This is a genomic window from Solwaraspora sp. WMMB335 (genome assembly GCF_049179075.1).
Classification (GTDB): domain Bacteria; phylum Actinomycetota; class Actinomycetes; order Mycobacteriales; family Micromonosporaceae; genus Micromonospora_E.
Genome location: NZ_JBMHMF010000001.1, coordinates 3,677,389 through 4,138,761 on the forward strand (window position 1 = coordinate 3,677,389; position 461,373 = coordinate 4,138,761).

Sequence of the window (461,373 nt, forward strand, 5' to 3'; positions counted from 1 at the left end):
GCGACAACCTCGCCCACGACCTTGCGGTGCTGGTCGACCGGTACGACGGAAGCCTGGCCGCGGGGCGGACGGACGCCGCGTTGGAGGCCGCGATCTCGCAGGCGGTCGGCGCTGCGCGCGGCTGGGTCCACGACGGGCTCGGCCGCGGCAGCCGAGAGCAGTGGACACAGCAGATCCTCGGCCGGTACGTGTACGGCTCGCTGAAGACGAAGCAGGACGAGTACTACCGCGCCAAGACCGAAATCACCGAGATCTTCGGCCAGATCGACGTCTCTCTCGGCGAGTCGGTGCAGCGTCTCTGGGATGAGATCGCCGAGGTGCTGCGGGAGCGGCTCACCGAGACTCTCGTGCCGCCCGGCCCGGCCGCGCTGCAGGAACTGCTTCGCACGGCGGACAACCGGCAGGCGGCCATCCTCCGGGATGCGCTGCGGCAGCTCTGTCAGCTGAAGGTCGACTATGGCAGCGTCGTGCTGCGGGTGACCCGGCCCGTGATCCGCGGCATCCACTGGGACCGGCGCCGGGCCGCCGCCGTGACCGCATCGGTCGCGGCCGCCTCGGCACCATCCGCGCCGGCAACCGCCGGGACGTCGGCGAACGCGGCACCGGCCACCGCTGCTACCGCGTACCGGCCAGCTGCCACCGGCTGGATCCGCAACGCGGCCGGAGCCCTGGTACGGGCGCCACAGGCCCTACCGGGCCAGGCGGTCACGCCGGCACCGGCGACGCCGGCGGCCCGCACCACAGTCCCGGCGGGCGCTACCCAGTCCGTCGGTGACGACCAGGGCGAGCAGGAGACGGCGAAGCGCGGTGCCAGCGAACTGTACGACGAGGTGGCGGCGGCCGTCGACAGGTGCATCACGGAACTCGACGCCACGCTGCGGCAAGAGGCCCGAACGATGTCGCGGACGCTGGCGGCAGCGGCCGACCGCTTCTTCGACAGCGCGATCCGGACCGTCCGCAGCGAGCGGGACTACGAGCGCCTGTGCCGGCTCGACCAGCGAGCGATCTGGCCGGACCGCTTCGACGGCGGTGCCGCTCGCCTCGCCGCGGAGCTCTCCCGGGTCACGCAGCAGGCCAACCTGGTGCTCGCCGCGGCGGACGGAATCGACCACGCCGCAGGCCGGACCAACCACGCTGCCAGCCGGACCAACCACGCTGCCAGCCGGACCAACCACGCTGTAGGCAAGACCAACCACCTTGACGGGCCTCAGCCATGAGTACCGGCAGCCGGACCGAGCCGATCGACGTGGCGGCATTGGGTGCCATCGGCACCCGGCTCGGCTCCGGCGGTCAGGCCGTCGTCTACGAGTTGCCGGGGTTCTCCCTGCCCGGTACCCCGGACCGGCTGGTGTACAAGCAGTACAGGCCGGGGGCCGCGCCGCGTCGGCAGGCGGTCGACGAGCTGGTCGACCGCCGGGCCCAGCTCGGCGAATCCGACCGCAGACGGCTGGACAGCATCGCCGCCTGGCCCCTGCGGCTGGTGACCGACGCCAGCGAGGTTCGGGGCGTCGTGCTGCCCCGGATCCCGGAGACGTTCTTTCAGACCATCGTGCTGCCGAGCAAGCGGACAAAGGAGATTCCGCGGGAGGTCCAACATCTCTTCGTCGATCCCGAGCGCTGCCGCCGCATCGGCGTCACAGTGCCGAGCCCCGAACAGCGCCTGGAGATCTGCCGGGACTTCGCCGCTGCGCTGTCCTTCCTGCACGGCCCATCGGTCGGCGTGGTCTTCGGTGACATCAACGCCAAGAATGAGCTGTTCCGGCTGGGTGCCGCGCCGACGGTGATGTTCGTCGACTGTGACGCGGCCCGGATGCACGGCAGTGTAGCCAACCCGCTACAGCTCAACGCCCCGGACTGGACGCCTCCGGACCGCTCCCCGGCGCTCAGCCGGCACACCGATTTATACAAGCTCGGACTTTTCGTGCTGCGCTGTCTCACGTTCGGTGAGCAAGCCTCGACCCGGACCGACCCGCTCGCCGCTGCCGACGTACTCGACGACCACGGCATCGATCTGTTGCGGGCAGCGGTGACCGGCCCGGCGGCCGGCCGGCCGAGCGCACCTGACTGGCATCACTACCTGAGCTGGGTACTCGGCCAGCCGCTCGGTCCGCCGACCCTGACCGGTGTCGAGGTGGATCGCACCCTGGTGGCCGCTGGCGAACCGGTCACGGTCCGCTGGCTGGCTCAGCAGGCCGATGCCGTCGAGATCGCCGTACCCGGTGGCGCGGCCCGCGTCGCCGGCAACCGTACGGCCGCCGGCTCCATCGAGGCGTACCCGGTCCGTAGTGGGCGGATAGCGGTGACCGCCCGGAACAAGGCTGGTTCCGCCCGGTCCGAAACGGTGCCGGTCGCCGTCCTGGACGCCACCGGTTGGAGTGACCTGCCGGTGGCCGTCCCCCGGCTGCCGCTGCCGTCCGGCGGACAGCCACGACTGCCGGACCTGTCCACGGTCCTGCCACCCATGGTCGCTGTCGACCCGGTGCCGTCCGCGCCGCTGCCGCTACTCCCCTCGACCACGGACCGGGTGGCGTGGGCAGCACCGGCGCTGCCCCGGCGCGATACCCCTGGCACGGCGTTGCCGACCGGCGGTGCCGTGGCGGCACCGTGCCCGCCGGACATCCTCGCGGTGACCGGTCTGTCCCTCCTGGATACCGATGCGTCCGGACCGATCGACGTGACCTCGATGGTGACGTCCGGACCGGACATCGACCTGATCCCCGACACCGGGTCTCCCTTCGGCGGAGAGGACAGCCGATGAAGCTTCGCTACGCACTGGCCTGGCTCGGTGGAGGGCAGCCGGAGCTTGTCTCGCTCGCCCCCCGGGATGCCGCCCGGTACAACTCGATGGGCGCCGTGCTGCTCGGCACCGCCGGCATGGCAGCACTGTCGGCGACGTTCGCGCTGCACACCGCCGTGCAACTGCCGACCGCGACAGCGGCTGTGGTCGGCCTGCTCTGGGGCCTGCTGATCCTGTCCCTCGACCGGATGCTCGTGATCACCATGTCCGGTCAGTCAGGGTTCTGGCGCGCGGCCGTGGCCGCGCTTCCGCGTCTTGGCCTGGCACTGCTGATCGGAACGGTCATCTCCATGCCGTTGGTGCTGCGCATCTTTCAACCTGAGATCGACAGCGAGCTGGAGGTCATGCACGCCGAAAGCCTGACGGCCGCCCAGCAGACGCTCGACGAGCAGTATCAGGACATCCCGTCGCTGCAGCAGCGGATCGCCGAGTTGGTGCCGGTGGCCAACGGCGAGCGCCGAGCCAGCGTGGCAGACGACCCGGACGTGCAGGCCGCGCGGGCGCAGGTGGCGGCCGCACGCGACGACTACGAGACGGCGGCCGAGAAGGCACGCTGCGAATTCACCGGCGAGTGCGGCACCGGTGATCCCGGTGACGGTCCGGCGTACCAGCAGGCGAAGGCGGCCGCGGACAACGCGCTGGCCCGCCTCGACGCGGCCGAGGCCGAACTGCGCGAGGTCCAGGCGCGGGCCGAACAGGTGATCTCCGGCGCTAACGGATCGGCCCAGCAGCAAGCCCAGCAGCAGCTTGATTCGCTGCAGCCGCGGTTGGCCGGGCGAATCGCCGAGCGCGACGCGACGCAGGGCCGGCTCACCGCCGCCGAGCAGGACAACAGCGGGCTGCTGGCTCGGCTCGAAGCCCTGGAGCGACTGTCCCACGGACGGCCGCTCATGTGGCTGGCACACGGGGCGCTGGCGGCCCTCTTCGCCTGCATCGAGCTGCTGCCCGTGCTCGCGAAGCTGCTGTCGGGCGCGAAGCGGCCAAGCCTGTACGACAAGCTGGTCGACCGGCGGGAGAGGCAGACGCTGGACACCGACGAGGTTCGGACGGACCGGCGGCAGCAGACCATCAGGCAACGGGAGAGCGCCCGGTCGCAGCTCGACAAGCATCGCGTCGACCTCCAACTCGAAGCCGGCAAGACCGCGAACGAGCAGCTCGTCGGCAAGCAGAAGGAGATCGCGCAACGGGCGATCGACATCTGGGGCGAGGTCGCCAGCAAGCGGTCCGACGAGGAATTGGCCCGCTGGTACGCCCGGTACGCCGCAGACCCGCCCACCCCGATCCCACCCGCTGCGAGCCCGGCGCCGGTCCCGGCGCCGACCAGAGGCGACCCGACGAGCCAAAAAGGCCTCAACGGATCATGAAAGGACAAGGTTCCATGGACCAGTCAGGTGCCAAACTGTTGCCGTTCTACCTGGTCATCGACGTCTCGGTGTCGATGTCGTCCAGCGGCAAGCTGGACGCGGCGAACGCGATCATGCCCGCGATCGTGGACGCACTCGCGCAGAACCCCATTCTTTCCGACAAGGTCAGGTTCGGGCTCATCGACTTCTCCGACCACGCCGAGGTCCGACTCCCGCTGTGTGACCTGCTCGATCCCAAACTCGCGCTGCCGGCGCTGGCCGTACGCGGTGGTACCAGCTACGGGGCTGCCTTCACCACCCTCCGCCACGAAATCGAGGCCAACGTCGCACAGCTCAAGGCCGACCAGTACGTCGTACACCGGCCTGCGGTCTGGTTCATCAGCGACGGCGAGCCGACCGACGACCAGTCGTCGTGGCGAGCCGCCTTCGCCGACCTCACCTCGTCGAAGGTGTACCCGAACTTCATCCCGTGCGGCGTGGACATGGCGAACACGACGGTACTGGGTTCGCTGATCCACCCGTCCAACGGGCCGAAGCAGATGGCGCTGTACATGATGGAACAGGGCTTCGACCCGGCAGCGGCGATCACCGGAATCGCCGAGATCCTCATCTCCAGCATGATCCAGTCGGGGTACAGCCTCGCCGGTGGCAACACCGGCACGATCCTGCCGAGCAAATCGAATCTGCCGCCGGGCATCCAGCAGTTCGATCCGGCCGACTTCGTCTGACTCGCTGGCTTCGTCCCAGTCAGCTGGACGTTCCCTGACATCCGACGACAGCAACCGGCAGCCGACCACAAGCGCCCAGCCAGGAAGGAACCAGGCCCGTGGCGACGACAGTTGTCCCCATCTTCATCGCGTTCGACCTCGCCTGCGCCATCGGTACGACAGCCGCCGACCGGGCCGCCGAGCAGGCGTGGCCGGTGGTCGACACGCTCCGGCATGACCCGGAGCTCGCCGGACAGGTACGTATCGGCGTGTTCGGGCTGGCCGGCCCGGGTTCGTACCAGGAACCACCGTGGGCGTCGCCCGACATCGACGTCTCGCTCGACGACGTGCCGCCGGCGGGGCGGACCGGCCGGCCGTACGCGGCTGCGTTGGACGGCCTGCGGGCGCTGGCCGCGCTGGATGCCGCAGCCGGACCCGCCGGCCCGCCGCTGATGCTGTTGATCACCGATCGACAGCCGGCCGACGACTGGCGGACCGCGCTGGACGATCTGACGCGCGATCGCCCGGACGCCCGCCTGGTGCCGATCTGGTACGCACCGGCCAGTCGGACGCCACCGCCGCTGCCCGCCTATCCGGGGGATGTGTCGCCCCGGCATCTGTACGGCCCGGAGCAGCTCCAGCCCGCGGCCATCGCGCTGGCGATGGAGCATCTCGACGCGGTCCGCGACGGCGGACACCGCGCCACCGGTTCCCGCGCCCCGGCCCGACGACAGCTGCCGTCGGCGCAGTGGTCCGGCGCGTCCATCCCGTACTCGGTCGGCGACCCGGGCAACGCGGCCAGCCGGGTCCGCCCGCTGCCCGACCCGACCGACTGGGACCGTCCGGACACCGTCCTCGACGGAGTCTGTCTGGTCGACGACGCCGGCGTGCCGACGTTGGAGTTACGTGCCGCCAGCGTGCGCGGACTGTCGCACCGCTACTACGGGACGGTCCGCCAGGACGACTACGCCTTCCGCTGCACCACGGACAACCGGTATCTCGTCGCGGTCGTCTCGGACGGTGTCTCCAACAGCCGGCTGTCACACCGGGCCGCGACCCTGATCGCCCGGGACGGGGCCGCGACGGTCGCGGCGATCCTCGACCGCGGTGCCGAGCCGGCAACCCTCGACTGGGCCGGCATCGCGCGGGAGCTCACCGACCGGGTGATCCGGCTCGGCGAGCAGGTGATCCATCGGACGCCGGACGCCGGCCCGCTCGGCTGCCGGGAAGCCGCAGCGCATCTCGCGGCGACCGCCCTGTTCGCGGTGGTCGGCACGCAGGCTCGGGGGGACGACGTCGAGGCGCACGTGTTCTCCATCGGCGACTCGACCGCATGGGTGCTGCGCGACGGCGGACGGTGGCAGGCGCAGCAGCGGTTGACGAAGGTCGGCGAAGCCGTGGCCTCCGCCAGCGTGGCGGCGATCCCGCTGCAACGGCCCGACGTCGAACCGCCGGTCCAAATCCGGCTGTCCGCGGCGGACGTGCTGGTGCTGATGACCGATGGGGTCGGCGACCCGCTCGGCGACGGCACCGGAGCGGTGGGCCGGTTCCTGGCCGAGACGTGGCGCCGGCCACCCGTTGCCCTGGCGTTCGCGGCACAGGTCGACTTCGCCCGCAAGTCGCACGACGACGACCGCACCGTGCTGGCGGTCTGGCGGGCCGAGCGCCATGTCGACTGAGGCCGGTTCCGCCACCACGGTCGGCCTGGTCGAGTTGGGCCGGCTGGGTCCGCAGCTGGCCGAGGGCGGCCAGGCCCGGATCCACCTGGCACCCGGGCTGACCCTGTCTGGGGTGTCCGAACCGCTGGTGGCCAAGCTGTACAAGGACTTTTGGCCCTCGCCGTACGGGCTGCGCCGGCTCGTCTCGGTCCGTAACGGCCTCACACCGGATCGGCGGAACCGGCTGGACCAGCTGGCGGCCTGGCCGCTACGGGTCATCGAGCACGACGGCCAGGTCCGAGGAGTCGTGCTGCCGCTCATCCCGCCGACGTTTTTCCAGGATCGGGTCCTGCCCGGCACCGGCCGCCCGGACCGGACCCCGCGCGAGGTGCAGCATCTGTTGATCCCGCCGGCGCGGGCGCGACGGGTCGGCATGCCCACCCCGAGCCGCGAGCAACGCCTGCGGATCTGCCGTGACTTCGCCCTGATGCTGCACTTCGTGCACCGCCACGACCTCATCATCGGCGATCTCAGCGCCCGCAACGCGCTGTTTCGCATCGGTGCGTATCCCTCGGTGATGCTGGTCGACTGCGACGCGATCCGGATCCGGGGCAACGCGCCGGTGGTCGCCCAGTTGAACACCCCGGACTGGGATCCGCCTGAACGCCCGCTGACGCAGTACTCCGACCGGTACAAGTTCGGCTTGTTCGTACTGCGCTGTCTCAGCAATGGCGATCAGATGTCGACGACGCGCGACCCGGCCCGCGCCGACGCCGTTCTGGATCCGCCGGGCCGGCAACTGCTACGCGCGGCGCTGGCCGGCGCTCCCACCGACCGGCCGTCGGCCCGCGACTGGGGCGACTACTTCGAGTTCCGGTTGACCGGCCGGCGACTGCCGCCCGTGGTGGTCGACAGTGGTCGCACCGTGACCCCGCGGCGCAGCGAGACCCTGTCGACCACGGGCTGGATCCGGGATCCGGCGACCGGCCGGTGGAAGCAGCGGTGAACGGCGGCGCCCGCCGGCCAGCCGCCCAGGCCACCGGAATCAGCTGCGGCTTCTGCGGACGCTGGGGCGACGGGCGGTGCGCACCCGGGCACCGTGACACCGGACGGCGCGCCGCGGGGTACCAGCCACCCGGCTGGCGGCTGTTCGCGGACGGCTGGTGGTGCTGCCCGCACTGCCAGGTGGGCGCGGTCCGGACCCAGCAGGACGCCCGCCGGCTGTTGCCGTCGGTACGCGCCGAGATGGCCGCGCTCGGCGTACGGCTGCCAGCGCCGGTCCGGATACGGATCGTCAGCGCCGGGCAGGGCGCGACCAGCGCCAGTCCCAGGGTCGCGGGCCTACTGCTCGGGTTGACCCGGCAGGAGGTCACCGACCCGGGCCGGCAGACGAGGGTCACGGCAATCGAAATCGTCTCCGGTCTGCCACCGACACACTTCGGCCGCACGGTCGCCCATGAGATGGGCCATGCCTGGCTCGCTCTCAACGGTCGGGTACCACCCGAGCCGACGATATCGGAAGGTGTCTGCGAATTGTTCGCCTACGCTTGGCTGAAACGCCGGACCGATCCGGTGTCGGCGGCGGCGCGGGCCGCGCTGGTGGCCAACCCGGATCCGATTTACGGTGACGGCTTCCGGCTCGTGCGCTCCGCGGTCCGGTGGCACGGGATCCGGCAGGTCCTGGCGAAAATCCTGCTAACCGGCAGGTTGCCGTGATACTGAGGTACTCGGAGGCGGCAGTGGCTGTTGTCGATCCATCCGGCGATGCGGCGGATCCTGGACCGCTGCCAGCGGGGATCCGCGAACGGTTGACCGAACTGTTGGCCGCCGAACTCGCCGACGCGTGGCGTGGCGCGCTCGCCGCCGGCACCGACCCGATCGAGCTCGCGAGGCATGTCGACGAGCGTCGTCGGGCGATCGAGGCGACACCGGTCACCGATGACCAGGACGACTGCGGATAGCCGCGCCGGACGCGACCGCACGATCGTATCCCCGGATCGCCGCAACCCACTCATCCACACCGGCATCACCCGATGGCCGTTGAGCCACAGCCGTATGTCGAGTACGCCGCCGCACGGCCGCGAGGGCTGACAGTCCTCTGTACGCACGCGACGATGGCATTATGGTCATTGGGCAGTCCTCTCCCCGGTTCGCTACGCCCGGAAGATCATTTGTCGGACGCAAGTCCGAACGTGCCCTACTCGGCGATTTGCTGCGCACCGCCACTCGTGGCAGTGCGACCACGGTGATGGTCGGCGGCGAGGCAGGGGTTGGCAAGAGTCGCCTGCTACATGAGTTCGGTGCCGACGCCCGCTCATCAGGAGCGAACGTCCTATGGGGTGCCTGTATCAATCTCGGCACGGGCGCCGTTCCCTACACGCCGCTGATCGACGCGCTACGCCGCCTGGTGCGCGAACACGGCGAAGCACGGGTAAGCCAGCTCGGCGGCCCGCCGTACGTCGAACTGAGCAACCTGGTCTCGGACTTCACCGGGGTCGCGCCCGGTGAACCGACGTCGCAGTTGCGGGTGTTCGGCGCCGTGCTGAGGATGCTCGACATGTTCGGGGCGAACGCCCCGACAGTACTGATCTTCGAGGATCTGCATTGGGCCGATCCTTCGACCCTCGATCTTGTCTCCTACCTGACCAGAGCCCAGACGGACGAACGGATGCTACTCGTCTACAGCTACCGTTCAAATGATCTTCCTCGCCGCCATCCGTTGCGGTCGCTGCTGGCCGAGCCGGACTTCACCCGGCGGATCCAGCGGATCGAACTGGACCGCTTCACCCGCGACGAATTGGCGCTGTTCCTCGGATCATCATCCGGCGCCGGTATCGGTCCTGACCTGGTGACTCGGTACTACGAGCTGTCCGACGGCAACGCCTTCTACGCCGAAGAGCTGATGGTCTCGGGGATGCTTACCGGCTCCAGGACGGCCCGGCTACCCAGCTCGCTCAGTGAGGTGATGCTGTCCCGGTTCGAGCTACTCACCGACGAGGCCGCCGACGTCGTCCGCGTCGCCGCCACTGCTGGCCGGCGGGTCGGCCACCGCTTGCTCGCGGCTGTCTGCGATCTGCCCGAGGCACACCTGATCAAGGCATTGCGTGAGTGTGTCGCGCAGCATGTGCTGACGATCGACCCGGTCGACGACACCTACGTGTTCCGGCACGCGCTGCTGCGCGAGGCGGTGTACCAGGACCTGATCCCGGGCGATCGGGTCCGCCTGCACGCCGCCCTGGCCGCCGAACTCGCCGCCGCGCCGGGAATCGGCATCGCGGAGGACCTGACCGCCGCGACGGAGCTCGCGTACCACTGGTTCGAAGCCGGCGTACTGCCGCAGGCACTCACCGCCGCGCTCCGGGCGGGTGCGATGGCGGTACGGGTCCGGGCGTTCCGCGAGGCCGAGCAGCACTACCAGCGGGCGTTGAGCCTGTGGCCACGGGTCGAGGACCCGCAGACGCTCACCGGCCAGTCCCGCGAGCGTGTCCTCGCGGCAGCCGCCGACGCCGCCCGCTGGGCGGGGCGGGTCAGCCAGGCGGTGGAACTGGTCCGCGCCGCGATCGCCGAAGTCGATCCGGGACAGGATCCGGGCCGCTCCGGTGAGCTGCTCGAACGCCTGGGCAGCTATCTGTGGGAGGCCGGCGAGACCGGTGACTCGCACCAGACGTACCGGCAGGCGTTCCAGTTGTTGGCCGGCCAACCGCCGGCCGCGGTGACCGCGCGGGTGCTGGCCGGGCTGGCGACCGCCGCGGTACGCGAGGGTCGATACTCCGAAGGACAGCGGGAAGGCGGACGAGCGGTGGCGATGGCCCGGTCCGTCGGGGCGCTGGCCGAGCAGGGCCGCGCGCTGAACACCCTCGGCCTCGCGCTGACCATGCTCGACCTCGCCGCCGAAGGCGAGGAACACCTGCGCGCGGCGCTGCGCATCGCCGAGGAGGTCGACCACCTCGAGGACCTGCTCCGCGCGTACGGCAACCTCGCGGTGGCACTGGAACACACCGGGCAGCTGGCCGAGTCGGTACGGGTGGCACTGGCCGGGCTCGACCTCGCCCGGGGCCGTGGTCTGGAGCAGACCCGGGCGGCCGGGGTGCTGGCGAACAACGCCGCCGCCACCCTTGTGTTGCTGGGCCGGTGGGACGAGGCGGCCACGGTGGTCGAGGAGGTGCTGAGCGTCCGGCCGGTACGCGAAAGCGCGTACCCGCGGTTGACCCTCGCCGAGATCCGCGTCGCCCAAGGTTCGTTCGACTCGGCCGAAGAACTGTTGGACAGCGTACGGGCCATCGGCCGGGAGAACACCGACCCGAGGTTCCTCGGTCCGCTGCACGCCTGCGTCGCCGCGTTGGCGATCTGGCGGCAGGACCTGGCAGCGGCCCGGGCAGCGGTCACCACCGGCCTGGCCGCGCTCGACGGGGCGGAAGACGTGCTGGACCTGGCCCGGCTCGGCGCGGTCGGGTTACGGGCCGCGGCCGACGAATGTGTGCTGCTGCGTGCCGTGCCCAGCACACCCGCCGTCGACCTGGCAACGGCTGTCGACCGCGCCACCGACCTCGCCGCGCGGATCGGACGGGCCGTCGCCGGCCGGGCGAAGGGGCCCGAGGCGGACGCGCTGCGACAGCTCTGCGCCGCGGAACTCGACCGGGCCCGGGCAGCCGACACCGCGCAGCAGTGGGCAGCACTGGCAACCGCCTGGTCAAGCATTGACCGACCCTATCCACGAGCGTACGCACAATGGCGACAGGCGGAGGTCGCGCTGGCCGCCGGTGACGCGGCTGCGGCCACCCCGGCGGCCAGCCAGGCCTGGCACGGGGCGCAGGCGCTGTCGGCCGGTCCGCTACGCGCCGAGATCGAGGCACTGGCCCGCGCCGGACGGATCGAACTCGCCGAGCAGCAGCGACCACCGGCACCGACGGCGCCGCGGACACCCGATCCCTTCGGGCTGACTTCCCGGGAACGCGAGGTGCTGTGCATGCTGTGCGCCGGGAAGACCAATCGGGAGATCGGGCAGTCGCTGTTCATCACCGAACGGACCGCAGGCGTACACGTTTCCAACATCCTCGGCAAGATGGGTGTCGGCAACCGGGGTGCTGCGGCTGCGACGGCCCATCGGTTGCGGTTGTGCTCCGATCGGGACAACACGTAGTCCGGTCGTCCACACCGTACATCGGATCGTCGTCCGGGCAGTGTGGCCGATCGTCGGGACACGAACTCTCGTCGGATCGAATACGCCGACAGCAGCCGCGCCGAATCTGGCCGTACGCAAAACATCGTAAGCATTGAACGGTGACGCGGTCCACGCGTGAACCGTAACCTCCACAGCGGAGTCCGTTACGGTCTATGTCAGGAGCGGCAGTGACACGGAGATCCTTACTCATCGGCGCCGAGACCGGTGGCCTGACCGGAGTCCACAACGACGTCGAGTCGATGGCGACGGTCCTCGACGGTCACGGGTTCACCATCGAACGGCGCGAAAAGATGGCGGCGTGCCGCGCCGGTATCCTCGACGCGTACGAAAAGCTGATCTGCGACACCGGTCCGGACGATGCCGTGGTCGTGTATTACAGCGGCCATGGCGGATACATCGCCCCGCCAGCACCGGAACCGTCCACGGATTCGACCGGTGGTGCCACCGGCCGGCCGGACCCGATGCCGATGCAGTTCATCGTGCCGACCGACTACGACGACACCACCGAGGACGACTTCCGCGGCATCACCGCCGTCGAGTTGTCCGTCCTGCAGGCCCGATTGACCCAGGTGACGCAGAACGTCGTCGTCGTGCTCGACTGCTGCCACAGCGCGCACATGTCGCGCGATGACCCGGATCTGCGGGTGAAGGCGCTGCCCCGGCCGGCTCTCGGGGCGTACGAGCAGGTGCGCCGGCACATCGGTGACCAGCGCGCGGGCGGTCTGCGGACCGATCTGCGCCACCTGGTCGGCAATCCGTACGCGGTGCGCCTCGTCGCGTGCGCACCGCGACAGTCGGCGTACGAGTACACCAACGGCACCGGCGTACGAACCGGCATGTTCACCGAGGCGCTGACCACTGCGCTGGAAGCGGCGAAAAGCGTTCCGATCACCTGGTTCACGCTGGTTCAGTCGGTCCGTCGCCGGGTCCTTGGCCGGGCACCCAACCAGCGGCCGGAAGCCGAGGGGCCGTCCCGTCGTCTGCTGTTCGACCTGCGCGAGGCCGAACCGATCGCCGCGTTACCGATGGTGCCGGCGTCCGCAGGCCGGATCACCCTGCCCGGCGCACCGCTACTGGGGGTGCAGGTCGGTGACGAGTTCGCCATCATGGCTGCGGACGTCCCGCTCGACGTCGAAGCGAGCATCGGCACCGCCCGGGTACAGCGGGTCGCCGGCCTGGCGGCACAGGCCGAACTGCGGTTGCGCAGGCCCGGAACCACGCTGCCGGAGGGCGCCCGCGCGCACCGCACCCGGGCCGCCGCTCCCGCCCTAGCGGTCCGGGTGGCGCATCCGGATCCGCGTACCACCGATCTGGTCGCCGCGATCACCGGCAACCCCTTGGTCAGACTGGCCGGGCCGGACGAGTCCGCCCCGTTCGAGGTCCGGATCGACGAGTCCGCGGGCTATGTCGTGTGCGACCGACTCGGCGCGTTGCACGTTCCGCGCCCGACTGGGCCGGCAGCCGTCCGGCGGGTAGTCGCCGACCTGGAACGCCTCGCGCGGGCGTCCGCGCTGCGAGCTCTCGGCGAGGACCCGAGATACCTGCTCGACGAGTCCCTCACCGTGGAATGGGGACGGGTCGTCGACGGCGTGGCCGAGCCGATGGGGCTGGCCGACGCCGTCGTGCACCAGGGCGATCTGCTCTATGTACGGGTGCGCAACGACGGCGACGACACGGTGTACGTCTCCCTCGTCGACATCGGCGTGTCGGCCCGCATCACCCATCTGACCGATTTCGCCCCGTCCGGGATCCGGCTGCCCGCCGACAGCGAGTACCTACTCGGCTACGACGACCTCGACGAGCAGCTCCGCGGGGTGCCCGTGACCTGGCCCGCCGGGCTGGTCCCGGCATCGGTCCGACCGGAGACCATCCTGCTGATCGCCACCTCCGCGCCGCAGGACATCGGGCTGCTGCAGCAGGGCGGCGTCCGCGGCGGCACGGTGCGCGGCGACCAGTCTCCGCTGGAGCAGGCGCTCGCCCAGCTGACCAGCGGAGGCATGCGCGACGTGGGCCGGGCGTCCGGACCGGGTGCACGATACGCCCTGCGGACAGTCGACTTCGGTCTGAGCCCGCTGCCCCGGCCGCAACCGGAAGAAGCCGGCTTCCTGATCGATCGACGCCCCAACCCGTCGGTGCTTTTGCTCTCGCCGCGCGGTACCGCGCCGGAGCAGGTGGCCGTACGGCTGGACGAGCTGGTGGTGCACCGCAACCGGGCGCTGCTCGGCGCGGACATCCGGGTCGACGCGGTGGTACTGACCGGCGACGGTGACCCGACGACGCCGACGTACCGCACCCGGACGGAGCGGTTCAGCAACGTCCGCGACGGCGACCGACTGCCGCTGGACCGGATGCTCGTCTACCACGGTCCGGCGGTCGACTATCTCGACCTGGCGGTGTGGGTGTCCCGCGACACCGCCGACAGTCTCGCGCTCAGCGACCTGCTGCGCGACCAGCTGGGCAGCCAGGAGGTCCAGGCGGCCGGTCTGCAGTTGACCTCGTTGGCGTTGGCGGCCCCGCAGGCGGCCGCCGCAGTCGCGGCGGTCGGCGCCAGCGCCGTCATCATCAATGTCGCCTACCGGCTGTTGCTCGCAGCTGTCGGCAACAGCATCGGGCTTTACCGCACGTCGCTGCTGGCGCACGAGGAATTCGGAGTCGGCCGTCACCCGACCCAGGGACGTCTGCGCGCCCAGGACTTCTCATTCGCGTTCACCATCGAATCGGTCGGCCGGCGAGAGGCAACCGGCTGAACAGATTTCCCGTCACCCGGAGGTACGCAATTCGTCTACTTACGAGCTGCCGCCGAGGGTGCTGGAATATTCACATGGAATCGCACTGAAAGGTAGGAGAAATGAGTCGCAAGCGTGTAATCATCGGCCAGTCCGAGTGGGCGATCGCCGAGGCGGACGTCGACAGCGTGGTCAGCCTCGTCAAGTCCGCCCTGGCGGAGGGTACGGTCGCCGAGCTGCCGCTGCAGGACGGTGCCGGCCGGGCGGTGACCGTCTTCGTCAACGGCAAGGCGTCGACGACGGTGGTCCTGGACCTCGACCGCGACCCCCGGCCCAGCGAGATCTCCAAGCCTCCGATCGGCGGCTGACGGCCATGCCGGCCTGCCCGGTGCCCTGATCGGGGCACCGGGCAGGCCGACAGCGGGCAGGCCGGCAGCGGGCAGCGGGCACGCAGGTCAGTTCTCGTTGCCCTCCGGCGTGTCCCGCACCCTGATGGATGGCAGCAGCCCCAGGCACTGGGCCCGTAGCACGGTGGTGAGCCGGTCGGCGGTGCCGAACTTGCGGTACATCCGCTCCTGGTGCTTGGCCACCGTGCGGTGCGACAGTCTCAGCCGGCGGCCGATGGCCTGAGCGGTCAGACCGTCCGCCAGCAGGGCGAGAATCTGCCGCTCACGAACGGTCAGTTGAAACGTGGTGGCCGGGTCGCCAGGCCCGGCCGCGGCACCCGTCACCTGGTTGACCACGGTGTACGGCCGGCTCCAGGGCTCCGTCAGCATCCGCATGGCAGTCAGCTGATCGCCGGTGATGCGCGGGGCACGGACCTCGACGAGGTTCGCCAACCGCCCGGTACGCGAACCCGAGGTGTTCCACCTCCAGTAGCCGTCGACCCGGGCAAGGTCGCCGAGCCCGAGACCGGCCCGGACGAGCGCCCGCAACAGCACCGGGTCGCCGTTCGCGGCCGTGGTCAGCAGCCGACGGGTCGCCGGTTCGACCGGACCGTCGAGTACGGCGGCGAGCAGTCGGTCGGCAGCCCGGTCAGCCGGATCAGGTTGTGCGCAGACGAGAGTCGAGGGCGTAGCCATCGCGAGCTCCTTGCGTTGTCGATCGGTCCATGGCCGAAAGCCCCGGCGGCGCCGGTTGTCCTCCAGCACGACCAGCATCGCGACGGGAACACGGCGATCCATGGCGAGAACTACGTAGAACGCTTACGGCGGATCCATAGATCGGCCGGCGCCCACTTCAGAGCACCGCCACGGTCGGCTCAGCGACCGGCTGGCCGCCACCCGAGTCCGTACCCACGCCCCTGCCGGAGGTCGGTGAACACCTGATGCACCGATGCAGCGTCGTCCACACCCAGCGGATGGTCTCCTGGCGTCTCGTCGTCGAGCATCCGCGGTGGCACCCCGTCGATCCGCCAGACGGCCTTCGGTGGTCGGTGGGCGTCGAAGGCCACCGTGACCTGGAAGAGGTCACAGGCGACGAGGGGGAGCATGACGTAGTGCGGCCGCACCGGCCAGCCGGTCGGAAAGCGGTAGACCATCTGCACTTCATGTGCCTCGCCCCGGCCCAACGGCCGGGTGAGGGCCAGTTCCCAGCGGAAGTGCTGGACGTCGCGCCACCGCTGCGCCCCGACGATACGGGCGCCGGACACCGCCTCGGCGATGATGTCCGCGTCTCGCGGCGTTTCGGCGTGGACCGGGGCGCTCAGCCGTACCGCCACCCGCTCCAGACCACCCCGCTGCGCCACGATCAGCCGGGTCTCGCTCAGTTCGACACCGCCGGCGTCGAATCGCAGTCCCGATCGCATCGCACGGACGCACCAACCGGTTTCCGGGTCGGCTCCAGCACCGGTGGTGTTGCCGGTAGTCGCCGTACCGTCGGGGTCGGTGGACCTCGCCGGCCGGCCCAGGGCGCTCTGCACGATCAACCCGATGGCGTCGTCCACCCGGCGTCGCGCGGTACGCCCGCTGCAGGCTTGTTCCTCGGCCAGACGCTCGATCCGCCACGTCAGTTGGCGGTACTGGTACGCGCGGTCCATGCCGAAAGCGACCACGACCGCCCGGGCAAGGTCGGGTGGCAGGTCCGTAACCATGGCGCGCAGCCAGGCCTGCAGCTTCGCCGCGACGACACGGTCGTTGTCCACCGCGCCGATACCGCCGAGTCGGGTGAGCCAGGGTCCGACCCGCTCACGCAGATGAGGGCCGGCCAGGCCCCAGCCGTGGCGCAGCCGAATCAGCTCTCTCACCAGATCTCGTTCGGCCGGCACGGGGTCTCCCTGAGGCTGGGCTGCCAGTCATGATTGGGCCAGAGTAGCCTCCGGACGAAGCTTGAGTGACGTTCGGACGACGCGGTGTACGTACTACTGCGCAGTTGTTTGCCGGCCGTCTGCGGAATAGGCAGGACAAAGGCCTTTCCCAGCCCGTCCGATTGGACGTCGACAAGCCGGTGGCGTCAGGCCGACAAAGGTTGTCCAGTCATTGTCCAATCGCGTATCAGCGGCGGGGCAAGAATTTCGGTGGTCGGTACTACCGGCGGCGCCCGCCGGTAGCCGACCGGTCGAATCCGCCGACCGACCGGATTCGACAAACCTGGACCGAAGGCCATTACCCGATGACGGGTAGTGACCGTAGTCTGGGGCTCCTCCGCAGAAGCAGTCCAAATAAGACCTGTCGGTCGTGGTGTGGAAGGGATGGGCACCATGTCTAGCGGCAGCGCGATACTTGAGCACGGGTCGATGGGTTCGGACGGCACCGCAGATGGTCCTCGCGCGTCATCGACCAGTCCAGCAGGTGAGCGGGTCCGCGCGCTTGCCCGCAACGGGCTTTTGGCGCGTCGGATGGCATCGGGGTCCCATGCCGACAGACGATTGATCAACAGTGGCGCCTACGAGCTGGTCTGGCCGGTGGTCTACAACCGGTTGACGCGCCGGGTCGAGATCCAGCGTGGCCACCACCGATGCGCGTCCGGAATGCACCGGCTTCAGCCGGACTGCTTCGACCGCTTTCAAGACGACGTCGAGGCGGTCATAGCTGATCTATTGAAAAACGCCAAGGTCCCGATCGCCAATCTCGAAGGCTGGGTGACCAGTCGGCTCGGCCCGGCGACGGTCGACGCCCACCGCCGTCGTCGCGGCGAGCGGGGGGCACTACAGCGGCCCCGGATGCCCGCCTGGCTCGTCGACGGCCTCGACCACGACCAGTGGTTGACCGTTCTCGCCCTGGAGGTGCTGGTCTGGGTCGGCGTGCCGACGACCGCAGGGCTGAACCTGTGGCCGCTGGCCGCCTGGACGGAACGCAAGGCAACCGTCACCGGCCGACACGGCACCGGCGAGGCCGAAGTGGCCCGGGACGTCGACCGGGTGCTGCTCGCGATGCGGGCGCGGCCACAGTGGTACGCGAAATACGTGGAGCGGCCACTCGGCCACAAACAGGCACCTGTGCTGTCCGGGCCGGGCAGCGACGCGGACCCGGCACGCGAGGAGGTCCACTTGCCACTTGTCGAGCCGTACGAGGCAGACGACACCCGACTGGCCGAACTGGCTGCGGTGGCCGTCGAGGCGATCGAGGCACGACTGCGCCGGGGCGACGACCGGCGCTGCGCGGTGAGCACCGTGCTACAGGCCGTCTTCGGCGCCGGCACCGGCGCCGACGAGCTGGACCGTGTCCCCGGTGGCGGGACGGACGAGGGCACCCGGGTGACCGCGCTGCTGTCGGATCCGCACCAGCTCGACCGGATCGCCGAGGCGGTCCTCGAGATGCTGCCCGGTCCGTCAGTCGTCAGCAGCAGGACCGGCAAGCAGGCGGCGGCGACGAGGCGGCCCAGGCCGGCCCGGGACGAGGAGACGAGATGACCCGGGAGCCCGACACCGGCGGCTTCACCACGGCAGAGATCCTGTACCGCTGCGGTCGGACGGTCGGCGGGCTGCTGCGCGGCGACGTCGCGCCCGCACACGTCGACGCGGCGGTCGCCGACCTTCGCCGGCTACCCGAAGATTTGCCCGAGCGCGGCCAGATGGGAATGGCCCTGGTCACGGCCATCCTGCGGACCAGCCAACGGCATGGGGAGCAGTATCTGCGCCATCTGCCAGGCCTGGTCGACCTCGTCGACCGCCGCCCGCCGACGGGCACCGAATGGGCCCGGCTACGGCCGATGGCCCTCGCGCTGAGCCACCTGCACGATCCCACCGACCTGGGTTCCGTGGACGCACCGGCCATGCTCGCCCAACTCGACGAGCTCGGCGGGACGCTCGGTGACGACCCCCGGCTGCGGTCGATGCAGCAGGTCCTGCGGCTCGGCGCACGTTACATCGGGGCGTTGAAACAGGGCGACGAGGCCACGCTGCGCGAGGTGACCAAGGAGATGGCGACGCTGCACGAGATCGGCGGCGACTCCCCGTTCGGCCGCCATCAGCAGGTGTTCGTCCAGGCGATGAAGATGATGAACGCCCACCGCCAGGGTGACAACGCCGACACGGTGCGGGCCTGGGACCAGTTCCGGAGCTCCGTCCAGGACTCCGAGCTGATGCCCTTCATGGCTCAGGCGATGAGCGATACCGAGACGGCGTTCGACGTCCTACGCCAGTTCGTCGATCCAGCGGACGGCCAGGCAGCGCCGGCCGCAGGGCCGACCGACGAGCAGCTCGCGTCGCTGCGGGCACTCGCCGAGCGGCCCGGCACGCCTGACGCGCAACGTACGTTCGTCCAGACCCTGCTCGGCGCGAGCGACCTGCGCGGCGGCCGGGAGACCGACATCGGCAAAGTCGAGGCGGGGATCACGAAGTTCCGCCAGGTGCTCGCCGAGGCGCCGGCCGACGATCCGAGGAAGGCATTCCACCTCCTGTCGTTGGGGCTCGCCCTGCTGCGACGCTCCGAGGTCACCGGGCGGGTCGACGGCCTGCCCGAAGCCGCACGGCTGATCACCCAGGCACGCGAGATGATCGGCGGTCCACACGACCCGTTGTGGTCGCTCGCCAGTGAGACTCTCTCGGCCGTCAACCGTCGTCTCGGTGAGACGGGCGACGCGCGTGCCTCCGCCTTGGCGGGACTGCGGCGCTACGCCTGGAACGTCCTGCTGCAGTCGGATCCGGCCGCCGCCGGCGTCGCGGCCCGTGACGCCGCGGACGCCGCGCTGGACATCGCCCGGCAGTGCCTGATGGACAACGAGCCGGCCGATGCCATCCAGGCGTTGGACGCCGGGCGTGGCCTGGTGCTGTTCGCGGCGACCGAACTGCGCGACGTCGGCACCCGGTTGACCGCCGCCGGCCACGGTGAACTGGCTCAACGCTGGCAGGCGGCGACAGCGGACGACGGCCCGGCGCAGGCCGACACCGAGCTACGGCGAGAGGTGCTGTCCGCACTGTCGCAGGAGACCCGGCCGGCGACCGGCACGCCGGCCGATCCCCTGGACCCGCCGAGCGTGCCCGAGATCCAGCAGGCGCTACGGGCCACCGGCGCCGACGCGCTGGTCTACCTCGTGCCGGGTGCCAGCCCGCAGCCCGGGTGGGCCCTGTTCGCCCCGGCGGACGGCCCACCCGGATACCTGGCGCTGCCCTACCTGCTGACCGACGGCGACGACGATGTGGCACGCCACCTCGCCGCGCTGTCCACCCGCGACGTCGTCCTCGCCGCCTCGCGAGGCAGTTGGGCGCCCGGCGGGGACGAGCAACGCGAAATGGACGTCAAAACCAGCCAGTCACGGGCTGCCGACAGCCTCGACGCCCTGTGCGACTGGGCCTGGCGAGCGGCCATCGGTCCGTTGCTGGAGCACTGGCTGTCCCGCCGGCCGGCGGCAGGCACCGATCACCCGCCACGGATCGTGCTGGTGCCGATGGGGCACCTGGCCCGCGTTCCATGGGCAGCGGCCCGCCGTGCCGACGGCAGGTACGCCGTACAGTTGGCCCGGTTCTCTCAGGCCGCGTCCGCCCGGATGCTCTGCGACTCGGCTGCGCTGCCGCCGGTGCCGTTGGCCCCGGTCGGGCTGGTGGTCGGCGACCCGGACACCGCCGACGAAGCGGCCGAGCTGACCGCCGCCCGCGCCGAGGCCTACGCCATCCGGCAGGCCTTCTACCCCGGAGCCCGCTACGTCGGCCGGCGGCCGGACGGTTCGACCAGCCCTACCGGACCGGGCACCAGCGACGAGGTACGCGACTGGCTGACCAGTACCCGCCCCGGCGCCGGAGCCATGCTGCACCTGTCGTGTCACGGGGTGGTCCAGGCCGACCCGGAGGAGACGTCGTCGTACCTGTTGCTGGCTGGCGGCGACCGGCTGACCGCCGAAGAGCTGACCGGGCTACTGGCCGGCGCGCCGCAGCGGCAGATCGGGCTGGTCGTGCTCGCTGCCTGCCGTACCGGTGTGTCCGGCCGCGGCTACGACGAGGCGTACAGCCTCGCAACGACCTTCCTTGCCGGCGGCGTCCGCTCGGCGATCTCCACCCAGTGGAGCATCGGGGACCGGACGACCTCGCTGATGATGTTCATGTTCCACCATTTCCTCAGAACAGAGCGGTGCCCGGTGCGGGAGGCGCTCCGTCGAGCGCAGCTGTGGATGCTCGATCCCGACCGCGAGCCACCTGCGGCGATGCCGGCACCGCTACGCCGCCACGTCACCGAGCCCGATCTGGCTCACGTCATCGCCTGGGCCGGTTTCGTCCACTGGGGTCAGTGAACCGCTCGGGTCGGTCGGCTTGCCCAGGCACCACCGCAGAAGGGAGACAGGGTCGTGTCCTCGATCCAGGAGACGATTGCCGCCATCCGCAAGGAGCTTGCCGAGTTGTCCGGGCCGATCCGCTGCCGTCCACTCGACGAGTTGGCGAACGCCCTGCTCCGGCTCCACTGGGAGACTGGTTTCGGCAATGACGCCGGTCGGCCCCATCTCGACGCCGCGATCGAGGCGCTGACCGAGCTGTACGGTTATCTGGAGCCGACCGACCGGGTACGGGCGGGAGCGGCGTGCAAGCTCGGCTACACGCGCGGCCTCCGGCATCTGCTGCACGGCAGCGACGATGCGGACCGGGACGTGGCCATCTCACTTCTCGAGGAATCCGTCGACCACGACTGGCTGCCGCCGACCGTCGTCGTCATGGCCAAGGTCGTCCTCGGTTGGCTCTATCTCACCCGGACGCAGGGACACTTCTCCACGATGGGCATGTCGATGTCCTATCAGAACGTGGAGCCGGGCGCGCTGGCGGACGTCGACCGGGCGATCGCCCGTTTCCGCCAGGTCATGGCCGGACCCGTGTTGTCCGAGGACCTGAGAGGCATGGTTGACGCGATGCTGGCCATGGCCGAGTCAATGCGCGACCTGCTCGGGATGACAACCGAGGGGCTCGCCGGGCTGGATTTCGGCCGGATGCAACGGATGCTCGCCGTGCTACAGACCCTCAGCGCCAAGTTCGACGGCGGATTCGGCGGCGGTCCGGGCGGTCCGGCTGCCGCCCCCGGGCTGGCCGGACTGGCCGGATCGGCCGGGCTGGCCGGGCCACACCGGCCGGTGTTCCTGGACCCGCGGCTGATGCTGTCATTGCCACCGATCGACCGTCCCACCACCGTCATGCACGGTTTCCCACCCGCGTCGCCACCGCCGGCACCTGCCACAGTGCCCGGTACGGCGCAGCCGTCGGCCTCGGTCGGCGTCGCGCCCCGGTCGGGTGTCGCGCCGGTCGGCGTCGCGCCGGTCGGCGTCGCCCAGCTGCGCGAGGCACTCGCCGCCACGCTGGTCCACCTTGCGGTAGCCGCAGGGCAACCGTCGGTCGGCGACGAACCGGCGGAGGACCAGGCGTATCTGGCAGCCGCCTACCTGCTCCGCCCGGACCTACCCGCCCTCTCGGTCGAAGGGATCGACGAGGCCGTCGCGCTGGCCACCGCCACCGTCGCCGAAACGACTGCGGCGGCCACCGATACGGTCCAGGCCGACCCGGCGAGCGCGGGCGTCGACCGGTTCCTCCTCGCCGTCGCACTGTTCCTACGCGGCTGGTACGACGGCGGCGGTTGGGGCGAGGACGTTGGCCCCGCCGGCCCGGCCGGCAAGGGTCACTTCGATGCCGACAGCCCCGACGAGGGCAGTGATCTGGCAGCGGCCGCCGGCCAGCTACTGACCGCGATCGAGATTCTCCCGGCCGAGCATCCGGCCGCACTGGCAGCCGTCGCCGGGCTGGCCGCGTTCGTCGACGAAGGGCACCCGCTGACCGGCCCGCTGACCGCGACGGCCAAGCGGACCGCAGAGTTCGCCGACGCGGTACTCGCTGCGGCCGCGGCTGCCGAGGACGCCCACCGGCCGGGCACCGAACAGACCTTCGGGGTGGCACGTGCGGTGGCGGCGCTGTGTCGGGTGACGGCCACGTCCCAGGCCCACTCGTACATCGACGCGGGCGAGCTCCTCGCCGTAGCGCAGGCAGTGCCGGCCGACTCGCCGTGGCGTTCGCGGCTACACAGCGCCGTCGGTATCGCCGCGGTGGCCGCGGGCCTCGCGGCGGAGGACCCGGCCGCGATCCGTACGGCGACCGGAATGATCTGCGCGACGGCCGATGCCGCACCGCACGCACGCACGAGCGTACCGGCGACGTTGCGAACGCTCGCCGTGATCGCGACCGCGCTCATCGACGCGGACCAGGCCGCGCTGCGGCGGGCCGTCGGGCAGCTGGCCGACCTGCCCTGCGGTCCGGCCGACACACGCCACGTCGAAGCCGTGCTCGGAGCCCTGCAACTGGCCCTCGCCGAGCCGGACACCGACACGGGATCGGCGTCAGTCCACCTGACCCGGGCGGTGGCCTCGCTGCTGACTCCCCCGGACGCGGCGCTCCGCGCGGCCTCGCAATGGCGTCTGGTCGAGGCGTACCGGCGTGCTGGTTCTCCGCAGGATCTCCAGCGGGCCCGCTTCACCGCCACCGTGGCGCTGCGTGCCGGCGGGAACCGTGCCGACGGTCCGGCACGCTACGCAAGCTGGATGCTCGAAAGCGGCGGAGCGTTCGAGGCCTTCGAAGCGCTGGAAGTCGCCGCAGCGGCCAGCGCGGCGACGCCGACCGACCGGCCGACGACCGTCGGTGGCCTCGACCCACTGGTCCGGGACGTGGCAGGTGTCCTGCTGGCAGCGGCGCGCGTGGACGTACCGACCGAGCCTGCCACGTCCGGCCCGGCCACACCGCCGACTCCCGGCGAGGTAGCCGCAGCCCTGCGCGAGGTCGGGGCGAACGCCCTGCTCTACCTGCACCCGGTCGACGAGTCCAGGCGCCGTGCCGGCGTCCTGCTGCTGGACGAGGGCGGGCGGTTGACCCTGCTCGGCGTGACCGACGTGCCAGACACCACGGCTGAGGCTCCGCCGGTGGATTGGCCCGACGGCAGCTGGAACCGACTCGTCGAGCCGCTGCTGAGCCTGCTTCCCACCGGCGTGACGCCGCGTCGGCTACTCGTCGCCGGCACCGGTCCACTCGGCCGGCTGGCCCTGGCCACGATACCGGACCGGGCCGGTCGCCCGGCCGGTGAGCTCCTGGCCGTCTCCCGGGTGGCCTCGGGTCGTCAGGTCGTCGAACTCGCCGCCCGGCAGCCGTTGCCGATCGGCGGGCAGACCGTGTTCGTGGCGAACCCGCGGGGCGACCGTGACACGGCGAGCTACGAAACGATGGTGCTCCGGCGGGTGTTCCATCCCAGATCGATCGGTCTCGGTCGGACGGTGGAACAGGTGAACGGACCCGGCACTCCCACCGAGGTACTCGCCTACCTTCCCGGTCCGACCGGGCCGGGAATCGGCCTGCTGCAACTCGACTGCGGCGTCCGGGCCGGCTGGCCGCCAGCTCTGGCGCTGGCCGAAGATCCCGCGAGCGGGGACTCCTGGCTGGATGTCGAGCGGATCCTGGCCCAGGCGGCGGCCGGTGACGACCACGCCACCGGCGGGCTGGTGATCCTGCCGCCCGACGTGGACCGCAGTGTGCGGATCGCGGTGACCGACGTGCTGCTCAGAGCCGGAGTGGCCGGCGTGATCGGTTGGGAATGGCCGGTGCCTCGTTCCGTTGCCGCGCTGATGACGTTCGTCCTGCACGCGAAGCTCACGGATGAGGCCGTGCCACCAGCCGAAGCAGTGTGGAGGCTACAGCGCTGGATGTCCGATCCCGTGCGGGTGGCACCACGTGACCTGCCGGCCAACCTCGTGCCGGTGCTGCGGGACGGGCGGCTCGGCGAGCCCGCGTGCTGGGCTGCGGTGGGTTACGCCGGCCGTTGAGGCCGATTCCCAGCCGCCCGGGGGAGCCGCCTCAGCGGCCCGAGTGGGTGAACCCGGCCCACGCGGCCAGCGCCGGCGGCTGGTCGTCGAGTCGCCACCGCAGGGTCGGCGGCATGGCCTTCGGCGGCTGCCGCCCGCCGTCGAGCATCCAGAGCTGGGCGGCGCGGAGCGCGTCGAGCGGACGCATCCGCGCGATCCGCAGATAGTGATGGAACATGAACATCAGCACCGAGGTCGGATCGTCCGGCACGCTCCACTGGGCGCTCACCACTGACCGGACACCGGCCGCCAGCAAGGCCGTCCCCAGGCTGAACGCCTCGTCGTAGCCGCTGACGGACGCGCCGCTGCGGCAAGCGGCGAGCACCGCCAGGCCGGCCGCCGGCACCGGCCCGCCGCCCCTGCTACGCAGCAACTCGTCCGCAGCGAGCCGCTGCCCGCCGGCCAGCAGCAGGTACGACGTACCATCCACGCTGGCGCCCTTGCGGACAACGCCGTGGCAGGCAAGATGCATCATCGACCCACAGCGCCCGGCAAGCCATTCCAGCACGTCGCCTGGCGAGCCGGTACCGGCGTTTACCGACAGGCCGTCGGGGGTCCGTCCGACGTACCTCGCCGCTGGGTAGTACGCCGCCCGGATCGCCGCTGCTTCCTCCCGAGCGGCCAGCAGCTCAGCGCCCGCACCGATCGTGTCGGGATCGCCGACGATCAGTCCGGCACCGGTCAACGCCACGTCTGAGGCCGCGGCCGTCTCACACAGCAGCCGGGCCGATACCGTATAGGAGAAGACAGCGTCTTCAATGGCGTACCGACGCCGGCCGTCGACCAGGCGGTAGGCCGCGTGCCACGGGATCGATGCCAGTTCCCGCATCGGTACGAGTACCAGCCGCAACGGGCGGCCAGCCGCTCTACCCGGACCGAGTGCGAGCAAAGGGCCGATGGCTGCCCGCCATGCCCACTCACATACCGCGTCCAGCGGGTGGGCGGCGCCGGTGGCGAGCATCTCCCGGACCGCCGGTGCCGGCCCTCGCCTGGAACGGACATCCTCGGCGTGGCCGGCCATTCCAGCGGCCAGTCGCTCGAACTCGCCACCAGCGATGCTCAACTCCGGCAGTTTGCACCAAGTCGGCGCTTCCCCCGCGGAAACGATCACCGCCGCACCGGCCCGGTCCTCGCCTGGGACCAGGTACACCAGCGCGTCGGCGTCGAGGGCGGCCAGTGCGGCGCGCACCTCGTCCGGCCCGGGCGGGTCGAGCAGCCGGGTGGTGGCATCCGCCGGCCTGCCCAGCGGCACGCCCGCGTCGTCCAACCCGACACCGGCCACGGCCGCGATCACCTGCCGGCGCAGATCGGCCGGTGCCTGCAGCGGACCGCCCCGGTCCATCGCCTGGCGCCACTGCTCGGCCAGGCGCGTCTCACCGCGGCCGGTAAGCCGGCTGGTCAGTTCACGGGTCTCGGCTGCCGAATACAGCATCAGCCCGCGACCCGCGTCCAGTGCTGTCGCGGCGGCAGCCGCGTCACCGTCGCTGAGACACCAGCGGGCCGTTTCGACCGCGTCTTGCGCGGCGAAGCGAGCCGCGCTGGCGATCTCCACCGGGTCGGGTTGCAGCAGGGCGTTCCACGCGTGGCCGCGCAGGCCGCTCAGAGCGGTCCGTTTCGCCGTCTCGTATTGACCCCGCAGCCGGTAGGCGTGAGCGAGCGGGACGGCGGCCATCGTCCAGTAGGCGTGCGCCGCCACCGATTGCGCCTGTTCCAGCAGGTCGATGCCGCGGTGCAGGTCCTCCCGCCGGCCGGTCGCCGCCAGCCGCGACAGGTGCGCCACACCGGCCGATAGGAGGTAGAAGGGCCGACGCGGATCGTGGGCGGCGCACAGACCGATCACCTGCTCCCAGCGACCGATCGCCCGGGACAGCATGGCCGGATCGTCCACACCGAGCCCCTGCTCCGCCACGGCGAGCGTGGCCAGGCGGCTCGCGCGTTCCGCGTCGGACAGTCCAGGCTGCTCGGTCAGCAGGGCCAAACCGCCCAGTTCACTTGACATCGCGGCGTCGATCGGCCCGGCACCGCGGCCGTACCCGTCCGGATCGGCCACCGCGCCGCGACCCGACATCCGCAGCACCGGTCTCAACGCCGGCATCACCCCGTCGAGCTGCAGCCGCAGCGGATGGTTCGCCGGCAGATGCTCGTACCGACGGTACAGCTGGTCGAAATTGGCCAACGCACCCGCCGCGTCACCCCGTTGCGCCATCGCCGCGATCCTCGCCATCGTGTCAAGCAGCTCAGCCTGATCACGATGCGCCTGCGCACGCAGCTGGTCGACCGTCGATCCCGACCTGTCGACCAGCTGGCGCATCTGCGCGGTCACCCGGGTCATCGAGCCGCTATCACTGTCGGCCATCCCGATCATCAGCTCCACGCCGAGCCGGGACGACTCGATCATTGTGGCGTACGGCTCTTCACCGCCGACCATCGCCGCGAACCGCCGTACCTCGGCCAGTCCGTTGTGCGGATCGAATCCTGGCCGTCCGTCACGGGCGGCCATCAGCAGGTCGAGCGATCGGATCGCCGCTGCCGCCGGCCGCCACTGCGGTGGCTGCGCCGGATCGGTGTCGGCGATCCCGGCCAACTCCACCGCCTGGCCCACCCGGTCCGGCTCACGCAGCATCCCAGCCTTCACCATGGCAACCGCGAGGACCGCAGCCAACTTCGGCCGCTGCGATGATTCCGGACGTAACGCAGCGAACGATGCCAAGGCGACATCGAGGGTCTGCTGGTTCGGCACGTTCTGGTACCCGACGATGTCGGCGAGGCAGCGGGCGACGTACGGATCAGACCCGTCCGGACCGGCCGGCGGTCCCGAGATCACCTGAGTCATCCAGTTCCTCCTCCGTACGGCTCAAGAGGTCGCCGTCGAGACCCGTCGTCCTGGACAGCGGTCAGATCCGTCTGCCCCGATACCCAATCGATCGAGCGACATGGATGAAAAACGTCGACAGCGGCGGCGGGCACGATGACGAGCGCGACCGTCGCCTGCGCCGCGAGCACCCACCGTGTCGTCCGCACGTCAACGTCTGACGGACAGACCTCCGAGGACGCCGGAACCGGGCCGCCACGTTCGGCAACGCCTGGCAGGCCGGTGGATCTACGACGTCATGAGCCGCCCGACAGCCGAACGCCCGGCCGGTCCTCGCGGACCAGTCGGGCGTTTCGCCTGCTCAGTGGCGGTGGCGGCGGGATTTGAACCCGCGGAGGGCGTGAACCCTCACACGCTTTCGAGGCGTGCTCCTTAGGCCACTCGGACACACCACCGCCGAATAGGGTACCTGACCAACCGGACCGACGTCGCGCCGGCATCCGCCGCTGTCGACCTGGCAGGATCATCGCCATGAGCACGCACATCGGAGCCAAGCCCGGCGACGTCGCCGAACGGGTCCTCATGCCGGGCGACCCGCTACGCGCCAAGTGGATCGCCGAGAACTTCCTGGATGACGCCACCTGCTACTCGACCGTACGCGGCATGCTCGGGTTCACCGGGTGGTACGGCGGCACGACGGTGTCCGTGCAGGGGTCGGGCATGGGCATGCCGTCGGCTTCGATCTACGCCCACGAGCTGATCAACGAGTACGGGGTGAAAACACTGATCCGGGTCGGCTCCTGCGGTGCGCTCAGCGAGGACCTCGGCTTGCGGGACGTCATCGCCGCCAACGGCTCGTCGACCGATTCGAACATGAACCGGGTCCGCTTCGCCGGCCTGGTCGACTACGCTCCGGTGGCCGACTTCGGGTTGTTGCGCACCGCTGTCGACACGGCGCAGCGCCACGGCATCGACATGCGGGTAGGGCCGGTGCTGGCCGCGGACGCCTTCTACACCGACCGGCCCGATCTGTTCGACACGCTCGCCGACTACGGAGTGCTGGCGGTCGAGATGGAGTCGGCGGCGCTCTACACGATCGCCGCCCGGTTCCGGGCCCGGGCCCTGACGATCCTGACGGTCAGTGACCACATCCGTACCGGCGAGAAGATGAGCGCCGACGACCGTGAGCAGACCTTCAGCGAGATGATCCGCATCGCGCTGGACACCGTCACCGCCTGAGCCGCGCAGAGGGCACCCGACCTGCGTCGGTAACGTCAGGTGAGCTATCCGGGCTCGGCTCAGCGAAAGAACGTGCGGAGCAGATCCGCGCTCTCCTGAGCGAGTACGCCGCCGTACACCGCCGGGCGGTGGTTGATCCGCCGGTCACGCACCACATCCCACAGTGAGCCCACCGCGCCGGTCTTCGGCTCCCATGCGCCGAACACCAGCGTGGAGATCCGGGCCAGCACCAGCGCGCCAGCGCACATCGTGCACGGCTCCAAGGTCACCACCAGGGTACAGCCGTCGAGCCGCCACCGGCCGAGCGCAGCCGCCGCCGAGCGTAGGGCAAGGATCTCGGCATGTGCCGTCGGATCGCCGGTGAGCTCCCGCTCGTTGCGGGCCGCCGACAGTTCCTCGCCGTCCGGCCCGTACACCACCGCGCCCACCGGCACGTCGACGGACTCCGCCCGGGCGACCGCCAGCGCCCGCCGCATCCAGGTCTCGTGCTGCGGGTGGCGGTGCCGCCGCCGGGCCGCCGGCACCCCACCGGGCGTCCCGTCTGCCTGCCCGGTCACGCCTCGCGCAGTTCCTCGACCTCGTCTCCGCAGCCGATGGTTTGACACACCTCGGCCGTCACGTCAGCCGGCAGCATGCCGTCGCGGGCGCAGAGCGACAGTAGCCGGCGGGCCGGGACGCCGAGGTCGGCGAGCAGATCCGCGTCGCCGATCGGCTCGGCGTCCGGATCCGCGACGGGTTCCTCGTCGTCCTCGGCCGCCTCCTCGTCGGCCAAAACGTCGATGTCGTCCAGGTCGTCCAGCGGGTCGCCGGCGTACCCGCCGCCACTCGCGGCCGACGCCGGAGCGGTCGCGCTGCCCGTCCGGGTCGCCGATCCGCCGCCGGCGGCGGCACCGATCACCACCGGCTCCAGTTCGACCTCGACGGCAGGTGTCTGGATGTCGCCGATCAGCAACGCTCCGAGTCGCGACTCTTCGCCGAATGCGGCGTCCGAGCTGAACACCCGCGGATCCTCGCCGTCGTCGAGCCGGAGGATGACCAGGTAGCTGTCGTCCGCCTCGACGAACAGCAGTGACACTTCGGCGTCCGGATCGACCTCGCGCAGCCGGTCGGTCACTTCGTCGATGTCAGCGACGCCACCGAGATCGAGTTCAGCGCCGGACCAACCGGCCGGGCCGCGTACGGCCGCAGCAGCGAAATATGGCACGGTCCCCCCAATGGTCCTGCGGTGCCCCGGCGGCCTCCGCCACCGGTAACCGCCGATTTCGTCGTCAGGGTGACGGTATCGGGTCAGGTAGGTCGTTGACCCCGCAACGCCCCGAACGGGATAGGGTCGATGGTGCCGGTGGCTCGGCATGCCGCCGTCACCTGCGGCTGTCGGGCGTAGCCGCGAGGTCGCTCAGCTCAGCTGACGAGTCGCCGGGTTGCGATCAATTCGCGCAGCCGCTGACCGCGGACCTTTCGGGGACGCTCCCGCTCCCGGGCGATCCTGGCGCCGGCGAGCTCGGCGAGGATCTGCAATCGGCGCCGATTCCGCTCAGGATCGAGCCGATGCACACTGTTGGCCATGCCGCCGAGAGTGCCGACCGCCGCCCGGTTTCGTCAAGCCCTGGACGACAACCGCTGGGAGCGGTACCACGGCCCCAGGCTGGCAGCACCCGGACGGCATCCTGGTCGACCCGGGTCACCACAGCGGCCAGGAACCGGTGACCGCCCAGTGAGTGGCGATCGCCACAGCCGCGATACTCCATCCGGCCGACATCGCCAGTGCCACCCCGGTGGCGACGCCACGATCCCCGAGCCAGGTCAGGACGATCGCCAACGCCCAGGCGACCACGCCCGCGGCCAGGGTCGCGAACGCGTAGCCGCGTAGGTCCTGCCCGAGCAGCCCGGTCAGCAGCAGCCACAGTGCGGTGGCCAGCGAACCGACGGCGATCGCCCCCGGGCGCACCGGGTGCGGTTCCCGATAGGTGGGGCGGGGTGGGATCGCCGGCGCCGGCACAGGCGCGCCGGGAAACAGCCCGGATGCGTACTGCGGTGGAGTCCGCGGCGGCGTCCAGCCCGCTGATGCCGCTGGCCACGGTTGCTGGCCGGTGGGAGCTGGCGGCGGCCAGTTGATCGGGTGATCCGGCATCCGGTGCTCCTTCCCCGTGCCCTGGCCCCCGTACACCTGGCTCTCGCCTGTCAGGGTACCGGCGTCAAGGCTGCCCGATCGCCCCGTACCCCCGGTGTGGCAGAGTCACCGCGTGGACGTGGCGGTAATCGGGCTCGGGCTGATCGGTGGTTCCGCGCTGCGCGCGTTCGCGGCGGCGGGTCACCGGGTGTTCGGCTACGATGCCGATCCGGCGACCCGGGCGACCGCGCGCACCGCTGCCGCGCAGGCGCCGGGCACCGCGCGCTGGCAGGTGGTTTCGACCGTACGCGACGCGATCGACAGCGCGGATCTGGTGGTCGTGGCGGTGCCACTGCCCGCACTGGGCCGGGTGCTGGCGCAGTTGGCCGCAGCGGGCTACAGCGGGCTGGTCACCGATGTGACATCGGTCAAGGGGCCGGTACGCGACCTGGTCGAGCGACACCTGCACCGTCAGCACGACCGGCTGGCCGGCTTCGTCGGTGGTCATCCGATGTCCGGCCGCGAGCGGTCCGGATTCACCGCCGCCGACCCGGGACTGTTCGCCGACTGCGCCTGGGTGCTCTGCCTGGAACCGCAGGTCACTCCGGTCGGCGATTGGCTGACCGTGGCCGCCGTCGTGACCGGGCTGGGTGCCCGGGTGGTGCCGACGACCGCCGTCGAGCACGATCGGGCGGTGGCGACGATCAGCCATGTACCGCATCTGCTGGCGACCGCGCTGGCCGCCACCGCCGCCACCGACCGGCTGGCCTGGTCACTGGCGGCGGGCTCGTTCCGTGACGGCACCCGGGTGGCGGCGAGTCCGCCCGGACTGGTGGCCGCGATGTGCGGTGGCAACGCCGACGCGGTCCGTACGGCGTTGGACGAGGTGCTGGCTGCGCTGGCCGACGCCAGGGACGCGCTCGACACCGACGAGCCGATCGCCGCGCTGGTGCCGTGGCTGGCCCGGGGTAGCACGGCCCGCGCGGTCTGGCCGCCACTGGCCGGCACGGCGCTGGAGCTGCCGGCGCGGCCCGATGCGCTGCTGCGGTTGGGCCGGGTCGGCGGCTGGGTCACGGCGGTCGCCGACGACCGACGTACGGTGACCGCGGTTCGGCCGGTGACCGTCGACCCGCCGAGCTGACCACATCCGGCTCCGCCTGTCAGAGCCGTTCGCCGCGATCGAGACGGACCACCCGACGGTCGGTGACGATAGCGGTGACCAGGTCGGCGGGGGTCACGTCGAAGGCCGGATTGATTGCGGCGGCGTCGGCAGGGGTGGTCAAGGTGCCGGCGAACGCGACGATCTCGGCCGACCCGCGATCCTCGATGTCGACGTCCGCTCCGGTGGCGGTCTTGCCGTCCACGGTCGTTTCCGGCGCGACGACGATGAACGGCAGTCCGGCCCGCCGCGCGCCGAGGGCGTGGGCGTACGTACCGATCTTGTTTATCGTGTCGCCGTTGGCGCAGATCCGGTCGGCACCGACGATCACCGCGTCGACCATGCCACGGGCCATCAGGAACGGGCCCGCACCGTCGACCGCCACCTGGAACTCCACGCCCAGTCGAGCAAGCTCCCACGCGGTCAGTCGGGCTCCTTGCAGCAGCGGCCGGGTCTCGCTGGCGATCACGGCGCCCAGGCCACCACGGCGGTGCAACTCGGCGACGGCCGCCAGAGCGGTGCCGCCGACGACCGTGGCCAGTGCGCCGGTGTTGCAGTGGGTCAGCAGTCGGGGACGTGGCGGGCAGAGCTGGCTGAGCAGATCGGCCCCGTGCCGGGCCATCGCCGCTGATGCCGCGATTTCCTCCGTCATCAGCGCGGTGGCCTCGGCGAGCACGGCCGGCGGGCCGGCGGGGATCCGGGCGGCCGCCCGGTCCACGCCGCGGGCGAGGTTCACCGCGGTCGGGCGGGCGGTCCGCAGTCGTTCGACGGCTGCCGCAAGACCGTCCGGATCGTTCGCGTACTGGCGGACCGCAACTGCCACGCCGAGAGCACCGGCGACGCCGATCGCGGGTGCGCCGCGCACGGCCAGTGACTGGATCGCGGCGACCACCTCATCTACTGTAGACAGTCGCGACATCTTTGTATGGGTGGGCAGTGCGGTCTGGTCGATGATCTCGACCGCATCGCCGACCCAGTCGATGGTCCGCATGCGACGACAATATCGGCTGCGCTGCCACCCCCGACAGCCCTCGGCCGCGGCGGCGGGGCCTTATCGTGACGGTGTGTCAGACATCCGAGATCCGATCGCCGATCTACGGCGCATCGCGTTCCTGCTGGAACGCGCCAACGAGGCGACCTACCGGGTACGGGCGTTTCGCTCGGCGGCGGCGGCGCTGGGTGGCCTGACCGACGAGGAACTGACCGACCGGGCGACCGCGGGCACCCTCACCGAGTTGGCCGGCGTCGGTGCGGTGACCGCGCGCTGCGTGGCCGAGTCCCTGGCCGGTGCGGAGCCGGTGTACCTGCGCCGGTTGCTGGCCACCGAGGGGGCGGACCTGGACGACGCCGCGGCCGCGCTGCGGGCCGCGCTACGCGGCGACTGCCACACCCACTCCGACTGGTCCGACGGCGGCTCACCGATCGAGGAGATGGCGCTGGCGGCGGTGGAACTCGGCCACGAGTACCTGGCGCTGACCGATCACTCGCCCCGGCTCACGGTGGCACGCGGGCTGACCGCCGCCCGGCTGCGCCGCCAGCTCGACCACGTCGCCGCGCTGAACGCCGCGCTGCCGGAAGGGTTCCGTATCCTCACCGGCATCGAGGTGGACATCCTGCCCGACGGCTCGCTGGACCAGTCCGACGAGTTGCTCGACCGGTTGGACGTGGTGGTCGGCTCGGTGCACGCCAACCTGCGCGACGACCGGGCACGGATGACCAGACGGATGCTGGCCGCCGTGACCAACCCACGGCTGGACATCCTCGGTCACTGCACCGGTCGGATGGTCACCTCCCGCCCGCCGGGCGTGACCGGTCCTGGCGACCGCGGCCACCGGGCCCGCTCGCGCCCGCCGAGCGATTTCGACGCACAGGCGGTGTTCGCCGCCTGTGCGCAGCACGGCAAGGCGGTGGAGATCAACTCGCGACCGGAGCGACAGGACCCGCCGAAGCGGCTGATCAGGCTAGCGGTCGAGGCGGGATGCCGGTTCGCCGTCAACACCGACGCACACGCTCCCGGTCAGCTGGACTGGCAGCGCTTCGGCTGTGCCCGAGCCGTGCTCTGCGGCGTCACCGCACAACACGTGGTCAACGCCTGGCCGGCGGCACGGCTGCTCGACTGGACCGCCGCGCACCGGTCCGGCCGGGCCGGATAGTCCGGGTCGGCGCGGCCGCCGTCCGCCGGTCTGCGCGATCGCCACCCCGGCCAGCACGATCAACGCGCCGACCGGCTGGTACCAGTCCAGACGCTCGCCGAGCACCAGCACGCCGACCGCGACCGCGACGACCGGAACGACATAGGTGACGGCCGCCGCGGTGCTGGCACCGGCCACCCTGATGTTGCGCATGTGGATCACGAAGGCCAGCCCGGTGCCGATCGCGCCGAGGACCAGCACGCCCGCGATCACCCGCGGAGACAGGCTCGACGGCGCGGGCGGCGGGCCCGCGATCAGCGGGGCGACGACCACGAGCTGGCCGGTGGCCAGGATCAGTTGCATCGCGGCGAGCACCAGGCCGCTCTCGGACCGGCCGGTGACGAACCGCTTCTGGTACGGGATGGCGGCGCCGTAGCAGACCGCCGCCACCAGGCAGAACAACTGACCGGTCAGCGCGGCACCGCCGATCCCCTGCCACGCGCCGAGCACGACCAGCACACCGGCGAAGCCCAGTGCGGTCCCGCCGAACCGACGTACGGTCATCCGCTCGGTACGGAACACCAGCACCGCCAGCGGCAGCGCGATCAACGGCGTGGTCGCGTTCCAGATGCCGGCCAGCAGCGACGGGATACGCTGTTCGCCGTAGCCGAGCAGGGTGAACGGCAGCGCCACCCCGACCGCGCCGACAACCGTCATGTGCAGCCAGAGCCGAGGATCCGCCGGCAGCCGGTCGCCCATTAGTGGCAGCGCGATCAGCAGGGTGAGCGCGCCGGCGCCGACGCGGCCGAGGGTCACGTAGATCGGGTGCAGCTCGGAGATGCTGATCTTGATGAGCAGGAAACTGGCGCCCCAGATCACCGCGAGCAGCAGGAAACCCGGCAGCCAGCTGGCGAGGCCGGCCTCGCCGGTGGACCTGGTCGGGCCGGCCTCGCCGGTGGAGCTGGTTGGGCCGGCTGGGTCGGATCGGCCGGTGCCGTTCGGGGTACGCACTCTGACACCCTGCCTTCCGGGTCCGACAGGCCTGGTCGGCCTTCGGGTACGACAACCTGATCGAACCGACGCGTAGGGTCGTCAGCATGGGACGTGTTGACGACATCAGCAACCGCTTTGTCGAGCAGTGGGCGGTGCTCAATCCGGTCGGCGCAACGTATGCCGGCATCGTCGGACACGACGACCAGCTCGATGATCTGTCGCCGGAGGGTCATGCCGGACGTGCGGAACTGACCCGGCGGACACTGCGGGAGCTGGATGTCACGGAACCGCAGTCGGAGCCGGAGCGGGTGGCCCGCGACGCCATGGCGGAGCGGCTGGGCCTGGAGTTGGCCCGCTATGACGCGGGCGTGGAGACCAGCGAACTGAGCGTCATCACCAGCGGCCTGCACTACCTGCGCCAGGTGTTCGACCTAATGCCGACCGAGGGCATCAAGGCGGTGACGAACATCGCCGCCCGGATGGACGGCTACCCGAAGGCGTTGGAGCAGGTCCGGACGACCTTGCTGACCTCGGCCAGGGCCGGACACGTCGCGCCCCGGGCACAGATGCTCAAGGTCGCCGACCAGTGCGACGTCTGGACCGACCCCGCCGGGGACAACTTCTTCCACGCGCTGGCGGACCGGCTGACCGCGCCCGATTCGCTGGTCGCCGACCTGCGTCGGGCCGCCGCCGCGGCCACTGCCGCGACCGTCGCCTTCGGCACGTTCCTGCGCACCGAGCTGGCACCGCTCGGTCGGGACACCGAGGCCGCCGGCCACGACCGCTACGAACTCGCGTCCCAGTACTTTCTCGGCGCCCGGGTCGACCTGACGGAGACGTACGCCTGGGGGTTCTTCGAGCTGGACCGCATCGAGCAGGAGATGCGCCGGGTGGCGGCACAGATCGTCGGGCACGGGGCCCGGATCGACGATGCGGTGCAGGCGCTGGACGCGGACCCGGCCCGGACCATCGTCGGCAAGCAGGCATTCCGCAGCTGGATGCAGACGCTCGCCGACAAGGCGATCAGCGAGCTGCACGGCACCCACTTCGACATTCCGGAACAGATCCGGCGCATCGAGTGCTGCCTGGCACCGACCAGTGACGGTGGCATCTACTACACCGGCCCGAGCGAGGACTTCTCCCGGCCAGGCCGGATGTGGTGGGCGGTCCCGGCGGGGCTGACCGAGTTCTCGACCTGGAAGGAGGTCACCACCGTCTACCACGAGGGGGTCCCCGGTCACCACCTGCAGACCGGCCAGACCCAGGTCCGCAGTGATCTGCTGAACCGCTGGCAGCGCCTGCTCTGCTGGTGTTCCGGGCACGGTGAAGGCTGGGCGCTGTACGCGGAACGGCTGATGGATGAGTTGGGGTTCCTGGCCGATCCGGGGGACCGGCTCGGGATGCTCGACGGGCAGGCGCTACGCGCCGCCCGGGTGATCGTCGACATCGGAATGCATCTGGAGCTGGTCATTCCGCCGAACTCGTTCAACTTCCACCCGGGCGAGCGGTGGACTCCCGCACTCGGCTGGGAGTTCCTGCGGGCACACTGCCGGGTGCCGGACGAGATCCTGCGGTTCGAACTGGACCGCTATCTCGGTTGGCCGGGACAGGCTCCGTCGTACAAGATCGGCGAACGCATCTGGCTACAGGCCCGGGCGGACACCCAGGCCCGCAAGGGTGCCGCGTTCGACCTCAAGGAGTTCCACCGTGCCGCGCTCGATCTCGGCGTACTCGGCCTCGATCCGCTGCGGGCCGCGTTGGGGCGGTTGTAGGGCTGCCCGGCACAGGGCCGCGGCCTGCCCGACGCCTAGACGAGTAGTTCCGATGTCAGGGGTCGATGTCCGGGCGTGAAGAGAGGGTGTCCAAGATCGTGTTGTGACGCAAGACCTGGACACCCTCCTGACCGCACTGTACGTCAAGATCGACGACACCATCCGCACGCCCCGGTGGCGCGGCAGACCACCGCTGCTGACCGACTCGGAGCTGGTGTGCCTGGCCGTGGCGCAGGTCCTGCTCGGCGCCCGCTCGGAAGCCCACTGGATCCGCTACGCCCGCATCCACCTACGCCCCTGGTTTCCCTACCTGCCACAACGACCCGGCTACAACAAACGGCTCCGCGCCGCGCTACCACTGATCAAGAAGACGATCCGGGCCCTGGCCCGCGACAGTGACTTCTGGTTCGACAACCACTGGATCGTCGACTCTACCCCGGTGCCGTGCGGCATGTCCCGCCCCACCGTGCAACGCTCGGACCTGGCCGGCTGGGCCGGATACGGCTACTGCGCCTCCCACTCCCGGTTCTTCTGGGGACTGCGCCTGTACCTGGTCTGCACCCCGACCGGGATGCCGATCCTGTGGGCTTTGGCCAACCCGAAGCTCGGCGAGCGGGAGGTCCTCACCGCGATGCTGGAGGTCGAGGCCGGTGTCGTCGCCGAACACGACGGCATCCTGCTGATCAGCGACAAGGGCTTCGCGTCCGGACCCTTCGAGCGGAACCTCGCCGACCAGGGCATCACCCTGCTACGCCCGTCCCGCAAGAAGGAGAAGACCCGCCACGGCGAACCGCTGCTCAAGAAGGTCCGCCAGCTGATCGAGTCGGTCAACGACACCCTCAAAGGCCAACTCGACCTTGAACAACACGGCGGCCGGACCTTCACCGGTGTCGCCGTACGCGTCGCTCAACGCCTCCTCGCGATGGCCGCCGCGATCTGGCACAACAACAAGACCGGCGCACCCGTCACCCGGTCACTGATCGCCTACGACCACTGACCGAACTTCGGAACTACTCGTCTAGTCGGGCAGCCGCAGCGCCGCCCACACCGCCTTGCCCTCGGCCAGGCCGGCGTATCCCCAGTCGCTGGCCAGTGCCTCGATGATGGCCAGTCCGCGGCCCCGCCGGGCAGCGGCGGCCGGCATGCTACGACTGACCGGCGTGGGTAGTCGCGGACTGCGGTCCCGCACGCTGATGCGGATCGCCCCGGCCTGGCGGGTGGCCGTGACATCCAGCTCGGTGCCGGCGTGCTCGACGGCGTTGCTGACCAGTTCGGAACCGATCACCTTGGCCTCGTCGGCCAACGCCGCCAGTTGCCACGACCGGCAGGCAGTGCCGATCAGGCGGCGGGCCTGGGCGGGCGACTGGGCGCGCGGCGGGAGATACTCGTGCCATCGGTACGGCGACCTCGGGCTTGCCTCCACCAGCTTGGTCGCGTCGAGGACGCTGTCCTGCACGCTCACCAGGTCCCTGATGCCGTCCCGGGCCAGCCGGCCGGCCGGGGTGTCGGGCCGGGCACACAGGTGTAGCGCGGGCCGGTGGCCGGTCCCGGCACCCGAGATGATGGCGAAGACCCGCAGCCCGATCGGACTGACCACAGTGACCTCGTCCAACTCGACCAGTAGTGCCAGGGGCTCCTCGACCAGGCAGCGCCGCAGTACCGGGGCGAGCCTGACCAGTTCGGTGTCGGTCAACGCACCGGCCAGGCGCATCTGAGTGATGCCGCTGGTGAAATCGCGGTGCACCAGCCAGGTGAACGTGGTCACTCCTCGGTCCCACGACTGCCGGAACCACCACCGTAGACGGTGCCCGTCCGGTCATCCGCCGAAATCCCCAGTAGCGACGCGATCCCGGTCACCCGCAGCACCCGGGCGACGATCGGCTGGGGGTTGCGTACGATCAGGATCTGGTTGCGGGCAGCCGCCGCGTGTTGGGCGTCGACCAGTTCCTTGATGGCGCTGGAGTCGATCAGCGACACCTCGGCCAGGTCGACGACGATCCAGTGGGTGTCGGGTGCCGTGATGTCGCTGACCGCCGCGCACAGTTCGCCGGTGGCGGTCATGTCCAGCTCCCCGGAAGCCTCGACCACACAGTGCCCGGCTTCGGGCGGTAACACCCGGATCTGGTGCATGCTGGTCTCCGTCTGGCGAGTCGCGTCTGCGTCCGGCGGGCGCTCGGGGCGCCACCGAGCTAGGGCTGCTCGAAAGGGCCAGCCTACGCGACGCGACGCGAGATACGACGGTGGGCCGGCGGCGACCCTTCGAATCAAGATCGCAACTCGGTTTTTACCTCACCACGAGCAACGAAACATTGACCATCTAACATATTTATCGATACGCTCCAGTCGCCGTGGGACCAGTATTCCAACTGATTGACGAGGAGTCGTCATGTCCCCTGCCCGACTGCCCGAGATCGTGACCACGCTGTTCCGGGTGGTACTCGGTCTGCTGTTCGCCCTGCATGGCGCTGCCGGGTTGTTCGGCCTCTTCGGCGGTCACCGCGGAACCGGCGAGGCTATCGTGATCGGCATCTGGCCTGGTTGGTGGGCCGCGCTGATCCAGTTCGCCGGTGGCGTGTTGGTGCTCGCCGGCCTCGGTACCCGCATCGCGGCGGTGCTCTGCTCCGGCTCGATGGCGTACGCGTACTTCGTCGTGCACCAGCCCGACGGGCTGTTGCCGATGAACAACGGTGGCGAACTGGCCGCCTTGTTCTGCTGGTCGTTCCTGTTGGTAGCCGCTGTCGGACCGGGACGCTACTCGGTGGACGCCATGCTCGGGCGGCGGCGCGATGCCGTCGAACTGACCCCCGAGCCGGCAGCCGCCAGGTAGCGCTCGCTCAGCAGGCAACGCGAACCCAACGAACCGGACACGCGGTCAGCAGACACGCACGCAGTCAGCAGACACGCACGCAGTCAGCAACCAAACCGCGGCCCGGCGGACCATGTCGTTGGTCCGCCGGGCCGCGGTTCCCGCCGGCGCCGGTTCAGCCCGACAGGTTGCGGGCTGAACCGACTGTCCGGCTTAGAGCCTGGCGCACTGCCCGGAAACCGGGCCCTGCACCGTGTTGGGTCGATCCTCGTCGGTCGGCATCGGGCTGTTGCCCTGGCAGTGCAGCGGACCACGGATCGTGTTCCCGGCCACCACCACCGGCGACTCGTCGTGCTTGTTGTTGACCAGGTTCACCGGGCCGGAGATGTCAGCACCGTCGAGGCGCAGACCACCGTCACCGCCGGTGACCTCCAGCGGACCCCGCAGCGTCACCCCGAGCAGGGTCACCGCCCCGGTGGCCCGCAGCAACGTCAGCGGACCCGAGACGCTCGTCCCGGTGAAGCTGACCGACTCCGGGCGGTTCGCGGTGACCGGGCCGTTGATCGCACCGTCGGTGGCCAACAGCACCGAGCCCGGGCGGACCGTCACCGGACCGTTGACCGTCGCGTCCTCCAGACAGTAGGTCATCCCGGCCTTGACGATCAGCGCGCCGTCGTGCTGACCAGTGACGGTCACGTCACAGGTCGGCTCCGGGTAGCCCACCGCCGACCGCGATTCGGGGTCGGCGGTCACCGGCGAGTTCGCCGCGAAGTAGTCGACCAGCATGGTCAGATCGTTGTCACCGGTGGTCATCGTGTCGGTGCCCTCGGTCAGGGCAGCGAAGTTGTCGCCACCGGCGGCCAGGAACGAGTTGACCGTCAGCCGGTAGGTCCCGGTCGGCGAGATCGGCTCGCCGTCCAGGCTCATCGAGGTGATCCGCTCGCCCTGTGGTGCCTCCGGGTCGTACGTGTAGAAGAAGCCCTCCGACACGCCGAGCCACAGCAGCGGACGGGACGCCCCGGCGGGCTGCCACTGCTGCTCCAACACCCGTTTGATCTGCGCACCGGTGTAGGTCCGGGTCACCACGTCGTTGGCGAACGGCTGCACCGCGAACGCCTCGGCGTAGGTGATCACCCCGTCCTCGCCGTACAACAGGTCGGACCGCAACCCGCCCGGGTTCATGAAGGCGATCTGCGCGCCGCCCCGGCCCGGTTCCCGGGTGCCCGCCAGCTGTACATCGGCGATGAAGTTGCCCAGCACCGATTCCTTGCCCCGGTCCTCGTTGCCGTTGGTGAACGCCCGGGTGATGTCCTCGGTGACCGAGCCCAACGGCTGCTGGCCGAGCACCTCGGCGTTGGCCTTGGCCGTCGCCACGATGTCGGCGACCTCCTGGTTGACCGGCGTGCCGATCACGTCGATCAACTCGACGGTCTCGGTGCTGATCTCACCGGACTCGGTGTCCACCTGCAGCACCACCCGGCCGACCTTCTCGCCGTAGTCCTCGGCCTGCAGCACCGGACGGGTCTTGTCGGTGCCGGGCACCGGCACCTCGAAGGCGTACGGCTGGTGGGTGTGCCCGCTGAAGATGACGTCGATCTCCGGGACCGTCCGGGTGAACGGGCCGAACACCGGGTCGCTCATCAGCGCCTCGGGCGAGTCGATGTTCTCCGTGGCCGCACCCTCGTGGGTGAGCAGCACCACCACGTCCGCCTCGCCGTTGCTCTCGTCGCCGTCCTTGAGCGCGGTGGCCACGAGGCTGGCCTCGGCCGCCGCCGGACGGAAGGTGAGCCCGGCGATGCCGTCCGGGCTGACGATCACGGCAGTCTCCTCGGTGACCACGCCGATGTAGCCGACCCGGATTCCGCCGATCTCCTGCACGTGGTAGGCCGGCAGCGCCCGGTCGTCGTCGCGGTACACGTTGGCGCCCAGGTGCGGGAAGTCCGACCGTGGGATGACCCGGTCGGTCAGATCCGCCATGCCCTTGTCGAACTCGTGGTTGCCGACCGCGGTCACCTCCAGTCCGGCCGCGTTGAGCGCGTCGAGGGTCGGGTTGTCGTCGTCGATCGCCGAAATGAACGTCGACGCCCCGATGTTGTCCCCGGCCGAGACGAACACGGTGTTCGGGTTGGTCGCCCGGTACTGGTCGACCAGCCCGGCGACCTGGGCCGCGCCGCCGAGCGGCTGGCCGTCGACGGTGCCCACCGGTTCGAGCCGGCCGTGGAAGTCGTTGATTCCCAGCAGCTGCAGCTCGACCGGGCCGTCGGCGCCGGTGTCCAACCCGATCACCATCGGATTGTGATCACTGGCCCGGTACGGACCGGGGTCGAAGAAGGTCGGGAAGCCGTCGTACTGGAAGGCGTACGACTCGACCGCGTTGATCTGCCAGACGTCGGCTCCGGTGACCCGGGTCGCCAGCGACGGTGACGCCAGCGCGTGGTCCAGCGAACCCGACTCGCCGGCGAACACGTACGTCGTCCGACCGGTGTCGTTGAGGTCGGCGTAGTCGGCGTCGTAGAGGATCCGCATCGGATCCTCCTGGCTGTACGAGTTGAAGTCCCCCAGCAGCAGCACGTCGTCGCTGCCACTGTCGTCGACCAGCTGGTCGACGAAGTCGATCAACGCGGCGGCCTGCCGGGTCCGGTCACCGTTGTACGCGCCCTGGCCGTCGCCGGCGTCGACGTTGTCGCCGGTCGGCGGCACCGAGGTGCTCTTGGACTTGAAGTGGTTGGCCACCACGGTGAAGGTCAGCTCACCGGCGGTGAAGGTCTGGGCGATCGGCTCCCGGGCGTTGAACCAGACGGTCTCGTCATCGACCGACCGGGGCGGCCCGACCGGAGTCACCGCGCCCGGCTTGAAAATGATCGCGTTGCTGATGAAGTCCTGCTCCGCCGGGGTGGGCAGGTCCGCCGGGGAGCGGACGTAGTCCCAGGTCCCGGCTCCGTCAGCGGCGTTCAGGGCGGCGACCAGCCGGGTGAGCGCCTTCTCCGGTTCCATCGGCGCGAAGCGCACCGAGTTCTCGATCTCCTGTAGGCCGACGACGTGCGCGTCCAGGGCGGTGATCGCCGAGACGATCTTGGCTTCCTGCTTCGCCAACGCAGCCTCGTCGGCCGCTCCCCGGGCGTCGCCACCGAAGTGGACGAAGTAGTTCAGCACGTTGAAGCTGGCCACCCGGATGTCACCGCCGACCGCGACCGGCGTGGCGGTACGTGGGTTGGTCACCTTGAACGTGGTCCGCTCAGCGGCCGGGGTGTCCGCGCTGACCGGCAGGGTCGGCTGCAGCCGCCACTCGTCGAACCCGTAGGACAGCACGCTCGGGCCGAACGCGTCGACCGAGTCGCCCACCCGCAGCGGCTGGTCCGGCGCGAGGTACGGCGGGGCGATGCCGGCACTGGACAGGTTGGTGGTCCGGCCGTCGTCGACCAGAATCCGGTGCACCAGGTTGTCGGCGGCGATCTGCTGGGCCTGTGAACTGCCCGGCTCGGCCACGTCGGTCGGGATGACCGCCGGCGAGTCACCGGCGGTGAGCACGACCTCGCCGTACCGGTTGGTGTTGTAGACCTCGGCGACGGCGTACGTGCCGACCGGGGCCACCAGCATGGACTCGACCGATTCCCGATCGGTGGCGGCCAGCGGCAAGGTCAGCGGTACCGGTGCCGGTAGCGGATTGTCCCGGTCGCAGATCTGTACGTCGGCGCGGGCACCGATGCTGACCTGACTGAGACCGAAGTACTCACCGGCGGTGCCGGTGACCCGCACCCGGTCGCCGATGGCAACCGGTGGGTGGTTGGCCGCGTTGCTGGTCAGGTAGACGAAGATCCCGTCGCTGGCGGTGCCGGCGCCGACCGCGCGGTCGCCCCCGGTGCCCGGGGTCTGCAGGTAGATCCCGTTGTAGCCGCCGACCCGGTGGTCCGCGGTGACGATGCCTTCCACCGTCACCTGGTCGCCGGCGAGCGGCGTGGTCGCCCCGGTGCCCTGCACCGCCGCGATGCTGTGCGTGACGTCGACGTCGCAGCCCAGCTCGGGGTCGGGATCGGGGTCGCCGCCACCGCCGTTGCGGGTGCCGAAGGTGTTGGCCGCCGGACCTTGCCAACTGCCGTCGATCTGCTGCAGCGAGTGACCGACCGGGGTACTGGAGGTCTCGGCGACCCCGATGTCGACGCTGGTCCGGCCGTCGGCCGGGCCGCCCACCGCGGTCAGGGTGCCTTCGTAGCTGAGGAATTCCTGGACCGCGCCTGACGGGTCGACCAGCGCGATGCCGTCCGGCGATCCGTTCTGCACCCCATCGGTCGGGTATTCGGCGACCATGACTCCCGCGGCGGGAACGGTTCCGCCGAGGGTACGGGTACCGTAGACGGCTCCGTTCGCTCCGTTGTAGAGGACGATCTGCCAGTCGGTCAGATCGAAATCGATGGGTGCTTCGATCTCGATCGCTTCGCCGGTGTCGGTTCCGGCATTGTCGTAGTGGATTTCGCTGATAAATGGGGCATCGGTCGCCGGTGCGGCCATGGCCGCCGCGCCGCCGGTGACGCTCAGTGCACCAGCACTGAGGACCGCGGTGGCGACTTTCCATCCGGCTATGCGTCTGTTTTGGCGCATGTAGGCGTTCCTCCGGTGAGAGGGCGAGTCAAATCAATCTAGGAGACGCCGGTGTCGAAGCCCAGACGGGCAGGGGGTGACTCGTTAAACACTGAGGTCTCGTTACCTATTCGTGACAGTGCAGACACCGACGGCACTTTGTATCAGACGTCGAGCGTTCATCTGTACGTCGCCGAAAGGTCGCTCGCATGTTCGCGGGCGGTCCCGGTCGGCTGCCTACGGTCCCGGGTGCCAGCGATGCCGTCCAGCCCGGACCGTCCTGGCAGATCCGGTCCGGCGTCGCGCGCGGATAGGTCGCGCGTGGATGCGGTACGGACCGGGCGGCCCGCTTCCGACCGAGCGAGGATCGACATGTCTATCGACCATGACAATCACGTCCATACCGACCCGGACGACATCAGCTCGAACACATCCGGCAACCGGCCGTTCCGTGAAGTGCTCGCCGCCCGCGCCGGGCGCCGGGACATCGTCCGCGGCGGCACGGTCATCGCCGCCGCGGCGTTCCTCGGTGCCGCCGCAGGCACCCTCGGTGCCGACGCGCCGGCCAGCGCCGGCGGCAACGGTCATGGGCAGGGGCACGGGCACGGCAAGCCCGATCGGCCGAGCCGGCGTGGACTGCTCGGCTTCGACCCCGTACTGCCCAACACCGACGACGCGATCACCGTCCCCGCGGGCTACACCGCCGACGTGCTCATCCCGTGGGGCACCCCGCTGCGCAGCCGGGGTCCGGCCTGGCGCGCCGACGCCACCAACACCGCCGCCGAGCAGGCTGAGCAGGTGGGCAGCCACCACGACGGCATGCACTTCTTCCCGCTGGGTCGCGGCCCGCTGGGCAGCCGGCGTGGCCTGCTGGTGCTCAACCACGAGTACATCGACCGGACCCTGCTGTACCCCGACGGCGACGCGGAGATGACCCGGGAGAAGGTCGACAAGGCGCTGGCCGGCCACGGGGTCAGCGTCGTCGAGGTGGAACTGTCGCGGGGCAGGTGGCGCAACGTCGACTCGCGGTTCAACCGCCGGGTCACCGGCACCACCCCGGTCGCCTTCTCCGGCCCGGTGTCCGGCCGGCACCCGGCACTGCGCTCGAACAACTCCCCGATGGGTACGTTGAACAACTGCTCGCACGGAGCCACCCCGTGGGGCACCTACGTGGCCTGTGAGGAGAACTGGAACGGGTACTTCGGCACCGAGGACCCGCAGTGGTCGCCGACGCCGGAGCAGGCCCGGTACGGCGTGAACGCCGCCGGATTCGGCTACCGCTGGCACCTGGCCGACCCGCGCTTCGACGTGGCGCGCAACCCCAACGAACTGAACCGCTTCGGGTGGCTGGTGGAGATCGACCCGATGAACCCGCGGTCCACCCCGGTGAAGCGGACCGCGCTCGGTCGGTTCAAGCACGAAGGCGCCACCTTCTGGGAGTCGCGTGGCCGGGTCGTCGTCTACAGCGGCGACGACCAGGACGGCGACTACCTGTACAAGTTCGTCGGTGACGGTTCGTGGCGGATGCAGCGGGCGCTGGGCCGCAGCCCGCTGGACCACGGCACGCTCTACGTCGCCCGGTTCGACGACGACGGCAAGGGTGTCTGGCTGCCGCTGAAGCACGGCAAGGGTCCGCTGACCAGGGCGAACGGCTGGCAGGACCAGGCCGACGTGCTGCTGCGTACCCGGGAGGCGGCCGACGCGGTCGGCGCCACCCCGCTGGACCGTCCGGAGTGGGTGGCGGTCAACCCGAAGAACAACGACGTCTACCTGACCCTGACCAACGGCACCGGTTGGCCGGGTGAGGTGAACCCGCGCACTCCGAATCCGTACGGCCACATCATCCGCTGGCGCGAGCGCGGCTGCGACAACACCGCGACCACCTTCGAGTGGGACGTGTTCGTGCTGGCCGGTGACCCGGCGTACGACCCGCAGGTGCAACTCGACGAGACGAACATCTTCGGCTCGCCGGACGGGATCTGGTTCGACGGTGACGGGCGGCTGTGGATTCAGACCGACGTGTCGAACTCGACGCAGAACCGGGCGGACCGTGGCCACGACAACATCGGTAACAACGCGATGCTGGCCGCCGACCCACGTACCGGGGAGATCCGGCGGTTCCTGGTCGGCCCGCGTGGCGCGGAGATCACCGGGGTGGTCACCACCCCTGACCAGCGGACCATGTTCATCAACGTGCAGCACCCCGGCGAGTCCACGACGTACTGGGGCACCCCGACGCCGGAGAACCCGCGTGCGGTGAGCAACTGGCCCGACTTCGACCCGGCCGGCCGGCCCCGGTCGTCGACCGTGGTGATCCGCAAGGCCGACGGCGGTGTCATCGGCACCTGATCCCCCACCCCATCCATTCTCTGCGCACTATCCGAGCCCGGCGCACGGGCTCCGGGAGCCGCGGCCGATCTCGCCGACCGGCCGCGGCTCCCGTCGTTCGCGCTACGGCCCCATCCCTCGAACGCATCGGAGTATCGACATGCGCACCAGACAACACCCAGCGGTGGTGGCCACCGCCGCTGTCCTGTGCGCCGCCGTCGCGCTGACCGTGGCGGTGCTCGGCGGCGCGGCGGCCGGCCATCGAGACGGCAAGCCCGGCGGGTCCGGATCCGCCGCCTTCGACCGCACCGCCACGTACCCGGTCTTTCACAACAGACCGGTCGGCGAGGATCCGACGACCGAGACCGTGGCCGAGATCTCCACGGTCAGCCCGGACGGCCGGACGATGATCTACACCGACGCCGCCGGTCGGCGGATCGGGTTCCTCGACATATCCGATCCGCACGCGCCTCGTGGCCTCGGCACTTTGTCGCTGGCCACGCTCGGCAACGCCGAGGACGAGCCCACCTCGGTCGCGGTCCTCGGCCAGTACGTGCTGATCGTCGTCAACACCAGCGCCAGCTTCACCGTGCCGTCCGGCCGGCTGGACGTGGTCGACCTGGCCACCCGTAGCCGGGTGCGCAGCATCCCGCTGGGCGGTCAGCCGGACGCCATCGAGGTCAGCGACAACGGCCGCTACGCGGCGATCGCCATCGAGAACGAACGGGACGAGGATGCCACCCCACCCGGCGGCGACGAGGGTGATCTGCCACAGCCGCCGCCTGGTTTCCTGCAGATCGTCGACCTGACCGGACGGCACCCGAGGGGATGGTCGACCCGCGCGGTGTCGCTGACCACCGCCGATGGCAGCGCCCTGCCCGGCCTGGTCGCCGCCGGTCTGGACACCCCGGCCGACCCGGAGCCGGAGTACGTGTCGATCAACAGCCGCGACCAGGCCGCGGTGACCCTGCAGGAGAACAACGGAGTCGTGCTGGTCGACCTGCGCAGCGGCCGGATCACCAAGGTGTTCAGCGCCGGAACCGCCACGGTGACCGGCATCGACACCGACGACGACGGCGTGATCGACCTGACCGGCGCGATCACCGACCTGCCCCGGGAACCGGACGCGGTGGCCTGGATCGACGACCGCTACCTGGCCACCGCCAACGAAGGTGACTGGAAGGGCGGCACCCGGGGCTGGTCGATCTTCGACAGCCGGACCGGCCAGGTGGTCTGGGACGCCGGCAACTCGGTCGAGCGGCTGGCGGTGCGCTACGGCCTGCACAACGACAACCGGGCCGACAACAAGGGCACCGAGCCGGAGGGCATCGCGGTAGCGACGTTCGGCCGTACCCGATACGCCTTCGTCGGCTCCGAACGGAGCAACTTCGTCGCCGTCTACGACCTGACCAGGCCGACCAGGCCGGTGCTACGCCAGGTGCTGGCGGCGACCAACGGTCCGGAGGGGCTGCTGGCGATCCCGTCCCGTGGGCTGCTCGCGGTCTCCAGCGAGGTCGACGACGCCGATGCCGGGGTACGCGCCGCGGTCAACCTGTTCCGGCTGGGTGCGGGGACCCCGTCGTTCCCGACGCTGGTGTCGCAGACCGACGGCTGGGGCACCGACCGGTCGCCGATCGGCTGGGGCGGGCTCGGTGCGCTCAGCGCCGTACCGGGCAAGCGACACCTGCTGTACGCGGCGAGCGACGCGCTCTACTCGCCGGCCCGCATCTACACCATCGACACCCGGCACAGCCCGGCGCGGATCATCGACGATCTGGTGGTCCGGGACGCGACCGGTGATCCGGCCGGCTACGACGCCGAGGGTCTGTTCGCCCGGCCACAGGGCGGATTCTGGCTGGTGTCGGAAGGGGCGACCGGCGACGCCAACCGGTTGATCCGGCTGGACTCGTCGGGTCTCACCCGGCAGGTCGTGGCCCTGCCGGACGAGGTGGCGGCCGGGCTCGGCAGCCAAGGACTGGAAGGGGTGACCGCGATCACCGACCGACGTGGCCGGGAACAGGTCTGGGTGGCGTTGCAGCGTGGCGTGGCCGGCGATCCGACCGGGGTGGTCCGGCTCGGCCGCTACGACGTGTCCGGCGGCGACTGGTCCTGGTTCGGGTATCAGTTGGAGAGCACCGAGGTCCCGGGTGACTGGATCGGCCTTTCGGAGATCACCGTGCTCGCCGACGGCCGGCTGGCCGTGATCGAACGGGACAAGCTGGCCGGACCGGCCGCCCGGATCAAGCGGATCTACACCGTCGACGTCCCGCGTACCGACCCGGCACCAGGCACACTGCCGGTCCTGCGCAAGCGGTTGGCCCACGACGTCCTGCCGGTCCTGGCGGCCGGCAACGGCTGGACCCAGGAGAAGCTGGAAGGGCTCACGGTCGGTGGGGACGGCCAGGTGTACGTGGTCACCGACAACGACGGGGCACAGGACGCCACCGGCGAAACCGTGTTCCTACGGCTGGGCTCGGTGTACCGGGTCTTCGGTCGGCACGGCCGGTAGCCGGGCGCAGGCCGAGCCGTCGGCTAGTCGAACTCGCGCAGGATCTAGTCGAACTCGCGCAGGATCTGGTGCAGCAGATCGGTGGTCCGCGACGGCGGCTCGGCCTCTACGCAGAGCCGTTCCATCGCGGCGGCGTAGTGGTCCACGTCCTCCCGCTTGTCGAGGTAGAGCGCGCTGGTCAGTTGCTCGATGTAGATGATGTCGGGCAGGTCCTGGTCGGCGAAGCGCAGGATGGTGAACGCACCGCCGGCGGCGGCGTGGCCCCCGGCATCGAACGGGACGATCTGCAGACGCACGTTCGGTAGCTTGGTCGATTCGATCAGTGCCATGATCTGCTCGCGCATCACCGCGCTGCCGCCGATCGGGCGGCGCAACACGGCCTCGTCGATGACCGCCCACAGGTTGGGCGGTTGCGGCCGGCGGAGCAGTTCCTGACGTTCCATGCGCAACTCCACCCGGCGTTCCACCTCGTCCGCCGGAGCCCGCCCGTGCCCGAGCAGGACAACCGCGCGTGCGTAACCGGGGGTCTGCAACAGCCCGGGAACGAACTGCACCTCGTAGCTGCGGATCATCTTCGCAGCGGCTTCCAGGCCGAGGTAGGACTGGAACCAACTGGGCAGGATGTCGCCGTACCGGTGCCACCAGCCGGGTGTGTTGGCCTGCCGGGCTAGGCCGAGCAGGGCAGAGCGCTCCCGCGAGTCGGTCACTCCGTAGAGGGTGAGCAGGTCGGTCACGTCCCGCTCCTTGAACCCGACTCGCCCGAGTTCCATCCTGCTGATCTTGGATTCGGAGGCCCGGATGTGCCATCCGGCGGCCTCGCGACTCACCCCTTGACTTTCCCGCAGCCGCCGAAGCTGTGCGCCGAGCAGCATGCGTAGCACGGTCGGGCCGGTCGCCGAGCCGCCATCTGGTTGGGCTGTCATCGTCACCCACCGACCTCCGGACACCCTGTTCTCCACGGCTGCTGCTCTTGGCGAGTAAGCATGCCATGACCTGAGGGTGATCTCTAAGATCGTCGGGCCGGCCGACATGGTGGACCCGCGATTCGCCGGCCGAGGACCGCCTCGGGATCAGGCCTCGGCGCGATCGATGCTAGCGAATCAGGTTGTCGAAGTCACCGTCACGGGCACCGAGGATGAAGGCCTCGATCTCCGCCAAGGTGTAGATCAGTGCTGGTCCGTCCGGATGGCGGGAGTTACGCATGGCCACGCCGGTACCGCCGGGCAGGGGGGCCAGTTCCACACAGTTGCCGCTCGGGTTGCTCCGACCGCTCTTCTGCCAGGCGAGGGCTGGCAACTCGGTACCGGGCACACCGTTCTCCAACTCATACATTCACGAGGTCCAAACCGGACATATGATGCGATTTCCTTCTGGCGCGCAGGGGACGTCGGACCTTGCGGCGAACGAGCCAAATGCACGTGCACTTGCTCTTGCGCCTGCAAGGTATAGCGAGCATGATAGCGCACGTGAAGTTGTATCCAGCGGTTCACCGATCGTGATGGAAAATCGGGCATTCGTTGACTTACAGCTCGATAATGCGAGCGGAGATGTGGAGTTTTGCACACAGAGAGTGATCACATCACCAGCCACCTCGCCGCGCCGGACCCCGTCCGTCGACACCGCGCGCAACAAGACAGGAGGGCGATGAGCATGCCGGCTCCCATCCTCAACCCAAGCCAACGTGACCCTCGCGACGTCGACCCGACCGACCACTACCATCCGGCGGATCCGGTCTGGGTCTACCGGGGTGGCACCTGGTGTGCCGGAGTGGTCGAGACGGCCTCGGCCGGTGCGGCGACCGTCACCTACCGTCCCAGCGGGTCACGCGGGACCGGCGTGGACACCATCACCGCCCCGTACGTCTTCCCCCGGATGGAGACGGATCCGATGCTGGACAAGGCCAAGCGCTGATCACCGGGCACCTACCAGGATCGTCGTCGGCGCACTCGCGCTGACCGGTCGTACGCTTCCGCGCCATCGCCGACCGTCGGCGACGGTGCCACCCCGACGTCGCCCCATCCGCGCGTCGGCTCGTCATACGGGCCATCCGCGAGCGGTCCCGACGTCGGGGCGAACGGGCGTTGACGTGCCTAAAGTCGTCACCAGTAGGCAGGTATCCAAACAGGGATTGACAGCGATCACCGTTGCCGCAAGAATTTGCGGCATTGTGGATCACCGGCGGACGGCGAAATTGCCGGTCCGTCGGCACGGAATCGCACCAGAATATCTGCCCGGAAAGCCACAGAAGGGCCGCCCTGTGTCTGATGGCGAGTTGTGCCTGCCCTATCCTGACCTGCTGCCGACGAGTCGACAGCAGGTCCGCCGGGACTTCACCGGCCGCCGACTGAGCCGAGCGACGGAAAGCCTTGCGCAGCAGGGTGATTCGGCACTCTCTGCTCTCGCCTATGGAGAGTCCGACGAGTCACCTGACACCCGTCCGGCAACCGGCCAGCGAGAACATCCGGCCGAGCTCGACTACCAGGAACACGACCGCTACTTCCACGTGCGACGCACCCGGAATATGCCAGGTGTCGCCTTTATTACCGCATTGGCAATGATGCACCGTGCGGTTCTCGACAATGCACGAGACTGTGGATTGTCGCAGCTCAGCAGCGAATCTCTGCCGCAACTGTCCGCAGGATGGGAGACCCTGCTGCGCTACGGGGCCCCGGCGGAGAACGGGCCAGCCGAGCCAGCCGTGACCGAGCCAGCCGTGACCGAGCCAGCCAGGGCCGAGACCGCGCAGACCGGCGCGACGGAAGCGGCGGCCCGCCGGTGGCTACTCGGCCACCAGTACTTCTTCGCGCTGATGCAGGGCACGATCGTCGGGCTCAACTGCTTCATGCAGGCAAGCGCGAGTGGCGACGAGGCCGACGCCGACGCCGCGCTGGGGGTGGCCGCCGCTTTCATGCGCAGCTCTGCCGCGGCCTTCCGGTTCACGTGCGACTTCGCCCCGGTCGACTATGACCGGCTGATCCGCCCGGCGATGGCACCACCGGCGGTACGGCCCGGCTTCAGCGGCCTGCAGACCCGGGATCACGCGCACCTGATGGGCCTGTTCGGCGAGGTACGCCTGATGCGAGCCAAGATCGGCGGAGACCGGGTCGGTCCGGCGTTCGAGCGGTTCGCCGACGCGACCGTCGAGGCGTACGAAGCGCACGAACTGATCTGCGCCCGCTTCGGCGGCAACGTGTTGCCCAGCCTGCGCATGGCGGCCCGCTCCGGTGGCCGCAGCGTTCAACCGGGAGTACAGGTGGTTCGCCAGATGATGCGGGCACGGCTGCTCGCCCTCGGCTGTCCCGCCGGAGGCGGTGCCGTCGATGAGTGACCGGACCCAGGTCGGGATCATCGGTGCCGGACCGGCCGGGATGCTGCTCGCCGTACTGCTGCACCGGGCCGGCGTCAGCTGTGTGGTGTTCGAGCGCCGGGACCGCGAGTACGTCACCAGCCGCGCGCGAGGTGCCACCACCGAGCACCGGGTCGTCGAGTTACTCCGCCGGCACGGGCTGGCCGAGAACCTGCTCGCCACCGGCGCGGTGGAGGACGCGGTCGAGTTCCGGTTGGGCGGCCGGCGCTATCCGGTCCACTACGAGCCGCTCGCGGCCGGCCGCAGCCACTACATCTATCCGCAGCAGTTCCTGGTGCGCGATCTCATCGATCTTTATCTCGCCGAGGGTGGCGACCTGCGGTTCGAGACGCCGGTCGCGGCGATAGACGACGTCACCGGTGCACCCCGGATAGTGTTGGCCGACGGGCGCGGGGAGTTGTACTGCGAGGTGGTCGCCGGCTGTGACGGCGAGTACGGCGTGGCCCGCGCCGCCGTCCCGGCCGGTGCCCTGACCTGCGTCGACTACCAGTACGACTACGCCTGGCTGTCGGTGCTGGCGCAAGCACCGCCGTCGAGCGACTGCGTGATCAACGCGATGCACGAGTCCGGTGCCTGCGTGCACGTCCGGCGTACCCCGACGGTGAGCCGGTTCTACCTGCAGTGCGGACGCGACGAGACCCGGGAGCACTGGCCGGACGAGCGGATCTGGAAGGAGGTACGGCTGCGGCTCACGCTCGACGAGCCCTGGACGCTGCACACCGGGCCGATCACCGCGACCGGCACCGTACGGATGCGCAGCCTGGTCTGCAGCCCGATGCGATACGGCTCGCTGTTCCTGGTCGGCGACGCCGCGCACATCGTGCCGCCGGTCGGCGGCAAGGGCTTCAACCTCGCCCTTGCCGACGCCGAGGAGTTGGCGCTCGGGCTGATCGAGCAGTTGCGCGACGGCGACCGTCGGCGCGCCGACTCCTATTCGCAACAGCGGCTGGCCCGGATCTGGCGGGCACAGGAGTTCGTACACTGGATGATGGACCTGGTCAACACGCCGGGACACGGCACCTCAGCCGCGCCGTTCCTGCACCGGGTGCAGGCCGCCCGGCTGGCCCGGCTGATGGACTCACCGGCCTACCTGGCGGCCTTCCTGGAGGACTACGTGGGCTGGTGGTGACGCAGAATGTTCGTCGTACGCCACCGGCCGGCTGTTTCGAACACCACCTCCTGTCCCTCGGCGACCAGCTGTGGCACCGCGAGCGGGCTGTACGACTCACTCGTCCACAGCGGTACGTCTGCGTAACGCAACTGCTGGGTCCAGATCACTCCGGTGAGCCGGCCCGCCGCGGTGGCGGTCAACCGCACCTGCCCAGGGAACCCGTCGAAGCCCGGTGCCTGGTAGTCGACGGTGGTCCAGTCGGTGGTGCCGGTGAGCAGGCGGACGTCACCGCGTGGGAAGCGCAGTGCGCCGGATCGGGTCGGCGACCGCCAGGCGTGGGCGACGCCCTTGGCCGGGCGGGCCGAACGCATCGCGACGCCGTCGGCGACGGCGTCGATCAGCGGCGCGAAGTCCCACCCGTACGCACCGTGCAACGCCTCGCCGGCCTGTGCCAGGTCGGTAAGCTCGGTCGGCAGGTCCCAGTCGAGGCGCTCGCACCCGGTGGCCCGGTAGCACACCTCACCGGGCATCACCCGGCAGTCGGGCGTGCCGAACCGGCGACGCAGGTCGATCACCAACCCGGACCGGTCCTCGTCGAGCAGCGGATTGTTGGTGTGGATCATCGCGATCAGCACGTCGAAGCGCCCGCCGAGGTCGGCCGGGTCGAGGTCGGCAAGATCTGCCTCGACGAAGGTGATCCGGTCGGCGAAGCCGTTGTGGGCGGCGATCCGTTCGGCCGTCTTGACATGGTGGCGGTCCACGGCGACCACCTCGGTAGCGCCGGCATCGGCGGCGAGCAGGGCGAGCAGTCCGCTGCCGGTGCCGGCGTCGAGCACCCGCGCGCCAGGCTTGACTGCGGCCCGGACCGCCCGCGCAACGTTGTGACCTCGATCGATGCTGAGCAGCAGCCGCAGGTGTAGATCCGGGGTGAACGGGATGTCCGTCGGATTGGCCACCGGCCAACCTCCAATCTAGCCAAAGTGGTATTAATGTGGATAAATTATCCACTGTCCACAGGGGTGTCAACCGGAGGTAGCCGTGCGTATACTGTTCACCAGTCCACCGGGCGCAGGGCATTTCTTCCCTACCGTGCCGCTGGCCTGGGCGTTGCGGTCCGCCGGCCATGATGTGCTGGTCGGCACCACCGCCGAAGGCGTTGCGGCAGCGGCCACGGCCGGGCTGCCGGTCGTCGACGTCGCGCCGGGCGCGCCGATCAACGCGGTGTTCGGTGCCGGCGTCGGCACCCGGGCCGACCGGGCCCGCCGGATGCGCGAACGCGGCCGGCGTATCGCCGCCGCCGGCGACCGGATCGACCCGCTGCTGCTGGAAACCTTCGGCCGGGTGTCCGACCTGATGGCCGATGGCACCGTAGCGCTCGCCCGGTGGTGGCGGCCGGACCTGGTGGTGCACTCCCGGCTGCACCCCGCCGGCCTGCTGGCCGCCCGTGCGGTGCGGGTGCCGGCGATCGAGCACGGCTTCAACCTGTTGCGGGAGGCGGAGCTGGCCACCCGCTTTCTGCCGTACCTGGCCACGGCATACCGACGACACGACGTACCGCTGGAACTGCCCGACCGGATCGTGTTGCACCTTGCACCGGACGAGCTGATGTCCGGTGGCGGACCCGGCTGGCCCATGCAGTACGTGCCGTACAACGCCGGTGGCGCCCTGCCCCCGTGGCTGCACACCCCGCCCGGGCGCCCCCGGGTACTGATCACCCTGGGCACCGTGGTGCCCGCCCTCGCCGGATTCGACGGCCTGCGCTCCACTGTCGAAGCGGCGGCGCACGTCGATGCAGAGTTCGTCCTGGCCGCCGGCGATCAGCCCGACCTGGCCGTGCTCGGGAAACTGCCACGCAACGTCCGGGTCGCCGCGGGCTGGCTGCCCCTGCAGCCGGTGCTCGCCGGTTGCGCCGCGGTGGTGCACCACGGTGGCTCCGGCACGATGATGACCGCGTTGAGCAGTGGCGTCGCCCAACTCGTCCTGCCCCATGGCGCCGACCAGTTCGCCAACGCCGACCAGATCACCCGTCATCGGCTCGGCCTGTGCTGCGCGCCCGCAGAAGTGACCCCACGGGTGCTTGACCAGGTACTGGCCCGTGACGTCCCGACCAGCGGGGTGGCCGCGGCCGCCGAACGAATGGCCGAACTGCCGCCACCGGCCGAGATCGCACTGCGGCTGGCGGCGGCCGACCGACTGGCCGGCGGCCGGCACCCCGCCGGAGTGCTTTGATTGGTGCCGTGACCAACCCGGCGATCCTCACCGTCGACGACGATCCCTCCGTGTCCCGCGCGGTCGCCCGCGACATCCGGCGCCGGTACGGCGACCGGTTCCGCGTGGTCCGCGCCGGTTCGGGCGAGGAGGCGTTGACCGCGCTCAAGGAGATCAAGCTACGCGACGAGCGGGTGGCGTTGCTGCTCGCCGACTACCGGATGCCGGAGATGAACGGCATCGAGTTCCTGGAAGCAGCGATGGACCTGTTCCCCCAGGCCCGGCGGGTGCTGCTCACGGCGTACGCGGACACCGACGCGGCGATCAACGCCATCAACGTCGTCGACCTGGACCACTACCTGCTCAAGCCGTGGCACCCGCCGGAGGAGAAGCTCTATCCGGTCTGCGACGCGCTGCTGGAGGACTGGCAGGCCACCCCGGCCGCGGTCGAGGACGAGCTACGGGTCGTCGGGCACCGCTGGTCGGCACCATCGTTCGAGATCCGGGACTTCCTCGCCCGCAACCTCGTACCGTACCGCTGGCTACTCGCCGACGACCCGGAGGCGCAGCGCCTGCTCACCGCCGCCGGTGCCGGCCCGGCCGACATCCCGGTGGTGGTGTGCCCGGACGGTGCCGTGCTGCGCAGCCCGAGCCAGGGCGAGCTCGCCGGGCACGTCGGCCTGCGCACCACCGCCGCCCACGAGTTCTACGACCTGGTGGTGGTCGGTGCCGGACCGGCCGGCCTCGGCGCGGCCGTGTACGGCGCCTCGGAAGGGCTGCGCACCGTGCTCGTCGAACGCCGGGCCACCGGCGGGCAGGCCGGACAGTCCAGCCGGATCGAGAACTATCTCGGCTTTCCCGACGGCGTTTCCGGGGCACAGCTCACCGATCGGGCCCGCCGTCAGGCGCTGAAGTTCGGCACCGAACTGCTCACCACCCGCGACGCGGTCGGGCTCAGCACCGCCGGCAACACCCGGCTGCTGCATTTCACCGACGGCAGCACCATCGCCGGGCACGCCGTGGTGCTCGCCACCGGGGTGTCGTACCGGCAGCTGGACGCCCCGGGACTGGCCGACCTGACCGGGCGCGGGGTGTTCTACGGCTCGGCGGCGACCGAGGCACCGAACTGCCAGGGTCAGGACGTCTACATCGTCGGCGGTGCGAACTCGGCCGGGCAGGCCGCGGTCCACTTCTCCCGGCACGCCCAGCGGGTGCACCTGCTGATCCGCGGCGGCGACCTGGCCCGGTCGATGTCCCGTTACCTGATCGACCAGATCGAGCGAATCCCCTCGATCGAGGTTCATCCGCACACCGCGGTCATCGGCGGCACCGGCAACGGGCACCTGGAATCGCTGGCCCTGCAGGACACCCGTACCGGCGCCACCCGTACCGCCGAAACCGCCTGGCTGTTCGTGTTCATCGGGGCCGAGCCACGTACCGACTGGTTGGACGGTGCCGTGTTCCGCGACGACCGCGGTTACATCGTCACCGGCCCGGACCTCACCCCTGGCGGGCGGCGACCGCCGGGCTGGCCGCTGCCCCGCGACCCCTACCTGCTGGAGTCCAGCGTTCCGGGAGTGTTCGCGGCCGGCGACGTGCGTGCCGAATCGGTCAAACGGGTCGCCTCCGCCGTCGGTGAGGGCGCTCTGGTCGTCACCCTCGCCCACCGCTACCTGGCTGCGCAATGACGGCGGAATTCCCCGCCCCGCCGGTGGTTTCCCCTGGTATGGATGCGCAGACCACCGGGGCGGACGGCGACCGGCTCGACGCCGCGGCGCTGCGCGGCCTGTTCCTGTTCGAGTCGCTGACCGACCAGCAGCTGGCTCGGATCGCCGAGCTGGGTCGGGTCCGCCGATGGACGACAGGGCAGACCGTCTACGCCGAGGGTGAGCCAGCCGAGTGTTTCTTCGTCCTGCTCGACGGCGCGATCACGCTCAGCCGCCGGGTCCACGGCACCGAGGTCGAGGTCACCCGCAGCGAACACCGTGGCGCGTACGCCGGAGCCACCCAGGCGTACGCCGGCGACCGGATGCAGCAGGTCTACCCGAACACCATGCGGGCGGTGCGCGACGTGGCGCTGCTGGCGTTGCCGGCGCGGGAGTTCGCCGCCGCGATCCGGCAGTGGTTCCCGATGGCGATGCACCTGCTCGACGGGTTGTTCGTGGCGATGCGCACCACGCAGACCGTGGTCGGCGAGCGGGAACGGCTGACCGCCCTCGGCGCGCTGACCGCCGGGCTGACCCACGAGCTGAACAACCCGGCCGCCGCCGCGGTGCGCGCCACCGCGGTGCTGCGGGAGCGGATCGCCGGGATGCGGCACAAGCTGGCCATGGTCGCCGACGGACGGCTGAACGGCCCGCAACTGCGTCGGCTGGTCGGCCTGCAGGAGACCGCGGCGCAGCGGGCGACGAAGGCGCCGACGCTGTCGCCGCTGCAGATCAGCGACGCCGAGGACGAGCTGGCCGACTGGCTCGACGCGCACGACGTACCGGACGGTTGGGAACTGGCCGCCACCCTGGTGGCCGGTGGATTCGACGCCGCCGGGCTGGACGAGGTCGCGGGCGCGGTCGCGGCGGCCGACCTGTCGGCGGCGGTACGCTGGATGGCCTACACCGTGGAGACCGAGCTGCTGCTCGGCGAGATCGACGACGCGGTCGGCCGGATCTCCGGTCTGGTCGGCGCGGCCAAGCAGTACTCCCAACTGGACCGGGCCCCGCACCAGACGGTCGACGTGCACGAACTGCTGGACGCGACGCTGGCCATGTTCAACGGCAAGCTGGCACCGGGGGTTGCGGTGCGACGCGAGTACGACCGGGAGTTGCCGCCCGTTCCCGCGTATCCGGCCGAGCTGAACCAGGTCTGGACGAACCTGATCGACAACGCCCTCGCGGCGATGGGCGACAGGGGGGTGCTGACCGTGCGCACCGCGCGGTCGGACGACTGTCTGGCAGTCGAGATCGTCGACACCGGTCCCGGGATCGCGCCGGAGGTCCGGCCACGGATCTTCGAGCCGTTTTTCACCACCAAGCCGATCGGCGAAGGCACCGGGCTCGGACTGGACATCTCATACCGGATCATCGTCAAGAAGCACGGTGGGGACATCCGGGTGGAATCGGTTCCCGGGTCGACCAGCTTCCAGGTGCGGCTCCCGCTGGCCGGCGGCTAGCCGCACACTGGACAGGTGGCTGACGTCGCGGGAGTGTTACTAGTCGATCAGGCAGGTGCCATCCTGCTGCAACTGCGGGACGGGCAGGCACCCAGCCACCCGCACACCTGGTGCGTGCCGGGCGGGCACTGCGAGCCCGGCGAGACCCCGGAGCAGACCGCGTTCCGGGAGCTTGCCGAGGAGACCGGGCTGCGGCCCGAGCGGGGTCTGCGGCTGTTCTGCCGGCAGGAGCTGGCCCCGGGCCGGGTCGGACACTACTTCTACGGCACCACCCGGGCCCGACAGCAGGACGTGGTGCTGGGCGAGGGTGCCGCGATGCTGTTCCTGCGGCCGGAGCAGATCACCGACGGCCGGCCGCTGGCCCCGGGATCGGCCGGCCTGATCGCCGAGTTTCTCGCCTCGTCGCACTACGCCTGGGGTGCAGCCGCCGCGTATCATCTGCGCCCATGATCCAGCCTGGCGTCAGGTCGAGGCGCCCGGACCGGGCGGAGAGCAGATCGTTTCTCAAGTGGGCGGGCGGCAAGACGCGGTACGCCGGTACCATCGTGGCCGCCGCGCCCGGTTTCACCGGCACCTACCGGGAGCCGTTCCTCGGCAGCGGCGCGGTCTTCTTCGAGCTGTCGCCCGAGCGGGCGGTGCTCAGCGACGCCAACCCGGAACTGATCGTCTGCTTCCAGCAGGTGGCCGCCGATCCCGAGGCGGTGATGCGGCGGCTCGACGAGCAGCCGAACACGCCGGAACACTTCGCCGCGATGCGTCGTCGGTCACCGGCCGGTTACTCGGACCTGGAGCGGGCGGTCCGGGTGATCTACCTGAACAAAACGGCGTTTCGTGGGCTGTGGCGGGTCAACCGGCGGGGTGAGTTCAACGCGCCGTACGGCGCGTACGACCGGCCGTACTACAACCGGCGGGTGCTGCTGGACGCCGCCGCCGCACTGGCCGGCGTCGAGTTGCGGGTCGGCGACTTCGCCGCGCAACTCGACGAGGCCGTACCCGGCGACTGGGTCTATCTGGATCCGCCGTACGTGCCCTCGGGAGGCTGGGCGGACTTCAAGCGCTACACCCCGAACCAGTTCGGCGAGGCCGACCACCTGCGGTTACGTGATGCGATGGGGCGCGCCGCCGGCCGAGGTGTCTGGCTCACCCTGACCAACAGCGACACCCCGTTCGTTCGCGACACGTTCGGCCGGGACTTCGTGCTGACCCGGATGGCGACCCGGCGGGACATCAACCTGCAGCCGGCCAAGCGCGGCAGCTGGGACCTGCTGATCACCAATTACGAACCACCCGCCACGATGGTGCGGCCGGCAGGTTGACCCGGCGCGGCCACGGCCGGCCGCCAGCAGTCTCCGGGGCTCAGCCGACGATCGCGGTCCGGACCGCGTCGGCCAGGGACGTGGTGGGGCGGCCGATCAGCCGGCTCAGATCACCGCTGTCGGTGGTGAGGTCGCCACGGGCGATGCCGACGTCGGAGGCGGCGAGGGCGGCGGCCATCGGTTCCGGCACGCCGGCGTCGGTGAGCGCTTTGGCGTACACGTCGGCCGGCAGATCCTGGTAGGTGATCTCGCGCCCGACCTGCCGGGAGATCTCGGCGGCCAGCTCGGCGAGGGTGAACGGCTGGTCGCCGCCGAGTTCGTACACCGTGCCGGCCGGGCTGACCGGTCCTGCCGCGGTCAGCACGGCCACCGCTGCCGCGGCGAAGTCGGCCCGGGTGGCGGCGGCGACCCGCCCGGTGCCGGCGGACCCGATGACGCTGCCGGTGGCGAGCGCCTGCGGCAGTCCGGCCTCGGTGTAGTTCTCCAGGTACCAGCCGTTGCGCAGGAACACGAACGGCAGGCCGGACTCGCGGATCATGTGCTCGGTGGCAAGGTGTTCCTCGGCGAGCGGGACGCTGCTGGTGTCCGCCTTGAGGATGCTCGTGTAGGCGATCATGCCCACGCCGGCTGCCTGAGCGGCCTCGATCACGTTGCGGTGCTGCGCCCGCCGCTGGCCGACCTCGCTGCCGGAGATGAACAGCAGCTTGGTCGCGCCGGCGAGGGCCACGCCGAGCGTGTCCGGCCGGGCGTAGTCGGCCTGGCGGACCTGGACACCACGGGCGGTGAAGGCGGCCACCTTCTCGGGGGTACGGGCCACAGCGGCGATCTGCTCGGCCGGCAATCCGCGGTCGAGCAGATCGGTGAGGACGAGGCGGCCAAGGTGACCGGAGGCAGCGGTGACGGTGATCATGTCGGACTCCCTGGTACATGGGTATCTGCTGCCCACAAGACTGCACTAACTTTTCGGAAGCGCAAGCATCTGGTGAGTGTGATCACTCCCCAGGCACTCACCGGCCGACTACCCTGGTGGTCATGGCCAGCCGGTCCCCCACTGCGATCAGCGCCGACGCGGACGGACCCGCCGCCGGACCGAAGTCGGTGCCCGGACCCGACCCGGATCCGGTGGACACACTGGTCGCCGACGTGTTCGCACGAAGCTGTCCGTCCCGCAGCACACTAGAGCATATAGCCGGCAAATGGGGCATTCTTGCGCTTGCCGCACTCCTCGACGGCAGCTACCGGTTCAACGCGTTACGCCGACGGGTCGACGGGATCAGCGAGAAGATGCTCGCCCAGACCCTGCAGGTACTGGAGCGGGACGGTCTGGTGGTCCGTGACGTCCAGGCCACCATCCCGCCCCGCGTCGAGTACAGCCTTACCCCGTCGGGCCGACGCATCGCCGGCAAGCTCATCGAGCTCATCGAGTTGGTCGAGGCCGAGATGCCGGAGGTGCTCGCCGCGCGGGCGCGGGCCGGCGACGTCCGCTGACCGACACATGACCGACCGGCAACGTCCGACCACCGACAACGCCCGACCACGACAACGCCCGACCACGACAACGCCCGACCACGACAACGCCCGACCACGACAACGCCGCCGACCGGCGATGCCGCCCCGGGCTATTGCAGCAGGCTGGCGGCTGGCGAGAGCAGCGCCCAGCCGATGAAGGCGGTGTGCCGGTCCAGCCGTACCCGCTCCCGATCCATGAACTCGGCGTCGTCCCGGCACGGCCACATCCTGGTCGCGTCCCGCCAGGCGACGTCGCGGGTGAACTCGACCAGGTGATTCTGGTACCAGTCGTCGAGGTTGCCGTTGAGCCTGTCGACACAGATCTGCCACGCGTTGAGGTAGCTGCGCCGCAGTTCGGGAATCCGGTCGAAAAAGATCTCGTTGATGTGCTGGTAGTCGCGGTGCTGCTCCTCGTTGTCCGGCCCGGACCCGAGCTTCGCCCAGGTGTTCAGCAACGCGAACGGCAGGTCGTAGTTGATGTGCGCGTTGACTCCGGCTGCGGCCGACGGCAACGAGCGTACGCTTTCGTCGCGCAGTCTGCGGAACAGCACCTGCCAGGCCATCGGGGTCTCGGACCGCCTGCCCCAGCACCGCATCGCCTCGAAGTAGCGCTCGGCGAACTCGATGTCGAGCAAGGTGAGGAAATCCGGATCGGAGAACGCACCGGCGTCGAGACGTTCCTGGATAGTCTTCGTGATCACCCAGTAGAGGTGGTTGAAGTCGGCCACCGGGTTGGCGTCGTCATCCGGGGTGGCCGCATTCAGCAGATCCTGCAACGCGTCGAGATCCTCGACTACGCCGGCCACGTCCGTCGGCCGGTGACTGAGGATCGCCATGATGTCGTCGTGTACGTGGCCCCAGCGGAGTTCAGGCATCGGACACCTCCGTCTGCAGTGGTCAATGGGTCCTGGGACCCTCGGGGTGTGCGCCGCGCCGGTAAGGGGTGAAGCCGCCGGCAGGCCCGTTCCAGATTGTCAGGCGACACCCAGCGTGAGGTATCCGCGCAACGACGCCTATCGACTCACCGAACCCGGCACGCCCAGCTGTGCTGTTCTCGGGCAAGCGTCGTCGACCGGACGGCGGCGGCCGTCCGGTCGACGACGGCAACCGACCGTACTGGTAGGTAACCAGTCGGATCTCCGCCACCGGCCGGGGTACCACCGTGGTCAGCTTCGGGGCTGGTTACGCATGAACACCCGGGTCGCCTCGACCCGGGTCTTGACCTGCAACTTGTTCAGAATGTTCGACACGTGTACGCCGACCGTCCGCTCGCTGATGAACAACACTTCGGCGGTGGCGCGGTTGGTCCGTCCCTCAGCCACCAACTCCAGCACCTGACGTTCCCGTTCGGTGAGTACGGCCAGTTCGTCGCGGCCCCCGCCGACGAACGCCCGGCTGGTCCGCCCGGTGACCGTGGACCGGTCGACCCGGTCGTTGCCGAGTGCCCGGACCACCCGCTCACTGACCGTCGGAGGGCTGGTCAGCCCGGTGCGCAGGGTCACCGGCTCCTTACTGTCCACCTCGGGCATGGGCTCCGGCTCGCCAGCGGTCAACACGATCCGCGCCCGCGCGGCGAGCGCCTGGATCTCCTCGGTGAACGGACGGGCCCCCAACCGGCGGGCGGTCCGGTACGCCGACTGCAGCGCCCGGGTGGCCTCGGCGTTGCGGGTCCGGACGGCGTACAATGCCTCGGCCTGACGCAGCCGCGCGTACGCCGCCGGGTACGGATGACTGCGCCGCTCCCACACCTGGGCGGCCCGGTCCCACAGCACCGGATCGGACGCGCCGTCGATCCGGCTGATCTCCGCCGCGCACAGTTCCCGGTAGCCGATCACCGCATCGCGTACCGGCGCCGCGGTGTCCGTGGTCGCGCTGCGTTCCATCCGCTCGACCACCCCGACGAGACGCTGCACCGCCTGCGGATCCGTCGGCACCCCGGCGGACCGGGCCTCTGCCTCGGCCCGCAGCCCGTGCCAGACCAGCGGCGCCTGCAACCAGACGTCGTCCGAGCGGCTCTCCGCCAGGTCGATGCCCTGTTGGACGGCCTCCCGCGCCTCCGGATGCCGGCCGCGCCACATGGCCAGTCCGGCACGCAGGGTCAGCAACGGCAGCATGTGGCGGACCCCGCCGCCAGCGGCCAGCAGAGTCTCGATCGCCTCCAGGTCGGCTTCGGCACCGTCGAGATGCCCGAACCCGACGTGGATGCGGCAGCGGGCCAGCAGCAGTTCGACCGCGTCCGCGCCGGACGGGCGCTGCCGCAACGCTGCGGTGATCACCTCTTCCGCCTCGGCCCACCGGCCGAGGCGGAACAATCCGTTGGCGGCGGCCGCGAGCAGCCGCGTGCCGTACGTACGGGCCAGCCCGACCCGTTCGGCCCGCTCGGCGCCCTGGCGGGCCACCGCGACGCCTTCCTCCAACTCGTTGAGCGGCCCGCTGAGCAACTCCGCCAACTGCAGGTCGGCCATGGCCATATCCTGCGGGCCACCGGCCGATTCTGCGGTCCGGCGGGCCTGGCGCACCGCCTCCTTGCCCGCCTCCGGATCGTTGAGGTACGCCTGGCTGTAGCCGAGCGTCACCCCGGCCAGCACCATCGCCGACGCGCAGTCCGCAGTCCCGTCCGCCAACTGCAGCGCCTCCCGGGCCCGCCGACCCGCGTCGGCATAGCGGCCGAGCTGCAACAGCAGATCGGCCGAGTGCGCAGCGGCGGCCACCCGGTCCCCCGGCGGCACGTCCATGGCGGCGAGCGTGCGCTCGTACTCCCGCTCCGCTTCCACCAGCTGGCCCACCGCGGTCAGATAGCGGGCCCGCAGCGTGTACAACCACGACGGCGGGGGCCCGAACAGGTTGGTGGCCAGTTGCTCCAGCAACGCCAGGGCCCGTTCGTGCTCGCCACTGCGGTGCGCCGCCTCCGCCGCCCGCCGGCCCAGCGCGGTCGCGTCGAACTCGACCAGCCACGACGGCGGCACCTGGTTGGCCAGGTCGACCGCGCTGGCCCAGTGCTCGAACGCCTCGCTGAAACCGTACAGCCGCTCGGCCTCCTCGGCCGCCGCGACCATCGCCGGCAGGGCGAGCGTCGGCTCGCCCGCCTCCCGCCAGTGGTAGGCCAGCCGGGCGTGCTGCAGGTCGCCGGTCGGCCCGGCGGCCAGGGTCTCGGCGTACCGGCGGTGCAGCCGCACCCGCTCGCCGGGCAGCAGCCGTGGCTGCAGCACCTCGCGGAGCAGTGGGTAGCGGAACCGGTAACCGTCCGTCTCGGACAACAGCACGCGCTGCCCGACCGCGTTGCGGACCGCCTGCAACAGCCGCTCCTCCGCCAGCTGCACCACCCGGGCCAGTACGTCGTGCGCGACCGGCTCCACCCCGGCGGCGACCGCGTGCGACACCAGCTGCGCGTCCGCCGGCAGCGCGTCCACATGCGCCAGGGTGATCTCCCGCAGCGTTTCGGACAGCCCGACCCGCCCGTCGCGGGCGTCCCGGGCCAGCTCCTCAGCGACGAACGCCACCCCTCCGCTGCGCCGCCACACCGAGTCGGCCAGGTCCGGATCGGGGTGACCGGCGGCGACCTGGCCGACCAGCTGAGCGGTCTCCGACCGGTCGAGCGGGCCGAGCTCGAGCACGTGCACACCGCCCGAACGCGACCGTGACCGGCGCAGTTCCAGCAGCATCCGCCGGATCGGGTCGTCGCCCCGCAACGTCTCGGTACGCGCCGCGCCGAGCAGCAGCAGCCGTACGTCGCTCAGCCCGGCGAGCAGGTAGAGCAGCAGGTGTCGAGTAGTCAGGTCGGCCCACTGCAGATCGTCGACGACCAGCACCAGCGTGCGGCCGTCGGCCACGGTGACCAGGCCGCGGGAGATCCGCTCCAGCAGCGCACCCGCCCCGTCCGGATCCCGGCCCTCGCCGTCGAGCACTCCGAGCAGCTCCCGTACCGCCGCGCTGGGCAGCGCACCAGCCCGTCCTGATTCAGGTTGATATCGCCGCAATGCTTGACGTAGTGGGTGTAAAGGGGACGCATCACCAATGTCCAGACATGCCCCAGACAACACCAGAGCACCCGCCGTACGCAGCCGATCGCTGGCTGCGCTGAGCAGACGCGTCTTGCCGATGCCGCTCTCGCCCATCACGAAGACCGCGGCCGTGTCCCCCCGCTCGACCCTGAGCAGCGACTCATGCAGGACACGTAGGTGTTCCTGTCGCCCGACGAAGGGAACCTCGTCCGGACCCCAGGTCCATGAGCCGCCAACCTGTGACTGTGTCAATCCGATCACCGACATAAAGGGTGGGAGTATCTGACATACGTCGTTCTACAGATCCTAGGGCGACGCTGCGCTGGAACCGTTTCAGCCATCCGTTCCTTACGTAGGTCCGCACGGACCGGACCGGTTCCACCCCGGAGCGGATTCGGGCACCGCCACAGCGCAGGAGGCGATCATGAAGACGCTCCGCCGCAGCTCACGCCGTCATGCCGGCCCCGCCGCCCCACGCGCGATAGCCGGCGCCTACCACTGCCACCTCGGCACTCGACCGATCTGCCCGGATTGCAGCAGTCCCGGCAGCCCCGCCAACCGGTACTGTGCCAGTTGCGGCCACCGTCTGACACCGCCGTCCGGGCGACCGGAACCAACTGTGCGGACCGAACTACGTACCGTCACCGTCCTCTTCGTCGACATGGCCGGCTTCACCGCACTGTCCAGCCGGCTCGCTCCGACAGACGTACGTCAGGTCCAGTTGCGGTACTTCACCGCCGTCCGCTCGGTGATCCATCGCTGGCACGGCATCGTCGAAAAGTACGTCGGGGACGCGGTGATGGCCGTGTTCGGCGCCGCCCGGTCCGGCGACGACGACCGCGGGTACGACGCGTACCGGGCGCTGCGGGCCGCGATTGAGCTGGCCGACGCGGTACGCCGAACACGGTTTCCGCACGGCGCACAGGTCAAGGTCCGGGTGGGTGTCGCCACCGGGCAAGCGGCCGTCGCGGTGACTGGAGCCGTGGACGGGGGCGTCGGCTTCCTGACCGGAGACACGATCAACGTGGCGGCCCGGCTGCAGGCGCACACCCCGACCGGGACGGTGGCCGTCGACGCCAGCACCTACCAGGCGGTCGGATCCAGGTTGCGCTTCCGGCAGCAGCCGCCGATGCGAATGGTGGGTCGGGCCGAGCCGCTGCAGGTGTGGCGGTTGGTGCGCGGGGCACCCGGGGGCGCCCCGCGCACCACTGCCGAAGGGCCGGCCGGAGCCGGCCCGCGGCTACGGTCCGCCGCTCGATCAGACGCCGGTGACCGATGTGATCCAGCTCCGGCTGGCCGCCACCGAGGCATAGTTCTGGTAGGTCGATCCGTTGCCGGTCGAGCAGACGCCGACCTGCTGTCCGTTGTAGAACTGCGGGCCGCCGGAGTCACCACGCCAGGCGACCCCGTCCACGCCGGTGCTGCGGATGGCCGGGCCGCCGTACGCGTCGGTGGCGCCGGTGGTCGTCACCCGCACCGAGGCGGTCTTGAGCTGGCTCGCGGCGGAACAGTTGGTGCAGGTACGGCCCCAGCCGTAGATCGAGTTCGTAGCGTTGACCGGCGGGTTGCTGCCGGCCAGCGTGACGTAGGTAGTGGTGATCGAGCTGCCCAGGTACAGCAGGCCGAGGTCGTAGCGGCTGTACGTGCTGCTCACCGAGCTGGTCGCGCCGCCGGAGGAGCGGTAGACGCTGCCGACCCGGACCGACATCGAGCCGCCGATGCAGTGCCGGGCGGTCAACACCCAGCGCGAGGCGATGATCGACCCGGAACAGGCGAATGAGCCATTCTGGAACACGGCAGCCGCCCAGGGCGCGGACGAAACGGTGCCGCCACCGATGATTTCTTCCGGTGCGGCGACCGCAGCCGGTGGGGCGACGAATGCACCGACGAGGGCGGTCGCGGCGATCGCCATGGTGAGACGGATACGCAAGACAGGCTCCTTACCGAGGGGGGCAACCCGGGGTTCCGGGCCGGCTGGGCCAGTTGGGCCGGCTTCCTGTGGCAGGTCCCGCCGCAGGACAGGCTGTGTCTCGCAGTAGCCGGAGAGGTACTGCGCCGGTAGCGCCGGTCACGCTTTCGGTGAGGCCAGAGATTAAGCGGCAGCGGTTTTCGAGACAAGACGCAACTGCCGTGTTTTCTGATGGCGTGCGTTGTATACTGATCGAACATCAATGATATGACCATCACCGTATGAAATTTATGTTGGCGAATCAGCAACCGGCCAGTAGCAGTGTCGTACGGCAGCGCCTGGCAGCGCGCCCCAGCCGGCGACCAGCGGCAGCGACCCACCTCGCGTTGGGCAGCGTGTGACGCGAGGCACCCTTAGCCGTAACGGGAATGACGAAGACAACCTCTAGCTTGTGCGGTGAGCTGCACCGAAGTGCCGCAGCAACGTGTCTCGCGGGTCCACCGACCCGCGTCGCGGCGTGCGCCCCGCACGCCCTCGGGGAAGAGGATCTATGACCGCGCTCGCGCAACGGCCCGAGGTGCCGACAACAGTCAGCGTCGACGAGCCGACTCCCGGCGAGCTGTTCAGCACGTGGCAACGGATCCGGCTGATCCTGGTGCTCGGCACGCTCATCGCCGTCGGTCCGCTGACCATCGACATGTACCTGCCTGCGCTACCGGCCATCAGCGACGACCTGCAGACAACCGCCGCCGGCGTTCAGTTGACGCTGACCGGCACCCTCGCCGGGCTCGCTATCGGCCAACTGATCATCGGACCGCTGTCGGACGTATGGGGCAGGCGCCGTCCGCTACTCGTCGGCACCGGACTACACATCATCGCTTCGTTACTCTGCGTGATAGCACCGAACATCGCCGTACTGGGGGTGCTCCGGATCGTTCAGGGCCTCGGTGCCGCAGCGGCGGCCGTGATCGCGATGGCCGTGGTGCGTGACCTGTTCAGCGGGCTGGCCTTCGCCCGTATCCTGTCCCGCCTGCTGCTGGTAATGGGCGTCGCGCCGGTTCTCGCGCCGACCCTCGGTAGCGCGATGCTCAACTGGACGCACTGGCGCGGCGTCTTCGCCGCCCTGGCCGGGTTGGGCCTGGCACTGATCGCGGTGACCGTCTTCGGGCTGCCCGAGACCCTGCCGCCGCACCGCCGCCGGCCGGCCACGGTGACGGACACCGTCCGGGTCTACGGCATGCTGCTACGCGATCGAACCTACATCGGGTTGGTGCTGGTGTCCGGGTTCGCGATGGCTTCGCTGTTCGCGTACGTGTCGGGATCGTCGTTCGTGATGCAGGATCAGTACGGGCTCGACGAGCAGGAGTTCGGCATCGCCTTCGGGGCCGGCGCCGCCGGCATGATCACCGCGACCCAGCTCAACGTACGGTTACTCCGCCGCTTTGCTCCGCAGCAGATCCTCCTCGCCGCGCTGATCTCCGGGTCGGTGGCCGGATTGGTTCTGCTCGGCTTCGCCGTCACCGAGGTCGGTGGCCTGACCGGCATCCTCATCCCGCTGTGGGTGGTACTCGCGACTGCCGGCTTCGCGCTGCCGAACGCGCCGGCCGTGGCACTCGCCGGGCACGGCGAAGCCGCCGGTACGGCCTCCGCGCTACTCGGCGCGATGCAGTTCGGCATCGGCGCGCTCGCCGCCCCGGTCGTCGGCGTCCTCGGCACCGGCAGCAGCGCCATGGCGACCGTGATCCTGGCCGGCATGCTCCTGGCAGTCCTGTCGCTGCTGACGATCGCGCGGGCACATCGGCTGCCGGCGCCAGGTGCGCAACAGGCAGTCCTGGTGGCGCCACCACACTGACAGCCGCGCGGCACCCGCAGGCGTCGGACGGCTGCGGGAACCGCCGTCCGGCCTGACGCCAGGGCCGGGCGCTTTGCCCCGACCGCGCCGGGCCCTGTATCCTCGGGCGTCGGTGGTCTGCAGCGACCGCCGAGGAGACTTCGCCTAGTCTGGTCTATGGCGCCGCACTGCTAATGCGGTTGGGGTTTTGAAGCCCCTCCCGGGTTCGAATCCCGGAGTCTCCGCGCTCGGCAAGGTGTGTATGCTTGCCAGGCAGCCGGCGCCCGTAGCTCAACGGATAGAGCATCTGACTACGGATCAGAAGGTTAGGGGTTCGAGTCCCTTCGGGCGCGCGAGATCAACAGGGGTCTGACCTGCCAACCCGGCAGTCAGGCCCTTTCTGCCGTCCGGATGGTGTGGACGGTGGGTGTCACGTGGGTGCGACGTGGGTGCCACGCCCGTCGGCGGCTTTCCCGAGCCTCTCGGCCTGGTGACCTGCGGTTTCGCCGCCGTGGCCGGGGTGGTGGGGGTCGGAGCACCTGGTTTCGGTCGGCGGGTGGGCCGGTTGTTCCGGGCCTTGTTCCTGATCTTCCTGCGGATGCGGCGGGCCGCGTTCAGGACGAGGTTGGCGGTGGCGTCGGCGCAGCGCCGCTGTGCCTCGGGTAGGACGCTGGTGTAGGTGTCGGCGGTGACCACGACGCTGGAATGCCCGAGCAGATCCTGCAGGGTCTTCAGGTCGGCGCCGGCCTGGTGCGCCAGGGACGCCGCGCCGTGGCGTAGGTCGTGCAGCCGTACCGGCGGCAGCCCGACCCGGTGGACGAGTTTGCGGAACCGGGTGGTGGCGTAGTTCGGGTTGATCGGCAGCCCGTCGGGGCGGGTGAACACGTACCCGGTGGCGGTCCAGGGCGTGCCGCCGGTGGTGGCCCCGATCCGCTGGTCGAGTTGACGGCGTCGGTGCGCGCGCAGGACCTGGACGGTGCGTTTGTCCAGGGCGACCGCCCGCCGCCCCGCCGCGGTCTTCGGGTCGCCCTCGACGACGTGGTAGCCGGCGGTGGTCCGGTTACGTTCGACCGTCAGGACGCCCTGGTCGAGGTCGATGTCTACCCACCGCAGGCCACACATCTCCCCGCGCCGTAGGCCCCGCAGCGCGGTCAGCCACCAGAACGCGAACAGCGAGTCGTCGGTCACCTCGCCCAGGAAGGTGGCGAGTTGGTCGGCGGTCCAGACCGCCACCGCCGGCCGGTCACCGGTCGTCTGCCACTGCTCGACGCGGGCCTCGGTCCACACCTTCGCGTGGGGCTGCTGGTAGCCGCTGATCTCGATGTGCCGGGCCGGGTTGCAGTCAATGACGCCTTCGCGGACGGCGAGGTTCAGCGCGGCCCGCAACGTGGTGCGCAGGTGCCGCATCGCCGCAGCCGACTGGGGCAGCCCTTTGGTGTTGGTGGTCTGGCCGATCTGGTCGAACACGGCACGCAGCAGCCGGGCGTCGAGGTCAGCGAGGCGGTAGCGGCCCAGATAGGGGATAAGGATGATCTCGACGTCGCGGGTGTAGTGGAACCGGGTCGTCGGCCGAATCCTGGTACGGGAGTCCAGCCAGTGCCGCAGCCACCGTTCCACGGTCCAGCCCTGCGCGGTGCGATCGGCCACTGTCCCGGCCAGCCACTCGTCGCGCGCCCGCCGGGCAGCGGCCTGCGACGGGTAGCCACCCCGACGGACCCGTTCCCGACCGCCGAGCAGGTCGCGGGCCGAGCAGTGGAAGTACCAGCTGCCATGCCCCCGTTCGGCCAGCCGCGGACACGACTGCTCCAACCGCCGCCGACTGTCGTCCCGGCACCCACACCGCTTGAAGATCACACCTGACGTCGCCATGACCGTGCCCTTTCTCATGGAGTCACCTATTCCACCGAAGCCGGCTCACCTGCCGGTACGGTCACGTCAAGCGGCGCTCGCCATGTGCGCCTTTCGGCGCTCCACACACTGGTGAGACGGCGGCCAACCCGGAGGCTGGGTGGTGACTCTCGTCGAAGGCCGGAGTCCGCTCGGCTGGACAGGTCCAGCGTCGAGGTCAGAGTCGGCGGGCCGCTGCTCCGTTTACCGGTAGCGCGTGCGGTGGGGCGGCGGCGCTGCCAGAGAGGCTCGGGAGTGTGGCGATTTCCGTGTTTGACCGTTGGGTGTGATCGAGATGGTTAGATGGTAATCCGGTCGCCGTAGGCGAGGATCAGGGCGTTGAGTGCCTTGCCCCAACCGTAGACCCGGCCGGTGATGCTCCCACTCTTGCGTCTCTGCTGGACGACGAGGTAGAGGACCTTCATCGCTGCCTGCTCGGTCGGGAAGTGCCCGCGTCGGCGGGCGGCCTGCCGGAACCGGGCGTTCAGCGACTCGATCGTTATCTTGAGTCCCGAAGATGATCATTGGCTTGACCTGCGCGGCTGCGTTGAGGACGTTGTCCCGGGCGCAGCCGCGCAGTGTTTGCGGAGCCCGGTCAGCACGGGCCGATCGTTATCGAACGGCGATGGTTTGGGGGTGGTTTCGTTGCCGGTTCGACCGGTGCTGGTGGGCCGGCGGTGCGGAGTTGTCCGAGAGCTTGCGCGAGCTGGCGGCGGAGTTGCTGGTTGTCCTCGGCGAGTTGGCGGTTGCGCTGTTGGGCGACGTGCAGGCGCTGCCGGAGCGAGGCGTCGGAACCGCGTTGCTGGGCGGGAAGCCTCGTCGTGGGGGTTCGGTGGGCGAGTGTTCGTAGGCGGTGGATCTCGGCGGTGATGTCGGGCTGGGTGTAAAGCCAGGAACGTGAGACCCCTGCGTGTCGCGCGACGATCGGGAAGGTCACCGGGCTTCCTGCCTGATCGAGTTCGCGTAGCGCCCGGATGGTCTTGGCTCGGGCGAGTTCGTGGCGTCGCTGGGCTGCCGTGGCCAGGTGCGCGGTGTTGTCAGCTCGCATCGGCGGCCTGTTCTGTGCTGGCGTCCGGGTCGGCGTGCAGGCTGGCGATGACGCGGTCGAGGCTGAGCAGGACTTGTTGGTTCATCTCGGCCAGCCGTTGATGGTTTCGGGCCTCGGCGGAGCCGATGATCTGCAGGACCTGTCGGCGGTGCTCGTGGTGCTGGGGCAGGAACTCGGGCGTGGTGAGGAACATCGGGCAGGTCAAGCAGGCGTTGGCGTGCGGGCAGCTCTTCTGCACCGGCAACCCGCAGTAGCCGTTGGGCAGGGCTTGGGTGGCCCGGCCGAGTCGTTGTTTGGCCCAGGCGGCCTCGGCCAGCGGCCCGTTCGGGTCGAGAGTGACCGTCTCACCCTTGATGTTGACCTTGCGGGCGGCTTCCCAGTGGCGGCGCACCGTGGTGTCGTGCAACCGGGCGTAGTGCGAAGTCATCTGCGGCGAGTCGTGATCGAGGATGCGTCGGACGACTTCTTGAGGGACGTCGCGGTTGATCAGGCGGGTGCCGAGGGTGTGCCGCCATTGGTGCGGGGTGAGCCGGACCGGGTGGTCGTGTTCGTCGCGGATGTCGCAGGACTGCAGCCAGCGATAGAGCGCCAGCCGGTAGGTCGAGCTGGCAAGGGGTGCGGTGCCGTCGATGTTCTTGGTGGGCCGGGGGAACAGGACCGGCGTGCCGTCCGGCCAGCGTCCGGCGGTGTGGTGCCGCTGCCGGCCGAGCAGGTCGCGTAGTTCCTCGTCGATGGGCACCAGGGCGTCGCGTTTCATCTTGTGGTTGAAGTAGCGCAGGTAGGGGGCGCCGTCGGCGTCGGTGACGACGCAGTCGGTGGGCAGTCGCAGCGCGTCGGAGACACGCAGGCCGCAGCGCATCAGGATGACGGTGACCAACTGGTAGGCCGGGTTGTCCCAGCGATCGAGGTTGTCGGGGTTCTCCAGTTGGGCCATGACGTGCTCGGCCAGGGCGCGGGGCAGCCGTTCTGCTCGTTTGGGGTGGTCCTCGGCGAAGAACATCGCGCTGGCGGGCAGGCCGGTGTCCCAGCGGTGCTGGCGGATCGCGGCGAAGAAGGCGTTGAGCAGGCCGATGTGGCTGCCCTGCCGCTGCTGGTTGCCGGCCATCTCGGTATGCAGGTCGGCCAGATAGCGTTCCAGCACCGCCCGATCGAGCTGGGCGATCTCCTCAACACCGGTGCGGGCGAGGAAACCGGAGAAACGGCCGATGACCCGCAGCGGGCGGGCTGCGGCTTCCAGCCCGAGCCCGCTGGAGATCCGCCACCGGATCCACCGCTTGGCCGGTTCCCGCAGCCAGGGCTGCTCGATCGGGCCGAACCGCAGGGTCCGGTCACCCTCGAAGCCCAGGCGACGCATCTGCCAGACGTCGCGGGGATACTCGGCTTCCCAGCCGCCGGCCTCGGCGAGGTCGGCCACCACGCGGTAGGCGTAGCTGAGGAACCCGAGCGACCGGGAATCGCGCAGGACCGAACGGCCGTACTCGCGCCAGGTGTGCTCGTCGTGCTCGGTCATCGAGGTCACCGGCGTGGTGGCGAGCAGCCGCACCACCCGCATGACGACCCCGGGGGTGAGCGTGCCCCGGCGCTGGTCATGGCGGGTTTGCAGAACGTACTGCATCTCCAGCTTCACCTGGGTGCCGAGCTGATCGAGACGGATCGTCTCGTCCGCGGTCGGCGCCGCGTCGGTGAAGCGCCGGACGAACTCATCGACGTCCGGCCGTCCGTTGACCTTCCACGTGTTGGCATGGCTGTGACAGAACGCCAGCGCTGCCTGCGGCCAGAGAGTGCAGTGCCCGATCCGGCAGGCCGCCCCAGGTGCGGGCTGTTTCACCGCTGGCGGGCAGAGCAGCCACCGGTCCCGATCGGGGCGGCCGGCGCGTTCCCACCGCTGGGCATGCGGCTGACACAACCCACCACGAGCCGACCCGTAACCACAGCCGGCCACCTCGCAGCGCTGGTTCGGCTGCTCCCGACGCCAGCGCGGGTCGGTCGAGGCGGCGAACTCGGCGATCTCCGGCCGGCCCTGGTCGGCCCAGCGCAGCAGATGCCCAGGACACAACCCGCGGCCCCGGGCCGGACGCGAGCAGCTCGCGACGAGGCAGGCACCACCGCCGAACACCGGGTCATCGGCGGCAGGAACCCAGACATCGACGCGGAACTGCGGGCGGACCGCCGCCATCAACGCACGCAGCAGCCTGCCGCGGCGGCCGGGCGACGGCACCACCGCCAGGGCGGCAGGGGTCACCACCGCACCTCCCTGCCGGTGAACCAGCCCGCCTGTTCCAGCACCCGCCGGGCATCCTCGACGGTCAGATGCCCATAGACGGCCGCGGTCGTGGTGACATGGACATGGCCCAGCAATCGGGAGACGACCTCGATCGGAACGCCGTCGCGCAGCATCCGGGTCGCCGCGGTGTGCCGCCACCAGTGCGGGTCGAAGTCGATGCCGGTGCGGCGCCGTAACCGGCGCACCAGGTCATAGACGGCTGGATAGGCCAGCGGGTGCCCATGCGGCCGGCCCCACAGGTTGACGAACACGTAGTCGCTGTCCAGATCGCCGTACTCGTGGTGCAGGTAGTCGGCATACAGCCGCAGCAACTCGCCGCTGACCGGGACCGTCCGCGCGGACACGGACTTGCTGCGGGCGCCGTTGTCGTTGTCGCGCCGGCAGACCGTCAGTTCGCGTTCGGCGACGGCGAGGTCCCCGTGGCGCAGCCCGAGCGCTTCACCGATCCGGCAGCCGCTGTCATACAACACCGCGAACAACAACCGATCCCGCAGATGCTCGCAGGCATCCAGGACCGCCTGCACCTCGGCGACGGTCAGCACCCGCGGCAGCTTCTTCGGCACCTTCAACGCGATCGTGCGTCGCGCCACCGGCGCGTTCTTGCTGATGTGATACAGAAACGGCTTCCAACCGCCGCCGTGGCGCCCGGCCGGCTGCCACGTCACCAACAACTCACCCACATCAACGCCGTGCCGGGCGGCATGCGTGTAGAACGCGCTCAACGCCGACAACTTCCGGTTCACCGTGGACTCCGTGCAGTGACGCTGCACCGACGGCAGCACCGCCACCGTGCCGTCTCGCGCCATCGGCGGTAGCCGCAGCCAGGCGACGAACTCGCCGAGGTCCTCCAACCGGACTTCCCGCCAGTCCAGGCCACGACCGGCCAGGAAGGCGAACCAGTCCTTCAGATCATGGGCATACGCCTTGATCGTGTTCGGTGATCGCTCGATGTCAGTCAGATAAGCCAGATACCGCTCGATCGGCCCGACCGGGACGTCGTCCTCACCGAGAACGGTCCACGACTCAAGCGGCGAGGCGGGCAAGACGACCCGCTGAACAAACATGGTTCCTCCGGAAGATCCGCGTACTGGACCGCGGCAGATAACCATGTCCAGCACACAGATCCGAACCACTCCCGCCCTCGTCAAAGACGTGGAAGACAGCCCCCGGAGGACTCAAGATAACGATCGAGTCGGTGAACGCCCGCATCCGCAAGGCCGTCCGCGCCCGCGGCCACTTCCCGAACGAGGCCGCAGCGCTCAAGTGCGTCTACATGGGGTTGATGAGCCTCGACCCCACCGGCGCCGGCCGCCGCCGATGGACCATGCGCTGGAAGGCACCCTTGAACGCCTTCCAGATCGCCTTCGAGGGCCGGCTCACCCCGGCCAACGACTGACCACCTCAACAGCCAAGATCAGCCGTTAACTTGACACTCCCGCTGGGGCTTGGTGGAGAGAAAATGACACCGTGCGGCGCGGTAAGCCGGTGGATCTGTGAGGCCCGTGAGCTCGTTTGACAGGCTGGCGACGGGAGACGCCACCGAACCATGGTTTGCGCCACGACGGTCCTCGACCGTCTGGAGCGCGAGTGTCAGATTCCGATCGTCGTTCGTCTCCTCCGCCCGCCTGATCGACCATGACCGTGCGAGAAGCGGGAGGCACCGATGGTGAGGCGGGACGCCGACGAGGAGGTCATCTACCTGCGGGCCGCCGGGTTGGACCTGGGCAAACGGTTCCTGGTCGCGTGTGTGCGCACGCCGAGCGCGGACCGGCCGGGCCGATGGTCGCTGGAGACCGAACGGTTCGGCACCACACCGGGCGACATCCGCCGGCTCCTGACCTGGCTGGTCGAGCGGCAGGTGGAGGTCGTCGTGCTGGAAGCGACGTCGGACTACTGGCGTTTCGTCTACTACACACTGCAGGAACGGCTGCACCTGATGCTGGTCAACCCCGCCCACCTACGGGGTATCCGTGGCCGCAAGACCGACCCGTCGGACGCGGCGTTCCTGGCCCGGGCCGGGGCGTCCGGGATGGTCCTCGGGTCCCTCGTCCCTGACCGCCGGATCCGCGAACTGCGTGACCTGACCCGCCGCCGCACCGAGCTGACCGTGGCCCGTGGCCAGGAGATCCAACGGTTGGAGAAGGAACTGGAGGACACCGGGATGAAGCTGACCAGTGTCATCACCAACGTGGTCGGTACGACCGGACGGGCCATCATCGACGCGCTCATCGCCGGCGAACGCGACCCGCAGGTGCTGGCCGGACTCGCTGTCGGCCGGGCCAGGAAGAAGACCCTCGACCTGGTCGCCGCCCTGGACGGACCGTTCACCGACCACCACGGCTGGATGTGTCGGCACTACCTGGACCAGATCGAGCACCTCGACCGGCTCGTCGGGCAGTTGGACCAGCGGATCGCCGACCTGACCGCCGGCCACGACGACGACATCGGCAACCTCGACTCCCTGCCCGGTGTGGGCCGCCGCGCTGCGGAGGTAATCCTCGCCGAGACCGGCGGCGACATGACCCGGTTCGCCACCGCCGGGCATCTGGCCTCGTGGATCGGGGTCTGTCCCGGGATGAACGAGTCAGCCGGGGTCACCATGTCGGGCAGGACCCGCAGCGGCAACGCCAACCTCAAACGCATCCTCGGCGTCGCGGCCCTCGCCGCCCTGCGCGACAGGAACTCCTACTACGGGGTGTACTACCGGCGGATCGCCGCCCGCCGTGGCGGGAAGAAGGCACTCGTCGCCGTCATGCACAAGCTAGCCATCGCGATCTGGCACGTCCTACACGACAAGACCACCTTCACCGACCTCGGAGCCGACTACTTCACCAAGCGTGACCCCGAACGCGCCATGAAACGGATGATCCGCGAGGCCAACAGCCTCGGGCTGACCGTCCGCTTCGACCCGCTCCCACAAGCCAGCTGACCCGAACAGGTCCGCACCCAGTCATCGAGATTTTCGTGTCAGACCCCCGTCTCTACGCGATCACCAACCTGACCGCCGCCCAAACCAGCCCCGCCGACCTGGCCGACGCTCTTCGCGGGCACCGGGCCATCGAGACCCTGCACCACATCCGCGACACCACCTACGCCGAAGACGCCAGCCACCTACGCACCGGCAACGCACCCCGGGTCATGGCCACACTGCGCAACACCGCCATCAGCCTGCTCCGCCTGGCCGGCGTCACCACCATCGCGAAAGCCCTACGCCGCAACAGCCGGAACCCGTACCGACCGCTACAACTACTCGGGATCACCTGAAAACGGGCGTATGGCTACCTTGCCTGAGCCCTGCCAGGTACAGCAACCGCACGGCCATACCGACGATCATCAACCCAAGCCGAGAACTCCCAGCTCACAGCATGTGCGACGAGTTTTGGCACGGTACACGCTTGACCAGCACGGATGGGATTGTCGGCACCCGCAGTTCCATGAGTGAAGGCGAGAGCATTGTTCTTTCCGCCCAGCCAGACATCCGCGTAGTTACGAGTCAAGTACACCAATATCGGACACTTACGACATCGCGAAGAAGTGATATATCGAGCTCAATCATTGGTAGGCGCCATTCGAAGTAGGCCATACAACGGAGGGGAATCGTTACAACAAGAACAGAAACAATTATAACCAACAACAAGAACGAAAGCCAAGGAAAGAAGAAACACAAAACAAACACCAAAAACATGCAGCGCAGAAACCAAACACTCAATCTATAAAATGCCATTTTCCCGTAATCCACTGGAACGCTTTCACCTTCCCTGTTTTCCGCCACGGCATCCTCCAAACTGCGCCAACCTGAACCGAGACCGCGAGAGCGAAGTGGACCAATCAACTACTCGACATCATAGTTGAGGAAGTTGCCATCGACGATCTTCCAAGATCCCACTCCTCCGAAGAACACGGACTTTCCTATCCCAATGGTACCCGCCCACCCACTCCAATTTTCTCCTTGACTCGTCACCCCACCAGAGCGACACACCTCCAACACCGCCGACCCACATACCTGATAGGAACCCTTATCTCTCATTTCAGAAGGAGCAACCGAGGTTACACCGTAGGTAGCAGCCGGGCCACAACAGCCCAATCCACCCACCTCAAAATAAAGCCCCTCTTCGTTTCCGGTCACCCCATAACACATCACGCCACACACTGACCAATTCCAAAATTGATGCCGGAGAACGTCGTCAACTCCATCAGAATTACGCATCCCGACCAGATAATCACCTCTGGTCGCACCCATATAGAGGCTTATTCAGCAGGCCTCCGACTCGCTACAGTAGACCCCCAATAAAAAGGACGATCCGCTCTTCCGTAGGATGGAGTTACCACACCACATCTCAAAGAAAAGCGGACCGCCGGACATGTATCATACCACTGGCTTCACCACGGACCAGATCCGCGACCTCTGCGTGCTGGTCCGAACGGAATGCCAGGATCTGAATATGGAGCCCTGGCCCCCGGTCCTTGGTCTCTACCGCGCTGTCGTCGTCGCGTTGACCTACATGCGTCGTAACCGCGTCCAAGCGGAGATCGCTGAAGCGCACGGCGTCTCCCAGTCGACGATCTCGCGAGCGGTCACCGGCATCACCCCGGTCCTCGATCGCGTGCTGACGGAGTTCGTGCCGACAGCCGACGACCTCAGCCCGACCACCCAGTACATCGTCGACGGCACGCTGCTTCCCTGCTGGTCATGGCGCACGCACCGCTGTCTGTACTCCGGCAAGCACAAGACCACGGGCATGAGCGTTCAGGTCGCCTGCACCCTCGACGGTGCGCTCGCCTGGATCTCCGATCCCGTCACCGGCAACCACCACGACTCGTACGCGATCAACGACACCGAGGTCCTCGTCACCCTGAATCCCGGAGACTGGATCGGTGACAAGGGCTACGTCGGCAACGGCATGATCACCCCGTACAAGAAGCCCAAGGGCGGCGAGCTCGCGGAATGGCAGAAAGGAATACAACAGGCAGGTCAACAAGATCCGCTGGGTTGTGGAACAGGTCATCGCGAACCTGAAGACATGGTGAATCCTGCACACCGACTACCGCAGACCGCTTGCGACCTTCACAGAAACGATCTCCTGCGTCATCGGGTTGCACTTCTATAGGATCGCCTGTGAATAGACCTCATAGTGCTCCATTAGCGCGCATGTGAGGCCTTTGTCCATTCCCGCCAGTCCTGACATGCAAGACAGAATCCACCAGCCTTCGAGGCCAACTCCCGCATTGGTCAGTTGATTGCAGCCAGCACTGTACCAGGAGTCGCAGTATTTTGGTGGGTCATCAAGGGGCGCGAAGGGGACGTTCGAGTCGTCGGCCGAGCACGGGTTGGATCCGTTGATTGAGCTGCGGCTAGCGGCACTTCCGCTCTGACACGAGAGAGTGGCGTTTTTGGGGCAAGCCGTGCCGACGCATCCACGGTCCTGGGTCTTCGTCGTCCATTTGCCGCCGACTTGGGTGACCTTTTCGCCTGTACTTGCGAAGTGTTCTTCGTCCCCCTGGGTGGTATTGGTGATGAGGGGTTTGAGGCCGTCGGGGTCGCTCATGGTGATGGGGTTGTTGTTGGCGTAGGAGTAGCCGTTCCATTGTTGGGGGTCGCCCATGTCCTGGATGGGGTCGACGCTGATGAACTGGCCGGTGGTGGGGTCGTAGTCGCGGGCGCCGAGGCGGGTGAGGCCGGTGGTGGTGTTTTCGGGTTTGCCGAGGAAGCCGCGGTTGTCTGGTGGGGTGGTGGTGGTACCTCGTGGTGCGCCGTAGGGCGTGTATTGGCGCCAGGTCGGGTTCTGGGCGGTGTGGTTGAGGTAGAGGGTGGGTGTTCCTTGGCGGTCGGTGATGGCGAAGTTGTAGTTGGTGCCGGTGCCGGTGCGGATGCAGACGGTTCCGCCGGGGAGTGTGTAGTAGTGGACACCAGTGACGGCCTGCGTGGCGGTGTTGAGGGTGTGTTGCTGGCCGGGGAGGTAGAGGGTGGTGGTGCCGGGGTCCTTTTGGAGGAGCAAGTTGCCGTCGGCGTCGTAGAGGAATGTGCTGTCGCCGGTGGTGCTGCCGTCGATTGCGGCGAGTTGTCCGGCGTCGTTCCAGGTCAGGGTCTGGTTGCCGGTGCCCGCGTCGCGGCTGGTCATGTTGCCGGCGTTGTCGTAGCTGTGGCTGGTGGTGGCGGTGGTGGCTCCGGTTGTGGTGGTGCCGGTGAGGGTGTGTGGTTGTCCGGCTCCGTTGCCGTCGTGGGTGTAGGTGGTGGTGGTGTCGGAGCCGCCGCTGGTCGAGTAGCGGGTTTGTTCGGTCCGGTTGCCGATCAGGTCGAACTGCCAGCTGGTCCAGTAGGCGCTGGCGGGGCCGAGGTTGCTGCCGACGGTGCTGCGGCTGGTGGGGGTGGGGGTGGCGGCGCAGTCGTCGGTGCCGGTCCAGGCCTGGGTGAGACGCTGCATGCCGTCGTACTCGAAGCACTGGGTTTCGGAGGTGGTGGGCGAGCCGAGCCGGGTGGATATCCGCTCGGTGACGTTGCCGTACTTGTCGTAGTCGTACTTCTGTCGGTCGACCTCGGCGGGTGTGGCCACCGCGCGGGTGACGAGTTGTTGGGTGAGGCGTCCGGTGTGGTCGTCGTAGCTGTTGGTGATGTAGGCCCAGTTGGGTGAGGCGCCGATGGTGACCTGGTTGGTTCGTGCCCAGGCGTCGTAGGAGGTGCCGTCGGCGTAGCCGGCGAGACCGCCGACGACACTGGGGAGGTCGAAACCGCCGGTGTAGAAGTGGTTGACGGTTTCGGCGGGCAGGCCGCCTCGGCCGGGGTACACGCTGCGTCCCAGCAGGCCGGTGGTGGTCGTGTACACCTGGGTGAAGGTGTAGGCGCCGCCGAGGAGGCCTTCGGCGGTAGGGATGGTGACGGTCTGGCCGATCGGCTTGCCGAACACGTTGAACCCGCGTCCGATGCTCCGGCGTGGGGCTTCCTGCCGGGATGTTCGACGGGCCGGGTCGTCTTCCCGGCGACGCCGGGTCAGCATCGCGGTGGTCCCAGCCGCAGGAACTCCTGCGACTGGGACCGTCTACCAACCGTTGCATCTAATGACCTCTGGGAGCAGGTTGTCCGGCGCGTTCCTGGTGATTGGCGGGCCGCCGGCTGGTGAGCACCCGTTGCGCCTTGGCTTCCCGACGGGTACGGCACCGCGACACCCTCAGCCGGGCGGTGCGCTTCGGCGGCCTTCGAGCTCCTGCCCCGAGGGGGCCCGGTTCCGGGCGTGGCTCGGTCGGCGCCATCGCGGTTCCGTCGTCGTCGGTGTCCCGGGTGCGGTCCATCTGACGCTTGAGCTCCGCGCCGGGCCTGCCGGCCTCGATGAGGTACGAGGCAGTGACTTCGGCTGCCTTATACGCGGCCGGCGGCAGGACGGTGGTGTAGATGTCGGCGGTGACACGGATGTTGGCATGTCCGAGCTGGTGTTGAATGGTCTTGATGTCTGCGCCCGCGGAGTGCGCGAGCGACGCGGCGCCGTGTCGCAGGTCGTGCAAGCGGATGGGGGGAAGTCCAGCGCGGTCGACCAGGAGGCGCAGGCGTTGGGTGAGGTAGCCGGGATGCAGCGGCAGTCCGTCCGGGCTGGTGAACACGTATCCGCTGTCGTGGCACACCATGCCCGCGCCGAGGCGTCTGGCCCGACGTTGCTGCTGCCGTTCGCGTTGTTGCCGCAGCACCTGGACGGTGTGCTTGTCGAGTGCGACCTGGCGGCGGCTGGCCGCGGACTTCGGTGGGCCTTCGTGTACGTCGTAGCCGGCCGTTGTCCGCTGCCGGACCACCGACAACTGGCCCTCGTGTAGGTCGATGTCGACCCATCGGAGCCCGGCGGCCTCGCCGCGTCGCAGTCCGCGCAGCGCGATCAGCCACCACAGGGCAAAGAGGGCGTCGCCGCGGATGTAGTCGAGGAAGCTGGCGAGCTGCGCGGCCGTCCACACCGCGATCACCGGACGCTCGCCGGTGGCCTTCCACACGGCGACACGGGCTTCCGTCCACACCTCGGGCTGGGCACGTTCCCGAGGAGGTAGTTCCATACCCCGGGCCGGGTTGTCGGTGATCAGGCGGTCGCGCTGCGCGCGGCTGAGAGCGGCCCGCAGGGTCGCCTGGACGTGCTGCAACGTGCACACAGTTTGCGGCTGTCCGGCCCGGTTACGGGTAGCGGCGATCTGCGCGAAAGCGGCGTCGAGTTGCCGCGAGGTCAGGTCACCGAGAATGAGGTGTCCGATGTGGGGAACCAGGAAATTCTCAATGTCGCGCGTGTAGTGCATCTTCGTCGTGGGTCGGATCCGCTTCCGGGTCGACAGCCAGTGCCGCAGCCATCGGGCGACGGTCCACGACTGGCCGGCCTGCTCCTCCCGGGAGAGCGCCAACAGTCTGACGAACATCACGCCGATCAGATTCGGAATCCGGCCAATATTGAAGGCTCGCGCCGAATAGATTCGGTATCGGAAATTGCCATGCTGCAAAGGCGCCGGGTCCCGGGGACTGAGGTGCGATGGGGTCAAGGCTGCGGGGGCGAGTTCAGACAGTCGTAGCATTTGATCTTGGCGACTTGGTGGGGCAGGATACCCGCTGCGCGCAACGTCTTCGCCTTCGCTGATCGCGAAGAGATATCCCATGGCCTGGCCGAGTGCCTGGAATACGAAAAGATCGCCCGGCTGATCGACCGGAACCCGTCGGTGGTCTCCCGGGACGTGGCCCGGCACGGAGGCCGCGAGCGGTACCGGGCCGGCCCGCTGACGCGGTCGCCGCAACTTGCCGGCGGCGGCCCAAGGCGTACGCGGGTCGGCCGCTCACCACGGCTACGGGCGGTCGTCAAGGAGTTGTTGAATGACCGGTTAATGCTCGACCCGCTCGCGCGGATCAACGACCTGCCGCAACGTGCGACCTTCATGACCGGGTTGCCCACCCGGGCGCCGACCCGACCGTCTAAGCAGCGACTTCGGCGCAGGCTTGGCCACGCCGTCCGACGACGGAGGCCGCGACGAGTTCGACGAGTCCTGCCCCGGCCGGGCCCGCAGTCTCCGCCCGCAGCACCGCGTTCTCCCGCCGCAACTCGGCGTCGTCCCGCTCAAGCTCAACAGCCCGCGCCTCCAAACGGGCGAGCCGGTCAAGCAGCTCCACGATGGATGGCGTCCCGGACACCCCATCATGATCCAGACCAGACCGCGCAGGTCAAGCCAACCCGGCTCTTCGAAGTTAAGCGGGGTTGAGGTGGCCGCGGCTTCTTCGGGTGGTCGCGCAGCGGGTTCGTAGGCGTTGGTTGATCGGGTTGCGGAAGCCGTAGGCGTCGCGGGCGACGGTCTTGATGACCCGGTTGGTGCCTTCGGAGCCGGCGTTGGTGATACCGGTGTGCAGGAACGCGAGGATCTGGGGCCACCAGATCTCGATCGTGGTCGCGAGGCGGGCAAGCTCGGGTAGAGCGCTGTCAGCGCAGCGTTGGTAGAAGCGGTGCAGCAGCCGGGCGACGTGTTCCCGGTCCGGGTGGGTGCGGGCCAGGGCCAGCAGGTCGAGGAGGTCTTCCTTGGCGTTCCACGCGGCGAGGACCGGCACGCTGATCCCGGCGGGTAGCCCGGCGATCTCGTCGCAGAGCGTGTCGACGCGGTCAGCGCGCATCCGCCTCGCGGAGCGGGTCAGCCGGTTACGCAGGTCCCATTCGCGGTCACCGGCGCGACCCCGGCGGCCCCGGACCTGCACGGTGACCCGACGGCGGACCTCGTTGAGCGCCTGGTGGGCGAGGCGCACGACGTGGAAGTGATCGACGACGAGGACGGCGTGCGGCAACGCCTCACGGACCGCGGACTTGAAGATCGCGCACATGTCGATCGCGACGTACCGGACCTGGTCGCGCCACGCCTGGCCGCGTTGGCCGAGCCAGTCGACGACCACCTGGGCGGTGCGGCCCTCGACCTGGCCCAGGAGTCCCTGACCGCCGGACAGGTCACACATCCCGACGTGTCACCGGTCCACACTGCTCTGCCACGCCTGGCTGGCCTGGTCGAAGACCCACTTCGGCCGGCCCCGGCGGGTCTCGTCGATCCCGAGGACCTCCACCGGTTCCGGTTCGTCGGGCAGCACCACGCCCGCGTGGGCGGTGAACGCCGCCGCGACCACCGGCCAGGACAGGTCATGATCGCGGGCCGACTGCACGATCGTGCGGGCGCCGTCGGCGACCGCCGCCCCGGCGGCCTGCCGCAACCGGGCGGTCACCCGGTGCCGGGCTGGGATCTGCGCCACCTGCTCGGTGAACGTCCGGCGTCGGCATCCGCCCTGGTCGCAGTGCCAGCGGCGTTTGCGCCACCGTAGCCGCGTCGCCCGGCCCGCCACGGGCAGATCCCGGGGCCGGGTCGTCACCCAGTCCTTGACCCGCCGGGCCCGCGTGCCGCAGTCCGGGCAGCATCGTGCCTGCTCATCGGCGGTAGACAGAGCGACCACCGGGACACCGTCGGGGTCCAACCTGACCTGATCCACCACCAGGCCGTCCAGGCCCAGCAGCCGGGTCGTATCGTTGACCATGCTCGCAGCTCTCCGCTTGTGACCATCCGATCTAGACACTCAGATGATCACCGAAGGGCTGCGAGCCCTCTACGCCAGGGTCGCCGTCAACCGCGAACCCCGCTCAACTTCGAAGAGCCGCCAACCCACCGACGAGCACCTGATCAGGAACGGTATGGGAAGGCAAATTTCCAACCTAAACGAGCTGCATTTTGTCACCTCTGTCCAATGGCGGTCCTATCGCAGGCTTCATCTCGGTCACATGTCGTCATGGATACCGACCCCAGGGCGCCGAATGAGGCATGCACCTCATGACCTGCCGCCAAATCGACCGCAGCCGACCACGAGCCGGCCAGCACGAGATCACCGGCACTGATCCCGCTGCCAAAACCCGCCAGGATACGGACCAAGCACGCCACCGATTCGGCAGGATGCCCCATGACCGCAGAGCCGTTTCCGGTGTACTCGGCATTGCCGCTAAGCAGCACCATCCGCGCTGCGGCAAGGTCGACCGTTTCCGGCGAGACGCCTGCGCCGACAACGACCGCTGCGGAGGACGCATTGTCCGCGACTGTGTCTACCAGGCCAATCTGCCATGCCTCGATTCGGCTATCGAGTACTTCCAGGACCGGGCAGACCTCGGTGGCCGCGTCAAGAACGTCTTGTGCCGTGACGGACTGGCCGCTGAGATCCCTCGCCATCCGGAAGGCGATCTCGCCCTCGACCTTCGGTGCGATGAACCTGCGCACGTCCAGAGCGACGCCGTCGGGCAGCAGCATGCGATCGGTCAGATAGCCGAAGTCAGGATGATCGATGCCGAACATCTTCTGGATCGCCTCGCTGGTGGCGCCGATCTTCAGGCCGGCGAGCCGGGCCCCACCGGCCAGTTCGAGCGCACGGGTCTCGCTCTGGATCGCATACGCGTCCGCCAGGTCGAGTCGCGGGTGCCTGACCGACAGCGGCGGCACCGGCCGACGGGTTCGAGCGGCCTCCCAGAGCTCCACGGCGAGTTCGCGGTGCAACGTCCGCGCGACGGCCGTCATCTGGTCGCCACGAAGAGCCGACCGCCGGGCAGGCCGATCGGAACGACCTTGGTCTGCGAGAAGCCAGCCGCCGCGAACTTGTCCAGCCACTCCTGCTCGGTGGGGAGGGTGACGCTCATGAAGGTGGCGTGCAGGTAGGTGAAGAGGGCGCTGAACTTGCGCTCCTCCGGCCGCCGCGCGTAGGAGACCGCGTCGGCCACGGCGAGGATCCCGCCTGGGGCCAGCGCGTCGCGCAGGGCTCCCAGGACGTCCAGGGCGATACCGTCATCGGCCACGATGTCGTGCATGACATAGCTCGCGAGAACAGCTTCCGCGCCCGCGACCGGTTCGGGGTTGTCGACCAACGACTCGATTGGCCGCTCGACGACCGTCAGCCGGTCGTGCACCCCGGCGGCGAGGGCGGCCTGCCGCGCCGCAGCACAGGCCGCACCGTTGCTGTCGACCGCCGTGCCGGTACGAGCCGGGTCCTCCTGCAGCAGCTTGATGAGCAGTCCGCCGGCGCCGGCGCCGAGGTCCGACACCTGCAGCGCCCCGGCTGCCGCCACCTGCTCGATGAGCTGCGGGTAGAAGGCGCGCTGGCCGATCCACCGCGAGCTGACCGCGACCCGCCGCCCGTTGCGTCGGTGGACATGGGCGGCCGCGGCCGGGTCCGTGAGGAACGCGCGGGCGTTGTCCAGGAAGGGGCCGTTCGCGTTCATCGCCCAGGACACGTACCCGGCCTGGTAACGAAGGCCGGGGTAGTCGGCGGCCACCTGGAAGGTGCCCGAAACCTCGGTGTCGACGATTAGGCCGGCGGCGAGCAATGCCCCCAGGTACGCGGTGATGCCGGCGACCGGGACGTCAACGGCCTTGGCCACGTCCGCGGCGCTGAACGGATCGCCCGCGTCCAGAACCTGATCGGCTCCGATCTCGGCGCCGATCTGGAGCAGCGCGGCGACCGCGGCCGCATCGGCCACGGCTTCCGGGTCTTTCCTTTCCATGATTCTCACCCTCAACCGTCAGATGCGGTCAGCAAAGGCGTGCGTCAGGTCTGCGGACGCCCGCTCGGCGGCCAGAGCCATAGCGACCTCGATGATGGTGTCCTCCTGGCCGGCCACCACCCGCCGCCTGCCCAATTCGAGCAGGATCTCGCGGGGATCGACGCCGAAGCGCCGGCTGGCGCGCCGCACCGGAGCCGCGAACCCGGAGAACACCCCGGCGATGCCGCTGGCAATGGTGACGCTGTCGTTGACCGGCACGTGTTTCACGAACCGTTCCTCGGCGGTGTCCGCCGCGTCCAGCGCGCCAAAGAGCTGAATCCGCGCCTCGATCTGCTCGACGTGTAGGTTGGCGGCGACCAGTTCGATCGGCGCGTTCCCCGCGCCGGCGCCGAATCCCCGCGCCGTCACGTCCACGATGGATGCTCCTGCGCGGATCGCGGTGATGCTGTTGATCACCGAGAGGCCCAGGTTGTTGTGCGCGTGGAAACCGATCGCGATGTCGAGCTTCTCGACCAGCTCGCCGACCTTCTCCCGGACCATCTCCGGGGTGTACGCGCCGGCGGAGTCCATCAGCACCACCGCCTCGGCGCCGTAGTCCTGCATGAGCCCCGCCTGCTCCACCAGCTTCCCGGCCGACGCCATGTGGCTCATCAGCAGCAGGCCCTTCACGCGTACGCCCATCGACCGCAGCATCGTGACCTGCTGACAGGTGACGTCGGCCTCGGTGCAGTGCGCGCCCACCCGGACCTCGTCAACGCCGCAGTCGAGGGCGGGCTTGAGGTCACGTTCGACGCTGGCGAAGCCGGGGATGGAGAGCACACCCAGCCGCGAGTAGCGCAGTTCGGCCTTCGCGGCGCGCAGCATCTCCACGTCGCTGATGGCGGCGATGCCGACCTGAATGGACGAGGCGCCGAGCCCGTTGCCGTGCCCGACCTCCAGGACGTCCACCCCGGCCGTCTCGGCCGCCCGAGCGTAGGCGCTGATGTCCGCCCGGCCGAGCTGGTGGGCGACGGCGTGGTTGCCGTCGCGCAGCGTCGAGTCACAGATCTGCAGTTTCACGCCCATCAACGCCTCCGCCCGCTGCGAGCCTCCGCCGCGGCGACGGCGGCGCAGGTGATGATGTCCAGGTTTCCGGCGTAGCGCGGGAAGTAGTCGCCCCGTCCTTCGACCTCGACGGTGAGCATGTAGCGGTCACCGGTGGCGACCGGCGGCACCACGACCCGGTACCCGGGAACGTACGAGTGGATTTCCTTCTCCATGGCGGTGACCGAGTCGCGCAGAGCATCGATGTCGATGCGCTCGGTGGTGGAGACCGCGATGGAGTTGCGCATCACGATGCCGGGATCGGCCGGGTTGATGATCAGGACGGTCTTGGTGCGCGCGGTGCTGCAGAACTCGGCGGTGGCCTGTTCCGTGGTGTGCACGTACTCGTCTAGGTTCGCCCGCGAGGCCGGACCGACGCTGGCCGAGGCGCTCGCCGAGACGATCTCGAGGTAGTCGACGCGGCCGGCGATCTGCGTGATGCACCAAGCCATCGGCACTGCCGCCTGCCCCCCGCAGGTCACCATGCTGAGGTACTGCTCGTCGAGGCAGTCCTCCAGGTTGAGCGCCGGGACGCAGAACTTGCCCTGGTTCGCCGGTGTGAGGTCGATGAACGGCAGTCCCAGCGGCTCGATGACGGCCCAGTGCCGGATGGCGTCCCCAGCCGAGGTCGCGTCGAAGACCAAATCGATGTCGTCAGCCGCGTCGACCACGGCGTCGATGCCGCCGGTGCTGGTGGTCACCCCGCGACCGCGGGCCAGCTCGATGCCGGGCGACTCGGCCCGCCGCCCGGCGAACAGGACGCACGTCAGCAGCGGGGACGCCTCGACCTTCAGGAGCAGATCGGTTCCGATGTTCCCGGTCCCCACGATGGCGGTCCGCAGCGGAGCCAGATGCGTCTGCGTACTCATTCGGTTCTCCCTCTCACAGTGGTCTGGCCACTGAGGTGATGCCGTTGGCTCACGCCGAGCGGCGGAGGAGTTACGTCGTGCATCTCCGGTGACAGGTAAACCTTCACCCGTGGGTGGGTCCGGCCGGGTTGCCAGGAGATGTAGTTGTGAATCCCGGTTCCCGCGTCCAGCCCTCGGTGCGCGATGCCGGCGAGCACGCTGTTGTAGCGGTGCAGCGCCTCCGGCCACGCGGCCAGGGCCCGGTGCACCCGCTGCCGTACTTCGCCGTCGTGCTCGGCGTACGTCCACAGCGGAACGTAGAGGGTGGCCGCGGCGCGATCGAAGTTCTGCGCGTCGAACAGCGACACGCAGGTGACGGCCGGTTGGTCGCTGAAGCGGCGCCGCCCGTCCATCATGACCTTGCAGAAGGCCCGCACCTCCCCCGGCTCGAAACCCGGGTACGCCTTGAGCACGGCCGCCACCTCCTCGACGTCGGCCATGAAGTGCCGGAAGTACACCTTCACCCGGGCCGCCGGGTCGTCCGCCAGGTCCAGCGACAGCAGGAACGGCACGTCCTCCCCGGCGCGGTGCACGTGCGCCTGGACGACCGGCCACAGATGCGTCGTGCCCATCCGTTCCAGGGCGGAGTACAGCAGGTCGAAGGTGCCGTCCGGGCCGGTCACGTTCAGGTAGAACCACGCCTTGAACCGAATCGGGGCGCCCGCCCGAACCTCGGCGCCGTACATGGAGACGTGCGGGCCGTGCGCGTCGTCGGGCAGGAGCCGGTCCGCGAGGGCCGACCACCGGGTCGCGCCGGCGCCGTACCGCCCGGCCAGCAGCGGCATGATGGCCCGCGCCGCGACGGGGTCACGGGCCGGCAAGCCCGCGGTCAGCGGCTCCACGGCGAACTGGAGTGCGGGCGCGAGCCCGCCGAGGTCGACCGCGTACTCCACGGGCGACCCGTCGGGCGACACGTCCGACAGGGGTAGATCGTGGGGGCGGGCGGCGCCCCAGTGGTCGGTCATGGCCCGGAACGCCGCGACGAATTCCGTACCGCTGGCTCCCAGTTGCAGGGTCCGTGCCGTATTCTCCAATGTTCTGGCGCAGGCGTCTCGGACCGTCGTCAACTCCTCGGTCAACCCCGGTTCTCCTTGTCAGAATCCACGTCGAGGCGCGGGGTGGCTCAGCGCCACGCGTCCAGATGAAGGTCTGCGACACGTCCCGTTTCGGCAACGCGTCCGAACACGGCCGGGAACCACACCGAGAACTCCAGCCGATCCCGCATGTCACGCAGTTGGCCGGGTGCGACCAGCGTCCACTCCGCGACCTCCGCAGGATCGGGTCGCGGCTCGTCCCGGAATCGGCCCACGAACACGTGGTTGTACTCGCGCTCGATCAGGCCCGACTTCGGGTCCGGCAACTCGTACAGCACGGTCCCGGCGGCCGCGAGACCGACCGGCGTCGTGCCCAACTCCTCCCGGACCCGACGGGCGACCGCAGCGTCCGGCGCCTCCCCGGGGAAGGGGTGGCCGCAGCAGGTGTTGGACCACACACCCGGCGAGTGGTACTTGCCCAGCGCCCGCCGCTGTAGTAGCAGGCGCCCCTCGTCGTCGAAGAGGAACACGGAGAACGCCCGGTGCAGATGGCCGGGACTCGTGTGGGCGGCCAGCTTGTCGAGCACCCCGACGGTCTGTCCTGTGGTGTCCACCAGCTCGAGCAGGTCCCGCCCGGGTTCCGGGACGTCCGTCCCGCTCACGTCGTTGGTTGCGAGCAAGGCTTAGGACTCCTCAGCCATGGCGCGAACAAGGCTCCGCGGGCGCATGTCGGTCCAGTTCTGCTCGACGTAGTCGAGGCACGCCTGATGGCTGTCCTCGGGGTGGGCGACGGTCCACCCTGCCGGCACGTCGATCGCCGCTGGCCACATCGAGTACTGACCCTCGTCGTTGACCAGCACCAGGAACCGGCCCTCGGTGTCGTCGAATGGGTTACCCATCAGTTCTCCTCCTTGGTCGTGGCGTTGCCGGCGATGACGGCCCGCAGGTGCTGCTCGAGAATCGGGCCGATCACCTGGAGCGCCTCAGGCGCCATGATCGTGCTGTGACTGGTCGCAATCGGGTGGTAGGTGATCTCGCCGACGAACTCCCGCCAAACCTCGGGGTCGAGCACCCGTTCCCGTTCCTGGGCCGCGCCGAAGATCAGCATGTCGGCATCGACCCGTTCCGTGCGGTGCCTGGTAGCGATCGAGATGTTGCGGTGCAAAATCGCCATGAGTAGCTGGAACTCCTCCTCGGCGACGTTGCCCAGGACCGTGTTGGTGGTCCGGGCCAGTTCGGAGAACTGTGCGAAGGTGAGGTTGCCGCTCGGCAAAGCTGCCGGGTCGACGCCCAGCACCTCGAGGATGCCGGTGTAGACCTTGCCGGTAGCCTCGATGACCTGCGCCTGCTCCTCCTCGCTCAGCGGCCGGGCCGGCTCGGAGTCAAGCGCCACGATCAGCCCGACCTGCTCCCCGGCGGCCTCCAGCCGGGCGGCCATGGCCTGCGCCACGACCCCGCCGAACGACTGCCCGAGCAGGTAGTACGGGCCGGTCTTCTGCACCTGACGCATCTCCTCGATGCAGTCGTCGGCCACCTGGATCAGGCTCTCCGGGAGCTCGTCGGGGTGGCTGAGCGCGCGGGACTGCAGCCCGTACACCGGGAAGTCGGGGCTCAGGTGCAACAGCAGATCCGAGTACGCCCAGCAGATCGCTGCCCCCGGGTGGACGCAGAACAGCGGTGGCAGGGTGCCCCCGGTGCGCAACGGCAGCAGCACGTCGAACGCCCGGCCGACACCGTCGGAGCCGAGCTGCTCGGCGAGCTGCGCGACGGTAGGACCGGCGAAGAACGTCCGGATCGGGATCTCCGTGCCCATCACCTCGGCGATCCGGGCGATTAGCTTGTTCGCCAGCAGCGAATGGCCGCCCAGGTCGAAGAAGTTGTCCTCGACGCCGATCTGGCCCAGGCCCAGCACCTCGGCGAACAGGCCGCAGAGGATTTCCTCCTGCGGCGTACGCGGCCCGCGGCCGACCAGCGCCGTGACGTGCGGGGCCGGCAGCGCGTCCCGGTCCACCTTGCCGTTCGGCGTGAGCGGGAAATCCGTCATCGCCGTCACCACCGCCGGCACCAGATGCTCGGGCAGCGACCGGCGCAGGTCCTCGCGGATACCGCTGATGTCGGCGCCAGGCTGGGCCGGGATGACGTACCCGAACAGGGCCAGGTCGCCCTGACGGTCGGCCCGTACGGCCACCGCGGCCCGCGTCACCGCCGGATGCTCGGCCAGCGCGGCCTCCACCTCGCCCAGCTCGACCCGCATCCCGCGAATCTTCACCTGTTCGTCGGTACGGCCGGCGTACTCCAGCTCGAGTGCGTAGTTGAGCCGGCCGAGGTCGCCGGTGCGGTACATCCGTGAGCCGGGCGGGCCGTACGGGTCGGCGACGAACCGCTCGGCGGTCAGGCCGGACCGGTGCAGGTATCCGCGCCCGACTGCGGGTCCCGCCACGTACAGCTCACCCTCGGCGCCGGGCGGCACGATGCGCAGATCGGCGTCGAGGACGTACACCCGCATGCCCGCGTTGGGTCGGCCGACCGTGACGCGCTCACCGTCCAGCGGGTCGGTCATCGTGCAGGCGATGGTCGTCTCGGTCTGGCCGTACACGTTGACCATGCGCCGGCCCGGCGACCAGCGTGCGGCGAGATCGGGTGTCAGCACCTCGCCGCCGAGCAGCAGGCCGCGCAGGTCGGTGAGCCTGCCCGCCGCGTCGACCGGCATGCTGGCCAGCACCGACGGCAGGGTCACCAGGTGCGTAATCCGCTTCTCGGCCAGCACCCGGGCCAGCGCGTCACCCACGATCAGTCCCGGCTCCGGCAGGACGAGCGTTCCCTGCGTGGCGAACGCCACGATGAAGTCCATGATGGAGGCGTCGAAGCTCGGCGAGGAGAGCTGCAGGACACGGCTGCCCGGCTCCACACCCCAGCGCTGCCGCCAGGACTCCGCCGCATCGGCCAGCCCAGCGTGGGTAATCACCGCACCCTTGGGCCGGCCGGTCGACCCGGAGGTGTAGATGACGTAGGCCGGGTGGTCGAGGCCGAGGGCAGTCGTGCGGCCGCGGTCGGTCGGGTCGTTGTCCGGCCGGCTCTCCCACTGCGCCACGGTCGCCGGGTCGTCGACGTCGATCACCGGCTGGTTCACGCCGAAGCGGGCCACCCCGGCGGCGTCCGTCACGACCAGCTTCGGCCGGGCATCCGCGCAGAGATACGCCACCCGGTCGGCCGGGTAGGTCGGGTCGATCGGCAGGTACGCCGCCCCGCTCTTGGCGATGGCCAGAATCGTGACGACCTGCCGGACGCTGCGCGGCAGCAGCACGGCGACGAGATCCTCCGGGCCGGCCCCACGGTCGATCAGCGCCCGCGCCATCCGGTTGGCCCGGCTGTTCAGCTCGGCGTACGTGGTGTCGGCCGCGCCGTCGGTCACGGCGATCGCGGACGGCGCAGCAGCAGCCCAGGCTTCGAAGAGCTGCGGCAGAGTTCCCGGCACCGGCGCGGCGATGTTGTCCAATTCGAGTCCTCCGATGGGTTGGTCGGGCGAGTCGGCGACCTCGTGCAGCAGCTGGCCGAACTCGTCGAGGAAGGCGTCGACCGTCGCACTGTCGTAGAGGTCGGTGGCGTACTCGACGACGAGGATCAGCCCGGCGGGCGCACCGTGGTCGTCGAACGTCTCGATCGCGTTGACGGACAGGTCCACCCGCGACACCCCGGTCTCGACCCCGTCCAGCTGCGGCCGTGCGGTCAGCCCGGCCAGCTCGAACTCGGCGTCCGGCGTGTTCTGCAGCACCAGCTGGACCTGGAAGAGCGGGTGCTGCCCGGGCGACCGGTCGGGGTTGAGCTTCTCCACCAGGTGGTCGAAGGGCACGTCCTGATGGGCGTACGCGGCCAGGCTGGTGTCCCGCACCTGCTCCAGCAGCCGGGTGAAGCTGGGGCGGCCGGAGGTGTCGATCCGCAGCACGAGCGTGTTGATGAAGAAGCCGACCAGGTCCTCGATGGCGTCGTCGGCGCGTCCCGCGGTCGGCGCGCCGACCGGGATGTCGGTTCCGGCACCGCTGCGACTCAGCTGCGCGCCGAGCGCCGCCTGCAACGCCATGAACAGGGTGGATCCGTGGCGCCGGACCAGCACGCGCAGAGCCTCGTGCAGGTCCGCGTCGAGGTTGCGGGTCAGCGTGGCACCCCGGTAACTGGCCTCGGCCGGGCGGGGCCGATCGGCCGGCAACGTCACCAGTCGCGGCAGACCGGCCAGCTGGTCACGCCAGTAGGCGAGCTGGCGGCTGAGCCGGCTGTCCGGGTCAGCCTCGTCGCCCAGCATCCGGCGCTGCCAGAGGGCGAAGTCGGCGTACTGGACCCGCAGCGGCGCCCAGTCCGGGGCGTGACCGGCCCTGCGTTGCTCGTACGCCGTGGTCAGGTCCCGGGCCAGCGGCCGCATCGACCAGCCGTCCACCGCGACGTGGTGCACGACCAGCAGCAGCACCCATTCGTCGCGTCCGGTGGTAAACAGCGACGCCCGCACCGGGATCTCCCGGGACAAGTCGAACTCGTGCCGGGAGGCGTCGCGGAGCACCTGGGTCAAGTCGCCCTCGGCCACCGCACGTACTGGCAGGTCGATCTCGACGGCGTCCAGGATCCGCTGGTGAGGCTCCCCGCGCCGTTCGCCGAAGACGGTGCGCAGCACCTCGTGCCGGGCCAGCACGTCGGCGAGGGCGGCGCGCATCGCGGCCACGTCGAGCGCGCCGGACAAGCGCACCGCCAGCGGCGAGTTGTACGTCGCCGACGGCCCCTCCAGCTTCTGCATGAACCAGAGGCGCTGCTGCGCGAACGACAACGGGAGGACCTCCGGTCGTGGCGCCGGCTCCAGCGCGGGCCCCGCACGGCCCGACCCCTGTGCCAGCACCGCGGCGAGCTGGGCAGGCGTCGACGCGGCGAACACCTGCTGCAGCGGCACCTCGATGCCGAGCACGGCACGGATCCGGCTGGTCAACCTGGTGGCGAGCAGCGAGTGCCCGCCGAGGTCGAAGAAGCTCTCGTCGACCCCGACGCGGGGCAGGCCGAGCAGGTCGGCGTACAGCTCGCAGAGGATCTCCTCGTACGGGTCGCGCGGCCCGCGCTCCTCGGTCGTGGTGGTGACGATCTCGGGTTCCGGCAGCGCCCGGCGGTCGATCTTGCCGTTCGGGGTGAGCGGGATCCGCTCGATCGGCGTGATCGTGGTCGGCACCATGTGGTCGGGCAGCAACGACTTGATCGTGCCGCGCAGCTCGGAGACGTGCTCACCGGCGGTGCGGGCGACCGCAGGCACGTTGGCGACCACCTCCGGAGTGCCCGGTCGGTAGACGTCTGTGAGCGGCTCGTCCTCGCCGGCGGCGAGCAGCACCACGTCGTACACGTCCCAGTTCCGCGGCGACCAAGTGGGCACCGCCCGCAAGCCGCGCTCCGCGGCCTGCCGGCGTACCTGCTCCGGGTGCAGCCGGGGTTCGGTGGTGCCGGCCAGTCGCGGATTCGGTATCCGGGTCAGGCGTGCCGGCGCCTTCACGTCGGCCAGGTCCGTGACGTCACGGCCCCAGACCAGCTCCGGCAGGTCCCCGACCGGCCGGGTCGCGCCGGTGTGCAGCACCACCTCGTACCGGTACGCGGTCAGCTCGTTGTCCGCGCTGCCCCGCTTGAGCAGCACCTCGACGCCGGTGGCCCGCGGATGCCGGAAGGCGGTGAAGAACTCGGGCGCGAGCAGCAGTTCCTTCTCGATCGCCACTGCGTGGTCCACGGCCGACGAGCCGGACCCGGGGTTACGGAACTCGTGTACAGCGGCGTGCATCGCCCGCAGCAGGCCGTGGTGCCGCACGTCGCCGAGGATCAGCCGGCCACCGTCGGCCAGCAGGTCGAGCGCTTTGCCCAGCACGTCGCGCAGGTAATCCGCGCTCGGGAGGTACTGGACCACCGAGTTCAGCACGATGGTGTCGAAGTGGCCGCGGGGCAGCCTCGACACGTCGTGGGCCGGTTGGCAGCGCAGGTGCGCATGCTCCCAGCCGCGTTCCCGGGCGTACTCCCGTAGCCGCTCGACGGCGGCCGCCGAGAAGTCCGTCGCCCAGTACTCCTCGGTCCGCTCGATCAGCGGGACCATCAGGAGGCCGGAGCCCGCGCCGATCTCCAGGACCCGGCGAGGGCCGAACCGGGCCACCTGCTCCACTGCGGACCGCTGCCACTCCCGCATCTGCTCGATCGGGATCGGCGCGCCGGTGAACGAACTGTTCCAGCCCGCGAAGTCGGCGCCCGGCTCGCGCGCCAAGCCGCTGTAAACTTCGTGGTAGATGCTGCGCCACTCGTCCAGCTGATCGTCGAAGTCGGTTGCCGAACCCTGGTCGGCCAGTACGACGTACGCGGCGAGCGAGACGGCACCGGAGCGGTCCGGCCGCGGCACCACGACGGCCCGCGCCACCGACGGTTGCGCGGCGAGGACGCGTTCCACCTCGCCGGGCTCCACCCGGAAGCCGCGGATCTTCACCTGCTCGTCGGAGCGGCCGAGGTACTCCAGATCCCCGTCGGCGTTCCACCGGACCACGTCGCCCGTGCGGTACATCCGCGTGCCGGCGGGCCCGTACGGATCGGCCACGAACCGGGTCGCGGTCAGACCGGCACGGCCCCGATAACCCCGGGCCAGGCCCTCGCCGACGATATACAGCTCGCCCGGGACCCCGGGAGCGGCCAGCCCGAGCCTTTCGTCCAGCACGTACAGCCGGGTGCCGAGCGCCGGCTTGCCGATCGACACCGGGGGTTCGTGCAGGTCACCGGTCTGGCTGGCGACGACGGTCGCCTCGGTCGGCCCGTAAGCGTTCACCATCCGCCGGCCGGGCGCCCACCTCCGCAGCAGCTCGGGCGGGCATGCCTCGGCACCGACGATGAGGGTACGGAAGTCGGTCAGGGTCCGCGGCGCGTCGGCCGGTAGGGTGCTCAGCACCGACGGAGGGATCAGCGCGTGGGTGATCCGGTGGTGGGCGAGGGCCCGCGCCAGCTCGTCGCCGGCCAGCCGGTCCGCCGAGGCGATCACCAGGGCGGCGCCGGAATCCCAGGCCCAGACCAGCTCCAGCACAGCGGCGTCGAAACTCGGCGACGAAGCCTGCAGGATCCGGCTGTCCACGTCGGCCCCGCAGCGCTGGCGCAGGGTGGCGGCGAGGCCGCTGAGCCCGCGGTGGGTCACCACGACACCCTTGGGCTGCCCCGTCGAACCCGACGTATAGATCACATACGCGGCAGCGTCCACCGGCAACGGACACACCGGGTCATGCTCCGGCTGCCCGTCGAAGACATCCCCCTCACCGATCACCAACGCCGGAGCAGCATCCCGCAACAAATACTCCACCCGAGCCCGCGGATAACTCGGATCCACCGGCAGATACGCCGCACCCGCCTTCACGACCCCCAACACCGTCGCGACCTGCACCGCGCCGCGCGGCAACACCACCGCCACCACATCCTCGACACCCACACCGCGCTCGATCAACGACCAGGCAACCCGATTCGCATACGCATTCAGCTGCGCATACGACCAACTCAGCTCCCCCTCGACAACCGCCACCGCATCCGGCGTGGCCGCCACCCGACGCTCGAACAACTCAGACAGCGTCACCGCCGCCACCGGACCCGACGCCGCCCCCCACCGCTGCAACAACCGAACCCGCTCATCGACCCCCAGCAGCTGCACCCCACTCAACCGCGACCCCGGCGCCACCACCATCGCCCGCAACACCCGCACCCACCGAGCCGCGAACGCCTCGATCGTCGCCCGGTCATACAGATCAGTGGAGAACTCGACGAGACCAGTGACACCTGCGGGGCGCCCGTCGGCCGTGGTGGTCTCGGTCAGGCTCAGCGACAGGTCGAACCGGGACGTGCCGGTGCCACGGCCCTCCTGCCACACCCGCACGCCGGAGAGGTCGAAGTTGGCCTCGGCGTTGTTCTGCAGCACCATGGCGATCTGGAACAGCGACTGATGCGACGCCGACCGCAGCGGATTGATCTTCTCGACCAGGTACTCGAACGGGATGTCCTGGTGCGCGTACGCGGCGAGGCTGCTGGCGCGTACCCGCTGAAGGAGCTCGACGAACGTCGGATCGTCGGTCGTGTCGGTGCGCAGCACCATCATGTTGACGAAGAATCCGACGAGGTCGTCGAGGCGTTCGTCGGTACGACCGGCCACGCCGGCGCCGACTACCACGTCGGTGCCGGCACCGGAGCGGGTCAGCAGCGCCGACAGCGCGGTCTGCAGCACCATGAACAGCGTCGAACCGGTCCGCCGGGCCATCGCCATCAGCCCCGCGTGCAGCTCCGCGTCCACCTGGAAGGTGCTTACGTCGCCCCGGTAACTGGCCATCCTTGGCCGCGGGCGGTCGGTCGGCAGGGTCACCTGCTCGGGCAGGTCGGCAAGCCGGTCCCGCCAGAACGCGAGCTGGCGACCGAACGCGCTGTCCGGATCCGCGTCGTCGCCGAGCAACTCCCGGTGCCACAGTGTGTAGTCGGCGTACTGCACCGGCAGCGGCGCCCAGTCCGGGGCCCGGCCGGCCGCGCGCGCCGCGTACGCCGTCGCCAGGTCCCGCGCCAGCGGCCGCAGCGACCACCCGTCGGCGACGATGTGGTGCAGTACCAGCATCAACACCCACTCGCCCGGACCGGCCGCGTACAGCGACACCCTTAGCGGGATTTCCCCGGCCAGGTCGAACCGGTGGCGCGCGGCGGCCTGCAGCGCTTCGTCCGAGGCGGCGTCGTGCACCGGCAATTCGATCTCGACCGGGTCCAGGATCCGCTGGTACGCTTGGCCGTCGTGCTCGGCGAAGACGGTGCGCAAGGCCTCGTGCCGGCCCACCACGTCGGTCAGCGCGGCCTGGAGCGCCGGTACGTCGAGCGGCCCCGACAGCCGCAGCGTGAGCGGCATGTTGTAGGTCGGCGACGGTCCTTCCAGCTTGTGCAGGAACCACAGGCGCTGCTGGGCGAACGACAGCGGCAGGAGCTCCGGTCGCGGCACCGGCTCCAGCGCCGTCCGGGCCGGGGCATTCGCCGCCAGGATCGCCCGGGCCAGCGCGGCCGGCGTGGACGCCTCGAACAGGGTCAGCAGCCGCACCTCGAAGCCGAGCTTTGCCCGGATCCCGCTGATCAGGCGGGTACCCAGCAGCGAGTGTCCGCCCAGGTCGAAGAAGTCGTCCTCGGCGCCGACCTGCTCCAGGCCGAGAACCTCGGCGAAGAGTCCGCACAGGATCTCTTCCTCGGGGGTACGTGGGTCGCGTCCCCGCGAGGACGCGAACTCCGGATCCGGCAGCGCGTCCCGGTCGAGCTTGCCGTTCGGCGTCAGCGGGATCTCCGGCAGCACGACCATCGCGACCGGCACCAGGTGATCGGGCAGGATCCGGCGCAGATCCTCGCGGACGGCCGCGGGGTCGGCGCCGGGCCGCTCGGGCACCATGTAACCAACCAGCGCGGGGTCACCTTGCCGATCGTCGCGGACCGCGACGACCGCGCGAGCCACATCCGGATGTGCCGTCAGCGCGGCCTGCAGCTCGCCCGGCTCGACGCGGATACCCCGGATCTGGACTTGGTGGTCGGAACGGCCCAGGTATTCGAGTTCCCCGTCGGCGTTCCACCGGACCACGTCACCGGTGCGGTACATCCGCGCACCGGCCGGGCTGAAAGGATCGGCCACGAACCGCGACGCCGTCAGGCCGGCCCGGCGCAGGTAGCCCCGGGTCAGGCCGACGCCGCCGATGTACAGTTCGCCCCGCGACCCGGGCGGCACCAGATGCAGGTTCGAGTCCAGCACGTACACCCGCCATCCGGGCAGCGGGGCACCGATCGGATGCGCCTCCCCGGACAACGGGCGGCTGACCGTCGTCGCCACCGTGGTCTCCGTCGGGCCGTACAGGTTCGTCATCCGCCGGCCCGCCGACCAGCGGCGCGCCAGGTCGGACGAACACGCCTCGCCGCCGACCACCAGGCCCTGGAACGCCGGCAGCTCTCCGGTGGTCGCACTGGGCAAGGTCGCCAGCACTGACGGCGGCACGAACGCGTGCGTGACCCGCGCCTCCGCGATCAGCGTAGCCAACTCCTCGCCGGCCAGTCGCGACTCGCGGGAGACGACCAGGGCCGCACCGGCGCCGATGGCCATCATCAGTTCGAGGACCGAGGCGTCGAAGCTCGGCGACGCCATCAGCAGCACCCGGCTGTTGCCGGCGACGGCGTTGCGGCCGACCGTTCCGGAGGCGAGCGCGGCGAGGCCGCGGTGGGTCACCACGACACCCTTGGGCTGCCCCGTCGAACCCGACGTATAGATCACATACGCGGCAGCGTCCACCGGCAACGGACACACCGGGTCATGCTCCGGCTGCCCGTCGAAGACATCCCCCTCACCGATCACCAACGCCGGAGCAGCATCCCGCAACAAATACTCCACCCGAGCCCGCGGATAACTCGGATCCACCGGCAGATACGCCGCACCCGCCTTCACGACCCCCAACACCGTCGCGACCTGCACCGCGCCGCGCGGCAACACCACCGCCACCACATCCTCGACACCCACACCGCGCTCGATCAACGACCAGGCAACCCGATTCGCATACGCATTCAGCTGCGCATACGACCAACTCAGCTCCCCCTCGACAACCGCCACCGCATCCGGCGTGGCCGCCACCCGACGCTCGAACAACTCAGACAGGGTGGTCGGCTCCACCTCCGGCTGGGCGTACGCCCAGCCGGTCAGCCGCTCCCGCTCGCCGTCGAGCAGCAGGTCCACCGACCCGATGCGCTGCTCCGGATCGTGCGCGACGGCGGCCAGGAATCGCAGCCAGCGGCCGACGAAAGCTTCGACCGTCGCGGCGTCGTACAGGTCGGTGGCGTACTCGACGACCCCGATCACACCGCCGGCATCCGGCTGCTCTGCGAGGCTGATGAACAGGTCCACACGGGACAGCCCGGTACTGACCCCCTCCAGCCTTGTTCGCAGGCCGGGCAGGTGGAAACTGGTGTCCGGGTTGTTCTGAAACGCCAGCAGCACCTGGAACAACGGATTATGCGCGGTACTGCGATGCGGATTGAGCTTCTCCACCAAAAACTCGAACGGCACATCCTGATGCGCATACGCCTCCAACGACGTATCCCGCACCCGCTCCAACAACTCACCAAAACCCGGATTCCCGGACGTGTCAGCCCGCAACACCAACGTATTCACGAAAAACCCAACCAGATCGTCCAACGCATCATCGCTACGACCAGCAATCGGACTACCGATCGGCACATCCTCACCCGCACCCAGCCGCGTCAGCACCGCCGCCAACGCCGCCTGCAACACCATGAACAACGTCGCCCCCGACGCCCGGGCCAGCCGCAACAGATCCGCGTGCAACCCCGCATCCAACCGGAACATCCACACGTCACCGGCATACGACGCCGTCTGCGGCCGAGGCCGATCAGCCGGCAACGTCACCTGCTCCGGCAAACCCGCCAACTGCCCACGCCAATACGCCAGCTGACGCCCGAACACACTGCCCGGATCAGCCTCCTCACCAAGCAACCGCCGCTGCCACAACGTGTAATCCGCGTACTGCACCGGCAACGGCGACCACGACGGACCACGACCCACCCGACGATCCGCATACGCCGTCGCCAAATCCCGCGCCAGCGGCCCCAACGACGCGCCATCAGCCGCGATGTGATGCAACACCAGCATCAACACCCGCTCACCCGGACCAGCCACGAACAACCACGCCCGCACCGGAATCTCCCGAGCCAAGTCGAACTCGTACCGAGCCGCCTGCCGCAACGCACCCGGCAACTCACCCGCGGACACCTCACGCACCGGCAACCCGACATCCACCGCGTCCAACACCCGCTGACACGGCACACCATCCACCTCCGCGAACACCGTCCGCAGAGCCTCATGCCGGCCCACCACATCACCCAACGCAGCCCGCAACGCGCCCACATCCAACGAGCCCGAAAGCCGCAACGCCAACGGCGAGTTATACGTCGCCGACAATCCCTCCAACTTGTGCAAGAACCACAAACGCTGCTGAGCAAACGACAACGGCAACACCTCCGGCCGCACCACCGGCTCCAGCGCCCGCTGCACCCGACCCTGCTCCTCGCCCAACACCACCGCCAACTCGGCCGGCGACGGCGCGGCGAACAGCGCGCGCGGCGGCAGCTCGCAGCGGAACGCCTTGCGGATCCGAATGATCAGCCGGGTGGCCAACAGCGAATGCCCGCCCAGATCGAAGAAGCTGTCGTCCGGGTCCACCTGCGGCACGTCGAGCACTTGCGCGAACAGGACGCATAGCAGCTCCTCCTGCGGCGTACGCGGTGCGCGCCCCCGGCCGCCGGCCTGCTCGGGGTCCGGCAGCGCCCGCTGGTCGACTTTCCCGTGCGAGGTACGGGGAATCTCGTCGAGGAGGACGACCGCCGATGGAACCATGTGCTCCGGCAGCTCGTCCTGCAGGTACGCGCGCAGCACTCCGTCGCGGACCGCCCGCCCGGAGGCCGGAACGGCGTACGCGAGAAGCTGGTCCAGCCGGACGATGACGGCGGCCTGGGCAACCGCAGGATGGCGCAGCAGCACGGACGCCACCTCGCCGGGCTCCACCCGGAAGCCACGGATCTTCACCTGCTCGTCGGAGCGGCCGAGGTACTCCAGATCCCCGTCGGCGTTCCACCGGACCACGTCGCCCGTGCGGTACATCCGCGTGCCGGCGGGCCCGTACGGATCGGCCACGAACCGGGTCGCGGTCAGACCGGCACGGCCCCGATAACCCCGGGCCAGGCCCTCGCCGACGATATACAGCTCGCCCGGGACCCCGGACGCCACCGGTTGAAGCGCGTCATCCAGCACGTAGAGCCGGGTGTTCAGCACCGGGCGGCCGATCGGTGCCGGGCCGGGTGAAAGCTCCGCGCTGATCGATGCGCAGACGGTCGACTCGGTCGGGCCGTACGCGTTGAACATCCGGCGTCCGGGCGACCACCGCGCGGTCAGTTCGGGCGGGCACGCCTCCCCGGCGACCACCAGGGTGCCGAGGTCGGGCAGCCGGTCGGCCGGCACCGTCGCCAGCACGGTCGGCGGCAGCGTGAGGTGGGTGATGCGCTGCTCGTGCAGGACGGCCGCCAGGTCCCCCCCGGCCAGCCGGTCGGCCTCGGGCACCACCAGAACGGCGCCGGCGCCGAGGGCCATCACCAGCTCCCACACCGTGGCGTCGAAGCCGAGCGCGGCGAACTGCAGCACCCGCGAGCCCTCGCCCGCCCCGAGGCGCTGCTGCGTCGCGGCCATGCTCGCGAGCCCGCGGTGGGTCACCACGACACCCTTGGGCTGCCCCGTCGAACCCGACGTATAGATCACATACGCGGCAGCGTCCACCGGCAACGGACACACCGGGTCATGCTCCGGCTGCCCGTCGAAGACATCCCCCTCACCGATCACCAACGCCGGAGCAGCATCCCGCAACAAATACTCCACCCGAGCCCGCGGATAACTCGGATCCACCGGCAGATACGCCGCACCCGCCTTCACGACCCCCAACACCGTCGCGACCTGCACCGCGCCGCGCGGCAACACCACCGCCACCACATCCTCGACACCCACACCGCGCTCGATCAACGACCAGGCAACCCGATTCGCATACGCATTCAGCTGCGCATACGACCAACTCAGCTCCCCCTCGACAACCGCCACCGCATCCGGCGTGGCCGCCACCCGACGCTCGAACAACTCAGACAGCGTCACCGCCGCCACCGGACCCGACGCCGCCCCCCACCGCTGCAACAACCGAACCCGCTCATCGACCCCCAGCAGCTGCACCCCACTCAACCGCGACCCCGGCGCCACCACCATCGCCCGCAACACCCGCACCCACCGAGCCGCGAACGCCTCGATCGTCGCCCGGTCATACAGATCAGTGGAGAACTCGACGAGACCAGTGACACCGGCCGGGCTGCCATCCCGCGCCGAGGCCTCGACGATGTTGATCGACAGGTCCACCCGAGAGACGCCCGTGTCGACCGACATGCCGGAGGCGGTGACGCCCGGCAGGCTGACATTCTGCTCGGCGGTGTTCTGCAGTCCGAAGAGGATCTGCACCAGCGGGTGATGGGCTGCCGAGCGGTGCGGGTTGAGCCGTTCCACCAGGTATTCGAAGGGCATGTGCTGGTGGGCGTACGCGGCCAGAGAGGTCTCCCGTACCCGGGTGAGCAGCTCGCCCAGGGTCGGATCGCCGGCGGTGTCGGTGCGCAGCACCAGCATGTTCACGAACAGACCGATCAGGTTTTCGAGACGGTCGTCGGTGCGCCCGGCGATCGGCGAGCCGATCGCAATGTCGGTTCCGGCCCCGAGCCGGGTGAGCAGGCCGGCCAGGGCCGCCTGAAGAATCATGAACAGGGTGGTGCCAGTCTCCCGGGCCAGGCGGACGAGCTCGCCGTGCTCCTCGGCGTCGAGGTCGAAGGTGACCGTCTCACCGCGGTAGCTGGCGACCGCCGGGCGCGGCCGGTCGGTCGGCAGCGTTACCTGGTCGGGCAGATCCGCCAGCTGCTCCAGCCAGTAGGAGACCTGCCGGCTGGACACACTGTCCGGGTCGTCGTTGGCGCCCAGGTGCTCACGCTGCCAGAGCGTGTAGTCGGCGTACTGCACGTGCAGCGGCTGCCACGACGGCGCGTGTCCGGCCCGCCGGCTGGTGTACGCGGCGGTGAGGTCGGACACGAACACCTGCAGCGACCAGCCGTCGGCGACGACGTGGTGCAGCACCAGCATCAACACCCACTCGCCCGGACCGGCCGCGAACAGCCACGCCCGCAGTGGGATCTCCCGTGCCAGGTCGAACTCGTATCGGGCCGCCTCGCGCAACACGTCCGGCAGCTTCGACTGGGGCACCTCACGAATGGGCAGTTCGACCTCGGCGGAGTCGAGGATCCGCTGGTACGGGTTCCCGGCCCGCTCGGCGAAGACCGTCCGCAGCGCCTCGTGCCGGACGACGACGTCCGCCAGCCCTAGCCGCAGCGCGTCCACGTCCAGATCGCCGGAGAGTTTGATCGCCAGCGGCGAGTTGTACGTCGCCGACGGCCCCTCCAGCTTGTGCAGGAACCACAAACGCTGCTGCGCGAACGACAGCGGGAGCGCCTCGGGCCGTGGCACCGGCTGCAACCGGGCCGGCACCGGGCCGCCCTTGAGGAGCTGAGCGGCCAGTTGCCGCGGGGTCGGAGCGTTGAAGAACGTCCGCATCGACACGTCCACGCCGAGCATGCCGCGCACCCGCGAGATCAACCGGGTCACCAGCAGCGAGTGCCCACCCAGGTCGAAGAAGTTGTCGTCGGCGCCGATCTGCTCGAGCCCCAGGACGTCGGCGAACACGGATCGCAGCATCTCCTCCTGCGGCGTGCCCGGCGTCCGGTTGTCCACAGCCGAGATGACGAACCGCGGCTCGGGCAGCGCATTGCGATCCAGCTTGCCGTTGGCGTTGAGCGGAAACTCGTCGAGCACTACGATCGCGGCCGGCACGAGGTAATCGGGCAGCTCGGCGCGCAGCTCCTCGCGCAGGCGATCGGCGTCGGCGGGTTCCGCGCCGGCCGTCACATAGGCGTACAGCGCCTGGAAGCCGTGCTGATCGCGCCGGGCGACCACGACGGCCTGCGCGACGCTCGGCCGCCGCACCAACGCGGCCTCGATCTCGCCTGGCTCCACCCGGAAGCCACGGATCTTGAGCTGGTGGTCGGACCGGCCGAAGTACTCGAGCTCGCCGTCGGCGTTCCACCGGACCACATCACCGGTCCGGTACGCCCGTGCGCCCGCCGGGCCGAACGGGTCGGCCACGAACCGCGACGCCGTCAGGGCCGGGCGACCGAGATATCCCCGGGCCACTCCGATACCACCGATGTACAGCTCGCCGCGCGCGCCCGGCGGGACCGGGCGCAGGTTCGCGTCGAGCACGTACACCCGGGTACCCGGCAGCGGAGCGCCGATCGGGTGCGCCTCCCCGGACATCGGGCGGCTGATCGACGCCGCCACCGTGGTCTCCGTCGGGCCGTACAGGTTCGTCATCCGCCGTCCCACCGACCAGCGCCGGACCAGATCCGCCGAACACGCCTCCCCGCCGACCACCAGACTCCGCAGCCCGGCCAGTCGTCCGGGGGCCTCATCCGGCAGCGTCGCCAGCACCGACGGCGGCACGAAGGCATGCGAAACGCCCGCGTCCGCAAGCAGCTCCGCCAGCTCCTCGCCGGCCAGCCGGCCGGGCTCGGGCATCACCAGCACGGCCCCCGCGTGGAACGCGGCGAGGAACTCGAAGACGGATACGTCGAAGCTCGGCGAGGTGAGCTGCAGGACCCGGCTGTCCCGGTCGACGGCCGCCCGCTCGCAGCCGCTGACTGCCAGCGCCGCCAGACCGCTGTGGGTCATGATCGTGCCCTTGGGCCGGCCCGTCGAGCCGGAGGTGTAGATGACGTAGGCGGCGTGTTCAAGCCGCACGGCGACGCCGGCCGGGTCGGTCACCGGCGCCTCCCGCAGCGCAGCGGCCACGGCGGGGTCGTCGATCGCGATGGCGCCGGCCGCCACCTCCGCATGGGCGGTGTCGGTGAGCAGCATCTTCGGCCGGGCGTCCACGATGAGGTACCCGATCCGTTCCGCCGGGTACGCCGGGTCGATCGGCAGGAACGCGGCACCGGCCTTGCCGATCGCGAGCACGGCAGCGAGCTGCATCGTGCTACGCGGCATCAGCACGCCGACGATGTCCTCGGGTCCGACGCCACGGTCGATCAGGTATCCGGCCAACCGGTTCGCGTTCTCGTTCAGTTCCGCGTACGTCCAGCTGAGCTGCCCCTCGACCACGGCGGTCGCGTCCGGGACAGCGGCGGCTGTGGCCTCGAAGACGGCCGGCCACACCCGTGGGTCGGGCACCGCCGCGTCCCGCCCGGACAGAGCGAGAACCGTCGCATTCTCCTCGCCGGAGAGCAGGTCGACGGCGTTGATCCGGCGGCTCGGGTCCGCGACGGCCGCCTGCAGCATGCGCACGAACCGTGCGGCGAACGACTCGACGGTGCTCGCGTCGTACAGGTCGGTGGCGTACTCGATTGCGCCGCGGATGCCCTGCGGCGCACCGTCCGCGCCGAACGTCTCGGTGACGTTGAGGGTGAGGTCCACCCGGGACACACCGGTGCCGATTTCCTCCGGCTCGGCGCGCAGGCCGGGCAGGTGGAAACTGGTGTCCGGGTTGTTCTGAAACGCCAGCAGCACCTGGAACAACGGATTATGCGCGGTACTGCGATGCGGATTGAGCTTCTCCACCAAAAACTCGAACGGCACATCCTGATGCGCATACGCCTCCAACGACGTATCCCGCACCCGCTCCAACAACTCACCAAAACCCGGATTCCCGGACGTGTCAGCCCGCAACACCAACGTATTCACGAAAAACCCAACCAGATCGTCCAACGCATCATCGCTACGACCAGCAATCGGACTACCGATCGGCACATCCTCACCCGCACCCAGCCGCGTCAGCACCGCCGCCAACGCCGCCTGCAACACCATGAACAACGTCGCCCCCGACGCCCGGGCCAGCCGCAACAGATCCGCGTGCAACCCCGCATCCAACCGGAACATCCACACGTCACCGGCATACGACGCCGTCTGCGGCCGAGGCCGATCAGCCGGCAACGTCACCTGCTCCGGCAAACCCGCCAACTGCCCACGCCAATACGCCAGCTGACGCCCGAACACACTGCCCGGATCAGCCTCCTCACCAAGCAACCGCCGCTGCCACAACGTGTAATCCGCGTACTGCACCGGCAACGGCGACCACGACGGACCACGACCCACCCGACGATCCGCATACGCCGTCGCCAAATCCCGCGCCAGCGGCCCCAACGACGCGCCATCAGCCGCGATGTGATGCAACACCAGCATCAACACCCACTCACCCGGACCAGCCACGAACAACCACGCCCGCACCGGAATCTCCCGAGCCAAGTCGAACTCGTACCGAGCCGCCTGCCGCAACGCACCCGGCAACTCACCCGCGGACACCTCACGCACCGGCAACCCGACATCCACCGCGTCCAACACCCGCTGACACGGCACACCATCCACCTCCGCGAACACCGTCCGCAGAGCCTCATGCCGGCCCACCACATCACCCAACGCAGCCCGCAACGCGCCCACATCCAACGAGCCCGAAAGCCGCAACGCCAACGGCGAGTTATACGTCGCCGACAATCCCTCCAACTTGTGCAAGAACCACAAACGCTGCTGAGCAAACGACAACGGCAACACCTCCGGCCGCACCACCGGCTCCAGCGCCCGCTGCACCCGACCCTGCTCCTCGCCCAACACCACCGCCAACTCGGCCGGCGACGGCGCGGCGAAGATCTGTTGCAGGAGCGCCTCGACGCCGAGCGCCGAGCGGATCCGGCTGGTCAGCCTGGTGGCCAACAGCGAATGCCCGCCCAGATCGAAGAAGCTGTCGTTGACGCCGACCCGCTCCAGGCCCAGGATGTCGGCGTACAGCTCGCAGAGGATCTGCTCCAGCGGGGTTCGCGGGTGGCGTCCGCGCGAGAGCACCACCTCCGGGTCCGGCAGCGCCCGGCGGTCGATCTTCCCGTTCGGAGTGACCGGGATCCGCTCGATCGGGGTAATTGTGGCCGGGACCATGTAGTCCGGCAGCAACCTCTGCACCGTCGAGCGCAACTCCGACACCAGCTCGCCGGCCGTACGGGCGACTGCGGGGACGTTGGCCGGCTCGACGCCGTCGGCCGGGCGGTACACGTCGGCCAGAGGTTCCGCCTCGGCGGCGTCGATCAGCACGACGTCGTACGTGTTCCAGCGGTTCGACGACCACGTCGGCACCGCCCGCATGCCGCGCTGGACCGCCCACCGGCGCACCGCCTCGGGTTCAAGCTCCGGGCCCGCCGACGGGGGCACCGCGTCCATGCCGTCCAGCAACCGCACCGCGGCCACCCCGCCGGCCAGCCGCGGGTTCGGGATGCCGGTCACCCGCGCCGGGCCGGTCACCTCGTCCAGGTCGGTGGTGTCTCGGCCCCACACCAGCACGGGCAGCGTCGCGAGCCGCCGCGCCGGGGCGGTGTGCAGGACGACCTCGTACCGGTAGCCGGTCAGCTCGTTCGACGCCTGCCCGGCCTTGAGCGTCACCTCGACACCGGTGATGGCCGGGTGGTCGATCGAGGTGAAGAACTCGGGGGCCAGCAGCAGCTCCTTCTCCACCGCCATGGCGTGCTCGACCGCCGCGCGCCGCCCCTCGGTGCCACGGAAGTCGTGCACCGCCGCGAGGAACACCCGCAGCAGGCCGTAGTGCCGGACGTCGCCGACGATGACCCGGCCGCCGTCGGCGAGCAGGTCCACGACCTGGGCGAGCACGTCGCGCAGGTAGTCAGCGCTCGGGAAGTACTGCACCACCGAGTTGATGACGACCGTGTCGAAGTAGCGGCGGGGCAGGCCGGAAACGTCGTGCGCCGGCTGGCAGGACAGCCGCACGTCGTTCCACCCGCGGGCGTCCGCGAACGCGCGCAGCCGGTCGATCGAGACCTCAGACAGGTCTGTGCCCCAGTATTCGTCGACGGCGTCGGCCAACGGAGTCATCAGCAGGCCGGAGCCCGAGCCGATCTCCAGCACCCGGCCGCGCCCGAAGCGCCGCACTGCGTCGACCGCGGACCGCTGCCACTCCCGCATCTCCTCGATCGGGATCGGACCGCCGGTGAACGAGCTGGTCCAGCCGATGAAGTCGTTGCCCGCGTCACCGGAGAAACCGGCGTAGACCTGGTCGTAGATGTCGTTCCACTCGGACAGCTGATCGTCGAAGCCGGCTGGCGACGCCGCCGCCGCCAGCACCACGTACGCCGCCAGGGAGACCGACCCCGAGCGGTCTCGGCGGGGCACCACCACGGCTCTATCGACCGACGGCTGGCTCGCGAGGACGTGTTCGACCTCGCCGGGCTCGACCCGGAAGCCGCGGACCTTCACCTGCTCGTCGGAGCGCCCCAGGTACTCCAGCTCGCCGTCCGTGTTCCATCGGACGACGTCGCCGGTCCGGTATATCCGTGACCCCGGCTCGCCGTACGGGTTCGCAACGAACCGCGACGCGGTCAGCCCACCCCGGCGCAGGTAGCCCCGAGCCAGGCCGGCCCCACCGATGTACAACTCGCCGGGCACCCCGGGAGCCGCCGGCCGGAGCGTCTCGTCCAGTACGTACAGCTCAGCGTCGATGACCGGCCGGCCGATCGGGGCGCGCGCCTCGGCCAGCGGGAAGGTGTGTGAGGCGGCGACCGTGCACTCGGTCGGGCCGTACGCGTTGACGAAGTCCCGCCCCGGCAGCCACAGCCGGACCAGTTCGGGCGGGCAGGACTCCGCGCCGACGCTGAGTATCCGGAACTCGGGAAGCCGTCCGGCAGCCTCTGCCGGAATAGTGCTCAACGCCGATGGCGGGATGTGCGCGTGGGTGATCCGCTGCTCCGCGAGCGCCTGAGCCAGCTCGTCGCCGGCCAGCCGGTGCTGGCTGGCGATGACCAGCCGGGCCCCGGAGCTGAACGCCCATACCATCTCCAAAACCGAGGCGTCCACACTGGGCGACGACAGCTGCAGCACCCGGTCGTTCGGTCCTGCGGCACACCGCTCCCGCAGAGTCTCGGCGAAGGCCGCAAGGCCGCGGTGGGTCACCACGACGCCCTTGGGCTGCCCGGTCGAGCCGGAGGTGTAGATGACGTACGCCGGGCTGTCGACGTTCGAGGGCCGTACCCGGTCGGCGTCCGCCGGATCGTCGCCCCGGCCGGTACCCCAGTCGTCGATCATGACCAGCTCACAGGGCAGGTCGGCGGGCAGGTTCTCGGCACCAGCACGGGAGGTCAGCACCAGCCGCGGGTCCGAGTCGATGATCACGTGCCGGTTGCGACGATCCGGGAAGACCAGGTCCACCGGCACATACGCGGCACCTGCCTTGAGCACCCCGAGCAGGGACGCCACCAGGCGCGCGGACCTCGGCATGGCGACGGCGACGAGGTCCTCCGGGCCGATGCCCCGATCGATCAGCCGGCCCGCGACGTGGTTGGCGTACCGGTTCACCTCGCGGTACGTCCACACATCGCTGCCGTCACTCACGGCGATCGCGTCCGGCGTGGCAGCCACCTGCCGGGCGAACATGTCGCCGAGGGTCACCGGCGGGACGTCCCGTTCGTACCGCCGCCACCCGGCCAGCCGGGACTCGTCGCCGGGAGTGGTGACGTCGAGCGTGTCGACCCTGCGGCTCGGATCCGCCATCACCTGGCGGATCAATTGGATCCAGCGCTCGACGACAGCCTCCGCCGTCGCGCGGTCGTAGAGGTCAGCGGCGTACTCCACGGTACCGCTGATTCCGTCCCTGTGCTCGGTGACGCTCAGCGAGAGGTCGAACCGGGCGGTCCCGGTCGGGATCTGCTCCGCGCGTACCCGCAGGCCGGGCAGGTCGAACGGAACAGAGGTGTTGTTCTGCAGGACCAGGGCGACCTGGAACAGCGACTGGCGGCCGGCGACCCGATCCGGGTTGAGGCTCTCGACCAGCTGCTCGAACGGGATGTCCTGGTGGCCGTACGCCTCGATGCTGGTGTCACGCACCTGATGCAGCAGTTCGGTGAACGACGGCGAGCCGGCGGTGTCGGTGCGGAGCACCAGCATGTTGACGAAGAGCCCGACCAGATCGTCGAGTGCGGGCTCGGACCGTCCGGCGACGCCGGCACCGATGGCGACGTCCGTGCCGGCGCCGAGCCGGGTGAGCAGCGCGGCCACGGTGGCCTGCAGGACCATGTAGACGGTGGCGCCGTTGCGGCGGGCGAGCTCCGTGATGCCGGCGTGCAGCTCGGCGTCCATGGTGATCGGGACGACGCCGCCGCGGTAGGTGGCGACGGCCGGGCGAGGCCGGTCGCCCGGCACGGTGATCTCGTGTGGGAGGTCGGCGAGCTGCTCACGCCAGTACCGCAGTTGCTCGGTCAGCGGGCTTGCCGGCTCCTCCTCGCCACCGAGCATCGTACGCTGCCAGAGCGTGTAATCGGCGTACTGGACCGGGAGCGGTGGCCACTGCGGTACGACCCCGTTGAGCCGGGCCGAGTAGGCGGTGACCAGGTCCCGGGCCAGGGGCGCGCCGGACCAGCCGTCGCCGGCGATGTGGTGGATGACCAGCACCAGTACGGACTCGTCCGGGCTGACGGTGAGCAGTTCGGCGCGGACCGGGATCTGCCGGGCCAGCTCGAACTCGTGCCGTGCCGACCGACGCACTTCCTCGTCCACCTGCGCCGCGCCGATCGGACGGACGGGCAGGGCCGGGCGCACCTCCCCCGGGTCCAGGATCTGCTGGTACGGCTGACCGTCGACCTCGTGGATGAGGGTGCGCAGCGGCTCGTGGCGGCCGATGACGTCGGTGAGGGCCGCAGCCAGCGCGCCGGTGTCGACCTTCCCGGTCAGGTGCAGGGCGAGCGGCATGTTGTAGGTCGCCGACGGCCCTTCAAGGCGGTGCAGGAACCAGAGCCGCTGCTGCGCGAAGGAGAGCGGGATCCGCTCGGGCCGAGGCAGGCGGGTCAGCTCCGGGCGGGCCGGGCCGGCCTCCTGCCGTTGCAGGTACGACGCCAGGGCGGCCGGGGTGGACTTCTCGAATAAGTCCTTCATGCCCACCTCGAGGCCGAGGGTGCCGCGGATCCGGCCGATCAACCGGCCGGCCAGCAGCGAGTGCCCACCGAGGTCGAAGAAGTCGTCGTCGAACCCCACCTGCGGCAGTTCGAGGATCTCGGCGAACACCACCCGGAGCATGTCCTCGACCGGGCTGCGCGCAGTCCGGTCGAGTCCGGCCGGGATGTACTCCGGGTCGGGCAGGGCGTCACGGTCGACCTTGCCGTTCGGGGTCAGCGGCAGGCTGTCGAGCAGCACGACATTGGCCGGGACCAGGTACGACGGCAGCGTGCCGCGCAGGTCGTCGCGCAGGTCCGCCGCGCCGATGGCGGCCGCGGCCGGAACGACGTAGGCGACGAGCTGTCGTTCACCGCGGGCGTTCGGCCGTACGGTGACGGCCGCGTGCACGACGTCGGTCCGGCGCTGCAGCACCGCCTCGAGCTCGCCGGGCTCCACCCGGGCACCCCGGATCTTGACCTGGTCGTCGGCGCGGCGCAGGAACTCCAGCTGCCCGTCGGGGCGGATCAGGCCGACATCGCTGGTGCGGTACATCCGCGACCCGGGCTGCCCGTACGGATCGGCGAGGAACCGGGACGCGGTCAGGCCCGGCCGGCGTAGATAGCCCCGGGCCACGTTGGTGCCCGCGACGTACAACTCGCCGGCCGTTCCCGAGACGACCTGCGCCAGCGTGTCGTCCAAGACGTAGACGCGGGTGCCGTCGATGGCCCTGCCGATCGGGGCGTCCGGGCCGTTCAGCGGCGCGGTGAGGGTAGCGGCCACGGTGGTCTCGGTCGCGCCGTACCCGTTGATCAGCCGGCGGCCCGCCGACCACCGCCGCACCAGCTCGGGCGGGCAGGTCTCCCCGCCGATGTGCACCGTGGTCAGGTCGGGAAGCCGATTCTCGGCGTCCGGCGGAAGCGAGGCCAGCACCGGGACTGGCAGCGTGACGTGCGTGATCCGCTGCTCCCGCAGCACCCTGAGCAGGTCATCGCCGGAGAGCTGGTCGGCCTGGCTGACGACCAAGGTGCCGCCGGTGGCCACCGCGGTGAGCAGCTCCCAGATGGCCACGTCGAAGCCGAGCGACGCCAGTTGCAGCACCCGCGGGGTGTCGCCCAGGGCGTACTGGCCGCTGACCGTGCGGGCAAGGTTGACCATGCTGCCGTGCGTGACGCCGACGCCCTTCGGCGTCCCGGTGGAGCCGGACGTGTAGATGACGTACGCCAGGCTGTCCGAGGTGAGCGGCACCGTCGGAGTGTCTTCCGGTTGCCCGGCCCAGGCGGCGGCGTCGCCGTCGAGGATCAGGCTGGGCGTGGCGTCGGCCAGCAGGTAGTTGATGCGCTCGGCCGGCAGGACCGGATCGAGCGGCAGATAGACGGCGCCCGCCTTGAGCGTGCCGAGCAGCGCGGCGACCTGGCCGATGCCGCGGTCGAGGGCGACACCCACCGTCTGCTCCGGCCCGACACCGCGCCCGATCAGCCACCAAGCGATGCGGTTGGCGGCCGAGTTCAGCTCCTGGTACGACCACACGCGGTCGCCGTCGGTGATCACCGGCGCGTCGGGGTGCGCCTCGACCGCCGATTCGTACAACCGGACGATGGTGGCCGCTACGTCAGCAGCGCTCATGCTCACTTCCATCGGTTCGTCGGGGCGCCGGAAAGGTCGGTCAGTGACGGTCGAGGGGACCGCTGTCGACCACGAGCGGGGCGGTGTCGCGGCCGGCCAGGTGCTCCGCGCGCGGGGCGCCGACCGGGCGCGGCGCGTCCGACACCGGGTTGTAGGTGAGGATCAGCAGGCGGCGGGCGAACGGCGAGATGTTGGTGCCGGACCCGTGAACGATCTGCGAGCTGAACAGCAGCACCCCGCCGCGCGCGCCCTTCGGGCTGACCATCTCGTGCTGCTTGACCAGGTCGGCCAGCTCGGCCGGGGTCAGCGAGTACTCATCCGGGTCGATGTGGCCGGATTCGTGGCCCTCGGTGGACCCTGGGCGTTCCAGCGTTCCCAGCCGGTGCGAGCCACGCAGGAAGATCACTGGGCCGTTGAACTCGGTGACGTCGTCGAGGAAGATCGCCACGTTCACCTGGGAGGGGGCCGGCATGTTGTCGACGTCCCGCCAGACGATGTAGTCCTGGTGCCACGCCCACCGCTCGCCGCCGAACGCCTGCTTTGAATTGATCTTCATCTGGTGGACATAGAGGTCCTCCCCTGCGATCTGCTGAGCCGGGCCAAGTAGCCGCTCGCTGCGCACCAACCGCGCGAACACCGGGTGACGGGCGTGCGAGGCATAGATCGAGCGCAGGGTTACGCCGTCGTCCTCGGTGATGCGATGCGGGCCCGGCACACGCTGGTCCTCGCTCAGCGCGATACACACGGTCTCGGTCTCGTCACTGGAGAACACGTCATTCAGCAGCAGGTATCCGTCGTTGTGGTAGGTCGCGAGCTGTTCCTTGGTGAGTTTCATAGCTCTCTCTGCGTGGATTCGGTCAGCAGGATGTGTGGATTCGGTCAGCAGTGTGCTGACAGCGATCGCGTCATGTGCGGCGATCGGAGGTGGCCGGATCAGCGGTGACGGAAGACGATTCGCAGGGAACGCGGCCCGGCGATCCCGGGGGTGTCGTAGTAGTCGACAGGGGCGCTTGTCACCTCGAACCGGCTGAAACGGTCGAGCATCGCCTCGATCGCGATCCCCAGTTCCGCACGAGCCAGCGGCGCGCCCAGGCAGTAGTGGATGCCGTGGCCGAACCCTAGGTGCTTGCGGGCGTCACGGTGGAGGTCGAACCGGTCAGGGTCGGTGAAGTGCTGCTCGTCGCGGTTGCCGGAGATGAACGACAGCGCCACGAATTGGCCTGCCGGCAGCCGCTCGGTGCCCACCGTGACCGCGCGGGTGGTCACCCGTGTGTTGCTGACGATGACCGGCCGATATCGCAGGGTCTCCTCGATGAGATTCGGAATCAGTCTGCGGTCGACGCGCACCTCGGCGGCCGCGCCGGGGTACTCATCGAGGGTCAGGACGATATTCGCCAGCAGCAGCGTGGTGGTCACGTGCCCGGCAAGTAGGAGAAGGTTGGCGAAGTTCACCACCTCGTCCTCGGTGAGCCGCTCCCCGTCGATCTCCGCCCGGCTCAGCCTGCTGATCAGGTCGTCCCTGGGGTTCATCCGGCGCCGCCGGCAGTGCGCCCGCAGGTAGGACAGCAGCTCCTTCTGAATGTCGGCGACACTCTTGCGAACTGTCTGGTCAGTCAGGCCAGCCTTGTCGAACGAGAGCATGCGCCGGGCCCATTCGCCGAACAGCGCCCGGTCCGCCGCCGGCAGACCGAGCAGCTCGCCGATCACCTGGACGGGCAGCGGATCGGACAGGTCGGCGACCACGTCCATCTCACCGCGGTCGGCCACGGCACCGACCAGTTCATCGGCGATCGCGGTGATCCGGGGCCGCAGCGCGGCGACCGCGCGAGCGGTGAAGGAACGGCTAACCAGGTCTCGTACGAGGCGGTGCCGGGGCGGGTCCATCGCGGTGAGGTTGCCGGCGGTCAGAGCTCCAGTACTCATCTCGCCGGGCAGATGCCGCCACAGCTCCGAGGAGAAGGCGGCCGGTTCGGCAGTGGCCTGCGTGATGTCGCGGTATCGGTAGAGCGTCCACAGCCGAGAGAGCGGATCCTGATGAACCGGGTGGTGCCGCCGCATCTCACCTAGCCACCGGTGCAGCGAGCGTCCCCCGTCCAGGGAGTACGTAGGTGCCGCATCCATATCGGAATACCGAAGGTCCATACAACTCGCGCCGCCCCGTCATCGTGTCGCCAAAAGGTCCGTGGCAATCCTTGCGAGGACGGGTCGCTCACCGCACTAGGGGCGCACCCCAGCAAGCCCCCAGGGTAATCTCATGCAGACTCCGCGTAGTCCAGGGTTCTCGCCACGAGCACGGGTGAGAGCGCACTGCGGGACTTGATGCCGAGCTTCCGATACGCCTGGGTCAGATGCCACTCGACAGTTTTCACCGTGACGAACAGTTCCTGGGCTATTTTCTCGTTCTGCATGCCCTCCGCAGCGAGCTCGGCCACCCGCTGCTGCTGGGGGGTCAGTACTGCATGAGGTCGACGGCCCACCGGGCCGGTCTCGATCGAACGCAGTTCGTCGACAGCTCGGCGATTCAGGACGTGCGCACCGTGGACGGCGGCCGTCTGGGCAGCCTGCCTCAGCTGCTCCCGCGCCGCCGCGCTCTTGCCTACGCGACGCAGAACGATACCGTACGTCAGCTGGGTTCTAGCCCTTTCCATCCGCCCCGGGAAGTCCTCCATCAGGCCGGCCGCCTCCCGCATTAGAGGCAGTGCAGCCGGCCCTGGGGTCAGCAACCCCAGGGTCCGCAGCGCGGCGGCGAGCGGCGCGGCCGCGCCGCTCAAGCGGGCACCGGCCAGTTCCTCTCGTGCCATGGCGAGCGCCTCCTCAGTACGCCCGAGGCGGTGAAGCGCGGTGACCGCAGATGACCAGCCCACCCATGCCCCTGGGGTGAATCCTAGGCCGACGGCGACTTGGCGGCCCCGGAGCAAGTCATTGAGGCCCTCGTCGAGCTGATCCTGAGCGATCCGCAGGCGGCCGCGGGCGCGTAGTAGCGGAAGGATCGCGATGGTGCCCGCCATGCCATCGTCCATCAGGCCGGCCTTCTCGATTGTCGCGGCAGCCGCGTCCAACGCACCCTGCGAAATCAGTGCCTCGGCCCGGACTGCCGCAGCGAAGGCCCGGACCATTCGGGCCGGGCGCTGACCGTCGGTGCCGGAGAGCACCTGAAGGGCGAGGTCAGCGGCACCCGCGATGTCGCCCAGCTGATAGTCAACCGCGGCCCGCAGGCACAGGTCGAGCCCGGCAAGCGTGGTACTGGCCTGGATCGCCGTGCTCCTCAGGGTCAGCACCGCCTGCCGTGCCTCGGCCAATCGGTCGAATTGCGCGAGCAGCGCGACCGCCACCAGACCAGCGCTCCACCCGACGCTGTCGCCGGCCGGGATTCGAGGCCGGTAGAGCAGGTCGTCGGTGAGCGATCCGATGTGTTCAGCTGGGGCTCCCCGTAAGACCTCCTCGAGCAGCGCCTTGTCTGCGAGGTGCGGCCGTCCGAGCCTCTCCAGCAGCTCCCGTCCACGATCCCGGGTCGCCAGGGAGAGCTGCGCAATCCACACCGCTGTCGCCTCAAGACGTGCGCCGAGGGCAGGATCACGCACCCCGGCGATCGCCGCCTCCAAGGTCGCGACCGCCTGGTCAAACTGGCAATCGAGGGTGAGAGTCCGGGCGGACTCCAGCGCCACCACCGCGCGCTCCCCGACGCTCTCACCCCACACGGGTCGAAGCTGTCTGGAGGCCGGGCGGATCCGCGACCGCGCATCTCCTAGTTCCTTGGCTGCTGGGAGAACCACAGCGGTTGAAACGTTGACCAACTGCTCGGCGACCGCCTCGGAGGAAGCACCGGTCTCAGCCAGCACCTGCGCGGCGCGGGCGTGCAAGCGGCCGCGCAGGAATGCCGGAATCCCTGCATACACCGCGCTACGCAACATGGGCTGCGCGAAGCTAAGAGCCGCGTCGTCCTTGATCACCTCTGACTCGACCAGCGCGGTCACCGCGTAGTCAACCTCGGCCTCGGGCCGGTCCGCGGTTCGGGATACGACCACCGGGTCCTCGGCCACGCCCAACACCGCGACGGCGCGGGCGACGGCTAGCGAGGACCGCGGGAGGCCCTGCAAGCGCCGAAACACCTGGCGCATCACCCGGACCGGTGGTCGCCGAAACAGGCCAGACAGCGCCTCCTCTGGTGATCCCAACCGGCCGGTAGCGACCTCTGCCAGCACCTCTTGCAGCAGCCAAGGGATGCCGCCGGTGGCGGCGAAGCAAGCAGCGGCGAACTCCGGCGAACTCGCCGCCCCTAGAGACGCGGACACCAAGCGGTGGGCGGCCGCTTCGCTGAGCGGGGCGAGCCGAAGGATCGTCGTCTCCAGCAAGACGCTCACGCTGCCCAGCCAGTCAGCAACTGGGCCCCGGTCAGCCGGATCGAGGGCGACGGCGAGCAACACCGGGGAGCGGTCGACGCGGACGCCCATGTAGCTCAGAAACCGGAGCGACGGCACGTCCACCCAGCGGGCATCGTCCACCACAACGACCAGACGCCGGTCGCCCGCGAGTTCCAGCAGCTCTCTTCGCAGCTGGCTGAGTACGCTCGGCCAGGCGGCCCTCTGAGCATCTTCCGCGTTGCGGACGGAGACGGCCGGCTCCAGCAGTTGGGCAACGGCCCCGAACGGCATGTCGCTCTCGAACTCGTTCCCCCGGGCGTACAGCACACAGAAGTCCTCCTCGGACGCCCGCTGATGCAGCAGTTTGAGGAGGCTGGACCGGCCTAACCCGGCGGCCCCCTCGATGATCAGGACTCCACCGCGACCAGCACTAAGCCGTCGCAAGTTGTGTTCAACCTGCCGAATCTCGACGTCCCGCCCAACAAGAGTGATGGGCCTTTTTTCAGATAGAGAAAGCACCATGGCGGAAGCGCCCCCGCAACGCTATAGAGCGACACCTTGAGTGTCGCCTCCAGGTGAAGCCAATAGACTTGATTCTATACTAGACAACACTACGGGTCAGTGAAATATGTGAACTTAATCACTCTCCACCCCTCCCTATCGGACAGTTGTGCTGACCCGACGGTCCGTTAGAATGATCCCGTAGGGCAACACGACCCTGACCACCAGCAGCGCACACGGTGCCAGTAGCTACGGGCACCGACGCCGCTGAAGCAGTCCTCCGAAGTGCGCAGGGAATGCAACCTGATTCCCAAGACCCGAGGATACAAATGGGCAATATTCGCAGGAATACGGCCAGCAATCGCACCTACCAGAATGCCGCGCCGTCGATTTCTACCGATCCACTCGCGGCCTACGAACACCTGCGCGAACAGGGCCCCGCCTGCCCGATTCGGTCCGTCGAAGGATCATTGATGTGGATCGTCGCGCGATATGACGGCGTCCGTTCCGTACTCGGCGACGCACGTTTCGCGAACAACCCCGCATCAGTTCCCGGCGAACACGCCCCCCTGCTGCAAGTCAACGCCATGCGGCGACTCGGCCTCGATGAGGAGCTGATCCCTTACCTGACGGACACCTTGCTTGACAGCGACGGCAAGGACCACAGCCGGCTGCGCCGCTTGGTGACACCATCGTTCTCGGCGCGCAGAGTCAAGGAACTGGGCCCACGAATCGAACGCCTCACCGATGACCTGATCGACGCCCTACCGGAGCAAGGCACCGCCGGTGTGACCGACCTTCTGGAGCACTTCGCGTACCCGCTGCCAATCCACGTCATTGGCGAGTTGGTCGGGGTGCCGGCTGTCGACCGGCCGGCGTGGCTGCGCTGGACCCATGACCTCTCGTTCAACCAGCAGGCACTGGGCCAGACACTGCGACCGCTCGTCGACTACACGTACGACCTGGTCCGGCGCCGCTGTGCCGAGCCCGGCGAGGATGTGATCAGTGACCTTATCCAGGCCCGAAACGCCGACGGCGATCGCCTTTCCGAGCGTGAGCTGGTCACTATGGTGCTCAGCCTGGTCATCGCGGGGCACGATACCACCGCCAACTTCATCGCCAACAGTATCTGGGCGCTGCTGACCCACCCGGATCAGCTTGCCCTGCTGCGGTCCGACCCGGGGCTGATGCCACAGGCCGTACAGGAGCTGCTGCGCTGGTGCGGGCCAGTGTTGGTGTCCCGGATGCGATACGCCACCGAGGACGTCGACCTCGGTTGGGGCACGTTTCAGGCCGGCGACGCCGTTACGGTGGCACTCAGTGGCGGCAACTACGACCCGCGTGCGTTCGAGGACCCTGGAATACTGGACATCGCCCGGCAGCACGACGTCCGAGGCGAGGCGCACGTCTCGTTCGGCGCTGGCCCGCATTACTGCCTCGGTGCCACGCTTGCCCGCCGCGAGGCCGAGATTGCGCTGAGCCGGCTACTGGACCGCCACCCCGACTTGGCTCTTGCCGTGCCCGCCGAGCAACTCCAGTGGCACGCAGTATCCGGCATGCGGAAGCTCGCCGAGTTGCCGGTGCGGCTTTAGCCGAGGCCACCCGAGACTGGACGCTTGAGATCTTTGCCCAGACCTCGCCACCGCTCATGCTCAACTTCATCGATGTGACGCAGGGCCCAGTTGTCAAGATCGCGGGCGTAGACCTCCGGGGCGTACGCCGCCTGCGGTATCACGAGCTGCGGCAGTTCCTCACCGGGTTCCTGCCGCAGCGGCTGGGCGAGCCCGGCGCTCCAGCGTTGCTCGTCGGGGAGCCAGCGCTCGGCGACCGACTCGGTGCGGATGCCTACCAGGACTGCGATTTCCGACCAACTGGCACCTCGGGCGCGGGCGTTCAGCACGGCTGCAGTAACCAGCTTGTCGGCCTGCGAGCGAACCCGGAGTGCCTCCATCAGCAGCTCAGCGGGTGGGCGCTGCCCGTCGTCGAGGGTCGGAACGAGCCTCAAGGCGTCGTCGACTACGTCCCGCGCCCGGTCTGCGAGGACGAGCCGGGCCAGAGCGGGCTGTGTGTACTCGGGCACGGCTCGATGCTACCCGCCCAGACGATCTGGGCTGGTCCGCATGCAGTCGGCAGCCACCTCCCGGCATACCTCAGCCGGCCTGCCATGCAGGAAGAAGTGGTTGCCGGGAAAGATCCGCACCCGGGCCTGCCGGGCGAACGCCTGCCAGCCACCGAGCGCCTCGATCGGGACCGAGGCGTCGGATGCACCGCCGTACACCGAGACCGGCAATGTCAACGGCCCGTCGAAGGCCGGTTCGTAGCGCTCGATCAGGTTGAGGTCGTTCCGTAGATGTTTGAGTAGCTGTGGCCGGAAATTCGGATTCATGAGAATGTCATCGGGCGTGCCGCCTAGCCGCGTTACGTACTGGACCATCGCAGCCTCGGGGGCGGCTAGCACGCCAGCCGGGAAGTCGCGTGGGTAGCCAGGCGGAGCTGCAGCGCAGAGGACGACAAGTTCGGGCGCGGGGCCAGTGATCCGCCGGATAGTCTCCGCCGCGATCAACGCCCCGAGGCTGTGCCCCAGCAGCACCCAGGGCTCGGCAATGCCTTGCAGCTCCGCGGCTAGCGCGTCGGCCCGGGACTCGATACTGGACCGGCCGGGTTCATCCTCCCAGTGGACAGCTCGGACCGCCAGGCCCGCTGCTGCAGCGCCCCGGACCCAGGCCCGGAACGCCACCACGCTGCCACCAGCATGCGGGATGCATACAAGCGTGCGAGCCGCCGAGCCGCCGAGCGTCACCAGGGTCGCCGCCGTCACGACCGGTCTCCGTACACCTCGTACAGCTCAGTTCCGCCCAGGCTCGGATCCTGCCGAGTCTCCACAGACAGACCCGCCGCCGCTAGCAGGTCGCAGAACTCGGCAAGGCGTCCTTGTTCGTCGTGCACTTCGGCGACGACGGCGTCGATCCGGGGCCAGTCGGCCGCCTCGATGCCACGCAGGACGTCCAGTTCGGCGCGTTCCACGTCGACCTTCAGCAACGCTACGCGCTCGACGCCGTATTCGCGGAACAGTCCGGAGACCGTTGTGACCGGAACCTCGATGGTTCGGCCTTCGTGTAGCCCTCCGATGAGCAGGTCGATTGACTCTTCGTCCACACCGCCGTTGCGCATAAAGGTTCGGGTGAGGGCGTCGTCCGCCTGCCGGTCGGCATACAGGCTGGAGTTGCCTGGCGCGTCAGGGTAGTAGGTCAGTGGTTGCGCGCCGGCGGTGGCGGCGACTGCGGTACGCACCGCTACACCGCCAAGGACATACTGGCCGAGATTGGCGAGTAGGCACTCGAACGTGTCGGGCACCGGTTCGGCCGCGATGATCCGTACATCCGGATTCGCAGCGGCGACAGCGATCGACACCAGTCCGATGTTCGCTCCGATGTCGAACATCACGCCGTCCGGGCGCAGCTGTCGCGCGGCGCGCCGGTAGAAGCCGTCGCCGCTGACTTCACGCCACATCAGCGAGGCCTCGCCCGGCCGTGTGCACCACACCAGACGGCCGTCGGGCAGCCGCAGTTGGCGGCGTCCAACGGTGGGTAAGCCGGTCATCGCCAACGCTCCGTTCTGGTTACAAGCCGTACGACGACCGAGTCGTAACCCCAGATCAGTATCGATCGCGTACGCTGGGGAGCTCCGACCAACTCGGCGCCACCTACCCGACGCAGCAATTCCTCGAATAGAACCGTGAGTTCGGTCCTGGCCAGGGCCGACCCAAGACAGTAATGCGCTCCGGTCGAGAAAGCGACGTGCGGGTTGGGACTCCGGGTGATGTCAAAACGATCCGGGTTCACGAACACCCGGGGGTCGCGGTTGCCTGCCGACAACCACAGCGCAACCGGATCCCCGGGATCTAGCGCGTGCTCCCCGATCCGGGTCGGTGTGACGGCGGTCCGCAAGACGTGCATCGCTGGGCTGGCGAACCGTAGAATCTCCTGGACCGCGCCGGGCAGCAGCCCGGGGTCATCGCGTAGCATTGCCCACTGATCGGGGTTGTCGAGCATGGCCAGGAACCCCCCGACCGTGGCATGCCGGGTCGTCTCATTGCCGCCGGAGATCAGGCCGTCGCAGTTGAGAAATATCTCCTCGTCGGTCAACTCGGTGCCGTCGATGACCCCGTTTACCAACGCGGTGACCACGTCATCGCGAGGCTCTCGGCGGCGGCGACGAATCAGATCCTCGTAGTACGACAGGATGTCGGCGTGCGCCTCCGCCATCGCAAGCTCGTCGGCCCCGTCCGAGCCAAACGCCACCATGGTCCGGTCCAGCATGAAGTCCCAGTCCTCCGGCGGCACACCTAGCATGTCGCAGATGACCGAGAGCGGCAGCCGTGCGGCTACATTCGTGAAGTCGCACTCGCCTTCCTCGATCGCCCGGTCGACGATGTCTACGGCCGTGGCACGCATGTTGTGTTCGACGCGGGCCACCATGCGCGGCGTAAAGACCGAGTTCATGATCTGCCGGATCCGCCCGTGCCGTGGCGGATCTGTGATGATCAGCATCTTGCCGGCGGCGAGCGAGGTAGCGGCCGGATTCTGGTCGAGCCGCATTCCCCCTTCAGAGGAGAACCCCTTCGAATCCTTGAGCACCCGGGAGATCAGCGTGTGCGAGACCACGGCGTGGAAACGGCGGCCCTCGAATACGCCTTCGTGAACCGGTCCCGCCGCGTGCATGCGCCGCCACAGGTCTTCTGGATTCCCCTGCTGGTACAGCTCGGGATCGCAGAGTTCGCTGGCGTACGTGGCAGAGTCAGACTGGCCAAGAGGCATACGAATTGATCTCCCAGACCGAAGTGAGCTACCTCATGATGTCCCCTGCGCTTCCCTAGCACACCCCCAGAGTTTCCCTATATGGTGCCGCGCTTCCCTGGGGTGTACCCGGGTGTACCCGGAGCAACCCCGGTCGTGCCGCGCGCGACCAGTCGGCATTGATGGCAAACTTGCACCATGCGCGTCGGCATACTCGGTCCTCTGCTGGTGACCGCTGGTGAGGTGGACGTGCGAATCGGTGGCGCTCGGCTGCGCGCGCTGTTGATCCGGCTCGCGCTGGAGCCGAGTCGGGTGGTGTCGACCGAGTCCCTGACCCGGTCGCTGTGGCCGAATACCCGGCTCACCGACAGCACACACGCTCTGCAGGCACTCGTCTCGCGGCTGCGCCAGACGCTGCCCGAGCCTGGCCTGCTAGAGCGCACTCAAGGTGGATACCGGCTACGGCTACCCCCGACCTCGGTCGACGTCACGCACTTCGAGCAGCTGCGGCAGGAGGGTCAGCGCCGACTCCGCGAGGGCGACGCGGCGCGCTCCGGCCGGGTACTCCGGGAGGCGCTCACCCTGTGGCGCGGGGAGCCTCTGGTCGATGTACAGGACATGCCGTTCGCGACCCAGGAGGTCACCCGGCTCACAGAACTACGACTTACCGCGCTCGAGGACCGCATCGCGGCGGATCTGGCATGCGGGGTAACGGACCTGGTCGCGGAACTCGAAGCGCTGACGGCCAGTTATCCGTTACGGGAGCGGTTATACGCGCTGCTGGTCCGTGCGCTACACGCTGACGGCCGTCAGTCCGAGGCGCTACGCAGGTACGCAGGCTACCGGCGCCTTCTAGCCGACCAGATCGGCGGTGACCCTGGGCCCGAACTGCGTGCGGCCCATCTGGCAGTCCTGCGCGACGACCGAGACATGGACGGAAACAGAAGCAACCTCGGTGCGCCCCTGACGTCCTTCGTCGGCCGGACCGAAGAACGACGCCGGATCCACGGCCAGTTGCGGGAGCGACGTCTGGTGACGTTGGTTGGAACCGGCGGTGTAGGCAAGACCCGCCTGGCGACTACGATTGCGGCGGAGTTGGCTGACCGGACGCCGGACGGAGTCTGGCTGATCTCGCTTGCCACGGCCACCGTCGCCAGCGACGTACCTCAAATAATGATCAATATCTTGGGTGTTCGGCAGGCCGACCGACCTGTCGAACCTGTTCGCGCGCTGGTCGCCGCACTAGGCTCGTCCGAGAGCCTGCTGATTATGGACAATTGCGAGCATGTCATCGCCGAGGCGGCCAGGGTTGTCGAGAGACTGCTGGTCGGCTGTCCGAGACTGCGGGTCATCGCGACCAGCCGAGAACCGCTGATGATCCCTGGTGAGACCCTCAGCCCGGTGCCGCCGCTACCGGTACCCCCGACGGGTGCACCGGTCGCTCAGGCGATGGAGTTCCCGTCGGTGCAGCTACTCGTCGAGCGAGCCAGGGCGGCTTCCCCCACGTTCTCGGTGACCGAAGAGAACATCGGGCACATCGTAGAGACCTGCCGAAGGCTGGACGGCCTGCCGCTCGCCATCGAGCTGGCCGGCGCCCGGCTACGGTCCATGTCGATCCAACATCTGGCCACCCGCCTCGACGACCGTTTCCGCTTGCTCACCGGCGGCAGCCGGACTGCCCTGTCCCGGCACCAGACGCTGCACGCTGCGGTGACCTGGAGTTGGGACCTGTTGAACGAGCCCGAGCGGCGGGCCCTGCGGAACGTGTCGATCTTCCCGGGATCTTTCGACGCCGCTGCTGCTGAGTCACTCGGGGTGGCTCCGGAACTGCTCGACGTCCTGTTCGACCGATCCCTGATCGCGCTCGCAGACTGTCCCGAACCTCGGTATGTCGTGTTGGAGACGATCCGGGAGTACGCCTTCCAGCGGCTGGAGGAGGCCGGCGAGGTGCTGCGGTTACGGCGCGATCATGCGACGCACTTCCTAGCGCTGGCTGAGCGAGCGGCACCGCACCTGCGTGGACCGGAACAGCATTTGTGGATGCTGCGTCTGAACGCTGAGAGCGGAAACCTACTCGCAGCCTTACGCTTCGCGACCGACTTCGGCGATGCGGACACGTCAGTCCGGATTGCCGCCGCCCTTTGGTACGCCTGGGTGATCAACAGCGAACACACCGAGGCGACAGAGCGGCTGCGCCGCGCCTTGAGTGTGCCCGGCCTGGTGCAGACCGATCGCAGCCGTACGGCTGCGATCGGTCTGCTTTTCAGTAGTGTTCTCGGCGGCGACCACGACGCGATGCGGGATGCCCGGCACTGGGCAATTGATAGCGGCATGCTGAAGCCGGACGAGCCCTTGGCCGCAGCCCTGCTGGCGCTCACCTCCGACGACCCTGGCCCGGCGTCCGCCTCGGACCGCCCGGAGACCGACTCCTGGGAGTACGCCCTTCTCTGGTGGATCCGGTCGTTCCTCAGCGCGAAACGGGGGGAACCCGCCGACGTGTGCGACGCGCTGACCCGCGCCGAGGACGGGTTCCGCCGGGCCGGGGACCGCTGGGCGCTCGCTATGTGTCTGCTCAGCATGAGCGACGCCCGGCTGATGGTCGGCGACCTGAATGCCAGCCAGCGCGCGCTTGAGGAGTCGACGGAACTGGCGCACGGCCTGGGCAGCAACGGCCAGCAACGACTTTGGCTAGCGGTCGTACGGCTGCGAACCGCCGATGTGCGGGGGGCACGCGCCGAGCTGTTGAGCATCGTGGAGGCACCGCCCAACCGTTACGCGTCCACCGCCCGGATATTCCTGGCCGACCTATGCCGCCAGGAGGGCGACCTCGACGCCGCCGCCCGCCAGTTGCGGCACGCTGCCAACGACCGCGAAGCCCAGCAGGATCTAGTGTTCCGTTCGCTGTACCGGCTTTCCGCCGGCCACCTGGCCGTTGCCTGCGGCGACCTGCACACCGCAGCGCGGGACCTGCGTGAGGGCCTAGACCTCATCGCGGCGATGCCGCACGTTCCGATGGGTGCGACGGTCGGCGCCGGCGTCGCGGCCCTGCTGTTGAATGCCGGCTCGCCGACGGCGGCCGCCGAGGTGCTCGGTGCCAGTCGAGCGCTCACCGGTACGGCCGACGCCGACGTCCTGCTACTCGAGCGCCGGCTGGGCGAGCAGCTCGACACGAGGGGCTACCAGGACGCATGCAGCCTGGAACCCGTCGCGGCCCTGGCCCTCATCCAACGAAGCCTCGCCGACACCATCACTCCCGACGCTGGTAGGCAAACACGGCCAGCGGGCAGAAGATCACCAGTAGGACAGCCGACCAAATCAAGGTCTGGCTGACCGCTTCACCGGCACCACCTCCGTTGAGCAGCGCGCGGCAGGCGTCCATGGCGTGCGTGACGGGATTGACGTTCGCCCACGCCCTAAGCCATCCAGGCAGGGTGTCGGTGGGCGCCGACAGGCTCGTCCCGAGCACGAGCGGCAGGAATGCTACGAACGAGAAGCCGAGCACCGCGCCCTCGTCCCGGACGAGTACGCCCAAGAAGACCGTCACCCAGCTAAGGCAGAACCCGAACGCGACGGCCAGCAGCACGGCCGCCAGCGTCGACAGTAGATCGGTCTGCACCCGGAAGCCGAGTGCGTATCCGATGCCGAACAGGATAATCACCGCGATCACGTACCGGATCACATCGGCCGCCACGCTTCCAAGCAGCGGCGCCGCGCGGCCGATGGGCAGGCTCCGGAAGCGGTCGAAGATGCCCTTTTTCACGTCGATGTTGAGGTTCAGCCCGGTGGCCAGCATCCCGGAGAGGCTGGTGGTCATCACCAAAATCCCAGGGAACAGATACTGCAGGTAACTGTCGGTGGACCCAGACACCGCCCCCCCGAACAGGTACAGGAACAGGACCAGGAAGATCACCGGGGTCATCACCCCGTTGACCAGATAGCCGGGATTACGCCTAGTCTTCACGAGGCTTCGCTTGGCCAGTACGGCGCTGTGCCGCAGCAGCCCGAGCGGCCGAGGCCGATAGGTTTCCGTGGTGGTCATCGCCGCACCTCCGCGGATCGGCCGGTCAGGGTGAAAAAGACCTCGTCGAGGCTGGGCAGGCGCAGCGAGAACTCCGCTAGCCGTACGCCTTCGGCAGCAAGGCGCTGAACTACCTCGGGGAGGACTCGGTCATCGTCTACTGGCACAGTGACAACGCCACGGTCGACCGGTTCGGCGCGCCGCCCGGCGACCTGCTCCAGCACCCCCACAACCAGGTCCGTATGCCGCGGATCGACCGGCCGCACAACGATCGCCTGTCCGCCCACGATTCGTTTGAGGTCAGCAGGCGTTCCGTCGGCGATAGCCCGTCCGTCGTCGATCACGTAGATGTAGTCAGCCAACGCGTCCGCCTCCTCCAGGTACTGCGTCGTCAGCAGCACGGTCGCACCATCGGCCGTCATGCTGCGCACCAGCCGCCACAGATCCTCACGGCGGCCAGGGTCGAGCCCGGTGGTGGGCTCGTCGAGAAAGACGATGTGCGGTCGCCCTACCAGGCTCACCGCGAGGTCGAGGCGACGTCGCATGCCTCCGGACAACGCAGAGGCCCGCTGCTTCCCAGACTCATGCAAGTCGAACTGCCGCAGCAGTTCGTCGGCGCGGAACCTGGCTTCCGCCTTGCGCATGTCAAGCAACTGCCCGACCATCACGAGGTTCTCGAAAGCGGTCAGTTCCTCATCGACGGTGGCGTACTGGCCGGTCAGTCCGATCAGGCGCCGTACCCGGGACGCCTGGGTCACGACATCCAGACCGCTGACGACCGCGCGGCCCTCATCTGGCCGCAGCAGGGTCGCCAGGATACGGATGGCTGTGGTCTTGCCGGCACCGTTGGGCCCGAGCACACCCAGGACCTTTCCAGCGGGTGCAGCAAGGTCGAGCCCACTGAGCGCGGTCTTCTTGCCGAAGCGTTTGACCAGACCCTCGGTCTGGAATGCGTAGTCCATGGTTAAAGGCTGCCGCAGGCGGATCACAGACCACGCACAGAACGCTCACACCGACTACGGCCGGCTCAGGGCCGTACGGTCGCCCTGAATCCGGTCCAGCGCAGATCACCCGCCAGGTGACTCTGATCGTTGAACATCACCAGGGTGGGTGACAGCCCGACCCGGTACTCGATCACGGTGAGGCCTGTGTTCGCGCTATCCAGGCCGAGCCACTGGGTGGGCGGGGCCTCTAGCGCGTCGCGCACCAGCCACGCTATCGGGTACGCGTGCGTGACGAGCACCTCGTGGGAGTCCGACCCGGTGCGCTCGGGAGCCTTGGTGAACCTCGCCACCAAGGCCTCTGCGGTCCGCCGACCCGCCGCGGCCTCAGCCTCATCAAAGCCGTCGAAGAAGCCGGCCCACGCGTGGGGCATCTCGTCCGCGTTCGGAACGTACGGCACATGGTCGATGAGCTCGGCAGCATCGGCCACCGGCACGTCCGGCAGGTGTTTCGCCAGTTCGCGCGCGGTCGCGGCGGCGCGCGGCAGCATCGAATGCCACACCGCGTCGATCGGCAACTCGGCGAGCCGCCGGCCGAGAAGATCGGCCTGTTTGTACCCCACGTCGGTGAGCTCACCGAATGCGTCAGCCGCGCCGTGTCGTGCCAAGTAGAGGTATCGAGTAGCCATAGGGGGAACCTATCGCGTTCTCGGCTCGGCACCGCGGGGGATTCCGAGTGTCGACAGAAGATCCTCGTGTAGCTCCATCCACACAGCGTGACACGACGCGACTCCGACCCCGGCCACCCACTGTCGCTCCCCCGCACGGGCACGGGTCAGTGCTGCGTCGAACCGGTCGTCGTAGCCGCCGAACCTAGCCAGCACGCCGGCGAGCCCGCCGACCAGCCGGGTCAGATCCCCGCTGGTCGCCCTGAGCTCGTCCAGCACCCGTTCATCCCACTGCGGGTCGCTGTGATCGTTTGACGCCAACCGGTCGGTCTCGGTTGGCCGCAACTGCCAGTCGGTGCAGGCCCGGACCACCCGTCCGTTGAGAATCTCAAACTCCTTGTGTACCCGTTCGACGACCTCTCGGGCACCAGCCTGATCAAGTTCCTCGGCGAGTTTCCTGGTGTCCTCGTCACGGCCAAGCTCGGTGAGCGTCCACCCGCTCGTGGCTCCGAACTCGACGTACGTCACCCACCCGTAGGCTTCGAAGTCCCGCAGCAACTCGGAGGCTGCGTCCTGGTCGATGCCAGTCCGTCGGGAGACCGCCGCGTCACTGGTCACCCCGGTCACCCGTACAGTGTGCAGGACAGACAGATCCGGTGATGAGGCATGTGTCATGCCAGTGAGCATCCAGCCTCACGCACAGGTCGTCAACGTGGCACACGCAATCCATACAAAGTCGCATCAATTCCCCCAATGGTTCCCTGTAGGATGCACGGGAGTCTGAGGGGAGATGGTGTTGCTGATCAACTTGGCCGACGCCGAAGCAGCGACGTCCGGCGGCAAAGCCGCCGTGCTGGCCCGGCTCCTGCAAGCGGGATTGCCGATCCCACCCGGTTTCGTGATACCGACCTCCGCGTACGAGCAGGCAGACGGCGATATCTCGGCCGATCTGGTCGACGAGATCACTCAGGCGCTGCTCCAGATCGGCGACGGTTACCTTGCCGTACGCTCGTCGGCGACCAGCGAAGACACTGCCCACGCGACCGCTGCTGGCCAGCACGACACCTTCCTGGGCGTACGCGGCCCCGATGAGGTGGCCGACGCGGTACGCAGGTGCTGGGCTTCGCTGTGGTCTGAGCGCGCAGTGGCGTACCGGCGCCGGCAGGGGAACGCTCAGCCGCCGACAATCGCCGTACTTGTGCAACGCCTAGTGGACGCAGACGTCGCCGGGGTGATGTTCACCGGCGACGACACCCGGCTGGAGGCATCCTGGGGATTGGGCGAGAGTGTCGTCAGCGGCCACGTCACACCGGACTCGTGGGTGGTCTCCGGCGGGGCCGTCACCCACCGGGCGCTCGGCACGAAGAAGACCCGGATCGATCGCACCGTTACCCGCGAGGTGGAACCGGCCGACCGAGATCGCCTCTGCCTCACCGACGACGAGGTCACCCGACTCGTACAACTCGGTCGGCAGATAGCCGATCTACTGGGCGGCCCGCAGGACATCGAGTGGGCGATCTCCGGCTCCCGGATCTGGATCCTTCAGTCACGCCCGGTAACCAGCGCTCTGCCCGCCGCGCACACGGTCGCCGTTGAGGAGAGTAAGGCCCTCAGAGGTACGCCCGGAAGTCCAGGTCTCGCCACAGGACCGACGCGTGTAGTACGCGGCCCCGCCGATTTCCCCCGCGTCCGGCCCGGCGACATACTCGTCTGTCGCACCACCGATCCGGCATGGACACCGCTGTTCGGCGTCGTCGCCGCAGTCGTCACCGAAACCGGCGGCCTCCTTTCCCACGCCGCAATCGTGGCCCGCGAGCAGGGTCTACCGGCCGTCCTGGCGATCCCGGACGTGACGACAGCTCTGCACGACGGCGCGCACGTCGAGGTGGACGGGAGCACCGGCAGGGTCACACGCCTTGGTTGCTGATCCGAGGGTTGTCGGCGTCTCGGGCTGAGAACCGTTTCTGGGCCGCCTGCTTGCTGATGCTCATGGTGAGCCCGATCTGCGTCCATGAGGCGCCAGATCCGCGCGCCTGCTCGACGAACTGTTGAACCAGTTTTCGGGCGCAGGCTTCGAGGTCTCCTGATACCTGGACTGCAGTAGCGAGGCGCTGTAGCGGATCCTCGCCGCCCTCCTGGATCCTCTCGATCAAGTAGTCAAGCTGAATCGCGCTACTCACGTCAGGGCACATATCGTCAACCATAGGTTGGCTCGGGATCAACCTCAACTGGGCTGGTTGCGAATGCCAAGAATCTCATCCACGCTGGTCCGGCAGGGTGTGGGGTTGTACCAGGGCCCCGGCAAAGTCGTGACGGTGTCTGACTTGTAGGGCTTGGAGTAGAAGCGCCGCTGTTGGTGGCAGCAAGACGGGCATGACCTGTTCGAAGATCATCAAGGTTCTCTACGCCATGCTGATCGCCCGAAGTGAGTCATGCCCGCGCTGCCATCATCGCTGATCTCGTCCCTGTCCCACGCACCGGCTCTGACCGTGCCGGAAACCGCTGGTGGGCTGCCGGCGGCGCTCGCCGACCTGCCCGATCCACGAGCCAGGCGAGGCGTCCGGCACCGGTTGACGGTCGTGGTCACCGCAGCGGTGTGTGCCGTGGTCGCCGGCTACCGCTCGTACGCCGCGATCGCCGAATGGGTCACCGATGTTCCGGCCGAGACCGCTCTCGCCCTGGGCATGGCTCCGGACCGGCGCCCGTCGGAGGCGATGATCCGCCGACTGTTGCAGGCCATGGACCCGCAACTCCTGACCGCGGCGATCAGTGTCTGGCTCGCCGGCCGGGCCACCGCCACCACGGCAACGGCCGGCCGGGCGATCGCCGTCGACGGTAAGACCCTGCGCGGCTCCCGCACCCTCGACGCCCCCGCCCGGCACGTGATGACCGCCTGTGAACAGGCCACCGGTGTGGTCCTGGCCAGCACCACCGTGGACGGCAAGACCAACGAGTCACCCTGTGCCGAGCACGCCGCTATGGCGTGAAAAACTGCGGTACGGTCGCCCGCCGACGCCGATGGGATCTTGGCACTTGAAGCCGTTAACGAGTCTGGCGCGGGGCCCGACCTCGATGGGTCGCACACTGTTGCTTCGAGCACGCCGGTCAGATTTCTTGGTTCCCGACCGTGGCCCACGGGCGACCTCCCACCCCCTTCTGCCCGTATGGAGCCCGGTGGCATGTCACGAGAACCTGAAGAGATCCACGACCCCGACCATGAGATCCGGTTGAGCCGGGTCGCGGCCATCGACGTCGCGAAGGCATCCGGCAAGGTCTGTACCCGGCTACCGCATCCGACTCAGCCTCACCGCAGGGTGACGCTGGTCTGGGACGTCGTGTCCACGACCAACGAGCTCTGCGCCTTGGCCCAGCGGTTGGTCACCGATCAGATCGAACGTGTCGTTCTGGAGTCGACCGGCGACTACTGGCGACCGTTCTACTACATCCTGGAAGCCCACGGGGTGACCGTGTGGCTGGTCAACGCCAACGACGTCAAGCAGGTCCCGGGCCGACCCAAGACCGACAAGCTCGACGCGGTCTGGCTGGCCAAGCTCAACGAGCGTGGGATGCTGCGGCCCTCGTTCGTGCCGCCGAAGGCGATCCGGGACATCCGCGACTACACCCGGCTGCGCCACGACCTCGTCGCGGACCGGACCCGCTACAAGCTGCGCTTGGACAAGCTGCTGGAAGACGCTTTGATCAAGCTGTCCACGGTGGCTACCAACTTCCTCGGGCTGTCCGGAAGAGCGATGATCGACGCTCTCGTCGCGGGTGAACGCGATCCCCGCCGACTGGCCGAGCTGGCCCTGGGCAAGCTACGGGTCAAACGTCCCGCTCTGGTTGAGGCGTTGACCGGCCGTTTCGACGACCATCACGCCACGATCGCTGTCGTCCTGCTGCAGCAGATCGATGCCCTTGACGTCGAGATCGACAAGCTCACCGTGATCATCGACCAGCTAATCGCCGCACTGCCTCCGACGGGTACTGGTGAGGACTGTCCTCCTGCGGCCCATCAGCCTTCGGTCTTGGAGCGGCTCGACGAGATCCCTGGTGTCGGACCTCGGGTCGCTCAGATCATCATCGCGGAGACCGGCGGGAACATGGCCCAGTTCCCCACCGCTGGCCACCTGGTGTCCTGGACGAAACTGTCCCCACGCACCATGCAGTCCGGGTCAAAGACCCGCCGCGGACCCACCGGCCGTGGCAGCCCCTACCTTAAAAGTGTGCTCGGTGACGCCGCCGCGGCAGCCGCCCGCACCGACACCTTCCTCGGCGAACGCTACCGGCGCCTGGTCAAACGCCGAGGCAAAGCCAGAGCCCTGGTCGCGATCGCCAGATCCATCCTGACGATCGTCTGGCACATCCTGGCCGACCCGACCGCTAGCTTCATCGATCTCGGCCCGGACCACTACGCCACCCATATCAACAAGCACCGCAAGACCCGTAGCCTCATCCGCCAGCTCGAAGCCCTCGGCCACACCGTTCAGCTCAACCCGGCCTGACCAGCACCACACCCAACGGACAAATTCAGAACCTCGTCGGGGCTGCGCCCCGACGCTGCCGCCTGCCCACTCACGGTTGTTTTTCCGGTCAGATCACCCGGTTCGCGCCGCTGCTCGACCAGATCAGCGACCTGCGTGACACGGTGATCACCGCCGACGCCCTGCACTGCCAGCGTGAGCACGTCACCTACCTCGCCGAGCGAGGCGCCCACTGGATCCTGACCGTCAAGGGCAACCAGTGCGCCACGAGGCGCTCGTGCGCCGTGAGGCGCGAAGGATCGAGGGAGGTGGAAGACCTTCCCGCCGGGTTGTCGCAGCAGCCTGGTAGGAGCTGAGTGCAGTCCGGCTCGGGAGACGCCGAGTCGGATGGGAAGCAGCACTGACAAAGCCGGGACGGCTGGGCACTACCAGACCGGTCGGGTCCGGCGAGCGAGACCAGACGGTGTACGTGAGGAACCAGTGATAACGCTGTACCTGCCGGAAATGTCATCCGGGCAGGTCAGGCACGTCGGCCGCGCGGCCTCCTCGGCGTGGCGGCAGGGTGGGTACGGTCCCAGCCGTCGGACCATGCACCCGGCCACCGGCAGCGGCGAGCGTGGTGCTCCATGGGTGCTCGAACGTCGGGGGACAGGCACGGACACCCCGGGACCCAGCCGGAGTTCGCGGCTTCCACGAGCCGCCGACTTCGTTCGCAGATGTCGATGGCGAGGCCCCGCATGGCCGGGACCTAGGCGGACATACCAAGACCGGGCCGGACTGAGCCGGTTGCCGACGGACCACCACAGGGGTAGAGTCGAGGTAGGACATCTTTAATCATCCACTTCGGACTACGGATCAGAAGGTTAGGGGTTCGAGTCCCTTCGGGCGCGCAAGATCAACAGGGGTCTGACCTGCCGAAACGGCAGTCGGACCCCTGTACCTGCCGAAAATGTCATCCGGGCAGGTCAGGCGGCATGTTCGTACTCGTGGAGGATGCCGCCGAGGCGGTCACGTCGGTGGATGTTCAGGCGGGCGAGACGGTCCGGGTCGCTGATCGCTTCTGGTAGCGATGCGAGTGGTCGGGCGTTGGCGATGCCCTGATGAGGGCGATGCTCGTTGTAGAAGACCTCGTACTCGCGGAGCGCGTGTAGCAGGTGCCGCTGGTTGAGGATCAGGGTCCGGTCGAGGAGTTCACGCCGGCAGGTCCGGACCCAGCGTTCCATCACCGCGTTCATCCGGGGTACCCGGACTCCGCTGAGGACCATGTCAATACCGGCGTCGGCGAGCACGGTGTCGAACAGGACCGGGTACTTGCCGTCCCTGTCCCGGATCATGTATCTCACCTGGCAGCCAGCGCCTTCCAGGTCCATCACCAGGTTACGTGCGGTCTGGGTCACCCAGCCCGCGGTCGGGTGCGCTGTCACGCCGAGGACTCGGATCCGGCGGGTGGCGTGCTCGATGACGGCCAGGACGTAGAGACGGGTGCCGGTCAGGGTGGTCGTCTCGAAGAAGTCGGCGGCGATGACGGCGTGGGCCTGGGAGCGTAGGAACGCCGCCCAGGTGCTGCTGGTGCGCCGAGGTGCCGGATCGACGCCGGCGGCTTTCAGGATCTCCCAGACGGTGGACGCGGCGACCTTGACGCCCAGCACGAGCAGTTCGCCGTGGACACGGCGATATCCCCAGGTGCTGTTCTCCGAGGCCAGGCGCAGGACCAACCGGCGGATCGACCGGACGGTTCGTGGCCGCCCGGCCTGGTGGGGCCGGGAACGGCGGGCGTGCCGCCGGGCGATCAGGTCCCGGTGCCAGCGCAACACGGTCTCCGGGCGGACCAGCAGCCGCAGACGGTTGCGCACGGTTCGCGGCAGCGGGTGCAGCAGGGCCGCCAGCCACGCCCGATCCGCCGGGGTGAACCGGACCCGGTCGCCGTGCAGTTGCCGTTCGAGCACCATGATCTGGTGCCGCAGGGCCAGGATCTCGGCGTCCTTGTCGCGGTCGCTCATCAGCAGCAGCCGCAGCAGAGCGAGGGCGTTGGTCACGCCGAGGTACGCCAGTCGAAACAGCACACCCCATCGTCGCGCAGCTCTCGACGTCGACCACTGTCGCGATTCAGCCGCCCGAACCCCCGCCGGGACCGGCCACTCCAAGGCTTGCTGATCAACAAGCCGTGACCAGGAGGGATGAGGTTTTCGGCATCCACAAGGTCAGGGGCGCCGGCCTCCACAACCCGAACACGGTTCGGCGTCACGTACCTGCCCTGTCTCTAGCCAATCAGGGTTTCGACTGGCTGGCCGGTGATCGCGGCGATGAGGTCGAAGTCCTTGTCGACGGCGAGGACGGTCAGTCCCGCCTTCTCGGCAGTCGCCGCGATCAGCAGGTCAGGGATGGACGGAGCGCGGTGCTGGCCGCGATCGGCGAGCAGCATCTGCACCTCCAGTGCCCGGTCCTCGATGGCGGGTGTCAGGTGCTCGACCGGCATCAAGGACAGCGGCGGCGCGGCGAACTGCCGGCGGCCGACTTCTCCGGAACGCGCCGAGTAGCCGAGTTCGAGCCGGGTGATGCTCGAGAGCCGAGCCAGCCCTCGGCTGATGCGTGCGTTCCACTCGTCGCGGTTCGCCACTTCGCCGAGTTGAAGACGGATGTACGCGGACTTGTCTATCAGCCAGCTCGTCACCGCCATGCGTTGTCCATCACCGTGGGGTCGGCGAGATCCGCGAATGCCTCTGCGGACCGTTGCCAGTCCTCGGCTGTCACCGTCCGTTCGCCGGCAGGGCTGATGTTCTCCTCGAACTTGCGGCGCAGGTACTCGTTGCGGGACAGCCCGAGGTTGGCGGCTGCGGCGTCGATACGGTCGACGGCCTCTTGGCTGAGGTCACGGACGAGGATGTTAGGCATGCGACACCTCCAACTCCAGGCTGATGCTATCACGATATCGCGCCCGGTGTGTCAGTGATTGTGACCTCACCGACGGACTCGACCAGACTGCGGGTGCCGAAACCTCATCCGCGCTGGTCAGGCGGCATGCTCGTACTCATATAAAAGCCCGCCGAGTCGGTCGTGTCGGTGGACGTTCAGGCGTGTCAGCGCTGCGGGATCGATCGTTTCGACCAGCTGGGTCGTGCTTGTCGTAGCCGACGTGGTCGGTGATCTCACCGTCCAGCGCCGACTCCAGGACCCGCTTCGTGAGCTGCTGCAGCAGCCTACCCTCACCGGTCAGTTGCAGCCCGTCACCACGAGCCCGATCGACCAGCATCGCGATCAATTGTTCATCCGTGACCGCACCCACCGGCCCGGCGGCCGGCTGTCCCGCGGTGGTCTCGGTCGTCATCTGGCGTCTCTCCCTTGATCGGTCGATCAGCCGTTATTTGTACAGTCCCCGCTTCGGCGGGATCCCCCTCAAACGGCAGCGCACCGCCGTCATCGCCGATCTGAAGCCGTCCATGGCCACCGTCCGGGGCAACGAGTTGATCCATCGGCTCCTGGCCGGACGATGCGAGCTCTGCGAAGCACGGGTGGGGTTGCAAGTTCACCACATCCGGAAACTGGCTGACCTCAACAAGCCCGGACGGCCGGAACGGCCGTCGTGGATACGCCTGATGGCCATGCGGAAACGAAAGACCCTGGTGGTCTGCCAAGCATGTCACCAGGACATCCACGCCGGACGGGCTACGACCTCCCCCGGACATGACGACCACTGGAGAGCCGGATGCGGGGAAAGCTCGCCTGTCCGGTTCGGGAAGGGGCCGACGGAAAAGGACCCGAGCCACGGGCACCTCGCCAGCGGCCTACTTCACTCTGTGGGGGCCCGGGGGTGAGACTCCCCCGGGCTACTCGGCGGGCTAGATCATCGGGCGGACGGCCGCCGGGTCTACGGGCGATCGCTGTCGAGGTGGGGCAACGGGCGCTCGCAGATCTCGTGCGCCTGTTCGGGTGGCAGACCGAGCATGCGCAGCACATCCTCGGTGACGTGATCGGTGGCCATGGCGTCGTCGCGCTCTGGCTGCTCGTGCAGCAGTTGCCCGAGGCACAGCGCGGTGCCGGCCACGGTCACCATCGCCAATTCCGGGTCGCGTACGCTGAACCGCCCGGCACGCACACCGTCTTCGATGTCGCGGCGGGCTCGAGGTGCGAGGCCCTTGTCCGAGCCGGCCAGGGCTAGGCCGTTGCTGAGCAGGACCTTGCTGAGTTCGGGCTGCCGGCGGTGGAGGCGGCCGGTCAGCCGGAAGCTCTGCGCGAACACGTGGGCCGGGTCGTCCAGGCCGACGGTCAGCTCGTCGAGCAGGGCACCGTAGCGATCGAGGGCGTCCTCCACCGCGGCCTGGAAGAGCTGCTCGCGGCTGTCGAAGTGGTTGTAGAACGACCCCATCCCCACGTCGGCCGCCTGGGTGATCTCAAGGATCGGCACGTTCGGCCTGCCTGCTGCGATGAAGGTCTGGGCGGCGCGTACGAGCGCCGACCGGGTGTGCGCCTTCCGCCGTTCCAGGCGGTTGGGTGCGTGCCTGGTCTGCTGCGTCATGCCTGCGTGCTCACCTCTCCCGGTCGTTCTGCGCTCACCTTAACCCAGGTGGAACTCAGTCATGACGAAATCGTCATCCGCCCTTGACTGACGCTGCTCTCGTAAGTGACGATTTCGTCAATTTGGAGGGGAGCGGTACATGATCGAGCACCACGACCCGCACACTGGTCTGCACAGCGAGCAGGGCGCGCTGCCGGACGAGCACCCGGGCCGCGCCCGGAACCCGATCGTGAAAGTGCACGACCTGGCCTGGCTGGAGTTCCAGAAGCCTGATCTTGAGCGGGCTGAGGCGTTCGCCCGGGCCTTCGGCTTCACCACGGCACTGCGTACCCCCGACGAGGTGCACCTGCGCGGCACCGCCGCCGGCTCCCCCTGCGTGCTCATCCGTCGGGGCCCGCGGTCGCGGTTCGTCGGTCCCGCGTTCCGCGCCGCCGACGGGCGGGACGTGCTGCGCCTCGCCGAGGCGACCGGGAGGACGATGAGTTCCCTGCCGGAGAGCCTGGGCGGGGTGACGGTGGACCTGGTCGAACCGAACGGGACGCGGGTACGCGTGGTCGCGGAGACCCACGAGCTCGCCGCGCTGCCCACGCAGGCGCCGCTGACCCTCAACGTCGGGCACGACACGGCTCGGGTGAACGTCACCCAACGGCCGCTGCGGGAGCCGGCTAAGGTACAGCGGCTCGGTCACGTCGTGCTGCAGACGACCCGTTACCTGGAGACGCTCAACTGGTATCTCGAGCATCTGGGCCTGATCGTCAGCGATTTCCTGTACTACAAGGGGCAGCGCGAACGCGGCCCGACCATGAGCTTCATCCGCTGCGACCGTGGCAGCACGCCCACCGATCATCACACCCTCGCGATGGCCCTCGGGCCGGCCAATCGGTACGTGCACTCGGCCTACCAGGTCCCGGACCTCGACTCGCTGGCCGCCGGTGGGGAGTACCTGCTCGACCGGGGCTACCGGCGGTCCTGGGGGATCGGCCGGCACATCCAGGGCAGCCAGATCTTCGACTACTGGCGCGACCCGGACGGCTTCCTGGTCGAGCACTTCAGCGACGGCGACCTGTTCGACTGCACGCTCGAGCCCGGCTGGGCGTCGATGAGCGCCTCCGGGCTCGCCCAGTGGGGTCCGCCCGCCACCAAGGACTTCCTCGGCATGGGATCCAGCCGGGAAGCACTTCGCGAGCTGCGTGCAATCGCCAGTGCACTGCGCGAGGACAACGAATTCGACCTCCACCGCCTCCGCGGCCTGATGAAAGCGTTCAACTCATGACCACCTCCGTCCTGCGTACCGCCGACGCCTGGTGGGTGCTCACCCCCGCCGGCGCCTCCAAGGTCAACACCAGCGCTACCACGACCGGCGAACTGCTGGCCGACCGGCCGGCGATCGTCGCGGCCGCGACGAGCAGCGACACCATCGCGGTTGACGATCTCGCGCTGGTCTCCCCGGTGACAGCGCCCTGCCGCGTCGTCGCCCAGATGACGAATTTCGCCTCCCACGTGACGGACACGAACGGGAACCCGGCTACCGTCCCGTTGACGTTCTTCCGCAAGACCTCGGGCTCGATCAGCGGACCGTTCGCCGAGGTGGTCCGCCCCGCCCACGTGACACTGCTGGACTACGAAGTCGAGATCGGGCTGGTCTTCGGTCGCGAGATGCCGGTCGGCACGACGGTCACCGACGACAACCTCGCCGAGTACGTCGCTGGCCTGGTGGTCACCAACGACGTCTCCGCACGTGACGTCCAGTTGCCCAAGACGCAGTTCTACGAGGCCAAGTCGTACCCGACCTTCACCCCGGTCGGCCCGGTGCTGGTGCTGCTCGACGCCGACGAGCTCAAGCGGTTCACCGACCTGCGGTTGAAGCTGTGGGTCAACGGTGACCTCCGGCAGGACATGACCGCCGCCGACATGATCTACCGGCCGGTCCAGGCGCTGCGGGCGCTGACCCGCTTCCAGCGCGTCGACCCCGGTGACCTGCTGCTGACCGGCACGCCCGCCGGGACGGCGCTGAGCGCGCCGCCGAAGCCGGTCGAGATCATCGCCTCGCTGCTGCCGCCCGCGGTGAAGTGGAAGATGTTCTTCAAGGGCCAGGCCCGCAACCCGAAGTACCTCGCCGACGGCGACGTCGTCGAGGCCACCATCGCCACCGACGACGGCGCGATCGACCTGGGCCGGCAGCGCACCGTCGTGAGGCACGCCCGATGACCGGCTCCCTGCTGTGGCCGGACTACGCAACACCCGACGACCTGGCCGCGATCGAGGCCGTTCCGCTCGAGGAGCGGGGCCTGCCCGAATCGACGTACGCGCTGCTCGCGCGAGCGGCGACGACCTGGCCGGACCGTACGGCCATCAGTGTCCTGCCGGACGCCACCCGCTGGCGGGAACCACTGCGCCGCACCTTCGCCGAACTCCTGGCCGACGTTCACCGGTACGCGAACCTGCTTCACGACCTGGGCGTGCGACGAAATGACGCGGTCGCCCTGATGTCGCCGAACTGCGCCGAGCTGATCGCCGCGACGCTGGCCGCGCAGCTCGCCGGGATCGCGGCGCCGCTGCACGGCGGGCTGTCGCGGCAGCACCTCGCCGAACTCCTCCGGCGATCCGGTGCCCGTGTGCTGGTCACGGCCGGGCCCAAGCTCGCGCCGGACACCTGGGACACCGCGCGGGCGCTCGCCCGCGACGGTCTGCTCGACGCGATCCTCGCGCTGCGGCCCACGGCACCGGCGGACGCGCCCCAACCGCTGCCGGCCGTCGACGGCGTACGCATCGGCTACCTCGGCGAGCTTGCCGCAGCCACGGACCCGGCCACCTTCGACGGTGACCTGCCCCGGTCCTCCGACCTGGCCGCGATGTTCCACACCGGCGGCACCACCGGTGCTCCGAAGCTGGCCGCGCACACGCACAGCAACGAGGTCGCCGACGCGTGGATGCTGGCCGCCAGCTCCCTGTTCGACGAGGAGTCCATGGTCTTCGCGGCCCTTCCCCTGTTCCACGTGAACGCCCTCGTCGTCACCCTGCTGGCGCCCCTGTTCAAGGGGCAGACCGTGGTGTGGGCCGGACCGCTCGGCTACCGCGACCCGGCACTGTTCGGCGTGTTCTGGAAGATCGTCGAGCACTATCGGCTCGCCGCCATGAGCGCGGTGCCCACGGTGTACGGTGCGTTGGCGCAGGTCCCCGTCGATGCCGACCTCAGCAGCCTGCGGTTTCCGCTGGTGGGAGCCTCGCCGCTACCCGCCGCGGTCCGGAGCGCCTTTCAGTCCCGCACCGGAACAGCCCTGGTCGAGGGCTACGGGCTGACCGAGGCGACCTGCGCGAGCGCCCGCAGCTTCCCCGACGCGTCGCCGCCGGGCTCGGTCGGGCAGCGCCTGCCGTACCAGCGGGTGCGGGTCGTCGCCGCGGACGGCACGTGGGAAGACCGGCCAGTTGGCGAGACGGGGGTGCTGGCCGTCAGCGGCCCGACCGTCTTCCCCGGCTACGTCGTCGGCCGGGACGACAACGGCCCCGTCCTGGATGGGCTGGGCAAGCTGGTCGACGGCTGGCTGGACACCGGCGACCTTGCCCGCATTGACGAGGGTGGCTTCGTCTACCTCGCCGGCCGGGCCAAGGACCTCATCATCCGCGGGGGCCACAACATCGACCCAGCGATCATCGAGGACACCCTGCTCGCCCACCCGCAGGTCGCGACGGCCAGCGCGGTCGGGCGCCCGGACGTGCACGCCGGCGAGGTGCCGGTCGCCTACGTCACCCTCGCGCCCGGCGCCACCGTCACGGGGGACGACCTGCGGGACTGGGCAGGTGACCGGGTGCCCGACCGCACCGCCGCGCCCAAGGCCGTGACCATTCTCGACGAGCTGCCGGTCACCGCCGTGGGCAAGCTCTACAAGCTTGCCCTGCGCAGGGACGCTGCCCGCGAGGAACTCCGTGCCGCGCTCGACCAGATCCCCGGAGTGCAGGACATCGACGCCGCGATCGAGGGCAGCTCGATCGTGGCCACTGTGAAAGTTCATCCCTCTGCCCGAGAGAACGCCGTCAAGGCGGTTCTGGGCCGGTATGCCATCGAATGGCGATTGGTGGTTGTGTCATGACGCTCGCTGCGGCCATCCTCGCGGTGCTGCTCGCGCTGATCTTCTCCGCCCTGGGCACGGCCAAGATCCTGGCCCTGCGACCGATGCGGGGGCTGGCCGCGCACGCCGGCTTCTCCGTCGCCGCCTACCGCCGCATCGGTGTGCTCGAGATCGCCGCCGTGATCGGGCTGCTCATCGGCCTGGTCCAGCCGCTGATCGGCATCCTCGCCGGTGCCGGGCTGCTGCTCCTGCTCGGCGGAGCCCTCGTCGTACACCTACGCAAGGGGGACGGCCCGCGCAAGTACGCTCCCGCCCTCGTCTGCGGGCTTCTCGTCGCTGCCTATCTCGTTCTTCAGGTGGTGGCCGCTCGATGAACGCGGTTCCGGTGGCGATCGTCGGCGCCGGCCCCACCGGGCTCGCCGCCGCGACGCTGCTCGCCCAGTACGGCGTCGAGTGCCTGATCCTCGAACGGTGGGAGTCGGTCTACCCCCTGCCCCGCGCCGTCGCCCTCGACGACGAGGTCTACCGCATCCTTGCCCGCCTCGGACTCCGCGACGAGTTCGCCGCCATCTCCCGGCCACACCGGGGCCTTCGACTCATCGACCGCAGGATGCGGGTGCTGGCCGAGTTCCCGCGCGACATCGGGCCGGGCCGGCACGGCTACCCGCAGGGAAGCATGTTCGACCAGCCGGAGTTGGAGACGATCCTCCGCCGGAACCTCAAGCGGTACGGCATCACCCTGCGCGGCAACACCGAGGTCACCGCGCTGGCCCAGAACGCCGACGGCGTACGGCTCGACGTCGCCGACACGGCCACCGGCGAGCACGACGTCGTCCACGCGGCGTACGTCCTGGGCTGCGACGGCGCCAACAGCCTGACCCGGGCCGCGATCGGCGTCACCATGCAGGACCTCGGGTTCACGCAACGCTGGCTCGTCGTCGACGTCGTCACCGAGGCCGACCTCGGCCAGTGGGAAGGCGTGCACCAGCTCTCCGACCCGACCCGCGCCGGCACGTACATGCGCGTCGGGAAGACCCGCTACCGCTGGGAATTCCGACTGGCGCCCGGCGAGACCGCCGATGACTTCCACGACCTGACCCGGCTGCACCCGTTGATCGCGCCATGGACAGGGAACATCCCTCTAGCGGAACTGGAGGTCGTCCGCGCCGCCGAGTACACCTTCCGCGCGCAGGTCGCCGACCGGTGGCGCGACCGGCGGGTGTTCCTGCTCGGCGACGCCGCCCACCTCACCCCACCGTTCATCGGCCAGGGCATGGGTGCGGGGCTACGCGACGCGATGAACCTGGCCTGGAAACTCGCCGGCGTGCTCGACGGAACCCTGCCCGAGACCGTCCTCGACACCTACGTGGTCGAACGCAGGCACCACGCGCGAGCCATGATCAAGCTGGCGAAGATCATCGGCACCGCGATGACGGCCGGCGGCAGAGTGGGTGACATCATCCGCCGCGCGGTGGCGCCGCGCCTGCACCTCGTACCCGGTCTCAACGACCTCGCCTCGAACAGCCAGACACCTCCGCTGCACCGGTCCGATCTGGTGATACGGCCACGCCTGCGCCGCACCCTCGCGGGCCGACTGTGCCCGAACGCCCTCATCGACGGCGACCGCCGCCTCGACGACATTGCCGCCGGCCGGTTCGCAATCGTCACCACCACCGAGCCGCCCGCCACCCAACGAGCAGACATCGAACGACACGGAATGGTGCTCGTCGCTGCCCGACTGGGCAGCGAGCTGCACCAATGGCTGACGAGAAGCCGCGCCCACACGGCGATCGTCCGCCCAGACGGGACGGTGCTCAGCGCCGGCCGACGGCTGTCCGTGTCACGCACCATCGTGCCCGGCCACAACAGGAACCTCCCTCGCCGTTGACGCCAACGGCGAACGGCCGGGCGGAGGGAGGGAGGGAGGGAGTCCTTCCTATTCGGGCAGGTCGAGGTCGTAGGCGGCGAGGATGGCCTCGGCCAGGGCGGGTTCCTGATGGGGCAGCAGGTAGCCGAGGTGCCGGCCCAGGGCGCTCTTGGGGATGGTGACGACGTTGTCGCAGCTGACCACGCTGTCGTGGTCGAGCCCGTTGACCAGGCCGACGGGGACTTCGGTGGACAGGCCGCGAATGGTGCTGGCGATGGGCGCGACGGTGAGCCGGGCAAGGTAGGGGCGTACCGCTTCGCGGGTCAGAACGAGCACGGGGCGGGTCTTGTCGAGGTGGGCGAGGTGGATCGGTCGCATCAGTCCAGGTCGTCAGTCGGGAGAGCGGCGGTGTGCTCGGCGAGCGAGTTCAGGTCTGCGTCGGGTTCGACGCCGGCGAGGATCGCGGCGTCGCGGGCGGCGGCGGTCTGGCGTCGCTCGCGACGTAGCGCTCGGGCCACGACGGCGGCCCTGCTGGGTGCGTCGCCGTGGCGGACCAGCTCGTCGACGAACTCGACGAGGTCGTCCGGCAGACGGACGGCGATCTGTGTACTCATGCCGTCGATGATACCGGATCGGTACCTGTCCGCATACCAGATCAGTATCAGCGAACTGCCCGGTTTGTCCTGATCGCCGCTTCCGGCATCGTCAGCCGGCCCATCCCCGGCGACGAGGACCACCGGGGAGGCAACAGGACCGACGTCCGCAGTTGGCAACTGACCAAGGAACCCGACGAGGGCGTGGTGCTCCATCGCCCATGTGCTGCTGGCGCGCTGAGGTGCCGGACCGATACCGGCCTCTTTCAGGATTCCCGGACGGTGGAGGCGGCGACCTTGACGCCCAGCACGAGTAGTTCGCCGTGGATACGGCGGTATCCCCAGGTGCTGTTCTCCGAGGCCAGGCGCAGGACCGGCCGGCGGATCGACCGGGTCGTTCGTGGCCGCCCGACCTGGTGGGGCCGGGAACTCCTGGCATGCCGGTGGGCGATCAGGTCGCGGTGCCAGCGCAGCACGGTCTCCGGGCGGACCAGCAGCCGCAGGTGGTTCAGCACGGTTCGCGGTAGCGGGTGCACAAGGGACGCGAGCCAGGCCCGATCCGCAGCGGCATCAGGGGTCCAGCCACCGCGCCAGGATCAGCGCCGACATGTCCACCGAGGAACGTCCACTCCGACACTGGCTCCGTGGCGTCGGGCAGACAGGCGTACAACCCCTCGATGAGCGCACGCGACGGCCGACCAAGTAACCGATTGAACCCCCAACACCGCCGACCAACGCTCCAATTTACGCCTTGGCCCAAACGCGGGGTGCCGGTCACACGACAGTACAGTGTGATACTGCTGATTCTCCCCAAGCACGACACGTGGGCGGCGCTGACCGCCCTGGCTGCGGGTGCCATGGCCTGGCAGTCGACGGCGCTGGCTATGGGCTTGCTGGCGGTCTGGTGCGCGACGAATGTGCTCGCTGAGTGGCACGCGCGACGCACCCTCGTCGGCGTGGCCCGTGCCGCCCCCGCGGAGGTGGTCATGATTAGCCAGGACACCTCGCGGAGGCTGGTCCTTCTGCTGGTCTGGGCAGCTGACATGGAGCAGTGCCAACGGCAGTCAAGGATATGAAGTGGATCCTTCCGAACCTCGGCCCAAGCTCACCAAGCGGCAACTCGATCAGGTGGAGGATTTCTTCCGGCAGGAGTCCGATGACCTGTACAAGTACGCCCAATCGAAGGGCTGCGGTTCCGAGTCGCGGGATCTGGTGCAGACGACCTTCCACGAGGTTGTCCGCGCTTGGCCGAAAATCGGCTCGTACGGTCCCGACGAGCGCAGGAGGTGGCTGCGACGAGTGCTCAGCAACAAGGCGATCGACCTCTGGAGGAAGCAGAACATGCTCGAGTTGACCGCCGATGTACCACACTCTCGCTTCCGGTCAGACGACACGGGCGATCGCGTCGAGTTCGGGATCGCCCTCGCCAGTTGTTGGAGGGTGATCGAACAGATGCCTCCGGCACGGCAGACAGTCGCCTGGCTTGTGTGGGGGGAGTCGTGGACTCACGCTCGCGTTGGCGAGTACCTCGGGATCGCGCAGAGCACTGTCCGCGGGCATCTGCTGGAGGCGCGCAAGCAGCTCAGGGCCACTATCGGCCACCTGGTGTCGTTCATCGACGACAAGGAAGAAGGGGAGACTGCTCCGTGAGCGACCAGGAGGAGCGGATTCCGCTCACGTTCGCCGAGATCTACCGGTGCGCCCACGCCGCCGGAACCGGAGCGTTCCCGCCCTTCGAACTGCAACGCGGCCTGGACAGCCTGAGGGATTGGATCGACCGGGAGGTCGACATCGTGGAGGAGACGGGATGGGATCTCGCTCCCACCGTGCTGCGGGGTCGGTACGTGCGGCTGCGCGGGCGCCGCGATCTGCTGAAGAACCTGACGACCCTGGCGCGTCGACCCGAGGATGGGCCCGCCGTGCTCGTCGGAAAGGGCGGCGCGGGCAAATCCGCACTTGCCGCCACTCTCGCCGAACAGGTGCGGAGCTGGGACCGGCAGGTGTGGTGGGTTTCCGCCGCCGACCCGACAGAGTTTTTCATGGACTTGGCCGAGGTGGCGAGAAGCGTTTGCGGGTCGCCTAGCGACGTGCAATCGATCGTCAAGGGGGCCGCAGACGCGCCGGACCGGCTGTGGCGTCTCCTTGAGGACGCACCAAGGGGTTGGCTGCTGGTTCTAGACAACGCGGATGATCCCTGGACGCTTGCGGCAGCGGGCTCATCGGCAGGGGTGCAGAACGGCCTAGGCTGGGCACGCGCGTCACGCCGCGGTCTGGTTGTGGTGACCAGCAGGCAGACCGACCCACGCATGTGGGAAGCGGCCCGGATCTTCCCGGTCGACGACCTGAACGTGGCCGATGCCGCCCAAGTGCTGCGGGATCTTGCACCGGAGGCGGGTACCGAGGCCGAAGCGCTTGCTCTGGCCAGGCGTCTCGGTGGGCTCCCGCTCGCACTGCATTTGGCCGGAACATACCTAAATTCCGAGATTGCCCAACGGCACAACTTCACCGAGTACGCGCGTGCCCTCGACGGCGCGACGGGAACGATCGTTGCCCGCGCCACGAAGATCTCTCTGGATGGGCTGGCCATCAACGGCGTTCCTCAGGCACGGAAGGTGCTGCGACTGGCTAGCTACTACTCCCCGACGTCGATCCCGACGCGCATCCTGTCCATGGCAGGCTTGGAGGAAGCGCTGGCCGGGCTGCGAGGCGTGGGCCTGATCCAGCAGACTCGTCAAGCGATCACGCTTCACCCCACCCTCACCGATACCACTCGCGCCGACCTGGAGGAACCAGAGTTTTGGCGAAAGGCGGTCGCTCACCTGGTCGGTGAGCTGGGTCGACTCCGCTCCGATCTGCCTGACCACTGGCCCGAATACCGGCTGCTCGCCCAGCACCTGCTGGCGTTGCTCGACACTACCGCCGACCATGGGGACCGACACCACCTCGCTCTGCTCGCCAACGCCACGGCCGATATGGCCAGAGCTCTCAGCCGCAGCGGCGCGTCGAGGACCGCCGGTGCCATGTGCCGGGCCGCTATGGCGCGCTGTGCGGCGTTGGGCGAGGAACATCCCGCGATGCTGCACACCCGGCATCAGCTCGCCTGGATAGTCGCCGACGGGGGGGATTTCGCCCAAGCGGAGGCCATCTACCACGACGTTCTCCGCATCCGGATACGTGTGCTCGGCCCCTCCCATCCCGACACCCTCGACAGTCGACACGAGTTTGCCTGGATCGCCACCTGCCTGGGCAGGTGGGCAGAGGCCGAGCGGCGCTACCGCGACGCTCTGCGCGACAGGCTGATCCACCAGGGGCCCGACGCGGAGGGAACACTGACGACACGTCACGAACTGAGCTACGCGATCGTCCGGCAGGACCGCCTCAGCGAGGCCCTCCACGCCTTCCGCGACGTCCTGCGCGATCGGCAACGCGTCCTCGGCGAGAATCACCCGCAAACCCTGCAGACTCAGCACGCGCTCGCCTGGATCACGGCAAAGCAGGGCAGGTGGGCAGAGGCCGAAGCCATGTACCGTCGCCTCCTCGACCTACGCCGAGTGCTCGAAACCGATCATCCCCACGTCCTGCTCACCCGGCACGAACTTGCCTGGACGATCGCCCGTCAGGGCCGCCGAGCCGAGGCCGAATCCCTCTACCGGTACGTCTTGCAAGGGCGTAGCCGAGTCCTGGGCCACGATCACCCCGACACAGAAACGACCCAACATGCTTTTAACGAGCTTTTGCAGGGCCGAATCGTCGACGCCGTCCACCTCGCATGAACACATGAAGTGCCCATGATCCCCGCCGACCACCTCACTGCCGCCATCGACGACCTACACCTCACGAATCATCCGATCATGCTGCACGCATCACTGCGGTCCTTCGAGGCCGTGATCGATGGTGGTGTCGACACTGTGCTGGACGCACTGCTCACGCGCGGATGCACCGTGATGGTGCCCGCCTTCACCGAATCCCAGTTCGGATTACCCGCCCCCGCCGATATACGACCAAGGCGCAACGGCATCGACTACAGCGCCATACCCGCGGTGAATGCCCCGCCGGAAAGCCCTCCCTACAGCGTCGACTGCGGACTGATCAACCCCGCGCTAGGCCTGCTTCCCGCAACGCTCATCGAACGCGTGGACACCGTACGCGGCAGGCATCCGCTCAACTCCTTCGCCGCCGTCGGCCCGCAGGCAGCCGAACTCATCGGTGCGCAAACCCCGGGCGACGTATACGGACCCATCCGTGAGTTGGCCGACCGCGACGGGACGATCCTCCTCATCGGCGTGAATCTCAACCGCATGACAGCATTGCACCTGGCCGAACAGCAGTCAGGCCGGCGCCTGTTCCGCAGATGGGCGCGCGACGAACACGGTGAGGTCCGCATGGTCGAGGTCGGCTCCTGTTCCGAAGGATTCCCGCAACTGGAACCAGTCCTGAACCCTCTCGCCAGATCCACGATGGTGGGCAGCTCGCGCTGGCGTGCGTACCCCGCCCAGCACGTCCTCGCCGACGCGACAGCCGCCATCATCGCCGACCCGAACATCACACGCTGCGCCGACCCCGAATGCATGCTCTGCCGAGACGCGATCGCCGGAGGTCCGATCCCTGCCTGACGCTACCCGAGCCAGCAGCCACAGCCGCTCGATCGCCCCTTGACATGCGGCGCCTGTACCTGCTGGTTCCTCATCCGCGACCGCGACGAGAAATACCCCCGCCCTCGACCACATCTTCGCCGCCGAGGCATCGCCGTGGTCAAGACCCGCCCCGTCGGTGGATCGAGGCTCAGCGGCGGATTTCCAAAGTGCAGCACTTGGCGCCGCCACCGGCGCGAGCCAGTTCGCAGAGGTCCACCGGGATCGGGCGGTAACCGTTGGCCGCAAGCTGAGCGATCAGCTCGGTGGCCGCCGCCGCGACCACCACGTTGGCCCCGTCGGAGACGGAGTTCAGGCCGAGCGCGAGGGCGTCGGCCCGGGTGGCGATCAGCGCCTCGGGAAACAGCCGCGCCAGCACTGCCCGGCTGCCGGGAGAGAAGGCCGGCGGATAGTAGGCGAGGTTCTCCTCGTCGAGGACGAACAGCGCGGTATCGAGATGGTAGAAGCGCGGATCGGTAAGGTGCAGCGAAACCACCGGCCGGCCGAGGAACTCCTGTGCCTCGCCGTGCGCCTCGGGCTCGGTGCGGAAACCGGTGCCGGCCAGCACGAAGTCCCGGAGGACCGCGAAGTCCCCTTCGCCCTCGTTGACGTACTCGGCGTCCCGGTTTCCGGTCAGGCCGGCGGCGGCGAACCACGACCGGTACGCCACCGCCTCCGGTGCGCGTTCCGGATGGCGAAACCGGGCACCATAGACCAGCGAGTCGACGACAAGCGCGCAGTTCGCGGCGAAGACCATGTCGACCAGGCCGGGAACCGGCTCGGCCAGGTGCACCACATGCCCCAGCCCACGGTACGCGTCGCGTAGCTCGGCCCACTGCCGGGTGGCCCGGCCCCGGTCCACCGGCATGGCCGGATCCATCCACGGGTTGATCGCGTAGACCACGTCGAAGTGGTCTGGCGGGCACATCAGATACTCGCGGCGGGTGGCGGTGCGGACCGGCGCGGTACGGGTGGTCGCGGTGTCGATCATCGCGGCCCGGCCCCGGTCGGCCCAGCCCCGGTCGGCCCGGCCGCGTCCGGCCCGCTCTCGGCAGGTACGGCTCCGATGATCGTGTCCAGTGCGGTCTCCAGGTCGTCCTCGGCGCCGGCTACCCGGTGCCGCAGCTCCGAGATCAGGCGACGGTCGGCGGCCAGCCGTTCGGCGAACCCGGCGCTCTCCCGGCGTACCGCCTCGGCAGCCGGACCACCGTGCAGCGTGCGGCGTCGCACGAAGGCCCGCGGGTCCATGGCGTCGGCGAACTGCTCGCCGGTCAGGCCGCTGGGCCGGCCGAGCAGACCGGCGGCGGCCTCGTCGAGCAGGGCCAGCGGCGCGGCCGGCGGGGTCAGGCCACGCTCTACCCCGAGCCGTACGAAGACGCCGACGACCTGGTGGGCGTGCCGCCAGTCCAGCCCGGTGTGCCGGACCAGGGCCGAGGCGACGTCGGTGACCTGCGCCCAGTGCGCCCCGGCCTGCGCCGCCATCCGGTCCCGGTCCACCCGCAGGTCGGTGAGGATCTGCCCGGCGTCGGCCAGCTTGGCGGTGATCGCCGCGCACATCGACCAGATCGCCTGCTGGGAGTAGCGGCGTTCGAGGATCGGGAACCCGGTCGGGCCGCGCTCGGCGGTGACCACGCCGACCAGCGCGGCGAGCGCCTGGGTGGCCACCGACTTGACGTCCTCCAGGGCATCGGGATTCTTCTTCTGCGGCATGATGCTGCTGGTCCCGCAGAACCGGTCCGGCAGTTCGACGTACCCGAACTCCGATGTCGACCACAGGTAGAGGTCGTCGGCGAGCCGGGCCAGGGTGGCACCGATGGTGGCCAGCAGCGCCGCCGCCTCCATCTCCAGGTCGTGGCTGAGGATCGCGTCCATGGTGTGCGGCAGCGGGTCGTCGAAGCCGAGCAGGCCGGCCACCCGGTGCCGGTCCAGCGGCAGGTCACTGCCGGTAAAGATGGCGGCGCCGGCCGGTGACCGGTTGAGCCGGCGGTGGAATCCGAGCAGCCGCTCGGTGTCCCGGGCGAAGGCCTGCTCGAACATGGTCGCCCAGTGCCCGAACGTCGTCGGCTGGGCGTGCTGGCCGTGGGTGTAGCCCGGCATGACGGTCTCCGCGTGCACGTCGGCCAGGCCCAGCAGTACGGCCCGCAGCTCGGCCAGGGCGGGCAGCATGGCGTGCAGGTGCCACCGGATCGTCATCCGCCGGGCCACCTCGATCAGGTCGCCGGAGCTGCGACCGAGGTGCAGCCGGCCGCCGAGGTCGGGGCCGAGGGTGGCGATCAGGTACTGCTCGCCGGAGTGCATGCCGCCGCCCGCCTCGATCCGGGCCTGCGCGACGCCGTGCTCCTCCATGCCGCGCAGCGCGCCGAGGATGGCCCGTCCGGCGGCCGGGTCGAGCAGACCCTGTTCGGTGAGCATCACCGCGTGCGCCTTGTCGAAGGCGTGGATCGCCGGCAGCGAGTCGCCGAGCAGTTCGGTGCGGTGGCTGCGCAGGTGCGGCAACTGCTCCTCGGTAAGGCGTACCCCGGCGGCCCGGAACCCCTGGTGGTCGCCGGTCATCGTCGGGCCCCGCCCGAGCCGAAGACGGCGAAGTGGAACAGCAGGTACGCGGCGAGAGTCGCGGTGGTGGCGGTGGCGTCGTCGGTCAGCGGGTTCACCTCGGTCACCGCGAGGGCGTCGCAGTGCGGGGCGAGCAGCCGGACCGCTTCGAGGGCCTCGCCGGAGGTGAGGCCCCCCGGTTCGTGGGCGCCGGCCCCGGGCGCGAAGGCGGGGTCGATCGCGTCGATGTCGAAGGAGAGAAAGAGATGGTCGGCGCCGGAAACCCGGTCCAGGATCTGCTCGACGGCGCCGGCCGGGCCGAGGGCCTGGAACTCGCGGGCGGTGAGGTGGGTCAGGCCGGTCTTGCGCTTGAACTCGGCGGAGGAGGGGAAGTTGAAGTGCCGGACCGCCACCTGGATGCAGTCGTCCGGGTCGACCCGGTCGAGTTCCAGGCTGCGCCGCATCCCGCTGGACTGGCTGACCCGCCCCTGGAACCGGTTGTGGTCGAGCAGGTCCAGGTGCGCGTCGAAGTGGATCACACCGATCCGACCGGTCAGCACCTCGTGCACGCCCCGGGCGCAGGGGAAGAGCAGCGAGTCGTCGCCGCCCATGACGATCGGGACGCGCCCGTCGCGCAGCGATCCGGCGACCGCGGTGGAGCAGGCGTCGATGGTGGCGTCGATGTCGTGCCCGACCACGTCGATGTCTCCGCGGTCGCGCAGCAGGTCGGTGCCGACCTCGTGGATCGACCCGGTCTCCAGCGAGTAGATCGCGCCGTCCTCGATGCGCTGGGTCACCCAGCGCAGGGCGTCGCGGATCCGGCCCGGCGCATATCGTGAGCCGGGCCAGCCCAGGGTGGACCCCCCGTCGAAGGGTGCCCCCCACAGGTCGAACGTCCGGGGTGGCTGACGATGTGGCATGCCTGGTTCCTCGCTGTGATCCGATGGTGGTGAGAGCCGGCCTCAGCCGAGGACCCGGGAGAGGAACTCCCGGGTCCGGGCATGTTCCGGGGCGTCCAGGACGTCGCGGGGCGGGCCGGACTCGACCACGATCCCCTCGTCCATGAAGGCGAGGGTGTCGCCGACCTCCCGGGCGAACCCCACCTCGTGCGTGACGACGACCATGGTCATGCCGTCGTCGGCGAGGGTCCGCATCACGTCGAGGACCTCGCCGACCAGCTCCGGGTCCAGCGCCGAGGTCGGTTCGTCGAAGAGCATCAGGTACGGGCGCATGGCCAGCGCCCGGGCGATGGCGACCCGCTGCTGCTGACCACCGCTGAGCTCGGCCGGGTAGGCGTCGTACTTGTCGGTCAGGCCGACCCTGTCGAGTAGCCCCCGGGCGGCCGTGACCGCGTCGGCCCGGTTCTGCCGTAGCGCCCGCAGCGGCCCCTCCAGCACGTTGCCCAGGGCGGTCATGTGCGGGAAGAGGTTGAACCGCTGGAAGACCATGCCGATGCCGCGGCGCTGACGGGCCATCTCCCTCTCCCGCAGCTCGTGCAGCCGGCCGTCGCGCAGCCGGTAGCCGACCAGCTCGTCGCGGACCCACAGCTCACCGCCGTCGATCCGTTCGAGCTGGTTGATGCAGCGCAGGAAGGTGCTCTTGCCGGAGCCGGACGGGCCCATCACGCAGAGCACCTCGCCCGGGTCGACCCGCAGGGAGATTCCGCGCAGCACGTGGATGTCCCCGAAAGACTTGTGTACGTCGATGGCACGGACAACCGGCGTACCGGCCGGCACTCCGTCACCCGGCTGGTTCGGCGCAGCGGGCCGGTCTGGCGTGACCGGCTGGTTCGGCGCAGCGGGCCGGTTCGGCCTGGTCGGCTGGTTCACTGCGCCGGTGCTCCCTTCAGACGGCGGCCGATGCCACGGGCCGGCCGGCGCGACGAGTGCCGGAAGCCCCGGCCGAAGCGACGTTCGACGAAGTGCTGGACGACGCTGAGCACGGAGACCACCGCCAGGTACCAGATCGCCGCGACGATCAGCAGCTCGATCACCCGGTTGTTGGCGTAGTAGATGAACTCGGCGCTCTCCAGCAGCTCGCCGTAGGTGATCACCGCGGCCAGGGAGGACATCTTCAGCGTGCTGATGAACTCGTTGCCCAGCGGCGGCAGGATCACCCGCATCGCCTGCGGCAGGACGATCCGGCGGCGGATCTGGCCGGAGGTGAGGCTGAGCGCCTGGGCGGCCTCGATCTGGCCGCGGTCGACCGAGAGGATGCCGGCCCGGACCAGCTCGGCGGTGTAGGCGCCCATGTTGATGCCGAGGCCGAGCAGGGTCGCCATGAACGGCGTCATCACGTCGATCATGCGGGCCTGGAACGGGCCGAACCCGACCGTGGGGAAGACCAGGGCCAGGTTGTACCAGATCAGCAACTGCAACAGCACCGGTACGCCCCGGAAGAGCCACACGTAGCCGAAGGCGACGGTACGCGCCACCGGGTTGGCCGACATCCGCATCACCGCGGCGACGACCCCGAGGACGACCGCCAGCACCATCGAACAGAGTGTGATCACGACGGTGTTGACCAGCCCGTGCAGGATCGCCGGAGCGGTCAGGTAGCGGCCGACGACCGGCCACTCGATGTCGCCCTGGGCGAACGCCCGGCCGAGCAGGAAGAGCAGGACGATCAGGACCACCGCGGAGATCCACCGGCCGTGGTGCCGCAGCGGGACACGGGGCAGATCGGCGATCCGCCCGGGCCCCGGCGGGCCGGCCACGACCGCGGGTGCCCCGCGTGCGGTGCTGGTCATCGGCTCTCCCCTCGTTTGCCTGTGCCGAGTCTGGTTGGCGCCACCGGCGCACCGGTACCCGACAGGACGTCGAGTTCCCGGGCGGGCCGCGCTACTTCCTGTCCCGGTCCTCGCTACCGTCGTCGACCTCCGCGGTGCTGTCGGCGAGCAGCGCCAGCCAGAGCTCCATCCGGCCGTACGACGAATTGAGGTCCCGGCCGGTGATCTGCGCGATCCGCTCGATCCGGGCCCGCAGGGTGTGCCGGTGGATGCCCAGTTCGGCGGCGGTCTCGTTCCAGTGGCCGTTGTGGGCGAGGAACGCCCGGAGGCTGGCCAGCAGCGCGCCGTTGCGGTTGCCGTCCTGGTCGCGCAGCGGGCCGAGGACCCGGCCGACGAACCCGGCGAGGGCCTGCGGCGACTGCGCCCGGAACAGCAGGTGCAGGGCTTCCAGGTCGTCGAAGTGGGTGACCGCGCGCCGCTCCGCCTCCCCCACCTCGGCGGCCCGGGTGGCGGTCCGGGCGGACTGCTCGATCCCTTCGGTGGCGACGACGTCGCCGAGCCCGAGCACCGCTGCCGGGCGTACCGACGCGAGCCGGGCCAACTGCTCGGCGGCCCGGGGCGAGCCGTCGGTGAGTACGGTGGCCCGATCCCGCCGGCCCATCTCCTGACCGACCACCGCACCCGGCAGGTTGGCCTCGGACATCAGCTCGTTGACCCGGTCGGCCAGCACCCCGCCCTGACCGGCGGCGCAGAGATAGACGGCGATCCGTACCGCTGCCGGGTCGAGATCCCAGGCGGTGACGTGCTGCCGGGCCACCGGATCGGAGACCGCACCGCGCAGGATCTGGGCGAGGGTGTCCGCGCGCAGCCGGCGGACCTGCCGGATGGTGGCCTGCGAGCGTTCCATCTCCAGCGAGAGCAGAGCCACCGCGCCGGCCAGCACCATCCGGCTGTAGTCGCTGGCCCGGCCGGGCACCCCGGCGAGCAGGAAGCCGCGCATCCGGCCCCGGGCGCCCAGGGTGTGGATCACGACGGACTCGTGCGGGCCGACCACCGAACTGCTGGAGCGCATGCCCCGTTCCCGGGTGCGGACCAGGTCGGGCAGGAGGGCCGGGAGCCGGTCGGCGGCCTGCGGGGGTGCGGCCCGCACGACGGTCCCGGCCACGTCGGTGAGCACCGCCCAGCCGTCCAGGGCCCGGGCGATCGCGGTGACGATGCCGCCCCGTCCGGACTCGGCCGCCGCCGCGGTCAGCGCCTGCTGCGCGTCGAAGGCGCGGGCGATGGTGTCGTACCGCTCGGCGGCGAGCAGGTGCGACACGCCCTCCGAGATCGCCATGTACGGGGTGTCGACCGGTACCTCCAGCACCGGTAGTCCGCACTCGCCCGCCGCCCGCAGCAGCGGCTCGGGTACGTCGGGGTGGTCCAGGCCGATGCCGAAGCCGAGGCCGGCCAGGCCCGCCGCGGCGAGTCTGTGCACGTACGGCCCGAAGTGTTCGGCTGCATCGATCTTGAGTCCGGTGGTCAGCAGCAGTTCCCCGCCCCGCAACCACGGGGTGGGGTCGACGGTCTCGCTGACGTGCACCCAGCGCACCTCGTTGCCCAGTCCCGGTTCCCCGGCGAGGACCCGTAGATTGAGGTCCGGCAGGGCAAGGACCTGCGAAATCGTCACGCTCACCGGGCCATCACATCCTCTTCGGCAAACGGGGAACGTTACGCGAATGTTTCTTCGCCGTGAAGTACAGTCCGCGCGGCGGTGACTGGACACGAGGTCCACTTCCGGGCCGGAACAGGTGCTTGAAAACTGGGGCCAGATTCGCCGCGGATACCGGCGACCGCAGGCGGTACGGGCGGTCACGCTCACCCGCCGAAACCGGAGGAGACGCTGTGCAGAAAAAAACCATGTGGCTGAGCGCGGCGGTAGCCGTCGCACTGCTGGCCGGCTGCGGCGGTGCCGACGAGGAATCGACCGAAGCCCCAGCCTCCGATAACCCGCTGAACGCCATGTTGCCCGAGTCGATCCGTGATTCCGGCACCCTCAACGTCGGCAACAGCCCGGTCTATCCCCCCATGTCGTACCTGCCGGAGGGGACCGAGGACCGCGAACAGCGCCAGGGATTCGATGTCGACCTGGCCCGCGCGATCGGCGAGAAACTCGGCGTCGAGGTGACATTCGTGACCGAGGAGTACGAGCAGTACATCCCGTCCTTGGCGACCGGCCGGATCGATCTGATCGTCTCGGCCATGCAGGACCTGGAATCACGGCGGGAAACGGTCGACTTCGTCGACTACTACACCACCGGCCCGCAGTTGTTTGCTCTGGCGGACAAGGCAGGACAGTTCGCCACCGAGGCCGACGTCTGCGGCAACAAGGTCGCCGTGGACAGCGGTGACACCGGCTACCGTACGGCGCTCACCGAGTTCAGCGAGCAGGTCTGCGTGCCGGCCGGCCGGCCGGCGGTCGAGGAGCTGACCACCAACGGTACGGCGGACGCCCTGCTCCAGCTCGAACAGGGCCGTGCCGACGTCAGCATCCGGGGCGCCGAGTCGATCCGGTACGTCACCAACGAGCAGGAACCGGGCAAGTACGCCCTGATCGGCAGCCCGATCACCGAGATCCCGGTCGGGATCGGCGTCGCCAAGGACCAGAACGACCTGCGCGACGCGGTCGCCGCCGCGCTCAAGGAGCTGATGGCGGACGGCACCTACGCCGAGATCGGCGAGCGGTGGGGACTGGCCGACATCCTCCGGCCGGAGGTGACCGTCAACGACGAGCCCGTGGGTTGACCGTGGCACTCACCCTGCTGCGGGGCGGGACCATCCTGGCTCCCGCCCCGCTGGGCACCGGCGATCTGGTCATCGCCGGCCGGGACATCCTGGCGGTAGGGCCGGTCTCCGGCCCTACCGGCGGTTCGGCCAGCGGTTCGGCCAGCGGCCTGGACCCGGTGCCGTCGGACGTCGTGGACTGCGCCGACTTGCTGGTGGTGCCCGGGGTCGTCGACGGACACCTGCACATCCTGGGCGGGGGCGGCGGCGCCGGCTACCACTCCCGCATCCCGCAGCTGCCGGCCGACCCGGTCGTCGAGGCCGGCACCACCACCTGCGTGGGCATGCCCGGCGTCGACCCGGTCACCAAGAGCCCGGAAGCGATGCTCGCCCAGGCCTACGCGCTGACCGCGACCGGCCCGCGGACCTGGGCGATGGCCGGCGGGTTCCACTGGCCGCCGCCGACGGTCACCGGATCGGTCCAGCGCGATCTGCACCTGCTGCCGCACCTGGTCGGGATCAAGATCGCCCTGTACGAGCACCGGGCCACCTGCCCCGACCAGACCGAACTGGTCCGGCTGCTGCGCGAACTCGAATGGGCGGCCGGCGCCACCGGCAAGGCCTGCCTGCTGCACGTACACCTGGGTACCGCGTCAGGCGACCCGGACCTGCTGCCGCGGGCGCTGGAGCGCTCCGGTGCCGACCCGGCCCGCCTGCAGGTGACCCACGCCAACCACACCGGCGGCACCCTCGATCTCGCCGCCGGGTTGGGCCGCCTGGGCTGCTGGGTCGACGTCAACCCGCTGATCAACCCGGACCGGATTCCCGGCGCGGTGGCCCCGGTCGACGCGGTCCGGGCACTGCTCGCCGCCGGGGTGTCGGCCGGCCGGATCACGTTGAGCAGTGACGGCAACGCGTCGGTGCCGCGGGTCCGGCCCGATGGCAGCGCCGAACCGTTCGCGTACCGGGTCGAGCTGCTTCCCACGGTGGGCGCGTTGACCGCCGCCGGGGTGCTGGAGCTGCCCGCGGCCCTCGCCCTGGTCACCACCAACCCGGCCGCCGCGCTGCGGCTGGTGGTCGGCACGCTGCGCACCGGCGCGCCCGCCGACGTCGCCGTGCTCGACGCCGACCTGCGGGTACGCCACGTGTTTCGGGACGGTGTGCCGCTGGTCCGGCACGGCCGGACCGTCTCGCCCGACCCGTTCCGCCCGCTCACCAGCCGGCGGCCCGGCCCGGTCGATTCTCCCGGGACGGCCTGATGCGCCACATACTTTTCGTCGACACCCCGCCCGGGCCACCGACCCCGGTCTGGACCTCGGCCCCGCTGCCGGTCCCGGCCGCCGGCGAGGTGCTCGTCGAGGTCCAGGCCGCCGGGCTCAACCGGGCCGACCTGCTGCAACGGGACGCCGACTACCGGCCGCCGGCCGGCGAGTCCGCGGTGCCGGGCCTGGAGTGCGCCGGCCGGATCGCCGCCGTCGGCCCCGACGTCACCGATGTCGCCGGTTGGCGGGTCGGCGACCCGGTCTGCGCCCTGCTCGGCAGCGGCGGGTACGCCAGCCACGTGCTGGTCCGGGAGGGCATGCTGTTGCCCGTACCGCAGGGGTGGACGCCGGCGGAGGCCGCCGCGCTGCCGGAGGCGCTCGCCACCTGCTGGTGGAACCTGCGCCTCAGCGCCGGGCTGCGGGCCGGAGACCGGGTTCTGGTGCATGCGGCGAACTCCGGGGTGGGGACCGCGGCGGTCCGGCTGGCCCGGTCGCTCGGTGCCCCGGTGGGTGCCACCGTGCGTACGCCTGAGCTGGCCGAACGGGTACGCGAACTCGGCGCCGACCCGGTCGTCGTCTCCACCGCCCCGGGCTCGGCCGAGTTACTCCGGCGGCGGGCACCCGACGGCTTCGACATCGTGCTCGACCTCGTCGGCGCATCGGTCGCCGAGCTGACCCTGGCCGCGCTGCGCACCGGCGGGCGTTGGCTCAGCGTCGGGCTGCTCGGCGGCGCCGAGATCCCGCTCAACCTGCGCGACGTCATCCGCCGCCGGCTCGTCCTGCGCGGCGGTTCGATCCGCAGCCTCCCGTACCAGGAAAAGCTCGACCTCCTGGCCGACCTGCGCCGCCACCGTCCCTGGGCACCGCCCGCCGACCTGCGGCCGGTCATCGCCGCCCGGTATCCCGCCGCCGGAGTCGCCGAGGCGCTCGACCGGCTGGAACGCGGTGGCCTGTTCGGCAAGATCGTCCTCGACCTCGCCGACCTCGCCGACCTCGCCGACCCCCCGTCCGACCGTCCCGAGGAGCACTGATGACACCTCCGCCGCCGACCGTGCCCGAGCCCGTCGGGCTGGCCCTGGGCTACGACCCGACCGTGACCGTGCGGGAGATGGCCGACTCCGCCGCCGCAGCCGAGCGGGCCGGCCTGGACGCCGCCTTCTTCTCCGAGACGCTGTTCACCAACCGGGATTCCGCCTCCGCGCTCACCGCGTTCGGACTGGCCACCGAGCGGATCACGCTGGGCACCACCCAGGTCGTACGGCTGCGCAGCCCGCTGGTCATGGCGCAGACCGCCGCCACGATCGACGAGCTGACCGGCGGCCGGCTGGTCCTGGTCGCCGGCGCGTACACCACCAAGCACGCGGCCCGCAACGGCCGGCCGCTCACCGACCCGATCGCCACCCTGCGGGAGTACGTGGAGTCGATCCGGGCCCTGCTCACCGGCGAGGAGGTCACCTACCGGGGCCAGGTCGTCGAGCTGGACCGGGCGGCGCTGAGCTTCCGGCCGCTCCGGGGCCGGGTCCCGATCTGGATCGCGGCGGCCAGCCGGAAGGGTCTGATCAACGCGGCGTCGATCGGCGACGGGGTGCTGCTGGACGCCGGCACCTCGCCCGAATACTCGGCCAACGCGGTCAACCTGCTGCGGCGCGCCTGCGAGCAGGCCGGCCGCGACCCGGCGGAGCTCGCCGTCGCCCAGTTGATCAACACCTCGATCGAGGACGACCCGCATGCCGCCGTCGAGGCGATCCGGTGGGAGGTCGCGACCAAGTTCAGGTACCCCGCCACCGCGCGGGCCAAGCTCTCGGTCGGCGAGCCCATCATCGACCGGGCCGACCTGCCGCGTTTCGCCGCCGCTTACGCCACCGGCGGGGAGCAGGCGCTGCGCGCCGCCCTGCCGGAGCGGTACGTCACCTCGCTCACGGCGACCGGCACGGCCGACGACGTCCGGGACCGGATCCGTGCCTACCGGGCGGCCGGTGTCACCATGCCCCTGGTCCGGCCCGCCGCACCCCACCAACTCGACCGCCTCCTCGCCACCGTCGGCGGCCGGTGACCGACGCCGGAGAGGGTGGGAGCAGCCCTGACAACGCCGGGACGTGTACGGCACGGCGGTCATGGACCTGCTCACGCCACGTTTTGCCAGATGCGCAAATTTGGTAACGATTTTCGTTCGCGATGAGTCATGCTCACCGGCGCGCCACGGCTGGGTTCCGCGGGACCGCACGTGTCCCACACCCTGACCGACCCCGTGGGCTTCGTCCCTGACAAGACGCGTCCGGAAAGGCCACTTGCATGACCATCTCCGCTCGACCCAGGCGTGGCATCGCGCTGTCGGGTGCCCTGTTGAGCGCGACGCTCCTCCTTGCCGGGTGTTCGGGTAGCTCCGGCCCTGGTGAGACGCAGGACACGAAGGGCAAAGGGCCCGGTGCGGGCACCTACCCGGTGACCATCGACACCGCGTACGGGGAGATCACCCTGAAGGAGAGGCCCGAGCGGATCGTTGCTCTCGGTCGCCAGTCCAACTACGTGGACATGCTCGCCGCGATCGGGGTGGAGCCTGTGGCGTTCGCCGTCGACGGCGCGCCGGACGAGGCGGCGTTGCTGGCCTCCTATCCGTGGTTCGAGGGGCTGACCACCGCGGAATTCGATCCGAAGATGATCACTGCCGAGCAGAAGGCATGGCCCGAGGCGATCGCCGAGCATGACCCGGACCTGATCCTCGGGGACATCTGGGGCATCGATGAGCAGCTGTACGGCCAACTCTCGCAGATCGCACCGGCCTATGTCGGCGTCGACAAGGACGCAGTGACCGGCTGGAAGGACCATCTGACAGCGCTGGGGGCGCTGACCGGGCATCCGGACGAGGCGTCGCAGGTCGTCAGCGACATCGAGGGCCAGCTCTCGACGGCCCGTGATCGGTTGTCGGGTCTGCAGGGGAAGACGTACAACTTCGGCGTCGTGCTGGAGGGGATGTTCCGGTTCGGTGGCGCCACGTTCCCGGACGACCTGGGTCTGGTGCCGGCGGAGAATCAGGGAACACCCACCGGTACGACACACGAGTCCCTGTCGTTGGAGAATCTTGATCAGCTCCAGGCCGATGTTCTGCTGATCGGGGTGTTCGCGGACCCCGATGCCCGGTCCGGTCTGGAAGCCGACCCGCGCTTCGCGGAGTTGCCGGCGTCGAAGAACGGCACCGTGGTGTTCATCGACCGGCAGCTGGCCAACGCCTCCGGTTCCACCCCAGGCCCGGCGAGCCTGGCGTGGCTGCTGGAGCGGGTGGTCCCGCAGTTGGCGGCATCCCGGCTCAACGGAAGTGGCCGGTAGCCCGCCGTAATGGCGACGGTGCGGCGGCCCCGCGAGGAGGCCGCGACGGCGGCGTCGCCGAACGGGCGTCGACTCGCGGGCCTGGTGGTCACGTTGGCCGTCCTGGCGCTCCTGCTGCTGGTGAGCGTGGCCGTGGGTCCCAGGAACATCCCGCTGTTCGAGGTGGTCGGCTCCCTGGGTGAGCCGACGGGCGGAGGTGACGCCTATGTGATCTGGACCATGCGGATTCCGCGGACCGTCGTCGGCTTCGCTGTCGGGACCGCCCTCGGCGTCGCCGGGGCGCTGATCCAGGCGCTGACCCGCAATCCGCTGGCCGACCCCGGCATCCTGGGGGTCAACGCGGGCGCGTCGCTGTTCGTCGCGATCGGTGTGTCGGTCTTCGGGGTGAGCTCCATCGGCGGGTACCTCTGGTTCGCGCTGGCTGGGGCGCTGGCGGCGACCGTCGCGGTGTACGTGATCGGATCAGCGGGGCGAGGTGGGGCGGATCCGGTGCATCTGACCCTGTCCGGCGTCGCGCTGGGCGCGGTGTTGTCCGGGATCGTCACCGCGATGGTGCTGATGAATCCGCAGGCCTTTGACCAGATGCGCAACTGGAACGCTGGAAGCGTCGTAGGCCGCGGCTGGGATGTCCTGGTCCCGGTGTTGCCGGTCCTGGTCGGCGGAGTGCTGCTGGCGACAGTGGCGGCGGCCGCGTTGAACGCGATCGCGTTGGGTGACGATCTGGCGAGGTCGTTGGGCGCCAACGTGGGCTGGACCCGAGGCATCGTGATCGTCGCCGTGACCCTGCTGGCCGGTGGAGCGACCGCGGTGGCCGGCCCGATCGGGTTCGTCGGGCTGATGGTGCCGCATGTCGCCCGCTGGATCGTCGGACCCGACCAACGGTGGATTCTGGCCTACTCGGTCGCGCTCGGGCCATCGCTCGTGCTGGGAGCGGACATTCTCGGTCGAGTCGTGATCCGGCCGGGCGAGTTCCCGGTCGGCATCGTCACCGCGTTCGTGGGCGCCCCGGTGCTGATCATCCTCGTGCGTCGCAGGAAGGTCAGCGGGCTGTGACGACCACCGATCCGGCCGGCCCTGCGCCGTTGTCGCAACGCGTACGGTTCGGGTATCGCACGCTGTTGCTGCGCCGTGGCACATTCGCGATGCGGTGGCGTCTCCGCACCGGGTTGGTCTGCCTCCTTGTCGTAGCGGCGACGGCCGTGGTCACGGTCTGGGCACTGACCTGCGGCGACTACACCCTCACCATCGCCCAATTGCGGGCCGCCCTGACCGGCGATCCGGATGCCGAGTTCGCTCGCACGGTCGTCATCGAGTGGCGACTGCCCCGGGCGCTTGCCGCGGTCGTCTTCGGTGCCGCGCTGGGGGCATCCGGGGCGGTGTTCCAATCGCTGACGCGAAACCCGCTGGCCAGCCCGGACATCATCGGCTTCGCCCACGGTTCCTACACCGGGGCGCTGGTCGTGATCGTCCTGATCGGCGGCTCGTACCTCCAGGTCGCCGCCGGTGCCCTGGTCGGAGGCATCGCCACTGCCGCCCTGGTGTATCTGCTGGCCCGGCGCGACGGCGTCCAAAACTTCCGGCTCATCGTCGTGGGCATTGCCCTGTCCGCCGTGTCGGCCTCGTTCAACACCTGGCTCATGCTCACCGCCGATCTCGACGTGGCGATGAGCGCCGCGGCCTGGGTCACCGGATCGCTCAGCGGTACCGGCTGGGAGCAGACGGCCATCGGCAGCGGCGTCGTCCTTCTGCTCGGGTGCGGCCTCGCCGTCCTCGCTCCGGGGCTACGTCAGCTCGAGCTCGGCGATGACGCCGCCCGGGCCAGCGGCGTCCGGACCGAACCCGTCCGCGCAGCCGTGGTCGTGATCGGAGTCGCGCTGACCGCGACCGTGACCGCGGCAGCCGGACCCATCGCCTTCATCGCCCTGTCGGCCCCGCAGATCGCCCGCCGGCTGACCCGCGGCCAAGGGGTGGCGCCCGGTCCGGCCGCCTGCGTCGGCGGCTTCCTGCTCGCGGCCGCGGACCACGTCGCACAGAACCTGATGCCGACGGCGCTGCCGGTCGGGGTCGTGACCGCCGTCGGGGGCGGCAGCTACCTGGTCTGGCTGATCGCTCGGGAGGTACGCCGGCGTGGCTGACCCCGACCCGCGCGAGAACGCCCGCGCCCGCCTGCGGGTGGAGGCGGCGACGATCGGATACGACGGACTGGTCATCTCTCGGGATCTGACGGTCGCCGTTCCGGACGCCTCGTTCACCGTGATCGTCGGGCCGAACGCGTGTGGCAAGTCGACACTGCTGCGCGGACTCTCCCGACTGCTGAAGCCCACCGCCGGCCGGGTCATCCTGGATGGGGCCGACATCTCGTCGTACCGCGCGAGAGAGGTCGCGCGGCGGCTCGGGCTGCTGCCGCAGACCTCGATCGCACCGGACGGAATCACCGTGGTCGATCTCGTGACGCGGGGCCGCTATCCTCACCAACGCCTGATCCGCCAGTGGACCGGGGCCGACGAGCGAGCCGTGCTGGACGCGATGGCCGCCACCGGAGTCACCAGCCTGTCCCACCGGCTCGTCGACGAGCTCTCCGGCGGACAGCGCCAGCGCGTGTGGGTCGCGATGGCCCTCGCGCAGCAGACCGACATCCTGCTGCTGGACGAACCGACCACCTTCCTCGACATCACCCACCAGATCGAGCTGCTGGAACTCCTCACCGACCTGCACCTGGCCGGGCGCACCCTGGTCGCGGTGCTGCACGACCTCAACCACGCCGCCCGCTACGGCACCCATCTGATCGCGATGAAAGACGGCCAGATCGTGGCGGAGGGTCCACCCGAGCGGATCGTCACCGCTGAGCTCGTTCAGGACGTGTTCGGGCTGCGCTGCCTCGTCGTCCCCGACCCGGTGGCCGGCACCCCACAGGTCGTGCCCCTCGGCCGTCAACGCGAACGCGACACTCACTGATCCTTGGGAGGACCTCGATGACCAAGAACCCGACCGTCGAAGACTACGCGGCGCTACTCGCCGTCGACGCCCACGAGGAGGCGGATCGGCAGGAGTTCTGGGATGCCAGAGCCGACGACTACGACCAGGGGCAGCGTCACGACGACGGCGTGCTGGCCGACGCTGTGGTCGCCCACCTGGCGGAGCGGGGCATCCTCACCAACGCCGACGTCCTCGACGTGGGCGCCGGTGCGGGCAGATACGCGCTCCGGATCGCACGGCACGCCGCCCGAGTGCAGCTCACCGACATCTCCGGCCGGATGCTGGCACACGCCCGAGCCAACGCCGACACCGCCACCGGACCGGCCGCACTTGACTACACCCGCCTCGACTGGAGCACGGCCGACCTGGACGCACTCGGCTGGCGGGCAGCCTTCGACGTCGTGTTCGCCTCGATGGTCCCGGTCGTCCGAAGCCGCGAGGGCATCGACCGGATGACCGCGGCGTCCCGGTCCTGGTGCGTCGTCAACCGAACGATCCGCATGCGCGATACCATCGCCCAGCACATCGAACGCGAACTCGGCGTCGGCGACCGGTACGACGCGCGCAACGACACCGCCTACCCCCTCGCCCTGATCAACTATTTGTGGCTGCGAGGACACCTGCCGACGGTCGCCTACGTCGAGCACCACACGACCACGCGCTACACCCTCGACGAGGCGACCGCCCGGTACGCCGGCCCGTTCGAGGCCGTTCCACGAGGGCGGACACGGCAGCGAGAGGGCGAACTCCGCCGCATCATCAGCCGGGCCGCCGTCGCCGTCGCTGGCGACGGCGACGGCGACGGCGCGATCATCGCCGAGAACGAGCAGGTGACGGCCGTCATCACCTGGCGGGTGTGAGGATGTTGCGAACGTCGAAGCGCGCTTTGCTTCCCCGCGCGAGGTCGGACGGACACGGAGTCACTCTGGGCTGTGGCGGGTGGGTCGCGCACGCATGTGGGCACGCTGCCCCTGCGGCCCGAGAAGGGTCAGGAGTTCCGTGGTCGTAGAACCGGCGTTGACGAAGGTGTGCGGGATACGGGTGTCGAACTCAGCGGCCTCGCCGGGGGTGAGGACGAGGTCGTGTTCGCCCAGCAGTAGGCGTAGCCGGCCGTCGAGGACGTACAGCCAGTCATAACCTTCGTGACTGCGCTGCTCGGGCTCTCCGGAAGGCACGCCCGGCGGCAGGAGCAACTTGAACGCCTGTATGCCACCCGCGTGACGAGAAAGCGGAATCCAAATCATGCCGCTGCGGGTCCTGGGAGTGGGATGAATCCGGGGGTCGCCGGTGACGGGGGCGCCCACCAGCTCGTTGAGAGTCACTCGATAGAACGCCGCCAGGTGCAGCATGATGTCCAGGCTCGGCCGTCTCACGCCGCTCTCGACGCGGGAGAGCGTGCTCAACGTGATCCCGGTCTGAGCCGCCACCTGGGCCAGCGTCAACGCCCTGGCCCGCCGCAGGGCGCGAATGCGCTCACCGGTCCCGTTCAGCACGGCAGGGATGTCGACGGTCTCGTATCGCTGCTGGCTCACGATCCCAGTTTGCCAGAAATGCAAATATCGTCTTCGCGCACCGCTCAACGCCGATCATCTGATGCACCCGACTGAGCGGGCGTGGAGCCGAACCCGGTGTTCCGATCTCAGCACCAAGGGCTGCGACCGGAATCGACGAGGCTCGACACCCTGCGGTCCCACGACCAGCACGTACAGCCGAGGCAGCCGGACGGTATCGAGCCGGAGCGGCCCTGGGCCAGTCGGCGGTGCCAGACCAGCGGGGTCGCCGGGATCACGATCCGGTGGACGCGAACCGGACGGGGCAGACACCGAGCCAGCGCGGACAGGACCGCCCAGCGCCGTCGAACCGCTGCCCCCACCAGCGTCACCGCCTGTTCGATGCGGGAGAATGTCTCCATGACCGAGGACCGGGAGTTCCCCTCAGACTCCAAGCTGGACACCGCTGTGCCGCACTCGGCGCGGATCTGGAACTACTGGCTCGGCGGCAAGGACAACTTCGCGGTCGACCGGGCCGTCGGCGATGAGGTGATCGCACACATCCCGGATATTCCCATCGGAGCCAAGTCCGAGCGCGCGTTTCTCAAGCGCGTGGTCAGGTTCCTCGTCGAGGATGCCGGCATCCGTCAGTTCCTCGACGTCGGCACCGGGCTGCCCTCGGCGGACAACACCCACGAGGTCGCGCAGTCCCTCGACCCGCGCTGCCGGGTGGTCTACATCGACAACGACCCGCTCGTCATGGCGCATGCGCGTGCGCTGCTGACCAGCACGCGAGAAGGCAGATGCGACTACGTCGAAGCCGATCTGCGGCAACCGGACACGATCCTCGCGTCCGCACGGCGGACGCTCGACTTCGCGCAGCCGATCGGGCTCATGCTCCTCGGCGTCGTCAACCACCTCATGGACGACGACGTGGCGTACCGCTGCGTCGCGCAATTGGTACAGGCGATGCCCACCGGTAGCTACCTGGTGCTCACCCACTCCACGGCGGAGATCCACGGCGAGCCGATGCTGCGCGTGATGCGGGAGACCACCGAACGCGGCGGCACGCCGATCCGTGCCAGGACGAAGATCGAGCTCGAACGCTTCTTCGACGGACTGGATCTGCTGGAGCCCGGCGTCGTCACGTGCTCGCGCTGGCGCCCCGACCCGGAGTCCGGCGAGCCGGAGGTCTACCTGTTCGGCGGCGTCGGCCACATCAGCTGAGCGGACGATATCACCCATCCGTCGTTCCGGGGTTGATCTTGTAGCTTCGCCCGTGTCGCGCCAACCAGCATGCTCACGTCCGGTCGGGTCTTGACGGGATCGCCCTAGTCGACTAATCCTATATAACAAGTAGGAGACATCGGAGAGCGGGGTGGAGTCCTGTACGTCTCGGCGCGAACCGACTACGCGATGCGGGCGATGCTCGTGCTGGCGTCGTGGCACCCGGAGCTGGCGAAGAGTGCCGTGCTGGCGGCGAGCCAGGACATCCCGCATCCGTTCCTGCGGGACATCCTGCTCGACCTGCGTCGGGCCGACCTTGTAGACAGTCTCCGCGGTGCCGACGGCGGCTACCGCCTGACTCGCTCGCCAGAAGAGATCACGGTTGGCGATGTGCTGCGGGCCACCGCTGGGGCGATCACCACGGTTCGAGGACTTCCCGCCGCCGCAACGTCCTACCGAGGCGTCGCCGGCGGGCTCAGCGAGGTGTGGCGGTCGGTCCATCAGGCCGTCGAGGAGATCGTCGACCGCGCCAGCCTCGCCGACCTGCTGGGCAGCGGCCTGCCGCCGAACGGCGGGGTGTCTCAGGTGTCACCTGCGCCGTCACACCGCGCGTACGCGCGGCGAAGGAGGATGGAAAACCCATGAGGAACAGATATCGATTCACCGCCGTGGTCGCGCTCGTCACCGCCCTGGCGCTGTCGGCGTGCGGAGATGGGCAGGCGGCGGGCGATAGCACGACGTTGAACATCGTCGGGTTCGCGGTGCCCGAGGCAGCGAACAAGGCGATCGCGGCCGAGTGGAACAAGACGGACGCGGGTAGGGGCGTCGGGTTCAAGACTTCGTACGGCGCCTCAGGCGACCAGAGCCGAGCCGTGGTGGCCGGCCTGGCGGCCGACTACGTCCACTTCTCGGTGGCCAGCGACGTGGCCCGGCTGGTCGACGCCGGGCTGGTCGAGGAGAGTTGGGACGACGGACCGACCAGGGGCATCGTGTCCTCATCGGTGGTCGTGCTGGCGGTCCGCAAGGGAAACCCGAAAAACATCCAGGGCTGGGATGACCTGATCGAACCGGGCGTCGGGATCGTCACGCCGAACCCCGCCTCGTCGGGCGCCGCCCGCTGGAACGCCCTGGCTGCGTGGGGGCACATCGCCGCCAACGGCGGGACCGACACGCAGAGCGAGGAGTTTCTCACAAAGCTCTTCGCGAACGTGGTGGCGCTGCCCAACAGCGGTCGCGACGCCACCACCGCGTTCCTCGGCGGCACCGGGGACGTCCTGCTCGCCTACGAGAACGAGACGATCCTCGCTCGCCAGAACGGCGAGGAACTCGACTGGGTACTGCCGGCAACCACCATCCGAATCGAGAACCCGGGCGCGGTGCTCAAGGACGCGGACCCGAAGGCAACGGAGTGGCTGGACTTCGTCCTGGGCGCTCAGGGCCAGCGCCAGTTCGCGCTCAAAGGGTTCCGGCCCATCATCGACGGTGTCGACACCAGCGGCGTCGAGGGCGCGCTCGATCCCAACGACCCCTTCCCGACCCCGCAGAACCTGCTCACCGTCGACGAGGACTTCGGGAGCTGGTCAGCCCTGTCGGAGAAATTCTTCGACGAGACGGACGGCGTCGTCACCAAGATCATCGCCGAATCGGGGAAGGCACGGTGACGTCGACCGGGCTCGCTCCGGGCGAACCGGCGGTGGATCGTCGGCCTGCCCGGGGTGGCCTGCCGTTGACCCCGCTCTCCGGCCTGGGTCTGGGCGTGGCGATGCTCTGGTTCAGCCTGCTGGTGCTCATCCCGCTGGCCGCCGTGGCCGTGACCGCGTCCGAGGGCGGCTGGGGCGGGCTCTGGCAGACGGTGGCCAACGAGCAGACCGCCGCGGCGATCCGCCTGACCGTCGGCACCGCCGCGTTCGTCACACTGGTCAACGTCGTCATGGGCACGCTGATCGCCTGGGTACTGGTGCGGGACCGGTTCGCCGGCAAACGGGTGCTGGAGGTCCTCATCGACGTCCCGTTCGCGCTGCCGACGATCGTCGCTGGCCTGGTGCTCCTCTCGTTGTACGGGCCGGGCGGGCCGCTGGGAGTCGACGTCGCGAACACCCGGGCCGCGGTGTTTCTCGCTTTCCTTTTCGTCACGCTGCCGTTCGTCGTGCGTACCGTGCAGCCGGTGCTGGCTGAACTCGACCCGGAGGCCGAGGCGGCGGCGGCGTCGTTGGGTGCCAGTCGCCTCACCACGTTCCGGCGGATCATCCTGCCGAGCCTCACCCCGGCCATCGCGGCCGGCGCCGCGCTGTCGTTCGCCCGTGGGGTCAGTGAGTACGGCTCGCTGGTCCTGCTCTCCGGCAACCTTCCGATGCGGACCGAGGTGGCGTCGGTGCGCATTCTCAGCAGCATCGAGAACGACAACCCCGACAGCGCGGCGGCCGTCGCGGTCGTGCTGCTGGCCATCTCGTTCGCCGTCATCGTCGTGCTCGACCTCGTCCAGCGCAGGATGGTGCGCCGTGGCTGAACGTCCCCTCGCGTCACACTCCCTCGTGTCCCGGACGCGAACCGGCGGCCGCGAGCCGGGCCGCTGGCTGCTGCGACTCGTGGCCACGACCTACCTGTTCCTCCTCGTGGCGTGGCCGCTGTACCTTGTCGGCCGCAACGCCTTCAACGACGGGTTCGTGGATCTCAACGCGATCCTCGCCGATCCCGACGTCGTGCACGCGCTGCGCCTCACCGTCGTTATCGCGGTCGTCTCCGTTGTGATCAACACGGTGTTCGGAGTAGGCATCTCCATTCTGCTCGTCCGCTACGACTTCCCTGGCAAGCGGCTGCTCAACGCCCTGCTCGACGTACCGCTGTCGGTCTCGCCCATTGTCGTCGGTCTTGCTCTGGTGCTGGTCTACGGCGGCCGGGACGGCTGGTTCGGGCCGACGCTCGAGGCGATCGGGCTGCAGGTCATCTTCGCGGTGCCCGGCATGGTGCTGGCCACCGTCTTTGTGGCGCTGCCCCTGGTCATCCGGGAGGTCGTGCCGGTGCTCGAAGAACTCGGGGACGACCAGGAACAGGCGGCCCGAAGCCTGGGCGCCAACGCGCTGCAGACGTTCCGCCGAATCACCCTGCCATCGATCAAGTGGGGCGTGACCTACGGGGTGGTGTTGAGCCTCGCCAGGTCGCTCGGTGAATTCGGAGCGGTCAAGGTCGTCTCCGGCAACGTGCTCGGCCAAACCCGCACCGCCACGCTCGTCGTCGAGGAGAAATACCTGAACTTCGACAAGGGCGGTGCTTACGCCACCGCCTTCCTCCTCGCGCTCGTCGCCGTGGCCAGCATCATCGTCGTGTCCGCTCTCAGGCCAAAGGAAGACCGTTGAGTATCGAGATCGCCAACATCGGCAAGCGTTTCGGTGCGTTTGTCGCCCTCGACGACGTGTCGGTGAGCATCCCGGCGGGTCAGCTCACTGCGCTGCTCGGTCCCTCCGGCGGCGGGAAATCCACCCTCCTGCGCATCATCGCCGGGCTGGAGCGCGCCGACACCGGACGGATCGAGATCGACGGTGCCGACGCGACCGGCCTGCCGCCGCAGAAGCGCAATGTTGGCTTCGTGTTCCAGCACTACGCGGCGTTCAAGCACCTGTCGGTGCGTCGCAACGTGGCCTTCGGGCTGGAGATCCGCAAGCGTCCGAAGACCGAGATCCGTCGTCGCGTCGACGATCTACTCGCTCTCGTTCACCTGGAGCAGTTCGCCGACCGGCTACCTTCGCAGCTCTCCGGCGGCCAGCGTCAACGCATGGCCCTGGCCCGCGCGCTCGCGGTCGAGCCGACCGTGCTGTTGCTCGACGAGCCCTTCGGTGCGCTCGACGCCAAGGTCCGCAAGGAACTCCGTGACTGGCTGCGCCGCCTGCACGACGAAGTTCATGTCACCACCATCTTCGTCACCCATGACCAGGAAGAGGCGCTTGAGGTCGCCGACGAGATCGTGGTCGTCAACGACGGACGGGTGGAGCAGATCGGCCCGCCCGACGAGCTGTACGACCGCCCGGCCAACGACTTCGTCATGCGCTTTCTCGGCCCTGTCACCCAGCTCGGCGACCGCCTCGTCCGGCCGCACGACCTGCAGATCCACCGTGGCGACGGGGAGCCGCCGGCAGTGCCCGGACGAGTCAGCCGGATCACCCGCGTCGCCTTCGAGATCCGCATCGATGTCACCACCACCGCTGGTCAGCCCGTCACCGTAACTCTCACCCGCAACGAGTTTCTCGCCCTGGGCCTGCACGACGGCGCACCGGTCCACCTGACGGTCGCACCGGACAGCCCAACGAGCGCCGCCACACCCCCTGGTCCCCGATCACCGGCGCCGCCGAGCCTTGCCGCCTCACACTGACCCATCCTGCCCGGCGGACGCCGGCCGACGGGTCGTCCCGGCGTCTCACCAGTGCACCCCGGCCCGGTCCACGGCGGTCACCACGATCCGGCCGTCGGCGAGCCGGTAGCGAGTCATTTTCCGCAGCGCGGGACGGTAGACGTGCAGGCTCACCGCAGGCTCCACCGCCGCGTTGAGGACCTGGTGGATGTGGCGGGCGCCGAACGCTCGACCTTGACCGGCACGGAATCCGCCCGCCCGCAGCCGCCACGCCCCGCCACCGCCGCGCCCGGGAGTACGCTCGTTCAACGTGCCCGCGACCACGAGGAACGCCCCCGCCGAATCCCCGTGGTCGTGCAGATCGGTGCCTTGACCAGGCAGCCAGCTCAACAGCCACACCTCAGCCTCCGACCCCGCGGCCAGGCGCTGGTACCAACGCTGACGTCGGTCGAACCGCACCTGCGGCCAGCTGCCGCGATGGATGGCGTACCAGCGTGCGATGATCAGCAGGTCGGCACCCGAGCCGAACGGTTTGGACCCCGGGCGAGACAGGACCGTCGTCATGCCGCCCTCCGCCGGAGGCGGCCGGAAAACGGACCGCCGGGCGCGACGGAGACGTCCGTACCATCGGCGTCGTGGTACGGAGGGCGCACCACGACGACGGGCGCGTCGGTCGCGAGCCGGTAGCCCACACCGTGCACCGTGGTGATCAGCGGCGGCTGGTTACCGAGCTTGTGTCGCAGCCGCCGAATGTGGACATCAACGGTACGTACCCCGGTGAACGGCTGCTTCCACACACCGTCCAGGAGTTGAGCGCGGGTGAACACGCGACCGGGGCGCTCGGCGAAGAACAGCAACAGGTCGTACTCTCGTCGGCACAGCTCGACCGGTGCGCCACCTCGGGTGACGGTGCGGGCACCAGAATCGATACGGACCGAATCCGGGCCGTCCGGGACCTCGGGACCGGCGTGCCCGAGTCGGTCCGGCCGGCCGGCGGCGCTGACCGCTGCCAGCCACTCGACCAGCCTTCGCAACAGGTCCTCTTCGTCACGGACGGCAGCGTCATCCCCGAGGCGAACCGTGATCGTCAAATGCCGTTGGCGCTCGGGTTGATGCACGCGCTGACCGGGCAGGCGTCGAGCGCCGGGCAGCATTGTCATGGTTGGCCTCCAGGGGATAGAAAGCGGACGGTGGTCGGCCGTTTCAGGTGTCCGCTCCGACGCGCGTCGCCCCGGAGCGGACCCTCGCCTAGAGACAGAGAGCGCTGTGCGTGCGCTGGAAGTCGACGTACCGCCGAACGACGAGCATTCCGGCGGCCGCAGCGCCGGACGAACCAGCCGTACGTTCGGTCATGACGAACAGCATAGCATATCTACCCGATAGGAGAAGCAGGAAAGCCGCCTACCCCGGGTTGTCGACCGCAGCCCTCGGCGGGTGATCCCATACCTTGCCGAAGACGCGGAGCAGGTTGCCTCCGAGAACGCCACGCAGGTCCGCCTCGTCGAGGCCCAGTTCCCTGATCCGGTGGGCGACGTGCGCCCAATCGCGGCATCCGTCCGCACCGACGACAGAGCGTGTGTCGAAGCCGTACCAGTCGCCCAACCTCTGGGTCACCGTGGGATAGTCGCCGCCTGAACTCACCGCTGGCGACCAGAGTTGGCGTACCCGACCTTCGCCGTGGTCGGAACTGATCGCTACGTGCGCGGGGCCGACCAGGTCGATCACATGATCGATGTGGCGCAGGTAGTCGTCGAGCGTGGGCTGCCCACCCGTCCTTCGCCCGGGTCCGACCAGCGCCGACCAGAGGCAGATTCCGACCACACCGCCGGCAGCGGCCACTCGCTTGATCAGGTCGTCGGAAATGTTGCGGGGATTCTCGTACACGGCTCGCGGGTTGGAGTGCGAGACGATGACCGGGTCGGACGATGCGTCGATGGTCTCCTGTGCCGTGCGGGGCCCGGCGTGTGACAGGTCGATGACGATCCCCAACCGGTTCAGCTCTGTGACGGCCTCGCGGCCCAGGTTGCTCAGTCCGGCGTCGGCCGCTTCCACACAGCCGTCGCCGAAGGCGCTTCGGAGGTTGTAGGTCAGTTGCAGCACCCGCACGCCGACCTCGTGCAGGATGGTGAAGTGCGCCAGGCTCTCGGCAGCCAGTTGGGCGTTCTGCGGCCCCAGGATCAGACCGATTCGACCTGACGACTTCGCTGTCTCGATGTCGTCCGCCGTACGTACCAGCAGCAGATCGTCGCTGTGGGCGGCGATGTCGGTCAGCGCTCGACCGATATGCGCCAACCCGGTCGATATGGTGGAATCCGGCGGGCACACGGTCCAGACGAACGCCGTGACGCCGGACTCCCTCATCCGACTGATGTGGTCGGGAGCGAACATGTCCTGCGGACAGACCGAACCGTCGATGACGACGGCACCGCGATACGGATCGCCCAGCTCAATCGGCGTTGCCGGTGCCGGGTCGCGCGACCCACGCCGCGACCCGGCAGCCATGTCCGACACGGTTCAGCCTCCTCCTGTCGGTACGGCCGAAGGTCAGGAGACCAGAAATTCCTGCCACCGGCGGTCGACCTCAGCTTGGTTCTCCACCCACCAGGTGACATCGCGTACGACACCGAGCTGCGCCCGCTCCGGCGTGGCCGGCAGCTTCTCGATCACCTCGGCGGGAATGAGGTCGTAGCTCTTGTCGCACAGCGGCGAGTACCCGGTGTACTCGGCGAGCCTGGCCAGTACGTCAGGCTGCAACGAGTAGTCGACCAGCTGGTAGGCGTTGTCGAGGTTCGGGGCGCCCTTGGTGATGCCCAGACCGTCGGTGTGCTGGAGGTTCTCGTTCCACTCGATCGCCATCGGGCTGCCGCCGTCCATCAGGACCTGGATACGGCCGTTCCAGCCCAGGCCGGCGACCGCGGTCCCGTTCTCGTAGAGCTGCACCTGCTCGGCACCGCTGCCGAAGAACTTGACCACGTGTGGCTTGATCTCCTGGAGCTTCTGGAAGGCGCGGTCGATGTCCAACGGATACAACTGGTCCAGCGCAACGCCGTCGGCGATCAGTGGCACCTCCAGCTCGAGCAGGCCGGACGACGCGTCGGAGAAGGTCCGAGGTCCTGGGAAGCGGTCGACGTCCCAGATGTCGGCCCAGGTCTGCGGGGTCTCGTCGGGAAAACTCTCGCGGTTGTAGGCGATGACGCTCGACCAGGCGATCGTGCCGATGTAGTAGTCCTCCACCAGCCGGATGTCGGCGGGGTCGGTGCGCTCGAAGCGGGAGTAGTCCAACTGCTGCACGGCATCGCCGACCCGGAGCAGCTCCAGCTGACGCACTCCTAGCTGGAGTACGTCGATCTGTACGTTCCCGGCCGCCGCCGCTGCGGTGATCTTCTCGACCGGGTCCGACGATGTCACGATCTTGATGCCGGTGTCTGCCTCGAAGGGCTCGAAGCAGGCCTTGCGCCACCCCTCTTCGTAGGAACCGCCCGAGGTACGCACCACGACCTCGCCGGATCCGCCGCCCGAGCCGGAGCCCGACTCCTCGCTGCCGCAGGCCGACAGCAGAGACCCCAGTCCGACGCCGACGCCGGTACCGACCGCCGTCCGCAACAACTGTCGACGGGTACGTACGGCATTGAAACCGTGTGATATGCCCCTGTCCTGACCAAGCATTTTATTCTCCCAGATGATCCGCGATGTCCGACTGATGACCTCGTTTCAGGGCTACCCGACGACGTCATGTCGTCCGGGCGGCCGCCAGCAACTCTTCCCGCTCGGTGACGGGAAGAAGTCCGACCGCACGACCGACGATGTCGACGCCGACAGCCTCCGACCACGCCGTCACCAGTCGCTTGTACATCGGGCCGGGACGTCCGGTGCCGATCCTCAGCCCGTTGAGCTTCGATACGGGTGCGATGCAGTCCTTCGTGTTGGTCGTGAACGCCTCGTCGGCGTTGTACACGTCGAAGGTGGTGTAGTCGCCCTCGCGGACTTCGATGCCCAGCTGGGCCGCGAGTTCCAGGGTGAACCCCATGGCACTGCTGTCGAGGGTGTTGCGCCGGTTCGGTACGTGGATCACCCCGTCCACGATGAACAGGAATCCTGATCCGGGTGCGCAGGTGGTGACATTGCCGTCCCGGTCGAGGACGAGCGCCTGCGCCTCGGGATCGAGGGCGGAGACCTCAAGCCAGGCGAGCATGAGGCTCATCTTGTTCGCGATCTTGACTCTGGGCGTCAGCGAGGCGGCCGGCACCCGTTGCACGCCTGGTGTGATCAACGGTTTGCCGAGAAGATAGGTGCGCGCGAGTGCGCTCATGTCGAGCAGTTGCGTGTAGATGATCACCGTCGGCGGACCCGACAACAGTGTCTTGGTGCTTCCGCGCGTGATGACCTGGCATGACACGAGGTCCAGGTCCGGACCGGCGACCTTCGAATTGTGCTCGACCAGCCGCGTCGTCGCCGCCCCGAGCTCGTCCGGAGTCATCAACGGGTCGATCCGCGTGTAGTGAAGCGCCTTGAAAAGCCTCTTCATGTGCCCGTCGAGACCGTGCAGCGTGCCGTTGAAGGTTCGCTGCACCTCGTAGACATGGTCACCGGAGCGGAACGCGCGGTCGAATACCGAGACCGTTGCCTCTTCTTCGGGAACAAACTGTCCGTTGACATATGCGTGTAAAACGTTTGTATCCATGATCCGCACCTTCACCCATCAGTCCGAGACTCAGGAACAGACGTCCAAGATACTCAGCGCATAGATCTTCGCGGCACTGACAAGCTCATCGATCTCGACTTTTTCGTCAGGCATCGTATTGTATTTGCCCCCTGGTCCGCACACTACGCCGATCGCTTTCGGATCGTGCCGCACTATGTGACCAGCGTCGGTGCCGTAGATCCGGTACGGCGCGATGTCGCCGACTCGGGCAGGAACTCCAGTCACTTCTTGATGGGTCTGCACCAGTCTCAGCACAAAGGGGTCATCGACGGACACCTCGAACGGTGCCATGAATTCCTTCGTCGGATTCTTGGTGACCTCGAACTCTAGGTCCGGATCGTGACTTCTCAGGTCCGTCAACGCATCGATTACGTCCGCTACAACGGTTTCGTCCGTCTGCGTGGGGGCGAGTCGTCCCGCGACCTTGATGGTGCAGAAGTCCGGGACCATCGAAGGCTGCCAGTCAACGTACTCGCGGGACATCCCACCACGGATGGCGCCGATACACCACTGATTCAGACTAGCGTACTTCGGCTCGTCGGCATGGGACAACTGCATGGTCTTGAGTCGCTCGATGACCTTGTACATCTTGTCGATAGCGCTGACGCTCTCCTCGGCACGGGTCATGTGCCGCATCCGTCCGATGACGTTGATCCAGAGCTCGATGGGACCGGCGTGCAGAGTCAGGATCGACAAATCTGTCGGTTCCCCCACGATGAAGTGGTCGGTGCGTGTGCCCGAGCGCATCATGTGCGCCGATCCCTCACCGCCGAGAATCTCCCCGCACACGAGAGCGACGCAGAGGTCGCCCCGGAGGTCTGCTCCGACCTGCGCTACGGCAGTGGCGGCCTCGATCATCGCCGCGTCGGCGGCCTTCATGTTGGACACGCCGATGCCGTAGATGAATCCGTCCTCGACATCGCCGCCGAAGGGATCCCTGGTCCATCCCTCACCTGCGGGGTTGGTATCGATATGGCCGTTGAGCATCAGGCTCCGTCCGCCGCCACCGCCCCTCAACCATCCGAGAGTGTTGTACCGCCCCGGCGACAGTTCCTGAAGCTCCACCTCCAGCCCACGCCCCCGGAGAAGGTCACCGAGAAGGAGTGCGAGTTCGCCTTCGCCGGGAGTCCTCGGGTGGCTGGGCTGGCGTACCATGCGTTGGAGGGTCTGTACGAGCCGGTCCTCGTCGACGGCGGCCAGCACCCGTTCCCGCAGTGCACCGTGTCCGTCGGTTACCGTACCGGGCCGCGCCTTGCTGTCGTCAGACATGGGTCTCCAGATGTTCGCATCGTATCCGATGGTGGTGTACCGGCTGACGGTAACGGGCTTCTCTCGCGCCATGACCGATGTTGTGTGCAGATATCACACATCGGCGTTGCCGCCGAGCGACGCCGCGCAAGTCAGTCTCAGACCGACTCCACCGGGAGGTCCGAGCGGTTCCCCCATTCGGACCATGAGCCGAGGTAGTTGCGGACCCGAGCGAACCCCGCGCGGCGCAGTGCGATGAGTGTGTGCGCAGCCCGCCAACCGCCATGACAGTACGTCACGATCTCGTCGTCGTCGGTCAGGCCACGGGCATGAAAGAAGGACCTGAGAACGTCTGGCTGCTCAAGCTGATGGGTGCTGAGTGATTCATACCAGGGAATATGGATGGAACCTGGAATCCAACCCGCACGGGCGCTGCGGCGCAGAGCGCCGATCCGCTCCTTGTGCGAGCGCACGTCGACTATCGTCGTGCCGGGCGAGTGCAGCCGCGCGGTGACGTATTCCGCGGTCGCGAGCCATCGGGTATCGATTCGCGAATCGGTGGCCCGCGACCGTGCCGGTGCGGGGCGGTCGGTCGCGATGGGCAGGGACTCCCGGGCCCAGGCCGTGATGCCTCCGTCGAGCAGGGCCGTGTCCGCGACCCCGACGTAGTCGAGACACCAGACCGCGAACGCCGCGTAGTATCCGGAGTTCGATTCGTAGCACACGGTCGGGCGATCGGCCTCAACCCCGACGTCGCGCAGGCGCCGGCGCGTGTCGTCGCTGAACCGCCGCAGGGCATGAGGCGAGGTGCCACAGTACGGCCACGAGCCGACCGGTACATGAAGCGCGCCAGGGATGTGGCCGGCGTCGTACTCCTGTCGCGAGCGGCAGTCGATGACGAGTGCCGCTCCGGCGTCGATCCGCGCGGCGAGCTCGCCGGCGGCGAGGATCGTCGTCATTCGCCGTCGCGCCGTTGTCCGGTCCCGGCCGCAGCGAACGCTTCCGCCAGGGCGGCGGGTGGGATGCCTTGATCGATCAGGAAGTTGAGTTCCCCGACGTAGGCGGCCACGGCGGCCAGCGCCGACTCGATGCCGTCCGGTGATGTCGCGGTGCTCACCGCGGCACGCGCGTCGTCGATGACCCTTGCCGCGTTCACCATGCCGTACATGGCGAGGCAACGACGCCCGTAGAACTCGAGTATCTCCGTCGCCAGCACCGCGACGGCCGGTACGTCGCCGACCCGGCTGTGTCTCACCACCCAGAGTGCGTTGACCAGCGCGCGGGTGTCCGACTCGGCGTAGGCGTGGACGTAGTAGGTCATGCCGAACGGACCGGTACGGGTGCGCAGAGCCGTCAGGTCCGCGGTGTGGTCGACCGACGCCCCTGTATGTTCCTGGTCACTCATCCGCTTCACCGGTCAGCCCGTCGAAGGAAATGACGCCGCCCTGCCGTTGCCACGCTCTGCGCCCTTCGCTGATGATCCCCTCGATGTTCTGGACGATCCGGGCCACCGGAGTCACCTGCCCGGCACCGGGCATGTCCTCGTAGAAGACGCAGAGTGTCTGGCGCAGCGGGTAGTAGCCGATGTTCCCGCATGTCTGGGCCACGACCGGCGATTCGAGCTCCTCGTGGAACGGCACGTAGCAGAAGAACTCGGCTCCGGCAACCTTCGCATGATTCACCTGGCTCACCAGCGGCATCGCTTCCGCCAGCCGCCGGCAGGTGCGCGGCGATTCGTCGTCCAACAGTTCGGCGACCGCTGTCTCTGCCCCGATCCTGATCGTGAAGCGTCGTGTCACCGTGGTGCCCCTCCTTGGTCGTTGATGTTCCGCAGCTGATCGATGTACGCGGTCCTTGCGGGGAACAGGACGTGCGTCGACCCGGGTTCCTGGATGATGGCCGGCCCGGTGATGACGTTGCCCGCGCGTAGCCGGGCCCGGTCGTAGACGGGGCACTGGACGAATCCGGTGCCGAAGTAGACCGGACGGTGCGCGGTCCGGGCGGCACCGGGATCCGGATCGCCCAGTGGCTCGGATCTCGATTCCGGGCGCGCCCGCTGCGTCGTCACCGAGACCCTCACGTTGACGAACTCGGTCGCTTCCGAGGGTGACGCGAACCCGTACGTCGCACGGTGCAGGTCGTGAAATCGTTGTTCGACTGTCGCGAGGTCCTCCGGCGAGATCGGCCCGCCGGGCAGGTCCACCTGGAGCTCGTAGCTCTGTCCCTGGTACCGCAGGTCCGCCGTACGCCCGACCGTGACCTCAGGATCGTCCAGGCCGGCGGCCAGCTCGCCGGCCACCTCCTCAGCGAGGCTGTCCAGCACCGTGGTGAGTTCGTCCGGGCGTATCCGAGCCGTCGCACGCAGCCAGGTCCGAACCTGATTCGAACGTGGTTCGGCCCATAGGAAACCGATTGCCGAGAACACTCCGGGCGATGGCGGTACGATGCTGTCGCGGATGCCGAGCGCCTCGGCGATCTGTCCGACGTGTGCCGGAGCCGCCCCACCGGTGGCGATGAGCGTGAACTCCCGCACGTCGTGTCCCCGTTCGACGGTCACCAGCCGCACGCCACGAACCATCGTCGCGTTCGCCACGCGGACGATGCCCTCTGCGGCCTCCTCGATCGTGATGTCCAGCGCCGATGCGATCGTGCTGACGGCCTCCCGGGCGCGGCCTGCGTCGAGCCGCATGTCGCTGTCGAGAAAGCCACTGGGATCGATGCGCCCGAGGACCACATTGGCGTCGGTGACGGTCGGCTCGGTGCCACCGCGCCCGTAGCAGGCCGGGCCCGGCGTGGAGCCCGCGCTGCGCGGGCCGACCCGGAGGCCGCCGCCGCTGTCGATCCAGGCGACGCTGCCGCCGCCGGCACCGACCTCGACCAGGTCGATCACCGGAGTCCGTACGGGGTACCCGCTGCCGGCGACCAGACGGTCGCCGGCGAGCTGCTGACAGACCTCGTAGTCGCTGGTCAGGGCGGGCGTCCCGGCCATGATGAGGCTTACCTTGGTGGTCGTCCCGCCCATGTCCAGCGCGATCACCTTTTCCCGTCCGGCCCGCGCGCCTACCGTGGCGGCGCCGATCACGCCCCCGGCAGGCCCCGACTCGATCGTGCGGACTGGCTGCCGGCTGGCGAGTTCGGGCGACATCAGGCCGCCGTCGGCCTGCATGACCGACAAGTTGGGGCAGCCGAGGTCCCGCAGCGATGTCTCGAGGTTGCGGATGTATCCGGCGGTGAGGGGACCGATGTAGGCGTTGATGACGGTGGTGCTCATCCGCTCGTACTCACGGAACTCCTTCAGCAGTTCTGAGGAGAGGCAGACGAAGGTGTCCGGAAACGCCTCCCGCAGCGCCCGCGCCAACTGCTGCTCATGGTCCGGTTGTGCGTAGGAGTGCAGCAGGCAGACCGCGAGCGCCTCGACTCGCGCCGACCGTAGCTCGCCGATGACCCTGTCCACTGACTCCGGCCGCAACGGCGTGCGCACCGCTCCGTCGTACATCACGCGTTCGAGCACCTCGAACCGATGCCGACGGGGCACGAGCGGCGGGAGTCGGTCGAGGCTGAGGTCGTAGAGCGCGGGCCGGGTCTGGCGGCCGATCTGCAGTACGTCGCGGAAGCCCTCCGTCGTCACCAGCGCGACCCGTGCCCCGCGACGCTGGATGATGGCGTTGATTCCGACCGTGCTGCCGTGGATGACACTGCTCACCTCCGCCGGTGCGACCTGCTCCCGGTCCAGGATCCGACGTACTCCCACCAGGACGCCCGTCGACGGGTCTGGATAGGTGGTGGGCACCTTGAGCACCGCGAGGCGGCCGTGCCCGAACAGCACGACATCGGTGAAGGTGCCGCCGACGTCCACGCCGCAGGTAACGGCTCCGATCGCTTCCGGGCCATGACGTGCGTCGTCCTGATGTTCAGCGGTAGGTGCCGGGGTGTCCTCGTCCATCGTTGGGCAACGTACCCAGGCAGGCACGGTGACCGGGCCGTGCAGTGTTCACCGTGCCCATAGTCCGCGCCGGCCGGGTCAGAACCGGCGGATGTCCGGCGGGCGGTGGGCCTGCGGTGCCGGCATGGGATCTTGGGTCCGTTCCACCTCGACCAGGGCGGAGTGGGCGGAGGGTCCCTGGCCCAACCTCGATGTTCCTCGGTCCGGCGTCAGTGTGTTGGGATTGCCGTGCAGGTCGAGGCTGCCGGAGACGGCCGGGTCGGCGGGGGCGAACCACGCACCGGTCGACAGTTGGACGACGCCTTCCATCACCGCATCATCGACGATGGCGCCGGCGAGGCAGGACCCGCGCTCGTTGTGGATTCGGACGGTATCGCCGGTGGCGATACCGCGTGCCTGCGCGTCGAGGGGGTTCATCCGGCACGGCTCCCGACCATCGATCTTGCTGGCCGCGCTGACGCCCGCCATGTCCAGTTGGGAGTGCAGGCGGGTAGCCGGCTGGTTGGAGATCAGATGAAGGGGGTATCGGGCCGACGCGTCTGATCCCCGCCACTCCCGGGGCGGCACCCAGACCGCGTGGCCGGGGCATTCGGCGTAACCGAAGCCGGCTACCACCTCGGAGTACAGTTCGATCCGTCCCGACGGGGTCCGGAGCGGGTACGTGGCGGGATCGGCGCGGAACTCCTGCAGCAGAACGGTCCGCCCGCCTGGCCAGACGCGGATCCGACCGGCACGCCAGAACTCATCGAACTCCGGTAGCGGGTCCACGTGTCGGGCCGCACGGACGCGGAAGTCATCGTAGATGCGCCGCAGCCACTGCATCTCACCCATCTCCTCGGTGAAGGCAGACCCGACGCCGAGACGGTCGGCGACACCGGCGAAGATCTCGTGATCGTGACGGGCCTGGTGCAACGGCCGGATCGCCTGTTTCATCGCGACGAGATGAGCGTCGCGGGCGGAGGCCGCGATGTCGTTGCGTTCGAGCGTGCTGGTAGCCGGCAGCACGATGTCGGCACGCTTCGCCGTCGCGGTCCACCAGATCTCGTTGACGACGATCGTCTCGGGTCGTCGCCATGCCTCCATCAGTCGGTTGAGGTCCTGATGATGGTGGAAGGGATTGCCGCCCGCCCAGTAGATCAGCTTGATATCAGGATAAGTCAATACTTGTCCCCCGAATTCATACGGCTTTCCGGGGTACAGCAGCATGTCGGAGATCCGGGCCACCGGGATGGCAGTGCCGATCGGGTTGGCCCCGCGGGGGAGTTCCGGCGCCGCGAAGGGGTAGCGGGTATTGCCGATACCGTCCTCGCAGCCGTAGGCGAAGCCGAAGCCCCCGCCCGCCAGACCGATCTGGCCCAGCATGGCAGCGAGCGTGATCAGCATCCAGTAGGGCTGCTCGCCATTGTCGGCCCGCTGCAAGGACCAGGTGGCGCTGAGCATCGTCCGGTGCGCCGCCATGGTCTCGGCCAGCCAACGGATGGTCGCCCCCGGTACCCCGCAGATGCCCTCGGCCCACTCCGGGGTCTTGGGGGTGCCGTCGATGTCTCCCCGTAGGTAGGCGCGCACTCGTTCCCAGCCGGTGCAGTAGCGCCGCAGAAAGTCCTCGTTGTGCAGGCCCCGGTCGAGAAGGGTGAAGGCGAGTCCCAGCATCAGCGCCGTGTCCGTGCCGGGTCGGACCGGAACCCACCGGCTGTCCAGGAAGGCCGGCGAGTCGTCACGGATCGGGCTGACGCTGATGAAGCGGGCGCCACCGTGCTTGACCGCCCGCAGGTTGGCCGCGAAGCCGTGCCGGAGCGTCCCACCTCCCTCAACCTGGGTGTTCTTCACCGGCAGACCGCCGAAGGCCACCCAGAACCGCGTGTTCTCGGCGAGCACGTCCCACGAGGTGACGTGTCCGGCACCGGGCCGGGGGGTACCCAGCACATGCGGCAGCACGGCGTCCGCCGCCGCGAAGCTGTAGTTGCTGACCTGACCGGTGAACCCGCCCAGAAGGTTCAGCAGCCTCGTGAGCTGTGTCTTGGCGTGATGGAACCGGCCGGCGCTCGACCAGCCGTACGAACCACCGAAGATCGCCGCGTTGCCGTAACCGCGCCGTACCCGGTCCAGCTCGCCGGCCACCAGATCCAGTGCCCGGTCCCAGGAAACCGGGACGAACTCGTCCGCTCCACGACGCGTCGATGTCGCACCCGGTCCCTGTTCGAGCCAACCCCGGCGCACCACCGGCGTCCGGACGCGCGCGTCTGACCCGACCGCCTCGGCGATACCGGCGACGATCGGCGACGGCGACGCGTCGTCGGCCGGTGGGCGGGTCGACGACAGTCGCCCGTTGCTGACCACGGCCTCGAAGGCCCCCCAGTGTGAACCATGGGGTACGGCGATGGACCCGGGCTCGGGTCGTCCGTGCGGCAATTCGCTCATGATCCCGGCCACAACCGTCGGAGGACGGCGCACGCGATCTGGTCCGCGCAGCGCAGTGTCAGGTCCTCCCGGCGAGGGACCGGCAGCGCGGCGGTGAGCCAGTGCACCCCCTCCAACGGCACCCCGAAGGCGAAGACCTGCCGGTCGACCGAGCCGTCGGCGCCGACCAGGCAGAGTTCGTCACGCGTCACGTCGAGGGAGCCGGTGTCGACGCCCGTTCCGGATGCGCCGCTGTTTCCGGCTGGCATCTGGAACGGACGGGCCCGGCCGGACCGGACCAGGTCGGCCATCAGCGGGTCGGCCGACCTGCGGACGTCGGTGGCGAACAGCCGCGCCTCGATGACGCCGTCGACATCGGGAGCCGTGTGCAAGTTGGGGCAGGAAACGTGGGTGCCGTCCCGTTCGCCGACGAGCCGGACCCGGCTGCCGACAAATCGCACTATCCCGCACCGGGCCAGCGCGGCCAATTGTTCGAACCGCAGGACCGGCGGTCCCGATGCGAGATGGGCGACCATCGCGTTGAACCAGCCCACCACGTCGCGCTGGTACGAACGGCCGTCGATGCGTCCATCGGCGACGAGCGCCTTCACACCCTGTGCGGTGGCCGCGAGCATCTCGCCAGCGGCGCGCATCGGGCCACGGGGTCGGCAACGGGAATCCCTGATGTCGGCGCTCAGGAAGCCGATCATCCAGTCGGTCAGGTCCGATTCGGTGTCGAACGGAACGGGCACGCCGTGTGACGCGAGGGGATCCAGTACCCGTTCGAGATCGAGGGGGCCGCCGCCGTGCGGTGTAGCGGAAAGCGCCTCGGCATGGGCCAGTGCGAGGTCTCGCGCGATCAGCGGCCAGATCTCCTGACGGAAGTCACGTAGCCCGGGCCGCTCGGCGAGCCGCTGCAGGGCACGTCCGTCAAAGAACCGCGGGTGAGCAGGCTCCGGGCGCACGGCCCGGCTGAGGTGCGGGATCCCGCGGCGCGACCCGACGAACAGTCTCGGCTCCCTTCCGCCGGGCCGGTAGCGCAGGATGTTGGCTTCGTCCCTGACGAACCGGCCTCCACGTCCCTGGGTGAGGAGCGAGACGAGGTCGAAGAAATTCAGCCCGGTGCCGAGCACTGCTACCCGGCGACCTGGCTCGATCCGGGACAGATCGATCTCCCCGACGATGTGCGGGGGTGCGTAGAACCGGCCCGCACGGCGGGCGAGGCCTTTGCGCTGCACCGTCGTGTCGTCGACGACCTCCTGGTGTCCGGTGGCGAGCACGACCGCGTCGGCGTCGAGGCTCTCGACGTCGCCGGACGCGGCACGAAGGCACAGGCGCCGTCGCCCGTTGCCGATTGCCGTCAATCTGGTGACCTGGGCTTGTCTGCTGACGACCCGGACCCCCGGCGTGCCCGGGGAGAGGAGATGACGTCGCGCCCAGGCCAGGTGCCGGGCGAAGGTTCGCCGTGCGGCATAGGCGCTCGGCTCGGTCTCGTTCGCGTCGGATTGCTCCCGCAGCCAGGTCGCGAAGTCCATCCCGCCGACCACGCCCGGCAGGTCCGGCATACCGTCGTCGCTGAACAGCGTGACGTCGCCGACCCGGCTGTTCATCAGCAAGGACTCCGGCAGATCCGTCCGCCAGATCCGTCCGTTCTCGTACGGGTCGATGAGATGGATCGCCAGACGTCCGGGCGGACCGGCTGTGCCGTGGGCGACGAGCCGCGCCAGGATTCGCCCCAGCACGACCAGGCCACGCGGTCCACCGCCAACGATCGCGATGGTGGTGGCAGGCGCGGGGCCGCTGACCGGCACCCGCTACCACCGCCCGGTGATGCTCGTCGCTACGACCGACGGCACCGATTTGCGCCATCGGCACCCGCCCGACATGGGAACCTCCTCGTGGCAGTGCACCCTGGTCACCGTAGACACCCAGCCTGCCTGCCGGCGCCCGTCGGTGGGCAACCTGCACACCCGCGTCGGCTCACCCGACCAGCGTGGTCAGGCGGCGATCGTCCCGGACGGCGAGATACTCCCCCCAGGCGGCTTCCAGCCGGCGCACGCCCTCGGCGAGGACCTCCGGCTCTTGGACGAAGGAGAGCCGCAACTGCTGTTCCATCCGGGTGGTCGGCGAGAGCATCGGTCCCGGTGCGACGCGCACACCGTGCCGACGGGCCGCTACGGCGAAATCGACGGCGTCCCCCTCCGGCAGGGTGACCCACAACGACAGCCCGCCTGCCGGCACGTCCCAACTCCAGCTCGGCAGGCGGCCGCGCAGCGCCTGCTGCAGCGCTTCGAGGCGGATGCGGTTGGTGGCGATCCGGGTCGAGCGCAGGGAATCCATGTCTTGCATCAGCTCCACCGCCAGGAGCTGGTCGAGAACCGGGCCGCCGTAGTCGACGGTGAGCTTGATCCGGGCCAGTCGCCCGATCAGCTTTTCGTCCGCGCGCACCCATCCGACCCGGAAACCGCCCCACACCACCTTGCTCAACGAGCCGATACCCAGGACGGGCACCCGGCTGCCGAGCGCTCCTATCGGTGCGGGTACCGGACCGAACGACAGCTCACTCAGCGTGTTGTCCTCGATGATCGCCGTCGAGTTTCGTTCAGCGAGGGCGACGATCTCCGTACGACGCCGTTCGCTCATCAGCACGCCGGTCGGGTTGTTCAGCGACGGGCTGACGTGGAACACCGGTATCCGTTCCCGCCCTACCGCTTCCAGGTACTCCGCCGTGCGCGCACCGTCGCGGTCGAAGAGTGCCCCGACCACCCGCGCCCGTGCCGCGCGGTAGGCGTCGATGGTTCCCAGCCACGTCGGATCCTCGACGACGACCAGGTCGCCGGGTCGGACGAAGAGCTGCGCGCAGAGGTACAGGGCCTGCTGGGCGCCGGTGGTGACGATGATCTGCTCTTGCGTCGTCGGCAGGCCGCACCTGCTGAGCCGATCCGCGATGGCCAGACGCAGCTCGGGCAGACCCGACGGCGAGTACCCGTATCCCCGGGTCAGCCGTCCGAAATCCGCACGGACACTCTCCAGGATCGTCTCGGGGAACAGGTCAGCCCCCATCGGCGCGGAGGTCGAGAAGTCGATCTCCCCTGATGGGACGACATCCTGGGATTCCCGATCCATCGTCATCGTCATCGTCCGTGCGGCCAGCGAACCGCCTCCGTAGTACCCGACGTACGTACCAGCCCCTTGCCGCCGAGCTACGACCTCGCGCTGGCTCAGTAGCTCGTAGGCCGCCGCTACCGTCGTACGGCTGATCGCCAGCGCCTCGGCCAGCGGACGCTCGGCCGGCAGCCGGGATCCCAACGGCAGCTCGCCGCGCTGCACCGCCCGCTGGATCGCGTCGGCGAGCAGGATGTAGAGGGGCCCACTCGCCTCGTGCCACGCGCCCAGCATGTATCGCAGCGACTGAACCGGGTTCGACGACGACTCGGCCACACCGGCCCCTATCTCATGTATCGCGAGTCCACGTTGGCAGCTGTCGGGCGGCCCCGCGTCGGCCGATCGACGGTGGTGCCGTCGCGACGGCTATGCCGCCGCTAGCGCCACCGTAGCGGCTTCCAGGGAAGCAGGCCATTGCGTGCGCCCGCGCGGCTATTGGACTGTTTCCGCCAGGTGTCCAGGAGTTTTCTCGGATGTTTGGCCTCTGGATCCGGGGTGCCAATAAAGCCAATTAGCCCCTAATGGCTATTGGACACCTGGCTTTGGCTACCGCATATTGGCGCAATGGACCCCACCGACAAGCGGGCGATCGGGACGCCGAACTCGACGCCCATCGAGTACCTGGTTCTCGTCTGTGACCTGGGCGGACACCGGTCCCGCGCGGCTCACCAGGCGGTGGAGAACGCCGTCGCTCCCCGAGCCGTGCGCTGCGAGGAGATTCCCGATGGACTCATGGTGACGGTACCCGTCGGCGGCATGCGTGAACGACGGGCGTTGGCCCGAACGGTCTGGCGGGCGCTGCGCCGGTACCTGCCGGGCGTCCCGGTCACCGTCGCGGGCGGTGCCACGTGGCACCTGCGGGGCCGAGAATCCGTGGCGGTCCTTCAGGCTCGACAGACTCTGGTCGCGGGACAGGCGATCTGCGGCTCCGGCACGGTCATCCTGATGGACGACCTCGGTGCCATGGCCTTCCTGATCGGCCGGCCGGTTGCCCATCTGCGCTACTTCTACGCCGACGTCCTCGGACCGGTGATGGAGATGGACGACATTCGGGCCGAGGCACTGTTGGAGACCACGAGCATCTATCTGCGGTTGAGCAGTCTTGCCGACACCGCCCGGCTACTCAACCTGCACCGCAACACGGTGCAGCAGCGGCTGGCCCGCATCGCCGCGTTGACCGGCCTGGATCCGCACGATCCCGATGCGAAGCTCACCCTGCAGACCGCGATCATGGCACGTCATCTCGTCGCGTTGCTCACCGACACGAGCCGGGCCGTCGCCCGCACGCGGCCAGCGCTCGTTGATCCATCTGATCCGCACCTCTTCCCGGCACCTGCTGCGGCAGGACCACGCAGGGCACCCACCGCCGCCTGACCTGCCCAGGCTCAGCCCGACGCATACCACGATCGACGCCAACCACCCTGTCGGAGGTTCGATGTACCGGGATCCCGCCCCTGTCGATCCAGTCAGCCTCGAAGTGACGCGAAACGCGCTGGCCTCGATAGCCGAGGAGATGGGCGCCACCCTGATCCGCTCCGCGTACTCGACCAACATCAAGGACCGGCGGGACTGTTCCTGCGCGATCTACCTCCGGGACGCGATGATCGCGCAAGGCGAGCACATCCCATACCACCTGGGATTCATGCACTCGGCCGGGCGGGAGCTGTGGCGCCGGTTCGGGGACAGCCTCGGCGAAGGTGACGTCGTCATCACGAACGACCCATGGATCACCGGCTCGCACCTGTGCGACATCCTCGTCTACTCGCCCGTCTTCCTCGACGGCCACCTGACCGCGTTCGTCGCGACGATGGCACACCACGTCGATGTCGGCGGTATGGCCGCAGGAAGCTGCCCCCCGCTGGCGACCCAGATCTACCAGGAGGGTATCCAGATACCCCCGGTGCTGGTGCAGCGCGGCGGCCGGTTCGTCGACGAAGTGGTGGAGATCGTCGCCGCCAACCTGCGTACGCCCCGAGACTTCCGCGGCGACCTGCGCGCCCAGGTCGCCGCCAACACGATCGGCGCCCGCCGGATCGCCGAACTGGCCGACCGGCACGGCAACGCAGGTTTCAGGCGACTGACCACCGGCATCGTCGACTACTCCGAGCGTCGGATGCGGGCCGCGGTCGCCGCGTTGCCCAACGGGGAGGCGACTTTCGAGGACGTCATCGAGGGCGACGGCTTCACCGAGACGCTCATCCCCATCCGCTGCACGGTTCGCGTCGAGGACTCGGATGTGTTCATCGACTTCGCGGGATCGGCGCCAGCGGTTGCCGGCTCACTCAACGCGCCTCCCGCCCTGCCACTGTCCTGCGCGTATTTCGTCGTCAAGGCGATGGCCGATCCGTACGTCCCGGCCAACGACGGAGCCTACCGACCGATCCACGTCTCGGTGCCCGAGAGGAGCGTCGTCAACGCACCAGCCGGCGCGGCGGTCTCCAACGCCAACCCCGTCACCGGGCTCAGAGTGGCCGATGCGATCTTCGGCGCCTTCGCCCAGATCGCGCCGGCCAAGGTCGCCGCCGCCTCGTCGGGCTCGCTCAGCGCGCTACTCATCGGCGGTTGGGACCCGCGTCACGACCGGCCCTACGCCTACATCGAGACGTACGGCGGCGGGCAGGGAGCCAGCGCCGACCGTGACGGCTTCGACGCCATCCAGACCAACATGTCCAATACGCGTAATGCTCCGGTCGAGGCCATCGAAGCCGCCTATCCGCTGCTCGTGGAGAGGTACGGTTTGGTCGAGAACTCCGGTGGCTCCGGGCGGTACCGTGGTGGGCTCGGCATCCTCCGCGAAGTCCGGATCCTCGATCACCGGGCGCAGGTGACGATCGCCGGTGACCGAGGTCGCATCGGACCGTGGGGGCTGGCCGGAGGTTCGGCGGGAACCCCTTCCTCGTGGACGAGGATCACCTCGGCGGGCGAACGCGTCGCGCTCGGATCCAAAGTCATATTCGATGCCGACCCAGGCGACCGCCTCATCCTGTCCACCGCAGGAGGCGGCGGATACGGCGACCCAGCGCTGCGGGATTCCTCCTCAGCCGAACAGGACCGACGCGAAGGTCTGACGACATGATCTCCCAGACTCTCACCAGGAAAGCCGGCCAATGACGCGACCGCAGCGAACCGACGACACCACCAACGGGTCTGCGGTGCCTCCCGGGCTGGCCGTCGAGCTCTGCCAGCTCCGGCACCAGTACGGGGACGTGGTCGCCGTCGACAGCGTGGACCTTGGCATCGTCGATGGCGAGTTCCTGACCTTGCTGGGTCCCAGCGGCTCGGGGAAGACCACCATCCTGATGATGATCGCGGGCTTTCTGACCCCGTCGTCGGGCCAGATCCTGGTCGGCGGCCGGAACATCAGCACCACCCCGCCGCATCGTCGCCACATGGGCATGGTGTTCCAGAGCTACGCACTCTTTCCCCACATGACCGTGGCCGCGAACATCGGTTATCCGCTGCGGTTGCGAAAGGTGCCACGGGTCGACGTACGGCGACGCGTCGACGCTGCCCTGGAAATGGTCGGCCTGGCCGGCATGGGCGAACGCATGCCTCGTCAACTGTCCGGTGGACAGCAGCAACGTGTGGCGCTCGCGCGGGCCTTCGTGTTCGAACCCAGAGTGCTGTTGATGGACGAGCCGCTGGGAGCGCTTGACAAGAAGTTGCGACAGCAGATGCAGATCGAACTGAAGCGGATTCATCGACAGCTTGGCGTGACTGTCGTATATGTGACACACGATCAGGAAGAGGCGCTGACCATGTCCGACCGGATCGTCGTGATGCGAGCCGGACAGTTGGAACAGGTGGGGACGCCAGCCGAGATCTACAACGCACCGAGGTCTGCCTTCGCCGCCAACTTCCTCGGTGACTCCAACCTGCTCACCGGACGCTGCACCGAGCGGGCAGGTGGACTGGTACATATTGACGTCGTCGGTAGCGGATCACTGTGGGCACGGGACAGCACGTCCCCCGCCATCGGCACGACGGCCACCGTGAGTATCCGTCCAGAGCAGTTGCAGATGACCGTTGTAGGCGATGGCGCCGGATCAGCCAACTGCTGGCCCGGAACGGTTGTCGAGAAAATTTATCTCGGCGACGCCGTCCGGTACCGAGTGGCGACCGGAGAAAACTTCTTGCTGGTCAAGCGACAGGAAGGCGGCTCGACGCAACAGTTCGATATCGGCTCCAGGGTCGATCTGATCTGGGCGCCCGAGCGCGCGACCCTGTTGGAGGAGGCCGGTGAATGAGAAAGCCGACGCACCGGTACGACGGCTCCGCGTCCCTCACGTAGCTCTCTTGCTCCCCGTCGCCATCCTCCTGGGCGTCTTTTTCGTGTATCCGCTCATCAACATGATCGCCGCGAGTCTCACGACCGATGCGGGAAATGTGAGTTTGGAGAAGTATCGTGATGTCCTGGAGGTCAGGACTTACGCAACGGTGTTTCGAATCACCTTCGAGATCGCAGTATCGGTCACGATCGCCACAGCGCTCGTGGCATATCCGCTGACCTATGTGATCGTCACCGGTCCGAAACTGCTCAGCAGTATTCTACGCGGCCTCGTCATCATCCCTTTTCTCGTCAGCCTGCTGGTCCGAACCTATGCCTGGCTGGTCGTGCTCGCACCCAACGGAATCCTGAACGACGCGATGCGGGCGGTGGGCGTAGGATCGGTCCAGCTACTGTTCAACCGCACGGGTGTCATCATCGGCATGACCTACGCGCTCCTGCCATACATGGTCTTCGCGCTGTACGGCAACATGCGGTCGGTTGATCCACGCCTGCTCCAGGCTGCGCAGAATCTCGGCGCCGGAAACTGGAACGCATTCAGAACCATATTTCTTCCGCTGACCTTTCCTGGAGTCGCGGCGGGATCGATACTTGTGTTCATTCTGGCATCGGGGTTCTTCATCACGCCGAAGCTGATGGGCGGACCGGGCGACGTCATGATCGGATCGCTGATCACGACGCTGGTCTCGGAGAGCGGCCAGGCCGAGGACGCGGCGGCGATCGGCACCATCCTACTGGCGATCACGGCGGTCGGCTTCCTGGCCATCAGTCGCTTCATCGGATTGCGGACACTATTCGAGAACCGGGGGTGACGGATTATGGGGCGGGCACTTCTCTACACATTCGCGGTTCTGGTCGGTATCTTCCTGTTCATTCCGTTGGTCATCATAGTCACCGTATCGTTTTCCTCGTCCGAGTTCCTGACGTTCCCACCCCCAGATTGGTCGCTTCGCTGGTACGAAGAGTTGCTGCGCCGGCCGGAATGGCTGGACACGCTCACGACCAGCGTGGTCATCTCGGGATTGTCCACCGCCATATCGATGATTGCCGGGGTCTGTGGATCCGTTGCCCTGGTCCGCGGACGCTTCCGATTCAAGTCTGCGGTGTACGTAGCGATCCTCACGCCGCTCATCGTCCCAGAGATCGTCACGTCGATCGCCATGTTCTTCCTCTTCTCCGATTTGCGTCTGACTGACACCACGGTCGCCATCGCGATCGGCCAGTCAGTCGTGGCCCTCCCACTGGTAGTCCTCATGGTGTCGGCGACTTTGCAGGGCTTCGACGAGACCCTGGAACGCGCCGCACAAGGTCTCGGCGCCAGCCCGGTCGTCGCTTTCCGCACGACCACCCTGCCGATTATCGGCCCTGCGGTGCTGTCGGCTGCGCTGTTCGCCTTCCTGACTTCGTTCGACAATCTGCTTATCGCACTTTTCATGGGCGGACCATCCACTCGAACGCTCCCCGTACAAATTTGGAACTCCGTCGTCATGTACGTCGAACCAGTCATCGCCGCCGTCGGCACCGTCCTCGTCGTCGGGCCGGTAGCACTGGTCGCGTTGGCTGCCGGCCTCCGCCGGCTGACAACGGCCTGGATCCAACACCGGCCCGGCAGCTGAACGATTCGGTGGTCACCGGCGGCGGACGGGCGTGGGCGGCGACTCACCGTGTCCATCGACGCTGGCCTGATGTAGGGGTGGCGTGAAGAAGGCGTTAAAAAGCGCTGATTCGCCGTGATGGCGGCGTGATCACCCCTGTCGTCGCGGGATGGCTGGCGTTGTGATTGCCGAGGCGGGCCGAGAAGCGGCCCGGAAGCGGCCGAGGCGGCCTGTTCGGCGATTCGAGGAGTCAGGGGTGTCCGACGCGGTGTTCGTGGTGTTGACGGTGGCGTTGTTCGCAGTCCTCGCGCTGGTGGTGAGGAAGGTGGAGAGGCGGTGAGTGCCGGCAACGCCGTCGGTCTCGTGGTGGCGATCGGCTTGGCTGCGTTTCTGGTGGCCGCCCTGCTGTTTCCGGAGCGGTTCTGATGACTGTGACGACCCGACTTGGCTCATTTAGTGCGTGCGGTGGATGGCGTTGAGTGCGGTGTGGAGGTCGTCGGGGATGGGGTCGGCTGCGGTGATGGTGTGGTCGCCGGCCTGGATCGTGACGGTGCGGTAGCGGCGGGCGGTGGTGACGAAGCGTCTGATGCTCCAGCCGGTGGTGTTCTCGATCCAGCGGGACACGGCCAGGGCGGCGAACACGATGGTCAGGTGGGCCTCGATCGATTCGCGGGTGTGGTGGAACACCGGCCGGGCGGCCAGGTCGGTCTTGGACATGCGGAAGGACTTCTCGACCTGCAGGAGTCGGCTGTAGGCGCTGATGACCTGGTCGGGGTCGGGGTTCGGCAGGTTGGTGACGTAGCCCTTGATCCCGGCCAGGGCGCGGTTTTTCGCTTCGAGGGCGCGGTTGACGGTCTTGGTCGCGCCGGTCAGGCGTACGTACCGGTTGCGTTTGACCGGGGTCCGGCCGGCGACGGCGTTGACGGCCTTGGTGATCTGGGTGTCGATCCCCTTCAACGTGCGGCGGGCCCGGTCGGCGCGGTACTGGTAGAAGAACGTGTGGTCACGGCGGTTGTCGCCACGGCCGGCGGGCCAGGGCTGGACGAACACGTGCCCGTCGGGGATCTCCGCCTCGGGGTGGGCGTCGCGCCACTGCTGGACGGTGTAGGGCACGTCGGGGACACGGGCGCCGAGGATGAACGACAGACCGGCGGCCTCGATGGCGCGTTTGTTCGCCTCGGACACCATCCCGGCGTCGGCGACCACGGTGACGTCGGACAGCCGGTGCGCCTCCAGGAACGCTCGCAGGACCGGCAGCATGGTGGTGGTCTCGGCCCGGTTTCCCTCGAACGCGTGCACCATCAACGGGAACCCGGCCCCGTCGGTGAGCAGACCGACGGTGATCTGCGGCTCCAGACGCCGTTCCTTGGAGAAGCCGGGCTCACGGAACCCGTCACCTTCGTCGGCCTCGAAGTACAGCGTGGTGACGTCGTAGAGCAGCAGGGTCGCCGGACCCAGCCGCACGTGCTCGGCGCAGGCGCGCGCCAGCCGTGCCCGCCACGGGCCACCCGCCGCATCCGCTGGGGTCTCGGCGCCGGCCGGCGCTGCGGGGTCGGAGGCGCTGTCACCGCCGGCGTAGACCCGCAGCCGCCGTTTGATCGTCGCGTACGACGGCGCCCACGCGCCGGCCTCGTCGAGGACCCGCACCGAATCGAGTTTGCTGGTCGGCTCGATGATCCTGGCCAGCACCAACGCCTTGAACACCTCATCGCGGCCGGTGGCCCGAGCGAATCCCAGCGTCTCGTAGCCGCGGCCCAACGCGTCGAGCAGGTGCCCGGCCCGCGATGACGTGATCGGCAGCGGGGCGCCGCCGTTGGCCGGTTGGTCCGGCAGACGCAGGTCCAGCTCGCCCTGCCCGGCGGCGAGTCGCTGCCGGGCTACCGCCTTGAGTAGTTCCAGGTCCGCGTCGGTGTGCGCGGATCCGATGTGCTCGATGTCCCGCGATCCCCGCCGCTGCGAGTGCACGATCTGCACCGCGCGCGCCCCCGACGCGGTCTTCACCGTCCGCACGTACGCCACGCCGACACCCTAGAACCCGGCCGTTTAGTGCGTGCCTCCCGACACAACACCCCAGGTCACAGCCCCGCAGACCCCGAAATCAGCCAACCGTGAGCCAAGTCGGGTTGTGATTGCCGAGGCGGGCCGAGAAGCGGCCCGGAAGCGGCCGAGGCGGCCTGTTCGGCGATTCGAGGAGTCAGGGGTGTCCGACGCGGTGTTCGTGGTGTTGACGGTGGCGTTGTTCGCAGTCCTCGCGCTGGTGGTGAGGAAGGTGGAGAGGCGGTGAGTGCCGGCAACGCCGTCGGTCTCGTGGTGGCGATCGGCTTGGCTGCGTTTCTGGTGGCCGCCCTGCTGTTTCCGGAGCGGTTCTGATGACTGTGACGACAGCCGGCGTGCTGTTCATCCTGTCGCTGGCGGTGGCGCTGGTCGCCGTGCACAGGCCGTTCGGGGACTACCTGTTCCGGGTGGTGTCCGGCCAGCGGCACTCCCGGGTGGAGCGGGGTGTCTACCGCCTGGTCGGAGTCAATCCGGCTGCCGAGCAGACCTGGGGTGTGTACGCACGCAGCCTGCTCGCCTTCTCCGCTGTCTCGATCCTGTTCCTCTATGCCTTCATGCGGCTGCAGAACCACCTGTGGCTCTCGCTCGGCCTCGGCCCGGTGGTCACACACGGCGCGTGGAACACGGCGGTGTCGTTCGTGACCAACACGAACTGGCAGTGGTATTCGGGTGAGTCGACCATGGGGCACCTGGTGCAGATGGCCGGGCTGGCGGTGCAGAACTTCGTCTCCGCCGCCGTCGGCATCGCGGTGGCGGTCGCGCTGGTCCGCGGGTTCGCCCGGAGCCGCACCGGTGACCTGGGCAACTTTTGGGTGGATCTGACCCGGATCACGCTGCGTGTGCTGTTGCCGGTGTCGGTGTTCGCCGCGATCGTGTTGATGATCGGCGGGGCGGTGCAGAACCTGTCCGGCGGCACCGACGTCGCCACGTTGACCGGCGGCGGCCAGACGATCACCGGCGGGCCGGTGGCCAGCCAGGAGGCGATCAAGGATCTCGGTACCAACGGCGGCGGTTTCTACAACGTCAACAGCGCGCACCCGTTCGAGAATCCGACCGCCTGGACGAACTGGGTGGAGATCTTCCTGCTGTTGGTGATCCCGTTCAACCTGCCGAGGGTGTTCGGTCGGATGGTCGGCCAGGTGCGGCAGGGCTATGCGATCGTCGCTGTCATGGTGGTCCTGGCGATCGCCAGCGTCACCGTGACGAACGTGTTCGAGTTGGCCGGCGACGGCACGGTTCCGCAGGCCGCCGGGGCGGCCCTCGAAGGCAAGGAGGTCCGGTTCGACGTGTCGAACTCGGCCACGTTCGCCGCCGCCACCACGTTGACCTCCACCGGCTCGGTGGACTCGTTCCACGACTCGTACACGGCGCTTGGCGGTGGAATGTTGCTGGTCAACATGATGCTGGGCGAGGTGGCGCCCGGCGGTGTCGGTGCTGGGCTCTACGGTCTGCTCATCCTGGCCGTGATCACGGTGTTCGTCGCCGGTTTGATGGTTGGGCGGACACCGGAGTACGTCGGCAAGAAGATCGGCTCGCGGGAGATCAAGCTCGCGTCGGTGTACTTCCTGGTGACTCCGGCTCTGGTGTTGATCGGCACGGCGGCGGCGTTCGCCACCGGCAACAGCTCCGCCGCCCTGAACACCGGCCCGCACGCGCTGTCCGAGGTGCTGTATGCGTTCACGTCGGCGAGCAACAACAACGGTTCCGCGTTCGCCGGGCTGACGGTCAGTGCGCCGTGGTGGAACACCGCGCTGGGGATCTGCATGCTGCTCGGCCGGTTCATACCGATCATCCTCGTGCTCGCCCTGGCCGGTTCCCTGGCGCGCCAGCAGCCCACTGCCGCGTCCGAGGGCACCCTGCCGACCGACCGACCGCTGTTCGTCGGCATGGTCGTGGGCGTCACGGTGATCCTGGTCGCGCTGACCTTCCTACCCGCGCTCGCGCTCGGCCCGCTGGCTGAAGGGCTGTGACATCTGATGGAAGACATCGGCATGACCACCTCGACGGCGGCACCGCGCGCTACGGCCGACGCCCCCGCCTCGCACGGCGGTCGCGGCGGCCTGCTCGATCCGAAGCAGCTTGTCCTGTCGCTGCCCGACGCGCTGCGCAAGCTCGACCCACGCACGCTGTGGCGCAACCCGGTGATGCTGATCGTCGAGATCGGCGCAGTCTTCACCACCGTCCTCACCGTCGCGGACCCGTCAGTGTTCGCCTGCGCGATCACGGTGTGGCTGTGGCTGACCGTACTGTTCGCCAACCTCGCCGAGGCGGTCGCCGAGGGTCGCGGCAAAGCCCAGGCCGCCGCGCTGCGCCGGACGAAGACTGAAACCGTCGCCACCCGCCTGCTCGGCTGGACCGCAGGTGCAGACCCCGACTCCTACCGCACCGAGATCGTCGCGGCCGCGCGGCTACGCCAAGGCGACATCGTCGTCGTCGGGGCCGGCGGGGTCATCCCCGGCGACGGTGACGTGGTGGAGGGCATCGCCAGCGTCGACGAGTCCGCCATCACCGGCGAGTCGGCCCCGGTCATCCGGGAATCCGGCGGCGACCGCAGCGCGGTCACCGGCGGCACGAAGGTGCTCTCCGACCGGATCGTCGTAGTGATCACGCAGAAGCCTGGTGAGAGTTTCATCGACCGGATGATCAGCCTGGTCGAGGGCGCCAACCGGCAGAAGACCCCGAACGAGATCGCGCTGAACATCCTGCTCGCCGCGCTCACGATCATCTTCCTGCTGGCCGTGGTGACCCTCCAACCCCTCGCGATCTTCTCGAAGAACTTCCAGTCCGCCGCGCCGGACACCCAGGCGATCACCGACAGCGGGGTGACCGGCGTCGTGCTGGTCTCCCTGCTGGTCTGCCTGATCCCGACCACCATCGGCGCGCTGCTGTCGGCGATCGGCATCGCCGGCATGGACCGCCTCGTGCAGCGCAACGTGCTCGCCATGAGCGGCCGGGCGGTCGAGGCCGCCGGGGACGTCAACACCCTGCTTCTCGACAAGACCGGCACCATCACCCTCGGCAACCGGCAGGCAGCCGAATTCCTCCCGGTCGAGGACGTCACCACCGACCAAGTGGCCGACGCCGCCCAACTGTCCAGCCTGGCCGACGAGACCCCCGAGGGCCGGTCGGTCGTCGTCCTCGCCAAGAGAGAATTCGGGCTGCGGGAACGGGAGCCAGGGCTGATGCCGCACGCCACCTTCGTGCCGTTCACCGCACAGACCAGGATGAGCGGCGTCGACCTGACCGTCGACGGCACCGATGACGGCGGATCCACCGGCCCGGCCCGGCGGATCCGCAAGGGCGCCGCCGCCGCCGTGATGAAATGGGTACGCGACAACGGCGGCCACCCCACCGAGCAGGTCGTCCACCTCGTCGACGAGATCAGCGGCGTCGGAGGCACCCCGCTCGTCGTCGCCGAACACCTCGACGGCCAGCCGGCCCGCACCCTCGGCGTCATCCACCTCAAGGACGTGGTCAAAAACGGCATGCGGGACCGCTTCGACGAGATGCGCCGGATGGGCATCCGCACCGTGATGATCACCGGCGACAACCCACGTACCGCCAGGGCCATCGCCGACGAGGCGGGGGTGGACGACTTTCTCGCCGAGGCCACGCCGGAGGACAAACTCGCCCTGATCCGCAGGGAGCAGGAAGGCGGCCGGCTGGTCGCGATGACCGGAGACGGCACCAATGACGCCCCCGCGCTGGCGCAGGCCGACGTCGGAGTCGCCATGAACACCGGCACCTCGGCCGCGAAGGAGGCCGGCAACATGGTCGATCTGGACTCCGACCCGACCAAACTGATCGAGATCGTCCAGATCGGCAAGCAGTTGCTGATCACACGCGGCGCGTTGACCACCTTTTCGATCTCCAACGACATCGCGAAGTACTTCGCGATCATCCCGGCCATGTTCGCCGGCATCCACCCGGGCCTGGAGACGTTGAACATCATGCGGTTGTCCAGCCCGGAATCGGCGATCCTGTCTGCGGTGATCTTCAACGCGATCGTCATCGTCGCGCTGATCCCGCTCGCGCTGCGTGGCGTGCGCTACCGACCCGCCGCCGCATCGCAACTACTGCGCCGCAACCTGCTGGTCTACGGACTCGGCGGCATCCTCGTGCCGTTCGCCGGCATCAAACTCATCGACCTGCTCATCCAGCTCATTCCAGGGATCTCGTGATGCGCCTTCCCACCTGGCTCGCCCAACACCTCGCCGCCCTGCGTGCGCTGCTCGTCTTCACCGTACTGCTCGGCCTGGCCTACCCGCTCGCCATGGTCGTCGTCGGCCGGATTCCCGGCCTCGCCGCCAGGACCGACGGCTCGATCATCGAGATCGACGGACGGCCCGTCGGCAGCGCCCTGATCGGCCAATCGTTCACCGACGTGAACGCAAACCCGGTCCCGCGCTACTTCCAGTCCCGTCCCTCGGCGGCCGGCGACGGCTACGACCCCACCGCCACCAGCGCCAGTAACCTCGGCCCGGAGGACATCGTCGACACCATCGCCGCCGACCCGGACGAGTCGACGCGCAGCCTACTCACCCAGGTCTGTGCCCGCAGCGCAGCGATCGGCGAACTCGACGGCGTCGACGGACGGCGCCCGTACTGCACCGCCGGTGGGGTCGGCGCGGTGCTGGCGGTGTTCCGCCGCGACGGCCTGACCGGCCCGGTCACCCGGGCGGTCAGTGTCAACCAGACCGCCCCCGCCGCCCCGTTCATCGCCCGCTACGACGGCGTGCTGGTGGAACTGGCCGAGCCCGGCGTGGACTACCGAGCGGCCGGAGCGACCATCGTCGCGGTCCGGGGCGACGCTCCGGCCGAACCCGCCGTGCCGGCTGACGCGGTCACCGCCAGCGCCAGCGGGCTCGACCCGCACATCTCCCCGGCGTACGCCCGGATCCAGGTCGACCGGGTGGCGCGCGAGCGCGGCGCGGACCCCGCGCGGATCCGGCGGCTTGTCCAGGAGCACACCACCGGCCGGGTGCTGGGCTTCATGGGCGCGCCCGGGGTGAACGTGCTGGAACTCAACCTCGCGCTGGACGAACAGTTCCCGGCACGTTGAACACGACGCGTCGGGCCGGGACGCCGTCAGCACCGGACCGGCCCGCCGGTCACTTCCCGGAGAGGACTCCTGCCGTGCCACGAGGGGAACTGCGCATCTACCTCGGTGCCGCACCCGGTGTCGGCAAGACCTACGCCATGCTCGAGGAGGCGCAACGCCGCGCCGAACGCGGTACAGACGTGGTCATCGGGTTCGTCGAGACCCACGGCCGTGCCCACACCGCCGCCATGATCGGCGAACTCGAGATCGTCCCCCGCCGTACGATCACCCACCGGGGTGTGGATTTCACCGAGATGGACCTCGACGCGGTTCTGGCCCGCCGCCCGGAAGTGGCCGTGGTCGACGAACTCGCCCACACCAACGTGCCCGGCTGCCGCAACGCCAAGCGCTGGCAGGACGTCCAGGAACTCCTGGACACCGGCATCACCGTGCTGACCACCGTCAACGTCCAGCACCTGGAGTCGCTCAACGACGTCGTCGCCCAGATCACCGGCGCCACCCAGCGGGAAACGGTCCCGGACGCCGTCGTCCGTGCCGCCGAGCAGGTCGAACTGGTCGACATGACCCCGGAGGCGCTGCGCCGGCGGATGGCGCACGGCAACATCTACCGCCCCGACAAGATCGACGCCGCGCTCGGCAACTTCTTCCGGGTCGGCAACCTCACCGCCCTGCGGGAACTGGCCCTGCTCTGGCTCGCCGACACCGTCGACGAACAGCTCGACGCGTACCGCACCCAGCAGGGCATCTCCACCACCTGGGAGGCCCGCGAGCGGGTCGTCGTCGCACTCACCGGAGGGCCGGAAGGGGAGACGTTGATCCGGCGCGCCGCCCGGATCGCCGCCCGCAGCAAAGGCTCCGACCTGCTCGCCGTGCACGTCGCCCGCAGCGATGGACTGGCCGGTGCGGACCCGGCGCGCCTGGCCCGCCAACGGGTCCTGGTGGAGAGTCTCGGCGGCACGTACCACCAGGTCCTCGGTACCGACATCCCCGCCGCGCTGCTCGACTTCGCCCGCGGTGTCAACGCCACCCAACTCGTCCTCGGCGCCAGCCGCCGCAGCCGTCTCGCCCAACTGGTCTCCCGCGGGGTCGGCGTCACCACCACCGCGCTGTCCGGGCCCATCGACGTACACCTGGTCACCCATGCCGAGGCCGGTCGCGGCCGGCCCGGACCGACGGTCCCGGCCGCGTTGTCCCGGCGGCGTCGACTGTACGGCTTTGCGCTCACCATCGCCGGCATGCCCGCCCTGACCGCACTACTGCAGGCACTACCCGATCTCACTCTCACCAGCGACATCCTGATCTTCCTCGCCGCTGTCGTCGGCGTCGCGCTCGTCGGCGGACTCTGGCCGGCGCTGCTCGCCGCCCTCGGCGGATCCCTGCTGCTGAACTGGTTCTTCACCCCACCCTTCCACACCCTCACCATCGCCGAGCCGGACAACTGGCTCGCCCTCGGCGTCTTCGTCGGCGTCGCCGTCGCGGTCAGCGGAGTCGTCGACGTCGCCGCCCGACGCACCCGCGAGGCGGCCCGTGCCTCCGCCGACGCGCAGACCCTCGCCACCGTCGCCGGCAGCGTCCTACGCGGACAACGTCCCCTGCCCGCCCTGCTGGAACGGCTCCGGGAAACGTTCGCGCTCCGCGCCGTCAGCGTCCTCGAACTGGTCGACACCGCCGGGGGACGACCGGACCGGGCCCGCGAACAAGCCTCCTGGCGCATCGTCGCGAGCGTCGGCGAGACACCGGCGGCCACCCCCGACGCAGGCGAAACCGCCGTACCGGTGGACGACCGACTCACCGTCGTGCTCTGCGGCCGCCGCCTACCGGCGGCGGACCGGCGCATCATCGAGGCGTTCGCCGCGCAGGCCGCCGTCGCGCTACGGCAGGAACGCCTCGCCGCCCAGGCCGCCACCGCCAGGCCCCTGGCCGAAGCCGACCGGATGCGCACCGCGCTGCTCGCCGCCGTCAGTCACGACCTGCGCACCCCCCTCGCCTCGGCCAAAGCCGCCGTGTCCAGCCTGGGCAGCCGCGACATCCACTTCGACGCCGAAGACCGCGACGAGTTGCTAGCCACCGCCGACGAGTCCCTCGACCGGCTCAGCCGCCTGGTGACCAACCTGCTCGACATGAGCCGCCTGCAGGCCGGAGCGCTCGGCATCACCGCCTCGCCGATCGGCCTGGAAGACGTCGTACCCCGGGCCCTGGACGAACTCGGCCCGCCCGCCGCCGACGTCACCACCGACATCCCCGCCGACCTGCCCGCCGCCACCGCCGACCCGGGACTGCTCGAACGGGTCCTGGTCAACCTCGTCGCCAACGCCCTGCGCCACAGCCCACCCGGGCGACCACCCACCATCACCGCCAGCGCCCACTCCGGTCAGGTCGAACTCCGCGTCATCGACACCGGCCCCGGCATCCCCGAAGACCAGTGGGACCACGTCTTCCTGCCGTTCCAACGACTCGGCGACCGCGACAACACCACCGGCGTCGGACTCGGTCTCGCCCTGTCCCGCGGTCTCGCCGAGGCGATGGGCGGCAGCATCACCCCGGAGACCACCCCCGGCGGCGGACTCACCATGGTGCTGCGGCTGCCCGCCGCCACAGCCGCAGAACCCACGGAGGACCCACCGCCATGAACCGGATCCTCGTCGTCGACGACGAACCACAGATCCTGCGCGCGCTGCGCATCAACCTACGCGCCCGCGGATACCACGTCGACATCGCCGCCACCGGCACCACCGCGCTCAAAGCCGCCGCCAGCCACCCACCCGACCTCGTCGTACTCGACCTCGGTCTACCCGACCTCGACGGCGTCGACGTCATCCGAGGGCTCCGCGGCTGGACCACCGTCCCGATCATCGTGCTCTCCGGCCGCGCCGGCAGCGACGACAAGGTCACCGCCCTCGACGCCGGCGCGGACGACTACGTAACCAAGCCCTTCGGCGTCGACGAACTCCTCGCCCGCATCCGCGCCGTCACCCGCCGACACACGTCGGGCACCGACCCGACCGGCCCCACCGCACGACTCGGACACCACACCGTCGACCTCGCCGCCCACACCGTCACCGCCGACGACGGCACCGACGTCAAACTCACCCCCACCCAGTGGCGGGTCCTCGAAACACTGCTGCGCAACCCCGGCAAGCTGATCAGCCAGCGCCAGCTCCTGCACGACGTCTGGGGCCCGGGTTACGAGACCGAAACCAGCTACCTACGCCAGTACCTGGCCCAGCTACGCCGCAAACTCGAACCCAACCCCGCCCGGCCCCGCCACCTGCTCACCGAACCCGGCATGGGCTACCGGTACCAGCCATGACCGGAGGAAGCACCGTGGACATCCTCAAGTACCTGGCGCTGATCATCCTCGCCGTCGCAGCGCTCTTCCTCGCCGTCGCCGTCGGCGCGGGTCTGCTGAACCTGACCCCGCTCCGCCGTCCTCCCCCCGGCGAACCACCGCAGCAGCGGAAAGAGGACCGCCGGTGAAACTCCCGACCCGTCCCTGGCCGGGCGAGGGTCAACAGGATCAGATGTTGGGACCGCGAGCCGGGCCAGCACGCCGAGCCTGACCGGCGGCGGATGCCGGCGGCGGAGGGTCAATCCGGCAGCGGCACCTGCACGGGGGTCGGCCGGTGGGTGGTGGTGCCGTCGCCGAGCTGCCCGAACGTGTTGTCGCCCCAGCACCACAGGCTGCCATCGGTACGCGCCGCGCAGGCGTGGTACGAGACGGCAAGGCCGTCCGTCCAGGCAGTGGTGGTGCCGACCTGGGTCGGGGTCGGCCGGTGGGTGGTGGTGCCGTCGCCGAGCTGCCCAGACGTGTTCTTCCCCCAGCACCACAGGCTGCCATCGGTACGCGCCGCGCACGACGAATCGATGCTCGCGTCGACCTTTGCCCAGGTGGTGGCGGTGCCGATCTGGAGCGGGGTGGTCCGGAAGCCGGTACCCCCGCCCACCTGGCCGTACCCGTTCTCGCCCCAACACCACAGGGTCCCGTCGGTCCGGACAGCACAGGTGTGTACGTAGCCGGCCGTCACACTGGTCCACGTGGTCGCGGTGCCCACCTGCGTCGGTGTCGCCCGGTAGCTCAGGATGCCAAGACCGAGCTGCCCGTCCGAACTGCTGCCCCAGCACCACAGGGTCCCGTCTGTCCGGACAGCACAGGTGTGCGCGTAGCCGGTGGTGACGCTCGCCCAGGTCGTCGCCGTGCCTACCTGCACCGGGGTGGTCGACTGGTGGGGAGACAAACCGATGCCGAGCTGGGCGTGGCGGTTCAGGCCCCAGCACCACAGGGTGCCGGTGGTCTGGACGGCGCAGGTGTGATTGCTGCCGGTACTGACGCTTGCCCAGGTGGTGGCGTCACCGACCCGCACGGGGCTGCTCCGCTTCGTGGTCGTGCCGTCACCGAGTTGCCCGCTGGAGTTGTTGCCCCAGCACCACAGCGTTCCGTCCGTACGTACCGCGCAGGTGTTGCCGCTGCCAGCATCGATACGCGCCCAGGTGGTGGCGGTGCCGAGCTGAGCCGGACTGCTTCGGTTCGCGGTGGTCCCGTCGCCGAGCTGGCCGTAGAAGTTGTTGCCCCAGCACCACAGCGTTCCGTCCGTACGGATCACACAGGTGTGCAGATTGCCTGCGGCGATCTGGGACACCGGCACGGCGGCGAGCGAGACGTCCGGCGTGCCCTCGTCGACGGCGCCGACGCCCGCCATGGCCGTGCCCGCCGTAGACCCGACGGCAAGCGCGGCGATCCCGGCAGAGGCCGCCACCACGACGGCGGATCGGACCGCCCGCCGCCACCGCGCCCGCAGCCGATCCTCCTGCTGTTCGTTCATGTCCTGTTCTCCCAGGAATCGTCGGTTCCGTACCATGGAGGCGGCGTTGCCCCGGCAGGCCGTCAGCGACCCGCAACTACATCGTGATGAGACTCTACATCGACATATATCAGTGTCGATGCCAGGGTCGGACCGGACGAACACGAGGCGGTCACCGGTTCGAAGCTCCGCGGCCACCGCCCGTAGCACCGGGCGTATCCGGTCCGGAGGGCTAGGCTGTAGATTGTGCATAAGTACTCGGCGGGCGGCAGGGGTCGGATCCCGGTCGGCCGCTGGCACATTCTTGATGAGCACGTGCGGCACCGCTCGATGGCGACAGCCGCCGCAGGCGAACAGGAGGACGTGCGATAGCCACGCCAGTCAAGCAACGCAATCAGCCGACTGTCGCGCGGACCGCCAAGACCGCGCAGTCCTGGGCGACCGACGTGCTTCGCGAGCGGATTCTTCTGGGCCTGATCCGGCCGGGCGACCGGCTGCGCCAGGTCGAGATCGCCGCTGAACTCGGCCTGTCCACGACGCCGGTGCGGGAGTCCTTCCGCTCGCTGGCGACCGAGGGACTGGTCGCGATCGACGAGCATCGTGGCGTCGTGGTGCGGAAACTGACCATTGCCGAGTGCATCGAGATGCAGGAACTGATCGCCGTTGTCGAACCGGACAATCTACGCCACGCGGTGCCACGGATGACCGAGGCAACGCTGGCCGAGGCCGACGCGCTGTGCCGCAAGATGAACCGCGCCGACGTCGGAAACAGCTACGCGCTGCTCAACCGTGAGCTCCATCTGACTCTGGCCCGACCGTCGGGTCGCCATCGGGCGATCGCCCTGTTGGCCGAGTTGCTCACGCTCAGCGCGTTGCACGTGCCTTCCGACAGCGCTCGTCTGCCCGGCCGACGCGCCCAGTCGCAGCGTGAACACCGGGCACTGGTCGACGCCGCCCGCGCCGGTGACGGTGAGGAGGCCGCGCGGCTCGCCCACGAGCACTGCCAGCCGATCCTGAGCCTGCTCCGCAGCGACCTGGAGCACAACCGCGACGGATGACCTCGGTCGGAGTCTCCCCGACCGAGGCTCGTCTGTAAGCATTGTGTTTCGCCTCTTGTCGGATCGACCGCGCATGGTGGATGCTCTACCGGAAAAATTATGCACAATCTATAGTGCGTACCCGCCACGTCGCCACGCCGACCGGACAAGGAAGACAAATGGGTCATGATGCCGAGATCATCTAATGTCGACTTGGTAACGCAGGCGTGGCTGTGCGTTGAGATCGCGTGACGTGGCCGCGTCACAGCCGAGGGTTGATCCCGCATCGGCGGCGGCGCGAACCTCGGTGTCGGTGTGGGCGATCGCCCTCATCGTGATCTGCCAAAGCACGCAGGGCTTCTCACTCGGCGGCATCGCCCTGTTCCTGCCGCTGATTCGCGACGATGTCGGGCTGAGCTTCGGCCAGGCCGGCACCCTCGGCGCGATCTCTCTGTTGGTGTTCGCGGCCATGCAGGTGCCGGCGGGGTATCTGGCAGACCGGTTCGGCCCCAAGCGGCTCTTCCTGCTGGGGCTGGTCGGCCTCAACCTCTGCTCCTTCACTTTCGCCCTGACGCAGTCCTTCAACGTCCTTCTCCTGAACCAGGCGCTCTCCGGCCTGGCCCGAGCGTTCGTGTTCGCCCCCGGGCTGCTGCTCATCACCCACGAGTTCCCGGCGCAGCGGCGAGCCACCGCGCTCGGACTCTATGTGGCTGGTGGGTTTTCGTCCAACGTACTGCTGAGCTTGGCGGGCCCCGTACTGGTGGGCCATGTCGGGTGGCGGTGGATATTCGTGGGCTTCTCCCTGCTCGGTCTCGGGATCACCGCGCTGTACTGGCGCGCCGGTAGTCCCGGCCCGACCCACCATCGCGACTCCTACATGGGTCTACGGGAGTTGCCGGGCCTACTCGCCCACCCGGTCATGTGGGTGGCGGGCGGGGTGCAGTTCGTGCGCTACTCCGTGGTCAACGGCCTCAGCTTCTGGCTGCCTACGTATCTCATCGCGGAGAAAGGCTTCTCCCTGCACACCGCGGGTCTGGTGCTCGCCATGGCGGCGGCCGTGACCGCGCCGTCGAACTTCCTCGGCGGGCACCTCTCGGACCGGCTGCAACGCCCCGCCCTGGTCATCGGCGTCTCGCTGACCGTGCTCACCGCGACCATCGTGGCCCTCGTTCCGGCCCGCTCGCTGCCCGTCGTGATCGTGGTGGTACTAGTGCAGGCGATCTTCGTGCAGTTCTACTTCGGGCCGCTGTTCGAGATCCCCATCAAAGTGCTCGGCGTGCGCACCGCCGGCCTGACCAGCGGCTGGTCCAACCTTTGCGCCAACGTCGGCGGCCTGAGCTTCGCCTTCGGGCTCGGCCAGGTCAAGGACGTGACCGGCTCGTTCGCCATCGGGATGTACGCGATGGTCGGACTGTGCGTGCTCGGCCTGCTCGGCACCTACGGGCTATCGGTCCTGCTCGCCCGGGCGGCCCGTCCGGCAGCGGAACCTGCGCTCGCCACCGGCCCGGAGCAGACCTGGTGAACTGGCCCAGCCCGCGAGTGGCACTGGCCCGGCGGCGGCGGACGGCCCGGGCCAGGCCGGGCGCTGAACCCGGCCCGTTCGCCCCGCTGTCCATTCCGGTGTTCCGGGCGCTGTGGCTCGCTGAGTTCGCCGGCGACATGGGCAACTGGATGCACACCGTCGGCGCGCAGTGGGTGATCGTCGGACATGCCAACGCGGTGCTGCTCGCAGCGCTGGTCGTGGCGGCGGCGCGGATGCCGGTGCTGGTGCTGTCGGTACCCATCGGCGCGATCGCGGACTTCGTCGACCGGCGCTGGCTACTGCTCGCGGCCCAGAGCTTCCAGACCCTGGTGGGTGTGGCGCTCGCGGTCACCAGCCTGCTCGGCCGGCTCAGCCCCACCGCCCTGCTGGTCTACACCTTGCTGCTCGGTCTCGGGTCGGCGCTGTCGATGGTCGCCTTCCAGGCCCTGGTGCCGCAACTCGTCGCCCCGCCCCTGCTGCATTCCGCGGTCGCCCTCGCCCAGGTGAACCTGAACATCGCTCGGGTGCTCGGACCGGTGCTCGGTGGTCTGCTCGTCGCCCTGGCCGGGCCGTCCGCGGTGTTCGTGCTCGACGCGCTCTCCTACCTGGTCTTCGTCATCGTGCTGTGCTTCTACAAGATTCCCGGCCGACCAGCCCGGTCCCGCCCGGCCGTGCGGCGTGCGCTCGTCGAGGGCATGGATTTCGTCCGGCGCTCCATGCTGGTGCGCCGAATCATGGTGCACTCGCTGTTGATCGGCATCCCGTCGAGCGCCGTCTGGGCATTGCTGCCGTCAGTGTCGACCCTGCGCCTCGGCGTCGATGCCACCGGCTATGGTCTGCTCCTCGCGGCCGCTGGCACCGGCAGCATCTTTGGCGCTCTGCTCCTGCCCAGGATGCGTCGACGGGCAAGCGACAGTACCGGCCTGGTGCTCGGCAGTGTGGCCTCGGTGGGTGCGCTCGGCGCTCTGGGACTGGTCAAGGACGTCATTGGCGCCGCAATAGCGCTGTACGTCTTCGGCATCGCCTGGATGGTCATGCAGACGCCGCTGGCGGCCACCATGGCCCTGACCACGCCCGATCCGATCCGGGGACGGGTCTTGGCCCTGTTTCAGACCGTACGCATGGGCAGCCAATCGGCCGGTGCCGTCGCCTGGGGCCTCGCGGCAACCGACCTCGGCCTCGTCACGGCCCTCGTGTTCGCCGCCGTGATCATGGCGCTCGCGGCGCTGGTCGCCCTGTGCCTGCCGGTCGGTCCGAGGCGGCGCACCGCGGGATGGCCGCCAGTCGCCAGCGACTGATGAGCGGGTCTGTGCGAGACGGGACGTTGTCAGCGGGCCGCCGCAGCACCCCCAGTATCCAGGCTGCCGGCCTCGGGCATGACGAGGGTGTCGCGGAGCAGCATCTTGGTGTACGGGTGTTCCGGGTTGTCCAGAACCTGATCGGCTGGGCCGGCCTCGACGACGACACCGTTCTGCAGCACGACGACCGAGTCCGCGATGGCGCGCACGACGCCGATGTGGTGCGTGATGAACAGCAGGCTGAGGTTCTCCTCGATCCGCAGCTTCACCAGTAGCTCGAGTACCGATGCCTGGATCGAGACGTCCAAAGCGGAGGTGATCTCGTCACAGATCAGCACGCGGGGCCGGGCGGCGAGCGCACGGGCGATCGCGACGCGCTGCCGCTCACCGCCGCTGAGCTGCGCCGGGTAGCGCGTCTCGTAGTCGGTGGGAAGAGAGACCTGGGAGAGTAGCCGACGGACCTCCTGGCGCTGTCGCGTCGCCCCCTTGGCTATCCCGAAGGTCTCCAGCGGCCGGGTGATGATCCGGCCTATCGTGTGGCGCGGGTTCAGCGAGCCGTACGGGTTCTGGAAGATGTACTGGATCTCGCGGCGGGAGACCTTCGTACGGGATCTGGATGGCCACTGCATCCGCTTGCCGTCGTAGTGGAGCCGACCATCGACGGCCTCCTTGTGCAGTCCGCTGACCGCCCTGGCCAGGGTGGTCTTGCCACTGCCGGACTCGCCGACGAGCGCGACGCACTCGCCCTCGCGCACGGTGAGGTCGACGCCGAACAGCACCCGGCTCTCGTTGTAGCGCTTGCCGTAGCTGATGTCGACGTTGCGAACGAAGAGCAGCCCCGGTTCCCGGCGCTCCGGCGGCGTCCAGCGCGGACCGGTGTCGGCGGGACGGGCATAGCTGGCCGCCAGAACGACGTCCGTTCGCCGACATCGCGACGTGTGGCGGAGCCCGATCTCGACGGGCTCGGGGGTGGCCACGAGGCATTCGCTGACAACCAGGTCGCAGCGGGCCGCGAACGGGCAGCCGGTGCCGCGCTCCTTCGGGTTCAGCGGCGTCCCCGCGATCCCGACCAGCTTGCGGCGCTGCTCTACCGTCGGCGTGGCGAGAATGAGACGGCGGGCGTAGGGGTGCGCCGAGGCGGTGAGTATCCGGTCAGCCGGGCCGTCCTCGACGATCAGCCCGGAGTACATGACGGCGATCCTGGTGGCGATCGTCCCGACGACCGTCAGGTCGTGCGTCACGTAGACGGCGGCGACACCTTCCTCGGCGATGACCTCGCGGATCGTGTCGAGTACGGCCGCCTGCGTCGTGACGTCCAGGCCGGTGGTCGGTTCGTCGAAGACGATGACCTTCGGCCGGTTGAGCATCGCCATCGCGATGGTGACCCGCTGCAGCTGTCCACCGGAGAGTTGGTGCGGGAACCTCTGCAGAAACTCCTTCTTAGCCGGCAGCTTGACGCGCTCGAGCAGTTGCCGGATCCGGTCCCAGTCGGCCGACCTGCGGGTCCACCGTGACTCGCCCATGGTCTCGGCCAGCTGCATACCGATTCGCAGCGCCGGGTTCAGGGCCGACATCGGGTCCTGCGGGACGTAGGAGATCACCCGCCCACGGGCGCTTCGCCTCGCCGACTCGGTGGCCGTGACCATCTCGACGCCGGCTACCTTGACCGACCCGGACAGGGCCAGGTTCTCCCGTGCGAAGCCGAGCAGCGAGAGTGCGAGCGTCGTCTTGCCCGAGCCGGACTCGCCCACCAGGCCGAGGACCTCACCGGCCCGCAGCCCGAAACTGACTTCCCGGACGATGTCGTACGGCTCGCGGGCGTCGACCGTGACGGTCAACCCCCGGACATCGAGTACGGACTCGTCGGAGGTGGCGGCCTTGCCGCCGTCCTTCGTCGAGAAGAGGGCGCGGGCGGTCATGACTTTGCCTTCGCGAACATCGCCACGAGCTCGAAGGCGGCTACCGCGGCGGCCATCGACGTCAGCTCCGCATGGTCGTAGGCCGGTGACACCTCGACGATGTCGGCGCCGACGATGTTCAGGTCGGCCAGTCCGTGGAGGATGAGCTGAAGCTCCCGGGTGGTCAGGCCGCCCGGCTCGGGGGTGCCGGTCCCGGGGGCATGCGCGGGATCCAGCGCGTCGATGTCGATGCTGACGTAGACGGGATTGTCGGCCACGCGGTCGAGCACGCGGTCGATCGCGTCGTCGACGCCGCGGCGCGCGATATCCAGCGTGGAGACGATGGCGAAGCCCAGCCGCCGGTCCTCGCTGAAGTCGTGCGGGCTGTAGACGTAGTTGCGGATCCCCACGTGCGCCGAGCTGTGCAGGGCGAGGATGCCCTCCTCCGCGGCCCGCCGGAACGGCGTGCCGTGCGTGTACCTCGCTCCGAAGTAGGTGTCCCACGTGTCCAGATGCGCGTCGAAGTGCACCAGCGAGATCGGCCCGTGCTGGGCGTAGGCCGCGCGCAGCAACGGTAGTGCGATCGTGTGGTCGCCGCCGATGGTGATGATCTTGGACACCCGGTCGTAGAGCGCCGTCGCGGCGGCTTGCACCTCGGCGACGGCCTCCGCTATGTCGAACGGGTTGACCGCCACGTCGCCGGCATCGGCGAGCTGCAGTACCTTCCACGGTTCGACGTCGAGTGCCGGGTGGTAGCTGCGCAGCAACTTGGAACCCGCGCGGATCGCCTGGGGCCCGAAGCGGGCGCCGGGGCGGTACGAGACACCGCTGTCGAACGGCACACCGAGGATCGCCACGTCTGCGCTGGAGATGTCCTGCAGACGGGGCAGCCGGGCGAAGGTGTCCGGCCCGGCGTAGCGGGGGACCCTGGTTGCGTCAGGCGGGCCGATCGGCAGGCCCGACACCCCTGGTCGTGACTCGTCACTCATTGCCACACTCCATTCCACATGCCACTCACCGGCCGTCGGCCCCGGCCGCGGCCACCGCGAGGCCGTCGCTGACCAGGTTGGCTCCGACGGTGACGACGATGATCGCGATGACCGGCAGCAGTACCGCCATCGGCGTCGTGAGCAGGCCGGCCTGGTTCTCCTGAATCATCAGGCCCCAGTCTGCGGCCGGCGGCTTGACGCCGAGACCGAGGTAGTTCAGACCGGCGACGGACCCGAGCGAGAGGGTGTAGCGCTGCCCGGTCTCGACCGACAACGGCACGAGGATGTTCGGCAGGATCTCAGAGAAGAGGATGCGGCGAGTGGGTGTGCCCGTCGCCTCGCTGTAGCGAACATAGTCGGACTCGGCGACGCCGACCGTCGCGGAGCGCACCACCCGCGCGGTATGCGGGAACAGGCCGACGCCGACGGCGACGACGAGGACCCAGGTCTGGGCGCCGGCAACCGTGATGACCAGGAGCGAGAAGGCCAACCCGGGGAAGGCCATCATCAGGTCGACGAAGCGCATGAGAGTCTCGTCGACGACCTTTTTGGTGTAGCCGGCGACGAGTCCGATGGTGGTACCCACGACGACGCCCAGGACCGTCGCGAGCGCGCTGACGACGAGCAGATCGCGACCACCGGAAAGGAATCGTGTCCAGACGTCGCGGCCGATCCGGTCGGTGCCGAAGAGCGCTTCGTCGCTCGGCCCGGCGAACGGTATGCCGACGAACTCGGTGGTCGAGTAAGGGGCGAAGAATGGCCCGACGATCGCGAAGAGCACGACAGCGAGCACGGCTGCCAGGCCTACCCGAGTCCGTCCGAGTTTCAGCGCCCGCCGTACGAAGCCGTGCTGGCGTGCCACCGGTAAACGCGCGTCCACCGCGATGTGGCTGGTGGAAGGGTCGACAGCTTCTGTCGTCATCGGGGCCTCACATTCTCGTCCTGAGGCGAGGAGTGACGATCATGACGGCGAGATCCGTCAACAGATTCAATACGATGGTGAAGAAGGCCAGGATCACGACGAGAGTCTGGATGACCGGGAAGTCGCGACGACCGACCCCCTGAATCAGTTCGTACCCGACGCCCGGATACGAGAACACCGTCTCGACGATGATCGTACCCCCGGAGAGAAATACGAGTGTCAGCCCGAAGGCCTGGACGATCGGACCGAGGCAGATACGCAGTGCATGCCGGAAGATCACGGTTCGTTCGGGCAGACCTTTGAGGCGGGCAACCATCACGGCATCACTTTCCAGCGCCTCGATCATGGCGGCACGCACCATGCGTATGGGGTAGGGGATCAGCCCGAGCACCGAGGCGAGTACGGGAAGGGCGAAGAGATCGAGCTGGCTCCAGACGGAGGCGTTGGGGTCGAAGATACTCGACCCCGGAAATATCCTGAAGACGTTCGTTGCCAGGAAGTAGATTGTCAGAACAGCGATGGCGAAGCCCGGCATCGCGGCAAGGCTGAGGGTCAGGAACGAAGTGATGCTGTCCGCCAGGCGACCGGAGTGCACGGCGCTGTACACCCCGATCACCGTGGATATTGGAATGACGAGAATCATCACGAAGAGAGTCAGGAGCGCCGTGTAATAGATGGCGCTGCCGAGCAGTTCGGAGATGGGATATGGCGACATCAGAGAGTTGCCCCAGTCGAAGGTGACCAATCCCTTGAACCAACTGCCGTACTGTGCGAGCAGCGACTGATCCAACTGCATCTCGCGAGTCATCGCGTCCCACTGCTCTTGCGTGTACTCATCGCCGAGCGCGATGAGGCGCGGGTCGCCAGGAAGGACGTGCAGCACCGCGAAGATCACGACGGAGATCAACCAGAGGGTGATCACCCCGCTGATCAGTCGGCGAAGCAGGATCGAGCGGATCATAACGCCACCCGTCAGAGAAGGGGTTCTGCTAGCTTTCGAGCCACATGAGGCGGTAACGCCAGCTGCCGAGGTTCCAGCCGTTCGACTCCATCGGAATCACGCCCTTGAGCTTGTCGGTGGTCAGGTCGACGTTGCTCTTGAAGGAGTGGATGATGTCCGGGCCCGACTCGTAGAGCTTCGTCAACAACTGGCCGGAGTACTCGGCCTGCTTTGCCTCGTCAGTGGTGCTCAGCAGTTGGCTGTAGATCTCGTCGCCCTCGGCGTCGTTCCACAAGCTCTCGTTGGAACGACCGCCTTCACTCCAACGCTGCGACCAAGAACCGCCGACAAGTCCGGCCGCCCAGTAATTCTGCTTGAACTGGTCTTCCTTGTGGTTGGCGCTCCACGTCGCAGCGTCCTGGATGTTGATGTTCACCGTGACACCAGCGGCCTTGGCCTGCTCGGCGTAGACCTGCGCGGAATTGACCATGCCGCCGTTCTGGGCGCTCGTGTTGAGCGTGATCGTCAGCCCCTCGAAGCCGGCGTTCTTCAGCAGACTCTTTGCCTGCTCGATGTCCTGCTCGCGCTGCGGCAGGTCCGGATAGCCCGGGTCGCCGGGACAGGGCATGTCGTTGGCGATCTCACCCAGGCCGCTGTAGGCCTGCTGCACCATCTGCTCGCGGTCGACGAGCAGCTTCATGGCAAGACGGACGTTGGGGTCGCTGAACGGCGGGGAGTCCACCCGCATCGTGATCGGCTGGTAGAAGCCCGATTTCGTGATGATTGTGGCGAATCCGCTCGGGGGCAGTTGGGGAATCAGGGTGGAGTCGACACCGTCGATCGCGTCGACCTGGCCTGCGAGGAGCGCGGCCATCCGCGGCGTGTTGTCGGCGAAGTCGATGATCTCGAGTTCGTCGAGGTACGGCTGCCCCTCGCGCCAGTAGTTCGGGAAGGCCGTGTAGGTCGAGCGTGCACCGGCCTGGAAGCTCTGCATCACCCACGGCCCGGTGCCAACCGGCTTGGCCGGGTCGAAATCGGTAGGAAGAATGCTTGTCTGCGACGACCCCCAGCGGGTGGGGAGCAGCGAGTCCGGGGTCTTCAGGGTGAGTTCGACCGTGAGGTTGTCAAGCTTTTTGATGCCGTTGGGGTCGATCGACGCCAACGAAGAAGCCGCCCGGCCCGGGTTGTCCGGATCCAGGATGCGCTGCAGCGAGAAGATGAGATCGTCGGCGGTCAGCGACTTGCCGTGGTGGAACTCGACCCCACTGCGCAGACGGATCGTCGCCACCGTGGCGTCAGCGTTCATCTCGAACGACTCGGCCAGTGCCAGCTCGCGGCGATAGGGCAGATCCGGCGCGAGCAGCGCGAGGCTGTCGGCGATCTGCTGGCCGCGGCCCTGGTCGGTGTCCGATGAGGTGAAGTGCGGGTCATAGATGTTGCCGGAACTGCCGATCACGCCGACGCGAAGCTTGCCACCCCTCTTGGGGGTCCCCGCCGAGGCGGAGGCGGAGGGCGAGGGCGAGTTGCCGCCGCAGGCGGCGATAGCCGCGAGAGTGGCCGTGCCGACACCCGCTGCCAGTAATGAACGGCGGCTGAGTCGTGGACTCATGTGACACCTTCCTATAGATAGCAAGTGGTGAGACTGCTGAGGATTTCGGGTCAGGCAGGAGCGATCTGCTCCAGAACGTCGAGATTTCGTGCTCCGTCCTCGCCCGTCGCGTAGGCGACGTCTTCGCCGAGGAATGCGGCTGTCACCGTTGCCAGCTGCGCCTGAGCGGAATGGGGGGTCTCGCCGGTGATGTCTTCCATGCCGCCGTCGACGCGGTGCAGGACGACCTTGCCCTGCCCGGTCGGCGAGGTGTCGGTGGCAACGAGCGCACCCTGCGTGCCGACCACCTCGACGAGAGTGGTCGGTCGGTAGTAGCTCGCCGTCGCGGTCAGGGTCGCCAGCACGTCGCCGGAGAACCGCAGCGCCGCGACGGCGAGATCCTCGGTCTCGTACCCGCGTTGGGCGGCGGTGAGGCCGCTCGCGGACTCCACCTCGCCGAGCAGCATCCGGAGCAGGTCGAGGTGGTGGGTGCCGATGTCGGCCAGCACCCCCCAGCGCGCAGTGTCTTTGTGGCCGCGCCACGTCTTGGGCGCCGAGTCACGTCGCATGCCGTAGAGGCTCCGGGCGGTCACGATCCGCCCGATCGCACCGGTGGCGATCAGATCGCGCATCCTGAGGTGGCCCGGGACATAACGGGCCTGGTAGCCGGTGGCGAGCTTGACCCCCGAGGCCTGCGCATGCTTGACCAGTTCCCAGCCCTCGTCGGCGGTGAGGGCGAGCGGCTTCTCCAGCAGGACGTGCTTGCCGTGCCGGATTGCCCGCGTGGCGTGTTCGACGTGCAGGAAGCTGCTGGAGGCGATCCAGACGGCGGCAACGTCGGGGTCGGCCAACAGATCGTCGATGTCGCCGTACCCGCGGGGGATCGCTGCCCCGGCCGCGAATGTCGCTGCCCGCTCCTGGCTGCTGCTGGCGACTGCGACCAGACGCGCGGCCGGGGTCTGCATGACCGCTGGAACGCAGACGCGCGCTGCGTAGCCGGACGTGCCGACCAGTCCCCACCCGAGGTACGGCGTTGCCGTCATCTCCGCCCCCAACGTTGTGCATAATCGATTGCGCCGATCCTGAGCGCAAAACGGCACGTCGCGCAAGGCGTGTTACGTACTACTAACCTGGCGGCCAGGTTGTTAACGTGATCGACTCTTTGGCCGCAGCTCGACGTGGGTACGCGCCGGTACCAGCGGCGCCCCAGCTCGGCGCCAACGTCGATACCGCCCCAAAAAGGTCCGAGTCGGACGGCCCATCGCCGGGCTCACCCCTCCCTTGCGAAGTGACGCGGCGCCTGTGCATACTGTCCCCACGCATAATGCATAATCGACAACGGTTGCTGTCGGTGGCCACGTTGCTCGCGAGGGAGATCATGCAAGAGGGCGTCTTCACCGAGGATCTGTGCAAGCGGTTCGGTGACTTCCGGGCCCTGAACTGCGTGAACCTCGTAGCGCCGGCGGGAACCATCGGCTCGATCCTGGGTCCCAACGGTGCCGGAAAAACCACCACCATCCGGATCCTCACCACACTGACCACTGCGGACTCCGGCCGCGCCTTCGTTGGCGGCCACGACGTTCACGCCCGGCCGCACACGGTTCGGTCGATCATCGCGCTCACCGGTCAGTTCGCCGCGATCGACGGGAGCCTCACCGGACGCGAGAACCTGATCCTGATCGCTCGCCTGCACAGACAACCGCGCCGGCTTGCCAAGGCGAAGGCCGACGAGCTCCTGGAACGATTCGAGTTGACGTCGGTCGCCAGCCGACCCGCCCGGACCTTCTCCGGCGGGATGCGACGACGTCTCGACCTCGCCATGAGCCTTATCACCGCGCCGCAGGTGCTCTTCCTCGACGAGCCCACGACGGGTCTGGACCCGCCGAGCCGTGAACGTCTGTGGGAGGTGGTCGAAGACCTCCGGGACAACGGCACCTGCGTCATTCTGACCACCCAGTACCTCGAAGAGGCCGACCGTCTCGCCGACAGCATCACCGTGATCAACCATGGTAGGACCGTTGCCGTCGGAACCCCGCCCGAACTCAAGCTGGCCTACGGCGGCGAGATCGTCGAGGTGCATGCCACCAGTGACGCCGACGCGCATCGGGCGGCGAAGTCTCTCGCGCTCACCGCCGGCCTCGACGACTCGGCCGTGACGTTGAACGTCGGCTCCGCCCGGGCTCGATTCCGGGTCCAGTCCGGCACCTTCACCGTCGCGACCGCCGTCCGTGCCCTCGATGCCGAGGGGTTGAGTTTCACCGACATCAACGTTCATCGCGCAACCCTGGACGAGGTCTTCGACGTCGTCACCGCGACGGAGCAGCCATGAGTCCCGTCCGCAGTCGGCCTGTGGACGGCGGTGTCACACTGCGACGCTACGTCACCTTCCCGCACGCGCTCGAGAACGTCGGGACCATCGCCCACCGAAACCTGCTGAGCTTCTGGCGGAATCGGCAACTGCTGGCGCTGTCTCTGATCCAGCCGCTGACCAACATGGTCCTGTTCGCGTACGTCCTCGATCAGGTCGCGACCGTCTCGGGCATGCCCTACCGGCAGTACGTCATTCCGGGTGTGCTCACCCAAGCGGTGATGGTCCAGGCGATGAGGACCGGTGTCGCGGTTTCCCATGACGCGGACGCCGGCATCAACGACCGGTTCCGCACCTTGCCTATCGCGCGATCGGCGGTGCTCCTCGGACGCACGCTCGGAGATACAGCGAAGAGTGCCATTCAGATCACCATTCTCATGATCGTCGCCGTCACGGTCATCGGCTTCCGTTTCGATGCCGGTTTCCTGCGTGGGGCTGCGGCGACGGCGGTCATCGCGTTGTGGGCCTTGGCCGTGACCTCGTTCTCAACCTGGGTCGGGCTTGCTGTACGCGACGGCGAGACGGCGCAGACCTGGCTGATCACTCCGACGTTGCCGCTCGTCTTCGGCAGCTCCGGATTCGCGCCCATCGCCAGTATGCCCGACTGGCTGGCGGCCTTCGCGCGCGTGAACCCGGTGTCGTCCGTCGTCGACACGGCCCGCGCTCTGACCCACGGGGGACCACTGCTCTCGTCGTTTCTGCAGTACCTGGCCTGGACCGTGGGACTCACCGTCGTCTTCACCGCGTTGGCGGTGAGGCGTTTCATGCGGGATTAGTCGCGCCGGACGGCAGGACCCAGCACTTGCAGGAATTCACAGAGGAGTAGCCGATGCGACCAAGGATCTTCGTATCACAACCGATTCCCCAGCCAGCGCTCGACCTGATGGCCGAGGTCGCCGATCTCGAAGTCTTCCCCTGGGTGCATCGCGAGGTTAGCATCGACGAACTTGAGAGCGCGGCGCAGCGCAGTGACTACTTTTTCATCATGCACACGGTGCCGATCCGGGCGCAGTACTTCCGCCCCGGTTGCCGGCTCAAGGGCATCGGTATGCAGATGGCCCGCGAGGACCTGCACGATCTAGCGGCGATGCGGGCCGCTGGTGTGAAGCAGATCATGTCCAAGCGGAGCACGCCGACGGATGATCCGGACGGCTACAGCTTCGACGGTTACGGCCTCAATCCGCGGGCGACCGGGCAACTGATGGTGGCGCTCTTGCTGAACTGCGCCTACCGGGTGAACGACGCCGACATGTTCTGCCGGGCAAACGGCTTCTTCCAAGAGATGACGATGCAGTTCATGGGCCAGGGCACCACCGGCAAGACGGTCGGCCTCTACGGCTTCGGCAAGGTGGCCAAGCAAGGTGCGCGGTTACTGAAAGAAATGGACATGACCATCTTGTACACCAAACGCACCCGCCTGAGCGCCGAGGAGGAGGCCAAATGGGGTGTCACGTGGTGTGCCGACCCGGACGACCTCATCGCGCGGTCCGACTACCTCTGCCTGCTCGTCGACTTCGACGACAGCAAGCTGAAGATGTTCGGCGAGCGCGAGTTCGCACTGATGAAGCCGACCGCGTACTTCATCAACGTTGCCCGCGGGCGGCTGGTGGACCAGGACGCCCTCATCGCCGCGCTTACGGACGAGACCATCGCCGGAGCCGGTCTCGAGGTCTTCTGGACCGAACCGCCGAACGTCGTCGACGCCTACGTCGACGAGGCGTTGCGCAAGATGGACAACGTCGTCCTGACCCCCCACAACGGCGGCGCCACCTACGCCTCGCGTGGTGCCCAGACGCAACAGATCGCCGAAGCACTGGTCGAGGAGATCAAGGCCAACTGGACGGGGTGACACACCCGACCGCGCGACGTCGGAGCCGACGTCGCGCGGCGGTGAGGCCTAGCAACTTCGAAAGGAGTCTCCGGTGCGTCCCCGAATCTTCGTAACTCAGCCGATCCCCCAACCTGCGCTCGACCTGATGCGCGACCACGGCGAGGTCGAGGTCTTCCCATGGACCCACCGCGACATCAGTCTCGATGAATTGGCGAGTGTATCCACGCGTTCACACTACCTGTTCTGTATGCACGAGACGCCTATCCGCGCCTCCCTGTTCGACTCTGAATCGCAACTGGTGGGTATCGGGTATTCCGGACCGATCCCCGAACTGCACGACCTCGATGCGATCGCCGCCTCCGGTGTGCGGATGCTCACCGCCGGGCGCCCCTCGCCGCCCAAGGATGATCCGGACGGCTTCACCTGGGACGGTTACGGTCTCAACCCGCGGGCGACCGGGCAACTGATGGTGGCGCTCTTGCTGAACTGCGCCTACCGGGTGAACGAAGCCGACATGTTCTGCCGGGCAAACGGCTTCTTCCAAGAGATGACGATGCAGTTCGTGGGCCAGGGCACCACCGGTAAGACGGTCGGCCTCTACGGCTTCGGCAAGGTCGCGAAGCAGGCTGCCCGCCTGTTGTCGGCGATGGATATGGAGGTCCTGTACACAAAGCGCACCCGCCTGACTCCCGCCGAGGAGGCGAAGTGGGGTGTCCAGTGGATCGGCGACCCAGACGAGCTCATTTCGAGGTCAGACTACGTCTGCATGCTGGTCAACTACACGGCCGACAACGTCGAGTTGTTCGGCGAGCGCGAGTTCACACTGATGAAGCCGACCGCGTACTTCATCAACGTCGCGCGCGGTCGCCTCGTCGATGAGTCGGCACTGATCAGGGCGCTGCAGGACGGCACCATCGCCGGCGCCGGCCTCGAGGTCTTCCGCACCGAGCCCCCCGTCGTCCACGACGCCTACGTGCCGGCGGAATTCCGCAAGATGGACAACGTCGTCCTGACCCCCCACAACGGCGGCGCCACCTACGCGTCGAGAGGTGCACAGACCCTGCACACCGCGCGTGCGATCGTCGATGACATCAAGGCCAACTGGAAGAGCTGAGAAGGAGTAACCTGTGCTTCCTAAGATCTATGTACCGCTGCCGATTCCCGATCCGGCGCTTGATCTGATGCGCCAGTACGGCGATGTCGAGGTCTTCCCCTGGACCCACCGCGACGCGAGCCTGGACGAACTCGCGAGCGCAGCCAGGCGCTCACACTACCTGTTCTGCATGCACCACACGCCGATCCGGGCATCCCTGTTCGGGCCCGGCTCCAAGCTCGTAGGCATCGGGACCTCCGGCTACCGGGCCGACCTGCACGACGCCGAGGCGATCAAGGCCTCCGGAGTCAGGATACTGGAGGCCAAGCGCCCCGAGCCGCCGGCCGACCCGGACGGGTACACGATGGAGGGGTACGGGCTGAACCCACGGGCGACCGGCCAGCTGATGGTGACGCTACTGCTCAACCTCGCGTACCGCGTCACCGAAGCCGACCACTATCTGCGCGGCGTCGGGTTCTTCCAAGAGATGACGATGCAGTTCATGGGCCAGGGCACCACCGGCAAGACGGTCGGCCTCTACGGCTTCGGCAAGGTCGCCAAGCAGGCGGCTCGAGTGCTCAGAAACATGGACATGACCGTCCTGTACAACAAACGCACCCGGCTGACCCCCGAGGAGGAAGCAAAGTGGGGCGTCGAGTGGGCCGAGCCTGACGAACTGTTTACCCAGTCGGACTACGTGTGCCTGTTGGTCAACTTCGAGGATGCCAACTACGAGCTCGTCGGTGCGGAGCAGTTCAAGTCGATGAAGCCGACCGCGTACTTCATCAACGTCGCCCGCGGCCGCATCGTCGATGAGTCGGCCCTGATCAGGGCGCTGCAGGACGGCACCATCGCCGGCGCCGGCCTCGAGGTCTTCCGCACCGAGCCGCCGCTCGTCCACGACGCCTACGTGCCGGCGGAATTCCGCAAGATGGACAATGTCGTCCTGACCCCCCACAACGGCGGCGCCACCTACGCGTCGAGAGGTGCGCAGACCCTGCACATCGCGCGCGCGATCGTCGATGACATCAAGGCCAACTGGAAGGCCTGAGCCTGTGGCGCCGCGAGCGGCAACGCAGCCAGGTCGTTCAACAACACGGCCGAACATCGCCACCAGCACACACCCCGCGCCGGCGTCGAGCCTGCCCTCGACGCCGGCGCGGGCACCAGGAAGACAGGTCGCACGGCAACTCGCCGACACTGTCCTGATCGTGCTGGCTGTCTGGGTATGACCCGAGTTGGGTCACGTTGAAGATCATTTTCTGATCTCGGCGCTGTGACCTGCCGTGTTGCTCGCGAGTGTCGAAATCTGCGCACTACCCGACACCCTGACCTCGGCACGATGTTCCATCTCGGCGACTTCCCTACGCCCAGGAAGAGACACGGGCATCCGATGTGGATGACCAAGCCTACCGGAAGAGCCGCAAGGGTCGCCGACCACGACGTGCCCACCAGGACCCACGCCGGCGGATGCCAGGTATCCGCCCACCCCGACACGCCGCCATCCAGAGCGAAGGCGCTCCTCCGGCCCGGGGCGCTCAACGGGCGGCACCGCTGCCACCAGCGGAAAAGCCGCACCGATCGTCGTACGCACCACATGACCCCAGTCGGGTCACTCACGGTGACCAGGGAGCTGGAGCCGGCCCGGGTAACACGGGATCTCCATCGCGAGTGGACTCTGGCACACCTCAAAAGCCAAGGATGACGTCAGTCTGGCTCCACTCGCCGCGGACATGACGATGGCTGGACGGAGGCAGCACGACGCAGCGCCCGAAATGGGCAGGAGGTGACATCACATTCGTGACCGTGCGTGATTACGCCGGCTCATCCACCGACGGTCAGCCGCCGTCCAGCCGGACACAACGGGCTCAGCGGCAGCAGGCAACGGGTAAGCCGGCAGCCGAGCACGGCGGCGGCATGGTGCATCCCGACCCGGGCCACGTTGACGATCACCTTCCGATCTCGGCGCGGCGACCTGCCGTGAAGTATCCGTCAAGCCGACGCGCCGCTATCCAGTGCGAAGGTGCTCCTGCAGCGGAAACGCCGCACCGATCGTCGTACGCACTACATGACCCAAGTCAGGGCGCGGGCACCAGGAAGACAGGTCTCACGGCAACTCGCCGACACTGTCCTGATCGTGCTGGCTGTCTGGGTATGACCGGCGGAGCCCGTCCAGTACGAGGACCATCAGTGTCGCCGGTCCCACGGCCGGCGGTCATCTGTCTACTCAGCCGGCAGACCTCACGTCGGTACGGCGAAGTCGGGCACGTTGATCGTCGGATGCTCGGCGAGTACCGCGCGTGCCTGGGCGTACTCCTCGTCCCGCAGCGCCGGTGTCCCGGCACGTTGCCGGTTCGCCCGCGACAGCAGGGTCCCTGCCTGGGAATCGGCTTCGAGCGTCTCGTACGCCACGTCGATCTCGTCGGCGGGCAAGCCGCAGTAGGCCAGCAGCGCGGCCAGCGTCGCTATCGGATCAGCGGTGAAGTCCTCGTACCGAACCGGCAGCAAGGACCCACCGGCGCGGCTCAACCGCAGGCCGGTATCCATGGTGGATAGCCAGGTGAGCAGGTACGCCTCAACCGTGGTGGGTTGGCGTTGGTGCCGGACCGCGAAGGGCATCAGCAGCGGTGCCTGGGCGACGACGTACCGCAGGAACGTCTGCCGCTCCTGCGGACCGGGCAGGTGGGCGGTGAAACCCTCGTGCATCGACTCCAACCACCGCTCGGCGTGCCGGTAGAGGAACAGGCTCCGCGCGTCCGGGAAGACCTGCTGGAACAGGTCGGCGAGGTGGATACCGCCGGCGCGGAACTTCACCGACAGCGTCCCGGCGCCTCGGCCGAGCAGCCGGGTGCAGCTCCTGATCAGCTTCGCGTACTCGTCGTCACGAGCGGGATCCTCGTACCGCAGCACGGCGATCTGGGTGAAGACGTCGGGCTCGGAGTAGCTACGCACACCGCACACCGCCCCGAGCGCATGGCTGACCGCGGTGGAGCCGCAGCGTCCGACGGAGTAGACGCAGATCAGCCGCGCCGGGTCCGGCACCTCACCAGCGATGCGGTGCAGTGTGTCGTACGGCACGGTGAACAGTTGCCGGGCGTGCTGGTACTGGGCGAGGTAGAGAAACGGTGCCATGGTCAGGTCGACGCCCGGGGTGGTCTCGACGAAGTACGCCAACTGATCGTCCGTGTCGAGGCAGTAGAGGCTGACGTCCGGGCGGTACAGCAGGTCCCGCGCCGGTAGCTGCCCGTCCGGGCGGACGACGAAGTTCTGTGGTACGGCGGGGAAGAACTCGCTCGGCGCCACCTTGTCGAGAATTCGCAGCACCTGTGCGTTCATACCGTCTCCAGTGGTCGCTCGGCGCGGCCGGCCAGGTCGCGCAACAGGTCCGCCGCGTGCCCCACACCGCCCGCTCTGCGGCTCTGCTCGCCCCAGTAACGGCTGCGCTGCCGGAAACCGTCCTCCGACAGCAGCCGGTGCAGTTTGCTGGCCACCTCGTCCGGATCCACCCGTGGCGGGTGGTCGAGGGCCAACCCGACGCCCGCGTCGACCGCCCGGGCCGCGATGTCGTAGCAGTCCAGCCAGAACGGGGTGAGCAGCATCGGTTGTCCGAAGTAGATGCCTTCGTGGAAGCCGTTTGCCCCGCCGTGGCAGACGAAGGCCCGCACGTTCGGATGGGCGAGCACGGCCAGCTGCGACGGTATCCACTCCTCGACCCGGATGTGCGCGGGCAACGGACCGGTCAGCGCCGCGCGTCGGTCGGCCGGAGGTTTCCACAGCACCTGGTGCCGTGGACCGATGCGGCCAAGTGCCTCGGCGAACGCGTCGAGTTGGGCGGCGGAGAGTGCGGCCAACGTACCCAGACCGACGTAGACCACGCTGGTCTGCTGGTCCAGCCAGTCGGTCAACTCGTCGCGAGGCTGGTCGGGCGGGGTGCGGACCTCGGGCACCATCGCGCCCAGCAGGTGCACGTTGTCCGGAGTGGGAAAGGGGTACTCCAGCCCGAACACGGTGTAACCGAAGACGGCGACCGCGGCAGCGGCGTACTTCGCGGGATCGCCGGAGGCATTGGCCAGTCCCTGGGCCCGGCGCCGCCAGGCCGGCCCGGCCACCGCCCGCAGCAGCGCCAACTGCAGCCGTACGCGGAACAGTGCGTTGGTCAGCTTCTGCCCGGTGGTCAGCTGGCGGCCGAGCCCGGAGGCCGGCGTCGGATAGTCCCACGGCAGGCGGCTCAGATAGGCGGCGCTGACCGGGTACGGCACGCTGAGCACGTACGGCACGCCCGCGGTCGTCGCCGCGTCGAGCGCGCCGAGGCTCAGCACGTCGATGACCATCAGCCGGGGATCGACCCGGTCGATGTGCGCCAGGGTCCGCTGGTAGACCTGCCCGGTCGCGCCGGCCGTACGCGTGGTCCGGGCGAGCGCGGCCACGCCGGCGGTGGTGCGGGGTCCTCGGGTCATCGCGGCGTACAACTCGCCGTCGACCCGCATGGCTACGTCCGAGCCGGGCAGGTATCGAAGTGGGCTGCCGGTCGCGGCCGACTCGACCCGGTGCCGGGCGTCGGCGTCGACGCTGAACCAGAGGTCGGGTTCCCCCCGTCGGGACATCTCGGCGGCGATGGTCAGCAGCGGGTTGAGCTGCCCTGCGTGCGACGAACTGGCGAACATGATCGGTCTGCGCGGCGCGGCCCGGGTCATGGCTTCAGCCGTACCGGCAGATGGTCGTAGCCGCGCAGCACGCGGGTCGGCCGGCGCCTCGGCGCCCCGCCGAGCGCCAGGTCGGGGTATCGCTCGAACAGGCTGCGCAGTCCGATCTCGCCTTCGAGCCGGGCCAGGTTGGCGCCGAGACAGTAGTGTGCCCCGCTGGAGAAGGCGAGATGGTCACGCGCGTTGCTCCGGGTCACGTCGAAGCGGTCCGGGTCGGCGAAGACGGCCGGGTCCCGGTTGGCGCCACCCGGCATCGGTATGACGATTTCGCCCCGACGCAGCCGTACCCCGGCCACCTCGGTGTCGACGCGGCAGTACCGACCGGTCGTCTGCACCGGGGAGTCGTAGCGCAGGATCTCCTCCACCGCGTTGGGCCACCGGTGCGGCTCGGCGCGCAGCAGGGCGAGTTGCCCAGGGTGGGCCAGCAGCAACGCCGTGCCGGTGCCGAGCAGATTCACGGTCGTCTCGAAGCCGGCCGCCATCAGCAGGCCGGCGAGGGCGACCAGCTCGTCGTCGGTCAGCTGTTCGCCGTCGCTGTCCAGCAGCACCAGTTGGCTCAGCAGGTCGTCGCCGGGGTTGGCGCGCAGGCGGGCGAAGTGTCCCCGCAGCCAGTCGTTGAGCTGCCGGATACCCGCCTCGACGCGCCGGAACTGGCCCAGGGACAGTCCCAGATCCAGCGCCGGCGACAGGGCCGCGCCCCAGTCCAGGAACCGTTGCCGCAACTGCGGCGGTACGCCGAGGATCTCCGCGATCATGGTGACCGGTAGCAGGCCGGCGTAGTGTGCGACCAGATCCACCGGCCCGCCGTCCGCGGCGGCCCGGCCCAGTTCGTCGAGCAGGTCGGCGCAGTGCCGCTCGACCCGGGGCCGCAGGTTCTCGACCGCCCGCGCGGTGAAGACCTTGACGACGAGCCGGCGGTAACGGGTGTGCTCCGGTGGGTCGGTGACCAGCATCGACGGTGGGTCGATCGGCCCGATCGGCATCCGTCGCCGGCCGAGAGCGCGCAGCAGCGCGACCGGGGCGGGCAACGGCAGCGTGTCCGGATTCACGCTGAACGCGTCGCTGCGCAGCACCTCGGTGACCGTGTCGTGTCGGGCGGTGCTCCACATGAGGTGGCCGCGTACGAGCGCACCGGTGTGGCGGACCCGGTGGTAGAACGGGTACGGGTCTTCGCGGATCGCCGGGTCGAGGAAGTGGCGGGCCTGCGCATCGCCCCGGCGCGCGGCGGCGGCGATGCCGAGCCGCAGCAACCCGTGCCGGGCCGTCCACCGCAGCAGGGTTCCGGGCCCGTCCTTCGACGCGCGCACCGCCCGGTGCGCGATGCCGGTCTCGGATCGCCGGCCCAGTGCGTCCACCCGCCCCAGTCCCTTCCCGAAACAGCTGGTGAAACGGCTCCGCCTGCCCCGATCAACGCAAAGAAGTCGCGTGCGGTGACCGAATTACTTATACCGTAGTCGATGGTCGAGGCGCAACGGTCCAAGATTGCCTGGCACCAGCGGTGAAGTGATGAAGATTGACTTTCGACGATGACATCGAGTCACTTATCGGGTACGCTGACCCGGAGTGATCAACGGAAGGCGGTGGCGTAAAGGCGCAGCTCGAATAGGTTGTGCTGCGCGCACGTCAGTAGGTTGTGCTGCGCGCACGTCAGTAACCGGTGCCAGGAACAGGTAGCCGGCTTCGCACGACCTCCGCCGCCGCGCGGTCCGTCCGTGGCGGCCAATTCAGGCTGCCGCGATGTCACCTGCACAGCTGATCCCGACACCATCACGAGCGATCACCAGAGTCCCAGGTCAGTGAGCGGTAGCGAGCAGAAAGGTGACCAGTGGTGGATTCGGGCCGGACTCCGCTAACCACCTACCAATCAGACATCTGGGTCGCAAGTCGCTTATCTCCGGACCTTCCCCAGTTCAATGTCTGTGGCCACGAACAGTTCGTCGGACCACTCGACCATGAACTCCTGCTGACCTGCATGCGTCAGGCCGTGGAATGTAACGACGCATTGCGACTACGTTTCGACGAGGAAAACGGGCAGCTCTTCCAATGGGTGGAGCCTGAGCCGGCGGTGATCGAGGTCCACAATTTCAGCGGTGCACCCGACCCCCACCACGCATGCCATTCGTGGATGGCGCAGGCGTTCTCCCAGCCGTTCGAACTGCGTCGCAGCCGGCTGTACCGGGTGGCCCTGCTCCGGGAGAGCGAGTCCGTGGCCTACGCGTACCTCAACGCGCACCACCTGGTCACCGACGGCTGGGGCGGCCGGCTGCTGCTGCGGCAGGTCTGCGCCGGGTACGCGGCAGCAGTCGCGGGGCGGACCGCCACCGCGTCCATGGCGGGGCGGGCTGCCCCAGCGGCCGTCGCGCGACCGGCCGCGACGTCCGGTCACCGCCTCTCCTACCTGGACTTCGCCCGGGACACGAGGGACTACACCGGGTCCGTCCAGCGGCAGCGCGACATCGAACACTTCCGCACCGACCTCGACGGGGTCACCCCGGCGCTGTTCCCCGCTCGGGCCACCGGCCGGTACCGGACCGCCCGGTACAGCTACCCCCTGCGCCGGGATCTCGTCGACCGGATCCGGTCCACCGGTCAGTCACCGTTCACCTTCTTCGCGGCGGCCCTCGCGGTCTACCTCGGCCGGATCCACCGCACCGATCGGATCGTGCTCGGAGTGCCGGTGCTCAACCGGAGCACCTACGCGCAGCGGCAGACGGTCGGCCACTTCGCCAACGAGCTGCCGGTGCCGGTTTCGGTTCCCGGTACGCGTACCGTGCCGGAGCTGGTGGCGCAGCTGCAACGGACCCTGCGCTCGTTGCGTACCCACCAACGCCTGTCCCGGGGCGAACTGCTGCGCGAGATCATGCCGCCGAACGGGCCCCGACAGCTCTACGACGTGACTCTGTCCTGGCTGCGGTGGCCGCAACCGGAGCCGATTCCCGGCGTCACCCACCGGACGGTGGCCGCCAGCCGGGTGCACGAGCAGGACGCCCTGGCCGTGCTCGTCAACGAGTACGACGACGGCGCGCTGACGGTCGATCTCGACTACTCCCGCGACGTGTTCGACGAGAACTTCCCGGTCGAGGCGCTGGGCCGGCATCTCGACACCTTCATCGGCAACGCGCTCGACCGGCCGGAGGAGCCCCTGGCCCGGATCCCGATGCTCACCGACGCCGAACGCGACCAGGTCACCGAGGGCTACGCCGGCTGCGAGGTGGACTACCCGGCCGACGCGACGCTGCACGGGCTGTTCGAGCAACAGGCGGCCCGCACGCCCGACCGGATCGCCGTGGTGGTGGACGGCACCGGCGAGACGCTCAGCTATGCCGACCTCGACGCGCGGGCCAACCAAGTGGCCCGGGCGCTGCGCGCCGACGGCGTCGGCCGCGACGACCGGGTGGCCATCCTGGCCGAGCGCGGAACGCCACTGCTCGTCGCGATCCTCGGCACGTTGAAGGCGGGTGGGGCGTACGTTCCTCTCGACCCGGACCATCCGCCCGCCCGGATCCGGTACCTGCTCGCCGACAGCGGTGCCAAGGTGCTGCTGACCACCGTTGCCCAGCCGACGCCGCAGGGCGGCGACCGGGACGCCGTCGCGGGCCTGACCGTGCGCCACCTCGACACGCTGGCGACCGGTCCGAGCGACCCGGTCGAACCGCTCGCCGGGGCCGGCGACCTCGCGTACGTCATCTACACCTCGGGGTCGACGGGAGCGCCCAAGGGGGTGATGGTCGAGCACCGTTCGGTGGTCAACCGGCTGGCCTGGATGCAACGTCGATATCCCCTCGACGGCGACGACGTGCTGGTGCAGAAGACGCCGATCTCGTTCGACGTCTCGGTGTGGGAGCTGTTCTGGTGGGCCTTCGCGGGCGCCCGACTGGTCCTGCCCGGCCCCGGTGTGCACCGGGATCCGGGTGCGCTGTCGACCACCGTGGCGCGGCACGGCGTGACGGTCATCCACTTCGTACCGTCGATGTTCGGGCCGTTTCTCGACCTGCTGGAACAGGCGCCGGATCGGCGCCGGCAGGCCGACTCGCTCCGGCTGGTCTTCGCCAGCGGCGAGGAGCTGCCGGCCCGTCGGGTCGATCAGTTCCACCGGCTGTGCCACCGCGCGCCGGGCGCCGGCCCGGCCACCGCCCCACACGCCGGATCGACCACCGGACCCCGGCTGGTCAACCTGTACGGGCCGACCGAGGCGACGGTCGACGTCTCGCACCACGAGTGCCACCCCGACCCCGACCGGCCGACGCGGCGGATTCCGATCGGCCGCCCGATCGACAACGTCCGACTGTACGTGCTGGGCCGCGACGACCAGCCGCAGCCGGTGGGCGTGCCCGGCGAGCTCTGCGTCGCCGGCGTCGCCGTCGCCCGGGGCTACCTGGGACGCGCCGGAGCCGATGGAGCGGGGGCTGACCGGGCGCAAGCCGACGGGACAGGGCCGGGCACCGCCCGGTTCGGCACCGACCCGGTCCGCGGCGAGGGCCGGATGTACCGCACCGGTGACCTCGCGCGGTGGCTCGCCGACGGCAACCTCGAATACCTGGGCCGACTCGACGGGCAGGTGAAGATCCGGGGCAACCGGGTCGAGCCCGGCGAGGTCCAACAGGCACTCGCCGGCTACCCGGGGATCCGCGAGGCGGTGGTCGTGGCCCGCACCTCCCCCGGCCGCGGCACCCACCTGGCGGGTTACTACGTGGCGGAGGCGGAGCTCGATCCGGTGCGGCTGCGCGGCCATCTGCTGCGCCAGCTGCCGGACTACATGGTGCCCGCCTACTTCGGTCGGCTGGACCGAGTGCCCCTCACCCCGAACGGCAAGCTCGACGTCGTGGCGTTGCCCGGGCCCGTGTCGCAGCGGCGGCCGGAGCCACGGCAGGAGCCCCGTGACGACGTGGAGCGGGCGCTCGCCGCGATCTGGTCGCGGGTGCTCGACCTGCCGTCGGTCGGCATTCACCAGGACTACTACGCCATCGGCGGCGACTCGATCCTGGCGTTGCGGGTGGTCGCCGAGGCGCAGCGACATGGTCTGCGCTTCACCCTGGCCGACCTGGCCGAGCGGCCGACCGTGGCGGCGCTGGCGGCCCGGATACGGCACACCGCGCCGGCCGACCAACCGGCCGACCAGCCACTCGCCCCGCCCGCCACGGATAGCCCGTTCGCGCTCGTCTCCCCGCTGGACCGGGCCCGGCTCGGCGAGGCGGCGGACGCCTGCCCCGCCACCGCGCTCCAGCTGGGGCTTCTTTACCACAGCAGCGAGCACGAGGCGGCCACCGCCTACCACGACGTATTCCGCTACTCGGTCCGGATGCCGTGGCACGAGGTGGCGTTCCGCACGGCGTACGACCGGCTCGTCGCCCGGCACCCGGGCCTACGTTCCTCCTTCGACCTGGGTAGCTGCACCGAACCGCTGCAGATCGTGCACACCCGGATCGCCGACGGTATCGACGTCGCCGATCTACGTACGCTTGAGCCGGACGCCGCACGCGCCGAGGTGCTGGCACACATGCGGCAACGGCGTCGCCACCGGTACGCCTTCGATCAGCCGCCGCTGTTCCTGTTCCGGGCGCACCTGCTCCCTTCCGGCGTGGTCGACCTGGTGTTCAGCTTCCACCACGTGCTCCTGGACGGCTGGAGCGTGGCCACCGTCGTCGGTGACCTGTTCCGCGACTACCTGCATCTGATCGGCGCCGGAATCGAGGCGGTCACCGAGACGGCGCTGCCCGGCCCGACGGCGTACGCCGTCGAGGAACGCCGCGCGCTCGCCTCGACACCGGCCCGGCGCTTCTGGGCCGACCGGCTCGACGGTGCCGAGCTGACCCAACTGGACGGCTTCCGGCAGTACGAGCCGCCCGGTGGCGACGAGCCACCGGTGCAGCTGATCGATCTGCCGGTGGGCCTGGAACAGCGGGTACGCGCCTTCGCGCGCGATCACGGACTGCCGGTGAAGACGGTGTTCCTCGCCGCCTACTGCCTGACGCTGCGGCTGTACTCCGGCGCCACGGACGTGACCGTCGGGCTGGTCACCCATGGCCGCCCGGAGCTGGCCGGGGCGGAGCGGATGGCCGGGCTCTTCCTGAACACGGTGCCGGTGCGCCTCGGGCCCGGACCCGCCTCCTGGCTGGCGACGGTCCGCGAGGTGCACCGGCGGGAGCAGGAATGCCAGCCGTACCGGCGTTATCCCCTGCACGCCATCCAGCACGACCGGGGCGGCCGGCCGGTCTTCGAGCTGGCCTTCAACTACGTGCACATGCACGTCCTTGCGCCGTTGCTCGAACTACCCACGATCGAACCGCTCGGCTTCGACGCCTGGGAGGAAACCAACTTCACGCTGCTGCTGAACGTGTTCGTCCATCCGGCCCGGCAGCGCATCTCGCTGCGGATCGACGCGGACCACCGCAGGATCACCCGGTCGCAGACCAACCTGATCGCCGACACGTTCGGGCGGATCCTCGACCGGATCACCGACGAGCCGGACGGCGCGCCGGACTTCGGGTTTCTGGTCGCTCCGGTCACCCCGGCCGAGCCGACCACGACGGCCGAGCCGGCCGCGGCGCACAGCGACATCGTCCGCCGCCTCGCCGGCCACGTACGTCGGACCCCGGACGCGGTGGCGGTCGCTGCCGGAGCCCGACGGTGGACGTACGCACGGTTCCAGCACGAGGTCGACCGGATCGCGTACGCACTGATCCATGCCGGCGTGCGGCCGGGCGACCTGGTCGGGGTCGCGGTGGGCCGCTTCCCCGAGATGATCGCGTCGATCTACGGCATCGCCCGCGCCGGCGCGGCCTGCGTGCCGCTGGACGTGACCTATCCGCCGGAGCGGATCGCGGCGATGCTCGCCCAGGCGCGGCCGGCCCGGGTCGTCGCGGACCGGCGGCATGCCGGGCTGGTCGGCGAGCCCGCCAACGTGCTCGTCGTCGAGGATCTCCTCGCACCACAGCGGACCGTCGCGCCGGTGCCGCTGCCCCGGAACCGGCCGCAGGACGTGCTCTACGTGCTCTTCACCTCCGGTTCCACCGGCGTGCCGAAGGGAGTGGCGATGTCCCACGCCGCGCTCGACAACTACCAGGCGTGGCAGGTGGACGCGGCCAGCGCGGCGGCCGGCGGCGTCACCCTCCAGTTCGCACCGCTCAGCTTCGACGTGTCGTTCCAGGAGATCTACACCACGATCAGCGCCGGCGGCACGCTCCAGATCATCGACGAGCGCCAGCGGCGAGATACCACCGAGCTGCTGCGCCTGATCGACCGGGAGTCCGTCGAGCGGGTCTTCCTGCCGTACGTGGCGCTCCAGCAGCTCGCCGAGGCCGCGGTGACGCTCGGGATCCAGCCCCGTGCGCTGCGGGTGGTGATCTCGTCAGGGGAACAGCTGCGGGTGACCGCCGAGATCCGCCGGTTCATCGCCACCCTGCCGGCCGGCGCGATCCTGGAGAACCAGTACGGCCCGACCGAGACCCATCTCGTCACCGCGTACTCGATGACCGGCGACCCGGAGCACTTCCCGAACCTGCCACCGATCGGGCCGGCGATTCCCGGGGTCGACATGTACCTGCTGGACCAACGGATGCGTCCGGTGCCGACCGGGGTCGCCGGGGAGCTGTACTTCGGCGGCGTCCAGGTCGCGCGGGGCTACCACCGGCAACCCGCACTGACCAGCGCGCGGTTCGTTGCCAACCCGTTCGGCCCGCCCGGTGACCGGATCTACCGCACCGGCGACGTGGCCCGGGTGCTGCCAAACGGTGACCTGGTCTGGCTCGCGCGGACCGACACCCAGACCAAGATCCGGGGTTTCCGGGTGGAACCGCTCGAGGCCGAGATAGCGATCATGAAGCTGGCCGCGCACCATCCGGGCATCCGCGAGGCGGCGGTGGTGGCGCGACGCCGGGACGACGTCGACGCCTTCCTGGCCGCCTTCCTCGTCGGCGACCCGGCCCGGGTCGATCTCACCGGCCTGCGCCGGCAGCTACGGGAAACGCTGCCCGAGCATCTGGTCCCGACCCACTTCCACTGGCTGGCGCAGATGCCGCTGACGCCGAGCGGCAAACGCGACGACCGAAAGTTGCGCGGGCTTCCGTTACGCGTGGAGACCGCACGGCTGGTGGCGCCACGCAACCGGTACGAGCACGTCCTCGCGGAGATCGTCGCGGAGCTGCTCCACCTGCCGCAGGTCGGTGTCGACGACAACCTGTTCGAGCTGGGCGCCACCTCGCTCACCGCGATGCGCCTGGTCACCCTCGTCGAGAAGCGGTACCGCGTCGCCGTGCCGGTCTCCGCCTTCGTCACCGCCCCGACCGTGTCCAGCCTGGCCGAGCTGCTTCGGGCAGGTGGAGCGGATCCGACGGCGTTCGACCCGCTGGTGCCGATCCGCACCGGTGCTGAGCGACCGCCGTTGTTCCTGGTACATCCGATCGGCGGCAACGTGCTCTGTTACCTCACGCTCGCCCGGCATCTGCCCCGTGAGCAGCCCGTATACGCGCTTCAGGCGGCCGGCGTCGACGCCGGGACCGAGCCGTTGCGGTCCGTACCGGCGCTGGCGGCAAGTTACCTCGCGGCGATCCGCCGGGTGCGGCCGAACGGGCCGTACACGATCGGCGGTTGGTCGTTCGGCGGTGTGGTGGCCTTCGAGATGGCCCGGCAACTCGGCGCCGCCGGAGACGGCCCGGTCGAGCGGCTGATCCTCATCGACCCGATCGCCCGGCGACCCGGCGACCCGGTGCCGGTCACCGACGACGTGCTGCTCGACTGGTTCTTCTGGGAGCTGATCCCGCTGGAGAAGGACCGGCCGGTGTTGGCGCCGATTCCGGCGGACCTGGGTTCGCCCCAGGCGAAGCTGGACTTCGTCGCCCGCCGGGCCGGTGCCGCCGGAGTGTTACGCCCGGGCGACTCGCAGGCCGCGGTGCGTCGGCTGTTCGAGGTGTTCAAAGCCAACTGGGAGGCGGTCATCGCCTACCAACCCGACGTCATCGACCAGGACCTCACGCTGCTACGGGCCGCCGACCCACTGCCGAGTCTGCTCAAACCGATGCACGACATCGCCGGAACGCTGCACCTCGACCCCCGTAACGGGTGGGGTGAACTGACCACGGGCCGGATCGACGTGCTCGACGTACCCGGTGACCATCTGGCCCTGATGGAGCCACCGTACGTGGCGGACGTGGCCAACCGGATCACCGAGTTGCTGACCGGCTCACCCGCGCGGCCAGCCGGCCGGGTCGGACCCGGCCGGACCGATCCCGGCCGGGTTGGCGGTGGGCGGTGACGTCGGCCGTGACCCCGGCGACGAGCGGTGCGGCACCAAACGGGGCCGCGCCCCCGAGACGACGGCGCCCCACCGCGCTGATCATCGGCGCGGGTATCGGCGGCTTGGCGACGGCCGGCACCCTGCGCCGGATCGGCATCGACGTGGAGATCTACGAACGGGCCGGTGAGCTGCGGCCCGCCGGGTCGGCCCTGTCGCTGACCGCCAACGCGCGGATCGCGCTGCGCACCCTGGACATCGATCTCGACGTCGAGCGCCGGGGCCGGGTCTACCCGGCGCTGCAACTGCGCACCGCTACCGGCCGGCCGATCAGGACCCTGCCGTTCGCGCATCTCGGTGATCGGCTCGGAGCGCAGAATGTCGCGATCCACCGCGCCGAGCTGCACCAGGCCCTGCTCACGGCCGCCGGCGACCCGCCGGTGCGACTCGGCGCCACGGCCCGGCGGTTCCAGGTGGTCGGCGACCGGGTCCGGGTCGAGTTCCACGACGGGCTGACCGCCGAGGGTGACCTGCTCATCGGCGCCGACGGATTTCATTCGGTCGTCCGCCGGCAGATCGCCGGGCCCGAACAGCCCCGCGAGCCCGGGTATGTCTGCTGGCTCGCGACCACCCCGTTGCGGCATCCGAGAATCCGGGACGGCTACGCCGCCCACTACTGGGGACGAGGCCAGCGGTTCGGCCTGGTGCAGCTCGACGGCGACCGGGTCTACTGGTGGGGCACGTTGAACATGGCCCCGGCCGTGGCCCGCGACTGGCGGGGCGGCAAGGCCGACATCGAACGGGCCTACGTGGGCTGGGCCGAGGAGGTCCGAGCCGCGATCGCCGGGACACCCGAGTCGGCGATCATCAGCGTGCCGGCCCAGGACCGGCCGTTCCTCGAACGGTGGGGCCACGGGCCGGTGACACTGCTCGGTGACGCGGCGCACCCGATGCTGCCGAGCCTCGGTCAGGGCGCGGCGGTGGCCGTGGAGGACGCCGTCGTACTCGCCCACTGCCTGCGTCAGGCGGTCGACCTGCCGCGGGCGCTGCGGCGCTACGAAACCGCGCGACGCGAGCGGACCCGCTGGATGGTCCGCGAGGCCTACTCGCTGAGTCGGGTCGAGCAGCTGGCCCACCCGCTCGCCGATCTGGCCCGCCGGCTCTACCTGCGCTGGCTGCCCGGTCGGCTGCTCGACCGGCGCAACGAGATCGCGCTCACCTTCCCCGGCACCGCGGACGGGACGGTGACGCCTCGATGAAGGTGACGCCTCGATGAACCCGACGACGACGGACACACCGACGACCGAAGTACGGCGGGCGCTGAGCCCGCTCGAACGCTGGTACTGGATCGCCGATCAGGTGTCGCCACTCAACGTCATCGCCCGCGTACAGGTGCGTGGGCCGTTGCCCCCGACGCTGCTGCGTGCCGCACTGGATTGGCTACGCCGCAGGCACCCGCTGCTACGGGTGGCGATCGCCACCGCACCGGACGGCCGTTCCCCCCGGTTCGTGCCGACCGACCGGCCGATACCGCTGCATCAGGTGACCCACGACGAGGCTGGCTGGGTACGACGGATCAACGAACACGAACTCGTCGACCGGATCGACTGGCGCCGTGGTCCGCTGTGCCGGACCGTGGTGCTGACCCGGGCCTCGACCGGCGGCGTACCCGACGACGAGGTGCACGACCTGCTGCTGACCATGCCGCACTGCGTGGCCGACGGCACGACCGTGCTCTCCCTGCTGCGGCAGTGGATCGACCTCGCCGAGCAGGTGCGCCGCGGCGCCGGAGCTACCGACGGTGCCGACGGTGCCGAGCCGGATGAGCCCGGTGAGCCCGGTGAGCCGGCCCTGCCCGGCTGTGAGGCGATGTTTCCCCGACGGTACCGGGGCCTGGTCGGCACGCTGCGGCTGCGCTGGCTGCTGGCCCGGGACCTGTACCGGGTGCGCCGGTACCGTCCGGCCCGGGTCGTGCCGAGCCGATTCGTGCCGTTCACCGAGCGACGTACCCGGCTGCTTGCCCGGACCCTCACCCCTGAGCAGGTCGAGACGCTGGTGGCGGCCTGCCGCCGGGAGCGGACCACGGTGCACGGCGCGCTCGCCGCGGCGATGGTGCTGGCCGTCGCCGCCGAGACGGGCGCACCGGCGCCGGGACACGTGACGATCGGCTCCCCGGTCACCTTCCGCGACGCGCTGGTGCCTGCCGTGCCCGAACGGGCCGTGGGCGCGTACGTCGCCACCGTCCCCACCTTTGTCGGCTACCGTCCGGGACTCTCGCTGTGGCAGCTCGCCCGCTCGATCAGCGGCGATCTCGCTATCCGTCGCCGGTCCGGCAGCCATTTCGCCATGGTCGACCTGGTCACGATCTCCTGCCCCAGGTCGGTCGCGGCCAGCGGGCGGTTCATCGAGACGATGGAACGGACCGGGCCGGTCAACCTGTGTCTGTCCAACATCGGCCGGTACGACTTCCCCGCCCGCGTCGGACCGTGGCAGCTGTCCGGCGCCCAGTTCATCGCCGGCCTGTCCGTCTGCGGCTACTTCGTCTCCACTGTGAACACCAGTCACGGGCGGCTGTTCTGGAACTTCACCTACGTACCCGACGCGCTGCCGCAGGAGCGGGCGGCGCGACTGGTGGCGGCGAGCGTCGACGCGGTGCTCGCCGCCATCGGCTGCCGGTCGGAGAGGAGCCGAGCATGATCAGGGGAGCAGACCGGATCACGCCGACGGGCCGTACCGTGGTGATCACCGGCGCATCGTCCGGCCTGGGCGAGGCGGCGGCGCTGTACCTGGAGCGGATCGGTTTTCAGGTCTTCGCCGGCGTACGCGCCACGGCCGACGGCGAACGGCTGCGCGCGGAGTCGTCGGCCGGGCGGCTGCATCCGCTGCGCGTCGACGTGACTCAGCCCGCGCAGATCCGGCAGGCGGTCGACGAGGTGACCCGGCGACTGGACGGCGCCGGGCTCTGGGGCCTGGTGAACAACGCCGGTGTCGCCCAACCCGGCCCGCTGGAGTGCCTGCCCGCCGAGCGGCTCCGGCGGCAGCTGGAGACGAACGTGATCGGTCAGGTCGAGACGATTCAAGGATTCCTGCCACTGCTGCGGGCCGCCCGGGGCCGGGTCGTGAACGTCACCTCGGGGCTCGGCCGGGTCGCGCTGCCGTATCTCGGTGCGTACGCGGCGGCACAGTTCGCCAAGGAGGCGATCAGCGACAGTTTGCGGCGCGAGCTGCGGCCGTTCGGCGTCACCGTCTCGGTGGTGCAGCCGGGCGCCATCCGTACCCCGATCTGGGAGAAACTCGATCAGGCCGGGGCGGAGATCATCGACGGCGCGCCGGAGCCGACCGCGGCGTTGTACCGGGGACCGTTCCGGGCCTTCCTGCACCGCAGCGCGGGCCAGGTGCGCCGCAGCCGGACCACCCCCCAGCAGTACGCCCGGACGGTGGCCGCTGCTCTCACGGCGGCTCGACCGAGAACCCGGTACCCGGTCGGCACCGATGTACGGTTCGCGAGCCTGGCCGCCCGACTGTTGCCGGACAACCTGATCGACCGGAACCTCGCCAGGCTCGTCCGGCTCCGCGAGGGCTGACCCGCCGCCCCGAACCCCGACCCACGACGACCGACATCGAAGGGTGGCCACCGTGGATACCGACCAGCAGACCCGGGCACACGTACAGCAGTTGTTCGCCCGCAACCTCGAATACATCACCGAGGGACGGATCCGGGAGTGGGTGGAGCTGTTCGACCCGACCGGGGTGCTGGAGTTTCCGTACCCGCCGCCGGGCGTACCGTCCCGGTTCGTCGGACACGACGAGCTGTACGAGCACATGAAGGACTTCCCGAAGCAGTTCGACGTCCGCTTCTCCGGCCTGGCCTTCCACGAGACGACCGACCCTGAGCTGGTGATCGCCGAGTTCGTGGGCGACGGCCGGGGGGTGGTCACCAAGCGACCGTTCCATCAGGTCTACATCTCCGTGGTCCGCTTCCAAGACGGCAGGATCGTCCACTTCCGGGATTTCTGGAACCCGTTGGTGACGATCCGCACCGCCGCCACGATCGGCCATGTGTGGCGCGGCCTGGTCGGCCTGTTGCGCCCGTCAGCCACGCGACAGCGCCGCTGATCCCCTCACGTCGGCGGGGATCGTCAACCGCGCATCGCCCAGCAGCAGCCCGCCGGCCCCACCTGCCGTCGTAGGCCGAATCGACGCCCCGGACCTACCGCACGGGTCCACCGCTCACCTTCGATCATGCCGGGCCACCTGGCTGACGAGACAAGCTGTGACTTCGATCACCATCGATTGATTCGAGTGGACGACGGCGTGGAAGTTTCGGCAGCTCCACCACACACACCCGCCGACCGCCACCACGGATCGCTTCACATCCACTCATTCCCATCATAGCGAGGACCAGGCAACCACTGTTAGCGTCGTCGATGACTGTTCGTAGCGGTTCGGCTACTGCAACGCATCAGAGCCGATCAACCCAGTTCTCTTGGGCAGCGCTCAGCGCTCGTGCGTCGCGATCAGGGACAGGGGCATGACGACACCCGGTGTGAAACAGCGGAAGCTTGCCGGACGAACGGCCGAGTTCGACCGGATCGACCACATTCTCGGCGGGAGCCGCAGCCTCCTGCTCGTCGGCGCGGCGGGCGTCGGGCGGTCCAGCCTGCTCCGTGCGGCGCTGGACTTGGCTGCCGGCAAGGGCTTCGAGGTGGTCCGGGTCGGTGTCGTACGATCCCGGCCGGCCCGGTACATCACCACCTTGGACGAATGGCTGTCCTGCCATATCTCCGACCACGGCAATTCCAAAAGCCACGATCTGAAGTCGCTGCATCGGGAGCGTCCCCGAGCGCTCGGCATCGACGACCTGGACCGGCTCGACCCGTCATCGGCGGCTGCCCTGTATCACCTGGTGGAGATACACGATGTCCGCCTGATCGGCACCGTGCGCGCCGGCTCCGCCACCGCCGAGGCGATCAACCGGCTGTGGCTCGACGGGCTGGCCGAGCGGATCGAGGTGCATCCGCTCGACCGGGCCGCGACCTCCGACCTGCTGCACGAGCGGCTCGGCGGCACGGTGAGCCCAGGTTCGGTGGATCGTCTCTGGTTCGTCACCCACGGCAACCCGATGCTGCTGCGGGAGTTGGTCGATCATGCGGTCGAGCAGGGTGACCTGTCCATCAAGGACGGCGTATGGGCGTGGAAAGGGCTGGGGCGGGCCGACGGCCGCCTGCTGGATCTGGTCCGGATGCGGCTCGGCGAGCTGAGCGCGGAGGAAACCGAGCTGGTGAACATGGTGGCGCTGGCCGAACCGCTGCGGGTGGACCTGCCCGCGGTGGTGGAACTGGCCAAGGCGGCGGAGTCGTTGAACAAACGTGGAGTACTGGTCACCGCCAGCGACTCCGACGGCATTCACATCAGCCTCGCGTACCCCCTCTGCGCCGAGGTCGTTGTGGCGACCATGCCTCAGCTGACCGGTCGACGACTGCGCCGGGAGCTGGCCGCGCAGATCGCCCGGGCGAGTCACCGGGACGAGGATCTGCTGCGGGTGGTGCGGCTACGGCTCGACGCAGGAGCCGAGGTGGCCGACGAGGAGTTGGCCGCCGCCGCGGATGTGGCGCTGGACAGGCAGAAATTCGTGCTCGCCGAGGAACTGGCCCGGCGGATGGCACCGCCCGGGGAGTTTCCCCACAGCCCACGGGCCGCGCTGCGGCTGGGCAACGCCCTGGTCGGCCAATCCCGGTATGCCGAGGCTGAGGAGGTGTGGTCGCGGGTCGGCCGGCTACCTGCCGATCAGGAGGCAACCGACTACCGTGACCTACTGCACGCCCGCTCGGTGAACCTGATCTGGGGCCTGAGGCAGATCGACGACGCGGTGGTCCTGCTCGCCAACCATCAGGAACGGGAGGACTCGCGGCTGCAGTCCGCCCGGATCGCGCTCTACCTTTTGGCCGACCGCCTGCACGAGGTGGCCGAGGCGGGTGAGACGGTGCTGCGCAGCAACCCCGCCGATCATCCGATCGCCCAGGTGACCGTGCCACCCGCCGCGCTTGCCAGCCTGGAGCTGGGCGACGCGGCCCGGGCCCTACGGCTGCTGCTGGCCTGTTGGGACAAGCTGGACGCGTGGGAGGCCGAGCCCCGCCTCTTCCATTCGATCATGACGGTCACGGCCGCGTTTCTGAACGGACGGCTGGAACTGGTCAACGAGGTGCTGGCGCGTCTGACCGCCGAACCGGGACCGGTGGTCGGCCAGCGGCAGCAGCTGGTGATGAATGCCCGGTTGTCGCGTGCCCACGGCCGCCACGACGCAGCCGCCGCGATGTTCCGACAGGCTGCGGCGCTGCGCGACAGCCGGGAATGGCTGACCACACAGAGCTGGACGCTCGCGCAGCTGGCTGGATGCTTGGCCGAGGGCGGGTACTTCGCCGAGGCGGTTCGAGTCTTTGCCGAGGCCCGCAGCGCCGAACGGACCGCGCTCGCCTTCCCGATCGCGGTCGACGGCATGACGTTGGAGGGCGCGCTGATCGACGCCCATCTTGGCGACACCGCGCGGGCCCGGGCCAAATGCCGGGAGCTGGCTGAGCGGTGCGCCCAGTCGTGCCGTCCGGCCGGCGAGCTGAACGCGCTCTACCTGCTGGCCCGGCTCGGCGATGCCCGGCTGGTCACCGACCGGGCGAGCGCTCTAGCGGCCTCGGCGGCAAGCCGGATGATGTCGCTACAGGCGACACACATCGAGGCGCTGGCGGCCAACGATCCGGGCCGATTGGCGGCGGTCAGCGCCGACCTGCTCGCCGGTGGGTTGTTGCCGTTGGCGATCGAGTCGGCGGCGCAGGCGTACCGCGCGTACCGGATCGGCGGCCGGCGGCGGCACCATCAGGCGGTGGCGGCCCAGTGCCGTCAGTTGCTCGCCACGCACCGGGACCGGATCCCGCCGTGGATGCGGGAGGACGCTTCGCCGGCACCGGCCCTGACCCGACGGGAGCACGAAATCGCCGCACTGGCCGCGGTCGGGCAGAGCAACCGGGAGATCGCCGACCGGCTGACCGTTTCCATCCGCACCGTGGAGAACCACCTGCAGCGCGCGTACAGCAAGCTTGGCGTAGCTCGGCGTACCGAGCTAGCCGAACGCCTGGCCGCCGTCCACTGACTCAGACGACGTCGGATTTCGCGTCGGCCAAGCTCAGAGCAGCGTGGCGAGGAGCTCACCGACCCGGTGTACCTGAGCCGGGTTGAGGCGCGGGTCGCACGCGGACTCGAAGCACCTGGGCACGTCAACAGGCATCACGTTCCGGTCGTCGACGCACTCGGTCACCATCCGGCCGGTCAGCTCCAGGTGCACCCCGCCGGGATGAGTCCCGATCGCCCGGTGCACCATGAAGAATGCCTTGATCTCAGCAACGATCCGATCGACGTGCCGGGTCTTGTGTCCAGACGGCGCGGTGACGGTGTTGCCGTGCATCGGGTCGCACAACCACACCACCGGGTGCCCGCCCGCACGCACGGCCGCGACCAGCGCCGGCAGCACCGCGTCGACCCGGTCGGCGCCCATCCGCGAGATGAGCGTGAGCCGGCCGGGGATCCGCTCCGGATCCAACACCCGCACGACCTCCATCAGCTGCTCCGGGGTCGTGGACGGGCCGACTTTCAGCCCGATCGGGTTGCGGATGCCGGCGGCGTAGATGACGTGCGCGCTACGCGGATCACGGGTCCGTTCGCCGATCCACAGCATGTGCCCCGAGGCGGCGAAGTGACCGTCGCCGGCCGGCCGGGTCAGCGGCAACTCGTAGTCGAGCAGCAGCCCTTCGTGCGATACGAAAAAGCCGCCGCCAGCCGCCCTGCGCGCGTACGCCAGGACGTTGGCGGACGCCTGGTAGGCGACGAGCATGCGGCTCGGATCGTGCACGCGGGCAGCGGCGGTGAACGTCCGGTCGTTGACCGCGTCGCCGCGGTAGACAGGCAACTCTCGGCCACCGATCTGCTCTACGGGGCGACTTCGCGGTTTGGCGAACTGCCCGGCCATCCGGCCGATCACCACCGGCTCCCGGCCGCTGGCGGCCGCGACCTGCCCGGCCAGTTGGCGGAGTGCGCCGACGGTGCCCGCGACGTTGTCGTAGCGAACGGCGTCGAACGTCTCCGCGCAGTCTCCACCCTGGATGACCATGCCCCAGCCGTGCGCGACCATGGCCAGCCGCGCGGTCAGCGCCTGGCACTCGTCGGCCATGACCAGTGGGGGCCGGATCGCGAGCTCGGCGGTAACCGCGGCCAACGCCACCGGGTCCGACCAGGTTGGTTGCTGTGCCGCCGCCGCGAGGACAGCCTGTTGGCCGGTCACGACGGCACCCGTGTGGTGAGCAGACCGCCGACGAGGTCACGCAGGATACCCCGGCCGTTCGGCGTCATCACCGAGGAGGGATGAAACTGCACGGCGGCGAACGTCCGCCCACGCAGCGCGTGCACTTCGCCGGAAGCCGCGTCCCGGTCGACACTGACGGTGCCGTACCGGGTGGTGATCCGATCGCTGTCGGCAAAGGCCGCGTACGTGTTGTAGAAGTACACCAGCTCACTGCGACCGCATACTTCCACCCGCCGCTGCACGCCTTGCTGGGCGACAGCGCGGCGGCGTACCGGGATGCCGAGCGCGGCGCAGAGGATCTGATGGCTGAGGCACACCGCGAGCGTCGGCAGGCCGTCGCCAAGGCGCTCGGTCAGCAGGTCCTGCAGGCGGACGATACGCGGGTCGCGGTGGTCGCGCGGGTCGCCTGGGCCAGGGCCGGCCACGACGCAGTCGAAATCGTCGGGCCGCAGGTCTTCGTCGAACCGGCGGACGACCACATCGGCCCCGAGCGAGGCGAGCAACGTGCGGCCCATCGCGGTGAATCCGTCCTCCGCGTCGACGATGAGGATACGGCGGCCGAGCAACGGCCGGTCGGCGCTACGCCGATCGGGTGGGGACATCCACCACGGCGACAGCGGGCCGTTGCGCCGGGACAAGGCTGCGCGCACGGCGGCGGTGTTACCGATCTGCGGTACGGTCCTGTCGACCGCGCCGTCCGCCGGGTAGTTCAGCGCGTCCAGCAGAGTGGCCGCCTTCGCAGCGGTCTCGGCGGCCTCCCGGTCCGGCGCGGAGTCGCGGACCAACGTGGCGCCGACGTCGAGCCGCAACTGGCCCGCCGAGTCGACCTCCGCGGTTCGAATCATGATCACCGAATCGATCGAACCTTCACCGATCAGCGCCGCCACGCCTGCGTAGTAGCTGCGGCCGGTCGACTCGTAGCGCGAGATGACGTCGGCGGCGCTACGCAACGGACTACCGATCACCGTTGGTGCGAACATCGTGTGCCGCAACACGTCGTGTGAGTCCAGCGCGGTCTCGCCCTCGACCACGTATTCGGTGTGCGCGAGATTCCGCATCTGACGCAGGTAGGGTCCGTGCACCCAGCCGCCCCGGTCGCACATGCGACTCATCATCTTGAGCTCCTCGTCAACGACCATGTACAGCTCGTTCGTCTCCTTGCCATCGGCCAGAAAGCGCAGGACTCCGTGGGCGGTGGGGCCGCCGGGCGGGTAGCGGTACGTGCCGCTGATCGGGTTCATCGTCACCACGCCGGCGTGCAACCCGACATGCCGTTCCGGACTGGCACCGAGGAACGTCCGGAACGGCGTGTGGATCAGGAAGGTCCAGTGGGCGCCCGTAGTCACCGACAGCAGGCGACGGAACAGTGCCAGGGCGACCGCCGGATCCCACCCGCCGACCGTGGCCCGGTACGAGCGGCGCAGCACGAAATTCGATCCCGCCCCGGTGCCGATCTGATCCCGCTGCACGGCCATGACCAGCGCGGCGTAGGCCGCGTCGGTCAAGTCGAACGCGCCGTTGCGCAGGCGTACCGGTGCGTCCGGCAGCGCGGCGGCGACCTCGTCCGGTGTGACCTGCTCCCGCCGGTCCACGCGCAGCGTGAGGATCGGCGCCCCGTCGTCGCGGCAGGGTAGACCGACCTCGGTCAGCTGCCGGTAAGGAAGTACGGCCAGCACCTCGCCGCCACCGCGTGGCACCGGCAGGCATGCCGTCCGGTCCACCGTCTCGGCCGTGCCGATCAGCACGTCGACCACGTCCGGTGCGGTGTGCTGCCGGTGCAGCAGGGCGAATGCCGGCGGCGGTGTCGGCCCCGCGACGTCCGCCAACGCCCCGCTCACGACACGACGCTTCCGGCTCGGGCGAACGCGACCGACACGTCTTCGGCGGTCGTCACGGCCGCACAGCGGGTGGCGGCGTAGGTGAGCGCCTGGACATGAAGCGCCGAGGAGAAGTCGGCGACCGCGTCCGACACCACGAACGCCTGGATGTCCCACGCGAAGGCATCCGACGCGGTGGTCAGGATACCGACGTGCGCGTAGACGCCACAGATCACCAACTGGTCCCGGCCGAGTTCGTGCAACAGCGTCAGCAGCCCGGTACGGACGAAGGCACTCGGCCGCCACTTGATCAGCACCCGGTCCCCCTCATCAGGGCGCAGCGGTGCGACCACTGCGGTCTGCTCCGGGTCGGCGGGCATGCCTGGTCCCCAGAAGTCCATCAGCAGCCCGCGGTCCGCGACGCTCATTCCCCCGGGCTGCGCGGTGTAAAGCACCGGCACACCCGCTTCGCGGGCGACGTCGCGCAGCCGGGCACACGCGTCGAGCACGACGTTCAGGGGTGGCCGACCGGTGTCGAAGGGCCGCAGGAAATACTCCTGCATATCGTGAATGAGCAGCACCGCCCGGCCTGCGTCAACGGCCCACCTGGTGGTGTTGCCGGGCAGCGCGTCCCGGTCCGGGATCGGGTAGGGTGAAATGTCGGGAATTGCCATTGATCTGTCTCCGCTCGTGGGCTTGCCGGATCGCGGGTTCACGCGCCGAGCGCGGCACCGCCGTCGATGACGAGGTCGTGCATGGTGATGTGGGCAGCCTCCTCGGAGAGCAGAAAACGCACGGCCCGTGCCACGTCTGCGGGCTGGGCGACCCGGCCGAGCGGGATACCGACCCGGAAGGAGGCAGGGTCGCCGGTCAGCGACTTGCGTCGGGCCGAGTCCGCGTCCTTCCAGAGCGCGGTGAGCATCGGGGTGTCGGTCGAGCCGGGCGCGACCACGTTGCACCGGACGCCGTACGGTGCCAACTCCAGACCGAGGCATACCGTGAAGGCACGGACGGCGGCCTTCGACGCCGCGTAGGCGGCCATCCCGGCACGGGCGGTACGGGCCGCGTTGGAGGCGACCGTGACGATCGAGCCCTCGCCGCGCCGGGCCATCCGCCGGCCAACGGACCGGGCCATGGTGAACACGCCGGTGCAGTTGACTGTCAGCGTGTCCGCCCAGTCCGCGTCGCTGAGCCCGATGACCGGTCCGGTACGCAGAATGCCGGCGCAGGTGACCAGGTAGTCGACGGGACCCAGCTCCGCCTCGGTGCGGGCCACCGCACCCTCCGCCAACGCCGGATCGCGCACGTCGGCCCTCATCGTCAGGTGCGGCGTGCCGTCAGGAAGCCCGGCTGCGGCCGCCGCGAGCCCGCCGCCGTCTTGGTCCACCATCGCGATCGCTACACCGTCGCCGGCCAGCAACTGCGCGACGGCGCGCCCGATTCCCCCTGCGGCACCGGTCACCACCGCCACTCGTCCCTGCATGTCAGCTCCTCACGGTCTCGCGGACGCGGGCGTCGGCGGCGACCGCGGCACGTACCCGGTCCGGATCGGCGGCGTGCCGCCGGATCGCGAACTCGGCGACCGCCTCGATGTAGTCCGCCCGCAGCCGTTCCTCGTCGGCCGTGACCCCGCGCCCGCCGTCGATCAGCACCCGGCCTCCGACGACCACGGTGTCCACATCGGCAGAACCGCCGATCGACAGGAACACCTCCAGCGGACGCGGGTTGAGCGTGTACCGCCAGTCATCCCGACGGATGAGCACCAGGTCGGCGCGGCTGCCCGGGGTCAACGCGCCGATTTCGTCGTCCCACCCGAGGCCACGGGCGGCGATGCTGGTGGCCATGGCGAGCGCGTCGCTGGGCCGGACCACGGTCGGGTCGGCGTACAGTTCGTTGTGCATCTGCCAGGCAGCCCGCATCGCCTCCGGCATTCCGGCGAAGGACAGCGGCGCGCCGTCGGTGGACAGGGATACGTCCATGCCGGCTCGGCGCAGTTCGGGAATCAGCCGGGTCTCGGTGAGCGCGGATTCACCGGCCGCGCCGTACTTGGCCGGTGAGTGGTTGATGTGGACCTCGGCCTCCCGCAGCAGCCGTCGCTCCTGGGCGTCGGCGAAGGCACAGTGGATAGCCATCAGCCGCGGGTTGAGCAGGCCGAGCGCGGCCAGCCTGCGCACCGGGGTGATACCGAAGTGCCGGGCGGTGAACTCGGCCTCGTTCCGCTGCGCACCCACGTGGGTGGCCACCGGCACGTCGAACCGGTCGGCTAGCTCGGCGAGCCCTCGGCCCAGCTCGTCGGTCATCGTGATCGGGTAAACCGGGGCCACCCGCCCACGCAGCAGGCCGGAGTCGTCGCCGGTGCATCGCTTCAACGTCACCTCCAGCTCGGCGAGCACCTCGTCGGTGTCCCTGGTGCGCTGAGGTTGGACTTCCGTTGGCACGCAGACCGCGTCGGTGGTCCACGTGCCGAGCATGAGGCGCATGCCCAGCCCGGCTGCCGCCTCGGCGAGCGCATCCGGTCGGTTCACGGATCCGGCGTCGGCGATCGTGGTGACACCCGCCCGCAGCTGGGTCCAGAGCGAATACCGGGCGATGGCCAGTGCCTCGGCCGGCTCCAGCGCGCCGACGACGTCGTGGAAGCCGTCGAAGATCCGGCAGACCGTATAGAGGTCTCCCCCGCGGGCCAGGAATCCGGGCAGGTCGGCCCGGTCCGATGCCGGCCGCAACGCGCCGTTGAAGGGAAACCGCAGTGCGAACAGATCGTGCCAGTGCGCATTGACGAACCCGGGCAGTACCAGGAACGCGCGCCCGTCCACTTCCAACGTGCGCTGCCGCTCCGCGGTGGGAAGCGCAGCGAGCAGCCGGTCCGCGTCGGTCGATGGTCCGACGTAGGCAATCCGGCCGTCGACCGCCAGCAGGCAGCCATCGGGCAGCACTTCCCCGTCACCGCCCGGGTGGATATAAGCGCCCCGGATCAGCAGCGGCACTGTCATCGCGGCCCCGCAGCGTCGGCCGACTCGACGTGGCGGCACCAGGCGGCCAACGTTGGCTCGCCGATCAGCAGATCGAGGTCAACGGAAATTCCCTCCCGCCGCAGCCGCCCGCTGACCCGCATCACGTCCAGCGAGCTGAGCCCGAGATGGACGAGATTCTCCGTGAGCGGCACGTCCGGCGGTTCCAGGCCGAGCAGTGGCGCCACGATAGCCCGCAGCCGGGTCTCCATCGGATCAGACACCGTCATTCCCCACCTTCGCCAGCTGCGCGGTCAGCGCCGCCTTGCTGATCTTGCCGAGTCCCGTGAGCGGGAACTCCTCAACGAAATGCACCCTGTCGACCGTCTTGAAAGACGCCAGTCCACGCTCCATGAGCAGCCGACGCAGCTCTGGTACGCGTGGCCACCGATCCTCCGAGAGGCCACGGGCCGGTACCACCACGGCGCAGACCCGCTCACCGAGCGATTCGTCAGGCTCGGCGACCACAGCGACCTGTGCCACCGCCGGGTGCGTCAGCAGGTGCTGCTCGACCTCGGGCGCGGAAATCTTGTCGCCGCCGCGGATCACCACGTCCTTGAGCCGGCCCTCGACGACCAACTCGCCGCCCGGGGTCAGCCGGGCCAGATCACCGGTGCGGTAGAAGCCGTCGGCGGTGAACGCGCGCGCGTTGTGTTCCGGCGCCCGGTAGTAGCCACGCAGTGTGTATGGCCCGCGGGCGTGCAGCTCGCCTATCTCGCCCGGCGCCACCTCCCGGTCGTCCGGGCCGACGATGCGCATCTCGTCGGCGGTGGACAGTGGCCGGCCCTGGGTGTTCAGGACGGTTTCCGCCGAGTCGTTGTCGCGGGTACAGGTGAGCAGACCCTCCGCCATGCCGAAAACCTGCTGCAGCCGACAGCCCAGCTCCGGCTCGATCCGGGCCGCCACCTTCGGGTGCAGCTTCGCGCTACCGATCTGCAGCAGCCGCAACGTGCTCAAGTCCGCCTGGGCCCACTCGGCCGCTTCCAGCCAGAGCAGGGTCACCGACGGCACTGTCGAGGTGACCGTCACCCTCTCTTGGTCGATAAGCGGGAAGCACATCTCCGGAGCCGGGGACTCGCAGAACACCACCGTGCCGCCATGGAGCAGCGTGCCGATGACACCCGGGCAGCCCCAGGTGAAGTTGAAGCCGACGGGCAGCACGGCCAGGTACACGTCCTGGGACCGGAGGCCGATCACCTCGGCCGAAGCCATCGCCTGGTAAAGGTAGTCGTCGTGAGTGCGCGGAATGAGCTTCGGCAGCGCGGTAGTCCCGCCGGAAAGCAGGAAGAACGCGACGTCGGACGGGTCGGCGGCGACCACATCGGCCGGAGCGCCGGCCAAATCGTCCAGCGCTACCGCGTCACCAGTGGCCATACCACTGTCTGTCACCAAGATGTCACGTAGGCTCGGACACTCGGCCCGTACCCGCCGGGCCTGTGTCACGAAGTCGAAGCCCTGCGCCACCCCGGCGACCACGATCGCGATCGCCTCGGTCTGTCGTACCAGATGAGTTATCTCCTCGGTCCGGTGCGCGGGCAGCGCGAAGACCGGTTTGGCGTCGAGGGCGAAAAGTGCGAAGCAGACCACCACGAAATCGGCCCGGTTCGGCAGTTGCACCACTACCCGGTCCCCGACGCCGACACCCCGATCACGCAGTCCGGCAGCCAGACTGGCCACCCGGTTGCCCAACTCGGCATAGCTGACCCGATTCGGTCCTGACACCAGGGCGGTACGCGTCCCGTACGCGTGGACCGCATCGGCCAGTGCCTCGGGCAACGTGCGACCGCGCCAGTGACCGGCCGCCCGGTAGCGCTCCGCGTCCGCCGCAGGCCATGGTGTACAGCCGTCAAGCATGGTTCCTCCACTCACGCGTCGGGAGATTCGGTGATCTGCAGGACCGCGCAGCCGGCTTCCATACCTGTCGCAGCGCCGATCAGCAGGACATGGTCGCCGGGCACCACGTGCCCTCCCGACCACAGGTAGTCCAGGCCTAGCACGAGGTCGGCGACACCCGTATGACCGACCGTGCGCGAGAAGTCCCAGACGCCGCGGTCGGCGTCGATGCCAAGCGGCTCCAGGAACATGGCATGCAGTGGATCCCAGTTGAAGCCGATGTGGCAGACCCGGCGCACCTGGCTCATGCCGATCCCGGCCTCGTCGAGAGTGCGGTCGGCGATGTCAGCTACCCGCGCGCCGAAGTCCGCGATCGGCGGCTTCACGCCGGCCGCCCATTGCGACCGCCAGTAGCGCAGCCGGCTGTCGAAGTCGAGCGCACGGCCGAGTGTCACCGACGGCGGCAGCAGCGGCTCGTCGCCGCGGTGCAGCGCCTCCATGGAGGGCTCGGAGAGCGAGCCGATCGCCAGCAGCCGGGCGAACCCGGGCCGACGGGACAGCACCACCGCGGCACCCGCGTCGGCGAACAGGAACAGACCGGAGGCGTTCCAGCGGTCCACCAGCGGAGTGGAGAAGTTGTCACCGGTTGTCAACAGCACGGCCGGCTCCGGTGCGCCGGCGATCAGTCGACAGGCGCCGACCTCGAGGCCGGCCAGCATGCCGAGGCAGCCCTGCCGGATCTCCATCGCCTGAACCGGCCGATCGATCGTGTTGCGGAGCACGTAGTGTGGCGCGGACCAGCCATCGGGGCCCTGGTGGTAGGTGTTGCTGTGCAGTAGCGTGCCGATTTCCTCTGGAGTGTGGCCGGAGCGGTGCAGCGCGGTGTTGGCCGCCCGGACGGCCATGTCCGGCGCCGGCACGGTCTCCTCCACAGCCACTGACTCCATCTTGGAGGCAAGCCGGCGCTGTTCGTCGTACCAACCCTTTTCGACGGCGAGCGCGGTGCTGACCGACCCCGGGAGGTATCCCCCGATTCCGGCGAGATACAGGTCCTTCACCTTCACGTGTGCTCCTTCCGACGGCTGTCCCGTCGAGCACAGCAGCGGACGACCTCCGGAACGTGAGTAGGCGCTACTCAACGCGATGTCCAGAACATGGCGACCGTGTTCCGGTCATCTGCCACCGGCCAGCGACGGACGAGTAGTGGCTACTCACGATCGCCGGGCCCCGGGCTGGTTCGGTTGTCGTGTACTCCATGGTGCGGTGAAGGGAGGCCGGATGGATGGGCACAGGCCCGAGCTCGGCGACTGGTCCTCGGTGGAGCAGTTGCACGACCTGCAGCGGGCACGGCTGCCCCGACTGCTGGCGCGGGCGGCCCGGTCGCCGTTCTACCAGAAGAGATTCGCCGGCGGCCACACGCCGACTACGGTCGAGGATTTCTTCGCCCTGGAGTTGACGCTCAAACAGGACTTGCGGGATGCGTACCCGTGGGGGATGTTGGCCGTCGATCCTGCGGAGCTGGCAACCTATCACGAGTCCAGCGGCTCGGCGGGCACGCCGACGCCGAGCTTCTACACCGCGGGCGACTGGCACGACCTGGCCGAGCGGTATGCGCGCAAGTGGGTCGGCATCAACGCGGACGACGTGTTCCTGGTACGTACCCCCTACGCGCTGATGATCACCGGGCACCTGGCGCACGCGGCGGCGCGGCTGCGCGGTGCGACGGTGATCCCGGGCGACTGTCGTTCCCTCGCGATGCCGATGTCCCGTGTCGTGCGGGTGCTGCACGATCTCAACGTCACGCTGACGTGGGGGAACCCGACGGAGACGATGATGTGGGCGGCGTCCGCCCGAGCGGCCGGGCTGGATCCGGCGACCGATTTCCCGGCCTTGCGGGCACTGTTCGTCTCCGCCGAGCCGCTCACCGGGGCACGCCGAAACCGGATCAGCGAGATCTGGGGCGGGATTCCGGTGGTCGAGGAGTACGGCGCGACCGAGACCGGCACGCTCGCCGGCGCAGCCCCCGACGGCACGATGCGGCTGTGGGCCGACCGGGTGCTGTTCGAGGTGCTGGATCCGCAGACCGGCCGATTGCAGCCGGAGGGCCGCGGCACGCTGGTTGCCACGCCGCTGTACCGGGACGCGATGCCGCTACTGCGCTACCACCTTGCCGACGAGGTGGAGGTTTCCTACCGGGACGCGGACCGGGACAGCTGGTTCCTTCCGACGGTCCGGGTACTCGGCCGGTCCGCGTTCGAATACCGGGTGCACGGCATCGGCGTCACTCAGGAGCGGCTGGAGGAGCTGATCTTCGGCCTGCCCCGGGAACGGGAGGTGATTTTCTGGCGGGCACGGGCCGAGCAGGAACTGCTGACGGTCGAGTTCGAGGTACCGCCGGCGCAGAGGGAGCTGGCCCGCGCGGAGCTTGGTACCGCGATCGACCGTCGATTCGGGGTGCCGCACCGGATCACGCCGCTGCCACCGGGCTCGCTCGTGCCGGACGCGGTGCTGACCGCCGACACGGACGTGTTGAAGCCTCGCAGCCTGTTCGGCCCACACGACAACTGGGACAAGTCGATTCTCTACTTCTGAGCAGTCAGAGAGGAGGCGGGACATGCAAGTTCCGATCATGGTGGTCGGCGGCGGCATCGGCGGACTGTCGGCCGCGATCGCTCTGGCCGCCGAGGGTCTCCGGGTCACCGTGGTGGAGCGGTCGGCCGAGTTCGCCGAAATCGGGGCCGGCATCCAGTTGGGTGCCAACGCCACCCGGATCCTGCACCGTTTCGGGGTCCTGGACGAGGTGGCGGCGACCGCGGTGGAGCCGGCCCGGGCCCGGATGTGCGATCTGGGCACCGGGCAGACGCTGACCCGACTGCGGTTCGGCGCTCCGTACCGGGCTCGGTACGGCGCCCCGTACCTGGTTGTCCACCGCGGCGATCTACTCACCGCACTACACGATCGGTGCCGGGCCGACCCGCTGATCGAGATCTGGTCCGGCCGCAAGGTGACCCGGGTCCTTCCGCGGCAGGACACCGTCGTGGTCGCCTTCGAGGACGGCGAGCGCTATGACTGCGCCGCGGTGGTAGGGGCGGACGGTGCTTCGTCCCGCACCCGTGCGCTGGTCGGCGACTACCCGCTACGCCGTACGGGATTCACCACCTATCGGGGCATCGCCCCGGTGGAACGGTTGTCGGATCCGGTGCCCGCCGAGGTGCACATCTGGATCTCGCCCAACGCGCATCTGGTCCGCTACCCGGTCCGCAGCGGCCGGCTGTGCAACGTCGCCGCAGTTGTCCGCGACCGGCCGGACGGCACCGCCGCTGACCTGGATGAGCGGTTCGCCCCGGCATGCGCGCAGGCCAAAGCGGCGCTCGCCCTGATCGACCGCAGCCGGTGCTGGCCGGTGTGCGACCTGCCACCGTTGCCGACCTGGCGGTCGGGCACGGTCACGCTGCTTGGCGACGCCGCCCACCCGATGGTGCAATACCTCGCCCAGGCCGCCTGTCAAGCGCTGGAGGACGCGGTGTCCTTGGGCACCGCGCTCGCCACCGAACCGGACACCGTGCGCGCACTGGACCGCTACGAGCGGGACCGGATCCCTCGCACCGGCCGCTGCCAGACTGCTGCGACCGCGTGGGGCGAGGTGTGGCACACCGCCGACCCGATCACCCGCGGGCTACGGGACCGGCTGTTCCAGGCCCGAGACGAGACCGACTACAGCGAGGTGGACTGGCTCTACCGGTCGGCGACGGAGACAAGTGTCGCCGCTACGCCGTCAAGTGCCCGCGACACGGTGTACTCGTAGAATCTCGCGTCGACCAGCGCCGTATCGGTCGGTGCCGAGCCGTGGGCCGCGATGTCCGCCCCGACCATGGCCAGTCCCGGCCGGTTCACCGCGTCCCGCTGGCCAAGCAGCAGAACCGCAAGCTCGTCGCGGGCGGTGGGATGCCGTTCGACGCGGTCGTCTTCCGCGGCGATCTGCATGAACGTCGTGTTGATCAGAAAGCGGTACGCGGCGATCGCGCCCCGGCCGAACCCGGCTGAGTGAAGCACCTGGATCCCCTGGTCCATCAGATCGAGCGCCGCCGGCACGGCGGGGCCCATGACGACCAGCCGCCGGGCGACCCCGCGGTGTCTGCGCAGCACCGGCCGGCTGCCCAGCAGCATCGCCGCGAACCACTCCCGCCAGGGCAGATCTCGCGGGGGTACGGGCAGCTCCGCAACCACCCGTTGAACGACCTCGGCTATCACCGCGTCCCGGTCGCCGATGTGGTGGTAGATCACCCGTGGCCCGACGTCGAGCATCCGGGACAGCTCACGCAGGCTCCAGTTCTCCACGCCGCACCGCACCGTCAGTGACACGGCTGCGTCGATGATCGCGGTAACGGTGATCGGGGTGAGCCCGTCCGCGACTCGGGATCGCGACCGGGCGGCGGGAGCCTGCATCCCCCGATTTAAGCAGATCGTACTGGTCCTTTGGCCTCAGCAGCGACGTCAGCTAAGGTCAGCCTTACGTGTTCAACGCTGTGTAAGAGAGAGACCCAGGAAGAAAGGCGCCGCATGTCCAAGAGAGAACAGGCCCTGGGTGAACTCCTCAGGCCCATACGCGGCCGGCTGTTGCTGGCCGCGGCAGTTCAGGCAGCCGCCGCCGCGCTCGGCGTGGTGCCTCTCGTCGCGGTCGCCCACCTGGGCTACGAGGTGCTCGACCCGCCGATCGACCGGGGGCGAGTAGTCAAGATCATCATCGTGGCGACCGCCGCTCTCTTCGGCCGACTCGTGCTAGCGGTGATCGCGAGCGCCGTGGCGCACTTTGCGGAGAACGATTTCCAGCTACACGTACGCCGTCTGCTTGTCGACCGGCTCGGCCGGCTACCGCTCGGCTGGTTCGGATCCACCAACTCCGGCGTGGTCAAGAAGGCCGTCCAGGACGACGTCGACCAGATGCACCACATGGTCGCGCACTCGGTCCTGGAACTGGTCTCCGCAGCGGTGGTTCCGTTGGCGTCGCTGGGCTACCTGGCCTGGGTCGACTGGCGGATGGCACTGATCACCGCCGCGCCGCTCGTGGTAGGTATCGCCCTGTACGGGCGCACCGGTCGAAAGTTCATGGCGAACCTGACCTCGATGGACCAGGAAACGGCCCGGATCAACGCCAGCGCCGTGGAGTTCGTCCGCGGCATCGCCGTGGTCAAGACCTTCGGTCTGAGCCGGCGGGCCTACCGCCGCTTCGCCGAGGCAGCCGACGCGTTCGCCGACTTCTTCACCGCCTGGGTGGCCCGACTCATCGGGCCTCGGGCGCTTTCGGAGACGGTGCTCTCCCCGGTCACCGTGTTGCTCGTGGTGCTCACCGCTGGCGCCGCCATGATCATTTCCGAACAACTCCCTCCCGCCGATCTGGTGCCCTTCCTACTTCTCGGCGGCGGGCTGACCGCTCCGATCACGGCCCTCACCTTCGCCGAGCAGGATGTACGCGCGGCTCAGCAGGCAGCGGATCGGGTCGTCGCGGTGCTGTCCATCCCGCCGCTGCCGCCGCCGGCCAACCCGACCGTCCCCGCCGACACCCGGATCGAGTTGGGCGGCGTCTCGTTCTCCTACGACGGGCGGACGGACGTGCTCAGCGACGTCGACCTCGTCCTCGATCCGGGCACCGTCACCGCGCTCGTCGGTCAATCGGGAGCCGGTAAGAGCACACTCGCCGCCCTGCTACCTCGATTCTGGGACGCTACCGGCGGTTCGGTCAGAGTCGGGGGCGTCGACGTGCGCGACATTCCCGCCGCCGAGCTCTACCGTCGCCTCGCTATCGTCTTCCAGGACGTCTGCCTGCTTCGGGCAAGCGTCATCGACAACATCCGCATCGCCCGGCCGGACGCGAGTGCCGAGGAAGTCGAGGCCGCGGCGCGCGACGCGCAGATCCACGACCGGATCATCCGGCTTCCCCGGGGGTACGACTCGATCATCGGCGACGAGACGAACCTCTCCGGCGGCGAGGCGCAGCGCGTCTCCATCGCCCGCGCGCTGCTCGCCGACGCACCCGTGATCGTGCTCGACGAGGGCACCGTCTACACCGATCCCGACTCTGAGGCGGCGATCCAATCGGCGCTCACCCGGCTGGCCCAGGGAAAGACGCTGCTGGTGATCGCGCACCGGCTCGCCAGCGTCGTCACCGCCGACCAGATCGTCGTGCTACGCGACGGGCGGATCGTGGAACGCGGCCGCCACGAGGAGCTACTCGTCGCCAGCGGCTACTACTCGACCCTATGGGCCGACCAGGACACCGAGTCCGTACCGGTCGCCCTTCACCCGCAGGGAGCTCACCGATGATCCGCAGCCTCCTCGCCGTCGTCGGTCCCGCCGAAGGCCGCGCCATCCGCCGGCTGGTCATCATGATCGCGGCCGCCGCCGTCCTCCAGGGCGTGGCCTTCGCGCTGGTCGTACCGATCCTGCGCGCGTTGCTCAGTCCGAGTCCGGCCGATGTCTGGCCCTGGCTGGGTGCGCTGTTCGCCCTGTCCGTGTGCTGGGCGGTGATTCAGTTCCGCGGCCTCCGCGACGGCATGCGCTCGGGTGCGTACCTTTCTCGCCATCTACGCCATCGCATCGGTGATCACGTGGCAACGCTTCCGCTCGGCTGGTTCGGCCCAGCGCGCCTCGGCGGTCTGAGCACGATGACGGGCGAGACCGTCATGTCGATCTCCAGCGCGCCTGCCCACCTCCTCCGGCCGCTGATCAACGCCATGGTCACGCCGGCCACTGTGGTGCTGACCTTGTTCCTGTTCGACTGGCGGATCGCGTTGGCCGCCACATTGACCGTACCGGTGATCGTGGTCGGCTACCGGTGGAGCACCTCACTGACCGTCACGGCGAACCGCGCCCATCACCGGGCCATCGAGGAGACCGGATCCCGCGTGATCGAGTTCGCGACCGCGCAACCGGTGCTGCGTGCCTTCGGCGGCGAGCACGGCGACCGCGTGCTGACCGAAGCGCTGACCATCCAGCGGGACGCCGCACGTCGGGTGCTGCGGGCGGCGATCCCCGGCCTCGTCGGCTTCTCCCTCGTCGTCCAAGCCGCCTTCACCGTCGTTCTGATCACCGGCGCCACACTTGCCCTCGGCGGCAGGATCGGCGCCGCCGATCTGATCGCGTTGCTCGTTCTCACCGTTCGCTTCGTCGAACCGATGGCCGAGGCGGCCACGCTGGGCTCGGCCGCCAATCGGATCGGCAACGGTATCGACCGCGTCCGGGAGCTGCTGGCGGCCGAGCCGCTGCCCGAGCCCGACGTCCCACGGCGCCCGACCGGCGGTGCCATCGAGTTCGACGACGTCACCTTCAGCTACGACAGCACCCCCGTGCTACGCAATGTCTCCTTCACCGTGCCGCAGGGCACCATGACCGCACTGGTCGGGCCCTCCGGCTCCGGCAAGACCACAGTCATCCGGCTTATCGCCCGGTTCTTCGACGTCGACTCCGGTCGCGTCCGGGTGGGTGGAGAGGATGTACGCGACCTGTCCACCGACGACCTCATGTCACTCATCGCCGTGGTCTTCCAGGACGTGGTTCTCTTCGAAGGGTCGATTCTGGAGAACGTCCGGATGGGCCGGTCCGACGCGAGCGACGAGGAGGTGCGCGAGGCCGCCCGCGCGGCGCGGGTGGACGAGATCGTGCAGCGGCTGCCGGACGGTTGGCACACCCAGGTCGGCGAGGGCGGTGCCGCGCTTTCGGGTGGTGAGCGCCAGCGGGTCTCGATCGCCCGGGCCATCCTGAAGGACGCGCCGATCGTGCTGCTCGACGAGGCGACCGCCTCGCTCGACGCCAGCAACGAGCGGGCGGTACGAGACGCCTTGGCGGTGCTCACCGCAGATCGGACTCTGCTGGTCATCGCCCACCGCCTGCACACAGTGGTCGCCGCCACCCAGATCCTGGTCTTGGAGGAGGGCCGGATCAGCCAGCACGGCACCCACGAGGAGTTGAAGGACGTACCCGGCCGATACGCGTCTTTCTGGCGCGAACGCAGTCAGGTCCAGTCGTGGAAGCTCACCGCACAGGAAGCGTCCACGCAGGAAGCATCCGCACCGGAAGCGTCCGCACCGGCCCGCGGCTGAACCATGGCGCGGCCCCGGAGTCGGGCTCCGGGGCCGCGCCACGCACTGCGTCGCCCGCCGCAACGGTCCAGGCCGCGCTTCGAGCCGGCCGGAGACGACTAGGCGCGTACCGGCGTCGGCGGACGAACCGCGCGATCGACCGAGGCGAGCAAGGCGGTCCGATCGGCCGCCAGGTAGCCACCGGCCGACACCCGCAACGGGTCGCCACCACCGAAGCACTCGAACAGCTCGGCCCGCTGTCCGAAGCCGTCTCCGACCAGATCCCACGCCAGGTTGAACAGCCTGATCCGGTCGTCGGCGGCGAGCCCGCCCGCGCCGGGCAGAAACGCGGCCAGGTCGCCCGCTCGCTCCTGCACCGCGTCACGCAAGGACGGGCGCATCACCAGCCCACTGCCGCCGATGGCACGGACCGTCTCAGCCGTCTCCCGGTACTGCCGGGCCAGAAGCACCCGCAGCGCGCCCATCTGGGCCGCGCCGGGGAAGACCACGCCCTCGGGCGACGTACCGTGTTCGACCTCGGCCGTGGCCAGCAGCGCTCGGGCCTGTTCCAAGCCGGCTACGGCCTGCCCGAGCCGGCTCTGCACATGCAGATACGCATCGGCACGGACCGCCCGAGCGACCGCGACCGCGACGCCGGTCAACAGTTCCAACTTCACCAGGGCGCGGATGCCGGCCTGCTGGCCGACCAGCAACGGCATGCAGGTGCGTCGGTGCAGCGCGTTGGACAGGTCCACGGATCCGTGTAGGAACACCCGGTCCCACGGCACCAGCACATCGTCGAAGACGAGTAGCGCGTCCACCTCCTCGAAGCGAGCCGCCAAGGGGTGCTCTTCCGGGTCGGTGCCAGGCCCGTGCAGCGGCGGCCGGCAGATCATCCGTAGACCGGGCGCATCGACCGGTACCGCGAAGACCGCAGCCAGTGGCTCGTCGCCCGGCCGCAGAACGGGCGGGTTGTAGACGAGAATCTCGTCGGCGATCGGCGCGGACGTACATATCATCTTGGCACCACGCACGATCAGGCCGTCGGCGTTCTCCGCGACGACGGTCACCGCGCCGGTGCCAGCCCCGTCGGGCGATCGGTCGATCTGTGGCGCGGTGATGGCCGGGACCACGTACGGATCCTCGGCGCGTACCCACGCGACGTACCGCTCGATGTTCTCGACGAAACGGGGCCCCATCTCGCTGAACAGGCGCGGTGCCGCAGCGAGCGCGGCCAGCGCGGTGCCGGCGAAGTCCGGCGCCCGCCCGAGCAACCCGAACTGCGGCTCGGCACGCGCCCGGAACGCCTCCGCGCGCAGCCGCAGGTCGTGCCGCGAACGGGGCACGGTCAGCGCCCGCGGCACCTCGGCCCCGTCCGCTGTGCCGACCAGCAGCTCCCGCTGCTCCGGCAGATGCTGCCCCGCGTAGAGCTCGGCGATCCGCGTGGCGGGCCCGGCGAGCGCTGGGTCGACGGTCACATCGCCGACTGGGTCGCCATGCAGCCACACCCGGCGCGGGCGCGCCCGTAGCCCAGCGAGATAGGTATCCCCGTCACGCACCGTCATGATCGTCCTCCGGGGCGGGCTCAGACGCTCCGGAGATTCCCCAGAGCTTCGACGGCACCGGTGTGAGCACCACCCAGGTGTGCGCACGCGCGTTCTCACCGAGCACGGAAACGGCGGCATCGGTCAGCGCGGTGATGAGCCGCGACGCGGCGGACGGCTCAGCGAGCCGCTGTTCGTAGAGTTTCACCTCGATGAACGGCACAGTTCCTCCTCAAACGGCGGTGCCGGCAAGGGTCACGTCCAGCGCCCACACCAGATGGTCGATCTGCGCGTCGGTGAGTACCGGCTGGCATGGCAGGTTGATGTGCTCGGTGAACCAGAGCCGCTCGGCTACCGGGCACTCACCGTCACCGTGCCCGAGCGCCCGCCACTCAGGCGTCAGATGCAGCGGAAAGTAACGCAGCTGCAGCTCGATGCCGCGCCGATCGAGCTCGGCGAGGATCCGCGCCCGGCGCACCCGGTCACCAGCGAAGAACGTGTAGAGGTGATGTGCGTGCCGGATTCCGTCCCGCGGGTGCTGGGCGCGCACGCCCGGGTAGCGGCTGATCACCTCGTTCAACCGGTTGGTGATGTGCCGACGCCGATCGGCCATTTCGGTGAGTCGGTCAAGCTGTACCAGTCCCACCGCACAGGCCGCTTCGGACAGTGTCGCGTTCGTGCCTGCCCGACGGACCCGCGAGCACCCGATGCCGTAGGCCGACTGGGCGTACTTCATCCACCGCAGCTCGGCCGGCACCCCCGCAGCCGGCACCGGGTAGTACTCTCCGTCCACCTCGTTGGAGCGGATTCGGTCGACCCGGGTGGCCCAGTCGTCCCGGTCGAAGGTGATCATCCCGCCCTCGCCGAGGGTGGTTATGTTCTTGCTGGAGTGGAAGCTGAAGCAACCGATGTCGCCGAGTGCTCCGGGCCGCCGACCGTCCACGGCGCCGCCCAACGAGTGTGCGCAGTCCTCCACCACCAGCGCGTCGACCTCGTGCGCGAGCTTGACGATCCGGTCCATCTCGGCCGGCCAGCCGCCGTAGTGGACCAGGATCACTGCCCGGGTCCGGTCGGTGAGCAGCGGGGCCAGCTTGTCCGGATCCATGTTGAGCGAGTCCGGTTCGACGTCACAGAACCGCACGGTTACGTCGTGGCCGAGCAGCGGCTGCACCGTCGCCTGGTAGGTCTGCGGCGTCACTACCACCTCGTCGCCGGGCCGCAAATCCAGCAGGTGTACCGCGATTTCCAAGGCCACCGTGCCACTGGTGACGGTAAGTGCGTGCCGACTGCCGCACAGTTCCCGAAACCGCTCTTCGAAACGTTCCCGCCACCCGCCCGAGGACAGGGCGGCCGGCGAGGTCAGCACGGAGCTCAGGGTCTCCATCTCGGCCGCGCCCATAACGCTACCCCGCCCGTTCTGGGGCACCGTGTAGGGAAGATTTGACGTCAGGAGCACTCGCAACCTCCTCAGTGGGCGGGTGAGACCGGCTCACCGTAGGGCGGTGCGCGCCCGCCCGAGTCGGTACTGACTCGTTCCTGACTGCGCTGACAGCAGTCCTGACAAGTTGCGGTCAGCGGCGTACGGCCTGCTACCAAATGCAGCGAGTCCATCGACAAACGCAGGAGGTTCCATGCGATTCGGCGTCAACTTCTTTCCGGTCGTCGATCCCGAGATCCGCAGCGCCGACGCCTATTTCGAGGACAGTCTCTCGCTCGTGGAGCTCGCCGAGGAGCTGGGCTTCACACACGTACAGACGGTCGAGCACCACGCCTCCTCGTACGGTGGGTTCTCCCCGGATCCGTTGCTCTTCCTCGCCTCGGCCGCAGCCCGCACCTCGCGCATCCGTGTCGTCACCGGTGCCGTGGTCGCACCGCTGGCGCATCCGGTGGCGATCGCCGGTCGATTGGCCATGCTGGACAATTTGTCCAAGGGCCGACTCGACGTCGGGTTCGGCCGCGGCTTCCTGCCCGCCGAATTCGCGTTGTTCGACGTACCGATGCAGACCAGTCGAGCCCGATTCGCCGAATGCGTCGAGGCTTGCCGTCGACTCTGGATGGAAGAGGATGTGGTCGTCAAAGGTGAGTTCCACCGGTTCGGGCCGGTCACCGTCACGCCACGACCACTACAGCGCCCCCACCCGCCAATCTACGTTGCTGCGGCCACCAGCCCAGACTCCGCGACGGCAGCCGGCCGCAACGGCTTCCACCTACAGGTGGTTCCGTCGGTGACCACCACTGAGCAGCTACGCGAGATCCTCGGTGCCTACCGGGCCGCATGGGTCACTGGCGGCCGGCCAGCCGGGGCGCACGACATCCAGATCAAGTACTCCTGCTACCTACATGAGGATCGGCGGGTCGCGCTGGCCTGGGCCGAGCAGCAGGAACGCAACTACATCTCGCACATGGCTCGGGCAGTCGCCCCGCTGGCCGATACCGAACACACCGACTATCCCGGGTATGCGGCGTTTCCCGACAAGGCCGCCAAGTACGACTTCGACGCCTCGCTGCACGCCAACAAGGTGCTGGCCGGTGACCCGGACGACGTACGACGGCAGCTGGCCGAGATCGCCGCGAGCCTCGGCGACGACCTGTCGGTGAGCCTTCAGTTCAACGCCGGCACCACCGAGCTGGCCGCCGCTGCCGCGTCGATGCGGCTGTTCGCCGCTCACGTGGCCGCGCAGCCGGCCACGGTCGGCTAATCCCGCCCACCGCCGCCGGGAACCCGGGTGAGCACCAGGTCGGTGAGGCGTTGCACCGCCCCGCTGAGCCGTCGCTGCTCGGCGACGACCCCGTCGAGCTGGCGGGCGAGCCGCACCAGGTCGCCCGCCGGCCCGGCGGTGGCGCCGACAGGTCCCTGGTACGACGCGTCCCGCAACATGGCTGCCGCTTCCCGACGCCGCGTCCACATCACCTCGGCGAACGCGGTGACCAGTGGGCCGGTGCCAGCACCGCCGAGGGCAGGACCGCGCCACAGGCCGAGAGCCCGGCGCAGCACCGCCCGTGCCGTGACCGGGTCGTCCGGCAGCAGCGCCGCGGCACGGTTGACATCCCGGGTGAACAGGCCCCAGTCGGTGTCCAGGAGGGCGACGCGCAGTGCGTACCCCTCACCCTCAGGTCTCAGGTCCGGGCCGTGTCCCGGCGTCGGCCCGGCCGACTGCAGCAACCGCCGCAACCGGGACACATGTGCCTGGAGGGCGTTGGCCGGGCAACGGGGCGGCGCACCGCCCCACAGCTCTTCGATCAGGCTTCGGGTTGCGACCGCCGCGCTCGGTCGGGCCAGGAGCGCGGCCAGCAGCACCCGCTGGGCGCCACTACGCGGCGCCATCCCCCGGTGCGTGGCGGTGTCGGAGACCTCGATCGGGCCGAGAACTCTGAAGAACACCCGTCGAGCACAGCACCCAGCCGCCGGCACACACCTGAGTACGCCCTACTCAACACCGCTCCCGACCACCGGCTCGGGTCGGCTCGCGGATGAGGTACCCGCTACTCATGGCATACCAACCGCCCCGCGATGGACTTGGCGGTGATTGTTCGTCGAAGGAGGTTCCATGGACCGTTGGGATGCCGATGTCGTCGTGGTCGGTCTGGGTGCGTGGGGCGCTTCCGCTTTGTGGCAGCTGGCCGAGCGCGGGGTGGACGTCGTCGGGTTGGAGAGATTTCGGCTCGGCCACGGTTTCGGATCCTCCACCCCCGGCGGCACCCGCATGTTTCGCCTGACCAGCCTCGAACACCCGGACCTGGCCCCGCTGGCCCGCCGCTCGCTCACGCTCTGGCGGATGTTGGAAAAGCATGCCGCGATCCCACTGCTCGACCAATGTGGTGGCCTGCTGATCGGTCCGAAGGACGGGGTCGTCGTGCGCGGCACCAGCGAAGCTGCGGCCCGGCACGCCATCGACATCGGCAGTTTCACCGGCGACGAGGCCATTGCCCGCTGGCCGCAACACCACGGCCTCGCGGCGGACGACGTCGCGCTCTGGGAACCGTCCGCCGGGCTGATCCGGGCCACCGCCGCGGTAACGGCCGCGGTTCGGGTCGCCGGCTCGCGCGGCGCCCGCGTGTACGCCGGCACCCGGGTCGAGTCCGTCGAGCCGGTAGCCGGCGGTGTCGCGGTGCACACCTCCGTCAGGACGCTGCGGGCCAAACAAGCCGTGCTCACCACCGGAGCGTGGCTGTCCGATTTCCTGCCCGAGGCTCCGCTGAGCGCGCTACGGTTCCCGGTCACCTGGTTCCGCCCGGCCACCGGCGGTGACGCCTTCGCCCTTGACCGGCTGCCGGTCTTCATGCGCCAACTCGACGCGCACACCATCCTGTGGGGCAACGGCTACGACCGGGGCGGCGAACGCGAAGTCAAGCTCGGAGTGGAGGCCGTCGGCACCACGGATGCCGCAGTCCCGTTCGATCTGGCCGCCGAGCACCGGGAGGTCCGGTCCGACGACTGGTCCGCCGTCTCCGCCGTGTTGCCGGCGACGCTGCCTGGTCTCGAACCGGTGCCGGCCCGGTCCGCCGCCTCGTTGGTTTCCGCCACTCCGGACGGGCAGTTCCTGATCGGCCGGCCCCGGCGCGACCCACGGCTGGTGGTGGCCGGCGGCTGCAACGCGCACGGTTTCAAGCATGCGACCGCCATCGGCGAGGCCATCGCCGACCTGGTCACCGGACGTACACCCCGGGTGCCACTGGGCTTCGCAAGCCCCGACCGGTTCTGACCTTCTCGGCTTGGTCGAAGGGAGCTGCCATGCCATCGTCTCCGCGTCATCGCGCCCTGCTCGTCGGAGCATTGTGCTTCTTGATCAGCGTCTGTGACGGGTACGACCTGATCGTGTTCGGATCTGCCGTTCCCGAGCTACTGCGCGAACCCGGCTGGGGCCTCGGCCCGGTCGCCATCGGCCTCCTCGGCAGCTGCGCGCTGGTCGGTATGCTTGTCGGCGCGCTCACTGTCGGCGCGGTGACCGACCGCGTCGGCCGGCGACGTGTCATCATCGTCAGCCTGACCTGGTTCTCCCTGGCGATGGCAGGGACTGCGTTGGCCGCCGGCCCGATCTCCTTCGGCGTATGCCGGTTCTTGGCCGGCATCGGCTTGGGCGGCGTCATCCCCAGCACCGTTGCGCTTACCGTCGAGTACGCCGCTGCGGGCCGTAAGCAGTTCGCGAACGCGGCGATGTTCACCGGCTACAGCGTCGGCGGTGTGCTGGCCGCCCTCATCGCGATCCTGGTGCTCGCGGACCATGGCTGGCGGGCGCTGTTCTGGATCGGGACCGCTCCGCTAGTCGTCGTCCTGCCACTGGTCGTGGCGTTCCTGCCGGAATCACGGCAGATCCTGGTGGCCCGAAACCGGCGCCCGCAGCACCTCGGCAGGCTTTTCGGGCGCGACCTGCGGCGAGCCACGTTCGCCTTCGCCGCCACCAGCTTCTGCGGTTTGCTGCTGGTCTACGGCCTGAACACGTGGCTGCCGCAAATCATGCGCTCCGCTGGTTACGGCCTCACCTCTGCGCTTTCCTTCCAGCTTGCGTTGAACGCTGGTGCCGTCCTCGGCTGCCTGATCGCCTCCGCGCTGGCCGACCGCTTCGGCGCCCGGCCAGTGGTCATCGCCTCGTTCGGTTCGGCCGCTCTGGCGCTTCTGGTGCTCAGCGCCCGTCCCAGCGCCGCGGTGCTCACCGTGGCGATCGCGGTGGCCGGGCTCGGCAGCATCGGCACCCAGACGCTGGTCAACGGATATGTCGCCACGTACTATCCGCCGGCCGTCCAGGCCGCCGCGCTGGGAGTCTCACTCGGCGTCGGCCGGGCCGGTGCGATCGCGGGCCCGTTGGTCGGTGGTTGGATCTCCGCAGCTCACCTCGGAACCGAGTGGAACTTCTACTGCTTCGCCGTCCCGGCGGTGCTCGGCGCATTCGCGATCACCGTGGTCCCCCGCCTTCGCCGCACCGATGACAACGTGCCGGACCCGCACCCGGCCCCGGCCACGGTTTGACGCCTGGTTCGACAGTTGATCGGTCGTAGACGGCCAGAGCACCGTCAGCCGAACCGGCCATGGACGTAGTCGGCGGTACGGGGATCCACCGGGTCGCCGAACATGGCGTCGGTCGGTCCGTGCTCGACGATGTATCCGGGGGTGCCGTGTTCGGCGAGGAAGAACGCGCACTGGTCGGAAACGCGGGCGGCCTGCTGCATGTTGTGTGTGACGATGACGATCGTCACCTCGGACACGAGCTCGGCGATGGTCTCCTCGATGACCCGGGTGGACGTCGGGTCGAGCGCCGAACATGGTTCGTCCATGAGCAGCACCCGAGGTCGGATCGCCAGTGAGCGGGCGATGCACAGGCGCTGCTGCTGACCGCCGGAGAGGGCACCCCCGGGCTGACGGAGCCGGTCCCGGACCTCGCGCCACAGGCCCGCTTTCGTCAGGCATTCCTCGACCAGGTCGTCCTTGACGGCGCGTTTCACCTTCGTGCCGGTGAGCTTCAGACCGGCCACGACGTTGTCGTAGATCGACATGGCCGGAAAGGGGTTCGGCTTCTGGAACACCATGCCGACCTGCCGGCGTGCCTCGGTGATCCGACGCGCGGCGTCATAGATGTCCTGCCCGTCGAGCAGGACCTCGCCGGCGATACCGGCACCGGGGATCAGTTCGTGCATCCGGTTGAGGATGCGCAGAAATGTCGACTTGCCACACCCGGACGGCCCGATCAGGGCAGTGACCTCCCCGGCGCGCATGACCAGCGAAACCCGGTCGAGCACCTGTCGATCGCCGAACCAGGCGGTGATCTCGCGGGCCTCCAGCCCGGCAAGCGGCCGGCCCGGCGGGATCGCCGGGGACGCCGCGGTGTTGTCGTGGCCGGCTGTCATGGTCATGGTGTCGTCGTCCTCACTCACCGCGCGATCCATCTCCAACCGCAGAACTCACATCAGGTTTGGCAGTAGCCGGGCGATCTGATCCGCAGTGGCCACACCCAGGAAGCTGAGCGTCGGAACCGCGACCGTCCACACCTGCCAGCGGCCCCATCTCAGCCGTACCCAGGCCAGCAACATGGTGGTCGCCACCAGGGCCTGGCCCCAGAAGACGAGCTGTACCCAGGCGAACTGGTCGGTGCCCAGGGAACGTTCGGCCGGCGACAGATCGCCGGCCGTCAGCGGCATGGCCGGGGTGGGCAGCGTCTCGGAGATGAGGTCGGCGTCGACGCGTAGCACGCCCGAGGGCAGTAACGGCGGGCCGTCCGCGGTGGTCAGGGTCAACCGGCCGGCGCCGGCGGGCAGCGGCGGCGGGAACGGGTCACCGCCACGGCGTACCCCCAGCACCCGGAAGGTCGATGCGCCTTGGCCGGTGGTCACGGTGAACGTGTCTGCGGGATTCAGCCTGGACAGATCACCGAACGGACCGCCGTACGCCGCGGCCCGGCCCATGATCACCGATACGCCGGCCTGACCGGGCAGCGGCGTGTTCCGCAGGTGGCCCGGTCCGTCCTGCAGGATCGAACCGGTGGTGCCCTCGAAGACCACCTCGCGCAGGTCGAGCCGCGGAATGGACAGGACCGCCACCGGGGTGCCCGGGGCGAGCAGCGTGGTCGGGTCGTCCGGCTGGGTCGGTCCGACCGGTGCCGTCGCCAGCGCCAACGCCTGGCGGAAATCGGCGTACGCCGTGTGCTGCGCCCGGGCGTGGTGCAGCGCGGAGACCACTGCGATGTAAGCGGCGAAGATGAACAGTACGGCGGAGACGACGGTGATCGTGGTCGCGGCCACCCGACGTGCCGGCGACACCGGCCGGTCGCCGACCGGCGATCCCGCTGGACGGTCGGGACCGCCGGGACGATCGGCGAGCAGCGTGCTCATCCGCGCTCGCCGTTCGCCACCGGACGCGGCATGCCGGTCGGGCGCCGCCGAGCACGCCGACGGGTACCCAGCCGACCGCTCACCGCCACCACACCGCCGACGACGACCAGCGCGATCCCCGCACCGACGAGCCGCAGTACGTCCGCGCCGGTGCGGGGGAGCCCCGATCCGCCACCGACCGGCAGGGTGGCGACGATGGTGACCCTGAACGAGTAGCTCGCCGTGGTCCGTGAGGTCTGACCGGTGAAGGTCAGCGTGTGCCGGCCGGCACCGAGATCGGCCGGCAGTGACAGCTGATGGCTGGCCCGGCCCTGCGAATCGGCGGTGACCGTGCCGACACCGCGCGATCCGGGATCGAGGGTCACCGCGACCTGTTCGCCCGCGACGAACTGGGTACCGGTGCAGGAGAGTTGATCACCCGGATGCAGCGTCGCGTCGTCGCCCAGCGGCTCACCGTCGGCGCCGTCGCAGGTCAGCTCCGGCACCGGGTGCCGCGGGACGGTGACGGTCACGGGTTGGCCGCCGTGCACGTCGGCGGCCTCGGCGGGTGACGTCCCGGCCGGGCCGCCGGTCACGGTGCTCACCACGACGGCGAGCAGCACTCCACCGACCAGCGTGATGGCGGCAGCGCCCGCCCGGCGCCCCTGCTCGACCGCTGCGGCCAGTCGCCTGGCCAGATGTCGGCGGCGCTGGCGCAGCCACCACCACAGGCCGGCACCGCCGACGAGGACGGCCAGCAACAGCAGGAGTTGCGGCCACGGGGTCGCCCACAGGCCCGCCGTGTACGACGCCGGCTCGAGTTCGGCGGACAACGGTGGCGCGTTGGGCACCTCGCCGGGCACGACCGTGACCCGGGCCTGCAGCGGGCCGGTGGGCAGCACCCCGGACAGCCGCGCGGTGACCCGTACCGAGTCACCGGGCAGCAGTTCCTCAAGGGCGGTGGGGTGCACAGTGGCCCGGGTGCCGAACGGTCCGCTGATGGTCACCGTCTGGATGCCGGCCAGGCGCACGTTGCCGGAGTTGCGGACCGTGTACGCGACGGTGCCGGCCCCACCGCCGAACGGGTTGGCGGTGCCGGCGTAGCTCGTGGACACTGATTCGACGCTCAACGCCGGAGCCAGTTCGCCGGCCACCCGTAGATAGACGGCGACGGCGAAGCGGTCCTCCCGCACCACCGTACCGCCGTCGGCCTGCTCCCTGATCGAGGCGATCACCCCGCCCACGTGGTCGCCCGGCGTGGCATTGACCGGCACGAGGATGGTGAACGGCTCGACCACCTTGGTCCGCGCCGGCACCCGTACGCTGGTCCGGGCGACCCGTGTCCACGCCGCGAGATCGGTCGCCGGGACGTCGGCCGTGGCCACGCTGATCGATCCGTTCGCCGTGGTGATCCCGTCTGCGGCGTACACGTGGAACGTGACCGGCGTATTCCCGAGGTTGGTGATGCTGACGTGGTCGCGCACCACCGCCCCGGGCCGCACGTCGGTGTAGGAGAAGCGGGTGCGACCGTCCGGTCCGTTGCCGTTGGCCGGCGTCACCGACCACTGCACCACCGCGTCACCGCCCGGCGGTTGCGCCGCCGGCACCGCGCCTGCCGAGACGGCCGCGACGGGCAGCGACGCCGCGACGGTCACGGACACCACGGCAGCCAGGCTCCGCACCACCGCCGGGAGCCACCGGGGCACGGCCGGGCGGCGAATGATCATGGCAGTTCCCTTCACATGCCGGTGCCCGCCGCTTGCCGCGGTCGGGCCGGAAACCTCAGCTGTCGGGGTTGTCGTGGAGGCCGGGGCGGCCAGCTCGCCCGCTCCGGCCCCACGTCGCTACTTGCTCATCAACGTGACGGTCAACGTCGCGGTGTAGTCACCGGCCGGGGTTTGCGCCGGAGGCAACAGGTCCAGCGTCCCGCCCAGGATGCTGGCGCCGGCGCCCTTGCCGGCGGCTGCCGACGCGAGTGTGGCGGCCAGTTTCAGGCCCGGGCCGTTCGGCGCCACGGCCGAGCCCGCCACCACGTCGCTGGCCGGGTTCTGGGTGAGCACCTGCGGTGTCCAACCCAGCGCCGCACCGTCGATGGTGTTCCCGCCGCCGGTGAAGTCGCTGGTCGACCCGGTGACGTCCCAGCCGGCGAGGTCGCCCCGGCTGTCGGTCACCGTGATCGGGCTCAGGTCACCGCTGAACTCCAGGGCCCCGCTGGAGACCTGTCGCAGGGTCACCGGGTCGGTGCCGACGGCCATCACGAGGCTCCCACCGCCGGTGCCGTCCGGGATGGTGATGTTGAGCGTCTGGCCGCCGGTCTGCCCGCCGCCGCTCGGTGTGATGGTGACGCTCACCGGCGCGGAGGTGGACGGGGTGAACGCCGCCGAGTCGGCGGGCTGGAACCGGGCGGTCAACGTGTGGGTACCGACCGCCAGGGTGTTCACCGTCTTCGAGGCCGCCCCGGACGAGAGCGCCGCGCTGCCCAACGACGCGCTGCCGTCGAGGAACTCGACGGTGCCCGCCGCGCCCTCGCCGGTGACGGTGGCGGTCAGCGTGACGTCCTGCCCTGCCTCGGCACTGGTCGGCTGGGCGGCCAGCGACGTGGTCGTGGTGACCGGCTGCTCGCCGCCGCCCTCGATCACGTTCCAGGTGTCGGCTTCCAGGTCCGCGTGGATCCACACGTTGGCCGCGACAACGTACTCGTAGAGGTCGTTGAAGCAGACCAGGGCGATCTGGTAGTCGCCGGAGCCCAGGCCGGGATTGGCGTTGACCAGGTTCTGTTCGAGGCCGACGCCGCTGTCCAGCACCCGGCTCGGCGGGGTGTCCGTCGGCGCGAAGTTCCCCGTCAAGGCGAGCAGCCGGGGCTGGGACTCCTCGGTCAGGATCCCGACCGTCGCCACCGTACGGTGGCTGGTCGGGCAGACGTTGGCACTCGTGGCCGTCGCGATCGGGTCATCGCCGGTGCCGCCGCTCGTCGGGTCGAGCGTGAGTCCGCCCGGGCCGTCGCCGACCGCGGCCTGTGCACCGATCGGCATCAGCAGCGTCGCGGCGACAACGACGCCCGCCGCCACCAGGCACGCCGCCCGGTGGCGCAGACCGACGCGGATCACTTGGTCTCCTGGGTGAACGCCCAGCTGAAGACCCGACGCCAGGTGCCGGCCTCGACGTCGATCTTGATCCAGGTCCGGTTGGCGGTGACGTAGCTGGTGTAGTCGTCGTTGAAGCAGTACACGCCCAGCTCGTAGTAGCCGGTGGTGAGGTCGTTGGCAAGGACCACGCTGCGCAGGCTCGTGCTGTTCAGCGTGCCGCTCGGCGGAGTCGTGGTCGGGACGAAGTTCCCGCCGACGAACAGCGGGGTGCCGTCGCCGCCCTCCAACGCCACCGCGCCGACGGCCCGGTGGTTGGCCGGGCACGGCTTCGTCGTCGAGTAGTCGGCGATCGGGTTGTCGGTCAGCAGGCCGCTCGTCGGCGACAGGATGAGCCAACCGGGCCGGTGACCGTGGTGGGCCTGCGCGGCCGTCGGCGCGGCGATCGCCGCGACGGCGGCCGCCGCGGCAACGGCGAGGACCGCGACGCGCCGACGTACGTTCCGAAGTTGCATTGGGAATTTCCTACCTTCCTATTTTGCCGGATGCGCCTGGTTGCGCATTTCCGATTGGTGCTGTTTCAGCGGGGCAACCGAGTGTCCGGCCACCGGGAAGCCGCTGGCCAGACACTCGGTGCGTCAATTACTGGATCGGGACGGGGCTAATCGGGTTAGAACTGGGTGCTGTCGAACGCCCGCAGCGCGGAGTCGATCTCGCCGCAGGTGTGCGGCGTGTTCACACCGTCCAGCAGACCGAACCCGTATTCGGTGATCAGGGCGGTCTTGTTGCACAGCCGCACCGGGCTGAACTGCGAGGTGCTGACGAAGATGTCGTAGAGGTTCGAGCCCGGCGTGGTGGCGGCGAACGGGATCACGTTGTAGACCTCGCGGAGCAGGTCGCCGGGGAACGCGGTGTTGAGCTTGCCGCCGCTGATCGGCGCCACGCCGTTGATGGTCTGCAGGACAGCGCCGTCACGGCGGTCGTTGTGACCGGTCGCCTGGGCGATCCACACCGCGGTCGAGTACGGCATGAGCGCGTTGTGGTCCAGCCGGACCGCGGTGCCGTCGTGCTCCTGGACCGACTGCGCGGTCCCACCGGCGGTCGGGGTGAACATGTCGCTGACCCAGGTGGGCGGGTTGCTGGAGCTGATGCCCATCACGCTGGAGAAGAAGCTCCGCGTGCCGGAACCGGCCTGCGGGATCTTCAGGTGGACGGCGGTCCCGGTGGTGCCGTCGGCCGGGTTCGGGTCGTAGGTGGCGCCGTCGCTGCCGACCTGCGGGAGGCCCTGGCTGTACATCGTCCGCAGCTGGGTGAGGGTGAAGCTGCCCCGGATGGCGGTGGCGTCCGCGCCCGAGGACGGGCCGACCGCGACGGTCACCCCGTCCAACCCGAACGGCACGTACTGCAGCAGGCCGGTGGGGCTGGCGTTGCCGCCGGGCCCGCTGGAGGAACGGGCGAAGTCGAAGCAGAGCGCGCCCAACGGCACCGGGTTGGTGCCCGCGTAGGTGGCCGACGTGGTGGGGTAGCTACCCGTCCCGCTCAGCGACCGACGCAGCGCCGCGACGCCCGCGCTGGAGCCGTTCGGCCGCGAGACGTTGGTGCAACCGGTGGTGTTCTTGGGCGTGATCAGGGCGGCTCCCCCGATCGCGTTCCACGAACCCATCAGCGGCTCGCCGATGCTCTTGGCGAGCGCGTCCAGCACGTCCTGGGTGGTGTCCGAGCCGGCGCCCGCGACGGTGGTCGCAGCTGCCGGGTCCGCGGCGGCCGGACCGGTCGCGACGAATGTCAGGCCGGTGGCGATGGCGCAGACGGCCGCGGCGCGGTAGAAGCTTTTCAGCTTCACGTGTTCACCCCTTTCAGGGCTGAGATTCGTATACCCGATCTGTTGATCGAGCCACGTAAAATCTTTCACCGTGGATGAGTCGATCAAAACCCAACATTGCCGTCGAGACGGCGAGTCTGCGGACACGTCAATGTTAAGGGGAGGTAACAGAGTACGGTCCGATCGACCTCTGACGGAGCGGACCCCTCTTCCCGCAGGCACCCATTTCACCCACCACTTCCCTCAAATCGAGCTATCGATCACGCGAATGAAGTTGTCCTGGGTCGGCTCGGCCGCGAACCTGGATCCCGCGGGCTGACGACGTATTTGATCCGCAGAATCAGGACCGACCTCCGGTGATCAACTGGACCCGGCGCCGCAGGATGGTCAGCACGGCTGGCGGATGTCCCAGCAGGAGGCCGGTCAGGCCGCCGACCGCACCGGCGACCAGCGCTGCGACCAGCACCCAACGGATGACGCCGAGATCGTCGTGGGGCGTCGACCCGGCGGCGAGTCCGGCGGGTGGCTGGCTCACCGAGCCGCCGACCGGGGTCGGCCCCGGGGTGGCGCTGGCCGGTGGCGCGGCGCTGCTGGGCACGGCCGTCGGGGTCGCGGTGCCCGGGCTGGTGGGGCTGGCGCTCGGGGTGGGCCGCGCGCTTGCGGACGGGGTCGGCGACGGGCTGGGCCCGGCGGCGGCCAGGTCGCGCAGTGTCTGCGCGGCGGCTCGCGTCTTGTCCCGCAGCTCGTCCGGCAGCGGCAGGTAGCCGGGCGGCAACTGGCCCACCTCGACGCCGGAGATCTGCCCGGCGCCGGCGGCGTACTCCAGCAGGGCGGCGGAGTCGCGCAGCCCCGCCGGGTCCTGATTGGTCCGGATCGCCGCGTACACGATCTGGGTGAGTGGGTAACCGCCCAGCCCGGGATTGGCGGGGTCGACGTGCAGCAACCCGGCGTCGTCCGGTTCCGCCGCCGCCACCGCGGCGCTCAGGCTGGCCACGGTCGGTGCGACGCAGGCACCGTCGGAGTAGCACAGGCTCGAGTTGGGCAGTCCGTAGCGGGCGCTGAACGGGGCCGCGGTGACCGCCCAGGCGGCCCGCTGGCCCACCGGCTTCGGCGCTGGTTTCTCCCACCAGCCGGCGCTGCCGTCAGGCGCGATCCCGTTCACGTCCCAGCCCTGTCCGCCGTGGGTGAAGGCGCGCTGCACGTGGACCGCCGCGTCCTCGAGGTTGTGCGCGTACGGGATGTAGGTCACCGAGGTGACGCACTTGTCCTCCGGCGCGTCCGTCTTGCGGGTGCACATGGGGTCGGCCCGGGGATAGCCGGCGGACGGCGGCGAGTCGGCCAGCCCGAGCTGCTGGTAGTTGGGGTTGATCACCATGTCGCCCGCGTCGGGCTGACCGCGCAGCCAGGCACGGGTGCCCGGCTCGGACTGAATCCAGGTCCAGACCGCCCGGTTGACCGCGGACTGGTCCGCGGTCGTCATCGGCGCCATCGTTTCCACGAGGTTCTTCGGTCGGCCGACGTCGGGGTTGAGCAGCCGCCACAGCGGGTCGTCGGCGATCGTCTCCCGAACGGTCCGCATCCACTCCGGCTCGGCGAAGATCGCCGAGCTGGTGATGCCGCCGGGCAGGTCGCCCCGGTACGACTGGGTGAGTGCCTTGGCCAACAACTGCGGACTCACGCCGAGTCGCGCCACCTGCTGGAACCCGGCATCGACCGGCACGTCGACACGGAACGCGAGGGTGAGGCCGGTGACCGCGACCGGAGCGTAGACCAGCGGCGGGCCCTCACCGGCGAAGACGACCGGTTGGGTGGTGAAGGCGACGTCGGCCGCCGCGATGGCGAGCTGGCCGGCGCTCGTGACATCCGGCGTGGGTCCGAAGCTGTAGACCGCCCCGCTGCTTCGGCACAGCGCCGGCTGCCAGGACGTCATCATGTTCGCCACCAGTTCGGTGCCGACCAACTGCCGCTGCACGGTGTCCTGCGGACAGACGGTGCTGGTGGGCAGGAAGCTCAGCCGCACCTGCAGGCGTTGCGCCCAGTTGCTGGCGCTGAGTGCCGACTCGCTGACACCCAACCATTGCTGGGTGGCGCCGTTGGGCGATCGTTGGCCGCGCGGCACGATCACCAGCCAGCAACTCCGGGGGGCTCCGCCGGCCGCCGCGTCCGGATCACCGCAGCCCAGTCCGGTCGCCTCCCGTCCGGTCTGCACCTCGAACGAGAGCTGCCCGGTGCCGTCCGCGGAGGTGGCCGCGACCGGGACCTCGTTGGTGGATTGGGCCTGGAAAAAGGTCCGCAGCGTCGGGGCGGTCGGATCGTTCGGGTCCACAGTGGTGTTGTAGATCTTCAGATCGGTATTGACCGGTGTGAAAGGGATGTTGTACTCGGTCTCGCGGCCGGGATACTGGTGGTCCGGCTCGGTCGGCTCGGCCGGATCGCACCTCTGTCTGCTTCCTGGCTGGCAGATGTTCCCGAACCGACCGCCCTGCAGCCGGTTGTCCGCGGGGCCTGCCGGCAGGCTGTTCGGGCCGTAGCCACCCCACTGGCAGTGCTTCGGGTCGGGGCCGGTGCCGGCGTCGCCGTAGCACTGCATGATCTGCAGGTAGTTGCCGGCCAGCGACGAGGTGTCCGTGGTGGCCCCGCCGGTCCAGGTGATCTGTACCCCCTGGTGGGTGAGGTTCCTGGTCTGGCTGACCGTCACCGTGAGGTCCCGGTAGCCGGCCGACAGGTCATCGAAGAAGTCGCTGCTGCCACTCGGTTCACGCGGGGCGACGATGGTCCGGTTGTCCACGCCGGTGATGCCGTCGGCCCACGTGAGCGTGACGGCCGACGCGGTGTTGCCGAAGCCGCTGATCGTGTCGACGGCGGCGACGGCCTGCCGACCTGGGCCGAGTGGAATTATCGTCAGCGCCGCTGCCAGCACCAGGGCCGATGCGGCGCCGACGACGCGCCGCACGTACCGCTGGGCGGTCACGGCCGGGCTCCCGGCAGCGGGCCGCCGTCCGACTCGCGCTGCCGGCGCCGGGCACCCGCCTGGGCGATCAGCGGCGGGCCCAGTCCGATGCCGATCAGCAGCACCCCGGCCAGCGCCATCAGCGCGAACCGGAAGCCGTTGCCGAGATCCGCCTCGGCGGAGACGGGCTGGGCGAGCACGTTCGGGTCGCCGCCGTTGCCGACACCGCCCCCGACACCGCAGTCGGCGCTGTCGGGATCGCAGGCGACGTCGGTCTCGGGGTTGCTGCCCGGGTCCGGCGTGCCGCCACCAGGGCCGCCGCTCGGCCCGCCACTCGGATTGCCGCTCGGTCCGTCGGTGGGGTCGGCCGAGGGATCACCGCCTCCGCCGTCGCGGCCGTCGTCCCGGACCGGAGTGTCCTCGTCCTTGGCACCGGCGGTGCCGGTGGCGCACTGGGTGGGGCCCCGCTTGTCGCAGGCCGGCGGCATCGGGTCGTTCTTGGCCAGGGTGTTGGTGCCGTCGGTGGAAAAGGTCGGATTGTGGCACGACTGGATGCTGATGTTCCCGACGTTCGCGCCGGGAATCTTCCGAAGCTGCTCGAAGCCGGCCTGGACCAGGTTGATCGGCAACGCCGAATAGCCGAGGGCGTTGACCTTGGTCTGCCCCTGGCAGAGCGCGTGCTTGCCGAAGTCAGCCAACGTCTCGCCCTTGGCGAGGGTCATCGGGTTGTTGAGCGAGACGGGCAGGATCATGTACGAGTAGCCGGACAGCGGGTACGTACGGGGGTCGTCGTTGACGTACACCTGGGACAGGTCCTGGGTGAGGTAGACCCGCGGATCGTTCTTGTTCATGTTGATCTTCGCCTTGAGTAGCGACACCGCGACGTGGCCCGGGGTCGGCTCGGTGTAGTAGCCGGCCTGGTTGAGCATCTTCGCCACCGGGAACCCGGCCTGGATGGCATAGGAGTACTGGACGTAGCCGATGGCCCCGACCGCCTGTGGCTGGGCCACGTATCCGGCCACGCCGAGGTCACCGGCCTGGGCCACCATCCCGCGGCCGGGCACGACCGGGAACACCGAGGTCTGGGTGCACGGGTCGCGGCGCGCCGCGGCGCAGTACTCCCGCCACACCGCACCCTGCGTGGCCAGCAGCCACTGGGTGAACTGGGCGGTGGATCCCGAGCCCTCCGAGCGTACGACCGGAACGACCCGGATCGCGGGCAGCCGCAGCCCGGGGTTGTCGGCGGCGATGGCCGGGTCGTTCCACATGGTGATGCCGCCGGTGAAGATCTCGGCGACGGTCGAGCCGGACAGCCGCAGGTTGGTGACCCGCCGGTTGCCGACCTTGAGGTTGTACATGAACGTGGTGCCGCCGGCGGTGACCGGGATGTACGCGAACGGATGGGTGTCGCTGGGCGGCTCGTCCAGGTTGTTGCCGTCCTTGATCCCGTACGGGATGTCGGAGGCGGCGAAGTCGACGGTCCCGGACCGGAACTGGTTTCGGCCGTCCGACGAGCCGGTGCCGGCGTAGTTGACGGTCATGCCGAACTGCACGACGTCACGCCGCCAGGAGTCGAGGGCGTTCTGTGACCAGGTCGAGCCGGCACCGTTGATGGTCACGTACGCGGCTGCCGCCGCCCGCGCCGGCTGTGCCGTGCCACTGGTGCCGCTGACGCTGACGACCAGCATCAGCAGCAGCACACTCACCAACGCGAGCCGGCGGCGCGGCCGACCGGGACAGGACGAATCAATCATCAGAGGTCTCCCTGTGTGGTACTCGGCGGGAAGGCTTCCGGGGGGCGCGGGTGGTGAACCGGTCGAGGTCCCGGCGCGACGCGGCCAGGCGGCGACGCTGCTGACGGACGGTGAGCTGACCCGGCCCACGACCGCCGATGACCCGGGCGATGGCGAACAGCACCAGCACCAGCACCAGCAACGTCGCGGCCGTGCCGAACCCACGGGCGACCATGTTGTCCTGGGAGTTCTGCACCAGGCTGTACGCCAGCAGCGGCAGGCTCATCATGTGACCGTGCACCGGGTCGGTGTTCACCTCGGCGGTGAAGCCGGCCGTGATCAGCACCGGGCTGGTCTCGCCGATCCCCCGCGCCGCGCCGAGGATCACCGCGGTGGCGAGGCCGGAGCGGGCGGTGGGCAGCACCACGTGCCAGACGGTGCGCCACTGCCCGCTGCCCACCGCGTAGGCCGCCTCGGTCAGGCTGCCCGGAACCAGCCGCAGCACCACGTCGGTCGCCCGGATGATGATCGGCAGCATGGTGATCGACAGCGCCAGGGCTGCCGCGAGTCCGGATTTCTCCAACCCGAAGATCAAGATCACCGTTGCGAAGATGAACAGTCCGGCCAGCAGGTCCGGAAGCGCGGTCATCGCCTCGACCACCGTGCGTACGAAGCGGGAGAACCGGCCGGGAATCTCATGCAGGAAGACACCGCCGAGCAGACCCAGCGGGACCGAGACGGCCAGCGCGATGCCGAGCTCGATCAGGGTCCCGATGATCGCGTGCTTGATCCCACCGACGGTGAGCGGGTCGAGCGGGCCGGCATCGCGCATGTCCTGGGTGAAGAAGTTGAGGTGCGGCATGGCCGGCCAGCCGCGTACGACGGTGTAGACGACGACGAAGACCAGGGTGCCGAACAGCACCAGGGCAAGGGAGTGCACGACCACCGCCGACAGACGGTCCCAGACGGTAGGCCGGCTCTCGTCGAAGGAGACCAGCAACGCGTACGTGACGACGAACAACAGCCAGCTCACCACCACGTAGCCGAGCAGACCGGTGAACGGCCCCAGTTGTGTCCACAACAGACCGGTGGTGGTGAGCGAGGCGCCCAGGGCACCGACGATCGCGAACAGGTCGGTGGAGCGGGTCCCGCCGAGCGTGCGTGGCGACTGCCGGGCACCGGCGCGGCTACGGTCGGGCACCGTGGTGCGCGACGTCCCCGGCGCCGTCGCGGGTGCGCCGGTCGCTTCCTGCTCGAGCAGCGTCATCGGCTCAGACCTCGCTCACCGCGCCGGAGCGCGAGCGGGCCACGATGGATGCCGCGACGAAGTTCACGAGCAGGGTCAGGGCGAACAGTGCCAGTCCAGCCGCCATCAACGCGCTCAGGGCGAACGGGCTCGACTCGCCGTAGTGCAGCGCGATCAGGCTCGACACACTGGACGTTCCGTTTTCCAGGACGCGCGGCTGGATCACGAACACCGGCGAGATGATCATGACAACCGCGATCGTCTCGCCCAACGCCCGGCCGAGCCCGAGCATCGTGCCGCCGATGATCGCGCCCTTGCCGAAGGGCAGCACGACCGCGCCGATCATGCCCCATCGCGTCGCGCCCAGCGCGTACGCGCCCTCACGTTCGCCCATCGGGGCCTGGCTGAACGCTTCACGCATCACCGAGCACGCGATCGGCGCCACCATCAGCGCGACCACGAGTCCGGCGATGAACGTGCTCGAGGTGTAGACCGTCGGGGTGGCCAAGGGATCGTGCCGGTCGACACCGTTCACCGCGAAGACCGGGATCCAGCCGAACCAGTCGGAAATCCACCGGGACAGGCTCAGCACCTCCCACTGCAGGAAGAACGCGCCCCACAGGCCGTAGACCACGCTGGGCACCGCAGCCATCAGATCCACCAGGCCGACCAGCCAACGCCGCAACCGCTGCGGGGCGAACTCGGAGATGTACAACGCGACACCCACCGCCAACACCACGGCCACCACGATCGCCACCACCGCGATCAGGACGGTGCCGACGATCACCGCAGCGATGCCGAACTCGCCGCTGTCGGGGTTCCATTCCTGCGTGGTGATGAAGCTCGGCCCGGCCTTCGCGAGTGCCTGCGCGGCACGGTACGCGAGAAACACGCCGACCAGCGCCATGATCACTAGCACGAGGGTGCCACCGCTGCGGGCGACCCCCCGGAACACCAGATCCGCCGGGCCGCGGTTGGGCCTCAGGCGCCGGGGCCGCTGCGCTGACCGGTCGCCCGCCGGGGCGAGCACGCGGTCGGTCACGGCCGACCTGCCACGATGATCCGCGACGGCGCCGGCCCGCGCCGGTCGACCAGCGGACGGACCGTGTCGACGACCTGAGCGCCGGCGACGACATCGAGGAAGCGCTGTGCGGCGTACCGTGCGTTCTGTTCGTGCTCATACCGCTTGCCTGCGGCGACCGGGTCGCCGTCGAGCTCGGCCTGCCAGCTGTACCGGCAGGTGACGGGATAGGAGAAGGTCTTGAGCACGAGCCGGGCGGTTGCCTTCCGGAGATCGTCCACGGCCTGGCGGCAGGGTTCGACCGCCGCGAACCGGAAGGCGCTACGCGCCAGTTCCCGGTTGTTCGTACTCAACAGCCGCCACGCGTACCAACTGCCGGGCGCTCGATGCTCCGGCGAGGTGGGCCCGGCCGGATCCGGGTGTTCCATCCATGGGGTCGGATCGCACGGCCAGCCCAACCAGTCCGGCGCCGCGCTCGGCGGCAGGAGGTAGACGAAGAAGCGGACGTGCTCCGCCATCGGGCAACTCCAGTTACTCAGGAATGGGCGTCGCGCCCCGCCGGCATGGTCCATCGCCACAGATTCCTCTTTCTCGATGTCACACCGGACCGTCACGTGAGGCCACCACTCGCGTCTGCGCGGCACTGGATCGGCCGGAAGTGACTCCATTGGTGGCCGGCAGCCGCCGTCCAGCGGCACGCCATTTCGGAAATGCGTCCGCGCATCCCTAGGACTGCCCGGCGTCGGAGCGCCAGAAACGGCCGCGTCGGCCCAGTGTCACGTCGATGTCCGCACGCACCGCCCCGGCGATGAAACGCTGGGCCGCCTGCCGACAGTCGGCGCGCCGCTCGTAGCCACGCGCGGCGACGGCAAGCGTTCTGCCGCCGACATCGGTCACCGACCATCGCCACTCCAAAGCGCCGTCAAGAGCGACGTCAACCGATCCGACCGAGACGCGGTCGCGTACCACAGACGCGGCAGCCGCAGCCGCAGCGACATTCTCGAAGTACACCGGTGATTTTCCGAGAACACGGTTGTTCTTGCTAACCAGACGCCAGATCACCGCACTACCTCGTGTTCGATGGAACTGGTATCGCACGAGCCCCGTTTCGTCGTACTCCGGAAGCTGGCAACTCAAGGACCACCGGTGACCACAAGTACCGGGCGCCCTACGGACGAGAACATTGTCTGCGCGTCAAGGAAAGAGCCAAACAGGAACGTGGTTAATGGACAGTTAAGGAACCGTCTCCTAGACGTAACGAAGGTTGTCGAAAACATCGCACACCAGGGCCGATCCAATGGCCGACCCAAAAGGATCTTCGACCCCGACGTCCCTTGTGGGTGACGAAGCGGTAGGCCAGGCTGGGCGGCGCACCGCAGTCACAGATCCGCCGGATACATTTTCCATGCCTGATCTATCGCCATTTGGGCGGTATAGGCGTGTTTTGTGCACATACCAAAGCTTCGGTCGATCACCTCGCCAGGGACGGCGGTACCCGACGACGACTGACCACCCGACCACCGGGATCGACATGCGTTGACACCGTAAGCACGGGCTGTAGCATAGATACAAATCTATCGACTGAGTGTTTCGTTGCCTCCCACCGGACATCCCGTCGCGCCGCGGTGCCCGGCGCCACCCGCGTCACACCCCACACCAGGCACTCACTCCACGTCACCCGGCGGGGTCGAACGTTCGAGGCGGCGCGCTCTGTCGATCCGTCCGCCTTCCTGTGGAGGAATCAGCACATGCGCTTACATCGTTACCGGTCACGGCCGTGGTCGGCCGCGACCGCGGCGGCCATGGTCGCCGCAGGTGGAGTGGTCGCCGTTGGCGGGGTAGCCGTCACGGCGGCGTACGCCGCCGTCGGGTGCCGGGTCACCTACTCGGTCGCCTCGCAATGGAACACCGGCTTCACCGCCAACGTGGCCATCACCAACCTCGGCGACCCGGTCAGCTCGTGGACGCTGACCTGGAGTTACGCAAACGGCCAGCAGATCACCCAGGCCTGGAACGCCACCGTGTCGCAGAGCGGTGGCCAGGTCAGCGCCCGAAACGTCAGCTACAACGGCAGCATCGCCACCGGGGCGACCACCTCGTTCGGCTTCAACGGCGCCTGGAGTGGCAGCAACACCGCGCCGACCAGCTTCGCCCTGAACGGCACCACCTGTACGGGTGCACCGGTCAACCCCACCACCGCCCCACCCACCACCGCCCCACCCACCAATCCACCCACCAATCCACCGACCACCGCCCCACCGACGACGCCCCCTGGCGACCCGACGTGGGGTACGGCCCTGCCGCCGGCCAGTGCCCCCAAGAGCCGGGCGTACGAACTGATCGCCACCGCGAACGAGAAGGGCTACCTGCCGCGGGCCGGCGAGTGCTCGGTCGAGATCCACGCCCGCTACTGGACGTGGGGGCCCGACGGTAAGGTCTACCCGACCTGGCACCCGACCCGGGACCCCAGCGGCTGCAACTTCGGCCACGAACACGGTGACGATCCGCGCACCTCGGACCTGTTCAGCACCAGCGGCTGGCCTGCGTTCGGCTACACCAGCGAGGTCATGCTGGACAACATGCCCGACCACAGCCACCGGCACGAGGACCACGTCGGACACAAGGTGCTCGTCGTGAACAACAGCAACGTGATCCAGGGCGACAACGGCACCAGCTTCTTCCCGCCGCAGGGACCCACGATCGCGGTGTGCGACGTGCTGCTCAAGTTCCACCAGGGCACCCACTCGCCGGACGCGTTCACCAACAACGTCCACGAGTTGCTGTTCAACCAGCGTTGCGTCGCTAGCAACGGCGGCCAGGTCACCGAGGCCCGGTACAACGCGATGATCCCGCTCGGGCGGGCCGGGGGATTCAGCCCCAGCGAATGCCCGGGCTTCGGCGGCCAGTTCATCAACGTCGGGACCGCGGTGCCGGCGGACTCGCCCTCGGAGAGCCGCTCACTGGGCCGACTGATCACCGAGCCGGGCTGTATCCAGGCCATCCGGGAGGGCCGCACCCACTACGACCCGCTCTACCCCAACCCGGTGCCGTTCACCGTTTCCGACATGGACGACTTCTGGTTCTCCGATGTTCAGGTATCGGGCTCCGGGCTGAGTTTCCACCTGGCGCCGTTGTTCTACGTGGTCAACCCGTCGCGTTACTACGACCCGAGCCTGCCCAACAAGATGGGCCGGATCGTGGACCTGTGCTACACCGACCTCGCCGGCGGCGACAACTGCGCGGAGGCCCGACGGGTCACCCAGCAGACCGGGCAACAGGTCGCCTGGGACGATCCGCGTTCGCCGTTCAAGGGCACCCTGCGGGAGTTCCGACCCGGCGCCTTCATGGTGCGCAACACCGGGCCGGCCACGGTCTACACCGACGTGTACGGCGGTAGCCCGTCGTCCACGCCGTTCCCTGGCTCCATCCAGCAGTACTTCTCCGGCAACCAGAGCGGCGACATGTACGTGCGGGGCTCCATCAAGGACTACGCGGCGACCGGAGTCCACGCCCCGAACTGATGCTCTGCCACCTGGCGATTCGGTTCACTGCTCACCATGAACCGGTCGGCACGATTCCGGCGGCGCCACCGGTCACCTCGGTGGCGCCGTCCGGCGTACCACCGACCACCAACCACTCGACATCTTGTCTGCCGCCAATCTGACACTGCCCGATTACGATTCCATCGGGCACACTTCAGGTAGTCGCATTGGCACGAGTGGAGGCGGCGATGGATCCAGTGACCTTGGTACTCAGCGCCCTCGCAGCAGGCGCGTTGACCGGTACGGGCGAAGCTGCGGCGGCCGCGGTCCGGGACAGTTACCTCGCCCTCAAGACAGCGGTGCTGGCGCGATTCTCCGACAAGCCGGCGGCCCAGCTGGTGTTGCAGGAGCACGAGGCGGACCCGGAGACGTACGAGAAGCCGTTGGCCAAGCAGCTCAGGGAGGCCGGCGCGGACAGCGATCCGCAGATCGCGGAACTCGCCAGTGCTTTGTTGGCGATGTTGGCGGAGCAAGGCTCGCTGCCAGGCAAGTACCAGGTGACCCTCGACAACGCGCAGGGTGTTGTCGTAGGAGACGGGGCCACTCAGAACAACACCTTCAACTAAGAGTCGCCGTGGGCCAGGAACCCATCGGGCGGATCGACGCCGGGACGTCCTGCGACCAGCCGGAGACGGTTCCGACTCGCCACGTCGACGTTGATGCGACCGGCGCCAAAGGCGTGCTGGTCGGCGACGGGGGCACCCAGGTAATCCACATTCACGAAGCATCCCGGACCGCCGAGCAGATCGAGGACACGCAGGCCGGGCTGCGACGGTACCTGGAGCGGCTTGCGGAACGCTATCGGTGGCTGGAACTGCAGGGAATCCAGGAGGCCGGGTCGCTGCGCATCGAGCTGGAGAAGGTCTACGTCGCGCTGAAGGCCGAGCCGGAGAGCGACTACGACCGCCGACACCTGGCAAGGGTGCATGACATCGAGGTCCGCGAGGCGGCCGACGGCCGGACGCTGGATTCGATCGCGCCGGAACGCCTGGCGGCGCTGGACGCCGAGATCGTCCGGCGCACGTACCAGCCACGCCGGGAGCAGGCGCAGCGGGCACAGGTCACCGAGGTACGGACGATCGCCGATGTCGTCCGCCGGCATCGTCGGGTGGTGCTGCTCGGAGGCCCGGGCAGCGGAAAGACGACCATCGGACAGTGGCTGGCCCTGCAGATGGCGCGCGAGTTGATCCGGCAGTTGCCGCAGGAGGTGCCGCCTGCGGCCGGAGTCGAGGCCGGGACCGAGCCGCCGCGCACCGGGCGGAGCACCGCTACGGTGTCGCACCTGCACGTCCGGGCCGGCTCGACGTTCACCTTCACGAAGAGCCACTTCGCCGCACCCGCCGAAGAGGCGGGCGAGACAGAGACGGCGGAAGTGATCATCGAGGAGTTACCGGCGCGGGGCTCACTGACTCTTTCCGGTACGCCGGTAACCGTCGGCCAGGTGATCCCGGTCGACCAGATCGAACGGTTGGCGTTCGCCGCGGCGAAGGACGAATGCGGAGTACGCTACGCGCGGCTGGCCTTTGCGGCCTATGGCAAGTCGGGATCGTCCTTCGCCGGCGTGATCGTCATCGACGTGGGAATGCACGTTCGGGTGCCGGTGTCCCAGGTGGACCCGGATCGCAACGACCCCGAGGCCACGGAGCAGCATGTCGATCTCGGCCCGGCCCGGGTGCCCATTCTCTTGCGGCTGGCGCACTACGCACGGGAACTGGCTCAGCGCGAACGCAGCCGTCAACCTGCCCTTTCCCTGGCCGACTATCTCGGTCGGGACCAGGACTCCCAGACATGGGACGCAGGTGGCAGCCCGGCCGGCCGCAACACACTGCTACGCGACTGTCTCGAAGCGGGGCGGGCGGTCGTCGTGCTCGACGGCCTCGACGAACTCCCGGAGGCCAACCGCCGTACCGTGTCATTGCAGATCCAGGATTTCATCGAGCGGTTCACCGAGCCGAACGAGCACGACGGGTCCGGTCTGCCCTGGCAGACCGGCGGTAACCAGGTCATGGTGACCAGCCGCTACGTCGGCTACAAGCACATGGCGGTCCAGGGCGGATGTGCGCACTTCGGCATCCAGCCGATGCTGCGCCCGGCGGTCGAGCAGTTCGTCCGGGCATGGACGGCTGCGGTGAACGCCGGGCTCACGGCAGACCCCCAGCAGGGCTTCGCCGCCGACGCCCTGATCGCGGAGATCTACCACGATGCCCGGCCAGCCATCCGGGAGCTGGCGACGAATCCGCTGCTCGTGACGATCCTCGCGACTGTCTACTGGGCGGACGGGCGGCTACCCGACCAGCGCGCGGCCGTCTACGACCGGGTGGTCGAGAACCTGTTACGGATCTGGCTCAAACGGCCTGAATGCGAAGGGCGCCTGGGCCGGGAGGAACTGTTGGCGGCGTTGGAGCCGCTGGCCGCCGACCTGCAGGACAATGCCCAGGAAAACGGACTTGTCTCGCTGGACCGGATCGGCGAGCTGATCGAAGGGCCGCTTGCGCTGATGCGCCGGTCCGCGCCGGGCGATCGGGCGTTTCGGCCGATGCTCGACGCACTGCTGGCGACGATCCGCAAACAGGTCGGTCTGTTGGCGGAGCAGAGCGCCGGCAACTACGCGTTCTTCCACCGGACGTTCCAGGAGTTCCTCGCCGCCCGCCACATGCTCGCCGATCGGGCGTACGCGGCGGAGCGGTTGACAGCGCGGCTGGACGACCCGCGCTGGCGTGAGCCGCTGCTGTTGGCCCTCGGCTTCGCGATGATCAGCCCCGAGTGGGGTGGACCGCGGGCCCGTACCCGGCTGTTGGAGGATGTGCTCGCCGCAGACAGTCAGGAGCCGCTGATCCCCCGCGGGACGATGCTCGTGGTCAACGCGCTGCCCGATCTCGACGGCGTGCCGAAGCACGTCGTCGGGCAGGTGGTCGGCAATCTGCTCCGCTGCTACGCGTTCAGCCAGGATCAGCTCCGGGCCGCCGGCCTGCGGCAGGGGATCCGCGACGCTTTCGCCCGGCTCCGAAACGGACCGCGCGCCGATTTCGTCGCCGAAGTGATCGCCGAGACGATCCTGCGCCCGGTCGACGGCCGGGATTTGTCCGGTGCGGCCGCCGAGATTCTGCTGATGATCGACTGGTTCACCACCGGTACGGTCGAGGCGCTGCTGCGGGCGGTCTACCGGGACAAGGCAGAGTTGGGGTGGCCGATTCGGTGGGCGCTGCTCGAAGCGCTCGGGGCGCCCGCAGACGCGCCGCGGACGTCGGCGGTGAGCATGGCCCGCCTGCTGCCGGCCTATCTGCCGATGCGCCGGTTGCTCGAGGGCAGCCCGGAGCTAGCCGCGTTCGTGCGCGGCGACATCGACTGGCTTTGGCTGATGATCGCGTTGTACGGGGGTCTCGGCCGGAGCCGGGCCGAGGAGCAACTCCAGAGCTACCAGGAGCGACGGCTACGGCAGGCCCAGTCGCAGATCGATGTAGGGCCGGCAGCGGCGGCGGGCCCTCCGCCGGCAGCCCGGCAGGTCGAGTTCTGCGCCGGGCACATCGTGCACGATCTGGCCGCGTCCGACCTGAGCCGGCGCGTGCAGCGGCACCTCCGCTCGCGTCGGCCCGCAGCCGAGCTGGCCGCGACGTTCCGCCGCGTCTGGGAAAAGGGCACGAACCCGGCGGCCAGCGCGGAAGGGCTGATCGGGTTGGCCGCGCTGGGTGAGGATGTCGTTCCGTTGTTACGGGGCGCACTGACCGACTGGGATCGCCAGCCCGCCGCGCGGGTGGCTGTCAACCTGTTCCGCTGGCTCCGGTCGCTGGTGCGGGAGCCGATCCTGTTGTCGGCCGAGATCGCCGCACGCACACTGCCTGCGGCAGCTCCGGAAGATCACCAACTGGATCTGCTCCGGCTGGTCATCGAGGCCCGCACGACGGCCGGCGGCGGCCCGTTGGCGGTCAGCGACACCGTGCCCACCCACCGCCTCGTCGACGCGGCCTCGGATCCGGTGCGCGACGCACTAGCCGCTGAACACTGGGCCTACGTGTTTTCCGGCCTCACCGATGACCGGCCCGACGCCGTCTGGGCAGCCGTCGAGGCGGGTTCCGGCGACGGCAGCCCAGAGGCGCACGATTCGCTGAGTCGCGGCTGGCCCCTGCTGGCACTGGCCCGAAACCAGTTCAGCCGGCTGCGCCTGCCGTGGCCGCAGCCGATCCTCGTCCCACGTGCCGCCACACCCACCGACCGATACCTCGCGATGCTCGACACGCTGCTGTCGGCACCGGTCGAGCAGGATCATCTCGCGGGTTATCTGCTCGGCCGGGGCAGGTCGTTCGTCGATGCCAACCCCATGTTGTTCTGGGAGACGCTGGCAGCCTGCCTTCTGCGCGGCGAAGAGTTCAGGAAGGGGTACTTCGCGGGAGCGACGGGCACCCGGCCCTTCGCGTCGGCCCACAGCGCGGTCTCCAGCGAGTTCCTCGCCACCTGGGCGAGGCTGTTCGTCCCGACGAAGGATCTGCCCGGTCTGCGCGTCGTCCTCACCGAACTCTTCGCTCCGGACGAGTCGTCCACGGAGGCAGCCGAACTCATCTCCCCGACCTCGGTGTTCTCGCTCTGGACGTACGCGTCCCGAGTCGCCGACCCGTACCTGCGGTTCCGTGCGCTGTGGCGACTGACCGACAATCCGGAGGGGGAAGTCGCCCTGTTGAGCCTGGACCTGTTCACCCTGGTCAACCGGATCACGGATCCGCACGATCAGGCGCGGGCCCTGGAGTGGATCGTGTTGATCATGCCGGATCGTCAGCTCAGTCGTCCCGGCCTGGACGAGCTCATCGACGTGGACCGGTTCGTACGCATCCCGGCCCTGATCACCGATCCCGAGAACCGCGCCCGGGCCCAGGCCCGGCTGGCCTTCCTCGCCCCGGAGCGGTTGGAGGAGCTTCTCGGTGACGCCGTGTCGTCGGCCGGCGAGATCGTCGATCCACATCGACGGGCGGAGACCGTCAGCGACCTGCGGGCGGTGGTGGGCAGGTCCTCGGAGCTGGCGCCGAAGCTCGACGCCATTGCCGACGCTCTCCCCGACCCGTGGTTGCGTGGAAAGGCCCGAGGCCGCGCATGCCGCCTCTTGGCGGCCTACCGGCGGCACTACGGGATGGGTGTGCTGTCGTGGCGGCTGCCGCCGGAGGTCGCTGCCACCGGCGACCGCAGTTGCCGGCTCCCCTACCCCACCGGGCATCTCGCCTGGGGCCTGCTGTTCCTGGACGCGAGCGCCGCCGAGGTGGCGGCGATCGAGGCAGCCCCTGCCGGCAACGACTACTGGGACCTGCTGTTGAGTGCCGATCCGCAGGCGGGCGTGGACGGACTCGTCGAGTCTGCGGGGCAAGGACCGCTGCGGGTGACGACCCGCGAAGCATCGCTGCTGAACCGGGTCGTCCGGTCGGGTCAGGGCACCGTGCTGGCACCGCTGTGGCCCGCGTTGGAATGCACGGATCTGGCCGCGCTGGCGCTGATCAGCCGATGGACCGAGGGCGACGCGGCGGCACGGCGATGGCAGGCCCTGGTGCAGGCTGAAGCCGGCCGGTTGACGCCCGAGAACGTCGCTCAGGTCATCGAGTTGGCGGTCGGATCGACCGATCGGCTCCGGCTGCGCGCGGGTCTGGCCCTGCACGGGCAGACTCCGTACGGACAGAACCGCAACCGCCGCTGGTCGGTGCGGCGGATAGGCCGGGCTACGGTGGAGGTGCTCGCCCGACACGCGACCCGGGTCGACCATCCCCCGGCGGTGTTGAACTCGCTCGACTGGGTCCGGGGCGACATCCATCACGACGACGCCGAGGCGATGGCCCACTGGTTGACGCAGGCGGCAGCCGACGAGAACGCGCCGGCGTCGTGGATTCTCGCGTCGATGGAGTCCGTCGACAGTGAGTTGATCAGACCGCTGGTGGACGCCCTCGCGGCCGCACCGGCGGGCTCGCAGCGGATACTGCTGCCCGGGTTGGCGCGCGTAGCGTGCTGCTCGAAGGTGCTGGACCGATCGACAGCGGCGCTGCGCACGGCGCTGTCGGCCGTTCCGCACGCCATCCGGCGCGAGGTACGGGTCGCCGTCGGCGGGCCGGCAAGGTATCTCACGTCCGCGGCGCGGGCGGCGGCCGAGGCCGGCGAGAGTGGCCGTCTCGATGCCGTACGCAGGATGATCGACGAGGCGACGGTCTGGCTTGATGACGAGTCCCTGTCCACCGGGAAGTCCTGCCTCGAACGGCTCAAACAGATCGGGAATGGCCGCTACATCGCGCTGGGGGTGGACAGCGGTTACTGGGCGGCGGCGGACAGGGCGGCTGCCGAACTGGCCGAGCAGGAGGACGTTTTACGGCTGCTGATCGCCATGGTGGAGACCTCGGACACGGACGATGCCCACGGCGATCCTCGCGGCGATCTGCTGACCGCGACGTACGCGCTGGCCCAGCTTTCCCCGCCCGCGTTCGCGGCGGCGGCGGACCCGGACGTATGGGAGCCGATGCTCACCGAGTGGGTGGAAACGGCGGAGCACTGGAACGTTCGCCTCGCCGCGGTGCGGCTGCTCGGACTCCTGCGCCGGGTCACCGATCGGGTGGCCGCAGCGTTAGGGGCGGCGATGAACGACGTGTCGTTCGTGCAACAGGCTGCGTACAAGTCGGTCGAGGAGTTCCGGAGCCTGGACGGCGACGTCATTCCGGAACTGCTGGAACTACTCAACGACGAGAGCGCCGCCGTCGCCGCCGCGACCGCCCGCCTGCTGGTCAGTGTCGCGAACGCGGAGGGGGCGACAGCCGACCGCCGGATCATTCTGCAGGCGCTGCGGGACGCTTCGGCCAAGACGCCACCGGAACGTATGGTGTATCTGATGAGGGATCTGGACACCGAGGAACGGATGAGAATCGAACCCGTCGACCGGCTTGCCCGCATCCTGGATCGAGCGATCTTCGAGATGAGCGGCCTGTAACCGGGCCAGGCGGCCCGGCCCGGCGGTTCACCGGGCCGAGCGAGTGGCGCCGGTTGCCGCCGGGGTGGCGGTGCCGTCCCGCTCCCCCAGGCGTCCGGCCCGCTGAACGGTGCCAGCAACCCGGATGAGTTGTTCCTCGGATCCGAGGGACAGTACGTCGTTCATCGACTGGCCGAGCAGGGCGGCCGCTTCCGCTGCCGCTGCGGGATCTCTGGTGCCGAGGACCTGGATGGATCCGGCACCGGAGACGATCTCAGGCCAGGTGCTCGGGTAGGTCGCGCGCAGCTGACGCACGTCGTGCCAGCAGGTCCAGACGCGGGCCGCGTCGCTGGCTCGCCGTCTGAGCATCGACTCCAGCAACGGGAACGCACCGAGCTCGGCGGTGTGGTCGAGGAGGAAGAGCGTGGGCCGGGGCACGGGCCGCGGCGTGCGCAGTGCGTTGTGCAGAAGAGTGCCGACCCAGACGCGCAGCAACGCAGAGTGCACGGACAGTCGTTCCGGGGGTAGCATCAGGTAGACCGTCACCGGAGCCCCGGATCGCATCTCGGCGAGCGAAACGCTCGATGCACCGACGTTCTTCTGTACGTCCAGATTGCCCAGCCACTTGATGCGGGCCGAGATGTTCGCGAGCAAACGGGTCCGGGCCGCTCGTCTCGTTGCAGAAAGTGCGCGATCTCCATGTACGACATCTTCGGGATCTTCTTCCCGATGGTGTCCAGCACCACGGCAAGGTTGTAGATGACGTCGTCCGAGTGCGTCACCGTATAGACATGGTCGAACGAACGGCGTTCCGCCACTGTCGACAAGTAGCCGATCACCGCACTGATCAGACCAAAGGCGTTCTGTTCGTTACTGCCGCCGAACGAGTCACGCAGCACGATCAGATCCGCGAGGTCCTGGCAGGCGGAGTCGAGAGCACCGTCGGTCAACCCGTCGAGCAGATCGATCGGATTCAGCGTGTCTGATCCGGATCCGGCGACCTCGAAGGGGTCGAGCCGCACCACCGTCTGACCCATTGCCTGGCGCCGCTCCGCAGTGGCGGCGTAAGCGGTACCGTCCAGGTCGACGACCACGGCCGAGCCCTGGTAGGTGAACAGGTTGGGTATCGAACAGGCCAGCTGCCGGTCCGGTCGGTTGGGACCGATCGTCAGCAGGTGCGCCTTTTCGTCCAGGGTCAGATAGCCGCCGGCGTCCCCGGCTGTCGTTTCCGTGTCGGCCTGGCCGGTCCGGCCGGTCCGGCCGAGCAGCAGTGAATCTAGCCCAAGCTCGCCGATTTCGCCCACTCGACCCTCGATCCGCCGATCGCCGTTCTCGTCCATCACCACAGTAGTCACGGAACGCAAGCCAACTCTGGTTACGCTGCGCACCGTCGCCACGGTTGGATTCGCCTCCCGCGCGGCACCCGCACCGTTCCCGGCATCGAATCGGCGTGGCCACGGCGTCCTTGCTGCATGGAGTTCAGGTTGCTCGGACACTTCGAAGCCGTACGGGACGGAAAGCCGGTGCCGGTGGGCCACCGCAGGCAGGAGCGTCTGCTGCTCGCCATCCTGCTGCTGGAGGCCGGCCGTACGGTAGCCATCGACCGGCTGACCGACCTGCTGTGGGACGGCACGCCGCCGGTCAGCGCGCGGGGCACCGTACATACGTACATCGGTCGGCTACGCGCCGCCCTGTCGCCGGACGGCGTAGAGATCACGACGAAGGGCCACGGCTACGGCGTGGCATCCGTGGATGTCGACGCCGTCCGCTTCACGGATCTGGCCCGCGAGGCCGCGGATACGGGCGATCCGGCGCGACGGGTACGCCTCGGTGGCGCCGCCCTCGCCCTGTGGCGCGGGCCGTTGCTCGCCGACCTGACCGGTGAACCGCTGCGCCACCGGCTCGGCGGGCCGTTGCAGGAGCTGCGGCTGAGCACCGCCGAGATGTGTGCGCAGTCCCTGCTCGACATGGGTCACCATGACCGGGTCGTCCGCGACCTCGCCGGCCTCGCCGACGAGAATCCGTGCCGGGAAGGGCTGGTCGCGAGCGTGATGACCGCCCTGTACCGGGCTGCCCGCCAGGCCGACGCGTTGCGCCTGTACGACCGGGCCCACGAGGCACTCGCCAGCGAACTCGGTGTCGAGCCCGGCCACGAGCTCGCGACCGTGCACGAGCGGGTCCTCGCGGGCGACCCGCGTCTGGAGCGCCCGGCCGCACCGGTGTACGCGGTCTGGGTACACGGCCACTGGCTGCCCTGGAGCGTCGGCAGCCATCCCGCGCTGGAGTTCTGCAACACGTACGCGGGCTGGGGCGGTGAGCGGGTGCCCGGCGCGGAGTGGCTACGGGGGTATCCCACGCTCGCTGTCTGGGCCGGCCACCAGAACCTACTCGACGACGACGCCGTCGCCCGCCTCCTCACGGCTGCGGCGCGTGATCCGCTCGGCGCCGCGGCGGTCCTCGACGAGGCCCGCCACCTGCGCGAGCGGCTGTACGCCTGCCTGACCGACCCGACGGACACGCGTGCCTTCCAGGCGGTCGCCCGGTACGTGGAGGACGCCGCCCGTGACTCGGTCTTCCGGCGCGGACCGGACGGGTTGGGCCGCTGGCACCCGTCCGGTCAGTCGGGGCTGCGGGCGCCGCTGCACGCCACCGCCCGCAGCGCCGGCGAGCTACTCGCCGACCCGCACCGGTTCACCGTGTGCGCCTGTCCCGGTCCGCACTGCGGCTGGCTGTTTCTCGACGAGAGTGGTCGGCGTCGGTTCTGCAGCCTTGCCACCTGCGGCCACCCGGAAGCGGCACGGCCCTCCGGTCGGGCGGCATGACCCGGCGGGTCGGGTACGCCGACCACCACGGGGCGACGTTCGTGGTGAGCTAGTGGTCAGCGCCAGCGGTGAGACTGCCGTACATGCGCAAACTGATTTCTCTCGCGGTGGCCAGCGCCACCGCCGTGCTCGTCGCCGCCGTGCCCGCGTCGGCGACAGTCGACAAGCGCCCCAAGCCCCCCATCAACAACGAATGGGTACGGGTGCCGGCAGAGCCTTTCGACCAGGAGGCCGGTGTCACCTGTGACTTCCCGATTCACGGCGAAGCCGTGGTCGACCGGATGATGAAGATGGTGCTGGAGACGTATCCGGACGGTTCGTCGAAGCGCGAGATGTACACCGGCGCGCTCATCTACCAGATCACCAACAAGTCGACCGGAGCGTCGATCGAGGTGGACATCAGTGGAAGCTCGGTACTGAACATCCGGCCGGGTGGGTCGTTCTCCAACAACGTCACCTGGCGGGTATGGGGACCGATCCTGCTGGGCATGAACGAAGAGAGAAGCAACATGCCGAGCGGCATGTACGTCCCGAACGGAATCTACACGCTGGATATCAGCAAGACCGGGTACCGGACGGTGACCTTCACCGTCGGCGGGGCGGACAACATCTGCGACGATCTGGAGCCCTGACCACCAGGTTCGCACCATCGCGACCTGCGCTCCACGATTCCGCCCGGTGGGCGGCCCGGTCGGGCCGCCCACCGCCGGGCCAGAAGCTGCAGGTCTCGGTGACCGCTCAACTTCCGCTATGTACGATCGTCGGTCACGGTCGACGGAAAATGGTGATGGAGTGGCCGACACCGTCGATCGGCGTGCTGCCGCCGATCAGGGCCGCCAGGCGGTCGTCGGCCTTGGCGATGGCCGAATTCGACACCACGAGCAACCCACCCACCTGATCCGGGGACACCGTACGCGGGTCGGCGGCGTCGATGCCGTAGTACGACGGCACACCGGCCCCCTTGTAGACGAGCCACACCTGTTCGCCCGGGTACCGCTGCCGCAGACGCTCCGCCAGCCGGCCCAGGTCCTGGCCCCAGTCGACGTTCGAGTCGTGCAGGTGCCGGTGAGTCCTCGCCGGCCCGCCGAACGCCTCGTTGGCGTACGGCAGGTAGTACGGGAACGTGCGCAGCGAGCTGACCGCGACGGAGACGACCAGGACCGCCACCGCGACGTGTACCCACCGTCGACGCACGGTGACCAGCCCTGCCACCGCGATCGCCAGGAACACCGGCACGAAGATCGCGTACCGGACGCCGAGGTCGCGGCTGCCGGTCATCGCCGTACCCAGCAGCACGGCCGCGGGAACGAGTACGTACAGTGCCGCCGGGCGCAGCCGGGGAACCGCCACCAGCACCACGGCGCCGGCCAGCCAGAGTGCCAGCGTGCCCAGCGGCGTCTTCACCAGCAACGCGGCCGGCAGGTAGTACCACAGCGAGCCGGCGTAGTGCCGGCCGAACAGGAAGCCCCCCCACACCCGGTCCTCGAAGCCGAACTGGACACGCATCCCGTCCCGGTACGGTTCGGGCAACGGCAGCCAGCCGACGAGCGCACGCAAGCCTTGGACGGCCGGCAGATCCACCGGCGCCTCCCAGCGCAGCCACGGGTCCACCACCAGGTATGAGGCCCACACCACCGCGACCGCGATCACCGCCACTCCGGCGGCCGCCACCGCGCCGAACCCTAGGCGCCTGGCCAACCGGGTGGTCCGGTCCTGGTCGACGTCGCGGCTACCGTGGGCGTGCCTCACCGACAGGACGACCAGCGGCAGCAGCACCGGAACCGCGGCCAGGGCGCTCATCTTGACGGCGAGCGCCGCGCCGAGGGCAAGCCCGGCGAGGGGCAGATACCGTACGGGCCGGCGTCGGGCCCGCCACAGCAGCCAGACCGACGTCAGCAGGAAACCTGCCGCCGGCACGTCGAGCGTTGCCAGTGATCCGTGGGCGACGACGTCGGGTGAGAACGTGTACAGGGCGAGCGCCGCCAGCCCGCCGACGGTGCCGGCCAGGTCGTCCACGGAGCCGGCCAGGTCCCGGGCGAAGGCGAAGACGACCAGCCCGAACAGCAGTGTGAGCACGATCATCGGTAGCCGCGCCAGCAGCAACAGCCGCCCTGGATCGTTGCCCGACTCGTAGAGCACACGCCGGCCGAGCTGTGTCTGGTCGCCGGCGAAGGCCGGGTCCAGGCGCACGTCCGCGAAGGCCAGCCCGGTCGCGATGATCAGCTTGCCCAGCGGTGGATGTTCCGGGTTGTACCGCAGGCTGTGCTGCTCCAGGTAGACCACTGCCGTACCGACGTAGACCGGCTCGTCGATGGTCGGGGTCTGGGCCACCGCCGTCGTGACCATCGCGACCGCCATCTGGGCGAGCAGCGCGACCAGCACGAGCGGGAACGCCCACCGCCGGCGTCGCCGCAGCCAGTCGAGCCGGCCCGGCCGCCGCCGGGCGGCCGCCACCAGGTCTGCCCTCGGACGCGGGTCCTTCGGGGCCGCCCCGCCGATGACCGGCGGCTGGCTCGTAGAGGAGGACAACCCCGAGGTCCTTCCACGCGTGGGAACAAGTCCGTCAACATGGTACGGATCGCCCGGAGGCCCGGTTCACGAGCGGAGCTTCGTCTGGCGTACCCGCTCTATCTGTCGGCGTCCTTCTTCGACCAGACCGACACGCCCCAGAAGACTCCAGCTCCGATTGCAAGGACTCCGACGCCGGCGAGAAACAGCATGAATCCTCGAACGACATGCCGTCGGCCAGGTCGACGTCGGTCCCGCGCCACCGACTCACCGCACCGGTTGTCCGATGTCCCGCATCGCCGCCAGGTAACGGGCTTTCGCCCGCCGCGCTTCGCCGTGGCGACCCGCCGCGGTCAGCAGGTCGACCAGGTCGCGGTGGCACTGCTCGTCATAGGGATCGCGGTGCAGGATGCGCAGCAGGTAGCCGCCTGCCTCGTCGACCCGGCCGTCCTCGGCCCCGATTCCGGCCAAGGTACGTAGGACCCGCAGGTAGGTGCCCCGAACCTCCTCTCGGATCGGTACCGACCAGTCGTCGTACGGTTCCTCTTCACAGAAGTCACCCAGGTAGTCGCGCTCCGCCGCGCGAAGTGCGGCGTACGCACCGGTGCGGTCGCCGTCGGCGTGCATCCGCAGCCCCAGCTCGGCTGCGGCCAGAAACGACTCGACGTCGACGTCGACGTGTCCGGGGTCCAGCCCGATCCCGCCCGGAGTGGCGACGATGTAGTGATCGGCGGGCGCGCGCCGGTCCGGATCGAGCATCGAACGCAGGGTGGACAGCGCGACGGACAACCGGTGTGCGATTCGTTGCGGCTGCTCGTCGCCGGCCCACAGCAAGGCAGCCAGTTGTTCCCGGGCGATCATGCGTCCGCGCCGCGCTACCAGGATGCGCAACAGGTCACGTGCCTTGCGTGACTGCCAGACGGAAATCGGCACCGAGCGGCCCGCCGCGTACGTCTCGAACCGTCCCAGGGTCCGCACGATCACCTGCCCGATCCCGTCGGGCGGCGCACCGGGGAGAGAACCGGGTCCGGCACCGACCACGATCCCGGCGGCGTCGAGGCGTGCCTGGGCCAGCCGTCCGGCGAGAAGTTCGGCGGTGGTCGCGTCGGGCAGGCGCATGATCAGTACGGCGAGCCGATCGGCGTCCAGTACGGATCCGGTCGCGCGCCAGGTCCGGAACGCCTCCATCAGGTCCGTCCGGATGCGGGCCGGGTCGGTGCCGGCGACAGCCCGCAACTCGAGCGCCTCGGCGAGCCCGGCCCGGTCCCGGTGCCGCCGGGCGGAGTCGGCCGCAGCCCCCGCGGCAGCCATCGCCCGGCCTCGATCGGGGTCCGGATCGGGGTCCCGATCACGTTCGTCACCGGCGGCGGCTGCGGCGGCTACCCAGCCGGTGGCCAACAGCGCCAGCGTCCGTAGTGGCCCGGTGGCGTGCCGGGTCGCCCGCCGCGCCAACTCCTGACCGGTGTACGGGTCGTCAACGGCCGACAGCCGGGCCAGGCCGGACAGGGCCGGAATCAGGCACTGCAGGAAACCTTCCTGGTCCGCGATGCGCAGTGCCTCTTCGTACGCGGCACGGGCAAGGCTGCGTTCGCCCCGGTAGGCGTGCAGGTTCCCGAGTTCGACCAGCGGGTACGCCACCTGCCGGGAGCCGGCCCGCTGGTTGATCGTGATGGCCCGCCGATAGCGCTGCTCCGCCTCGGCCAGCCGCGCCATCCGCACCAGCGCCTCGGCTTCGTTGACCAGTGCGACCGCGAGAACTCCTGCGTACCCCGCATTCTCCGCCGCGGTGACCGCCCGCTCGCCAGCTGCCGCCGCCTCGGCGTACCGTGCTTCTTCCAGCAGCGACGAAGCCTGGTTGGTCCGGATCCGCGCTATCTGCAGTGCGTCCCGGCCCTTCTCGGCGTGCCGAAGCGCCCGGTCGTAGTGACCGGCGTTCGCCGAACGGTCGCCGATCAGAGCCGCGTGCAGCGCCGCGGCTACCTGGGCCGCCGCGCGGGCCCGGTCGTCGTTGGCGGCATCAGCGGCACGCATCGCCGCGTGGGCCAGTGCCCCGCAGTCGTCGGCGGCGCCCAGGCTCCATCGCACGGTGGCCTGCTGGACCAGCAGAAGGGCCTCGTCCCGGGTGTTCTGCCCGGTCAGCCGGCCGCGTTCGAGCACCGCCAGGGCCGCGTCGCGGTCGGCGCGCTGGTAGTGCACCGCGCCCTGCCGCCAGGCCAGTGCCGCGTCCACCGGTCCGGCACCGCCGTCGAGCATGGTCAACTCGGCCAATGCGGCGTCGTTGTCGCCGACGACGGTGTACGCCTCGCCGAGGATCAGCCGTAGCCTGGTGTCCCGGGGCCCGGTGCCCCCTGCCACCTCCGGCAGTCCCGGGATCAGCGTGATCACCAACGCCGCGCCCCCGGCCGCCACGATGTCCTCACCGTGCTCGCACAACACCTGCGCGCTCGCTGCGGGGTCGCCGCCGGCGAGCAGGGCACGGGCCGCCTGTCCGTGTACATGGTTACGCCGGTACCAGTCCGCCGCGCTGCGCCAGATCCGCCGCTGCCGGTCGGCAGGCACCGGCCATCGTGCTCGCACGGCCGCCGCCAGCACCGGCACCGGCCGGTACCACGGACCGGCCGGTGCCCGCGGGTCGTGCTGGTAGGTGCCTGCCGGCAGCCCGGTCGGGGTGAGCAGGCCAGCCTGCACGAGTTGGTTGAGCACGCCGCCGCGCCGGGGACCGAGCAGATCGGCGCAGACGTGTTCCAGGTACGCCACGTCGCGCAGCACCTGGCGGGCGGCCGACGGCACCTGGTCCAGCACGTCGCGGGTCAGATAGTCGAGATCAGCCGGCGCGACGGCGGCCGGCAGGCCGTCGTCTGCCAACCGAGAGGTGGTCAATTCGTCCAGCCACGATGGTGGCAGTGCTGGCACCGACCCGTTCACCCGGTTCCTTCCACGGTGTACGACTGCGTCCGCCCATCGTCCTTCGCACCGGTGGTGCACACAGCCGGAAATCCATCCGGCTTCTCGTCGCCATCGTGACAGACCGGCACGACCCGGGCCACGCCAGTTGACGCAGCCCCGGCTTTGACGGGGTCTTGAGCTGATTCTGACGCTGGCGCCGAGGCTGGAGCCGGCAATGTTCCCGACGAACGGAAGACAGTGATGAATCTGTTCAGCATCCGGCGGCGCGGTTGGGGCGGGACCGTGCTCGTCCTGATCGCGTTGGTCCTGGGGCTCACCGCCACGACGGTCACCGCCGTGCCGGCTCCCGCCCGGGCCGCCGCCACCCAACAGATCTGCGTCCCGATCCTCGACGCCGGCGGGCAGATCATCGGCTGGCACTGCTTCGATATCCCGGTGGCGGTCGACGACTGCGTGCCGTGCCCGGTCCTGGCCGTCAGCTTCCAGCACCTGGTTCTGCCGCCCGAGGCCGAGTACCGGTTCGTCGACGAACTGTTCACCGGGGTGGAACTGTTGGCTGAGGCGGCGTTGACCACCAGCCCACGGGTGGCCGTCCGGCTACGTGCGCAGGCCGAGCAGTCCTTCCTGGCCGCCGCCGGTGCCCTTGGTGGTTCCCCGATCGCGCCGGGGCCGGTGGGTACGGCGGACCTCGATCGTGGCGTCATCGGGCCACCGTCGCAGCCGTGGCTGACCGCAGCCGCTACCGATCTGGTCGACGGGCTGCTCATCCTGCAGGAGGCCGGGCCCGAGCCCACGCCGTGGGAGCCCGACCCGCAGCCGTGGCTGACCGCGGCGATGGAGCAGTTCGACGAGGCATACCAGGAACTCGCCGAGCGACGGCCGATCGGTCATTGAGATCCGACTACCAGCCGGCTACCGATCGTCCGGCCGGGCCCGCCGCTCGCGCAGCGGGTCTGGTCGGCGTCGGCCGGCGAGGTCGGTGGCGAGTCGGGCGCGTAGCTCGGTGCGGCTGATCTTGCCGACCCCGGTAAGAGGGAAGGCGGTGGCGTACTCCACCCGATCGGGAATCTTGTAGTCGGCGAGACCACGTTCGCGCAGGAAGGCACGCAACGCCGCCGCCGGCGGCGGCGGCGTTTCCCGGGGCACGACCACCGCGCACGTACGCTCCCCGAGCATGTCGTCGGGCACGGCGACCACCGCCACGTCCAACACCGCCGGGTGAGCGAGCAGATGGTTCTCCACCTCCTCGACCGCGACTTTCTCCCCTCCCCGATTGACCTGGTCCTTCACCCGCCCCTCGACCACCAGATACCCGGTGTCCGTCACCCGCACGAGATCACCGGTGCGGTAGAACCCGTCCGGGGTGAACGCGATCGCGTTGTGTCCCGCCGCCCGGTGGTAACCCCGGATCGTGTACGGACCCCGGGTCAGCAACTGTCCGACCTCACCGGGCGCGACGTCCCGGCCGTCCTTGTCGACGATCCGGATCTCGTCGTCCGGGCTGATCGGCCGGCCCTGGGTCGTCGTCACCACCTCGACCGGATCGTCCAGCCGGGTGTAGTTGACCAGCCCTTCGGCCATCCCGAACACCTGCTGTAGCGCGCACCCGAGAACCGGCCGCACCCGCACGGCGACCTCGTCACTGAGCCGGGCACCACCGACCTGCAACACCCGCAGACTCGACAGATCCGCCCGCCGACCCGCCGCCGCCCGTAGCCACACCTTCGCCAACGGCGGCACCACAGCCGTGATCGTCACCCGCTCAGCCGCGATCAACCCGAACGCCACATCCGGACTCGGCCCGGCGGCCAGCACCACCCGTCCACCGGCGTGCAACGTCCCCAGCACCCCCGGCGAACTCAACGAGAAGTTGTGCGCCACCGGCAACACACACAGATAGACCGTGTCCCCGTCCAACCCGCAGATCCCCGCCGAGGCCCGCACACTGTACAGATAGTCATCGTGAGTACGCGGAATCAGCTTCGGCAACCCGGTACTACCACCGGACAGATTCAGAAACGCCACCTCACCCGCGACCGGCCCGGCCGGTAACCCGGCCGGATCACCCGCCAACCCGACCAGATCGGTGAACTCCGCCGCGTCCCCGTACACCAGTACATGCGCCATCCCGGGACACACCGAACGAACCTGCCGCGCCAGAACCCGGTAATCGAACCCGGCATGTCGATCCGCGATCACGTACCCCACCGCCCCGGTCGACTCCACCAGATGAACGATCTCCACCCGGCGATGTGCCGGCAACGCCAACACCGGCCACGCCCCGATCCGGAACAGCGCGAACAGCACCGCCAGAAACTCCGGCACGTTCGGCAACTGCACCACCACCCGGTCGCCCCGGCGCACCCCGACACCGTGCAGACCCGCCGCCAACCGCAATGCCCGCTCCCGCAACCCCCGATAGCCGTAGCGCCGACCCGCGCCCACCACCGCGCACCGGTCCCCGTACCGGGCCGCCAACCCCGCCAGCCACCGGTCGAACGTTTCCCCCTGCCAGTACCCCGCCCGCCGGTAACGGTCCACGAACTCCCCCGGCCACGGCGTGAAATCCATCCCGCCGTCAGGCCCCGACCGGTCATCCATCCACGTCACCCCCGGCAAGACCCAACGCCGTCAACATCGTCCGGAACTTCGCCGACGTCTCCGCCAGCTCCGCCACCGCGACCGACTCCGCCACCACCCCCGCACCGGCGTACAACCGCACCGACCGCCCAGCCACCCGCGCGCACCGAATCCCCACCACCCACTCACCGTCACCACCGGCGTCGACCCAACCCACCATCCCCGTATAGAAACCACGATCGAACGGCTCAAGCTCCGCGATCACCGCACGGGCCACCTCCACCGGCGTGCCACACACCGCTGGCGTCGGATGCAACGCCATTGCCAACTGCAGCGCCGACACCGACCGATCGACCACCTCCCCCTCCACCCGACTCGACAGATGCCACATCGCCGCCGTCGGCACCACCGTCGGCGGCCCCACCCGCAACCGCCCCAGATACGGCCGCAGCGCCTGCACCACCGCCTCCACCACGAACGCATGCTCCCGACGATCCTTCACCGACACCTGCAACCCCGCCGCCCGCCGCCGGTCCTCCACCGGATCGACTGCCCGTGGCCGCGACCCCGCCATCGGATTCGCCACCACCCGGGAACCGAACCGCGACACCAACAACTCCGGGCTCGCCCCCACCAACGTCGCCCCACCGGGCAGATCCACCGCATACGTGTAACCAGCTGGATCCCGCCACGCCAGCACCCGCAGCAGCGACCCCACATCCACCGGCCGGTCCGCCTCCACCTGCAGACACCGCGCCAGCACCACCTTGTCCACCGCACCGGCACGCGCCATCGCCACCGCCCGCTCCACCGCCGCGACATACCGGTCCGGCTCCGGCACCGCCACCACCCGTGCCGCCCCGACCCCGAACCCCTGCGCCAGCGACGCCAGACCAGCCGCCCCGACCGGACCGGCACGACGCACCACCATCGGCACCACCAGACGTGCGGACGCCCCCGGCGCGAACGGCACCGCGCCCACCACCACCGGCTCCGCCACCGCACCACCCACCCCCGCCAACACCTCCGACACCCGCCCCGGCAGATCAACCGAACCATCCACCGCCGCCGCTGCCTCTCCGACAGCGAGCATCACCCCGCGCGGCGACGAGAAGAAAAACGATCCGTCGGTACCGTAACCATCAAGCAAATCAGCGACGGCACATTGCGGAAAATCGGTCCTGGTCACTGGAACGGCTCCGTTCTCCACGGCACGAACGCCCGACGGCACATAGGACACGCGACCTACACCCACAACAGCAGCGGTCACATCCGCAACGCCGCCCCACCATCGACATACAAGTTCTGCAACGTGATCTGCCCAGCCCGTTCCGACGCCAAGAACACCACCGCGTCAGCCACATCCGACGCATGACCGATCCGCCCCAACGGAATCCCCGCCCGGAACCGCTCCACCGAACCATCCACCACCTCACCCGGCCCGACCCCACCGACCAACAACTGACGCAACATCGCCGTGTCCGTCGACCCCGGCGACACCACATTGCATCGAATCCCGTCCCGCGCCACTTCCAGGCCAAGACACATCGTGAACGCCACCGCCGCCGCCTTACTCGCCGCATAAGCCGCCATGCCCGTACGCGGCACACCCACCGCGTTCGACGCCACCGTCACCACCGCCCCCCGGCGCCGCGACCGCATCCGACCGACCACCGCCCGGCACATGTGGAACACCCCCGATGCGTTCACCGCAAGAGAATCGGCCCACGCGCCGTCACCCACCGAGGTGGCCGCACCCGGATGCAACACACCCGCCGCGTTCACCAACACATCGATCGGCCCCAACCCACCCTCAGCCCGCTCGACCATCTCCGCCACCGCCACCGGATCACGCACATCCACCACGAACGGCACCACTGCAGACCCCTGCGCCACCCCCGCCAAGCCGGACCCGTCCCGATCCACCGCCGCGACCACCGCACCCTCCGCCAGCAGAGCCCGAACGACCGCAGCCCCGATACCCCCAGCCGCACCGGTCACCACCGCGACCACACCGGCCAACGACTGCACCACCACGACTCCTCTGCCAGCTAGCGGGTCGACCTTGAGCTCGGTGATCCTTACTTTGGATAGGCTAACTTTTGTCAGACATTTGAGCAACGGCACCGGGCAGCGCAGCAGCGGTGTCAGCCGGCTGGCGCGATCCGCTCACCGAGCACCGCCGAGACCTGGTCGACCGCTGGCACCCGTACCAGGTCGGGGTGCGTCGCCGGCACGTCGACCACCTCGATCCGCCCGACGTACGGGGTCCACCCGGCCGGCTCGAGCCAGGTTTCCGGGCGCGGCGCGGCGGCCCGGAACAACAGCACGTCACCGGGAAAGCTGAGCGTCTCGCCGGTACGGACCAACACCGAGCCGTGCGCCACACAGCGGATGCTCGCCGCCAGGACGTCCGGGGGCAAGGCCGCCATCGGGCTACCACCGGCGCGCAGCACCCGGTGGACCTCGGCGTCGTCCACCGGGGATTCCGTCGACACGAGGTGCTCCACCCCGGCCATCCGCAGGATTCCGCGCAGCACCTCGGAACGGGTCGGCCGGCCGAGATGTCGCCACTGCGCAGCCGGATACGCGTCCAGCAACGCGACCAGTCCGGTCGGCTGACCATCGGCGGCGGCGAGCGCGGCCACCGTCTGCGCCGCCATCCCGCCGATCGACCAGCCCGCCACGTGGAATCCGCCGTCGCCCACCAGCGAGCGGATCGCGGTCAGGTAGCGCCGCGCCAGTGCCGGCAGCGTCGGCGGCAGCGCGACCTGTGGCTCGGTGAAGGCGGTCGACTGGATCGCGTGCACCCCGAGCCAACGCGGCAACCGCCGCAACAGCGGGGCGTAGCACCAACCGAGCCCACCGGCCGGCGGCAGCAGCACCAGCGGCCACCCGGTACCGGTACGCAGCGTCAGGATCTCGCCGAGATCCGACCGGCGACCCGCCGCGCCGCCGGCGCTGATCAACCGGGCGAGCTGGGCCGGCGTGGGTGCGGCGAAGACATCGGCCAGCGACAGTCGTGCGCCGACCGTGGCTTCGATCCGGTCCATCAACCGCAGTGCCAGCAACGAACTACCGCCAGCGACGAAGAAGTCGGTGTCGGCTACCGCCGGTCGGTCGTGACCGAGCACGTCCCCCATCAGCTCGCCGATCAACTGCTGCCACAGGTCGGCCGGCCCGGCGGCACTGGGGTCGACGTCGGCACGGGGCAGGCCGCGCGCGACGAGACCGGCCCGGTCGACCTTTCCACTGCCGGTCAGCGGTAGATCGGCCACCCGCTGGTACGCCGCCGGCCGCATCGCTTCCGGCAAATGCGCCGCCGCGACCGCCCGTAGCCGATCCATGCCGACGGCTCCAGTGACGTACGCGACCAGCCGGGTGTCGTCGCCGGAGCAGGTGACACCCACCACGGCCACCTGCCCGGCCTGCGGCACCGCGCCCAGGACCGCCTCCACCTCGCCCGGCTCCACCCGCTGGCCACGGATTTTGAGCTGGTCGTCGACCCGGCCCAGGTAGCGCAACGCACCGTCGTCGCGCCAGCTCGCCAGGTCACCGGTGCGGTACATCCGCTCGCCAGGAACGAACGGATCGGGTACGAACCGCTCGGTGGTGAGATCGTCGCGGCCGGCGTACCCGACCGCAAGCTGCACCCCGGCCAGGTACAGCTCGCCCCTGGCACCGGGGGGCACCGGCCGGCGGTCCTGGTCGAGGACGTAGGCCCGGGTGTTCCAGATCGGCCGGCCGATCGGCACCGCGTCGCCGTCGTGTTGCGGGTCGCACGGCCAGCAGGTCACGTCGACCGCCGCCTCGGTCGGTCCGTACAGGTTGGTGGGCGCCACTGCGAGACGGTGCGCCGCCGCCGCGGCCAGGTCCCCGGTCAGCGCCTCACCGCTGCAGACCAACCGGGTCAGTCGCCCCGCCCGACCGACCTCGGCGCTGGTCGCGTCGGCGCAGAACGCACGCAGCATCGACGGGACGAAGTGCACCGTCGAAATCCGCTCGCGGACCATCAGGTCGGCCAGATAGCGGGGATCCCGGTGACCGCCGGGCTCGGCCACCACCACGCATCCGCCCACCCGCAGCGGCCAGTAGAGCTCCCAGATCGACACGTCGAACGAGATCGGGGTCTTGTGCAGCACCCGCTCCCCGCCCCGCAGCCGGAAGTGGTCCTGCATCCAGGCCAGCCGGTTGTCGATCGCCCGGTGGGTGACCCGTACGCCCTTGGGCCGTCCGGTCGACCCGGAGGTGAACAGTACGTAGGCCACGTCGTCGGGTCCGGCGTGGTAGCGCGGGTCGGCACGCAGCCGCCGCAGCTGGGCCGGTGACGCCGCTTCGGCGGCCCGGCTCACCGGTGTGCCGGGGTCGAGGGAGAGCAGCCGCGACGCCGGTCGCTCCGCCGCCACCTCGTCGACCGGCAGCCCGGCTCGGTCATCGGTGAGCAGCCAACCGCAGCCGGCGTCGGCGAGCATGCCGCCGATGCGCCGGGCCGGCAGCTGCGGGTCGATCGGCAGGTACGTCGCGCCGAGCCGTGCCAACGCGTACACCGCGACGAACAGCTCGACGCCGCGCGCCAGCCCCACGCCGACGACGTCCCGCCGGGCGACCCCGAGCTGGGCGAGCGACCAGGCGAGCCGGGTGGCCCGCTCGTCGAGCCCGGCGTAGGTCAGTTCCTGGTCGGCGTAGCGCAGCGCCACCGCCGCCGGAGTGCGGCGCACCTGCTCGTCGAAGGCCGCCGGCAGGGTGGTGCTCGCCCGGTCGACCGTCGGTCCACGGAAATCGACCAGGACCCGCCGACGGTCGGCCCCGGTCAGCAGCGGCAGGTCGGCGACCCGAGCAGTGGGGTCGGCCCCGGCGACCGTGGTCAGCCAGGAGACCATCCGCTCGGCATGCCAGGCGACCTCGCGGTCGCGGTACAGCCGAGGATTGGCGTCGAGTTCGAAGTGGACCGGTCGGCCCTTGCCGGGGACGCCACGCAGACACCAGGTCATGTCCTCGACCGGGCCGGCGGTCACGTTGCGGACGACGCCTTCGGTACCGGCCGCGAACCGCAGCCGCAGGTCGAACGGCAGGATGTTGACCTGCGGGCCGAACAGTTGCCCGCCGCCGCCGCGGCGGCGCAGCCGGCGGGCGAGTTCCTCCTGACGGGTGTACGCGTGCCCACGTACCAGCGCAGACTCGGCCCGGACCTCGGCGATCAGCTCGGCGAGTGTGGCCGGGCCGGGGTGCAGGGTCATCGGCACGACGTTCACCGCGGTGCAGACGGTCCGGGCGGCGGCCGGCACCCGCCGTCCGGCGGTCACCCGGTTCATCAGCGGGACGCCGACGCGGACCTCGTCCAGGTCGGTCATCCGGCCCAGGTAGCCGGCGAAGGCGGCGGTCACCACGTCGGTCCACGGGCCGCCGTGGCGCCGGCCGGCGTCCGACACCGCCCGCTGCACGTCGTCGGTCAGCTCGACGGCGGCCCGCAGCGCCGCCGATGCCGGGTTGGCCGAGCGTCCGGCCAGGCTCGACGTCCCGCAGTGGGACAGCCGTGCGGCCCAGAACCGCTCGTCGTCCGAGGCCGTGGCGGTGTCGTCGCAGCGGGCCCGGTCCTCGGCGACGACATCGGCCAGGGTCGCGGTGACCGGCGACGGCTCGCCGCCTTCTCCGAACAGGGCGCGGTACCAGGCCGCGACCCGGCGGGCGAACTGGGCGAAGCCGAAGCCGTCCAGCAGTACGTGGTGCGCGCAGTGGTACCACAGTGCCCGGTCGGGACCGGTTCGCAGGAGCATCGAACGGACCAGGTCGCCGGCGTCGAGGTCGAGCGGGCGGGCCAGGTCGGCCCGGACCAGCCGGTCGGCTTCGGCCGGTGGGTCCGGCCGGGACCGCAGGTCGACCACCCGCACCCGGGCCGGCGGTTCGGGGCGTACGCGTTGTTGCGGCCCGTCCGGGTGCAGCCGCAGCGCGACCCGCAGCTGATCGAAGTCGAGGTATGCGCGGCGCACCGCCTCGGCCAGCCGGGACGCGTCGAGTGGACCATCGATCTGCACGACCTCGGCGGTGGAGTACGCCGCACTGGACGGGTCGAGCTGGTGGGCGAAGTACAGGCCCCGGGCGGCCGAGGTCAGCGGCAGCCAGTCGCGGTCGCCGGTGGTGCGCTCAACTGCCGGCGACACCGGACACGCCTGAGGGGGAGCCAGTCACGCCCGGTGGAGGCAGACTCGTCACGGGCGGCGACTCGCTGATCCGGTCGCGGAGGAAGCCGACCGTGCCGGTGGCGGTGAACTCTCCGAAGTCGACGTCGATTCCGCAGTCGCCGAGCGCGGTGAGCAGGTACATCGCCCGGACCGAATCAAGGCCGAGTTCGAACAGGTCCTGCTGGGGATCGGCTAGCGCCTGGCGTACCGCCGCCGGCTCCTCCAGCAGCGGATCGAGCAACTCCGCCAGGATCTGCTCCCACCTGGCGGCGGCCGTGACCGCCGGGTCGAGCGCAGCGCGTACGGTCGCCGTGTCGATCACCACGGCGCAGCTCTGCGCCGCGTGGGTCAATGCCCGCAGGTGGCTGTCCCGGTCGAAGGCGGCGACTCCGTCGGCCACCACGAACGGCGCGATGTCGCGGCAGAACGCGTCGGTCGCGGTCGCGACAACGCCGATGTGGGCGTACACCCCGGTGACGACGAGCTGGTCGCGACCCCGCTCGCGCAGCCAGTCGGCAAGTGGTGTACGGACGAAGGCGCTGTACCGGTGTTTGGTCAGGGTGGTGGCGCCGGCCGGTGGGGCGACCGCCGCGATGATGTCGGTGTGTTCGGGCACCGCCTGGGGCCCCGGCCCCCACAGGTCGGTCTGCAGGCCGCGCCAGGCCGGGTCCTGACCACCGGGTGCGGCCGTGTAGACCACTGGGACGCCGGCCCGGTCGGCGACCTCGAGCAGTGTCGTGACCGACCTGACGACGGCGCCGAACGCCCGGCTGCCCTCGGGATAGATCCTCGTGAAGTAGCCCTGCATGTCGTGCACCAGCAACGCGCAGCGCTCCGGCGACAGGGTCCAGTTGGCGCGGCCGGCAGGTAGCTCGGCGGCGGTCGGCGGCTGGTAGTCGGCCAGCTTGGGCAGGCTCATTCGATCATAGTAAGGCATGCCTTAGCTTTGTCTGATGTTTCCCAGCAGGGCGATCAGGCCATCCGCCAGACCACCCCGCCAACAGGCCACGTCGTGGCCCCCGTCGAACTCGGCGTACGTCACCGGGTAGCCGCGCCGAAGCAGCACGTCACGCAGCCGCCGGGTCGGCCCGACCAGATCCCACTCCCGCGCGCCCACCTCCAGGTACCAGCGCAGCGCCAGCCGTGCGGTCGCCGCGTACCGCCCGGTGAGCCACTCCCGCACCTCTCCGCCGGGGAACCAGTACGAGCCCGACTGCGACAGCACCGCTCCGAACCGGTCCGGGGCGCACAGCGCGGTGTACGCGGCGGCCAACCCGCCGAGACTCTGGCCGGCCACCACCGTGGCCGCCGGATCGGACGTGACCGGCCACCGAGCCGCCGCCCAGGCGAGCAGGTCACCGGCGAGAAACCGGACGAACGCCGGGCTGCAGGCCAGGTCCCTGGTCCGGGCCGGGACAGCCGCGCAGTCGACCATCAACACCATGGTGGGCGGAATCCGCCCGGCGGCGATCAGGTTGTCCACGGTCGCCCCGAGCAGGCCCTGCCCGCCCCACACGTCGCCATCGAGCAGTACCACCACCGGCAGGTCCCGGTGGCCGGCTCCCGGCGGCAGATAACTCCACACCGTACGATCGCCTACCTGATGCCGGCCCACCTCGCCGGGTAGGACCCCCGGCCGGACAGCGAGCCACGGCTGCGCCGGCGCGTCGGGGAGGCTGACCACGGACAACGCCGGGCCGTCGGCCCGGTGGCGCAGCGGTTCCCGGTTGAGCGGATCCGGCCGCGCCACCGACCGCAGCCGCCGCCACCGGGCCTTGTCCGACGGGTCGTCGGGATCGATGGGCACCGGCGGTGCGGACAACGGTCCGATCGCGTAGCTCGCCCGCCAGGTCGGTGGCATCCGGTAGCTCAGCTGCCAGATGTCGGTCCCCGGCAGCCGCCGCATCAGACTCTGGTCCAGGCGGCGGAAGTCGGTCAGCCGATTCGCGTGCAGGATGACCGCCGCCGCGTCCGCGTCCCGCCACAGGAAGGTCACGATGATCCCGTCCCCGTCGGGCTCCAGCAGCGGCGTGCCGCGGGCCGCCGCCTCCGCCCAGAAGGCCGCGACCGCGTGGGCGTCGGGCTGTGAGGCGGACAGCTGCGCCAGTCGTGGGCTCGGGCAGACCGGCAGCGGATAGGGACGTGGCGTGTGCGGCGGCGCCCCTGCGGTCTGCGGCGGCCGGAGGATGTCCGTCGTCACGCCCGTGCCTCCTGCAACGGGTTGTCGAGTTCGTACGCCGGTCCCGGCTCGGCGTCGACCGGCTCGGCGTCGACCGGCTCAGCGGACGGTTGCGGGTAGCGGCGCCGGCGGGCGAGCGTGCGCAGCGTTTCGACGTAGCCGGAACGGGTGTACCGGGGGCGGTAGGCGGCCACCGCGCCGTGGGCGGCGTCCGCGTTCCCGCCCAGCAGGTCGACGACCGTCCAGGCCAGCGCGACGGCCGGCTGGACGTACGCCTGGACCGGATCGACGATCCGGAACGACGCGGAATGGTTGACCCCGGCGCAGCCGCCATGCGTGGCGTGCAGCACCGGCAGCAGTGTGCTGAGGTCACCGGCGTCGGTGGAGGCGGCGGAGAACTCGGCCTCCGACCACCCGCCCGCCCCGGCCAGGCGTACCGCGTTGGCGCGGAAGATGCCGCCGAGGGTCCGGTCCACCGACAGCGGCTGGTATCCCGGTGCGGTGGTCAACTCGACGCCGGCACCGACGGCGAACGCGCCGGCCCGCAGCGCCCGGTCGACCCGCTGGCCCGCGTCCACGATCGACGCCTGGGTCCGGCCCCGGATCACCACGTCCACCGCCGCCTGGTCGGCGACCACGTTGAGGGTGCCGTGGTGCGCCCGCAGCACCGGATGCACCCGGACCCCGTCGGCGAACGACTCCCGCTGGGTGTCGATGGCGTGCAACGCGATCCGGGCCGCGCCGAGTGCGTCGATGCCGTGCCCGGGCGCGGTAGAGGCATGCGCCGCCCGTCCCCGGAAGATCGCCCGGCGGATGGCGAAGCCGGTGTACCGCCAGGTCATGCCGAGGGCCCCGGCCGGGCCGGACCCGTCGCCGGCCCGGCTCGGCGGGCGACCGTCGTCGCTCAGCTCGCCCGTCCCCAGGGCGTGAGCCATCATCGCCAGGTCGACGCCGTCGAAGCAGCCGAGTCGGATCAGTTCCTGCTTGCCACCGGGAAACTCCACGTCCGCAGCGCCCGCGCGGTCGATGTCGCTGTACTCCTCGGCCGGTACGGCGAAGAAGAGCACGTCGCCGGCGAGTTCGCCGGCGACCAGCTCGGTCAGCGCCCCGGCGACCCCGACCAGGTGGGCGACCTGGGCATGGTGTCCGCACGAGTGGGCTGCGTCGGTGATCGGATCGGCCGCCGGATGTCCGGGCGTGCGGATCGCGTCGAGTTCGGCCAGCACGCAGACCGTCGGCCCGTGACCGCGCCCGCGCAGCCGGGCCCGTACGCCGGTGCGGGCCAGGCCCTCTTCGACGGTGAGGCCTAGCCGGCGCAGTTCGCGCGCGACGACGTCGGCGGTGCGGAACTCGTGGTAGGCCAGCTCGGGATGGGCGTAGATGTCCTCGCCCACCGCGGTGAGCCGCCGGGCGTCCTGCTCGATCGCCGCCGCGATGGCCGCCTTGAGCGCGTCTCGCCCGGTCTCCGGCGCTGCCCCGTCAGGGTTCTCGCCTGACCCCGGCCACTGCTTCGACACACGATCCTCCCGGCGATCGGGCCACACCGGATCGACCGGCGCGGCGTTTCTGATGCTCATGAGCGGCCGTCTCATCGGTAGGCCAGCACCCGTGAATACAGTGCCGGCGCAGCCTTCAGCACACCGCCGGCCACGACCGGGTGGATCCGGCCGGCCGCGAGCAGCCGGACGAGGTCGGCTACCCGCGCCCGGCGGCGGGCCGCCGCCACCGCCGCCCGGGTGGTGGCGTCCGCGCGCCCGGCGTGTTCGGCGCGCAACGCCATGTTCGCAAGCGGTAGGACCACGTTGCCGAGCAGGTAGGTCAGGTAATCGGTGCGCCAACGCCGGGACAGCCCGTAGCACACGAGTTCGGCGTGTACGTCGTCGGCGACCGCGAGCAGGTCGAAGGTGTGCCTGCCGAAGTGGCCGGACACCGACGCCGGGTCGACCGTGTACCGGTAGAGCGGCTCGTCGATCAGCGCCACCGACGTCGCCCGTAACAGGGTCCGCAGCACCGGCCGGAAATCCTCGTAGCTGCGGTCGAGGTCGAACGGTGCGTTCGGCAGGCTCCGGCGACGGAACACCTTGTTGCAGGCGTACGCCTTCATCCGGTCGGTCAGCAGCAGCCGCGCCGCCTGTTCTCCGGAGACCGTCGGGCACCGCCAGCGGGATTCGACGACGTCGAGTGGATTCCCGGCCGGATCCACCCGACGGGTACGGCAGACCGCGATATCGGCCCGGTGTTCGATGGCCGCCTCGACCAAGCGGGCGAGGAAGGCCGGTTCGGCCTGATCGTCACTGTCGAGAAACCAGATCCACTCGCCGGTGGCCCGGGCGAGCCCGGTGTTGCGGGCGGCTCCGATCCGCCGGTTACGGTCGTGCCGCAGCACGAGGTACGGCAGGTCGAGGTCGGCCAGCGTACGGCGGGCGACGTCGATCGCGTCGTCGCCGCCGCAGTCGTCGACCAGGATCAGTTGGCCGGGTCGGAGCGTCTGTCCGGCCACCGAGCGCAGACAGTCCGCGATCGTGCCGGCGGTGTTGTAGACCGGTAGCACCACGGAGACGGTGGGGTCCGCACCCGGTTGCGGACCCGAATCGGTCATGTCCGGCTCCGGTGGCCCACCGCCGCCTGCGGTGTGGGCAGGTCGAACAGGCCGGGGACCCGGCGCAGTCGGCGCCAGAGGAGCCAGCACGAGGCGGCCACCGCCGCCGTCGCGGCAAGGACCAGTCCGGCCTGGCCGGCCAGCGGCAGGCCGGCCAGCGGCAGGCCGGCCAGCGGCTGATCGCCGCCGGACACCCCGACCAGGATCGCGATGACGACCGGATGCAGCACGTAGATCGGCAGGGTGTGCCGGCCGATGCTGCGCAGCGGTGCGGCCACGGGCCGGCCGGCGACGATCCCCGCGAGGCTGACCGCCAGCGGCAGGGCGACCAGCGGCAGCAGCGCGATCAGGGCCCGGCCGCTGGGATCGGCGAGCCGCAGCAGACCGCCGGCCACCAGCCAGGTCACCGCGAGCAGTACGCATCGGCGAGTGGTGGCGCTGGTGGCGAAGTCGATGACCACCGGTCGGAAGTGCCGACCGATCAGGAAGTAGAGGTAGCAGGAGAGCATGTGATCGATCCCCCACGAGGCGGCCGGAAACAGATCGATCGTCGCCACCATGGCCAGCGCAGTGGCCGCCGCCAGTTGCAGGGGCGCCGGGATGCGGCGGGAAAGCTTGGCTGCCGTGCAGAAGACGGCGAGCGCGGCGAGATACCACAGCACGCTGTCGGCGACGAGCAGGTCGTGCAGGTTGGCCCGGGCGACGGTGGTGGCGGAGCCGCCGGTGGCGGCGGCGAGCAGCGTCGCCACGGCCAGCAGGACGCTTCCCCACAGTAGATAGAGGTAGAGCAGGGTGGCGGGCCGACGTCGCAGGAACTCCCGCCAGGGCACCGCCAGCACCGACACCGAGAGTAGGCCGGACACCAGAAAGAAGGTCGGCAGCCGGACGGTGGCCAGAGCCACGTTGATCGAGACGAGCAGCGGGTGGTCGGCACCGAGCTGGCGGAGCGCTCCCTGCGTGTGCAGCTCGACGATGAGCAGGATCGCCATGCCGCGCGCGACGTCGACCCAGTCCAGCCGCTCGCCCACCATGCTGTCGAGCCCTCTCTGCTGCCTGCCCGTCCGGCACCGGAAGGCCATCGACTCGCCCGGAACCTATTGTCAGATGATAGTTAGGCTACCCTAAACTTTCCCAAAGTCATACTTCGACCCCGCGAACGACTACTAGGAGCGCGGTATGCGCGCCACCCTCCGGTCGGACGACACCGCCGGCCTCGCCGTACATCCTGCTCGGTCACTCCTACGGTGGACTGCTCGTCCTGGACACCGCGGGCCGGCTGGCCGCCGCGGGTGAACAGGTACCGCTGGTCGTTCTGCCGGACCGGACCGCCACGCCTACCCGGCCGGCGGCCAGCATCGACGACGGCTGCCGCCCCTGCCCCCGCGGTGGGACCGGCTGCGCACGCATGCCCGGCTGGCTGGACCGTCCGCACTGGTCGGAACGCCGTGCTCACCGGCCCGCACACGGTCATCCCGGTCGCCGGCGGTCATTGTTCGATCCTGCGGCCACTGTTCTATCAGCCGATTGTGGATCGGCTCGATGCCGAATTGTCGCGCTACCTCGCGCCGGTGTCACGCCGCGCGGCTGACCGCGCCGGGTCCACGGCGAACAGTCCTCCACCACGACACGACCGATCCGGCCGACGCCCTTCGGCGGATCGGTCCCTGGGCCATTCGGCCTACCAGATCGCGTAACGTTTGTGCAATGGACCTGCAGTGTGGTCGGGCGTGCCAGGTGGGGCGCCGATGACCAAGGGATCGCGTTCGCAGATGGTCGCCGAGTGGATGCGCCAGCAGATCAGGGACGGTGCCTGGCCGTTGAACACGCGCATCCCGACAGAGACGGAGCTCGCCAATCTCCTCGGCGTCGGGCGCAGCACCGTCCGGGAGGCGACCCGGTCGATCGCCGACACCGGCATGCTGGAAAGCGGTGCCGGCCGGGGAACGTTCGTCCGTGCCCGGAGCCCGGTCAACGCGGTCCTCACCGACCACCTGGTTCACCAACCGATCCGCCAGGTGCTCGGGCTCCGGCGGGCGATCGAGGTCGAGGCGGCCGGGCTTGCCGCCCGCCACCGCAGCCCGGACGACATCGAGCGGCTGCGCCGATCGCTCGACGCGGCCCCCCGCCGCGATCCAGAGCCCGGTGCGGACCGGCCGGATGCCACGGGCGCACTCGTCCTGCCCTCACCCGGCTCGTTCCACGCCGACATCTTCGACGCCGCCGGCAACCCGTTGCTAGCCGAGTTCTACCAGTGCGCGGTCGCGGCCCTGCGCAACGGGGTCAGCCGTGGAGTGCTGATCCCCGGCACCGCCGCCGAACGGTTGGCGGACCACCAGCGCATCCTCGAAGCGATCATCGCCGGCGACGTCGAGGGTGCCCGGGCCGCCGCGGCCGACCACGCCGATCGCGACTTCGTCTTCGCCAGCCCCGGCTCCCCGGACCCGGTGTCGGTGGAATCCGCTACGGCCCCCAACGACGGACACTCAGACGACGGACACCCGGACGGTGCACGGCGACAGCCTCAGGTCGGGCGGCGACGCACGTCCCGGGCCAGCAGCCAGACAAGGTAGAGCCCGCCCAGCGAGCCGGTCACCACCCCGACCGGCAACTGGACCGGTGCGAACAGCCGCTGGGCCAGCTGATCGCAGACGATGACCAACAAGGCGCCCATCACCATCGCCCCGCCGATGCCCGGTCCCGCCGGCCTCGTCAGCCGCCGAGCCAGCTGCGGCGCGGCGAGCGCTACGAAGGCGATCGGTCCGGCAGCCGCGGTGGCCAGCGACACCAGACCGACCCCGACCGCGACCGCGACCGCCCGGACCCGCTGCGGCGGCACACCGAGACCGGCGCTGACATCGTCACCGAGCATGGCCGCCGCGAGCCGCCGGGACAGCGCGGCGGCCAGCACCGCGAGCAGACCTGCCGCACCGCCCGCTACCGAGACGGTCGCCCAGGACATCCCGTTGAGCGAACCGGCGAGCCATTGCGCGGCGGTCTGCGCCGCAGTGAGCGACGACCTCACCAGCAGCAGCGAGTTGACCGCGGACAGCACCGCGCCGACGCCGACGCCGACGAGGACCAACTGGTGTCCCGCGACGCCGCCGCCACGCCGGCGCGACAGCACGTACACCACGGCGGCCGTGGCGAATCCGCCGGCCAGTGCCCCGAGCGCGACCTGCGCGGGCGTGCCGCCGAACAGAACGATGCTCACCAGTGCGCCGCTCGCCGCACCGGCGGTGAACCCGATGATGTCCGGACTGCCCAGTGGGTTGCCCGACACACTCTGGAAGATAGCGCCGGAGGCCCCGAGCGAGCCCCCGACGACGACCGCCGCCAGCGCCCGCGGCAGCCGCAGGTCCCGGACGAATACCACGGCCAACGCGTCGTCGCCGGTGCCGAGCAGCGCGGCCAGCGACCCACCCGGGGTCGCCGGATAGTCGCCGAACAGCACCGCGAATCCGGCGGCGCCGGCGACCACCGCGCCCAGCACCGCGACCACCGCGGCTGGACGACGGGCCACCAGCACGGCGACCGGGCCGAGCCGCCAGTGCAGGTACCGGCTGTGGATGGACATGGTCGTCAGGCCGCCTTGGACCAGGTCCGGCGTACCACGGCGACGAAGATCGGGCCGCCGAGGATCGCGGTGACGATGCCCACCTGGACCTCGGCCCCGGCGGCGAGCCTGCGCCCCAGCACGTCGGCAAGCAGGAGCAGGGCCGGGCCGTACAGTGCGGCGGCCAGGTTCACCCAGCGTTGGTCCTGACCGACCAGGGCACGGGCCAGCAGCGGCACGCCGAGGCCGACGAACCCGATCGGCCCGACGGCCGCGGTCGCCGCTCCGCACAGCAGGACCACGGCTACCATCGTCGCGGCCACCGTCGAGCGCAGCCGTACGCCCAGCGCCCGGCCGGTCTCCTCGCCCAGCGCGAGCGCGTTGAGCGACGGTGCGACCGCCGTGGCCACGATCAGGCCCACGGCCACGAACGGTACGACGGCGGCGAGGACGTCCCATCGCCGGCCTTCCAGGGACCCCGCCGCCCAGAAGCGGAACTCGTTGAAGGCTGTCTGGTCGGTCAGGATGACGGTCTGGACCAGGGAGGTGGCCGCGGCGCTGACCGCGATCCCGCCGAGCGCGAGCCGGGCGGGTGTCGCGGCCGGGCCGGGTGCCGATCCCAGCAGGTACACCACGAGCGACGCGACCGCGGCGCCGGCGAAGGCGAACCAGAGGTAGAACCAGATCCCGACGAAGCCGGCGAGCGCCACCGCGGCGACGACCGCGAGTCCCGCCCCCGCGCTGACGCCGAGGATGCCAGGATCCGCCAGCGGGTTGCGGGTCAACGACTGCATCGCCGCGCCGGCGACGGCGAGCGCCACCCCGACGGTGATCGCCAGCAAGGTGCGTGGGATCCGCTGGCCACGGACGATCGTCACCGCGAGCGAGTCGTCCGGGCGGACCAGGGCGTCCCACACCTGCCCGGGTGGAATCCAGCGTGATCCCACCGCCAGGCTGGCGACGACTCCTACCAGCAGCAGCATGACCGCCACCAGCAACACGAGCGCCCGGCGCAGGCCGGCTCGGCGGACGACGGACGACGCTGGCCGATCGACGCGTGCTGCCGGCGACACCGCCGGGGCACCGTCGGCCGGCGGATCGGGGGCGACCGTACCCCGGTCGCGGATCATCCGGGGTCGGGCCGCGAACGACGGCGGACCAGGTGCGCGACGACGCCACCGACCGCCGCCAGCAACGCGACGCCCAGGATCGCCCAGAGTAGGGCGTTGCCGTCCAGGCCACCGTCGGTGGCGACCCGGACCACCGCCACCCCGCTCGCGGTGGCCGTTGGCTGCCCGCCAGGTTGCGCGGTCGGTGTCCCGCCGGCCGCGGGTGAGCCGCCGGTCGCGGGTGAGCCGCCGGAATCCGGGCCGGGCGTTGCGCCGGCCGCGACGACGGCGAAGTCCGAGCCACCCCGCAGGGTGTATCCCCTGGTGCCCACGGTGCCGTTGGCATCGGTGAACTGCTCGGTGGCGAGATAGCGCAGCCAGTGGGCCCCGTGCGTCAGATCGGCCGGGATCGGCAGGCTGCCGGACGCGGTACCGTCCGCCGCGATCTGCTGGATGTGGACCACGCATGCACCGTGCACCGCGGCCTCACCGCAGTAGTCCCCGTCGTCAATCTTGATGTGCACCGACTCCCCCGGCGGGAAGCCGCTGACCTTCCACGAAATCGACGTCCCCGGCACGACGTCGCGAGGGGCCACCGAGGACGCCGTACCCGGTGTGTCCGGCGAGGCACCGCCGGGCGGCACCGCCGAGGACGGCGTCGCGGCCACGATGCCGACGACCGTGCCGGCCAGGGCGGCCACCAGCCCCCGACGGGTACGGCGGGACCAGCTCGCGCTCGCCCGGCATCGCCGTCCGGCTCGCCGTACCCGGGCGTCGTCACGGGCCGCGACCGCGCCGGTCACACCGCTGCCCCCCGACCGATCCGACGGGGCCGGCGGGTGCACATCAGCGCGACGCAACCGCTGAGGATGAACAGTCCGCCCAGCAGGCTGGCGCGGTACGCGTCGATGCCGGTGGTGGGCAGGTCGCCGTCATCGCCGGAGCCCGGGGTCGGGCTGCTGCTCGGGGTGGGCGAACCGCCGGGGGAGCCGGCGGCGGTGACGGTGAACGAGTCCGTCTCGACCGACCGGATGTTGTCGCCCGCCTTGAGCGAGCCGGACAGCAGCCGCAACGTGTACGAACCGGTGGTGAATTCCGGCGTCGAGTTGCTCGCGGTGGGCAGCTGGATGTTGACGTCGAAGGTTCCGTCGGCACCGGCCTCGACCACCTGCCAGACCGTGAGGTTAGCGTTCGGACCCTGCCCCGGCAGGTGGCTGTAGGCCCCGTCGTCGATCTTCACGGCGATGATGGAGCCGCCGTCGGTCGGGTGGCACCAGCCGGTCCCCTGCAGCCGGAGGGTGCCGCCGATGACCGCGGAGCCGGCCACCTCGAAGGTCGCCGCCGAGTCGCTGGGGCACTGCGCCGGTTGGGCCAGCGCACTGATGCGGGTGGCTGCGGTGGCGGCCGCAGCCGCCGGCTGTGGGCTGGGCAGACCATTCGGCACCGGGTCGGCGGCGACGGTCGGGCTCGGCCGCACCGGGACCACGGTGTCCGGGGTCGCGGTGTCCGGGGTCGCGGACACCGTCGGCGTGGCCGGCGTCGTCGGCGTGCCCGTGGTCAGGGTCGCGACCGGCGTGGGAGATGCGGTGAGCACGTCGGTGGCCCCGTCCTCGGCGGCGGCCGGTAGGCCGACGACCGCCACGGCGGCTATCACGGACGCGGTGAACGTCAGCCAGCCGGCGGCCCGGGAGCGGTGCTCCAGCAGTGCAGTGTTCCGATATCGTGTCATTGTCCAATCAACGCCTTTTCCACGTCGTCGACGATCCGATTCATCAACAGCGGTCCACCGGTCGACGTCCACACCGAACCGTCCACCAGCACGATGCGCTCGGCCTGGTACGCCGCGAGCTCGCTGAACCCGGGCACCGCCCGGGCGGCGTCGAGGGCCCGGCGGGCGGCGTCGACGCCGGCCCCACCCCCCGCGTCGGGATTGCCCACCGAGGAACCGCCGAGCGTGCCGAAGAACATCCAGTCCGCATCGATCTGCGCCAGGTTCTCCAGCGACACCGGCTCACTGTGACCGCGGCCGGTCCGGTCCTGGGCGGGTGGGCGCCGCAGGCCGAGATCGGTCAGGGCCAGCCCGGCCGGCAGTTCCTTGAGGATCAACGAGGCCGACGATCCCTGCCAGCGCACGATCGAGTACGTCTCGTCGAGGCGCTCGTCCAGCTGACCGTGGACATCGGCCACCCGCGCCTCGTACGCCTCGATCACCTCCTGCCCCCGCTCCGCCAGGTTGAGCGCCTCGGCCACGTAGCCGAAGGTCACCCGCCAGTCCCCGCCCGCATACCCCGCGTACACGGTCGGGGCGATCTTGCGCAGCAGCTCGATCGCCGGCGGGTTGTTGTTGATCGATGTCCCGTCGACCAGGATGAGGTCCGGCGCGGCCCGGCCGATGGCCTCGAAATTGGGCTGCGCGACGCTGCCGAGCAGCGGGATGCTCGCCGCCTGGTCAGCGAGATAGTTTGGCACGTCGGACTGGCCGCGTCCGGTCGTGGTGCCGATCGGCGTCACCCCCAACGCGAGGGCACCGTCCAAGGTAGGCTCGCTCAGAGTCACTACCCGGCGTGGTCGTTGCGGTACCTCGACCTCGGTCCCTTCGATGTCGACGACCACCCGGGTCGCCGCGGACGCGGTGCCTTGGCCACCACCGCCGTCGCCGCAGGCGCCCACCGCCGCGACGGCGAGCAGGCCGAGCGCCACCAGCCACCGGTTACGCCGGTCAAGGGCCATCGCTAGCCCTCCCGTCGCAGCGTGACCGGGTCGGACCCGCCACCGCCGGTCCGATCCGCCCCGTCCCCGGCCGGAGAGTCCTCGGCGGCCGGGCTCTCGGCAGGGGAGTTTTCGGCCTCCCGGCGGCCGTCGGCGCGGGCCTGGGCGAGCGCGGCGGCCATCCGGCGTCGCCGCCGCCCCCGGGTCAGCGCGCCGGCGGTGACGGCGGCGACGATGACGAGCAGCGCCAGGGTCCAGAACCATGGCATCGCCCAGGTGCGTTCGCGGGCTTGACCGTCGGGTAGCGGGACCGGCACCTCGTCCGCGCCGACCGTACGTGGAACGACCTGGGCGGTGGTGGTCAGCATCACCAGCGCCGGTACCTCCTCGACGGTCAGCTCGACCCGGAACGTGGCACCGGGCAGCAGTTCGGGCACCTGGCCGAGATCGAAGGTGCGCGACCAGATGCCGAACGGCGCGCGCAGTTCGACCGTGGTCGAGCCTTGCAGCCGCACGTTGCCGGCGTTGACGACGTCGTACGAGATGTGCATCGTGCCCTTGCCGTCGCTGCTCCAGCCACCGACGAAATCGGCGTCCGGATCGCTCGGCACGAGTGCGGGCGTCAGGTCACCGGCGACCCGCAGGTGTACCCGGGCGCCGACCCGCCGTTCCACGTTCAGCTCGTCGGTGCCGGCTCCGGTGACCGCCGCGACGATCCCGGCCGGGTGGTCACCCGGGGTCGCGTCCGCCGGCACCCGGAGGGTGAACGCCACGGTCCGCCGCTGATCCGGCGCGAGATCGATCGTCGACCGGGCGAGTTCGATCCACGAGCCCGCGTCGCGCGGTCGCTCGCTGGCCGGCAGCAGGTCGAACAGACCGGCCGAGGTGGTGATGCCGTCGCTGGCGTACAGCCGGAAGGAGACCTCGTGATCGCTGAGGTTCGTGACCGTCACGTGATCGGTCACCGAGTCGCCCGGCTCCAGTTCGTACCTGAAGGAAACCCGGCTGTCCGGACCGTCCGCGTCGGAAGGCTGGACCGCCCAGGTCACGGTGCCGGCCGGCTGCGCCGCCGCCGGGGTGGCGGCGGCCACCGGCAGCACCGCGGCAAGCAGCGCGGCAGCCACCGCGGACAGGGCGCGCCGGATAGGTCGCATGCCCCGTCCACGGTGGCTGTCGCGTGAATCGCTGGTCACGTCAGTCGGTGGGGAACAACGAAACGGTCAGGGTGGCCTGGTATCCGCCCGGTTCAGTGCCCAGCGGCAGACCCAGTTCGAGGTCGGCTCCGACTCCGGTGACCCCGACCCGGCCGGCGTTGTCGGCGGTCGCCATGGTCGCGGCCACGCCGAGACCCGGTCCGCCGTCGAGTGCGCCCGCCACCGAGGGTCCGGCCACCACGCCGTCGCGCGGCGTCAGCAGCTGTGGCGTCCAGCCGAGGTGCTCGGCGCCGAACTCGCCGCTGTCGGAGACGAACGGGCCGCTCTGCGCGGACAGCGCCCAGCCACCGCCGGCGGCTGCCGCCGTGGACCGGGCGTCGGTCACCGTCACGACCGGGAGGTCCCCGGTGAACCGCAACCGGCCAAGAGCCTCCTGCCGCTGCAGGGTGACAGCGGCACCGGGATCGATGGTCAGGGTGAGTGGGCCGCTGAGCCCATCGGGCACGGTCGCGTTGATGGTGATGCCGCCCTCGGAGCCGCCCGGCTCACCTGGTTCGCCCGGGTCCGGCACGGCGGTCGGGGTGATCCGGATGATCGAGTCGACCGGCCGGCCGCCGAAGGTGGCCCGGTCCACCACGTACGCCGACCCGTCGACGACCGTCAGGTGGTTGGGGTGTACGGCGGTGTCGGTCACCGTGTACACGACGGTGTTCGTCGCCGTGTCGATGATGCTGATCGTGTGGGCGAAGAAGTTCGCCACGTACAGCAGCCCGGTGCTCGGGTCGGGTGCCACCGCGAGGGCGCCGCTGCCCGTCGGGATCGAGGTCACGTGGTCGTAGCTGGTGGCGTCCAGCACGGTGACGTCGGCCGAGTCCTGGTTGACGGCGTAGACGCGGTTGCGCTGCGGGTAGATCGCGACGTCGGAGGAGCGGACCGCGTCCGGCAGGTCGTAGTGCGCCACCGCGCGGCTGCCGGTGTCGATCACGGCGAGTTTGGCGGTGTCCAGCGTCGAGGTGTAGAGCTTGCCGGCGGCGGGGTCGAGGTCCAGCCCCATCGGCTGACCGTCGACGGGGATGTCCGGGCCGCGTTCGAAGGTCACCGCGTCGAAGGTGGCGATGTACTTGCCGTTGACGGCGGTGACGTAGACGATTCCGGCGGCCTCGTCGACCTCGACCGACCGGCCGTGGTTGACGTCGTCGAAGGACCGCAGGTGCTCGCCGGTGTCCTGGTCGTAGACCGCGACCCGGTTGAGCCGGGTGGATGTCGTCCAGACGGTGTTGCGGGTGTCGTCGACGGCCAGACCGAAGACGGCCTCCACCGTGGACGTCGGCTCGTCCCACGGTACCCAGTAGGAGGAAATGATCTCCAACGTCTCCGGATCGACCTTGTGCAGGCGCGACGTGGTCACCGGCGGCGCGCCGGCCTGGGTCACCCACAACACGTCGTTACGCGCGGAGTAGGCGATCTGGTACTGACCTTCGCCGAGGTCGAACCGTTCCACGTCGAACTCCCACGTGCCCGGTTCGCCGGGTTCACCCGGTTCACCGGGCTCACCGGGCTCACCGTCGGCGACCACGGTGAACTCGGCGCCCAGCGAGCGGGGCGCGTCGCCGGTCAGCAGGCTGCCGGTGAGCAGCCGTACGCTGTGCTGTTCACCGGCGGCCCAGGACGCGTCTGAGTTGTCCAGGTCCGGGAACTCCAGCTCGATGCTCCACGACCCGCTCGCGTCGGCCTGGGCGATCGCGTAGATCGTCTTGTTGGCCTGCACGGCACCGGTCACCGGATGGACCACGTCCCGGGTGGTGGAAACGGCACCGTCGTCGAGCTTGACCGCGATGATCGAACCCTGCGTCCCGTCCACGGACGTCCAGCCGTTACCGGAAACCACAATGGAGTCACCGACCACGACCTCGTCGGGCACCGAATAGGTGACGGTCGGGTCGGTCGGGCTGGTGTATTCGGTGGCGGCGGCCGGACCGGCACCGGCTGTCACCGCGATCAAGCTGGCCACCAGGACGGCGCTGGCCCCTGTCGCGAGCGTGCCGCGGCTGCGATCCCACGGCGATCTGGATGTAGTCACAGGAGGAGTCCTCTACTTCCGGTCGGCGTCGCCGCCGATCACCGGAGGCAACTTAGGCCAGGCTAACCATTGTCTGATGTTCGAGCAAGATTCTGTGGCCCGGCCGGCGGCAGGCCACCGACAAACCGCTCCGACCTGCTGATCAGCGGCGTGCATAGACCGCGACCCAGTCCACGACGATCTCCGCATAATCGGGCGTTCCCACCCTCGGGCAGGCAGCGAGCCCGTACTCACGGCTACGCTCGCAGCCACCCGACTGGGCCTGTAACGCCAACCACATCGGCTCGTCCGGCACCTCGGCCGACTCGATGGTGGCCCAGATCTCGCCGTCGAGCAGGTAGCGAACCTGCCCGGGCTGCCACTCGACGCCGACCGTGTGCCACTGGGTGAAGTCGACACCGGTCAGATCCCGCCGCGCCTTCTGCCGTCCCGCCTCGGACCGGTAGTGCAGAAACGCGGACAGGCCCGTCCGCGGTCCGCCGAAGTCCTCGGCGAAGTCGATCTCCGGCGGCCATCGGTCGCTCCTCGGCCACAACAGGAAGTGGTACGTGACCTCGTCACTGGGGTCGGCCCGGAAGCGCACCTCCCACCGCCCGTACACCTGGCTGACCGGCCAGTTCGAGACCCCACCGGTGGTCCAGGTACCGTCGCGTCGGTAGCCCTGCAGCACCAGCGTCCCGGCACGCACGCCGACGTGGTCGGGGTGCCAGGTCGAATAGGTATCCCCGCCAGGGCTCCCGGAGTAGGCCGTGAAGTCCGTCCCCAGCTCCTGGCGGCCGAAGTCGTCGGTGAAGACCAGCTTCCAGCCGGGCAGATCGTCACCCGGTGGTGGCTCGCCCGACACGCTCGCCCAGTCCCGCGCGGGCGAACCGAACCGATCGACCACCGCCCACCCGGCCGCGGTCAGCAGGGCGGCGACCGTGAGCACCACGGTGACCGTCGCGGCCACGGCGCGACGGCGGCGCGGACCACGCCGGGCACCGGCCGTCATCGGACCGTACCGTCGCCGACCACGGCGGTGTCCGGTGCCCCGGCCGGTGACGGGGACGCCGGCCCGGCCGGAGCCGCCGGCGGTGAATCGGCCAGTACCGCGAACCGCACCAGGGTCAGCACCATCAGGACCGTGACCGCCAACGCCAGTAGCACCGCCGTGCCGGCGCGGGTCAGCCGGAGCAACGCCGCCGGAACCGCCCGCGTCGGGGCATCCGACGCGTCCCGGTCGGCGCCGACGACGACCGGATCCACCGTCGCCGTGTCCCCGAGCCAGCGCTCGCGCAGCGCCGACACCAGCACGCACAGCGCGACGACGACCGCGACCAGCACCGCGAACACCGGTGACGGCAGCAGGTGCTCGATGTTCTCCATCAGCCCGCACCCCCCGCCGTTGGTCCGTCCGGCCCGGCGTCCGGGGTGGCCGCCGCGACCCGTTCCAGTACGGTCACCTCCGCAGATCTCGTGACCACCCGGTATCCGTCCGTCGAGAGCAGTACGTCGATGATCTGTCCGGTCCACCCGACGGCGAGACCGGAGCGCAGCCGTCCCGCCGCCTCCTGCCCGCCGGTGACGTAGACGTAGTCCGGGCCGCTGGAGCCGTCCGGGCCGACCTGCTCCAGCAGGCAGTCACGGACCGGGGTGCGGCAGCCGGGCAGCGGCATCGGGACCGTGTCCAGCTGCCCGAATCCGCCCAGTGGCAGTGGCCCGACCGCCTCCACGGTGCCGACGGTCGCCCCGGCGGGAGCCGAGGCGATTAACGCCCGCGCCTGTGCCACCTGCTCGGCGGACACCCGCTCGAACGACACGTTGAGCCCACGGGTCAGGGTCAGCATCACGAAGGCCGCCATCAGCGTCACCAGCACGGCGCCGAACCGCAGCGCGCCCGCGAACACCGGTGCCCGGCGCGACGGCAGCGGACGCAGAACCGCCTGCCCGACCCGGGCCAGGCCCACGGCGGCCAGCGGCGCGAGCAGCGGACTGGCGTACAGGGCGCAACGGATGATCACCTCGCCGCCGTACGACTGCACCAGCAGCAACCCGGCCGGGGCGGCGGCGAGACCGGCCGCCAGCGCCGCTATCCGCCGCCGGCGGATCAGCCACCAGCCGACCAGCCCACCGAGCCCGAGCAGCCCGGTCCAGGCGATCCGGGTGAACTGCATCTGCTGGTAGAGCGGATCCCCGACGATGCGCTCACCGACCCCGCTGGACACCGTCGACCCGAGCCGACCCAGGTCGCCGAGCAGGTCCACCAGGTGCCCGGTCCAGAACCCGGTGGCCCCGTACGAAAACCAGCCGACGAACATCGCCGCCGCGCTCAACCACAACGTCCGCATCCGGGTGCCACCGGCCAGGACGAACCACAGCAGCGCGACGACCAGGGTGATCGGGGTCAGTTGGTGGGTGACCACCAGTGCCGCGATGACGAGGGTGAGCGCAATCTCCAGACAGACCATCCGGACACCGCTGAGCCGGGTCCCGGCCCCACCCGGCCGGCCGGGGATCCGGTGCACCGCCCGCAGCCAGGCCAGCCACCGCCCGCCGGGCAGGGCCGGTACGTCGGCCGCGTCGAACGCCCACAGCAGGACCGCGAGCACCCCGGTGTAGAGCACGAAGCCCGTGGCCTGGGCCGAGAAGTAGTCCTGTTGGTACCAGTTGAAGACAAGGTAGAGCACCACCCCGAGCCAGGCCGACCGGGCGCTGCCGGTCACCGACCGCCCGATCAGCCACAGGGCCGGCAACGCCAGCACGAGAAAGGCGACCGGCGCCGCCAGGGTGAACGCGCTGGCGTCGGGCAGGCCGGCCACGTCCACCAGATACGCCGAGCCGGCGAGGAAGCCCGGCCAGCTGAACCGGGCGTCGGCACCGGTGGCCAGTTCCCCGGTACGGCTGACGAAGTCGATGAAGCCGACATGGACCCAGACCGTGCTGTAGCCGGCGGCCCCGTCCGCGACAGCGACCAGCAGATAGCCGCAGACCGCCGTGGCGACGCAGGCCACGGCGAGCAGGACGTGATCGACCACCGGACGCAGCAGCGCCCAGGCGAGCACGCCGGCGAGCACGCCGAGAGCCAGCCAGTAGCTGACCGGGGCGACCGCGACCAGCCCCGACGCGCCGGCGGTCGCCGCGTCGGTCTGTCGGGTCGCCCACCACCACAGGCACAGCGCCACGCCGACCGCCGCCAGACCGGCCCACCGCGCCGCCCGACCGCCGCGGCGCGGCAGGTCCGGCTGATCCGGCGGGCCCGGCAGGTTCGGTTGCCTCGACTGGATGGCCGCGACCGCTGCCGGGGTGGCCAACAGTCCGATCGCGGCGATGACCGTCACCACGGTCGCCGGATCCCATAGGCCGAGCACCGCCGAAGCGGCGGCTGCGAGCAGGGACGCCGACAGTGACAGGCAGCTGGCGATGACCACGGTGACCAGTCGGTGCGGCAGACGCAGCGCGTAACCGAGCGGCACCCCGGGCACGGTGACGAGAAAGGCGACGGTGGCGATCAGGCGGCCCGGCACCGGCAGGTCCAGCAGGGCCACGGTCGGCACCACCACCGCGAGGATGCCGGCCACCGCGACCGCTACCAGGTCGTACGCCTGTGGGTCGGCCGCTCGTGGGTCGGCCCGCCGCGGCGCGGCCACGATCTCCGAGCCGGCAACAATCTCCGAGCCGGCACCGGTCACGACCGCCACCGCGCACGGACGCGTCCCCACAGCAGCAGCCACGGCCCGGCCAGGTAGCCGGCGAACTCCGCGCAGCTCAGCGACAGTGGGAACCCCGGTGACCGGCCGGCGTACTTCGGTGACTGGGGATCGACGACCACTCGCAGCGCCTTGGGCGAGGCGCGCACGATCCGCAGCGCCGCCGACCAGCCCGAGATGAGCTGCTTGAACGCCACCGCGGTGAACCCGCTGCCGTAGCCGAACAGCTGGCTGCGCAGTGCTGCGCGGGTGTCCCGATGGAAGTGGCGCACCAGCGCGCTCGGCAGGTACAGGATGGCGTGCCCGGCGGTGAGCACCGCCCGGAACATGTCGAGATCCTCGCCGCCGCGCGTCGGGCTGCCCGCACCCAGCGCCGGATCGAAGCCGGCCAGCTCACGCAGCACCTCGGCCCGGAAGGCCATGTTGTTGCCGGATCCGTAGTTGCCGGCCACGTACGGAAACAGCGGCCCCCGGTCGCCGACCCCGGCCGAGCGGGCCAACCGTGGCGGGACCGGCCGTACCGACCACGCCTTGGCCAGGTAACCCTTGTCGAACGCGCCGTACTCTTCGAACAGCCGCTCCCAGCGGGTATCCAGCCGGGCCGGTGTGACCAGGCCGGTCACGCAGCCCACCGCAGGGTCGACGGCGAATCCCCGGACCAGTTCGGCCAACCAGTGCACGTCCGGCAGCGCGTCGTCGTCGGTGAAGGCCACGATGTCGCCGGCAGCCGCCGCCAGACCGGCGTTGCGGGCCATCGACAGCCCACGTCGGGGCTGTGCGACGACCCGCAACCGAGGATCGTCCACTTCGGCCAGGCGCGGCCGGACCCGGCCCCCGGCGGGATCGTTGTCGACGACGATGAGCTCCAGATCGCGGTACGTCTGGGCGAGGACTGCCGCGACCGCCGCCGGCAGCCGCTCCTCGGTGCCCAGGGTGCACAGCACGACCGAGACCAGCGGCTGGCCGCTGACCGGGTGCGCGTCGGGGGCCACCGCAGCGCTGCCACGCGCCAGCCGCAGCAGTTCGCCCGGGGTCGCCGCCGGTGGCACCGGCACGCCGGCCCGGTCCAGATGCGCCCGCAACGCCGGTCCCAGCCCGCTTTCGATCGCCCGTTCCAGCGCCGTCGCCGCACCGTCGGCGGCCTGTGGCACCGGCCCGACCTGCGGCACCGGCCCGGCCTGCGAGGACAGGACGACCCGGCCGACCGGACGGTCACGGAAGCGGACCAAAACGCTCGCGGCTGCCGCCGGCACGGTGAGGTCGCACTCGGCGGTGCCGGCGAGTTCCACCTCGACCACCGCCGTCGGGCGGTCTCCGGTGGCCATCGCGGACCGGTCCCGGCCGCCACGCAGGCCGGCCAGGTATCCCCCGGCCGTGGCGACCAGGCCGAGCACCGTCATCGTGGCGCGGGCCGGACCGGACAGGTCGCCCCGCGTCACGGCCACGGCGTGCCGGGCGACCGCGGCCGGCAGCGTCCGCAGCGTGTAGCGCCGTTCCGCCGACAGCGACGGGGTCCGGCCGACCGCGGCCGACAGCACCGCCTTGGACCGGCCTTCGTGGTGGCAGCGGGACAGGAAGTAGCCGATCGTGGCGCGAGTCACCGGCACGTGGTGGTCGACCGTCGGTTCGTCGAACCGGACGATCGCAGCCGGGCCGTACGCACGCCCCATCCGGATCCCCAGCTCGGTCTCCTCGCACCCGCTGGGCACGGCGGCCACCCGGCCGAGCCGCACGGAGAAGCCTCCCACCCGGTCCAGCGCGTCGCGGCGGACCGCCATGTTCGCGCCGATCGGGTTACGTACCGGCGTGCCGGCGGCACCGATCCCCCGGTAGTCGCAGCCCACCACCCAGCCGTACTCGTCGGGGAACCAGCGAGGGGCGCGGCCGTCGGCCCAGTCGGGGCACACCGCCCCACCGGCCAGCATCACGGCCGGATCGGCGAAGACCCGCCGCCACGCGGCCAGCCACCCGGGACGCGGTACGGCGTCGTCGTCCAGGAAGACCACGACCGGTGCGGTCGACGCCGCGATTCCGGTGTTGCGGGCTCCGGACAATCCCCGCTCGCCGGTGTTGGCGACCACGGTCGCGGTGGGCACGGCGGCACGCAGCAGCCGGAGCAGTTCGTCATGGTGGTCCACGACCACCACAAGTTGGTCATGGTCCGGGTCCAGTTGCCGGGTGACCGCGTCGAGGCACCGACGGATGACGGCGAGCCGCTGCGGTGTGTGCACGCACACCACCACGGCGGTCGGTCCGGCCGCTGTCAGGCCGCCCGGCGCCTCGCCCGGCGCCTCGCCCGGCGCCGAGGCCGCCGCCGAGGCCGTCTCGGTGTGGGTCTGCGACGCGGGCGGCGGCACGAGGTGGCCCGCCGCCCGGACTCCTGCGGCGCTACTCGTCATGGCACGCCTCGTGTCCGGTCCCGGCGCCGGCCGGCTGGCGCAGCACCGTGTTGAGCCGTTCGCGTACCAGCCGGGTCGCCGTGCCCACGCCGGCCAGGCCGCCGGCCCGCGCGCCGGTGCCGATCAGCTTCGGCGCGTACCGCCACGCGTAGCGCACCGCCGCCGCCGGGCCATGTCCCGCCGGCCAGATCATCCCGGCCGCGATCTGCTCCGGTACGCCGGCCACCCCGGCGGCGGCGAGGTTCTCCCGCATGATCCGGGTGGCGACGCGCCGCTGCCGGGTCGCCGCCGTCGTGCTGGTCTGTGCGCCGTCGACCCGGTACCGCAAACCGACGAACGGCAGGTTGGCGAGGTCGCCGAGCCGGCTCAGCTCACTGAACAACTTGTAGTCCTCCGCGTAGGTGTATTCGGTTCGGTACCTGGTGCGGGTGTCGTGCAGGACGGCGAGGCGCAGCAGTGCCGAGCTGTGCGCGATGCACGTGCCGAAGAGCAATCTGGCCCGGCACTGGGTCGGGGTTCGGGGCATCCGGACGCGTCCCGCCCCGGCCCCGAACAGTTCGTAGTCGGTCCCGCAGGCGACCATCCCCGGGTGCCGGTCGAGGAAGGCGACCTGCCGGGCGAGGCGCCCGGGGTCGGCCAGGTCGTCGGCGTCCATCCGGGCCAGCAGCCGGCCACGCGCCGCGTCCAGGCCGGTGTTGAGCGCGGCGACGATCCCGGACCGTGACAGGTGCAGCACCCGCAGTCTCGGGTCCGGCACCGATGCCAGGATCTCGGTGGTCCGGTCCGTCGACCCGTCGTCGACCACGAGCAACTCCAGGTCGGCGAAGGTCTGGCCCAGCACACTGCGGATCGCCGGCAGCAGGTGGGCCGCACCGTTGTGGACCGGCATGAGCACCGTCACGCGTGGGCTCATCGCGGCCCGCCAGCGCCGGTGCCCGTCGCGGTGAGCAACCGGACCTCCCGCACCAGCGGGACGGCGACCACCGCGGCGGCCGTCGCCTGCGCGGCGACCATCGCCAGTCCCACTCCGGCCAGCCCGTACGTCGGCACCAGCAGCATCGCCCCGCCGATGGTGACCATCACCATGCTGGTCTGGACTGCCACCAGCAGCCGCAACCGTCGCCGCACCTGGACGACGCCGGCGTAGGCCGCAGTGACCACGGCGAGCAGCGTCTCCCCGGCGAGCAGCAGCACCAGTGGGGTCGCGGCCGCCAGATATTCGCCACCGACCAGCCACAGCAGGACCGGACCGCCCAGGGCGAGTCCGGCCGCGCAGATCCCGGCGACCGCCGCCATCAGCCGGATCATCCGCCGGGTCAGGGCTGCCCGGGCGGCGTCCGGCGCGGACGCGTCCACGACGTACGAGGCGATCACGTTGGCCCGCAGCATCCCGGCTGCCGTGCCCAGTGCGGCGGCCAGGTTGTAGTAGGCCGAGGACTCCGGTCCCAGCTGGGACAGCACGACCAGCGGCAGGCACAGTGGGGTAAGGGTGACTACCAGCGACATGGCCAGCGACGCGCCCTGGAACGCCCAGATCTGGCGGGCCGGCGGCAGGGCCGGGGCCACGCCGTCGCTGGCGGTGAGTCCGTCCCGGAGCAGCCAGCCGACGATCCCGATGGTGATGCCGGCGGCGAGCAGCAGCCAGGTCCCGGTCATCGCGAGGTCCGACGCCGCGAACGCCAGTAGCGGCAACGGGATGATCTTGAGAACTGACAGGGAGATGTTCTTCACGGCCACCACCCGGACCCGGCGCAGGCCGGTCAGGATCGGGTCGAGCAGGGCGTACCCCGCCAGCACCACCACCAGGACGGGGAAGAGCAGGCGCTCCATGCCGTGCTGGAACAACTCGTCGCGGCCGACTCCGAAGGAGACGAATCCGAGGCCGAGGATCGCCGCCACGACGCCGGCCAGCAGGAATCCGCCGACCACGAGCCGGCGCGTCCGGTCTCCGGCCACCGGAAGGAACCGCTGGTAGCTCCCGCCCAGGGAGAGGCAGGCCAGCGAGCTGAGCATGGTCGCGGTGGAGATCGTCGCCGAGGCCCGCCCGACCTCGGCGGTCGGATAGAGCCGGCCCGCCACCACCCAGTACGCCACGCCGAGGATCCCGGTGACGATCGAGGAGGTCATCAACGTGACGGCCCGTGACTCCATGCCGGAGCGACCGAACCGCACCAGGGGCGCCGTGGTCGGGGCGACCGCCAGGGCGGACCGGCCAGGCGGCTCATCCGTCAACACGATCAGCCCGTCACGTCGAACAGTTCGTTGTCGCTGCGGGCCGGGGTGACGGGCCGTGGCACGGCCGGAGACCACATGACGGCCCGGTGGTACGAGGAGATCGCCGCCTGGGTACGGCGCCCGCGCCATTCGGTGAAGATGGTGCGCAGCACGCGCACCCCGTCCCGGTAGGCGTTGAGGTTGCTCACCCCGTGGACCCGGTTCTCCTCGAAGCTCGGCACCTCCCGTACGGCCAGCCCGGCCGCCGCGACCCGGCAGTTGATGACCGTTTCGATTTCGAACCCGTCACCCCAGCACGCGGTCGGCCCGGCCGGCAGTCGCGCCGGCAGCCGCATCATCGGCAGTACGTCGACCCAGAACGCGTTGTAGCCGTAACACAGGTCGGTGAACCTGACCCGGAACAGGATGTTGGTCAGCAGGGTCAGGGCGCGGTTTCCCACACCCCGCAACCGGGTGAGGTCGGCGCTGCCACCACCGACACAGGTCCGGCTGCCCTTGGCGAAGTCCGCCCCGGCGACGAGCGCCTCGACGAAGCGCGGGATCTCGGCGGCGTTGGCACTGCCGTCCGCGTCGAACATGACGATCACGTCGCCGGTCGCCTCCGCGAACCCGCAGACGAGCGCGTTGCCCTTGCCCTGCCGGGTCTGGCTGACCAGGCGCGCGGACGGCAACAGCCGCCGGACCGTCTCGACCGTGTCGTCGACGGAGTTGCCGTCGACCACGATCACCTCGTGGACCGGGGGCAACGTCGGTAGTACCCGTTCCAGATTGCGGGCTTCGTTCAACGCGGGGATGACGATCGTGACTCGCGGTTGGGTGGCACGGAGGTGGGCGGCACCGGGGTGGCGGGAGCTCACGACATGCTCCGTTCGTTGTCCTGACCCACAGCGGGCCGAATGTCAGACAAAGGCGAGGCTTACCTTACTAGGTGAACAGCATCTGACATACCCCGATCAGCTGGTTATCCAGCTCACCGGGCAGGTCACCCGACCGGCGGTTTGGCCCACCACGGGCAGGATGAGCCGCGCCAGTCGCAACGCCTTGCCGTAGGGGCAAAGGAGGACGGCCCCACCGGAAACGGCCACATCGCCTCCCCGGACGCCCGGCGCGCTCTCGGGCCGTTGTACGTCGGCACGCCGTTCCCCACACCGTGGCGTTGGCAGGGAAATCCCTAGGCGTTCGGTTCGTCACCACCAACCGATCGATAGTTAGGTTAGGCTCACCTAACTAAATCTTGAGATAGGGGGCCTGATGTTCTCTGGCAAGTTCTCCGGTCCGGTGTGGTCACTCTTCCGGATCATGGTCGGTTTCCTGTTCGCCTGTCATGGCGCGGCTACCGTGCTCGGCCTCTTCGGCGGGCATCGGGGCAGCGGCGAGGCCGTCGCGCTCGGCAGTTGGCCCAACTGGTGGGCCGGACTCATCCAGTTGGCGTGCGGCGTGCTCGTCCTGCTCGGCCTGGTGACCCGCCCGGCCGCGGTCCTGTGTTCCGGGTCGATGGCGTACGCGTACTTCATCACCCACCAGCCGAACAGCCTGTTGCCCATCAACAACGGTGGGGTGTCCGCAGCGCTGTACGCCTGGTCCTTCCTCGCCATAGCGGCCCTCGGAGCCGGCCCGTGGTCGATCGACGCACGGCTACGCCCACGCCACACGGCTGCCGGAAGAGCGACGCCGGAGCTGTCCGTACGTACCCGTCCACAGCCGGATGGCACGTGACGGCCGCGACAAGACGCGGCTCAGCGGGCGTGGCTCAGCGGGCGCGCGGCTCAGCCCGTGCTGGCCGGCCGCAGCGGTAGGCCGCCGATGAACGCCGGATCAAGCGGCGTCGCCAGACCCGACAGCTCGACCGATCGGATGCCGTCGCCGTCCGCCAACCGGATCCACGGATCGCCACCATCGAGAACCGTCAGCCAGGCCGCGCGCTTCGCCGCCGGCACACCGACGTGGACGGACGCGACGCCAGTGGCACCGTTCGCGTGTGCCACGCTGCCCGGACGGGCCGATGGGCGGTAGGCGGACATCGCGAACGGCAGACTCGGGTCCTGCGGCGCGGCGAGCTGCCACCGTAGGGTGCGGCCCTCCGGGGTCACCCTGCGCATGTTCAAGATCCGGCTCATCGGGACACCGGCCCGGATGAGCCGGTCACGCTCGGCACCGATGGTCTCGTCGTCCGTCTCCACCGCCAGGTCGATCCAGAGTCGCTCCCGTTCGACCCATCGCTCGACGCGGCGCCGCACCGCTCGGCCCGCGTACAGCTGAGCCATCCACAGCATCGGAAGGGACAACCGTGGCACCCGGACGAGTTCGATGAACGGACCCGTCTCGAACCAGATCAGTGCGTTCGAGCTGCGGTCCGGCCGCCGGCCATACACCACGGTGAAACCGGCCTGCTCGAACGCCCGCACCGACGCGTGGATGTCGTCGACCCGGTGCAGAATGTGGCTGCAGCGCATGTGATCTCCTACTGGACGATGATGATCGGGAATCCGACTGACGGGTACTCGCGCATCGTCAGAGCCGGGTGAGGGTCAGCTGCCGGTCCGCAGCGAGGGCCAGCAGGTCCTCGTCGTGACTGACGAGCAGGACGACAGCACCGTCACCGGCGATCTGACGGATCTGGTCCGAGATGGACTGCAGGTGACGGCGGTCAACACCCGAGCTGGGCTCGTCGAAGATCACGATCTGCCGCTCGGAAACTCGTACGGCGGCAACGACGAGGCGCTGCTGCTGGCCGCCGGACAGGGACAGCGGGTGCCGCTCCGCCAGATGTGCCAGGTCCAGCGCGGCAAGCACCGCTGCGGTGTCGGGTGGGTGCGGGGCTTCGGCGGCGGCGAGCGCGATCTCGGCCGCGACGCTGTCGGTGAACAGTTGACGTTGTACGTCCTGCATGACGATCGCGCTCGCGCGTTGTCTGGCACGCCGGCCGAGCGTTCTCCCGTCCAGCCGAACCTGACCGGCCGAGCGTTGCAACCCGGTGATGATCCGGGCGAGGGTGGACTTGCCTGCCCCGTTGACGCCGCGGATCGCGGTTACCTCGCCCGCGGCGAAGCCGGCGCGTTCGATGTCGAGGACGGTTCGTCCACCGAGTCGGCAGCGGACACCCGATAGCTCCAGAGCTGCCGCTGGGACCTCGCTCGCCAGAACCGCGTTCGAGACGCTGGCGCCGGCCGCCGGCAGGGCGGGCAGGTCTGCCGTACGTATCCGCCCGCGGAGTCCTTCCCGGGCGAGGATCTCGTCCGGCACCGCCCGGAAGTCCGCGGCGGACCATTGCGCGTCGATCGTGCCGTCCCGCATGACGACGATCCGATCGGCGAGCTGTTGAAGATAGCGCAGCCGGTGCTCGGCGACGACGATCGTGACGCCTTGGGCCTTGAGGTCGGCGAGGGTGGCGGTCAGCCGGCGCACGGCATCGACGGACAGGTTGGAGCTCGGCTCGTCGAGCAGCAGGACGCGGGGACCATGAGCTGCGGAAGCGGCGATCGCGACCTGCTGCTGTTGTCCGCCGGAAAGGCGCTGCAGACGCTGCGCGACCGGCACACCGGTGGCGAGCCCGGCGACCGCGCTGGCGACGCGTGCCCGGATGACCTCGGGCGGAAGGCCGAAGTTCTCCATCGCGAAGGCGATCTCCTCACGGACGGTGTCGGCGAAGAACTGCCGTCGGGGATGCTGCAGCACGGTGCCCGTGACCATACCGATCTCGTCCAGTTCGGCAGCCACGGTCACCAGGCCGTCGACGGCGACGGACCCGGTGAGGGTGCCTTCCTCGTGGAAGTGTGGGATGAGCCCGTTCATCAGCCGCAGTACGGTCGATTTGCCGGACCCGCTGGCTCCGCAGACGACGACGAACTCGCTGGGCGTGACGTGCAGATCCACATGGCGCAGACTTGCCGCGTCAGCGTGCGGGTAGGTCCAGGTGACGTCGTCGAGGCTGATCATGTCAGCGGTGCCAGGAACAGCAGAGTAGCGGTCACCAGAGCGGCGACGACCAGGCCGACTGCGAGGTCGGGCGGGCCGAAGCGGGGCGGATACATCGCCGTCGGGGTACGGCGGGAGCCGAGGCCGCGCAGGATCGCGGAGGCCGACAGGTCCTCACTGGCCCGCAGGCTCGTGGCGATCATCGGAACGACGAACCGCTCCATACTGAGGATGGGGTGGCGGGCGAACCCACCGGCTCCGGTGAGGCCGCGCAGCCGCATCGCGTCCAGCACCGCAGCAGCCTCGGTCGCGACGACGGGGAAGAAGCGGAGCATCACCGCCAGCGTCACAGCGATCGGCCGCGGGACCTTCGACCCACGCAGCGCGGCGCTGAGCTCGGTCGGCGAGGTCGTCGCGATCACATGCATCCCGATGCCGATCGCGACGATGAACCGGATGAGATAGGTGCAGGCCAACGACATGATCGCGGTGAAAGCGCTCACCCACCACAGCGGCAGCAGCCAGCCCAGCACCCACATCAGCCCGGCCGCGAAGGGCAGGACGATCGCACGCCGCCACGCTTTCTCCCAGACCGCGACGCCGATGCCCAACAGCAGCGCGGCCGGCACGAATCGCAGACCGCCAGGGCCCATGACGGTCGTGCTCGCCAGGACGACGAGCAGGATCTTCGTGCGCGGGTCCGGCCCCGGTGGTCGTCGGGCGGGGACCACCGGAGCCGCGACCTCACGCAAGCCCGGCCCTGGTGAAGTGTTTCTTGAGCAGAAACGCGCCGAGCAGGCCACCGAACAGCCCGCACACGACGGTCGAGGCGGTGTAGATCCCGAGCGCGGTGACCGACACGATCCGGTCGAACTCGGCGACGTACTCCGGTCCCATCGCCTGCATGCCGGGCGAGTTCAGGTACTCGGCGCGGTTGATCAGCAGCGGGATCCACGGGCCGACGTACCACAAGGAGAACACCGTGTACGCCAGGATGGCGGCCCACCGCGACCGATACTTCCCCGCCCGGACGATCGCCTCCGCGAGGAGCGCCGCGACCACCGTGACGAGGGTGCTGATCCACGGATGCCCTGTCATCAGGTACAACACGCCGACGACGACACCGAAGAGGGTCACCATACCGGCGTGCTTCACCCGGGTGAGAAAGAGCAGGTACGGAATGCCCGCGACGATGACGCTCAACGGCAGGGTCAGAAGCATCACCAACGGGTTGATGATGCCGAGCATCGCGATCGCGAAGACGATCACGAAGTAGATCACCGTGAAGATCGCCACATTGAGCAGGTCGCGAGCGGTGAACGTCAGCGACAGCCGCGGCCGGCCACGGACAGTGGTGGCCTTCGTCGGCGCGGCGGCGGGCATGGTCTCTCCGGTCATAGTCGTCGTCCCTTCGTCAGGTGTTTCGGTCACTCCAGCGGCGCGAGCTGCCAACCGGTGGCCTCGACGCGCTCGCGCCAGTAACGGGCGTATCCGCCGCCGGCGGCGAGCAACTGGGTGTGGGTGCCGGATTCCTGGATGCCGCCGTGGCCGTCGAGCATGACTATCTGGTCGGCGGTCATGATCGTCTGCAGCCGGTGGGCGACGACCACCATCGTCCGGTCGGCCCGGACCGCGTCGATGGCCTCGCCGATCGCGATCTCGTTACCGATGTCCAGCGCTGCCGTCGCCTCGTCGAGCAGCACGATCGGAGCCTCCTTCAGCAGCGCACGGGCGATCGACACCCGCTGCCGCTCCCCGCCGGACAGGTTCGAGCCGCCCTCGCCGACCAGCGCGTCCCAACCCCCGGGCAGGCGTGCGGCGATCTCGTCGACGCGGGCCCGGGTGGCTGCGGCGACGACCTCCTCGCGGCTGCGGTCGGGGTTGCCGATCCAGATGTTGTTCAGGATCGTGTCGTCGAAGAGATAGACATCCTGGAACACCGGTGCGACCGCGGGCTCGACCACACTGGTGCCGAGCAGCGGCACCGGGACACCGCCGATGGACACGGTCCCCGACTCGGGGTCGTAGAACCGTGCGATGAGTTTGGTGATCGTCGTCTTCCCGGAGCCGGATGGCCCGACGATCGCCGTCATCTGCCCGGACGGCATGGTGAAGGACAGGTGCCGCAGGACTGGAGCGCCGCCGTAGCCGAAGGTGACGTCCTGGAACGCGATCGACCAGTCCTTCGGCGTTCCCGGCTCGGCGGGCTCGGGCAGCGCCGTGAGTGCGTGCAGTTCGTCGAGCTGATTCAAGGTCGTCTTGGCGACCGCCACGCCGCCGCCGAGCGCGCCCGAGTTCGAGATCGGCTCGGTGAACCGAACGCCGAGGACGAGCAGTGCGATGAGCGTGGCCGGATCGAGCGAGCCACCGACCGCCAGGTAGGCGCCGAGCCCGATGACCACGGTGAGCGAAAGCTGCACCACACCGGCGAACGTGGCGATCCCGGCGCCGCCCGTGATGAGCAGTCCTCGGTAGGCGCGGTGCTGGCGCTGCAGCGCTTCTTCGACCAGCCGGTCGGCGATCGACCCGTCGCCGGCCGTGCGCAGCGCGGGCTGCATCCGGGCGAACTCGATGACGCGGTTCGACGCCTCCGCGACCGCCGCCGAGTGCTCCACATCGTCGCGTTCCATCCCGCGGCGCAGCCACCGGAAGACCCACCACATCACCGGAACCGTGACGGTCATCGCGAGCGCGAGACGCCAGTCGAAGAAGTACATGCCGACCAGCACTGTCGCGGGAGTGATGAACCCGGTGAGAATGAGACGCACGATCGAGTAGGGGGCGGACGAGACGAACATCGCTCCGTGGGTGGCGATGCCCGCGATCAGCCCGGACCGGTCCGCGCCGAACCAGGAGATCGGGAGCTCGACGAGCCGGTCGCCGAGCCGCGTCAGCAGCGAGTCGAGCACCGCCGTGCTCGCCTTCATGCCGATCTGGCTGGCGAACCAGAACGCCACGGCGTACAGCGCCCCGACGACCGCGACAGCGGTCAGCCAGTTGCCGACGGTCGCCGTTTCTCCTGCGAACAACGCCTGCAGCAGCGGTACGAGCATCAGGAACGCGATTCCCTGAAGCACCGCGGTGGCCACGATGAAGGTGAGCTCGGTGACGAGCAGCCGGCGGGCACGTAGCGACGAGTAGTGCAGCAGGCGGCGGATCATCGCCGGGCTCCTTGCGGGAGGGAGCGGGCATGGTTGGCCTGGTAGTCGGCCCACATCTGGGCGAATCGACCACCGGAGGCGACGAGCTCGGCGTGTGTGCCCTGCTCGACGAGATGTCCGTTGTCGAGGACGAGAATCTGGTCGGCGCCCACGATCGTATGCAGCCGGTGCGCGATCACCAGCACGGTGCGATCAGCGGCGAGTGCGCTGAGCGCCGACTGGATGGCGGCCTCCGAGTCGGGATCGGCGAACGCGGTCGCCTCGTCCAGGACGAGAATCGGTGCGTCGGCGAGCAGGGCACGGGCGATCGTCACCCGCTGCGCCTCGCCACCGGACAGGTTCGCGTCATCGCCGACGACCGCGTCGTAGCCTCGCTCGAAGCGCAGGATCCGGTCGTGGATCTGTGCCGCCCGGGCCGTACGTTCCACCTCCTCGTGGGTCGCGTCCGGGCAGGTGAGGCGGATGTTGTCGCGCAGACTCGCACGCAACAGCTGCACGTCCTGGAACACGAACCCGACGTCGCGGTACAGCTCACCGGATGCGATCTCCCGTACGTCGGTGCCTCCGATCGCGACCCGGCCCGAGGCCGCGTCGTAGAACCGGGGTACGAGCTTGGCCAGCGTCGATTTGCCCGATCCCGAGGCACCGACCAGCGCGGTGACCATGCCCGGTCGGCATGCTGCGACGATCTCGTGCAGGACGCGGTGCTCCCCGTCGTAGCTGAACGACACGCGCTCGAAGCCGACCTCACGGCCGGCCGGCTGCCGGGGCGACGCCGCCCAGGCGACCGGCGGAAGGTCGAAGAACACGGCAAGCGACTCCTTGGCCTTCGTCGCGTTACGCAAAAACTGCGCGGAGGATCCCAGCTTCATCAGCGGCCCGGTCAGGCCCAGGCCGAGCAGCAGGCCCGGCAACACGTCGATCGGGGCGGCGGTGCCCACGCTCACGAGCCACGTACCGACGGCAAGAAGGTAGACGAGTACGACCACCGGGGAGGTCACGATCTCGATGACGGTGAACATGACGGCGGTGTCGCGAGTCCACTGTCCGATGAAGGTGACGTACTCCCTCATCTCGTCCCGGTAACGGCGGTGGCTGCGTCCGAGCTGCCCGAAGCGCTTCACCACGGCGATCCCGTGGACGAACTCCACCGTCGCCCCCGACAGCCGGGCGGTCGCCCGGTCGTACTGCTGGTACTTCGCTGCGCCGCCGCGCATCAGCAGGGTGTACAGGACCATCGTGATCAGCAGTGGAACCAGCGCGGCCAGCGCGAACTGCCACTGCACGACGAACAGGTAGCCGATGCTCACCAACGGCACGGCGACCGCGGTGATGACGTCCTGGATCGCGTGCGCCACGAGCTGGTGCAGGGCGACGACGTCGTTCTCGACCATCTTGCGCACCGTCCCCGAGCTGCGCGCGTCGAACCAGCCCAGCGGCAGCCGCTGTAGGTGCCGGATGATCCGCTGCCGAAGCGAGAGCTGCAGTTGCGCGTCGGCGAGATGGCTCACCATCCCGGAGACGAACGCGGCACCGAAGCTGACCAACGACGCCGCCACGGCGACGACCACGATCACCCCGACCCGGCCGGCGTCGACGACGCCACCCGCCAGCGCGGGCAACAGGACGCGCGCCAGTTCGACGATCGCGACGAACGGCACGACGCTGCTCACCGCGCCAAGGACGCTCAGCCCGATGATCGTCGCGAGACTACCCCGTACCGGGGCGAAGAAGTCCTCGCCCGGCTTGCGGGGGGCTACGACCCGGGTGCCCTGGCCCGGCCCTTCTCGTGTCCGCATCGGCCAACCCCTACTGGAAACGATTATCAATTAAGCGAACGGTGTTCTAATCTAGGCATGTCCGGCGAGAAAGGCAAGCCTTACCTGGATCATGAGACGCAGAGCCCATCTCCGAGACCGGAGGAGGGCCCGAGAGAAGAGAGGTCATGTGTCCGAAATCTCCGCCGCCCCGTTCCACGTGGGCCTGACCCCGGAGCGCATCGTCGACGCCGCGCTCACGCTCACCCGCGAGTCGCACCTGTTCGGCTGGTCGATCCGCGACCTCGCCCGCCGTCTCGGGGTGGCCCCCTCGGTCGTCTACCACCACATCGGCGGCAAGGACCTGATCGCCCGACACGTCGTCGAGCGCGTGCTGGCCGACCTCACCGCGCCGGACGAGGATCTTCACTGGCAGGACTGGTTCCGGACGCTGCTGTACGCCAGCTATCCGATCGTCAGCTCATACCCGGGGGCGGCGAAGTGGCTCCTGATGCACGGACCGACCTTCCCCTCCGTCATTCCCATCATCGACGCCGGAATCGCCGCGCTACAGCGCGGCGGGTTCGGCGCACGGTCCGGGCTGGCCTACACCGCGCTGTTGAACAACGCGATGCTCACCATCACCATTGGTGACGAGCGCCTCGTTCACGAGGACGACGGCCCGCGAGATCACGCAACGATGATGGACGAGTTCCGCAAGGCCGCCGCCGGCAGTCCCGGGGCCGTCGTCCTCGCCGAAGCGACCATCAGTCCCTTCGCCCAAGGAGGCGACGTCGCCGCCCGTCATCGTGAGGAGTACTACCACTACATCGTCGAGACCACCATCGCCGGTCTCGCCGCGCATCACGGCTGAGCGACCGTGCCGTTCGCGCCGTCGGTCGGCGCCGCAGGCAACCCCCGAACAGCGATGTTCGTCTATGAATGTTTGTGGACGATTCGGTTCGGAACATGGCGCTCGTGTTCGCCTTGGATTACCAATGTGTTACCCGGACCCACCCGTTCGGTGCCGGGATCCCCTTGGCCAGACGGAGGGAAGACGCAGTGAGAGGCGACAACGGGCTGCTGGCACTCGGCGTGGCACTGACCATGACCACGGCAGCGGTCATCGTGGCGACGACCGTCGCCGCCACCCCGGCCCAGGCGGCACCGGTGACCATCACCAACGGCACCCAGTTCCGGGACACCTCAGGGAACGCGCTGCAGGCCCACGGCGGCGGCATGCTCAAGGTCGGCGACTACTACTACTGGTTCGGCGAGAACCGCAACCCGGACAACACGTTCCGGGCGGTCTCCGTCTACCGCTCGACCAACCTGCGGGACTGGGAGTTCCGCAACAACGTGCTGACCCAGTCCTCGGCCGCCGAACTCCAGGTGGCCAACATCGAGCGACCGAAGGTCGTCTACAACGCCGGCACCGGCCGGTACGTGATGTGGATGCACAAGGAGAACGGATCCGACTACGGCGAGGCCAGGGCCGCCGTCGCCTCATCAGCTACTGTGGACGGCAACTACACCTGGCACGGCAGCTTCCGCCCGCTGGGCCACATGTCACGGGATCTCACGCTCTACAACGACAACGGCACCGCGTACCTGATCTCGGCTGCCGACGAGAACCGCGACCTGCACATCTACCGGCTGACCACGGACTACCTCTCCATCGCCGCCCTCGTCGGCAACTTCTGGAACGACGGCGCCCGGGAAGCTCCCGCCCTGTTCAAGCGCGGCAGCACCTACTTCCTGCTCACCTCGGGGCTGACCGGCTGGAACCCCAACCAGGCCCGGTACGCCACCGCGACCAGCATCTCCGGCCCGTGGTCCGGGATGACCGCCGTCGGCGACTCGACCACGTTCCGGTCCCAGCCGACGTACGTCCTGCCGATCCAGGGCACCACCACGACCAGCTACCTCTACCTGGGGGACCGCTGGGCCGGCGCCTGGGGCGGCCCGGTCAACGACTCCGAGTACGTGTGGCTGCCGATCACCTTCCCGTCCAGTACCAGCATGAGCCTGACCTGGTACCCGTCGGTCACCATCGACACGGTCACCGGCACCGTCACCGGCAACGCACCGCCGTACTACCGGCTGACCAACCGCAACAGCGGCAAGGTGGCGGACGTGGTGAGCAACTCCACCGCCAACAACGCCGAGGTCAAGCAGTACTCCTGGAATGGCGGCGGAAACCAGCGCTGGGAGTTCCGCGACACCGGCGACGGCTACTTCCGGATCGTCAACCAGAACAGCGGCAAGTGCCTCGACGTCGCCTCCGCATCCACCGCCGACGGCGCGAACATCATCCAGTACACCTGCGGCGCCGGCACCAACCAGCAGTGGCAGTGGGTCGGCGTCGGAAGCTACTACCAGTTGCGCGCCCGGCACAGTGGCAAGTGCCTCGACGTGGTCAGCTGGGGCACCGCCGACGGCACGGACATCCAGCAGTACGGCTGCCACGACGGCACCAACCAGCAGTGGACCCGCACCCAGGTCTGACCATCCGGTGGCGGGCAACTCTGACCACCCGGTGGCGGGCAACGCCGCCGGCTACCGGCGGGGTGGGCCGGTCGACTCGCGGATACGCAGCGACGGGCTGATGACGACCCGGTGGGTCGGCCGGTCGGGGTCGGCGAGCCGGTCCGCGACCAGGCGCACCGCGGCCCGCCCGATCGAGCGGCGCGGTGGCCGGACCGCGGTCAGCGGCGGGGTGAACAGGCCGGCCACCTCGTCGTCGTAGGCCACGATGGACAGGTCACCGGGCACCGACAGATGCCGTTCCTCGCAGTGCTGCACCAGAGCGATCGCCTCCGCATCGGCGTGTACGAGCAGTGCCGTCGTGCCGGTCGCCTGGCAGCGGTCGAGGATCTCGTCGAGCAGGACGTCCCGGTTGGGCGAACGCGCGTCGGGCACCACCGCCTCCACGGTGGCCGCCGGGTCCAGCCCGCACTCGTCGGCCGCCTCCCGCCACCCTCGGCGCACGTGCGGACGGGTGGGGCTGTTGGCGTCCAGCACCACGCCGACCCGGTGGTGGCCGAGGGAGATGAGATGCCGTACCGCGATGGCGGCGCCCAACGCGTGGTCGGTGACCACCGACTCCATGACGGCGTGGTGGGCACCGACGGTCGCGGTGCGTTCCAGCAGGACCACCGGGACCCCGGCGTGACTCAGCCAGTCGAGGGTGTGTTCCGCCGTCGGCGTGTCCATCCGGGGCGCGATGATCAGCCCGTCGACGCCGGTGCGGTCGAGCAGGCGCTCCAGCTGGGGCCGGTCGTCCTCGGCGTCGTACGAGGAACCGCGCAGCACGACCCGGGTATCGAGCTCGCGGGCCGCCTCCTCGGCTCCCCGGGCCACGTCCGGCCAGTAGTAGTCGAGCGAGGGCACCAGCATGCCGAGCGTGCGTCCGGTCAGGGAATGCGTCGTCCCGGCGGAGGTTTCCTCCGGCGTCGGGGGTCCGTCCGGGGTGATCAGGGCGACCCCGCCGTGTACCCGCTGGACCAGTCCTTCGGCGGCGAGCTGGGCGATGTCGCGCCGGATGGTGACCGGGGCGGCGCCCAGCGTCCGGGACAGGTCGGAGATGCGCATGGACCCGTCGCGGTGCAGCGCTTCCAGCAGCTGCTGACGACGCGCGACCTGCAGCGGTCCCCGGGTCTCCGCCCCGCCGGTGTCGCTGTCCTGCAGGCTCATCGGCTGTCTCCTCCGGAGGACGCTTCGGGCGGGCGGATCTGCTCGACGACGAGGACGAACGTGCCGGTCGGTCCGAGCGCGGTGACGTCGATGGCCAGGCGGGTGAGCTGCTGTCCCCACACGCCGACGAGCATAGGATCGTCCAGCACCCGGGTGGTGCGGCGGCACGGTGCGCTGGCCGGTTGCCAGCTCAGGGCGGCCTGGCCGGCGCCGCCCAGGGCAGTGACCTCGACCCGGCCCGCGCCGGTGCGTACTGTCCGCTGGCGTACCTCGCCGGCGACGAGCAGGTGCAGGTAGGTCGGCCGGTCGGTCCCGTCCGGGTCGAGTTCCCAGGCGTCGACGATCACCACCCGTCCGCTGTCGCGCTCCAGCCGGGCAATCCGCCGCCAACTGTGCAGATCCGTGCGCGGATAGGCACCGGCGAGGTCCACACTCAACTCGGCCGCCGCGTCGTCGACCGCCACCGTGGCCTGTCGGGCGGCGTACGCGCGGCCGGGTGCCTGCGCCGTACCTCGCACGTACGGGACGTTGTGCCACTCGCTGCGCATGGTCCAGATGTCGTAGCGGTCCGGCCCGAAGGTCCGCGCGGTGTAGGTAGGGCGTCCGGCGTCGACCAGCACCGGCACCCCGTCGACGGCGACCACCACCGAGCCGACGTCGTTGTGGTTGTGGTGCTCGCCGTTGTGCCCGCCCTTGACCGCCACGGTCAGCCCGGTCGGGCTGCCGGCGACCGGGCGGGCGAGCAGCACCTGGGTCGAGGGCAGCCACACGTCGCGCGGCAGCGGCGGTGCCGCCGGCCGGGCCGACAGCCACGCCGGGTCGGTCAGGGCGCGCAGCAGCCGGCCGAGTCCGTGTTCCTCGTCCGCGACGGGTCCGTCGGGCCGGCGGTGTGCGGCGGCGTACGCCTGCGCGTCACGGTCGCCGACCCGGCGGGCGGCGCGGTGCAGGGCGTGCCACGGCTGGGTGCCGGCGGGTCGGGCGGACCCGTCGGCGTGGTTGAGATACCACTCGCCGCCCAGGTGCATCCGGTGCGGGAAGGCGACGGTGTGCCGCAGGGCCTCGCCGGGGACGCCGTCCAGTGCGCCGCCGGTGGCGTGCGCGAGCAGATCGAGCGCCTCGTGCGCCCGGCAGGCGCCGTTCCACCAGTAGCCGTAGCCCTCGTCGATGGCGCCGTCGGCGGGCAGGGACGCCACGTACCGGTCGAGCCCTTCGACGACCGACGCGCAGAGCTCCGCACGCCGGCTCTGGTCGTCGACCAGGCGCAGTACGGCGACGAGGACGTTGCCGTGGATCCACGGGTTCCAGTTGTGCACGTCGCCGTCGAGGCCGAGCCAGTGCCAGTCGCGGCGGGTGGCGAACGGGATCAGCACGCGCCGGTCGACCTCGTGCCGGATGCGTTCGCGCAGGCCGGGCACGTACTCGTCGAACGACCCGCCGAGCAGATGGTCGGTCCAGGCCAGTTGGGCGGCGACCTCGCCGGCACCGAGATCGAGGAACGGGTCGGTCACGGTAGGCAGCATCGCGCCGTGCACGGTGTGGGTGTCGTCGTGGGCCGGCCAGCACCAGCTGCTCTGCTCGCACAGCAGCGTCACGCCGTCGATCACCTCGTCGAGCCAGGCCGGTTCACCGGTGGCGGCGGCCAGGACCACGGCCCGGGTCAGCCGCCGCTGCCGGGCGAAGACCAACTGCTCGTACGTGTCGCGGTCGCCGTCGCGGAAGTACCGGGCGTACTGGTGGGCCAGTGGCATCGGCCAGGGCCCGCCGCGCTCGCGCTCGGCCCGTTCGCGCAGCCGGTGCAGGGTCGCGGGGTGCGGGTGGGTCCAGACTGCGCGCTCGCAGGCCGGCGGTACCGGCAGGGCGACGTCCGGCGGCGCGAGCACCTGTGCCAAGGATTGTGCCCCGGCGTGCGGCCAGGCCACGGCCAGTGGGCCGGCGAAGCGGCCACCGGTGCCAGCTACGGCGCGGCCCCCGACGTGATCTACGGCAACCATGGCTCCTCGAACAAGTAGATCAGCTCTGAGCGATTCTGATCGTATCAGATCAACTTGATCGTCAATGATCATTCAAGTTTGAGATAGGCATTGACTTGGTCGGTTGTGAGCGTTTTACTTCGGAAACCAGACCGTTGCCTGTACGTCACAGCGGGGCAACGTCAACGTCCACCCGGCACTGTCACGGAGGCGGACCGATGCGACACCGACCGCGGATGGTGACCGGGGCGTCCGGTCGACCCGCCGCCGCCCCGCGCCCCGGCGTGTGGACCTCCGCCGGTTGGAGCCGCGCCGACTGGCTGGCCATCGCCGACCGGATGCTCACGGCCGCCCGACCGTTCGCCTCGCCAGGCCGGGCGCTCGTCACCTTTCCCGGACCGGCGGGCGGTTACGGACAGGCCGTCGACGGCCTGGAAGGATTCGCCCGCACCTTCCTGCTCGCCGGGTTCCGGATCGCCGGCGCCCGCGGCGCGGACCTCGACGACCTCATCGACTGGTACGCGGCCGGCATCGCCGCCGGCACCGATCCGGCGTCGCCCGAGCGCTGGGTACGGCTGGACGAGCACGCCCAGGCGAAGGTGGAGGCCGCCTCGATCGCCCTGGTCCTGGACCTGACCCGACCATGGATCTGGGACCGGCTCTCCCCCACCGTCCAGGAACGGGTGGTCGCCTACCTCGCGCCCGCCGTCGGCGACCACACGTATCCACGGATCAACTGGGTCTGGTTCCGGCTCGTCGTGCAGACCTTCCTCCGGTCCGTGGACGGGCCGCACTCGCTCGACGAGATGGCCGAGGACCTGGCCACCCACGACACGTTCACCCGCGCCGAGGGCTGGCTGTCCGACGGGCCGGAACGCGCCTACGACCACTACGTGGGGTGGGCCCTGCACACGTACCCGACGCTGTGGGCCCGGATGGCCGGCGCCGCCGACCTGGCCGCCCAGCGCCGCGAACGGGACCTGACCCGCCTCGACCGGTTCCTGTGCGACGCGGTCACCCTCGTCGGCGCCGACGGATCCCCACTGATCCAGGGACGGAGCCTGATCTACCGGTTCGCCGCCGCCGCGCCGTTCTGGGTCGGCGTCCTCGCCGGCGTGCCCTCGGTCAGCCTCGGCCAGTTGCGCCGGGCGGCCACCCGCGTCGTGCGCCACTTCCTCGATCACGGTGCCCTGGACGACCGGGGCGTACTCACCCTCGGCTGGCACGGGGCCTGGCCACGGCTGGCCCAGCAGTACTCCGGACCCGGCTCGCCGTACTGGGCGAGCAAGGGGCTGCTCGGCGTCGCACTGCCCGCCGACCATCCGGTATGGACGGTTGACGAGCAGCCGCTGCCGGTCGAGCGGCACGACACGGTACGGGCCGTGCGGGCGCCCGGCTGGTTGGTCTCGGGCACCCGCGCCGACGGCATCGTCCGAGTGGTCAACCACGGCACCGACCACACCGTCGAGGGCGCCACCGTCGGCGACTCCCCGTTGTACGCCCGGCTCGGTTACTCCACCGCCACCAGCCCCGTTCTCGACGACAGCGGCTGGCTCGATCCGCTCGACCAGTCCGTGGTTCTCGTCGACGGCACGGGCCGGGCGACCCATCGCGCCGGCATGCGGCTGCTGACCGTCCGCGTCGACCGCAGCGACGGCGCAGGCGACCACGGCGGTGGCGACGGCGACCACGGCGACGGTGAAATCCGCGTCGGCGTCGCCGGATCGCGCACGCTGGCCCACTGGATCGACCCGGATCCGGACCAGCGCGACCACGGCGGTGGCCGCGCGGGCCGGTCCCGGCCGGCCGGCCACCTCACCGTGTTCTCGCTGGTCCGGGGCCCCTGGGAGCTGCGACTGACCCGCGTCGACGACCTGGCAGCCGACGGTGCCGAGGCAGGCGCGCTGCGGCTGCGGATCGGCGGCTGGGCCGTCGCCGACGACGCGGCGACAACAGCGAGCGGGACGACAGCGAGCGGGACGACAGCGAGCGTCAGTGACCGCACGACGACAGTCACTGGGGCCGGCCTGACGAGCTCACTCGTGAGCGTCCACGGTGACGCGACCGCCGGCACCACCACCGTCGGTGACGGCGGACCCCTGGCCGGCAGGCTGGTCGTGCCCTGGCTGGAGCACACCGTCGCGCCGGGCACCTGGATCGCCACCCTCGTCGAGCTGTCCGGCGCGCCGGCGACCACCGTCCGGCAGGCGTGCCGGGTGGCGCTGGACGGCCACGACGGTGGCCTGCACGTGACGGTCGGTTGGCCCGACGGGGCCAGCACCACGATCCAGCTGGACACGGAGCAAGCCGGGCCGGCCTGCGGGCGGCCCGGCGACAGTGCGGGCCCGTCCGGGCCCTGACTCTTGAAGGAGAAAGGGATGAAGCGCACCATACCGGCCGTCATCAGTGCAGCGACGGCGCTGACCCTCGTCCTCGCCGGTTGCGGCAGCGACGAACCGACCGACCCCAACGCCCCGGTCACGATCACCCTCGCCGGCTGGAGCCTGTCCTCCACGCCGGAGTTCACGACGCTCGCCGACGGCTTCCACGCGAGTCACCCCAACGTGACGGTGGAACTCAAGGAGTACGACGCGGCCAACTACGACACGCAGATGATCGCCGACCTGGCCGCCGGCACCGCGCCCGACGTGTACGTCCTGAAGAACCTCAAGAACTTCTACACCTACCAGAGCGGCGGCCAACTGCTCGACGTCTCCGACGCCGCGACGGACCTCGGATCGGTGCCGGCGCTGTCGGCCTACCAGGTGGACGGCAAGACGTACGCGGTGCCGTACCGCCAGGACTCGTGGGTGCTGTACTACAACAAGGAGCTGTTCGACCAGGCCGGGGTGGCGCCACCGGACGGCAGCTGGACCTGGGACGACTACGTCACGGCGGCCACCCGACTGACCGACGGGCTGAAGTCCGCGGGCTCCGCGGCGACCGGCGCCTACCAGCACGTCTGGCAGTCCACCGTACAGGGGTTCGCGCTCGCCCAGACCCCGGACGCGGACCTGCTCTCCGGCGACTTCGGCTACCTCAAGCCGTACTACGAGCGGTCGTTGCAGCTGCAGGCGACCGGCGCGCAGCCGACCTACGGCACCGCGAACACCAACAAGCTCACCTACCAGGCACAGTTCGGCACCCAGCAGGCGGCGATGATGCTGATGGGCACCTGGTACGTCGCCACGCTGCTCGAACAGCGCGGGACCGGGGACGCCGACACCTTCGAGTGGGGCATCGCGCCGGCTCCCCAGTTCGACACCAGCACCGCCGGGACGTCGGCGACGCCGGTCACCTTCGGCGACCCGACCGGGATGGGCATCAACCCGAACATCGACGAGTCCAAGGTCGCCGCGGCCAAGGACTTCCTGGAGTACGTGGCCGGCCCGCAGGCCGGCACCGCGCTGGCCGGGATCGGCATCACCCCGGCCGAGGTCACCGACGCGGTCACCGAGGCGGTGTTCGGGCTGGACGGCGTGCCGCAGGACGACCTGTCGAAGTTCGCGTACGCCACCCACACGATCGAGCCGGAGAACCCGGTGTCGGAGCACACCGCCGCCCTGCAGAACGTCCTCAACGAGACGCATTCGGCGATCCTGTCCGAGAGCACTGCGGTCGACGCCGCGCTGAGCGAGGCGCGGGACCGTGCCGAGAACGAGGTCCTCAGCCAGTGAGTTCGCGGCGGATCCGGCGCACTTCGCGGCGCGGCGACGGCTGCCGTCGTCCGGGCGGGGCCGCCGGATCCGCCCCCAGACCGGACACTCGCGGAGGGTCCCGATGACAACGTTGCCGCATACCCGGGCCAGACACCGTCAGTTGGTGTGGCGCAACACGGTGGCCGGGTGGTCGTTCATCCTGCCGAACTTCGTCGGCTTCGCCCTGCTCACCCTCGTACCCGTCGTGGTGCTGTTCTACATGGCCTTCACGAACTGGAACGTCTTCGGGGCGGCCGAGTGGACCGGCACCGCCAACTTCCGGCGGATGTGGGGCGACGGGAGCTTCTGGACCGCGCTGCGCAACACCCTCTACTACACGGTGTTCCACATCCCGCTGACCATGGGGGCATCGCTCGGCCTGGCGCTGCTGCTCAACCAGAGGCTGCGCGGCGTGCGGTTCTTCCGCACCGTCGCGTTCTTCCCGTACATCACCTCGATCGTCGCGATCGCGGTGGTCTGGAACCAGCTGTTCAGCCCGGAGTACGGGCCGATCAACGCGTTCCTCACCAGCGTCGGGGTGGCCGACCCGCCGGGCTGGACGACGTCGGCGGACTGGTCGATGCCGGCGGTCATCATCGTCGGCACCTGGCGGTACATGGGCTACTACATGCTGCTGTTCCTGGCCGGCCTGCAGACGATTCCCGCCCAGCTCTACGAGGCCGCACAGATCGACGGGGCCACCGCCTGGCAGCGGTTCGTGAACGTGACACTGCCCGGACTGCGGCACACCACCTTCTTCGTCACCGTGATGCTCACCATCGAGAGCTTCAAGGTCTTCGACCTCATTCTCGTGATGACCGAGGGCGGTCCCGGGCAGTCCACGCTGGTGCTCTCGCAGTACATCTACCAGAAGGGCTTCGTGGAGAACCAGTTCGGCTACGCCGCCGCGGTCTCCATCGTGCTGTTCGCCATCTGCTTCGGCGTCACGATCATCCAGTTCATGGTCAACAAGCGGAGGAACGGCTGATGACCACGACCGACGTCTCCGCGCCCGCTCCGGTCATCGTCGTACCCGGCAGCACCGGCGCGCCGCGCCGGCGGGTCGCCTCCCAGGGTTGGCGGATCATCGGGTACGCCGCCCTGGTGCTCGCCGCCGCCGCGCTGCTGCTGCCCTTCTACTGGATGGTGGTGGCGTCGTTGAAGACCAACAACGACGTGTTCACCACCCCGATCAAATGGCTGCCCGATCCGGTCGTGTGGCGCAACTATCTCGACATCTGGCAGCGCTCGGACATGACGACCTGGCTGCAGAACACCCTGCTGCTGTCGGTCGTCGTCACCGTCCTGCAGGTGTTCACCGGCAGCTTCGCCGCGTACGGCTTCGCCCGGGTCCGCTTCCCCGGCCGCAACCTGCTGTTCCTGGCGTACGTCGGCACGATCGCCGTGCCCTGGCAGTCGTACATGATCCCGCAGTTCATCATGATGTCGAAGCTGCAGCTGTCGAACACCCTCTGGTCGATCGTGGCGCTGCAGGCGTTCGGCGCGTTCGGCGTGTTCCTGATGAAGCAGTTCTACGAGACCATCCCGGAGGAGCTGAGCGAGTCCGGCCGGGTCGACGGGCTCACCGAGTTCGGCATCTACCGGCGGATCATGCTGCCGTTGTCCAAGCCGGCGCTGGCCAGCCTGGCCCTGCTCACCTTCGTCACCACCTGGAACGACTACCTCGGGCCGCTGATCTACCTGCGCAGCCCGGAACTGCGCACCATCCAGCTCGGGCTGCGCACGTTCATCTCGCAGTACAACGCCGAGTACGCGCTGATCATGACCGGTTCGGTGCTGTCCGTACTACCGGTGGCGGTGATCTTCCTGCTCGGACAGCGGCACTTCGTCGAAGGCATCGCCAGCACCGGGCTGAAGGGCTGAAGCTGATGCGTCCACGTCACGACACCATCGCCGCCGTCTTCGACGGCGTGTACGTCGCCCTCGTCACCAACCTGCTGCTGGTGGCCGGCTGCCTGCCGCTGGTCGTCCTCGCGTTCACCACCGAGGCGGCCCGGTCCTGGCCGCTGTACGCGCTGGTCGCGCCGGTCTGCGCGCCCGGTCTCTGCGGGGTCTTCGCGGTGATGTCCGGCTACTCCGCCGGCGAGCGCGGTGCGGTGCTGCGCACCTTCGGCCGCGCCTGGCGGGCCACCGCCGGCCCGGCGACGCGCTGGGCGGCGGCGGCCACGGCGCTGCTGGTCGTGCTGGGCGTCGACGCGGCGGCGGCCTGGGGGCACCGGGTCGGCGCGCTCACCCTGCCGATCCTCGCCGTGCTCACCCTGCTCACCGCCGGCACCGCACTGCTGGGCCTGGTGACCATCGCCGAGCGGCCCACCGCCCGGCTGCGCGACGTCGTCCGCGCCTGCGGCTACCTCGCGGTGCGCCGCTGGTACCTCACCGCCGGGTCGCTGCTGATCCTCGCGCTGCTGCTGCAGCTGTTCGCGGCCCGGCCGGCGATCGCGCTCGGGGTGGCCGCCGCCCCGCTGCTGTACACCGTCTGGGCCAACAGCCGGTTCAGCCTGCGCCCGGCCCTTGACATCCGCCCGGCACCTGACCTGGACACCGTAACCACGAGGGGAAACAACATCCGATGACGGCGACCGATGTCCGTCCCAGCCCTGACGCCGAAGCGATGCAGGCCGCGGTGGCCGCCGCGCTACGTACCGTCGACGCGAACATCGACGCCTTCGGCGACGGCTACCCCGCGGACACCACCGCCGCCGGCCACTACCCGCGGCGCCCACCGACCGCCGGCCAGCCGGCGGGCGGCAACGTCGGCTGGACCACCAGCTTCTGGCCCGGCATGCTCTGGCTGGCCCACGACCTGACCCGCGACGGACGCTACCAGCGGGCCGCGCTGTCCCATGTCGACAGCTTCGCCGCCCGGGTGAGCAACGGCATCGACCTGGACACCCACGATCTCGGCTTCCTCTACACCCTGTCGTGCGTCGTCCCGGCCGACCGTACCGGCGACCGGCGCGCCCGTGACGCGGCGCTGGCCGCCGCCGACCACCTGATGAGCCGGTTTCTCGAACCGGCCGGGATCATCCAGGCATGGGGCGACCTGAACGATCCCCGCCAGCGGGGGCGGACGATCATCGACAGCCTGATGAACACCCCACTGCTGTTCTGGGCCAGCCACACCACCGGGGACGACCGCTACGCCGCCGTGGCCCGCCGGCAGGCCGCCGCGCTGCGCGAACACATCGTGCGCCCGGACGGCACCACCTTCCACACCTTCTACTGGGATCCGGAGACCGGCGTGCCGCTGCGGGGCGAGACCGAACAGGGGCATGCCGACCACTCCTGCTGGGCACGCGGCCAGGCGTGGGGCATCTACGGGTTCAGCCTCAACCACCGGCACACCGGCGACCCGGGCCTGCTCGCCGCCGCCCGGACCTGCGCCGACTACTTCCTCGCCCACCTGCCCGCCGACCACGTCGCGTACTGGGATCTGGAGTTCGGCGACGGCAGCGGCCAGGAACGGGACAGCTCGGCCGCCGCCATCGCCGCCTGTGGCCTGGTCGAGCTCGCCGACTGCCTGACCGGCGCGACCCGGCCGGTACCGGGCGACGCGGCCGACGCCGCCCGGTACCGTGCGGCCGCCGGCCGCATTCTGCGCTCCCTCATGGACGGATACGCCCCCCGGAGCGCGGCGGAATCGAACGCGTTGATCCTGCACGGCGTGTACGACAAGCCCAAGGGAGTCGGCGTCGACGAAGGGAACCTGTGGGGCGACTACTTCTATCTGGAAGCGCTTACCCGCGCCAGCGTTCCCGGCTGGAACAGCCCCTGGTAGACCGTTTCCCGCCGCCATGTCGACCGCCGACCCCGCATCCGGAAAGGTGATCATGAACTACCGTTACCACTGCACCATCCCGGCCGCCGAAGGCCGGAACACGCTGCCTGTCAATCCCTGCCACCTGCTGGACTTCAGCCTGCTGCGGCTGCCTGCCGGCGGCAGCTGGACCGGTGAGTCCGGCGACCGGGAGATCCTCGCGGTCGTGCTCGGCGGTACGGCGAGCGTCACCGTCGCCGGTCACCACTTCCCACAGATCGGCGGGCGGGCCGACGTCTTCTCCGGTAGGCCACACTCGGTCTACGTCCCGGCCGGCGTCACGGTCACCGTCGAGGCCACCACCGCCGTGGAGATCGCGCTGCCCAGCGCGCCCAGCGACCTGGCCACCGACCCGTACCTCATCGGGCCGGACCAGGTGGTGAGCGGCCGTTGGGGCGCGGCCAACTTCGGCCGTACGTACCACCAGATCCTGACCGAGATCTCTCAGCCGGACCTGCCGGCCCGCCGGCTCATCGTCGGCGAGACCTACACGCCGTCCGGCAACTGGAGCACCTACCCTCCGCACCGGCACAAGGTCGACGACCTGCCCGCCGAGGCCGCCCACGAGGAGATGTACTACTACCGGGTCGACCCGACGAACGGGTTCGGCATCAGCCGCGTCTACACCGACGAGGGGTACGAGGAAAACGTCACCATCCGCGACCACGTGATGCAGATGATGCCGCAGGGCTACCACACCGTGGTCAGCGCACCCGGCTACACCACGTACTTCCTGTGGTTTCTGGCCGGCACCCAACGCACCCAGGGTGCCCGTGAAGACGCCGACCTGACCTGGGTGACCCAGACGGTGCCGACGCTGCGAAAAATGGGCCTGTAGCGATGACGGTCCTGGACACCTTCCGGCTCGATGGCCGCGTCGCCCTGGTGACCGGTGGCAACCGCGGTATCGGCCAGGCCATCGCGATCGCGTTGGCCCAGGCCGGTGCCGACGTCGCGCTGCTGGGCCGCACCGAACCCGCCGAAACGATCACCGTGGTCGAGAAGCTGGGTCGGCGGGCGCTGGTCGTAGCCGCCGATCTGGCCACCGCCGGTCCGGCCGAGCTCGCCACCGCCGTCGCCACGGCCGTCGCCGGACTCGGCCGTCTCGATGTCCTGGTGAACAACGCGGGCGTCATCCGTCGGTCCGCCGCCGTCACGCACCCGGCCGAGGACTGGGACGCTGTGCTGCGGGTCGACCTCGACGCGGTGTTCCACCTCAGCCAGGCGGCCGGGCGGGTCATGCTCGACCAGCGCCACGGAAAGATCGTCAACGTCGCGTCGATGCTGTCCTACCAGGGCGGCGTCCGGGTGCCGTCGTACACCGCCGCCAAACACGGCGTCGTCGGTCTCACCCGCGCCCTGGCCAACGAGTGGGCCGCCGACGGCGTCAACGTCAACGCGATCGCCCCCGGCTACATCACCACCGACAACACCGCACCGCTGCGCGCCGACGCGGACCGGGAACGCGCCATCCGGGAGCGCATCCCGGCCGGCCGCTGGGGCACGCCCCAGGACCTGACGGGCGCGGTGGTCTTTCTCGCCTCCGACGCCGCCCGGTACGTACACGGCGCCGTTCTCGCGGTGGACGGAGGATGGCTCGCCCGTTAGGAGTGTGCGTATCGTGGCGACGCGGCGGCTGTTCGGCGCGCAGCGGCAGGAGCGTCTGCTCGCCGAGCTACGCGGGCAGGGCGCGGTCCGGGTCCGTGATCTCGCCCGCGAGTTCGGCGTCAGTGAGTTGACCATCCGCCGCGACATCGCCGCGCTCGCCGAGCGCGGTCTCGTGGCCAAGGTCCACGGCGGTGCCACGCTGCCGCCGCACAGCAACGCCCTCAACCCGCCCCGACGGGCGCCTGGCCGCTTCATCATCGGCATGGTGGTGCCCTCGCTCGATTTCTACTGGCCGCCGGTCGTGGCCGGCGCACGCGCCGCCGCAGCGGCACTCGGTGTCAGCATCCAACTGCGCGGCTCCAGCTACCATCCCGACGAGGACCGCCGCCAGATCAGTCGCCTCGTCGAGGCCCAGCAGGTCCAGGGTCTGCTGCTGGCGCCGAACCTGGACGGCGACGACGCCGACGAGATCCTCGAATGGATCGGCCGGTTGCCGGTCCCGACCATTCTCGTCGAACGTCAACCACGCCGGTGGACGCCGGCGGTCCGGCAGATCGAATGGGTACGCAGCGATCACCGCCTCGGCCTGGATATCGCGGTCTACCACCTGCGGCAGCAGCGCCACCGGCGGATCGGCCTCGTTCTCACACAGGGCAGCCCGACGTCGACGCATCTTCGACAGGCCTGGCAGCACGCCGCCGCCGATCCGGCGACACCCGACACCCTGGTCCTGCAGGAAACGATCACCGCGCCCGGGCAGCGGGACGTCATCGTCCGGCTGCTCCGGGAGTGCCGGCTGTCCAAGATCACGGCGTTGATCGTGCACAGTGATCCGCACGCCATCGCGGTCGCCCAGTTCTGCGCCGAGTTGGGCATCGCGATCCCGGGTGAGCTGGCGATCGTGTCCTACGACGACGAGATCGCCCATCTCGCCGATCCTGCGATCACCGCCGTACGCCCGCCCAAGGGTCACGTCGGCCGGCTCGCCGTCGAGCTCATGGTCTCCCGTCTGCTCGACGGGGAGCGCCGACCGCCCCACAGGGTGCTCCTCGCGCCGGAACTGGTCGTCCGCGCCTCGTCGGTCAGGTGGTGACCGACGAGGTGGTGACCGGGAGGGCCGCTCGACACGAGCGTGTCGTCGGACTCCACCCGGTCGGATCACCTGAACGGTGCAGGACGTCGTCAGTGGCCCGGCTCGGTCGAGGTGATCGGGCCACGGTGCAGCCAGTCGGCCAACTCCGGCTCGGCCAGCTTCACGACCCGTTCGGCGTAGCGCCGCAGGTCCTCGTCGTCGAGCAGGGCCCGCCACTGGCCGCTGACCCCCTGGTTGAAGAACTGCTGCGGGTCGCGCCACATCGCCACCACCGGGGCGAACTCCGCGGCCCGGCTACGCATCGAGTCGAACGTCGCGGCCCGCACCAGTTCCGGCCACCGCTGTTCGGGTACCTCGATACCGAGCTGCCCGGCGAGTGCCCGCATCTGACCTTCAAGGTCTGCCTTCAGCTCGTCGTAGTGCAGGAGCAGCACGTTGGGCCGCTGCCGCTGAGCCCAGAATCCCGATATGTGGTGCAGCATCGACGGCAGACCGATCTGCACGTCGGTGTTGTCGACCCAGGCCCAGAACCGGTCGTACGCGGAGTCCAGCGGTGGCGGCGCGTCGTCGGTGAGATCGCCGGTAAGATCCTCGTTGCCGACCGCCGCACCACGCATTGCCAGCACGACGTCGTAGTCCGTGTTCTGGAAATGGGCGTCCCAGGAGATGGCGACGTCACGAGGATCCCGTCCTACCGTGATGTAGGTCACCCCGTCATGGACCGGCAGACCGTCAAAAGGCGTATGGGTCTTGATGAACCGGCGGTGCTGCTGTGCCTCGTAGAACGCGAAGACCTCGGCCTGGCTGCGGGTCAGCATATCTGGCCAGACGGAAAGGTCGTCCAGCCGTCGCGGCAGCTCCGGCGTCTGAAAGATCAACAACGCGCAGATGGTCTGGGTCCATGTCGTGCCGCACTTGGCGGGGGTCGAGATCACGATGTCCCCGTCGCGGAACGGAAAGCCCTCCCATCGTCCGCTGTCCATGATCGCGTTCTGGTACCGAACCGTCGGCCGGCGCACCGATACCACAGTTTCCTTGCCCAACGCATCCATACTCGACCTAACCCTCTACTGTGCGGCTTGGCCTGCCGGATTCTACGCAGGCCCGTCCTTGGCGGCAGCCCTGGCCCAGGCACTCCCGCTGTGCGCCGGCGACGGTCGCCGCCGATAGTCACCGGCGATCACCGGCCACCGACTGGCTATCCCTGGCACCCGCTAATATGACTCGGTTAACGTCCGGGCCCGGTGGCTCGTACGGTCTGTCAACGCGCCAACCGCACCGCCACCACCTGCCATAACCGCGACTGGATGCCTGAGAATGGTCTTCTCGTCTCCCACCTTCCTGTTCTTGTTCCTCCCACTGACGCTGCTCGGCTACCTCGCCACACCGGCCCGGCTGCGCAATGGATGGTTGCTGCTGGCGAGCGTGCTCTTTTATTTCTGGGGCGCCGGTGGTGAGATTGGCATCCTGCTCTACGTCGGCCTGATCAGCTTCTTCGGGGCGCTGATCGGCTGGCGGGCCGGGCGGCGCGCCCAGGACGCGCGGGAAACGGGCGCTCCGCCCGCAGTGCCGCGGGCCGCGATAGTGGCCCTCATCGCGCTGCTACTCGTCCCGATCTTCCTGTTCAAGTACCTGCCGCCCCTCACCGACCTGGCGGACTCGATCGGCTGGAACGACCGGTTCGGCATCGGGCCGGTCACCTGGGCGCTGCCGCTGGGCATCTCGTTTTTCACGTTCCACGCCATCTCGTACGTCGTGGACACCGCTCGCGGCTCGGTACCGGCCGAACGGTCACTGCGCGACTACCTGCTCTATCTCTTCCTCTTCCCGCACCAGATCGCCGGCCCGATCGTTCGGTACGCGGAGATCGTCGGCGAGCTGAAGAGCCGCCGGGACGTCCGGATGGAGATGGCGGCGTACGGGGTCACCCGCTTCGCCTGGGGCCTGGCGAAGAAGGCGTGTATCGCCGACTCCGCAGGGCTCGTCGCGGACGCCGCCTTCGGCGCTGCCGGCAGCGACATGTCCGCGCCGACGGCCTGGCTGGCCGCTCTTGCCTACACGGTGCAGATCTATTTCGACTTCAGCGGCTATTCGGACATGGCCATCGGACTGGCGATGCTGTTCGGGTTCCGCTTCCCGGAGAACTTCAAGGCGCCGTACGCCGCTCTCGGGCCGGCGGATTTCTGGCGGCGCTGGCACATCACCCTGTCCCGCTGGTTCCGCGACTACGTCTACATCCCGCTCGGCGGTAGCCGGCACGGAATCCGGCGGGAGTACGCGGCCCTGCTGGTCACCTTCGGGCTCACCTCGCTGTGGCACGGGGCGACCTGGCCGTTTCTGGTCTGGGGTGGCCTGCACAGCCTCGGTCTACTGGTCGAACGGCTCACCGGGGTTCGCGACAGCGACCGCCTCACCTGGCTACGTCGAGCGGTGACCGCGGTCTTCATCGTCGCCGTCTGGGTGCCGTTCCGCGCTGAGACGCTGACCCAGGCAGGTCACATCTGGCGGGCCATGGTGACCGGCGGGTTCGCCACGCCGCCGCCATCCGTGCTGCTCACGCTCACCCCGTTGACCCTGGCCGCGCTGCTGCTGGGCCTGGCCGCGTTCCTCGCCCCGCGCACCAGCACCGGTTTCCAACTCGTACACGGCAGGTTCCAGGGCTTCCGGCTGCGAGTCGCCGTGGTCTCCGCTCCCGCTCTGCTCGGCATGGCGGTGGTGGGCATCCTCTGGCTCGACTTCAGCCCGTTCCTCTATTTCCAGTTCTAGTCAGGACAGAGCATTGACGCAGACGCCGAACCTCGAACGAGACACCGAACGGGATGCGGAGAGCCTGGTCGAACCGGCGCCGGCGAAGGCGCGACCGGGGCGGCGCAGCCTCGTCGGCGCGCGCCTGATCGTCGGCACGCTGGCGGTGCTGCTGCTGACGCCGACCATGCTGAGTATCCGGGGCGGCGACGAAGCGGTGGAGAACCGGGTCCCGGTGCCGTTTCCGGAGATCGCCCCCGCCACGGTGCTCGACACGGAGACGTACCGACAGGTCGACGCCGCCTTACGGGACCGGTTGACGTTACGCCGCTTCGTGATCAAGGCGGTGGGCAAGGCCGGGTATGACGGGCTGGGGTACAGCTTCAACACCAATGCGTACATCGGCGAAGATCGGACACCGTTTCTGGCGGACGATTTCACCAAGCCATGCAACACGCCGTTCGACGCCGCAGCGGTGGATGCGAGGCTGCGTTCCCTTGAACAGACGGCGCGGCAGGCGGGCAAGGACGTACTGTTCGTCATCGCGCCGGACAAGTCGTCGGTGCTGCGTCACAAGCTCGGCCCGATGGCGGACGCGCTGATGGTCTGCGCCGACCCGGTCCGCGAGCAGTCGCAGGCGCGCTGGGGCGACGATCCCACCGGGCCGGTGGTCACTCTCTGGCCGCAGTTCGCGGCGGCGGAGCGGGCCGAGCCCGGCCGGGTGTGGCAGCACGGCGACAGCCACTGGAGCTACCAGGGTGCGATGATGTTCACCCGTGAGGTGATCGACCGGCTGGTGGCCCGAGGCGAGGCGCCCGAGCAGCTGCGTGGTGCGCCGGGCGCGGAGCAACGCCCCGACCGGAGCCTGGAAGGTGATCTCTACCGGTTGATGGGCATTCCGCGCAAGGAGAAGGTGGCCAACTGGGTGGTCCGCCGCGAAGGAGTCACCGTGGACACCTCGACCCTTCCAACGGTCACTGGTCGTGGGCTGCGTACCCGTACCACGTCCGCCCCGGCCGGTACGCCTATGGTGCCCGGCCGGACGCTGGTCGTGTACGACTCGTTCTTCTACGTCGCCGAGCTGCAGATGGCACCGTACTTCGCGGAGATGAGCGCGCTGCACTGGGACGACTTTCTCCCGATGGCCCGCGAAGGCCGGATTCCGGACTTCGACCGGGTGATCTTCCAGAGCGTTCAGCGATCCTGGCCACAGCGGTCCGTGGACCAGCTGCCGGATCCAACGGTCACCGCCACCCTTGACGCGGCGCTGCGTCGGCCCACCGCGACGCCGTAGCCGGCAACGTCGGACCGCACGTTACGCCGACACCCGCTGTCGGCGGATCCGCCGCAGGCGGATATCGCGGCGCCCGGACGCGATGTGGCGGCACGCTTTGGGGCATGACCGCCGAAACCAAGCCCCCGCTCTTCGACGACCGGGCCCGACGCGAGCTCTACGACCAGCGTGTCCTGGTGCTCGACGGCCTGTTGGACGACGACAACGGCACGCTGCTCGCCACCCAGTTGGTGACGTTGGCCGCAACGGACGCCAGCGCCGACATCTCCCTGTGGATCCACTCGCCCGGCGGCTCGGTGCCGGCGATGCTGGCGATCCGGGACGTGATCAAGCTCGTGCCCACCGACGTGTCGACCCTCGCGCTCGGCATCGCGTACAGCGCCGGGCAGTTCCTACTCTCCGCCGGCACGCGCGGCAAGCGACGCGCCATGCCGCATGCCCGCGTCCTGATGCATCAGGGGTCGGCGGGCATCGCCGGCACCGCCGTCGACATCGAGTTGCAGGCCAACGACCTACGGCACACCAGGGACACCGTACTCGGCCTGATCGCCCAGGACACCGGACGGCCGGTGGCGCAGGTCTTCGAAGACTCGTTGCATGATCGCTGGTACACCGCCCGGGAAGCGCTGGACTACGGCTTCATCGACGGCATCGTGGAGTCCTTCGACGAAATCGCCCCGCGCCGGCGCCGCCCGTTCGGCCTGGGTTCCGGGCCGGGCACCACCGGGCCGGCAGCCATCCCATCGGAGGACACCCGACAGTGAGCACTTATCCGATCCCGAACGTGATCGCCCAGCACCCGCGTGGCGAACGCATCATGGATGTCTACTCCCACCTGCTGGCCGAGCGGGTGGTCTACCTCGGCACCGCGATCGATGCCGGCGTGGCGAACGTTCTCGTCGCGCAACTGCTGCACTTGGAGGCGGACAACCCGGACCGGGACATCCAGCTCTACATCAACTGCGAGGGTGGTGACCCGAGCGCGATGCTCGCGGTCTACGACACGATGCGCTACATCCGCCCCCGGATCGCCACCACCTGCATCGGTCAGGCGGTCGCGGTCGGCGCGGTGCTGCTGGCGGCCGGGACGTCCGGCCACCGTTCCGCGCTGCCGCATGCCCGGGTCGTGTTGCACCAGCCGGCCGCGCAGGGGCGAGGTGCCATCCCCGACCTGATCCTGCAGGCCGACGAGGTGGTCCGGGTGCGGGCCGACATCGAGCGGATCCTCGCCCGGCACACCGGTCAGGACATCGACCGGCTGCGGGCGGACACCGATCACGACCGGGTTTTCACGGCTCCGGCCGCCCGGGACTACGGGCTGCTCGACCAGGTCATAGCGGAGCGTGCGCCGGTCGACGCGGCCCGGCGGCTCGCCCACGCCTAGCCCGTCCGACGGCACCGCCAGCCAGCGGTCAGGCAGCCAAGGCGTACGCGGCGCGAGAGGCCAGTCCGACTCGGGCGACCGGCCGGGTGGCTCCCTGCAGGCTGCCCGCGACCGAGATGGCGAGCTCGGCCAGGGTGACCTCGAGTGCCCCGGCGACGGCGGCGATCATCTCGCTGGACGGTTCCTTGATGCCCCGCTCGATCTCCGAGAGGTACTGCGGGGAAACTCCGGCCCGGGCTGCCGTGTCGGTGAGAGTCTCACCACGTTCGTGGCGCAGGCTGCGCAGCCGATCCCCGAGAACCTGCCGCCAGAGCGGCTCACCGCCGCTCGCCGGTTGTCCGGGCCGCGAGGACTGCGAGGGCTGCACGGGCCGCGAGGGCTGCGAGGGCTGCGGCTCAGGGCTGACGCTGACGCCGCGCGGCGGCACGGGAGGTGTCTCGGCCATGCCTCATGGTAGGAGAAGCACCTCGCGGGCGAAGCCCGGTTCTGCTCAGAGCGGAGCCGGGCGGAGCCACCTGCGTTCGACGATCCACGGCGCCCGTCTCACTCGACCTCGCGACCGTCTCCGGCCCCCGCTCCCGCCACGGCGACCGGCGGTTGGCCTGCCGCCGGCACCGGCTCAGCAGCCGGCACGGCGTCGGCCGCCGGAGCGGACGGCTTGGCCCGGTTGGCCAGGTAGACCCCGGCCAGGACGACCACTCCGCCGACGATCTGCGCGGCGCTCGGGATCTCACGCAGGAGCGCGATGGCGAGGACGATGGTGATCACCGGGACCAGGTTGATGAAGCTGGACGCCTTGGAAGCGCCGATCGTCTCGATCCCGTGGTTGAAGAAGACGTAGGCGAGCACCGATGAGCCCACGCACATGAAGACGGCCGCTGCCAAAAGGTCGCCCGGCAGGCCGGGCATCCGCCCGAGATCCCGGAGGGCACCGTTGCTGAGGAACAACCACGGGACGAGAGCGAGGCTGCCGTAGGCGAAGATGTAATAGGTCTGCACCATCGACGTGGCCCGCGGGGCGAACCAGCGCAGCAGGAAGTTGTACAGGCCGAAACAGAGCGTGCTGGCGATCAGCAGCAGATCGCCGACGTTGTAGCGGGACTCTGCCACCACCCGCCAGTCCATCCGCGTGATGATCAGGACGACGCCGAGATAGGAGACGATGAACCCGGCGGTCTGCCAGGAGCTGGACCGTTCACGCCTGGCCGCCACGCTCAACGCGAGAGTGACCAACGGAATGGTCGCCTCGGCCAGCGCGGCGTTGATCGCGGTGCTCCTGGCCAGCCCTTCGAAGTAGAAGTAGTAGCAGAGGGTCACGCCGACGATGCCGAGCACCGCGAACTGCGCGTGCTCGCGCAGGCTCACCCGCAGCCGCAGCCGCATCACCAGGCAGACCAGCAGCAGAAGAATTGCTGCGCCGGCGAACCGGCTGAACGTCACCGACGCCGGCAGCGTCGAGCCCAACAGCAGCTTGCCGGCGATCGCCGAGCCGCCCCAGAAAAACGCCGCGGCGCACAACGCGGTGTAGGTCAGACTCCGCAACGCTTCTCCTACGACGCTTCGGCACCGTCGGCGCTCAGGCAAGTACCGGCTCGAGCGTGCCGTTGGGCGCGAGCTTCGTCAGGAACTTCGCCTGAAGTGCACCCAACATGCGCATCTGACCGTCAACGAAGGATAGCAGTTCACCCTGGTCCGGTCCGGCCCATCGTGGATCGGCGTCGAGCCGGATGAGTAGTCTTTCCATGAAGGCGTACGTCCGTTGCTGGATCCGGCTGATGCCGGCTTCGAGGTCCTTTTCGATCCCGGCACAGGACTCGGCACCGTCGTAGAAACTCCTGATCCTGACGAGGTCGCGCAGGCGCCGGGTGAGGTGGTCCTCGAAGCGCGGCAGCAGGTAGTTGGTGTTGATGTTGGTCAGAATCCGCAGGAGTGTCGTGGACCCTGGGTCGTCCAAATCGTAGTTCGCGACGTCCCAGACCGAGCGGCGCGGTTTGACGGACATCTCGTCACCGAGCCTGATGCCGGGCAGCGTCTCGACCCGCGAGGTCAGGTTCCACACGGTGCACAGCCCGACCTCACGTAGGAAGTTCAGCGTATTTCGGATCTGCGGCAGGGTCACCTGCTGGTGGAAGGTGATGACTCCGTTCGTGGAGCCGGAGACGCCCAGATTCCGCAACTCGGTGAACGCCCGCAGAGACGCGTTCTTACGGACCTTCTTGTTGTAGATGTCCAGCGTCTCGTCGTCACCTGCCTCAAGGCCGAGATAGGTGCTGACCATACCGACGTTACGTAGTCGCTGAATCAGCGCGAGGTCACCCGGCTTATCGAAGTCGAAGCTGTCCGCCCGCACGAAGACATCGAACGGAACACGTACGTCGCGATTCTCCAACTCCGAGCACAGGTCGAGGACCCAGGCCCGGCTGTTGAGCGATCGGGTCACGAACGTCGCATCATAGAATCGGAGCAAAAGATTTTGTTCGGCGAAGAACGGGCGAAGTGACTCCATCTCGTCCACCATCTTCTTCGGCGAACGGTAGCGCAGGCTCATGGTATCGTTTCCGAGAAACCGGTTGGCATTGCAAAATGAGCAGGGAAATGGGCATCCACGCTGGCCGAGAATCCCGATCTCAATAGGTATACCGCGCTCCCTGCAGCGCAGTGCGACGTCCCGGGCGGCGAACGGCAACACGTCCAGGGAGGGCATCGGCGTCCGGTTCGGGTTGCGGATGACCCGCTGCCGTTCCTCGTCAAAGTAGGAGACACCGCGCAGCGCCCGTGGCTCCTCGCCCCGTTCGATCGCCCGCGCCAACTCGCCGAGTCCGTCCTCGCCTTCACCTCGGATGACGAAGTCGACACACCGGTACTCGCCAAGCAATTTCTCATCGAGATACGTCGCGTGCTCGCCACCGAAGACAATGGCTGCCGTACCGGACATCTTGATAAGTTGAGCGAGCTTCAGCGCGGACGGCAATGTCGCATAGTTGACACTGACTCCGATCAGTGCACAACCAGAGGCAGCGATTTCGCGACTGGCTTCCCGTTCGTTCTTGCGATCTACTCTCAAATCAATGATGGACACGTCGTGTCCATCATTTCTCAGCAGTGCGGCGGCTAGGCCGAGTGCAAGATTCTCGTGATAGATGTACATTTCCCGCATATCGTCGTTGTCGGTCTGCGGGTTCACCAGCACTACTTTCATCGACGCCCCCGTAGCTCGTCATCCCAGGGCCTTCCGGGACGCGACCGCCGACAGAAAGGGAGATCCTCTTCCGTCGTGACCGCCGTGACCGTCGTGCGGATTGCGGTGCCACACACGTCCAGCAGTGTAGGTAGGTCGAGGGCTCCGGTCCAGCTTCGCGATCTTGCGACAGGATTGCCCGCCCACCGTGACAGACGGTGGCGATCATCGATGCAGAGATCTTGGAATCAAAGGACGAGGCGGCGATGTTCCACTCTCGCGTCATCGCTGTCCACAGCCCCGTGATCCCGATAAATCGATTGCCATGCCGGCGGCGACAGTGCCGCATGACGAAACTCCGACCGGAATCACATGAATGGATCACCGAACAAACTCACCCACCGTCACCATGGGTATATCCACCGAGACCGCTACATCTTCCATAAAATAGTCTTCTGTAAATATCGTGTAACTTTTCAGCAATACCCCGGGCAGACACCTCGGCACCCCGGTTGACCAGGTGACCAGGTGACCTCCGCCTGGTACCGCGGATCGGGACCTCAGCGGGACACGCCGGCACGGCGCTTGTTGTAGACGTCGAAGGCGACCGCGACGAGCAGCACGAGCCCCTTCACCACGGACTGCACAGACTGGTCGATGCCCATCAGCTGCATTCCGTTGCTCATCACCGCCATGATGAGCCCACCCACGACCGCTCCGACCACGGTCCCGACGCCACCGGTGACCGCCGCACCGCCGATGAACGACGCGGCGATCGCATCCAGCTCGAACATGTTGCCGGCCCCCGGCTGGGCGCCGTTGGACCGCGAGGAGTAGATGACGCCAGCCACACCCGCCAGGAATCCCATGTTGACGAACATCCAGAAATTCACGGTCTTGACCTTCACGCCGGACAGCGTCGCCGCCGAGAGGTTCCCCCCGATCGCGTAGATCTGCCGGCCGAAGACCGTGCGCCGGGTCAACAACCCGTACACCAACACCAGCACCGCGAGGATGATCAGTACGATCGGCAGACCCCGGGCGTGGGCCAGTTGCCACGCGAAGTACATGATGACGGCACCTACCACCAGGACCCGGGCCACGAACAGCGGGACCGATTCCACCGGTTGCTGGTAGCGCACCCGCGCGGCCCGGGTACGGAAGCCGCTCACCGCGTAGCCCGCCACCGCGATCGCGCCGATCAGCAGGGTGAAGGCATCGTAGCCCCGCCCACCGATCAAACCGTTGAGGAATCCGGCGGCGACCTGCTGATACTCGGCCGGGAACGGCGACAGTGAGATGTTGTCGAGCACCCGGAGGGTGAGACCCCGGAACAGGAGCATGCCGGCCAGGGTGACGATGAACGCCGGGATGCCCACGTACGCCACCCAGACCCCGTGCCAGGCGCCGACGAGTACGCCGACCGCCAGGGCCGCGATGATCCCGACCCACCATGGGTAGCCCTGCTGGACGACGAGCACGGCGGAGACGGCACCGGTGAGCGCCACCACCGATCCGACCGACAGGTCGATGTGCCCACCGACGATCACGATGACCATGCCGATCGCCAGCACCAGGATGTACGAGTACTGCAGCACGATGTTGGTGATGTTCCCCGGACTCAGCGAGACGCCACCGGTCAACACCGCGAACAGCGCGACGATGACCACGAAGGCGACGTAGATTCCGCTCTGCCGCAGGTTGCCCATGATCAGCTTGCGCGGATCGTTGCTGCCCGTGCGCACGGCGGTGGCGGCCGGCTGTCCGGCCGAGGACTGGGCGTCGAGTTTGGCGGGCTTGATGCTTGTCAACGGACCGGTTCCTTGTCCTTCGCCATGAGCTGCATGAGATTTTCCTGGGTGGCTTCGCCGACCGGCACCTCACCGGTGATCCGGCCGGCCGCGAGGGTGTAGATGCGGTCGCACATGCCGAGCAGCTCCGGAAGCTCGGAGGAGATCATGATGATCGCCTTTCCGTCGGCCACGAGGCGATTGACGATCGTGTAGATCTCGTACTTGGCCCCGACGTCGATGCCACGCGTCGGCTCGTCCAGGATGAGCACGTCCGGGTCGGTGAACAGCCACTTGGACAGCACGACCTTCTGCTGGTTGCCGCCGGAGAGCTTGCCGACCAGGTCCATCACGCTCGGCGCCTTGATGTTCATCTCCTGCCGGCTCTGTTCGGCGGCCCGGATCTCCTCGTTGTCGTGCACCCAGCCGAGGCGGGCAAGCTTGTCGAGGGCAGCGGCCGAGATGTTGTGCCGGATGTCGTCGATGAGATTCAACCCGTAGCGCTTGCGATCTTCGGTGGCGTACGCGATGCCGTTGCCGATCGCGTCGGCGACGGTGCGGGCCTTGACCCGTCTACCGTGCATGAACAGCCGGCCGGTGACGTCACGTCCGTACGAGCGGCCGAACACGCTCATCGCCAACTCCGTACGGCCGGCGCCCATCAGCCCGGCGATGCCGACGATTTCGCCGGCGCGTACGTGCAGGCTGGCCCGGTCGACAACCAGGCGGTTCTGGGTGGGGTGCCGGACGCTCCAGTCCTCGATCCGCAGCACCTCCGGCCCGGGTCTCGCGACCCGCTCCGGGTAGAAGCTGGTCAGATCGCGGCCGACCATGCCACGGATGATCCGTTCCTGGCTCACGTCACCGGCGGCGGGTACGTCGAGCCGCTCGACGGTGTGCCCGTCGCGGAGGACGGTGATCGAGTCCGCGATCGCGGTGATCTCGTTCAGCTTGTGCGAGATCATGATGCAGGTGATACCCCGTTGCTGCAGCTGTCGGAGCAGGTCGAGCAGGTGCGCCGAATCGATGTCGTTCAACGCCGCGGTCGGCTCGTCCAGGATGAGCAGCCGGACCTTCTTGGACAGCGCCTTCGCGATCTCCACCAACTGCTGCTTGCCGACGCCGAGTGCGATGATCGGCGTCATCGCGTTCTCGTGCAGCCCGACCGAGGCCAGCAGCCTCGTCGCCTCGGCATTGGCTCGGTTCCAGTCGATGAGCCCGCTGCGCCCACGGCGCTCGTTGCCCAGGAAGATGTTCTCGGCGATGGACAGGTAAGGCACGAGCGCCAGTTCCTGGTGGATGATGACGATGCCCCGCGCCTCGCTGTCCCGGATGCCGCGGAAGTGCACCGGCCGGCCGTCGTAGACGATCTCGCCGTCATAACTGCCGGACGGGTAGACGCCCGAGAGCACCTTCATGAGGGTGGACTTGCCGGCGCCGTTCTCGCCGCAGATGGCGTGGATCTCACCGCGTCGCACCGCGAGCGAGACGTCCTGCAGCGCCGCCACTCCGGGGAAGGTCTTGGTGATGTGACGCATCTCGAGGATGTTGTCGTCCATTGTCGTCCGCTCGCTCGTACGGATCGGGTATCGCCCCGGTTGCCACGGGACCGGGCGGCTCGACGCCCGCCGCCCGGCCCCGTGGTCTCGTCGGAGTGTCAGCCCTCGGCCTGGCCGGAGGCGACCTCCTCGGCGGTCAGATATCCCGAGTCGATGAGCGCCGTCTGGATGTCCTCCTTGTAGACGGTCTGCACCGGCAGCAGGTACGACGGCACGACCTTGACGCCGTTTTCGTACGTCGTCGTGTCGTTGGCCTGCGGCTCGGTGTCTTCGAGGAACGCCTCCGCGGCGAGTACGGCCTGCTCGGCCAGCAGCCGGGTGTCCTTGAACACGGTCGAGTGCTGGACCCCGTCGTTGATCAGCTTGACCGACGCGACCTCCGCGTCCTGGCCGGTCACGACCGCCATGTCCGCGCCCGAGCGGCCGTACCCGGCGTTCTGCAGCGCGGTGATGATTCCCCGGGACAGGCCGTCGTAGGGTGAGAGCACCCCGTCCACCTGGCTACCGTCGTTGTAGCTGGAGGTCAACAGGTCTTCCATCCGCCGCTGGGCGGTCTCCTGCTGCCACCGCAGGATGGCCACCTGCTCGATGTCGGTCTGGCCAGACTTCACCAGCAACGTGCCGTCGTCGAGGAACGGCTCGAGGGTGTCCATCGCGCCGTCGAAGAAGAAGTGGGCGTTGTTGTCGTCGAGCGAGCCGGCGAACAGTTCGACGTTGAACGGCCCGTTCGCCGCGCCCTTCGAGCCGTCGGCGTTGCGCAGCCCGAGGCCGACGAGCAGCGCCTCGGCCTGGGCGACGCCCACCTTGTAGTTGTCGAAGCTGACGTAGAAGTCCACGTTCGGGCTGTCCCGGATGAGCCGGTCGTACGAGATCACCGGAATGTTCGCCGACGCGGCCGCCTGGAGTTGACCGCTCAGCGCCGTCCCGTCGATCGCGGCGACGATCAGGACGTCGGCGCCCTGGGTGATCATCTGGTCGATCTGCTGGGACTGGGTGGGGATGTCGTCCCCGGCGTACTGGAGATCGACCTGGTAGCCCTTCGCCTCCAGCTTCTCCTTGACCGAGGTGCCGTCGGCGATCCACCGTTCGGAGGTCTGGGTCGGCATCGACACCCCGATGCTGAGGTCGGCGGGATCCTCACCGGCGGTGTCACCGCCCCCACCAGCACCTTCTCCACCACACGCCGTCATACTCAGTGCAAGCACAGCGCTGCCGAGAGCAATCAGGACTCTGCTACGCACAGGCTTCTCCTCCCCGGAACTCGTGCCGTCAGCCGGACCCGTCGCCCGCGCCGGGATCAGTGTTAGCGCTCACATTCGACCATGTCAACACCCTGGTTCGAAATCTTGGGGTCACGGTCTCGTAACGAGCCGGACGGTGCACCGAGAAGCGGAAACGGCTACGTCCGTGCGGGGTCCGCAGTCGCCAGGGCGACCACGGACCCCGCACGCGTCGTCACCGTGCCGGCGTAGCGGGACGGACGCCGCACCTACACCGAGAACATCGTCACGTGGCCGGTGGGGTACACGTGGGCGGTCGAGATGTGCTTCTTGTCCAGGTACAGCTGGATGGTGAAGTGAGTGCCCTGCGGATCGTCACCAACGTGCCAACCGGCGGTCACCAGGCCGTAGGTGTCGTCACTCGCGCCGGTGGCGAAAATGTAGACGTCGTTGTCCCGGTCGGTCTCCTTCTCGATGAACAGCTGGATCTCGCCGCGAATGTTGCCCTTGACGTTGTCCGCGAACTTCAGCGACATCGGTCTTCCTGTCTTCTCGATGGCTCCTGTCGAGCCGAACATGGACAAGAGACCGACACGGTGGATGCTGATACCGACCGTCGGATTTCAGATACCGGTCCCGACCGTGGCGCTCTGGCCTGCCCGGACGGTCAGCTCAGCCGGGACTCGATCGCCTCGATGATGCGCGGACGCAGCTCGGCGGCGCGGATCACGGCGTCGACCGAACCGACTTCGACCGCGCGCTGGATGTTGTGTACGCGGTCGAACTCCGCGGCCACCTCGCCCAGTTTCTCCGCGCGTACCGACGCGCGCAGTTCGTCGAGGTCCGCGGTCAGTGCGGCACGGTCGGCGCCAGTCGCGGCGGCGACCCTCGTCTCCAGATCCCGCACCCGTGGATCGGCCGCCGTACGGGCGTTGACGTCGCCGGAGAACACCACCGCGGCGGCCGGTGCGCCACCGAGCACCGAGGCGAACGAGCCTTCCAACGCGAGCACGGTCATGTTGGGGTTCAGCGCCTTCGAGAACACCACGAACGCCCCACCGTGGTAACGGGAGATCACGCAGAAGACGATCGGCCCACGGAAGTTCACGATCGCCCGGCCGATCTCGGCGCCGTACTCCAGCTGCAGCTTGCGCATCGACTCCGGCGAACCGTCGAAACCCGACAGGTTCGCCAGCACGACCAGCGCCCGGTTGCCGCTGGCCGCGTTGATCGCCCGCGCCGCCTTCTTCGACGACTGGGGGAACAACGTGCCCGCGGTGTACGTGTCCGGGCCGTCGGTGGGTGGGAATCCACGCCGCGGCACGGACCGCGACTCGATGCCGAGCAGGCACACCGGCCTGCCGCCAAGGTGCACGTCCTGCACGGCCACGGTCTCCGCGTCGGCCATGCCCGCCCAGCGTTCCAGCACCGGATGGTCCTGGTCGGACAGGGCCCGCATCACGGTCCGGATGTCGAACGGCTTCTTGCGGTCCGGGTTGGCCTCGGCCGAGAAGATCTCGCCGACGGTGCTGAAGTCGCTGTCCGCCGCCGAATGCGGAAAGCTGGAGACGTCCCGGTCGATCGGGTCGTTCGTCGGGGCCCGACGCGGCGCGGCCTCGCCCGGCGCGACGTAGGTGTGGTCGTAGTACGCCATCAGCACGCTGCGCGCGGCGGCCAGGTTGGGCGCCCAGTACTGCGCCTGCCCGTTCGGGCCCATCACCCGGTCGTACCCGCCGATGCCGAAGTTGTCCTCGGCGGACACCCCACCGGAGAAGTCGAGTGACTGCTTGCCGGTGAGTACCATCGCCGAATCCGGCGTCATCACCAGGATGCCCCGGGTGTGCATCAGCATCGTCGCCTCGGCGTTCCAGTAGGGCTGGGCGCCGACGTTGATGCCCGCGACGACGATGTTGATCTCGCCACCGTCCTGGGTGAACTCGACGATCCGCTTGAGCGCCGCCGCCACCCAGTCCATGTTCTCGGTGCCGGAGCTCATGGAGATCCGGGCGCCGGCGGACAGGGCGTACCACTCCACCGGCACCCGAATCCGCTCGGCCAGATCCAGCGCCGCGATCACCCGGCGGCATTCCGGCTCGGACAGCGCACCGAGCGACTTCGTCGGGTCGCCGAGCAGCACGACCCTGGTGACACCCTGCGGGTGCCGCTGGGTCGGGGTGCTGACCACGCCGGCCACGATCGCCGCGGTGTTGTGTCCCCTCGGCCGCTCGACCGGCACCAGCACGTGGTGCTCATCGAGGTCGTACTCGGCGAAATGGCCGAGCCGGCCGGTCAACTCGTACGGGTAGACCGTGTTGCGGCTACTCGCCCGCAGCACCTTCTGCCGGTAGTCGTCCAGCGGCTCGACCGGTTCGTCCGACGGCTCGCCGATGGTCAACTCGGTGCCGCCGGTGGCGTCGAAGGAAATGCGGACCGCGGTCGGCGTCAGCGCCCCGGTCACCCGATCGCGCTTGCGCCCGATGAACAGGATCTCCTCCAGCCCCGCCCCGGCCGTGGTGGGCAGCACCCGCGCCACGATGGTGTCCAACTCGGCACGGCTGATGTTGCTCGGCGGCCAGACGTAGATCACGATCCGGTTGGTGTTGAACCGGTTCTTCGACGCGCGCCGCGACTGGGCCTGCCGGATCGAGTCGAGGCAGGCGGCGACGGAGTCCTCGGCGGTGGGCAGCGCCACCAGCCGGCCGTCGTGCTCACGTAGCTCGGTCAGGTCCCGGACCTGGGCCAACGCGACGAGGCGGTCGTCCGACGGGTTTTCCCGTGCCACGCACCGGAAGAGGTAGACCTCCTCGTCCAACGAGGGCAGTCGGGTCAGATCGAACTTGCGCAGCCGCTCCATCTGCAACCGGTGCGCGATGTACGGGTGCAGGCCACGGATCAGCCGGTCCTCGACCATCCCGGTGGCCGACGGACGGAACGTGAAGTGGTGGTGCATCACGGCGCCACCACTGCCCGCGACGGTCGTGGTGAGCCGGCGCACCTGGCCCGGCAGCGGGTGGGCGGCGATGACCTCCTGCAACGCGGTCGCCATCGCGTCGAAGTCCTCGGGCTGGCGCTCCCAGGACAGGTAGACGTCCGCGTCGATGGCCTCCTGGCCGCCGGCCAGCTCACCGAGCCCGCGCAACGCGTCGCGCAACGCGGCGAACCCCACCGCGGCGGCCACCAGCCGGGAGCCGGCACGGTCGGCGACCACGAACCGGCAGCCCGCGACATCACTGGTACGCACACCGGTGAGGCCCTTGTTGCCGTAGTAGCGCCGGGTCAGCACCTCCAGCATCACCGAGTTGTCGGTGGCGCCGCGGACGAGCCGCTGGCCCAGCAGCCGGACCAGGGGTTCGGTGCTGCGCACCATATCGGCGATGCGGTCGGCGCGGTCGGCCGCCGCCGGGTCCGCGTCCAGGTAGCGCAGGTGCCGGCGGACATTGGCGTAGACCCGGGCGCGGTTGCGGCGCAGCAGCGGTTGGGCGAACCAGGCGAAGACCAGGCCGCGCGCCAGGTCGGACACCACCGGGAAACGGACCTGCGTCGCCGCCACCAGCCGTTCCAGCGCCAGGCCGACGCTTTCGCGCAGCGCCTCGTCCGGTGGCGGTTCGCGCAACCAAGCCCGCAGCAGTGCGGTGACGACCATCGCGTCGGACGCCGCCCGCTGCAGGGCCAGGAAGATCCGGAACACCGCAGCTTCGAGCTCGGGGGTGCGCTCCAGCTCGGTGACCCCGTAGTGCCCGAGCGCCTTGGCGAGCTTCGCCTGGAACACCTCGGGCAGCCCGGCCCGCTCGACGTCGAGGCTCTGCAGATAGGTGTGCAGGTGCTCGCGGGCGCTGTGCACATGTCCGTCACCGCCGCCGTCCTCGCCAGCGGGCCGGTTGCGGCTCAGCTCCGCCAGATCGGCGAACGCGCCGACGAGTTCGAGTTCACCGGTGAGCGGGCGGTCGCTGTACTCGACGGTCTTTCCTCGGACGGCCAGGTATTCGTCGAGTACGCGACGCTCGTCGTGCGGGTCGACGTCGTAGCCCAGCAGCAGGCTGCGCAGGTCCTCCTGACCACGCCGGATCCGCTCCCAGACCGGAACCTCGGTGGGTGCGGCCGGCAGATCCAGCTCGACCGTGGCGGTGGTCGAGTCCTCCGCCGCCTCGGCGCCGTCATCGACGATCGGCTCCAGCCGCAGCAGTGGGGCACCCGTTTCCACCTGACTGCCCACCGACACGGCGCATTCCCTCAACCGTGCCTTGAACGGCGCCCGTAGCACCGTCTCCATCTTCATGCTCTCCAGCACCAGCACCGGAGCACCCGCCTCGACCTCGGCGCCGACCTGTAGCGGCGTCGCGACGACCAGCGCGGGCGCGGGAGAGCGCACCACGCCGCCCTCGTCCCGGCTGATCCGGTGCGTCACACCATCCACTTCGGCCAGGTGAACCGGCCCGTACGTGCCGGTGAGCAGGCCGTACCGGCTGCCGTTGACAAGGATCTGCCCGGTGTGCCGGTCGAACCGGTCGAGCACGACGTCCGCCGAGGCGACCTGCCCGGCCACCTCGATGCCGACCCGGAACCGGTGCGCCCCGACCCGCGCCACCCGCACCCGGTAGCTCGCGCCACGCAATTTGAGGTCCAACGGCCGTCCGCTGGCATGACGTACCTGCGGGCGACCGCCGGAGGCCGTCGACAGCAGCCGCTGCCGCTCGACGCGTTCCTCCTCCTCATACGTCTCGATGGCGGCGGCGGCCAGCGCGACGGCGGAGTGCCGGTGCGAGACGAGTCGGCCCGCACCGCGCACCCGGTCGATCCAGCCGGTGTCCGCGCTGGCGTCGATCACCTCCGGCTGGTCGAGCAGGTCGAGCACGAAGCTCTTGTTCGTCGCGCCACCTTCGATGATCACCCTGGTCTCGGCCATCGCCCGGCGCAGCCGGCCGAGCGCCTCGTCGCGGTCGCGGCCGTACGCGATGACCTTGGCGATCATCGAGTCGAAGTCGGCGGGGATCGTGTCGCCCTCACTGACCCCGGTATCCACCCGGATGCCCGGTCCGGCGGGCAGGTCCAGCCGGGCGATCCGCCCCGGGGACGGGGCGAAGTCACGGTCGGGATCCTCGGCGTTGAGCCGGGCCTCGACGGCGTGCCCGCGTTCGACCGGCGGAGTGCCTTCGAGGCGGCCACCGCCGGCCACGTACAACTGTGCCTTGACCAGGTCGAACCCTGTGGTCAGCTCGGTGATCGGGTGCTCGACCTGCAGCCGGGTGTTGACCTCGAGGAACGCGAACATCTGGTCACCGGGGTGGTAGAGGAACTCGACGGTCGCCGCCCCCCGGTAGCCGACCGCGATGGCCAGCCGTTCCGCCGACGTCTTGAGCTGCGCCGTCTGCGCGGGGCTCAGCACCGGCGACGCCGATTCCTCGATCACCTTCTGGTTGCGCCGCTGCACCGAGCAGTCGCGGACGCCGAGCGCCCAGGCGGTGCCTTCGCCGTCGGCGATCACCTGGACCTCGACGTGCCGTGCGCCGGTGACCAGCCGTTCCAGGAACACGGTGCCGCTGCCGAACGCCCGCGCGGCTTCCTGGCTGGTGCGTTCGTAGGCGTCGACGAGTTCGGCCTCGTCGGTGATGACCCGGATGCCGCGACCGCCACCGCCGGCGGTCGCCTTCAGCATCAACGGGTAGCCGATCTCACCGGCCGCCGCGACCGCGGCTTCCAGGGTCTCCACCGCGCCGCGGCTCCACGGCGCGACCGGCACGCCGACCTCCTCGGCGATCAGCTTCGCCCCGATCTTGTCGCCGAGCTTGCGCATCGCGTCCGGACTCGGCCCGACGAAGGTGACCCCGACCCGCTCACACAGCTCCGCGAACGCCGGGTCCTCGGCGACGAAGCCCCAGCCGACCCACGCCGCGTCGGCCCCGGTCTCCACCAGCGCCTGCTCCAGAACCTTGAGATTGAGGTACGGGCGGGCCGAGGCCGGGCCGAGGTCGTAGGCGATGTCCGCCTCCCGCACGAAGGTGGCGGCACGATCGACGTCGGTGTGCAGCGCGACGGTCTCGATCCGGGTCCCGGTCTCGGCTGCCAGCTCACGGACGGCGTGGATGAGCCGCATCGCGGCCTCACCGCGGTTGACGATGACGACACGACTGAACACCAGACCGAGCCTTCCTGTAGACCAACATCTGCCCGCCGCGGCACAAGGCAACGGCTCCGTCCAGCCTTCCGCTTAGCAGCCGGCAGCGCCATGTCGCTGACAGCGCACGCTACGCAGCCTCAGTTGTGGGAAACATCTAAATGACCTTGTCTACCCACGCCTAATCAGGCCCCCCAGCGGCCAAGACTGCCGGGTGACGGCCACCAGCCGACACTCCGATGTGACGCAGAACACACACAGCGTCAGCGACTCGCGCGACGGGACGGCACCCGCCGACGCTGCGCCGTTCGCAGCACTGCGCTACGTTCTGACCAACCGGTGTTTACGAAACGTTTCCATATCCCTCAGATCCATCGCAAGCTATATTCAGATCAATCGATGGACTAGGTCAGGAGGCGGCGTGACATCCGTAACCCGACGACGCACAGCGGCCACCCTAACGGCCGCCGCATTATGCGCGGCGGTCGCCGCCGCGGTCCTCACCTCGACACCGGCAGGCGCGGCCGATGACGCAGAGTGGACAATGGGTGGGCAGAACATCACCAACACCCGCTCAAATCCGGCTGAAACAGCACTCAGCCCGACCACCGTGGGAGACCTGCAACTCGGCTGGCGTTACACCACCCGGGGCGACGTCTCCGCGACGCCGGCCGTGGCGGGCGGTGCCGCCTACTTCCCGGACTGGGGCGGCTACTTCCACAAGGTCGACACGGCGACCGGCGCGGTGGTCTGGTCACGATCGGTCGCGTCGTACGTCGGTGCCACCGGCACCGTGGTGTCCCGTACCAGCCCGGTCGTGGTCGACGACACCGTCTACATCGGCACCCAGACCGGCGCCCGGCTACTCGCCATCAACACGACGAACGGGAACCTGCGCTGGAACATCGCTGCCGACCCGCACCCACGCGCAGTGCTGACCGGCGGGGCCGTCTACCACGACGGTGTGCTGTACCAGGGTGTCTCGTCCGACGAGTTCTCACTGGCGACAGACCCTTCGTACGACTGCTGCACGTTCCGCGGCAACCTGGTGGCCATCGACGCGGCCACTGGCACACAGCTGTGGAAGTCGCACACTCTGCCGGACCAGGGACCGGGCGGTGACATCTTCAGCGGCGCCTCTGTCTGGGGGACCACGCCGAGCATCGACCTGGCCAGCAACACCATCTTCGTCGGTACGGGACAGAACTACTCGGTCCCGCAGAGCGCCCGGGACTGCCAGGACAGTGGGGGCACCCCACAGCAGTGCCTGCCCGAGTGGAATGCCAAGGACTCCATCGTCGCGATGGATCTGACCACCGGTGCGATCAAGTGGAACACCGGACCCGCCCGCTTCGACGAGTGGAACTTCGGCTGCCTGCCCGGCTACCCGCCGAACAACTGTCCCAACCCCGGACCGGACCACGACACCGGCGACGGCACCCACCTCTACGACATCCCGCAGCCGGACGGCACCACCCGCCGTGCGGTCGGCGCGGGCCAGAAGAGCGGCGAGTTCTGGATGCTGGACGCGGCCACCGGTGCGATCATCTGGAGCGCCTCGGTCGGGCCCGGTTCGACCCAGGGCGGTATCCAGTGGGGCACCGCCACCGACGGCCAGCGGGTCTTCTTCACCTCCAGCAACGCCGGCAACATCGCACATCAGCTGCCCGACGGCCGGACGATCGACTACAGCTCGTTCGGCGCCCTGGACGTCGCCACCGGACGGACCCTGTGGCAGGTGCCCGAGCCTCGCGGTGCCCGGTCGATCGGCCCGGTGACCTACGCCAACGGCGTGGTGTACGTCGGCTCGATGAACAACTGGATGTACGCGCTGAACGCCGACAACGGCCAGGTGCTGTGGGAGTACCAGGGCGCTGGTTCGTCCAACGCCGGTCCGGCGATCGTCGACGGCCGGCTCTACTGGGGCAACGGCTACTCGCGCGGCGGTACGTCGAGCACGAGCTTCTACTCGTTCCGGCTGCCACCGGGTCAGACGACGCCACCACCGACCACCGCCCCACCGACCACAGCACCACCGACCACAGCACCACCGACCACAGCACCACCGACCACAGCACCGCCCACCACGCCACCACCGACCACAGCACCACCGACCACGCCACCACCGACCACAGCGTGTAGCGCCAGCTACCGGATCGTGTCGCAGTGGCCGGGCGGCTTCCAGGGCGAGGTGACGGTGCGGGCCGGCAACGCCCCGGTCAACGGCTGGTCCGTCCAATGGGCGTTCACCAACGGCCAGGCGATCACCCAGATCTGGAACGGCACCGCGACCACGAACGGCGCCAACGTGACGGTCCGGAACCTGTCCTACAACGGATCACTGCCGGCCACCGGGACCACCACGTTCGGCTTCCTCGGCAGCTGGAACAACAGCACCAACGCGATACCGGCCCCGGTGACCTGCACCAGCCCGTAACCCACTGGTCGGCAGCAGGACTGGTGACACGAGGCCCGCGCCGAGGTGCGGCAGCACTGGCCGCACCTCGGCGCAGGCCGGGCTCGTCAGGCCCGCAGACGTCGTTTGTCGGGCTTTCCGCTGGGTGCGACCGGCGCCACGTCGATGAAGGTGATCGTGCGTGGACGGCTGGCCTCCCCGAGCCGACCGGCGACCAGCTCGCTCAGGTCCGCCGGGTCGGGTCGCTGCCCGGTGGCCGGCACGACGAACGCATGCACCGCTTCCCCACTACGCTCGTCGGGCGCACCGACGACATACGCCTCGGCCACTGCCGGATGGCTGGCGAGGGCCCGCTCGATCGGGCCCGCATACTGGATGTTGGCATCGACGATTATCACGTCTCTGGTACGCCCCAGCAGATACAGATAGCCATCGGTGTCGATCCGAGCAAGATCACGGGTACGTACCCAGCCGTCGATGAACACCCCGGCGGTCTCGGTCGGATCCCCCCAGTAGCCGCTGGCCTGTGCTGGAGTGCGGACGAACAGTTCGCCCTGCCCGCCGGCCGGTACCGACCTCCCGTCGCTGTCTCTGACCTGCACCTCTACCGCCGCCGGCGGTCGACCTACGCTGGCCCGCCTGACCGGCACGGCGACCATCTCAGCCGGTGTCAGCATGGCGATCATGCCGGTCTCGGTCTGGCCGTAGCCGTGGTAGACGATCGGCCCCAGCACGTCCAGCGCCTCCGTCAACCGGTTCGGCTCCAGCGGCGAACCGGAAACCAGCAGAGCACGCAACGAGCTCAGATCGACCGGATCGGTACGCTGGCCGGCGACCAACTGGTGCAGCCGTGGCACGGTGATGACGCTGGCCGTCGCGCCCAGTCTGGCGATCGCATGCGGTAGGAACGGCTCGGGCCCTCCGGTCGGCTCTGCCACCACGGCGGTCCCGCCGGCGGCCAGAGTGAGCACGGCGTACTCGATCATCACCTGGCTACTGAGCGATCCGAAGACCAGATAGCGCGCCAGGTTGGCGGCCAGGTCGCGCACGGCCGGGGGCCACTGGTCGGGGCACGCCGCCCAGGCCGCGCCGAGTGCGGCGTACGTCTGGACACAGCCCTTCGGATCGCCCGTGCTGCCGCTGGTGTAGATGATCCGCCCGCCGTCGCCCGGATTGCCGGCACAGGCCAGCGCCGATGCCGACGCCGGCTTCGTGAGCAGGTCGACGGCCCCGCCGACCGGGCCGACGGCGAGCAGGTCGAGGCCGTCGGCGGCGGCCCGAAGCCCCGGGGTGGCCGTGGCCGGATCGACCACCACCGCGGCGTTGGCAGGCACCGTGGCGCCGCCGGTGAGGACATGGCGCAACTGGGCCGGGGTCAGCCCCGGCCGCACACCGGCGACCCGGGCACCAACCACCTGGGCGGCGATCATCGCGGCGAACGCCTCCGGCGACACCCCGAGCGCCATCGCCACGCCGTCACCCGGCCCGATCCCTGCGGCACGCAGTCCGGTGCTGATCCGGCCGATGGCATCGAGCAGCTCGGCACCGGTGACGCCGCGCGGGCCGTGCTCGAACACCGGTCGGTCCCCGCTGGTGGCCAGCAGGTCCAGAATCGGCTGCGGGTGTACCGGCGAGGGACCGAACGGTTGCAGACCAGCCGGCTCAGTTGCCGGCATCGTTGAGGCACTCCTTGACGAACACGGCCAGCGGCTGCTGGTGCACGGTCGCCAGGTCCCACTCGTTCTCCAGGTTCTCGGCGAGGTGATGCGCCGAGCGCACCTGACCACCGAGGTGGAAGCGCACCACCGGATGCAGGTAGGTGGCGTCGTGCGCGGCCGACGCGTCGTTCTCCGCGACCCGGGGCACGGACACGTCGAACGGGTCCACCGCATCGTGGTCCGCCCCGTACTCCAGAGTCGCGGCGAAGGCCGGCAGGCTGGCGCCGAGCCCGCCGTCGGTCAGGTACGCCAGCGGGACTTCCTCGTGGTAGTACGCGAACCCGTCCGCTCCGATGGTGACCACGTCGGCGAGCACACCGAACTGTTGCCACAACGCCGAGGAGCGGTTGATCCGGGCGATCAGCGCGTCGGTGATCGCCTCGGGGGTGGCGTCCAGCCTGGTGGTGGGCCAGCCGGTGCCGTGGTAGCGGGCACCGAGAATGCGGTGCAGCGCCCGTATGCCGTAGCGGAAGCCGTGGATGAAGCCGCTGGTCGACTTCTTGAAGTCGCGTTGCTGGCTGAGCGTGCCGGCGAAGTACAGATCGGGCACGGTGGTCGATTCGAACGCCGGGGTCTGCTCGGGGAAGCGGTCGTTGATGACCAACTGGGGTCGGCAGGTGTCGTCGAAGATGCTGGCGTCGAAGCGGAATCCGGTGCACGCGATCACCCGGTCGTACTCGATCTCCCGGATCGCCTCCACCGTGCGGGCGTAGCGGAACCGCACCAGGTAGCGGCCGTCGTCGCCGCGGATGATGCTTTCGATCGTGCCGTCCAGCACCGCGTTCTGCGACTTCAACTGGTACGTGTCGAGGAAGTTGTTGTTGACCGCCCGCAGGTGTCCGACGTAGTGCGACTGCCAGGCGAACCGGACCGAACGCGGCCCGGCGACGTGGATGACCGCGGCGGTCTCCATCAGGGCGTCGGCGGTTTCGAAGCCGGAGTTGCCCTTTCCGATGATCATGACTCGCTGGTCGGTGAAGTCGTCCGGATCGACGCTGACGGTGTCGTAGCGTTCGGCCGTCTCGATGCCGGGGATCGGCGGGACGTACAGTTGCGACACCCCGGTGGCGACGACCAGCCGGCGGGCGTGCCAGGTCCGGCCGCTGTCGTCGAGCACCGCGAAACCGTCGGCGTTGCGGCTCACCCGGACCACCCGGGTCTGGTACTCGACCCGTACGCCACTGGCCGCGGCGAAGTCGGCGAGGTAGCGCACCAGGTCGTCGGCGGGCGGGAAGTACCGCTTGCTGTAGCGGGTGAACAGCAGCTCCGGGTCGTCGCTGAGCAACGAGTTCCAGTCCATCCGCAGCCGCATCTCGGCGTCGTCGAATCCGGTGTGGACCTTGTTGATAGAGATGAGCTGCCGGTGCCTGGGATAGGTGGTGAAGAACGTGCCAGGCCCGGCGCCGGCCTCGAGGACCGCGTAGTCGTGGCCGTCGCGGTGCATCAGGGCGGCGAGCTGAAGTCCCGCGGGCCCGGCACCGATGATCAGATAGTCGTGTGCCATACGCGCGACGCTAGCGACACGGATTCAGAGATTACTCAGATTCAATCGACCCTCGATCCGCCCTGAGAGCGTTCTGAGATTCCGTGGCTACGGTCGGCCAGGTGACCAGCCGTACGGCGACTGAGATCGATGTCATCGATCTGACAAGCCCCCTGCACCCGGCCGACCTACGGCGCGTGGCTGGCGCAGTGAACATCGAGGTCACTGCGGCGGTACGTGGCCGGGTGCAGGGTTGCCGTTCGTATTTACGGACGGTGCTCGGTGGCGACCGGACCGTCTACGGTGCCACCACCGGCTTCGGCGCGCTGGTCGGCTTCGCCGGCCGCGACAACGAGGCCGACCAGGCCGACAACACGCTGGCCCATCTCGGTGCCGGACAGGGTCCGGACATCGAACCGGCGGTGGCCCGGGCCGCGATGTTGATCCGGGTGTGGTCGCTGGCCCAGGGCGCTTCGGGCGTCTCACCGCACGTGGTCGACGCGCTGGTCGCCATGCTCGCGACCACGTTCGCTCCGGCGATTCCCCGGTTCGGGTCGGTCGGTGCCAGCGGTGACCTGATTCCGCTGGCCTACGCCACCGGGTCGTTGCGCGGTCAGGGCTGGGCCTATCTGGACGGTGAGCGGCTGTCGGCCGGCGAGGCGCTGCGCCGGGCCGGGTTGACGCCGTTGACACTCGACGGGCGGGACGCGCTGGCGCTGGTGAACGGCACGTCGGTGACCACCGCCGCCGCCGCGACCGCGCTGCACGCGATCCGCGTCGCGCACCGGTCCGCGCAGCGGCTGGCCTGCCTGCTCGCCGACGTGCTCGGCTGCGACACGCGACAGTTCCTGCACCCGCGGCTACTCGCCGCGTACGGCCATCCGGGCGCCGTCGACGTGGCCGCCCGGATGCGCGGGCTGCTGGCCGGGGCACAGCCGTCGGGCACCCGGCCGCTGCAGGAGGCGTACAGCATCCGGTGCGGCCCGCAGTTGCTCGGCGCGGCGGAGGGTGCGCTGCGTTACGCCGACGAGGTCGTGGCGGCGGACCTGGGTGGGGTGAGCGACAATCCGCTCTTCTTCCCGGATGACGACCTGGTGCTGCACGGCGGGAACTTCTTCGGTCAGCCTGCGGCGTTCGCCGCCGATCTGCTGTCGATGGTCGCCGCTCAGGTCGGCAACCTGGTCGAGCGGCAACTGGATCTGCTGGTCGACCCGAACCGCAACGGCGGCCTGCCGCCGATGCTCGCCGCCGGCCCCGGCCAGCAGCACGGGCTGCAGGGCGCGCAGTTGGCAGCGACCGCGCTGATCGCGCAGATCCGCCGGGAGGTCGCCCCGGTCAGTTCGCAGAGCCTGCCCACCAACCTGCACAACCAGGATGTGGTGCCGTTCGGCACGCAGGCCGCGTTGCGCGCGGTGGATCAGGCACGGCTGCTGCGGCTGCTCTGCGGTTCACTGGCGGTCGGACTGCGCCAGGCGGTGCACGTGGGTGCGCGCCGGCCAACCGCGCCGGGGTGCGCGCGACTGTTCGACCAACTGGTCGAGGTGGTACCGGCGATCGATCCCGATCGCCCGCTCGATCGGGACGTACGACGGGCCGCCGACCTGCTCGACCAGGTCGACGACGCCGCCGGCCCGGGCGGCACCGCCGACGCGAGCGAACCGGCCGGGTCCGGGCAGGTCGGGTCCGGGCAGGTCGTAAAGAGCTGAATTTGTTGTGATTTGTCCTTCATAGCGTCAGGTGGTGACTTCAGCGATGCTCGACTATCTGATCATCGGGGCGGGCCCGGCCGGGCTACAGCTCGCGTCGCTCTTCGAGCGGTCCGGACAACCGTCCTACCTGGTGCTCGAAGCCGCCAGCGGGCCAGGTGCCTTCTTCGAGCACTATCCGCGACACCGCCAGTTGATCTCGATCAACAAGCCGCACACCGGATCGACCGACCCGGAACTGAACCTGCGGCTGGACTGGAACTCGCTGCTCAGCGACGACCCGGAGCTGCTGTTCACCCGCTACACCGAGCGGTACTTCCCGTCGGCCGACCTGATGGTGCGCTACCTGGCCGATTTCGCCGCCGCGACCGGCGTACAGGTTCGCTACGAGTGCCCGGTGGTCCGGGTCGCCCGCGAGGCGGCCGGCGGGTTCGCCGTCACCGACGGGTCGGGCACCGTCCACCACGCACGCTGCGTGGTGGTGGCGACCGGAGTGTCCCAGCCGCACGTCCCGTCGGTGCCCGGCATCGAACTCGCCGAAGGGTACGGCGACATGCCGGTCGATCCACGGGACTTCCTCGACCAGCGGGTACTGATCCTCGGCAAGGGCAACTCGGCGTTCGAGACGGCGGAGAACCTGCTGGAGACCACCTCGCTGATCCACGTGGCCGGCCCCGGCTCGATCCGGATGGCCTGGCGCACCCACTACGTCGGCCACCTGCGCGCGGTGAACAACAACTTCCTCGACACCTACCAGCTGAAGTCGGCCAACGCGATCCTCGACGGTGAGGTGCGCGGCATCGTCCGCGACGCGGACGGCTACCGGGTGACCTTCAGCTTCAGCCGGGCCAACGAGGTCGTCAAGGAGTTGCGTTACGACCGGGTCCTGGTCTGCACCGGCTTCCGGTTCGACCCGTCGATCTTCGCCGAGGACGTCCGCCCGGAGCTGGCGATCAACGATCGGTTCCCGGCCCAGACGCCGGAATGGGAGTCGGTGAACGTGCCGGACCTGTTCTTCGCCGGCACGCTCAACCAGCAGCGCGACTTCAAGAAGTCGACCAGCGGCTTCATCCACGGCTTCCGGTACGGGGTCCGCGCGCTGCACCGGATCCTGCAACGCCGCTACGCCGGTGAGGCCTGGCCGGCCGAGAAGATCGACGCCGAACCGGCGGCGATGGCCGACGCCATCATCGCCAGGGTCAACCGCACCTCGGCGCTGTGGCAGCTGTTCGGGGTGCTCGCCGACGTGCTGACGGTGGCCGGACCGGACGCCCGCTACCACGAGGAGGTGCCGGTCGACTACCTCGTGCGTACCGGACTGTCCGCTCCCGACCACGAACCGACGCACGCGTTCGCGATCACCCTGGAGTACGGCCCCGAGCACGACCAGGTGGACCCGTTCGACGTGTCGGTCGGCCGGATCGCGCAGGACTCGGTCGGCGAGGCGCACGACGCGGCGTACCTGCATCCGGTGGTGCGCCTGCACCGCGACGGCGCGGTCGCCGCGGTCCACCATCTGGCCGAGAACCTGGAAAACCAGTGGGACCGCCCGGACGTGCACCGGGCGCCGTTGGTGGCCTTCCTCGAACGCTGCCTCGCCACCGCGGACAAATGACCAGCCCGACCTCGGTGAACGTGGCCGACCTGCGGGAGGTGGCCCGCCGTCGGCTCGACCCGGTGCTCGACAGCTACTTTGCCGGCGGGGCCGGCGACGAGCGGACCCTGCGCGACAACGAGGCCGCCTTCGACGCCTACCGGATCCTGCCCCGGGTGCTACGCGGCGTCGGCACCCGCGACCTGCGCACGAAGCTGTTCGGCGAAACCATCTCGATGCCGGTGCTGGTGTCACCGACCGCGTTCCACCGACTCGCTCACCCCGACGGCGAGGCGGGCTGCGCCCGGGCGACCGCCGCCGCCGACACGATCATGGTGGTCAGCATGGCGGCCACCACCGCGATCGAGACGATCGCGGCGGCCGCCGCCGAGGCGGACCGGCCACCCCGGCTGTGGTTCCAGCTCTACCCGCAGCCGGACCTGGCGTTCACCGAGTCGGTCGTCCGGCGGGCGGAGGCCGCCGGCTGTGGCGCGTTGGTGGTCACCGTCGACTCGCCGGTGTTCGGCCGGCGGGAGCGCGACCTGCGGCACGGCTTCCTCGACCTGCCGGACGGGTTGTGCTGCGAGAACATGCGCGATCCGGAGACCGGCGGAATCCGGTCGATCGTGATGGATGCCGGACTGGACTGGTCACGGATCGAGTGGCTGCGCCAGATCACCCGGCTGCCCATCGTGCTCAAGGGCATCCTGCATCCGGCCGATGCCGCGCTGGCCGCGCGCCACGGCGCCGACGCGGTGCTGGTGTCCAACCACGGCGGCCGGCAACTCGACGGCGTGCCAGCCAGCATCGACGCGCTGGGCGCCGTGGTCGACGCCGTCGGCGGGCAGCTCCCGGTACTGCTGGACGGCGGGATACGCCGGGGCACCGACGCGCTCACCGCGCTGGCGCTCGGGGCGGTCGCCGTCGGCGTCGGCCGTCCCGTGGTGTGGGGGCTGGCCGCCGCCGGCGAGGCGGGCGTACGGCAGGTGCTGGAGCTGCTGCGCGCCGACCTGGACCGGGCGATGGCGCTGGCCGGGGCCGGCAGCCCGGCCGAGCTCACCCCGGATCTGATCCGACCGGTGGTACGCCGATGACGCCGCCCGCCGTACAAATGCCGCTCGCCGTGCTGATAGCCGTGGTCCTGCTCGTCGTGGTGTGGACCCTGCCGCGGTGGTTGCCGCCAGCGGTCATCGGGTTGCGGCAGTGGGTCTTCGCCCGGGTGAACGGCACCGAGGGCATCGCGGTGCCCGGGCCGCTGGTCGGGGCGGAGCACTTCGAGCGGGTGTACGCCGATCCGGCGGCGGACGGACGCAGCCGGGGAGCCGGGCTGTCCGACCTGTTCTGGTACTGGCTGTCGCCGGGGCCGCAGATGCATCAGGAGCATCTGGAGCCGGGTGAGCGCTACCGCACCGTGGCCCGTACCACCCGGCAGGTGCTGGCCGTGCCGCACCAACGGTCTGCCGAGCTGGCGGCCTCGGCCACCGGCCGGATGCTGGACCGGCTGCCGGCCGAGGGGGTCGCCCGGGTCCGGTTGCGCGACGTGATGATGCCGGTCTGGGCAGAGGTCTACTACGAGTTGGTCTTCGGCGAGGCGTGCCCGCCGGACGCCCGGGCGTTGATCGTCGCGAACGCCGACGACGTGGTCACCGCGCTCAAGTGCTGCGGTCTGCGGCATCTGGACCGGCGGGCGCGGCTGACCCGGTACCTGCGCGGGCGCATCGACGCGGGTACCGCGCCGGTGGTACTGCCGGCGCCGTTCACCGCCGAGGAGACGGCCTGGTACCTGCAGGGGGCGTTCTTCAACACCGCGGTCGTGCAGATGTCCGAGGCGATGGCGCACCTGTTGCTGGCGATCGCTCAGCATCGGCCGACCCAGCAGGCGCTGCGCGAGGCGCTCGCCGGCCCGGCCGAGCAGGCCGACCGGATGCTGGATCGGGTGATCGACGAGACGCTGCGGGTGCATCCGCTGTTCGGGGTGGCGCACCGGATCACCTCCGCGCCGATCGAGGTGGACGCCACGACCACGCTGCCGGCCGGCTCCGTGCTGCTGTTCAACTACCTCGCCTACCAGCGCACCGGTCCGGCCGCCGACGGCGAGTTCGATCCGGACCGCTGGCTGGAGCTGCCCCGGCGCGAAGCACACTTCGTCCCGTTCGGCGTCACCGCGAACCGCGCCTGCCCGGCGCGCGGCGTCGCACCGGTGATGATGCGGGCGGTGACCCATGAGGTGCTGCGCCGGTACGCGTTGGTCTCCTCGGTCCGCCACGACCGGTCGTTGCCGAGCCGGGGCCCGTGCTTGCTCGTACCAGCCGGAGCCCGGCGGCCAGGGCCGGTCCGGCTGTGGCTGATGCGCACCGCCGACCGCTGGGCCGACGTCCGGCGCAGCGTCGTCCAGCTGGTGCTCGGCAGCGTGATGGTGATCGACGCACGCCGCCAGCGGCTGTGCGCGAGCTACTTCGAACAGACCGGGCGTTGATCCGCGCGGTCGACCCCTGGTGGAGGGCCAATGAGTCCGGTCGATCTGGCACCGCGGTTCTTCCTCGCCGTGGCGGTCATCCTGCTCTGCTGCCGGGCGGTCGCCTGGCTGCTCGGCAAGGTCGGCCAGCCGGCGGTGGTGAGCGAGATGCTCGCCGGTGTCCTACTCGGACCGTCGCTGTTCGGGCTGTTCGCCCCGGCCGCCCAGGATGTGCTGTTTCCGGAACAGCTGTACCCGGTGCTGTACGTGGTGGGGCAGGTCGGCCTGGTCATCTTCATGTTCCAGGCCGGATACGCGTTCACCACCCACCGCGTGCCGAACCTGTTCGGCACCGCCGGAGCGGTCTCGCTCGCCGGAGTGCTGGCCCCGCTGGGCCTCGGTGCGCTGCTGGTGTTCGCCACCGCGGCGCACGTCCCGATTCTGGCCCCCGGCGTCCCGTTGGCCGTGTCGGCGGCGTTCGTCGGCGTCACCCTGGCCATCACCGCGTTCCCGATGCTCGCCCGGATCATCACCGAACGCGGGCAGGCGGGCACCCGGCACGGCTCGCTCGCGCTGGCCAGCGGCGCGATCGACGACGTGGTGGCCTGGGTGTTGCTCGCCGTCGTGCTCGCCGCGGCCACCGGCCGGCCCGGTCCGGCCCTGGTCACCATCGGCGGGGCCGTCCTGTTCGGGCTGCTGTTGTGGCTGGTCGGTGCCCGGGCCGCGGCGGCGCTGATCCGCGATGGCCGGCTAGGTGACCAGTCCCGGCTGTTGGCCATCGTGGCGTTGCTGTTCGCGGTGGCCTGGTACACCGACGAGATCGGGCTGTACGCGGTGTTCGGCGCCTTCGCGGTCGGCGCGGTGATGCCGCACGATCCCCGTACCGATCGGGTCGTGGAGACGCTGGTTCCGGTCTGCCAGACCGTCTTCCTGCCACTGTTCTTCACCTACTCGGGCCTGCACACCGAGTTCGGTCTGCTCGCCCGACCGTCGGTGCTGATGTTCGCCCTGGCCTGCGTGGTGGTCGCGGTCCTCGGCAAGTTCGGCTCGTGCTGGCTGGCGGCGCGGCTGCGGGGCGAGACCAACGGTGTCGCGTTGCGGGTCGGCGCCTTGATGAACGCTCGCGGGTTGATGCAGCTCATCGCGCTCAATGTGGGATTGACCGCCGGAGTGGTCAATCCCACACTGTTCACCGCGCTGGTCCTGGTCGCGTTGGTGACTACCCTGATGACAACGCCGCTGCTGAGCCTGTTCGAGCGGGCCGAGCGCGATCATGGCGGCGGGACGGGGCCGTCGGCTACGGTGGCCGGGACGCGCCCCGCGCCCGCAGAAACTCCCTAGAAATCGTTTTCGGTCTATGCCTGGCCAGATATGGTATGCGATTCTCGACACGTGATGACGGCAAGTGTGGCGCCGCCACCCGCCCACCGCCTGCTGCTGATCGAGGACGACGCCGACCTCGCCACCATGCTGGCAGAAACACTCGCCGACGAAGGCTACGAGGTCGATGCCGCCCGGGACGGACAGCGTGGCCTGCATCTGGGGCTGACCCGGTCGTACGACGTCATGGTCATCGACCGGGTGCTGCCCGCGATCGACGGGCTGCACGTGTTGGCCCGGCTACGTTCCCGCGCGGTGGCGACCCGGGCGCTGATGCTCACCGCGCTCGGCGCGGTCGGCGACCGGGTGGCCGGGTTGGACGCGGGGGCCGACGACTACCTGGTCAAGCCGTTCGAGTTGGACGAGCTGACCGCCCGGCTACGGGCCCTGTGCCGGCGGTCCCTGGACGCCGCCGAGGCGGTACCGGTGGGCGGCGGCTGGCTCGATCTCGGGCTGCGTGACGTGGTGCTGCCCGACGGGGTCCGGGTCGCGCTTTCGCTGCGGGAGTTCGAGCTACTCCGGGTGATCGCCACCCAGCCGACCATGGTGCATTCCCGGGCCGGCCTACGCCGGCAGGTCTTCGACGATGCCACCGCCACGTCTATCGTTGACACCTATGTGTACTACCTGCGCCGTAAGCTCGGCCGGACGGTGATCCGGACGGTGCACGGCATCGGCTACCGGCTCGGTGCGTTGTGATGCCGCCGCTGTCCGCCGCCCGACCGGCCAGGTCCCGATCGGCCAAGTCCCGGCCGGCCACGTCGCAAACGGTCACGTCGCAGCCGGCCGGGCCGTCCTGGGCGGCCGCCGAGCGCACCGTCATCGCGCGGGCCCGGTTGCGGGTCGGCATCATGGTCGGCCTGGCGGTGACCACGCTGGTCACCCTCGTCGGCGGCATCGCGTACGCCATGCTCGTCCACGGGCAGCAGGAGCAGATCCACCGCGAGCTGCTCTACACGGCGAGCCGCAGCGACCCGTCCGGCCCACCGGGATGCACCTGGCTGTTCCTGCTGCACGGCAGCCAGCTGCAGGTCGGCTCGGTGCCTCCACCCGCCGGGTTCCCGCTGCGTAGTGCGCTGGACACGGTCGCCGCCACCAGGGCCGCCCAGGAGACCACGGTCAAGCGCAACGGCACGGTCTACTTCGTGCTGACCCAGCCACGCGGCGGCGACACCATCCAGGCCGTGTTCGACGCCAGGTATCAACTCGCCGACCGCCGACACCTGCTGCTGGCCCTCGCCGTGACCGAAGCGATCGGGCTGCTGGCGGCACTGGCCAGCGGCATGGTCGTCGGCTGGCTCACCGTCGCGCCGCTGGCCGAGGCACTGGTCCGGCAACGGCGCTTCATCGCCGACGCCAGCCACGAACTGCGCACGCCCATCGCCCAGGTGCACACCCGGGCTCAGGTACTCGCCCGACGGGCCCGCAACGGCGCGCTGCCACCGGATTACACCGCCGATCTGGACCGGCTGGTCGGCACCACCCGGCGGCTTGGTGAGGTGGTCGACGACCTGCTGTTGTCCGCCCGGCTCGCGGCCGCCCCGGCCGATGCCAGGCCCGCCGACCCGGTGGATCTGGCCGCTCTCGTCGAGACCGCGGTGCTCGCCGAGAGCGACCGGTCGGACGAGTGCGGCGTGGTCATCGCGCTGAGCCGGCCGGATGAGCCGCTGTCCGTGACCGGGGTCGAGTCGGCGCTGCGGCGGGTGGTGAGCGAACTGCTGGCCAACGCGCTGCGGCATTCCCAGCCGGGCGGCCGCATCGACGTGCTGGTACGCCGCAGCGAGCTCGGCGACGCCATCGAACTGATCGTCGCGGACACCGGCGACGGCTTCGACCCCGACGACCGCATCTTCGACCGGTTCCATCGCGGTGCCGGAGCCGACCGACTCCGCGTCGGCCTCGGGCTGGCCCTGTTACGCGAGGTCGTCACCGCGCATCGGGGCACCATCGAGGCGGCCGGACACCCGGGCAAGGGTGCCATGTTCACCGTACGGCTGCCGGCCACGGTCAGTCCCGCCCGGCAGGCAGCGGTACGCCTCGCCGGCTGATCCGTCCCGATATCGGCTACCCGACGGCTCCGGCCTGGTTACCGTGGCGGTGCATCTGACCGCCGCCGTTCGGGGAGCCGCCGGGATGAACTTCGAGACGGCGGTCCGGCTGGTCGGCACGACGATCGACGCCCTCGGAGTCATGATCATCCTGACCGGAGTGCTCACCGGAAGCGTGCTCTACCTGCGCGGCATCAGGCGCCACGAGGACCTACGGGCGAACTACCGCAGGTACCGGCAGGACCTCGGCCGGGCGATCCTGCTCGGACTGGAGTTGCTCGTCGCCGGCGACATCATCCGGACCGTGGCGATTTCGCCGACCTTCCAGAGCGTCGGCGTGCTGGCGATGATCGTTGCGGTACGCACCTTCCTGAGCTTCTCGCTGGAAGTCGAGCTGGACGGCCGCTGGCCGTGGAGCCGACCGCCGGCAGCCAGCCGGGCGGGCCGGCGAAACGAATCGTGACCGCCGGTCACAGATTCTCGGCGCGCCACCGGCTGACCGCTTGCTGCGCGGCCTGCTCCTGCCCGTGCAGCGTCGCCTGTACCTCGCGCCGCCCGCCGGTACCGGCGACGAACTGGAACGCGGCGAGCACCGCGCAGACGCCGACGAGCAGGAACAACGCACCGGGCGGGGGCAGCAGCGCGGCCGGATAGCCGAGCCCGACCACCGTCGTACCAGCGAGCACGGTCGAGTAGCGAGGACGGCGAAACGTCCGGGCCGCGATCCCCGCCTCGGCCAACAGGTAGAGCGCGACGCCACCGTAGAGCGGGACGAGGGCGTTCGTCGCGACCGACACGTCCGGTTCGGCGATCACCTCCACGATCAGTTTGAGCCCGAGGGCGGTGTAGACCACCCCGATCACGATCGCCAGGTGCAGGTAGGTGAACACGTCGCGAGCCAGCGGGATCCGTACCTCGTCGCGGGTGCCGTGCAGGGCCTGCTCGACGGAGGGCGCGAGGGTGTCGAAGTGCAGCCACCACAGCATGCCGACCAGCACGATCCCCAGGACCGACGCGACGACCACCGGCCCGGTCAGACTGAGCCGGTCGAACCGGCCCGGTGCCAGTCCGAGCGAGATCACCGCCTCGCCCAGCGCGATCAGCACGATGAGCGCGTGCCGTTCGCTCCAGTGCCCGGCGGAAACGACCGACCAGCGGGCGTACGGCAGCACCAGCCCGATCGAGTACTCGACCAGCAGAGCGGCGATCCACAGGCCGACCCGGACCTCGGCCACGGCGTGTGCCGTGGTCAGCCGCGGAACCAGGACCGCAGCGGCGATCAGGGCGCTGGCCAGCACCGCCGGTGCGACCAGCGCCCACAACTGCCGCCGGGAACGCCCGGCCGTGGTCAGTACGGACCAGAAGGCCGCGAGGGTCAACAGTCGTACGGCCAGATAGCACGCACCGAACACGACCGGGCCGGGCAGATCACCGGGCTGGTTCACGAACGCCTGCGGGATGGACAGGGCCATCACGAAGGTGGCCGCCATGATCGCCACTCCGATCACCGGCAGCGGGCCATGATCTACCCGTACCGTGTTGCCGAGGGCGACGAACCCGGTCCAGCACCACCAGAGCAGCGCCAGCACCACCGCCCCGGACAGCAACGAGCCGGCCCTGGTGTCCCGCGACAGCAGCCCTGCCACGTTCAGGAAGGCGAAGACGAAGATCAGATCGTAGAAGAGTTCGAGACTGGTCACCCGGCTGCCCGGCAGGATCGGCTGGAGCCAGCGCGATCGGCGCAACGGATGCGGGGACGTCACCATCCCAGTTTTTCAGCCGACTTGCCGCGCTACCTGCGGTTTCGCCTGAACGCCCCGGTCCGTTGGCTCAGTCGACGGCCTGCCAGCGGTAGAACTGCCTGGCCACCGCGTCCCGGTGGTCCCGCCAGTCGCCCGGGGCGTACGGGCCGATGTACGGGCTCAGCTCAGCCATGATGTCGCCGAACTTGGGTGTCTGGTGGATCCGGGCGTCGTCGGCGGACGGCGGCACCGACCGCTCCAGCAGGTGCACGTAGACGTCCTCGGACGAGTACAGCCAGCGGCCGGTCACCTGCATCTCGACCGGCAGCGGTCCGGCATCGGAGTCGGCGAAGATGCGGGCGACATTCGGCTCGGCGCCAGGTTTGATCCGCCCGACGATGACGGTCAGGTGGCGCTCGTCCGTTGGCTCGCCGGACACGGTTTCGGCCGGCACCCAGCGGTAGAACTCCTTGGCGACCGAGTCGGACGGATTCCGCCAGTTCTTCTGGTACGGCGTCACGTACTGGCAGATGATTTCGGTGATCTTCTGGAAGGCGGGCAGCCCGCGGGTCTGCCCGGACACCGCTGGATCCTCCTTGCGCTCGACCAGGTGGATGTACAGATCGTCCAACGACAGCAGGCGACGCCCGATCACCCCGAAATCTTGCGGCCGGGTGCTGTTGTCGTAGTAGTCGAAGACGTCGGCGACCTTCTGGTGGGTGCCGGGGGCGATCCTGGCGACGATCACGGTACGGAAGGGGATGGTCATGGCATCTACTCCTCTGCCTTGTCGACGCTGGTCGTTCGACCCTCAGGACTGGTGCTGGTCGTCGAAACGGAGTGGAAGTTCGAGCAGGCCCCGAAACGGCGACGCGGCCGGCAACCGGCGCAGCTCGCCGACCGGCACGGCAAGGTGCAGACCCGGCAGCCGGCGCAGCATCGACCCGATGCCGATCTGCGCCTCCATCCGGGCCAGTGAGACGCCCAGGCAGTAGTGGACGCCGTGCCCGAAGCCCAGATGCGGGCCACGGTCGCGGGTGACGTCGAGCTGGTCCGGGTCGGCGAAGTGCGCCGGATCGTGGTTCGCGGAGTTGAGCACCACGCCCACGACCGAACCGGCCGGGATCCGTACCTGGTCGTACTCGACGTCCTCGGTGGCGATCCGAGGGCTGGCCACCGGCAGCGGGCCGTCGAACCGGATCAGCTCCTCGATGGCTGACGACAGCAGCTCCGGCCGGGCCCGCAGCAGGTCGAGCTGCTCGGGGTTGGTCAGCAGGGCCAGCATCGCGTTGCCGATGAAATCGGCGGTGGTCTGGTGCCCGGCGAACAACAGCAAGAACGCGGTGGAGACCAGCTCCCGCTCGGACAGCCTGCCGTCGTGGTCACACGCCTCGATCAGTGCGCTGATCATGTCGTCGGCGGGTTGTTCTCGCTTGACCCGCACCAATTCGGCCAGGTATCCGTGCAGTTTGAGCTGAACGTCCTGCACGGCGGCCCGTTCCTCGTCCGGGCTGCGCCGTGACGATCCGGAGGTCCGGATCACCTGCGTCCACGACTGCACCCGGTCGTGATCGGCACGCGGCACCCCGAGCAGCTCACAGATCACCACCATCGGCAGCGGAATCGCGAAATCGTGCATCAGGTCGCAGGAGCCCCGCGGCACGATCTTGTCCAGCAGGTCGTCGACGACCTGCACCACCCGGGGCCGCAGCGCCTCCATCCGGCGTGGCGCGAACGCCTGGGACACCAACCGGCGCAGCCGGCTGTGCTCCGGCGGATCCGAGTTCAGCATGTTCTTGTTCAGCCCTTCCGAGTTCGGGCCGAAGATCCGCAGGTAGTGCTGGCCTGGTCCGTACAGGTCCTTGGACAGTCTCGGGTCGGTCAGCGCCGCCCGGGCGTCGTCGTACCTGGCGATCAGATAGGAGTCGAACCGGGGGGAACGGACCAGCCGTACCGGCGCTTCCTCCCGCATCCGGGCGTAGATCGGGTACGGGTCGGCCGCGTACTCGTCGGTGTAGAGCTCCGACGCCGCGACGGCGTGCTCCTCAGTCATCTCGGCTCCTCCGTCGTTGCGGCTTCGTCGTCTCGGGCTCGTCAAGTTCACCCGGCACGGTGTGCAGTACGTGGTAGGTGTGCCGGTGCGCGGATTCGCGCAGCTCCCGGATCACTCGCAGGAGCTGGTCGCGCTGTTCGCTGCGGCCGAAGGCGTCCAGCCGTTCCCGGTCGGCCCAGTCGCTGATGATCAGGTACATGCGCGGATCGTCCGCGTCGCGGACCAGGTCCTGGTGCAGGCAGCCGTCGAGGGTACGGATCTGCTCGGCCGCCGCCAGCCACTCCGTTTCGAACCGTTGCTCGCAGCCGGGCCGGGTGCGCATGGCGAGCACGGTGCGTACCGTCGTCAATTCGTACCTCCAAACACCTGGTGCAGATTGGCGCGCAGGGCCTCGGCGTCGACCGGCCGGCTGCGGAACCCGACGTGACCGTCCGGGCGGATCAGGTAGAGGGCGGTGCCACACACGTCGTACGCGGTGCGGAACTCGCCGACGGTGTCGCGCAGCACCGGTGGGCTGGGCATCGGCGGCGCGGCCACGTCCGGGCTGAGCAGCAGATAGCTGTCCACCTCGCCGGCCGACTGCTCGCGGACGTCGGTGGCCAGTTTCTCGACGGCGGCCACCTCCGCCTCGCCGGCCGAGGCGTCCGCGTAGACCAGCAGGGTGTGCCGGGTGCCGCCGATCAGCTCGTGCAGCCGCAGCGGATGCCCGACGCCCCGCCGGTGCAACCCAGCGACGTCCGGTGCCCGGTCGCCGGGGGCGGGACCGGCCCCCAGCGAGTCCGGGCCGGCCAGCGACTCGCCGACCAGCGGGCTGCCCCGGTACGTCAGCAGCATCGACATCTCCTGCAGAAACTGCCGCTTCAGGTCGGCGTGATCGAGTTCGTCGGTGAAGGCCATCCGTACCGCCCGCCCGACGATCTCCGCACCCGCCGGCCGTCGCTCGACCTGGTAGCTGTCCAGCAGACCGGGCGCATCGCGGCCACGCGCCGCCAGGGCCAGCTTCCAGCCCAGGTTCCAGGCGTCCTGGATGCCGGTGTTCATACCCTGGCCACCGGCCGGCGGGTGCAGGTGTGCCGCGTCGCCGGCCACGAACACCCGGCCGTCGCGGTAGCGGTCGACGATGCCGTGGCTGATCCGGAACACCGACGACCAGCGCAGGTTCGACGCCCGGGTGCCGGGCGGTGCCAACTGCTCCAGCGCGGCCTGGACATCGGCGAGGGTCGGCTCGGCGAGTTCCTCGCTGAATCCCGGCGGCGCGTCCCGGCCGCCGGTGGCGGCGAAGAACCGGGCCGGGGCGAGGGTGGCGATCCGGTACCGTGACTCACCGCGCAACGGCACGCAGACCAGCATGTTGTCCATCTGTCCAGCTGCGTCGGTGTGCATCAGCCGCAGCAGGTGTCCGTCCGGCATGTCCCAGTCCACGTCGACGTCGCCGAGCATGAACAGTTGCGGGAACCGGCCGAGCCCGCCGGTGAACGTCAACCCGAGCAGTTCCCGGACGCGGCTGTGCGCGCCGTCGCAGCCGACCAGGTACTTGGCGCGGATCGTCTCCTGGCCGGCTCCGCCGGGCAGCGCCAGCGTGGCGGTGACGTCGCTCGCGGCGGTTCCGCCCGCGCCGGTTCCGCCCGCGCCGCCGCTGTCGGTGAAGGACAGCAGCTCGACCCCGCGCCGCGGCCGTACGCCGAACGCGGCCAGCCGGTCGGTGAGCAGGCGTTCCGTCTCGTACTGCGGCAGACCAAGATGTTCGTACGGTAGTTCCGGCAGCTCCCAGCTGATCCGGTGGGTTTCGGTGCCGTTGACGAAGACCGCCTGTCCGGTGAGCCAGCTGCCGGCGTTCATCGCCTCCTGCACGACCCCCTGGCGTTCCCAGATCTCCATCGTGCGGCAATGCACCCCGATCGCCTTGTCGGCCTGGCCGGACGGCGCGGCCAGCTTGTCGATCACCTGGCAGTCGATGCCGCGCCGGGCCAACTCGATGGCGAGCGTCAACCCGGTCGGTCCCGCGCCGACGACGAGTACGTCCGTACCGTTGTGCTGCGTGCCGGCCTCCTGCCCGGGCTGACTCACCGTGATCTCGGTCCTGGTAGCCGGGGGTGACACCGAATGGAACAGGCGGCGCCGGAACTGCAGCAGGAACGGCGCGATGGGGCCGGCTTCCTTCCGCTTGTGCGCCGGGTCGGCTATCCATCGGTAGAATTCGGTTTCGCTGCGCCACCGGGCGAAAATGTGGTAGACGTCCGAACCGGGATCCCGCAGCAACTCCTCCCACAGGTATCCCGGCACCCGCGCCATCCGGACGGTGACCTCGGGATACCCGCGCTGGAATTCGACGAGCCGGTGGGCCGGCACCCGGATCTCGACATCGACGAATATCTCCGCACCGCCGGGGCCGGAGCCGATGGTCGACGCGTCGATCTCGGCCAGATCTCCCACATCGATCGGGTCGCTGGGCTCAGCAAGCTCGCGCAGCATCCGGTAGGCGTCCGGCCCGACCGGCTCGCACAACGCCCGTACCGCCTTGGTGAACCGGGCGGCGACCGGCCCGGCCTCGTAGCCGCGCAACGCCGATTCGTCGACCCATTCGGTGACCACGACGTACGCCCGGGGGTCGGTGGCATCGGCCAGGAGCTGCCGCCGCAGGTTGCCGGCGGACCGGGCGATGTTTCCGGCCGCCGCGCGCCAGGCGGTGGCCACCGCCGGTTCCGATCCGGACCGCGCGCGGATCCGGAGCATCGTCCTGATCATCGAGCCTCCCTGCACGGCCTACGCGACACGGGTGAGGCGGTCGCACCCGCCGGGGCGGGGCTTTCCGGTGGCTCGAATCTGCCGGACGCCGCGTCACCCGGCCGTCAACCGTGACCGGCACCTGGTCAGGAACCGATGACGCCGCCGGGACGCACGACTCGGCATCAGTTGCCGGAAGCTGGGTACGAAGGAGTGTTCGGACACCGTTGCTTCCGTGAACCGTTGGCCTCGTACCCCTGCTTCGATGGAGAGTGATCGACATGGCCGCCTGGACGACCGCGACCCGGGTCGATGCCGCTGGGGTGGACCTCACCGGCGATCTGACCGTGCCGGCCGGCGCCAGCGGACTGGTGCTGTTCGCGCACGGCAGCGGCAGCTCCCGGCACAGCCCGCGCAACCAGGCGGTAGCCGCCGCTCTCCACCGGCGGCCCGTGGCCACCCTGCTGATCGACCTGCTCACCGCCGACGAGGAGCTGGTCGACGTGCAGACCCGGCGGTTGCGGTTCGACATCGGCCTGCTCGCCGACCGGCTGATCGGTGCGATCGACTGGCTGCGGGCCCAGCCGGAGACCCAGCCGCAGCCGGTCGGGCTGTTCGGGGCCAGCACCGGCGCCGCCGCCGCGCTGATCGCCGCCGCCGCCCGACCCGAGGCGGTACGAGCGGTGGTGTCCCGGGGTGGCCGCCCGGACCTCGCCGGCCCGGCACTGACCGAGGTCGAAGCGCCGACCCTGCTGATCGTCGGCGAACGGGACCAGCAGGTGCTCGACCTCAACGAGCAGGCCCGCAACACCATGAGCGTGGCCGCCGAGCTGCGGATCATCCCCGGCGCCACGCACCTGTTCGAGGAGCCCGGTGCCCTGGAACAGGTCGCCGAGGAGGCGGGCGGGTTCTTCGCCGACCACTTCGGCCGGCCCACCGTCACCTGAGCATGCGCCCATCGCCGATCCGGCGGGTGTCAACCGGTGCGGGCCGGCACGGCTACTCGGCGGCGAGCTGCCGCGCCAGCCGGTCCAGACCGTCCCTGATCAGCTTCCCGTACTCGTCGTCGCCAAGCGTGCCGATTCCCGCCTGCGCGCGGTGAAGGTGCTCGCGGGCCCGGCCGAGATCGCCGAGCTTGCGATGGCACTCACTCAGGTTGAGGTGCAGCGACGGGTACAGACCGGCCACCGGCAGCGGCACTCCCGCCTGCGCGACCCGGGCGTCGGTGAGCAGGTCGGCCGCCACCAGTGCTCGCTGGTCCCAGAGCAGCTCCTGGTGGACGTCGTCCTGCACATCGGCCATCGCGTGCGCGAGGACGCAGACGTGCAACGGATCGCCGCGCTCCCCGCCGATTTCGTCCCAGATCTGGGCGAACAGGTCGCGAGCGGCGGCCCGCTGGCCTTGCTGATGGTGCAGCTGGACCCCTTGGTTGATGCGGGCGAGCGTTTCATCGGTGACCATCGGTTGCTGCTCCCGCACGGCTGATCCGTCGACGACGGCAGGATCGTACTTGGCGGGGCCGACACTCCTTGCTGGTCCGAGCGCGCCGAGACTTATTGCTGGCCGAGCGTCACGTCGGCGGGGACCCGGCGGCGAGGGTGTCGCGGGCGAGTTGGAGTTCCTCACGTGGTTGCACGACCAGCACCGGGACGTCCGCACCGGCCGGGCTGACCGGGCCGTCGTCGGTGCGGTTGCCGGTGACCGGCAGCGGTACACCGAGCAGCCCGAGCCCGGCGCAGATTCCGTCGCGCACCTCCGGCTGGTCCCAGCCGATCTCCCCGGTGAACACGACCGCGTCCAGCCGCTGTAGCGACGTCGCGGCGGCGGCGATCTCCCGGCGTACCCGGTGGGTGTAGACGTCCAGCGCGAGCGCGGCGCAGGGGTCGCCGTCCGCCGCCGCGACCAGGTCTCGGGTGTCACCGGACCGGCCATCGGACAGACCGAGCAGTCCGGCCTGGCGGTTCAACCCGTCGTCGACCTCCTGGCGGCTGAGCCGACCGTCGAGCAGCCAGAGCAGCATGCCGGGGTCGACCGCACCGGAGCGTTTGCTCATCGGGATGCCGTCCAGCGGGGTGAATCCCATCGAGGTGTCCACGCTGCGTCCATGGCGGACCGCGCAGACCGAGGCGCCGCCGCCGAGGTGGGCCAGCACCAGGTGCAACTCGTCGACCGGTCGGCCCAGCAGATCCGCCGCCCGTCGGGTGGCATAGGCGTACGACAGCCCGTGGAAGCCGTACCGGCGCAACCCCCAGCGCTGCCGCCAGCCGGCCGGCAGCGGATAGGTGGTCGCGTGCGCCGGCAAACCGTCATGGAAGGCGGTGTCCGGGCAGAGCACCTGCGGTACACCCGGCAGCAGCTCCCGCAGCTGGTCGAGCAGGGCCAGCGCCGGCGGCACGTGCAGCGGCGCCAACTCGGCCAGCGCGTCGAGTGCGCTGCGCGTCTCGTCGTCGACGACGGCGGTCGGGCGACGGACCCGGTCACCGCCGTGCACCAGCCGGTGGCCGACCAGATCCGGTGCCGGGTTGGCCGCGACGAAGTCACGCACCGCGCGGGCCGCGCCGGTCGAACCGGGTGCGTCGTCGCGGTCCAGCCGCGCCCCAACCCGATCGCCGTCCGCCCGATCGCCGTCCCCCTGGTCGCCGACCGCCCAGTCGCCGGCCACGAGATCGACCACGAGATCGACCATGACCAGGTGCAGGCTGGATGATCCGGCGTTGACGGTGAGGATCGTGGTCACGGCGTCCACCGCCAGTCGCTGATCTCGGATGCGTCGGTGCCGTGCCGATAGGCGTACGCGACCAGCCGGTCCCGTTCCCGCCGCAGGTCGTCGGCGATGTCACCACCGTGCGAGGACCAGCCGGTGGCCGAGGTGACGGCGTGCCCGGCCAGATCGTGGCGGCTCATCGCGTTGGCCACCAGCAGGTCGTACGGCGTGGTCGTGGTGCCTTCCTCCAGGTATCCGTGGACGTGGAACCGGTTTGGGTCCGGTCGCCCATGCAGCACCTCGTGCACCGCCGACGGGTAGCCGTGGAAGGCGAAGACCACCGGCACGTGCCGGCCGAACAATCGGGTGAACTCGCCGTCGGTCATGCCCCGCGGGTGCCGCTCGCGCGGGGCGAGGGTGAACAGGTCGACCACGTTCACCACCCGTACCCGCAGGTCGGGTGCGTGCCGGCGGAGCAGCCAGGCGGCGGCGACCGTCTCGATGGTCGGGGTGGTCCCGGCGCAGGCCAGCACCACCTGCGGTTCGCCGCCGCCGTCGTCGACCGGGCCACCGCCGTCGTCGACCGGGCCACCGCCGTCGTCGACCGGGCCACCGCCGTCGTCGACCGGGGCACCGCCGGCCGCCGGGTCGTTGCCGGCCCAGTGCAAGGCCCCGGCACCGGCCCGGCAGTGTGCCTGGGCACCGGCCAGGTCGAACCACTGCCGACCGGGCTGCTTGCCGGCGATCACCAGGTTGATCGCTCCCGTCGAGGCGAAGCAGTTGGCCATCGTGGCCAGCAGGGTGTTGGCGTCCGGCGGCAGATAGATGCGGGCGACCGAGGCCTTCTTGGTGAGCAGGTTGTTGATGAAGCCGGGACCCTGGTGGCTGTAGCCGTTGTGTTCCTGGCGCCAGCCGTCACTGGTCAGCAGGTAGTTGAACGAAGCCACCGGCGCCCGCCACGGCACCTCGTGGGACATCTTGAGGAACTTGGCGTACTGGTTGACCATCCCGTCGATGATCGACACGAATGCCTCGTAGCAGGGAAACAGGCCGTGCCGGCCGGTCAGCAGGTAGCCCTGCAGCCAGCCCTGGCACAGGTGCTCCGACAGCACCTCCAGCACCCGCCCGTGCGGCGCGAGGTGCTCGGCGTACCCGGTCACCGGCCAGGCGTACCCCCGGTCGGTGGCGGCCAGCACCGCGTCCAGCTTGTTCGACGCCAGCTCGTCCGGGCACATGATGCGAAAGTCGCGGCGGTCGGCGGTGGCCCGCATCAACTCGGCCAGCCAGCCGGCCAGGGTCGCGGTCGCGCTCGCCGCCGTGACACCCGGCTCGGTCACCTCGACGGCCGCCGGTGCCAGCGGCGGCAGCGGCAGATCCCGACGCAACTGCCCGCCGTTTGCCTGCGGCACGCAGCCCAACCGCAGGTCGCCTGCGGGTGGCACGGCCAGCAGATCGGGGTACGGCTGCCCGCCGGCTTCGAACAGTTCGTCCGGCCGGTACGAGCGCAGCCAGCGGTCCAGCAGCGCCAGGGTCTGCGGGTCGTCGGCCGCGTCACCGAGCGGCACCTGGTGGGCGTGGAAGGTGCCGCCGAGCGGCTTGTCGTGCGCGTCGACCTCGGGCACCCCCCAGCCCTTCGGGCTGCGCACGATCAGCATCGGCCACCTCGGCCGGTCCGGGCGTTCGCCGGCCTGACAGCGCCGGCGCAGCGCGGCGGCGTCGGCGTACGCGCCGTCGAGCACCTGCGCCAGCGCGGCGTCCGGGTCGTTTACCGCGGTCACGTCGAGAATGCGCGGCGACCAGCCGCAGCCGGTGAAATAGTCGATCAGCTCGGTGTCGCTCATCGTGGCGTACACCGTCGGCGATGCGATCTTGTAGCCGTTGAGGTGCAGCACCGGCAGCACCGTGCCGCTGGTGGCCGGGTCGAGGAACTTGGTCGACTGCCACGAGCCGGCGGTCGGGCCGGTCTCCGCCTCGCCGTCACCGACGATGCAGGCGACCAGCAGGTCCGGGTCGTCGAGTGCGGCACCGACCGCCGTCGCCAGGGCGTAACCGAGTTCCCCGCCTTCGTGGATGACGCCCGGCACCTCGGGTGACAGGTGGCTGGGAAAGCCGCCGGGCCAGGAGAACCGCCGGACCAGCTCGGTCAGGCCGGCACCGTCACGGACCAACGCCCGGTCGCGGTCGCCGTGGGTGCCGTCCAGCCACAGGTTCGCGTGCACCGCCGGTGCGCCGTGACCAGGCCCGGTCACCAGCAGGGTACGGTGGCCGGTCGCCCGGACCAGCCGGTCCAGCCCGGCGTAGACGAGATTGATGCCGGGACACGTTCCCCAGTGCCCGAGCAGCCGCGGCTTGAGATGCTCCGGGCGCAGCGGCTCCCGCAACAGCACGTTGTCCTGCAGGAAAATCATCGCGGCGGCGAGATAGTCCGCCGCCCGTCGATAGCGGGCCAGCGCCTGGGTCTCGACAGCCGTGCGGGTCATGGACGCGACCATGCCTCTCCTCCCCGACGAATCGTCCCCAGCGGACCTGCCCGCCCAGGTCCGCGGTGAAACCGGCGGGCAGGCCCACGCAGATCAGGATTCGCCGGTGAGTCGATCGGCGAGCATGCGCCGGCCCTGTTCACCGGCTTTGAGATCGTTCTCCTGGATCCGACGGAACCACTGGGCGAGTTCCCGATCACCGTTGCGCTCGGCGTCTTCGATGTAGGTGCCCATCCGCCACGCGTTCTCCAGCGACTTCTGCAGCACGGTGATCAGGTCGTAGTTCTTGTCCTTGACCGGACTCGGTGGGGCGATGACCGACATGACGGCTCCTTCCGCAGTTCGGGTCTTCGACACCGGGTACCCGGCAGCGGTACGGGCATGCCACCTGGCGGGGCCGGATGACCGCGACGGCTTAGCCCGCCGGGCCAGGGGTAAGTGTTCCCGTACGGCGGACTCCGCCGACGGCCAGCGAGCCGGTGTTCGGAGGAGGAAAAATGGAAGACAAGCACAAGCAGGCCGAGCAGATGCGCAAGGACGTGCCCAGCACGATCGCGCGCTCCGACGACAAGGCCGTACGGACGTACAAGAAGACGCTGGAGTCGGCAGAGGAGAGCTACGACGACCCGGCCCGGTCGCACCGTGCGGCATACGCGTCGCTCAAGCACACCCACGAGAAGGTCGGCGACCACTGGCAACCGAAGGACGGCAAGGGTCCGTCCGACCCGCAGGCCGCCCAGGGCACACCGCGGTCGCTCAGGCAGCCCCGCCGGACCGCCCAGGGGGTCGATGTCAACGCCAGCAAGGGTCACCTGGACGACGTCGCACGCCAGGTCGGTATCGACGATCCGGCGAGCATGAACAAGGATGACCTGGTGCGGGCGATCGAGAAGGCGAACGCGCGGGCGACGGCGAAGGCCCGCAAGAAGTGACCGTGCCGTCACCGGCCGCCCAGCCAGCGGCCGTGCCGCCAGCCGGTCATCGCCTGCGCATCGGTAGCGGTGCCGCAGGCATCGAGCGGCTGGCGGCGGCACTGGTCGGGGTGGGGTTCGCGCCGCACCGGCATGACACGTACGCCATCGGGGTCACCCGCAGCGGCGTGCAGACCTTCCGTTACCGGGGTGAGCAGCGCCACTGCCTGCCCGGACAGTGGCATGTGCTGCACCCGGACGAGCTGCACGACGGCGTCCCCGGCACCGCCGAGGGTTTCGGATATCGCATCGTCTACCTCGATCCGGCGCTGGTCCACGACGCCCTCGGCGGCGGGCCGCTGCCGTTCGTTCCCGATCCGGTGATCCGGCCGGCCCGGATGCCCCGCGTGCTGGCCGAGTTCCTCGCCGACATCGACCAACCGCTCGATCCGCTGCAGGCGGTCGAGATCACCACGGTCATCGCCGACATGCTGCGCACCCACGCCGGCCCGGTCCGCCATCGCCGGCACGACCCGGTGCACGTCGACGCCGTACGGCGGGTCCGGGCGGCCCTGGCCGAGGAACCGGCCCGGCGTCATCGGGCCGAGGAGCTGGAGGCCGTCGCCGGCCTGGACCGCTGGTCGATCGCGCGCCAGTTCCGGGCGGCCTTCGGCACCAGCCCGAGCCGGTTCCGTACCGGCCGGCAGCTCGACCTGGCCCGGACGCTCATCCGGGCCGGGCACCGCTTGGCCGACGCGGCGGTGGCGGCCGGCTTCGCCGACCAGGCCCACTTCACCCGCGCCTTCAAGCGGACGTACGGGCTGACTCCTGGCGGGTGGTCAGCGGCCGGCGGTACGCGTACGCAACGCGTGCAGCACTCCGATCATGTCGGCCCCTCCGTGGCCGATATCGGCCGTCTCCCCGTACAGCGCATGGCAGGCGTCCAGCAGCGGTGACGCGACGCCCTGCGCCCGTGCCGCCTCGACGACCAGTCGGTTGTTCTTCAGTACGTCCACGATCGATGCCTGCACCGCGTAGTCGTCGTCGACCAGCTTGGCCAGCTTGGCACGGGACACCGTCGAGGCCATCGGGCCGGCGTCGAGGATCCGCCGAAACAGCGCGGCGTCGATGCCGTGCTCCTGGGCGAAGTGGAACGCCTCGACCAGTCCGGTCACCATGGCGATCAGGAAGACGTTGACCGCGAGCTTGGTCACCAACGCGCTTGGCACCGGCCCGCAGTCGAAGACCTCGGCGCACATCGGCGTGAGCACCGGCCGTACCCGGTCGGTGTCGCCCGCCGCGCCAGCCACCATGGCGACCAGGGCGCCGGCCTCCGCCGGGCCACGCGACCCGGACACCGGCGCCTCGACGTAGGCTCCGCCGACCGCGGCGATGTCCGCGCCGAGTGCGGCCGAGTACGCGGGCGCGACCGTGCCCATCTGCACCAGCGTCCTGCCCCGCAGAGCCGCGATCCGGTCGGTGCCACGGCCGACCACGGTGTCGATCGCGGTCTCGTCGGCGAGCATCGCCAGCACGATCTCACACCGGGCGAACACCTCGGCCGGGCCGCTCGCGATCCGGGCGCCGGCTGCTGTCACCGGGGCGCAGCGCTGCGGCGTACGGTTCCAGACCACCAACGGCACTGCGTCCCGAGCCAGATTCAACGCCATCGGCTGGCCCATCACGCCCAGCCCGACGAATCCCACCTCACGCACCGGCATGTCCTCCCGCTCGAACCTGATCCGCCACGGCCCGGCCGTGAGCCGGACCCCGCCCGTGGTTCTAGCGGTGCCGGGATCAACCGGTCTTGAACGATTGTGCGACCGGGCGGAACCGGCGCAGCCGAAGGCTGTTGGTGACCACGAAGACCGACGACAGGGCCATCGCCGCGCCGGCGATCATCGGGTTGAGCAACCCGGCGGCGGCCAGCGGCAGGGCCGCGACGTTGTAGGCGAAGGCCCAGAACAGGTTGCCCCGGATGGTACGTAGCGTGCGCCGGGACAGCCGGATCGCATCGACGGCGGCGTGCAGGTCGCCACGTACCAGGGTCAGATCGGCTGCCTGGATCGCGGCGTCGGTGCCGGTGCCCATGGCCAGGCCGAGATCGGCCTGGGCGAGCGCGGCGGCGTCGTTGACCCCGTCGCCGATCATCGCCACCGTCTTGCCCTGGTCCTGGAGCTGCTTGACGGCGTCGACCTTGCCGGCGGGCAGCACCCCGGCGACGACCTCGTCGATGCCGACCTCGGCGGCGACCGACCGGGCCGTGGTGAGATTGTCGCCGGTGAGCAGTACCGGGGTGAGCCCGAGGTCGCGCAGCGCGGCGATCGCCGGCCGGCTGGTCGGTTTGACCGCGTCGGCCACGACCAGCACGCCGCGTGCCTGGCCGTCCCAGCCCGCCATGATCGCGGTCCGGCCGGCCGCCTCGGCTGCGTCGGCGGCGGCGACCAGATCGGCGGGAACGCTCAGGCCTGCCTCGGCGAGCAGCCCCGGCCGGCCGACCAGCACGGTACGGCCGTCGACGGTGCCCCGTACGCCGATCCCGGCCAGGCTGGTGAAGCCGCTGACCGGCGGCAGCCGCCCAGGCTCGCCCGTCTCCTCGCCCGTACCGCCCGCCGTCGTACCGCCCGCCGCCTGGGCGGGCGTCTCCGGGGCGAGCATCTTCGGGGCGGCCTGCGCGACGGCCCGGGCGATCGGGTGCTCCGAGGCGGCCTCGACCGCCCCGGCGAGTCGCAGCAGCTCGGCACGCCGTACCCCGGCCGCGCAGACCACGTCGACCAGGGCCATGCGTCCGGTGGTGACCGTGCCGGTCTTGTCGAGCAGGACGGTGTCGACCCGCCTGGTCGATTCGAGGACTTCCGGGCCCTTGATCAGGATGCCCAGCTGGGCGCCCCGGCCGGTGCCGACCAGCAGCGCCGTCGGGGTGGCCAGACCGAGCGCGCACGGACAGGCGATGATCGCGACCGCTACCGCGGCGGTGAACGCCGCCGCCGGCCCGCCACCGGCACCGAGCCAGAAGCCGAGGGTGCCGACGGCGAGGGCCACGACGACCGGCACGAACACCGCGGAGATCCGGTCGGCCAGCCGCTGCGCGGCCGCCTTGCCGCTCTGCGCCTGCTCGACGAGGCGGGCCAGTTGGGCGAGCTGGGTGTCGGCACCGACCCTGGTCGCGGTCACCACCAGCCGGCCGCCGGCGTTGACGGTGGCGCCGACGACGGCAGCGCCCGCAGCGACCTCGACCGGGACCGATTCGCCGGTGATCATGCTGGCGTCAACTGCCGAGCTGCCCTCCGTGACCACGCCGTCGGTGGCGATCTTCTCACCGGGGCGGACCACGATCCGGTCGCCGACGGCGAGTTGGTCGACCGGGATCGGCACTTCCACACCGTCACGCAGCACGGTGGCCTGTTTCGCCCCCAGTTGCAGCAACGCGCGCAGCGCCGCACCGGCCCGGCGCTTGGCCCGGGCCTCGAAGTAGCGTCCGGCCAGGATGAACGTGGTGACGCCGGCGGCGACCTCCAGGTAGACGCTGGCGGTGCCCATGCCACGGTCGACGGCGAGGCTGAACGGATGAGTCATTCCGGGGATGCCGGCGTCACCGAGGAACAGCGCCCAGACCGACCAGCCGAACGCGGCCAGGGTGCCCATCGACACCAGGGTGTCCATGGTGGCGGCGCCATGTCGCAGGTTGATCCAGGCCGCCCGGTGAAGCGGCAGCCCGCCGTAGACCACCACCGGAGCGGCCAGCACCAGCGAGGCCCACTGCCAGTAGGTGAACTGCCACGCGGGCACCATGGCCAGCAGGATCACCGGCACGCTGAGGACCAGCGAGATCCACAGCCGGGTACGCAGCACACGCAACTCGTCGTCGGCTCCGCCAGCTGGCGCGGTGCCGGCGGCGCCGGCCTGGGCGTCGGCGGCACCGGCGATCGGCGACTGTGGCGGCGGCAACGTCGCGGTGTAGCCGGTCTGCCGCACGGTCGTGATCAGATCCTGCGCGGTGACGGCGGAATCGTCGACGATGGCGGTGGCCTTCTCGGTCGCGTAGTTGACCGTCGCCGTCACGCCCGGCATCCGGTTGAGCTTCTTTTCGATCCGGGCCGCGCAGGAGGCACAGGTCATGCCCCCGATGGTCAACTCGATACGGGTCTGCGCCCTGGGCGAAATTGCATCGACGTCGGTCATCGCGTCGGGCTCCTCAATCGTGCTCGTGCTGGTGACCGTCCGGCTGGCCGGTGTGCTCGCCGCCGGCCGGTCCCGCCGCCGCGGCGGCGGTGAATTCGGCCGTGTGCACCACGCCGGAGTGTTTGAAGTCCAGATAAAGGCGATAGATGCCGGCGGCCGGCACCTCGGCGTGGAACGTCAGTTCCGGGCCGGCGACGACCCGGTCGCCGGTGGCTGCGGTATCCGGATGCACGTGCAGGTACGCCAGGTCACCGTCACGCAGCGCGACCAGGTGGCCGAACGCCCCGAGGTACGGCTGCAGGTCGGTCACCGGTACGCCGTCCCGGGTGATCCACAAGCTGAGCCGGCTGGCGGTGCCGGCCACCAGGTCGCCGACCAGATCCACCCGGTAGCGGCCCACGTCGGCAGCGGGCGTCGGTGCCGGCAGCGGCACCGGCTGGTAGTCACCGGCGGCCGGCACGTCGACGCCGAGAGTCAGCGCGGTGTCGAGTGCCGCCGGCCGGAAATCGGCGAAGACACGGTACTGCCCGGCCCGCGTGACGGTCAGCCGCTGCACCCAGGTCCCGTCGGCCCCGAGCGCGGGGTGCAGGTGCTGAAATCCGGAAAGGTCTCGGCGCACCACCATCAGGTGCAACTCCCGCTCATGCGTGGGGGTATACCTGGTCACTGGTTCGCCGTCCGGGCCGACGATCGTGAACCGGAACTCGGTCGGCGTGCCGACCGCCAGCGCCCGGGTCTGCGGCACGAGCCGGTAGCCACGGTCGCTGACCAGCAGCCCGGCCGGGGCCGAGTCGCTGCCGTGCCCGGAGTCGTGTCCGGATCCGGCGTCACCATCCGCCGATACCCCGGCCGCTTGCGGGTCGGCCGGGTCGCCGACCAGCCGGCCGAATCCCAGCGAGCCGGCGAAGACGACCACCAGCGCGACCCCGTACAGGCCCAGCCGGGTCAGGCTACCGCGCTCACCGCGCTCACCCATCAGAACCACCAGTCCAACCTCGCCGTCACCGGCTTCGCTGTCATCGGAGCGGTCGACCGGCCGCCGGGCAGGTTCACCTGCCCGGCGGGGGCGACCGACACCCAACATACCCCGTAGGGGTAGATGGACAGTCGGTGGGTACGGCACCGGACGCGCCGCGTCAGCCCCGTTTCATCAGCCGACCGACGGCCGCCATCATCTCACTGGCCATCTCGTCGGCCCGACCTTCGACGGCGCCTTCGTGCATGCAGTGCCGGGCGTGGCCGTCGAGCAACCCGAGCGCCACCTTGTCCAGCGCCGCCTGGATCGCCGAGATCTGCGTCAGCACGTCGATGCAGTAGCGGTCGTCGTCGACCATGCGCGAGATGCCCCGCACCTGCCCCTCGATGCGGCGCAGCCGGGCCTGCAACTGGTCTTTCGAGGCGGTGTAGCCGCGCACGGGCACAGTGGTCATGCATAAAGGTTAGCGACCCCCGGGGGGTATCTGCGACGGCTGGTCGGCTACGAGTTGATAGCCTGCCTCCTCGACCGCCTCCTCGATGTCCGGCCCGGGCAGCGGCCCGTCACTGGTCACGGTCACTCGCCCGGCAGAGACGTCCACCTCGACCCCGGTCACCCCGGCGATCTTGCCGACCTCACCGGTCACCGCGGCTGCGCAGTGCCCGCACGTCATCCCATGGACGACGTAGGTGTTGACAATCATAAATCTCCCTCCAAAATCTCCGTCAGTCTACCCCTACCCCGCAGTGGTATTTAGGGGCGGTCGGCGGAACACCGGAGGACGCCGAACGACAGCCGGCCGGAAGAAGCGGCACCCGCCCCCATAGCGGATGGACGATTTACCCGGTAGAAACATTGCATCCCTGATGTTGCTCGACCCGACCACGGGGCAACCACCCGAGAGAGCGCTCTCACCGACCACGAGGATGACCGATCACCTTGACCCACAGCGCTGAACCAGCACCCCGAACCCCTGCCGACCAGCGGAGAGGACGAATTCGATGAGCTACCAGCCCCGTACCGGGCGCCTTGGCCGGGCTGCTGCGCTCGGTCTCGTACTGACCGTGGCCATGGCCGCGACACCGGCCGCCGCCTCACCGGCCACCTCGAAACCGGCCGCATCCATCTCCGGACGCCACGGGCCCGGCTGGTCTGGTCAGCCGGAACTGGGACCGCACACCACGGTCTTCCACCCGCAGATGCCGGTGCACGAGATCCAGGCCGAGCTGGACGCCGCCTACGCCGAGCAGGTCGACAACGAAATGGGCCGGCAGCGGCAGGCGTTCCTGTTCCTGCCGGGCAGCTACGGCACTGCCGACGAGCCGTTGCAGATCAAGGTCGGCTACTACACCGAGATCTCCGGGCTCGGTGCCTCCCCCACCGACGTCGTCATCAACGGCAAGATCGAGGCGTACAACCGCTGCCTCACCGACGGCGGCACCGGCAACTGCATCGCGCTGGTGAACTTCTGGCGCACCCTGTCCAACCTGTCGCTACGCATCGACGCGAGCGGCCAGGACGACTGCCGGTCGTCGGCGAACTTCTGGGCGGTGTCGCAGGCGGTGTCCCTGCGCCGGATGGACATCAGCGGTGGCGGCCTGTCGCTGATGGACTACTGCACCGCCGGACCGCAGTACGCCAGCGGCGGGTTCATCGCCGACTCGCGCCTGCCGGCCACCACCAACGGCTCGCAACAGCAGTGGCTGACCCGCAACAGCGAGATCGAGAGCTGGTCGAACGGGGTGTGGAACCAGGTGTTCACCGGCGTCGTGGGAGCGCCCGACGACGCGGCCTTTCCCGACCCGCCGTACACCACCCTGGCCACCACCCCGTTGAGCAGGGAGAAGCCGTACCTGTTCGTCGACGCACGGGGCGGATACCAGGTCCGGGTGCCGGCGGTACAGCGTGGCAGCCTGGGCGTCTCCTGGGGCGACGGTCTCACCCCCGGACGGAGCATTCCGATCCGTGACTTCTTCGTCGCCACCCCGGCAGACCCGATACACATGATCAACCGCCAGCTCGCCCAGGGCCGGCACCTGCTACTCACCCCCGGTGTGTACGACGTCGCACACAGCATCCGGGTCAGCCGGCCCGACACGGTGATCCTCGGTATCGGCCACGCCACTCTCACCGCTGTCCGGGGTGCCGTACCGCTCGACGTCGCCGGCGTGCCCGGCGTGGTGGTCGCCGGAGTCACGATCGATGCCGGCGAGACCGAGTCACCGGTGCTGCTGCGGGTCGGCCGCACGTACGGGCGTAACGCCAGCAGCCCCCGTAACCCGATCACGCTGTCCGACGTCTACTTCCGGGTCGGCGGACCGCACATCGGCCGTACCGACACCGCGCTGGAGATCAACAGCGATCACGTACTGATCGACCACACCTGGGTGTGGCGCGCCGACCACGGCGTCGAAGGCTTCACCGAAGGGGTCAACGGCGACACCGACCGTTGGCGGACCAACACCGGACGCTACGGAGTGGTCGTCAACGGCGACCATGTCACCGCGACCGGACTGTTCGTCGAGCACTTCCAGCGCTACAACACGGTCTGGAACGGCGAGCACGGCACGACGGTCCTCTATCAGAACGAGTTGCCGTACGACCCGCCCACCCAGGCGGACTGGATGAACGGCGACGTCGCGGGCTGGGCCGGCTACAAGGTCGGCGACCGGGTCCGGCAGCACACCCTGTACGGCGCCGGGGTGTACGTGTTCAACCAGAACAACCCGTCGATCCGTACCGAGAACGGGTTCGAGGTGCCCCGGCGGCCCGGCGTGCGCCTGCACCACGTCATGACCGTCAACCTCAGCGCCGGCGTCATCGACCATGTGGTCAACGGCGTCGGCGAGGCCGCCGACATGACCCGGGTTGGCCAACCGGTCTACCTGGTCGAGTACCCACTGCCCTGACCAGGGCGGGCTCGCCACGTCGCTATCCGTGCCGGACCTCGGTCCGGCACGGATAGCGAACCGGATCGTGGGTACCCCGGGTCGACGGTCACCAGGGGTAGGAGGGGCGGGTCATGTCGGGCAAACGACCAGGCAGCAAGGGGTACGACAGACAGCGGGCCCGGCTACGCAAGGAGTTGGAGGACTCCGGCCAGGCCAACGATGCCGGCGCCGACGATCGGGCGAACGAGATCCTGCAGGACGAGCGGGGGCGGCAGGGCGTGTTGCGCAGTGAGCGCGGTCTCGGCCCGAAGGGCGAACGCTAGGCTTCACCGGTAGCAAATCAGGAGCAAAGCTATATATAGCCGCATACGCTGCCCAGGTGAGCGGCGAGGAGGCGGTGACCCGCGTACGGCCGGCGGCGCCCGGCGCCAAGGTGACCCGGCTGGAACTCTTCTACGACCTGGTGTTCGTGTTCGCCTTCATCCACCTCAACACCACGTCCGCCAAGCACCTCGATGCGTTCAGCCTGTTGGCGATCTTCCTCCTGCTCGGCGCTCTTTGGCTGGTCTGGTCCCGGTTCGCGGTGCTGGGCAACAACATCCGCGCCGATCAGGGCGTCATGCCCATCGTCGGCTTCGCCATCATGACCGCCATCTTCGTGTCGGTCGCGTCCCTGCCGGAGTTCGGCGGCCCGCCTGAGCGGCGCGCAGCCGGCGTACCGCTGGCGATCCCGGGCGAGTTGATCTTTCCCGCGTGCTACGCGCTGATCTGGCTCCTGGAGATCCTGGCGCTGCGGCACGCGGCAAAGGGCTACCCGTGGCTGCGCAAGTTGTGGTGGCGCAGCGCACCGGCGCTGGCGCTCAGCACCGTACTGCTGGTTGTGGCCGCCTTCCTGCCGCCACAGGTCGGCGGTAACGCCGGGATCATCACCTTCATCGCACTCTGGGCGGTCGCCATCGCCACCGCCTACCTCGCCGCGATCCGCACCGACGCGCTGGCCGTCGTTTCCGCCGGACACTGGACCGAACGACACGCCCAGATCATCCTGATCGCTCTCGGCGAGTCGGTGATCTCCCTCGGCATCGGCGCCAACCTGCTGTCCGGTACGCCGCTGACCGTGCCGCTGCTCGCCGCGACCCTGCTCGGTATCGCATTGATCTGCGCGCTGTGGTGGACCTACTTCGACGCCCGGTCCTACGGCGCCGAGCAGGTGCTGCACCACACCCAGGGGATCGACCGGGCCCGGCTCGCCCGCGACGCGTACACGCTGCTGCACTTCCCGATGGTGTTCGGCGTCGTACTGCTCTCCCTCGGCATCAAGCAGGTGCTGGACCACCTGGCCAGCCTGGCCGGCAACGAGGACCCCGACGCGGTGCTCAACCCGATCCACCTGCGGGTGCTGTACGCCGGGGTGCTGCTCTACCTGCTCGCCCTGCTCGCGTTCCAGGCGCGTGTGTCACGAAACGTCGATTGGCTCGCGGCACTGCCCATCCTGCTCATCGGCGCGATCCTGCCCGTGGCCGACCGGCTCTCGCCGTTCACCGCGCTCGCCGTGCTCAGCGTGATCACCGTCGGTACCGTGGCGCTGGAGACGGTCCGCTACCGCGGGGCACGTCGACAGCTGCGCAGCCAGCAGCTCGCCGAGCAGCAGGCGCTGGAGAGCGAAGAGACAGACTGGCGCCGCCGTCACCTGTGACCAGCTGACGCGGCGGGCCGGGCGACCGGGTGGTCAGTTGCGGATCACGCCGTCGATCCAGTCGGCGATGGTGTCGACCCGGGAGGTGGTCTCGACGCCGGTGTGCGGGCACCCCGGGCCGAAGCTTTCGACCGCCACGAGCCAGGGACCGCCGTGGTGGCGGCCGTGGTGGCGCGGCGGCTCGACGAAGTACGGCGCGCCGGAGTCGTACGGGCATGCGCTGGTGTCCGGCCGCGGCTGGTATCCGGTGACCCCGACCGTCGCGTCCGCGACCTCGGTCACCTGGACCTGCCCGGTGCGCAGCACAGTGGACGGCGTCGGGTCCACCGAGTTGTCCGCGCCGTACCCGGTGATCCGCAGCACGTCGCCGATCTGCGGGGCGCGCCGGCTGAGCCGCACCGGCATGATCCCGACGACAGGTTGGTCGAGCTTGGCCAACGCCAGGTCGTTGGTGGGCGACTGGTGGACCGTGACGACCGTGGCCACCTCGCCGTTGTCGCCGGTCAGGTCGGCTCGGCCGACCGTCGCGGTGGTCAGGTCGGCGACCGGGCGGTCGACCCGGACTCCGTCGACGTCGCGGAAACAGTGCCCGGCGGTGACGATCCACTGTGCCGCGATGAGGGCGCCCGAGCAGGCGCTGTTCCGGCGACCGCCGTCGGCGGTAGGGATGCCGGTCATGGTCAGCTTCACCGAGAAGCGGTAGTGGCCTTCCGGTACGACCTCACCGTTGGCCACGGCGGCGGCCGGGCCGGCGGTGGTGACGGCAGCGGCAGCGGTGAGCGCGACCGTGAGCACGGCGGCAACCAGTCGGGAGATGGCGGTACGGGACACAGACGCGGTTCCTCACTGGTCGGCTGTCGGACGGGGCGCGTCCACCGCCGGGCCGGCGGTGGCCACACCTCGCCGAGGGTAAGCCGAAGCTCGATCAGCTAGATAGGGGACATTTGCCGATATCTGTCGGGCACCGTCGCCCGACCCGGATCCGCCACATTGTTCCCGGCATGATCACCGATCGGCTGGGTAGCCCCGGACATGTGACTGATATCGCCGACTATGGGCTACTCGGTGACTGCCAGGGAGCAGCCCTGCTCTCCCGCGACGGTTCAATCGACTGGTGGTGTCCGGCACGGTTCGACGCACCGAGCGTCTTCACCCGACTGCTCGACACGCGGGGTGGACACTGGTCGATCACCCCGGTCGACCGGTACACCGTCTCCCGCCGCTACCTGGACGCCACGATGGTGGTGCAGACCGATTTCCACACCACGCAGGGGCAGCTGCGGCTCACCGACGCGCTCGCCCTCGGGGCGGGCGAGCGTGGCCATCGGATCGGGCTGGCCTCCCCGCACCTGCTGGTGCGGCAGGTACAGGTGGTTTCCGGCACCGCCGACGTACGTGTGGAGCTGGCTGCCCGACCCGAGTACGGCCTGATCCATCCAGCGGCGGCGACCTGCACCGGCACCACCGGAGTCGAGTTGGTCGGTGGCAACGACCGGCTGCTGCTCACCGGTGACCGCCCGCTCGCCGTCGACGACGGCATGGCGACCGGACAGTTCACCCTGCGGGCCGGCGAGACCGTCCGGTTCGCCCTGCACCACGGATCGGCGGTCGAGCCGCCGGCGCCGGCGCCGTCCTGGCCGCAGGCGCTCGGCGACACCATCGCCGGCTGGCGGTCGTGGGACGAACTGCACCACGGCTATCAGGGGCACTACCTCGACCAGGTCCGACGCAGCGCGCTGGTGTTGCAGGCGTTGACCTACCAGCCGACCGGGACAGTGGTGGCCGCCCCGACCACCTCCCTACCGGAAGAGGTCGGCGGCAGCGCCAACTGGGACTACCGGTACGCCTGGTTGCGCGACGGCGCCTTCACGTTGCAGGCGCTGTGGGTGGCCGCCTGCCCGGACGAGGCGCACCGGTTCTTCGACTGGATCGCGGCGTCGACCGGCAAACCGGTGGCCGGGCAGCCCGTACCGATCATGTTCGGCGTCGGCGGCGAACGCGACCTCACCGAACACACCCTGGATCACCTGCGCGGCTACCGTGGCTCCGCACCGGTACGGGTGGGCAACGACGCCTGGCGGCAACAGCAACTCGACGTACTCGGTGAGGTGCTGCAGGGCGCATGGCTGCTACGCGACCGTCTTTCGCGGCTGTCCCCCGACGCGGGTGAGTTGCTCCGCGCGCTGGCCGACCGGGCGGCCCGATCCTGGACACAGCCGGACTCGGGCATCTGGGAGGGCAGAGAAGGGCAGCGGCACTACCTGACCTCGAAGCTGATGTGCTGGGTGGCGCTGGACCGGGCGATCAACCTGGCCGGGCTGCTGCACGCCGACGACGCGGTACCCCGGTGGCGGCGGGCCCGCGAGGACGTACGGGCGGCGATCCTGGCCCACGGATGGAACGCCGAGCGACAGACGTTCACCGGCTCGTTCGGCTCCGACCATCTCGACGCCGGAGTGCTCGTGATGCCGATCGTCGGTTTCCTGCCGGGTACGGATTCCCGGGTGGTCTCGACGATCGACGCCATCGAGCGGGAACTCGGTCATGACGGACTCGTCCAGCGGTGGACCGGCGGCGACGACGAGGGCGCGTTCCTCATCTGCTCGTACTGGCTGGCGCAGGCCCTCGCGCTGGCCGGGCGGATCGACCGGGCTCGGCAGGTGTTCGAGGCGGCCACCGGGTACGCCAACGACCTGGGGCTGCTCTCGGAGGAAGTGGATCGACGCGACGCCAGCCTGATCGGCAACTTCCCGCAGGGGCTGTCCCACATCGGTCTGATCAACGCGGCGTGGACGATCGACCAAGCGGCGTCCGGCCGGGTGACGGCGGGCGGGTGAGAATCGACCGGGCGAGCACAGGTTGTCCGCCGAACACCAGTGGCGGATCGGCGGCCAGCGGCAGGGCGGCCAGGTTCGCCCGGTAGGAGCCGTCGTCGAGGAGCCGGGCCACCGCGTCCGCGATCCGGTCGGCGCAACCGTCGTCCGGCAACCGGTGCCCCACGACGCCGCGGTCGATGCCCACCCGCCGACCGAGGCCGATCCCGATCCCGAGCCGCTGGGCCTGCCGCGCGACCAGCGGCTGGTCGCCGAAGAATGGGACGACCACCATCGGCACCTGAGCCAGGATCGCCTCGTGGAAGCTGTTCGCACCACCGTGGGTGACGAAGGCGTCCGCCCGGCTGAGCGTCTGCTGTTGGTCGACGGTTTCACCCACGGCCCAGTTGTCCGGATAGCGGTCGAGGATGTGCCGGCCACGGGTCGGAAACACCACGGACAGCGCCGTGGTGTTCCACCGTCGGGCCAGACCGGCGACACACCGGCGCAACGCGGGCGCCACGCGCGGGTCGGCGTACCACAGGTTGTCCAGCACCTCGGTGCCGAACGACAGGTAGACCACCGGGACGGCCGGCGGTCGGTCGCCGCGACGGCGCCAACCGGCTGGCAGCTGCCGACCACCTGTCCGTTGCCAGCCGTCGGAGAGATAGCCGGCGAAGCGGTAGTCGGCCGGGGCCCGGTTGGTCCGGAAATCGACCGGCGTGACAGCTGGGTACGACCAGAGCAGATTGCGGTCGCCGGGTAGGTGCAAGCTGTTGGAGACGAGTTCGACGGCGGACGGGGCGAGGTCGACGGCGTACCGGCGGTTCATCTTCTCGATCGCGGCTGCGTTGGCCGGCGCGGTCAGACAGGACCGCAGGTAGCCGGTGTCGACCAGCGACCCGACCAGACCGGGCACCGAGCTCCATCCCGGCACGCCGAGCAGTCGGGCGACGAGATGTCCTTCGACCGCGCAGAAGTCGTACAGCACCAGGTCCGGACCGAACGCCCGGGCCGCCGCCAGGCATTCGTCGAGCAGTCGGTACGCGCGCTCGAACACCCGATCCGCCGGGGTGTTCAGGAACTGGCCAGACCCCCGTACGCCGACCGCCAGCCCGGCCAGGTCACCGAGTCGCGGGCCGACGGTCTGCCGGTCGACGAGGACCAGCCGGAAGGTGTGCTCCGCACGGTGGGCGCGGATCAGCCGCTTGAGAATGTTCAGATGCCCCTCGTTGGGGATGGTGAAGACCAGCACTCGTCGTCGCCGCATCGCACCTTCCTCCGCCCGGTACCGGTGGCCGGGTCGCTGGCCACGTTCCCGTGCCGTGGGCGGGCAAACTTCCGATAACGTCAGAACGTGTCAAATGCGCAGTTCGTACACCGGGTCGAGGCCCTGCTGGGGCGGATGAGCCTGCCGGAAAAGGCCGGTCTGCTGTTCCACCCGATGATCGGCATCGGTCCGGGCGGCGCCCTCGCTCCGGCCGACCCGGACGCCGGGCTGCTCGCCGCCGTCGACCTCGTCACCCGCCGGCACATCCGCCACGTCAACCTGGTCGGCACCGCACCCGCCGGTGACCTGGCCCGCTGGCACAACCGCCTGCAGGAGCTCGCCGCGTCGACCCGGCTCGGCGTACCGGTGACGGTGTCCACCGACCCCCGGCACGCCCGGTCGGCCAATCCCAACACGGCGGCACTCGCCGGAACCTTCTCGGCCTGGCCGGAACCGCTGGGCTTCGCCGCGATCGGCGATCCCGACCTGGTGCGACGCTACGCGGACACCGTCCGGCGGGAGTATCTCGCCGTCGGCATCCGGGTGGCCCTGCACCCGCAGGGCGACCTGGCCACCGATCCGCGCTGGCCACGGGTGCTGGGCACGTTCGGTGAGCACCCGGCGGTGGTCGGCGAGCTGGTCACCGCGTACCTGCGGGGGCTGCAGGGTCCGGTGCTCGGACCGGACAGCGTCGCCGCGATGGTCAAGCACTTCCCCGGCGGTGGACCGACCCGTCACGGCGAGGATCCGCACTTCCCGTACGGCGCGGAGCAGGCCTACCCGGGTGGCCGATTCGCCGACCACGTCGGGCCGTTCGCAGCGGCTGTGCAGGCCGGGGCGGCGCAGGTGATGCTCGGTTACGGAAGGCCGGTCGGCACCAGTTGCCCGTCGGTCGGCTTCGCGTTCAACCAGGACGTGGTAACCGGGCTGCTACGCCGGCGGCTCGGCTTCACCGGGGTGATCTGCACCGACTGGGGCGTGCTCACCGACACCTCGTTCCGGGGCGAGCGGCGGCCGGCCCGTGCCTGGGGTGTCGAGCACCTCGACCCGGCGCAGCGGCTGCTGGCCGCGCTGCATGCCGGGGTCGACCAGTTCGGCGGCGAGGCGCGCCCCGACCTCGTCGTCGACCTGGTCCGCGCCGGGCGGCTCACCGAGCAGCGGGTGGACACCTCGGCCCGCCGAGTTCTGCGCGACAAGCTGCGACTCGGACTGGTCGACCAGCACCGGTACGTCGACCCGCAGCGAGCCGAACAGGAGGTCGGCAACGCCGCCGCCCGAGCCGACGGGCTGGCCGCCCAGCGGGCCTGCGTCACCCTGCTGCGCAACGCCGTCGCACCGGGCCGTCCCGGCCGGCTACCGCTCGCCGCCGGCCTGCGGGTGTACGCCGAGGGATCATTGCGCCAGGTGCTCGCCGCCCGCTGGACGGTGGTCACCGAGCCGCACCGGGCCGACGTGGCGGTGCTGCGACTGGCCGCGCCGTTCCAACGACGCGACGGGCAGGTCGAGGCGTACTTCCACGCCGGGCCGTTGGAGTTCCCGCCCGGCGCGTTGGGCCGGACACTGGCGATCGCGGCGGCGGTGCCGACCGTGGTGGACGTCTACCTGGACCGGCCGGCGGTGCTCACCGAGCTGGCCGACCGAGTGGCGGCGCTGCTGGTCAGCTTCGGCGTGGACGACGCGGCGTTGGTCGACGTCCTCGCCGGGCAGGCGACACCGGACGGCCGGCTGCCGTTCGACCTGCCGCGCAGCCAGCGGTCGGTGCTGGCCGGGCAGCCGGACGTGCCGTTCGACGACCCGGACCCGCTGTTCCGGTACGGCCATGGGCTGGCCTACTGACCCGTGTGCCGGGCCGGCGCTCAGTCGCGCTGCAGCTCAGTCGCGCTGCCGGATCCGGTGCAGCACGGCGGCGGCGACCAATCCGTACGCCAGGTGCGGCACGATGTCCGATACCCAGTCGGCGGCACTCCACTGCCGGGGGTCGCTCACCTTGAGCAGCGTCATCGGGGCGTCCGAGCCGGCCATCGCCAGCGCGGCCAACAGCCCGGTGGCCGCCCAGACCGGGGCGTGGCGTGGACCGAGCGTGGCGTAGAGGACGCCGGCGCCCAGCCCGGTGGCGTAGCCGAGCAGCGGGCCCAGCCCGGCCCGTCGACGCTGTGCCGTCTCCTCGTCGCCGAGGTCGACGTGCAGCGTGTCGGCGAGCCGGCCGACGCTGCGTTGCGGTGTCGAGCTGGCCGGTCGGGCCCGGCCAGCCATGTCGAGGTAGGTGACCATGTTCAGGGCGCTGGTGCCGGCGGCCCCGGCCAGCAGCCCACTCAAGATCCGCCGCATGCCGTCACGTACCCGGCACGTGGGCGAGTTAACGTGCCCCCTTCAGGTGCGCGCTCGCCGGTCATGGCCCGCGGTTGAGCCACGGCTGCGGGTTTGTCGGACCGGGACGGTAGAACTTCTCGCGTCACGGTGCCGCCCCCGGCGGGGCGTACAGCCGGGTGCGGACGAAACGAGCAAAGGTTGGAGGGCAAGTTCGTGGACACGGACGACGCCGACTGGGAGCGACGCAGCACGGTACGGATGGTGCCGGCGGCGCAACCTCGCAAGCTGGCGAAGGTGCCCTTCGTCGAACTCGCCGACGGGCGCCTGCAGGGGGTGGTGTCCAGCGGCTCCGACATCGAGCGGGTGTACGTGTCGTCGGTCGCCGCCGGCACGCACGAGCTGAGCTGCAGCACCAACAACAACCGGCCGTGCGGCGGGCTACGCGGGATCGCCTGCAACCACATCGCCGCGCTCGCCAACGAGGCGTTTTTGCAGTACGGCGCCGAGCGGGTTGCGAGCTATCTCCGGGTCGACGCGGGTGTCGAGACCACCACCGGGGATCGGCTGGTGTGGCAGCTACGCGGGCCGATGGCGGCGATCTCGCCGGCAGCCGCGGTGTTCAGCCGGTTTCTGCGCTACCTGTCCTACCTGGAGTTGCCGGGCAGCGCCGAGCCGCTGCCCGAGCTGCACTGGTTCCCGGCCGGAGCGGCACACTGATGCGCGGGGCACAACTCGCCGATCTACTCAGCGCGACACCGGCGGGGACGACCGATGCGCTCGACGTGCTCGACGGCTTCGACCGGGCGTTGGTCGGCGGCCTGGGCCGGCTCGACCAGGAGCGTGCGTCGGCGCTGGCCGACCTGGCCGGCGCGGTTGCCGGTACCCCGCTGGGTGCGGCCGTCGGCGAGGCGGTGGACAAGATCGTCGCCGGCTCGGTCGGCGAGGAACAACTGCTGCTGCTCGCCGGGGCCCGCACCGCGATCGCCGGCGCCGTACACGACGCACTGGTCGACCAGCTGGACACCGCCCTCGGCCGCACGCGGTCCGAGTGGCCGGCACTGCCGCCGGCCGCTGACGGACCGGCCGTCGGCGGGCCCACAGGGGACGGACCGGCCGTGGACGGCCGGTTGCTGGCCGCCCGGTCCTGGCTGGCCGAGCTGGCCATCACCGGCTGGCGCAACGTCGACCACGACCTGGTGTCCGCGAGCCAGCAGGCGCTGCAGGCGCTGCTCACCGAGCCGACGTTGCGCCGCGCCGCGGTCCTGCTCGACGGGCTCGCCACGGAACTGCACGCCTGCAGCCCGGTGGCGATGCTGGACCGGCTGCCGCGCCGTCGCTGGGCCGACCTGTGGGCGCGGGGGATGCTGCTCACCCGGCGCGACGACGTCACCCCCGACACCGAGCGAATCTCCGGTCGGCTGCTGCTGCTCGGCGCCGACGTACACGAGCACGCCACCGCCGTACAGGTGCAGGTGCACGGCCTGCTGGAAGCCGCCGGCGAGGCCGTGCCCCGGCTGGTGCGGGCCAGCGTCTCGGCGGCGAAGGTCGACACCATCGTCGGACCGGTCGTCTGGCAACTGCTGAGCGGGCACCAGACGCTGCTCGCCGCGCTCGCCGGGCGGCTCAGCCTGGAGCTGACCGAGATGCCGCTGCGGCCCAGCGGCGACCTGCTCTGGCGGGACGCCCAGGCACGGGTTGGCGAGCCGGCCGACCCGTTCGCGACCGCCCGGGTACAGCTCGCCGGTGTGCTGGCGCCAGCGGCCCCACCGCTGGACCGCCATCCGGTCACGATCGCCGAGCCGGTCCTGGTGGAGGGTTATCCCACGGCGGCCGGTGACGGCGTCGGCGGGCTGGTCTTCGATGTCGACGGCAGCCCGCTCCCGGTGGCCACCGACCGGCTGCCCGGCTGCGGGCCACTGACCGTCGAGCTGGCGGCCAGGTCGTCAGCCTGCGTCGGGCTGCTGCGCTGGGACGCCGGTCGCTGGTCACTGCAACCGCTCGGCGTGCAGGCCACGGTCAAGCGAAAGACGGTCGACGTCCATACCGGTGACTGGGCGCAGGGGCCGACGGATCCGAAGGTCGCCAAGGCGTTGACCCGTTCCGGTGATCCGATCGGAGTGCTGCGCGAGCGGGCGGGACGGTTGCTGCGAAAATGACGACTTCCGAGATCAACCGGCACGCCAACCGGCGACAGGTGCTCTACTGGCGACTCCTCGCCCGACTGTTCGACCCGCAGGAACAGCCAGCGTTGGAACGCACCAGCATGGCCGTGGTCGACGAGCTGGATCTGCCGGCCGCGCTGCTCGACCCGTCGGTGTCGATCGACACCGTCGTACAGCGATTCCCCGAGCTGGCCGACGAGCTGCCCGACCTGCTCACTCCGTCGCCGGCGGACGGGGGCGGCGCCGACAAGGGCAACGCCGCAACCGAGGCTGCGGACCAGGTCGGCACCGACGAGGTACGCCGGGCCGCGCTGGTGTCGAAGCTGCTGCTCAACGTCTTCGCCACCGGCAGCGGTGAGGTGACCGCCGGCCAGCTCGCCGCCTGGCAGGCCGACGCCGGCTGGTACCAGCGGGCCTGCGGCGCCGAGCCCGGCCGCCGCGACGGCGTGCTGAGTGCCGTCGAAGGTGACCTGGTCCGCCGGATGCGGCTGCGGGAGGTCCTCGCCGACCCGGCACTGGCCCGCCAGCTCACCCCCAGCATGTCGCTGATCGAGCAGCTGCTGCGGGACAAGTCGAACCTGTCCGGCGTGGCGCTGGCCAACGCCAAGGCGCTGATCCGCCGTTTCGTCGACGAAGTCGCCGAGGTGTTGAAGACCCAGGTGCAGCAGACCAGCGTCGGCACCATCGACCGGTCGGTGCCGCCGAAGCGGGTGTTCCGCAATCTCGACCTGGACCGCACCATCTGGAAGAACCTGCCGAACTGGAGCCCGACCGACGAGCGGCTCTACGTCGACCGGCTCTACTACCGGCACACCGCCAAGCGGGTCACCCCGGCCCGGCTGATCGTGGTCGTCGACCAGTCCGGCTCCATGGTGGACGCGATGGTCAACTGCACCATCCTGGCCTCGATCTTCGCCGGCCTGCCCAAGGTGGACGTGCACCTGGTCGCGTACGACACCCGGGCGCTCGACCTGACGCCGTGGGTGCACGACCCGTTCGAGGTGCTGCTGCGCACGAACCTCGGCGGCGGCACCGACGGCACGGCCGCGCTGGAGCTGGCCCGGCCGAAGATCGTCGATCCGCGCAACACCGTGCTGGTCTGGATCTCCGACTTCTACGAGTGGCAGGCCCAGCCGGTCTTCGACGGCCTGCAGGCGGTGCATCGCAGCGGCGCCAGGCTGATCCCGGTCGGTTCGGTCAGCAGCGGCGGTCAGCAGAGCGTCAATCCGTGGTTCCGCAAACGCCTCAAGGACCAGGGCACCCCGGTGCTGTCCGGGCACGTCCGCAAACTCGTCGTCGAACTCAAGAGCTTCCTCACCTAGGAGAGATCCGCCATGACCGCAGACATGCTGCGCGCCCCCGCCGAGATCAAGTACGCCGAGGAGCTCGACTACCTGGAGTCGGTCGACGACAACCCGAAGCCGTTCTCGTGGCGGCTCAGTCCGAAGATGGTCCGGCTGTTCGTCCTCGGCTCCGAGCGGGCCGACGGGCTCGACCGGGAGATCCCGCAGAAGTGGTTCGGCGACCGCGGCTTCGTCGAACGCAGCATCGTCACCCTCGCCTCCGACCGGGGCCTACTGCTGATCGGCGACCCGGGCACCGGCAAGAGCTGGCTGGCCGAGCTGCTGTCCGCCGCGATCTGCCGCAACTCGACCCTGGTGGTCCAGGGCACCGCCGGCACCACCGAGGACCACATCAAGTACTCGTGGAACGTGTCGATGGTCATCGCCCAGGGACAGTCCCGGCAGTCGATGATCCCGTCGCCGATCATGACCGCGATGGAGCAGGGCGTCATCGGCCGGTTCGAGGAGCTGACCCGGTCCACCAGCGACGTCCAGGACGCGCTGATCTCCATCCTGTCCGAGAAGTACGTCTCCATCCCGGAGCTGGACTCGGACAACATCGTCTTCGCTCAGCCGGGCTTTTCGATCATCGCCACCGCCAACAGCCGCGACCGGGGTGTCAACGACCTGTCGTCGGCCCTGAAGCGGCGGTTCAACTTCGTCCGCATCCCGGTGGTCACCAACAAGCGCAGCGAGGCGGAGATCGTCCGGTTCCGTACCACCGAACTGCTGCGCCGGCACCAGATCGAGCTGGAGGTGCCGCCGACGCTGTTGGACGTACTGCTGCAGAGCTTCGCCGACCTGCGGGCCGCCGCAGCGTCCGCGACCAGCGACGACGAGAAGTTGGAGTCGGCGCTGTCCACCGCCGAGCAGATCGGCGTGCTGGAGGACGCGATCCTGCACAGCGAGTTCTTCGGCGACCGGACGCTGCGCGCGGCGACGCTGGCCAGCTCGATGGTCGGCTCGCTGGCCCGGCGCAGCCCGGAGGACCTGGCTATCCTGAACAAGTTCTGGCACGGCGTGATCGAGCCGCGCAGCAAGTCCGACGGCGGCGAGTGGCCGGCCTTCCTCGAAGGCGGCCGCCAGAGCATCGCCACCCTGTCATGAGCAAGCTCACCACCACGCTCGCCAGCGGGAACGGGAGAGCCGACGGGATGGATCAGCAGCAGCTGGCATCGGGCGGGTTCGCCGCGCTGCGGGAGCAGTTGACCGACGCGGCGGGCGCGTTCGCGGCGTCGCCCGACGCGCTGACCGGCATCCTCGCCGGCATGGTCGACGACGTCGACCGGGCACTCGCCGAACCGCTGGAGATCTTTCCGGTCTGTCACCACTCGCCGTCGTCGGCGCTGGCCATGGCCCGGCGACTACGCGACAGGCAACCGAAGGTGATCTACCTGGAGCTGTGCGAGGACCTCCGGCCGCTGCTGACCGAGCTGCGCAACTGCGAGTTGCCGGTGGCGTTGCAGGCGTTCGCCAGCGATCTCGACGGCTTCCCGACCAGCGCCGGACCGCTCAGCGTGGTCGCGCCGATCACCGAGGCGTCCGCCGAGTACCAGGCGATCGCGTACGCGCTGGACACCCCGGGTGTCGAACTGGTGTTGGTGGACCGCTCCACCGACCACGTCTTCCAGCGGCAGGCGCGCGACAGCGACCCGGACGGCGACAGCGACGCTCCCGCCGGGGAGCCCGACGAGGCGGCCCTGCACGGTGACGCGGTCGGCGTGGAGATCGGCGACCTGCGGCCCGGCTTCGCCGAACTGGAGGCCCACCTGCTGCACCACGGCAAGGTGCGGCACTGGTCCGAGTGGTGGGACCAGTACGTCGAGCAGCCGCTGGTCGACGCCGACTACGCCACGTACCGGCAGGTCATGGTGATGATCGGCAGCCTGTTCCGGCGGCTGCGCCCGACCGGCGACGCCCGCCACGACCGTGACGAGGACCGGGAACGCTTCATGTGGACCCGGATGCGCGAACACCTCGCCGCCACCGGCACCGCCCCGGCCGACTGCCTGTACGTCTGCGGCGCGTTCCACGCCGTGAGCCGGGTGGCGCAGTTCGGGGTGGCGGCCACCGCGCCCTTCGAGATCACCCCACGCACGGCGACCGAGTGGCGTTACGGCCTCATCCCGTCCAGTCACTCGGCGATCGAGGCGCAGTTCGGGCTGGCCGGCGGGACCGTGTCGATCGCCGAGGCGACCTGGCACAAGGCACTGGCCGGCAGCCGGACCACCGGGTACCGGCTGGCCGGGCAGCAGGGCGGCCGCAAACGGGCCGCCCGCAAGCCGAAGGCGGCGGCGGTGACGGCCGGTGTGGACAGCGCCGGCGCCCCGGTCGCCGATCGGCTCAGCGGTTTCCTGTCCGCCCCGTCGCGCCCCGGCGAGTTGGACGAGGCCGAGCTGATCGGCTGGTGCGTGGACATCGTGCGGCTGGCCCGGCGCAGCGGCTACCCGGCCAGCACCGCCGACGCGATCGCCGTGTACGAGACCGCGGTGCTGCTGGCCGGGATGCGCAACCGACGCCGGCCGACCCCGTACGACTTCGCCGACGCGGCGGTGACCTGCATCGAGAAGGACGTGGTGCCGGGTCGGCGGGACGTGCGTCGGCTGTGCGAGATCCTGCTCGGCGGGGACCGGATCGGGCGGGTCGGCTACGACGCGCTGCCGCCGCTGGCCCGCGACGTCTACGACCGGCTCGCCCCGCTCGGGCTGGACCTGCAGCGGCGTACGGTGCAGCGGGCACTGCTGGACCTGGCCGCCCGGCCGGACCTGGCCGCGTGCTCGGATCTGCTCTGGATGCTGCGCCGGCTGCTTCCGGCGCAGGCAGTGCGACCGATCATGGGCGAGCGGCGGCTCGGCGAGACGTCGGTGCAGGAAAGCTGGGACGTGGCGATCGGCCGCCACCAGCGGTCGATCATCGAGCTGGGCTACGAGGGCGTCACCATCGAGCAGGTGCTCGAACAGCGGCTGCGCAAGGCGGCCTGGGATCCGCAGGCCACCGCCGCCACCGCCCTCGCCGCCGTCGAGGATTCGCTGTTGTACCTGCGCAACCGGCGGTTCACCGACGAACTGGGCGCCCGCGCGGTGCAACTCCTCGCCGCCGAACGCACCGTCGACGACGCCCCGGAGGTGCTGCACCGGATCCGACGGTTGCTCACGCACTACCGCACCGGCGGTGACACCGAGTTGCCGGCCTGGTGCCGGGCGTTCGTCACCACCGGATACGCCCACTACTGCACGTTGCTGCCCACCGCGTTCGTCGACGACGAGACCGGGCTGCGGCAGGTGGCGGCGATGCTCGGCTTCCTGATGACCCTGGAGAGCCTGGCCATGGCGCTCGGCTGCGACCGGGCGCAACTGGAGCTGGCGGTGCGTCAGTCGCATCCGGAGGCACCGGCCAAGGTGGCGTTGCTGTGGGCGGCCCAGTGCCAGCTGAGCCAGGTGACGCTCGCGCAGTTGCGCGAGCGCTGCGCCGGGCTGCTGGCCAACCCGCTGACGGTCAACGCGTTCCCGCAGTATCTGAGCGGGTTCGTACAGGCGCTGGAGCCGGTGCCGACGCTGGCCCCGTTCGTGGTGGAGGTGCTGTCCACGGCGTTCGGTCAGCTGCCGGACCAGGTGCTGCTGCCCTGGCTACCCACGTTGATCACGACGCTGCGCGAGCAGGCCGCCGAGCTGGTCCCGGTGCTGGTCCGCGAGGCTGGTCGGACCTTTCCCGCTGGTCTACCCGCGCTGGACTCGTGGACCGCGCCGTGGGAGCAGGCGCCCGGACCGACCGATCCGGGCCGGACCGTGCGGGTCGGCCCAGCCGGCACCGGACATACGATGTCCGGGCCGGTGCCGCAGCTGTTGGTCGGTTTCCCGCAGACCGCAGACGCGGTGTCCGCGTTGCTCGGGCGGATCTGACGGGTGGCCTGCCGGCGTCGGCCGCCGGAGCATGCTACGTTTGCCGCGTTGCAGTTGATTTCCACATGGCACCAGCTTTCGTCGACCACCAGTAAACGGATTCTGGCCAGTTGTGCCGGGCCCTCCGGATGGAGATTGATTACGGCGGCAACGCGGGGACCGCACGTCGCGGGCCCCATCCTGAAGGAGCAGCAAGAATGGCATTCGGTACGGTCAAGTGGTTCAACGCCGACAAGGGTTTCGGCTTCATCAGCCAGGATGGCGGAGCGCCTGACGTCTTCGCCCACTTCTCCGCCATCGCGTCCAGCGGGTTCCGCACGCTTGAGGAGAACCAGCGGGTCGAGTTCGACATCGAGCAAGGCCAGAAGGGCCTGCAGGCCGCCAACATCCGGGTGATCTGACATATCCGTGCACCCCGGGGCAGCCTCGGCGTCGCCGCAGCCCCGGGGTGGACGACCACCGCCGGACGCCCTGCGGCGTCGGCTGTTCGACGACGCCGCGCGGGGTGGTTCGCGGGGAGCTGACCAGCTGCATCTGACCCCGGTGTCGCTCGCCCGGGAGATCCGTCTGTTTCTCGCCGAGGACCCGACCGTCCTGTGGGCCCGACTCGAAGCAGCGGCTGGTCGGCGGCTGCCGCCACCGTTCTGGGCTTCAGCCTGGGCTGGCGGCCAGGCACTGGCCCGCTACCTGCTCGACAACCCGGACGTGGTGGCCGGCCAGCGGGTGCTCGATCTGGCGTCCGGATCCGGCCTGGTGGCCATCGCGGCGGCCAAAGCCGGCGCCGCTGTCGTCACCGCCAACGACATCGATCCATGGGCGATCTCCGCCATCGGATTCAATGCCGCCGCGAACGCGGTCGAGATCGAAACCAGCGACGGCGATCTGCTCGGCGGCGCCGGTGCCGACGCCGACGTGGTCCTTGCCGGCGACGCCTTGTACGACGCCGACCTGGCCGCCCGCGTGCTGCCGTTTCTCTGCCGGCTCGCGGACCAGGGCATCGACGTCATGGTGGGTGACCCGGGGCGGACCTACTGCACCCTGGAGAAGCTGGCTCCGCTGGTCAGCTACCGCTGGACGAGATCGGGTCCGGCCGAGGACGATCTGATCACGCAGACCAGCGTGCTGGCGCTCCGACCGACCGCCAGGTGACCGCGGGTCGACCCGTGCGGGGCGGCCGGTGGCTCAACGCCCGCCCGGCTGGTGCGGTGGTGCCGGCTGGTGCGGTGGTGCCGCGACGATGCCGGCGTCGCGGGCGAGCAGGGCCGCCTGGACCCGGTCGCTGACGCCGAGCTTGCCGAAGATCGCGGACACCTGGTTGCGGATTGTCTTCGCGCTCAGCCCGAACTGCCGGGCGATCTGCGCGTTGCCTTCACCGCCCGCCAGATGCCGCAGAATCTCCTGCTCACGCGGAGTGAGCCGGTCGAACGGCGCCGGGGCCCGTGCCGGCGACACCGCAGCGGGCCGCGCCGGCGCGCCGCGCGACGATCCCGGGCCGGGCGACGATCCCGGGCCGGACCCTGATCCCGCACCGAACCCGACGAGGCGGATTCCTGGACCGAGCACCAGGCCGCCGCTGGCGACGGTACGCAGTGCGTCGACCACCACGTCCGGATCGGTGTCCTTGAGCAGGTAGCCCCGGGCACCGGCGCGCAGCGCACGGGCGACGGTCTCGTCGTCGTCGGCCATGGTGAGCATCAGCACGGCCGTACCCGGTCGGTGCCGCAGGATGTCCGCGGTCGCCCGGACCCCGTCCCCGTCGGGCAGCGCGATGTCCATGGCGACCACCGTGACCTGGTCGTGCACCACCGCGGCGATCGCCTCGGCGCAGCTGGCCGCCTCGACGACCCGCGCCACCCACGGTTCGCCGTCGAGCATCGTGCGCAGTCCTCGGCGGACCACCGGATGATCGTCGACGATCAGCACCCGGGCCTGTTGCGGCATGTCCGCTCCTTCACCGCCGACGCATGCTCCACTGCCGCTAGCCATCTTCGGTCCACGGCAGCCGGACCCGCACCACAGTTCCGCCCTGCGGCCCGTCACCGATTTCACAGCCGCCGCCGAGTTCGACCGCCCGCTGCCGGATCGAGTCCAGCCCCACCCCGCCGGGGCGGGCCCGGGCCGCACCCACCCCGTCGTCGGTCACCTCCACCACCAGTAGACCACCGTCGCGGCGTACGCCCGGGTGCGCTTCGCGATGGATCCATACGTCACAGGACGCGGCACCGGCATGATGGGCCACATTGGACAAAGCTTCCGCGACGATCCGGTAGGCGGCGACCTCGACCGCCGCCGGCAGCTGGCCCAGATCGGCATCCGCGCTCAGCCGTACCCGCAACTGCGGGCCGTCGAAGCGCTGGCATTCGGAGCGCAGCGCCGACACCAGTCCGTGATCGAGCACAGCCGGGCGCAGCTGGTCGACCAATCGGCGTACCTCGGTCGTGCAGGTACGCAGATCGTCGGCGAGCCCGTCGAGGATCGGGTCGAGGCGTGCGGATCCGGTAGCGAGTTTGCGCGCCGCGCGTACCTGCATCGACATACCGGCGAAGGTGGGGCCGAGCCCGTCGTGCAAGTCCCGGCGCAGCCGGCGGCGTTCCTCCTCCCGGGCCAGCACCAGTTGCTCTCGCGACTGGCGCAGTTCACGGATCAGCCGGGCCGTCGCCACCGCCACCGAGGCGTGCCGGGCGACGTCGCTGAGCAGCCGCCGTTCCACCGGGGTGAACCGGTCCCCGGGCCGGCGCCGCGCCACCACCAACTGCCCGACCCGGTCACCGTGGATGAGCATGTCGAAGCGTTCTACCGACCCGGTCGGCTCACCGTGCACCGCATGGACGACCTGGCCGGGCGCGGGCTGGACGACCTGGCCGGGCGCGGGCTGGTCGTCGACCTCGACGGCGACGTAGGGCACCTGCAGCGACCGGGCGATGGTGCCGGTCAACAACGCCGGTACGGCATGCGGCTGCACGGTGTTCTCCAGCAGGCCCCCGAGGCGGGTGAGCACCCCGTACGGGTCGTCACGGTCGCCGTACAGCAGTCGGTTGACGCCGCGCTGCACCCGATGACGCAGCGGCTCGAAGGTGACCGCGATCAGTCCGGTCGCGACCAGTGACGCGTTCGACGTGTCGCCGCCGAGCACCAGGTCGCGCAGCAGCGCGACGGTAGCCACGAATCCCGCGATCACCAGCAGGCTCATCACCAACCAGACCAGCGTCCGGTTGATGACCTGTTCCAGCTGGTAGAGCCGGTAACGCAGCACCGCCAGGGTCAGCCCGCCGGGAACGGCGACCACCATCAACACCCAGGCACCGGCCAGGTTGAGCCCGTCGAGCACCAGGCCCAGCAGGAACAGCGCACCGGCCACCAGCAGGCAGGCGAGCTGCTGACGGGTCCCCCCGACAGCGCGACGCCAGCGGCCGGCCAGCGACACCAGCACCGCGACCACGGCCAGCACCTCGACCGCGACGGCCAGCAGCGCGACCCGCACCAGCAGCTGTGCCCGCCCGGCGGCGGCCTGCTCGCCCGAGAGCAGCAACCCTCGTGGGTCGTCCAACGCCGCCACCGCGAAGGCGACGGTGGCCAGCGCGGCGCAGCCCACGAGGAGCCCGGACACGGACCGCCAGCGGGGACCGGGCAGTTTTCCGTCCGGAAAGACGAGCAACGCCAGGAAGACCAAGGTGTACGGCGGCCACCACAGCCACTGCGCCAGCCAGGCCAGCGGCAGCCACGCCGACCAGCTCAGCGCCACCACTTCGACGGTTGCGGTCAGCCCGGCGGCGAGCATCAGCCGGCCGACCGGGTGGCCCGGCATGCCGGCCAGCACCAGCGCGCCGAGGGCGGTGAACACGGCCGCGAAGACCGCGGTCAGGGTGCTCGGCCCGAGCAGCAGGCGGTCATGCTGGTAGAGCTGACCGGCGAGGACGGCCGACGCGATGGTGATGGCGGCGACGGCCAGCGCCAGCCGCCGCCGGCCGATCGATGCGACCCGCCGCCAGGCGGCCGGCATCAGTGGCTCCAGCCGGCTGCGTGCATCGCGTTGTGCAGGAAGTTCCCGGAGTCGCCCTTGTCATGGTCGGGCATGCCGAAGATGTCGTCGTGCAGATCGTCGCCCAGCTGCGGCAGGCAGGCGACTGCCTGCTCGATGGTCAGCCGGGCCCGGGTGACGATGTCCGGATAGGTCCGGAGATACCACTCGACGTGATCGCGGACCGCCTGCAGTCGCCGTTGGAGCGTGACCGGATCGCCCGGATCGGCGCACGCCCGCAGGTCGATCAGGTGCCATTCCGGATCGAACACCGCAGCCAGCCGCCGGCCGGTGCCGTCGAAGAACTCGACCGCACCACCGAACTTGCCGCCGTTGCCCGGCTCCGCGAGCAGTTCGGCCAGACTGGGATAGACATGTGCGAAGGTGTCATCGCTGGCGATCACCAGGATCGGCACGTCGTCGCTGGTCACCGGTCTCATCGCAGGGTCCTTCCAGATGGGTGGGGTAGCTGTGGATCAAGCGTGTCGATTGTGGTACCGCCGGTGGGTCGGGACGCCCTCCGGACGTCCCGACCCACCCTGGGCGATCAGTCAGTGCAGGTTGGCGTTGACCGCGCGGGTGTAGTCCACCGAAGCGGTCACCTTGGGCAGTCCTTCGACGTGACTGCCCGCGTTGATCCGGCCGGACCAGTGGGCGTACCGCTCACCGAGCAGCCAGACCCGGGTACTGCCGGCGCTGACCAGACAGGCACCGACCGGGTCGCGGGGTTTGTCAGGTACGTCGGCCTGCGGGCAGCCGGTGCCGTACTGAGGCTGCTCGACCAGCGGGTCGAACCCGGACCGGTCGTTGGCGCAGGGATCCCACGGCTCCGGTTGGACGCAGTCGTCGTACCGGCTCAGCGCGTGCCCGAAGGCGGTGCGGAAATGCTGGTTGACGGCCTGGCTGACGTCGGTGCGGGGTCGGGCCCAGTCACCGGGCAGCGCGTGGGTGCCGAACAGCAGCCCGTGCAACGAGTCGTCCTGGTCGAGCGCGCTCGCCCAACCCAGCTCCGAGTACGCCTGCAGCAGCCGGACAGCGTCGGAGACCGCCTTGCCGCGCTGCCACAGCACCCGCGAGCTGTCGTAGCCGAAACCGCCCGACGGCGGGTTGACCCCGCTGCCGTCGAACACCACCCGGTAGAAGTACCGTTGCCGGCCGGCCAGCATCGCCGCGGCCTTGGCCCGGGCGGTCGCGGTGGCCGCCGCGTCCGGGGCGACCGGAGCCGACTCGAACGCCGGCCGGTAGGTGCTGTTCCACCGCTGGTCGAGGTAGTGAATCTCGTCGTAGCAGTAACCGTTCGGCTCGTGCGAGCGCACGTCCCACGAGCAGTACGTGCCGATCGGGAAGGTACGGCTGGTGGTCTGCGCGTCCTGCCAGTTCCCACCGTGCCACTTCACCCGCGACCGTACGGTGACCCGCAGGTCGCCGCTGAAGGTGTGCCAGCGCGGCCCCTCGTTCTCCACGATGTTGACGAAGTACGCGTCGAAGCAGGTGCTGAACTCCGGCCGCTTGGCGGTCGGCAGCCCGTGGTCGGCCAGCTGGTACGGGTTCGGCAGGGTGGCCCGGGCGAACGTCGACGGGATGGCGCGGATGCCCCGGTTGCCGGAGCAGGCGCTCATGTTCGACGACTCGGCGATTCTGGCGGCGACCGCCTGGTCCGGGCTGCCCCACAGGTCGTACTGCGGCTGCGGCACGTCGTAGCCGTTCCACATCACCGCCCGTCGGATCTCCTCGACCTGGGCGGCCCACCCGCTCATCGCGGTGCGGTAGTCCTGCGTCAAGGTGTCGAACAGCGGGTTGGTGGCACCGCCCGCGGCCGGGGCGCTGAACCGGCGTACCTGGTTGTTGATCCGCTCCCCGGCGGCGGCGACCGCCTCCGCCCGACCGGCGGTGACCTGTGCCGCGTACGACGGATTCTCCAGCTGCAGGATGTTGTAGGTGCGGGCGGCGGTGTTCCACGCCGCCGGGTTGGCCACCCGCTCGTTGGGCCAGCTGCCACCGACCCGGTTCGCCGCCCAACTGGTCAGGTAGTTGATGGCGCCCTCAGGCAGGTAGGTGTCCAGGACGGACGTCGGGTCGACCAGGCTGGTGCCGGCCGGCACGGTGAAGGTGCCCTGGTTGGCCGCGTCCACGGTGGCGAACCTGAACGTCGGCGACTCGGCCAGCGGGTAGTAGACGTTGATGAAGTCCGGGATCGGTTGTCCGGTGATCTCCTGGTGGTGCACGTACGTCGTGATCACCGCGTTCAGGTCACCCTGCTCGATGCTCTCCAGCGCCACGTGCACCGCCAGCGCCATCGCGTCCACTTTGCGCTCGATGGTCTGCAGCTGGGTTGCGATGTGGCCGAGCCGGGCCCGGATCTCGTCGACCGAGCGGGTCAGCTCGGTGAGCAGGTCGACGATGTCGTCGTACATGGTGTTGAGCGCGGTCTCGATCCGGTCGAACCGGCGTTCCATACCCTGCGCCAGTCGGTTGACCTGCTCCCGCAGTTTCGCGATCTCGCCGAGGATCAGCGCGTTCGGATTCGGGGCACCGCCGCTGAACAGGGTGACCAGGGTCATCGCCGCGCCCAGCAGGTTGCCGGTGAGCACCGCGGTGCCCATCGCGGTCGCCGCGACGCTCAAGCCCTGCCCGAGCACGGTGGTCATGTAGGTGTTGATCGCGGTCACCGAGGTGACCACCGCCTTGCCGACCGTCTGCAACTGCTTGCCGAACTGGGGATCCGCGAAACCCATCAGGGTGGACAGCACGTTGACCGTCTCGCCGAGACCTTCGAAGATCTTCTTGTTGCCCTCGGTCTTGATCCGCTCGGCCTCACGGGTCGCCGCGTCCGGCTTCGGGTCCTGGTTGACCAGGTAGGCGTTGGCGTAGTTGACAACCTCGGTGATCCGAATGTTGGCGTCGGACTCCAGCACGGCCAGCACCTGCGTGGCCTGCTGCTGCACCAGCGTCCGGTACGCGTCCCGGTCGTCGCTCTCGGCACGCAGCGCGGCCAACGGTACGTAGTGGCCGAGGGTGCCGGGGTTGCCGCCGCGCGGCGGGTGGACCGGCACGGCCAGCAGACTGGCCTCGCTCGCCCGTACGCCGATGCCGGTCCGGGCGGCGAACGCCGCGTCCCAGCCGTCGGCGAGAGCCGGGTCGGCGGCGGCCCGCTCGTGCAGGGTTCGCCAGGTCGCGCCGATCACCTCACGTACCCGGGCGTTCCACCCGGCGTCCTGGTAGCCGCCCCGGACCAGGTCGAGAGCGTCGTCCACCACGCCGGCGCCTTCCGAGCCGACCGTGCTCGTCAGGTACGCCCGTACCGCCGGCCCGTCGGCGACCGCTCCGCTTCCCGCGACGGCGAGCTTGGCCAGGATCGCGGCGGCGATCGAGAACCGGGACCGCTCGTCGCCCTGGCCCTCGGGCACCGCCTGATCGGCCCTGACCCGCATGGCCGCCACGTGTGCGGCGACGTCGCCGCTGCCGGCCGCCGGGTTGATCGCCCGCCAGTCCAGCAGCTCGGCGGTCAGCAGGGCGTTCTTCATCCCGGCGGTGTCCGGTCCGGTCAGCGCGACCGCCGCCGCGAACAGCGCCGCCCGCGCCTGATCGTCGTCGAACGTGATCGGGCTGTCCGCCCGGACCGGCGCCTGCTGCGCCGTCACCGCCATCAACCCGGCCAGGACGGCGGCGCAGCCGCGCCACCACCTGCCGGGGCCGGGCCGTCGCCGGACCCGGTCGTCTCTTCTGGTACGCACCACAGCTCCTCTCGCTGGGCGAGCTGCTGCCCGCCGCTGTGGTGCACACGGTGCCGGGATGACCGTCCCGCCCGGCAGGGACAGCTGTCCCTGCGGCCGCGGGACAATGTCCCGCCACCTTCCGCTGCGGCCAGGCCCGGCAGATCGGCCAGGCCCGACAGATCGGCCGGGCGCCGGGACCGGCCGGCCGCCGGGACCGGCAACCGCTCGGCGTCGACCGGCAGCCGCTCAGCGTCGCTGGGGTTGGCGCTGCCGACGCTTGCCGGGTCGGTTCCGCCGGCGCCGCAGCCAGGCCACGCCCGCCACGGCCAGCAGGGCGGCCAGCAGAATGGCGAGCACGGTCGCCCCGACAGAGTCGATGGCCGCGGAAATCTGATGCTGGACGCGGCTGGCGGTCGCGACCACCGGGTCGCTCACCCGCTCGCCACGCAGCAGCCGTACCTCGTGCCAGCCGTACCAGGCGACGTAGCCACCGGCGAGCAGCAGCAGCCCGCCGCCGATCCGGGACAGCAGCGGCGCCGCGCGCCGGAACCGGCGCAGCAGGCCGTCGCGGGCCAGTGCGACGGCGACGGCGGCGACGCCGACGGTCAGACCCATGCCGGCGGCGTACGCCAGGAACAACCCGATCCCGGCGGACACCGAGCCGGCCCGGAAACTGGTCACGACCATGGCCAGAAACGGACCGACGGTGCAGGACAGCGACGCGATCGCGTACACCACGCCGAAGGCGACCATCGACCGCCAGGTGCCGGTGGCGGCCGGGCCACGGGCCGGTACCGCGCCGATACCGGGCAGCGTACGACCGGCCAGCAGCCAGCCGCCGGCCGCCACCAGCGCGATCCCGATCCCGATCGTCACCCACGGCAGGTGCCGCTGCACGGCGCCGCCGATCGGCGCGATGACCAGCCCGAACAGGCCGAAGACGGCGACGAAGCCGACGGTCGTGGCGGCGGTCGCGGCCAGCGCCCGCACGACCGCGCCGCCGCGCCGGGCCGCCCCGTCCCCGGCGACCAGGAACGACAGGTACGCGGGCAGCAGCGCGAACCCGCACGGGTTGACCGCGGCGAGCATGCCGGCCGCCAACGCCAGCGCGTACGGCGCCTCGGTCATCGCCTCACCACCATCCTCGCCGTCGCTCGTCCGCCCTGCCGGCCGGCCCGGCACAGCCGGGTCCGCCGCCGCGCGATCAACTGTGCCACGGATCGTCATCGGACGGATCACGCGGATCCACCGGTGCCCACGGGCCAGGCCGGTCCGTCAGATTCCGGTACGCCACTTCGTCCGTTCACCATCGAGAGGTCAGGGCTGACGATGACGCACAGCCGACACGACTCCGCTGGGATCTGGGATCCGCGCGGGCTGGTGGATGCGGCGGACACCGACGGGGCCCTCGCGGCCGGCCCGCCACCGCCACCGCCACCGTCGTCGGAGCCGGGTACGGATCCCGAACCGGCGCAGCCCGAACCGGCGCAGCCCGAACCGGAGCAGCCTGCGCTGAATCCGACGCCGAATCCGCCGGATCCGGTCGAGGCGTCATCGGGCAGCGGCCGTCCCGCTCCACCGCAGACACCCTTCGACGGGAACCGCACGCTCAGCTTGGAACAGCGGCTCAGGCGACGTCGGGTTCTGCCGCTGGTGGGCATCGCCATCGTGGTCGCGCTGATGTTCATCGGGCCGGCCGGCTCCCGGCTGGTCGGCAGCGCCGACGGTCGTTCCGCCGGCACGAGCGACGGTTCGGCCGCCGACGACGCCGGCACCCCACCAGCGTTCACTCCGTCCACGACCGACCAGAGCGCCGCACCGCCGGCGGTGCCGTTGCCGGCGACGGATCCGCAGGCAGCGGCATTGGCCGAACTCGACCGGATCCGGACCTACGATCTGGACCGGTTCCAACCGCGCGGACAGCACGTGGCTCAGCTGGCGTCCAAGAGCGTCGGCATCGTCGATCCGCTGCAGGTCGCGGAGAACGGCTCACACGTCTTCTACGCCAGCGACATTCTGGCCGAGCATCTGCGGCTCCGGCAGGAGCACGAGGCAGGCTCTTCTGTCGTCCTGCTGCTCAGCACCGACTACGGCAGACGGCAGCGGCACGACGGGCAGCCGCTGTGGGTGACCGTCGCGGTCGCCGATTTCACGTCGGCCGACGACGTCACCGGTTGGTGTGCCGACCGCTTTCCGTACCTGTCCGCCGCGTTACTCGAAAACCAGTGCGTGGCCCGCACGCTGGAGCCGCCCCATGACTAGCCCACCGCCCGGAGCGATGCCGCCGCCGTACCAGCCGAACTGGATCACCACGCCCACGCCGCCACCGCTGGGTCCCGGTGGTCCCTCCGTGCGGGCCAGCGGCGAATTCGTCGGTACGGTGACCGGCAGCACCACGGTCGACCGCGTCACCCGCCACTTTCTCGGCGTTCCGGTCCTGGTCGTCACGTCCCTGCTCGCCAGCGGCGTACTCGCGATCGATACGGTGACCGACGGCGGTGGTCTGCTGGCCACCCTGGTCTCGTCGGTCGTGCTGCTGGCCGCTCTGCTGCTGATCTACCGGATCATGCTGGGTCGCTGGTTCGGCCGGGCCATCGGTGCGCTGGGCCGGCTGGCCGCCCGGGCGTTGCGGACCGCCGCCACGGTCACGGCCCGCATGGCGGCGTCGACCGTACGAACCAGCACGGCCCTGTCACGCCAGGGCACCCAGTTGCCGGTCCGCCGCTTCCGGGTGCAGAGCCTCAGCGGTGAGCTGGTGTCCTGTGTGCTGACCGGCGAGTTGGTCGGTGACGAGCCGCGCCACGGCGACGTCGTCCGGATCAGCGGTCACCAGCGGCGCGACGGTCTGTACGCCGTACACCGGCTCTCCCGGCTGGCCCACCCGGCTGGCGCCGTACTGGGCCGCACCCATGCCCGGCCGTCCGTTGGCTACCGGCTGCGGCAGGCGACCAGTGTCGCCGGGTTCAGTCTCAGTGTGCTGGTACTGGTCGCGACCCTCGCGGTGGCGGCCGGGACGATCGCCTGATCATCCCGGCTACCCACGGACCCCGGTTGCCGCCACGCTCAGTCGCCGAGCAGGACCATCCGCCGACCGGCCTGGGTGGTCCCGGCGACCGGAGTGGTCACCATCCGGCCGGCCGGTACGGCCCGCTCCCGTCCCCAGGACCGGATCTCGTCGATCTGCTCCGGGTTGGTGCGACTCAACGGGAACGTGTTGGCGAAGGTCTCGACGATGAACTCCGGCGATATCTGGTCGGCACCGCCCTTGATGAGCGCTTCCGCGCCGACGTCGTGCAACGCGGACTCGATGTCCGAGCCGGCGAAACCGTCGGACAGCGAAACCAGCTTGTCCAGCAGCTCCGGCGACGGCGGCTGCTGCCGCTGGACGTACCGGCGGTAGTAGAGCTCGATGATCTCCCGCCGGTCGTCGGCGTCGGGCAGGTCGACGAAGAACAGCTCGTCGAACCGGCCCTTGCGCAGCAACTCCGGCGGCAGAGACTGGACGTCGTTGGCGGTGGCCACCACGAACACCCGCGCCCGGGACTCCTGCAGCCAGAACAGGAACTGCCCGACGAGTCGCCGCCCGATGCCCGTACTGTCGGCCTGGCCCGCCAGCCCTTTCTCGATCTCGTCGATCCACAGGACGCACGGGGCCACCCGGTCGGCGGTCTCCAACGCCTCCCGGAGCCGGCCTTCGGACTGGCCGACGTACTGGCCGAGGGTCGCGGCCAGGTCGAGCCGGTACAGCGGTAGCCGCCATTCCGCGGCGATGGTCTTGGCCGACAGCGACTTGCCGCAGCCGGGCACGCCGACCAGCAGAACGCCGCGCGGCGGGCGCAGCTGCGTGTTCCGCAGATCGGCGACCATGAGCTGGTTCTTGCGCCGGAGCCAGGACCGCAGGCTGACCAGTCCGCCGACCTCGTAGTCGGCCTCCCGGAGCCGGATCCGTTCGAGTCCGGCCAGGTCGCCGAAGTGCTTGTCCTTGAACTCGGCGAGGATCTCGACGTCTTCCCGCTCCACCGACCCCTTGGTGACGATCGTCGCGAGCACGTTGATCGCGGTGCCTTCCGGTACGCCGACCAGGAACTCAGCGGCCCGCCGGGCGTCACTGTCCGACCAGGCGATCGGCACCACGCCGTGATGGTCCCGCAGGAACTCGGTGATCACCTCGTACATCTCGTTGGAGTCGGGCAGGTCCAGGCTGACACTCATGCCCAGCCGTTGCAGCCCGCTCCACAGCGGAGTGTCGGTGATCAGGATGATGCTGCCCGAGCTGCTCTCGGCGAGCCGGGCCAGCTCGGCGACGTGCCGGCTGGCGGCGTTGTCGTCGCTGAGGTCTTCCGGATCGACGAACACCATGGTCGCCTGGGCGCGGCTGGCGAACTGGGACGCCGCGAAGTCCATCGCGCCGGCGAGTGACCTGTCCTCGTGCGCCGCGCCGTTGGTCCGCAGGTCACGGACCCCGGTGGCGCGGGTGTAGACCCAGAACGGCAGGTTGGCCCGCTTGGGGGCGGTCGCCACCTGCTTGACCAGTCGCAGCGCCCGCATCTGCTCGATCGTGCGGACACCGATCAGCGGTACGCGGGCGGCGATGTAGCTGTCGAGGTCCCGACGGGACTCGGCGTAGTTGGGCATGGGCTGCTCCTCGGCTGATGGTCACGCCCGACGGGTTCGATCGACGGGCCGGCGGTCAATCGACGATCCGGCGACGTGGCCGGGCGGACAGGTCGGTCGACCAGGCCGCCTCGGCCGCCGGCGCCGGCTGATGCTGCTGACGCGACCGACCGGGTGGCATCGGCTGCGGTGTCGCCGGCCGTACGGTCAGCGGGTTGTCGCGCAGGGTGCGCAGCCGGGTCTCGACCACCCGGCGGTCGACACCGTCGCGGCGTAGCCGGTCGACCTGTTCCTCCAGTGACTGCTGGGCGGAGCGGGCCTGACGCTCGACCAGCTCCACGAGCCGTTCCCGCAGCCCGTCCGGCAGCCCGGAATGTCCGGCCAGCGCCCGGACCGACTCCAGCTCCCACCGGGCGTGTGCGAGACAGCGGGCGACGGTGAACTCGTCGCGCGCCTGCGTCATCGCCCGGGTCAGCGCCTTGGCCCAGCTCTCCAGCCGCTGCGAGATCGCCCCGGTGATCCGGTTGACCAGCCGCTCCCAGGAGTCACCGGTGAAGTCCGTGTCGGTCAACTGCGGCAGCTGACCGGGATCGACCGGCTCGGCCCGGCCCCACCGGTCGAGGAACTCGGCCCACGCCCGGTAGTGGCCCCCTGTGCCGTACACGTCAGTCGTCCCGGTGCTGGCCGCGCCGGACGAGGATCTCGCCCGGTGGCAGCGGCTCCCAGTCCGGCAGCGATTCGACGACCTTGCGCTGCCGTTCGGTCTGCCGCCCGCTGGCGGCCTGCGGCCGGGGCTGGGCCCACGGTGGGGTCGGCTGGTCTGGTCTGGTCATGTCACCGTCCTGCCTGTTCGTCGTCGGCGGCGTCCGGGCGGGCCACCCGGCGCTCGTACGGTGCCGTCGCCTGCCCGGCGGCGGCGAAGTCCGCGATCATCGCCCGGACCTTCTGCTCGCCGGCGTCGGCGTCGCGGAACGCCGTGTTCCAGTCGACGAGTTCGGCCCCGGCGGCCCGCAACTGGACGATCGAGTCGTGGCGACCGGCCTCGACGAGTTCCCGGGCCTCCTGCTGGCGTCGGGCCGCCGCGCCGGCTCTCCCGTACACGATCGCCGCCCCGACTCCGGCCGTCACCGTGCCGAACAGCAGCGCGGCGCTCACGCTGCCGGCGCAGCCGCCGAACACCAGCGCGACGACGACGGCGAGGAACACCACCAGCACGTACCAGCCACCAGCACGGAAGGCGAAGCCGTCGATGTACGGTTTGCCGTGCCGGTCCCAGTGCTCGTTGAGCGAGGCTTCCAGCGTCTCCATCGGCTGCATGAAAGAGCCGCTCCAGCGAGGCAGCTGCAGAGCGATCGCACCGGCGTTGTGGTCGCCCTCGAAGACCGCCTCGACGTCGGTGGGCAGCGACCGCCGATAGTCCAGGGTGAAGCTGGCATGCGCCCGGGCGAACCACTCGTGGCAGGCGGCCACCGACAACTGCTGCGTCGCCTTGGACACCCCGGCGGTCTGCGGGTCGAGCGCCGACGTCGTCTGGATGGTGAGGAAGTCCTGGACCGCGTCGAGCGCGGCGGACCGCGAGTCGGTTTCCCGCCGGGCGGCATCCTCGTCACCGTGGTTGCGGACCACCGCCTCGTGGTGGGCCAGCTCGCGGCGTAGTGGCAGCTCCTCGGTGTCGTACTCGTTGACCAGCCGGTCCAGGATGTCGTCGACCGCGTCTTCGAGCCGTTCGCTCTTTGGCGTCTCCTCCGCCATCAGGGCGCGGTACCTGGTCACCAGCGCATCGTGCACACCGGCGCTGGACAGCACCGAATCCATGGTCGGCCACTGCGGAGACACCTTGGCGATGCGGGGAAAGCGGCCGACCGCCGAAGGTGCCCGGTACCGCGCCACTTCGAAGCGCCACCGGTCCACCTGGGCCTGCTGTTTGGCCTCGTCGTCGAGTAGCTGCCGCTGCCACCCGTCGATCGTGGTCCGGACCAGGTCGACGCCGGCCGGCCCGAACGCTCCCTGCGCGACGGCCTCCAGGATCACCGCGAAGTCCCGGCCGAGAGCGGCCGGGTCCTGGGCTGCGAGGTAGTGCCGCAGCCACCGTACGGCGCTGGGGTTGCGGTCCTGTCGGCGCAGCACCAGGGCCATGAACAACGAGGTACGGTCGGCGGAGCGTCGGAACGCCTCGGTGACCGCCCGGTCGCACAGTTCCCGGTCGTCGCCGGCCCAGGCGGCCAGGGCGACCAGCACCGGCGCGAGCCAGTACCGAGGTGTCTGGACCATCAGATGCTCGCCGATGGTCCGGACGGACTCCGGTGACACCAGGCCGACGTCGAACGCCTGGAGCATGCCGACCGAACTGCGCCGGACCTGGTCGTGGTGCCGGAACTCGTGGTCCAGTTGATCCTGGACGATGCCGATCCGGGACGTCGCGAGCTGGATGTTGTCGCGCAGCTCGCTCTTGTGAACGAAGTCCAGGAACTCGGAGCGCAGCACGGAGAGCTCGTTGCGGGTCTCCCGGGTCTCCGAGCCCACCTGCTCGACCTGGGTGCTGACCACCTGGACGCGCTGGTCGGTCTGCTGGATATGCCGGTCGGTCTGCACGACCAGGGAGGCCAGGTGGTTCACCTGGTTACGCAGTGTGTAGTCGATCTCTGCCATGAAGGTCCAATCGGCTAGTCGACGACAGTGCCGTCGGGAAGGACCGGGCGCAGCGTGCCGCTGGCGTACACCTCGATGAAGGCGTAACCGCCGGTGCGGACCAGCGTCCGGGCCTGGGCAAAGGGTTCCGGCATCGGGTCCGCCGGGGCGAAGTGGTCGAGAATCGACTGGAACAGGTCCAGCCGATGATCCACATAAGGCGGCCCGAGGAAGCATTCGGAGACGAAGCCGAGCGGGACGTCGCCGTACTCCTGCTCGTACTCCTGGCGTGCCCACGCGGCGAGCTCGGCGCGGGCGGCGGCGTCGAGGCCGGCGTCAAGCCGCCGGACCGCCTCGAACAGGCCGGCATGCCGTGGCCGCCGTTTCGCTCGCACGCCGGGGGTCACCGATTGACGGGCCGCGGTGTGTTGGCCGAACGTGGGCCGCAGCTCCACCCGACGACGTTGTGTGAAGTCCATGCCAGTCCTCCGCCGACCCCGTACGGTGCGGACCGGTTGGTCGCACCAGCATTGGGAAGCTGACGGACGGCGATTCGCGGGACGTGACGTCATGGCCCGAGAACGGGCCGAAAGGCTGACGTCGCTTCCTCCGCGGAGTGGTGCGTGCTACGGCACGGCGACCACCGCTGGGGAGCCCGGCGTCCGGGTGGCACCGGGCAGCTGCGGAAGTGTCTCGGCCGAGCGGGCGCTCATGTCTGCGTTCGGGCAGAGCGCGGTGAGCATGAACGTCTGCCAGGCAGCGTCGGCCGGGTGGGCGTCGGGTGCACCGATCTGGTAGTGGCTGAGGTTGAGGCCGAAGCTGACCTGGCGGTCGCCGTCGCGGCTGTGCAGCGAAACGGTCAGGTGGCCGAGGACCCCGCCGTCGTGCCCCCAGAACTCGCCGCAGCCGGTGGGCAGCGAGTAGATGCCGAGCCCGTAGCCCCCGGCGGCCGGCACGCCCGGGACCATCGGCACCGTGGTGAGCATCTCGTCGAGCATGGCGGCGGTGAGCAACTCGCCACCGAGCAGTGCCCGGAAGAACGTGTTCAGGTCCGCCATCGTGGAGACGATCTCGCCTGCCGTGTAGGCCCATGTCATGTTGAACTCGCTGAGGTCACGCACACCGTACGGAGCGAAGTAGGCACCGCCGTGCGGGCCCCGGATGTCCGGATCAGCACCCGGGAAATAGGTGTCCCGCAGCCGCAGCGGACGCAGGATCCGCCGCTGCACCTCAACGGCGGCGTCCTCGCCGGTCACCGCCTCGATCAACAGACCCACGAGCACATAGTTGGTGTTGGAGTAACTGAACGCCGCACCGGGCACGCCGGTCGCCGGCAGAGCCAGCCCGACCGCCGCCAACTCGGCCGGACTGAACGTGGTCGTCCGCACCCGCTCGATACCGGCGTGCGAATCGAGCAGCGCGTCGGTGTAGTTGCCGATACCGCTGGTGTGGTTGAGCAGCATCCGGACGCTCACCTGCGCCCCGACCTCACCAGGAACCGTCTCGGGCAACCACCGACCGACCGGGTCGTCGAGCCCGACCCGTCCCTCCTCAACCAACTGCAGCAACGTCGCGGCGACAAAAGTCTTGGTGATACTGCCAACCCGATGCCGCAAGTACGGCCGCATCGGCCGACTCGGCGACACCTGAGCCAGACCAGCCCCGTCCCGCCAGTCACGCTCCCCATCGCGCACCGCGGCCAAGGCACCCGGCACACCGGCGTCCGCGATGGCCGCCAGCGCGGCGCGCAGGCCGGAATCGGGGTAGTCCGCGACTGGTGCGGTCGACGACCCAGTGGACGGTGCGGGCCGGGCGACCGCCGAAGCGGGTACGACAGCGATCGCGGCCACCAACGTCGTGCCGGCCGCCACGATCCGAAGTGTCCGAGCAAGACTAAACATGTGCTACATCTTGGACGTACTCGTGGCGGCCAGCATCCTGCTGCAGCGGTATCTCGGCCTCCCGCTATCGGACGAGGCAGGGGTTCAGCTCGACTTCCCCTCGGCCCGCAGTTGTTCGAAGTCGGCCGCTAGCGCGAACGGGTCGGTGACCGCTGCCGGCTCGCGGCGGTGGATCTCCGCCGCCAGTTCCCGGCCAGCCCGCTCCGCCCGGCGGCGCAGTGCGTCCGGTTCGCCGCCGGCGGCCCAGTCCTCTGCGCTGGCGAAGACGGTGGTCGGCACCACCACCGCCCGCAGGTAGGCGAACATCGGCCGCAGGGCGTGCTCCAAGGCCAGGGAGTGCCGGGCGGTGCCGCCGGTCGCGCCGATCAGGACCGGCTTGTCGTGCAGCGCCCCTTCGGGCAGTACGTCGAAGAACGCCTTGAACAACCCGCTGTACGACGCGTTGAAGATCGGGCTGACCGCGATCAGCCCGTCGGCGCCGGCGACGGTGTCCAGTGCCTGGCGCAGCGCCGGGGCGGGGAATCCGGTCAGTGTGTTGTTGACGATGTCGTGCGCGTGGTCGCGTACCTCGATGACCGTGTCGGCCGGCTGGATGCCGTGGCCGGTCAGCCCGTCGCGGACGGCCGCGACGAGCTGGTCGGCGAGTAGCCGACTGGTCGAGGGCTGGCTGACGCCGGCGGTGACCACCGCCAGTGATCGATGGGTCATCTCATACTCCGGCGGTGGCCTGCTCGCCGGCTCCGGCGTCAGCAGTCTCAGCGGCGGTGGCCTGCCGGGCGACGAGCGAGGCGTGCGTCGGCGCGTCCGGTACGTGCGCCGGCCGTGCTGCGGCGAGCTCGCGCCGCAGCACCGGGACGACCTCCTCACCGAGCAGGTCGAGCTGTTCCAGCACCGTCTTGAGCGGCAGCCCGGCGTGGTCGAGCAGGAACAGCTGCCGTTGGTAGTCGCCGACGTACTCGCGGAACGTCAGGGTCCGGTCGATGACCTGCTGCGGGCTGCCGACGGTGAGCGGGGTCTGGGCGGTGAACTCCTCCAGCGACGGCCCGTGCCCGTAGACCGGGGCGTTGTCGAAGTACGGCCGGAACTCGCGCACCGCGTCCTGCGAGTTGCGGCGCATGAACACCTGTCCGCCGAGGCCGACGATGGCCTGGTCGGCGGAGCCGTGCCCGTAGTGGGCGAACCGTTCCCGGTAGAGGCCGACCATCCGCTGGGTGTGCTCCTTGGGCCAGAAGATGTGGTTGGCGAAGAAGCCGTCACCGTAGTAGGCGGCCTGCTCGGCAACCTCCGGGCTGCGGATCGAGCCGTGCCAGACGAACGGCGGCACGCCGTCGAGTGGGCGGGGCGTCGAGGTGAAGCCCTGCAACGGGGTACGGAACCGGCCGGACCAGTCGACGACGTCCTCGCGCCAGAGCCGGCGCAGCAGATCGTAGTTCTCGATGGTCAGCGGAATCCCGTTGCGGATGTCCTGGCCGAACCACGGGTACACCGGACCGGTGTTGCCGCGCCCCAGCATCAGGTCCACCCGGCCGTCGGCGAGGTGCTGCAGCATCGCGTAGTCCTCGGCGATCTTGACCGGATCGTTGGTGGTGATCAGCGTGGTCGCGGTGGACAGCAGCAGGCGGCTGGTCCGGGCCGCGACAAAGCCCAGCATGGTGGTGGGCGACGACGGTACGAAGGGCGGGTTGTGGTGCTCGCCGGTGGCGAACACGTCCAGGCCGACCTCCTCGGCCTTGAGTGCGATGGTGACCATGGCCTTGATCCGCTCCCGCTCGGTCGGCTCCCGGCCATTGGTCGGATCGACGGTGACGTCACCGACGGTGAACACGCCGAACTGCATGGTCTGCTCCTCATGGCGGCGAGGGCCGCTGCCTCCCTCGGACTACCCCACCCAACATAGTTGATTCGTCAACTATTCCGTGGCGAGACCCCGGCCGGTCACCCGCTCGGCTGCGGCGAACGCCCCGTCGACGAGGTACGCCTCGACCTCCCGCAGGAACCGCTCGATGCCCGCCAGCGAGAAGTAGCTGGTGTCGGCGGTCAGCGCCAGACCCAGCCCGTCCGGCTGGTCGATGATCTCGATCCGCATCCGCCAGGTGAAGTGCGCGAACTGCTCGGCGAGGGTGAACGTGCTGCCGGCCATCGCCGCCCGTACCCGTACCTCATCGGTCGGGTGGCCGAACAGGTCGGTGTCCGCGGTCAACCGGATGTCGTTGAGGTAGCAGTGCGGGCTGACCCCGGTCGCGTACGGCAGACCAGCCGCGTGGAACGCCCCGGCCAGCTCCTGCGGGTCGTAGTAGGCCCGCCGGTAGCCGTCGAGCGCCGCCTGCCACACCCGAGGCAGCAGGTCGGCCAGCGGCGGCCGACCGGTCAGGTCGACCGGCACCAGGGCCAGTTGGTTGAGCTTGGCGACCGCCTCCGGATACCCGGCGAGCATCCGGTTGTTGACCATCGTGTGCATGCCGACCAGATCCTGGCCGGACCATCGCCCGACCACCGCCGCCACCGCCGCCAGCAGCACGGTCGAGCTGGTTATCCGGTGCCGGACGGCGAGCATCCGCACGGCGGTGTCGGCGGCCCGCGACACGAGCAGTCCGCGTCGGAACCGGGGCTGCAGCGCGGTGAGCTGCGGTAGCCGGGTCTCGCGGGACAGCCGGCGGGAGACGCCCACCCAGTACGCCGCGGCCCGGGCCGAGCGTTGCCGCATCGGCTCCTGCTGCTCAAGCTCGGCCACGTCGGCCGACTGCAGCCCGGCCGGGGTGTCGATCGCCCCCCGGGCCAGCAGCAGCCGCAGGTCGCGCAGCACCAGCTCGGCGGCCCGAAAGTCGACGGTGGTGTGGCTGAACACGACCGCGACCCGAATCGCCAGCCCGTCGCGGGTCACCACCGCGAACCGCTGCGGCCAGTCGTCGCCGTGCGCGAACGGGACCGCGGCGAGGCCCTCGGCCACCTGCCGGGCGGTCGCGGCCGGGTCGCCGCCGTTGTCCGCCGCCACCAGCACCGGCAGCTCGCCGTCGCCCGCGACCAGCTGGCGGGGCTCGTCGCCGGCCAGGTCCAACCGGGTACGCAGCGAGCCGTGCCGGCGCATCAGCGCGGCCAGGGCGGCCAGCACCCGGTCCAGGTCGGACTGTGCCCGTCGCGGTACCGCGACGGTGCGTCTGAGGGTGAACATGACCTGCCCAGGGCCGTGCCGGCGGATCGCCATCCACAGTGCCCGCTGGCCCCAGGTGATCGGTGCGCTTCGGGCCGCGTCCGGGGCGGAAAAGGGCACCGCACGCCAGTCGCCGGCTGGCAGGTCGATCGACACGTCGACAAGTATCGGTGAGTGTCGGGCACCGGACGAGGTACGAGCAAGCGCTTTCCAGTAGCCGATCGGCTGACCATGCGGCGGTTGACCATGCAGCGGTTCACGCAGCGGCTGACCGGCGGCTGACCGGCGACTGGCCGGCAGCCGGTACGCTGCGGCAGGTGCATCACCACCGCGCCGCATCGTCGGCGGTCGTCGGCGACCGCTGTCGCACCCGGGACCGGATCCGGCTGCTGTTCGTCGACGCCCAGGAGGCCGCTCCGCTGGCCGCCATGCGGCTGACCAGCTATTCGCAGTGGATCGCGCAGGCCACCGGACTGGCACCGGAGCAGATCGTCACGGTGAACGTCGCCGACGGCGATCCGCTGCCGGCCACCATCGACGCCGACGCGGTCATCGGCGGTGGCTCCGGCCACTCGTCGTACGAGTCGCTGCCGTGGATCGCCCGGACCAAGGAGTTCTTCCTGGCCGCCGCTCGGTCCGGCGTACCCGAACTGCACATCTGCTGGTCGCACCAGGCCCGCACGGAGTCGGTCGGCGGGCGGTCGGCGCTGGGCGCGCACGGGCGCCGATTCGGCGTGGACACCGTACGGCTGACCGCCGCCGGTCGCCGCGATCCGCTGTTCACCGGTTTGCCCGACGAGTTCGACCTGTTCACCTCGCACGCCGACGTGGTCGACCGGCTGCCGGCGAGCAGCGCGGAAGGTGCGGTCACCGAGTTGGCGTACAGCCGGTTCTACCGTAACGAGGCGCTGGCGATCGGCCCGACCGTCCGCACCGTCCAGACCCACCCGGAGCTGACCGCGACGATCACCGCGGCGCTGGCCCGCAACCGGCGTGCGGCGCTGGTCCGGGAAGGCCAGATCGGGCCGGACGACGCCGACCTCGACGCGTTCGTGGCCGGCCTGTACGCCCGCGAGGCGCAGGTCGTGGCGACGTCACGGCGGTTGCTGGCGAACTGGTTGCGGTACTACGTCCTGGCCCGCCGGCAGGCGGCGAGTGCCGGCGTACGGTCGGCGGCGGCCGGGCAGGCCGCCGGATCGACCGCAGCGGCCGAGCCGGCAGCGGTCGGTGCCGTCCGGTGACCGTCCTGCCCCCGGCCCGCAGCAGCGCCGAGGCCCACCGCTACCTCGACCTGCATCCGTGCGGATGCGGCGAGACGCGCTGGCAGCCGCAGGTCGACGTGGTCGCGCTGGCCGACGGCGAGCTCGCGACCCGCTACCACGGCGACTGCCCACGGTGCGGAACGCGACGCGAGTTCCGGTTCCGGCTGCCCCCGCAGCCGTCGCCACCCGCGACGACCAGTTTTGCGTACGGCGGCCCGGAACCGTCCCAGTTGATCGATCCCGGCGAGTGGCTCTTGACGTCCGACCAGTACGCCGAGTTGGTGCCCGCCGACCCGGCCAGGTTGACCGACACCGGACAGCGGCGGCACGCCACAGCCGCTCTGGACCGGGCGATCGCCGCACTCGACGAGGTGCTCAAGTTCGTCCCGGTGGGCGCCCGGGAGGTGCCGTCGACCGCGTTCACCAGTGACACTGGCCGGCGGATGTGGCGCCGCGAAGCCGCCCGTTTCCAGATCGACCGGCTGCGCGCCGTGCGTGACGCCTACGCCGCCCTCCGGGCGTCCGTCGTCGAAGACCCGGGAACGGGCAACGGGTAGCGCTGGTCAGGTGTCGGTGTCGTCGCCGTCCTGATCGGCGGGTGGCTTCGGGGGCATCAACCCGGACAGGTGAAGTACGGCGCGAATGCGGCGGGCCTTGGGCGCGTCCCACCGGTCCAGGATGGCGAGGGCGCGCAGGAACGGGCGGCACGGCGCGGCGACGTCACAGTGCCGGCACTCGCCGAGGCGACTCGGCAGATGCGCCGCGATCCCTTCGCGGGCCTGCTGCAGGCGCGCGTCCCAGCCGTTTTCCGGCTCTCCAGGCGTCCGCCTGGCCTGCCTCGACCGGTTGGGCGGCGCGTCGATCGTCCCCGGCGTCGATCTGATCGAGGTATACCGAGCCAGGCGGGGCGTACCGCCGATGCCATCGTTGCGGAACACTGCGCATCCCCTTTGGGCTGGAGTCGATCGGGGTGGTATTTCCACCCTGGACCACGAATATCTGCCTGCGGAAGATGCTCGATGGCAACGGGTACCTGTTGATGTACCGGAAGATCTTTCGGATCTCAGCGGGGTGGACCGTAGGACGCGAACGCCTATGCCACAGCGTCGAGATCTGGTATGGCGAAAGCTCGCCGGGCTCACGAACGAGCACCACGCGGACGGACCGAAGGTCGGTGTGTCGCCTGCGCGGGGCCTGCCCCCATCGAGGAGGGACGGCCGGTACCGGTCCGCCTGGCCGATCCACTCCGGCACTTGACCGGTTTCTTGTACGCTAGCTTGGGAGGCATCGTGCGCACCGTCACCTACTCGGAAGTCAGGCAGAACCTGGCCAAGATGCTCGACCATGTCGTGGACGAGCCGAGGAAATTGTGGTCACCCGATCCGGCCGCGAGGCAGCAGTGATCATCTCTCTACGCGAGTACGAATCACTGAAGGAGACGGCGTACCTGATGGCCAGCCCGCCAACGCGCGTCGGCTGAACGAGGCTGTGGAGGAGCTACGGAACGGTGGCGGGGAGATCCACGACTTGATCGACCCGGATAGCCGCTCGGACGAGGCGTCGGCAGCGTGAAGGATCAGTTCGCGGCCCGAGGCTGGGCGGACTGCCTTTCCTGGCAACGGGACCGCCAGATGCTGAAGCGGGTGAACGGGGTTCTGGTCGAGGCGCATCGATCAGGAGCACCATCTCGTGTACCGGATCGTTTGATGACACTGTGCAGATAGCGCAGTGCTGGTACCACTACGAATGAAGGATTGGCGCGGTGTCGCGTCGGCTCACCTGCGCTGACGCCGAGTTCGTAGCGGTGATGGTGACCAGCTCGGAACAAGGCTCACTACAGGCAGCCGGCCCTCATCACCGTGGCGTGCAGGGCGGCACCGTGACCCGCGTGTCCCGACATCACCGCTGTCGTCGGCGACGACGCCGACTGGCGGGCGGGGCCGCGTCGAGTTGAGGGCTCACGCACGCTTTCTCCGCGTAGTAACGTGCGTGAGCCCTCAACTCGACGATCCTGCGGGTCGTCAGGCCGGCACCACGCGGACGGGCCGGGCACACCCGCCCAACGATCCTCATCGCTGTTTCATGCAGCGCCGGCAACGGTCGTGGATGGGCTCGTGGTGGGCGATCCGATTGCGCAGCAGATGCAAGTCGCGCACGGCGTCGCTCACGTCGCGGCGCATGCCGCGCCCGCGTAGCTCGGGGAACGCGGCACGCAGGCAGGGCAGCCACAGAGTGCGCTCTTAGCGGCTGGCCAGCAGGTACCGCCAGAATCCAACGTCAGTTCGGCGACCACCCGGCCTGGCGTCTCCGGGCGACCGTTGCGAGTGCGAAGCAACACCTCAAGGTCCCCGAGCGTCGCACCGAACGCGGCTGCGATCTCCCGGTTCCACTCGTAGAGTCCCATCGCCTTTCGCAGATCACCGCCGGCAGCGCATGGTACGGGGCGAGCCGCTCGGCAGAGCCGGTCCTCCAGGACGGCAAGTTCCGCTGGCGTCACGACGTGATTCCCTGCATCCTTGTCTGCGTAGACCCCGGTCGCCCCTGCCCCTCGTGGGTACGCCGCCGGGGTTTTGTCTTGTCACACTGCGGCGGCCTGGACTGGGGCTGCTTGCTCGCCCAGTCCAGGCCGCCGAGCCGCCGTAGCTCGGCCCGCTACTGGGTGTCGGGATCAGTGGTGAACAACAACACCGCAAACCGAAGCGCCGGCCCCATCGGCGGCGAAGCACGGGTGAGCCGGCGCTCTCCTCACATCCGGATTGGGTCGGTCGCTTCTGTCAGTGGTGCTGCTTCGTCAGCTCGACGAACGAGCGCCACGCGGACGGACCGAAGGTCAGCATGCCGCCATCCCTGTCCTTGGTGTCCCGGACCAGGACGCGACCGGGCATATTGTCGGCCACCTCGACGCAGTCACCGCCGTTGCTGCCGCTGCGGGTGCTCTTACGCCACGTCTGCTCGGTGCTCATGCTCATCTACCACTCTCATGATCAGGTCGCGGCTTTGCTCCCAGGGTAGCGCTTGAGCACTGACCGACTCCCACACCCTGGTGACATAACGGACGTCTCCAATTCGGGCGAGCCAGCGCCGCTGGATGTCCTCAACCAACTGCCAGACCAAGGCCCTAATGAAGGGCAGCTCCCGAGAGAGGACTCGCTGCGTCCGGCGAGCGATACAGGAGCGCCGACCCGTACCGAGGCAGGATCGGCGCTCTCTGGCTGTCTCGCCGGGATAGCCATCAGGCCGTCAGTGGCGCTGCTTGGCCAGCTCGCCGCAGGAGCCGGCTTCGGAGTAGGTGCTGGTGCGCCAACTGGGTGCACTGCTCACCGGAGCGTCCTCTCGGCCGATCGGTGCCGAACCCGAGGGTTGGCCACGCCTCCGGATCAGCTATCGACGATTCTCCTGGATCCAACGACCCATATCCGACTTTAGCCACACGGAGCCCAGTGCGGGGAAGGGTGTCAGGCTTCCAGCTTCCCGGTCTTGATTTCCTGGACGAAGCCGATCCACTGGGCCGGGGTGAACGACAGGACCGGCCCGGCCTGGTCCTTGCTGTCGCGTACCTGGGCGGTGTGGTCGGCGTACCGGGCCTCCACGCAGGCGCCGTTGTGGCCGCTGCGGCTGCTCGTGCGCCACTGGCTGTCGAGTGTCTTCATGCCGTCTCCCTATCCCCGGAGCTTCTTGAGCATCTCGGCCGACGCTGCGGGCGACAGAGCGGATGCTCGCAGGTTGTCGAAGACCTTGGCGCACCGCTGCACGTCGTCACCTTCAGCGTAGAGGTCTCCGGTCAGTCCCTCGATGTAGACGACCGCCGGCCCTTCGTCGAAGCTGAGGATGTGGAAGCTCGACAACATCGAGCCGTATGCACCCTCTTGGAATGGGATGATCTGAATGACCACGTTCCACCGCTCCTGGGCATCCAGTAGCGCGGTGAGCTGGTCGGCCATGACCTTTGGACCGCCGATCTGGCGGTGCAGGACCGCCTCGTCGATGACCGCGACCAGGCGCAGCTTCTCCTCGGTGAGCAGCTTCTGCCGCTCCACCCGGACCGCTACCCGTTCCTCGACGGCCTCCGGCGTGGGGTGCTCGACGGCAGTGGCGGCGATCGCACGGGTGTAGTCGACGGTCTGCAGCAGGCCGGGCACTACGAGCGTCTCGTAGTTCTGGATCGCCGTCGCCGCAGACTCCAACCCGATGTACTGCCGGTACGAGTTCGGCAGGTCTCCGTACTTCGCCCACCAGCCGCGCTGCTTGCCTGTCCGCGCCATCGACAGCAACGTCTCGCGCAGCTCAGCGTTGGTGATGTCGTACAGGTCCAGTAAGGCGTTCAGCGCCGGACCCTTCAGCCCGACCCTGCCCTGCTCGATCCGACGCAGGGTGCTTGCCGAGACTTCGATGGTGTCAGCTGCCTTCTCGGTGGTCACGTTGGCTTGCTCGCGGGCCCGGCGGAGCTGCACGCCGAGCTGGAACCGCACGAAGGTCGGGCTCGTCATGCCCACATTGTGCTCCTGACACCTCCTCTTAGTCCATCCACACCCCGTGGATACTAGATGGCTGGCTGTCATTGACTCCTCAAACTTGCGCGCGCAAAATAGACGCCATGGGCCACACCACGCAGACGCGAGGGAGCGGGCATGTCTCAGCACATCACCTACGAGGCGTACGTAGTCGCAGTAGCAATGACCCTGGCCAGGCGGCACCGGCCGGTGTGGTCCTGGCACCGATGGCAGCGCACTTGCCGGTGCGGATCGTCGCTGCCTTGCCAGGCAAGACATCGGATTCCGATCAATCGGGGGCACTGGCCGGAGCCAGTTCGGTGAGCATGCACACTCCGGTCCGTCCGCACTGGATGTGTACGGGCTGCGGCTTGCCGTGGCCGTGCGAGGTCCGCCGTCAGGAGCTCCTCACCGAGTACGCCGGTGCGCTGGTGTCGCTGTCGGTCTACATGGCCACGTGCCTGATCGACGCCATGACCGACCTCCCGCTTCGCCGGTCCGGCTACCTGTACTGGCGGTTCATGGGGTGGTGGCGCTGATGCCACCTCGTGACTGAGCTGTCCATCCTCCCAGGAATAAGGGAGATGCCGATGGCGGTGGAAGTGGGAACGTTGTTCGGAGCGGCGCTGCTCGGTTTCTGCGCCGGACTGTGGTCGTTCAGGGTGAAGTCGCGGTGGTGCCCGACCTGCGGAGGGCCGACGTACCCGATGGAACGGCGTGCCGAATAGCCGGCTGCTGCACACCCCGGAGCCAAAGCCCGGTGACGTGCTGGTGATCGGCCGACAGGCGAGTGTGCAGTTCGCCGACGACCGGGGATTCAGGTTCCGGGTGATCTCGGTCGACCGGCAATGGACCTACCAAGGGTGGGTGTGGCTCGCCGGATATGTGATTAACCGGGACGGAAACGCCGTGGATCGGCGGGAGATATTCGTCCAGCGTCGCGGGCTTTACCGATTGCCCCGGCGCGAGAAACAGAACTGAGAGGGAGAAGACATGATCGAGATGGTGCGTGACTGGTGGCTGCGCTGGCAGGACCGGTGTTCCAAGCGGTCGGCGGCGTCCCGACGTCTTGAGCGACTGCACCGCGAGCGGCGACAACAGCAGGCAGCGGCGCGGCACCGCCGGCTCGACGGCAACCGGGGACACCGCTGGTCGACCGAGGCCACCGAACTGCTCCCGACGATGCGACCGCTGATGACCTACGCCCAGCAGCTCGGCTACCGACTGCCGCACAGCGTGACGTGACCACGACACCGGAACCGGGCCCGGTCTGAAACAACGAAGGGCAGGCCGGAAACAAGAAAAGCAAGGAGGAGAACTCCCTGCCACCATCAACATATACCGCACCCCAGGGCTTGCGGCAAGACCCGGGTCGTGGCGCAGAATCGTCGGCCGAGCGCAAGAAATCAGCACGCCTTGGGGGGTTCATGTTTGATGTGATCATCGTCGGCGGTGGGCCGACCGGCATGATGCTGGCGAGCGAATTGCGGCTACACGGCGTCGACGTGCTCGTGCTGGAGAAGGATGCCGAGCCGCCGCCGTTCGTGCGGTCGCTCGGGCTGCACGTGCGCAGCATCGAGGTGCTGGACCAGCGAGGGCTGCTGGAGCGGTTCCTCGACAACGGCACGCGGTACCCGATCAGTCCCGGCGGCGTCCGGGGATTCTTCGCCGGCATCGAGAAGCCCGCTCCCGCCGGCCTGGACACCGCCCACGGATACGTACTCGGCATTCCGCAGACCCTCACCGACCGGCTGCTCGCCGAGCACGCGGCCGAGGTCGGTGCCGAGATCCGGCGCGGCTGCGCGGCGGTCGGGCTGGCGCAGGACGGCGACGCCGTGACCGTCCATCTCGACGGCGAAGCCGCGACGCCGGTGCGGGCGCGGTACGTCGTCGGCTGCGACGGAGGGCGCAGCACGGTCCGCAAACTGCTCGGCATCGGCTTCCCCGGCGAGCCGTCCACGATCGACACGCTGCTGGGCGAGATGGAGGTGACGGCGTCCCCGGACATCGTCACCACGGTGATGACCGAGGTGCGCAAGACAGAGAAGCGGTTTGGGATCGGGCCGTCGGGCAAGCCAGGTGTGTTCCGGGCGGTCGTGCCGGCACAGGGCGTGGCCGAGGACCGCTCGGCGCCACCGACGTTCGACGAGTTCAAGCAACAACTGCGCAGGTATGCCGGCACCGACTTCGGCGTGCACTCACCCCGCTGGCTGTCGCGCTTCGGCGACGCGACCCGCCAGGCTGAGCGCTACCGGGTCGGGCGGGTGTTCCTGGCCGGCGACGCCGCGCACATCCACCCGCCGATGGGCGGCCAAGGGCTCAACCTCGGGATCCAGGACTCGTTCAACCTGGGTTGGAAGCTGGCGGCGGCCGTCGACGGCTGGGCGCCGGACGGCCTGCTGGACAGCTACCAGACCGAGCGGCACCCGGTGGCCGCCGACGTGCTGGTCAACACCCGGGCCCAGCTGCACCTGACGATCGACGAGCCCGGACCGCAGGCGGTCCGGCGGCTGCTGACCCAGCTGATGGACATCGACGACGTCAACCGGTTCCTGATCGAGAAGATCACGGCTATCAACGTCCGCTACGACGTCAGCGCTGACCCGTCCGCCGGCCGGTCCATCGGCCATGCCCTGCTCGGGCGGCGGCTGCGCGACGTCCAGCTCGACAAGCATGGGCGCCTGTTCGAGCTGATGCGCACCGGCGACGGGCTGCTGCTCGACCAGACCGGACGACTCTCGGTCCACGGCTGGGCCGACCGGGTCGACCAGATTACCGACACCAGCGAAGAACTGGACGTGCCGGCGCTGCTGCTGCGGCCGGACGGGCACGTCGCGTGGGTCGGCGACGACCAGCGGACGCTCGATGTCGCGCTGACCAGGTGGTTCGGCGCGGCGAGCACCTCGGCCGGCGTGTAGGTCCGAACGTCAGGGTTCACCTGAGCGTTGTCCGGGACGATCTCCCTACTCGACGATCGTGGCCGGGGGGAGTTGGTCGCCGTCCGGTGCCGCCAGCGGGGTCAGCCGGCTGAGGAAGTCGCCGATCGACCGGGCCACCGGCTCCAGCCGCTGCTCCCGCCAGGCGATCGTCTCCGGCGTACCCGTCCCGGCCACCGCCGCCTCCGGCAGGAAAAAGACCGCGTCGCGCTGCGGCGGTTCGGCCCGCACCACCACCAGCCCGTCGGCCGGTACGGCGACCACCACGTACGCCTCGGACAGCTTCCCCACCCGCCACTGCCGGTCGGCCGCGACCAGGTCGAACGGCCGATACTGCGGATGCACCCCGAGCAGCGGACGCTCCGGCAGCAGCGCGAACGGTACGCCGGGCAGGTGCTGCATCCCCACCGGTTGCACACCGTTGGTTTCGGCCAGCCACCGCCGGTACTCCGGCGGCAACACCCGCCCCAGCGCGCTTTCCAGCGACCGGACCTGCTCCTCGTCGAGGCGGCCGTACGGGCGCTGCTGCGCCGGGGCCCACCCGGTGACCGCCGTAGCCTCGTCGACCACCGGCGGCACCGCCCCCGGCGCCAGGCGACGGACCGTCACCCGCCACCGGTCCGCGCTGTCGAAGTGAGCACCGGCGAAATACCAGGTCTCCTCCCCGACCGGGAAGGTATTTCCGACGTTGAGTACGTACCGCCCAGCCTCGCCCGGACCCACCGGCAGCACCATGATCTCGGCCGAGACCGGTCGACTGGCGTCGATCCACCGTACGCCGAGGCGAGCCGGGCCGACCGGCACCGGCACGTTGTTCGCAATCGCCGCGACGTCGACGAACGACGGCATCGGCATCAGTCCGCCTTCCTCATCGTCACCCTGTCACCGCCTACCCGGCACCGGCGCCACCGAGCATTTCACGCAGCGCCGCCTCGTCCGGCAGCACGACCCCGAGCACCTCACCGGCGATTCGTTCCGCCTCGCCGCGGCTCACCGGCCAGTAGACCCCGTCCTCCGCCGGTGGCAGACCCGCCCCGACGGTCACCGAACCGTCGGCGCCCCATCGGATCGACCACTGACCGTCGGCGCCGCTCTCCACCGCCACCAGCGCGACGACGTCTCCACCGCCGATCCGAACCGCATAGTAGACGAACGCCGAAGTCCGACGATCCGCGACGGTACGGCCGAACCCGGGGGTGGCTGAGGCACCAATGGTGACCCACCCGGCGCCTGCCGTCGCCTGCTGGGCCCGGTTCGGCGGACTCACCGGCGGCGGTGCCGGTGGCGGCGTCGGTGGCGGCGTCGGTGGCGGCGTCGGTCTGCGGTCGGCCTGCGGACCCGGTGCCAGCGCCGGTGCCAGGTCCTGCAACGCCCGGGTCAACACGTCCGGGACCAGCACCATGGTCCGGCTGTCCCCCAGGTAGTGGAACCGGTGGGTACTCAGCATCGCCATCGCGGCCGGGTTGCCGCCGTACCGGGCCGCCACGGCCGCGTACGCGCGGGTCCGGTCCTCCCACAACAGCTCCTGCCGGCCGGTCTCGGTGCTCAGGTCGTACGTCGGCTGGACCTGCCCGACATCGACGCGCGGTGCGCCAGTCAGGGCGTACGCGGTCAGATCGACCTGGCCGGACAAGCCGACGTACACCCCGTCGCGGGCGACCCGGTCGGCCAGCGCCGGATCGACGGCGCGCACCCGGGCGAGCTGGTCCGGCCGCAGGCCGATCACCTGACCGGCGGAGGCGGGCAGGTGCGGCAGGCTGCGCTGGCCGCGTTCCGCGTCCACCGCCGACCGGTGCAGCTGCTCCGCCAGCTGCGACGCGGCCGGCACCTGGCCGTCGCGTACCAGGTGATTCCAGTAGTCGAGTTGCTGCGCGCGCTGCGGCAGGGTCAGCGTCGCCTGGTCCGCGCCCAGAATCGCCCGGACACTGTCCGGCATGGTCGCCGGCACGGTGAGCCGCAGCAGGTCGTTGGCCAGCTCCGGTGGCAGCGCCGCCCAACGGGCCCGCGCCTCGGTGGTGCCGTCGGTCAGGCCCAGCCGCTGTGCCCGTACGCCGATCTCGGCCCGCAGGGCCAGCTTGGTCGCGTCGTCGGCCGTGGGGTACCGGGCGGCGAGTTCCCGCAGCTCGGTCAGCCGGGAGTCGACCCGCCCGGTTACGTCGGACGCGGCCAGATCTGCCGGCCGGTGATCCGGCCTTCGCGCCGCGCCGTCGTGTACCGCTTCATGATCATTGGGACGGGCAGGCTGCTGTGCACGGTCACCGTCCCCGACCGGTCGATGACGTAGCACCCCATCCCGATGTGCGCCCCGCTCGCCCGCTGCTGCGCCGACGGTGTCTCCTTCGCCACCCAACCGAACTCGAACGGGTACAGCTCCATCGGATTCGGCGTGCCGACCACCCGCTCGATCAGCTGCTGTGCCTCCTGCTCGGTCACCGCCTGATACCTCCCCGATGGGTACCACCATCGACCACAGAGTGTGCGTCATTTCCACGTACTCGGCGGGCGGCCGCGTCGACACCGTCCCGTGCTGCGGATCCCACCACATTGGCCCGTCGGCATACTCCGGGTAGACCAGCACGAACGCATGTGCGTCCTGCGACACCACATTGCCATCGGCGTCGACCGCCGGCTCTGCGGTGAGCCGATCCAGTTTGAGCCACTCGGCGACGACCAGGGCGGCCGAGCCCGGCCCGGCCGCCGCGATCTGATCATGCAAGTCGGCGTACTGCCGAGCGATCCGTGTCGCCCGCTCGGCCGCTGTGCCCGGCAGGTCCGCTGGTGGTGGTGTCCACCGCCCGCCGAGCCACCCCTCGGCACGGCGGATGCCGTCAGCCTCGCCGCTGGCATGGTCGATACGCCCGTCCGGCAACGGATCCGGCCAGCGCGGCAGGGCTACCTGGGGTTGGCCGTAGAAGCTGGCGAGCGCCGCCAACGACGCATCGAGGCAGTTGTTGCTGCGGCCGGGCTGGCTGGGACCGCCCTCGTTGATCAGGCCACCGTACGGGTGAGCAGCCGGATCGACGCCGATTTCGTACCCGCCCTCGGTGCGCAGACCCAGCTCCAGCTCCGACTGGTACCCGGGGTTTTCCAGCGGCGCCAGTCCTCGCGGCCCGACGAGTCGGGTGTCCGGAAGCGGAGGTAGCCGTGGTGGCGTCGATACGCTGCCGTCATGCCCGACGCCAGCAACCGGCCCGACGCCAGCGACCTCTACGCCGCCATCATCGCCGATCCCGACGACATGGACCTGCGGCTGCGCTACGCCGACGCCATCGAGCCCACCGACCCCGACCACGCCGAGCTGATCCGCGCCCAGATCGCGTACGACCGGGCCAAGATCGCCAGCAGCCCGATCGCGCCCGAGCTGTCCCGGCGGATGCACGGACTCGCGGTCAAACTCGAACCCCGACTCGGCGCGGGAATCGCCGACCTCGTCGACGACTGGGGAGTACGACGTGGCTTCGCCGAATTCATCGAGCTGCCAGGGGCCGACTTCCTCGACCAAGGCGCGGACATCTACCGCCGGGTTCCGGTCCGCCACGTCTGGCTCACCGACGTCACCCCGGATCTGGTCGGTGCGATCGCCGCGAGCCCGCTGCTGGCCCGGCTCACCAGCCTCGGGCTGAACAACAACCCGATCGGCGACGACGGGCTGCGCACCCTGCTGGCCTCCCCGCACCTGCGGCGGCTCCGGTGGCTGGGGCTGGTCAACTGCGGCATCACCCCGACCGGCGCCGAGCTGTTCGCCGAACTCGCCCCCCGAGTCCTGCCCGACCTGCGATTCGTCTACTTCGCCCGCAACCGAGCCAAGCTCGTTCCCTACGGTGCCGGCTTCGACGCCGTCGGCGGGCAAGACCCGATCGACGTCTACGTTCCGGAAATCGCCGAGCGAATCACCGCCGAACACGGACCGCTGCCCTGGCTCGACCCCGACATTGCCTGGCGGGGTGGGTACGTCGACTTCGGGGCGGTGTGACGGGGGCGGCGGCGAGTCCCGGTTCGCCGCGGCGATCCGCTGGGCGTGGAAGCGGATACTCGGCGGGATGTTGCGTGAGTCGTCGGGCAGTGCCGCAGCCTGATCCGAGAACCGGTCCTCAAGGTACTCCTTGAATCGGCCGAGTGAGGGGCCAAGTTGCCGCGCCACGGCGGCGGCCCCGAGAATCCTTAGCCGCCCGGACTGGTCGGCAAGCCCTACGACGTCCTGTGTCGACCGGTCGAGCGCCGGCAGCCCGTGCAGCGGACGCAACTCCAGCGAGCCGGCCAGAGCGGCGACCCCGCCCGGATACTCGGGAGCCTGGCCGATGGACAAGACCACCCGGTCGTACTCCTGCCGGGCACCGTCGCTGAACTCGACCAGGAACGTGCCGTCCACGGTGTGCCGCGCGGACACGATCTCCCGTAACGACTGGACGATCCGGCTGTCGGTGGCGGCCACGTCGTAGGCACCCACGTCGGGCAGCGTATTGCGGCGGTTGTAGCCGCCGGAGAAGCTGCGCTGGAACCGCAGCTCGGCGTCGCGGGCCGGATCCCCGGTGCGGTCGGCCGGCGGCAGCCCGGCCGCGCGGGCCGACCAGTCGATCATCGCGGCCGGCGACGCGGCGGCCTGCTCGATGTCCCAGGCCCCGGAGGCGCCCGCGCCGAACACCAGCACCCGGTCGCCCGGCTGGTACGCGTCGGCCAGGTTCTGTCCGCCGAAGTCGATGCGGGGTCGCGCCGGCCGGGAATCGTCGAACCGGCCATCAGCGTCGAACCGGCCATCAGCGTCGAACCCGAGCCGCCGCGCGACGTCGACCGGCAGCGCGGCAGCGTCGACCGCCCGCCCGTCCGGCCCGTACGGCTGGCCGGTCGTCGAGTCGACGGCGAACCCGCTGCCCGGATCCACCAGCAGCGGATCGGTGAGCCGGCCGGCCGTGTCGGCCAGCAACGGCGGGTCGCCCTGACCGGTACCCGTGCCACCAAAGGGGTCGGTGTCGGTGCCGCCGAGCACCACGCGTACCTGTGCGGGGAGCGTCGCCGCATCGATGATCGCCCCGGTCGGGTCCCGGAACACCGGTGCCGGCCCGGACCGGTCGACCTGGTAGCCGGTTGCCGGGTCGACGTACCGGCCGGTTGTCGAGGCGGGCGCGGCCGGCACCCGCGCCGGACCCGGCCCGGCGGCGATGTCCACCGTGGCCGCGTAGAAGCTGCGCTCGCCGATCGTCACCCGGTAGTGCGCGCCGGCCGGCCAGCCGGCGGCGTCGCCGTCACCGGTCGGACGCGGGGTGATCGCGGTCGCGACGCCCTGGTAGCTGGGCATCCCGGTGTACGCGCGGGCGGCACCGACCGCCGCCGCGAAGTCGCTGGACAGCGCGAACTGGGTGCCTTCGTCGGCGAAGTCGGCCGGCTGGAACGGCAGGCCGGGAATTTCCAACTCGCTGGCGACCTGCCCCATCAGCAGCTGTTGCCGGTCCGCCCACGGGTCGTGGCCCTGCGACACGCACAGCACCGGGGGCAGCCCGGCCCCGGTGTCCGGCGGCGCGCCGAGCGTGGCGAAGTCGGCGGTGGCCGCCCAGCCACCGCCGATCACCAACCGGTCGAAGACGTACCGCGGGTCGGCGTCGAGGCCGGCGTCGACCCGCTCGGTCAACGCCACGTCCGCCTGGTCACGCTCGGCGGTGGCCTGCTGCGCCCAGTGGCGGGCCTGCGCCCGCGCCTCGGCCTGGGCGGACCGGACCCGCTCGACCAGGCCGGGCGTGTCGCGGGCGACGTCCAGCAGGCCGGCCAGGTCGGCGAAGGCCGGGCCGAGCTGATCCCGCAGCACGTCGAGCCGGGCGTCGGCGGCGGCCGGGCCGACCAGCGGCACGTTCGGCGGCAACCCGTGCACCAGGTGCTCGGGCTGCCCTTCGAGCAGTCCACTGGATATCAACAGGCTGACCGCGTCGGCGCGCAGCTGGGCGACCTCGGCCGGGTTGGCGTGCCGGCCGGCACCGGCCTGCCGCAGCTGTGCCGCCACGGTACGCAGCTCGGCCAGCCGGCCCATGTCCCGCGCGGTCAACCGGCGCCGCCCGTCGCTTTCGGGCCGGGCGCCATCGGCGAGCGCGGTCGTCGCATCGGTACGCAGCCCTGCCGCCCGCTCCCGGGCGGCTGTGTCGATCTCGGCCAGTGCCGCGGCCACCGCCCGCCGGACGTGGTCCGGTGCGGCGCGCTCGGACACTCGTACCGTGGCGGTGTCGGCGTGCACCGCGACACTGGCCACCGGTGCGACCGTCGCGCCCGGTGGCACCACGGCCACCTCGACCCGCACCGTCACCGGCCCGGTTTCCGGATCCAGGGTGACCGTGCCGGTGGCCGGGTCGGCCACCGCGCCGTCGGGCAGCAGCCCGGTGGCCAGCGCTTCCCGTACGGCTGCCTGCGCGGCGGCCGGGTCCGCGTCGCGCAACGCGCCGCCGAACGTGGTGCCCGCCGCCGCGTCGCCCAGATCCGGATCGGCTCCGTCGGCTAGGGCGTCGGCTGGTGTGTCGGCTCCGTCGGCGGCGGCCACACCTGGCGGCCGGTCGTCCGACCCTGCTGGCGGGCTGTTACGTACTGGTTGATCGTCACCGGCACGGGGAGGCTGCCGTGTGCCGTCACCGTCCCGTCCTGGTCGATGATGTAGCTCCCCAGACCCACGTGCATCCCCTGACTGCGCTGCTGTGGACTCAGGATCTCCTGGGCCAGCCAGCCGTACTCGAACTCGTGCAGCGTCATCCGGTTCGGCGTGCCGACCAGCCGCTGGATCAACTCCTGCGCTTCGTCCCGAGTCACCGCTGGTCCCTCCAGGTGCTGCCGCCGGTGCGTCCATCGACCACAACGTGTGGGTCGCGGCGACGATGTGCGCCGGCGGCGCCGTCCATGTCTGACCGTCCTGCGGATCCCACCACACCGGCCCGTCCGCACCGTACGGGAAGACGATCAAGAACGAGTGCGAA

Annotated in this window: 346 protein-coding genes, 3 tRNA genes and 13 pseudogenes (2 of these 362 cut by a window edge); 162 read left to right on the plus strand and 200 right to left on the minus strand. The window is 69.7% G+C overall.

Annotation, left to right across the window (positions count from 1 at the left end):
- The 11 genes from ACN27F_RS15945 to ACN27F_RS15995 form a co-directional block, all read left to right on the plus strand.
- Positions 1–1,217: the final stretch of a hypothetical protein gene (locus ACN27F_RS15945; protein WP_421434313.1), read on the plus strand. It extends 1,411 nt beyond the left edge of the window; 1,217 of the gene's 2,628 nt are visible here — the last part of the coding sequence; its start codon lies beyond the left edge, outside the window; it ends in the stop codon at positions 1,215–1,217.
- Positions 1,214–2,758 carry a hypothetical protein gene (locus ACN27F_RS15950; protein WP_421434314.1) on the plus strand — a complete coding sequence of 515 codons (1,545 nt, stop codon included), beginning with the start codon at positions 1,214–1,216 and terminating at the stop codon, positions 2,756–2,758. The genes ACN27F_RS15945 and ACN27F_RS15950 overlap by 4 nt, the downstream gene beginning before the upstream one ends.
- Entirely contained in the window at positions 2,755–4,161 is a 1,407-nt protein-coding gene (locus ACN27F_RS15955; RefSeq protein ID WP_421434315.1) for a DUF4407 domain-containing protein, read from the plus strand. Before ACN27F_RS15950 ends, ACN27F_RS15955 begins: the two co-directional genes overlap by 4 nt.
- A gap of 14 nt (positions 4,162–4,175) precedes the next feature.
- Positions 4,176–4,889 (plus strand): vWA domain-containing protein, encoded by a 714-nt coding sequence (locus ACN27F_RS15960; RefSeq protein ID WP_421434316.1) that lies wholly within the window; start codon positions 4,176–4,178, stop codon positions 4,887–4,889.
- Positions 4,890–4,987: 98 nt separating this feature from the next.
- Positions 4,988–6,547 (plus strand): protein phosphatase 2C domain-containing protein, encoded by a 1,560-nt coding sequence (locus ACN27F_RS15965; RefSeq protein ID WP_421434317.1) that lies wholly within the window; start codon positions 4,988–4,990, stop codon positions 6,545–6,547.
- Positions 6,537–7,532, plus strand: coding sequence for a hypothetical protein (locus tag ACN27F_RS15970; RefSeq protein WP_421434318.1), 996 nt, complete (start codon positions 6,537–6,539; stop codon positions 7,530–7,532). Before ACN27F_RS15965 ends, ACN27F_RS15970 begins: the two co-directional genes overlap by 11 nt.
- A complete protein-coding gene (locus ACN27F_RS15975; protein WP_421434319.1) occupies positions 7,529–8,242 on the plus strand; it encodes a protein DA1 in 714 nt (237 codons plus the stop codon). The genes ACN27F_RS15970 and ACN27F_RS15975 overlap by 4 nt, the downstream gene beginning before the upstream one ends.
- A 23-nt stretch (positions 8,243–8,265) precedes the next feature.
- Positions 8,266–8,487 carry a hypothetical protein gene (locus ACN27F_RS15980; RefSeq protein ID WP_421434320.1) on the plus strand — a complete coding sequence of 74 codons (222 nt, stop codon included), beginning with the start codon at positions 8,266–8,268 and terminating at the stop codon, positions 8,485–8,487.
- A gap of 161 nt (positions 8,488–8,648) precedes the next feature.
- Complete coding sequence (locus ACN27F_RS15985; protein WP_421434321.1) at positions 8,649–11,666, plus strand: helix-turn-helix transcriptional regulator; 3,018 nt, start codon at positions 8,649–8,651, stop codon at positions 11,664–11,666.
- Between the two features lie 209 nt (positions 11,667–11,875).
- Positions 11,876–14,455, plus strand: coding sequence for a caspase family protein (locus tag ACN27F_RS15990; RefSeq protein WP_421434322.1), 2,580 nt, complete (start codon positions 11,876–11,878; stop codon positions 14,453–14,455).
- A 101-nt stretch (positions 14,456–14,556) separates the two neighbouring features.
- The gene (locus tag ACN27F_RS15995; protein ID WP_421434323.1) at positions 14,557–14,802 is read left to right on the plus strand and encodes a hypothetical protein; all 246 of its coding nucleotides are present in this window, start codon (positions 14,557–14,559) and stop codon (positions 14,800–14,802) included.
- An 87-nt stretch (positions 14,803–14,889) separates the two neighbouring features.
- Here the strand turns inward: ACN27F_RS15995 and ACN27F_RS16000 are convergent, their stop codons facing one another.
- Positions 14,890–15,516: a response regulator transcription factor gene (locus tag ACN27F_RS16000; RefSeq protein ID WP_421434324.1), complete on the minus strand. Its 627-nt coding sequence runs from the start codon at positions 15,514–15,516 to the stop codon at positions 14,890–14,892.
- A gap of 179 nt (positions 15,517–15,695) precedes the next feature.
- A complete protein-coding gene (locus tag ACN27F_RS16005) occupies positions 15,696–16,679 on the minus strand; it encodes a hypothetical protein (RefSeq protein ID WP_421434325.1) in 984 nt (327 codons plus the stop codon).
- A gap of 621 nt (positions 16,680–17,300) precedes the next feature.
- On the opposite strand from ACN27F_RS16005, the gene ACN27F_RS16010 reads away from it, so the two are divergent.
- From ACN27F_RS16010 to ACN27F_RS16020, 3 genes are read left to right on the plus strand one after another with little or no spacing between them, the layout of a single operon-like run.
- Entirely contained in the window at positions 17,301–18,284 is a 984-nt protein-coding gene (locus ACN27F_RS16010) for a hypothetical protein (protein ID WP_421434326.1), read from the plus strand.
- Positions 18,281–21,097 carry a CHAT domain-containing protein gene (locus tag ACN27F_RS16015; RefSeq protein ID WP_421434327.1) on the plus strand — a complete coding sequence of 939 codons (2,817 nt, stop codon included), beginning with the start codon at positions 18,281–18,283 and terminating at the stop codon, positions 21,095–21,097. Before ACN27F_RS16010 ends, ACN27F_RS16015 begins: the two co-directional genes overlap by 4 nt.
- Positions 21,098–21,151: 54 nt before the next feature.
- Positions 21,152–24,643 (plus strand): hypothetical protein, encoded by a 3,492-nt coding sequence (locus ACN27F_RS16020; RefSeq protein ID WP_421434328.1) that lies wholly within the window; start codon positions 21,152–21,154, stop codon positions 24,641–24,643.
- A gap of 31 nt (positions 24,644–24,674) precedes the next feature.
- Here the strand turns inward: ACN27F_RS16020 and ACN27F_RS16025 are convergent, their stop codons facing one another.
- Both ACN27F_RS16025 and ACN27F_RS16030 read right to left on the minus strand, forming a co-directional pair.
- Positions 24,675–27,515, minus strand: coding sequence for a CHAT domain-containing protein (locus ACN27F_RS16025; RefSeq protein ID WP_421434329.1), 2,841 nt, complete (start codon positions 27,513–27,515; stop codon positions 24,675–24,677).
- A gap of 344 nt (positions 27,516–27,859) precedes the next feature.
- Positions 27,860–27,949 (minus strand) — tRNA-Ser (locus ACN27F_RS16030).
- A gap of 76 nt (positions 27,950–28,025) precedes the next feature.
- Between ACN27F_RS16030 and deoD the strand changes: the two genes are divergently transcribed.
- Entirely contained in the window at positions 28,026–28,733 is a 708-nt protein-coding gene (gene deoD, locus ACN27F_RS16035) for a purine-nucleoside phosphorylase (protein ID WP_421434330.1), read from the plus strand.
- A 59-nt stretch (positions 28,734–28,792) separates the two neighbouring features.
- Here deoD and ACN27F_RS16040 read toward each other — a convergent pair whose 3' ends face one another.
- The 4 genes from ACN27F_RS16040 to ACN27F_RS16055 form a co-directional block, all read right to left on the minus strand.
- A complete protein-coding gene (locus tag ACN27F_RS16040; protein ID WP_421440246.1) occupies positions 28,793–29,209 on the minus strand; it encodes a nucleoside deaminase in 417 nt (138 codons plus the stop codon).
- A gap of 77 nt (positions 29,210–29,286) precedes the next feature.
- The gene (locus tag ACN27F_RS16045; RefSeq protein WP_421434331.1) at positions 29,287–29,937 is read right to left on the minus strand and encodes a tRNA adenosine deaminase-associated protein; all 651 of its coding nucleotides are present in this window, start codon (positions 29,935–29,937) and stop codon (positions 29,287–29,289) included.
- A 197-nt stretch (positions 29,938–30,134) separates the two neighbouring features.
- Positions 30,135–30,299, minus strand: coding sequence for a hypothetical protein (locus tag ACN27F_RS16050; protein WP_421434332.1), 165 nt, complete (start codon positions 30,297–30,299; stop codon positions 30,135–30,137).
- 115 nt (positions 30,300–30,414) lie between these two features.
- Positions 30,415–30,864: a hypothetical protein gene (locus ACN27F_RS16055; protein ID WP_421434333.1), complete on the minus strand. Its 450-nt coding sequence runs from the start codon at positions 30,862–30,864 to the stop codon at positions 30,415–30,417.
- Between the two features lie 112 nt (positions 30,865–30,976).
- On the opposite strand from ACN27F_RS16055, the gene ACN27F_RS16060 reads away from it, so the two are divergent.
- Positions 30,977–31,984: a prephenate dehydrogenase gene (locus ACN27F_RS16060; protein ID WP_421434334.1), complete on the plus strand. Its 1,008-nt coding sequence runs from the start codon at positions 30,977–30,979 to the stop codon at positions 31,982–31,984.
- Between the two features lie 19 nt (positions 31,985–32,003).
- On the opposite strand, the gene mtnA is transcribed toward ACN27F_RS16060, so the two are convergent.
- Positions 32,004–32,993, minus strand: coding sequence for an S-methyl-5-thioribose-1-phosphate isomerase (gene mtnA, locus ACN27F_RS16065; protein ID WP_421434335.1), 990 nt, complete (start codon positions 32,991–32,993; stop codon positions 32,004–32,006).
- A gap of 82 nt (positions 32,994–33,075) precedes the next feature.
- Here mtnA and ACN27F_RS16070 point away from each other — a divergent pair, with 82 nt between their 5' ends.
- Entirely contained in the window at positions 33,076–34,155 is a 1,080-nt protein-coding gene (locus tag ACN27F_RS16070; RefSeq protein WP_421440248.1) for a PHP domain-containing protein, read from the plus strand.
- A 96-nt stretch (positions 34,156–34,251) separates the two neighbouring features.
- On the opposite strand, the pseudogene ACN27F_RS16075 reads toward ACN27F_RS16070, so the two are convergent.
- A pseudogene (locus tag ACN27F_RS16075) lies at positions 34,252–35,145 on the minus strand (DMT family transporter); the annotation flags it as partial.
- Positions 35,146–35,231: 86 nt separating this feature from the next.
- On the opposite strand from ACN27F_RS16075, the gene ACN27F_RS16080 reads away from it, so the two are divergent.
- Together ACN27F_RS16080 and ACN27F_RS16085 are read left to right on the plus strand one after the other, a co-directional pair.
- On the plus strand, positions 35,232–36,899 hold the full coding sequence (locus tag ACN27F_RS16080; protein ID WP_421434336.1) for a DUF885 domain-containing protein: 1,668 nt from the start codon (positions 35,232–35,234) through the stop codon (positions 36,897–36,899).
- Positions 36,900–37,002: 103 nt separating this feature from the next.
- Positions 37,003–37,896 (plus strand): IS982 family transposase, encoded by an 894-nt coding sequence (locus tag ACN27F_RS16085; RefSeq protein ID WP_421432554.1) that lies wholly within the window; start codon positions 37,003–37,005, stop codon positions 37,894–37,896.
- A 21-nt stretch (positions 37,897–37,917) separates the two neighbouring features.
- Here ACN27F_RS16085 and ACN27F_RS16090 read toward each other — a convergent pair whose 3' ends face one another.
- Both ACN27F_RS16090 and ACN27F_RS16095 read right to left on the minus strand, forming a co-directional pair.
- On the minus strand, positions 37,918–38,664 hold the full coding sequence (locus ACN27F_RS16090) for an ATP-binding protein (RefSeq protein WP_421434337.1): 747 nt from the start codon (positions 38,662–38,664) through the stop codon (positions 37,918–37,920).
- Positions 38,661–39,029 (minus strand): STAS domain-containing protein, encoded by a 369-nt coding sequence (locus ACN27F_RS16095; protein ID WP_421434338.1) that lies wholly within the window; start codon positions 39,027–39,029, stop codon positions 38,661–38,663. The genes ACN27F_RS16090 and ACN27F_RS16095 overlap by 4 nt, the downstream gene beginning before the upstream one ends.
- A gap of 256 nt (positions 39,030–39,285) precedes the next feature.
- Between ACN27F_RS16095 and ACN27F_RS16100 the strand changes: the two genes are divergently transcribed.
- The gene (locus ACN27F_RS16100) at positions 39,286–39,726 is read left to right on the plus strand and encodes a DoxX family protein (RefSeq protein WP_421434339.1); all 441 of its coding nucleotides are present in this window, start codon (positions 39,286–39,288) and stop codon (positions 39,724–39,726) included.
- 192 nt (positions 39,727–39,918) lie between these two features.
- Here ACN27F_RS16100 and ACN27F_RS16105 read toward each other — a convergent pair whose 3' ends face one another.
- A complete protein-coding gene (locus ACN27F_RS16105) occupies positions 39,919–44,301 on the minus strand; it encodes an ExeM/NucH family extracellular endonuclease (protein WP_421434340.1) in 4,383 nt (1,460 codons plus the stop codon).
- Positions 44,302–44,652: 351 nt separating this feature from the next.
- Between ACN27F_RS16105 and ACN27F_RS16110 the strand changes: the two genes are divergently transcribed.
- Positions 44,653–46,629 carry a PhoX family protein gene (locus ACN27F_RS16110; RefSeq protein WP_421434341.1) on the plus strand — a complete coding sequence of 659 codons (1,977 nt, stop codon included), beginning with the start codon at positions 44,653–44,655 and terminating at the stop codon, positions 46,627–46,629.
- Between the two features lie 139 nt (positions 46,630–46,768).
- Complete coding sequence (locus tag ACN27F_RS16115) at positions 46,769–49,117, plus strand: esterase-like activity of phytase family protein (RefSeq protein WP_421434342.1); 2,349 nt, start codon at positions 46,769–46,771, stop codon at positions 49,115–49,117.
- Between the two features lie 44 nt (positions 49,118–49,161).
- Here ACN27F_RS16115 and ACN27F_RS16120 read toward each other — a convergent pair whose 3' ends face one another.
- Both ACN27F_RS16120 and ACN27F_RS16125 read right to left on the minus strand, forming a co-directional pair.
- Positions 49,162–49,989, minus strand: a complete 828-nt coding sequence (locus ACN27F_RS16120) for a helix-turn-helix domain-containing protein (protein WP_421440250.1) — start codon at positions 49,987–49,989, stop codon at positions 49,162–49,164.
- Positions 49,990–50,209: 220 nt separating this feature from the next.
- On the minus strand, positions 50,210–50,449 hold the full coding sequence (locus tag ACN27F_RS16125) for a DUF397 domain-containing protein (RefSeq protein WP_421434343.1): 240 nt from the start codon (positions 50,447–50,449) through the stop codon (positions 50,210–50,212).
- A gap of 318 nt (positions 50,450–50,767) precedes the next feature.
- On the opposite strand from ACN27F_RS16125, the gene ACN27F_RS16130 reads away from it, so the two are divergent.
- The 3 genes from ACN27F_RS16130 to ACN27F_RS16140 all read left to right on the plus strand — a co-directional run bounded on the left by ACN27F_RS16130 (position 50,768) and on the right by ACN27F_RS16140 (position 53,613).
- Positions 50,768–51,028 carry a hypothetical protein gene (locus tag ACN27F_RS16130; protein WP_421434344.1) on the plus strand — a complete coding sequence of 87 codons (261 nt, stop codon included), beginning with the start codon at positions 50,768–50,770 and terminating at the stop codon, positions 51,026–51,028.
- 217 nt (positions 51,029–51,245) lie between these two features.
- Positions 51,246–52,445, plus strand: a complete 1,200-nt coding sequence (locus tag ACN27F_RS16135) for a hypothetical protein (RefSeq protein WP_421434345.1) — start codon at positions 51,246–51,248, stop codon at positions 52,443–52,445.
- Entirely contained in the window at positions 52,438–53,613 is a 1,176-nt protein-coding gene (locus ACN27F_RS16140; RefSeq protein WP_421434346.1) for a 4-hydroxybenzoate 3-monooxygenase, read from the plus strand. Before ACN27F_RS16135 ends, ACN27F_RS16140 begins: the two co-directional genes overlap by 8 nt.
- On the opposite strand, the gene ACN27F_RS16145 is transcribed toward ACN27F_RS16140, so the two are convergent.
- On the minus strand, positions 53,595–54,551 hold the full coding sequence (locus ACN27F_RS16145) for a 50S ribosomal protein L11 methyltransferase (protein WP_421434347.1): 957 nt from the start codon (positions 54,549–54,551) through the stop codon (positions 53,595–53,597). The genes ACN27F_RS16140 and ACN27F_RS16145 overlap by 19 nt on opposite strands.
- Positions 54,552–54,633: 82 nt before the next feature.
- Between ACN27F_RS16145 and ACN27F_RS16150 the strand changes: the two genes are divergently transcribed.
- Genes ACN27F_RS16150 through ACN27F_RS16170 form a run of 5 tightly spaced genes read left to right on the plus strand, consistent with a single transcriptional unit; the run spans position 54,634 to position 60,285 of the window.
- A complete protein-coding gene (locus ACN27F_RS16150) occupies positions 54,634–55,824 on the plus strand; it encodes a nucleotide disphospho-sugar-binding domain-containing protein (protein ID WP_421434348.1) in 1,191 nt (396 codons plus the stop codon).
- A gap of 8 nt (positions 55,825–55,832) precedes the next feature.
- Entirely contained in the window at positions 55,833–57,491 is a 1,659-nt protein-coding gene (locus tag ACN27F_RS16155; RefSeq protein WP_421434349.1) for an FAD-dependent oxidoreductase, read from the plus strand.
- Positions 57,492–57,529: 38 nt separating this feature from the next.
- Positions 57,530–58,969 carry a sensor histidine kinase gene (locus tag ACN27F_RS16160; protein ID WP_421434350.1) on the plus strand — a complete coding sequence of 480 codons (1,440 nt, stop codon included), beginning with the start codon at positions 57,530–57,532 and terminating at the stop codon, positions 58,967–58,969.
- 15 nt (positions 58,970–58,984) lie between these two features.
- Positions 58,985–59,419, plus strand: coding sequence for an NUDIX domain-containing protein (locus ACN27F_RS16165; protein WP_421434351.1), 435 nt, complete (start codon positions 58,985–58,987; stop codon positions 59,417–59,419).
- The gene (locus ACN27F_RS16170) at positions 59,416–60,285 is read left to right on the plus strand and encodes a DNA adenine methylase (RefSeq protein WP_421434352.1); all 870 of its coding nucleotides are present in this window, start codon (positions 59,416–59,418) and stop codon (positions 60,283–60,285) included. Before ACN27F_RS16165 ends, ACN27F_RS16170 begins: the two co-directional genes overlap by 4 nt.
- Positions 60,286–60,325: 40 nt before the next feature.
- Here the strand turns inward: ACN27F_RS16170 and ACN27F_RS16175 are convergent, their stop codons facing one another.
- A complete protein-coding gene (locus ACN27F_RS16175) occupies positions 60,326–61,195 on the minus strand; it encodes an SDR family oxidoreductase (protein WP_421434353.1) in 870 nt (289 codons plus the stop codon).
- Between the two features lie 122 nt (positions 61,196–61,317).
- On the opposite strand from ACN27F_RS16175, the gene ACN27F_RS16180 reads away from it, so the two are divergent.
- The gene (locus ACN27F_RS16180; protein WP_421434354.1) at positions 61,318–61,773 is read left to right on the plus strand and encodes a winged helix-turn-helix transcriptional regulator; all 456 of its coding nucleotides are present in this window, start codon (positions 61,318–61,320) and stop codon (positions 61,771–61,773) included.
- A 131-nt stretch (positions 61,774–61,904) separates the two neighbouring features.
- On the opposite strand, the gene ACN27F_RS16185 is transcribed toward ACN27F_RS16180, so the two are convergent.
- Positions 61,905–62,669 (minus strand): DUF5995 family protein, encoded by a 765-nt coding sequence (locus ACN27F_RS16185; RefSeq protein ID WP_421434355.1) that lies wholly within the window; start codon positions 62,667–62,669, stop codon positions 61,905–61,907.
- Positions 62,670–62,960: 291 nt separating this feature from the next.
- Positions 62,961–66,056: a helix-turn-helix transcriptional regulator gene (locus tag ACN27F_RS16190; protein ID WP_421434356.1), complete on the minus strand. Its 3,096-nt coding sequence runs from the start codon at positions 66,054–66,056 to the stop codon at positions 62,961–62,963.
- Positions 66,057–66,456: 400 nt separating this feature from the next.
- Here ACN27F_RS16190 and ACN27F_RS16195 point away from each other — a divergent pair.
- Positions 66,457–66,891: pseudogene (locus ACN27F_RS16195) on the plus strand (adenylate/guanylate cyclase domain-containing protein); the annotation flags it as partial.
- 162 nt (positions 66,892–67,053) lie between these two features.
- On the opposite strand, the gene ACN27F_RS16200 reads toward ACN27F_RS16195, so the two are convergent.
- Positions 67,054–67,725, minus strand: a complete 672-nt coding sequence (locus ACN27F_RS16200) for a S1 family peptidase (RefSeq protein ID WP_421434357.1) — start codon at positions 67,723–67,725, stop codon at positions 67,054–67,056.
- A gap of 529 nt (positions 67,726–68,254) precedes the next feature.
- Here ACN27F_RS16200 and ACN27F_RS16205 point away from each other — a divergent pair.
- The 3 genes from ACN27F_RS16205 to ACN27F_RS16215 all read left to right on the plus strand — a co-directional run bounded on the left by ACN27F_RS16205 (position 68,255) and on the right by ACN27F_RS16215 (position 69,888).
- On the plus strand, positions 68,255–69,556 hold the full coding sequence (locus tag ACN27F_RS16205) for a multidrug effflux MFS transporter (protein WP_421434358.1): 1,302 nt from the start codon (positions 68,255–68,257) through the stop codon (positions 69,554–69,556).
- A 133-nt stretch (positions 69,557–69,689) separates the two neighbouring features.
- A tRNA-Ser gene (locus tag ACN27F_RS16210) sits at positions 69,690–69,780 on the plus strand.
- 35 nt (positions 69,781–69,815) lie between these two features.
- Positions 69,816–69,888: transfer RNA gene (locus tag ACN27F_RS16215), tRNA-Arg, on the plus strand.
- On the opposite strand, the gene ACN27F_RS16220 is transcribed toward ACN27F_RS16215, so the two are convergent.
- The 6 genes and pseudogenes from ACN27F_RS16220 to ACN27F_RS16245 all read right to left on the minus strand — a co-directional run bounded on the left by ACN27F_RS16220 (position 69,854) and on the right by ACN27F_RS16245 (position 75,818).
- Positions 69,854–71,323, minus strand: a complete 1,470-nt coding sequence (locus ACN27F_RS16220) for a tyrosine-type recombinase/integrase (protein WP_421440251.1) — start codon at positions 71,321–71,323, stop codon at positions 69,854–69,856. The two genes, ACN27F_RS16215 and ACN27F_RS16220, sit on opposite strands and share 35 nt — an antisense overlap.
- Before the next feature lie 398 nt (positions 71,324–71,721).
- Positions 71,722–71,847, minus strand: coding sequence for a hypothetical protein (locus ACN27F_RS16225; RefSeq protein WP_421434359.1), 126 nt, complete (start codon positions 71,845–71,847; stop codon positions 71,722–71,724).
- A gap of 18 nt (positions 71,848–71,865) precedes the next feature.
- Positions 71,866–71,925, minus strand: a pseudogene (locus tag ACN27F_RS16230) (hypothetical protein); the annotation flags it as partial.
- A gap of 92 nt (positions 71,926–72,017) precedes the next feature.
- Positions 72,018–72,470 (minus strand): DUF6262 family protein, encoded by a 453-nt coding sequence (locus ACN27F_RS16235; protein WP_421434360.1) that lies wholly within the window; start codon positions 72,468–72,470, stop codon positions 72,018–72,020.
- Positions 72,460–74,712, minus strand: a complete 2,253-nt coding sequence (locus ACN27F_RS16240; protein WP_421434361.1) for a tyrosine-type recombinase/integrase — start codon at positions 74,710–74,712, stop codon at positions 72,460–72,462. Before ACN27F_RS16240 ends, ACN27F_RS16235 begins: the two co-directional genes overlap by 11 nt.
- Positions 74,709–75,818, minus strand: a complete 1,110-nt coding sequence (locus tag ACN27F_RS16245; protein WP_421434362.1) for a site-specific integrase — start codon at positions 75,816–75,818, stop codon at positions 74,709–74,711. The genes ACN27F_RS16240 and ACN27F_RS16245 overlap by 4 nt, the downstream gene beginning before the upstream one ends.
- 122 nt (positions 75,819–75,940) lie before the next feature.
- Here ACN27F_RS16245 and ACN27F_RS16250 point away from each other — a divergent pair.
- The 4 genes and pseudogenes from ACN27F_RS16250 to ACN27F_RS16265 form a co-directional block, all read left to right on the plus strand.
- Positions 75,941–76,150 (plus strand): annotated as a pseudogene (locus ACN27F_RS16250) (transposase); the annotation flags it as partial.
- A 267-nt stretch (positions 76,151–76,417) separates the two neighbouring features.
- On the plus strand, positions 76,418–77,683 hold the full coding sequence (locus ACN27F_RS16255) for an IS110 family transposase (protein ID WP_421434363.1): 1,266 nt from the start codon (positions 76,418–76,420) through the stop codon (positions 77,681–77,683).
- A gap of 35 nt (positions 77,684–77,718) precedes the next feature.
- Positions 77,719–78,018: a transposase gene (locus ACN27F_RS16260; protein ID WP_421434364.1), complete on the plus strand. Its 300-nt coding sequence runs from the start codon at positions 77,719–77,721 to the stop codon at positions 78,016–78,018.
- A 1,097-nt stretch (positions 78,019–79,115) separates the two neighbouring features.
- Positions 79,116–79,862 carry a transposase family protein gene (locus tag ACN27F_RS16265; RefSeq protein ID WP_421434365.1) on the plus strand — a complete coding sequence of 249 codons (747 nt, stop codon included), beginning with the start codon at positions 79,116–79,118 and terminating at the stop codon, positions 79,860–79,862.
- On the opposite strand, the gene ACN27F_RS16270 is transcribed toward ACN27F_RS16265, so the two are convergent.
- Entirely contained in the window at positions 79,857–81,656 is a 1,800-nt protein-coding gene (locus ACN27F_RS16270; protein ID WP_421434366.1) for an RHS repeat-associated core domain-containing protein, read from the minus strand. The two genes, ACN27F_RS16265 and ACN27F_RS16270, sit on opposite strands and share 6 nt — an antisense overlap.
- A 148-nt stretch (positions 81,657–81,804) precedes the next feature.
- A complete protein-coding gene (locus tag ACN27F_RS16275; protein ID WP_421434367.1) occupies positions 81,805–83,133 on the minus strand; it encodes a tyrosine-type recombinase/integrase in 1,329 nt (442 codons plus the stop codon).
- 159 nt (positions 83,134–83,292) lie between these two features.
- On the opposite strand from ACN27F_RS16275, the pseudogene ACN27F_RS16280 reads away from it, so the two are divergent.
- Positions 83,293–83,442: pseudogene (locus ACN27F_RS16280) on the plus strand (helix-turn-helix domain-containing protein); the annotation flags it as partial.
- Between the two features lie 144 nt (positions 83,443–83,586).
- On the opposite strand, the gene ACN27F_RS16285 reads toward ACN27F_RS16280, so the two are convergent.
- The 14 genes and pseudogenes from ACN27F_RS16285 to ACN27F_RS16350 form a co-directional block, all read right to left on the minus strand.
- A complete protein-coding gene (locus tag ACN27F_RS16285) occupies positions 83,587–83,709 on the minus strand; it encodes a hypothetical protein (RefSeq protein ID WP_421434368.1) in 123 nt (40 codons plus the stop codon).
- Complete coding sequence (locus tag ACN27F_RS16290; RefSeq protein ID WP_421434369.1) at positions 83,678–83,893, minus strand: hypothetical protein; 216 nt, start codon at positions 83,891–83,893, stop codon at positions 83,678–83,680. The genes ACN27F_RS16285 and ACN27F_RS16290 overlap by 32 nt, the downstream gene beginning before the upstream one ends.
- A 54-nt stretch (positions 83,894–83,947) precedes the next feature.
- A pseudogene (locus tag ACN27F_RS16295) lies at positions 83,948–85,264 on the minus strand (ISL3 family transposase).
- Between the two features lie 194 nt (positions 85,265–85,458).
- Positions 85,459–86,286, minus strand: a complete 828-nt coding sequence (locus ACN27F_RS16300) for a 2-keto-4-pentenoate hydratase (RefSeq protein WP_421434370.1) — start codon at positions 86,284–86,286, stop codon at positions 85,459–85,461.
- Positions 86,283–87,266, minus strand: a complete 984-nt coding sequence (locus ACN27F_RS16305; protein WP_421434371.1) for a methyltransferase — start codon at positions 87,264–87,266, stop codon at positions 86,283–86,285. Before ACN27F_RS16305 ends, ACN27F_RS16300 begins: the two co-directional genes overlap by 4 nt.
- 18 nt (positions 87,267–87,284) lie before the next feature.
- A complete protein-coding gene (gene dmpG, locus ACN27F_RS16310) occupies positions 87,285–88,331 on the minus strand; it encodes a 4-hydroxy-2-oxovalerate aldolase (RefSeq protein ID WP_421434372.1) in 1,047 nt (348 codons plus the stop codon).
- Positions 88,331–89,218, minus strand: coding sequence for an acetaldehyde dehydrogenase (acetylating) (locus tag ACN27F_RS16315; RefSeq protein WP_421434373.1), 888 nt, complete (start codon positions 89,216–89,218; stop codon positions 88,331–88,333). The genes dmpG and ACN27F_RS16315 overlap by 1 nt, the downstream gene beginning before the upstream one ends.
- On the minus strand, positions 89,215–90,336 hold the full coding sequence (locus ACN27F_RS16320; RefSeq protein WP_421434374.1) for a tryptophan dimethylallyltransferase family protein: 1,122 nt from the start codon (positions 90,334–90,336) through the stop codon (positions 89,215–89,217). The genes ACN27F_RS16315 and ACN27F_RS16320 overlap by 4 nt, the downstream gene beginning before the upstream one ends.
- Positions 90,337–90,380: 44 nt before the next feature.
- Complete coding sequence (gene idi, locus ACN27F_RS16325; protein WP_421434375.1) at positions 90,381–90,971, minus strand: isopentenyl-diphosphate Delta-isomerase; 591 nt, start codon at positions 90,969–90,971, stop codon at positions 90,381–90,383.
- 3 nt (positions 90,972–90,974) lie between these two features.
- The gene (locus ACN27F_RS16330; RefSeq protein WP_289208428.1) at positions 90,975–91,190 is read right to left on the minus strand and encodes an MbtH family protein; all 216 of its coding nucleotides are present in this window, start codon (positions 91,188–91,190) and stop codon (positions 90,975–90,977) included.
- The gene (locus ACN27F_RS16335) at positions 91,190–114,547 is read right to left on the minus strand and encodes a non-ribosomal peptide synthase/polyketide synthase (protein ID WP_421434376.1); all 23,358 of its coding nucleotides are present in this window, start codon (positions 114,545–114,547) and stop codon (positions 91,190–91,192) included. The genes ACN27F_RS16330 and ACN27F_RS16335 overlap by 1 nt, the downstream gene beginning before the upstream one ends.
- Before the next feature lie 40 nt (positions 114,548–114,587).
- Entirely contained in the window at positions 114,588–115,382 is a 795-nt protein-coding gene (locus ACN27F_RS16340) for a phytanoyl-CoA dioxygenase family protein (RefSeq protein ID WP_421434377.1), read from the minus strand.
- Positions 115,383–115,480: 98 nt separating this feature from the next.
- Positions 115,481–116,668, minus strand: coding sequence for a cytochrome P450 (locus ACN27F_RS16345; RefSeq protein WP_421434378.1), 1,188 nt, complete (start codon positions 116,666–116,668; stop codon positions 115,481–115,483).
- Between the two features lie 131 nt (positions 116,669–116,799).
- The gene (locus ACN27F_RS16350) at positions 116,800–119,430 is read right to left on the minus strand and encodes an AAA family ATPase (protein ID WP_421434379.1); all 2,631 of its coding nucleotides are present in this window, start codon (positions 119,428–119,430) and stop codon (positions 116,800–116,802) included.
- A gap of 308 nt (positions 119,431–119,738) precedes the next feature.
- Here ACN27F_RS16350 and ACN27F_RS16355 point away from each other — a divergent pair, with 308 nt between their 5' ends.
- The gene (locus ACN27F_RS16355) at positions 119,739–121,001 is read left to right on the plus strand and encodes a cytochrome P450 family protein (RefSeq protein WP_421434380.1); all 1,263 of its coding nucleotides are present in this window, start codon (positions 119,739–119,741) and stop codon (positions 120,999–121,001) included.
- Here ACN27F_RS16355 and ACN27F_RS16360 read toward each other — a convergent pair.
- The 4 genes from ACN27F_RS16360 to ACN27F_RS16375 are packed head-to-tail and all read right to left on the minus strand — an operon-like array spanning position 120,998 to position 124,226.
- Entirely contained in the window at positions 120,998–121,489 is a 492-nt protein-coding gene (locus ACN27F_RS16360; protein WP_421434381.1) for a hypothetical protein, read from the minus strand. The two genes, ACN27F_RS16355 and ACN27F_RS16360, sit on opposite strands and share 4 nt — an antisense overlap.
- 9 nt (positions 121,490–121,498) lie before the next feature.
- A complete protein-coding gene (locus tag ACN27F_RS16365) occupies positions 121,499–122,227 on the minus strand; it encodes a thioesterase II family protein (RefSeq protein ID WP_421434382.1) in 729 nt (242 codons plus the stop codon).
- Positions 122,224–123,009 (minus strand): FkbM family methyltransferase, encoded by a 786-nt coding sequence (locus tag ACN27F_RS16370; RefSeq protein ID WP_421434383.1) that lies wholly within the window; start codon positions 123,007–123,009, stop codon positions 122,224–122,226. Before ACN27F_RS16370 ends, ACN27F_RS16365 begins: the two co-directional genes overlap by 4 nt.
- Complete coding sequence (locus tag ACN27F_RS16375) at positions 123,006–124,226, minus strand: cytochrome P450 (RefSeq protein ID WP_421434384.1); 1,221 nt, start codon at positions 124,224–124,226, stop codon at positions 123,006–123,008. The genes ACN27F_RS16370 and ACN27F_RS16375 overlap by 4 nt, the downstream gene beginning before the upstream one ends.
- Positions 124,227–124,403: 177 nt before the next feature.
- Between ACN27F_RS16375 and ACN27F_RS16380 the strand changes: the two genes are divergently transcribed.
- Positions 124,404–127,535, plus strand: a complete 3,132-nt coding sequence (locus ACN27F_RS16380; protein WP_421434385.1) for a BTAD domain-containing putative transcriptional regulator — start codon at positions 124,404–124,406, stop codon at positions 127,533–127,535.
- Here ACN27F_RS16380 and ACN27F_RS16385 read toward each other — a convergent pair.
- The 4 genes from ACN27F_RS16385 to ACN27F_RS16400 form a co-directional block, all read right to left on the minus strand.
- Positions 127,453–128,244: an ABC transporter permease gene (locus ACN27F_RS16385; protein WP_289208439.1), complete on the minus strand. Its 792-nt coding sequence runs from the start codon at positions 128,242–128,244 to the stop codon at positions 127,453–127,455. The two genes, ACN27F_RS16380 and ACN27F_RS16385, sit on opposite strands and share 83 nt — an antisense overlap.
- Positions 128,241–129,185, minus strand: a complete 945-nt coding sequence (locus tag ACN27F_RS16390) for an ATP-binding cassette domain-containing protein (RefSeq protein WP_289208440.1) — start codon at positions 129,183–129,185, stop codon at positions 128,241–128,243. The genes ACN27F_RS16385 and ACN27F_RS16390 overlap by 4 nt, the downstream gene beginning before the upstream one ends.
- A 65-nt stretch (positions 129,186–129,250) precedes the next feature.
- Complete coding sequence (locus ACN27F_RS16395; RefSeq protein ID WP_421434386.1) at positions 129,251–129,853, minus strand: histidine phosphatase family protein; 603 nt, start codon at positions 129,851–129,853, stop codon at positions 129,251–129,253.
- Between the two features lie 9 nt (positions 129,854–129,862).
- On the minus strand, positions 129,863–130,459 hold the full coding sequence (locus tag ACN27F_RS16400; RefSeq protein WP_289208442.1) for a transcriptional regulator: 597 nt from the start codon (positions 130,457–130,459) through the stop codon (positions 129,863–129,865).
- A gap of 163 nt (positions 130,460–130,622) precedes the next feature.
- Here ACN27F_RS16400 and ACN27F_RS16405 point away from each other — a divergent pair, with 163 nt between their 5' ends.
- Entirely contained in the window at positions 130,623–131,759 is a 1,137-nt protein-coding gene (locus tag ACN27F_RS16405; RefSeq protein ID WP_421434387.1) for a PEP/pyruvate-binding domain-containing protein, read from the plus strand.
- Here ACN27F_RS16405 and ACN27F_RS16410 read toward each other — a convergent pair.
- Positions 131,740–132,012: a hypothetical protein gene (locus ACN27F_RS16410; RefSeq protein ID WP_421434388.1), complete on the minus strand. Its 273-nt coding sequence runs from the start codon at positions 132,010–132,012 to the stop codon at positions 131,740–131,742. The two genes, ACN27F_RS16405 and ACN27F_RS16410, sit on opposite strands and share 20 nt — an antisense overlap.
- A 252-nt stretch (positions 132,013–132,264) precedes the next feature.
- Here ACN27F_RS16410 and ACN27F_RS16415 point away from each other — a divergent pair, with 252 nt between their 5' ends.
- Positions 132,265–132,819: a transposase family protein gene (locus tag ACN27F_RS16415; protein WP_421434389.1), complete on the plus strand. Its 555-nt coding sequence runs from the start codon at positions 132,265–132,267 to the stop codon at positions 132,817–132,819.
- A gap of 192 nt (positions 132,820–133,011) precedes the next feature.
- On the plus strand, positions 133,012–134,334 hold the full coding sequence (locus tag ACN27F_RS16420; protein WP_421434390.1) for an IS110 family transposase: 1,323 nt from the start codon (positions 133,012–133,014) through the stop codon (positions 134,332–134,334).
- Here ACN27F_RS16420 and ACN27F_RS16425 read toward each other — a convergent pair.
- Complete coding sequence (locus tag ACN27F_RS16425; protein ID WP_421440253.1) at positions 134,316–134,501, minus strand: hypothetical protein; 186 nt, start codon at positions 134,499–134,501, stop codon at positions 134,316–134,318. The genes ACN27F_RS16420 and ACN27F_RS16425 overlap by 19 nt on opposite strands.
- Here ACN27F_RS16425 and ACN27F_RS16430 point away from each other — a divergent pair.
- Positions 134,433–134,573: pseudogene (locus tag ACN27F_RS16430) on the plus strand (transposase); the annotation flags it as partial. The gene ACN27F_RS16425 and the pseudogene ACN27F_RS16430 sit on opposite strands and share 69 nt — an antisense overlap.
- A gap of 705 nt (positions 134,574–135,278) precedes the next feature.
- Here the strand turns inward: ACN27F_RS16430 and ACN27F_RS16435 are convergent.
- The 4 genes and pseudogenes from ACN27F_RS16435 to ACN27F_RS16450 form a co-directional block, all read right to left on the minus strand.
- A complete protein-coding gene (locus tag ACN27F_RS16435) occupies positions 135,279–136,376 on the minus strand; it encodes an integrase core domain-containing protein (RefSeq protein ID WP_421434391.1) in 1,098 nt (365 codons plus the stop codon).
- A 197-nt stretch (positions 136,377–136,573) separates the two neighbouring features.
- Positions 136,574–136,990 (minus strand): PIN domain nuclease, encoded by a 417-nt coding sequence (locus ACN27F_RS16440; RefSeq protein WP_421434393.1) that lies wholly within the window; start codon positions 136,988–136,990, stop codon positions 136,574–136,576.
- Entirely contained in the window at positions 136,981–137,205 is a 225-nt protein-coding gene (locus ACN27F_RS16445) for a hypothetical protein (RefSeq protein WP_421434395.1), read from the minus strand. The genes ACN27F_RS16440 and ACN27F_RS16445 overlap by 10 nt, the downstream gene beginning before the upstream one ends.
- 205 nt (positions 137,206–137,410) lie before the next feature.
- A pseudogene (locus ACN27F_RS16450) lies at positions 137,411–137,638 on the minus strand (IS256 family transposase); the annotation flags it as partial.
- A 112-nt stretch (positions 137,639–137,750) separates the two neighbouring features.
- Here ACN27F_RS16450 and ACN27F_RS16455 point away from each other — a divergent pair.
- Positions 137,751–138,125, plus strand: coding sequence for a hypothetical protein (locus ACN27F_RS16455; RefSeq protein ID WP_421440255.1), 375 nt, complete (start codon positions 137,751–137,753; stop codon positions 138,123–138,125).
- Positions 138,126–138,178: 53 nt separating this feature from the next.
- On the opposite strand, the gene ACN27F_RS16460 is transcribed toward ACN27F_RS16455, so the two are convergent.
- A complete protein-coding gene (locus ACN27F_RS16460) occupies positions 138,179–138,826 on the minus strand; it encodes a TetR/AcrR family transcriptional regulator (protein ID WP_421434396.1) in 648 nt (215 codons plus the stop codon).
- Positions 138,827–138,965: 139 nt separating this feature from the next.
- Here ACN27F_RS16460 and ACN27F_RS16465 point away from each other — a divergent pair, with 139 nt between their 5' ends.
- The 5 genes from ACN27F_RS16465 to ACN27F_RS16485 are packed head-to-tail and all read left to right on the plus strand — an operon-like array spanning position 138,966 to position 144,781.
- Positions 138,966–140,099, plus strand: a complete 1,134-nt coding sequence (locus tag ACN27F_RS16465) for a VOC family protein (RefSeq protein WP_421434397.1) — start codon at positions 138,966–138,968, stop codon at positions 140,097–140,099.
- Positions 140,096–141,034 carry a fumarylacetoacetate hydrolase family protein gene (locus ACN27F_RS16470; RefSeq protein WP_421434398.1) on the plus strand — a complete coding sequence of 313 codons (939 nt, stop codon included), beginning with the start codon at positions 140,096–140,098 and terminating at the stop codon, positions 141,032–141,034. Before ACN27F_RS16465 ends, ACN27F_RS16470 begins: the two co-directional genes overlap by 4 nt.
- A complete protein-coding gene (locus ACN27F_RS16475) occupies positions 141,031–142,914 on the plus strand; it encodes an acyl-CoA synthetase (protein WP_421434399.1) in 1,884 nt (627 codons plus the stop codon). The genes ACN27F_RS16470 and ACN27F_RS16475 overlap by 4 nt, the downstream gene beginning before the upstream one ends.
- Positions 142,911–143,267 (plus strand): DoxX family protein, encoded by a 357-nt coding sequence (locus tag ACN27F_RS16480; protein WP_421434400.1) that lies wholly within the window; start codon positions 142,911–142,913, stop codon positions 143,265–143,267. Before ACN27F_RS16475 ends, ACN27F_RS16480 begins: the two co-directional genes overlap by 4 nt.
- Positions 143,264–144,781 (plus strand): bifunctional 3-(3-hydroxy-phenyl)propionate/3-hydroxycinnamic acid hydroxylase, encoded by a 1,518-nt coding sequence (locus ACN27F_RS16485; protein ID WP_421434401.1) that lies wholly within the window; start codon positions 143,264–143,266, stop codon positions 144,779–144,781. The genes ACN27F_RS16480 and ACN27F_RS16485 overlap by 4 nt, the downstream gene beginning before the upstream one ends.
- Positions 144,782–144,829: 48 nt before the next feature.
- Here ACN27F_RS16485 and ACN27F_RS16490 read toward each other — a convergent pair whose 3' ends face one another.
- The 3 genes from ACN27F_RS16490 to ACN27F_RS16500 form a co-directional block, all read right to left on the minus strand.
- A complete protein-coding gene (locus ACN27F_RS16490; RefSeq protein WP_421434402.1) occupies positions 144,830–145,138 on the minus strand; it encodes a type II toxin-antitoxin system PemK/MazF family toxin in 309 nt (102 codons plus the stop codon).
- A complete protein-coding gene (locus tag ACN27F_RS16495) occupies positions 145,138–145,374 on the minus strand; it encodes a ribbon-helix-helix domain-containing protein (protein WP_421434403.1) in 237 nt (78 codons plus the stop codon). The genes ACN27F_RS16490 and ACN27F_RS16495 overlap by 1 nt, the downstream gene beginning before the upstream one ends.
- Positions 145,375–145,619: 245 nt before the next feature.
- On the minus strand, positions 145,620–145,868 hold the full coding sequence (locus tag ACN27F_RS16500; protein ID WP_421434404.1) for a hypothetical protein: 249 nt from the start codon (positions 145,866–145,868) through the stop codon (positions 145,620–145,622).
- 562 nt (positions 145,869–146,430) lie between these two features.
- Between ACN27F_RS16500 and ACN27F_RS16505 the strand changes: the two genes are divergently transcribed.
- Genes ACN27F_RS16505 through ACN27F_RS16515 form a run of 3 tightly spaced genes read left to right on the plus strand, consistent with a single transcriptional unit; the run spans position 146,431 to position 149,966 of the window.
- On the plus strand, positions 146,431–147,003 hold the full coding sequence (locus ACN27F_RS16505) for an RNA polymerase sigma factor (RefSeq protein ID WP_421434405.1): 573 nt from the start codon (positions 146,431–146,433) through the stop codon (positions 147,001–147,003).
- Positions 147,000–149,126: a tetratricopeptide repeat protein gene (locus ACN27F_RS16510; protein WP_421434406.1), complete on the plus strand. Its 2,127-nt coding sequence runs from the start codon at positions 147,000–147,002 to the stop codon at positions 149,124–149,126. The genes ACN27F_RS16505 and ACN27F_RS16510 overlap by 4 nt, the downstream gene beginning before the upstream one ends.
- A gap of 15 nt (positions 149,127–149,141) precedes the next feature.
- Entirely contained in the window at positions 149,142–149,966 is an 825-nt protein-coding gene (locus ACN27F_RS16515) for an AAC(3) family N-acetyltransferase (RefSeq protein WP_421434407.1), read from the plus strand.
- A 169-nt stretch (positions 149,967–150,135) separates the two neighbouring features.
- Here ACN27F_RS16515 and ddaH read toward each other — a convergent pair whose 3' ends face one another.
- The 6 genes from ddaH to ACN27F_RS16545 form a co-directional block, all read right to left on the minus strand.
- Positions 150,136–150,975, minus strand: coding sequence for a dimethylargininase (gene ddaH, locus ACN27F_RS16520; protein WP_421434408.1), 840 nt, complete (start codon positions 150,973–150,975; stop codon positions 150,136–150,138).
- The gene (gene argH, locus ACN27F_RS16525) at positions 150,972–152,537 is read right to left on the minus strand and encodes an argininosuccinate lyase (RefSeq protein WP_421434409.1); all 1,566 of its coding nucleotides are present in this window, start codon (positions 152,535–152,537) and stop codon (positions 150,972–150,974) included. Before argH ends, ddaH begins: the two co-directional genes overlap by 4 nt.
- Positions 152,534–153,436 (minus strand): arginase family protein, encoded by a 903-nt coding sequence (locus tag ACN27F_RS16530; protein ID WP_421434410.1) that lies wholly within the window; start codon positions 153,434–153,436, stop codon positions 152,534–152,536. Before ACN27F_RS16530 ends, argH begins: the two co-directional genes overlap by 4 nt.
- A 42-nt stretch (positions 153,437–153,478) precedes the next feature.
- The gene (locus ACN27F_RS16535) at positions 153,479–154,252 is read right to left on the minus strand and encodes an amino acid ABC transporter ATP-binding protein (protein ID WP_421440256.1); all 774 of its coding nucleotides are present in this window, start codon (positions 154,250–154,252) and stop codon (positions 153,479–153,481) included.
- Positions 154,253–154,341: 89 nt separating this feature from the next.
- Complete coding sequence (locus tag ACN27F_RS16540; RefSeq protein WP_421434411.1) at positions 154,342–155,265, minus strand: amino acid ABC transporter permease; 924 nt, start codon at positions 155,263–155,265, stop codon at positions 154,342–154,344.
- Positions 155,266–155,356: 91 nt separating this feature from the next.
- A complete protein-coding gene (locus ACN27F_RS16545; RefSeq protein ID WP_421434412.1) occupies positions 155,357–156,919 on the minus strand; it encodes a PucR family transcriptional regulator in 1,563 nt (520 codons plus the stop codon).
- A gap of 209 nt (positions 156,920–157,128) precedes the next feature.
- Here ACN27F_RS16545 and ACN27F_RS16550 point away from each other — a divergent pair, with 209 nt between their 5' ends.
- The 9 genes from ACN27F_RS16550 to ACN27F_RS16590 all read left to right on the plus strand — a co-directional run bounded on the left by ACN27F_RS16550 (position 157,129) and on the right by ACN27F_RS16590 (position 166,429).
- On the plus strand, positions 157,129–158,028 hold the full coding sequence (locus ACN27F_RS16550; RefSeq protein WP_421434414.1) for an ABC transporter substrate-binding protein: 900 nt from the start codon (positions 157,129–157,131) through the stop codon (positions 158,026–158,028).
- Between the two features lie 2 nt (positions 158,029–158,030).
- Positions 158,031–159,266, plus strand: coding sequence for an amidohydrolase family protein (locus ACN27F_RS16555; protein WP_421440258.1), 1,236 nt, complete (start codon positions 158,031–158,033; stop codon positions 159,264–159,266).
- Entirely contained in the window at positions 159,266–160,300 is a 1,035-nt protein-coding gene (locus tag ACN27F_RS16560; RefSeq protein ID WP_421434415.1) for a zinc-binding dehydrogenase, read from the plus strand. Before ACN27F_RS16555 ends, ACN27F_RS16560 begins: the two co-directional genes overlap by 1 nt.
- Positions 160,300–161,322, plus strand: a complete 1,023-nt coding sequence (locus tag ACN27F_RS16565) for an LLM class flavin-dependent oxidoreductase (RefSeq protein WP_421434416.1) — start codon at positions 160,300–160,302, stop codon at positions 161,320–161,322. Before ACN27F_RS16560 ends, ACN27F_RS16565 begins: the two co-directional genes overlap by 1 nt.
- Before the next feature lie 239 nt (positions 161,323–161,561).
- Positions 161,562–162,593 (plus strand): ABC transporter substrate-binding protein, encoded by a 1,032-nt coding sequence (locus ACN27F_RS16570; protein WP_421434417.1) that lies wholly within the window; start codon positions 161,562–161,564, stop codon positions 162,591–162,593.
- A gap of 9 nt (positions 162,594–162,602) precedes the next feature.
- On the plus strand, positions 162,603–163,646 hold the full coding sequence (locus ACN27F_RS16575) for a FecCD family ABC transporter permease (protein WP_421434418.1): 1,044 nt from the start codon (positions 162,603–162,605) through the stop codon (positions 163,644–163,646).
- Positions 163,643–164,728, plus strand: coding sequence for a FecCD family ABC transporter permease (locus ACN27F_RS16580; RefSeq protein ID WP_421434419.1), 1,086 nt, complete (start codon positions 163,643–163,645; stop codon positions 164,726–164,728). The genes ACN27F_RS16575 and ACN27F_RS16580 overlap by 4 nt, the downstream gene beginning before the upstream one ends.
- The gene (locus ACN27F_RS16585; RefSeq protein WP_421434420.1) at positions 164,721–165,548 is read left to right on the plus strand and encodes an ABC transporter ATP-binding protein; all 828 of its coding nucleotides are present in this window, start codon (positions 164,721–164,723) and stop codon (positions 165,546–165,548) included. The genes ACN27F_RS16580 and ACN27F_RS16585 overlap by 8 nt, the downstream gene beginning before the upstream one ends.
- Positions 165,549–165,565: 17 nt before the next feature.
- Positions 165,566–166,429: a class I SAM-dependent methyltransferase gene (locus ACN27F_RS16590; RefSeq protein ID WP_421434421.1), complete on the plus strand. Its 864-nt coding sequence runs from the start codon at positions 165,566–165,568 to the stop codon at positions 166,427–166,429.
- 60 nt (positions 166,430–166,489) lie between these two features.
- On the opposite strand, the gene ACN27F_RS16595 is transcribed toward ACN27F_RS16590, so the two are convergent.
- Positions 166,490–167,101 (minus strand): cupin domain-containing protein, encoded by a 612-nt coding sequence (locus ACN27F_RS16595; RefSeq protein ID WP_421434422.1) that lies wholly within the window; start codon positions 167,099–167,101, stop codon positions 166,490–166,492.
- Between the two features lie 378 nt (positions 167,102–167,479).
- On the opposite strand from ACN27F_RS16595, the gene ACN27F_RS16600 reads away from it, so the two are divergent.
- From ACN27F_RS16600 to ACN27F_RS16625, 6 genes are all read left to right on the plus strand, one after another.
- Positions 167,480–168,286: an SAM-dependent methyltransferase gene (locus ACN27F_RS16600; RefSeq protein ID WP_421434423.1), complete on the plus strand. Its 807-nt coding sequence runs from the start codon at positions 167,480–167,482 to the stop codon at positions 168,284–168,286.
- A gap of 159 nt (positions 168,287–168,445) precedes the next feature.
- Entirely contained in the window at positions 168,446–168,931 is a 486-nt protein-coding gene (locus ACN27F_RS16605; RefSeq protein ID WP_421440259.1) for an RrF2 family transcriptional regulator, read from the plus strand.
- Positions 168,928–169,947, plus strand: a complete 1,020-nt coding sequence (locus ACN27F_RS16610) for a sulfate ABC transporter substrate-binding protein (RefSeq protein ID WP_421434424.1) — start codon at positions 168,928–168,930, stop codon at positions 169,945–169,947. The genes ACN27F_RS16605 and ACN27F_RS16610 overlap by 4 nt, the downstream gene beginning before the upstream one ends.
- Positions 169,944–170,792: a sulfate ABC transporter permease subunit CysT gene (cysT, locus tag ACN27F_RS16615; RefSeq protein WP_421434425.1), complete on the plus strand. Its 849-nt coding sequence runs from the start codon at positions 169,944–169,946 to the stop codon at positions 170,790–170,792. Before ACN27F_RS16610 ends, cysT begins: the two co-directional genes overlap by 4 nt.
- Positions 170,793–170,817: 25 nt before the next feature.
- Positions 170,818–171,639: a sulfate ABC transporter permease gene (locus ACN27F_RS16620; RefSeq protein WP_421440261.1), complete on the plus strand. Its 822-nt coding sequence runs from the start codon at positions 170,818–170,820 to the stop codon at positions 171,637–171,639.
- Complete coding sequence (locus ACN27F_RS16625; protein ID WP_421434426.1) at positions 171,636–172,649, plus strand: sulfate/molybdate ABC transporter ATP-binding protein; 1,014 nt, start codon at positions 171,636–171,638, stop codon at positions 172,647–172,649. Before ACN27F_RS16620 ends, ACN27F_RS16625 begins: the two co-directional genes overlap by 4 nt.
- 45 nt (positions 172,650–172,694) lie before the next feature.
- Here ACN27F_RS16625 and ACN27F_RS16630 read toward each other — a convergent pair whose 3' ends face one another.
- The 13 genes from ACN27F_RS16630 to ACN27F_RS16690 form a co-directional block, all read right to left on the minus strand.
- A complete protein-coding gene (locus tag ACN27F_RS16630; RefSeq protein WP_421434427.1) occupies positions 172,695–173,192 on the minus strand; it encodes a cysteine dioxygenase in 498 nt (165 codons plus the stop codon).
- On the minus strand, positions 173,189–173,662 hold the full coding sequence (locus tag ACN27F_RS16635; RefSeq protein WP_421434428.1) for a winged helix-turn-helix domain-containing protein: 474 nt from the start codon (positions 173,660–173,662) through the stop codon (positions 173,189–173,191). Before ACN27F_RS16635 ends, ACN27F_RS16630 begins: the two co-directional genes overlap by 4 nt.
- 367 nt (positions 173,663–174,029) lie before the next feature.
- On the minus strand, positions 174,030–175,130 hold the full coding sequence (locus tag ACN27F_RS16640; protein WP_421440263.1) for a dipeptidase: 1,101 nt from the start codon (positions 175,128–175,130) through the stop codon (positions 174,030–174,032).
- A gap of 42 nt (positions 175,131–175,172) precedes the next feature.
- Entirely contained in the window at positions 175,173–176,234 is a 1,062-nt protein-coding gene (locus ACN27F_RS16645; RefSeq protein WP_421434429.1) for an ABC transporter substrate-binding protein, read from the minus strand.
- Positions 176,235–176,358: 124 nt separating this feature from the next.
- The gene (locus ACN27F_RS16650) at positions 176,359–177,309 is read right to left on the minus strand and encodes an aminotransferase class IV (protein ID WP_421434430.1); all 951 of its coding nucleotides are present in this window, start codon (positions 177,307–177,309) and stop codon (positions 176,359–176,361) included.
- A gap of 30 nt (positions 177,310–177,339) precedes the next feature.
- Positions 177,340–178,671: a M20 family metallopeptidase gene (locus ACN27F_RS16655; RefSeq protein WP_421434431.1), complete on the minus strand. Its 1,332-nt coding sequence runs from the start codon at positions 178,669–178,671 to the stop codon at positions 177,340–177,342.
- Between the two features lie 65 nt (positions 178,672–178,736).
- On the minus strand, positions 178,737–179,537 hold the full coding sequence (locus ACN27F_RS16660) for a sulfurtransferase (protein ID WP_421434432.1): 801 nt from the start codon (positions 179,535–179,537) through the stop codon (positions 178,737–178,739).
- Entirely contained in the window at positions 179,534–179,983 is a 450-nt protein-coding gene (locus ACN27F_RS16665; protein WP_421434433.1) for a hypothetical protein, read from the minus strand. The genes ACN27F_RS16660 and ACN27F_RS16665 overlap by 4 nt, the downstream gene beginning before the upstream one ends.
- A complete protein-coding gene (locus tag ACN27F_RS16670) occupies positions 179,976–180,377 on the minus strand; it encodes a cyclophilin-like fold protein (RefSeq protein ID WP_421434434.1) in 402 nt (133 codons plus the stop codon). Before ACN27F_RS16670 ends, ACN27F_RS16665 begins: the two co-directional genes overlap by 8 nt.
- The gene (locus ACN27F_RS16675; protein ID WP_421434435.1) at positions 180,374–182,521 is read right to left on the minus strand and encodes a hydantoinase/oxoprolinase family protein; all 2,148 of its coding nucleotides are present in this window, start codon (positions 182,519–182,521) and stop codon (positions 180,374–180,376) included. The genes ACN27F_RS16670 and ACN27F_RS16675 overlap by 4 nt, the downstream gene beginning before the upstream one ends.
- Before the next feature lie 78 nt (positions 182,522–182,599).
- Positions 182,600–184,939, minus strand: a complete 2,340-nt coding sequence (locus ACN27F_RS16680; RefSeq protein ID WP_421434436.1) for a molybdopterin-dependent oxidoreductase — start codon at positions 184,937–184,939, stop codon at positions 182,600–182,602.
- Positions 184,936–186,729 (minus strand): FAD/NAD(P)-binding protein, encoded by a 1,794-nt coding sequence (locus ACN27F_RS16685; protein WP_421434437.1) that lies wholly within the window; start codon positions 186,727–186,729, stop codon positions 184,936–184,938. Before ACN27F_RS16685 ends, ACN27F_RS16680 begins: the two co-directional genes overlap by 4 nt.
- Positions 186,730–186,898: 169 nt before the next feature.
- Positions 186,899–188,317, minus strand: a complete 1,419-nt coding sequence (locus ACN27F_RS16690; RefSeq protein ID WP_421434438.1) for a PLP-dependent aminotransferase family protein — start codon at positions 188,315–188,317, stop codon at positions 186,899–186,901.
- 330 nt (positions 188,318–188,647) lie between these two features.
- On the opposite strand from ACN27F_RS16690, the gene ACN27F_RS16695 reads away from it, so the two are divergent.
- The 6 genes from ACN27F_RS16695 to kdpF (ACN27F_RS16720) all read left to right on the plus strand — a co-directional run bounded on the left by ACN27F_RS16695 (position 188,648) and on the right by kdpF (ACN27F_RS16720) (position 194,392).
- Positions 188,648–189,457: a PucR family transcriptional regulator gene (locus ACN27F_RS16695; protein WP_421434439.1), complete on the plus strand. Its 810-nt coding sequence runs from the start codon at positions 188,648–188,650 to the stop codon at positions 189,455–189,457.
- A 61-nt stretch (positions 189,458–189,518) separates the two neighbouring features.
- A complete protein-coding gene (locus ACN27F_RS16700) occupies positions 189,519–191,159 on the plus strand; it encodes a hydantoinase B/oxoprolinase family protein (protein ID WP_421434440.1) in 1,641 nt (546 codons plus the stop codon).
- A gap of 31 nt (positions 191,160–191,190) precedes the next feature.
- On the plus strand, positions 191,191–192,330 hold the full coding sequence (locus ACN27F_RS16705) for an ABC transporter ATP-binding protein (protein ID WP_421434441.1): 1,140 nt from the start codon (positions 191,191–191,193) through the stop codon (positions 192,328–192,330).
- On the plus strand, positions 192,323–193,183 hold the full coding sequence (locus tag ACN27F_RS16710; protein WP_421434442.1) for an ABC transporter permease: 861 nt from the start codon (positions 192,323–192,325) through the stop codon (positions 193,181–193,183). Before ACN27F_RS16705 ends, ACN27F_RS16710 begins: the two co-directional genes overlap by 8 nt.
- A gap of 6 nt (positions 193,184–193,189) precedes the next feature.
- Positions 193,190–193,987, plus strand: a complete 798-nt coding sequence (locus ACN27F_RS16715; RefSeq protein WP_421434443.1) for an ABC transporter permease — start codon at positions 193,190–193,192, stop codon at positions 193,985–193,987.
- Between the two features lie 315 nt (positions 193,988–194,302).
- A complete protein-coding gene (kdpF, locus tag ACN27F_RS16720) occupies positions 194,303–194,392 on the plus strand; it encodes a K(+)-transporting ATPase subunit F (RefSeq protein ID WP_421434444.1) in 90 nt (29 codons plus the stop codon).
- A gap of 27 nt (positions 194,393–194,419) precedes the next feature.
- Here kdpF (ACN27F_RS16720) and ACN27F_RS16725 read toward each other — a convergent pair whose 3' ends face one another.
- The gene (locus ACN27F_RS16725) at positions 194,420–195,985 is read right to left on the minus strand and encodes an IS1634 family transposase (RefSeq protein WP_421434445.1); all 1,566 of its coding nucleotides are present in this window, start codon (positions 195,983–195,985) and stop codon (positions 194,420–194,422) included.
- Between the two features lie 261 nt (positions 195,986–196,246).
- Between ACN27F_RS16725 and kdpF (ACN27F_RS16730) the strand changes: the two genes are divergently transcribed.
- The 7 genes from kdpF (ACN27F_RS16730) (at position 196,247) to ACN27F_RS16760 (ending at position 204,560) form a co-directional block, all read left to right on the plus strand.
- Positions 196,247–196,336, plus strand: coding sequence for a K(+)-transporting ATPase subunit F (gene kdpF, locus ACN27F_RS16730; protein ID WP_421434444.1), 90 nt, complete (start codon positions 196,247–196,249; stop codon positions 196,334–196,336).
- Positions 196,336–197,991, plus strand: a complete 1,656-nt coding sequence (gene kdpA / locus ACN27F_RS16735) for a potassium-transporting ATPase subunit KdpA (RefSeq protein WP_421434446.1) — start codon at positions 196,336–196,338, stop codon at positions 197,989–197,991. Before kdpF (ACN27F_RS16730) ends, kdpA begins: the two co-directional genes overlap by 1 nt.
- Positions 197,992–198,012: 21 nt before the next feature.
- Positions 198,013–200,202, plus strand: a complete 2,190-nt coding sequence (gene kdpB, locus ACN27F_RS16740; RefSeq protein WP_421434447.1) for a potassium-transporting ATPase subunit KdpB — start codon at positions 198,013–198,015, stop codon at positions 200,200–200,202.
- Entirely contained in the window at positions 200,202–201,083 is an 882-nt protein-coding gene (locus ACN27F_RS16745; RefSeq protein WP_421434448.1) for a potassium-transporting ATPase subunit C, read from the plus strand. The genes kdpB and ACN27F_RS16745 overlap by 1 nt, the downstream gene beginning before the upstream one ends.
- A gap of 74 nt (positions 201,084–201,157) precedes the next feature.
- Positions 201,158–203,713, plus strand: a complete 2,556-nt coding sequence (locus ACN27F_RS16750) for a DUF4118 domain-containing protein (protein ID WP_421434449.1) — start codon at positions 201,158–201,160, stop codon at positions 203,711–203,713.
- Complete coding sequence (locus ACN27F_RS16755; RefSeq protein ID WP_421434450.1) at positions 203,710–204,393, plus strand: response regulator; 684 nt, start codon at positions 203,710–203,712, stop codon at positions 204,391–204,393. Before ACN27F_RS16750 ends, ACN27F_RS16755 begins: the two co-directional genes overlap by 4 nt.
- Positions 204,390–204,560 carry a hypothetical protein gene (locus ACN27F_RS16760; RefSeq protein ID WP_421434451.1) on the plus strand — a complete coding sequence of 57 codons (171 nt, stop codon included), beginning with the start codon at positions 204,390–204,392 and terminating at the stop codon, positions 204,558–204,560. Before ACN27F_RS16755 ends, ACN27F_RS16760 begins: the two co-directional genes overlap by 4 nt.
- Positions 204,561–204,670: 110 nt before the next feature.
- Here the strand turns inward: ACN27F_RS16760 and ACN27F_RS16765 are convergent, their stop codons facing one another.
- Positions 204,671–205,903, minus strand: coding sequence for an RCC1 domain-containing protein (locus tag ACN27F_RS16765; protein ID WP_421434452.1), 1,233 nt, complete (start codon positions 205,901–205,903; stop codon positions 204,671–204,673).
- 425 nt (positions 205,904–206,328) lie between these two features.
- Between ACN27F_RS16765 and ACN27F_RS16770 the strand changes: the two genes are divergently transcribed.
- From ACN27F_RS16770 to ACN27F_RS16780, 3 genes are all read left to right on the plus strand, one after another.
- The gene (locus ACN27F_RS16770) at positions 206,329–206,940 is read left to right on the plus strand and encodes a GntR family transcriptional regulator (RefSeq protein ID WP_421434453.1); all 612 of its coding nucleotides are present in this window, start codon (positions 206,329–206,331) and stop codon (positions 206,938–206,940) included.
- Between the two features lie 292 nt (positions 206,941–207,232).
- Positions 207,233–208,441: an MFS transporter gene (locus tag ACN27F_RS16775; protein WP_421434454.1), complete on the plus strand. Its 1,209-nt coding sequence runs from the start codon at positions 207,233–207,235 to the stop codon at positions 208,439–208,441.
- Positions 208,438–209,739: an MFS transporter gene (locus ACN27F_RS16780; protein ID WP_421434455.1), complete on the plus strand. Its 1,302-nt coding sequence runs from the start codon at positions 208,438–208,440 to the stop codon at positions 209,737–209,739. The genes ACN27F_RS16775 and ACN27F_RS16780 overlap by 4 nt, the downstream gene beginning before the upstream one ends.
- Before the next feature lie 29 nt (positions 209,740–209,768).
- Here the strand turns inward: ACN27F_RS16780 and ACN27F_RS16785 are convergent, their stop codons facing one another.
- From ACN27F_RS16785 to ACN27F_RS16810, 6 genes are read right to left on the minus strand one after another with little or no spacing between them, the layout of a single operon-like run.
- Complete coding sequence (locus ACN27F_RS16785; RefSeq protein ID WP_421434456.1) at positions 209,769–211,658, minus strand: dipeptide ABC transporter ATP-binding protein; 1,890 nt, start codon at positions 211,656–211,658, stop codon at positions 209,769–209,771.
- Positions 211,655–212,626 carry an agmatinase gene (gene speB, locus ACN27F_RS16790; protein ID WP_421434457.1) on the minus strand — a complete coding sequence of 324 codons (972 nt, stop codon included), beginning with the start codon at positions 212,624–212,626 and terminating at the stop codon, positions 211,655–211,657. Before speB ends, ACN27F_RS16785 begins: the two co-directional genes overlap by 4 nt.
- Positions 212,627–212,651: 25 nt before the next feature.
- Positions 212,652–213,548, minus strand: coding sequence for an ABC transporter permease (locus ACN27F_RS16795; RefSeq protein ID WP_421434458.1), 897 nt, complete (start codon positions 213,546–213,548; stop codon positions 212,652–212,654).
- A gap of 7 nt (positions 213,549–213,555) precedes the next feature.
- Entirely contained in the window at positions 213,556–214,509 is a 954-nt protein-coding gene (locus ACN27F_RS16800; protein WP_421434459.1) for an ABC transporter permease, read from the minus strand.
- A gap of 28 nt (positions 214,510–214,537) precedes the next feature.
- Positions 214,538–216,097 (minus strand): ABC transporter substrate-binding protein, encoded by a 1,560-nt coding sequence (locus ACN27F_RS16805; RefSeq protein ID WP_421434460.1) that lies wholly within the window; start codon positions 216,095–216,097, stop codon positions 214,538–214,540.
- Between the two features lie 50 nt (positions 216,098–216,147).
- Positions 216,148–217,176, minus strand: coding sequence for a Gfo/Idh/MocA family protein (locus ACN27F_RS16810; protein ID WP_421440265.1), 1,029 nt, complete (start codon positions 217,174–217,176; stop codon positions 216,148–216,150).
- A gap of 251 nt (positions 217,177–217,427) precedes the next feature.
- Here ACN27F_RS16810 and ACN27F_RS16815 point away from each other — a divergent pair, with 251 nt between their 5' ends.
- From ACN27F_RS16815 to ACN27F_RS16835, 5 genes are all read left to right on the plus strand, one after another.
- Positions 217,428–218,405 (plus strand): ATP-binding cassette domain-containing protein, encoded by a 978-nt coding sequence (locus tag ACN27F_RS16815; protein WP_421434461.1) that lies wholly within the window; start codon positions 217,428–217,430, stop codon positions 218,403–218,405.
- Positions 218,402–219,220: an ABC transporter permease gene (locus tag ACN27F_RS16820; RefSeq protein ID WP_421434462.1), complete on the plus strand. Its 819-nt coding sequence runs from the start codon at positions 218,402–218,404 to the stop codon at positions 219,218–219,220. The genes ACN27F_RS16815 and ACN27F_RS16820 overlap by 4 nt, the downstream gene beginning before the upstream one ends.
- Positions 219,221–219,273: 53 nt before the next feature.
- Positions 219,274–220,293 (plus strand): NAD(P)-dependent oxidoreductase, encoded by a 1,020-nt coding sequence (locus ACN27F_RS16825; protein ID WP_421434463.1) that lies wholly within the window; start codon positions 219,274–219,276, stop codon positions 220,291–220,293.
- 73 nt (positions 220,294–220,366) lie between these two features.
- Positions 220,367–221,389, plus strand: a complete 1,023-nt coding sequence (locus ACN27F_RS16830; protein WP_421434464.1) for an NAD(P)-dependent oxidoreductase — start codon at positions 220,367–220,369, stop codon at positions 221,387–221,389.
- 13 nt (positions 221,390–221,402) lie between these two features.
- The gene (locus ACN27F_RS16835; protein ID WP_421434465.1) at positions 221,403–222,419 is read left to right on the plus strand and encodes an NAD(P)-dependent oxidoreductase; all 1,017 of its coding nucleotides are present in this window, start codon (positions 221,403–221,405) and stop codon (positions 222,417–222,419) included.
- A 773-nt stretch (positions 222,420–223,192) separates the two neighbouring features.
- Here the strand turns inward: ACN27F_RS16835 and ACN27F_RS16840 are convergent.
- The 4 genes from ACN27F_RS16840 to ACN27F_RS16855 all read right to left on the minus strand — a co-directional run bounded on the left by ACN27F_RS16840 (position 223,193) and on the right by ACN27F_RS16855 (position 227,426).
- Positions 223,193–223,321 (minus strand): hypothetical protein, encoded by a 129-nt coding sequence (locus ACN27F_RS16840; protein ID WP_421434466.1) that lies wholly within the window; start codon positions 223,319–223,321, stop codon positions 223,193–223,195.
- A 288-nt stretch (positions 223,322–223,609) separates the two neighbouring features.
- Positions 223,610–224,704, minus strand: coding sequence for a sulfotransferase (locus ACN27F_RS16845; RefSeq protein WP_421434467.1), 1,095 nt, complete (start codon positions 224,702–224,704; stop codon positions 223,610–223,612).
- Positions 224,701–226,062 (minus strand): glycosyltransferase, encoded by a 1,362-nt coding sequence (locus ACN27F_RS16850; protein ID WP_421434468.1) that lies wholly within the window; start codon positions 226,060–226,062, stop codon positions 224,701–224,703. The genes ACN27F_RS16845 and ACN27F_RS16850 overlap by 4 nt, the downstream gene beginning before the upstream one ends.
- The gene (locus ACN27F_RS16855) at positions 226,059–227,426 is read right to left on the minus strand and encodes a cytochrome P450 (RefSeq protein WP_421434469.1); all 1,368 of its coding nucleotides are present in this window, start codon (positions 227,424–227,426) and stop codon (positions 226,059–226,061) included. Before ACN27F_RS16855 ends, ACN27F_RS16850 begins: the two co-directional genes overlap by 4 nt.
- Before the next feature lie 473 nt (positions 227,427–227,899).
- Here ACN27F_RS16855 and ACN27F_RS16860 point away from each other — a divergent pair, with 473 nt between their 5' ends.
- The 6 genes from ACN27F_RS16860 (at position 227,900) to ACN27F_RS16885 (ending at position 242,441) form a co-directional block, all read left to right on the plus strand.
- Positions 227,900–235,321 carry an amino acid adenylation domain-containing protein gene (locus tag ACN27F_RS16860; protein WP_421434470.1) on the plus strand — a complete coding sequence of 2,474 codons (7,422 nt, stop codon included), beginning with the start codon at positions 227,900–227,902 and terminating at the stop codon, positions 235,319–235,321.
- Positions 235,318–236,559 carry an FAD-dependent monooxygenase gene (locus ACN27F_RS16865; RefSeq protein WP_421434471.1) on the plus strand — a complete coding sequence of 414 codons (1,242 nt, stop codon included), beginning with the start codon at positions 235,318–235,320 and terminating at the stop codon, positions 236,557–236,559. Before ACN27F_RS16860 ends, ACN27F_RS16865 begins: the two co-directional genes overlap by 4 nt.
- A gap of 13 nt (positions 236,560–236,572) precedes the next feature.
- The gene (locus ACN27F_RS16870; RefSeq protein ID WP_421434472.1) at positions 236,573–237,997 is read left to right on the plus strand and encodes a phthiocerol/phthiodiolone dimycocerosyl transferase family protein; all 1,425 of its coding nucleotides are present in this window, start codon (positions 236,573–236,575) and stop codon (positions 237,995–237,997) included.
- Positions 237,994–238,884 carry an SDR family NAD(P)-dependent oxidoreductase gene (locus ACN27F_RS16875; protein WP_421434473.1) on the plus strand — a complete coding sequence of 297 codons (891 nt, stop codon included), beginning with the start codon at positions 237,994–237,996 and terminating at the stop codon, positions 238,882–238,884. Before ACN27F_RS16870 ends, ACN27F_RS16875 begins: the two co-directional genes overlap by 4 nt.
- A 52-nt stretch (positions 238,885–238,936) precedes the next feature.
- On the plus strand, positions 238,937–239,416 hold the full coding sequence (locus tag ACN27F_RS16880; protein WP_421434474.1) for a nuclear transport factor 2 family protein: 480 nt from the start codon (positions 238,937–238,939) through the stop codon (positions 239,414–239,416).
- A 415-nt stretch (positions 239,417–239,831) separates the two neighbouring features.
- Positions 239,832–242,441, plus strand: a complete 2,610-nt coding sequence (locus ACN27F_RS16885; protein WP_421434475.1) for a LuxR C-terminal-related transcriptional regulator — start codon at positions 239,832–239,834, stop codon at positions 242,439–242,441.
- Positions 242,442–242,474: 33 nt separating this feature from the next.
- On the opposite strand, the gene ACN27F_RS16890 is transcribed toward ACN27F_RS16885, so the two are convergent.
- From ACN27F_RS16890 to ACN27F_RS16925, 8 genes are read right to left on the minus strand one after another with little or no spacing between them, the layout of a single operon-like run.
- Positions 242,475–243,626, minus strand: coding sequence for a 3-deoxy-7-phosphoheptulonate synthase (locus ACN27F_RS16890; RefSeq protein WP_421434476.1), 1,152 nt, complete (start codon positions 243,624–243,626; stop codon positions 242,475–242,477).
- Positions 243,623–245,485, minus strand: coding sequence for an anthranilate synthase family protein (locus tag ACN27F_RS16895; protein WP_421434477.1), 1,863 nt, complete (start codon positions 245,483–245,485; stop codon positions 243,623–243,625). The genes ACN27F_RS16890 and ACN27F_RS16895 overlap by 4 nt, the downstream gene beginning before the upstream one ends.
- Positions 245,482–246,138 carry an isochorismatase family protein gene (locus ACN27F_RS16900; RefSeq protein WP_421434478.1) on the minus strand — a complete coding sequence of 219 codons (657 nt, stop codon included), beginning with the start codon at positions 246,136–246,138 and terminating at the stop codon, positions 245,482–245,484. Before ACN27F_RS16900 ends, ACN27F_RS16895 begins: the two co-directional genes overlap by 4 nt.
- Before the next feature lie 38 nt (positions 246,139–246,176).
- Entirely contained in the window at positions 246,177–246,947 is a 771-nt protein-coding gene (locus ACN27F_RS16905; protein ID WP_421434479.1) for a 2,3-dihydro-2,3-dihydroxybenzoate dehydrogenase, read from the minus strand.
- A gap of 1 nt (position 246,948) precedes the next feature.
- The gene (locus tag ACN27F_RS16910; RefSeq protein ID WP_421434480.1) at positions 246,949–248,454 is read right to left on the minus strand and encodes an amidohydrolase family protein; all 1,506 of its coding nucleotides are present in this window, start codon (positions 248,452–248,454) and stop codon (positions 246,949–246,951) included.
- Complete coding sequence (locus tag ACN27F_RS16915; RefSeq protein ID WP_421434481.1) at positions 248,451–248,696, minus strand: phosphopantetheine-binding protein; 246 nt, start codon at positions 248,694–248,696, stop codon at positions 248,451–248,453. The genes ACN27F_RS16910 and ACN27F_RS16915 overlap by 4 nt, the downstream gene beginning before the upstream one ends.
- Positions 248,689–250,326 carry a (2,3-dihydroxybenzoyl)adenylate synthase gene (locus ACN27F_RS16920; protein ID WP_421434482.1) on the minus strand — a complete coding sequence of 546 codons (1,638 nt, stop codon included), beginning with the start codon at positions 250,324–250,326 and terminating at the stop codon, positions 248,689–248,691. The genes ACN27F_RS16915 and ACN27F_RS16920 overlap by 8 nt, the downstream gene beginning before the upstream one ends.
- 11 nt (positions 250,327–250,337) lie before the next feature.
- Positions 250,338–251,369: a ketoacyl-ACP synthase III family protein gene (locus ACN27F_RS16925; protein ID WP_421434483.1), complete on the minus strand. Its 1,032-nt coding sequence runs from the start codon at positions 251,367–251,369 to the stop codon at positions 250,338–250,340.
- 214 nt (positions 251,370–251,583) lie between these two features.
- Between ACN27F_RS16925 and ACN27F_RS16930 the strand changes: the two genes are divergently transcribed.
- Together ACN27F_RS16930 and ACN27F_RS16935 are read left to right on the plus strand one after the other, a co-directional pair.
- Positions 251,584–252,897 carry a phenylacetate--CoA ligase family protein gene (locus ACN27F_RS16930; protein WP_421434484.1) on the plus strand — a complete coding sequence of 438 codons (1,314 nt, stop codon included), beginning with the start codon at positions 251,584–251,586 and terminating at the stop codon, positions 252,895–252,897.
- 22 nt (positions 252,898–252,919) lie between these two features.
- Positions 252,920–254,110: an FAD-dependent monooxygenase gene (locus tag ACN27F_RS16935; RefSeq protein ID WP_421434485.1), complete on the plus strand. Its 1,191-nt coding sequence runs from the start codon at positions 252,920–252,922 to the stop codon at positions 254,108–254,110.
- Here ACN27F_RS16935 and ACN27F_RS16940 read toward each other — a convergent pair.
- Positions 254,041–254,751, minus strand: coding sequence for a TetR/AcrR family transcriptional regulator (locus ACN27F_RS16940; RefSeq protein WP_421434486.1), 711 nt, complete (start codon positions 254,749–254,751; stop codon positions 254,041–254,043). The two genes, ACN27F_RS16935 and ACN27F_RS16940, sit on opposite strands and share 70 nt — an antisense overlap.
- A gap of 114 nt (positions 254,752–254,865) precedes the next feature.
- Here ACN27F_RS16940 and ACN27F_RS16945 point away from each other — a divergent pair, with 114 nt between their 5' ends.
- Complete coding sequence (locus ACN27F_RS16945) at positions 254,866–256,626, plus strand: ABC transporter ATP-binding protein (protein ID WP_421434487.1); 1,761 nt, start codon at positions 254,866–254,868, stop codon at positions 256,624–256,626.
- Positions 256,623–258,401 (plus strand): ABC transporter ATP-binding protein, encoded by a 1,779-nt coding sequence (locus ACN27F_RS16950; protein ID WP_421434488.1) that lies wholly within the window; start codon positions 256,623–256,625, stop codon positions 258,399–258,401. The genes ACN27F_RS16945 and ACN27F_RS16950 overlap by 4 nt, the downstream gene beginning before the upstream one ends.
- Before the next feature lie 98 nt (positions 258,402–258,499).
- On the opposite strand, the gene ACN27F_RS16955 is transcribed toward ACN27F_RS16950, so the two are convergent.
- Genes ACN27F_RS16955 through ACN27F_RS16965 form a run of 3 tightly spaced genes read right to left on the minus strand, consistent with a single transcriptional unit; the run spans position 258,500 to position 261,323 of the window.
- Entirely contained in the window at positions 258,500–259,939 is a 1,440-nt protein-coding gene (locus ACN27F_RS16955) for a 4-hydroxyphenylacetate 3-hydroxylase N-terminal domain-containing protein (protein WP_421434489.1), read from the minus strand.
- Complete coding sequence (locus tag ACN27F_RS16960; RefSeq protein ID WP_421434490.1) at positions 259,932–260,147, minus strand: tautomerase family protein; 216 nt, start codon at positions 260,145–260,147, stop codon at positions 259,932–259,934. The genes ACN27F_RS16955 and ACN27F_RS16960 overlap by 8 nt, the downstream gene beginning before the upstream one ends.
- 9 nt (positions 260,148–260,156) lie before the next feature.
- Entirely contained in the window at positions 260,157–261,323 is a 1,167-nt protein-coding gene (locus tag ACN27F_RS16965) for a DegT/DnrJ/EryC1/StrS family aminotransferase (RefSeq protein ID WP_421434491.1), read from the minus strand.
- Between the two features lie 232 nt (positions 261,324–261,555).
- Between ACN27F_RS16965 and ACN27F_RS16970 the strand changes: the two genes are divergently transcribed.
- Positions 261,556–262,623, plus strand: coding sequence for an LLM class flavin-dependent oxidoreductase (locus ACN27F_RS16970; RefSeq protein WP_421434492.1), 1,068 nt, complete (start codon positions 261,556–261,558; stop codon positions 262,621–262,623).
- On the opposite strand, the gene ACN27F_RS16975 is transcribed toward ACN27F_RS16970, so the two are convergent.
- Complete coding sequence (locus ACN27F_RS16975; protein ID WP_421434493.1) at positions 262,620–263,306, minus strand: AfsR/SARP family transcriptional regulator; 687 nt, start codon at positions 263,304–263,306, stop codon at positions 262,620–262,622. The genes ACN27F_RS16970 and ACN27F_RS16975 overlap by 4 nt on opposite strands.
- A 166-nt stretch (positions 263,307–263,472) precedes the next feature.
- Between ACN27F_RS16975 and solA the strand changes: the two genes are divergently transcribed.
- Entirely contained in the window at positions 263,473–264,627 is a 1,155-nt protein-coding gene (gene solA / locus ACN27F_RS16980; protein ID WP_421434494.1) for an N-methyl-L-tryptophan oxidase, read from the plus strand.
- 29 nt (positions 264,628–264,656) lie between these two features.
- The gene (locus ACN27F_RS16985; RefSeq protein ID WP_421434495.1) at positions 264,657–265,889 is read left to right on the plus strand and encodes an MFS transporter; all 1,233 of its coding nucleotides are present in this window, start codon (positions 264,657–264,659) and stop codon (positions 265,887–265,889) included.
- 44 nt (positions 265,890–265,933) lie between these two features.
- On the opposite strand, the gene ACN27F_RS16990 is transcribed toward ACN27F_RS16985, so the two are convergent.
- The 12 genes from ACN27F_RS16990 to ACN27F_RS17045 form a co-directional block, all read right to left on the minus strand.
- A complete protein-coding gene (locus ACN27F_RS16990) occupies positions 265,934–266,764 on the minus strand; it encodes a phosphate ABC transporter ATP-binding protein (protein WP_421440266.1) in 831 nt (276 codons plus the stop codon).
- A 54-nt stretch (positions 266,765–266,818) separates the two neighbouring features.
- Positions 266,819–267,745 carry a sortase gene (locus ACN27F_RS16995; RefSeq protein WP_421434496.1) on the minus strand — a complete coding sequence of 309 codons (927 nt, stop codon included), beginning with the start codon at positions 267,743–267,745 and terminating at the stop codon, positions 266,819–266,821.
- On the minus strand, positions 267,742–269,451 hold the full coding sequence (locus ACN27F_RS17000; protein WP_421434498.1) for a hypothetical protein: 1,710 nt from the start codon (positions 269,449–269,451) through the stop codon (positions 267,742–267,744). Before ACN27F_RS17000 ends, ACN27F_RS16995 begins: the two co-directional genes overlap by 4 nt.
- A 117-nt stretch (positions 269,452–269,568) precedes the next feature.
- Positions 269,569–270,831, minus strand: coding sequence for an Ig-like domain-containing protein (locus ACN27F_RS17005; RefSeq protein ID WP_421434500.1), 1,263 nt, complete (start codon positions 270,829–270,831; stop codon positions 269,569–269,571).
- A complete protein-coding gene (locus ACN27F_RS17010) occupies positions 270,828–271,322 on the minus strand; it encodes a hypothetical protein (RefSeq protein WP_421434502.1) in 495 nt (164 codons plus the stop codon). The genes ACN27F_RS17005 and ACN27F_RS17010 overlap by 4 nt, the downstream gene beginning before the upstream one ends.
- A gap of 155 nt (positions 271,323–271,477) precedes the next feature.
- Positions 271,478–272,650: a hypothetical protein gene (locus tag ACN27F_RS17015; protein ID WP_421434503.1), complete on the minus strand. Its 1,173-nt coding sequence runs from the start codon at positions 272,648–272,650 to the stop codon at positions 271,478–271,480.
- A 319-nt stretch (positions 272,651–272,969) separates the two neighbouring features.
- Entirely contained in the window at positions 272,970–275,600 is a 2,631-nt protein-coding gene (locus tag ACN27F_RS17020; RefSeq protein WP_421434505.1) for a hypothetical protein, read from the minus strand.
- On the minus strand, positions 275,597–277,333 hold the full coding sequence (locus tag ACN27F_RS17025; RefSeq protein WP_421434506.1) for a phosphate ABC transporter substrate-binding protein PstS: 1,737 nt from the start codon (positions 277,331–277,333) through the stop codon (positions 275,597–275,599). Before ACN27F_RS17025 ends, ACN27F_RS17020 begins: the two co-directional genes overlap by 4 nt.
- Positions 277,326–278,579, minus strand: a complete 1,254-nt coding sequence (pstA, locus tag ACN27F_RS17030) for a phosphate ABC transporter permease PstA (protein WP_421434508.1) — start codon at positions 278,577–278,579, stop codon at positions 277,326–277,328. The genes ACN27F_RS17025 and pstA overlap by 8 nt, the downstream gene beginning before the upstream one ends.
- Before the next feature lie 4 nt (positions 278,580–278,583).
- Entirely contained in the window at positions 278,584–279,600 is a 1,017-nt protein-coding gene (gene pstC, locus ACN27F_RS17035) for a phosphate ABC transporter permease subunit PstC (RefSeq protein WP_421434509.1), read from the minus strand.
- Entirely contained in the window at positions 279,597–280,097 is a 501-nt protein-coding gene (locus ACN27F_RS17040) for a hypothetical protein (protein WP_421434510.1), read from the minus strand. Before ACN27F_RS17040 ends, pstC begins: the two co-directional genes overlap by 4 nt.
- A gap of 208 nt (positions 280,098–280,305) precedes the next feature.
- Positions 280,306–280,641 (minus strand): hypothetical protein, encoded by a 336-nt coding sequence (locus tag ACN27F_RS17045; RefSeq protein WP_421434512.1) that lies wholly within the window; start codon positions 280,639–280,641, stop codon positions 280,306–280,308.
- Positions 280,642–281,327: 686 nt separating this feature from the next.
- Here ACN27F_RS17045 and ACN27F_RS17050 point away from each other — a divergent pair.
- The 3 genes from ACN27F_RS17050 (at position 281,328) to ACN27F_RS17060 (ending at position 290,064) form a co-directional block, all read left to right on the plus strand.
- On the plus strand, positions 281,328–283,100 hold the full coding sequence (locus tag ACN27F_RS17050; RefSeq protein WP_421434514.1) for a cellulose-binding domain-containing protein: 1,773 nt from the start codon (positions 281,328–281,330) through the stop codon (positions 283,098–283,100).
- Positions 283,101–283,309: 209 nt separating this feature from the next.
- Positions 283,310–283,687, plus strand: a complete 378-nt coding sequence (locus ACN27F_RS17055; RefSeq protein ID WP_421434516.1) for a hypothetical protein — start codon at positions 283,310–283,312, stop codon at positions 283,685–283,687.
- Between the two features lie 8 nt (positions 283,688–283,695).
- Positions 283,696–290,064 carry a hypothetical protein gene (locus ACN27F_RS17060; protein ID WP_421434518.1) on the plus strand — a complete coding sequence of 2,123 codons (6,369 nt, stop codon included), beginning with the start codon at positions 283,696–283,698 and terminating at the stop codon, positions 290,062–290,064.
- 27 nt (positions 290,065–290,091) lie between these two features.
- Here the strand turns inward: ACN27F_RS17060 and ACN27F_RS17065 are convergent.
- Positions 290,092–291,383 (minus strand): annotated as a pseudogene (locus ACN27F_RS17065) (type IV secretory system conjugative DNA transfer family protein).
- Between the two features lie 132 nt (positions 291,384–291,515).
- Between ACN27F_RS17065 and ACN27F_RS17070 the strand changes: the two are divergent.
- Together ACN27F_RS17070 and ACN27F_RS17075 are read left to right on the plus strand one after the other, a co-directional pair.
- Positions 291,516–292,865: a BTAD domain-containing putative transcriptional regulator gene (locus tag ACN27F_RS17070; protein WP_421434519.1), complete on the plus strand. Its 1,350-nt coding sequence runs from the start codon at positions 291,516–291,518 to the stop codon at positions 292,863–292,865.
- A gap of 83 nt (positions 292,866–292,948) precedes the next feature.
- A complete protein-coding gene (locus tag ACN27F_RS17075; protein ID WP_421434521.1) occupies positions 292,949–293,497 on the plus strand; it encodes a hypothetical protein in 549 nt (182 codons plus the stop codon).
- Between the two features lie 133 nt (positions 293,498–293,630).
- Here the strand turns inward: ACN27F_RS17075 and ACN27F_RS17080 are convergent, their stop codons facing one another.
- Together ACN27F_RS17080 and ACN27F_RS17085 are read right to left on the minus strand one after the other, a co-directional pair.
- A complete protein-coding gene (locus tag ACN27F_RS17080; RefSeq protein WP_421434523.1) occupies positions 293,631–295,394 on the minus strand; it encodes a phospholipid carrier-dependent glycosyltransferase in 1,764 nt (587 codons plus the stop codon).
- A gap of 246 nt (positions 295,395–295,640) precedes the next feature.
- The gene (locus tag ACN27F_RS17085) at positions 295,641–298,238 is read right to left on the minus strand and encodes a BTAD domain-containing putative transcriptional regulator (RefSeq protein ID WP_421434525.1); all 2,598 of its coding nucleotides are present in this window, start codon (positions 298,236–298,238) and stop codon (positions 295,641–295,643) included.
- Positions 298,239–298,520: 282 nt separating this feature from the next.
- Here ACN27F_RS17085 and ACN27F_RS17090 point away from each other — a divergent pair, with 282 nt between their 5' ends.
- Positions 298,521–299,174 (plus strand): hypothetical protein, encoded by a 654-nt coding sequence (locus ACN27F_RS17090; RefSeq protein ID WP_421434527.1) that lies wholly within the window; start codon positions 298,521–298,523, stop codon positions 299,172–299,174.
- A gap of 18 nt (positions 299,175–299,192) precedes the next feature.
- On the opposite strand, the gene ACN27F_RS17095 is transcribed toward ACN27F_RS17090, so the two are convergent.
- From ACN27F_RS17095 to ACN27F_RS17135, 9 genes are all read right to left on the minus strand, one after another.
- Positions 299,193–300,881, minus strand: coding sequence for a (2,3-dihydroxybenzoyl)adenylate synthase (locus ACN27F_RS17095; RefSeq protein ID WP_421434529.1), 1,689 nt, complete (start codon positions 300,879–300,881; stop codon positions 299,193–299,195).
- Positions 300,874–302,049, minus strand: a complete 1,176-nt coding sequence (locus ACN27F_RS17100) for an isochorismate synthase (protein ID WP_421434531.1) — start codon at positions 302,047–302,049, stop codon at positions 300,874–300,876. Before ACN27F_RS17100 ends, ACN27F_RS17095 begins: the two co-directional genes overlap by 8 nt.
- Before the next feature lie 77 nt (positions 302,050–302,126).
- The gene (locus tag ACN27F_RS17105) at positions 302,127–302,894 is read right to left on the minus strand and encodes an SDR family oxidoreductase (protein ID WP_421434533.1); all 768 of its coding nucleotides are present in this window, start codon (positions 302,892–302,894) and stop codon (positions 302,127–302,129) included.
- 113 nt (positions 302,895–303,007) lie between these two features.
- Positions 303,008–307,018, minus strand: coding sequence for an amino acid adenylation domain-containing protein (locus tag ACN27F_RS17110; protein ID WP_421434535.1), 4,011 nt, complete (start codon positions 307,016–307,018; stop codon positions 303,008–303,010).
- Positions 307,002–307,958, minus strand: coding sequence for an isochorismatase family protein (locus ACN27F_RS17115; RefSeq protein WP_421434537.1), 957 nt, complete (start codon positions 307,956–307,958; stop codon positions 307,002–307,004). The genes ACN27F_RS17110 and ACN27F_RS17115 overlap by 17 nt, the downstream gene beginning before the upstream one ends.
- A gap of 21 nt (positions 307,959–307,979) precedes the next feature.
- Positions 307,980–309,239 carry an enterochelin esterase gene (gene fes / locus ACN27F_RS17120; protein ID WP_421434539.1) on the minus strand — a complete coding sequence of 420 codons (1,260 nt, stop codon included), beginning with the start codon at positions 309,237–309,239 and terminating at the stop codon, positions 307,980–307,982.
- The gene (locus ACN27F_RS17125; RefSeq protein ID WP_421434541.1) at positions 309,236–310,795 is read right to left on the minus strand and encodes a hypothetical protein; all 1,560 of its coding nucleotides are present in this window, start codon (positions 310,793–310,795) and stop codon (positions 309,236–309,238) included. The genes fes and ACN27F_RS17125 overlap by 4 nt, the downstream gene beginning before the upstream one ends.
- 11 nt (positions 310,796–310,806) lie before the next feature.
- A complete protein-coding gene (locus tag ACN27F_RS17130) occupies positions 310,807–311,817 on the minus strand; it encodes a glycosyltransferase family 2 protein (RefSeq protein WP_421434543.1) in 1,011 nt (336 codons plus the stop codon).
- Positions 311,814–312,848 (minus strand): acyltransferase family protein, encoded by a 1,035-nt coding sequence (locus tag ACN27F_RS17135; protein ID WP_421434544.1) that lies wholly within the window; start codon positions 312,846–312,848, stop codon positions 311,814–311,816. The genes ACN27F_RS17130 and ACN27F_RS17135 overlap by 4 nt, the downstream gene beginning before the upstream one ends.
- Before the next feature lie 176 nt (positions 312,849–313,024).
- Between ACN27F_RS17135 and ACN27F_RS17140 the strand changes: the two are divergent.
- Both ACN27F_RS17140 and ACN27F_RS17145 read left to right on the plus strand, forming a co-directional pair.
- A pseudogene (locus ACN27F_RS17140) lies at positions 313,025–313,405 on the plus strand (thioesterase domain-containing protein); the annotation flags it as partial.
- Positions 313,406–313,562: 157 nt separating this feature from the next.
- Positions 313,563–314,387 (plus strand): FadR/GntR family transcriptional regulator, encoded by an 825-nt coding sequence (locus tag ACN27F_RS17145; protein ID WP_421434545.1) that lies wholly within the window; start codon positions 313,563–313,565, stop codon positions 314,385–314,387.
- Here ACN27F_RS17145 and ACN27F_RS17150 read toward each other — a convergent pair.
- From ACN27F_RS17150 to ACN27F_RS17215, 14 genes are all read right to left on the minus strand, one after another.
- Complete coding sequence (locus ACN27F_RS17150; RefSeq protein WP_421434547.1) at positions 314,339–315,391, minus strand: FecCD family ABC transporter permease; 1,053 nt, start codon at positions 315,389–315,391, stop codon at positions 314,339–314,341. The genes ACN27F_RS17145 and ACN27F_RS17150 overlap by 49 nt on opposite strands.
- A gap of 5 nt (positions 315,392–315,396) precedes the next feature.
- Complete coding sequence (locus tag ACN27F_RS17155; protein ID WP_421434549.1) at positions 315,397–316,500, minus strand: FecCD family ABC transporter permease; 1,104 nt, start codon at positions 316,498–316,500, stop codon at positions 315,397–315,399.
- Positions 316,497–317,282, minus strand: a complete 786-nt coding sequence (locus ACN27F_RS17160; RefSeq protein ID WP_421434550.1) for a hypothetical protein — start codon at positions 317,280–317,282, stop codon at positions 316,497–316,499. The genes ACN27F_RS17155 and ACN27F_RS17160 overlap by 4 nt, the downstream gene beginning before the upstream one ends.
- Entirely contained in the window at positions 317,279–318,208 is a 930-nt protein-coding gene (locus tag ACN27F_RS17165; RefSeq protein WP_421434552.1) for a hypothetical protein, read from the minus strand. The genes ACN27F_RS17160 and ACN27F_RS17165 overlap by 4 nt, the downstream gene beginning before the upstream one ends.
- On the minus strand, positions 318,205–319,209 hold the full coding sequence (locus ACN27F_RS17170; protein WP_421434554.1) for an ABC transporter substrate-binding protein: 1,005 nt from the start codon (positions 319,207–319,209) through the stop codon (positions 318,205–318,207). Before ACN27F_RS17170 ends, ACN27F_RS17165 begins: the two co-directional genes overlap by 4 nt.
- A 2-nt stretch (positions 319,210–319,211) precedes the next feature.
- Positions 319,212–320,342, minus strand: coding sequence for a WxL protein peptidoglycan domain-containing protein (locus ACN27F_RS17175; protein ID WP_421434556.1), 1,131 nt, complete (start codon positions 320,340–320,342; stop codon positions 319,212–319,214).
- Positions 320,343–320,382: 40 nt separating this feature from the next.
- Positions 320,383–322,422, minus strand: coding sequence for a YncE family protein (locus ACN27F_RS17180; protein ID WP_421434558.1), 2,040 nt, complete (start codon positions 322,420–322,422; stop codon positions 320,383–320,385).
- 142 nt (positions 322,423–322,564) lie between these two features.
- Entirely contained in the window at positions 322,565–323,413 is an 849-nt protein-coding gene (locus tag ACN27F_RS17185) for a glycoside hydrolase family 16 protein (protein WP_421434560.1), read from the minus strand.
- The gene (locus ACN27F_RS17190; protein ID WP_421434562.1) at positions 323,410–323,787 is read right to left on the minus strand and encodes a hypothetical protein; all 378 of its coding nucleotides are present in this window, start codon (positions 323,785–323,787) and stop codon (positions 323,410–323,412) included. Before ACN27F_RS17190 ends, ACN27F_RS17185 begins: the two co-directional genes overlap by 4 nt.
- Complete coding sequence (locus ACN27F_RS17195; protein ID WP_421434564.1) at positions 323,787–326,090, minus strand: hypothetical protein; 2,304 nt, start codon at positions 326,088–326,090, stop codon at positions 323,787–323,789. The genes ACN27F_RS17190 and ACN27F_RS17195 overlap by 1 nt, the downstream gene beginning before the upstream one ends.
- The gene (locus ACN27F_RS17200) at positions 326,087–328,507 is read right to left on the minus strand and encodes a glycosyltransferase family 2 protein (protein WP_421434565.1); all 2,421 of its coding nucleotides are present in this window, start codon (positions 328,505–328,507) and stop codon (positions 326,087–326,089) included. The genes ACN27F_RS17195 and ACN27F_RS17200 overlap by 4 nt, the downstream gene beginning before the upstream one ends.
- Positions 328,497–329,420, minus strand: coding sequence for a glycosyltransferase family 2 protein (locus ACN27F_RS17205; protein WP_421434567.1), 924 nt, complete (start codon positions 329,418–329,420; stop codon positions 328,497–328,499). The genes ACN27F_RS17200 and ACN27F_RS17205 overlap by 11 nt, the downstream gene beginning before the upstream one ends.
- Positions 329,417–330,742, minus strand: coding sequence for a lipopolysaccharide biosynthesis protein (locus tag ACN27F_RS17210; protein WP_421434569.1), 1,326 nt, complete (start codon positions 330,740–330,742; stop codon positions 329,417–329,419). The genes ACN27F_RS17205 and ACN27F_RS17210 overlap by 4 nt, the downstream gene beginning before the upstream one ends.
- Positions 330,743–330,744: 2 nt before the next feature.
- A complete protein-coding gene (locus ACN27F_RS17215; RefSeq protein ID WP_421434571.1) occupies positions 330,745–331,599 on the minus strand; it encodes a glycosyltransferase family 2 protein in 855 nt (284 codons plus the stop codon).
- A 394-nt stretch (positions 331,600–331,993) separates the two neighbouring features.
- Here ACN27F_RS17215 and ACN27F_RS17220 point away from each other — a divergent pair, with 394 nt between their 5' ends.
- Positions 331,994–332,458 carry a DoxX family protein gene (locus tag ACN27F_RS17220; RefSeq protein WP_421434572.1) on the plus strand — a complete coding sequence of 155 codons (465 nt, stop codon included), beginning with the start codon at positions 331,994–331,996 and terminating at the stop codon, positions 332,456–332,458.
- 50 nt (positions 332,459–332,508) lie between these two features.
- Here ACN27F_RS17220 and ACN27F_RS17225 read toward each other — a convergent pair whose 3' ends face one another.
- From ACN27F_RS17225 to ACN27F_RS17250, 6 genes are read right to left on the minus strand one after another with little or no spacing between them, the layout of a single operon-like run.
- The gene (locus tag ACN27F_RS17225; RefSeq protein WP_421434574.1) at positions 332,509–333,195 is read right to left on the minus strand and encodes a VOC family protein; all 687 of its coding nucleotides are present in this window, start codon (positions 333,193–333,195) and stop codon (positions 332,509–332,511) included.
- A 58-nt stretch (positions 333,196–333,253) separates the two neighbouring features.
- Complete coding sequence (locus ACN27F_RS17230; RefSeq protein ID WP_421434576.1) at positions 333,254–334,678, minus strand: ABC transporter ATP-binding protein; 1,425 nt, start codon at positions 334,676–334,678, stop codon at positions 333,254–333,256.
- Complete coding sequence (locus ACN27F_RS17235) at positions 334,675–335,409, minus strand: energy-coupling factor transporter transmembrane component T (RefSeq protein WP_421434578.1); 735 nt, start codon at positions 335,407–335,409, stop codon at positions 334,675–334,677. The genes ACN27F_RS17230 and ACN27F_RS17235 overlap by 4 nt, the downstream gene beginning before the upstream one ends.
- Positions 335,402–336,055: an MptD family putative ECF transporter S component gene (locus ACN27F_RS17240; RefSeq protein WP_421434579.1), complete on the minus strand. Its 654-nt coding sequence runs from the start codon at positions 336,053–336,055 to the stop codon at positions 335,402–335,404. Before ACN27F_RS17240 ends, ACN27F_RS17235 begins: the two co-directional genes overlap by 8 nt.
- A gap of 29 nt (positions 336,056–336,084) precedes the next feature.
- Positions 336,085–337,818 carry an ABC transporter ATP-binding protein gene (locus ACN27F_RS17245; RefSeq protein WP_421434581.1) on the minus strand — a complete coding sequence of 578 codons (1,734 nt, stop codon included), beginning with the start codon at positions 337,816–337,818 and terminating at the stop codon, positions 336,085–336,087.
- Entirely contained in the window at positions 337,815–339,617 is a 1,803-nt protein-coding gene (locus ACN27F_RS17250) for an ABC transporter ATP-binding protein (RefSeq protein ID WP_421434583.1), read from the minus strand. Before ACN27F_RS17250 ends, ACN27F_RS17245 begins: the two co-directional genes overlap by 4 nt.
- A gap of 148 nt (positions 339,618–339,765) precedes the next feature.
- Between ACN27F_RS17250 and ACN27F_RS17255 the strand changes: the two genes are divergently transcribed.
- Entirely contained in the window at positions 339,766–340,449 is a 684-nt protein-coding gene (locus ACN27F_RS17255; protein ID WP_421434585.1) for a TetR/AcrR family transcriptional regulator, read from the plus strand.
- 233 nt (positions 340,450–340,682) lie between these two features.
- Complete coding sequence (locus tag ACN27F_RS17260) at positions 340,683–342,083, plus strand: RICIN domain-containing protein (RefSeq protein ID WP_421440268.1); 1,401 nt, start codon at positions 340,683–340,685, stop codon at positions 342,081–342,083.
- Positions 342,084–342,134: 51 nt separating this feature from the next.
- Here the strand turns inward: ACN27F_RS17260 and ACN27F_RS17265 are convergent, their stop codons facing one another.
- Together ACN27F_RS17265 and ACN27F_RS17270 are read right to left on the minus strand one after the other, a co-directional pair.
- Positions 342,135–343,271, minus strand: a complete 1,137-nt coding sequence (locus ACN27F_RS17265; protein WP_421434586.1) for a substrate-binding domain-containing protein — start codon at positions 343,269–343,271, stop codon at positions 342,135–342,137.
- Positions 343,268–345,262, minus strand: coding sequence for a heparinase II/III domain-containing protein (locus ACN27F_RS17270; RefSeq protein WP_421434587.1), 1,995 nt, complete (start codon positions 345,260–345,262; stop codon positions 343,268–343,270). The genes ACN27F_RS17265 and ACN27F_RS17270 overlap by 4 nt, the downstream gene beginning before the upstream one ends.
- A gap of 197 nt (positions 345,263–345,459) precedes the next feature.
- Here ACN27F_RS17270 and ACN27F_RS17275 point away from each other — a divergent pair, with 197 nt between their 5' ends.
- The 9 genes from ACN27F_RS17275 (at position 345,460) to ACN27F_RS17315 (ending at position 355,478) form a co-directional block, all read left to right on the plus strand.
- Complete coding sequence (locus tag ACN27F_RS17275; RefSeq protein WP_421434589.1) at positions 345,460–347,601, plus strand: DUF2264 domain-containing protein; 2,142 nt, start codon at positions 345,460–345,462, stop codon at positions 347,599–347,601.
- 18 nt (positions 347,602–347,619) lie between these two features.
- Positions 347,620–348,918 (plus strand): ABC transporter substrate-binding protein, encoded by a 1,299-nt coding sequence (locus ACN27F_RS17280; protein WP_421434591.1) that lies wholly within the window; start codon positions 347,620–347,622, stop codon positions 348,916–348,918.
- Between the two features lie 103 nt (positions 348,919–349,021).
- Positions 349,022–349,927, plus strand: coding sequence for a carbohydrate ABC transporter permease (locus tag ACN27F_RS17285; protein ID WP_421434593.1), 906 nt, complete (start codon positions 349,022–349,024; stop codon positions 349,925–349,927).
- The gene (locus ACN27F_RS17290; RefSeq protein ID WP_421434595.1) at positions 349,927–350,823 is read left to right on the plus strand and encodes a carbohydrate ABC transporter permease; all 897 of its coding nucleotides are present in this window, start codon (positions 349,927–349,929) and stop codon (positions 350,821–350,823) included. The genes ACN27F_RS17285 and ACN27F_RS17290 overlap by 1 nt, the downstream gene beginning before the upstream one ends.
- A 5-nt stretch (positions 350,824–350,828) precedes the next feature.
- Positions 350,829–351,533, plus strand: coding sequence for a hypothetical protein (locus ACN27F_RS17295; protein ID WP_421434597.1), 705 nt, complete (start codon positions 350,829–350,831; stop codon positions 351,531–351,533).
- Positions 351,530–352,738 (plus strand): glycoside hydrolase family 88 protein, encoded by a 1,209-nt coding sequence (locus tag ACN27F_RS17300; RefSeq protein WP_421434599.1) that lies wholly within the window; start codon positions 351,530–351,532, stop codon positions 352,736–352,738. The genes ACN27F_RS17295 and ACN27F_RS17300 overlap by 4 nt, the downstream gene beginning before the upstream one ends.
- A gap of 16 nt (positions 352,739–352,754) precedes the next feature.
- Positions 352,755–353,615 carry a 5-deoxy-glucuronate isomerase gene (gene iolB / locus ACN27F_RS17305; protein ID WP_421434600.1) on the plus strand — a complete coding sequence of 287 codons (861 nt, stop codon included), beginning with the start codon at positions 352,755–352,757 and terminating at the stop codon, positions 353,613–353,615.
- 2 nt (positions 353,616–353,617) lie between these two features.
- Positions 353,618–354,385, plus strand: coding sequence for a 2-dehydro-3-deoxy-D-gluconate 5-dehydrogenase KduD (gene kduD / locus ACN27F_RS17310; protein WP_421434602.1), 768 nt, complete (start codon positions 353,618–353,620; stop codon positions 354,383–354,385).
- A gap of 13 nt (positions 354,386–354,398) precedes the next feature.
- Positions 354,399–355,478 carry a substrate-binding domain-containing protein gene (locus ACN27F_RS17315; protein ID WP_421434603.1) on the plus strand — a complete coding sequence of 360 codons (1,080 nt, stop codon included), beginning with the start codon at positions 354,399–354,401 and terminating at the stop codon, positions 355,476–355,478.
- Between the two features lie 89 nt (positions 355,479–355,567).
- On the opposite strand, the gene ACN27F_RS17320 is transcribed toward ACN27F_RS17315, so the two are convergent.
- Positions 355,568–356,461: a sulfotransferase domain-containing protein gene (locus tag ACN27F_RS17320; protein WP_421434605.1), complete on the minus strand. Its 894-nt coding sequence runs from the start codon at positions 356,459–356,461 to the stop codon at positions 355,568–355,570.
- Positions 356,462–356,795: 334 nt separating this feature from the next.
- Here ACN27F_RS17320 and ACN27F_RS17325 point away from each other — a divergent pair, with 334 nt between their 5' ends.
- The 4 genes from ACN27F_RS17325 (at position 356,796) to ACN27F_RS17340 (ending at position 360,901) form a co-directional block, all read left to right on the plus strand.
- Positions 356,796–358,244 carry an MBOAT family O-acyltransferase gene (locus ACN27F_RS17325; protein ID WP_421434607.1) on the plus strand — a complete coding sequence of 483 codons (1,449 nt, stop codon included), beginning with the start codon at positions 356,796–356,798 and terminating at the stop codon, positions 358,242–358,244.
- A 13-nt stretch (positions 358,245–358,257) separates the two neighbouring features.
- Positions 358,258–359,517: an alginate O-acetyltransferase AlgX-related protein gene (locus ACN27F_RS17330; RefSeq protein ID WP_421434609.1), complete on the plus strand. Its 1,260-nt coding sequence runs from the start codon at positions 358,258–358,260 to the stop codon at positions 359,515–359,517.
- Between the two features lie 104 nt (positions 359,518–359,621).
- Positions 359,622–360,281, plus strand: a complete 660-nt coding sequence (locus tag ACN27F_RS17335; RefSeq protein WP_421434610.1) for a ClpP family protease — start codon at positions 359,622–359,624, stop codon at positions 360,279–360,281.
- Complete coding sequence (locus ACN27F_RS17340; protein ID WP_421434612.1) at positions 360,278–360,901, plus strand: ClpP family protease; 624 nt, start codon at positions 360,278–360,280, stop codon at positions 360,899–360,901. The genes ACN27F_RS17335 and ACN27F_RS17340 overlap by 4 nt, the downstream gene beginning before the upstream one ends.
- Positions 360,902–360,929: 28 nt before the next feature.
- Here the strand turns inward: ACN27F_RS17340 and ACN27F_RS17345 are convergent, their stop codons facing one another.
- The 8 genes from ACN27F_RS17345 to ACN27F_RS17380 form a co-directional block, all read right to left on the minus strand.
- The gene (locus ACN27F_RS17345) at positions 360,930–361,346 is read right to left on the minus strand and encodes a helix-turn-helix domain-containing protein (RefSeq protein WP_421434613.1); all 417 of its coding nucleotides are present in this window, start codon (positions 361,344–361,346) and stop codon (positions 360,930–360,932) included.
- A 98-nt stretch (positions 361,347–361,444) separates the two neighbouring features.
- Positions 361,445–362,443: a DMT family transporter gene (locus ACN27F_RS17350; RefSeq protein ID WP_421434615.1), complete on the minus strand. Its 999-nt coding sequence runs from the start codon at positions 362,441–362,443 to the stop codon at positions 361,445–361,447.
- A 34-nt stretch (positions 362,444–362,477) separates the two neighbouring features.
- The gene (locus tag ACN27F_RS17355) at positions 362,478–364,100 is read right to left on the minus strand and encodes a B12-binding domain-containing radical SAM protein (protein ID WP_421434617.1); all 1,623 of its coding nucleotides are present in this window, start codon (positions 364,098–364,100) and stop codon (positions 362,478–362,480) included.
- Between the two features lie 539 nt (positions 364,101–364,639).
- The gene (mmsB, locus tag ACN27F_RS17360; RefSeq protein WP_421434619.1) at positions 364,640–365,890 is read right to left on the minus strand and encodes a multiple monosaccharide ABC transporter permease; all 1,251 of its coding nucleotides are present in this window, start codon (positions 365,888–365,890) and stop codon (positions 364,640–364,642) included.
- The gene (gene mmsA, locus ACN27F_RS17365) at positions 365,887–367,428 is read right to left on the minus strand and encodes a multiple monosaccharide ABC transporter ATP-binding protein (protein WP_421434620.1); all 1,542 of its coding nucleotides are present in this window, start codon (positions 367,426–367,428) and stop codon (positions 365,887–365,889) included. Before mmsA ends, mmsB begins: the two co-directional genes overlap by 4 nt.
- 98 nt (positions 367,429–367,526) lie before the next feature.
- Entirely contained in the window at positions 367,527–368,669 is a 1,143-nt protein-coding gene (chvE, locus tag ACN27F_RS17370; RefSeq protein WP_421434622.1) for a multiple monosaccharide ABC transporter substrate-binding protein, read from the minus strand.
- A gap of 248 nt (positions 368,670–368,917) precedes the next feature.
- Positions 368,918–369,184 (minus strand): hypothetical protein, encoded by a 267-nt coding sequence (locus ACN27F_RS17375; protein ID WP_421434623.1) that lies wholly within the window; start codon positions 369,182–369,184, stop codon positions 368,918–368,920.
- A gap of 131 nt (positions 369,185–369,315) precedes the next feature.
- Positions 369,316–374,781: a carboxyl transferase domain-containing protein gene (locus ACN27F_RS17380; RefSeq protein ID WP_421434624.1), complete on the minus strand. Its 5,466-nt coding sequence runs from the start codon at positions 374,779–374,781 to the stop codon at positions 369,316–369,318.
- A gap of 400 nt (positions 374,782–375,181) precedes the next feature.
- Between ACN27F_RS17380 and ACN27F_RS17385 the strand changes: the two genes are divergently transcribed.
- The gene (locus ACN27F_RS17385) at positions 375,182–377,197 is read left to right on the plus strand and encodes a PQQ-binding-like beta-propeller repeat protein (protein WP_421434626.1); all 2,016 of its coding nucleotides are present in this window, start codon (positions 375,182–375,184) and stop codon (positions 377,195–377,197) included.
- A gap of 86 nt (positions 377,198–377,283) precedes the next feature.
- Here ACN27F_RS17385 and ACN27F_RS17390 read toward each other — a convergent pair whose 3' ends face one another.
- Both ACN27F_RS17390 and ACN27F_RS17395 read right to left on the minus strand, forming a co-directional pair.
- Positions 377,284–378,852, minus strand: coding sequence for a class I adenylate-forming enzyme family protein (locus ACN27F_RS17390; protein WP_421434627.1), 1,569 nt, complete (start codon positions 378,850–378,852; stop codon positions 377,284–377,286).
- Positions 378,839–380,398 (minus strand): NAD(P)-binding domain-containing protein, encoded by a 1,560-nt coding sequence (locus tag ACN27F_RS17395; RefSeq protein ID WP_421434629.1) that lies wholly within the window; start codon positions 380,396–380,398, stop codon positions 378,839–378,841. Before ACN27F_RS17395 ends, ACN27F_RS17390 begins: the two co-directional genes overlap by 14 nt.
- Before the next feature lie 101 nt (positions 380,399–380,499).
- Here ACN27F_RS17395 and ACN27F_RS17400 point away from each other — a divergent pair, with 101 nt between their 5' ends.
- The 8 genes from ACN27F_RS17400 (at position 380,500) to ACN27F_RS17435 (ending at position 390,023) form a co-directional block, all read left to right on the plus strand.
- Positions 380,500–382,083 (plus strand): aromatic amino acid ammonia-lyase, encoded by a 1,584-nt coding sequence (locus ACN27F_RS17400; protein ID WP_421434631.1) that lies wholly within the window; start codon positions 380,500–380,502, stop codon positions 382,081–382,083.
- 34 nt (positions 382,084–382,117) lie between these two features.
- The gene (locus ACN27F_RS17405; protein WP_421434633.1) at positions 382,118–383,698 is read left to right on the plus strand and encodes an FAD-dependent oxidoreductase; all 1,581 of its coding nucleotides are present in this window, start codon (positions 382,118–382,120) and stop codon (positions 383,696–383,698) included.
- Complete coding sequence (locus ACN27F_RS17410) at positions 383,695–384,771, plus strand: alpha-hydroxy acid oxidase (RefSeq protein ID WP_421434634.1); 1,077 nt, start codon at positions 383,695–383,697, stop codon at positions 384,769–384,771. Before ACN27F_RS17405 ends, ACN27F_RS17410 begins: the two co-directional genes overlap by 4 nt.
- On the plus strand, positions 384,768–386,153 hold the full coding sequence (locus tag ACN27F_RS17415) for a cytochrome P450 (RefSeq protein ID WP_421434635.1): 1,386 nt from the start codon (positions 384,768–384,770) through the stop codon (positions 386,151–386,153). Before ACN27F_RS17410 ends, ACN27F_RS17415 begins: the two co-directional genes overlap by 4 nt.
- A gap of 30 nt (positions 386,154–386,183) precedes the next feature.
- Positions 386,184–387,473 carry a cation:proton antiporter gene (locus ACN27F_RS17420; RefSeq protein WP_421434637.1) on the plus strand — a complete coding sequence of 430 codons (1,290 nt, stop codon included), beginning with the start codon at positions 386,184–386,186 and terminating at the stop codon, positions 387,471–387,473.
- A 54-nt stretch (positions 387,474–387,527) separates the two neighbouring features.
- The gene (locus tag ACN27F_RS17425; RefSeq protein WP_421434639.1) at positions 387,528–388,211 is read left to right on the plus strand and encodes a response regulator transcription factor; all 684 of its coding nucleotides are present in this window, start codon (positions 387,528–387,530) and stop codon (positions 388,209–388,211) included.
- Positions 388,211–389,560: a sensor histidine kinase gene (locus ACN27F_RS17430; RefSeq protein WP_421434641.1), complete on the plus strand. Its 1,350-nt coding sequence runs from the start codon at positions 388,211–388,213 to the stop codon at positions 389,558–389,560. Before ACN27F_RS17425 ends, ACN27F_RS17430 begins: the two co-directional genes overlap by 1 nt.
- Positions 389,561–389,645: 85 nt before the next feature.
- On the plus strand, positions 389,646–390,023 hold the full coding sequence (locus tag ACN27F_RS17435; protein ID WP_421434642.1) for a DUF1622 domain-containing protein: 378 nt from the start codon (positions 389,646–389,648) through the stop codon (positions 390,021–390,023).
- Between the two features lie 7 nt (positions 390,024–390,030).
- Here the strand turns inward: ACN27F_RS17435 and ACN27F_RS17440 are convergent, their stop codons facing one another.
- From ACN27F_RS17440 to ACN27F_RS17460, 5 genes are all read right to left on the minus strand, one after another.
- Positions 390,031–391,323, minus strand: coding sequence for a low temperature requirement protein A (locus ACN27F_RS17440; RefSeq protein WP_421434644.1), 1,293 nt, complete (start codon positions 391,321–391,323; stop codon positions 390,031–390,033).
- 67 nt (positions 391,324–391,390) lie between these two features.
- Entirely contained in the window at positions 391,391–392,071 is a 681-nt protein-coding gene (locus ACN27F_RS17445; protein WP_421434646.1) for a TcmI family type II polyketide cyclase, read from the minus strand.
- Between the two features lie 42 nt (positions 392,072–392,113).
- Positions 392,114–393,355, minus strand: a complete 1,242-nt coding sequence (locus ACN27F_RS17450) for a cytochrome P450 family protein (protein ID WP_421434647.1) — start codon at positions 393,353–393,355, stop codon at positions 392,114–392,116.
- Positions 393,348–393,704: a putative quinol monooxygenase gene (locus ACN27F_RS17455; protein WP_421434649.1), complete on the minus strand. Its 357-nt coding sequence runs from the start codon at positions 393,702–393,704 to the stop codon at positions 393,348–393,350. Before ACN27F_RS17455 ends, ACN27F_RS17450 begins: the two co-directional genes overlap by 8 nt.
- Entirely contained in the window at positions 393,701–396,100 is a 2,400-nt protein-coding gene (locus ACN27F_RS17460) for an FAD-dependent monooxygenase (RefSeq protein WP_421434651.1), read from the minus strand. Before ACN27F_RS17460 ends, ACN27F_RS17455 begins: the two co-directional genes overlap by 4 nt.
- Before the next feature lie 260 nt (positions 396,101–396,360).
- Here ACN27F_RS17460 and ACN27F_RS17465 point away from each other — a divergent pair, with 260 nt between their 5' ends.
- Entirely contained in the window at positions 396,361–397,026 is a 666-nt protein-coding gene (locus tag ACN27F_RS17465; protein WP_421434653.1) for a dienelactone hydrolase family protein, read from the plus strand.
- A 52-nt stretch (positions 397,027–397,078) separates the two neighbouring features.
- Here the strand turns inward: ACN27F_RS17465 and ACN27F_RS17470 are convergent, their stop codons facing one another.
- From ACN27F_RS17470 to ACN27F_RS17485, 4 genes are all read right to left on the minus strand, one after another.
- On the minus strand, positions 397,079–397,558 hold the full coding sequence (locus ACN27F_RS17470; protein ID WP_421434654.1) for a hypothetical protein: 480 nt from the start codon (positions 397,556–397,558) through the stop codon (positions 397,079–397,081).
- Between the two features lie 91 nt (positions 397,559–397,649).
- On the minus strand, positions 397,650–398,816 hold the full coding sequence (locus tag ACN27F_RS17475) for an acetate/propionate family kinase (protein WP_421434656.1): 1,167 nt from the start codon (positions 398,814–398,816) through the stop codon (positions 397,650–397,652).
- The gene (locus ACN27F_RS17480; RefSeq protein ID WP_421434658.1) at positions 398,813–401,263 is read right to left on the minus strand and encodes a phosphoketolase; all 2,451 of its coding nucleotides are present in this window, start codon (positions 401,261–401,263) and stop codon (positions 398,813–398,815) included. The genes ACN27F_RS17475 and ACN27F_RS17480 overlap by 4 nt, the downstream gene beginning before the upstream one ends.
- Positions 401,264–401,356: 93 nt before the next feature.
- Positions 401,357–401,587 (minus strand): hypothetical protein, encoded by a 231-nt coding sequence (locus tag ACN27F_RS17485; RefSeq protein ID WP_421434660.1) that lies wholly within the window; start codon positions 401,585–401,587, stop codon positions 401,357–401,359.
- A 173-nt stretch (positions 401,588–401,760) separates the two neighbouring features.
- Between ACN27F_RS17485 and ACN27F_RS17490 the strand changes: the two genes are divergently transcribed.
- Both ACN27F_RS17490 and ACN27F_RS17495 read left to right on the plus strand, forming a co-directional pair.
- On the plus strand, positions 401,761–402,195 hold the full coding sequence (locus ACN27F_RS17490) for a ChaB family protein (RefSeq protein WP_421434662.1): 435 nt from the start codon (positions 401,761–401,763) through the stop codon (positions 402,193–402,195).
- Between the two features lie 2 nt (positions 402,196–402,197).
- Positions 402,198–403,130 (plus strand): AraC family transcriptional regulator, encoded by a 933-nt coding sequence (locus ACN27F_RS17495; protein ID WP_421434664.1) that lies wholly within the window; start codon positions 402,198–402,200, stop codon positions 403,128–403,130.
- Here ACN27F_RS17495 and ACN27F_RS17500 read toward each other — a convergent pair.
- The 5 genes from ACN27F_RS17500 to ACN27F_RS17520 form a co-directional block, all read right to left on the minus strand.
- The gene (locus ACN27F_RS17500; protein WP_421434665.1) at positions 403,014–403,895 is read right to left on the minus strand and encodes an NAD(P)-dependent oxidoreductase; all 882 of its coding nucleotides are present in this window, start codon (positions 403,893–403,895) and stop codon (positions 403,014–403,016) included. The genes ACN27F_RS17495 and ACN27F_RS17500 overlap by 117 nt on opposite strands.
- 76 nt (positions 403,896–403,971) lie before the next feature.
- Positions 403,972–406,356 carry a heavy metal translocating P-type ATPase gene (locus ACN27F_RS17505; protein ID WP_421434667.1) on the minus strand — a complete coding sequence of 795 codons (2,385 nt, stop codon included), beginning with the start codon at positions 406,354–406,356 and terminating at the stop codon, positions 403,972–403,974.
- Between the two features lie 13 nt (positions 406,357–406,369).
- A complete protein-coding gene (locus ACN27F_RS17510; protein WP_421434669.1) occupies positions 406,370–407,332 on the minus strand; it encodes a hypothetical protein in 963 nt (320 codons plus the stop codon).
- A gap of 160 nt (positions 407,333–407,492) precedes the next feature.
- On the minus strand, positions 407,493–407,786 hold the full coding sequence (locus ACN27F_RS17515; protein ID WP_421434671.1) for a metal-sensitive transcriptional regulator: 294 nt from the start codon (positions 407,784–407,786) through the stop codon (positions 407,493–407,495).
- 9 nt (positions 407,787–407,795) lie between these two features.
- On the minus strand, positions 407,796–408,035 hold the full coding sequence (locus ACN27F_RS17520; RefSeq protein WP_421434673.1) for a heavy-metal-associated domain-containing protein: 240 nt from the start codon (positions 408,033–408,035) through the stop codon (positions 407,796–407,798).
- 298 nt (positions 408,036–408,333) lie between these two features.
- Here ACN27F_RS17520 and ACN27F_RS17525 point away from each other — a divergent pair, with 298 nt between their 5' ends.
- The 3 genes from ACN27F_RS17525 (at position 408,334) to ACN27F_RS17535 (ending at position 411,919) form a co-directional block, all read left to right on the plus strand.
- Complete coding sequence (locus tag ACN27F_RS17525; RefSeq protein WP_421434675.1) at positions 408,334–410,241, plus strand: adenylyl cyclase; 1,908 nt, start codon at positions 408,334–408,336, stop codon at positions 410,239–410,241.
- Between the two features lie 113 nt (positions 410,242–410,354).
- Complete coding sequence (locus ACN27F_RS17530) at positions 410,355–410,546, plus strand: phosphatidylethanolamine-binding protein (RefSeq protein WP_421434676.1); 192 nt, start codon at positions 410,355–410,357, stop codon at positions 410,544–410,546.
- 56 nt (positions 410,547–410,602) lie between these two features.
- Positions 410,603–411,919 carry a low temperature requirement protein A gene (locus ACN27F_RS17535; protein WP_421434678.1) on the plus strand — a complete coding sequence of 439 codons (1,317 nt, stop codon included), beginning with the start codon at positions 410,603–410,605 and terminating at the stop codon, positions 411,917–411,919.
- A gap of 33 nt (positions 411,920–411,952) precedes the next feature.
- Here the strand turns inward: ACN27F_RS17535 and ACN27F_RS17540 are convergent, their stop codons facing one another.
- On the minus strand, positions 411,953–412,750 hold the full coding sequence (locus ACN27F_RS17540; protein WP_421434680.1) for a S1 family peptidase: 798 nt from the start codon (positions 412,748–412,750) through the stop codon (positions 411,953–411,955).
- 203 nt (positions 412,751–412,953) lie between these two features.
- Between ACN27F_RS17540 and ACN27F_RS17545 the strand changes: the two genes are divergently transcribed.
- Positions 412,954–414,756, plus strand: coding sequence for a glycoside hydrolase family 15 protein (locus tag ACN27F_RS17545; protein ID WP_421434682.1), 1,803 nt, complete (start codon positions 412,954–412,956; stop codon positions 414,754–414,756).
- Here ACN27F_RS17545 and ACN27F_RS17550 read toward each other — a convergent pair.
- Positions 414,698–416,002, minus strand: coding sequence for a glycosyltransferase (locus ACN27F_RS17550; RefSeq protein WP_421434683.1), 1,305 nt, complete (start codon positions 416,000–416,002; stop codon positions 414,698–414,700). The genes ACN27F_RS17545 and ACN27F_RS17550 overlap by 59 nt on opposite strands.
- An 87-nt stretch (positions 416,003–416,089) precedes the next feature.
- Here ACN27F_RS17550 and ACN27F_RS17555 point away from each other — a divergent pair, with 87 nt between their 5' ends.
- Entirely contained in the window at positions 416,090–417,838 is a 1,749-nt protein-coding gene (locus ACN27F_RS17555) for a glycoside hydrolase family 3 protein (protein ID WP_421434684.1), read from the plus strand.
- A 36-nt stretch (positions 417,839–417,874) separates the two neighbouring features.
- Here the strand turns inward: ACN27F_RS17555 and ACN27F_RS17560 are convergent, their stop codons facing one another.
- Positions 417,875–418,330, minus strand: coding sequence for a hypothetical protein (locus tag ACN27F_RS17560; protein WP_421434686.1), 456 nt, complete (start codon positions 418,328–418,330; stop codon positions 417,875–417,877).
- Positions 418,331–418,570: 240 nt separating this feature from the next.
- Here ACN27F_RS17560 and ACN27F_RS17565 point away from each other — a divergent pair, with 240 nt between their 5' ends.
- The 7 genes and pseudogenes from ACN27F_RS17565 to ACN27F_RS17595 all read left to right on the plus strand — a co-directional run bounded on the left by ACN27F_RS17565 (position 418,571) and on the right by ACN27F_RS17595 (position 426,865).
- Entirely contained in the window at positions 418,571–419,029 is a 459-nt protein-coding gene (locus ACN27F_RS17565) for a hypothetical protein (protein WP_421440269.1), read from the plus strand.
- Positions 419,029–420,468 (plus strand): hypothetical protein, encoded by a 1,440-nt coding sequence (locus ACN27F_RS17570; protein WP_421434687.1) that lies wholly within the window; start codon positions 419,029–419,031, stop codon positions 420,466–420,468. Before ACN27F_RS17565 ends, ACN27F_RS17570 begins: the two co-directional genes overlap by 1 nt.
- On the plus strand, positions 420,465–421,796 hold the full coding sequence (locus ACN27F_RS17575; protein WP_421434689.1) for a VWA domain-containing protein: 1,332 nt from the start codon (positions 420,465–420,467) through the stop codon (positions 421,794–421,796). The genes ACN27F_RS17570 and ACN27F_RS17575 overlap by 4 nt, the downstream gene beginning before the upstream one ends.
- 12 nt (positions 421,797–421,808) lie before the next feature.
- Complete coding sequence (locus tag ACN27F_RS17580) at positions 421,809–422,924, plus strand: ATP-binding protein (protein WP_421434691.1); 1,116 nt, start codon at positions 421,809–421,811, stop codon at positions 422,922–422,924.
- A 47-nt stretch (positions 422,925–422,971) separates the two neighbouring features.
- A pseudogene (locus ACN27F_RS17585) lies at positions 422,972–425,707 on the plus strand (DUF5682 family protein); the annotation flags it as partial.
- A 206-nt stretch (positions 425,708–425,913) separates the two neighbouring features.
- The gene (locus ACN27F_RS17590) at positions 425,914–426,117 is read left to right on the plus strand and encodes a cold-shock protein (RefSeq protein WP_421434693.1); all 204 of its coding nucleotides are present in this window, start codon (positions 425,914–425,916) and stop codon (positions 426,115–426,117) included.
- A gap of 70 nt (positions 426,118–426,187) precedes the next feature.
- Positions 426,188–426,865 carry a class I SAM-dependent methyltransferase gene (locus ACN27F_RS17595; protein WP_421440271.1) on the plus strand — a complete coding sequence of 226 codons (678 nt, stop codon included), beginning with the start codon at positions 426,188–426,190 and terminating at the stop codon, positions 426,863–426,865.
- Between the two features lie 33 nt (positions 426,866–426,898).
- Here the strand turns inward: ACN27F_RS17595 and ACN27F_RS17600 are convergent, their stop codons facing one another.
- The 5 genes from ACN27F_RS17600 to ACN27F_RS17620 form a co-directional block, all read right to left on the minus strand.
- The gene (locus ACN27F_RS17600) at positions 426,899–427,657 is read right to left on the minus strand and encodes a response regulator (RefSeq protein WP_421434695.1); all 759 of its coding nucleotides are present in this window, start codon (positions 427,655–427,657) and stop codon (positions 426,899–426,901) included.
- A gap of 37 nt (positions 427,658–427,694) precedes the next feature.
- Positions 427,695–429,716 (minus strand): histidine kinase, encoded by a 2,022-nt coding sequence (locus ACN27F_RS17605; RefSeq protein ID WP_421434696.1) that lies wholly within the window; start codon positions 429,714–429,716, stop codon positions 427,695–427,697.
- Entirely contained in the window at positions 429,716–430,174 is a 459-nt protein-coding gene (locus ACN27F_RS17610; RefSeq protein WP_421434698.1) for a hypothetical protein, read from the minus strand. The genes ACN27F_RS17605 and ACN27F_RS17610 overlap by 1 nt, the downstream gene beginning before the upstream one ends.
- 111 nt (positions 430,175–430,285) lie before the next feature.
- Positions 430,286–433,468 (minus strand): hypothetical protein, encoded by a 3,183-nt coding sequence (locus ACN27F_RS17615; RefSeq protein WP_421434700.1) that lies wholly within the window; start codon positions 433,466–433,468, stop codon positions 430,286–430,288.
- 228 nt (positions 433,469–433,696) lie between these two features.
- Positions 433,697–434,578, minus strand: coding sequence for a cytochrome c biogenesis CcdA family protein (locus tag ACN27F_RS17620; RefSeq protein ID WP_421434702.1), 882 nt, complete (start codon positions 434,576–434,578; stop codon positions 433,697–433,699).
- A 201-nt stretch (positions 434,579–434,779) separates the two neighbouring features.
- On the opposite strand from ACN27F_RS17620, the gene ACN27F_RS17625 reads away from it, so the two are divergent.
- On the plus strand, positions 434,780–435,712 hold the full coding sequence (locus ACN27F_RS17625) for a hypothetical protein (protein ID WP_421434704.1): 933 nt from the start codon (positions 434,780–434,782) through the stop codon (positions 435,710–435,712).
- Positions 435,705–436,475 carry a hypothetical protein gene (locus tag ACN27F_RS17630; RefSeq protein WP_421434706.1) on the plus strand — a complete coding sequence of 257 codons (771 nt, stop codon included), beginning with the start codon at positions 435,705–435,707 and terminating at the stop codon, positions 436,473–436,475. The genes ACN27F_RS17625 and ACN27F_RS17630 overlap by 8 nt, the downstream gene beginning before the upstream one ends.
- Positions 436,476–436,513: 38 nt before the next feature.
- Here the strand turns inward: ACN27F_RS17630 and ACN27F_RS17635 are convergent, their stop codons facing one another.
- The 9 genes from ACN27F_RS17635 to ACN27F_RS17675 all read right to left on the minus strand — a co-directional run bounded on the left by ACN27F_RS17635 (position 436,514) and on the right by ACN27F_RS17675 (position 445,897).
- Positions 436,514–438,085, minus strand: a complete 1,572-nt coding sequence (locus ACN27F_RS17635) for an AAA family ATPase (protein WP_421434707.1) — start codon at positions 438,083–438,085, stop codon at positions 436,514–436,516.
- Positions 438,086–438,140: 55 nt separating this feature from the next.
- Positions 438,141–438,728, minus strand: coding sequence for a hypothetical protein (locus ACN27F_RS17640; RefSeq protein WP_421434709.1), 588 nt, complete (start codon positions 438,726–438,728; stop codon positions 438,141–438,143).
- A gap of 1 nt (position 438,729) precedes the next feature.
- Positions 438,730–438,897 (minus strand): hypothetical protein, encoded by a 168-nt coding sequence (locus tag ACN27F_RS17645; protein WP_421434710.1) that lies wholly within the window; start codon positions 438,895–438,897, stop codon positions 438,730–438,732.
- A 1-nt stretch (position 438,898) separates the two neighbouring features.
- Entirely contained in the window at positions 438,899–440,713 is a 1,815-nt protein-coding gene (locus ACN27F_RS17650) for a hypothetical protein (RefSeq protein WP_421434712.1), read from the minus strand.
- 14 nt (positions 440,714–440,727) lie between these two features.
- Positions 440,728–441,171 carry a hypothetical protein gene (locus ACN27F_RS17655; protein ID WP_421434714.1) on the minus strand — a complete coding sequence of 148 codons (444 nt, stop codon included), beginning with the start codon at positions 441,169–441,171 and terminating at the stop codon, positions 440,728–440,730.
- A gap of 147 nt (positions 441,172–441,318) precedes the next feature.
- Positions 441,319–442,563, minus strand: a complete 1,245-nt coding sequence (locus ACN27F_RS17660) for a serine hydrolase domain-containing protein (RefSeq protein WP_421434715.1) — start codon at positions 442,561–442,563, stop codon at positions 441,319–441,321.
- 114 nt (positions 442,564–442,677) lie between these two features.
- A complete protein-coding gene (locus tag ACN27F_RS17665) occupies positions 442,678–443,301 on the minus strand; it encodes a CE1759 family FMN reductase (protein WP_421434717.1) in 624 nt (207 codons plus the stop codon).
- Between the two features lies 1 nt (position 443,302).
- A complete protein-coding gene (locus tag ACN27F_RS17670) occupies positions 443,303–444,430 on the minus strand; it encodes an LLM class flavin-dependent oxidoreductase (protein ID WP_421434719.1) in 1,128 nt (375 codons plus the stop codon).
- 72 nt (positions 444,431–444,502) lie between these two features.
- Entirely contained in the window at positions 444,503–445,897 is a 1,395-nt protein-coding gene (locus tag ACN27F_RS17675; RefSeq protein ID WP_421434720.1) for a condensation domain-containing protein, read from the minus strand.
- Between the two features lie 161 nt (positions 445,898–446,058).
- On the opposite strand from ACN27F_RS17675, the gene ACN27F_RS17680 reads away from it, so the two are divergent.
- Together ACN27F_RS17680 and ACN27F_RS17685 are read left to right on the plus strand one after the other, a co-directional pair.
- On the plus strand, positions 446,059–446,982 hold the full coding sequence (locus ACN27F_RS17680) for a type 1 glutamine amidotransferase (RefSeq protein WP_421434722.1): 924 nt from the start codon (positions 446,059–446,061) through the stop codon (positions 446,980–446,982).
- Positions 446,979–447,560 (plus strand): hypothetical protein, encoded by a 582-nt coding sequence (locus tag ACN27F_RS17685; protein WP_421434723.1) that lies wholly within the window; start codon positions 446,979–446,981, stop codon positions 447,558–447,560. The genes ACN27F_RS17680 and ACN27F_RS17685 overlap by 4 nt, the downstream gene beginning before the upstream one ends.
- A gap of 6 nt (positions 447,561–447,566) precedes the next feature.
- Here ACN27F_RS17685 and ACN27F_RS17690 read toward each other — a convergent pair whose 3' ends face one another.
- Positions 447,567–447,941, minus strand: a complete 375-nt coding sequence (locus ACN27F_RS17690) for a hypothetical protein (RefSeq protein WP_421434724.1) — start codon at positions 447,939–447,941, stop codon at positions 447,567–447,569.
- Positions 447,942–448,292: 351 nt separating this feature from the next.
- Between ACN27F_RS17690 and ACN27F_RS17695 the strand changes: the two are divergent.
- A pseudogene (locus tag ACN27F_RS17695) lies at positions 448,293–448,575 on the plus strand (type II toxin-antitoxin system Phd/YefM family antitoxin).
- Between the two features lie 1,202 nt (positions 448,576–449,777).
- Here ACN27F_RS17695 and ACN27F_RS17700 read toward each other — a convergent pair.
- The 3 genes from ACN27F_RS17700 to ACN27F_RS17710 all read right to left on the minus strand — a co-directional run bounded on the left by ACN27F_RS17700 (position 449,778) and on the right by ACN27F_RS17710 (position 451,490).
- Positions 449,778–449,972, minus strand: a complete 195-nt coding sequence (locus ACN27F_RS17700) for a DUF397 domain-containing protein (protein ID WP_421434726.1) — start codon at positions 449,970–449,972, stop codon at positions 449,778–449,780.
- Between the two features lie 486 nt (positions 449,973–450,458).
- Positions 450,459–450,653, minus strand: coding sequence for a DUF397 domain-containing protein (locus ACN27F_RS17705; protein WP_421434728.1), 195 nt, complete (start codon positions 450,651–450,653; stop codon positions 450,459–450,461).
- 9 nt (positions 450,654–450,662) lie between these two features.
- The gene (locus tag ACN27F_RS17710; protein WP_421434730.1) at positions 450,663–451,490 is read right to left on the minus strand and encodes a helix-turn-helix domain-containing protein; all 828 of its coding nucleotides are present in this window, start codon (positions 451,488–451,490) and stop codon (positions 450,663–450,665) included.
- Between the two features lie 323 nt (positions 451,491–451,813).
- Between ACN27F_RS17710 and ACN27F_RS17715 the strand changes: the two genes are divergently transcribed.
- The 4 genes from ACN27F_RS17715 to rox all read left to right on the plus strand — a co-directional run bounded on the left by ACN27F_RS17715 (position 451,814) and on the right by rox (position 454,411).
- On the plus strand, positions 451,814–452,032 hold the full coding sequence (locus ACN27F_RS17715; RefSeq protein ID WP_421434732.1) for a flavin reductase: 219 nt from the start codon (positions 451,814–451,816) through the stop codon (positions 452,030–452,032).
- 178 nt (positions 452,033–452,210) lie between these two features.
- Positions 452,211–452,474: a hypothetical protein gene (locus ACN27F_RS17720; protein ID WP_421434733.1), complete on the plus strand. Its 264-nt coding sequence runs from the start codon at positions 452,211–452,213 to the stop codon at positions 452,472–452,474.
- 12 nt (positions 452,475–452,486) lie between these two features.
- A complete protein-coding gene (locus ACN27F_RS17725; RefSeq protein ID WP_421434734.1) occupies positions 452,487–452,738 on the plus strand; it encodes a hypothetical protein in 252 nt (83 codons plus the stop codon).
- A 182-nt stretch (positions 452,739–452,920) separates the two neighbouring features.
- Complete coding sequence (gene rox, locus ACN27F_RS17730; protein ID WP_421434736.1) at positions 452,921–454,411, plus strand: rifampin monooxygenase; 1,491 nt, start codon at positions 452,921–452,923, stop codon at positions 454,409–454,411.
- Positions 454,412–454,456: 45 nt separating this feature from the next.
- Here rox and ACN27F_RS17735 read toward each other — a convergent pair whose 3' ends face one another.
- Both ACN27F_RS17735 and ACN27F_RS17740 read right to left on the minus strand, forming a co-directional pair.
- On the minus strand, positions 454,457–455,284 hold the full coding sequence (locus ACN27F_RS17735) for a DUF6406 domain-containing protein (RefSeq protein ID WP_421434738.1): 828 nt from the start codon (positions 455,282–455,284) through the stop codon (positions 454,457–454,459).
- Positions 455,285–455,318: 34 nt separating this feature from the next.
- Complete coding sequence (locus tag ACN27F_RS17740; RefSeq protein WP_421440272.1) at positions 455,319–457,721, minus strand: toxin glutamine deamidase domain-containing protein; 2,403 nt, start codon at positions 457,719–457,721, stop codon at positions 455,319–455,321.
- On the opposite strand from ACN27F_RS17740, the gene ACN27F_RS17745 reads away from it, so the two are divergent.
- Entirely contained in the window at positions 457,668–458,402 is a 735-nt protein-coding gene (locus ACN27F_RS17745; RefSeq protein ID WP_421440274.1) for a hypothetical protein, read from the plus strand. The genes ACN27F_RS17740 and ACN27F_RS17745 overlap by 54 nt on opposite strands.
- Before the next feature lie 2,913 nt (positions 458,403–461,315).
- Here the strand turns inward: ACN27F_RS17745 and ACN27F_RS17750 are convergent.
- Positions 461,316–461,373: pseudogene (locus ACN27F_RS17750) on the minus strand (toxin glutamine deamidase domain-containing protein) (its annotated part continues 8,351 nt past the right edge of the window); the annotation flags it as partial.

What these genes read in the sequence shown, in the direction of transcription:
- ACN27F_RS15950 (WP_421434314.1), top strand. Translation starts at nt 1,214, where the DNA reads ATGAGTACCGGCAGCCGGACCGAGCCGATCGACGTGGCGGCATTGGGT.
- ACN27F_RS15955 (WP_421434315.1), top strand. Translation starts at nt 2,755, where the DNA reads ATGAAGCTTCGCTACGCACTGGCCTGGCTCGGTGGAGGGCAGCCGGAG.
- ACN27F_RS15960 (WP_421434316.1), top strand. Translation starts at nt 4,176, where the DNA reads ATGGACCAGTCAGGTGCCAAACTGTTGCCGTTCTACCTGGTCATCGAC.
- ACN27F_RS15970 (WP_421434318.1), top strand. Translation starts at nt 6,537, where the DNA reads ATGTCGACTGAGGCCGGTTCCGCCACCACGGTCGGCCTGGTCGAGTTG.
- ACN27F_RS15985 (WP_421434321.1), top strand. Translation starts at nt 8,649, where the DNA reads ATGGTCATTGGGCAGTCCTCTCCCCGGTTCGCTACGCCCGGAAGATCA.
- ACN27F_RS15995 (WP_421434323.1), top strand. Translation starts at nt 14,557, where the DNA reads ATGAGTCGCAAGCGTGTAATCATCGGCCAGTCCGAGTGGGCGATCGCC.
- ACN27F_RS16000 (WP_421434324.1), bottom strand. Translation starts at nt 15,516, where the DNA reads ATGGCTACGCCCTCGACTCTCGTCTGCGCACAACCTGATCCGGCTGAC.
- ACN27F_RS16015 (WP_421434327.1), top strand. Translation starts at nt 18,281, where the DNA reads ATGACCCGGGAGCCCGACACCGGCGGCTTCACCACGGCAGAGATCCTG.
- ACN27F_RS16025 (WP_421434329.1), bottom strand. Translation starts at nt 27,515, where the DNA reads ATGACTCAGGTGATCTCGGGACCGCCGGCCGGTCCGGACGGGTCTGAT.
- deoD (WP_421434330.1), top strand. Translation starts at nt 28,026, where the DNA reads ATGAGCACGCACATCGGAGCCAAGCCCGGCGACGTCGCCGAACGGGTC.
- ACN27F_RS16040 (WP_421440246.1), bottom strand. Translation starts at nt 29,209, where the DNA reads ATGCGGCGGGCGCTGGCGGTCGCCCGGGCGGAGTCCGTCGACGTGCCG.
- ACN27F_RS16050 (WP_421434332.1), bottom strand. Translation starts at nt 30,299, where the DNA reads ATGGCCAACAGTGTGCATCGGCTCGATCCTGAGCGGAATCGGCGCCGA.
- ACN27F_RS16055 (WP_421434333.1), bottom strand. Translation starts at nt 30,864, where the DNA reads ATGCCGGATCACCCGATCAACTGGCCGCCGCCAGCTCCCACCGGCCAG.
- mtnA (WP_421434335.1), bottom strand. Translation starts at nt 32,993, where the DNA reads ATGCGGACCATCGACTGGGTCGGCGATGCGGTCGAGATCATCGACCAG.
- ACN27F_RS16080 (WP_421434336.1), top strand. Translation starts at nt 35,232, where the DNA reads ATGGGACGTGTTGACGACATCAGCAACCGCTTTGTCGAGCAGTGGGCG.
- ACN27F_RS16095 (WP_421434338.1), bottom strand. Translation starts at nt 39,029, where the DNA reads ATGCACCAGATCCGGGTGTTACCGCCCGAAGCCGGGCACTGTGTGGTC.
- ACN27F_RS16100 (WP_421434339.1), top strand. Translation starts at nt 39,286, where the DNA reads ATGTCCCCTGCCCGACTGCCCGAGATCGTGACCACGCTGTTCCGGGTG.
- ACN27F_RS16105 (WP_421434340.1), bottom strand. Translation starts at nt 44,301, where the DNA reads ATGCGCCAAAACAGACGCATAGCCGGATGGAAAGTCGCCACCGCGGTC.
- ACN27F_RS16110 (WP_421434341.1), top strand. Translation starts at nt 44,653, where the DNA reads ATGTCTATCGACCATGACAATCACGTCCATACCGACCCGGACGACATC.
- ACN27F_RS16115 (WP_421434342.1), top strand. Translation starts at nt 46,769, where the DNA reads ATGCGCACCAGACAACACCCAGCGGTGGTGGCCACCGCCGCTGTCCTG.
- ACN27F_RS16120 (WP_421440250.1), bottom strand. Translation starts at nt 49,989, where the DNA reads ATGCTGCTCGGCGCACAGCTTCGGCGGCTGCGGGAAAGTCAAGGGGTG.
- ACN27F_RS16125 (WP_421434343.1), bottom strand. Translation starts at nt 50,449, where the DNA reads ATGTATGAGTTGGAGAACGGTGTGCCCGGTACCGAGTTGCCAGCCCTC.
- ACN27F_RS16130 (WP_421434344.1), top strand. Translation starts at nt 50,768, where the DNA reads ATGCCGGCTCCCATCCTCAACCCAAGCCAACGTGACCCTCGCGACGTC.
- ACN27F_RS16140 (WP_421434346.1), top strand. Translation starts at nt 52,438, where the DNA reads ATGAGTGACCGGACCCAGGTCGGGATCATCGGTGCCGGACCGGCCGGG.
- ACN27F_RS16160 (WP_421434350.1), top strand. Translation starts at nt 57,530, where the DNA reads ATGGATGCGCAGACCACCGGGGCGGACGGCGACCGGCTCGACGCCGCG.
- ACN27F_RS16170 (WP_421434352.1), top strand. Translation starts at nt 59,416, where the DNA reads ATGATCCAGCCTGGCGTCAGGTCGAGGCGCCCGGACCGGGCGGAGAGC.
- ACN27F_RS16175 (WP_421434353.1), bottom strand. Translation starts at nt 61,195, where the DNA reads ATGATCACCGTCACCGCTGCCTCCGGTCACCTTGGCCGCCTCGTCCTC.
- ACN27F_RS16180 (WP_421434354.1), top strand. Translation starts at nt 61,318, where the DNA reads ATGGCCAGCCGGTCCCCCACTGCGATCAGCGCCGACGCGGACGGACCC.
- ACN27F_RS16185 (WP_421434355.1), bottom strand. Translation starts at nt 62,669, where the DNA reads ATGCCTGAACTCCGCTGGGGCCACGTACACGACGACATCATGGCGATC.
- ACN27F_RS16205 (WP_421434358.1), top strand. Translation starts at nt 68,255, where the DNA reads ATGACCGCGCTCGCGCAACGGCCCGAGGTGCCGACAACAGTCAGCGTC.
- ACN27F_RS16225 (WP_421434359.1), bottom strand. Translation starts at nt 71,847, where the DNA reads ATGAAGGTCCTCTACCTCGTCGTCCAGCAGAGACGCAAGAGTGGGAGC.
- ACN27F_RS16235 (WP_421434360.1), bottom strand. Translation starts at nt 72,470, where the DNA reads ATGCGAGCTGACAACACCGCGCACCTGGCCACGGCAGCCCAGCGACGC.
- ACN27F_RS16245 (WP_421434362.1), bottom strand. Translation starts at nt 75,818, where the DNA reads ATGTTTGTTCAGCGGGTCGTCTTGCCCGCCTCGCCGCTTGAGTCGTGG.
- ACN27F_RS16255 (WP_421434363.1), top strand. Translation starts at nt 76,418, where the DNA reads ATGGTGAGGCGGGACGCCGACGAGGAGGTCATCTACCTGCGGGCCGCC.
- ACN27F_RS16265 (WP_421434365.1), top strand. Translation starts at nt 79,116, where the DNA reads ATGTATCATACCACTGGCTTCACCACGGACCAGATCCGCGACCTCTGC.
- ACN27F_RS16275 (WP_421434367.1), bottom strand. Translation starts at nt 83,133, where the DNA reads ATGTTCGTCAGACTGTTGGCGCTCTCCCGGGAGGAGCAGGCCGGCCAG.
- ACN27F_RS16300 (WP_421434370.1), bottom strand. Translation starts at nt 86,286, where the DNA reads ATGACGGCCGTCGCGCGGACGTTGCACCGCGAACTCGCCGTGGAGCTC.
- ACN27F_RS16305 (WP_421434371.1), bottom strand. Translation starts at nt 87,266, where the DNA reads ATGGAAAGGAAAGACCCGGAAGCCGTGGCCGATGCGGCCGCGGTCGCC.
- dmpG (WP_421434372.1), bottom strand. Translation starts at nt 88,331, where the DNA reads ATGGGCGTGAAACTGCAGATCTGTGACTCGACGCTGCGCGACGGCAAC.
- ACN27F_RS16315 (WP_421434373.1), bottom strand. Translation starts at nt 89,218, where the DNA reads ATGAGTACGCAGACGCATCTGGCTCCGCTGCGGACCGCCATCGTGGGG.
- ACN27F_RS16330 (WP_289208428.1), bottom strand. Translation starts at nt 91,190, where the DNA reads ATGGGTAACCCATTCGACGACACCGAGGGCCGGTTCCTGGTGCTGGTC.
- ACN27F_RS16335 (WP_421434376.1), bottom strand. Translation starts at nt 114,547, where the DNA reads ATGAGCGCTGCTGACGTAGCGGCCACCATCGTCCGGTTGTACGAATCG.
- ACN27F_RS16340 (WP_421434377.1), bottom strand. Translation starts at nt 115,382, where the DNA reads ATGAAACTCACCAAGGAACAGCTCGCGACCTACCACAACGACGGATAC.
- ACN27F_RS16345 (WP_421434378.1), bottom strand. Translation starts at nt 116,668, where the DNA reads ATGGATGCGGCACCTACGTACTCCCTGGACGGGGGACGCTCGCTGCAC.
- ACN27F_RS16350 (WP_421434379.1), bottom strand. Translation starts at nt 119,430, where the DNA reads ATGGTGCTTTCTCTATCTGAAAAAAGGCCCATCACTCTTGTTGGGCGG.
- ACN27F_RS16355 (WP_421434380.1), top strand. Translation starts at nt 119,739, where the DNA reads ATGGGCAATATTCGCAGGAATACGGCCAGCAATCGCACCTACCAGAAT.
- ACN27F_RS16370 (WP_421434383.1), bottom strand. Translation starts at nt 123,009, where the DNA reads ATGACCGGCTTACCCACCGTTGGACGCCGCCAACTGCGGCTGCCCGAC.
- ACN27F_RS16375 (WP_421434384.1), bottom strand. Translation starts at nt 124,226, where the DNA reads ATGCCTCTTGGCCAGTCTGACTCTGCCACGTACGCCAGCGAACTCTGC.
- ACN27F_RS16380 (WP_421434385.1), top strand. Translation starts at nt 124,404, where the DNA reads ATGCGCGTCGGCATACTCGGTCCTCTGCTGGTGACCGCTGGTGAGGTG.
- ACN27F_RS16385 (WP_289208439.1), bottom strand. Translation starts at nt 128,244, where the DNA reads ATGACCACCACGGAAACCTATCGGCCTCGGCCGCTCGGGCTGCTGCGG.
- ACN27F_RS16390 (WP_289208440.1), bottom strand. Translation starts at nt 129,185, where the DNA reads ATGGACTACGCATTCCAGACCGAGGGTCTGGTCAAACGCTTCGGCAAG.
- ACN27F_RS16395 (WP_421434386.1), bottom strand. Translation starts at nt 129,853, where the DNA reads ATGGCTACTCGATACCTCTACTTGGCACGACACGGCGCGGCTGACGCA.
- ACN27F_RS16405 (WP_421434387.1), top strand. Translation starts at nt 130,623, where the DNA reads ATGGTGTTGCTGATCAACTTGGCCGACGCCGAAGCAGCGACGTCCGGC.
- ACN27F_RS16415 (WP_421434389.1), top strand. Translation starts at nt 132,265, where the DNA reads ATGCCCGCGCTGCCATCATCGCTGATCTCGTCCCTGTCCCACGCACCG.
- ACN27F_RS16420 (WP_421434390.1), top strand. Translation starts at nt 133,012, where the DNA reads ATGTCACGAGAACCTGAAGAGATCCACGACCCCGACCATGAGATCCGG.
- ACN27F_RS16440 (WP_421434393.1), bottom strand. Translation starts at nt 136,990, where the DNA reads ATGGCGGTGACGAGCTGGCTGATAGACAAGTCCGCGTACATCCGTCTT.
- ACN27F_RS16445 (WP_421434395.1), bottom strand. Translation starts at nt 137,205, where the DNA reads ATGCCTAACATCCTCGTCCGTGACCTCAGCCAAGAGGCCGTCGACCGT.
- ACN27F_RS16455 (WP_421440255.1), top strand. Translation starts at nt 137,751, where the DNA reads ATGGCCACCGTCCGGGGCAACGAGTTGATCCATCGGCTCCTGGCCGGA.
- ACN27F_RS16460 (WP_421434396.1), bottom strand. Translation starts at nt 138,826, where the DNA reads ATGACGCAGCAGACCAGGCACGCACCCAACCGCCTGGAACGGCGGAAG.
- ACN27F_RS16465 (WP_421434397.1), top strand. Translation starts at nt 138,966, where the DNA reads ATGATCGAGCACCACGACCCGCACACTGGTCTGCACAGCGAGCAGGGC.
- ACN27F_RS16470 (WP_421434398.1), top strand. Translation starts at nt 140,096, where the DNA reads ATGACCACCTCCGTCCTGCGTACCGCCGACGCCTGGTGGGTGCTCACC.
- ACN27F_RS16475 (WP_421434399.1), top strand. Translation starts at nt 141,031, where the DNA reads ATGACCGGCTCCCTGCTGTGGCCGGACTACGCAACACCCGACGACCTG.
- ACN27F_RS16480 (WP_421434400.1), top strand. Translation starts at nt 142,911, where the DNA reads ATGACGCTCGCTGCGGCCATCCTCGCGGTGCTGCTCGCGCTGATCTTC.
- ACN27F_RS16485 (WP_421434401.1), top strand. Translation starts at nt 143,264, where the DNA reads ATGAACGCGGTTCCGGTGGCGATCGTCGGCGCCGGCCCCACCGGGCTC.
- ACN27F_RS16490 (WP_421434402.1), bottom strand. Translation starts at nt 145,138, where the DNA reads ATGCGACCGATCCACCTCGCCCACCTCGACAAGACCCGCCCCGTGCTC.
- ACN27F_RS16495 (WP_421434403.1), bottom strand. Translation starts at nt 145,374, where the DNA reads ATGAGTACACAGATCGCCGTCCGTCTGCCGGACGACCTCGTCGAGTTC.
- ACN27F_RS16515 (WP_421434407.1), top strand. Translation starts at nt 149,142, where the DNA reads ATGATCCCCGCCGACCACCTCACTGCCGCCATCGACGACCTACACCTC.
- ddaH (WP_421434408.1), bottom strand. Translation starts at nt 150,975, where the DNA reads ATGATCGACACCGCGACCACCCGTACCGCGCCGGTCCGCACCGCCACC.
- argH (WP_421434409.1), bottom strand. Translation starts at nt 152,537, where the DNA reads ATGACCGGCGACCACCAGGGGTTCCGGGCCGCCGGGGTACGCCTTACC.
- ACN27F_RS16530 (WP_421434410.1), bottom strand. Translation starts at nt 153,436, where the DNA reads ATGCCACATCGTCAGCCACCCCGGACGTTCGACCTGTGGGGGGCACCC.
- ACN27F_RS16540 (WP_421434411.1), bottom strand. Translation starts at nt 155,265, where the DNA reads ATGACCAGCACCGCACGCGGGGCACCCGCGGTCGTGGCCGGCCCGCCG.
- ACN27F_RS16560 (WP_421434415.1), top strand. Translation starts at nt 159,266, where the DNA reads ATGCGCCACATACTTTTCGTCGACACCCCGCCCGGGCCACCGACCCCG.
- ACN27F_RS16565 (WP_421434416.1), top strand. Translation starts at nt 160,300, where the DNA reads ATGACACCTCCGCCGCCGACCGTGCCCGAGCCCGTCGGGCTGGCCCTG.
- ACN27F_RS16570 (WP_421434417.1), top strand. Translation starts at nt 161,562, where the DNA reads ATGACCATCTCCGCTCGACCCAGGCGTGGCATCGCGCTGTCGGGTGCC.
- ACN27F_RS16575 (WP_421434418.1), top strand. Translation starts at nt 162,603, where the DNA reads ATGGCGACGGTGCGGCGGCCCCGCGAGGAGGCCGCGACGGCGGCGTCG.
- ACN27F_RS16590 (WP_421434421.1), top strand. Translation starts at nt 165,566, where the DNA reads ATGACCAAGAACCCGACCGTCGAAGACTACGCGGCGCTACTCGCCGTC.
- ACN27F_RS16600 (WP_421434423.1), top strand. Translation starts at nt 167,480, where the DNA reads ATGACCGAGGACCGGGAGTTCCCCTCAGACTCCAAGCTGGACACCGCT.
- ACN27F_RS16610 (WP_421434424.1), top strand. Translation starts at nt 168,928, where the DNA reads ATGAGGAACAGATATCGATTCACCGCCGTGGTCGCGCTCGTCACCGCC.
- ACN27F_RS16630 (WP_421434427.1), bottom strand. Translation starts at nt 173,192, where the DNA reads ATGACGACGGTCCTGTCTCGCCCGGGGTCCAAACCGTTCGGCTCGGGT.
- ACN27F_RS16640 (WP_421440263.1), bottom strand. Translation starts at nt 175,130, where the DNA reads ATGGCTGCCGGGTCGCGGCGTGGGTCGCGCGACCCGGCACCGGCAACG.
- ACN27F_RS16650 (WP_421434430.1), bottom strand. Translation starts at nt 177,309, where the DNA reads ATGGATACAAACGTTTTACACGCATATGTCAACGGACAGTTTGTTCCC.
- ACN27F_RS16655 (WP_421434431.1), bottom strand. Translation starts at nt 178,671, where the DNA reads ATGGCGCGAGAGAAGCCCGTTACCGTCAGCCGGTACACCACCATCGGA.
- ACN27F_RS16660 (WP_421434432.1), bottom strand. Translation starts at nt 179,537, where the DNA reads ATGACGACGATCCTCGCCGCCGGCGAGCTCGCCGCGCGGATCGACGCC.
- ACN27F_RS16665 (WP_421434433.1), bottom strand. Translation starts at nt 179,983, where the DNA reads ATGAGTGACCAGGAACATACAGGGGCGTCGGTCGACCACACCGCGGAC.
- ACN27F_RS16675 (WP_421434435.1), bottom strand. Translation starts at nt 182,521, where the DNA reads ATGGACGAGGACACCCCGGCACCTACCGCTGAACATCAGGACGACGCA.
- ACN27F_RS16680 (WP_421434436.1), bottom strand. Translation starts at nt 184,939, where the DNA reads ATGAGCGAATTGCCGCACGGACGACCCGAGCCCGGGTCCATCGCCGTA.
- ACN27F_RS16690 (WP_421434438.1), bottom strand. Translation starts at nt 188,317, where the DNA reads ATGCTGGGCGCGTGGCACGAGGCGAGTGGGCCCCTCTACATCCTGCTC.
- ACN27F_RS16695 (WP_421434439.1), top strand. Translation starts at nt 188,648, where the DNA reads ATGGACCCCACCGACAAGCGGGCGATCGGGACGCCGAACTCGACGCCC.
- ACN27F_RS16700 (WP_421434440.1), top strand. Translation starts at nt 189,519, where the DNA reads ATGTACCGGGATCCCGCCCCTGTCGATCCAGTCAGCCTCGAAGTGACG.
- ACN27F_RS16705 (WP_421434441.1), top strand. Translation starts at nt 191,191, where the DNA reads ATGACGCGACCGCAGCGAACCGACGACACCACCAACGGGTCTGCGGTG.
- ACN27F_RS16715 (WP_421434443.1), top strand. Translation starts at nt 193,190, where the DNA reads ATGGGGCGGGCACTTCTCTACACATTCGCGGTTCTGGTCGGTATCTTC.
- kdpA (WP_421434446.1), top strand. Translation starts at nt 196,336, where the DNA reads ATGACTGTGACGACAGCCGGCGTGCTGTTCATCCTGTCGCTGGCGGTG.
- kdpB (WP_421434447.1), top strand. Translation starts at nt 198,013, where the DNA reads ATGACCACCTCGACGGCGGCACCGCGCGCTACGGCCGACGCCCCCGCC.
- ACN27F_RS16745 (WP_421434448.1), top strand. Translation starts at nt 200,202, where the DNA reads ATGCGCCTTCCCACCTGGCTCGCCCAACACCTCGCCGCCCTGCGTGCG.
- ACN27F_RS16755 (WP_421434450.1), top strand. Translation starts at nt 203,710, where the DNA reads ATGAACCGGATCCTCGTCGTCGACGACGAACCACAGATCCTGCGCGCG.
- ACN27F_RS16760 (WP_421434451.1), top strand. Translation starts at nt 204,390, where the DNA reads ATGACCGGAGGAAGCACCGTGGACATCCTCAAGTACCTGGCGCTGATC.
- ACN27F_RS16765 (WP_421434452.1), bottom strand. Translation starts at nt 205,903, where the DNA reads ATGAACGAACAGCAGGAGGATCGGCTGCGGGCGCGGTGGCGGCGGGCG.
- ACN27F_RS16785 (WP_421434456.1), bottom strand. Translation starts at nt 211,658, where the DNA reads ATGACCGCCCGCGCCCTCTTCTCGACGAAGGACGGCGGCAAGGCCGCC.
- speB (WP_421434457.1), bottom strand. Translation starts at nt 212,626, where the DNA reads ATGAGTGACGAGTCACGACCAGGGGTGTCGGGCCTGCCGATCGGCCCG.
- ACN27F_RS16795 (WP_421434458.1), bottom strand. Translation starts at nt 213,548, where the DNA reads ATGACGACAGAAGCTGTCGACCCTTCCACCAGCCACATCGCGGTGGAC.
- ACN27F_RS16800 (WP_421434459.1), bottom strand. Translation starts at nt 214,509, where the DNA reads ATGATCCGCTCGATCCTGCTTCGCCGACTGATCAGCGGGGTGATCACC.
- ACN27F_RS16805 (WP_421434460.1), bottom strand. Translation starts at nt 216,097, where the DNA reads ATGAGTCCACGACTCAGCCGCCGTTCATTACTGGCAGCGGGTGTCGGC.
- ACN27F_RS16820 (WP_421434462.1), top strand. Translation starts at nt 218,402, where the DNA reads ATGAGTCCCGTCCGCAGTCGGCCTGTGGACGGCGGTGTCACACTGCGA.
- ACN27F_RS16825 (WP_421434463.1), top strand. Translation starts at nt 219,274, where the DNA reads ATGCGACCAAGGATCTTCGTATCACAACCGATTCCCCAGCCAGCGCTC.
- ACN27F_RS16845 (WP_421434467.1), bottom strand. Translation starts at nt 224,704, where the DNA reads ATGAACGCACAGGTGCTGCGAATTCTCGACAAGGTGGCGCCGAGCGAG.
- ACN27F_RS16850 (WP_421434468.1), bottom strand. Translation starts at nt 226,062, where the DNA reads ATGACCCGGGCCGCGCCGCGCAGACCGATCATGTTCGCCAGTTCGTCG.
- ACN27F_RS16870 (WP_421434472.1), top strand. Translation starts at nt 236,573, where the DNA reads ATGAACCCGACGACGACGGACACACCGACGACCGAAGTACGGCGGGCG.
- ACN27F_RS16875 (WP_421434473.1), top strand. Translation starts at nt 237,994, where the DNA reads ATGATCAGGGGAGCAGACCGGATCACGCCGACGGGCCGTACCGTGGTG.
- ACN27F_RS16885 (WP_421434475.1), top strand. Translation starts at nt 239,832, where the DNA reads ATGACGACACCCGGTGTGAAACAGCGGAAGCTTGCCGGACGAACGGCC.
- ACN27F_RS16900 (WP_421434478.1), bottom strand. Translation starts at nt 246,138, where the DNA reads ATGGCAATTCCCGACATTTCACCCTACCCGATCCCGGACCGGGACGCG.
- ACN27F_RS16905 (WP_421434479.1), bottom strand. Translation starts at nt 246,947, where the DNA reads ATGCAGGGACGAGTGGCGGTGGTGACCGGTGCCGCAGGGGGAATCGGG.
- ACN27F_RS16910 (WP_421434480.1), bottom strand. Translation starts at nt 248,454, where the DNA reads ATGACAGTGCCGCTGCTGATCCGGGGCGCTTATATCCACCCGGGCGGT.
- ACN27F_RS16920 (WP_421434482.1), bottom strand. Translation starts at nt 250,326, where the DNA reads ATGCTTGACGGCTGTACACCATGGCCTGCGGCGGACGCGGAGCGCTAC.
- ACN27F_RS16930 (WP_421434484.1), top strand. Translation starts at nt 251,584, where the DNA reads ATGGATGGGCACAGGCCCGAGCTCGGCGACTGGTCCTCGGTGGAGCAG.
- ACN27F_RS16935 (WP_421434485.1), top strand. Translation starts at nt 252,920, where the DNA reads ATGCAAGTTCCGATCATGGTGGTCGGCGGCGGCATCGGCGGACTGTCG.
- ACN27F_RS16940 (WP_421434486.1), bottom strand. Translation starts at nt 254,751, where the DNA reads ATGCAGGCTCCCGCCGCCCGGTCGCGATCCCGAGTCGCGGACGGGCTC.
- ACN27F_RS16945 (WP_421434487.1), top strand. Translation starts at nt 254,866, where the DNA reads ATGTCCAAGAGAGAACAGGCCCTGGGTGAACTCCTCAGGCCCATACGC.
- ACN27F_RS16950 (WP_421434488.1), top strand. Translation starts at nt 256,623, where the DNA reads ATGATCCGCAGCCTCCTCGCCGTCGTCGGTCCCGCCGAAGGCCGCGCC.
- ACN27F_RS16965 (WP_421434491.1), bottom strand. Translation starts at nt 261,323, where the DNA reads ATGGGCGCGGCCGAGATGGAGACCCTGAGCTCCGTGCTGACCTCGCCG.
- ACN27F_RS16970 (WP_421434492.1), top strand. Translation starts at nt 261,556, where the DNA reads ATGCGATTCGGCGTCAACTTCTTTCCGGTCGTCGATCCCGAGATCCGC.
- solA (WP_421434494.1), top strand. Translation starts at nt 263,473, where the DNA reads ATGGACCGTTGGGATGCCGATGTCGTCGTGGTCGGTCTGGGTGCGTGG.
- ACN27F_RS16985 (WP_421434495.1), top strand. Translation starts at nt 264,657, where the DNA reads ATGCCATCGTCTCCGCGTCATCGCGCCCTGCTCGTCGGAGCATTGTGC.
- ACN27F_RS16990 (WP_421440266.1), bottom strand. Translation starts at nt 266,764, where the DNA reads ATGACAGCCGGCCACGACAACACCGCGGCGTCCCCGGCGATCCCGCCG.
- ACN27F_RS16995 (WP_421434496.1), bottom strand. Translation starts at nt 267,745, where the DNA reads ATGAGCACGCTGCTCGCCGATCGTCCCGGCGGTCCCGACCGTCCAGCG.
- ACN27F_RS17000 (WP_421434498.1), bottom strand. Translation starts at nt 269,451, where the DNA reads ATGATCATTCGCCGCCCGGCCGTGCCCCGGTGGCTCCCGGCGGTGGTG.
- ACN27F_RS17010 (WP_421434502.1), bottom strand. Translation starts at nt 271,322, where the DNA reads ATGCAACTTCGGAACGTACGTCGGCGCGTCGCGGTCCTCGCCGTTGCC.
- ACN27F_RS17025 (WP_421434506.1), bottom strand. Translation starts at nt 277,333, where the DNA reads ATGATTGATTCGTCCTGTCCCGGTCGGCCGCGCCGCCGGCTCGCGTTG.
- pstA (WP_421434508.1), bottom strand. Translation starts at nt 278,579, where the DNA reads ATGACGCTGCTCGAGCAGGAAGCGACCGGCGCACCCGCGACGGCGCCG.
- ACN27F_RS17040 (WP_421434510.1), bottom strand. Translation starts at nt 280,097, where the DNA reads ATGGCGGAGCACGTCCGCTTCTTCGTCTACCTCCTGCCGCCGAGCGCG.
- ACN27F_RS17050 (WP_421434514.1), top strand. Translation starts at nt 281,328, where the DNA reads ATGCGCTTACATCGTTACCGGTCACGGCCGTGGTCGGCCGCGACCGCG.
- ACN27F_RS17055 (WP_421434516.1), top strand. Translation starts at nt 283,310, where the DNA reads ATGGATCCAGTGACCTTGGTACTCAGCGCCCTCGCAGCAGGCGCGTTG.
- ACN27F_RS17070 (WP_421434519.1), top strand. Translation starts at nt 291,516, where the DNA reads ATGGAGTTCAGGTTGCTCGGACACTTCGAAGCCGTACGGGACGGAAAG.
- ACN27F_RS17075 (WP_421434521.1), top strand. Translation starts at nt 292,949, where the DNA reads ATGCGCAAACTGATTTCTCTCGCGGTGGCCAGCGCCACCGCCGTGCTC.
- ACN27F_RS17090 (WP_421434527.1), top strand. Translation starts at nt 298,521, where the DNA reads ATGAATCTGTTCAGCATCCGGCGGCGCGGTTGGGGCGGGACCGTGCTC.
- ACN27F_RS17095 (WP_421434529.1), bottom strand. Translation starts at nt 300,881, where the DNA reads ATGGATGACCGGTCGGGGCCTGACGGCGGGATGGATTTCACGCCGTGG.
- ACN27F_RS17115 (WP_421434537.1), bottom strand. Translation starts at nt 307,958, where the DNA reads ATGAGCCTGCCCAAGCTGGCCGACTACCAGCCGCCGACCGCCGCCGAG.
- ACN27F_RS17125 (WP_421434541.1), bottom strand. Translation starts at nt 310,795, where the DNA reads ATGAGCATCAGAAACGCCGCGCCGGTCGATCCGGTGTGGCCCGATCGC.
- ACN27F_RS17130 (WP_421434543.1), bottom strand. Translation starts at nt 311,817, where the DNA reads ATGACCGATTCGGGTCCGCAACCGGGTGCGGACCCCACCGTCTCCGTG.
- ACN27F_RS17135 (WP_421434544.1), bottom strand. Translation starts at nt 312,848, where the DNA reads ATGGTGGGCGAGCGGCTGGACTGGGTCGACGTCGCGCGCGGCATGGCG.
- ACN27F_RS17145 (WP_421434545.1), top strand. Translation starts at nt 313,563, where the DNA reads ATGACCAAGGGATCGCGTTCGCAGATGGTCGCCGAGTGGATGCGCCAG.
- ACN27F_RS17150 (WP_421434547.1), bottom strand. Translation starts at nt 315,391, where the DNA reads ATGTCCATCCACAGCCGGTACCTGCACTGGCGGCTCGGCCCGGTCGCC.
- ACN27F_RS17155 (WP_421434549.1), bottom strand. Translation starts at nt 316,500, where the DNA reads ATGATCCGCGACCGGGGTACGGTCGCCCCCGATCCGCCGGCCGACGGT.
- ACN27F_RS17165 (WP_421434552.1), bottom strand. Translation starts at nt 318,208, where the DNA reads ATGACACGATATCGGAACACTGCACTGCTGGAGCACCGCTCCCGGGCC.
- ACN27F_RS17170 (WP_421434554.1), bottom strand. Translation starts at nt 319,209, where the DNA reads ATGGCCCTTGACCGGCGTAACCGGTGGCTGGTGGCGCTCGGCCTGCTC.
- ACN27F_RS17175 (WP_421434556.1), bottom strand. Translation starts at nt 320,342, where the DNA reads ATGCGACCTATCCGGCGCGCCCTGTCCGCGGTGGCTGCCGCGCTGCTT.
- ACN27F_RS17185 (WP_421434560.1), bottom strand. Translation starts at nt 323,413, where the DNA reads ATGACGGCCGGTGCCCGGCGTGGTCCGCGCCGCCGTCGCGCCGTGGCC.
- ACN27F_RS17190 (WP_421434562.1), bottom strand. Translation starts at nt 323,787, where the DNA reads ATGGAGAACATCGAGCACCTGCTGCCGTCACCGGTGTTCGCGGTGCTG.
- ACN27F_RS17200 (WP_421434565.1), bottom strand. Translation starts at nt 328,507, where the DNA reads ATGACGAGTAGCGCCGCAGGAGTCCGGGCGGCGGGCCACCTCGTGCCG.
- ACN27F_RS17205 (WP_421434567.1), bottom strand. Translation starts at nt 329,420, where the DNA reads ATGAGCCCACGCGTGACGGTGCTCATGCCGGTCCACAACGGTGCGGCC.
- ACN27F_RS17220 (WP_421434572.1), top strand. Translation starts at nt 331,994, where the DNA reads ATGTTCTCTGGCAAGTTCTCCGGTCCGGTGTGGTCACTCTTCCGGATC.
- ACN27F_RS17225 (WP_421434574.1), bottom strand. Translation starts at nt 333,195, where the DNA reads ATGCGCTGCAGCCACATTCTGCACCGGGTCGACGACATCCACGCGTCG.
- ACN27F_RS17230 (WP_421434576.1), bottom strand. Translation starts at nt 334,678, where the DNA reads ATGATCAGCCTCGACGACGTCACCTGGACCTACCCGCACGCTGACGCG.
- ACN27F_RS17240 (WP_421434579.1), bottom strand. Translation starts at nt 336,055, where the DNA reads ATGACCGGAGAGACCATGCCCGCCGCCGCGCCGACGAAGGCCACCACT.
- ACN27F_RS17245 (WP_421434581.1), bottom strand. Translation starts at nt 337,818, where the DNA reads ATGATCCGCCGCCTGCTGCACTACTCGTCGCTACGTGCCCGCCGGCTG.
- ACN27F_RS17250 (WP_421434583.1), bottom strand. Translation starts at nt 339,617, where the DNA reads ATGCGGACACGAGAAGGGCCGGGCCAGGGCACCCGGGTCGTAGCCCCC.
- ACN27F_RS17260 (WP_421440268.1), top strand. Translation starts at nt 340,683, where the DNA reads ATGACCACGGCAGCGGTCATCGTGGCGACGACCGTCGCCGCCACCCCG.
- ACN27F_RS17265 (WP_421434586.1), bottom strand. Translation starts at nt 343,271, where the DNA reads ATGAGCCTGCAGGACAGCGACACCGGCGGGGCGGAGACCCGGGGACCG.
- ACN27F_RS17270 (WP_421434587.1), bottom strand. Translation starts at nt 345,262, where the DNA reads ATGGTTGCCGTAGATCACGTCGGGGGCCGCGCCGTAGCTGGCACCGGT.
- ACN27F_RS17275 (WP_421434589.1), top strand. Translation starts at nt 345,460, where the DNA reads ATGCGACACCGACCGCGGATGGTGACCGGGGCGTCCGGTCGACCCGCC.
- ACN27F_RS17280 (WP_421434591.1), top strand. Translation starts at nt 347,620, where the DNA reads ATGAAGCGCACCATACCGGCCGTCATCAGTGCAGCGACGGCGCTGACC.
- ACN27F_RS17285 (WP_421434593.1), top strand. Translation starts at nt 349,022, where the DNA reads ATGACAACGTTGCCGCATACCCGGGCCAGACACCGTCAGTTGGTGTGG.
- ACN27F_RS17290 (WP_421434595.1), top strand. Translation starts at nt 349,927, where the DNA reads ATGACCACGACCGACGTCTCCGCGCCCGCTCCGGTCATCGTCGTACCC.
- ACN27F_RS17295 (WP_421434597.1), top strand. Translation starts at nt 350,829, where the DNA reads ATGCGTCCACGTCACGACACCATCGCCGCCGTCTTCGACGGCGTGTAC.
- ACN27F_RS17300 (WP_421434599.1), top strand. Translation starts at nt 351,530, where the DNA reads ATGACGGCGACCGATGTCCGTCCCAGCCCTGACGCCGAAGCGATGCAG.
- iolB (WP_421434600.1), top strand. Translation starts at nt 352,755, where the DNA reads ATGTCGACCGCCGACCCCGCATCCGGAAAGGTGATCATGAACTACCGT.
- kduD (WP_421434602.1), top strand. Translation starts at nt 353,618, where the DNA reads ATGACGGTCCTGGACACCTTCCGGCTCGATGGCCGCGTCGCCCTGGTG.
- ACN27F_RS17320 (WP_421434605.1), bottom strand. Translation starts at nt 356,461, where the DNA reads ATGGACAGCGGACGATGGGAGGGCTTTCCGTTCCGCGACGGGGACATC.
- ACN27F_RS17325 (WP_421434607.1), top strand. Translation starts at nt 356,796, where the DNA reads ATGGTCTTCTCGTCTCCCACCTTCCTGTTCTTGTTCCTCCCACTGACG.
- ACN27F_RS17335 (WP_421434610.1), top strand. Translation starts at nt 359,622, where the DNA reads ATGACCGCCGAAACCAAGCCCCCGCTCTTCGACGACCGGGCCCGACGC.
- ACN27F_RS17345 (WP_421434613.1), bottom strand. Translation starts at nt 361,346, where the DNA reads ATGGCCGAGACACCTCCCGTGCCGCCGCGCGGCGTCAGCGTCAGCCCT.
- ACN27F_RS17355 (WP_421434617.1), bottom strand. Translation starts at nt 364,100, where the DNA reads ATGAAAGTAGTGCTGGTGAACCCGCAGACCGACAACGACGATATGCGG.
- mmsA (WP_421434620.1), bottom strand. Translation starts at nt 367,428, where the DNA reads ATGGACGACAACATCCTCGAGATGCGTCACATCACCAAGACCTTCCCC.
- ACN27F_RS17375 (WP_421434623.1), bottom strand. Translation starts at nt 369,184, where the DNA reads ATGTCGCTGAAGTTCGCGGACAACGTCAAGGGCAACATTCGCGGCGAG.
- ACN27F_RS17390 (WP_421434627.1), bottom strand. Translation starts at nt 378,852, where the DNA reads ATGCCGGCAACTGAGCCGGCTGGTCTGCAACCGTTCGGTCCCTCGCCG.
- ACN27F_RS17395 (WP_421434629.1), bottom strand. Translation starts at nt 380,398, where the DNA reads ATGGCACACGACTATCTGATCATCGGTGCCGGGCCCGCGGGACTTCAG.
- ACN27F_RS17410 (WP_421434634.1), top strand. Translation starts at nt 383,695, where the DNA reads ATGACCAGCCCGACCTCGGTGAACGTGGCCGACCTGCGGGAGGTGGCC.
- ACN27F_RS17415 (WP_421434635.1), top strand. Translation starts at nt 384,768, where the DNA reads ATGACGCCGCCCGCCGTACAAATGCCGCTCGCCGTGCTGATAGCCGTG.
- ACN27F_RS17420 (WP_421434637.1), top strand. Translation starts at nt 386,184, where the DNA reads ATGAGTCCGGTCGATCTGGCACCGCGGTTCTTCCTCGCCGTGGCGGTC.
- ACN27F_RS17425 (WP_421434639.1), top strand. Translation starts at nt 387,528, where the DNA reads ATGACGGCAAGTGTGGCGCCGCCACCCGCCCACCGCCTGCTGCTGATC.
- ACN27F_RS17430 (WP_421434641.1), top strand. Translation starts at nt 388,211, where the DNA reads ATGCCGCCGCTGTCCGCCGCCCGACCGGCCAGGTCCCGATCGGCCAAG.
- ACN27F_RS17435 (WP_421434642.1), top strand. Translation starts at nt 389,646, where the DNA reads ATGAACTTCGAGACGGCGGTCCGGCTGGTCGGCACGACGATCGACGCC.
- ACN27F_RS17445 (WP_421434646.1), bottom strand. Translation starts at nt 392,071, where the DNA reads ATGACCATCCCCTTCCGTACCGTGATCGTCGCCAGGATCGCCCCCGGC.
- ACN27F_RS17450 (WP_421434647.1), bottom strand. Translation starts at nt 393,355, where the DNA reads ATGACTGAGGAGCACGCCGTCGCGGCGTCGGAGCTCTACACCGACGAG.
- ACN27F_RS17460 (WP_421434651.1), bottom strand. Translation starts at nt 396,100, where the DNA reads ATGATCAGGACGATGCTCCGGATCCGCGCGCGGTCCGGATCGGAACCG.
- ACN27F_RS17465 (WP_421434653.1), top strand. Translation starts at nt 396,361, where the DNA reads ATGGCCGCCTGGACGACCGCGACCCGGGTCGATGCCGCTGGGGTGGAC.
- ACN27F_RS17480 (WP_421434658.1), bottom strand. Translation starts at nt 401,263, where the DNA reads ATGACCCGCACGGCTGTCGAGACCCAGGCGCTGGCCCGCTATCGACGG.
- ACN27F_RS17485 (WP_421434660.1), bottom strand. Translation starts at nt 401,587, where the DNA reads ATGTCGGTCATCGCCCCACCGAGTCCGGTCAAGGACAAGAACTACGAC.
- ACN27F_RS17490 (WP_421434662.1), top strand. Translation starts at nt 401,761, where the DNA reads ATGGAAGACAAGCACAAGCAGGCCGAGCAGATGCGCAAGGACGTGCCC.
- ACN27F_RS17500 (WP_421434665.1), bottom strand. Translation starts at nt 403,895, where the DNA reads ATGCCGGTGCGTGAGGTGGGATTCGTCGGGCTGGGCGTGATGGGCCAG.
- ACN27F_RS17505 (WP_421434667.1), bottom strand. Translation starts at nt 406,356, where the DNA reads ATGACCGACGTCGATGCAATTTCGCCCAGGGCGCAGACCCGTATCGAG.
- ACN27F_RS17510 (WP_421434669.1), bottom strand. Translation starts at nt 407,332, where the DNA reads ATGGGTGAGCGCGGTGAGCGCGGTAGCCTGACCCGGCTGGGCCTGTAC.
- ACN27F_RS17515 (WP_421434671.1), bottom strand. Translation starts at nt 407,786, where the DNA reads ATGACCACTGTGCCCGTGCGCGGCTACACCGCCTCGAAAGACCAGTTG.
- ACN27F_RS17520 (WP_421434673.1), bottom strand. Translation starts at nt 408,035, where the DNA reads ATGATTGTCAACACCTACGTCGTCCATGGGATGACGTGCGGGCACTGC.
- ACN27F_RS17525 (WP_421434675.1), top strand. Translation starts at nt 408,334, where the DNA reads ATGAGCTACCAGCCCCGTACCGGGCGCCTTGGCCGGGCTGCTGCGCTC.
- ACN27F_RS17530 (WP_421434676.1), top strand. Translation starts at nt 410,355, where the DNA reads ATGTCGGGCAAACGACCAGGCAGCAAGGGGTACGACAGACAGCGGGCC.
- ACN27F_RS17550 (WP_421434683.1), bottom strand. Translation starts at nt 416,002, where the DNA reads ATGCGGCGACGACGAGTGCTGGTCTTCACCATCCCCAACGAGGGGCAT.
- ACN27F_RS17560 (WP_421434686.1), bottom strand. Translation starts at nt 418,330, where the DNA reads ATGCGGCGGATCTTGAGTGGGCTGCTGGCCGGGGCCGCCGGCACCAGC.
- ACN27F_RS17565 (WP_421440269.1), top strand. Translation starts at nt 418,571, where the DNA reads ATGGTGCCGGCGGCGCAACCTCGCAAGCTGGCGAAGGTGCCCTTCGTC.
- ACN27F_RS17570 (WP_421434687.1), top strand. Translation starts at nt 419,029, where the DNA reads ATGCGCGGGGCACAACTCGCCGATCTACTCAGCGCGACACCGGCGGGG.
- ACN27F_RS17575 (WP_421434689.1), top strand. Translation starts at nt 420,465, where the DNA reads ATGACGACTTCCGAGATCAACCGGCACGCCAACCGGCGACAGGTGCTC.
- ACN27F_RS17580 (WP_421434691.1), top strand. Translation starts at nt 421,809, where the DNA reads ATGACCGCAGACATGCTGCGCGCCCCCGCCGAGATCAAGTACGCCGAG.
- ACN27F_RS17590 (WP_421434693.1), top strand. Translation starts at nt 425,914, where the DNA reads ATGGCATTCGGTACGGTCAAGTGGTTCAACGCCGACAAGGGTTTCGGC.
- ACN27F_RS17600 (WP_421434695.1), bottom strand. Translation starts at nt 427,657, where the DNA reads ATGCCGCAACAGGCCCGGGTGCTGATCGTCGACGATCATCCGGTGGTC.
- ACN27F_RS17605 (WP_421434696.1), bottom strand. Translation starts at nt 429,716, where the DNA reads ATGCCGGCCGCCTGGCGGCGGGTCGCATCGATCGGCCGGCGGCGGCTG.
- ACN27F_RS17610 (WP_421434698.1), bottom strand. Translation starts at nt 430,174, where the DNA reads ATGAGACCGGTGACCAGCGACGACGTGCCGATCCTGGTGATCGCCAGC.
- ACN27F_RS17620 (WP_421434702.1), bottom strand. Translation starts at nt 434,578, where the DNA reads ATGACCGAGGCGCCGTACGCGCTGGCGTTGGCGGCCGGCATGCTCGCC.
- ACN27F_RS17625 (WP_421434704.1), top strand. Translation starts at nt 434,780, where the DNA reads ATGACGCACAGCCGACACGACTCCGCTGGGATCTGGGATCCGCGCGGG.
- ACN27F_RS17630 (WP_421434706.1), top strand. Translation starts at nt 435,705, where the DNA reads ATGACTAGCCCACCGCCCGGAGCGATGCCGCCGCCGTACCAGCCGAAC.
- ACN27F_RS17635 (WP_421434707.1), bottom strand. Translation starts at nt 438,085, where the DNA reads ATGCCCAACTACGCCGAGTCCCGTCGGGACCTCGACAGCTACATCGCC.
- ACN27F_RS17645 (WP_421434710.1), bottom strand. Translation starts at nt 438,897, where the DNA reads ATGACCAGACCAGACCAGCCGACCCCACCGTGGGCCCAGCCCCGGCCG.
- ACN27F_RS17650 (WP_421434712.1), bottom strand. Translation starts at nt 440,713, where the DNA reads ATGGCAGAGATCGACTACACACTGCGTAACCAGGTGAACCACCTGGCC.
- ACN27F_RS17655 (WP_421434714.1), bottom strand. Translation starts at nt 441,171, where the DNA reads ATGGACTTCACACAACGTCGTCGGGTGGAGCTGCGGCCCACGTTCGGC.
- ACN27F_RS17665 (WP_421434717.1), bottom strand. Translation starts at nt 443,301, where the DNA reads ATGACCCATCGATCACTGGCGGTGGTCACCGCCGGCGTCAGCCAGCCC.
- ACN27F_RS17670 (WP_421434719.1), bottom strand. Translation starts at nt 444,430, where the DNA reads ATGCAGTTCGGCGTGTTCACCGTCGGTGACGTCACCGTCGATCCGACC.
- ACN27F_RS17700 (WP_421434726.1), bottom strand. Translation starts at nt 449,972, where the DNA reads ATGAGCATGAGCACCGAGCAGACGTGGCGTAAGAGCACCCGCAGCGGC.
- ACN27F_RS17705 (WP_421434728.1), bottom strand. Translation starts at nt 450,653, where the DNA reads ATGAAGACACTCGACAGCCAGTGGCGCACGAGCAGCCGCAGCGGCCAC.
- ACN27F_RS17710 (WP_421434730.1), bottom strand. Translation starts at nt 451,490, where the DNA reads ATGACGAGCCCGACCTTCGTGCGGTTCCAGCTCGGCGTGCAGCTCCGC.
- ACN27F_RS17725 (WP_421434734.1), top strand. Translation starts at nt 452,487, where the DNA reads ATGATCGAGATGGTGCGTGACTGGTGGCTGCGCTGGCAGGACCGGTGT.
- rox (WP_421434736.1), top strand. Translation starts at nt 452,921, where the DNA reads ATGTTTGATGTGATCATCGTCGGCGGTGGGCCGACCGGCATGATGCTG.
- ACN27F_RS17735 (WP_421434738.1), bottom strand. Translation starts at nt 455,284, where the DNA reads ATGCCGATGCCGTCGTTCGTCGACGTCGCGGCGATTGCGAACAACGTG.
- ACN27F_RS17745 (WP_421440274.1), top strand. Translation starts at nt 457,668, where the DNA reads ATGGACCTGCGGCTGCGCTACGCCGACGCCATCGAGCCCACCGACCCC.